Here is a 446,313-nt window from a genome sequence, read left to right as displayed (position 1 = left end):
CGATGGGCGTGACCGAGGAAGCCGTGCAGGGCATGGTCGACGCGCTCGATGAATTCCCGCGGCCGATGCTTGGCTATTGCCGCTCTGGCGCACGCTCGACGGCGATTTACCAGAAGACCCACCATATCCGTAATTGAGCCCGTCCCGGGGGACCGATTTTCCGGCGTTGAACCTCAGCGCCGCCACCTTCCATTCACTCAGGAGACTATAATGAGCATCAAGCGTATCGACGTCGGCTCGCGCATGAGCGGCGCCGTCATTCACGGCAACACGGTCTATCTCGCAGGCCAGGTCGGCGAGGGCGAAAGCGTCACCGATCAGTGCAAGTCATCGCTTGCCGAAGTCGACCGCCTGCTGGCTGCATCAGGCAGCAGCAAGTCGAAGATCCTGCAGACGATCATCTACCTCTCCGATATCGCCGATTTCGCCGAGATGAACGCCGTCTGGGAAGGCTGGATCGATCCAGCCAACCCGCCAGCCCGCGCCACCAGCGAAGCCAAGCTCGCTGCGCCGAAATACAAGGTCGAGTTCATCATTACGGCGGCACTCGACTAGAGCATGCTGTGATTTAGCGGAATCTGGGATTCGCAAATCAGTTTGAATGTGATTCAACATTGCTGCTGGGGAAGGCAGGCCAGCGGCGATGACACAGCCTTATTCTGAAGATCTTCGAGAGCGTGCAATGGCGCGGCTAACGGCCGGCGAGACGATACGCTCTATTGCGGCCGCACTATCGATCAGCCCTTCGTGTGTTTCAAAATGGAAGCGGCGCCTGGCCGAGACAGGCGCTCTTACGCCAGGCCGGATTGGCGGGCACAAGAAACGGACTTTGTCGGATGAGCGGGCCGAGTGGTTGCGCCAACGTTGTTGCTCTGGCCCGTTCACGACACGTGGGCTGGTCGCGGAGCTTGCCGAGCGTGGCATCAAGACCGACCGCCGTGCTGTCTGGGTGTTTGTCCGGGCTGAAGGCTTGAGTTTCAAAAAAAACGGTGCTGCCAGCCGAGCAGACGAGACCGGACATCGCCCGCAAACGGCAACGCTGGAAGAACCACCAGCACCGGATCGAGGCTCATCGACTGGTCTTCCTTGACGAGACCTGGATCAAAACCAACATGGCGCCGCTCAGGGGCTGGGCACCACGTGGCCAGCGGCTCGCCGCTTCAGTCCCGCACGGCCACTGGAAAACCCTGACCTTCATCGCGGCCCTGCGCAGCGACCGTATCGACGCGCCCTGGGTTATCGACGGGCCGATCAATGGCGAGCTCTTTAACGTCTATGTCAGGAAAATCCTTGTGCCAACACTTGCCAAAGGCGACGTCGTCATCCTCGACAATCTCGGCAGCCACAAGGGGCAGGCTATCCGACGTGCAATCAGGGCTGCCGGCGCGCATCTCATCTTCCTGCCGCCTTACAGTCCAGACCTCAATCCCATTGAGCAGGTCTTCGCCAAGCTCAAGCATCTCATCAGAAAGGCCGAGCCACGAAGCGTCGAAACAACGTGGCGCACCGCCGGTCACATGCTCGACGCATTCGCGCCTGACGAATGCGCAAACTATCTTAGAAACTCAGGATATGCTGCCGTCTAAAAACAGCACGCTCTAGAGCAACTCCAGGAAAAGTGCGAAGCGGTTTTCCGTCCGGGATTGCGCAAAAAACAAAAGATTAAAGCGGCTCTGCGCTTCTATGAAAAGCTGAACCGCTCTAAGTCGCACCATTCCGATTGCCTGAAGCCGGTGAGCACTGCGCGTGCTCACCGGCTTTTTGTTTGCGCGATTTCGGAGAGCGTGCGTGTCGGTGTGATCGCTTCGGGATCGAGCTTGACCTCGATGATTGCGGGCTTGCCGCTGGCGCGCGCCCGCTCGAAGGCCGGGGCGAAGTCCGCTGTGGTTTCCACCGTCTCGCCGTAGCCGCCATAGGCGCGGGCAAGGGCTGCGAAGTCGGGATTGGTCAGATCGGTGCTGCTGACGCGGCCGGGATACTCGCGCTCCTGATGCATGCGGATCGTGCCGTAGATGCCGTTGTTGACGACGACTGCGATGATCGGCAGGCCGTAGCGGATGGCGGTGGCGAATTCCTGGCCGTGCATCAGGAAGCAGCCGTCGCCGGCAAAGCAGATGACCTCGCGCTCGGGAAACAGCCGCTTGGCGGCCACCGCCGCCGGCAGGCCGTAACCCATCGAGCCGGAGGTGGGGGCGGCTTGGGTGTTGAAGCGGCGAAAACGATGGAAGCGGTGCACCCAGGTGGCGTAGTTGCCCGCGCCATTGGTGAAGATCGTCTCCGGCCCGGTATTGGCCTCCAGCCATTCCATGATCGGCCCCATCTGGACAGCGCCGGGACCACTCGAGGGTGGTTTCGACCAGGTGAGATAGGCCTGATGCAGGCGGGCGGTGCGCTCCGCCCAGAGCGGTTCGGCCGGCGCTTCCAGATCGGCGAGTGCGGCGACGAAATCGGCAGGTGCCGCGCAGATGGCAAGATCCGGACGGTAGACGCGGCCGAGCTCGGAAGGGTCGGGATAGATATGCACCAGCGATTGCTGGGGGTAGGGGATATCGATCAGCGTATAGGACGAGGACGGCATTTCCGACATGCGGCTGCCAAGCAGGATCAGCAGGTCGCTCTCCCTGATCTCCTTTGCCAGCGCCGGATTGATGCCGATGCCGACATCGCCGGCGTAGCAGGGATGGAGATGATCGAACAGCATCTGCCGGCGAAAGGAGCAGCCGACAGGCAGGTGAAAACGTTCGGCGAAGCTCTGAAAATCGGCGACGGCATCGGCATCCCAGCGTGTGCCTCCAAGGATTACCATCGGCCGCTCGGCCTTCAGCAGTCTCACATAGAGATCGTCGATCTGGCGGCGGCCGGGATGGGCCTCGACGGTGGCATAGTGCCTGGCGCGGGGTGCCTCGACCTCATCGCGCAGCATGTCCTCCGGCAGCGTCAGCACCACAGGGCCGGGACGGCCGGAGGTTGCGACCGCAAAGGCGCGGGTGACGAATTCGGGAATACGGGCGGCATCGTCGATCTCGCCCACCCATTTGGCGAATTCGGTGAAGGCGCGGCGGAACTCGACCTCCTGGAAGGCCTCGCGCTCGCGTGCTTCCCGCTGCACCTGGCCGATAAACAGGATCATCGGGATCGAGTCCTGCTTGGCGATATGCAGGCCGGCGGAGGCGTTGGTGGCGCCGGGGCCGCGGGTCACCATGCAGATGCCGGGTTCGCCGGTCAGCCTGCCCCAACAATCCGCCATCATCGCCGCTCCGCCCTCCTGGCGGCAGACGAGGACGTCGATATCGCTGTCGCGCAACGCGTCGAGCACGGCGAGGAAGCTCTCGCCGGGCACGCAGGAGAGACGTTTGACGCCGTTCGCCTTCAGCGCCTCGACGATCAGTTCTCCGCCCGTCTTCTTCATGACAATGCCTTCTTCATGACGATGCCTTCCTCTGGCGCTCGGCGAGTTCCGCCAGAATTTCTGCCTGGTGTTCGCCGAGACGCGGGCTCGGCCTGATATAACGCAGCGGCGTCTCCGACAGCACCACGGGCGTCCTGACACCGGGGATCACGGTGCCGGCGGCATCCTCAAGGTCGATGCGCAGGCCGCGGGCCTGCACCTGCGGATGGGCGAACATTTCCTCGATCGTGTTGATTGCGCCTGATGGAACCGCATTCTCCTCGCAGGCCTTCAGCAGATCCGCCTTCTGCCACTTCAGCGTCTCGGTGGAGATGAGGCGGCGCACTTCGCCGCGATTGCCGACGCGGGCCTTGTTGGTGGCGAAACGCTCGTCGCCGGCGATGGCCTCCAGGCCGAGGATGCTGCAGAGGCGACGGAACTGGCCGTCGTTTCCAACTGCGAGAATGAGGTACCCGTCCGCCGTCGGCACGACCTCATAGGGCGAGATATTGGGGTGGGCATTGCCGAGGCGGGTCGGTGCCTCGCCGGAAACCAGGTAATTCATGTTCTGATTGGCGAGCACCGCCGATTGCACGTCGAGCAGGGCCATGTCGACCAACTGGCCTTCACCTGACTTCAGGGCGTGGATCAGGGCGGCTTCAATCGCCGAGACGGCATAGATGCCGGTGAAGATATCGGCGATGGCGACGCCTGCCTTCATCGGCTGGCCGCCTGGTTCACCAGTGATCGACATGAAGCCGGACATGCCCTGGACGATATAATCGTAGCCGGCGAGGCTGGCATAAGGGCCGTCCTGGCCGAAGCCGGTGATCGAGCAATAGACGAGCTTCGGGTTCACCTTGCGCAGGCTGTCGTAATCGAGGCCGTATTTGACGAGGCCGCCGACTTTGAAATTCTCGATCACCACATCGGCGGTGGAGACGAGGCGGCGGACGAGATCCTGGCCTTCGGCGCTCTTCAGGTCGGCGGTGACGGAGCGTTTGCCGCGATTGGCGGCGTGATAATAGGCGGCCGAGAGATTTTCGCCATCGGCGCCCTCGACGAAGGGCGGCCCCCATTGGCGCGTATCGTCGCCGCCATCGGGATTTTCGACCTTGATCACGTCGGCGCCGAGATCGGCAAGCATCTGTCCCGCCCAGGGGCCGGCGAGCACGCGGGCAAGCTCGATCACCCGGATGCCGGCAAGCGGCGGCTTTTTGGTCACGGTCTCTGTCATGTTCCTCCAGGCAATATCTACGGCGCCAGCGTCACCTCAGATGTATCGGATACAGGCTTTGAAGCAAAGCGGCGCTCGCGCCAGAGGATGTAGAAGCCCGCTGCCACGATGATGGCAATGCCGAGCCATTTGACGGCATCCGGAAAGTCACCGAAGACCAGCCAGGCGAAGATCGTTGCCGAAACGATCTCCAAATATTGCAGCGGCGCCAGCGTCGAGGCCGGTGCTGCGCGATAGGCGTAGACGCCGAGGATGCCGGTGATTGCGGCCATGGCGCCGACGCCGGCGACATAGAACCAGGCGCGGCCTTCCGGCATGACGGGATCGAAGAGGTCGGAGCCGGTTCCCTGACCCAGGAAAAGCAGGACGGCACAGAAGAGCAAGCCCCAGATGCTCATCTGGAACTGCATCGACCAGGGGTCTTCCCTGTGCGAGAGGGCGCGAGTCATCAGCACGAAGATCGCGATGCAAAGAGCACTGACGACAGGTAGAAGCGCGATGTAGCCGACCTCTTCGAAACTCGGCTGGATGATCAGCATCGCCCCGAAGAAGCCGACGCAGCAGGCTGTATAGCGCCGCCAGCCGATCGTCTCCTTGAGGAAGATGCCGCCGAGGATCGTCACCATGATCGGCTCTACGAAGAAGATCGCGATCGCGTCGGCGACCGCCATATATTTCAGCGTGGTGACGAAGGAGATCATCGAGACGGTAATGATCCCGCCGCGGATGGCATGGAACAGGCTATGGCGCCAGGAGAATTCGGCGAAGCTGCGCCGCCATACGACGATCGGCAGCATGCAGAGCGCCTGTACGACGAAGCGACCGGCAGTGATCTCCCCGGATGGCACGGTCGTGATTGCAAGCTTGGCGAAAATATCGATGAGCGGCGACACCATCACCGAGAGGAACATCAGCACAAGCCCCGTCATCACGTCGGAGGTGGATGAAACGGGGCGGGTGGAGGTGCTGTTCACGATGAAATCCTTGTCACTCACGATATTGGTCGCTCAGGATCTTGCGACCGCCCGTCGCACCAGTCCGCGAAGGCTGCGATCGCCGCATCCGCGCCGATCTCATTCAGCGTTTCGTGTCGCACGTCCTGATATATCTGAGTGCTGATACGAGAGAAGCCCCGGCCTTTCAAATGGTTTGACAGCCAGAGCACCGCTTTTCCCCGCTCCGTCGCCGGGTCCTCTCCGCCGCCGACGAGATGGATCGGCAAGTCCCGCGGCAGCCGATCGAGATGGATCTTTTGCGGCGCGCGGAAGGTCAGTTCAAAGAGATCGAGCCAGAGAGAGACCGAGGCGTCGAAGCCGCAGAGTGGATCGGCGACATACTTGTCGACTTCGTCAGGACGACGCGACAGCCAGTCGAACTCGGTGCGGCGGCCGGCAATGGATTTTCCCCAGGTGCCGAAAGTAAGCTTCGGCAGCAGGCCGCTCGGCACGTCGGAGCCCTTCAGCATGCGCTCGGCAAGCAGGATCGCCTGGGCGGCGCGGCCGGCAAGGCCGACGGCGAAATTCGAATTCCAGACGGCGACAGCATCGAAGTCGGCCGGAGCCGTGACGGCTGCATTGAGGGCGATGAGGCCGCCCATCGAATGGCCGAAGAGGGTCACCGGCAGACCGGGATGGCGGGAGACCGCGTGGCCGCGCATGGCGATGACGTCGCCGATCACCCTTTTGACCCCGCCGCGTCGGGCAAAGCGGCCGATCGGCGCATCGGGTGCCGTCGTCTCGCCGTGGCCGCGATGATCGTGGGCATAGACGTGATATCCGTGCACCGCCATCGCCTCGGCAAAGGAGCGGTATCGTTTCGAATGTTCGGCCAAGCCATGCGATATCAACAGGATGCCGCGTGCCGGGGTGAGGGCCTCGGCATGGTGATAGGCCAGCGACGCCCCTGGCACGGCGAGCCTTTGCGTTTCAGAAAACATGTGGGTCCTCCCGGCGGCAACAGACCAGATCGCCGGGTAATTGCAACATGGGCATGTGATTATCTGATAACAATTTGCAGCCTTGTTGCGATTCAGGGTTGCGGCCTTTTGATTTTGATGCTTATTTGTTCCTGTATTGTTCTTTTTAGGGGGTTGAAATGAGCAGCATGCAGTTGCGTACCTTGTCGTTCGCCGTGTCGATGGTTGTTGCCGGCGCCGCCGTGGCGCAGGAAGCTGGCGGGCGCACCCGCTTCATTCTGGCGGCGAGCTGGCAGCCGGCCTTTTGCCAGACGAACCAGAAGAAGGCCGAATGCGCAAGCCAGACCGGCGAGCGCCCTGACGCGACGAACTTCTCGTTGCATGGACTCTGGCCGATGCGGGAGGATTATTGCGGCGTAAGCGCCGAGCAGAAGGCCGCCGACAAGGATGGCGACTGGAACAAGCTGCCGGAGGTCACGCTTGCGGCCGAGACGAAGACTGCGCTGACAAAGGCGATGCCCGGCACGCAATCCGGTCTGGAACGGCATGAATGGGTGAAGCATGGCACCTGCACGAAGATGAGTGCCGACGACTATTTCGGCGTCGGCGTGCATCTCGTAAGCGCGCTCAACGCGTCGGCCGTGCGCGATCTTTTCGCTGCCAATATCGGCAAGCCGGTCAAGGCCGACGCGATCAAAGCGGCTTTCGACAAGAGCTTCGGGCCGGGTGCCGGCGATCGTGTCAAGATGAGCTGCCGGCGGGCCGGCAATGTCAGGATGATCAGCGAACTGACGATCGGGCTTTCGGAAGCCGCCGGGGCGGCATCGGCGAAAACTACCGGCCTTGCCGATCTGATCCAGGGCGCTGGAAAAACGTCGTTCGGCTGTGACGAGGGCGTCGTCGACGCTGCGGGCTTTTGACCGGAAATCCTGAGTAAACCGGGTTTGGCGTTGCCCGCAGGCGCTGTTTCGCCTACATAGCGGCACAATCGAAGTTTCCCGCCCGGAGCAGCGCAGCATGGCACGTCAGTTCATCTATCATATGTCCGGCCTCAACAAGGCCTATGGCAACAAGAAGATCCTGGAGAATATCCACCTTTCGTTCTACCCGGATGCCAAGATCGGTATCCTTGGTCCGAACGGCGCGGGTAAATCCACCGTGCTGCGCATCATCGCAGGCCAGGACAAGGAGTACACCGGCGAAGCTTGGCTCGCCGAAGGTGCGACGGTCGGCTATCTGGAGCAGGAGCCGCATCTCGATCCCAACAAGACGGTGTTCGAGAATGTCATGGAAGGCGTTGCCTCGAAGACGGCTGTCCTCGATCGCTACAACGAATTGATGATGAACTATTCCGACGAGACGGCGGAAGAGGGCGCCAAGCTTCAGGACGTCATCGACAGCCAGAACCTCTGGGATCTGGAAAGCCAGGTCGAAATGGCGATGGAAGCCCTGCGCTGCCCGCCGCGCGACGCCGAAGTCACCAGCCTTTCCGGTGGTGAGCGCCGCCGTGTCGCGCTCTGCCGCCTGCTGCTTTCGCAGCCGGATCTGCTGCTGCTCGACGAACCGACTAACCACCTGGACGCCGAAACCATCGCCTGGCTCGAAAAACATCTGCGCGACTATCCGGGCGCCGTGATGATGATTACCCACGATCGCTACTTCCTGGACAACGTCACCGGATGGATCCTCGAACTCGACCGCGGCCGTGGCATCCCCTACGAAGGCAACTACTCCGCCTACCTGCAGGCGAAAGCCAAGCGCATGCTGCAGGAAAGCCGCGAAGACGCATCGCGCCAGAAGGCGATCAGCCGCGAACAGGAATGGATCGCGTCCAGCCCGAAGGCCCGTCAGGCCAAATCCAAGGCGCGTATCAAGTCCTACGAGCAGCTGGTGGATGCCGCCGAGAAGCAGCGTCCCGGCGACGCGCAGATCATCATCCCGGTCAGCGAGCGCCTCGGCCAGGTGGTCATCGAGATGGACGGCATCACCAAGGGCTTCGAGGGCCGCACGCTGATCAACGACCTGTCGATCAAGCTGCCGCCAGGCGGCATCGTCGGTATCATCGGCCCGAACGGCGCCGGCAAGACGACGCTATTCAGGATGATCACCGGCCAGGAAACGCCGGATGGCGGTTCGATCCGCATCGGCGAAACCGTGCATCTCGGTTATGTCGACCAGAGCCGTGACACCCTTGCGGCCGACAAGACGGTCTGGGAGGAAATTTCCGGCGGCGCCGAAATCATCAAGCTTGGCAAGTTCGACATGAACTCCCGTGCCTATTGCGGCGCCTTCAACTTCAAGGGCGGTGACCAGCAGCAGAAGGTCGGCAATCTCTCCGGTGGTCAGCGCAACCGCGTTCACCTTGCCAAGATGCTGAAGGCCGGCGGCAACGTTCTGCTGCTCGACGAACCGACCAACGACCTCGATACGGAAACGCTGGGCGCCCTGGAAAACGCGCTTGAGAATTTCGCCGGCTGCGCCATCATCATCAGCCATGATCGCATGTTCCTCGACCGGCTGGCGACGCATATCCTTGCTTTCGAAGGCGACGGCCATGTCGAATGGTTCGAAGGCAACTTCGAGGATTATGAACAGGACAAGGTTCGTCGTCTCGGCCCCGACGCCCTCAACCCGGGCAGCCAGGCTCACAAGCGCCTGACACGCTGATTTCACCCATTTTTCGTTTGTGAGAGCCCCGGTTCGCCGGGGCTTTTTCATGTCGGGCTCTGTCGCAATCTGAGCAGGCAATTTCGTGGAGAGAGCGAATTGCCGCTTGCCACTGCTTTTCAAATCACATAAAGATATCTTTATGTCTTGATTGGATCAAAGATGAGCGAACCGTTGAAGCTTGGACTGGATGCGCTGGTGGACGTCTTGAAGGCGGCCGGCGAGCCCACGCGCCTGCGTCTTCTGGCGCTTCTTGACGGCGGCGACCTGACGGTGACCGATCTTACCGAAATTCTCGGCCAGTCCCAGCCGCGCATCTCCCGCCATCTGAAGCTGCTCGGCGAAGCCGAACTGATCGAACGCTACCAGGAGGGCGCCTGGGCCTATTTCCGCCTGAAGCAGGACGGCAAGGCGGCCATGCTGGTGCGGGCGCTACTCAAGCATGTCTCCGAGAACGATCCGACCATCCTTCGCGATGGCGAGCGGCTTTCGCAAGTCAAGCGCCAGCGTGCCGAGCGGGCGCAGGCCTATTTCAGCCGCAACGCGGCCGAATGGGACGAGCTTCGCCGCCTGCATGCGGCTGATGAGGAGGTCGACGCCGCTGTCATCCGGCTGCTCGGCAACCAGCCGATCGATTCGCTGCTTGATCTCGGCACTGGCACCGGCCGCATCCTCGAGCTTCTGTCCGGCCTCTACCGCCGGGCGATCGGAGTCGATGCCAGCCGCGACATGCTGAGCGTGGCGCGTGCCAATCTCGACAAGTCCCGCATCACCAAGGCCACCGTGCGCCACGCCGATATCCTGAACCTGCCGTTCGAGGGACAGGATTTCGACCTGGTGACGATCCATCAAGTGCTGCATTTCTTCGATCAGCCGGAAATTGCGATCGCGGAAGCGGCGCGCATGCTCCGGCCGGGCGGTCGGCTCGTGGTCATCGACCTGGCGCCGCACACGCTCGAATATCTCCGCGACGAGCATGCGCATGTCCGTCTCGGCTTTTCGCACCAGGCGATGTCCGAGTGGCTGCGCAAGGCCGGGCTCGACGTCGAGCAGGCCGTCGATCTTCATCCGGGTCAGCAAAGCGGGCAAGGGTTGACGGTCACCGTCTGGCTCGCGCGCGATCCGAGGCGCCTCATGGCTTCGCAGACGAGCGAGGGCGCTGAACCTACATTTGCCGGGAGGGTATGACATGGCTTTGAAAAACGAAGCACGCGGCCGCAACATCAGGGTCTCCTTCGAATTCTTCCCGCCGAAATCGGAAGAGATGGAAGGGCAGCTCTGGCATACCGTCAGCCAGCTGCAGGACTGGGATCCGGATTTCGTGTCGGTGACCTATGGCGCCGGCGGCACCACGAAGGCGCCGACGCTGACCACTGTCACGCGTTTCCTCTCACAGACGCCGCTTGCCACCGCCTCGCATCTCACCTGTGTCGGTGCGACCAAGGAGGAGACGCATCAGGTGGTCGATACGTTCCGCAAAGCCGGCGTAACGCATTTCGTGGCGCTGCGCGGCGATGCGCCAGGCGGCGCCGGCGCGCCCTACCAGCCGCATCCCGGCGGTTATGCCAATGCGGCGGAGCTGGTGGCTGGCCTCAAGGAAATTGGCGATTTCGAGATTTCGGTCTCCGCCTATCCGGAAAAGCACCCGGAAAGCCGCGATACGGCTGCTGATATCGACATGCTGAAGCGCAAGGCCGACAATGGCGCCGACCGGGCGCTGACGCAGTTCTTCTTCGACAACGACAATTTCGAGCGCTATCTGGAGCGGGTGCGCGGCGCCGGCATCTCGATCCCCGTTGTGCCCGGCATCATGCCGATCCAGAACCTGACGCAGCTGAAACGCTTTGCCGGGGCCTGCGGCACAATCATCCCCGCCTTCCTCGACGAGCGCTTTGAAGGCTTCGACGACAAGCCCGAGGAGCGGGCGAAGGTCGCCGCGGAAGTCGCCGCCGAACAGATCGAGGATCTCGTCCGGCGTGGCATCCATGATTTTCATCTCTATACGATGAACCGTGCGCCGCTGGTTTCCGCTGTGCTCGACAATCTCGGCCTCTCCCGCTCGGCGGCAAAAAGTGCGGGCGCAGCCGCCTGATCTTTGCGCGTCTGAAAGACGCGCGGCGCTGTAAAAGTGAAAAGCGCATGTCGGGCGGGACATGCGCTTTTTCGTTGGCGGATTGATCAGCTATCCAGGAGTTTAGGCACTATCAGTCGTCATACTTTCGTCGGCCGGCTCAGATGAAGAGCATGGACAAGACGAAAGCAAACGCTGCACTGACCAACAGAACATTCAAGGATTGCGTGAGTCCCATGTCTGTCTCCTCGCGTTAACCCGCCGATAATATGTCTGAAATATGTCGGTTGGGAAGCAGATCTTATGCTGCGCTGCAGAACGGTTCAGTGGATAAGTCGAATAGTGCTCTTGCAAGCCTTTGAAATAGATCAATAATTTTCAACAAATTTTTGTTCACACAATTTAACATGCCGTTAAATCAAGCGATTGTGGATTTACCTATGCGTCTAAAACATGGCGGATCGGCAACCGGTTGAAAACATGCGAAATTCGCAACCGGTTCAAACAGCTTTCGCCAGCAGGCGATAGGCGCGGCCATCGAGAATGATGAGGCCGAAACCGATCAGCGCCATGCCGGCCAATTCGCCAAGTGCGAGCCTTTCGCCGAGGAAAAGCACGCCGAGAAGGATGGCGCTCGGCGGCACCAGCAGGGTGACGAGCGAGGCGTTGGTGGCGCCGGCGGTTGCCATGATCCGGAAATAGAGGATGTAGCCGAAGGCCGTCGACAGCAGCGCCAGCGCCAGGATGGCCAGGAGCGCATCCAGCGGCGGTGCGGCAAGCGCCCAGGGACGATCGGCCAGCAGCGACAGCGGCAGCGCAATCAGCGATGAGGCGGTCAACTGGCCGGCGGCAGTGACAGGAGCAGGAACATCCTTGAAGCGTTTGCCGTAAGTGGCGGCGAAGCCATAGGAGATGGCGGCAAGTACGGGAAGAAACAACGCCCAGAGCGGCGCTTCGCCACCAGCCGACATGCCGGGGCCGATCAGCACGATCGTTCCGGCCAAACCGACCAGGCAGCCGGCGATCTTTGCCGGTGACAGCTTCTCGTCTGATGTGAAGTAGTTGGCGATCAGCACGGTCCAGATCGGTGTCGTCGCATTCAGGATCGCCGCAAGACCGGCGCCGATGCGGGTCTGGCCGAAGAAGATCAGCGCATGCGGTAGGGCATTGTTGATGAGCCCGAGGATCAGGAATTCGCACCAGCGGGCCTTGAGGATCGCATAGAATTCAAAACGGCCGGCGATATAAGTATGCAGCGCCAGCGCCGCGAGCAGCAGCCTGAAGAAGACGAGGGTCAGCGGCGGCACATGCTGGACGGCGATGCGGGCAAAGAAGAAGGAGCCACCCCAGATCAGGCCGAGCAGGACCAGCAGGCCCCAGGTCCAGGCATTCATCCTGTTGTCCATGCCGATTCCTCCACCGTGAGCCGCTCGTTTTGCCGAAAGCCGGCACCGGATTTCGACCTGATGCTTTAGCGCAGGTGGCGGACCGCGCCACCCGTTTCTTGCGAAGCGGGCGGCGGTAAAATGTCAGCGGGGATCAGAGAGCATTGAGAAGGGCAGGCGTCGCCCAGCCGTCGGCCGGCATGCCGAGGCGCTGCTGTTCCTTCTGGATCGCGACACGCGTGCCGGAGCCGAGGATGCCGTCGATCTCGCCGACATCATGGCCGAGCGACTGCAGCTTGGTCTGCAGCGCCTTCATCTGGTCGCTGGCGAGCCCCTGTTCCGGCACGCCCTTGAGATAGGGTTCGGCGCCCGAAAGGCGCGTCCCGAAATAGGCAGCCGAGGTCGTGTAGATGAACGACTTGTTCCATTCGAGATAGATCTTGAAATTGGGATAGGCGATGAAGGCCGGTCCCATGCGGCCCTGCGGCAGAACGAGGTCGCCTTCGAGGTTGCCGAAGGCGGTATTGCCGTCGCGCGGCTTGACGCCAAGCGCGAACCATTCTCCCGCTTTCATCGTGCCGCCGAGGCCGGATTTTTCCCAGGGCAGATTGTCGGGCAGGGTCACTTCCTGCAGCCAGGGCTGGCCGCGCTCGAAGCCGAGATGCTGGATGAATTTCGCCGCCGTCAGGATGGCGTCCGGGCTGCTTTGCTTCAGGCGGATATGACCGTCACCGTCGCCATCCATGCCATAGGCAATGATGTCGCGCGGCAGCATCTGCACCTGGCCGATCTCGCCGGCCCAGGCGCCGGTATTGGTGGCGGGGTCGAGGTCGCCGTGCTGAACCATCTCGACAAGGGCGATCAGTTGCGGGCGGAAGAGTTCCGGGCGGCGGCAGTCATGCGACAGCGTCACCAGGGCGTTGCGGGTGTTGAAATCGCCCTGGACGGCGCCGAAATCGGTTTCCATCGCCCAGAAGGCGGTGATGACGCCCGGCGGGACGCCGAACTCCTGCTCGGCGCGGGCAAAGACGTCGGCATATTGCTTCATCTTCTGGCGGCCGATGTCGAGGCGGGCCTGGCTGACGGTGCGCTGTGAGAATTCGAGGAAGGTCTGCTTGAAGACGCCCTGAGCGCGATCCCGGCTCAGCACCTTGGGGTCGATCTCGGCGCCGGCGAAGGCCTCGTCGGCGGCTGCAGCACTGGCGCCGGCTGCGACCGCATCTTTCTTGACGCCGTCGAGGAAGGCGGACAGATCGCCGCCGCAGGGCGCTGCCGGGGCTGCGTCTGGCGCCTGCTGGGCGGCCGCGCCGCCTGCGAGGGCGAGGGCAAACAGAAGGGCGAGTGCAGAGCGGCTTGCGAGCGAGCGGTGCATGGATGCGGTCCTTATATCAAACAGATTGCCGTCGCTTTCACAGACGAATGTGACGGAAGCAAGAAACATCGCAAGACGTTACTAAGAATTTCTATCCTTGGAAACGGTCGCGACCCAATTGTTCCAGTTCTTTGCGCTGCCGGCGAAGACATTGATATCGGTCGGCCCACTGATGCCAGGAATAACGCCGGTCGAGGTATATTGCCAGAAGGCCCAGCGGCGGTCGGAGTAGGTCACCTCGGGGTGTTTTGCCACCGAACGGACCCAGAAATGATAATCCTGGAAGTAGCCGGCGAGATTGTCGCGATGGAAATCGACCGAGGTATAGATGATCGGGCGTTTGCCGTAATAGGCCTCCAGCCGGTCCATGAAACGCTGCATTGCGGCGCGCACGGTTTCAGCGTCGGGGCGGTAGCGGCAGGTCTTCGATTCGGCGTTCCATTCGACGTCAAGCACCGGCGGCAGGCGCATGGCCTCCTTCGGCACGTTGCGGATGAACCAGTCGGCCTGCTCGTCGGCGGAGGAGCAGAAATAATAGAAGTGATAGGGAGCGTGCGGGATGCCGGCGGCGCGGGCCTCGCGCCAGTATTCGTCGAAGCGCGGATCGACCCTGTCCTTGCCTTCCGTCGCCTTGATGAAGGCGAAGGCCACTCCGGAATTCTTCACCGTGCCCCAGTCGATATCGCCCTGCCATTTGGAGATGTCGATGCCGTGGATCGCATTCTGCTGCGGATGCTTCGCCCCGAAATCCTGCGGATCGGTATCCTTGAAGCGTGTCTTCGGTTTGATCGATGCCGTTTCGAGATAGTCATGACCGGAGGAGCTGCAGCCGGCCAGCAGGATGGCCAGGGGCAAAACGCAAAACAAAAACCGGCGCATGGGCGTCCTGTCGTAACTCGAATGATCTCTTTGCCCCACAGCCTGACCTTCGAAAAAGACGAGTCAGCAGAGGAATAACCCTCTTTTCACCATATCAACGTAAAAAATCGGTTAGTTTCAAGCGAATTATAAGCGCTTGCTGATAATAGCAGCCCGCCAAGCATAACCGCCGCCGACGGTATCGAACAACAATATCGCGTTGTTTTCATGGGCTTGCGCTTCCAGAATCTCACGCAGATCGGGGCGCGGGGTGACGTGGAATTTCGCAAGCCAGGACTGCAGCATGCGCCGGAACCAGCCCGGCAAGCCTTCCTGCTGGCCGAAATCGACGATGTGCAGCTGGCCGCCGGGATTGAGTGCGGCGAGCGATGCATCAACGGCGCGCTCCCAATCCGGGATCATCGATAGAGCATAGGAAATCAGGATGCGGTCGAAGCCGCTGACGCCGAATTCGCGCGGTGTGAACGCCGTGGCGTCGGCGACGCGGAATTCCGGGATCGTCGCCTTGGTGGCGAAGGTCCTGCGCGCCGAAATCAGCATTTCCTGGGATATGTCGAGGCCGAACAGTTTGGCGGTCGGGAAATGCCGGTGGGCGAAAGCCATGTTGCGCCCCGTGCCGCAGCCGACTTCAAGAAGGGTGCCGCCTTCGGGCACGTCGAGATTGCGGATCGTGCTGTCGCGGCCGAGAAGATAATATTTGCGGGTCAGGTCGTAGATATGGCGCTGGTAGCGATACATGCCATCCATCAGGCTGGCATGTTCATCGCTCTTTTCTGCCGTCTCAGTGCCGACCTTGCTCACGCCTTCTTCCCGTAGATGTGGAAGCCGCCATAGATTGCCGAGCGATCGAGCGCGGTCAGCTCACGTGACTTCTCCTCGAAGTAATCCCACTGGTCGCGGATCACAGAAGCCAGACGGCCTTCGATGATGCTCTTTTCGGCGGCGGTGCGGAAGATCACGCGGGCGCCTTCGCGCGCCGTGCGGGTGATTTCCGTCCAGACGTCGTTCAGTTGCTCGTCCGTCATCCAGTCCTGCGCGTCGAGCAGGATGTAGCGGTCGCGCGAGGCGGCCGGCTCGCGCGCCAGAAGCTCGGTGAAGCTTGCGTGGTGGACGTTGACGCGGTCGACATTGGCGCGGATCACCTCATAGTGCTCCGACTTCAGATAGGTCGGCAGCGGGCCTTCCGCTTCGGTGCCGTAGCGGCGGCCGAAGGCCTGCCAGGCGAAATAGTTGTCGCTCATCGGGAAATGACAGGCGAGCTTTTCCAGGCGGTGCTTCAACACCGGCGCGATCGAATGATCGGCGGCAAGGCTTGCAAGTTCGTCATATTGCTGCGGCGGAATGCCGAGGCCGAAGAGCGAGCTCTTGCGACCGGTGATCCAGCGCACGACCGGCTTTTCGAAGAGCGGCGCGATCTGCTCGTCGAAGAACTGGCGCTGCTCGCGGATCGAGCGGGTCTTGGTCATCTCGCGCAGCTTGACACCATGCAGGCGGGCAAGAAGATGGGCCGCGCCGATGAAGCGGCCGAGCAGACCGGTTTCGTAGATGTTGCGGTCGAAGACGGTGACACGGCGGCGGCCGAACTTGCGGCCGTTCCAGTAGCTGCGGGTCGCCTCATCGAGGCGTGCGGCGAGATGCTGGTCGTAGGCGCGGCTGTTCGACTTCTCGTTCGGCATCGCCAGGAAGCGGACGAGATCGGTATGGCCGGGAAGGTGTTTGAAGGCGGCAAGCTTCAGGCGGTTCAGGGCGATGTGATGCGGGTTGAGATCGACGACGTCGATTGAGGCCGGCGCCTTGGAGAGATAGGCGAGCATGTTGCAGCCGCCAGAACCGATGGTGACGATGCGATGGTTGGGCTTCAGCTCCATCGCCTGCATGTCGAGATCCGGATCCTCCCAGATCTGCGGATAGACGAGGCCGGAAAAGAGAAGGCCGAAGAGACGCTCGGAAAAGCCATCCTTCGAAAAAGCCTTGTGGCGGAGAAGGGCGTCCTTGAGTTTCCGGTTCTTGCGGAAGCCGGCATCCGGTGCAAATTCTGACATGAGTCTGTCACCTTTTTAGCGTTCAGGGCGTGTAACGCGCCTCTGCTACAGTTTGATGACGCGGGCTGTGGAGGCGCCGTTCCTGGGAGACTTCGACCTCCTCGGCAGAGCGACCGGGTGGCTCTCCTGGGAAAGTGATCGGGATGATGGCCGTTCTTCGCTTCGGCCCCTTTCCGGCGCGTGCGATTCCTGCTTCTCTCCCGGCAGGGAGGAATGCCATGCGAATTGTCCTGCGTATCCTGAAGGCGCTCGCTCTCCTTCTCGTTCTCGTCGTCATCGCTGCTGCCGGCTGGCTCTTCATCCGGCCGCCGGAATTGCTGCGCGTCGGCGACGGTTATGCCGCCAAGATCGTCTGCTCCAACGTCTTCATTGCCGGCCGAGGGGCTGAGGATGTGCTCCATGACGATGTCCAGGCGCCCGGAAATCCGTTACTGCGGCTGGTGCGCGTCAGCGTCGACCGTGACAACGACCGTGTGACGGCGCGCTTCATGGGGCTGTTTGCGCCGAGTTATGCGCTCTATCGCGGCGCTTTCGGCTGCACGAGCGTGCCGGACGGCAATTTTGAGGCGGCGGCGAATGCGGTGCCCTTCGATCCGCCGGCCAAGGTGCAGGCGAATGACGCCTTGTGGCCGGAGGGCGAGGGCATCGACAATCCGGCGGACGGGAAGATCGCCGCGCTGCTGGCCGATGCCGGAGTTGCCGGCCCAGCAATGCGGGCGATCGTCGTGGTGCGCAATGGCCGCATCGTCACTGAGGCCTATGGCCCCGGCTTCTCTGCAAAGACGCCGCTAATCGGCTGGTCGATGACGAAGACCGTGAATGCGGCGGTCCTCGGCCGGCTGATGCTCGGCGGCAAGATCTCTTTCGACGATGATAACCTGTTGGCGCAGTGGAAGAACGATACGCGCGCCAGAATCAAGGTTTCCGACCTGCTCGGCATGGAGAGCGGCCTCGCCTTCAACGAGGACTATGGCGACGTCGCCGATGTGACGCGCATGCTCTATCTCGATCCCGACATGGTATCGCTGCCGGCCAATGCACCGATGGAGGCGGCACCCGGCCAACGCTTCCGCTATTCGAGCGGCACGGCCGTGCTGCTGTCGCGCATCTGGATGGACAGGGTCGGCAATGCTCAGGCGGCCTTTTCTTATCCGCACGACGCCTTGTTTTCGCCGCTCGGCATGACGAGCGCGGTGTTCGAACTCGATGCGCGCGGCACCTTTGCCGGAAGCTCCTATCTCTATGCGACGGCGCATGACTGGGCGCGCTTCGGGCAGTTCCTGCTGCAGGATGGCGTGTGGAACGGCCAGCGGCTGTTAGCGGAGGGTTTCGTCGGCGCCATGCGCACCCCGACGGCAGCATCGGACGGGCGGTATACGCAGGGTCAGGCTTGGCTCGCTCCTGGCGGCTCAAGCGCCGCGTTCGGGCTGCCGGAGGATACGTTCTGGCTGACGGGGCATGACGGGCAGAGCATGGCGATCGTCCCCTCCGCCAATCTGATCGTCGTCAGGCTTGGCCTGACGCCGAGCCGGCTCGACTATCAGCCGCAGGTGCTGCTCAAGGCGATCCTGGCGGCATTGCCGCAACCACGTGGGCCGCAACAGCAGGCCGGATCGCAACGACAGACACAGCCGCAGCCATAGGCAGCGGCTTCAGCCATTATCTCCAGATTTCAATAATTACCTTGGGCGATGTCGGTCATGCCCTTGCGCTTGGCGTCGTAATAATAGCCGCGCGCATACAGGCGGACGGCATCGTCTTCCTTACTGTCGGAGACGAGCCAGGCGCCGCGCAGATATTTCGCGGCATATTTGATGTTGGTCTCGGCATCAAAGAGGCCGCCCGGGGCACCGTCATAACCCATGGACTTGGCGGTGTTGTACTTGATCTGCATGAGGCCGAAATAGCCGCGCTTATTGTAGGCCTTCGGATTATAGCGGCTCTCGCGATGGACGATGCGGTGAAGCAACGTCTCGGGAATTTCGTAGACCTTCGAATATTTGGCGATGAGCTTGGTGACAAAGCTCTTCTCGACCGTCGGCGCGTCGTCTTTGTCGTCGTCGCTGAACATCGGGGGCGCCGTCGGCGGATCGATCGGCCCGGATTCGTCGAAACCGTAGTCCATGCTGGCGCGCGGCGTGGTATCGACTGCGGCAAGTGCTGCAAGCGCGCTGTTTTGCGGTGTGGCGGCAAAGGCAAGCTGCGTTGTCGGCTGTGCCGGCGTTCCCGGACGCGGCGTCGGCACGACGGACTGGATCGCCGTCATCTCGGGCGTCAGCGGGATCTGCGCATAGGCTGCCGGCTGCATGCTAAGATCGCCAGGCTGAGAAGCTGTCACGGCCGGCATCGCCGTTGCGGTCAGGGAGGGGGATGATGCCTGGGGAATGGTGGCGCCTGCAACCGCCTGACCGGCTGCGCCTTCGGCTGTCGGGATCGCGGCGAGTGTTGCATCTTCGCCAGGTTTCGGCATCGGCACGACGGTCTGGACAGCTGCCAGTTCGGCCTGGGACGTGTATTCGACGCTCGCACATCCCGTCATCATGCCGCAGAGTATCGTGGAAACGACAAGACTGCGTTTCAGGCCGGATAATCCGATCGCTACCATTCCGCCACTTTCGTGAAATCGCGCCGCCCCGGCAGCGTATAAAAGTTACCAAAAACCTTAAGCCCTGGCGACCCCATTAACCTATTCGTGACATTCCGGCAACCACGGAATATTACTAGGCTGCAATACGGCGATACCCGGCTGTTACGGCACCTGCAGCGATCAACAGAGTGCCTCCGGTGCGGTTTACGGCGCGCTGGATGCTCGCCTTGCGAATCAATCCGCGCGCGGTATGGGCGAGAAAAGCGTAGGTGGAGGCGTTGAGGATCGCCAGCACAAGGAAGGTCGCTTCCATGATCGCCATCTGCCCGACGAAGGGCAGGGCCGGATTGAGGAACTGCGGCACGAAGGCGACGAAGAAGATGATGCTCTTCGGATTGAGGGCGGTGACGACATAGGCGTGGAGGAAGATCTTGAGCGACTTCTCCTCCGGCAGATTGTCGTTGTCGGCAACCGGTTCGCCGATGATGGGAGCCCGCCAGAGCTTGATTCCCAACCAGATCAGGTAGGCGCCGCCGATCCACTTCAAGACGGTGAAGAGGGTCGCGGAGGCGGCCAGAACGGCACCAAGACCGAAGAGGGAAGCCGTCATCGCCGTGAAGTCACCAAGCGCCACGCCGCTCACCGTCGCAAACGCCGTCCTGCGTCCATGACCGAGCGCATAGGAAACGACGAGAAGTATCGTCGGTCCCGGTATGGCCAGCATGATGGCGGATGCGGCCGCAAAAGCGAGCCAAGCTTCAAGTGACATGGTGTCTCCTCCTATTCCTCAGGAATAAGCAAAGACATCATATTAACCATCCGTCAATCACGCTTCTTTGTATTTCTGGCCTATATTGTCCATGACTTCGGCAAACCATCCCGTCGAAAGGTCAAAAGTCTTGCCGCCCTTGATGCGCGGGAATTCTATAGTGCGCAATTTACCGTTCTGGCCTTCATCGTGGCCGGTGACGCCGGAGACTCTATTGAGCGCGCTTTCGACGGCGAGATCGACCATGCTCTGGATCAGCCTGAGGTCATCGCCGTTGGCAGGCGCGGAGCGGGCGAAATAGCCCGATTTCTGCACCAGGGAACGCTCGGCGTCGAGCAGATTGGCGAATTGCTTCTGGAACCAGGCGCCGACATTGATCGTGTCGATTTTCACATGGCCGAAAGCATCGCGCTTGACGGTCTCGCCGGCGGCTTCGCGCTCGGCGACGATGGCGTCGAGGCAGGCGCCTTCTGAGACGAAGACGGTAGCGTGGCCGTTGCGGTCCATGCTCTCCTTCAGACGGGCGGCCTCAGCGTCGAGGTCGAAGGCCATCTCAGGAAGGTAGACGGCGTCGATGCTCTTCAGATGTGCGTTCATCATCAGGCCATCGACATATTGGTTGCGGCTGGTGCGCTGGAGATAGGCGCGAGCGGTGGCGGCCGTCAGCCAGCCAGAATGGCGGCCCATCACCTCGTGGATGACGAGAGTGCGCGGCGCGGCCGTCTGCTCGTTGCCGACATTGTCGAAGAAATGCGCGCCAACTTCGGCGGCCGTCCAGGCGCCGAGCGACTGGCGGATCGGTACGACGTCATTGTCGACAGTCTTCGGCAGGCCGACGACGGTCAGATCGTAGCCGTTGGCGGCGAGGTAGGCTGCAAGGTCGGCGGCCGTGGTGTTGGTGTCGTCGCCGCCGATCGTGTGGAGAATGGTAATGCCGTCATTGGCAAGGCGTTCGGCGGCGACCCGCAGCGGATTCTCGCCTTCCTTGACCAGGCCGCGCTTGACGCAGTCGGCGGCATTGGTGAGCTTGACGCGGCTATTGCCGATCGGCGAGCCGCCATAGCGGTGCAGCAGCGGCGCCTTTTCGCGCATCTCGCGGGTGATCTCGAGGCTGTCGCCGATGAGCACACCCTGGTAGCCCGACTTGTAGGCGACGATATCGAGATCGGGCGCGACGTCGCTGTAGCGTTCGATGAGGCCACCGACAGCGGAAGAGAGACAGGGCGCCAGGCCTCCGGCGGTCAGCATTGCGACTTTCTGCTTGGCCATGATCCCTCCTATGGCGTTTCGGTGCGGCGGCGTTACTTAGCGCATGGATGCGGCAGGGAAAGGGGCCTGTAAAGTAAAGAATTTACGAAAAACGCGCCTTTCTGCCGCGTTGGACTGCAAAGGCGACTGGAAGTGCGATATAATCGTTTCAAGCCCGATCTGCTTGCCGAGAACTGTTGTGGAAATTTCCGTCGCGCGCACCGGAACCCACGTGCCGGGCGATGCCGGCGACTGTCGGCCAGGCGCCTTATACGAGATGAAGCGGGCGCAATGAATCGTTTGCTGCGGTGCGACAATTACCAAATCGTGAAAACTGTGTTCGGCCCTACGACCAATAGTCGCCTTGCAAAGGCTGCGATTCTTTGGTCAAGCTGTTTGCCTGTAAGTTGACAAGTGTGTGAGATTTTCGATGTCCTTCTGGGAAAAACTGTTGAATGCCATTGGCAATACTGCAGGCAATGCGCTGTCTGCGGTGGTCGAGGCTATCCGCACGGTTTTCGAAGGCGATCCCGAGACCCGGCGTAAGGTGGCTTTCTCGGTGGCGATCATCGCGCTGTCGGCCAAGATGGCCAAGGCCGACGGCATCGTCAGCGAGAAGGAGGTTGAAGCCTTCCGCGAAATCTTCGAATTCCCGCAGGATCAGGCAAAGAACGTCGCCAGGCTTTACAACCTCGCGCGCCAAGACGTTGCCGGCTACGAAGCTTATGCCGAACGGCTCTCCACGCTGTGCGTCACCTGCGCGGCCAATTGCCCGGTGCTGGAAGACGTGCTCGATGGCCTCTTCCACATCGCCAAGGCCGACGGGCTGATCCACGAGAAGGAACTGAATTTTCTGCGCCATATCGGCGAGATCTTCCAGATGAGCGAAACTCGCTTCGAGCAGATTGCCGCCCGCCACGTCTCGTCCGGCGGCGATCCATACAAGGTGCTCGGCGTCTCGCCTTCGGACGATTTCCCGACGATCCGCCGCCGTTACCACGGCCTCGTCAGCGAACATCATCCCGATCGGCTGATCTCGCGCGGCGTGCCGAAGGAATTCCACGTGATCGCCAATGAGCGCATGGCGGCGCTGAACGCGGCCTATGAGGCGATCGAGAAGGAACGCCGCGCCGCATGACCTCTTTCGAGGCCGACTGCAGCAGCGCTCGCGTGCAGCCTTCGCCAAACCATGGCGAGCGGGCGGATGGGTGCCGTCCCGACATGATCCTGCTGCACTATACCGGCATGCCGACGGCAGATGGTGCGCTCGACTGGCTCTGTCGCGCCGAAAGCCAAGTTTCCAGCCACTATTTCGTGCATGAGAACGGCGAGGTGGTGCAGCTCGTGCCGGAAACACGGCGTGCCTGGCACGCGGGAAAAAGCAGCTGGCACGGCGAGACTGATATCAATTCGCTGTCGATCGGCATCGAGATCGCCAATGCCGGCCATCCGGGCGGGCTTCCTGATTATCCGAAAGAGCAGATCGCTGCGGTGATCGAATTGTGTCGCGACTGTGTCAAACGTTGGTCGATCACGCCGGAACGGGTGCTCGGGCATTCCGATGTCGCCCCGATCCGCAAGGTCGATCCGGGCGAGAAATTCCCCTGGGCCGAGCTCCACCGGGCAGGCATCGGGCACTGGGTCGAACCGGCAACGATCACCGGTGGGCGCTTCTTCCAGCGCGGCGATACCGGCCAACCTGTGGAAGCGCTGCATTCGATGCTGTCTCTTTATGGTTACAGCACTGAAATAACAGGGGAATTCTCCGAAAAAACGGCGGGCGACGTGGAAGCTTTCCAGCGCCATTTCCGGCCCGAACGGGTGGATGGCATCGCCGATTTCTCGACGATCGACACGCTGCACCGGCTGCTGTCAGCACTGCCGCGTTATTCCTGACCGGAAGAGCCGGATATCAGGGCTGATTTCTTGCGGCCGGCGTGAAATCCACCTCGCCACATCATTTCCCTATTATCTCCTCATTGCGATGGTCTAAGAACGCCCGCTGAACAGCGCTCACGGCTGTTTTCAAGTGTAACCATGAGCGCCAAATGAAACGATAAGAATTGCTGCGGAACGCGAACAGTCATTGATCGCGTGTGACCGGATGACAGCGAGGCGCGCAGTCCTGTAATTCTTTGGGTCGGAGTGAAGAGACTACATGAAGAATATGATTGTTGGTGCTGCGGCATGTGTTGGCATGCTGCTGGCGGGATATAGTTTTGCCTTGGCGAATGATGACTGGGGTGCCAGGGCCGAAACCATCTCGCTGAAAACCGTCGATCGCCAGAGCGGCTATGCCATGCCGGATTTCTCCACGAGCACTCCCTATGCCTCCCTGATCAACAAATATGCCGCTGAATACAACGTGCCCGTGGCACTCGCCCAGGCCGTCGTGCGCGTCGAGAGCAATTTCAATCCGAATGCCCGCGGCAGCGCCGGCGAAGTCGGCCTGATGCAGATCAAGCCGGCGACGGCGCGGATGATGGGCTATTCCGGCACAAAGAAGGGCCTGTTCGATCCGGAGACCAACATCAAATACGGCATGAAATATCTGGCGGCCGCCCATCAGCTTGGCGGCGGGCAGACCTGCAACACCATCCTGAAATACAATGCCGGTCATGCCGCCACGCGCATGAACCCGGTGTCGAAGACCTATTGCGGCAAGGTCCTGGCAATGCTCGACTGAGCATGGCCAGTCGCGTCGGGACGAAATTCCCTTGCGGCATTTTTGCGGATATGAATCAACACGCTTGCCGTGATATCCCGCCTTGAAACGAGGTGGGATATGGCAGTCGATTTCAGGTTCATCATCATCGGAAGCGGCATGATGGGTGCCGCCGCCGCACGGCATCTCTCGTCGATGGCCGACGGCATCGCGCTGATCGGCCCGCGCGAGCCGGATCAGCGCAAGTCCCATCACGGCGTCTTCGCCAGCCACTACGACGAAGCGCGCATCACCCGCACTTTCGACGGCAATCTTGCCTGGGGAACCTTCGCCGCCCGCGCGCTCGACCGCTACGGCGAGATCGAGGCAAGGAGCGGCATTTCCTTCTATTCGGAGGTGGGCTGCCTCTTTGCCGGTCCGACCCCGACGGACGAACAGGACTACATCAACCGGGCACTGACCGTCAGCCGGTCGCTCGGCAGCAATATAGAGACCATCGCTCCGTCGGTGCTTCCCCAACGTTTTCCCTATCTTGCCGTTGCCCCTGATTTCAGCGGATATTTCGAGCGTAAGCGCGCCGGCCACATCAATCCGCGTGCGCTGGTGCGGGCGCAGATCAAGCTTGCCGAACAGGGTGGTGTCTCGCTGATCGAGGCAACCGCGACATCCGTGCACGACGCCGGTTCCCATGTCGAGGTGACGGCCGGCGGCAGAAGCTACAGCGCCGAGCGCGTGCTGGTCGCCGCTGGCGGTTTCAGCAATTTCCATGCCCTGCTGCCGCGTCCCGTCGATACCAGGGTCATGGCGCGCACCGTCGCCTTCTACGAAATCGGCGAGCGCGAGATGGCGGTTTTCGGCGATATCCCGTCGACGATCGTGCTCGGTGACCGGGAAGAGGATCACATCTATATCCTGCCGCCGGTGCGTTATCCCGACGGCAAGACCTATCTGAAACTCGGTGGCGATACCGAGGCGCTTTCCTTCGAGAGGTTGGAGGATGCCGGCGCGTGGTTCCGTTCCGACGGCAATGCTGCCGAGCGCGATCATCTCTCGCGTGTCGCCTTGCAGCTGATGCCGGAGCTTGCCGGTTGCCGCGTGACCTCGGCGCCCTGCGTGGCGAATTTCACACTCACCGGTTATCCCTATGCCGGATTTACGCAGTCGCCACGCGTCGCGGTGCTGACAGGGGGCAATTTCGTCGCGGCCAAATCCTCCGACGAACTAGGGCGGCTGGGAGCGGTGCTTCTGGCGGAAGGACGGCTCGGCGATCAGGATTTCGGCGGCGAACTGACGCCGGTCTTCGCAGCAATTCAAGATGATACAGCGTCCTTTGCGGGTCTGAAAAGACACGCGGCGTCGTAGAGAGGAAAAGCATGGCAGTCGATTTCAAATATATCGTCGTCGGCCGCGGGCTGATGGGGGCAGCGGCGGCGCGGCATCTGGCGCGCCAAGTCGACGGTGTCGCGGTGATCGGTCCGGACGAGCCTGATGACCGCAAGGCGCATCAGGGCGTCTTCGCCAGCCATTACGACGAGGGGCGCATCACCCGTACCATCGATCCCGACCGCAATTGGGCGCTGCTCGCCAACCGTTCGATCGGCCGTTATGGCGAGATCGCCCGCGACAGCGACATCGACTTCTATCGCGAGGTCGGCTGCGTCGTCGTCGCGCCGACGGAGAGCGATTATCTCGAGAGAACCCGACAGGCCGCCATCTCGCTCGGTGTCGAGACCCGCCTTCTCGATGGGGCCGGCCTGAAGGCCGTCTTTCCCTTTTTCGCCTTTCCTGATGGTGGCGCCGGCGTCTTCGAGGCGAGGGGGGCCGGCCACATCAGTCCGCGCAGCCTGGTCAAGGCGCAGTCGCTGCTCGCCGAAAAGGCAGGCGCCACCGTCATTCGTGACTATGTCGTTTCGATCCGTAGCGAGGGCGGCGTGGCTGTCGTCGAGACTGCCGGCGGCCGGACCTGCCGCGGTGAAAAGGTGCTGCTGGCAGCGGGCGGATTTTCCATTGCGGAGAATCTGTTGCCGCGGCCCGTTGCCATGACCGTTTATGCCCGGACCGTGACGCTTTTCGAGGTGGGCGAGGCCGATGCTGTGCGCCTGGCCGCGATGCCGTCGCTCATTCTCCGGGCGCCCGGCATCGATATCTACCTGCTGCCGCCGATCCGGTATCCCGACGGCAAATTCTATCTGAAGATCGGCGGCGATCCCGACGATCTGGCACTCAGCGGCGACGCCGACATGCGCGCCTGGTTCAAGACCGAGGGCCGCGATATGGTGCGCGCGCATCTCAAACGCATCGTTGAAGGTCTAGTGCCCGATATCGTGCCGCTCTCGATTTCGACGGCGGCCTGCGTCGTGTCGCATACGGAAAGTGGCTACCCGATGATTGGCTACACCTCATCGCCAGAAATCGCGGTGCTGACGGGCTGTGCCGGAACGTCGGCCAAGAGCTCGGACGAAATCGGCCGGCTTGGAGCCGAGCTGCTTTTGTCAGGTAGAATCGGCGAACAGGGCTATTCCACGGATTTCACACCGCAATTTCGCTAGAGCATTTCCGTTTTTCTCCGAATCACGGAGGTGCTCTCTCTTTTTGTTGTTCCGCAATTCCGGACGCAAAACCGCTGCGCATTCTTGCTGGAATTGCTCCGAGCGATATCGTTTATTTCGATAGCAATTGCGATCTCTCTCGTTTATGGGAGCCCTGCCAGTTGGCTGGGCAGCCGCGCTTTACCAATGCCGAAAGGCGGTAGGGTGAGGAAAGTCCGGGCTCCACGGAAACACGGTGCCGGATAACGTCCGGCGAGGGCGACCTCAGGGAAAGTGCCACAGAAAGCAAACCGCCTGTCATGACAGGTAAGGGTGAAAGGGTGGGGTAAGAGCCCACCGCATCTCCGGCAACGGAAATGGCACGGTAAACCCCACCGGGAGCAAGACCGAATAGGGATGACGTGGCAGGTCGAAAGGCCTTCCGGCCGGTTTCCAGGCCAGTCATCCGGGTGGGTTGCGCGAGGCAGCGTGCGAACGCTGTCCCAGAGGAATGGCTGCCACGTTCCGGTTCACGCCGGAGCCATACAGAACCCGGCTTACAGGCCAACTGGCGATTACCATCTTGTGGCGCGGCAGCCGGATTTTCAGCGTAAGTCGCTGAAACCGGCTGTTTTCAAGCGGCTGTTTATGCATCCATCGGATGGATTTTTCCTGCAGGCATACCAATGCGTGTCATTTGTAAGATGACGCTGCTAACCCTTTGTTAAACTTAACGGCTTATAAATTTTTGATCATGCGTCCATTGCAAAATGGGCGTATCCCATTGACGCCCATATGGTCCCATGCTATCCCAAATGCGCACTGCACCAGGGCAATCATCTGCCCATTCATCGCAAAGCAAAGGCGTCTTCCTCTCCGGAAGCGTCGGAGGGGTTTTCGCTCATCCGGCTTGCGAAGCTGTGCCTGATATCGGGAGTTTCGGGCGTCTTTTGGTCCGGATCCCTGCGGGAACGGATGTTTCGTGTGATGAGCCGCTTCCTTTCGAACGCGACCAACAGGATCGACGCCAAGGGCAGGGTTTCCGTGCCTTCGGCTTTCCGTTCCGTGCTGGCGCAGCGCAACGTCCAGGAGCTCTACTGCTTTCAGGACTTTGTGTTTCCGGCGATCAGTGTCGGCGGTCCGGATCTTCTCGAAAGATTCGAACGGCAGATTGCTGCGGAGGATCCGTTTTCGCCGGATGCAAACGAGATGTCGCTTCTCATTCATGGAGGCGGGGTCTTCATGAAGCTCGACGCCGAGGGGCGGCTGATGGTCACGGATTTCATTCGGGGCTTCACTGGCATCTCGGACGAAGTGACCTTCGTCGGTCGGGCGGATCATTTTCAGCTCTGGCAGCCGCAGGCTTTTGTGGCCGCACAGGCGCAAGCACGAGGGGAGCGCAAGCTGGCGGGCAAGCGTTCCTGAAAGAACGAGGGAACGGAATGGTGGCGAATCCTGGCGGAGGTTCAACTGATGCCGGTGGCGGACCGGTTCGTCACATTCCTGTTCTTCTCGACGAAGTCCTTGCGGCACTGGCGCCCGCGCCCGGCAAGCTCATCCTCGATGGTACATTCGGTGCGGGCGGTTACAGCTCGGCCATCCTTGCCGCCGGCGCCGAGGTGATCGCGCTCGATCGCGACCCGACAGCGATTGCATCAGGGCAGACAATGGTCGCCGCCCATGGCGGTCGGCTCAGGCTCGTTCATTCGCAATTCTCGCATCTTGGCGATCATGCGCCGCAAGGCGGGCTCGACGGCGTCGTGCTCGATATCGGTGTCTCTTCCATGCAGATCGACGAGGCCGAGCGCGGCTTCTCCTTCCAGAAAAACGGTCCGCTCGATATGCGCATGTCGGCCGAAGGCGTTTCGGCCGCCGATGTCGTCAACCGCGCCAAGGTCGCTGATCTCATCCGCATCTTCCATTTTCTCGGTGAGGAAAGCCAGGCTCCGCGCATCGCCCATGCGATCGAGAAGCGCCGCGCCGAAAAGCCGTTCGAAACGACACGCGACCTCGCCGGTCTCATCGAGCTCGTCACGCCGCGCAAGATGAAGGACAAGATCCATCCGGCAACGCGCGTCTTCCAGGCATTGCGCATCTTCGTCAATGACGAGCTCGGCGAGCTGGCGCAGGCGCTGTTTGCGGCCGAAACGTCGCTGAAGCCAGGCGGGCGGCTTGTCGTCGTCACCTTCCATTCGCTCGAAGACCGCATCGTCAAGAAATTCTTCTCCGACCGCGCCGGCAAGGCGTCGGGTTCGCGGCACCTGCCGGTCGCGCATGAGCGGGCAGCAACCTTTGCGGTCATCGGCAAGTCGATGGTTTCGGCAAGCGAGGCGGAGGCGGAGATCAATCCGCGCGCCCGCTCCGCCAAGCTGCGCGCCGGCCTGAGGACGGACGCTGCCGCCGAGGCCGCGGATATGTCGCTCTTCGGGTTTCCCAATCTTGCCAGCCTCGGAAAGCTTGGTGGTTGATATGCTGAAAACGTTGGATCTCGTGCTCATCGGCGTCATGACGGCCACTGCCGCCGTGACCTACACGATCAAGCACCGCGCCGAATTGAAGCTCGAGGAGGTTCATCGCCTCGAAGCCGAGATCAAGCTCGAGAAGGACACGATCGACCTTCTCAAGGCCGACTGGGCGCTGCAATCGCAGCCGAACCGGCTGGAGCGACTGGTCAGAGCCTATAATGACGAATTGAAGCTGCAGCCGACGGAATCGACGGCGCTGGTGCATGCCAAGGAATTGCCGATGCTGAAATCCGAGGTTCCCGTGCCTGATGTGACGGAGGCCAAAGCCAGCGCCAAAGGCGCGACCGAGGCCAGCGCCAAGAGCGCGACCGTGGCCAGCGCCAAGGGCGCGCAAGCCACCGCCAAGGCGCAGCCCATTCCGATGCCTGCGCCACGCGGCGAGGCAGAGGATGCAGATCAGATCGAAACCGGATCGGTGGAGGAATAATGTCGTTTCTTTCCCGCATCATGGTTTTGAAGAGCCAGGCGCATTTCTCCGCCGGCGTCTATAACCGCTTCGGTGGTCCTTCCCCTGCCGGCCTGGCGATCGAGGGATCGCGCAAGAAGAAATCAGGGCAGGCGAAAAGCCGCGTCGGCCTGCTGATCCTTGGTTTCATGGGTGTCTACGCCGTCATCGGCGGCCGTCTTGTCGAATATGCGATGAAGGACCAGGAGGTCGTCTCCAGCATCCTGCCGCCCGACCGGCTGATGGCCTCGCGCCCCGACATTCTCGATCGCAACGGCGAGGTGCTGGCGACCGACATCCGTACCGTCTCGCTGTTTGCCGAACCGAACAAGATCGTCGACGCCGACGAGGCGGTCGAGAAGCTTGCGACGGTGCTGCCCGAGCTCGACGTCAAGGACACCTACAAGAAGCTCTCGGTCAAGACCTCGCATTTCGCCTGGCTGCGCCGACAGCTGACGCCGAAGCAGCAGAGCCAGATCCTGGCGCTCGGCATTCCCGGCATCGGCTTCCGGCCGGAGAAGCGCCGCTTCTATCCGGGCGGCTCGACCGCCGCGCATATCCTCGGTTACGTCAACATCGACAACCGCGGTGTCGCCGGCATGGAGAAATTCATCGACGACCAGGGGCTGGCCGATCTCGCCTCCGTCGGCATGACCAGCGACCAGCCGCTCGAGCCGGTGCGCCTTTCGATCGACCTGCGCGTGCAGAACATCGTGCGGGACGCGGTCGTCAACGCCGTCAACAACTTCCAGTCCAAGGGCGCGGGTGCTGCGGTCATCGACGTGCATACGGGAGAAGTGCTGGCGATGGCATCGGCGCCGGATTTCGATCCGAACGATCCGCAGGAAGGCGCCAAGGAGGGTTGGCTCAACCGGATGACTAACGGCACCTTCGAAATGGGCTCGACCTTCAAGACCTTTTCGCTGGCCATGGCGCTCGATAGCGGCAAGGTGAAGATGACCGACAGTTTCGATGCCAGCAAATCGATCTATATCGGCGGTTTCACTATCCACGATTTTCACGGGCAGCGCCGCTGGCTGACTGTTCCCGAGATTTTCCAATATTCTTCGAATATCGGCACGGCGCGCGTCATCGACATCGTCGGCATCGACGCGCAGAAGGACTATCTGACCAAGTTCGGCCTGTTGACCAAGATGCAGACCGAGCTGCCCGAAGTGAAGATGCCGAGCCAGCCGCGCGTCTGGAAGAAGATCAATTCGATCACGATTTCCTTCGGCCATGGCGTCTCGACGACGGCACTGCAGACAGGGGTGGCGGCCGCCGCTCTCGTCAACGGCGGCAAGCTCATCGAGCCGACATTCCTGCCGCGCACGCGCGAACAGGCTGATGAGATTGCCACGCAGGTGATCAAGAAGTCGACCAGCGACGAGATTCGCTATCTGCTTGACTTCAACGGGTACAAGGGATCCGGGCGCGTCGCCCGCGTGCCGGGCTTTTCCGTCGGCAGCAAGACCGGCACGGCTGACAAGGTGGTGAACGGCCGTTATTCGGCGACCCTGAATTTCAATTCCTTCATCGCCGCATTCCCGATCAACGATCCCAAATATGCGGTGATCACCTTCTGCGACGAGCCGAAGACCGGTGAGAAGGCCTATGGCGGAACGATCTCCGCCGGTACCGCCGGGCCGATTGCCCGCGAGATCATCAGCCGCGCGGCCCCCATTCTCGGCATCGAGCCGAAATTCGGGGAGGGCGGATCGGCCTTGCTGGTGTCTTATTGAGTGTGAATGAATATCGACGCCGATTCGCGAGGGGTGAACCGGCTTCAAGAGAGAAAAGTGCATTCGATGAAATTGCGAGACTTGGCCGGAGATCAGTTTCCGGAACTTGAAGCACAGCTCGAAGGCCCGGCAGGCTTGCTTGATATCTCAGGCCTGTCTTCGGACAGCCGCAAGGTGGCGCCGGGCAATGCTTTCGTGGCGGTCGCCGGTACCAAGGCGGACGGTACGGGCTTCATCGCGGATGCCGCCGGCCGCGGCGCTGCCGTCGCGATCGCCTCCCAAGCCGTCGCTGCTTCGATCCCGGTGCTTGCGGTCAAAGAGCCGCGCCGTTTCCTTTCCATCGCCGCCGCGCGTTTCCACGGCAGGCAGCCCGATACTATGGTCGCCGTCACCGGCACCGCGGGCAAAACCTCCGTCGCTTCTTTCACCCGGCAGATCTGGGCGCATGCCGGCCACGCGGCCGCGATGATCGGCACGACGGGCGTCGTCTCGCCGACGCGCAACGAATATGGCTCGCTGACGACGCCCGATCCTGTGTCGCTGCATGAGCTGCTGGCGGAACTTGCCGGAGAAGGCGTGACGCATGCCGCGATGGAGGCCTCCAGTCACGGCCTCGACCAGTGCCGGCTCGACGGCGTCAGGCTTGCCGCCGCCGCGTTCACCAATCTCGGCCGGGACCACATGGATTATCATCCCACGATAGAGGCCTATATGGCCGCCAAGATGCGGCTTTTCGATACGCTGTTGCCGAAGGGATCGCCGGCGGTGATCTTCGCGGACGATCCGTGGTCGGCTCAGGCGATCAAGGCCGCGACCGGTGCCGGTCACGACGTTCGTACCGTCGGGCGAAAGGGTAACTACCTCTCATTGAAGCGGGTCGAGCACTTCCGCCACAAGCAGATGGCCGAGGTCCATATCGGCGGCGAGATCTTCGAGGTGGACATTCCGCTGGCCGGCGACTTTCAGGTGGCCAACGCGCTGGTCGCGGCGGGGCTTGCCATGTCGACCGGCGTTGAGGCGAAGGTTGCGATGGCTGCGCTCGAGAAGCTCGTCGGCGCGTCCGGCCGTCTCGAACTCGTCGGCCACACGAAAGACGGCGCACTCGCTTATGTCGACTATGCCCACAAGCCGGATGCTCTGGAAAACGTGCTGGGCTCGGTCAGACCTTTCACCACCGGCCGCGTCATCGTCGTTTTCGGCTGCGGCGGCGACCGTGACCGCGGCAAGCGGCCGATCATGGGCGAAATCGCCTGCCGTCTTGCCGAGGTCGTCATCGTCACCGACGATAATCCCCGTTCTGAGGAGCCGGCCTCGATCCGGGCGGAGATCATGGCGGCAGCGAGTTGCGCCTCGGAAATCGCCGATCGCGCCACGGCGATCCGCGAGGCGGTCAGTATGCTGAGATCCGGCGATACGCTGATCGTCGCCGGCAAGGGGCATGAGGAAGGGCAGACGATCGGCGACGTCACCCTGCCGTTCTCCGATCATGCGGAGGTGCGCAAGGCCTTGGAGGACCTGAAATCTTGAGCTGGCTCTGGACGACCGAAGACATGATCGCAGCGATGGCGGGGCGCCCCTTCGGCACTCTGCCCGAAGGCATCACCGGCATCTCCATCGACAGCCGCTCGATTGCTCCAGGCGAAGCCTTCTTCGCGATCAAGGGCGACCGTGTCGATGGTCACGATTACGCATCGATGGCGATGGCGAACGGCGCCTCCCTTCTCGTCGTCAGCGAGGCGAGGCTTCCCGCCATGGGCCGTCTGACGGTGCCGATGATCGTCGTGGAAGACGTGCTCGCGGCACTTGGCCGGCTCGGCCTTGCCTCGCGCGAGCGCTCTAAGGCCCAGATCATCGCGGTGACGGGATCTGTGGGAAAGACGACCACCAAGGAAATGCTGCGGCATGTGCTGTCGCCCTCCGGCAAGGTGCACGCCTCCGTCGCCTCCTTCAACAATCATTGGGGCGTGCCGCTGACGCTGGCACGCATGGCTGAGGATACGGATTACGGCGTCTTCGAAGTCGGAATGAACCATCCCGGCGAGATCCGGCCGCTGGTGGCGATGATTCGTCCCGATGTCGCCATCATCACGACGATCGCGCCGGCGCATCTCGGCAATTTCAAGAACATCAAGGAAATCGCCGCCGCCAAGGCCGAGATCTTCGAGGGGCTGGAACCCGGTGGGCATGTCGTGCTCAACCGCGACAACGACCAGTTCAATTTCCTCGACCGCACGGCGCAATCGCTCGGCATCGAGCATATCCATTCCTTCGGCCAGCATGCCAAGGCTGAATTCCGGCTCGCAGAATTCAATGGTTCCGACGAGAATTCGACGCTGTGGCTGACGATCGGCGGCGAGACGCTGGAAGTTGCGCTCGGCGCGCCGGGCCGCCATATCGCCGAGAATGCGCTCGCAGCGCTCGGCGTCGTCAGGATCGTCGGCGCCGATATGCAGAAGGCGATCGAAGCGCTTGCGACGCTGAAGCCGGAAAAGGGCAGGGGCAAGCGCCACCGGCTTTCGATCGGCGGCGGCAGCTTCACGCTGATCGACGAGAGCTACAATGCCAATCCGGCCTCGATGCGCGCGGCGATCGCGCTGCTGGCGGCCTCCGAGCCGACCGGCCGCGGACGCCGTATCGCCGTGCTCGGCGACATGCTGGAAATGGGCGACTATGCGCAGAAGGTCCATACCGACCTTGCCGTGCCGCTGCTTGCTGCCGGTATCGAACATGTCTGGTTGGCCGGAGCGGAGATGGCTGCGCTCAAGGAATCGTTGCCGGAAAGCGTCCATGTCGAATATCGCGAGAACACGAGCGAATTGACGGACTATGTATTGAACTCGGTCGCGCCAGGCGACGTGTTGATGGTGAAATCGTCTCTGGGCATCGGTTTCGGCAAGATCGTCGCCGCGCTCCTTGACAAGTTCCCGCCATTTGCCGACACGCAACGCGAATTTTGATCGGGTAAACAAGGGGCCCTGAATGCTGATCTGGCTTGTCGAACTGTCGGAATATTTCAAATTTCTGAATCTGTTCAGATATATTACCTTCCGCACGGGGGCCGCTCTCTTTACCTCAGCGCTGATCGTCTTCCTGTTCGGGCCGACGATCATCAATTCGCTGCGCATCCGGCAAGGCAAGGGCCAGCCGATCCGCGCCGACGGGCCGCAGACGCATTTCAAGAAGGCCGGCACGCCCACCATGGGCGGGCTGATGATCCTCGCCGGCATCGTCGGCGCATCGCTGCTCTGGGCCGATCTTTCCAATGTCTATGTCGTCGCGACGCTGCTGGTGACGCTGGGCTTCGGCGCGATCGGCTTCTACGACGATTACCTTAAGGTCACGAAGCAGAGCCATATGGGCTTTTCCGGCAAGGCGCGTCTCGGCATCGAATTCGTCATCGCCGGCATCGCCGTCTATTTCATGATGCGCACCGCCCTTGCCTCGGGGATTGCCGGCTCGACCTTCGGCTCCTCGATCGCCTTTCCCTTCTTCAAGGACTTCATGATCAATATCGGCATCATGTTCGTCGTCTTCGGCGGCTTCGTCATTGTCGGCGCCGGCAATGCCGTCAACCTGACCGACGGTCTCGACGGGCTTGCCATCGTGCCTGTGATGATCGCCGCCGCCTCCTTCGGCGTCATCGCCTATCTCGCCGGCAACGTGGTGTTTGCGAATTACCTGCAGATCAATTTCGTGCCCGGCACCGGCGAACTCGCCGTCGTGCTTGGCGCCGTCATCGGCGCTGGTCTCGGTTTTCTCTGGTTCAACGCGCCGCCGGCCGCCATCTTCATGGGCGACACGGGGTCGCTGGCACTCGGCGGCACGATCGGCACCGTCGCCGTCGCCACCAAGCACGAGATCGTCATGGCAATCATCGGCGGCCTCTTCGTCATCGAGACGCTGTCCGTCATCATCCAGGTCGGCTTCTTCAAGATGACTGGCCGGCGCGTCTTCCTGATGGCGCCGATCCATCATCACTTCGAGAAGAAGGGCTGGACCGAGAGCCAGGTGGTGATCCGCTTCTGGATCGTTGCCGTCGGCCTTGCGATGCTCGGCCTTTCGACGCTGAAGCTCCGGTGAGGCGGCGATGATCCCGGTCACGACGCTCAAGGACAGGAAGGTCGCGCTCTTCGGGCTCGGCGGCTCCGGCTTTGCCACCGCCCGGGCGCTGATCGCAGGCGGTGCTGAGGTGACCGCCTGGGACGACAATCCAGACAGCGTTGCCAAGGCCGCGGCCGAAGGCATCAGGACGGAGGATCTGCACAGCATCGACTGGAGCCAGCAGGCGCTGTTCGTGCTGTCGCCCGGCGTACCGCTCACCCATCCGAAGCCGCACTGGACTGTCGATCTTGCCCGCGCGGCCGGCGTCGATATCGTCGGCGATGTCGAGCTCTTCGTACGCGAGCGCCGCGCCCATGCGCCGGATTGCCCTTTCATCGCCATAACAGGCACCAACGGCAAGTCGACCACGACGGCGCTGATCGCCCATATCTTGAAATCCGCCGGCTACGACACGCAGCTCGGCGGCAATATCGGTACGGCGGTGCTGACGCTCGATCCGCCGAAGGCCGAGCGCTATTACGTCGTCGAATGCTCCTCCTACCAGATCGATCTGGCGCCGACGCTGGACCCGTCGGCCGGCATCCTGCTCAACCTGACGCCCGATCATCTCGATCGTCACGGCACGATGCAGCATTATGCCGATGTCAAGGAACGGCTGGTCGCCGGTAGCGATGTTGCAATCGTCGGCATCGACGACAGCCATTCGGCGCTGATTGCCGACCGCGTCGAGCGGGCGGGCGTCAAGGTGGTCCGCATCTCGCGCCGCAACGTCGTGGCCGACGGGATTTATGCCGAGGGCACCAAGCTCATCAAAGCTGCCGGCGGAGCGATGCTGCCTTTCGTCGATCTCGACGGCATCCAGACGCTGCGCGGCAGCCACAATGCGCAGAACGCCGCCGCAGCCGTCGCTGCCTGCCTTGCCGTCGGCGTGTCGGCCGATGACATCCGCGCCGGCCTTGCCTCGTTCCCCGGCCTCAAGCACCGCATGCAGCCGGTCGGGCAGCGTGGCCGTGTCGTTTTCGTCAACGATTCCAAGGCGACCAATGCCGATGCCGCGGCGCCGGCCCTTTCGAGTTATGATCGCATCTACTGGATCGCCGGCGGCCTGCCGAAGGCTGGCGGCATCACGACGCTCGCTCCCTATTTTCCGCGCATCGCCAAGGCCTATCTGATCGGCGAGGCGGCGGCGGAATTCGCCGCGACGCTCGGCGAGGCTGTTCCTTACGAAATATCGGATACGCTGGAGCGCGCCGTCGCGCATGCGGCCGCCGATGCCGAACGCGACGAGAGCGCCGCTTCGGCCGTGATGTTATCCCCGGCTTGCGCAAGCTTCGACCAGTATAAGAATTTCGAAGTCAGGGGCGAAGCCTTCGTCGGCCACGTGGCAGCGCTTGACGGGATTGCGATGCTGATCGGTCCGGCAACAGGAGAGAAATGACATGGTAAGCCGCGCGGAACGTGGGCCTCTGGCCGATTGGTTCTGGACCATCGACCGCTTCTTCCTGGCGATGTTCATCTTTCTGATGGGCATCGGATTCATGCTGTCATTTGCGGCATCTCCTGCGGTCGCCGAACGCATCGGGCTCGAGCCTTTCCACTTCGTAAAGCGCCATGCCGCCTTCATGATCCCCTCGATCGGCGTCATGCTCGGGCTGTCGTTCCTGACGCCGCGCCAGGTGCGGCGGACCGCGATCCTGATCCTGATCATCTCGGTCGCCATGATGGTGCTGGTGCTGTTCGTTGGCCAGGAGGTCAAGGGTGGCAGGCGTTGGATCTGGATCGCCGGCCTTTCCATCCAGCCATCGGAATTCATGAAGCCCGCCTTCGTCGTGGTCTGCGCCTGGCTGTTTGCCGAACATGCGCGCCAGCCGGAGATCCCCGGCAATCTCTTTGCCATCATCCTGTTCGGCATCGTCGCAGCCCTTCTCATCGCGCAGCCGGACCTCGGCCAGACCATCCTGACCACGGCCGTGTGGGGCGGGATGTTCTTCATGGCCGGCATGCCGTGGATCTGGATCATGCTGCTCGGCATCGGCGGCGCCGGCGGCCTGCTCAGCGCCTATTACGTCTTCCCGCACGTTGCGTTGCGTATAGACAAATTCATGACCGGCGAAGGCGACACGTTCCAGATCGACACCGCGCGCGAGGCGATCATCCGCGGCAGCTGGTTCGGCCAAGGGCCGGGCGAAGGCATCGTCAAGCGCATCATCCCGGATGCGCATACCGACTTCATCTTCTCGGTCGCGGCCGAGGAATTCGGCATCGTCTTCTGCATGGCGCTCGTTGCGCTGTTTACCGTTCTGGTGCTGCGCGGCCTCTCGCATGCCTATCGCGAACGGAATGACTTCAACCGCTTCGCCGTCGCCGGCCTGGTGCTGCAGATGGGCATCCAGTCGATCATCAATATCGGCGTCAATCTCGAACTGTTGCCGGCGAAGGGCATGACGCTGCCGCTGATTTCCTATGGTGGCTCGTCCATGGTGGCGATCTGCGTCACCGCCGGCTTCATCCTGGCGCTGACCCGCCATCGACCGGAAAAACGCGCGCAGGACCGGAGCCTCTTCCGCGTCCCGCACGGCATGCCGGCGGAGTAGAAGACCATGAGCAAAGGCATCGTGCTGCTTGCCGCCGGGGGAACCGGCGGCCATGTGTTCCCGGCGGAGGCGCTGGCCTTCAAGCTGAAGGAGCGCGGCTATTCGGTGCATCTCGTCACGGACAGCAGGGCCGAGCGTTATGCCGGCAAATTTCCGGCCGAGGAGATCCATGTCGTGCCGTCGGCGACGATCGGCTCGAAGAACCCGGTTGCTGTCGCCCGCTCGCTGTGGACGCTCTGGAGCGGCATGCGGGCGGCAAAGAAGCTGATTCAGCGGCTGCGGCCTATCATCGTCGTTGGTTTCGGTGGTTATCCCACCGTGCCGCCGCTGCTTGCCGCCACCCGGCTCGGCGTGCCCTCGATGATTCACGAGCAGAATGCCGTGATGGGGCGCGCCAACAAGGCCTTGGCAACCCGCGTGCAGGCCATCGCCGGCGGGTTCCTGCCGGAGGGAGGCGCCGCCTTTCCAGACAAGACGGTGACGACGGGCAATCCGGTCCGCCCGGCGATCATCGCTGCGGCCGAGGTGCCTTACATGCCGTCGCATCCGGGCGAGGCCTTCAACCTCGTCGTCTTCGGCGGCAGCCAGGGCGCGCAATATTTCTCCAAGGCGCTGCCGACGGCGATCAGCCTGCTCGACGAGGCGCTTCGCGTGCGCCTGCGCATCACCCAGCAGGTGCGTCCCGAGGATATGGAAATGGTCAGCGGCTGCGTCGCCAAGCTGGAAATGGGGGCCGATATCGCCCCCTTCTTCACCGACATGGCCGAGAGGTTGGCGAGGGCGCATCTCGTCATCTGCCGTTCGGGCGCCTCCACCGTTTCGGAAATCTCCGTCATCGGCCGGCCGGCCGTGCTCGTCCCTTACCCGCATGCTCTCGATCACGACCAGGCGGCGAATGCGGCGGCACTCGCTGCGACCGGCGGAGCGAAGGTGATCGCCCAGTCGGAGCTTTCGCCGGAGAAGATCGCGGCGATCCTGACGGCTGTCATGAACGATCCGGAAAAGCTTTCGCACATGGCGGCGGCGGCGAAACGCGCCGGGAAACCCGATGCCGCGAACTTGCTTGCCGACATGGTTGAGGCTATTGCCGCCAGACGGACAATTGCGGAATTCAAGAGGACACGCGCATGAAACTGCCGAAGACGATCGGCCTCGTCCATTTCATCGGCATCGGTGGCATCGGCATGAGCGGCATTGCCGAGGTGCTGCACAATCTCGGCCACAAGGTGCAGGGATCGGACCAGGCTGACAGCGCCAATGTCCAGCGCCTGCGCGACAAGGGCATCGAGGTGTTTGTCGGTCACCGGGCCGAAAACCTGGGTGAGGCCGAAGTCGTCGTCGTCTCGACGGCGATCAAGAAGAGCAATCCGGAGCTCATCGCCGCGCGCGAAAAGCTGCTGCCGGTGGTGCGCCGTGCCGAAATGCTGGCCGAGCTGATGCGCTTCCGCAATGCGATCGCCATCGGCGGCACGCATGGCAAGACGACGACCACCTCGCTGGTCGCCACACTACTCGAAGCCGGCGGGCTCGACCCGACCGTCATCAATGGCGGCATCATCAATGCCTACGGCACCAATGCCCGCATGGGCGAGGGCGAGTGGATGGTGGTCGAGGCCGACGAATCGGACGGCACCTTCCTGAAACTTCCGGCCGATGTCGCCGTCATCACCAATATCGACCCGGAACATCTCGATCATTACGGCAATTTCGACGCCGTGCGTGCAGCCTTCCGGCAGTTTGTCGAGAACGTGCCGTTCTACGGCTTCGGCGTCATGTGTCTCGACCATCCCGAGGTGCAGTCGCTGGTCGGCCGCATCGAGGACCGCAAGATCATTACCTATGGCGAGAACCCGCAGGCCGACGTGCGCTTCAAGAATGTGCGCATCGACGGCACGCGCTCAATATTCGACGTCGAAATCCGCCGCCGCCGCACAGGCCAGGTGATCGAGCTCAAGGGGCTGGTCATGCCGATGCCGGGGCGCCATAATATTTCCAACGCAACGGCGGCGATCGCCGTTGCCAACCGGCTCGGCATATCGAGCGCCGATATCGCCAAGGGGCTTGCCTCCTTCGGTGGCGTCAAGCGTCGTTTCACGCTGACCGGCGAGTGGAACGGCGTGCAGATATTCGACGATTACGGCCATCATCCCGTCGAGATCAAGGCGGTGCTGCGCGCCGCCCGAGAGTCCTGCAAGGGGCGTGTCATCGCCGTCCACCAGCCGCATCGCTTTAGCCGTCTTGCGAGCCTGTTCGAGGAATTCGCCGCCTGCTTCAACGATGCCGACAGCATCTTCCTGGCACCGGTCTATGCGGCGGGCGAGGATCCGATCGAAGGCATCGATTCCGTGTCGCTGGTCTCACGCATCAAATCCGGCGGCCATCGCGACGCCCGCTTTATAAACTCGGCGGAGCTTTTGCCGCAGATGGTCGCGGAGGTTGCAAAGCCTGGCGATTTCGTGGTTCTGTTGGGGGCTGGGAGCATCACATCCTGGGCGGCGGCGCTGCCCAAGCAACTGGAAGGCCTATCGGGAAAGTCCGTATGAAACAGGTGAATGGGGAAAAGCTTCTCGCGTCTCTCGGAGACGGTGTAAAGGATATCCGCGGCCGTATCACGCCGGATGCCCCGATGGACCGTGTCACCTGGTTCAGGGCCGGTGGCCTGGCCGAGCTGATGTTCCAGCCGCATGACATCGACGATCTCATCGCCTTCCTGAAGATATTGCCGGAAGAGGTGCCGCTGACGGTGGTCGGCGTCGGCTCCAACATCCTGGTACGCGACGGCGGCATTCCCGGCGTCGTGCTGCGCCTGTCGGCCAAGGGGTTCGGCTTCGTCGAGCTCGCCGGCGAAAACCGTATTCTGGCCGGCGCCATCTGCCCGGATAAACACGTGGCGGCGATGGCGATGGACAACGGCATCGGGGGCTTTCATTTCTTCTACGGCATTCCGGGCGGCATCGGCGGCGCGGCGCGCATGAATGCCGGCGCAAACGGCGTGGAGACGCGCGAGCGGCTGATCGAGGTCCATGCGGTCGACCGCAAGGGCGACAAGCACGTGCTTTCCAATGCCGAGATGGGCTATTCCTACCGGCATTCGACCGCATCCAGCGAGTTGATCTTCACCTCTGTGCTGTTCGAGGGTTATCCGGAAGAGCGTGCCCAGATCCGCGCCGAGATGGACGCCGTGCGCAATCACCGCGAGACGGTGCAGCCGGTGCGCGAAAAGACCGGCGGCTCGACCTTCAAGAACCCGGCCGGCCATTCGGCCTGGAAACTGATCGACGAAGCGGGCTGCCGCGGTCTCGTCATCGGCGGCGCGCAGATGTCGGCGCTTCACTGCAATTTCATGATCAACATGGGGCAGGCGACCGGCTACGACCTCGAATATCTCGGAGAGCAGGTGCGCCGCGAGGTCTTCGAGAAAGACGGCATCAAGCTCGAATGGGAAATTAAACGTCTCGGCGTCTTCATGCCCGGCCGCGAAGTGCGTCCGTTCCACGGCGTGACGAGCGAGTAACGGTTACTTCACCGCAAGCTTCAGGCCTTCGCGCGGCGTGACGAGGGGCGACCAGCCGAGCACGTCGCGGGCATGGGATATGTCGACCCGGAGGGAGCCACAAAGGCGTTGGTAGACGGCGCCCTTTCCCGTGACTCTCGCTCCCATCTGCAACAAGGCGGGCGGGAATGGGAGCAGCATCGGTTTGACGCCCAGCCCTGCGGCAATCCCCTCGATAAGCCCGGGAGTCGAAAGATCTTCTCCATCGCCTGCTAGAAAGGTCTGGCCGGCTGCGCCGGGATGCTTCATCCCGGTGATGATCAGATCGACGAGATTTGGAAGCGCGACCAATGTCCGGCGGTTCTTCAGCGACGCGAAGGGGAGCGGTATCTTCTTCCTGACCAGTCCGACGAGCAGGGCGAAATTGCCCCTCGCGCCGCGTCCATAGACGAGCGGCGGGCGAATGACCACGACTTCCATGCCTGTTCGGGCGGCAATTCCATGCAGACCGATTTCAGTTTCCAACTTCGAAATGCCATAGGGATCGATCGGCATTGGCGTATCGTCGTGCCGGAAGGGGCGATCGTTTTCCTCGCCATTGACCTTGATGCTGCTGATGAAGACGAACCTTTTTACGCCCGCGCGGGCGGCCTGCTCGGCGAGGTTCAACGTGGCGGCGGTGTTGATCCGACGAAATTCCGCAAGCGGATCGGCTGCGCGGTCGTTCATGATGTGAACACGAGCGGCGAGATGGACGATGACATCGATACCCTCGAGAACCGCTGTCCAATCGGTTTCGCTTGTTATCTCGATGGGGAAATGCCGCACAGATGTCGGGAAGCTGGCGGCTGCAGATCGCGTCGTCACTGCAAGCTCGCATATCCGCTCTCCATGCAGTCTCTCGACGAGTGGTCCACCGACAAAGCCGGCCGCGCCGGTAATGAGGCATCGCATGATCTGTTCCCCGTTTTGCCGTGAGTGCTCCGGTTAACCGGAAGTGCTCATGGCATCAATACAAAAGCCGCGACGTTAGAGCGCCGCGGCTGGTTGTTCACTTGCTACTCGAGGTTCAGACTTCCTCGCGGCCCGACAGCTGGATGCAGACCAGCGAGATTACGGCCGCGGCGGCGAGGTAGTAGCCGACATAGTCCAGGCTGTAATGGGTGGCGAGCCAGGTGGCGATATAAGGAGCGAGCGAGGCGCCGAAGATGCCGCCGAGGTTGAAGGTCATCGAGGCGCCGGTATAGCGCACCATGGTCGGGAAGGGAGCGGCAAGGGCAGCGCCGATCGGACCATAGGTGAAGCCCATCAAGGCGAGGCCGATGATCGAGCACAGGAAAGCGCCTGTGAGACCGCTGGTCAACAGCGTCGCGTAGAAGAAGCCGAAGATCACGATGGCAATGGTCGTCAGCGTCAGGATGATGCGGCGCGAATATAGATCGGAGAGCCAGCCGGAGAGCGGGATTGTCAGGCCGAAGAAGACGACGCCGACAAGCTGGACGACCAGGAACTGCTCTCTCGTATAACCGAGCCCGCCCTTTTCCAGAGGTGTCGTGCCCCAGGAGAGCGTGAAGACCGTCATCAGGTAGAACAGTACGAAGGTCGCGACGGCAATGAAGGTGCCGAGGATCAGGCTGCGCAGATGGTTGCGGAAGACCACTTCGATCGGCACGGCGACGCGCTCCTGCTTTTCGACGGCTTTGCGGAATTCCGGCGTCTCGGCGATCTTGAGGCGGACATAGAGGCCGACGGCGACGAGCGCGAGGCTGGCGATGAAGGGAATGCGCCACCCGTAATCGAGGAAATCCTCGTTGCTCATCGTTTCCGCCAGGATGAGGAAGAAGCCGGAGGAGAGGATGAAGCCGATCGGCGCGCCGAGCTGCGGGAACATGGCGAACCAGCTGCGCTTGCCGGGAGGAGCGTTTTCGGTGGCAAGCAGAACGGCACCGCCCCATTCGCCGCCGAGGCCGAGGCCCTGGCCGAAGCGGCAAAGCGCCAGCAACAAGGGTGCTGCGATGCCGATCGCATCATAGCCCGGCAGCATGCCGATCAGGACCGTCGAAAGCCCCATCGTCATCAGCGCGGCGACGAGTGTCGCCTTGCGGCCGATGCGGTCGCCGAAATGACCGAAGATGACGGCGCCGATGGGGCGGGCGAAGAAGGCGATCGAGAAAGTGACGAGCGACTGCAGCGTTGCGGCGTTCGAATCGCTTGCCGGGAAGAAGAGATGCGGGAAGACGAGGACGGCTGCCGTCGCGTAGACGTAGAAGTCGAAGAATTCGATGGTAGTGCCGACAAGGCTGGCGATGAGGACGCGAGCCGGGGAATTGACTTGCGCGCTGTTCGAAGCGGGAGTCGGCGATGCGGAGATCGCGTCTGTCATTTTCATTCCAATCAGTATTTTTATGGAGCGCCTAGGGAGGCTGGCGGGTCTTAACGCAATTTCAGGTCTGAGAAAACGTCTCCTCGCGCCGCACTTGCCGCATCTCCACCCGTTTCTTGATCCTTGCGTGGAGCTTGCCGCGGCAATGTCCACGCGCTTGACCGGAATCAAATTGTAACGGATTCATTTAAACTCTTGGTTGAGGTTAAGGAGGCGAGCATGCAAAAGAGTCTAGTTGCTGAGTTTCTCGGCACGTTCTGGCTGGTCTTCGGCGGATGCGGCAGCGCAGTGCTGGCCGCGGCCTATCCCGAGCTTGGGATCGGTTTCGTCGGCGTAGCCTTTGCGTTCGGTCTGACAGTGCTCACCATGGCCTATGCCGTGGGCGGCATTTCGGGCGGTCATTTCAATCCCGCCGTCTCGCTTGGCCTAACTGTTGCCGGACGGTTTCCCGCGGCGCGTCTCGTTCCCTATGTCGTCGTGCAGGTTGTCGGCGCCATCGCCGCGGCGGCGCTGCTTTATCTCATCGCCAGCGGCAAGGCAGGTTTCGAACTCGGCGGCTTTGCCGCCAACGGATATGGCGATCATTCTCCAGGCGGTTATTCACTGCTTTCGGCGCTGCTGATCGAAGTGCTGCTGACCATGTTCTTCCTAATCATCATCTTGGGGTCGACCAGCAGCCGGGTGCCTGCCGGCTTCGCGCCGCTTGCGATCGGCCTCGGGCTGACGCTGATCCATCTCGTTTCTATCCCCGTGACGAATACCTCGGTCAATCCGGCGCGTTCCACCGGCCAGGCGCTTTTCGTTGGCGGCTGGGCGCTGCAGCAACTCTGGCTGTTCTGGATTGCGCCGCTTGCGGGTGGAGCGCTCGGCGGGCTCGTATGGAAATTCCTCGACGACGCCGACTGACCGCAAGATAACGAGCTATCCCATTGAACCCGCGCGGTTTTTTCGTGCGGGTTTTTCTGTTTTCGCGGATCAGCGGCGTCTTCGATCTGGCAATCCCGAAGAAGAGAAGGTTAAAAAATCAAGGGCGCGGCAATACGAAGTTAACGAAAGTAAACACTTCATTAACCATAATGATGCTCTAATGCACCCAGGTCGGACAAAGGCCTGAAACGACGCAGACAGCTTCGCGCAAGCGTCGATTTCGAAACTGGAAGTTATTTTTTGGGGGTGTTGATGAGTCGCAAGCATGTCGCTGTCCTGATGGGCGGATTTTCCTCGGAAAGGCCCGTCAGCCTTTCCTCGGGAAAGGCTTGCGCAGAAGCCCTCGAGGCAGAGGGCTTCGACGTGACGCGTATCGACGTGGCGCGCGACGTTTCCGAGAAGCTTGCTGCGCTGAAGCCCGATGTCGTCTTCAATGCGCTTCACGGCCCGTTCGGCGAGGACGGCACCATTCAGGGCATCCTCGAATATCTTGAAATCCCCTATACGCATTCGGGCGTGCTTGCCTCGGCGCTGGCGATGGACAAGGACAAGGCGAAGCTCGTTGCCGGCGCCGCCGGCATTCCGGTGGCCGAATCGCAGGTGGTCAACCGTTTCGCCTTTCCCGCGACGCATCCGATGAAGCCGCCCTATGTGGTGAAACCCGTCCGCGAAGGGTCGAGCTTCGGCGTCGTCATCGTCACCGAAGATCAGGCGCATCCGCCACAGATCGTCAGCTCGCCCGAATGGCGCTACGGCGAAGAGGTGATCGTCGAGCGCTATGTTTACGGTCGCGAACTCACCTGCGGTGTCATGGGTGAAACTCCGCTCGGTGTCACGGAAGTGGTGCCGCAGGGACACAATTTTTATGATTACGACTCCAAGTACGCGGCAGGCGGTTCAAAACACGTCATCCCCGCGAAAATTTCACCGAATATTTACCAAAAAATACAAACATTGTCCCTAAGGGCGCATCAGGCAATCGGTTGTCGCGGCGTCAGTCGGTCCGACTTTCGTTACGACGATCGTTTCTCCGAAGACGGCGAAATCATCTGGCTGGAAGTCAATACCCAGCCAGGTATGACTCCAACCTCGCTCGTGCCCGAAATGGCCGGTCATGCCGGTTATTCGTTTGGTCAGTTTCTCCGGTGGATGGTGGAGGACGCGTCTTGTTTGCGTTGACAGTCAAGAGGATTGGGCGCCCCAGCCATCATGCCGTGCTTCCGATCATGGAAGCCGAAGAGCGGTTCGTGTTGCCGCGTCCGCTGCGCCGGGTCACGCGCTTCCTGATCAGCCTCTGCAGCGGCCGCATCTACATTCCTGTTCATACGGGCACGGTCTCGGCGCTCGCCTTCCTGGCTGCGACGGGGCTTTACGGCATGTCGCTCGGCGGTCACACGGAAGCCGTAGCGCAGGCGACGACGACGGCCGCGGGTTTTGCGATCGAGGACGTGAAGGTCTCCGGCAATTCGGAGACCTCCGAAATCGAGATCCTGCAGCTGATCGGCCTTGACGGCACGACCTCGCTGGTTGCGCTCGACGTCGATGCCGCCCGCAGGAAGATCGCCCATCTTCCCTGGGTCGAAAGTGTCGAGGTGCGCAAGATTTATCCGAAAACGATCGAAGTGAAGCTCAAGGAGCGCCAGGCCTATGCGATCTGGCAGCACGGACAGGAGCTTTCCCTGATCGAGAAGAACGGCAGCGTCATTGCGCCGCTGCGCGACAACAAGTTTTCGGCGCTGCCGCTCGTCGTCGGCCGCGATGCCGAAACGGCGGCGGCTTCGCTCGACGACGCCTTCTCGAAGTGGCCCGACGTGAAGGCCCGCGTGAAGGCCTATGTCTGGATATCAGGCCGTCGCTGGGACCTGCACATGGACAACGGCGTCGTCGTCAAGCTGCCGGAAGACGGTATCGACCAGGCACTGGCGACGCTTTCGAAGTTCGACAAGGAGCACCAGCTCCTGGAGCGAGACATTGCCGCGGTCGATCTCAGGCTGGCCGACAGAACCGCGATCCAGCTGACGCCGGAGGCGGCGATCCGCAGGCAGACGGCAGTGACGGAGCGTACGAAAGAATTGAAGAAGGCGGGGCAGAATATATGAGCTTGTTCGGTTCATCCCATTTCGGATTGCCGCGCCTGAAGCCGCTTTCGTCGAAGCGGTCACATGTCGTTTCGGTGCTCGATATCGGCTCGACCAAGGTCGTCTGCATGATCGGCCGGCTGACGCCGCGAGAGGAAAGCCAGATCCTGCCGGGCCGCACGCACAATATCGAGATCATCGGCATCGGCCACCAGCGTTCCCGCGGCATCAAGACTGGCGTCATCGCTGATCTCGACGCGCTGGAAGGCGTCATTCGCCTTGCGGTCGACGCGGCGGAGCGCATGGCGGGGCTGACCGTCGAAAGCCTGATCGTCAACCTGACGGCTGGCCGCCTCGGCAGCGACATCTACACCGCGACGATCGATCTCGGCGGCCAGGAAGTCGAGCTCAACGATCTGAAGAAGGTGCTGTCGGCCGCCTGCCAGCAGTCGCTGCGCCAGGACCGTTCGGTGCTGCATTCGCTGGCGACCGGCTTCTCGCTCGACGGCGAGCGCGGCATCCGCGATCCGCTGGCGATGTACGGCGATGCACTCGGTGTCGACATGCATGTGGTGACGGCGGAGCGCTCGGCGCTGAAGAACCTCGAGCTTAGCGTCAACCGCGCGCATCTGTCGGTCGAGGGCATCGTTGCGACGCCCTATGCATCGGGCCTTGCGGCTCTCGTCGACGACGAGGTCGAGCTCGGCTGCGCGGCGATCGACATGGGCGGCGGCACGACAACGATCTCGGTCTTTGCCGAAGGCAAGCTCGTTCATACGGATGCCGTCGGCCTCGGCGGCCATCACGTCACCACCGACCTGGCGCGCGGCCTTTCGACCCGCATCGAGGATGCGGAGCGGCTGAAGGTCGTGCATGCCTCGGCCCTTTCGAATTCCTCCGACGAGCGCGAGCTGATCTCGATCCCGCCGATCGGCGAGGACGATCGCGACCAGCCGTCGCAGGTGCCGCGGGCGCTGGTTTCGCGCATCGTGTCGGCCCGTATCGAGGAGACGATGGAACTGATCCGCGACCGGATCCAGCGCTCCGGTTTCAGCCCGATCGTCGGCAAGCGCGTCGTGCTGACCGGCGGGGCGAGCCAGCTGACCGGCCTTGCCGACGTGGCGCGGCGCATCCTTGCCCGCAACGTTCGCATCGGCCGCCCGATGGGCGTCTCGGGGCTGCCGACGGCGGCCAAGGGCCCGGCCTTTTCGACGGCCGTCGGCCTGATGATCTATCCGCAGGTCGCGGACATGGAGACACATGCGTCACAGAGCGGTCTGCTCATGTCGCTTGGGGGAAATAACAGCCGCATAGCCCGCATGGGCCAGTGGCTGAAGGAAAGTTTCTGAAATTGAGTAATTGGCCGGCGTGGCGATGCGGCCAGAGAGAGAAGGAACAGGTACCATGACCATCAAGCTGCAAAAGCCTGACATCACAGAGCTGAAGCCGCGCATCACCGTGTTCGGCGTTGGCGGCGGTGGCGGCAATGCCGTCAACAACATGATTACCGCCGGCCTCCAGGGTGTCGACTTCGTCGTCGCCAACACGGATGCGCAGGCGCTGACGATGACGAAGGCCGAGCGCATCATCCAGCTCGGCGTCAACGTTACCGAAGGCCTCGGTGCCGGCTCGCAGCCGGAAGTCGGCCGCGCGGCCGCCGAGGAGTGCATCGACGAAATCGTCGATCACCTGAACGGCACGCATATGTGCTTCGTCACCGCCGGCATGGGCGGCGGCACCGGCACAGGTGCTGCTCCCGTTGTCGCGCAGGCCGCCCGCAACAAGGGCATCCTGACGGTCGGCGTCGTCACCAAGCCGTTCCATTTCGAAGGCGGGCGTCGCATGCGTCTGGCCGAGATGGGCATCCAGGAACTGCAGAAGTCTGTCGATACGCTGATCGTCATTCCGAACCAGAACCTCTTCCGCATTGCCAACGACAAGACGACCTTCGCCGATGCCTTCGCCATGGCTGACCAGGTTCTCTATTCGGGCGTTGCCTGCATCACCGACCTGATGGTCAAGGAAGGCCTCATCAACCTCGACTTCGCCGACGTCCGTTCGGTGATGCGCGAAATGGGCCGCGCGATGATGGGCACCGGCGAAGCCTCCGGCTCCGGCCGCGCGCTGCAGGCCGCAGAGGCTGCGATCGCCAACCCGCTGCTCGACGAAACCTCGATGAAGGGCGCCCAGGGCCTGCTGATCTCCATCACCGGCGGTCGCGACCTCACACTCTTCGAAGTCGACGAAGCCGCGACCCGCATCCGCGAGGAAGTCGATCCTGACGCCAACATCATCCTCGGCGCCACCTTCGACGAATCGCTCGAAGGCATCATCCGCGTCTCGGTCGTCGCAACCGGCATCGACCGGGCGATGAACGAAGCCGCCGAGCGGAACCTCCAGCCGGCAGCAAGGCCCGCTATCCGTCCCTCCGCGGCTGTTGCTCCGGCAGCGGCCGCAGTTCAGCCTGCCCCCGTGATGCAGGCACCGAAGGCCATGGATCCGATCGCGCAGACCATCCGCGAAGCCGAGATGGAACGCGAGCTCGAAATTCCGGCCCCGCGTGCTGCGGCACCGCTACAGCAGCCGGCTCCACAGCAGGAGACCTTCCGTCCGCAGAGCAAGATCTTCGCGCCTGCGCCGGAAGCTCCGGCAATGCGTCTGGCTCCGGTGCAGCAGCAGGCTCCGGCGCCCGTCATGAGCCAGCCGGTGATAAGCCAGCCGGTTCAGCAGCAACCGGTCCGGCAGGAGCCGATCATCCGCCAGGCGCCCGAACCGATGCGCATGCCGAAGGTCGAGGATTTCCCGCCGGTCGTCCAGGCTGAACTCGACCACCGCACGCAGCCGGCTTCCGCGCATGCGGCGGAAGAGCGCGGTCCGATGGGCCTGCTCAAGCGAATCACCAATTCGCTTGGCCGCCGTGACGACGACGCCGTTGCCGCCGATATGACCGCCGCACCGCCGGCCGCTTCGCAGCAGCGCCGTCCGCTGTCGCCGGAGGCAAGCCTCTACGCACCGCGTCGCGGCAACCTCGACGACCAGGGCCGGGCAGTTCCGCAGGCCCGGATGATGCAGGAAGACGACCAGCTGGAAATCCCGGCATTCCTGCGTCGCCAGTCGAACTGAGTGCGTGCTTCGGCACCGTTCATGCCCGGGATCAAGGTCCCGGGCATTGCTGTTTTTCAGCCTGCGATTCGCGAGCAATTTCAATCGCGTGACTTCGTAACAAAGCGAAAGAAACAGTGATTTGGATTGGAGCGCCGGCGCACGTAAGTATGGTGCAAGGAAACTGCCCTAGGAGACCTTTCGACAGACTCCTTCTGCAGAATGAACGATGACCGCGCCGATCGGACAGACCGCCGGTACGGAAGAATAAAAGGCAGATTTTATGGCAATTGGCTTGCTGGGTTTTCAAACGACGGTATCGCGTCCCGTGACGCTTTCGGGCATCGGGGTGCATTCGGGCGCTGACGTCTCGATCACCCTGAACCCGGCTGAATCGGACACCGGCGTCGTTTTCCAGCGCTTGCATGACAATGGCGACATTACCGAACTCAAGGCTGTTTCCTCGCAGGTCGGCAATACCGACCTCTGCACCGTGCTCGGCTTCTCACCTGCCCATTCGGTCGCGACGATCGAGCATGTCATGGCCGCCGTCTATGCGCTCGGCCTCGACAATGTGGTGATCGAGGTGCAGGGCTCCGAAATGCCGATCATGGACGGCAGCTCGCTGCCCTTCGTCGAGGCGATCGAGCAGGTCGGTCTCGTCTCGCTCGGTGTCAAGCGCCGTTATATCCGTATCACCAAGCCGGTGCGAATCGAGCATGGCGGCTCGTGGAGTGAATTCCGTCCCTATGATGGTACGCGCTTCGAAGTCGAGATCGATTTCGACTGCCCGCTGATCGGCCGGCAGAAGTGGGCCGGCGACATGACCGCCGCCGTCTTCAAGACGGAACTTTCCCGCGCCCGCACCTTCGGCTTCATGCGCGATGTAGAGCGTCTCTGGGCGTCGGGCCATGCGCTTGGCTCCTCGCTTGAAAATTCAGTCGTCATCTCGGACGACAACACCGTCATCAATGTCGAAGGTTTGCGTTACGCCAAGGACGAATTCGTCCGCCATAAGACGCTCGATGCCGTCGGCGATCTGTCGCTTGCCGGCGCCCAGTTCATCGGCTGCTACCGCTCGTATCGCGGTGGTCACAAGATGAATGCCAATGCGCTGAAGGCGCTGCTCGCCGATCCCTCCGCCTACGAGGTTGTGGAGACGTCGACGCCACGCCAGCGTGTCGCTGCCCGCGAACTGATCGCAGTCAGCGCTTCGGAATTCGCTCCCTGGTCGGCATGACCTCCAGCATATTCTCAAGACCAGGCCGCCTCTTTCCCGGAGGCGGTTTTTTTATGTCCGGCCGTGTCTGCGGCAATAGACCGATGCTTGGCCGCCCCAGGTCGGGAAGAAGTTGAAAAGCCGATCATTCTTCGGCTGCTGCCACAAAAATGCGTTAATGCCTTATCATTGCGTTGCTCTTGATGCACATTTGTGGCTAGAAACGCCAGCGAGGCGTGGCTGCCGTGGAGAGAGCGGCAGCAGTGGGGTTCTTTCGAATGGGTTATGCAGGATCTGAAGGTATGATGAAGACAGCGCGCGCCTTGTTCGCATCGCTTCTGGTGCTCAGCGCAGGCGCCTCGATCTCTGGTTGCCAGTCGGACCCCGATATCGACATCACCAAGCTCGGCCTCGAAACCGATCCGCCTGACGAGCTCTACACCCAGGGCCTTGCCAATATGAAGGCCGGCAACATGGCGGAAGCAGCGCGCAAGTTCGACGCGATCGACCGCGAAAACCCATTCTCCGAATGGGCGCGCAAGGCGCTTGTGATGAGCACCTTCGTCAAATACCGCCAGGGCCGCCTGGACGATGCGCTTGCTTCCGGCAACCGCTACATGTCGCAATATCCGAAGTCCCAGGATGCCGCCTATGTGCAGTATCTCATCGGTCTCACCTATTCCAAGCAGATCGTCGACGTGACGCAGGACCAGCGCGCCTCGGCCAAGACGATCGAGGCGATGCAGGCCGTCATCGACAATTATCCGAACTCCGAATATGTCGATGACGCACAGGCCAAGATCCGCTTCGCGCGTGACCAGATCGCCGGCAAGGAAATGCAGATCGGCCGCTACTACATGGAGCGGAAGGAATATCTCGCCGCGATCTCGCGCTTCCGCATCGTCGTCGAGAAATATCCGAATACGAACCAGATCGAAGAGGCCTTAGCGCGTCTCGTCGAAGCTTATTACGCCATGGGCATTGTCGACGAGGCGCAGACAGCCGCTGCCGTTCTCGGTCACAATTATCCCGACAGCCAGTGGTATGCTGATTCCTACAAGCTGCTGCAGAGCGGCGGTGCCGAGCCGCGTGAAAACAAGGGCTCGTGGATCGCAGCAGCGGGCAAGAAACTTCTTCTCGGTTCCTGAGGCCAATGCTGATCCAGCTTTCGATCCGCGATATCGTCCTGATCGAGCGGCTGGATCTTGCCTTCGAGACCGGCCTCTCCGTGCTGACGGGCGAGACCGGGGCGGGCAAATCCATCCTGCTCGACAGCCTGTCGCTGGCGCTCGGTGGGCGCGGCGACGGCGACCTGGTGCGCCATGGCGAGGATAAGGGCCAGGTGACGGCGGTGTTCGACGTCGGCATGCAACACGGCGCCCGCACACTCCTGCGTGAAAACGGCATCGATGACGAGGGCGACTTGATTTTCCGCCGCCAACAATCGGCGGACGGGCGCACCAAGGCCTATGTCAACGACCAGCCGGTCAGCGTGCAACTGATGCGCCAGGCCGGTCAGATGCTGGTCGAAATCCACGGACAGCACGACGATCGCGCCCTTGTCGACACCAATGCTCACCGCACTCTGCTCGATGCTTTCGCCGGTCTCACCGACGAGGTTTCGGAGGTCTCCCGGCTCTATCGCCTGTGGCGCGACAGCGAGCGGACGCTGAAGAAGCATAGGGAGAAGGTTGAAAGTGCTGCGCGCGAAGCCGACTACCTGCGCTCTTCGGTCGAGGAGCTCGAGAAGCTCTCGCCGCAGGATGGCGAGGAGGAAGAGCTCGCTGATCGCCGGCAGAAGATGATGAAGGCCGAGCGAATCGCCGGCGATATCGCCGAGGCGTCCGAATTCCTGAACGGCAATGCCTCGCCGGTGCCCCATATCGCCTCGCTGGTACGCAGGCTGGAGCGCAAGAGCCATGAGGCGCCCGGACTGCTCGAAGACACTGTGGCGCTGCTCGACGCAGCACTCGACCAGCTCTCCAACGCGCAGATGGAAGTCGAGGCGGCACTGCGCAAGACCGAATACGATCCGCGCGAACTGGAGCGGGTGGAGGAGCGGCTTTTCGCGCTCAGGGCCGCCTCGCGCAAATATTCCGTTCCCGTCACCGAGCTGCCGGCGCTTGCTGTGCGCATGATCGCCGATCTTGCCGATCTCGATGCGGGCGAGGAGCGGCTTGCTCGGCTCGAAGCCGAGGTCGGCCTGGCGCGGGAAAGTTACGATGCGGCGGCGCGCGCGCTGTCCAACAAGCGCCATCATGCCGGCACTGCGCTGGCCGGGGCTGTCATGGCCGAGCTGCCGGCGCTGAAGCTCGAACGCGCCCGTTTCATGGTTGAGATCAGCACGGATGCGGGGGAGGCGCTCGCCGAAGGCATCGACGTCGTCGAGTTCCATGTCCAGACCAATCCGGGCACGCGACCAGGCTCGATCATGAAGGTCGCCTCGGGCGGCGAACTCTCGCGTTTCCTGCTGGCGCTGAAAGTGGCGCTCGCCGATCGTGGATCGGCCCCAACGCTCGTCTTCGACGAAATCGATACCGGCGTCGGCGGTGCGGTGGCCGATGCGATCGGCCAGCGGCTGAAGCGGCTGTCTGAGCGGGTGCAGGTGCTGTCGGTCACGCATGCGCCCCAGGTCGCGGCGCGGGCCGCGACGCATCTTTTGATTTCCAAGGGACCGTCGGCCGATGGGTCCGAGAAGATCGCCACGCGCGTCGCGACGATGGCGCAGAAGGACCGTACCGAGGAGATCGCCCGTATGCTGGCCGGGGCTTCGGTCACCGAAGAGGCGCGGGCTGCGGCGAAGCGGCTGCTGGCCGGCAACGGCTGATTTTTCTTCTGATGCTCTTTCCGCTTGAGCTGGTGGGATGACAATCATCCTGCGGCGCGATATGCGCTGAAGCTTCCCGATCGGCGGCGAGCTCAAGCCATGCGACTTTTCCATTTCAGCGACGATCCCGGTATCGTAGCGTTCGAGCCACGCTCGGTTCGCGTCCCGTCTGCCCGCGCGCCCGGCCGGGAATGGCTGAACGGTCCACTCGTCTGGGCAATCGATGCCGATCATGATTTCATGTATCTCTTTCCGCGCGATTGTCCCCGCATCCTGCTCTGGGCGACAGCCGATACGCCGGAGGCCGAACAGCGGCGCTGGCTCGGCGACTGGCGCGCTGTCGCCTACGTCGAGCGCCATTGGCTGGAAAGGCTCGAAGCGGAGACGATCCACCGTTACGAGATGCCGGCCGAGGGCTTCGAGGATCTGGGTGATGCCGGCATGTGGGTGGCCCGCAGACGCGTCATTCCCATGGAGAGGACCGCCATCTCACGGCTCGACCAGGAGTTTGCGCCGCGCGGGGTGGAGCTTCGGGTGGTGGACACGCTGACGCCGCTGAAAGGGCTCTGGGGCACCAGCCTGCATGTCAGTGGCATCAGGCTGCGTAATGCGGGCGATTGGGAATAGCCGGATAGGGCGGTAACAAGGATTCCACGGCATGAAAGTTGGCGCGAAAGCTCACCTCAATCTCCCTCATCCCTGTACTCGTCACAGGGATCCAGCGCGCCCAAGTCGTTGGGCGCGGGAGATTCTTCTTCGTTGAAAGAGAGCTATTCACGGCGCGGACGCGCCGTGGCTGGATTCCTGTGACAGGCACAGGAATGAGGGAGGAGAGGTGAGCAGGCCGATCCTCCCCACGGCGGATACGCGGCCTCTCTTTTCATCCGGAAATTTTGCTCTAAAAAACAATGCAGATTCTCTGGAGTGATGTTCCATGTCCACCGAAGGTTCCACTGTCGACACGTTGACGATCGAAGAGGCTGCCGCAGAGCTCGAACGGCTGGCAAAGGAGATTGCGCATCACGATGCGCTCTACCACGGCAAGGACCAGCCGGAGATTTCGGATGCCGATTACGATGCGCTGAAGCGTCGCAATGATGCGCTCGAGGCTCGGTTTCCCGAGTTGATTCGCGAAGACAGCCCATCGCGGCATGTCGGTGCAGCGCCCTCCGTCACCTTCGCGCCCGTCATCCATGCGCGGCCGATGCTGTCGCTCGACAACACCTTCTCGCAGGAGGACGTGCAGGATTTCGTCGCCGGCGTCTATCGTTTCCTCGGCCGTCTGCCGGACCAGTCGATCGCCTTTACCGCCGAGCCGAAGATCGACGGCCTGTCGATGTCGATCCGTTACGAGAACGGCAGGCTGGTGACGGCCGCAACGCGTGGCGACGGCACGACGGGCGAGAATGTCACTGCCAACATCCGGACCATCGCCGAGATCCCCAACGAGCTGCCGAAAGGCGTGCCGGCCGTCGTGGAGATCCGCGGTGAAGTCTATATGGCCAAGAGCGACTTCCTGGCGCTCAACCGGCAGATGGAGGCTGAGGGCAAGCAGACCTATGTCAATCCGCGCAACACCGCGGCCGGGTCGCTGCGCCAGCTCGACGCCAAGGTGACGGCGAGCCGCAAGTTGAAATTCTTCGCGTATGCCTGGGGCGAGATGTCGGAGATGCCGGCTGATACACAGTTCGGTATGGTGCAGACCTTCAAGGACTGGGGTTTTCCGGTCAATCCGCTGATGAAGCGGTTGAACTCGGTCGCCGACATCCTGGCGCATTATGACGAGATCGGCCTCGAGCGTCCGGATCTCGACTACGACATCGACGGCGTCGTCTATAAGGTCGACAGTCTCGAGCTGCAGGCCCGTCTCGGTTTCCGCTCACGTTCGCCGCGCTGGGCGACGGCGCACAAGTTCCCTGCCGAACAGGCTTTCACGATCGTCGAGAATATCGACATCCAGGTTGGCCGCACCGGCGCGCTAACGCCCGTGGCGCGTTTGACGCCGATCACCGTCGGCGGCGTGGTCGTCACCAATGCGACGCTGCACAACGCGGATTACATCCAGGGCATCGGCAATAGCGGCGAACGCATCCGCGACGACCAGCACGATATCCGCATTGGTGATACCGTCATCGTGCAGCGCGCAGGCGACGTCATTCCGCAGGTACTCGACGTCGTCATGGAGAAACGCCCGGCCGAGGCCAGGCCCTATGAATTTCCGAAGACCTGCCCGGTCTGTGGTTCACATGCCGTGCGTGAAAGACATGAGAAGACCGGCAAGCTCGATTCGGTCACCCGCTGCACCGGCGGCTTCATCTGCCGGGCGCAGGCGACAGAGCATCTGAAGCACTTTGTCTCGCGCAACGCCTTCGATATCGAGGGCCTCGGCTCGAAGCAGATCGACTTCTTCTTCGAAAACGAAGATCCGTCGCTGCAGATCCGCACCGCGCCCGATATCTTCACGCTGGAGGAACGGCAGCTGCAATCATTGACCAAGCTCGAGAATATCGACGGCTTCGGCAAGGTCAGCGTCGGCAAGCTCTATGGCGCGATCAACGAGCGGCGCAGCATTGCGCTCCATCGCTTTATCTACGCGCTCGGCATCCGTCATGTCGGCGAGACTACCGCGAAGCTGCTGGCGCGCTCCTATGGCACCTACGAGGCATTCGAGACGGCGATGCGGGAGGCCGAGACACTTTCCGGCGACGCCTGGAACGATCTCAACGCCATCGACGGTATTGGCGAGGTCGTCGCCCGTGCCATGGTCGAATTCTACAAGGAGCCGCGCAACGTTGCGGTGATTTCGGAGTTGATCAGACAGGTAAAGCCGCAGAAGGCCGAACAGCCGGTGACGGCAGGCAGCCCGGTTGCCGGCAAGACCGTGGTTTTCACGGGTTCACTGGAAAAATTCACCCGCGACGAGGCGAAGGCGCGGGCGGAAAGCCTCGGCGCCAAGGTGGCGGGATCGGTCTCGAAGAAGACCGACATCGTCGTCGCCGGCCCCGGCGCCGGCTCCAAGCTCGACAAGGCGCGCGAACTCGGTGTGCAGACGATGGACGAGGACGAATGGCTGGCGCTGATCAGCGGGTGAGGGGCTGACGGCAAGCCGCCAGCCCCGTTTGCTCACAGCCTGAGCCGCGCCATCGTATAGGCATCGACGTATTGACCGGCGCGATATCCGAAGGCCTTCAGCAGGCCTTCCTGCTCGAAGCCGAATTTCCGGTAGAGGCCGATGGCGACATCGTTGTCGGTATAGACGGTCAGTTCCAGCCGTTTGATATCGAGCCAGTCGTCGGCGGCGTCGACCATCGCGCCGAGCAGGATCCGTCCGAAGCCACGGCCGGTGAAATCGTCATGCACGCCCATGCCGATACTGGCGACGTGCTGCCGGCGGCCGGAGAGGCGGTTGAGGCCGCCATTGCCGACGATCTTGCCGTCCTGGGTGACGACCAGGTTGAGCGCGCCCGGCGACGGGTTTTCCATGTGTTTGCGAACCTCCTCGACCGGCTGGTAGGGCGGCCGCAAGGTGCCGGCCCGGTAGCCCGGCAGATTTATGAGATCGGTGATCTCCTCGGCATCGGACAGGCGGACGGCGCGCACGAGGACGCCATCCGGCAGGCGCGCTCGGCCGCGAGGTTCATTCTCTTCGTTTTCGGACATTCATGCTCTCCATCTGTGTCGGGAGGAGAGCCGGTTTCCGAAAACCCTGCTCGCCTCGGCAGGGTTTCGGGATGATGATCGGATCGCTGCTAACGCGCCATCGCTCCCGCGTACCCTTCAAGGGTCGTGGTGTGATGGATAAGCGCTGCCATGGTTACGGAACCGATCATGGCGGCAAGTTTCGATATGCGGGTTAAAAAGTCAACCATGCGTCGTGTCGAATTTGCGCGGCCGGAAGCGGGGCGGTATTCCTGTTCCCGAAGAAACGATTCGGGTTGCTGATTTGAAGACCATCGCGATTGACTTCGAGACGGCGAACGAACAGCGCGGCAGCGCCTGCGCCGTCGGCCTTGCCTGGATCGAGGAGGGCAGGGTGACGCGCGTCGAGGAGCGGCTGATCCGGCCGCGGGAGATGCGCTTTTCCGGGATGAACATCGCAATCCATGGCATCCGGCCGGAGCATGTCGAAGATGCGCCCGAGTTTCCCGAGGTGATGGGCGAGTTCGAGGAAGATTTTCGCGGCGCGACGATGATCGCGCACAATGCTGCCTTCGATTTCAGCGTCTGGCGGGCGAGCCTCGATCTCTACCGGCAATCCTATCCGGAGCTTACCTATCTCTGCAGCCTGAAGATGGCGCAGCGGATCTGGCCGCATTTCCTGTCGCACCGGCTGAACCTGATCGCCGAGCATCTCGGCCTGCGTTTCGTGCACCACAACGCTGCCGAGGATGCTGTGGTCTGCGCGGCCGCGGCGATCGAGATGGCGAAAGCCGTCAAGGCCAGTGCCGTTCACGCGATACCGGCGCTGATCGGCATGAGGCCCGGCCGGCTGACGGCGCGGGCCTACGAGCCCTGCACCTGCCGGAAAGGCTGAGCCCTACAGCGAGCCCCATTTCTTGCAAAGCATGGGTGCATGCTTATCTAGAAAGCGGATTATTCAGGGAGCCGCCATGTCCAGACTGCGCAATCTTCTCCTCGCCGCCTTTTCCTTCTCCGTCCTTTCCGCAGGTGCTGCCTCAGCCGAAGTCGTCGGCAAGGTCGGGGTCGACTGGATCGGCAACGACATCATTGTCGAGGCGGTCTCCGACCCTGAGGTCAAGGGCATCACCTGTCACGTCACCTATTTCGATCGCAGCCTGATCGACCGGTTCAAGAACGGCAACTGGTTCGAGGACCCATCCAATAATTCCATCGCCTGCCGGCAGACCGGGCCGATCGAGATCGGTAATATCGACCTGTCCAAGGATGGCAGCGAGGTGTTCCGCCAGGGCATGTCGCTGATCTGGAAGACGCTGGTCGTCAACCGCATTTACGACAAGACGAACGACACGCTGATCTATCTCGCCCATTCGCGCGAACTGACCGACGGTTCGGCGAAGATGTCGATCTCGACCATTCCGCTCTATGGCCAGAACGTTGTCTGGAAGAATGGGAAGCCGCAATAAGGCGGGGAGGTTCCGGGGTCTCTCGCGCTTGCGATGAAAGACCCCGCCCCAACCCCTCCCCACAAGGGGGAGGGGCTTAACTTGCCGCACCCGCTTTCCAGATCTTCGACGTTTCGATATGAACGAGGCGGGCGCTCCGGGTAGTCCCTCCCCCTTGTGGGGAGGGGTTGGGGAGGGGTCTTCCTAAAAGCTGATCCGATGCCGCTTTGCTCCTGCATCAAACGAAAAAGGCCCGGACGAGCCGGGCCTTCGAATTCTAGATATGAGTATTCCTCAGGCGGCCTGCGTCAGCTCGTCGGCAATGACCGTGTCGAGGTTCAAGAAGCACACCATGGTCTTTTCGAGCGCGACGATGCCGCGGCAGAAGGCGCGCTGGGCTTCCGGGATGATTTCCGGCGGCGGCTGCAGGTCTTCGCTCTTGATGGTCATCATGTCGGAAACCTGCTCGACCAGCAGGCCGACCAGCTTGCCGGCGATGTCGGTGACGATGATCGCCGAGCGCTCGGAGGGCTCGGTCATTTTCATGCCGAGGCGGCAGGCCATGTCGATGACGGGGATCACCGCACCGCGCAGGTTGATGAGACCCAGCACATAGGGCGGGGTGTGCGGCATCGGCGTCACTGGTGCCCAGCCGCGGATTTCGCGGATGGCCATGATGTCGATGCAGAATTCCTGATCGCCCAGGTGGAACGAAACGATTTCGAGATAAGCGCCCGACTGCTTGATGGCGTTATTGTTGTTCATGGTCAGAATTCTTCCCAGTTGTCCCCGGCGGGAGAGGCGATGCAGAACTGCTGTTAAATATAGATGTGACGGCTTAAGTCTTTCCTAACGATATGTATTTTCAGATTACCCGTCGCTCTAAAGGCAAGCTATTCACAAACATGCCATTTTTGATCCGCGCAGATTCCTGAGGTCGGATTTCGTTGCCGTTGCAGTTTCTATCCGTGAGACAATTTATCACCAGTCAGAAAACATATTCTTGAATTGCGCGCGTCCGGTCGAGGCTATAATCACGCGGGGCAAAGGGCGGGCGGTACATATCCGCCTGGATCGAGGATCATGCCAATGAAGACATTCCGCATCGCCGTCTGGGTCGGTGTCCTGATACTTGCCGGGTTTCTCGGCGCGTACACGCTCAACCTGACGAAGTCGAGGGACGTGGTGGCCGAACCGCCCTTCGGCGTGCCCTTCACCCTGGTCTCCCAAAGCGGGCAGCCGATCACCGAGCAGGCGCTGCGCGGCAAGCCGACGGCGCTGTTTTTCGGCTTCACCCATTGCCCGGAAGTCTGCCCGACGACGCTTTTCGAACTGAATGGCTGGATGGAGAAGGTCGATCCGAAGGGCGACAAGCTGCAGGCCTATTTCGTGACCGTCGATCCGGAGCGCGATACGCCTGAGATCATGAACGAATACGTCTCCAATGTTTCCAAGCGCATCATCGGCATTTCAGGCCCGCCTGACAAGATCGCCGAGGTCGTCAAGGGGTTCCGCGTCTACGCCAAGAAAGTGCCGGTCGACGAGAAGGATCCGAACGGCGACTATACGATGGATCACACCGCCTCGGTCTTCCTGCTCGATTCGGCCGGGCGGTTTTCCGGAACGATCGCCTATGGCGAAAACCCTGACACGGCGGTAAAGAAGCTGGAGAATCTCGCCAGCAAGGGGTGACAGCTTCAGCGTGATGGGGCGTTGGATCGACCGGCGGCGGGCAACGGAAACGGGAAAGACCGCCTATCGTGAGTGAAATCCGCCTTTACGTGACGACGACCGAAAGCAAGGCCGAAGAGATCCTCGACCTTCTGAGCGCGGTCTTCGGTGAAGAAGACTTTGCCATCGGCACCACCGAGATCGATGAGAAGAAGGATATCTGGGAAGCCTCGATCTACATGATGGCCGAGGACGAGGCTGAGGTGCAATCCCGCGTCGAGGACGCATTGAAGGCCTCTTTCCCTGATGCCCGGCTAGAGCGGGAAGTCATCCCCGAGATCGACTGGGTGGTGAAATCGCTGGAGGGGCTGAAGCCCGTCCGGGCAGGGCGCTTCCTGGTGCATGGCTCGCATGACCGCGACAAGATCCGCCCCGGCGACATCGCCATCGAGATCGATGCCGGCCAGGCCTTCGGCACCGGCCATCATGGCACGACGGCGGGCTGTCTCGAGGTGATCGATGCCGTGGTGCGCTCGCGCCCGGTCCGCAACGCGCTCGATCTCGGCACCGGCAGCGGCGTGCTGGCGATAGCGGTGCGCAAGCTCAGGAACATACCGGTGCTGGCGACCGACATCGATCCGATCGCGACGAAGGTGGCGGCCGAGAACGTGCGCCGCAACGGCATCGCCTCGGGCATCGTCACCAGGACTGCGCCGGGCTTTCATTCGACGGCCTTTTCCGAGCACGGTCCCTTCGATCTCATCATCGCCAATATTCTTGCGCGGCCGCTGATCCGCATGGCACCGAAGCTTGCGACGCATCTTGCGCCTGGCGGATCGGTCATTCTCTCCGGCATCCTTGCCGGGCAGCGCTGGAAGGTGATTGCCGCCTATAGTGGCGCGAGGCTTCGCCATGTCAGAACCATCTGGCGCAACGGCTGGGTGACTATTCATCTCGATCGTCCTTGAGTTTTCAAGGCTGTGAGCAGGTGATTTCTCCTGCAACGCATGCCTTGCTTAAGGCAATGCGCCTCCTCCCCACCCTCATCCCTGTGCCTGTCACAGGGATCCAGCCACCGCGCGTCTGCGCGGTGAATGACTCTATACGAGCTTGAAGAGAGTTTCCCGCGCCCAAGGACTTGGGCGCACTGGATCCCTGTGACAAGCACAGGGATGAGGGCGGCGGCGGGTGCCGCATCGCCTTATCGAAAGGGAGCCGCTCCGTGAGCCTTGTTGAAGGCAAGAAAAAAGGCGGTGCCGATGGCACCGCCTTGGACCGGTCTATCCGGCCAATGCCCGCGAGCTCAAGGGGAGGAGCGCTCAAGCGGGCTCTACTGCATTCCAATAGGCCAGTCCGGGAGGGAGGAGACGGACTGGCTTTCAGGCTTAGAACGCGTAGCTGGGGGCGCCCTTGTGGCGCGTGGCCCGCTGGCCGGCGCCGAGCAGCTTGAGGCTGTCCTCGTTCTGCGGGCGGCGGGCGCCGATCACGTGACGCACGGTCTGGCGTTCGCCAGCCTGCACCGGGCTGCTATATGCGAAGCGCGAGAGAGAGGCGGTCATTTCAAGAATTCCTTTGTTATAGGTTCATCGCGAACCGTTCGATGACGCCTATATAGCTATTCTGAAATGCGGAGGCAGAGGGTTTCGCTCATGGGAGCCATGCGGCCATTGCATAAAGCGTGCCAAATTAACTTTTGGCGTCACAGTTCTGTCAAAATGTTGAGCGGCACCAGAGGTTTCGACTCGTTTGGTCGCTTTTTCTCCCCATCAGTTGAAATTTCGCTAACATGGCCGGCATCCCATTAACCGGATTCGTCTCAATCATTCGGGTTTCCAGCATGTTCCAGTCTTTCGAGGTCACTTCCACGCCGCAATTCGGCAGGGATCGCGTATCGGCGCTACGCGCCAGTTTCGATTCGCTCGGCATCGACGCCTTTCTCGTGCCGCGCGCCGACGAGTTCAACGGCGAATATGTTCCCGCATGTTCGGAGCGCTTGGCATGGCTGACGGGCTTTACCGGTTCCGCGGGTATTGCGCTCATCCTGCGCACGCAGGCGATCGTCTTTGTCGACGGGCGCTATGTGACGCAGCTTGCCGAACAGGTCGACGGTTCGGTTTTTTCGGGCGGCGATCTCGTCAACGAACCGCCGCATCTCTGGCTTGCCGCAAACGGCGGTAAGGGCCTGCGGCTCGGCATCGACCCCTGGCTGCATGCGGGTGCCGAGGTGCGCCGGCTGGAAAGAGCCCTTTCCCAGATCGGCGGCACGCTGGTCTTCCTGCCGCACAATCCGCTCGACAGGCTTTGGAGCGACCGGCCGGCCGAGCCGCTCGGCGCGGTTAGCATCCAGAACGTCGCGCAGGCCGGCGTGCTGGCGAGAGAGAAGATCGCGACGATCGCCGCCGATCTTTCGAAGAAGAATCTTGCGGCGGTGTTGATCGCCGATCCCTCTTCTGTCGCCTGGACCTTCAATATCCGCGGCGCCGACGTGCCGCACACGCCGCATCCGCTGGCGCGCGCCATCATCCATGCCGACGGCCGGGCCGAGCTCTTCCTCGACAAGCGCAAGACCGGCATCGAGCCGGAGGCCTATCTCGCGCAGATCTGCACGCAGCTGCCGCCCTCGGCGTTGGAGGAGAGGTTGGCTGCCGTTTCGAGAGATGGCGGCCGCGTGCTGATCGACCCTGATATCGCCGCCTATGCGCTGGCGGAGATCATCCGCAAGGCGGGCGGCGAAGTGGTGGAGGGCGCCGATCCCGCCAAGTTGCCGCGCGCAGTGAAGAACGACGTCGAGATCAACGGCTCGGCCGCCGCGCATCTGCAGGACGGGGCGGCGATGGTGGAATTCCTCTATTGGCTGTCGCAGACAAAGCCCGGCACGGTGAGCGAGATCGCCGCCGCCGATCATCTCGAAGCGGCGCGTGCCCGCGTCGGCCAGAGCATGCAGAACCCTCTGAAGGACATTTCCTTCGACACGATTTCGGGAGCCGGCGAACATGCAGCGATCATGCATTACCGCGTGACGACCGAGACCAACCGGATGATCGAGGCCGGCGAACTCTTTCTGATCGATTCCGGCGCGCAATATATCAACGGCACGACCGACATCACCCGCACTGTCGGCATCGGCGCGGTATCGGAGGAGCATCGGCGCTTCTTCACGCTGGTGCTGAAGGGGATGATAGAGATCAGCACGGCACGTTTTCCGAAGGGCACGCGCGGCTGCGACCTCGATCCGCTGGCGCGCATCGCGCTGTGGCGGGCCGGCGCCGATTTCGCTCACGGCACGGGCCACGGCGTCGGCTCCTATCTCTCGGTGCATGAGGGGCCGCAGCGCATCTCCAGGCTTTCGACGCAGGAACTGCTGCCCGGCATGATCCTTTCGAACGAGCCGGGTTATTATCGGCCCGGCAGTTTCGGCATCCGCATCGAGAACCTGATCTATGTGCGCGGGGCCGAGGAGATCGAGGGCGGCGATGCGCCGATGCTCGGATTCGAGACGCTGACTTTCTGCCCGATCGACCGCAGCCTCGTCATTCCCGAGCTTCTGACCCATGACGAGCTGCACTGGTTCAACGACTATCATCGCCGCACATGCGAGGCGCTGATGCCGCTCATCCACGATCACGATGTCAGGGCGTGGCTCGAAAACGCGACGCTGCCGCTGGAATATTGAGAAAACGGCATTACAGCGTCGGCGACGCTGTAGCACCTTGAATTTCTGCGCCGGCTTCGGGCCGGCGCTCAGGCGCCGATCGTGTGGCGCCAAGTCATCACGACGATCCAGGCGGCGACCAGCATCCATGTATGGGTGAAGCGCAGGCCGATGAAGAGGGCGACGATCAGCGCCAGCTTCGATTCCCAGCCGCCGATGAAGAAGGCGGGTGCGACGAGTGTCGTCAGCACGGCCGCCGGCACGGCATTCAGCGCCGCCTCCATGCGCGGGGGGATGCTTTTCATTCGGGTGATGAGGATATAGCCGCCGATGCGGGTGGCGAAGGTGGCGGCGGCTGCTGCGAGGATGACGAGCGCCATGTGAAGATCGAATTCCATGGCTCAGACCTCGTGCACTTCGGATTGGAGGGCGTCGGCTTCCAGATCCTGCGGTTGCTGCGGCAGCGGCAACAGGGCGGCGAGCACGATGCCAACGGCGGCACCGAGGCTGACATGCCAAGGCGAGCCGACGTAGCGGTAGGCGAACACGGATGCCACCGCACTGACGAGCGCCACAGGCAGGAAATTGTCTCGCTTGCGGAAGCCGAGGACGATGCCGAGGAAATAAGCCGGCAGCAGGATGTCGAGGCCGATGGCCTTGGGATCGCCGATGAAGCCGCCCAGCATGCCGCCGGCGATGCTGATCAGCACCCAGGGAATGTAGATGATGATGGCAAAGCCGAAATACCAGGCGAAGGTGAGTCGCCGGCCGGCCTCGGCGCGCTTGACCGCTTCGGCGAATTGTGGATCGACGAGCAGGAAAAAGGTAAAGAATTTCTGCACCGGCGTGAAATGGCCGATGTAGCGAGCCAGTGCCGCCGAATAGAGCACGTGGCGGAAATTGACGGCGAGGATCGACAGCACGATCAGCCAGGCGTGGACATTGTGACCGAAGAGTTCGATGCCGACCATCTGGCTGGCGCCGGCATAGACGGTGGCGCTCATGAAGGCGGCTTCGGAAAGCGACATGCCATTTTCGACCGCCAGCGCTCCGAAGAGAGCGCCAAAGGGCGCCGATGCCAGCGCAACGGCGGAGCCGCCCCGCAAACCTTCAACAAAGTCGGCGCGATTCATGTGATCTTGTCCAGTTGGAATTCAAGTTTTCCCTTATGGTCTACGGCTTGCGACGGCAATTGAATTTCCTTGATTGACCAATCGATTTTGCTGAACCATCAAAGTCCCGATCGCATTCGGCAAAGAGGCAACCATGAAAAAGATCGAATTTTCCAAGGAAGAAAAGGCTGAGATCGTTTCGCGCATCCGCGCTTATTTCGGCCGGGAACTCGATCCCATCGGCGCATTGCCGGCCGAATTCCTGCTTGACTTCTTCGCCGAGGAGATCGGGCCGTATTTCTACAATCGAGGGCTGAGAGATGCCCAGGCCGCCTTATCGACGAGAATGGAACACCTGGCCGAAGATATTCATCTTCTTGAGAGGGAGCAAAAATTCTAAAGCGCGTCGCGATCTTTCAGATTCGCTCCCTGCACTTTAAGTCTTTGTTTTTACGCATGCCGTTGTCGCAAAACCGCTGCACATTTTTGCGCGACATGCTTTAGCGCCTTAAAATCAAATCGGCCTTCACTTAACGGCAAATTATTTCTGCGCCGATATGGTCGTGACGCTTTTGTTCACCGGATTGCGTGTTATTTGGCCTTGATTGTCTCCGTTATCGATGAACCTCGATCCGCCAAGCTCGGCAAGGCGTTGATCTTTATGGTCTGGCTTGCGCTGGCGTCTGCGCTTTGCTGGTCCGAAACGGTCTGGCGTGACGAGGTTCGTGCATTGTCACTCGCCCTTCAAGGGGACAATTTCATCGATATGCTTCGCCAGATGCATGGTGAGGGCCATCCTGCTGTCTGGTATATTCTGCTGCGCGCCGCCTATGCCGTGGTCGGCTCGCCTGTCGTCCTGAAGATCGTCGCACTCACGATTGCAGCGACTGCGGCCTATCTTCTTGTTTTCAGGCTGAAACTGCCGCTTTCCATCATGCTGCTGGCGCTGTTCAGTAGCTTTTCGATTTTCGATTATGCCGCGATGTCGCGAAATTACGGCATCAGCATGCTGGTGATTTTCCTTATCGTCCTGAGTTGGGAGAAAGGAGCGCGCAACGGGATATTGCTCGGCCTGTTGTTTGCCTTGCTGGCAAATACGAACGTCCATTCGGTCGTCCTCGTCGGCGGCTTTCTCGCCTATTGGTTTTTCGATTTAATTCTGGCCCGGTCGAGGCCGCCTCTGACGGCATATCGGGCCTTTGTGACAGCCGCTGCCATTGCCGCGGTTGGAATTGTTCTATGTTTCGTAACAGTCTATCCGACCTTCAATGATACGGGGCAGAACGATCTCAGCGGCGAGAATTTCGCTTTGCTTGTCCTTCGTGCTCTTGCCCTGACCAGTTCGCATTTTATGGCGTTCTATCCCAACAGCATCCTTGAACTGGTCGTGGCGTATCCGTTGGCTGCCCAGATTTTCGCAGTGTTAATGTCCGTGCTGATCTACGGCAGCCTGTTGGCGCTGGCGAATCGGTGGCCGGCGCTGATCGCAGCGGGACTGGTTCTCTTGGGGCTTTCGCTGCTTTTTACGCTTGTCTATCCCGGCGGATACAGACATCAGGCGCTCTGGCTGGTTTTCATGATCGCGATCACCGCCTTGGCCACAGACTCTCAGCGCGACGGGGCGGGCGTTGCCGGCATCGAGGCTGCTGGCGGCATCGTAACGTTCGGGCGCCTGTGCTTCCTGATATTGCTGGCGCTACAGGTCGTGTCCGGCATCGACAAGGTCCATCAGGCCTTCATAGCCGAAATACCCCTGAGCCGAAGCAAGGATCTCGGTGCGTTCATTCAATCGCGCCCCGATCTCAAGGATGCGGTCATTATGGCGGATCCCGACTATCTGGTGGAAGCCTTGCCCTATTACGTCCCCAACCGCACCTATCTTCTGCGGGAGGAGCGGTTCGGCGCGATCGTGCGATATACCCGGAATGCGCGGCTTTCGCTCAGCCTTGCCGATATTCTGCAAACGGCACATCGATTGCAGCAGAGTGAGCATGTCCCTGTTGTCATCCTTCTTTCACAGCGGCTTGATCAGATTGCTGCGCCCGTTTCCCTGCGTGAAAGCTACGTTTGGCGGTTGTCTCTGACGCCGGAAGACATTTCTGCTTTCCAGAGCGCGACAAGCCTCGTCAAGCGCTTCGGCACGGTTGCCGGAAGCGATGAGACGTTCGACGTCTACGTCCTGAAATAAGATGCCAGCCAGCAGGTTATTTGCACACGTCCACGCATTTGATCATTGTGACATGCGTCCGCATTCCGTCGATTGCGGCGGTAACACCTTCAGGAGTGGTGCCACCGTTGCAGCGCGACCAGACGAACAAGGGCCCGAGCCTATAAACGGGACGCGACGGCGCCTGCGGCCCCGCAATCGCAAAGGCACGGTCAGCCTTCGCGCTTCATCCGCTCCCGGCGTTCGATCTCAGCCTCCGAGGGCTGCGCCAGCTCGAATGTGCCTGTCTTGATTGCGCCGGCACGCTCGTAGACGCTCATGATGACGCCCGTCGTCGAGATCGTGTTGGCGGTGAGCTTCAGCGCCTCTGGCTTGGCGCCTTGACCGAACAGGCGTTTGCCCGGGCCGAGGACGAGCGGAAAAGTCAGAAGCCGGAATTCGTCGATCAGGTCATGCGCCAATAGGGTCTGCAACAGGCCGCTGCTGCCCTGTGTCAGGAGGACGGGACCGTCCTGTTGCTTCAACCGGGCGATTTCGGCGGCGGCGTCGCCACGCAGGGCGACGGAATTTGCCCAGGTGAGCGGCTCCGTGGAAGTGGTCGCGACATATTTGGTCACGGCGTTGAAGACCTTGCCGATTGGATCGTCTTTCCCGACGAAGGGCCAGTGCGCGGCGAAGATTTCGTAGGTCTTGCGGCCAAGCAGCAGTTCGAAGGGATCGGTAAAGATCCCGCCCATGAACTGGCCCATCGGCTCGTCCCAATAATTGACGGTCCAGCCGCCCTGCGTGAAGCCGCCGGTCGGATCCTCCCGCGGCCCGCCCGGCGCCTGCATGACACCGTCCAAACTGACGAAGGCTGCAGCAACAAGCTTTCTCATCTCTCAACTCCCATTGTTGGTGTGTTCAGAGCCAAGGACGGATTAGCTTGCACCGATCCGACATCCGACGCGGTTTTTTCGGGCGGTATCCGAGTTGAACTAGCCGGCCAAGGCCTTGGTGCTGTCGATGATCGCGATGCCATGCGCCAGCATCTCCTCGATGGCGGCGGCGACGCCTTCGGGCGTGATGCCGCGGCTTGCGTCCTCGATGAAGCGCACGTGGATACCAGGCATCATCTCCAGCGCGTCGAGCGCGGAAAACTTGACGCAATAGTCGGTCGCCAGCCCGCAGACGTCGAGGTCGGTGACGCCCTGATCCTCGAGGAAATCGGAAAGTCCGGTCGAGGCATCGCGGTCATTGTCGCGGAAGGCCGAATAGCTGTCAATATAGGGATTCTCGCCCTTCTGCTGGATCAGGTCGATCTCTTCGGATTTGAGTTCGGGATGCAGTTCGGCATCGAGCGTACCCTGAATGCAGTGGTCGGGCCACATCATCTGCGGCTTGCCCGACAGTTCGCCCATCTCGAAGGCGGCGGCACCCGGATGGGCGGAGGCAAAGCTGCCGTGGCCCGACGGGTGCCAGTCCTGCGAAGCGACGATCAGGTCGTATTTGCCGCTGTCGATCAGTCTGTTTGCGACGGGAACCACCTTGTCGCCGTCAGGCACCGGCAGATTGCCGCCTGGACAGAAGCCGTTCTGAATATCGACGAGCAGCAGCGCTTTCATCAAGGCCAATCCCTTCGCTTTATTGCAGTGTAAGACGCCATGCACACTGAATGGATCAACTAGTGGATTTCCAGGCGCGGACGCGCAAGTGTTAATTCTGGCGCTAGCGGTAGTAAGTCGTCGAAACAGAATGCTCTAATGCAATCATTGCGATAGCTGGCGGCGGTTCTCGTGTTGAAAGGGAACGGAGGGGGAAGGCGCGTGCATGATTTCCGGATCGCAGACACGGCCCGCGACGGCGGCAATTGTCGGCAAATCGATCTGCCTGCGTAGGACGCTTTTGTGCGGCATCGATGGATCGAGGCTCCCCCGGCAGAGCCCGGATCTCGGCCGGCTAGACCGCCGCCACGTCTTCGGCTGCGGAGTCACCTGCTGCGGCGGAAGTGCCGTAGGTATTACGGTAGGCCTGGAGGGCCGTCTGCATGTCGCTCAGCACCTTGGTGAGGAGCGGATCGCTGTCGCCTGAAGTCTTGATGCTGTTCGGATCGGCGGCAAGAAACTCGGACTCGGTTAACTTGCCGTCGCCATTCGTATCCATCGCGGCGAAGACGCCCTTGGAAGCGTCGTCGCTCTGATCGCTGCCGTCGCCCTGATCGTCACTGCCGTCGGTCTTCTGCATGGACAGCATCAGCGACAGGATGTCGGCGGTGATCTTCTTGACGATGTCGGTGCTGCTGTCGTCGCTGTCGGTCGACGCCGTGGCCGATGTCGAGGACTGCGAGGCGGCGGCCAACTCGTCCGCCGAAATGACGCCGTCGCCATTCTTGTCCAGGCTGGAAAGCGGAGACTGATATTGAGTTAAGCTGCTGCCGAGAGATGAAACACTGGTCACTTGAACCTCCTTCGAAAAGTTCGTCGTGAAGCCCGCCTTTCATGGGCGGGCAGCCTCTGGGCTAAGCTGATTTGCGAAAGGCGTCAAAGCGACGTTTTGACAGGGCGGAAGTGCGATTGACGATGTGAGGCAACGCACGTTAACCTTTTCGGTTACCAAAGTTTTTTCATTGGATTTATTGGCTTTTTTTGGCGGTCGGTTTGTCTGGGCGCGATTAAATCCATGCCGGTGTTGGCCCGAAATTGCCGTAATGGAGCACGTGGAGGAGCTATGGGCGGAGTGCTCGGGTTTGCGCGGCTGCGGCATTTCGTCTGCTTTCCGCGAGGGGCGACTTCAGGTCGACCTTGCTCCGGGTGATGATTTCTGCCTTTCTTACCCTTAGAAGCAAGACGGAAGCGGAGCCATGCCAGAGCCGGATCCCGACGAAAAGATCGACGCGACGTTTCGCAACGGGTCGCTGACGGCGGCCGGGATCATCCTTGGTTTCTCGCTCAATTTCATCAGTGTCTGGGTTTCCAATCCTAATGACTGGACCAGCATCGATATTCTGCCGATGCTGTTCCTGACCGTGGGCATCGCCGTCCAGGTGAAAGTCTTTGCCGATCTGCTGGCGCGGGACTCCCTGTTTGCCGCCAAATATGACCGGTCTCGCCGGCTCTTTCTGATCGGATTGGGAATCGTCGCGGCGGGAATGGGCATTGCCCTGATCAACGATATTCTCGGGCTCGGAAGGATGCGGATGCTCGGGTAAACTTCGCGTCATACTGACGCGAGGTCAGACGCGCTCGACGAACCCGTCCAAGACCCGCTTCTGTCCGGCCCGGTCGAATTCGATCGTCAGCTTGTTGCCCTCGATGCCGGTGATGTTGCCGTTGCCGAATTTCAGGTGGAACACGCGATCGCCGGGGGTGAATCTCGACGGTTCCGACGATGTCGATTTCGCCACCAGCTCACCTTCGATGGTGCGCCCCTTCGGGCCGCTCTCGCCGTAGCCGATGCGTTCGACGGCGTGGCCGGAGCGGGTTCCCCAATTGTCGCGCGTGGCGTCGCTCTTGTTGGCCTGGGCGCGTTTCCAGCCGGGCGTAGAATAGGAATTGGCGAAGGGTTCGGCCTTGTCGAAGCGGGACTGGCCGTAGCCGCCGCGGCCGTACCCGCCGTAGCTCTGTTCCATTTCAGCGACCTCGACATGGGTTTCCGGCAGTTCGTCGAGAAAACGCGAGGGCAGGGTCGACTGCCAGAGGCCATGGATGCGGCGGTTGGAGACGAACCAGATGTGGCAGCGATGCTTGGCGCGGGTGATGCCGACATAGGCGAGGCGGCGTTCCTCCTCCAGGCCGGCGCGGCCGCTCTCATCCAGCGAGCGCTGGTGCGGGAAGAGGCCTTCCTCCCAGCCGGGCAGGAAGACGGTGTCGAATTCCAGGCCCTTGGCCGAGTGCAGCGTCATGATCGAGACAGCGTCGAGGTTCTCGTTGGTTTCGGCATCCATCACCAGGGAGACGTGTTCGAGGAAGCCGCGCATCGACTCGAAGCTTTCCATCGAGCGGATCAGTTCCTTGAGGTTCTCAAGGCGGCCCGGCGCTTCGGCGCTCTTGTCGTTCTTCCACATGTCGGTATAGCCCGACTCTTCGAGGATCTGCTCGGCAAGTTCGGTATGCGGCGTGTTTTCAAGCAGCTCCTGCCATCGGCGGAAAGATTGAATCACGTCGAAGAGCGCCTTTCGCGCCTTCGGCTTCAGCTCGTCGGTCTCGATGATGTCGGCGGCTGCCGCAAGCATCGGAATATCGCGGGCACGCGCATAGTCGTGCAGCGCGCGCACCGTCGTATCGCCGAGGCCGCGCTTCGGCGTGTTGACGATGCGCTCAAAAGCGAGGTCGTCGGAGGCTTGCGCGACAAGGCGGAAATAGGCCATGGCATCGCGGATTTCCAGGCGCTCGTAGAAGCGTGGGCCACCAATGACGCGGTAATTGAGGCCGAGAGTGACGAAGCGGTCTTCGAATTCGCGCATCTGGAAGGATGCACGTACGAGGATCGCCATGTCGTTCAGCAGATGCTTGCCGCGCTGAAGCTGCTCGATCTCCTCGCCGATGGCGCGGGCTTCCTCCTCCGAATCCCAGGAGGCGTGGACCTGCACCTTGACGTCGTCGGGATCGGAGCGGTCGGTGAACAGCGTCTTGCCGAGGCGGCCTTCATTATGGGCGATCAGATGGGCGGCGGCGCCGAGGATATGTTCGGTCGAACGGTAGTTGCGCTCAAGCTTGATGACCTTGGCGCCGGGAAAATCCTTTTCAAAGCGCAGGATATTGTCGACCTCCGCGCCGCGCCAGCCATAGATCGACTGGTCGTCGTCGCCGACGCAGCAGACGTTCTGCAGCTCGCCCTTGGGGCGCTGGGCGAGAAGCCTGAGCCACATGTATTGAGCGGTGTTGGTGTCCTGGTATTCGTCGACGAGGATATAACGGAAGCGGCCGTGATATTCCTTCAAGAGATCGGGGTTCTTGCGGAAGATCGCGATCGGATGCATCAGCAGGTCGCCGAAATCGCAGGCGTTCAGCGTCGTCAGGCGCGCCTGATAGGCAAAATAGAGATCGCGGCCGCGGCCATTGGCAAAGGCGCGGGCGTCGCCCTCGGGGATATCGGCGGGGCCGAGACCCTTGTTCTTCCAGGTATCGATCATGCCGGCGAACTGCTTGGCCGGCCAGCGCTTGTCGTCGAGGCCCTCGGCCTGGATGATCTGCTTGATCAGGCGGACGACGTCGTCGGTATCGAGAATGGTAAAATCGGAGCGCAGGCCGACGAGCTCGCCGTGGCGGCGCAGAAGTTTGACGCCGATCGAATGGAAGGTGCCGAGCCAGGGCATGCCTTCGACGGCGCCGCCGACGAGCAGCGCGATGCGCTCCTTCATCTCGCGGGCGGCCTTGTTGGTGAAGGTGACGGCGAGGATCTGCGAGGGGAAGGCGCGGCCGGTGTTGAGAATATGGGCAATGCGGGTGGTGAGCACCCGCGTCTTGCCGGTGCCAGCGCCGGCCAGCACGAGGACGGGGCCTTCCAGCGTTTCGACGGCTTCGGTCTGCTCGGGGTTCAGCCCGGCGAGGTAATCCGGCCGCTTGCCGCCGTCGCGAGCCGCCATGGCGCGGGCGGCGATGCCGCCACCGGCGGCGGGCGCGCTTTCGGCGGGGGCGGCAGGCGGCTGCGGCTTGCGCGCCATCTCGCCCGGCTCTTCGTCGAAGAAGGGCATATCGTCGAAACTATTGCTCATGGCGCGTAATGTAGTGATTCGGGAAGGAAAGACCAGAAAAGATGTTCTGCTTTCATTCCTGAGCCGGCGCTATTCCAGGCGGTATGTTGCGGGCGGCAAGGCCGCCGCCGAGCCCGGCTGCGGTCGCCATGCGGGCGAGCGGGCTAAAAATTTCCGATCGGAGTGTGTCGGAACCGGTGCCGGTGGGGCGTCTTTGGGTCATCGGACAGCAGTCCGGATCAACACCCGTCAACAAGGAGGCCGTTTCATGCCGAAGGTCGTTTCAAATCTCTGGTTCGCCGAGGAAGCGCGCGAAGCCGTCGAATTCTACGTGTCTGTTATCCCGGACTCCAGGATCGGCCGCACTACTATATTGCCGGCGGAAACGCCGAGCGGGCCTCCCGGCAGCGTCGAGCTGATCGAGTTCACGCTCGCCGACCAGGCCTTCCTGGCGATGAAGGCCGGCCCGCTCGATAGCTTCAACCATTCCTTCTCGATCGCGATTCTCGTGGAAAGCCAGGCCGAGATCAATCGGGTATGGGAGGCCTTCCTCGCCAATGGCGGCACGCCGGAGGCCTGCGGCTGGCTGAAGGACCGCTGGGGCCTTTCCTGGCAGATCGTGCCGCGCATGCTGTCCGAGATGATCGCCGACAGCAACCGCGAGCGGGCCAGGCGCGTGACCGAGGTGATGCTCGGCATGGTCAAGATCGATGTCGCTGCATTGGAGAAGGCGTTCAACGGTTGATTCGCGCCGGTGGCATATAATTACGATGCCGGGCGCATGGCCGCGTCGCGCTCGTCGCCATCATGTCGGTAACGGACCGACACGACGCGCTGCCCAGCATCGGCTTTTGCCCTTATTGGCCGCCGATTGTCGATTTTTCCAGGGCTCGAATCACGGGCGACATTGCACACCCTTTTCATCTTTCTGTCACGTCGCGAAATGTGCTGATACCGCAACGGCCCTTTTCTCAACTACAATAAGAGACAGTTTCGTAGAGTAAAAAATAACCGGTGCATGCACGTTTTTGTGCATTGCCAGAAACAGCCGGTGAGCGTGGAATATACCTGTGAAACTATTGATTCTTAGGAATGTCGTGGCCATCTCCTTTGGTATGACGACCTAGAGCCTGTGGCATTAACCTTGAATGGAGGGCCCATGCTGAGTGAATCCGTATTTGATGCGTTCACCCGCAGCTATGATGCGCGTCGCGAAACCGATATGTCGATCACGGAATATCTCGACCTTTGCAAAAAGGAACCGCTTGCCTATGCCAATGCGACCGAGCGCCTGCTCGCCGCGATAGGCGAGCCGCAGATGGTCGACACCGCCAGGGACACCCGCCTCGGCCGGATCTTCATGAACCGGACCATCCGGATCTATCCGGCCTTTGCTGGCTTCCACGGCATGGAAGAGACAATCGAACGCATCGTTTCCTTCTTCCGGCACGCGGCGCAGGGGCTCGAGGAGCGCAAGCAGATCCTCTATCTGCTTGGCCCGGTCGGCGGCGGCAAGTCATCGCTGGCGGAGCGGCTGAAGCTGCTGATGGAGGTTCATCCGATCTACGTGCTGAAGGCGGGTGACGAGATAAGCCCCGTTTTCGAAAGTCCGCTCAACCTGTTCGACCCGGACACGATGGGATCGCTCCTCCAGGAGCAATACGGTATTCCCTTGCGACGCCTGAACGGACTGATGAGCCCGTGGTGCCTGAAACGGCTCGACGATTTTGGAGGCGATATTTCCCGCTTCCGCGTCGTCAGAGTACAGCCTTCGCGGTTGCGCCAGATCGCCATCGCCAAGACCGAGCCTGGAGACGAGAACAATCAAGATATCTCGTCCTTGGTCGGCAAGGTCGATATCCGCAAGCTGGAGACCTATTCCCAGAACGATCCCGATGCCTACAGCTATTCGGGCGGGCTCAACCGCGCCAATCAGGGCGTGCTCGAATTCGTCGAGATGTTCAAGGCGCCGATCAAGATGCTGCATCCGCTGCTGACGGCGACGCAGGAGGGGAACTATATCGGCTCCGAGAATATCGGCGCCATACCCTTCTCCGGTATCGTCCTAGCGCATTCGAACGAAGCGGAATGGCAAACCTTCAAGGCCAACAAGAACAACGAGGCCTTCATCGACCGTATTTGCGTGATCAAGGTGCCCTATTGCCTGCGCGTCACGGAAGAGCAGAAGATCTACGAAAAGCTGATCGAGGGATCGGAATTGGCCGATGCGCCATGCGCTCCCGCGACGCTCGAAATGCTGGCCCGCTTCTCCGTGCTTTCGCGTCTCCGCAAACATGAGAATTCGACATACTTCTCGAAGATGCGCACCTATGACGGCGAGAGCCTGAAGGAGACGGATCCGCGCGCTCGCAGTGTCCAGGAATATCGGGATGCCGCTGGCATCGACGAGGGCATGGACGGCATATCGACCCGCTTCGCCTTCAAGGTGCTCGCCTCCACCTTCAATCACGACACCACGGATATCGGCGCCGATCCGGTTCATCTGATGTATGTGCTGGAGCAGTCGATCCGTCGCGAGCAGTTTTCCGACGATGTCGAGAAGCGCTACATGGAGTTCATCAAGGCCGATCTTGCGCCACGTTACGCAGAGTTCATTGGCAATGAGATTCAGAAGGCCTATCTTGAGTCCTATGCGGATTACGGACAGAATTTGTTCGACCGCTACGTGGATTATGCCGATGCCTGGATCGAAGACGTGGACTTCAAGGATCCCGATACCGGCCAGCTTCTCGATCGCGAGCTCCTCAACCAGGAACTGACGAAAATCGAAAAGCCGGCGGGAATTGCCAATCCGAAGGATTTCCGCAACGAAATCGTCAAGTTCTGCTTGAGATCGCGGGCAGCCAACGGCGGAAAGAATCCGTCATGGACGAGCTACGAGAAAATCCGGGAAGTCATCGAGAAGCGAATGTTCTCGCAGGTCGAGGATCTTTTGCCGGTCATTTCCTTCGGTTCGAAGAAGGATTCGGAAACAGAAAAGAAACACAGCGAGTTTGTCTCGCGCATGGCTGCGCGGGGCTACACGGAGAGGCAGGTTCGGCGCCTCGTCGAATGGTACATGCGCGTCAAACAGGCAAGTTAATGTGGAGCCAATATGCACATTGTCGACCGTCGGCTAAATCCGCGCGGTAAAAGTCTGGAAAATCGGCAACGGTTTCTTCGGCGCATGAAAGGCGCCGTGCAGCAGGCGGTAAAACGTTCTCTGCAAAACCGGAACATTCGCGATGTGCTCGACGGCGGGGAAATCAGCCTGCCGATCGATGGAATGGCCGAGCCGAACTTGAGAAGGGGCGACGGCGGCATTCGCGACCATATCCTGCCTGGAAACAGGGCCTTCGTCGAAGGCGACATTCTTCCGCGCCCGCCGGGGAGCAGGGGCGGTAAACCCAAGGATGCGGGCGAAGGCGACGGCGAGGACGGCTTCCGTTTTGTGCTGACGCGCGAGGAATTCCTCGATGTGTTCCTGGACGATCTGGAGCTGCCCGACCTTGCCAAGCGGCGTCTGGCCGAAACCGAGGAGGAAACTCCCTTCCGTGCCGGCTATTCCGTGTCGGGATCGCCGTCCAACATCGCCGTCGGTCGCACGACCAGGCTCGCGATGATGCGCCGTGTCGCGCTTCACCGTCCGCGCCGCGAAGAAATCGAAGCCCTGCAGCGGCAGATCGAGGAATGCGAAGACGACGAGAGCCGGCTGGCGCTTGAGGCAAAACTCAAATCCCTGACGGAAAAAAGCCGGCGCATTCCCTATATCGATCCGCTCGACGTGCGGTATCGCCGCTTCGAAAACGAGCCGAAGCCTGTGGCGAAGGCCGTGATGTTCTGCCTGATGGACGTCTCCGGCTCGATGTCGGAACACATGAAGGATCTGGCCAAGCGGTTTTACCTGCTGCTCTACCTTTTCCTGTCGAAGCGCTACAAGAAAGTGGAGATCGTCTTCATCCGCCATACCGACAAGGCCGAGGAAGTCGACGAGGAAACCTTCTTCTATGGTCCGGCAACCGGCGGCACGCTGGTCTCCAGTGCGCTAGCGGCAATGCGGGCGATCATCGCGGCGCGTTTCGATCCGGCGGAATGGAATATCTATGGCGCCCAGGCCTCGGATGGCGACAACGCCCATTCGGACGGGAACCTGAGCGGACAGCTGCTGCGCGAGATTTTGCCGCTGTGCCAGTATTTCGCCTATATCGAGGTCGGCGAAGAAGGCGGTGACTCCTCTGTATCCCGCTCACCGCTTTGGATGCTCTATGACGGGCTCCGTCCCGAGCTGCTGCCGCTTTCGATGCGCAAGGTCTGCCGGCGAAACGAAATATTCCCTGTTTTCCACGATCTCTTCCAGAAACGTGACGCACAGTCGAAGGTGACGCCATGACCATGACGATGAGGCCAAGAGAGCGGCTGTTGTTCGAGGGGGCCGACTGGGATTTCGCAACCCTCCAGCGCATCCACGATGCCTGCGAGGAGATCGCGCTCGGCGAACTCGGCCTCGACGTCTACCCGAACCAGATCGAAGTCATCACCTCGGAGCAGATGCTGGATGCCTATTCCTCGACCGGCATGCCGCTCTTCTACCGCCATTGGTCCTTCGGTAAACACTTCGCGCATCATGAAACCTTCTACCGCCGCGGGATGCGCGACCTTGCCTATGAGATCGTCATCAACAGCTCGCCCTGCATCTCCTACCTGATGGAGGAGAACACAGCGACGATGCAGACGCTCGTCACCGCGCATGCGGCCTTCGGCCACAACCATTTCTTCAAGAACAACTATCTCTTCAAGCTCTGGACCGATGCGGAGGGCATCCTCGATTACCTCGATTTCGCCAAGGGCTATATCACCCGCTGTGAGGAACGTTACGGCGAGACGGCTGTCGAGCGCACGCTGGATGCAGCCCATGCGCTGATGTCGCACGGGGTGCATCGATACGCGGGCAAGACCACGATCGATCTTCGCCAGGAGGAAAAGCGGCAGCAGGAGCGCCGCGCCCACGAGGAGCAGATGTTCAACGATCTGTGGCGCACGGTTCCCGTCGGTAAGGCCCGAAAGGCGGGTGACATCGGCCTGGAAAAGCGCCGCGCCGCCCTCGGTCTTCCGCAGGACAACATCCTTTATTTTCTTGAAAAGTCGGCGCCGCGGCTGCAGCCGTGGCAGCGCGAGATCCTTCGCATCGTCCGCCACGTCGCACAATATTTCCATCCCCAGCGGCAGACCAAGGTGATGAACGAGGGAACCGCCACCTTTGTCCACTACCAGATCATGACCCGCCTTCACGAGCGGGGGCAGATCAGCGACGGAAACTTCCTCGAATTCCTGAAGTCGCACGCCAACGTCGTGTTTCAGCCAAGCTATGACGACCGGCGGTTCTCGGGCTTCAACCCCTATGCGCTCGGTTTTGCGATGATGCAGGATATTGAGAGGATCGTCACGAAGCCGACGGAAGAGGACCGCGCATGGTTCCCCGATATCGCTGGACGAGGCGATGCGATGGCCGTCTTGCGTGACATCTGGGCCAATTACCGGGACGAGAGCTTCATCAGCCAGTTCCTGAGCCCCAACCTGATCCGGCAGTTGCGGCTGTTCCATCTCTACGACGATCCGGAGCAGACCGAGGGAGTGCTGGTTTCGGCGATCCACAATGAGCGCGGATACCTGCGCATCCGCCGCCAGCTCTCCCGCGAATATGATATCGGCTGGACCGATCCGGCAATCGATATCGTCGATGTCGATCTCGCCGGCGACCGCCGGCTGTTGCTGCAGCACATCGTTATGAATGGCTGCTATCTTCAGGAAAATGACACGAAGCTCGTCCTGCAGCATCTCGCCGATCTCTGGGGCTATGACGTATTGCTTCAGGAAATCGATAGTTCCAGCACGGTGGCGAGAGAACACGCGGCGAGCCCGCGCAAGATCGTTCAATAATCACCGGTTATGCTGACGGGCGATAATGAACAATTATCGGTGGCAACAAACACAAAGCCTTAGTAGTTTACCACCGTTGCAATCGCCCACTTGATCTCGACCAGTTTCAGCCTTTGCAGCGATCTTTCCGGGGGTCGATAGCGCGGAGACGAGAGACGATGAGTGAAACGCGGCGCAAGCTGACGACGATCTTCTGTGCTGACGTGCAGGACTATACGCGGCTGATGGGGACTGACGAGGAGGGGACGCTTGCGAGCCTGAAGCGCTGCCGGGAGGCGATGGGGCGGCTGATCGAAAGCCATGGCGGCCGCGTCATCAATACCTGGGGCGATGGGCTGATCGCCGATTTCCCGAGCGTGGTCGAAGCGGTGCGTGCGGCCGTCGACACCCAGAATGAACTCGCGGGCTTCAACGCCCGCCGCCCGGCCGACGGGCGCATGCTCTTCCGTATCGGCATCAATCTCGGCGATGTGATCGTCGAAGGCGACGACATCTACGGCGACGGCGTCAATATTGCGGCGCGGCTGCAGGCGTCGGCTGCAGCCGGCGGCATCGTCATATCAAGTTCCGTTTACGACCAGGTCCGCAACAAGGTGGCGGTCGGCTTCGAGTTTCTCGGACCGTTGATGGTGAAGAACGTCGATGAAGGCGTGCCGAGCTACGCGGTGAAGATCGGCGACGCCAAGGACGAGACGCCGCCTGCTCAACGATCCGGCTCCGCGCGTCCGCAGCCGCAGCCGGCGGCGGTTATTGCGGCTGATATGGCCGAGGCAAGCCCGGCACCGCGTGGACGCAGGCTGTACGGCGTGCTCGCCGTCATCGCCGCTGTCCTGATCGGCATCAATCTGCTGTCATGGCAGGGCGTTTTCTGGGCGCGCTTTCCCGTGCTTGCGCTGGCCGTCGTCGCGGCGCTCGCCTGGAACCGCGACCAGACACTGTTCAACCGCAAGATCACCTCGCTGGCGATCGTGGCGCTCGGCATTGCCGGCATCAACTTCTTCACCTGGACGGGGCAGTTCTGGGCGGTGTGGCCGATGCTGGGGATCGCGGCCGTCATGGGCGTGCGGTGGTCGATGCGCCGGTAGACATCCAACCCGCATCGTCGGAGATTTGTACGATATCTCGCCCGATAATCGGCGGTGTCAAAGACATGGGCGAGTGTCCGTTCAAGCAAAAGTGAGCGGCCGGGTTATTTCCATTCTTTGCTGATATTACAAATCGGTAATGCCGGCTGCTTATGCTTGCCGGTAAGCTGTAAACGCGCGATATTGTCGCATCAGACGGGAATCTTCATCCCGCAGCGCCTCTTTCGACCGACCCTGGTCCAACCTCGAGTCCCTCTGGAGACGTGAATGGCCTTTTGGAAGCAGTTTATACTGTCGCTCATCGTCATTGTTGCCGGCTTTGCCGCGTGGGTTTTCTTTGTGCCCGGCGCCGGCGATACGATGCGCGACGCAGGTATTCCAGACAGCATCGTTTCCAAGATCGCGCCGAAGGCTGAGGAGACGGCGGATGCCGACGCTCCCGCCCGGGCGCAAGGGCAGCAGCGTGGCGAGGGACAAGGTCAGGGGCAGGGCCAGAACCGCCGCAATGGCGGCGGGCGCAACAGTGCCATTCTCGTCGCGACGCAGGCTGTCGTCCAGGGCGTCGTCAACGACCGGCTGAACGCCATCGGCACGGGCGACGCGATCCGCTCGGTGGCGGTCACGCCGCAGGCATCGGGCACGATCCGCGAAATCCTCATCAAGTCGGGCGACAGGGTGAACGCCGGGCAGGTGCTCGCCAAGCTCGACAGCGAGGAGCAGGTGATCGCCCGCGGCCAGGCTGATGTGGCGGTCAAGGCCGCCGTCGAAAAATCCAATCTCTATCACAACATCAAGTCGAGCGTGTCGCGCATGGACGTCTTCGATTCCGAGATCGCCGAGCAGGGCGCACGGCTGCAACTGCAGGCCGCCGAGCTCAATCTCGCACGGCGTAATATCACAGCGCCGATCGACGGCATCGTCGGCATCGTACCGGTCAATATCGGCGACAACGTCACGACGAGTATCCCGATCGTCACGCTCGACGACCGTTCGGAAATCCTCGTCGATTACTGGGTGCCGGAGCGCTTCGCCAATACGGTGTCGGTCGGCCAGCCGGTCGAGGCTATGTCGGTGGCACGGCCGGGACAGGTCTTTTCGGGCGTGGTCGAAGCCGTCGACAACCGCATCGACGTGGCAAGCCGCACGCTTCGCCTGCGCGCCAAGATCGACAATAGTTCGGATGAACTGCGCGCCGGCATGTCCTTCAACGTCAGCATGAAATTTGCCGGCGACAAATATCCGGCGGTCGATCCGGTCTCCGTGCAGTGGGACTCGCAGGGCTCCTTCGTCTGGCAGGTCAACGACGACAAGTCACGCAAGGTGCGGGTTAGCATCGTGCAGCGCAACCCGGATTTCGTGCTCGTCAAAGCCGACCTCAAGGACGGCGACGTGATCGTCACACAGGGACTGCAGCGCGTGCGTGAGGGTGGGGCGGTGCGTGTGAGCGCCGATGTCGCCGCGAATGCGGAGGTCGTCACCCGATGAGCGTGACCGAGATTCATCAGGACAGGGCGTCGGGCAAGCAGAGCTTCACCGCACTTTTCGTTCGCCGGCCGATCCTGGCGATGGTGTTCAACACGCTGATGGTTGTCGCCGGCCTTGCCGCCTATGTCGGCGTCGAGGTGCGCGAACTGCCGGATGTCGACCGTCCCGTCGTCACCGTGCGCACCACCTTCGATGGCGCATCGCCGCAGACGATCGACCAGGAACTGACCAAGGTGATCGAGGGGGCGGTCGCGCGCGTCAGCGGCCTGAAATCGATTTCGTCTACTTCTTCCTTCGGTCAGAGCCGGGTGACGCTGGAATTCTCGGATGCGATCGATCTCTCGGTCGCCGCCAACGACGTGCGCGACGCGATCGGCCGTATTACCCAGAACCTGCCCGACGAAGCGGATGCGCCGCAGATCGTCAAGGCGGATTCGGATTCCTCGGCGATCATGCGCCTTGCCGTCACCTCCACCAATCTCAACATGGACGACCTGACCCAGCTCGTCGAGAATGAGGTGATCGATCGCCTTGCCTCCGTCGACGGCGTTGCCGACGTCGAGGAATATGGCGACCAGGAGAAGGTCTTCCGCGTCGACGTCGACCAGGGCGCGCTTGCCAGCCGCGGACTGACCATCGGCGACCTGACGAAGGCGCTCGACAACGCCGCACTCGACGTGCCGGCCGGCTCGCTGAAGAGCAATACGCAGGATATCGTAGTGCGCGCCACCGCCAACCTGCAGACGCCGGCGGATTTTTCCAATGTCATCCTGCAGGATCGCGTTCGGCTCGGCGACGTCGCGACGGTGATGCTTGGGCCACGCGATGGCGAAACGGCGCTACGCTCCAACGGCAAGCCGGGCATCGGCCTCGGCATCATCCGCCAGGCGCAGTCGAATACGCTGAACATCTCGACCGGCATCAAGGCGGCCGTCGACCAGCTGTCGAAGACACTGCCCGAGGGCACGACGATCGCCATCACCAGCGACGATGCCGTCTTCATCCAGGGCGCGATCCACGAGGTGGTGCTGGCGCTGATACTCGCCGCCGTCATCGTCACCGCCGTCATCTATCTCTTCCTGCGCGATTGGCGGGCGACGCTGATCCCGGCGGTCAGCATGCCGGTGGCGCTGATCGGCACGCTGGCGGCAATCTATATGGTCGGCTTCTCGATCAACATCCTGACGCTGCTCGCGATCGTGCTGGCGACCGGCCTCGTCGTCGACGATGCGATCGTGGTGCTCGAAAATATCGTGCGCCGGCGCGCCGAAGGCATGGGGCCGCGCGCGGCTGCGGTGCTCGGTACGCGTGAGGTGTTCTTCGCCGTGATCGCCACGACGGCGACGTTGGCGGCGGTGTTCATTCCGCTCTCCTTCCTGCCGGGACAGGTCGGTGGTCTCTTCCGCGAATTCGGCTTCGTGCTCGCCTTCTCGGTCGGTCTGTCGTCGATCGTGGCGCTGACGCTGTGTCCGATGCTCGCCTCGCGCATGCTGACGAAGCCGATGCTCGAAGATCACGGCGTGCTCGGCCGCTTCGGCGGGGCGCTGGCCGATCTCTACAAATGGGCTCTGCACGGCTGTCTCAACGCGCCCTTCGTCGTCATCCTCTTCTCGGTGATCTTTGCCGGTGCGGCACTCGTCGCCTTCTCGACGGTCAAGAGCGAGCTGACGCCCGAAGAGGACCGCTCGATGGTGATGATGCGGCTGACGACGCCGCAGGGATCGAGCCTCGAATATACCCGCGACAAGATGCAGCTCGTCGAGGAATATCTGCAGCCGCTGGTCGACGGCGGTGACATCCGCAACGTCTTCTCGATCTCCGGGCAGGGCGGTTCGCTGAACAGCGGCTTCATGGTGCTGACGCTCGCCCCCTGGGGAGAACGTGACAGGACGCAGACGGAGATCGTCGGCGATATCAACCAGGCAGCCTCCAGGGTGCCGGCTCTGCGCGGCAATGCCATCTCCTCCAACAGCCTGCGCATCCGCGGTGCCGGCAGTGGTCTGCAGATGGCGCTGATCGGCAATGATCACGAGGCGCTGACGGCGGCGGCCGCCAAGCTGGTTCAGGCCCTGGAGGCCACTGGCCAGTATGATACGCCGCGCCTGACCAACGAGCCCAGCCAGGCGCAGGTATCGGTGGCGATCGATCGCGAGCGTGCGTCCGATCTCGGCATCGACATAACCGGGCTCTCGACGGCGATCCAGTCACTGCTCGAAGGGCGCTCGGTAGTCGACGTCTTCGTCGACGGCGAATCCTATCCCGTGCTTCTGACCTCGACGACGCGGCCGATCGACGATCCGACCGACCTCGAGAACGTGTTCCTGAAGACTGGCGACGGCAAGATCGTGCCGATGTCGGTCATTGCCACGATGAAGGAAGGGTCGGTCGCGCCGCAGCTCAACCGCGAGCAACAGCTCGCCTCCGTCGCGATCACCGCCGGCCTCAGGAACGGCATGTCGCTCGGCGATGCCGTCAGACAAGTGACGACGCTTGCCGAGCCGCTGCTGCCGCCAGGCTCTCGCTTGCTGCCGCTGGCGGAAGCGGCGACTCTCGAAGAGAATTCGAGCGGCATGGCGCTGACCTTCGGCTTCGCCATCGTCATCATCTTCCTGGTGCTGGCCGCGCAGTTCGAAAGCGTGCTGTCCTCGCTGATCATCATGTCGACGGTGCCGCTTGGTCTTGCCTGCGCCGTCTTCGCGCTTGTTATCACCGGCTCCAGCCTCAACATCTACAGCCAGATCGGCCTGGTGCTCCTGGTCGGCGTCATGGCGAAGAACGGCATCCTGATCGTCGAATTCGCCAATCAGCTGCGCGACCGGGGCGAGGATGTGCGGTCCTCGATCGAGAAGGCCTGCGCGCTACGCCTTCGCCCTGTGATGATGACGATGATCGCCACCATCCTCGGCGGCGTGCCACTGGTCTTTGCCCATGGCGCGGGTGCCGAAGCGCGTATTGCGCTCGGCTGGGTGATCGTCGGCGGTCTCGGTTTCGCGACGCTGGTGACGTTGTTCATCACGCCGGTCGCCTATCTGCTGCTTGCCCGCTTCGCCAAGCCGCACGCCCATGAGGAGGCGCGCCTGCACGAAGAGATGTCGGTCGCCACGCGGCCGCGCGCTACGCCCGACGACGAGCAGCTACAGGCCGCCGAATAAGGCTTTCATCCTTTCGAACGCTGCCGGTCCTGCTGCATAGTTCCTTAAATCGTAATCGATTTTAGGACAAAATTATGCGGCAATTCGAAGTGCTACAGCGTCCTTTGCGGGTCTGAGAAGACGCGCGACGCCGCAATCCGGCGGCGTTTCTCTTGGTGTATGAAACCTTCTGAAATAAGCTAAATTACTTCTGAAGTTTAGTCGTTTATTAAGCATAACCGGCAATGATTGTTACCAGTAACCGACTGGTCTTCTTCGTTTCTTGGAGGCCGCAACGCGCTGGGATTCCAGCGACCCCGGACATGAGAGTCCGTGCGGACGGTTCATTTCTTGTGCAGTTTGCGTCCTGTTGTGTTTTTGGAGTTTAGTTTCGTGAGTATTTATCAGCGCGTCTCGGTGGATGCGGCGCTTCATGTGCTGCGCGATATCAACCGTAATATGGCGGTCACGCAAAACCACATCACCACCGGCATGCGTGTCGCGGAGGCCAGAGACAATTCCGTCTACTGGTCGATCGCTACCACTGCTCGAACCGACAACAAGGCGATTTCGGCGATCCAGGATGCACTCGGTATGGCTGCGGCGACGATGGGAACGGCCTATACCGGCGTTCAGAATGTCATCGACGTCGTCTCCGAAATCAAGGCCAAGCTCGTTGCCGCGACCGAAGACGGCATCGACAAGAACAAGATCAACGAAGAGATCAAACAGCTGCAGGAGCAACTGCGCAGCGTTTCGGAATCGGCGACCTTCAACAGCGACAACTGGGTGGTCCTCACCAACGATGCGACGCCGACGCAGCCGCGCCAGATCCCGGCCTCCTTCATCCGCAACGCCGACGGAACGATCTCGGTCGGCATGCTGAGCTACCATATCGACACGACGCCGAGCGGGAGCACGACCTCCAAGGACGCGCGCTACCTGATCGACGATCGCGCCACCGGTTCGGGTGAATACGGCGTGCTGACATCGGCCTATTTCGCCACCGAGCTCGGCGCCTCGCAGGACTATGTGCTGATGCAGAGCAAGAACGGCACCACCACCGGGCAGGTGGTGATTTCGCTCTCGGCCAGCACGACGAAAGGACAGGTCAGCGAAATGATCAGCGTCGTCGATGCAGCGCTGACGCAGCTGACGACGGTCGGTTCGGCTTTTGGCGCGCTGGAAAAACGCATCAATCTGCAGAACGACTTCGCCACGAAACTGCATGACAACATCACAGCCGGCATCGGCCGGCTCGTCGATGCCGACATGGAGGAGGAGTCGAGCAGGCTGCGGGCGCTGCAGACGCAGCAGCAACTCGGCCTGCAATCGCTGAACATCGCCAACGCAACTTACGATACCGTGCGGCAGTTGTTCCAGAATTTCTGAGCCCAGACGCTCTTCATCCGAAACGTGTGACATCGAACTCCGCAGGCAGGAAGTGCTTCCCGCCTGCGGAGTTTTCACAAATTCCCATGGAGGCGCAGGGACGGCGTCCACCAAAACTGGTGATAATCAGCGCATTCTGGCAACATGGCTGTGTTTCGACGCCCGAATTTGCCGTATCAGGAGAACATCTTCATTTTCTTGCCGCAATCCTTGCCATTTGCTCGGATCAGTCGAACGGAGACCGTCCTGTCCATGATCAAGAAATTCCTACTTCTAGCTATTGCCACAAGCTATCTCAGCGCCTGCACGACGACCGATCCCTATACCGGTGAACAGAAGGTTTCCAATACGGCCGGCGGCGCCGCGCTTGGCGCCCTCGGGGGCGCGCTCGTCGGCGTGGCTGTCGGCGGCGGCGGCCACGGCAAGCGCAATGCGGCGTTGATCGGCGCAGGCGTCGGCGCTCTCGCCGGCGGTGCGATCGGCAACTACATGGACCAGCAGGAATCCGAGCTTCGCGCCCAGCTCGAAGGCACCGGCATTTCGGTGACCCGTAACGGCGACAACATCATCCTCAACATGCCTTCGAACATCACCTTCGACGTCGATCAGGACGCGGTGAAGCCGGGCTTCTATCCGACGCTGAATTCGGTGGCGATCGTGCTGCGCAAGTTCAACCGCACGCTGATCGACGTCAACGGCCATACGGATTCGACCGGCAGCCTGCAGCATAATCAGGACCTGTCGCAGCGCCGCGCGCTGTCGGTTGCCGATTATCTCGGCGGCCAGGGCATCGACCAACGCCGCGTCTCCGCCGTCGGTTTCGGCCCGTCCCAGCCGGTCGCCTCCAATGCGAACGAGGCCGGCCGCGCGCAGAACCGCCGCGTCGAGATCCAGATCGCGCCGATCACACAGGGCTGATTCCGGCTCATATGCGTTTGCGGAAAGGCCGGGTCACTCCCGGCCTTTTTCGTCAGTGCTGCATCGTCGCACCCTTGGTGATTTTGTCGACGATCTTCTTTTCGGCGCGCAGCGCGATGCCGACCACCTTGGCATCTTCGGGCGCAAATTCTGCGAAGACGGCGCGGTTGGCTGCGTCGTGGCCGGTTGCAAACATTTCCTCGATAAAGAGCGAGCTGGTGATATCGCGCTCCAGCGCGCGGCGGTGAACGGCTGATATGGTCGCCTCGTCGGCGGAAAGCACGATGATCGGCTGGATCGATAGCGGATTGTAGAGATTGCCGGCGCGGTCCCTGTAGGCTTCACCGATGATCTCCGGATGCCGGCCGGCAATGCCTGTCATCAGGAAGGCGGTGACGTTCAGCTTCTGCCAGCCGGCAAGATTGTTTCGCAGGACGACGGCAATTTTGGTATCAAACATCGGACGGTCTTTCACCTATCTACGGGTTATGGAGTAGCGGCGCGTTGAACCAGGATCTACATCCGCAGGTCTTCGAAGGTCTTGAACGTTTGTGCGCGGGATCATCCGGCAACGGCATCCTTGCCGCACCGGCCTTTCCCGGTATCGAACGCATCGAGGCGCAGTTCTCCGGCAATGCCTTCGAGCCGCACCGGCACGACACCTATGCTCTGGGCGTGACGCTGAAAGGCGTACAGACCTTCCGTTATCGCGGCGAGCGGCGCTTCAGCCTGCCGGGGCAGGTGATCGTGCTGCATCCCGACGAGGAGCATGATGGCGGGGCGGGGACGGAGGACGGGCTGCAGTACCGCATGCTCTACCTGGAGCCATCGCTGCTGCTCGAGTGCTTGGAAGCCGATGGCGTCGGCCTGCCTTTTGTCGATGAACCTGTTATCGGCGATCCCGCGCTGGCGGGCGTGCTGCTGGCAGCACTCGGCGAACTCGACCGCGAACTGGACGCGCTTTTCGTCGACGATTTCGTATCGCGGGTCACCGGCGGGCTGTCCCGGCATGCGCGCATGCCGCGCCGGCCGCTGGGTCTCGTCGCCTGGCGGCAGGCGCGGGCGGCGCGCGATTATCTCGAGGCGCATGCGACGCGGGTAGTACGCTCCGGCGAGCTGGAGGCGGTAACGGGGCTCGACCGTTTCGCGCTATCGCGGCATTTCCGGGCGGCCTTTGCCACCAGTCCGCATCGCTACCTGCTGATGCGGCGGCTGCAGCGGGCGCGGGCGATGATCGGCGCGGGCGAGGGGATTTCCGATGTGGCAGCGGCAACGGGCTTTGCCGACCAGAGCCATCTCAACCGCCATTTCAAAAAGGCCTACGGCATGACGCCTGGCCAGTGGGTAGCGCTCGCGCATAACTCCGCGCCGCACTCTAAAGCGCGTCGCGTCAATCCGGATTCATGCGACGCGCTTTAAGTCTTTGATTTATGCATGTCGTTATCTCAAAACCGCTGCACACTTTTGGGCGATATGCATCAAGCGGGATTTTCCGCAAGGCCGGAACGGCGCGCGATGAAACGGGCGAGCATCGGGCCGATCATCAGGATCACCAGGAAACGGCCGGTCTGCATCGCCATGACGAAGGGCACGTCAACATCGCTGGAGGCGGCGATGATGGCGACGGAATCGGCGCCGCCGGGGCTGGTGGCGAGATAGGCCGTTAGCGGGTCTATGCCGGCGAAGACGTGAAGCGCCACGGCCATGCAGCCGCAGAGCGCCATCAGCAGCACGATGCATGCCGATACCCTCGGCAGGGCGCGCGCCACGTGCTCGATGATCGAGCGGGTGAAACGCAGGCCGATGCTCCAGCCGACCAGTGCATAGGCGATGGCGAGCAGCCACATCGGCAACTCAATTTTCAACAGGCCCATGCCCTGCAGCAGGGCGCCGAGAAAGAGCGGCACGATGATTGAGCCGCCCTGGAGGCGCAGGCGCCGGACGCCATAGGCGCAAAAGGCGGCAACAGCCATCGTCGCCGCGAAGGCCGGCCAGTCGATCTCGGGAAAGAGGACAAGCGGCGGCTCGGCGCCGTCGGCTGCCACCCACAGGCGCGAGATCACCGAGGCGCCGACGGCGACGAAGACGACGCGCAGATACTGCATGAAGGCGACGAGACGGGCATCGGCGCCATAAGCTTCCGACATGATGACCATGGCGGAGGCGCCGCCCGGCGAGGAGCCCCAGACCGCGGTTGTTCCCGGCAGCACCTGCCAGCGCGTCAGCAGCCAGCCGAGGCCGGTGGCAATGGCGATGACCGAGAAGATGAACAGCAGAAAGAGCGGCGCGTCTTTCGCCATGGTGCCGAGAATATTGGGAGTGATGGTGCGCGCCATCATCAGGCCGACGAGGACCTGGCCGAATTGCAGCGGCCAGAAGGGCACACGAAGCTTTCCCTTGCCGACGGTCAGCGCCAGCGCGATTGCCGCGACCATCGGCCCGATCAGCAGCGAGGCCGGCAGGGCGAAGAGTTCGAGGAAGACGACGAGAGCTGTGGAAAGCGCGAGCAACAGCGCCCATTTCGGCAGGCCGGCATCCCGCAGCAGGCGGCTTGCGTCGCTGAATGGCATGGATTCCCGTATCTTTCCTGGCCGGTGCCAAGCCCTGAGGCTGAAGGTAGGGGAAGCTCCGGCATGACGAAGAGAGGCCGGCTGCAGGAGCCGGCCGGCGCGGGTCCGGTATAGGTGGGTGGCACGGCGGCGGTCAATTGCGAAATCTGGCTTCCTGGCGTCTTGGAATGCGAAACTGATTCATGCGGCCGCTTCAAGTCGTTGTTTTCATGCAGATCGTCCTCCAAAGCCATTGAACGGTTCTGAACGAGATGCACTAGAAATGCACATGGCTGACGAGAAAATCGAGCAGCGCGCGTACGCGCGCCGGCAGCGGGCCACCCTGGCCCATATAGAGGGCGTAGAACTCTTCGAGATCGCCGGGATTGGCCTCTTCAAGCACCGGCACCAGGCGCCCGGCATCGATATCGGCGCGCACGGTGAAGTCGGCAAGGCGGGCAAGGCCGGCGCCTGACAAAGCGAGGTGGCGCATGGCTTCGCCGTCTCCCACCTGCACGCCCGGTGTGATCGGGATGGTCACCGTCTGGCCGTCCTCGCGCAGCGGCCAGCCCTCGATGGCGCGGGCATAGGAAAAGCCGATGCGGCAATGGCGGCGGAGATCGGCGGTCGTGCGTGGTTTGCCGTGACGCGAGAGATAATCCGGCGACGCGACGATGATCTTGCCGGTGGCGCCAAGCTTGCGGGCGATCAGGCTGGAATTCTTCAACGGGCCGGCGCGGATCGCGACATCGGCGCGCTCTTCCATCAGGTCAACTATCCTGTCGGTATGGGAAATATCCAGCGTCACGGCCGGATGAAGCGCCATGAAGGCAGGCACGAGCGGCGCCAGCAGATGGTTGCCGAAGGAGCCGCTGGTGTTGATGCGGATGCGGCCTGAGGCTTGTTCGCCCGTCGAGGCTTGATGTTCGGCCTCGGTGATATCGGCAAGGATGGCGATGCTGCGCTCGTAGAAGGCGCAGCCTTCCGGCGTTAGCTGCAGCCTTCGAGTGGAGCGGTTGACGAGGCGGGCGCCGAGGCGTGTCTCCAGCCGGGCGACGAGCTTGCTGACGGCCGACGGCGTCATGCGCCGGGCCGTGGCGGCCGCGGAAAAGCCACCGCGCTCGACGACACTGACGAAGACTTCCATTTCGCCGGAGCGATTGATGTCCTGACGGCTCATGATGAATTCAAGTCACAAATGTTTTGCCGGTGGGCAATCTATATCATCGAACCGCTAAGGTCTATCTCATAGGAAAGACAGGAGACAGGTCCATGGACTACAGAAATCTCGGCGCATCCGGCCTCAGAGTACCGGTCTTAAGCTTCGGCGCGGGCACATTCGGCGGCAGCGGCCCGCTGTTCGGCGCCTGGGGCAATACCGATGCCGAGGAAGCGCGGCGCCTCGTCGACATCTGCCTGGATGCCGGTGTCAATCTCTTCGACACGGCCGACGTCTATTCGGCCGGCGCTTCCGAAGAGGTGCTCGGCCAGGCGATCCGCGGCCGGCGAGACGCTGTGCTGATCTCGACGAAGACGGCACTACCGATGGGCGAGGGGCCGCAGGACTGGGGAACGTCGCGGGCGCGGCTGATCCGCGCCACCGAGGATGCGCTGCGCCGGCTCGGGACCGACTATATCGACCTGCTGCAGCTTCATGCTTTCGATGCCTCGACGCCGGTCGAGGAGGTGCTGTCGACGCTCGATGGGCTCGTTGCAGCAGGCAAGATCCGCTATGTCGGCGTTTCCAATTTTGCCGGCTGGGAACTGATGAAGTCGCTCGCCGCCGCCGAGCGCCACGGCTATCCGCGTTATGTCGCCCATCAGGTCTATTATTCGCTGGCAGGGCGCGATTACGAATGGGAGCTGATGCCGCTTGGCGCCGACCAGGGGGTCGGAGCCTTCGTCTGGAGCCCGCTTGCCTGGGGACGGCTGACCGGCAAGATCCGCCGCGGCCAGCCGCTGCCCAAGTCAAGCCGGCTGCACGAGACGGCGCAATACGGCCCGCCCGTCGACGACGAGAAGCTGTTCGACATCGTTGAGGTGCTGGCCACCGTCGCAGCCGAGACCGGCCGGACGGTGCCGCAGATCGCCATCAACTGGCTGCTTAACCGGCCAACGGTGTCGAGCGTTATCATCGGCGCCCGCAACGAGGAGCAGCTCAGGCAGAACCTCGGCGCAGTCGGCTGGAGCCTGTCGAAGGAGCAGATCGAAAGGCTCGACGCCGTCAGCACCCTGACGGCGCCCTACCCCTATTTCCCCTATCGGCGGCAGGAGGGTTTTGCGCGGCTCAATCCGCCGATCGTCTGAGGCGCCGGGGGCGGCGGGTTTGGCTATAACAAGCGGCCTACAACAAAAGGGGAATGAAATCTTCTGCCAATCTTAACTGGACAGCCGCTTTGACTTGCCGCATACCCAGCTAACCTGCGGAACACGATATGGTTTCCGCGGAATAGCAGGGAGATCAAAGGGATGGCGCTGAAGGACGCAAAGGCCGGCACACGCAACGAGGTGGGTATCGCCGCCGTGCTTGGCATTCTCAAGCAGAGCTTCGGCGAGCGCTTCCAGACAGGCCAGTCCTTCCGCGAACAGCATGCCCATACGACCACCTATATCCCAGCGCAGCTGCCGGACGGCGTGCTCTTTGCCGAGAGTGCCGAGGATGTGAAGGCGGCGGTCAGGGCGTGTGCGACCCACAAGGTGCCGGTCATCGGATTCGGCACCGGCACCTCGCTGGAGGGGCAGATCAATGCCGCCCATGGCGGTATTTCGATCGATTTCAGCCGCATGAACCGGGTGCTCGAGGTCAATCCCGAAGATCTCGACTGTACCGTCGAGCCGGGTGTGACACGCGAAGCGCTGAACATCCACCTGCGCGATACGGGCCTGTTCTTCCCGATCGATCCCGGCGCCAACGCCTCGATCGGCGGCATGGCCTCGACGCGGGCGTCCGGCACCAATGCCGTGCGCTACGGAACGATGAAGGACAATGTGCTTGCCGTCACCGCGGTCACCGCCAATGGTGAAGAGATCCGCACGGCCCGGCGCGCCCGCAAATCTTCGGCGGGCTACGACCTGACGCGGCTCTTCGTCGGCGCCGAGGGCACGCTCGGCATCCTGACCTCGGTGACGTTGCGCCTGCAGGCGATCCCGCAGAAGATCGCCGGAGGGGCCTGTGCCTTTCCGAGCATCAAGGCCGCTTGCGATGCCGTCATCCTGACGATCCAGATGGGCATTCCGGTGGCGCGCATCGAGCTCCTCGACACGGTGCAGATGCGGGCCTGCAATGCTTATTCCGGGCTTTCCTATGCCGAAAGCCCGACACTCTTCCTCGAATTCCACGGCACCGACGAGACGGTGCCGCTGCAATCGGCAGCCTTTGCCGAGATCGCGGCGGAATGTGGGGGCGGCGAATTCCTGTGGACCGCCAATGCCGAGGAACGGACAAAACTCTGGAAGGCGCGCCACGACGCCTATTGGGCCGCAAGGGCGCTGGCGCCCGGGCTTGCCGCACTTTCGACCGATGTTTGTGTTCCGATATCGAGGCTCGCCGATTGCGTTTCCGCTACACAGGCGGATATCGAGGAGCACGGGCTGCTGGGGCCGATTGTCGGCCATGCCGGAGACGGGAACTTCCATGTGCTGCTGTTGTTTGACGACAGAAGTGCCGAAGACATCGCCATGGCTGAGAGCTTCGTGCAGCGACTCAACCAGCGGGCGCTCGACCTGGACGGGACATGCACCGGCGAACACGGGATCGGGCAAGGCAAGATGGCGTTTCTGGAACAGGAGCTTGGCGGCGCTGTGGATCTGATGCGACAGGTGAAACAGGCGCTCGATCCGGACGACATCTTCAATCCCGGCAAGATTTTCCACCATGGCTGAAAACGGAATATTCTCATGAACTTGGGCCTTGCCCCCGGCATGAATAGCGCTAGAACAGGATGATGTTGGGCCGGCTCAACCTAAAATCTGAATCCTGTTCTCAAATAAAGAGTTAGAGCATGATGTCGTCCGAAAACCGCTCACACTTTTCGGCATCATGCTCTAGTGTCGGCAACAGAATCCCGAATGGAGACGCTTTGCATTGGTAGGCCGGTTCCTCGTCTTTCTGGGGGGAGTGATCGTCGTAGTGCTGTTTGTGGCGCTGCTTGCGCCGCTGTTCATCGACTGGACGGATTTCCGCAAGAATTTCGAGGATCAGGCAAGCCGCATTATCGGCAAGAAAGTCACGGTCTACGGCACGGTGGATGCGCGCCTGCTGCCGTTTCCATCGGTGACGCTGCATGACGTGCGGGTCGGCCAGGAAGCTGACGGCACGCCGATCGTCAAGGTCGAGCAGTTCTCCATGGATGCGGAGCTCGCACCTTTCCTGTCGGGTGAAGCGCTGATCTTCGACATGCGCATCGTCAATCCGAAGGTGCGCTTGAGATTGCTCAAGGACGGCACGCTCGACTGGATGCGCGGCAGCCGTGCGGAAATACCGGCAAGGACCGTCGTACTCGAAAACGTGCATGTCAGCGGCGGCGAGGTCGAATTCATCGACGACCAGTCGGGCCGCTCGCGTCGCATCACCGGCCTCAATGCGGAAATGTCGGCAAAGTCGCTGGCCGGTCCCTGGCGCATCGAGGGCGACGCTGCGCTCGACGGCGAGCATGGCGGCTTCTCGATCTCGAGCAGTCAGCCGGACGACAAGGGCGTGCTGCGCATGCGCACGAGGCTTTCGCCGGACAAGCATCCCGTCAGCGTCGATCTCGACGGCGAACTGAAGCTCGTCGACAGCAAGCCGAACTATCAGGGCCAGCTTTCGGCCGCGATCGAAATCCGCAACAGCGCCAAGCCCGCCAACAAAAAAGAGCAGCCGCCGCGCGTCAAGGGCCGCTTCGAGCTCACCAATGAACGCATCCGCATTCCTGAATACCGGATGGAGATCGGCCCGACGGACGATCCCTATGTCATAACCGGCGAGGCGACGCTCGATACCGGCAATGCACCGGAATTCCTGTTGACCGCTGATGGGCAGCAGATCGACGTCAACCGCATCGGCAATCAGGGCGCGTCGGGCAAGACGACACGGGATCCCGCTGTTTCGGCGCGCCAACGGCTGAATTCGCTGATCGATATCGTCCGGCAGGTGCCGATCCCGCAGGTGCCGGGCAAGGCGAGCGTCAAACTGCCGGCGATCGTCGCCGGCGATACGACGCTGCGCGACGTACAGCTGGAGCTCGAACCGGCCGGCACCGGCTGGATGATCGACAGCGCCACCGGCACGCTGCCGGGGCGCACGCAGGTGGAAGGCAAGGGCAAGCTCCTGCTTGAGGGCGAAGCTTCGTTCAATGGCCAGATCGTGGTGGCCTCCAGCCAGCCGACGGGGCTTGCCTCCTGGCTTGCCGGCTCGGTCGATCCGGCCATCCGGCAATTGCGGCAGGCTGGCTTTTCCGCCAATGTCAGCCTGACGCACGAATTGCAGCGTTTTGAAAATCTCGAGATTGCCATCGGACCGGCGACGCTGAAGGGTCGGCTGGAGCGCCAAGCGATCTCCGGCCAGACGCCGACGTTGTCGGTGGCGCTGAACGGCGATACGCTCGATCTGGACGCGCTGCAGGCGCTGAGCGGGCTCATGACCGGCCCGGATGCCGGCGATAACGTGCTCGACCACAAGATCGCCGCCCAGCTCAAGGCCGATAAGTTCACGGCCTTCGGCGTCGACGCCGAGAATGTCGAGACCACCTTTACGATCGCCGATGGGGCGCTTGCCGTCGACCGGCTGTCGATCAAGAACATCGCAGGCGCCGAGCTGACGGCGACGGGCAGGGCGGAGGGCTCGCTGCTCGACTACAAGGGCGCCGGCGAAATCACCTTCAAATCGGCCGATCCCGGCGGGTTCTTCACCATGCTGCGCGAGCACCTGCCGCATCACCCGGTGCTCGACCGGCTGGTGCGCAATGCCGGCTGGTACGGCAATACGGCGCTACGCGGCGCACTGACGCTCGGCGGCGACGAGGGCAACGCGCTGACCGTGACGCTTGCCGGCGTGGCGAACGGCAGCCGCGTCAATCTCGACTACCGCATGTCCGACCTCTTGGCGTTGACCGGCAACGGCACGACGAGCCTCGAGGCGACGCTCGAAAACGCCGTGCCGTCCATCCTGTTCGGTCAGGCCGGGCTCGACCCGCTGCCGGTCGATGTCGGGGCCAATGGCCGTCTGACGCTCAAGGTGAAGGCATCGGGCAACGATCCCGCCGATGCGGCGCTGAGCTTTGCGACCGACCGGACCTCGCTCACCGCCAACGGCAAGGTCGATGTCCGGCCGGAGAGCTTCATGAACGGCCACATCGCACTGTCGCTCGACAGCGCCGATATCGACCCCTATCTCATCATGAACGGCATCGCCCTGCCGCAGACCGGAACCGGGTTGCCGCTCGGCCTGCAAGTCAATGCAGCGGTCGATAGCGACAAGATCGTCCTTTCGGATCTTAAGGGGCATGCGGCCGACAACGAATTTTCAGGTGCGCTGACCGTCGACCGGAAGGCTGCGAAGACGACCGCGAGCGGCGGCCTGACGCTCTCTAAGGCCGATGCCGGCTGGCTCGGCGAGGCGTTATTCGGCCAGATCGTCGATCCCGCCAACGGTCAGCTGACGACGGCGCCGCTGGGGCTGCCCGTCTTCAAGGATCTCGACGTCAACGTGAAGCTGACGGCCAAGCAGTTCTGGCCGGGCCTGCCCGAAACGGCGGTGTCGGACTTCACCAGCAACGTCGCCTACAAGGGCGACGAGCTGCAGCTCAACGACATGGCCGGCAACTGGGACGGGGGAAAGCTTTCCGGCAACCTGCTCTTCACCAATGCCAACGGCACCGGCTTCCTGCAGACGAAGCTTGCGCTTGCCGATTCCGATCTTTCCGGCGTCGTCTGGCTGCGCGACGGCGCGCCGATCGCCAACGGCAAGTTCGGATTGTCGCTGTCGATGGAGGCCTCGGGCAAGACGATCGGCGAGATCGCCAGCTCGCTCAATGGTTCCGGCGAACTGAGGCTCGGCGATACCAGCATTCGCGGGCTGAACCTTGCCATCCTTCCGCCGCTGCTTGCCGCGACCGATACGATGCAGGAGCAGATCAACGCCGGCAAGGTGCATCCGATCATCGAAACGCTGCTCAGCAACGGCGAGGCGAAGCTGCCGCCGCTCGGCGTTCCCTTCAACATCGCCGACGGAACGCTGAGGGTGCAGAATGTCACCGTCGCCAACGATCTCGCCCGCATCACCGCCGATGCGCAGATCGCGCTGCCGGAAGAGCGGGTCAGCGCGACGCTGGGTGTCGGGTTCAATCCGGGCACGGAAGCGCTTTCCGGCGCCGAGCCGGCGCTCAAGCTGAATTTTTCGGGCATGCTGCCGTCACCCGGCAAGACGATGGATGTGACCGATATCACCAGCTATCTGTCGCTGCGCGCCTTTGAGCGCGAGCGTCGGCGGGTCGAGCGACTGCAGGCGATCGTGCTCGAAAAACAGCGGCTGCGCCGCGAGGTGGCGCTCTATCGGTTCAACGACGCCGAGCGCATCAAGGCGGTCGAGATCGAGCAACAACGGCAGGCGGAGGAAGAGCGGCTGCGTGCACTGGCGCAGCAAGCAGCCGCCGAGAAGGCCGCTGCCGAGGCAGAGGCTGCACGCGCGGCGGAAGCCAAAGCGAAGGCAGATGCGCAAGCGAGGGCTGCCGCTGAGGCGGAAGCGGCACGGCGCGGTGGGCAAGCGCAGCCCGGTCCGCTCAATTTCGACCAGTTACCGGGCGTTCAGGCGCAGTGAGATTGCATAGAGCGCCGCGCGTCTTTTCAGACGCGCTAAGGACGCTCTATCACTTTGAATCTGCGCATAATCCTTTCCGAAAATCGATTCCGATTTTCGGGGTTATGCGCTAGAATTTGATTCATGCAAGGCGCTCAGATCTTTGTTTTCATTGATTTCGCGCCCCAAATCGCCCCACGGTTTTGTGCAATATGCATGAGGCCCGTGTCACGGCTGGCGGTCGCCGCCGGCCTTCAGCCATGAAAGCACATGCAGCCGCAGCGCCGAGGACAGGTTGCTTTCAGCAGGACGGTGGTCGTCGATCTCGGAGATCAGGGCGGCGAACGGCATCGAACGGCTTGCGGCGATCGTCTTCAGCTCGGCCCAGAACTCATCCTCCAGCGAGAAACTGGTGCGATGGCCGTGCAATGTCGCCGAATGCTTGCGGATCATGAAGCGGTTTCACATCCCGGTTAGAGCGCCGTGCGTCCGAGAGGACGCGCTAGGGGCGTTCCATCAAATCATGCGTGGGTTGGCGGATCGATTCAAGGAAAGCACGCAAGTGGCTGATCGCAGAATCTATTCCGGTTTTCAAGCTTTGCGTGAAACCATCACGCGCCGTCGTCATCCGTTTCGATTCGACCGTCGCGATGGGCTTTGTCGGCCTTGTCGTTCAGGCTGCGGGTCAGTTGCTTTTCGGCCTTGGTGCGGCCGAAGGAGATGCGGTTCTGCTCGGCCTGCTGCTCCTTTTCGGAGCGGGCCTGCTTCTTGCGGAACTGGCGCAGATTGATGATTTCGGCGCTCATGCGGTTGCCTGATTTCCCCATGAAAAAGGGAGGCTTGGCCTCCCTTTAAATCACTGCTTCTTGCGGAAGGAGTCGAGTGAGACGACGGAGCCCGGTTTTTTCTCCTCGCCGTCGGCGGGTTTTGCGCCCGCGGCGTCGTCGGGCTTTCCAACAGCATCCACCGGATAAGCGGTGATTTCACCGGACGGCAATTCCTCGCCGTCGGCGAGAGGCACATCGAATTCGAGCTCGAAGTTGACGGAGGGATCGTAGAAACCACGGATCGCATTGAATGGGATGACCAGCTTTTCCGGAACGTCCGAGAAGGAAAGGCCGATCTCGAAATGCGTTTCAGTGATCTTCATATCCCAGAACTGGTGCTGGATGACGATGGTCATCTGCTCGGGGTATTTCGACTTCAGGTGCTGGGAGATCCGCACGCCGGTCGCGCCGGTGAGGAAGGTGATGAAGAAGTGATGATCACCGGGCAGGCGGCCCGTAGCTGCGACTTCCGCCAAAACCTTGCGGATGACGCCGCGAAGTGCATCCTGTGCCAGAATGTCGTAGCGGATATGATCCTGCCCCATGCTTTTCCTGTCTTTCGTCGGTTCGGAGTCTTTTCACAAGGTTGTATGCCACGTCCGGGCGCCTTGGGAAAGACCGGAGCCGAGTCACGTTTTTAAGCAGCATACATGATTTCGGCGGCAGGGAGAAGGTGAAGGCTTCTGTTGCCAGGTGCCTTCGGACCCCGCCTAGAGGTGCGAACCACTAGGACTTTGATTGAAGTGTCACACCGCGATTAAGCAGCGAGACGAGCTTCCGCATAGTTGTCGTTTGCAACTACAATTTTAGCCCGATAACGGCGGTACAATGCCGAGCAAAAAGACGATCTTTACACCCTTGTCGATCCTGTTTCGCCCCCATCAAAAGCCGGCCTTTAAGACCGCCGGTTTTTGGTGGAGGCGCCGGGTACCGCCCCCGGGTCCAATAGGTTTATTACACCGCTCATTTATCGCCATAGCCGGCCCGAAAGCCGACAGGGGTGATATAGTGGTTTCCTCAGCCCAAGGAAAGGGCAAACGTCATAAAAGCGTTATGCGTCCCATCAGAAACATTGGGAAAATGCCCGCCGGTGATTGGTTTCCCGGTTCCGAAGGCTTAAATTAGCCGAAACGGAATCAGCGCGACATGAAGCAATATCTCGATCTCTTGAATCATGTGATGGAAAAGGGCTCCGACCGGGGCGACCGTACCGGCACCGGCACGCGTTCGGTCTTCGGCCATCAGATGCGCTTCGACCTCGAAGAGGGCTTCCCCGTCCTCACCACGAAGAAGCTGCATCTGCGCTCGATCATCCACGAGCTTCTCTGGTTCCTGAAGGGCGAGACGAACATCCGCTATCTCAAGGAGAACGGCGTTTCGATCTGGGACGAATGGGCCGACGAAAACGGCGATCTCGGGCCGGTCTACGGCGCCCAGTGGCGCTCCTGGCCAGCGCCCGACGGCGGCCATATCGACCAGATCGCCAATCTGGTCAAAGGCATCGTCAACAACCCGAATTCGCGCCGCCACATCGTCTCGGCCTGGAATCCGGCCGAGGTGGACGAAATGGCGCTGCCGCCCTGCCATTGCCTGTTCCAGTTCTATGTGGCTGACGGCAAGCTTTCCTGCCAGCTCTACCAGCGCTCGGCCGATATCTTCCTCGGTGTGCCGTTCAACATCGCCTCCTATGCGCTGCTGACGATGATGGTGGCTCAGGTGACCGGACTGAAGCCTGGCGATTTCGTCCACACGCTCGGCGACGCCCATCTCTATCACAACCACTTCGACCAGGCGAAGCTGCAGCTGGCGCGCCGGCCGAAACCGCTGCCGTTCATGCGCATCAATCCTGATGTGAAGGATATTTTCGGCTTCACCTTCGACGATTTCGAGCTGATCGGCTACGAGGCCGATGCCAGCATCAAGGCGCCGATCGCCGTCTGATCCGGGACATTTCATGGCTGACATCCGCAGGACCATTATCGCCGCCGTTGCTCGCAACGGCATTATCGGCCGCGACGGCGACATGCCGTGGCGGCTTTCGAGCGATCTCAAGCGCTTCAAGGCGCTGACATTGGGCAAGCCTGTGGTGATGGGCCGCAAGACTTACGATTCGATCGGCAAGCCACTGCCGGGACGACCGAACGTCGTCATTTCGCGGCAGGCGGCGATAGACCATGCTGATGTGAGCATGACACATTCGCTGCCCGAGGCGATAAAGGCGGCCGAAAGGCTGGCGCTCGAAACCGGCGTCGACGAGATCTGCATTCTCGGCGGTGGGCAGGTTTATGCCCAGGCGATCGGTCTTGCCGACCGGATGTGCATCACGCATGTCGAGGCCGATCTTGACGGAGACGCGTCGTTTCCCGCGATCGATCCCGATATCTGGCAGGCAGGGGAGGCGATCGCGGTTCCAGCCGGCGAGAAGGACAGCTATCCCACGCGTTTCATCGTCTACGAACGCCGACACGCCTGAAAATGAACTATTTTCCAATTAAATTGACCAAGTTTCTCACGCTGCGTTGAAAGCCGATGCGGCGATACCTATAACGGTCACCAACGCGTCCGCCGGTCAGCCCCCACGGTTTCGGATGCGTGGAGACTTAACGAACAACGAGGTTTTGATGCCCTGGAGCAATCAGAATGGCGGCGGCGGCCCTTGGGGCGGCGGCGGCGGTAATAATCAGGGACCATGGGGACAGGGGCCGAACCGGCCGCGCGGTGGCGGCGGCAAGGGCGGACCGCCCGATCTGGAAGATATCATCCGGCGCGGCCAGGACCAGCTGCGCAACATCATTCCCGGCGGCTTCAACGGCGGCGTGGCGGTGATCGTCGCGGCGATCGTCGCCGTCTTCTGGCTGATCCAGTGCATCTACGTCGTGCAACCGGACGAACGCGGCGTCGAGCTGCGGTTCGGCAAGCCGAAGGACGAGATTTCGATGCCGGGCCTGCATTTCCACCTGTGGCCGATGGAAACCGTGGAAACGGTCAAGGTGACCGTGCAGCAGCTGAATATCGGGGCGACTTCGGCATCGTCTTCGAATGGCCTGATGCTGTCCAGCGACAAGAGCGTCATTAACGTGCAGTTCGCCGTCTTTTACACGGTGAGTGACCCGAAGGCCTATCTCTTCAATGTCGAAAATCCGGCAGAGACCCTGCAGCAGGTTTCCGACAGTGCCATGCGTGAAATCGTCGGCCGGCGTCCGGCGCAGGACGCCTTCCGCAGCAATCGCCAGCCGATCGAAGTGGATGTGCTCAATATCCTGCAGGACACGATGAACCGCTACGGTGCAGGCGTGACCGTGACCGGCGTGACGATCCAGAACGTGGCGCCGCCGCGCGAAGTCGCCGATGCCTTCGAAGAAGTGCAGCGTGCCGGCCGTGACCGCGACAGCACGATCGAAGAGGCCAATCGCTATACCAACCAGAAGCTCGGCCAGGCGCGAGGCGATGCGGCGCGAATCCGTGAAGATGCCGCCGCCTACAAGGACCGTGTCGTGAAGGAGGCCGAAGGTGAAGCGCAGCGTTTCACGGCGATCAACGACGAATATTCCAAGGCGCCTGACGTGACCCGCAAGCGGTTGTACCTCGAAACGATGGAGCAGGTGCTGAAGAATTCCCGGAAGGTCATCATCGATGAGAAACAGGGCGTCCTGCCCTATCTGCCGCTCAATGAGCTCGGCAAGCCGGCGCAGCAGGGAGGTTGAGTCATGACATCGAACAGACTTCCCATCATTCTCCTCATCCTCGCCTTCGTGCTGGTCGGGCTCTATTCGTCCATCTTCGTGGTGAATGCGCGCGAGCAGGCCATCGTCGTCCGTTTCGGACAGATTCAGACGGTCAAGACCGAGCCTGGCATTTACTTCAAGCTGCCTTTCGGCTTCATGGATGCCGACCGCGTTCAGCTGGTCGAAAAGCAGGCGCTGCGGCTCGATCTCGACAATATCCGGGTTCAGGTCCAGGACGGCCAAACCTTCGATGTCGATGCCTTCGTGATCTATAACATCTCGGATGTCCGCCGCTTCCGCGAAACGGTATCGGGCGATCGCGAAGCCGCGGAAGCGCGGTTGAGAGCGCAGCTCGATTCATCGCTTCGCCGCGTCTACGGTCTGCGTGACTACAATGCCGCGCTCTCGGAAGAGCGTGTCGCGATGATGCTGGAGATTCGCGACGATCTGCGCACAGATGCCGAAAATCTCGGTCTGCATATAGACGACGTTCGCATCCGCCGCACCGACCTTTCACCGGAAGTTGCTCCCAACACCTATAATGCCATGCGTTCGGAACGCCTCGCTGAGGCCGAGCGTATCCGTGCGGAGGGCAATGAGGAAGGCCAGCGGCGCCGGGCCATCGCCGACCGTCAGGTCGTCGAGCTCACCGCAGGCGCCCAGCGCGATGCGGAAATCCTTCGAGGCCAGGGCGATGCGGACCGCAACCGCGTCTTCGCCGAAGTCTTCAGCAAGGATCCAGCCTTCTTCGAGTTCTATCGCTCGATGGCGGCCTATTCCTCTGCTCTCTCGTCGCAGGACACGACGCTGGTGCTGTCGCCGAATTCGGAATTCTTCCGCTATTTCGACAATGCCGCCGGCACCCTGCAGTCGTCGCCAGCAAGCCCGGCAGTACCGGCTCCGGCAGCGCCTGGGGCACCTGCCCAGCGGACGAATTGAAGCAGGGGATTCCCCGACAATCATGAAAGGGCCGGCCCGAGTGCCGGCCCTTTTTTCGTGGAATGGGCGAGATAATTTGGCTTTTGCGAGGCCACGTCACATTGCACGGGGATTTCGCGAAAAGGTGATTTCGCCCTCCATCATTCCGCCTTATGCTGGTGCTCAATGTGCGCATGTACCCCTTATGAGGAAGCTTGATGGCCCCCACGATTCGCTCGCCCTTCAGACGAACGCTCGCGCTTATGGCCAGCGCTGCAATTCTTGCGCATGCCGGCATGAACGGGGTCGCCTATGCGCAAGCCGCGCCTCAGACGATCACACCCGGGGTTACGACACCCGCTCCGGCTACTCCGGAAACGACTGCTCCCGCACCCACACCGCCGGCCGCGGCTGCACCGGAAACGGCTGCTCCCGCACCGCAGCAGGCCGCCCCGATCCAGGCCGTCGTGCCCAACAGCGGTCCGGCTTCGGTCGCCGATCTCGCAGAGGGGCTGCTCGATGCCGTGGTCAACATCTCGACCTCGCAGAATGTGAAGGACGACGAGGGTGCAGGCCCGGCGCCGCGCGCGCCTGACGGCTCACCTTTCCAGGAATTCTTCAACGATTTCTTCAACAAGCAGCAGGGTAACAAGGGCGGCAATCACAATGTCAGTTCGCTCGGCTCCGGCTTTGTCATCGATCCCGCCGGCTATATCGTCACCAATAACCACGTGATCGAGGGCGCCGACGATATCGAGATCAATTTCGCCAATGGTTCGAAGCTCAAGGCGAAGCTGATCGGCACCGATACGAAAACCGATCTTTCGGTGCTGAAGGTCGAGCCGAAGACGCCGCTGAAATCCGTGAAATTCGGCGATTCCAGCACCATGCGCATCGGCGACTGGGTGATGGCGATCGGCAACCCGTTCGGCTTCGGCGGGTCGGTGACGGTCGGCATCATTTCCGGGCGCGGGCGCAACATCAATGCCGGCCCCTACGACAACTTCATCCAGACGGATGCGGCGATCAACAAAGGCAATTCCGGCGGTCCGCTTTTCAACATGAAGGGTGAAGTGATTGGTATCAATACGGCGATCATTTCGCCGAGCGGCGGCTCGATCGGTATCGGCTTCTCGGTGCCGTCGGAGCTTGCTTCCGGCGTCGTCGACCAGCTGCGCGAATATGGCGAGACGCGGCGCGGCTGGCTCGGCGTGCGCATCCAGCCGGTGACCGACGATATCGCCGACAGCCTCGGGCTCGACACAGCAAAGGGAGCGCTGGTCGCCGGCGTCATCAAGGGTGGACCGGTTGATGACGGCTCGATCAAGGCGGGCGACGTCATTTTGAAATTTGACGGCAAGACCGTCAGCGAAATGCGCGACCTGCCGCGCGTCGTGGCGGAAAGCACGGTCGGCAAGGAAGTCGACGTGGTGGTGCTGCGCGACGGCAAGGAGCAGACCGTCAAGGTGAAGCTCGGCCGGCTCGAGGACAGCGATCAGGCGGCAGCATCCGACGATTCAGGACCCGATGGTTCGCAGGATGACGGCGTGATCACCCCGGATCCTAGCGAGAACAACGACATGGACCAGCCTGACACCGGCGATCAGGTCCAACCAGCGCCGGGTACGCCCGACCAGCATAAGGGCCAGGTGTCGCCGGATGCGGCAACGCCGAAGAACGTGCTCGGGCTGTCGCTGTCGCTGTTGAGCGCCGAGACGCGCAAGGCCTTCGGCATCGCCGAGAGCGTCGACGGCGTCGTCGTGACAGAGGTGACGCCCGGCTCGGCCTCGGCCGAAAAGGGGTTGAAGCCCGGCGACGTGATCGTCGAGGTGGCGCAGGAGTTCATGAAGTCACCGGATGCGGTCGCCGCCAAGGTGCAGGCGCTGAAACAGGAAGGGCGCCGCAACGCCCAGCTGATGATCGCATCGGCGAATGGCGATCTGCGGTTCGTTGCGGTGCCGATGGAATAAGCGAAAAAGGAGCGGTCAGCCGCTCTTTTTTGATTTCCAGGCCGGTACAGATTGCCTTTGCGCGCAATTCGCTACGGTTCGTCGGTCACCTCAGAAATCCGCTGATGTCGATATTCTCGTCGTGACGCTTTTCCAGCGCCTGGAGTTCGTCCAACTGCTTATCAATCAAAGGTCGTCCGACCGGTTTACCTGGAAACGAAGTCCGTCTTCCGGTAGCCCTGGATGTAGAGCAGCGCGGTCAGATCGCCGTGGTTGATGCGCATCTGCGCCTCGGCGGCGACGGCCGGCTTGGCGTGGAGGGCGACGCCGGCGCCGGCGAGGTGCAGCATGCCGAGATCGTTGGCGCCGTCACCGACGGCGATCGCTTCTTCCGGCGAAATGCCGAGGCGGGCCGAAATCTCGTTCAGCGCATCGACCTTCGCCTGCTTGCCGAGGATCGGTTCGGCGACGAAGCCGGAGAGAATGCCGCCGTCTTCGAGCAGCGTGTTGGCGCGGTTCTCGTCGAAACCGAGGGTGGCGGCGATGCGGCTGGTGAAAACCGTGAAACCGCCGGAGACAAGCGCCGTGTAATGGCCTTTCGACTTCATGGTGGCGATCAGTTCCGGGCCGCCCGGGGTGAGCGTGATGCGCTTGGCGATCACCTCGTCGACGACGGATATCGGCAAGCCCTTCAGCAGGGCGACACGCTCACGCAGGGCAGGCTCGAAGGCGATCTCGCCGTTCATGGCGCGGGCGGTGATGGTGGCGACCTTCTCCTTCAGGCCGACTTCGGCGGCGAGCTCGTCGATGCATTCCTGGCCGATCATCGTCGAATCCATGTCGGCGATCAGCAGCTTCTTGCGGCGGGTCTCCTGCTCCTGGATGACGAGGTCGATCGGCGCGCTTGATATGACGGCAAGGATATTGGCCTCGGCCGTTTGCACGTCCGTGCCGTCACGCAGCGCGATATCGCAGGCGATGCCGTCGGCCAGCCAGTAGAGACCGGAAGCGTTCACGGCCTTGGCCGCCTGCTCGGCGATTTCGGGTGTCAGCACGGGATTTGACGGATTGGCAACAAGCGTGGCAACGAGGGCCATGATGGAAAACCTTCTGAGCACAGTGAATGCGATCCTGATAACCGGGCCGACCGCCAGCGGCAAGTCCGCGCTCGCCGTCGAATTGGCCAGGCGCCATGACGGCGCAGTCGTCAACGCCGACAGCATGCAGGTCTACGACACGCTGCGGGTGCTCACTGCGCGCCCGTCGGAGGAGGAGATGCAGGGCGTGCCGCATCATCTCTACGGCCACGTGCCCGCCGGTGCGGCCTATTCCACCGGCGCCTGGCTGCGGGATGTCTCGGCATTGCTGCCGGCGCTCAGGGCCGCCGGGCGGCTGCCGGTCTTCGTCGGCGGCACAGGGCTTTATTTCAAGGCGTTGACCGGTGGTCTCTCCGATATGCCCGCGATACCGGAGGCGCTGCGGGAGACCCTCAGGACGCGGCTGCTGGAGGAGGGCCTGGACGGGCTCTATGGCGAACTCGCCGCGGCCGATCCCGCCATGGCGGCAAGCCTCAACCGCCAGGACGGGCAGCGGATCGTCCGGGCGCTGGAGGTGGTGAAGGCGACGGGGCGGTCGATCGCCGATTTCCAGGGCCAGTCGGGACCGGTGATCATCGACGCCGATGAGGCCCGCAAGATCGTCGTGCTGCCGGATAGGGCGGTACTGCATCAGCGCATCAACGGGCGTTTCGAAAAGATGCTGCAGCAAGGTGCGGAAGATGAGGTAAGGGCGCTGCTTGCGCTCGATCTGCCGGCCGAGGCGCCTGTGATGAAGGCAATCGGCGTGTCGCAGATTACGGCGATGGTCCGGGGCGAGATGACGCGCGACGAGGTGCTGGAGAAGGGGGCTGCGGCGACGCGGCAATATGCCAAGCGGCAAATGACATGGTTTCGCAACCAGATGGACGATAGCTGGGAGCGGCTGACGGTTTAGGCTTCAGCTCGTTGCGGGCCTCCTGCTTGAAACATCTGCTGGCTCAGCAGTTTGACGAGTTCGCTAACCGCCGCCTGCAGCTGTTCCGGCAGAAATCCGCCGAAGCCCAGCATCAGGCCGGGGCGCGCCGGCCGCGTGGCATACATCGGGGAGATCGCCCGCACGGCGAGGCCGGCCGAGAGGGCGCGGGCTGCGAGTTGCACGTCGTCGACTTCGTCGGGCAGCCATAGAAGTATATGCATGCCCTGGTCGCTCTCCTGGACGCGGCAGCCCTCAGGCAAGGGCCGATCGAGCGCCGAGAGCAGAACAGCGCGGCGTTCGGCATAGAGGCCGCGGATGCGCCGGATATGCGCTTCGAAATAACCTTCCCGCATATAGGCCGCCAGAACGTGCTGTTCGGCGATCGGCGAATGCCGGTCGAGAATGGCACGGGCGCCGGCAAAGGCTTCTGCGAGCGGAGAAGGGGCGATGACGTAGCCGAGGCGCAGGGAAGGAAAGAGCACCTTGCTGAACGTGCCGAGATAGATGACGCGTGACGGACGCAATCCCTGCATCGAGGGAAATGGGTGTCCGGCATAACGCAGCTCACTGTCGTAGTCGTCCTCGACGATCCAGGCGCGATTTTGGTCAGCCCAGGCGATCAAGGCATTACGCCGCGCCATGCTGAGCGGCATCCCGATCGGATATTGGTGCGAAGGGGTGACGAATGCGGCGCGGGCCTGCGGACATAGCTCGAGGCCGCGTTCCACGTTCATTCCCTGTGCGTCGACCGGCAGGCGGTGCATTCGTACGCCGAGATCGTCGAGCACTGCCGTCAAGCCGGGATAGGCCGGGTCCTCAGCCCATACCGGATCGTCACGCGAGAGAAGGACCCGGCCCGCCATATAGAGGCCTTGCTGGGTGCCTGACGTGACGATGACCTGTTCCGGCTCGCAATGAACGGCCCGCGCGCGCCGGACGTGGTCGGCAATGGCAAGCCTGAGTTCGAGCAAGCCCATGGGGTCGTGATAACCCGAGGGTGCGGCCTGTCGCGACGCGCGGACGCGATTGCCGAGACGGCGCCAGTTGTCGTCGGGCGCAATACCGCAAGCCGGGACGGCGATGGCAAAGGGAACGGCCGGGTGCGGGGTGAGCGCACGGGCGATGGCGATCAGCCGGGCAGCCTGGGAAGGCAGATCGACAGTCTCCGCGCCTGGCGGCACTGGCGGTGCAGATGGGAGCGCTGGCGTGGCGTCGATCAGGTCAGCGGCAACATGGGTTCCGGCACCGACCCGCGCTTCGACATAACCTTCGGCGGTCAACTGATCGAACACCTCGACGACAGTGCCGCGTGCGATTTTCAGCGAAGTCGCAAGGCTACGCGTCGAAGGAAGGCGTTCTCCCGACCTCAGCTCACCGCGGGCGATTCCGTTCCGCAGGGCCTGCGCAAGCTGGCGACCGACATTAGCCGTTCGATCGATCGCGTTCAGCGATGGTATCTCGATGATGCTGCGCCGTTTGGACATCGCAAAATGGTCTATTGAAATTCTTCAAAATGGCGCTTCATGATGGACCAATTATTGAGGAAAAGGAAGCGAATTGGTGGCTTCGCGATGGCGCACTCTTCGTCTTCGGGTGTGCCGTGCGTGTGCGCAAACTTCTGGAAACAGGTAAATGCAGGATCTTCTCGTCGTCTACATCGCCTACGCAATCGCTGCAGGCAGTCCTGGACCAAGCAACATGGCCATCATGAACGTGGCGATGCGGCAGGGGCGTCGACCGGCGCTGGTTCTTGCCGCCGGGGTTATCACGATGTCGACATGCTGGGGGTTGGTCGCGGTCACCGGCATCTCGACACTCCTGGTCCGCTATGCTCATGCCCTGCTGCTTCTCAAAATCGGAGGTGGGCTGTACCTCCTCTGGCTCGCCTGGAGGGCGGCTCGCTCGGCAACCATGTCTGATATGCCGGCAAGCGAGGTCGTTCGACCCGCCGTGCAACTCGGCATGCTCTATCGTCGCGGCGTCCTGATGCATCTCGGCAATCCGAAGGCGGTTCTGGCCTGGGTCGCGATCATGTCGCTCGGCCTCAAGCCCGGCGCTTCGCTGGAGATGGCCGTCACAGCTTTCGGCGGCTGCGTGCTTCTCGGGATCTTGATATTTACCGGCTATGCCATGCTCTTCTCGACGGCACCGATGGTGCGCGGCTACACCCGTGCGCGGCGATGGATCGAGGGAAGTCTCGCCGTCTTTTTCGCGGGCGCCGGATCGCGCCTGCTGTTCTCACATTGACCAGATTTTCAGGATCGCATGATGTCTGTCGCCTCTCCGTTTCATGGTCTTTCGGCCTTTCCGCCAACTCCCGCCGATAGGGATGGCCGGGTCGACACCGAAGCTCTCTGCCGCCTGCTGGAACCCCTGTGCGATGCAGGCGTCGCTTCGATAGGCCTTCTTGGCAGCACTGGGATCTACGCCTTTCTCGCACGCGAGGAGCGACGGCGAGCCGTTGAGGCCGCGGTCGAGTGCGTTCGCGGTCGTGTTCCGATCGTCGTCGGTGTCGGTGCTCTGAGGACAGACCACGCCCGGACCCTGGCGAGGGATGCGGATGCGGCTGGTGCGGATGCGCTTCTGCTTGCGCCGGTGTCCTACACGCCGCTTACTCAGGAAGAGGCCTATCAGCATTTCCTTGCCGTCACGGATGCGGCGAAGCTGCCGCTTTGCATCTACAACAATCCCGGCACGACCCACTTCACCTTCAGCCGGGACCTTCTGCAGCGCCTGTCTGACATCGAGACGATCAGGGCAGTGAAGATGCCTCTGCCAGTTGACGGCGATTTCGCAGGCGAACTGGCGACATTGCGTGAGAAGACCAAGCTTGCGATCGGCTACAGCGGCGACTGGGGCGCTGCCGAAGCGCTGCTTTCAGGTGCCGACGCCTGGTACAGCGTCATCGGCGGCTTGCTTCCGCGCGTCGCAGTTGCCCTGACCAAGGCCGCGACTGCAGGCGAGGATGGGGAAGTGCGTCGGCTCGATGGTCTTCTCGAGCCGCTCTGGCAAACGTTCAAGGCGTTCGGAAGCCTTCGTGTGATCTATACGCTGATCGACCTTCTCTCACTCGCCAGGGCAGAGCTCCCACGCCCTCTCTTGCCGCTCGGACCGATGGACCGGCAAAGGGTGCTCGAGGCCGTCGAGCCTCTGATCGCACTGGAGAGCGAGTGGAAGGCTTATTCCTTGTTGTAAAGGCTGCTCAGCGGTTTTTTCAGAATGCTTTCGCGCAGCGACGTGCCGGGCTCCCGGCGGGAGATCGCTGGCTGATCCGCCGGTGGTGCCGGCCGGGGAAAGACTGGCTCATCGCGGCGCATCTCGCGGCGAAGCGCGTCCAGCCGGGGATCGATCGCGGGTGACGTGGCCGGGTCCAGCCGCGGCGTCTGCGGCAGCAGTTCGCGGCGGTAGGATTCGAGCGGCGCGGAGGCGGGCGGCGCGGCGGAAGAGGCGGGCGGCGTGTATGGCTTCGCGTCAAGATCCTCGTCGGCTGCGTCAGTCTCGTCGAAACCTGCCGCGGACGCGGCATAGCTCTGCTGGAAATTCGAAATGTCGGGTCCGACGGTCACCGCCCGCATGCGGGTGACGATCTTGCGCAGATCGACCGTATCCGGATCTTCCTCGCTGTTCTTGCTGTTGGCGCTGCTCGCCTTCGGCAGGAGCTTTTCGTCGACGCGAGAAAAGCGCATGCGCATCGGCACGCTGATCGCCTCGCCGAAGGCGATCGCCTCGCCGTTGCCGATCGAGGAGATGAAGCTGGTCGTCGAGATCGACGAGTTCGGAATGGCCGAGCGGATGATTTCCTGGTCTCGGTCGTTGGCGAGACGCATGGCAAAGAGCGTCGAACATTGCGACAGGATCGTCTGATCGAGCTCGCCCGGCCGCTGGGTGATGATGCCGAGCGAGACGCCGTATTTGCGGCCCTCCTTGGCGATGCGGGCGATCGCCTGGCGCGTCGGCACGAAGCCGAGGCTTGGATCGGAGGGGATATAGCGGTGAGCTTCCTCGCAGACGACGAGCATGTGGATGGCGCCGTCGCTCCACAGCGCCACCTCGAAGGCCATGCGGCAGAGTACGGAGGCGACAGAATTGACGACCTCGGAGGGGATGCCGGCAAGCTGGAAAGTGCAGATCGGCCGGTTCTCGCCGGGGATGCGGAAGATCTGCGCGATGGTTTCGGTGATCGTGTCGCTGATCGTGTTGTTGGAGAACATGAAGTGATAGCGCGGATCGTTGATCGCAGCGATGAGGCGCATCTTCAGCGACCGCAGGAAGGGCTTTTCCGAGCGGCCTTCCAGGCGGCCGATGCGCTCGTCGATCAGCGCCAGTAGATCGGCCATGCGGTAGGGAACCGGCGTGTCGGCGGTGATCGAACTCTTTTCCGTCGTGCGGCGCACCAGCGAGTTGTCGCTGCCGCGGAAGGCGCGCTTGGCCTCCGGCAGGATATCGCGCAACATGTCAAGCTCTTCGGGCACCGGCGGGCGGCCGCGAAACACGACCTCGGCAAATTCCTCCAGCCGCATCAGCCAGAAGGGCAGGTCGAGCGTATCGGTATCGATTGTGACGGCGTGCTCGGGAAAGGCGGCGGCGAATTCATTATGCGGATCGAGGATCAGGACGCGCAGCTTCGGATCCGCCGCGATTGCCTTGTGCAGGAGCAGCGACACGGCCGTCGACTTGCCGACGCCGGTGGAGCCGACGACGGCGAAATGCTTGGAGAGCATCGTGGGGATATGGATCGCCGCATCGATGCTTTCGTCCTGCGTCAGCTTGCCAATGACGGCGGTTGTACCTTCGCCGGCATCGTAGATGCGCATCAGGTCGGCGGATCGGATGCGGTGGGCGATGGCGCCGAGATAGGGATAACGCGAGATGCCGGTCGAGAATTCCTCGCGCCCGTCCTCGTCGACACGGACTTCGCCAAGCAGCTCGGTCTCGATCTTGAAAATATTGTCTTCGCCTTCGCCCCAGGCATGGCTGCCGGTGTTCATCTGATAGACGAGCGCGACGACGCGGTTGCGGCCGACGCTGATCGAAATCAACCGCCCCACGGACCAGAGTTCGGTCAGGTCGGTGCCGCCCTGTTCGGCAACGGCGGCAATCGTCGCCCGCGAACCGCTGCATGCGACGACGCGGCCGAGAAAGCGATTTCCCGGCGCATGGCCATCGCGGCGATCATGCTCGCCTGCCTTGCCAGGCGTGCGCAAGTCGTTGTTGAGCAAAGGGCTACTCCCTGCGGTAGCGTAGAAGAATAAAGTCGATCCTTTAACAAATCCTTCATCCTATCGATTTTCGGGGATGCAGGCGTGGGGCAGTTTTTTATTGCGGCATGCGTTGACGCTGCGAAATTTTCTGTCTATCACTTCCGACCATGAAAATCGCAACGGCTCTTATCGTGGTGGGAAAGCGCATGGGCAGGATGGTGTAACCATCCGGCGATAGCCACCCATGCGCTAGATGACAGGCTCCTCAGGGGCCTTTTTTTATGCCCGAAATTCGGGCTTCCGGCCACAAACGCAATCCCAGCATCAAACGGAACAGACAGATGAGCACGGACAATCAGGCGGCAGGCAATCGGATGACGGGAGCGGAGATCGTTCTCAAGGCGCTGAAGGACAACGGTGTCGAACATATTTTCGGCTATCCGGGCGGCGCGGTCCTGCCGATCTACGACGAGATCTTCCAGCAGGAGGATGTCAAGCACATCCTCGTCCGCCACGAGCAGGGGGCAGGCCATGCGGCCGAAGGTTACGCCCGCTCCACCGGCAAGGTCGGCGTCATGCTGGTGACCTCGGGTCCGGGCGCTACCAATGCGGTCACGCCGCTGCAGGACGCGCTGATGGATTCGATCCCGCTCGTCTGCCTGACCGGACAGGTTCCGACCCCACTGATCGGCTCCGACGCCTTCCAGGAATGCGATACGGTCGGCATCACCCGGCCCTGCACCAAGCACAACTGGCTGGTCAAGGATGTCAACCAGCTTGCCGCCGTCATTCACGAGGCCTTCCGCATCGCCCAGTCCGGCCGTCCGGGCCCCGTCGTCGTCGATATTCCGAAAGACGTGCAGTTTGCGACCGGCACCTACACACCGCCCGCCGATTACGCGATCCAGAAGAGCTACCAGCCGAAGATCCAGGGCGACCTCAACCAGATCCATGCCGCGATCGAACTGATGGCGAATGCGCGCCGTCCGATCATCTATTCCGGCGGAGGCGTCATCAATTCCGGCCCCGAGGCTTCCAAGCTGCTGCGCGAGCTGGTCGAGCTCACCGATTTCCCGATCACTTCGACGCTGATGGGCCTCGGCGCCTATCCTGCTTCAGGCAAGAACTGGCTGAAGATGCTCGGCATGCACGGCTCCTACGAGGCCAACATGGCGATGCACGACTGCGATGTCATGGTCTGCATCGGCGCCCGCTTCGACGACCGCATCACCGGCCGTCTCAATGCCTTTTCGCCGAATTCGAAGAAGATCCATATCGATATCGATCCGTCCTCGATCAACAAGAACGTCCGTGTTGATATCGGCATCCGCGGCGATGTCGGCCATGTCCTCGAAGACATGGTCCGCCTGTGGCGGGCGCTGCCGAAGAAGCCGGAGAAGGGTCGCCTGGAAGACTGGTGGACCGATATCGCCCGCTGGCGCGCGCGCAATTCCTTCGCCTATACGAAGAGCAGCGACGTCATCATGCCGCAATATGCGCTGGAGCGGCTCTTTGCGCATACCAAGGATCGCGACACCTACATCACCACCGAAGTCGGCCAGCACCAGATGTGGGCGGCGCAGTTCTTCGGTTTCGAGCAGCCGAACCGCTGGATGACCTCGGGCGGTCTCGGCACGATGGGTTACGGCCTGCCGGCAGCGCTCGGCGTGCAGATCGCCCACCCCGACAGCCTCGTCATCGACATTGCCGGCGACGCCTCGATCCAGATGTGCATCCAGGAAATGTCGGCGGCGATCCAGCACGATGCGCCGATCAAGATCTTCATCATGAACAACCAGTATATGGGCATGGTGCGCCAGTGGCAGCAGCTGCTTCACGGCAACCGCCTGTCGAATTCCTATACCGAGGCGATGCCCGACTTCGTCAAGCTGGCGGAAGCCTATGGCGCCGTCGGCCTGCGCTGCGAAAAGCCGGATGCGCTCGACGACACCATTCTGGAGATGATCGAGGTCAGAAAGCCTGTCATCTTCGATTGCCGCGTCGCCAATCTCGCCAATTGCTTCCCGATGATCCCCTCGGGCAAGGCCCATAACGAAATGCTGCTGCCGGACGAAGCCACCGACGAAGCGGTCGCCAATGCGATCGATGCCAAGGGTCGCGCGCTCGTCTGACATTTTTAATTTGCGCATAATCCTTTCCGAAAATCGTTTCCGATTTTCGGGGTTATGCGGCAGGGAAGAGGAAACTCAGGACCATGAACGCTCACCTACAGCCCACGGGCTCCGCTTACTTCATCTCGCCGGAAACGGCGGCCGTCGAAAGCCACACGCTTTCGGTTCTCGTCGACAACGAGCCGGGGGTTCTTGCCCGGGTCATCGGCCTATTTTCCGGCCGCGGCTACAATATCGAGAGCCTGACGGTCTCCGAGACCGAGCATCAGGCGCATCTTTCCCGCATCACCGTCGTCACACGCGGCACGCCGCAGGTGCTGGAACAGATCAAGGCGCAGCTCGAGCGCATCGTGCCGGTGCATCGCGTCGTCGACCTGACGGTGCGTGCCCGCGAGCTCGGCCAGGACCGGCCGATCGAGCGCGAGGTGGCGCTGGTCAAGGTGATCGGCGAGGGCGAGATGCGTGCCGAGACGCTGCGCCTTGCCGATGCCTTCCATGCCAAGGTAGTGGATGCGACGGTCGGTCACTTCATTCTGGAGATCACCGGCAAATCGTCGAAGATCGATCAATTCGTGGCGATCATGAAGCCGCTTGGCCTCATCGAGGTGTGCCGTACCGGGATTGCGGCGATGAACCGCGGCGTGCAGGGCATGTAAAGATACAGCCCGGGCATGTAAGATCACAGCCCGGGCATGTAAGATTACAGCCCGGGCATCTAAGCCCGATGCTGATAATTGGGAAAGCCGCTGAAGGTCAGAGCATCTCCAGCGGTTTTTTCTTTGTGGGCGGCGGAAAGGCGGCGTCGAGGGCATCCCAGTCGTCGTCGGTGATATCAAGCGAGACGCAGTCGCGGTTCTCCGCCGCGCGTTCGGCATTCGAGGTCTTCGGGATGACGATGACGCCGTCGCGTTCCAGCAGGAAGGCGAGCGCCAGTTGGGCAGGTGTTGCCTGATAGGCCTTGGCGATGTGGATCAGCTCGGGATGGTGCAGGATATTTCCCTGTTCGATCGGCGAATAGGCCATGACGGGAATGCCGCGGCTCTGGCACCAGGGCAGCAAATCGAATTCGATGCCGCGGCGGGAGAGATTGTAGAGCACCTGGTTGGCGGCGACATTGGCGCCATCGGGCACTCTAAGCAATTCCTCCATATCGTCGGTGTCGAAGTTGGAGACGCCCCAGGCGCCGATCTTGCCCGATGCCTTCAACGTTTCGAAGGCCGCGACAGTCTCAGTGAGCGGATAGTTGCCGCGCCAGTGCAGCAGATAGAGATCGATACGATCGGTGCCGAGCCGTTCGAGACTGCGCTCGCAGGCTTCGATCGTGCCTTTCAGGCTGGCATTCCAGGGATAGACTTTGCTGACGATGAAGACTTCGTCGCGCCGCCCCCTGATCGCCTGGCCGACGATCTCTTCAGCGCCACCGTCGCCGTACATTTCGGCGGTGTCGATCAGCGTCATGCCGAGATCGATGCCGGCCTTGAGGCTTTCGATTTCGGCCTTGGCATGGCCGGCATCCTCGCCCATGGCCCAGGTGCCCTGGCCGAGCGCCGGCACCTCAGTGCCGTTCGGAAATGTGATCGATGGAATCGGGTCGTTCTGCATGGGTTTCTTCCTACAGCGCCGCGCGTCCTTGAGACGGACGCTGTAGCACTTTGAATGGCTGCATGATTTTATCCTTAAATCGATGGCGATTTAGGGAATTATGCAGTCGGCAAGAGATTGGGCCGGGTCTCCATCTTTCAAGTAATCCTGTCACCATGACAATGATGCAATGGTATCGGCGGTTTAGGACAGTTATCCTGACCTAAATAAACGGGCCGCGGAAAAGCTGGCTTCGGGAGGTCGCATGCCGCTGGATACATTTCTCGCCCTCGTTCTGTTCGCCTTCACGACCTCGATCACGCCGGGGCCGAATAATATGATGCTCTTCGCATCGGGCGTGAATTTCGGCTTCCGCAGGACGATCCCGCATATGTTCGGCATCGGCGTCGGTTTCTTCTCACTGCTCATCGGCGTCGGCCTTGGGCTCGGCGCGCTGCTGCACACGGTGCCTATGGTCTATACGGCGCTGAAATTTGCGGGCGGTGCCTATCTCGTCTGGATCGCCTGGAAGATCGCCTCGTCGCGCTCACTCAGCGAAGGCAGGAGCGGCGTCGAGCCGATGTCCTTCTTCGCGGCGGCCGCCTTCCAGTGGGTCAACCCGAAAGCCTGGGTGATGGCGGTCACCGCGATGGCGACCTATACCAATCCGCAACTCTACCTCGTGAGCGTGCTGATCGTCGGTCTCGCCTTCGCGGCGGTCAATGTGCCCAGCGTTTCGACATGGGCAGGCTTCGGCTCGGCGCTGAGGGAGTGGCTTTCCGATCCGGTGCGGCTGAAATGGTTCAATATCAGCATGGCGACACTCTTGGTGCTAAGCCTCTGGCCGATGCTAAAATAGAGCGATCGACGGCTTCGTTAGCATCAGCCAGAGAATGCCGATGACGGCTGAGAAGGCCGGAAAGCCGCAGGCGAACCAGATGCGGTAGAGGCTGAAATAGGCCGGCGGCAGGGCTTTTCCCGCCGCCGCTGCGGCCCGGGCGAGATCGCGCAGCCGGATCTGGATCCAGACGACCGGCAGCCAGAACAGGCCGGTCACGACATAAAGCAGCAGCGACAGCGCAATCCATCCCTCCGACAGGTCCCAGCCGATCGACCGGGCCAACAGATAGCCGGTTGCCGGCTGGAGAAGGGCTGCGGTGGCGGTGAAGATCGTGTCAGCGATGACAACCGTGCTGGCGACATGGGCGATCAACCGGGGATCGCGCGTCCGGTGTGCCATCACCATGAAGAAGGCGATGCCGGCGCCGGTGCCGAAGAGCACCGTCGCGCCGATGACATGGGCAAGCAGCAGCCATTGCTCAAGCATCAGCGTTCATCCAGGTTGGCAAGTGCGGTGAGTGTCAGCAGGATCGACGGCAGCACCTTGACGAGGGGACCGAGCGGATCGAGCCAGAGTGCAGGTTCGAGCAGGCTGGCGCCGGCAAGATAGGTGAACGACACGGCCAGCATGCCGAGAAGGGCACGTTGCGCCAGCGGGCGAAGGAGGACGGCAGCACCGGGAGCGATGTCGATCAGGCAGGTTGCAAGCGTCAGCGCTGTTGCCGCGGCCTCAGGCATGAACGGCAGGAAGTGCGCGGACGTCTTCTCCAGCGCCAGCAGCGGGATCAAACCTGAGAGCAGCCAGAAAACGGACAGGCCAGATATGACGAGCGGCTTCAGAAGATACAGCCTGGCAAACCAGAGATCCTGTACGCCGGACGGATTGGCCGCGAGCGTTGCTCGGGCCGAGAGAGTCGGCAGGCCTGACGGTGTCGCGCGATCTATGCTGATACCTTCGGACATAACGGTTATGGCGGTGGAGCGCAGCGGCGAGCGCCAGCCGAGATGACCGGCCATATCCGCAAGCCATGTGACCGGCCTTGCAAGAATGGACGGAAGGGAAATGACTGGTGCATCCGGCAGGCCGAGCCAGGCGCGGTGGAGTTTGACGAGGCTCGCGAGCGAGTGCCGTTCCTCGGCCGCCAGTTCGATATCGCTGCCGGAGGGCAGCGTACCGGAGATTGCGGCTGAGACTCCGGCGGCGACATCTTCGACGGCGACGGTTTCGACCGGGCTGTCGGCGTGGACGAACGGCAGGACGAGGGGGAAGGCAGCGAGGGAACGCAGCAGCGCCGTACCGCCATGGGCGTTTCGGCCAAGCACTAGCGCCGGGCGCAGGATCACGTAGGGAATGCCGCTTGCGGCAAGCGCCAGATCGGCGGCGCGCTTGGTCGCCAGAAAGGGCCGGTCACGACCGGCGCCGTCGGTGCGCGCCGATATCTGTATGATCAACTTCAAGCCGGCCATGCGCGCTGCTCCCTGCAGCGCGATCATCGCCCGTTCCTGCGTGGCGGCAAGGTCGTCAGACAGGCCGTCTTGCAAGGCGCCAGCGCTGTTGACGACAATCTGTTGGCCTTCAAGCACCGTCGCCCAGTCGGCCGCGTCGGTCATCTTATCCAGATTTGCGCTGATCCAGCGGATGCCGGGCTGGCGGAAGCGCGCCCGGCCGGGATTGCGGCCAAGCCCGGTGATGACATGGCCGTCCTCTAGCAATCTTGCGGCGACCGCTGAACCGATAAAGCCTGTAGCACCGAGAATGAGGATATTCATAAGGAGGAGGTTATCGAAAAATCGGAGACGGTGTCTTTGAGGTCAGGAGTTGTCGTCATGCGCGGCAAGGACAATAACCCGTCTTGACCCTGATGCCTCAAGGAATTTTACGCGGATCGATTTTTGCCATGGGAACTGCGCATTCGGTCACGACCTGCGCTGCCAGTAGCGGGTCTATCCTTTGCTCGTCGATCGCGAAAGCAAGCTCGATTGCCATGCCGATCGCCAGCGGCCGCCGCCGGACCGGGACATGGTTCATGTCCAGAATCTGCCGGACGATCGGCCAGAGGCGCCTGACATAGCTGATGGGCAGGGCGCCGGGCTGATCGTCATCCGCCAGCCGTGGCCTGCCGAACTGCTGATCGCCGATGGTGGCCGCGACATGGCGAAACGTACTGAGGACCGTCTCTTGCGGCAGGACCGCGCCCTGGTTTCTAGCGGCGCCATAGGTCAGCGCCAGCAGAGAATCATGGCCTTCCAGCAGAGAATCATGGCCTTCCAGCAGAAAAGCATTCGGCAGATTGCCGGCGTAGTAGCGAGATCCATCCCTTGTTTCCACGATGACTAGATCGGCGCCGTCGCGGCACTGTCCTGCTTCAGCAACATCGAGGGCGGCAATAACACAGGAAAATCCACCGATCGCTCCGAGCGCCGCCAGCAGATCGATCATCCGAAAACGGCCGTCTTCGGCGATTTCCTGATGAATCCGGTGGAGGAGGGCGCGGGCCACGAGCCTCGGGCCTTGCAAGGGATTGCCGGCTTCGCTCCGGCGCGGATCGTCCCGCACAGCGCTTTGCGCACGGGTCTTCATTTCCTCTGCGTGAGGCGAGGAGGCGGAGGCGGGCGGAGTGGTTCTTCGGCCGAATGTCGGAGTTTTCATGGCATGCAATCTGAAGATGAAGCCATTAACGTTTGGTTATATCGGCGGCGCGAAGGACGGCTTGCTTAACCAATCCCTATTCGTCTGGCCGCATCTTTACGAGAAACGCACTTGGCGGCCATCCGGCCAGCACCTAAGATCGAGCCGCCTATTCGGGAGGGAGTTATGCGGTACAGCGACGATCATGCGGGTCATGACCACGACGACCATCACCACGACAATCACTACTCCGACATGCAAGCCCGCGTGAAGGCGCTGGAAACGCTGCTGACGGAGAAGGGGCTGATCGATCCGGCGGCGATCGATGCGATCGTCGAGACCTACGAGACGAAGGTGGGACCGAGAAACGGCGCCCATGTCGTCGCCAGAGCCTGGAGCGATGCCGATTTCGCCGACTGGCTGAAGCGCGATGCGACGGCGGCGATATCAAGCCTCGGTTACACCGGCCGGCAGGGCGAGCACATGCGCGCCGTCTTCAACACGGCCGAGACCCATAACCTCGTCGTCTGCACGCTCTGCTCCTGTTATCCGTGGTCGGTGCTCGGCCTGCCGCCGGTCTGGTACAAGGCGCCGGCCTATCGCTCACGCGCCGTCATCGATCCACGCGGCGTGCTGGCCGAATTCGGGCTGACGCTGCCAGAGGACAAGAAGGTCCGCGTCTGGGATTCGACGGCGGAGCTGCGTTATCTCGTCATTCCCGAGCGGCCCGAAGGGACAGAGGGAATGGACGAGCAGACGCTCGCCGACCTCGTCAGCCGCGATGCGATGATCGGCACGGCCGTTGCCCGCAAGCCGGAGAGCGCCACATGAACGGACCGCACGATCTCGGCGGGCAGATGGGCTTCGGTCCTGTCGCGCCGGAAAAGGACGAGCCCTATTTCCATGCCGAATGGGAAAAGCGGGCGCTCGGAATTACCCTTTCCTGCGGCGCTTTCGGCGCATGGACGATCGATGAAAGCCGGCATGCGCGCGAGAATATTCCGCCGGCCGATTACCTCGCCGCCAGCTACTACGAGATCTGGATCCGCGGCATCGACAAGCTGCTCGAACGGCACGGCTTTGCGACGCATGAGGAGCTGCTTTCTGGGCGGAAGCTGCAAGACGGCGCGGTGCCGAAGCGGGTGCTGAAGGCGGACATGGTGCCCGCCGTGCTGGCCAAGGGTGGGCCTTGCGATCGTCCCGTCGAGGCAGCGCCGCTCTTCGTGGTCGGTGAGACGGTGAGGACGAAGAATTTCAATCCGGCGACGCATACGCGCCTGCCGCGTTATGCCAGGGCCAGGACCGGTGTGGTCGAGGCGGTGCAGGGTTCGTTCGTCTTTCCCGACGACAACGCGCATGGCAAGGGCGAGAGCCCGCAATGGCTCTATACGGTCGTTTTCGACGGCGCGGAGATCTGGGGCGAGGATGCCGATCGGACGCTGACCGTGTCGATCGATGCCTGGGAGAGCTATCTTGAGCCTGCATGAAATGTCGCCGCTGACTCAATCGCCCAGCCTGCCGAGGTCATCGGAGGGCGAGCCGGTCTTTCCCGAGCCATGGGCCGCCGAAGCCTTTGCCATGACCGTGCACCTGCATGCAAAGGGCCTGTTCAGCTGGAGCGAATGGGCTGAAACGCTTTCCGCGCAATTGCACAAGCCTGGCCGGGCTGAAGATGGCAGCGACTATTTTGACTGCTGGGTGGCGGCACTCTCCGACCTCATCGTCGACAACGGCATCGCCGATGTGGAAACGATCCTGGCACTGCAACAGAGTTGGCAGCGGGCGGCGGAAGCGACACCGCACGGACGGCCGATCGAGCTCGGCAACGATCCCTCGCGCGGATCCTCATGACGGGAATTGCTTGTAGCACTCCTCGGCTACCTCCCGCAGTGTCTCGCGGGAGATTTCGCCGGTGACGGCGTAGCCGAGTTCGCCGTCGATCCAGTAGAAGGTCTCGAGATTGTCGGATGAGGCGAAGCGGAAACTCGTCGTGCGATTTTCCGTGTTGCGGCCGACCAGGACGGTCAGTCGCTCGCCGGCCTGGTTTTCATACATGAACATGGCGCCCGGCCTGCCATCGACCGGCAGCAAGCGGCCGCCGACCAGCTTGAAGCCGAGCGACTGCAGGTTCGGGATCTTGAGATTCTCTATCGCCAGGCGTTTGCCGAGCCAGGTGGTCAGATGGGCCTCCTCGTTGGCGAAGACTTCGACGGGGTGGCGAACCTCGGCGGCATAGACCATGAAGGCGGTCTCAGCCTGTTTGGGGAGGGTTTCGGAGCCGGCAAGCTGCAGCTCCGGTTTTTCCAGAAGGGCCGGACCATAATGGCCGCTGACGGCGCCGAGCGCGAAGACGAGGAGGGCGGCTGCGGCGATCGCCGCACGTTTCCGCCCGGAAGAGATGCCGCGCGGCGGCGAAACCAGGAGAGCGTCGGTTTCCTTTGTTTTTTCATAGCCTGCAAACAGCGATCGGATGCCTGTATTCTGCGCCTGCCATTCGGCGACCATCGCCGCCTCGTCGGGATTGTCTGCCAGGAAGGCATCGATGCGGGCGCGTGCCGTTTCCGGCAGTTGGCCGTCGGCATAGGCGTGAAGGTCGGCTTCGGTTACGCTCGGGTTGGTGTCGTTCATTTCGGTCTCCGAAGCGTAATGATATTGTCGGCTTTCAGCCGCTCGGCGACACGCTGGCGGGCGCGTGACAGGCGGGACATGACGGTGCCGATGGGGATATCGAGCGCGGCTGCGACCTCGCTGTAGGTGTATCCCTCAATAACGACAAGCATCAGCACGGCGCGGTATTCCTCCGAAAGGCTGTTCAGCGCATCGTCCAGCCGCGCGCGCTCCTGCGGATCGGCCGGCACTTCAGGCGCGGCCAGGTCAACTGCGGCGTCGAGTTCGACGAGGCTGTCGCGCGCCTTGCCGCGCCGGCCGTTGCGATAGAGATTGGTCATGATGGTCAGGACCCAGCCGCGCAGGTTGAGGCCACGCCACTGGCTGCGGCGCGTGAGAACCTTCTCGACGCAATCCTGGAGCAGATCCTCGCCATCGGCATCCGAGCGCGTCAGGCTGCGCGAATAGCGCCTGAGCGAGGGCAGGAGGGCCAGGATCTGGCCCTCGAAAGTTTCGGGTGCGGGTGTTTTCACGCCGGCAACTCGCTTGTGATCGGGATCTTGGCGATCAAGGCTTGGCGAGATCCCAGTTGCCGCCGACGCCATCGCCGGTGATGTCGCCCATCTTCTTGTCCTTGACCCAGAAATAGAGCGGCATGCCGTCCTTGGCCCATTGCTTCATGCCATCCTTGCGCTCGATGATCGAATATGCACCATCGGCCTTGGCATCGCCAGCAGCCATCAGCGGAGGCCAGTTCTTGGCGCAATCGCCGTTGCAATTGGAAACGCCCTTCACGTCCTTCTTGAAGGTGTAGAGCGTCATGCCGTTTTCGCCGGCAAGCACCTTGCCCTTTTCGGATTCGACTGTTTTGACAGGAGGGGCGGCGAAAGCAGCGGTCGCGGCAAAGGCGGCAGCCGCCACGACGGACAGGAATTTCACGGATTTCATGGTGTCTCTCCTCAGATTGGGCACGCAGTCTTGCGATACCTGACATGAGACACGAGGCGAGGCGGTTTTATTCCATGGGTGGGAAAAGTTTTTAAGACGAGTGAGGCGGATGGAAGCCCGCCGCACCTGATGCCATGCCGCAGATCAATGTGGCCGGTGTTGCCGCTATTCTCCCGTGGTGGACACTGCCGCCATGTCGACCCAGACCGCCTCGAACATATGGCCATCGGGATCCTCGAAGGCGCGGTTGTAGAGCCAGCCCATGTCGGTTGGGGCGCGCGGATCGGCCTTGCCGCCGGCGGTTGCTGCCGCTTCGACGATGGCGTCCACCGTTTCGCGGCTGTCCTGTGCCAGGGCTAACAGGACCTCGCTGGTCTTCTGCGCTTCGGCAACCGGCTTCGGCGTGAAGGTCGCGAAAAAATCGCGCGTCAGCAAGTGGAAGATGATGGCGTCGGACCACACCATGTTCGACGCCTGATGGTCGCTGAACTGTTCGTTCTTCGTGCATCCGATCGCTTCGTAGAAGCGGGTCGCAGCAGCAATGTCTTTCACCGGCAGGTTCACAAAGATCATCTTGGGCATTGCAGTTTCCTCCTCTTCGGTTGTTTTCCAGGGGACAGTCTCGCCTCACAAGAACTCTTGCACGATCGTGTCACTGGCATGAATGCAGACGATTTCGAGCCGTCCCATGCCGACATTCTCGAAACGATGCGGAACGTTGGCGGCCACGACGACGATATCGCCCGGAAAGGCGCGGGTCGTGGTCTCACCCACGGTGAATTCGGCCTCGCCTTTCCTGACCGCCCAGGTCTCTGAATAGGGGTGGACATGCAGGCCCGGCCCCTGACCCGGTTCATTGTCAACAATGAAGAGCGAGATCTCGCCGCCGTAGTCGCGGCCCTCGAAGCGGACCGTCCGGCTCTGATCGGGTTGTGGCTCCTGGTGGCGAACTATCCTGAACATCACGTGCCTCCCGCTCGTGCCGTTTGCGAATGCAAAGTATCTTCGTGAGAAGATATATTCTTAAAAGTATCTTCCTGTCAAGATATCTTCCTTGACTCGAATGGAAGGTGTATGTCTCGGCTGTGGTGGCATATGAGGCAGAGAATGATGAATGGGACTGAAGGGGACCGCGACCGTCCCAGGGACGGTGACCGCTCCGGGGATGACCATGTCGACCGGCTGCGCCGGCAATGGGCGGTGGAACTGCCCGACCTCGATACGGAGCCGATGGCGATCCTGGGGCGGGCCTTCCGGCTGTCGAACCTGGTGCGCCCCAGCATCGAGGCGACATTTGCCGATTTTGGCCTCGACCGCGGCGAATTCGACGTGATCGCAACGCTTCGCCGTTCCGGAGCGCCTTACCGGCTGACCCCGACGGAGATGTATTCGGCGCTGATGATCTCCTCGGGAGGCCTGACCCACAGGCTTGACCGGCTGGAGAAGGCGGGACTGATCCGCCGGGAGAAATCACCACGCGATGGGCGCAGCGTGCTGGTGGCATTGAGCGAGGCGGGTGCGGCACTCGCCGAAAAGGCCTTCCGCACCGACATGGCGAGCGAAGCTTCGTTTCTGCAGGCTCTTGACGGAAACGAGCGCGAGGCGCTCGCAGCGCTGCTGCGCAAGCTGATCGCCGGAATTGAAAGTGAGCAGGCGCGGGGGGAGGACGAGAACGCGGGCTGAGGGGAGATCGGAGTCCGCATCGCCGTTCAGCTCGTTTACATCGAGTCGGTTTTCGGATATGATATATCCTTAATTCCACCGGCAGAGCCAGCCATCACACGAGTTGCTGAATGATCCTGAAAAGCCAGGTCGAGTGGGCGCTTCACTGCTGCGCCATTCTCGCGGGCCTGCCAAAGGGCAGGTATCTTTCCACCAAGGCGCTAGCGGAGCTTCATGGTCTGCCGAAGGAATATCTCTCCAAAGCACTGCAGAGCCTTTCGCAGGCATCGCTTGTCGAGACCACGCTCGGCCCGAGTGGCGGTTACAGGCTTGCCAAGCCCCCCTCGGACATCAATTTTCTCGAGATCGTGGAGGCGGTCGAAGGGAAGGCCCGCAGCTTCACCTGTACGAACATCCGGGCGAACAATCCCTGCCGACCGGAAGGATATTGCGACAGCAAGCCATGCGCGGTCGCGCGCATCATGTGGGAGGCCGACGAGGCCTGGCGGGATACGCTAAGGCGCGTCCGGCTTTCCGATCTGGTCGGCACCTTGTCCGAGGAAGTGCCGGCCGACATTTGGCGGAGCACGTTCGAATGGGTGCTCAAGCGCGCCGGCTGAGCGGGGGGGTGCCGATCTCTACGCCTTGAAGATGGTCCTGATGGTCTTCAGGATGGCATGTGCACTGCGGGCATGTTCCGGGGGCAAAGAGGTGCCGTTGCGGAAACGCTCGGCGCGGCTGGCGAGGTGGTCGGCGATTTCTTCCGCCAGCGCGGGGCGTTCGCTTAGCAGCGGCGCGAAGGCCTCTTGATCGATCTCATACGCGGTCACGGGGGTCAGAGCCTCCAGGGTGCAGACTTCCCGCAGGCCGGCGAGTAGTCCGGTCTCTCCAAAAAAATCGCCCGGCGCGAGCCGTCCGCGTTCCTCATCTCCGTGCCGCGCCGCGACGATACCTGCCCGCACCATCATCAGCGACGGGAGCATCTCGCCCTCCCGCACGATGACATCGCCCTTGCGGAATTCCCGCACAGCCGTGGTCTCGGCGAGTTTCTGCTTTTCATTTGATGTCAGCGTCGCAAAGATTGGAATGGCCTCGATCAGTTCGAGCGGCGTCACACGGGGCGGCCGTGCGCTTTCTTCGGTCGGCAGATCGCCCGTCAGGATTGAGGCCGCCGCCGGAACAGCCAAAAGCAGGCCGGCTGATTTGCAGTGACGATAGACGAGATCGAGTACCTCGTTTCGTGCCGTCACCCGTTGGCTCGGGCTCGTCACCCGGAACTGCAACTCGAGCTCCAGCGCCGTGGCATCCAGCCCCTTCAGTGCCACGACCGGCGGCGGCTCGCGCACGATCGAATTGCAGCTCGCAAGCGCCGTTGCCATGACGTTCCGGACCGATGCCGGCATCCGCGTCGGGGCGATGCGGATGGTGAGGACCAGGAGATGGGTCTCGTCAGGCCGGCTTACATTCGTCAGGCCGAGCTTTGCCAGAAAACTGTTCGGCAGAACGACGACATTGTTTGCGCTGGTCAGAATGTGTGTCGCGCGCCAGTTGCTTTCGACGACGCGCCCCTCCGTGCCGTCGCTGAGAAGGATCCAGTCGCCGATGATGTATGGGCGGCCGAGTGTCAGCGCGATGCCGGAGAAGACGTCGGCCAGCGTATTCTGGAGCGCCAAACCGAGAATGATGGCGACCACGCCCGAGGTCGCGACGAGGGTGCCGATCGGCACACCGAAGACGAAGGCCATAACCGATAGGGCCATGCCGATATAGACGACCCCGATGACGAGATCCTGGAGCAGTCGGGCTTCTCGCGGACTACCCTCCAGTACCAGATACAGCCTGATGAAACCGATGACGGCCCATGCCAGATGGATCCACCAGAGCGATTTCGCGACGATGACGAGCAGGGCCTGCGGGTCCTCGGACTCATATCCTTGAAACCGGTGGGGTTCGATGCCGCTGATGACGAGGATCAACGTCATCACCGCAAAGAAGAGGATTTGCACCACCAGTCGCGTCGTCGGCCGTTGGCGGGAGAGAAGATGCCAAACGATGATCCCGGCGAATCCAACTGTAATGAGGGATATCAGAGGCTTGCCGAAGAGCACGTCGTCAATCATCACTCTGTCTCCGGGATAGGGCGGGCCGCACATGATTCAGCATCTCGGCCGCCCGCGCAAGCTCGGGGCTTGCGCGGGCGGTATAGGCGGATCATCACTTCTTGAGCGGATAGGTCAGCTCTTTCTGCTTGGTATCGACGACGAAGACGGCGAGCAGGCGGGCGGGCTTCGTCTCGCTACCGTTGGCGCTGACACCATGGCGGTCACCCGGCATTTCGGAGAAGCTCTCTCCGGCATGATAGACCTTGACGGGGCCGTCATTGACCTGGTTGCGGATCGCTCCTTCGAGCACGGTGGCGTAGATGAAGGCCGTATCGGGATGGGTGTGGCCGTCGGAGAAGCCGCCTGGGCCGTACTCGACCAGCACGCCCTTGATGCTCTTGCCCGGTACGTTCGGAAGTTCGTGTTCATAGACGAGCGTCACCTTGGCAGCTTTGCTGCTCTCATCGGCGCTGGCGCCCGTGGCAGCCAGAAGGGCGAGCGCAGCGGCGAGGAATGATGTTCGGATCATCGGAATCTCCATGGTTGCAGGGTTTGGGCAGGACGCGCCCGAGTGGCCGCGTCCTCAGGGCAAGTCGCATCACTTCGGCTGGGCGGACTTGGCGAACCACTGCTCGAAGGTGATCGAGCCGAGCCGCGGGTTATTGTCCGAAACAAGCGACTGGTCGTTGAGTCTCGCGCCGAAATATTTCGCCTCGGCATCGGCCTCGACGGTGCGCGGATCTTTCATGGCCTTCAAATACCGGGCGACGAGTTCGCTGAGGCGCGCCCGTTCCGGACCTGATATCTCGATCGTCGCATTAGCGGGCGGTGCGAGAGCCACATCCGCCATGACATCGGCGACGTCGTCGGAAACGATCGGCTGCACATAGGCCGGCGACAGGCGGACCGTCTGGCCGACCGTCCCCGATTGGGCGATGCCGCCGAGGAATTCCATGAATTGAGTCGAGTGAACGATGGTGTAGGGAACGCCGGATTGCTTGATCAGCTTTTCCTGGGCGAGCTTGCCGCGAAAATAGCCGCTTTCCTGCAGACGCTCGGTGCCGACCACCGAAAGGGCGATATGATGCTTCACGCCGGCCACTTTTTCGGCAGCGAGAAGATTGCGGCCCGAGGTCTCGAAGAATTCGAGCACGGCCTTGTCCTCGAAGGACGGAGAATTGGCGAGGTCGAGCACGACTTCGGCGCCCGAGAGCGCCTCCGCCAATCCTTCTCCGGTGATCGTGTTGACGCCGGAGTTCGGCGAGGCGGCGATCACTTCGTGGCCGTACTTGCGCAGGCGTTCGACAGTCTTCGAACCGATGAGGCCGGTTCCGCCGATGACAACGATTTTCATAACAGATCTCCGTTTACTGCCGCGGTGCGGCAGCGTCAAAGGTGAATCTTCTCAATGAATTGCGCGGTTTAGTTCAGGCCGGCCTTGTCGAGGCCATAAGCCTTGTCGGCCGCGCCGGGTACGGTCTTGAAGCCGACATTGACGCGGTTCCAGGCATTGATCGCCATGACGACGAAAGTCAGGTCCGAGATTTCCTTCTCGGAAAGCTGGCCGCGAACCCGTTCGTAAATCTCATCGGGAATGCCGCCTTCCGGCAACTTCGTCAGAGCTTCCGTCCAGGCAAGCGCTGCGCGCTCGCGGGGGATGAACAGGGTCGATTCCCGCCAGATGGCGACGTGATAAAGCCGGAGTTCGGTTTCGCCGAGGATCTTGGCCTGCTTCACATGCATGTCGAGGCAAAAGCCGCATCCATTGATCTGCGAAGCGCGGATCTCGACGAGGGCCTGCAGCTTCTCGTCGATCACGCTGCTCTTCAGCGCCATGCTGAATTCCATGAATTTCTTGAAAAGCTCGGGGGACTGCTGGGCGTAGTTCAGTCGCTGGGTCATGTAACTTCTCCTCTAATTAAGGATATCAAATATCCTTATGGATAAAAGATATCCTTAATTGCTAGACTGTAAAGCCATTCTCGCTTAGTCTGGCTGCATAAGGCCTATGCGCAAAAGTATGAGGGGGCGGGGATGGATATCGTATCGGCATTGCGGACGTTTCGGCGCGTCGTGGAGACGGGTTCGTTCTCGGCGGCGGCGCACGATCTCGACGTGACGCAGCCGGCGGTCTCGCGACAGGTCGCCGCCCTCGAAGGCCATTTCAACACCCGCCTCCTGCATCGCACGACGAGCGGCCTATCGCTGACGGCAGAGGGGGAGCGGATGCTGCCGATGGCGCTGCGGATTCTCGAAGCGGTTGAGGAGCTTGGCGATGCGGCCGGATCGGACGGAGCCATGGCCTCGGGAAAGGTCAGGCTCAGCGTTCCAGCACCACTCGGCCTCTGTCTCAGCGAGCGGCTCGGCGATCTTCTCGCCGCCCATCCAAAGCTCTCCGTCGAACTCATTTTCAGGGAGCAGGGCTCGGATATGATCGAGGAGCGCCTGGATCTCGAAGTGCGCTTGGGCCAGGTTGCCGACAGCAGCCTCGTCTGCCGGCGGATCGGCTGGACGACCGCCTTCCTCGTTGCATCTCCCGCTTATCTCGCGCGCAGGGCGGCTCCCCGCGCACCGAAGGAGATCAAGGACCATGAATGCCTGTGCTACAACAGGGCAGGTGAGGCCAATACCTGGTCCTTCTCGAACGGTTCGGAAGACATATCGGTCCGGATCTCACCGCGGCTGACCGCCTGCAATGCCGTCGCCATTCACCGGGCAGCCCTTGCTGGAGCGGGTCTTGCGGTGCTTTCGCACATCATCGCCATGCCCGATATCGCCGCCGGCCGGCTGGTCCCGGTGATGAAGGATTTCCAGCCGAGCCGGCTGCCGGTTACCGTCGTCTATCCCTCGCGGCGCAACATGCCGCTGCGCGTCAAGACGGTTCTGGATTTTCTCATCGACGCTATTGGGCAGGACCCGTCGATGTGCGCGAGCGGCGCGGACCCGCAGTGGAACTGATGATCGACTGGCCGGGCGATTTGCCGTTTTCCGCCTTGCCTAAATCCCGCGAATCCTGCCAAGTCCTGCGATCATGCAATTTGCGCCGCAACAAGACGAAGCCCTGAAGGCTGTTTCGAAATGGCTGAAGGAAGGGCGCTCGCCACTCTTTCGCCTGTTCGGCTATGCCGGGACAGGGAAGACGACGCTTGCCAAGCATTTCGCCGAAAATGTCGATGGCGACGTGTTGTTTGCCGCCTTCACCGGCAAGGCGGCGCAGGTGCTGCGCTCGCGCGGCGCCTCCAACGCCCGGACGATCCATTCGCTGATCTACCGGCCGCGCGGTGAGGAGGCGGTGGAAGACGAGGAAACAGGCAAGACGTCGATTGCGCCGATGTTTTCGATCAACCGGCAAAGCCCGGTCGCGAAAGCGGCGCTGATCATCGTCGACGAATGCTCGATGGTCGACGAAGCACTCGGCAAGGATCTGATGAGCTTCGGCACGCCGATCCTGGTGCTCGGTGATCCAGGCCAGCTGCCGCCGGTGACAGGTGGCGGCTACTTCACCAATCAGGAGCCGGACTACCTGCTCACCGATATCCACCGCCAGGCGCGCGACAATCCGATCATCAAGCTCGCCATGCAGGTGCGCGAAGGCAATGAGGTGATGTACGGCGACTACGGCACGGCCAAGGTGATCTCGAAGAACGAGGTGACGCAGCAACTGGTCCTCGACGCCGATCAGGTGCTCGTCGGCACCAATAGGACGCGTCGGCGCTACAATCAGCGCCTGCGCGAGCTGAAAGGCTTCAATGCCGATTATCCCCAGACCGGCGACAAGCTAGTCTGCCTGCGGAACGATCCGGCCAAGGGCCTGCTCAACGGTTCGCTCTGGCAGGTGATGACCTCATCCAAGGAAACGACGAAGCCCGGCATCAATCTGCTCGTCCGCCCCGAAGACGATGACATGGACCGGGGAGCTGCCAAGATCAAGCTGCTGAAACAGGCGTTCGAGGATGTCGAAGGTGAGATCCCCTGGAACACCCGCAAGCGCTATGACGAGTTCGACTACGGCTATGCGCTTACCGTTCACAAGGCGCAGGGTTCGCAATGGAATGATGTCGTGCTCTTCGACGAGAGCTGGGCGTTTCGCGATACCCGGGAACGCTGGCTTTACACTGCGATCACGCGCGCGGCGGAGACGCTGACGATCGTCCGCTGACCCGATCACATCCGGGATCTCGATCACACTCGTGATCCCGGTCGCACCCGCGACCAGATCGTATCTGCTGATCGGGCAGAAGAAAGAGGAGACGGTGGCGGCCGTCGGGGCGTGATTCAGGCCTGCACGATGCCGAGCAGAACTGCCTTGGCGATGGCCTGGAAGCGGTTGTTGGCGCGGAATTTCAGGATGATTCCGGCCTCCAGGTCACGGGTTTCGTCATGTTTCAGGTCGAGCGCCCGGGCGATGCGCTGGGTGGAATAACCCTCCGCCATCAGTTCCAGGCAACGCCGCTCCTGCGGGGTCAGGCTTGCGCTGTCCTGATTGTCGTTCAGCGGCGGCTCCTCGATGCTGCCGTCGTAATCCAGGAGGTCGCCGACCTGCTGGAGCTGGCGGTGCAGCGTCGACATCTCGGCCGTCAGTTCGCGCTTGCGCACCTGCAGGGCCTCGCGGAAGATCGTCTCGGCCGCTTCCTGCGAATCAGCGTTGCGGAGTTCGTCCATCAGTTCCTGGATGACGGCGATTGGCATGCCTGTATCGCGGCAGACCGTGATCACGGCCATGCGCATCACGTCGTCCTGTCCGTAGACCCGCATCAGACCGATGCGGTTGGCTGAAATCAACCCTTTCTCTTCATAGAAATGCAGTGTCCTGTGTGTGACGCCGAATGCGTTTGCCATCTCGGCAATGGGCACCGGACCGTCCGGTAGATCCGGCGGTAGCGCGGCCGAAGGCAGGAACCGATATTTCGATCGGGCCTCCGAAGCGATACCGGCGGTGGCAAACAGGCGTTTGGAACCGTCTGGCATGAACCCTCCTGGGGCATGTTGTTGCACCTCATGCGGTTTTGCCAGTTGCTTCCCATGCGCGGCGAGTGGGGTTTCCTCTAGGCGTTCTTCTCAGTGGGAAAGAAGCAGTACGCGGCGTACTCTACGCGATACGATGTCCACGTTATGCGTGAACGATCTTTTTTATAAGTGCTAAAAATAATCTCTTTTAAATGGGATAGCAACTTTACCTGCATATTTTGCCGGGTTCTTGGGTGTGTTGCACAAAAACATGTGCTGCACTGCGGGATCTCGCGGTCCTCTTCAAAGATGACGGGATTTACTATCTGCGGTACGCGTGCGGCAAATGCTCAGCGTAATTTCGGTGCCCATCAGCGATTGGCATCGCATCCATTTGTGAATCTCGTTGGCCATCGCGGAGCACTTGGCTTAAAAGCAGGCCTCCCATTTCCGTGACCGATGGATCTCGCCATGCCCGCCAAGCTCTCCGTGAACCTCAACGCCGTCGCCATGCTGCGCAACCGGCGCGACCTGCCCTGGCCGAGCGTCGAAGCGCTCGGGCGTATCGCGCTGAAATCCGGTGCGAGCGGGCTGACGGTGCATCCGCGCCCCGACCAGCGGCACATCCGCTTTTCCGACCTGCCCGTGATCCGCAACCTGATCGACGACGAATTCCCCAAGGCCGAGTTCAATATCGAGGGCTATCCCACAGAGGAATTCTTCGAACTCTGCGCCGGCGCGGCACCCGAGCAGGTGACGCTGGTGCCTGACGATCCCGCCCAGGCGACCTCCGATCACGGCTGGGATTTCGGCAAGCACCAGGCGTTCCTGACCGATGCCGTCGCGCGGCTGAAGACGATGGGATGCCGGGTGTCGCTGTTTGCCGATGGTGACGGGGACGCACAGGCGGTTGAGATCGCCAAGGCGGTCGGCGCCGATCGGATCGAACTCTATACCGGCCCCTATGGCGGTTGCTTCGATGCGCCGGAGCGGGCAGGCCCGATCCTTGAAGCGCTTGGACGGACGGCGGATGCAGCCGTCGCAATCGGCCTTGCCGTCAATGCCGGCCATGATCTGACAGTGGAAAACCTGCCAGCGCTGGTGAAGCGCATTCCCGCTCTTGCCGAGGTTTCGATCGGCCATGGGCTGACCGCCGATGCGCTGGAATACGGCATGGCGGAAACGGTGCGGCGCTTCTGCCGGGCCTGCGGTCAGACGATCTGATCATTGAAGAAAGCCCGCCCCTGATGTGCAAGGCGAGCTTTCCAGGCGGCCTTATCCCGCCTCAGGCGGTCAGAGCCGCCTTGTGTTCGACGAAGAAATCCTTCAGCGGCTGCGGCTGTTTGCCGGTCAGCTTGGTGAAGTCTTCGGTGACGATGTCGAACTTGCCGGCGCGGGTGTTGGCGTCGGCCGAAACCAGCATGTCGGCGACGAAACCGGGAAGGCCGGCGCCGCGCATGCCCTGGCCGAGCTGCTCATCATTGACGTCGATCACCTCGAGCGGCTTGTCGGCGACATCGGAAACGATGGCGGCGATCTGCCGGTTGTTCAGCGATTGCGCGCCGGTCAGCGTATAAGTGACGCTCTCCGAGGTGCCGGAGGCAAGGGCTGCGGCGATCGCCAGCGCGCAGTCGTCACGCGAGATCGTCGAGATCTTGCCGTCACCCGTGGCGCTATACCATTTGCCGCCCTGCAGGTTGTGCGGCATGCCGTGCAGGTAATTGTCGTGATACCAGGCGTCGCGAATGATCGTATGGGCGATGCCGCTTGCCTTGATGGCGTTTTCGCTGCCGAGATGATCGGGCGCGAAGGTGACAAGCGAATTGTCCGGCGCCGGCATTGAGGTGTAGGCGATGTGCTTGACGCCAGCCTTGACGGCCGCTGCAACGGCGCCCTTGTGCTGGGCGAGGCGCTTGCCGGGAGTGTCCAGCGCATCGGTGCTGATGATCAGCAGGCGAGCGACGCCTGCGAAAGCCTGCCCCAGGCCTGCCGCGTCATCGAAATCGGCCTTGCGGGTGACGACGCCCTTCTTTTCGAGTTCGGAGAGCTTTTCCGGGCTGCGTGTCGCCGCGACGATGTTGCCGGGGGCAACCTTGTAGGTCTCGATGAGGTGATGGATGACACGCTGGCCGAGCTGCCCCGCAGCGCCGGTGACCAGGATGATTTCGCTCATACGTCGTTTCCTTCCGTGTTGTGCAGGTAGTCTCGAAAAGAGAGTAACACTAGAATAGGAATTGACTAGGCTGTGTAAAGGAGGCAGTTTTTCAGCTCTACGTTACCAAAAGGGAACCAGCAGATGAGTGGTGCGGTCGTCAGTCTGAAGAACAGGGTGCCGGGGGCGCGGCGCGAGATCGATCTCGCCGGCCTCGATTTCGGCAATTGCCCGGTCAGGGACATGATGCAGCAGATCGGCGGCAAATGGTCGACGTTGCTGCTCGAGGTGCTGGCGGATCGGCCTTATCGCTTCGGCGAGCTGCGGCGGATGATCCCCGATATTTCGCAGCGCATGCTGACGCAGACGCTGCGCGACCTGCAGAGGGATGGTTATATCGACCGCGAGGTATTCCCGACCAAGCCGCCGAGCGTCGAATATTCGATGACCGAACTTGGACGTTCGCTCTACCAACCGCTGTCGCAGCTTCTGAATTGGGCGGAAGCGAACCATGATGCCGTTCGCGCCGCCCGTTCGCATTTCGATTCCGTCAGCGGCTAGTGCCGTTGATAAAAGCGAATTCCGCCTTTCTGGAAACGGAAACAGCAATTATTTGGTTGGCCGCATGAACAGAGCGCGGAACAATTCCTCCGATCTTCGCAAACCTTCGTCGCTCAGAACGACAGACTTGGTCTTGCCTGCGGGATTTGCAATCAGACCCTTCTGATGCAAACGGTCCATCACGCCCCAGTCAAAACCCTTCCAGGCGCGGTCTCCGTCATGTAGCGTCAGCCATAATAATGCGAGTACAGCATCGTCGATTTTTTCTTCGTCTATCTCCATGCCAGAATCCCATGTAAAAAGGCGAAAATTCTGCAGCTCTCAAACGGATGCATACGCTGCTTCCTGGATGTGGGCATCCATAAGTTGGCTCTGTCAAGGTTTTAGACGTTCGATCCTGGATTGATGGCGCCTTACTCACCGCGTCCTTCCGTCAGGAACAGCAGAAAGGCCAGCGCCGGGAAGCAGAAGCCGATCCAGGCCGTCATCGTCCAGCCGCCGGTCGCATAGGCCCAGCCGCCGAGTGCTGAGCCCAGCGCACCGCCGGCAAAGAAGGTCGCCATGAACAGGCCGTTGAGCCGGCTGCGGTGTTCCGGGTTTAGCGCATAGATGGCGCGCTGGCCGCAGACGAGATTGGTGGTCACGCCGAAATCGAGGAGGATCGCCGCTGCCGTCAAAAGCAGCAGCGCGGTGAGCGAGCCGTCTACGGCGAAATGGCTGATCAGGAAGGCGGCCATGCCGAGCAGCATGGCAAGCGTCGAGGCGATCTTTGTCATGCCGCGATCGGCAAGCCGGCCGGCGATCGGCGAAGCGACGGCGCCGGCAGCACCTGCGAGGGCGAAGAGGGCAATGCCGTTCTGCGTCAGGCCGAAGGCCGGGCTTGCGAGCAGCAGCGGCGTCGTCGTCCAGAACAGGCTGAAGGCACCGAACATGCCGGCCTGATAGAGCGCCCGGCGCTGCAGCACGCGGGAGGTGAGCGCCAGATGGCCCATAGAAGCGAGCAACTCGCCATAGCGCAGCTTCGTCTTCGGCACGCGAACCGGCAGGTTGATGCGCAAGACGACGGCGAGCACGAGCATGAGCGCTGCGGTGACGTAATAGACCACGTGCCAGGAGGAGGCCTCGGCGACGAAGCTTGCGAAGGGGCGGGCGAGCATGATGCCGCAGAGCAGGCCGCTCATGACGTTGCCGACGACCTGGCCGCGCGTGGCATCCGGCGCCATGTTGGCAGCGAAAGGAACCAGGACCTGAACTGCGACAGATGAAAGACCAATAGAGAGCGAAGCGACGAGGAAGGCCGTGGGCGTCGACGACAGCGCCGCGCCGATGAGCGCAACGGCGGAGACGGCGATCAGCATCAACACCAGACGGCGGTTTTCGGTGAGATCGCCGAGCGGCACGATCAGCAGCAGGCCGAGGCCGTAGCCGATCTGCGTCAACGTGACGATCAGGCCGGTGGCGGCAGGCGTGAAGCCGAGATCGGCACTGATCGGACCGGCCAGCGGCTGGCCATAGTAGAGATTGGCGGCCACCAGCCCGCAGGCGGCGGCGAAAAGGAAGGTTAGCCAGGGGGATAGCGCCCTGGGAATGGCCTTATCCGGCGTGGTGGCTGAAATGCTCATCAGAAACTCCGGTATTCAAAGATTGAAAGGATTGAATGCAAAAATGCTGGCTGCGGCCACCCGATCCTTGACCGAATGCCGGTATTTCTCTCGTCCACGGTGTGGACTGTTCAGGTCACGAGCTTCATCGCGGCCTCGGCCGCGGACTGCATCTCTTCCCTGCTGCGCCCTGTTTTGCCGATGACGCGCAGGCCTTTGGTAAAGCAGAGGAAGGCGAGGGCGGCGGCATCCGGGTCTGCCGTCTTCGGAATGCTGCCGTCTTCCTGGCCGATGCGGATGAGATCGGCCATCAGCTTTTCGTCCGCGGTAAAGGCAGTCACGACGTGGGCAGCGGCTTCCTCGTCAAGCAGGGCGAAGTCGTTGGCGCCGCCGACGACGAGACAGCCTTTGCGGCCGGCCTCGCCATAGGAGAGCTCGGTATAATACATCACCATCTGGAAGACCTTCTCGCGACCGGTCTTCGCAGACGCGATCATCGCTTCCAGACGCCGTCGGCCGAGTTTTCGATAATGGGCGAAAGCAGCAAGAAAGATGCCGCGCTTATCCTTGAATGCCTTGTAGATGCTCCCCGAAGCAAGGCCCATTGCTTCGGTCAACTCGCTGATGGAGGTGGCGTGATAGCCGCGTTCGGAAAAGACGCGGAGCGCCGCATCCAGTGCTGCGTCCATATCGAACTCGCGCGGACGGCCACGGCTGCGGGTCTTTGCTTCTGGTGTGAGATTGGCAACGGTCATTGCGCCTAATTAGGGAATGAACGTTTCCAAATCAAGTGAAATTTCTGCGACGCAGCAAATTCAGAGATCGAGCACCCAGTTCTGGCCGTTCGCTTCGGGGCCGAACATGCGATGTCTCTCCTCGGAGACAAGTCGGAGACCCGCCTTGACGTAGATGGCGCGGGCGGTCTCCAGCATATCGTTGGTCCAGAGCGAAAGCTCGCGGTAGCCCTTCTGTTTTGAGAAGCGGATGCATTCATCGACCAGCAGCTTGCCGAGACCGAGGCCGCGGGCTGATTTGTCGACATAGAGCAGGCGGAGCTTGGCGACGCCGTCGCCGCCATTGGTGACGAGGACCGAACCGACATTGACCCCGCCGCGCTCGGCGATCCAGCAATATTCTTTGACCGGATCGAAATTGGCGAGGAATTTGCCGGCGACCTCGGCGACCAGCGCCTCGAAGCGCAGATCCCAGCCATATTCCTCGGCATAGAAGCGGCCCTGGCTCTGGACAATCCAGCCTATATCGCCGGCCCGGTGAGCGCGGATGATTGCCGGCGCAGGTTTTGCCGCCGGGTCGAGCAGGGCGCGGATCGTGCACATGGCGGAGACGGCCGCCTCCGGCTCGCCGCTCGCCAGGCGGTCGAAACGGGCGGCGATCTGCGCATTGGAGCGCCGGCCGAGTTCCTCGAACGTCCCGCGTCCCTGGTCAGTGACAATGATGACCTGGCTGCGAAGATCGGCCGGATCGGGGCTGGTCTCGATCAACCCCTCGGCGCGGAAACGCTTGAGGATGCGGCTGAGATAGGCCGGGTCGAGCTGCAGGTCGCGGACAAGGGCGGCGGCGGTGACGCCATCATGCGAGCCGACCTCGAAGAGGATGCGGGCATCCGTCAGCGTGAAGGGGGTGTCGAGATAGGCCTTGTTCAAGAGGCCGAGGAAGTTCGTATAGAACCGGTTGAAATCGCGAGCGGTTTCGAGGAGGGCGATATCGGGCATGGCAAGAATCTCCAGATGGAGATTCTTGCGAGACGAAGTCGGCCAACTCCTCCTTCGTCATGCTCGGGCTGTCCCGAGCATCTGCGTCCCGTCGATGCGTGGCAGATCCTCGGCACAAGGCCGAGGATGACGCCGAGGAGAGAACGAGGTGTCAGCAAACTGGCAAAAATCTCCGAACAGAGACTTTGTCGTGCATTTGGTTGACTGGGTCAACTAAATTGTCCGTAGGCCTTCAGGCCGCTTCCTCTTCTGCCTCTTCGTCTGCACCGAGCGCGAAATCGACCGCCGCCCGCGCATGGATCGCGGTGGTGTCGAAGCCCGGCAACGGCAGGTGGTCGGGATCGAGGATCAGACAGATTTCGGTGCAGCCGAGGATGATGCTGTCGGCGCCGTTATTGATGGCGCGTGATATCACCGCCATCAGCTTGTCGCGCGAACTGTCGAGCACCTTGCCGGCGCAGAGCTCGTTGAAGATGATGTCGTGCACGGTGGTGCGGTCGCCGGCATCGGGCACCATGATGTCGAGGCCTAGGCCCTTCATGCGGTCGCCGTAGAAGCCGTGCTCCATCGTGTAGCGGGTGGCAAGCAGCAGCGGGCGCTTGCGGCCGCTCGCATGCAGCGATTTTGCCGTCTCGTCGATGATGTGGATCAGCGGCACGGAGATCTTGTCTGCGACCTTGTCGGCGATCAGGTGCATGGTGTTGGTGCAGATGAGGATGCAGCGGGCGCCGGCGATCTGCAGGCGCAGCGCCACGTCGCCGAGGCGCGAGGCGGCCATATCCCAGTCGCCGGCCTTCTGGAGCGCGACGATCTCTTCGAAATTGACCGAATGCAGGATGAGTTCAGCCGAGGCGAGGCCACCCTTGCGGTCGCGCACCATCTCGTTGACGAGGCGATAATAGACCGCCGAACTTTCGAAACTCATGCCGCCGATCAGTCCGATCATTTCCATTTCTTCAAGCTCCCATGCTTCTCAACTGTCGGGAATGATGCCGCGATTCCGGCGCGACGTGTTTGCGTTGTTTGTCATCTCTGTGAAATACGTGATATTATTTTGCGTGGTTTTACGAGTTTATGCAAAAATTCGGCGAGAGGTTCAGTTTAGACACATGCTTGACGATCGCGATAGGCGCATTCTCGACATGCTGCAGAAGGATGCAGGCATATCCGTGACCGATCTTGCCGAGCGTGTGGCGCTTTCGGTGTCGGCCTGTTCCCGGCGCATCCAGCGGCTGGAGGAGAGCGGCCATATCGCCCGGCGGATCATCGTGCTCGACCGGGAAAAAATGGGCGTACCGACGACGGTCTTCGCACTCATCAAGACGGCGCACCATTCCGACGACTGGACGGAGACCTTCCGCAGGATCATCAGCGACATTCCGGAGATCGTCGAGGCGCACCGGCTGACCGGCAATCACGATTACATCCTGAAGATCGTCCTGCCGCGCGTCGAGCACTACGATGTGATCTACAAGCAGATCGTTCGCCGGCTCGAACTCTTTGATGTCTCCGCGTCGATTTCGATGGAAGAATTGAAACATGGAATGGCGATACCCGTGGGCTATGCCGATTGAGTCGGTTCCACCGACCGGGATGCAGGGGAGGTATGCCGAAACGGCGGTTGCAACCATCGCGGCGAAGGCCACATTGGCTTTGAGCGAAATGGCGCAAAGGGGTAGGTCATGAGCGATCATCATGTCGTCGTTGTCGGCGGCGGTTTCGGTGGACTGCAGCTCGTCAACGGCTTGAAAGGCGCGGGTGTCAGGATCACGCTGGTCGACCGGCGCAATCACCATCTCTTCCAGCCGCTGCTCTATCAGGTGGCGACCACCATTCTGTCCACCTCCGAGATCGCCTGGCCGATCCGCCGTCTCTATGCCGACCGGCCTGACGTGACCGTGCTGCTCGGCGAGGTCACGGGCGTCGACAGCGGCGCCAAGACGGTTTCCCTACGCAACGGCATGACTCTCAGTTATGACACGCTGGTGCTGGCGACCGGGGCGACGCATGCCTATTTCGGCCATGACGAATGGGAGCCGGTGGCGCCGGGCCTGAAGACGCTGGAGGACGCGACGACGATTCGCCGGCGCGTGCTGCTCGCCTTCGAGCGAGCGGAGATGGAGAGCGATCCCGCCGTGCGCGACGCGCTGCTGACCTTCACCATCGTCGGGGCCGGGCCGACCGGCGTCGAGTTGGCCGGCATCATTGCCGAGCTCGCGCATTTCACGCTGCCCAAGGAGTTCCGCAACATCGACACGCGCAAGACCCGCGTCGTGCTGGTCGAGGCCGGCCCGCGGGTGCTGCCGACCTTCGCCGAAGAGCTTTCGGCCTATGCGCAGAAGGCGCTGGAGAAGCTCGGGGTCGAGATCCATCTCGGCAAGCCGGTGACCGAGTGCACCGCCGACGGCGTGAAGATCGGCGAGACCTTCGTTGCCAGCCGGACGATCGTCTGGGCAGCCGGCGTCACCGCCTCGCCGGCGGCGCAGTGGCTGGGTGTTACGGCCGACCGGGCAGGGCGCGTCGTGGTCGAGAAAGATCTCAGCGCGCCGGGGCTGCCCGAGGTCTTCGTCGTCGGCGATACCGCATCGGTCATGCGCGAGGACGGCAAGCCGGTGCCGGGCATTGCGCCCGCCGCCAAGCAGCAGGGCGGATACGTCGCCAAGGTGATCCGCGCCCGCATATCCGGCAAGCCGGCGCCGGCGCCCTTCCGCTACTGGCATCAGGGCAGCTTGGCGACGATCGGCAAGAGTGCTGCGATCATCGATTTCGGCCGGATCAAGCTGAAGGGCTGGCTCGCCTGGTGGATCTGGGGACTTGCCCATATCTACTTCCTGATCGGCACCCGCTCGCGCTTCTCCGTCGCCTGGAGCTGGCTGTGGATCTATCTGAGCGGCCAGCACAGCGCCCGGCTAATCACCCAGCGAGAGACGATGCGGGAGGAGGGGTAACTCTTCTCCCGTCCTTCAGAGGCCAAGCCTCGAAGCAGCGATGTAGCCAAACTTGACATATCTTCGGATCCGCCCTTAGGGTTTGCCCCGCGTCTTCCGAAAACCACCAGGGTTACGCATCCAGCCGTAGCTACAGCGAGTAGAGGTTCCAATGCGCCGATTCACTTCTCACGAAAATCACATTCGAAATTCTGAGAAGTTGGTGGTTCATGCGCACTTTGAATCTGGGCATCCTCGCCCATGTGGATGCAGGCAAGACTAGCCTTACCGAAAGACTGCTTTTTGACGCCGGCGTCATCGACAAGCTCGGCAGCGTCGATACCGGCAATACACAGACGGACACTCTCGAACTCGAACGGCAACGTGGCATCACGATCAGAGCCGCGGTGGTGTCGTTCACGATCGGCGACAGGATCGTCAATCTCATCGACACGCCCGGTCACCCGGATTTCATTGCCGAGGTCGAGCGGGTGCTCGGATTGCTGGATGCCGCTGTCGTCGTCGTTTCGGCGGTCGAAGGCGTACAGGCCCAGTCGCGGGTGCTGGTGCGGGCGCTGCGGCGGCTTGGCGTTCCCTTCATCTTCTTCGTCAACAAGGTCGATCGTCTCGGCGCGCGATATCAAGAGGTTGTCGAGGCCCTTGCCGCGCAGCTGGCGGTCCGCCCCATCGCCATGTCTTCGGTCATCGATGCGGGAGCCAAGCTTGTCCGGGTGGAGACGCTTGCTCTGGGAGACGAGCCACTCTTTTCGGCGCTCTGCGAGACCCTCGGGGAAAACGATGAGGCGCTGCTCGATGACTATGTACTCGCTCCCGATTGGCTGACGGAGGAAAGGCTCGGGCGCTGCCTAGCCGATCAGGTGGCGAGCGGCCTCGTGCATCCCGTCTTCGCAGGAGCCGCGATGACCGGCGTCGGCATCCCCGCCCTGGCATCGGCCATTGCGAAGATCCTGCCCGAGCGGCGCCCCAATCCGGATGGTCCGGTCGCGGGCAAGATCTTCAAGATCGAACGCGGCTGGGGCGGGGAAAAGCTCTCCTACATCTACCTGGCCTCAGGCACGGTGCGGCTCCGGCAATATCTGGACCTGCCCAGAGGCCCGGAACGGGTGACCGCCATCCATGTGTTCGAGGCCGGCCGGGTTCATGGCGCCGAGAGCCTCCGCGCCGGGCAGATTGCGCGCATCAGCGGCCTTGCCGGTGCCCGCATCGGGGATGCGGTGGGCGGAGATCCCGCGGGCGGGTGGGCTCATTTCGCGCCACCTACGCTCGAAACCCGGGTTCTTGCCCGGCGGCCTTCCGGCAAGGCGGCGCTCTGGCTGGCGCTGAACCAGATGGCCGAACAGGATCCCTTGATCAATCTGCGCCGGAACGAGGAGGCGGACGAAGTCTTCGTGTCGCTCTACGGCGAGGTGCAGAAGGAGGTTATCCAATCGACCCTGCTGATGGATTTCAACCTTGAGGCAAGGTTCGAGAAAAGCACTGTCATCCTGGTCGAGAGGCCCGTCGGGACCGGGGCCGGCCTGCAGATCCTTTTCAAGGAACCCAATCCCTTCCTGGCAACCGTCGGCCTGCGCGTCGAGCCGCGCCCTCCCGGGGCGGGCAACAGCTTTGCGCTCGAAGTGGATGTCGGCCAGATGCCCGCCAGCTTTTACAGGGCAGTCGAAGAAACCGTGTTCGAAACGTTGAAGCAGGGCGTTTTCGGCTGGCAGGTCATCGATTGCCACGTGGCGATGACGGCAGCCCGGCACAGCTCGCCTGCAAGCACTACCGCCGATTTCCGGCAGCTCACGCCTTGGGTGCTGGCAGATGCACTGTCGGCCGCGCAAACCGTCCTCTGCGAGCCGATCGACCGCTTTCATCTCGAAACGCCCATGGAGAGCTTGAGCGGTGTGCTCACTTTGCTTGCGAAATCGGCAGCGGCGACGATGGATTCGGTGATCGCCGATGGCGTCGCCCGGCTCGAGGGCACCATGGCGTCTCAGGTGATCCAAAGCGTTCAGCAGCAATTGCCGGGCCTGACGAGCGGGGCCGGAACCATGGAAACCTCTTTCGATCACTACGCCCCGGTTGCCGGCCAGCCGCGCTTGCGTGGGCGCTCCGGCCCCGATCCGTTTAACGGTGCCGAATATCTGCTGCGTCTGCGGGGTGTCCCCATTTGAGTACAGCCCTGATCTGGAGGTGGTCCGGCGGTGTATAGTGAACGTTGATGCAGAGTTATTTCCTCGCCAAAGGTCTCTGCATCGAATAATGGTAGCTCGCTGTCTTGGAATAGAGCGTGAGATGTTTGCATGACAATTGACGTAGACGCTGATGGAAAGCATCGTTTCTGGATGCTCGATTTGTTGCGTGGGGCGTCTGCAATACTCGTACTCGTCTATCATTCCAGTAATATATTTCCCGTCGCTTATGCTGCTGTCGATCTTTTCTTCATGTTAAGCGGCTTCGTTTTGGCGGAAAGATACGGCGAGAGCCTGTTACAGGAGGACGGCCGCCGAAATTTCATTAGTCACCGTATTGCGCGATTGTATCCTGTCTACCTGGTTTGCACATTGCTAGGCGCTGTTTCGGTTTTCCCGTTGATTGGTCATCTTGAGAACTGGAGCGTCAGCGCTTTTGCCGTTTCCTCGATTACCAGCCTGCTCGTCCTTCCCGCGCCGTCGGACACCGTTCTCGGCATTCTGCCCTTGAACGGCCCGGCATGGTCGTTGTTCTTTGAAGTCGTGGCCAACGCAGTCTTTCTATTCACCGCGGCTCGTCTTCGGCTGGCCGTTTCTATCGTTGTGCTATCGGCGCCAGCGTTCGTCGTTGCGTTGTGGTACTTTCGGTACCCGCCGGGCTCCGTTTGGGGCGATATTGTCGGGGGCTTTCCCCGGGTGCTGGCATCTTTCTATGGCGGAGTGCTTATCAGTTGTCTTTGGCGACGAGGCTTGCGCATCAGGCTTGCTGCCTGGCCCGGCTGGATTTTGGTGGCCGCTCTCACGGCGCTTTATTCGGAATTCGTTCTCACCGAGAGAAAATACTATCTGCTCCTGACATTTGCCGCTCACCCAATGATTATCTGGTTTGGCTTGGGTCTGGCAAGAAATGCACAGTTGGAACGCATCGCCACTTGGATGGGTGAGATATCCTATCCTCTCTACCTCGTGCACGTCCCGCTGCTTATTCTTCTCGCAACGTACGGAGTGGGCGATTGCTTTGCTTTGCGTAATTATCTAGGGCTCGGAAACACCTCTTGGGGCGGTGAATGCCACCGAGATGCAATTCCCTTGGTGGTATTCGTTCTGCCCCTGTCATTGTTGATGGCGCACCTTATTGCCATCTCGATACAGTCCCCTGGCCGAAAGTTGTGGCTTCGTTGGAGGCCTATCTAGTCGCCCAAGATTGACAACAGGGGACTACGCGCACTTCGACACGGCCGATGTCACGGGCACCTTGCGCCGGAGCAGGTGGGCGGCCCCCGAAAGAGCCGCCTGTCGTTTTCTTAAGCCGCCAGCGAGGCGATGTCGATGACGAAGCGGTAGCGGACGTCGCTTTTCAGGACGCGTTCATAGGCTTCGTTGACCTGCTGGATGTTGATCTTCTCGATCTCGGAGACGATGTTGTGCTCGCCGCAGAAGTCGAGCATTTCCTGGGTTTCCTTGATCGAGCCGATCATCGAGCCGGATATGCTCTTGCGGCCGGGGATGATCGAGAAGGCATGCACGGGGATCGGGTTTTCCGGCGCGCCGACCACCACGAAGGAACCATCCACCTTCAGGAGGCCGAGATAGGCATTCCAGTCGATCTCGGCGCTGACGGTGCAGATGATCAGGTCGAAAGTGCCGGCAAGCTTCGTGAAGGTTTCCGGGTCGTTGGTGGCGTAATATTCCTTGGCGCCGAGCTTCAGCCCGTCTTCCTTCTTGGAAAGGCTCTGGGAGAGAACGGTGATATCGGCGCCCATGGCGGCGCCGAGCTTGACGCCCATGTGGCCGAGGCCGCCCATGCCGACGATCGCAACCTTCTTGCCGGGGCCGGCATTCCAGTGGCGCAGCGGCGAGTAGAGCGTGATGCCGGCGCAGAGCAGCGGCGCGGAGGCATCGAGCGGCAGATTGTCCGGAATGGACATGACATAGCCTTCCCTGACGACGATCGAGTCGGAATAGCCGCCCTGGGTCCGTGTCTTGCGGTCGGCTTCGAAGTCATTGTAGGTGCCGGCGAGCCCCGGCATATACTGTTCCCGATCGAGGTCGCGCTCGGCGCAGCCGATGCAGGAATCGACGAAGCAGCCGACGCCGACGCGATCGCCGACCTTGAATTTGGTCACATCGGAACCGACAGCCGAGACGATGCCGGCGATCTCATGGCCGGGCACGATCGGATAAACGGCGTTCTTCCATTCGTTGCGGACAGTGTGGATGTCCGAATGGCAGATGCCGGCAAACTTGATGTCGATAACGACGTCGTCGGGGTTCGGGTTACGGCGTTCGAAGGTGAAAGGGGTCAGCGGCTTGGAAGCGTCGGTCGCGGCGTAGCCTCTTGCAATAGGCATGGGAACCATCCTTTTCGATTGTGGTGGGGGTTGAAAGAGATGGTGGACTATTGCCCGGAACTGCGTCAGAGGGTTAGAGCGATCCTCTCAGCTTTTTGCACGATCCTGCAAAAGTGAGGCGCCGGCCTGTTTGCGAAATGGCCAAGGCACTCTAGATAGAGCGGTATCGCTGGCGTCAGACAGTTGACAGAAAGAGTTGCCGCATGACTTTGCCTTTCAGCCCCTATCAGGAAATTGTCGATATCGCGATGCGCTTCGCGGCTGGTGACGGTGAGTTCGCGACTGATATCGGCAATCTTCACATCAGCCGTCGGTCCAAGCCCAGCGATCCGCTGCATAGCAGCTACCGGCCCTGTTTTGCCTTTGTACTGCAGGGCGCCAAGAGCTTGCGCCTCGGCACTGAACTTATCAGCTACGGGACTGGTGACTATCTGCTGACCTCGCTCGACCTGCCGGTCGCCTGGCGCGTCACGGAGGCGAGCCCTGAGGTTCCGCATCTCTGCCTGGGGCTGGCAATCGATTCCGAAAAGCTGCTGGAGTTGCTCAGTCGCATCGATATTCCGCGCCCGGCCGCGGATACCGACGGGCAGCGCGGGATGGCGGTGAACGTCGCTCCGCCGGAGCTCCTGGATGCTGCCGTCCGCCTGCTGCGCTTGCTCGATCGTCCAGGCGACATTCCTGCCATGGCGCCGCTGATCGAGCAGGAAATCCTCTACCGGGTGCTGACCGGGCCGGATGGCGCGCGGCTGATTAATATTGCCACTGCAGACAGCCACAGCAACAGGGTCGCGCGCGCCGTCGCATGGCTGAAGGAGAATTTCGCGCGGCCACTGCGCATCGAAGACCTTGCCGACCGCGTCAGCATGAGCGTGTCGTCCTTCCATCATCACTTTAAATCGGTCACGGCGATGACGCCGGTGCAGTATCAGAAGCAGCTTCGCCTGCACGAGGCACGCCGTCTGATGCTCGTGGAGCGCCTCGATGCGGGCACGGCCGGCCACCGCGTCGGTTATCTAAGCCCGTCGCAGTTCAGCCGTGAATACAGCCGCCTCTACGGCGCCTCGCCGGCCCGTGATGTCGACGGCGCCCGCGACGTCATGGCGGCGGAATAGAGCAGCGCACGTCTGGAAGCCATGTATTGTCGAGTTTTGTCGTCTGATCGGTCGAAGCAAGCTACAGTCCGATGGCTGCGGAGGGAGAGGTGGCCCTGCGACAGGCATCCAATCGTTAAAGGATGTTTGACCTTTCGTCGCTAGTCTGGCGCCAAACATCAAGCAGGCACCGACGTCAGCATGACGCAAGTACCCTTTCTTTCCATCGTCGCGCCTTGTCACAACGAGGAAGAAGGGCTGCGCGAGTTCTGCTGCCGCTCCGCCGCCGCGGCTCATAGCGTTGCCGGCGATGCCTTCGAGCTCATTCTCGTCGATGACGGCTCGTCCGACCGCACCTGGGAGATCATTTCGAACCTGGCGGCTGATGTGCCGCAGGTGCTCGGTATTCGTCTTCTGCGCAATCATGGCCACCAGCTGGCATCGACGGCGGGTCTTGCCGCATCGCGGGGCGAGCGCGTGCTTTTGATCGATGCCGATCTTCAGGATCCGCCCGAGCTGCTTTTGATGATGATGCCGATCATGGAGCGCGGCGCCGACGTTGTTTACGGCCAGCGCACGCGCCGCCAGGGCGAAACCTGGTTCAAACTCGCCTCCGCTTCGCTTTTCTATCGCGCCCTGTCCAAGCTCGCTTCCGTGACCATCCCGCGCGATAGCGGTGATTTCCGGCTGATGCGCCGGCGTGTCGTCGATATCCTGCTGGCGATGCCGGAGCGCGATCGCTTTATCCGTGGCATGGTCAGCTGGATCGGCGGCAGGCAGGTGGCTCTTCCCTACGAGCGTGACGCCCGTTTTGCCGGCACGACGAAATATCCTCTGCGCAAGATGATCAATTTTGCCCTGGATGCGATCACCAGCTTTTCAACGACACCGCTGCGTATAGCCACATGGCTTGGCATGATGAGCGCGGGCGTCGCGATCTCGTTGCTCGTCTACACCTTCGTTCGCTGGCTGCAGGGCGAGACGGTGACCGGCTGGTCGTCGATCATGGCCGCGGTCAGCGCCTTCAGCGCCATCCAGCTGATCTGCATCGGCATCATCGGCGAGTATCTTGGCCGTCTGGTGCAGGAGAGCAAGAGGCGGCCGATGTTCATGGTCGAGACGATCGTGCGCGGCAGTGAACACGCGGAACTGTCGATCGCTTTCTCGGAGATGAGCGCCAGCGACAAGCGCACGGCGCTGGATGCGGCCTTTGCATCCGAAGAGCCACCGCGCTCGCAAAAGAACAGCCGGATCGGATAATGGACCGGATCGCCGCTCCTGCCTTGGCCGCAGCCGGGCCTGAGAAATTGATTGCCAGACAGGACTCCACCGTTGCGATCGTCGCTTTCGTCGGACTTGCCGCGGCTTTGGTTCTCCTGTTTCCCTTTCCGCCAATTCTCGATTACCCCAATCATTACGCCCGTATCTGGCTCCTTTCAGGCGGGATCGGCGAGCAGCCGTTTCCTGAGATCTATGCGGTCGATTGGAACCGCACCTTCACCAATGTCGGGATCGATCTTCTAGCCACCTGGCTGGGGCCGCTTGTCGGTGCCGACAGGCTTGCGCGGGCTTTGCTTTTCCTGGCGATCGTGCTGCCGCCACTGGGCGCGATCGGCCTGCACCGCGCGCTTTTCGGTGGCCGGCACCACTGGCAGACCGCCATGCTGTCGCTTAGCTGGTGCGCCACCATGATCGGCGGCTTCATCAACTTCCAGATCGGCCTCGGCATGGCGCTCGGCTTTGCCTGCATCGATCTCCGGCTGCAGGGTAGAAATCCCGCCCTGGTCTTTGCCTGGCGGCTCGCCGCCGCGCTGCTGCTGACGGTGATGCATCTCTTCGCGCTTGGCTTCTATATGGCGATCGTCTGCGGCCTCGAATTTTCCTGGCGCATCGATATAGTGCGATCGAAGGCGGGTCTGATACGGCTCGCCGGCCGGTTGGCGCTGGCGCTTGGCGCCTGCGTCCTGCCGCCGCTCGCGCTCTATCTCCATACGGCGGCTTTGCCCAACGCCGGTGGCAACGGCCTTGGCCTTGCCTGGAACGACGGCATCGTCCTGATCGTCCTGAACCTGCTCTCCGCCATCACGACCTATGTTCCGGTGGTGGATGTGGTGCTGGTTCTGCCACTGATCCTCATCTGCACACGTGCCGTCCGCGCGGGCGATATCCGCATGCATGCCGGGCTTGCCGTCGCCGCCTGCGGCCTGCTGCTTCTGTCCTGTGTTTCGCCTCGCCACATGCTCGGCACCGGATGGATCAGTTGGCGCTTTCCGATCATGACGGCGCTCGTCGCCATGGCGATGGTGTGCCCCTTCGCCAATCTCACGCGCCGGCAGGCGATTCTGCTGGCGCTCATCATCAATCTCGCGGTCTTCGGCCGCACCGGCTGGGTCGGCTGGAACTGGTGGCTGGCACAGAAGGACGTTGCAGCCGTCGAGACTGTGCTTAAAAAGGTGCCTGCCGGCGCGGCCGTGCTGCCCTTGGGACACGAACCCGAGACAGTGAGCGGTCTTGCCCACTCCAACCGCCATTTTTCCTGGGGATTGGATACTTTCCGGCACCTGCCGACGCTTGCTGTGCCCTTCTCGCATGCCTTCGTGCCGACGCTCTTCACCGCAAAAGGCAAGCAGCCGCTATCCGTTCTGTCGCCATGGTCTGAGATCGCGGTTCCCGAGGGCAATCTGCTGTCGATCGGCGTGCTTTCATGCCCGGCAATGATGCAGGAATATAAAGGCTTCACGCCCTATCTGTCGGACTGGCGCAGACGTTTCGATTTCATCCTTGTCGCCAACGCCGATATCCCCGACCGCTATGTCGGCACCTTGATGCCGGCGGGCCTGACGCTGGTCGAGGATGCCGGTTTCGCGAAGCTTTACGCGATCGACAAGGCGATGCCGGCAGAGCCTCTCTTGATCCCCGCTGGTTGCGCTACGGCGTCATAGGCTGCGGCTCTTCGCGGATCAACTGCCTCCGGACGATTGGCTCATGATCGCGGCCGCCATCCGGTATTCGCGTGATGGGTTGGTCAGCCGGGGAATTTCAGCGCCTTGTCGGCACGGCATCTGGCGAGCTTTAGCTGGCGGAAGGAGAGGATGCGGGTGATGCGGTCCTTGCCATCAGTTTCCACACTCATGCATGCGCAGGCATAGCCGTAATTGCCGTTGGTCCTGACATAATCATGTTCGGAGATGTCGGAGATCAACTCCATGCCTTCCACCTCGCCGGCATCGTCGCCCTGGGTCATGATCGTCCAGGTGTTCTCCGCGTCCTCCAGCCACCAGTTGGCGGGCGTCGGATTCTCGATCCAGCCGCAGCGCATTTCGGCGGCCTGTGCGTTTGCGGCGATGGCGAGAGCTGCGGTGATGACTGCGGCGGCTATCCGGTGTTTCATCGGCTTTTCCTCGTCGCCAGATTTTAATTGTTGATCGCGATGATCGCCCAGTGGCTCGCCTCGCAGGCGTTGTCCTCGCAGATCGCGCCCATCCAGACGGCGCTGCCGGCGAGCATGACGCCGTCACTATTGACGAAGAGATCCTCGTATTGCTGGCGTCCGACGGCGCGGCGCGTTTCCGGCGTCACGAGATCGTCGAAATTGTCGATGAAATCTTCAGCGCTCTCGACGTCGTAGGTCTCGCCGTTGGCCTTGACCGTCAGTGGGTATTCGGCAAGGCCGGCGATGGTCTCGGCGTCGCCTGAGCGCATCGCCCGAACAAGTTGGCGCAGCGACCGGTCGAAGCTTGCGGCATCGCCGTGCAGTTCCTCGATGCGGTTATAGACGTCGCTGTCGGACTGCGCGAGAGCGCTTGAGCCGCCAAGGAGAATTGCTCCGAGCAGGAGAAGAGCTGCAGACAGGCGTGACATCGAAGCCTCCGGGCAAATGGCGTAGCGCGACATTATGCGATCGCCGAGGATTCGCGCCTATCCAATTCTGGTGTTTCATCGCGGTTTCCCGTATTAAAAAAATCTATCTGGACTTCTTGACGACCTGATCGGTTTATCGCATAAACCTCACGAACCGTACCGTACGGTACGTATATGGGAGCCATGATCGTGTCCGTCGATACCGCAGAGCCGAGCGAGTTTTCGCCGCGCCAGAACGCCGTTCTGGAGCAGGCGCTGCAGTTGCTCGTCGATGGCGGCGAGAAGGCGCTGACGACTTCGGGCGTTGCGCGCGCCGCCAATTGCTCGAAGGAAAGCCTCTATAAGTGGTTCGGTGATCGCGACGGGCTGCTGTCTGCGATGATCGCCTATCAGGCAAGCAAGGTGCGCACCTTCGAACGCAACGGCGAGCGGCTGACGGCGGCGAGCCTGCACGACCATGTCGTCATTTTTGCGCGTGACTTGCTGGAAGTGCTCGCCGGCGACGTCTCGCTGGCCCTGAACCGGCTGGCGATCGGCCAGTCGAACCGCGACGGCTCGAAACTCGGCAAGCTGTTGCTCGAGCGCGGCCGCCGCCAGATCGACCGGCGCGCCATGGCGCTGATCGATGCCGGGAAGAGGGCGGGGCTCCTGCGTTTTTCCGATGCCGACGAGGCTTATCACACGCTTTACGGCCTTGTTGTTTCCGACCTGCATGTGCGCATGCTGCTCGGCGAACCGGGCCTCAAGGATACCGCACGCCAGGCGGAGAGGGCGGTCACCGCCTTCCTCAGGCTCTATGGCACGGACAAGGTTCTGGCGGAGATGCCGGTTCTCGGCTGATTCCGCTTTAATGACAGTCGACAAGACAAGCAAAGGGAAGGAACTTCAAATGCGCGTCTATTACGATCGTGATGCCGATCTCAACCTCATCAAGTCCAAGAAGGTCGCCATCATCGGCTACGGTTCGCAGGGCCGTGCCCATGCGCTGAACCTCAAGGACAGCGGCGCCCAGAACGTCGTCATCGCGCTGAAGGCCGGTTCGCCGACCGTCAAGAAGGCCGAAGCCGATGGCTTCAAGGTCATGACGGTTGCCGAAGCTGCCGCCTGGGCAGACCTGATGATGATGGCCACCCCGGACGAACTGCAGGCCGACATCTACAAGGCTGACATCGCCGGCAACATCCGCGATGGCGCAGCAATCGCCTTCGCTCACGGCCTCAACGTTCACTTCGGCCTCATCGAGCCGAAGGCTTCGGTCGACGTCGTCATGATCGCACCGAAGGGCCCGGGCCACACGGTTCGCGGCGAATACCAGAAGGGCGGCGGCGTTCCCTGCCTCGTTGCCGTTCATCAGAACGCGTCCGGCAATGCGCTTGAACTCGCTCTCTCCTACGCCTGCGGCGTCGGCGGCGGCCGTTCGGGCATCATCGAAACCAACTTCCGCGAAGAGTGCGAAACCGACCTCTTCGGCGAACAGGTCGTTCTCTGCGGCGGTCTCGTCGAGCTCATCCGCGCCGGTTTCGAAACGCTCACCGAAGCCGGTTACGCGCCTGAGATGGCCTATTTCGAGTGCCTGCACGAAGTGAAGCTGATCGTCGACCTGATTTATGAAGGCGGCATCGCCAACATGAACTACTCGATCTCCAACACGGCCGAGTGGGGCGAATATGTCTCCGGTCCGCGCATCATCACCGCCGAGACCAAGGCCGAGATGAAGCGCGTCCTCAAGGACATCCAGACCGGCAAGTTCACGTCCGATTGGATGCAGGAATACCGCGCCGGCGGCTCGCGCTTCAAGGGCATCCGCCGCCTGAACGACAGCCACCCGATCGAAGAAGTCGGCGCCAAGCTGCGCGGCATGATGCCCTGGATCGGCAAGAACAAGCTGGTAGACAAGTCGGTCAACTAAGCAGTTTTTGAGCTGTTGCAGTTTAAGGCCGGGGCGAAAGCTCCTGCCTTTACCGTTCTGCGCTGACGGTCAGCCAGCGGGTTGGCTTGCCGTCGTAGCCGCCGCCGTCGCTTTCGCTGATGGCGACGTTCCGCCAGCCGCCTTTCGTCAAAAGCTCCGACAGCCATTCGGCGGAGGGGTAGTTGTAATAACGACCGAAGCCGTCATGGCCTTCCGCATCGCCTGCCTTGAAGGTCGCATGAATGATGCCGCCGGTCCTCAGGGCGCGCCGGATGCGGGCGAAGACATCGGGCAGCTCGGGCCTCGGGACGTGGAGTAGGCTTGCCTGCGCCCAGACGCCGTCGAAGGCGCTGTCGGCGTCGAGCTCTTGGAACAGCATGACCCTGACCGGCCTGCCGATCAGCGCTTCGGCCTGTCTTGCAAGCTCGGCCGAGCCATCCGTCGGTGTCACGTCGAAACCCTGCGACAGCATGTAGGCGCTGTCCTGCCCGCCGCCGCAGCCGAGTTCGAGGATTGCCGCACCCGCGGCAAGCCCGGCGAGGAAGGCATCGAGCCGCTGCTTCGGCAGGCTGCGCGCCCGGTTGGCATATATCTCGGCATTTTCCTGATAGAAGGCGGAGGTGCGCTCAAGAGGCATGCTGTTCGGCCGATCGGGGGCGTCGGTTGGATTGAAGATGTCTTTCGGGAAGCCGGTCCGCGTCGATGATGTCAATGACGACAATCCCTTCCGATGTCACCCGGTAGAAGGCGACGTGGCGCATGTGGAGGAGGCGGCGAAGGCCAGCGCCGAGTTCGTCGCACTCTTCTCCCATGGAGGGAGCGTGGGAAAGAAGCACGAAAATCCTGTCCCAGTCGAGAAGATAGGCGTCTGCCTGCGCCTCGCCGAAGTTGAGGCAAGCATATTCGTCGATGCCTGATAGCACGGCGTCCGCGGTTCGGGTCAGCCTATAGGTTGTTGTCACGCAGCTTCACCTTCGTTTCCGACAGGATGTCGGGAATGCGTCGATCGCTCGGGCCGCTTTCCTCAGCCTGTCTCAGGATGTTGCGCAGTTCTTCGTCGTCAAGTTTGTGATGGAGCTGATCCTTCAGAATGAGCTCTGCCAGGAATGCGTCAGCACTGCTGTATCTGCCGCTTGCGACACGGTTTTCGACATATTCCGCCAGATTATCCGGAAGCGAGATCGTCATTTTCGCCATTGGATTCGGTGCCGCCCGCCCACGCCGGTTTTCAGCCATTTCAGATGCCAGATTACCATTTCCCAGTTTGTGATAGAAGCGTTGTGCTGCGCCGTCGAGGGCTTGGGTCACATGCGGATCAGTCTTTTTATCGATGTGGACGGCGCATTCGAGATCCTTGAAATGGCGTCGCAAGTCAGGATATCGGCATCATGGCGCTCCGCGGTCGCAGAAATGATCGCGTCGGTGGTGGCGAGTTTATGAGTTGCCGCGGCGAGGGCGGAATAGATCGCCGGCCCGACGGCTTTGCGGGCGAGGCGGAGAGCCGCGCGCCCCCACCATGTCGGTGCTGACGCCGCCGTTCGTGTGGAACGTCCGGATTTCAGGCCGGGATGAGGCGCGTCCAGCCGTGCTCATCGTTCGTTACGCCCTTCTGCAGACTGACGAGCTGCTGGCGCAGTTCGCTGGTCAATTTGCCGGTCTGTCCGTCTCCGACTGGAAATTCGCCGCCGGCATGTCGAACCAGGCCGATGCCGGCGAGGACCGCGGCCGTGCCGCAAGCGAAGGCTTCGACGAGCCTGCCACTGGCAGCGTCGTCTTGCCATTCCGCGAACGAGTAGGGGCGCTGCTCGACGCGCAAGCCCCTTTCTTCGGCAAGCACGATCACTGAGGCCCGGGTGATGCCCGGCAGAATCGTGCCGCCAAGGGGCGGGGTCACCACTGATCCATCGTTCATCACGAAGAAGACGTTCATGCCGCCGAGTTCTTCGACCCAGCGATGCTCTGCGGCGTCCAGGAAGACGACCTGATCGCAACCCTTCTTCGACGCCTCGGCTTGCGCTACGAGGCTGGCTGCGTAGTTTCCGCCGCATTTTGCCGCGCCAGTACCGCCGCTGGCTGCACGGGTGTATTCGGTCTCGACCCAAAGGGAGACGGCCTTCGCGCCGCCCTTGAAGTAGGCGCCGACCGGAGAGGCGATGATGCAGAAGACATATTCCTGAGCCGGACGAACGCCGAGAAACGCCTCGTTGGCGAACATGAAGGGGCGAAGGTACAGGCTGGCGTCGCCGGACGGAATCCAGTCCTTGTCAACGCGGACCAGTTCTTCGACCGCCTTCAGGAAGAGTTCTTCGGGCACAGGAGGCATCGCCATGCGGGTCGCCGACTGCGCAAAGCGGCGTGCGTTCTCTTCAGGCCGAAAGAGCAGAATCCGGCCATCATCTGCCTTGTAGGCTTTCATGCCCTCGAAGATTTCCTGAGCGTAGTGCAGCACGGCGCTCGCTGGATCGAGCTCCAGGGGGCGCCTCGGCGTAACCTTCGCATCGTGCCAGCCCTTGTCGGCAGTCCATCGTGCCAGGACCATATGATCCGTGAAGACCTTGCCGAAGCCGGGCGTCTCCAGTGCCTGAATGCGGTCGGCGTCGGAGACGGGAGACTTGTGGAGTTCGATTTTGATTTCAGGAGAGGCCGACGTCACGGTCATTGCTGGCACCTTGATAGTAAATTGAATAGTGGCGGCGACACTACCGCCGTCGAGCTGGTCTTGGAAAGGTCTGAATCAGCCGGTTTCGGCTTTGATCAGCGGAATAATCGCTGGATGTGGCTGACGTCGAGCAGCAAAATCGGGATCGAGCGCCTTCGATATTGGATGGCCCCTACATCAAGTGAATCCCGAACATCGGCGGTACTGAAAAGCATTCGGTTGGTTCGGGAAATTTCATCCTTATCGGGAAAGGCGGTCGCCAATCCCGCACTAGGGCTTTGAGATATAAGATCTCCAACTTGTCACCATGACAAGAAAATAGGTCAGTATTATTGACATAATTTTCCCCGCATGGTTTGTCGGCGGTATAGAAAATATGAGGAAACCCCATGCTGAACTGGGACACCATGTTTGCGTCGCGCTCGTCGCGCATGCGCGCATCCGAAATCCGCGAGCTCCTGAAGCTCCTCGACCGCCCCGACATCATCTCCTTTGCCGGCGGCATTCCTGATCCGGCGCTGTTTCCGGATCAGGAATTCAAGCAGGCCTATGCCGATATCTTCGACGGCGCCGCCGTCAATTCGGCGCTGCAATATTCGGTCAGCGAAGGCTACAAGCCGCTGCGCGAATGGCTGGTCGGGCAGATGGCGGCTCTCGGCATCCCTTGCGAGCTCGACAATGTCTTCATCGTGTCCGGTTCGCAGCAGGGCCTCGACTATCTCGGCAAGCTCTTCCTGTCGCCTGATGACACCGCACTCGTGACATGGCCGACCTATCTCGGCGCGCTGCAGGCCTTCAATGCCTATGAACCAGCCTACGATCAGCTGACGCCGAACGGCAACCGGACGCCCGAATCCTACCGTGCGGCCGCTTCCGCTGCCGGCGGCAAGGTGAAGTTCGCCTATCTTTCCGCCGACTTCTCCAACCCGACCGGCGAGACCGTCGATCTCGACGGCCGCAAAAAGGTCCTGGCACTGGCAGAAGATCTCGACATCGCCGTCATCGAGGATGCGGCCTACCAGTCGCTGCGTTACGACGGCGATCCGCTCCCGCCGATCCTGGCGCTCGAGATCGCCGAGAAGGGCCATATCAACGATACGCGCACGATCTATTGCGGCAGCTTCTCGAAGACGCTGGCACCCGGTCTTCGCGTCGGCTTCATCGTCGCCAACGCGCCCGTCATCCGCAAGCTGGTGCTGATGAAGCAGGCGGCCGACCTGCATTCTTCGACGATCAACCAGATGGCGATATCAGATGTCGCCGAGCGCGGGTTCGATGCGCAGGTCGCCAGGATCAAGGCCGCCTACAGCCAACGCCGCGACTGCATGCTGGCCGCACTTGAGAAATACATGCCGGAAGGCACCAGTTGGACGAAGCCGGAAGGCGGCATGTTCATCTGGATCACGCTGCCGGAGGGCATGGACGGCGCCAAGCTGCTGGCGAAATCGCTCGAAACCGCCAAGGTCGCCTTCGTGCCCGGCAAGGCGTTCTTCGCCGATGGTTCGGGCGCCAACACCTTCCGCGTCAGCTTCTCCTGCGCCAACGAGCAGATGATCGAGGACGGCATTGGCCGCCTGAGCGCGCTGATCTCGGCCGAAATCGGCGGCTGATTCCAGCCGCCCGGCTGACGGATCAAGGGCAGGGCGCCGATCAGAAGATCGTCGTCCAGCCTTCGTTCGCCGTCTCGCTCTTGCCGTAGCCGACCCGGTCGGCCACGGCGCCGTCGGCGTTGCGAAGGATGATGTCGCCGCCCCTGTTGGCAAGCTGCGGGCCGCCGACTGCGGCATCGAGCGCTATGGTGCGCAGCTCGCCTGCGCTCAGCGATCCCGACAGCGTATGGGTCCTGCCGTTTTCGTCCTCCAGCTTCCAGCCGTCGAGCGATGCCTCCATGTCGGAGCGGTTGATGATCGTCACCGTTTCGGCCTCGGTGCCGCCTTCACCGTTCACCGGGTTGATCAGCGCGGCGACGATGCGCAGCGACGAGGCGACGATCGGCTGCGGCCGGCGTGTGCCTTCGCCGCGGCCCTGGCCGCCGCGACTGTCGGAAACCGGATGGCCGGTCGCCGCATCGGTGTTCCAGTTCTGCGACTGGAAGCAGAGAAAGATCGCCGCCCATTCGTCGGTATCGTTGAAATGGACGAGCAGGGCGCCGTCCTGGTTCGGCCCGTTGGTGGCCTTGAAGCTGCCGCCGTCGCCTTGGTTCATGTGGATGTCGTGAATGCCGTTGCCCGGCTCGAAACGAAAATATTGGTCGGGCTTGTTGTTCTCGGGCCCCCAGGCCTCGCCGAAGGCGTAGAAATGCACGTCGGAATCGGCAATGCCTTCCTGGACGATCGGCTCGATGAAGTCACGCAGGTCATTCTTCGGCCCGGAGAGCTGGAAGGGCGCGACATTCATGTCTTCGCGCTCGATCAACCCGCCGCGGACATAATCGATTGCGAGCTCCGGACGGTCCTTGCGGATGTCGGTCAGGCCCATCGGCAGAGCTTCGAGCGCCTCCGTCAGCGCCGGATGCTTGAAATCGACGATATCGGCGTAGAGCAGGTCGTGCGGCGATTCCTTGGAGCGGACGTTGAGCGCGATGCGGTAGCTGACGCCATTCGCCTCGATGCGGATTTCGATATGGGGATCATTGTCGTCGTCGAGGGCAAGGGCGCTCGCCGTACCCTTCAGGACCTTGTAATTCTTCAGCATGGAGAACCTCGCGGCGGGTGGCGGGGTTTGACGATAACACGGCGAAAGTGCATCTTTTGTGACGCCTGTCTTCACCGTGCAATGCCGGATCCGCTATCGCCTATTGCTGGAGATGCGGGCCGAAAAGCTCGAGGTCGGCTTCACCAAGCCTGTCGCTAACCGTGTTCAGCTGGTGCCAATAGGGATAGATCACCGGCGGCAGGCTGACCGCGTCGAGGCGCTTGCGTTCGTCGTCCGTGAGTTTCAGCTCGGCGGCGGCGATGTTGTCGCGGAACTGGGCTTCGGTGCGGCCGCCGATGATGACCGAGGTCACGGCCTTGCGGCCGATCAGCCAGGCGAGCGCCACCTGTGCCGCCGAAACGCCGCGCTCTTCGCCGATCGCGACCAACGTCTCGACGATGTTCCAAAGGCGGTTCTCATCGCGGATCGGCGGTTCGGTCCAGCCGGCGAACTGGCGCGTGCCTTCGGGGGCTGCCTGGTTGCGGCGATGCTTGCCGGAGAGCAGGCCGCCGGCGAGCGGGCTCCAGACCAGCACGCCGAGGCCCTGGTCGATCGAGATCGGCAGCAACTCATATTCGGCGTCGCGGGCCTCCAGCGTATAGTGGATCTGCTGGCTGACGAAGCGCTGGTATCTGTGCTCGTTGGCGATGCCGAGCGCCTTCATGATGTGCCAGCCGGAATAATTCGAGCAGCCGACGTAACGCACCTTGCCCTGCCTGATCAGGGTGTCGAGCGCTTCCATCGTCTCTTCCAGCGGCGTCTGGCCGTCCCATTCATGCACCTGGTAGAGGTCGATGACATCGGTCTTCAGCCGCTTGAGGCTCGCCTCGCATTCGCGGATCAGGTGGTAGCGCGACAGGCCCTGGTCGTTCGGGCCGTCGCCCATGCTGAAGCGGGCCTTGGTGGCGAGCAACACGCCCTGCGGCCGCTTGCCGCCGAGCACATCGCCGATGATGTTTTCGCATTCGCCTGATGAATAGGCGTTGGCGGTGTCGATCAGGTTGATGCCGGCATCGATGCACATGTCGATCATCTTGCGTGCCTCTGCAACGCCGAGGTCGCCGACGGTCTTTGCCCAGCCGACGCCACCGAAGGTCATCGTGCCCATGGTCAAAGTCGAAATCTTCAGGCCGGAACGGCCGAGCAGACGATATTCCATTGAAATTCCTCCCTCATCCAAATGTGAGTGACGTAGCGCAAAGCCCGGCAATGGCAAATCGCCGCGCGTTCACGCCTGCGTGAACTCGCTTGCGCGAGCTCCCACGCTCGCTTGCGTGTGAACTTTCACACGCGGGTTCACTGGCGGGCGAGGATGATCAGGCGATCGGCCTCGGCAAAGGCCAGAAGATCCGATTTCCCGGGATTGACGACGACGCCGGAAAGATTGCGGGCGTCGGCTTCTCCCTGCCGCTGCCGTTGATAGCCGATCGCGACCTCGCCGCGGCGCAGCGCCGCAAGGCAGATCGTATAGAAGGTCAGCGGCTTGTCCATCGAAACATAGTCGGTGACGGGGCGCATGTAGATTTCCGAGCCGTCCTCGTCGAGCAGTTCGTCGAAGATCGCCGCCATCTGGCCGTTCTCGGAGGCCTGCGCCAGCATCAGGCTGACGAGCTTGTTGCTGACGACGAAATCGTCGGCGCGGGTGACGGCGGCAAGCTCACGGTTGCGCACGTCGATCATCTCGCTGACGATGCCGATGTGGCGGCCGGTTTTCTCGGCGATCCGGCGTAGCTGCAAAAGGGTGACGAGCGTGCGGGTGTCGGCGGGCTGTGCGGCCATGTGGTCGGAGTAGCCGAGCACAAGCACGTGGTCGTAGGCGGGAATATCGAGGTCGTCGAGTTCGGCGCGGCTGCTGGTATCGGTGACGCGGCAGGTGACCGCCATGTTGTCGCTCGCAAGCGTCAGGCCACGAACCTCCTCTTCGATATCGGGCGTATCGGCGGCGATGGTGAGTTGCGAACCAGGGGCGACATAACGCGACAGCTCGCGGGCGATGATCGGGCCGCGGCGGTTCCAGCCGAGCATCAGCGTGCGCTCCGCCTTTGTCTCGCGTGTCACTGGAGCCCGGATCGCCTCCTTGTCGATACGCATCTCGGCGGCGGCGCTTTTGATCGCGGCATCGTCTTCGGCGATGATGATGGCGCGCTCGCCGGGCAGGAAGATGCGGTTTGCCGGCGGGTTGAGATGTACCGCGCCCTCGTTGTCGCAGAAGCCGATCAGCGTCGAGCTCTCGTACATCATCACGGCGGCGCCGAAGCTTTTACCGGAGAGTTCGGGCTGCTCGAGCGTATAGATCTCGCAGCCTTCGAAATCGAGCAGTTCGGAATAGACGCCAGACAGTCCCGACTGGCGGCTGGAATGGGCGACAATGCGCGAGATCAGGTCGTCGGCAAGCACCAGTTGCAATTCCTTGCCGCCGACGATGCGCGCCACCTCTGCATTCCTGGTGTCGCGGATTTCGGCGGCGATCTGGTAGGGCTCCTTGCGGCGACCGGGATCGTTGACGAGGGCGAGCACCGTCTTGATGACCTCGGAATCGGCATGGTCGCCTTCCGGCGACAGCACGATGATCGAGCGCGAGGTGTGCGGGTTGACGATGTTGATGTCGTAAAGATCAGTCGGATCGCCGCTGCGACAGATGATACGGGTGTTCCCGAGATTTTCGATCTTGTCGGCAAGCTCGTCCTCCATCTCCACCTTGTCCTTGGCGGCCATGATGACAATGCGCGGGCGGCGCCGGCTGGTGTTGGCAATGACGAGTTCGGAGATGACGTCGAAGATTGAGGGCGACCAGTTGAAGATGATCGTATGGTCGTTTTCGAGCACCTGCGAGCGGCCCTTGCGCAGGTCGTCCAGCTTTTCCTCGAGGCCGGAACTCAGCACGCGGGCCGAGAAGACGAAGATGCCCGATATGGTGACGACAAGGGAGACGCCGCGGAAGGGCCAGCCGATATCGCCGCCCATCGTGCCGGCATCCATGGTGCGCATCAGCGATTCCCAGGCGCCCTCGACGAAGCTCAGATGCTCGCCGCCATCAGGCGCAATGCCAGTCAGCGCCAGCACCAGGCCGGCAGCGATGATGGCGACCAGCGATATCACCGCCAGCCAGCCGATCAGGGCGATCGGGCCGGCGGCCATGCTCTTGTCGAACTGGTAGCGCAGGCGCGCGCGCCAAGATGCCCGTCTCATTCTTGCCATCCCCTCGAATCGGCCAGGATCAGGCCGCGTCCACAGGCGATTCCAGAAATCGGAAGGGCGATCAACTGTATTGTCGGCAGGGCGGGCGAACCACCAAGGAAGGTTGTGGGAATGGCGCCGCGGCGGCTGCGGCGCGCTGTCACATCTCTGTAAAGGACCCCTAATAAGGGAGGGGTATCGAAATCGAGGATCCCTCCCATGAAAACGATCGTTTCCGCCGCAACACTTGTCGCTGCGAGCCTCTTTGCCATTCCGGCTTCGGCCGCAAACCTCGTTCTCTACACCAGTCAGCCGAACGAAGACGCACAGGCGACGGTCGACGGCTTCATGGCCGCGAATCCCGATATCAAGGTCGACTGGGTGCGCGACGGAACGCCGAAGATCATGGCGAAGCTCCAGGCCGAGATCCAGGCCGGCAACCCGGTCGCCGACGTTCTCCTCATTGCCGACGTGGTGACGCTGGAGCGCCTCAAGGAAGACGGCAAACTCCTGGCCTACAAGTCGCCGGAAGCCGCAGGGTACGACGCCGCCCTCTATGACGCCGACGGCTATTACTACTCGACCAAGCTGATCACCACCGGCATCATGTATAACGCTTCGGCCGCGATGAAGCCTGCGAGCTGGAAGGACCTGACGAAGCCGGAAGCCAAGGGCCTCGTCACCATGCCGAGCCCGCTTGCCTCGGGTGCGGCCCTTATCCACGCCCAGACGCTTGCCGCCGTTCCCGGCCTCGGCTGGGACTTCTACAAGTCGCTTGCCGAAAACGGTGCGATCGCCGCCGGCGGCAACGGCGCCGTGCTGAAGTCGGTTGCCTCGGGCGAAAAGGCCTATGGCATGGTCGTCGATTACCTGCCGATCCGCGAGAAGGCCAAGGGCGCTCCGGTCGAGTTCGTCTTCCCGAGCGAAGGCGTTTCGGCCGTCACCGAGCCGGTCGGCATCCTCGCCAGCACCAAGAACGCCGATGTCGCCAGGAAGTTCGTCGATTACGTGCTCTCCGAAAAGGGTCAGGAAGGCTTCCTGAAGCTCGGCTACATCCCGGCCCGCAACGGCATGAAGCTGCCGGACGGCTTTCCCGCGCGCGACACTATCAACGTCCTGCCGATCAAGGCCGCAGATGCTCTGAAGAATACCGACCAGGATCTCAAGACCTTCTCGGACATCTACGGCTCGAACTGATCCTTTCATGCACGGATACATCAAAACCGGAAACAGCCAGCCCGCCTGGCTGTTTCCTTTTGTCGTCATCATCGTCCTGATCCTCAGCGTGCTGCCGCTCGCCCGCCTTGCTATGGTCGGGATCGCGGCCTTTGCCGACGGCGGGGTGATGACGGTTCTCGGCGACGCCTCGCTGTGGTCGTCAACCTATTACACGGTCGTCACCGCCATTCTGGGCACAATCATCTCGCTCATCATCGGCTGCCTCTTTGCCTTCCTGCTGACGCTGACCGATATCCGCGCCAAGGGGGCGCTGAGCTTCTTCTTCGTGCTGCCGATGATGATCCCGCCGCAGGTGACGGCGCTGGCCTGGGTGCAGATGTCGGGCCCCTCCAGTCCGCTGTTGAAGGCGCTGCATATCGCCCCGCCGATGGGTTCGCCGCAGCCGCTCTATTCTGTGGGTGGCATCGCGCTGCTTTACGGCGTGCAGCATGCGCCGCTGGTCTACCTGGCGCTGCGGGCCGGGCTGATGACGCTGCCCCGCGACGGCGTCGAGGCAGCACGGCTTTCCGGCGCTACCAGCCTGCGGGTGTTCCGCGACATCATCCTGCCGCTGTCGCTGCCCGGCATCATCGCGGGTGCGGCGATCTCCTTCGTCTCCTGCACCGGCAATTTCGGCATTCCCGCCATTCTCGGCATTCCGGCCTCGATCTTCACGTTGCCGACGTTGATCTTCACCAAGTTTTCCGCCTTCACCAACCGCACTTTCGGCGACGTCGCCGTGCTCTCGGCAATCATCGCCATCATCTCGATTGTCGGGCTGATGATCCAGGACCGGGCGCTGCGCGGCCGCGACTACCGTGTCATCGGGTTATCCGGGGCGAGTGCCGCCTTCGAGCTCGGCGCCTGGCGTTTCGTGTTCACGCCACTCGTCTGGACTATCCTGTTCTTCATGCTGGCCGCGCCCTTCTTCGCGCTGATCGCCGGCGCGCTGGTGCCGGCCTATGGCGTGCCGCTCACCTTCAAGACCATGTCACTGCATGCTTTTCAGGAGATCCTGTTCCGGCAGGCGGTGACGCGCACCGCCTTCATCAACTCGCTGTCACTTGCCGCCGCTACCGCGCTTTGTCTCCTCGTGGTGACAGTGCTTGCGGCCTATGCGCTGACACGACGCAGGGATCTGGCTTCCCGCATCGTCTCCAGCCTGATCGAAATACCCTATTCGCTGCCAGGCATCGTCATGGCTGTTTCCTTCATCCTGGTGTTCGCTGCACCGATCCCGATCCTGCACGTCTCGCTTTACGGCACGATCTGGATCATCCTGATCGCCTATTTCTCCTCGTTCTTCGCCGTCAGCCTGAAGCCGGTGGTCAGCGCTTTCCATCAGCTCGATCCGGCGCTGGAAGAGGCCGCACGGCTTTCCGGGGCCGGCTTCTTCCGCCGGCTTGCCGATATCATCGTGCCGCTGATTGCGCCGGCCGCTGGCGCCTCCGTTATCCTTGTCTTCCTGATTGCCTGCAACGAGCTGACGATCTCGGCGCTGCTCTGGTCTGCCGGCACGCAGACGCTCGGTGTTGCCATCTACAATCTCGACGACAGCGGCAGCTCCGACCTTGCCTCGGCGCTCTCGGTGCTCGTCGTCCTCTTGGTCGTCGCGCTGATGCTGCTGCTCGAACTTCTGGCGAAACGACTGCCGAAAGGAGTGGTCCCATGGCGAGGCTGACCCTCAACCAGCTCTGCAAGGATTTTGGTACAGGCCGAGCCGCCGTCAGCGGTTTTTCGCTTGATGTGCGCGAGGGCGGCTTCCTGGCGTTGCTTGGGCCTTCCGGCTGCGGCAAGACGACGGTGCTGCGCATGATCGCCGGTTTCGAGGCGCCGAGCGACGGCTCGATCCATCTCGGCGAGAGATTGCTTGCCGATGCCGCGCAGTCGCTGCCGCCGGAAAAGCGCAACATGGCGATGGTCTTTCAGTCCTACGCGCTGTGGCCGCATATGAGCGTTGCCGACAATGTCGGCTATCCCCTCAAGGTGCGCGGTATTTCGGGCGAGGCTTACCGGGCGAAGGTGCGCGACGCGCTTTCCACCGTGCGGCTTGCCGATTATGCCGAGCGGCGCCCGGCTGATCTCTCCGGCGGCCAGCGCCAGCGCGTGGCGCTCGCCCGCTGCCTGGTGACATCGCCTGACGTGGTATTGCTCGACGAGCCGCTCGCCAATCTTGACCGGCACCTGAAACAGGAGATGGAAGAGACTTTTCGCGAGTTCCACCAGCGCTCGGGCGCAACGATGATTTATGTCACCCACGACCAGAGCGAAGCGATGGCGCTCGCGACTGACGTTGCCGTGATGTCGGAGGGCCGGCTGCTGCAGGTGGCGGCTCCCGCCGAGATCTACGCGCGGCCGGAAGGGCGCATCGTCGGCGGGCTGATCGGGCGAGGCGCGATCGTGACGCTGCCGCGTCCCGCCGGCGATGGCAGGGCGCTCGACTGGCCTGCGCTGGAGCCGCTGTTTGCCGGTGCTGCCGCCGGGGCAGCCAGCGGCGACAGGGTGGACGTCCTCGTCCGGCCGGAGGATGTCATCGTCTCCGGCGAGAATATCGCCGCCGGCGAGGGGATTGCGGCGACGGTCGAATCCATTCTCTTCGAGGGCGAGCGATATGCGCTGAAGCTCATCCTCGCCGATAGTCAGGTACTGCGGGCCTATACCCGTTTTCCCGTCCGGACGGGTGACGGCCTCAGGCTATCGGTGCGCTCGGCATGGCGGCTTTGAGACGCCGCACTCAGCCAGAATCATTCACTGCCGGAACATTGCCAGCGGATGACGCGGCAGCTGCCGGTTTGTTTTCTACAGCTGCGGATTGCCTGGCGCTGGGCCTCACGATTGTCGTAACCCCAGCCGGAGCCCCAGCCGCCGCGATGGCCGACGGCCACCGCACCGCAGCCATTGCGGAACCAGATGGCGATCCGGCAGTCATTGGCGCTGCTGTCGCAATTGCGCCGGGCAACGGTTTCGGCGTCGCCGCGATTGTCATAAGCATAGGACCAGCCGATAGCGCTGGTCGACGGCGAATAGGCGATGGCGCCGTAGGTGTCGGCAAGGGCCGAGCCGGCGAGGGACGTCAGAACCGCAAGCGATGCAAGAACCCGCTTCATGAAATGCCCCCGCGCCGGAACGGCGATTGTCCTCTGCGAAGAACTATTCGAGGCTTGCGGCGGAATGTCTGCGGCCGAAGTCACAGGTAATCGCGTCCGGGGCTGTAAGAGGGGTGGTTGTCCGCATATTTCTTGGCTCCGCCATCTTTTCCTGCGGCTTCTGCTGGTTAAGGTACTCCCCGCAACCGGATCCTTCCCATGTCGCTTCGCCTCGCCACCTTCAATGTCGAAAATCTCCTGACCCGTTTCGATTTCACCGGCTTCCGCAATCAGCTGCGCCAGGACCGGGTCATCAAGCTTTTCCAGGTGTCGAGCGAGGGCGTCTACCAGCAGCTCGAGCAGGCGCGGGTGATCGCTGCGACCGACGACACGCGGCAGATGACCGCGCTTGCGATCGCCGACGCGGATGCCGATATCCTCTGCCTGCAGGAAATCGACAACATGGCTGCCCTTCAGGCCTTCGAATACGGCTATCTCTTCCGCATGGTCGGAAACGGTTACCGGCAGAAATACCTGGTCGAGGGCAATGACAGCCGCGGCATCGATGTTGCTGTGCTGATGCGCGAGGAAACGCGCGACGGCCAGAAGATCGAGCTCAGGGACATCAAGAGCCATGCGATGACGACCTATCGCGATCTCGATCTCTTCGACGAAGAGCTGGCGCTCACCAACCGCATCGACGACAAGATCTTCAAGCGCGATTGTCTGGAGCTCGATCTTCTGATCGGCGGTCGGCCTTTTTCGCTCTACGTCGTACATTTCAAGTCCATGGGCAATCCGCGCGACGGGCTGGACGGGCGGCAATCGACCATGCCGATCCGCCGCGCCGAGGCGCGCGCCGTTCGCCGCATCATCGAGGATCGCTTCGGGGCGGATCAAGCCGGCACGAAGAGCTTCGCTATCTGTGGCGACATGAACGATTATCAGGAGCGCGTCGATGTCATCGGCCGCCGGGGCGCCGGCTATCGTTTCGAGCATCAGGATGAGGCCGAAAGCGCACTCGACGTTTTCAGCCGCGATGGCTTTGCCGAAAATGTCGTGCGCCGCCGCGAGCCGCTCGACCGCTGGACGCTCTATCATGCGCGCGGGCCGCAGGAGCAGTGGCTCTGCCAGCTCGATTATCTCTGGCTTTCGCCAGCACTCGCCGCCCACAATGTCGGCCGCCTGCCGGAAATCATCCGCAGCGGCCAGCCTTACCGCACCATCTTCCCGCCGGGGCAGGAGGTGGAGCGTTATCCGCGCACCGGCTGGGACAGGCCGAAGGCGTCCGATCACTGCCCCGTCGTCATGACACTGGATCTCCCATGAATGCGAATTTGAACGCGAATTTCACAAACAGCAATTTTTCTGGCGATTTCGCCGGCTGGCCGCCGGAGGCCACGGTCTTCCCGATTGCCGGCGTGGATCTGCGCATCCTGCCCGGTCCCCATCCTTTGGTCGTCGCCGAAGAAACGGCGATCCGGGAGAACTGGGCCAGAGAGACTGCCGCCAATCCGGCGCTGTTCGACGGGCGCATGGTGTTCCAGCGGCTGGTATCACTCAGTGAAGACGGGATTGCAGGCGAGGGCCACGTCATTCCCTTTTCCGCCTTCATGTGGTGGCGCCGCCAGCCGCAGCGCCAGGGCGGCCTCCATCTCTTCGCCTATCCCGTGCTCGAAACCTCCGACGGTGCGCTGGTGGCGATCCGCATGGGCGCGCATACGGCCAATCCCGGCCAGGTCTATTTCGCGGCCGGCTCGCTGGAGCCCGAGGATGTCGTCGACGGACGCTGTGACATTGAGGCAAACATGCGCCGCGAAGTCCAGGAGGAGACCGGGCTCGATCTTGCCGAATCCGTGGCGGGGCGGGGGCTGTTCGCCACCCGTAACAAGCGCACGGTAACGCTGCTGCGGCTCTACCGCTTCGAGATGACGGCTGACGAGATGATCGCGCGGATCGAGAGCCACATGCTCGTCGCCGAGGACCAGGAGATCGCGGGCGCCGTGGCGATCCGCTCGGCCGATCCTTCGGCCCATCCCTATAACATCGCCATGCTGCCCGTGATCGACTGGTATTTTGGCAAGGCCGAGCGGAGTTGATGTATGCCGCCTAAAACCGTGTAGCGTTTCGGGATAACGGCATCCATCACCCAAAGATCGAAAGCGCGTCATGTGAATCCGGTTGGCATGACGCGTTTTAGCGCCTTGCACTCGCTCGCCCGGTCGGGCAGGTTGGCGGCGCGATGACGATTCAAGGAGGCTGATGTGGCGCGAAGCTACAGCGTCTATGACGTGTTCACCGATCGAAAGCTTGCGGGCAACCCGCTGGCGGTGATCTTCGACGGAGACAATCTCAGCGACGAGGCGATGCAGGCGATCACCCGGGAGATCAATCTCTCGGAGACGGTCTTCGTGAAGCCTTCGGCCAACCCCGCCTATGCGGCGCGTCTGAGGATATTCACGCCGGGGCGCGAGCTGCCGTTTGCCGGCCATCCGACGGTCGGCACGGCGGTGGCGCTGGCCGAACGGGCGCATGGTGCTGCGACGCGCGATCTCGTCACGGTGCTCGAGGAAAATGTCGGGCCGGTGCGTTGCGCGGTGCGGCTGAGAGAGGGTGAGGCGAGCTTTGCCGAATTCGACCTGCCGCGCAAATCGCAGCCGGCCATCATGCCGCTCGACAAGCTCGGCATCGCCGATGCGCTGTCGCTGAAGGTGACCGAGATCGGCTTCGAAAATCACGTCCCGTCGGTCTGGAGCGCCGGCGTTCCCTTCCTGCTCATTCCGGTGCACGATGTTGGAGCCACGCAGCGGGTGGAATTCGATCCGCAGCTCTGGGAAAAGATCGTGCCCTTCGTCGATGGCGCGCTTGCCTCGGCCTATGTCTATTGCCGTGGCGGCGTCAACCACGTGGCAAAGTTTCACGCGCGCATGTTCGCAAGCGGCATGGGCATCGTCGAAGATCCGGCCACCGGCTCGGCGGCGGCCGCACTCTCCGGCGCCATCCATTATTTCGACCGGCTGACGGACGGGCATCACCCGATCATGATCGAGCAGGGCGTCGAGATGGGCCGGCCGTCCTTCATTCACCTGCATATCGATGTCGACGGCGGGGCGATCTCCAACGCGCGGATCGGCGGCCAGGCGGTGCGGCTGGCCAGCGGCACGCTCGACCTTTGATTTCACTGGAGCGCCGCGCGTCCGATAGAACGCGCTAAGGACGCTCTATCACTTTGAATCGGCGCATAATCCTCTCCAAAAATCGATTCCGATTTTCGGGGTTCTGCGTTGCATTTCAGCCATGCCGAAAAATCTTCGCGATTAACCAAAGAAATTTCGCCTACGCGCTGGACAAGCCTGCCGATCCTGTTTATACGCCCCGTCACACCGCGCAGCCAAGCGCGAACGGGTGATTAGCTCAGTTGGTAGAGCAGCTGACTCTTAATCAGCGGGTCGTAGGTTCGAGCCCTACATCACCCACCAAATCTCTTGAAAAGATTGATGTATTTGAACTCAGGCCGGATTTTCCGGCCTGCTGGAAGCAGGCGGCATTGCTAGCCTTGCCCAAAGGACTGGTCGCAGTGATCTGCGCGCGCTAGTTTCCCTCACACACACTGGGAGGGTCCCATGAGAAGCATCATTCTAGTCGTTGCCTTGTCTCTGCCGCTACCGGCCTTTGGCGCAGGCGTCATGAACGTCAAAGCGAGCGAGCATAGCTGCAGCGAGCTTACGCAGATCATTCGCCAGAACAAAAAGGTCTTTGTTCGCGTCGGTTTCGGCGGCCGCAGTTTCCGTTATCCACCTGCCCAGTGCAGCATGGGTGATAAGCGCACCACGACTAGTTTGCGCGATGCGGGGGGAAAGCAGTGCATCCTTGATTATTCCTGCGTCTTCGACCCCGCGTCGCCCTATAACTTTCCCTAGAACAGGATGTCGTCCGAAAACCGCTCAACACTTTTCGGCATCATGCTCTGGACGCTTCCGTTGAGAGAGGGAGCGAGCGGGAAGTGCGGGCGGCGGTCAACTTCAGACGGCGCCAACCGAGGTTACCTCAATCGCTGCCGCTCAGTTTCATGCCGGCGAGCCAGAGAGCTGCGACGATGAAAAACGACAGTGCCGCCATCATTGCTATCGGCGGTGTGTATTCCTGGAAGGAATGCGAGGCGTTCAGTCTGAGGACGTAAATAATCACAACCGCAAGTTTGATCGAGATCAGGAGGGCCAGGGTCGCGTTTTTGGTGTAACGCCTGATTTTCGGCCAATCGAAGCTTCTGGCGGGTGACGCATCGACCTTCTGTGTCGGAACGGTTCTTGTCCGCTCCGGCTCCGGCAATGCAAGGTGTCTGCGCCCAAACGTCGGTTTCATCGCCGGCAGCGTAGACCAAATATCTTAATGGATCGGGACGTTGCGATGCCCTCGCCGAAGCAGTAGCGAAGGAGTGCCTCGCCCATCTGGACTTCGCTGCCTTCGAAGAGCCCGTGCGAAGCTGATTTCTGAAGGGTGCCCGGAGAGTGCGGCTGTGCTCAGGCGTACAGTTCGGAGGGTTTCTGGACTGGCAGCATGGAGTGCGATGCCCTAACTTCGCTCTCTCACATTCAGGAGTTTCCATGAAAAGCGTTGTTCTGGCCGTCGCACTATTGTTTCCGTCCGTCGCTCTGGCCGTCGAGGCGGTGGAGGTCAATGCCAGGGATCACAGTTGCGAAGAGCTTGCGCAGATCATCCGCAAGGACAAGGCGGTTTTTGTGCGGATGGGCTTTGGCGGCCGCAGCTTCCGTTATCCGCCGGCCAGGTGTAATCTCGGCGACAAGTACGACACCGCAAGGGTGAGGGATGGCAATGGCAAGCTTTGCCTGCTCGACTACGAGTGCGTGTACGATCCGCAGTCCTTCTATAACAGGATTCCCAAATAATATCGGATCCAGGCGTTGCCAGGACGAAGCGATGACCTTGAATTTCTTCGATCATGCCGCCAGCTTGAATGCCTGTTCGGGATAGATGACGAGGTCAAGCACCGACCTTCCTCGATCAGTCTCGATAACGGCTGCCAGTACCTCCGTGGTCAGCCGTCAGAGACGGATTTAGTATCCCTTAAGTAGGGTTTTCTTAAAAAACTTCAAGAGCTCGCGGCTGGAAGGAAGCCGGCACTGGGCCGGCTTCTTCTGGCCGAGCAGCGATTACTGCTGTGCCGGGGCAGCCGGCGGAGTGGCCGGTGCTGGTGCCGGTGCGGGCGTAGCGCTGTTGTCGGTCGGAGCGATCGGCTTGGCCGGCGCCGGCTCGGATTGGGTCGTGGAAGCTGTCGTGTCCGGGGATGTGCCGGGGGTGCTCCACTGCGAATAGGCGAATGCAGCGACAGCGATCACGGCCAATGCAGCGGCCCAGACAACCCACGTATTATTGCTGCGCGCGCTCGGCGTGGTGCGCAGATCCAGATTTGGGTTCAGCGGGCGGTTCGGGTCGTTGGCATTATTGGGGTCGTACGTCATGGTACTTTCTCCTCTTTCGGTGAGAGAAGAATGCCGAAGTGGGCATTTTGTTCCGTTCTGGGCCGAAGCGCTTGTGCTGATTGGGTTTTCCTACTCTTCATTCCAGCTCGTTACTGGCGCTCCGTGCATTCGTGGCTTTGCCGCTCACCTCTTATCTGCCTGCCGGCTCGCCTGGAGGCGACCGGCAGAGACCCGGTGGAAGAGCTGCCGGCTGATCGGGTGGCGTGGTGGATGGCAGGCCGCTGCCGCGGACGGCAAGCCGCCATGGCGTAATGCGCTTGACACGACGGGGTCTGTTTGCGCATGGTTTGGCCATGGGGTCGCGATCACCCCACGAGGCGTCATGCTGAAGAATCGCGTCCAGTAAAACCGATCAACGGAGGGACGCGTCATGCCGTCATTTCTAGAAATCTCACCTGAAAAGCTCAGCCGCCTCATCGGGACACCTGGGGCTCCCGTCATTATCGACGTGCGCACGGAGGAGGACTTCGCGCTCGATCCACGCCTGGTGCCGGGCTCGATCCGGCGCGCCCATGCCGATGTCGCGTCCTGGGTTGGCGGCGTCGATGCCGAAGCCGTCGTCGTGGTATGCCAGAGAGGCGGCAAGCTCAGTCATGGTGTTGCCGCCTATCTCCGCCATGCCGGGATCGACGCGGAAAGCCTCGAAGGTGGCTTCGAGGCGTGGATCGCGGGCGGACCGGCTGTGCCCGATGCAAAGCTGCCGCAACGCGACGCTGAAGAGCGCACCGTCTGGGTGACGCGCGCGCGGCCGAAGATCGATCGTATCGCCTGTCCCTGGCTGATCCGGCGCTTCGTCGATCCGAACGCCGTGTTCCTGTTCGTGCCAACGCCCGAGGTTTTGGCCGTCGGCGAGCGTTTCGGGGCGACGCCCTTCGATATCGAGGATGTGTTCTGGAGCCATCGCGACGAGCTCTGTACCTTCGACGTGATGATCGAGGAGTTCGGGCTGGCTTCGGAACCGCTTCTGCGCCTGGCGCGGATCGTCAGGGCGGCGGATACCGCAAGGCTCGACCTCGCGCCTGAGGCGGCGGGCCTGCTTGCGGCATCGCTCGGCCTCTCCAGGATGTATTCCGACGATCTGGAGCAACTCGAGGCCGGGATGCTTCTCTACGACGCCTTCTTCCGCTGGTGCCGCGATGCGACCGAGGAAACCCACAATTGGCCGGCGCCGAAGAAGAGGGCATGAGATGGTCGAGATGACGGATAATGCGCCCGGCGGCAAAACGGCGGAGGAGGACGCGGGAGAGGAGCATCATCACGGCGTCTCGTTTGGCGAGGCCTTCAAGGTGTGGCTGCGCGTCGCCGCCCTGAGTTTCGGCGGCCCCGCCGGCCAGATTGCCGTGATGCACCGGATCATCGTCGACGAGAAGCGATGGATCGGTGAGCACCGTTTTCTGCATGCGCTGAACTATTGCATGCTGCTCCCCGGACCCGAGGCGCAGCAACTCGCCATCTATATCGGCTGGCTGATGCACCGTACAGTGGGCGGTCTCGTCGCCGGCCTGCTGTTCGTGTTGCCGGGCTTCCTATCGATCCTCTGTCTCAGCTATATCTACGCCGCCTATGGCAACGTCGGCATCGTCGCGGGTCTGTTCTTCGGGCTGAAGGCAGCGGTGCTCGCCGTCGTCGTGCAGGCCGTCATCCGCATTGGCGGCCGCGCGCTCAAGAATCGCCTCATGGTCGGTATCGCGGCCGCGGCCTTCGTCGCCATCTTCTTTCTCCATGTCCCGTTCCCGCTGATCGTGCTTACCGCCGGCATTGCGGGCTTCCTCGGCGGCAGGTTCGGGCTTGCCGCCTTCCGGACGGGCGGCGGCCACAAGGCCGGAAACGGCGCGACACTGTCGGACGCCGAGTCGGCGCTCGGCGAGGGCATACCGACGCATGCGCGCCCGAATCTTGCGTGGTCGCTGCGAATCTCGGCCGTGCTGCTTGCTCTCTGGCTCGCTCCGCTCGCGGCACTTTACACAACCTTCGGTGCTGACAACGTCTTTACCGAGATCGGCCTGTTCTTCAGCAAGATGGCGGTCGTCACCTTCGGCGGGGCCTATGCCGTGCTTGCCTATGTCGCGCAGGAGGCCGTGCAGCATTTCGGCTGGCTGAAACCCGGCGAGATGCTGGATGGTCTCGGCATGGCCGAGACGACGCCGGGGCCATTGATCATGGTCGTCCAGTTCGTCGGCTTCATGGGCGCCTACCGCGATCCGGGAGCGCTGAACCCGATGCTTGCTGCAACCCTTGCGGCGATCCTGACGAGTTGGGTCACCTTCGTGCCCTGTTTCCTCTGGATCTTCCTCGGTGCGCCGTTCATCGAAAAACTGCGCGGCAACATCGCGCTTGCCGGCGCGATGTCGGCCATAACAGCGGCGGTGGTCGGGGTCATCCTCAACCTCGCTATCTGGTTTGCCTTGCACACGCTGTTTGCCGAGGTTGCGACCGTCCACCTTGGCGGCTTGCGGCTCGATATCCCCGTGCTGCAATCGGCCGTGCCGGCGGCAATGGCGCTGTCTGCCGCCGCGGCGATAGCGATCTTCCGCTTCAAGGCTTCCGTGATCGCGACGCTGCTAGCCTGCGCGGCCGCAGGGATGCTCTGGACGCTGGTGGTCGGCTAGGCTTCCGCCCCGTCCGCTGAAATGCGCGTCGCGAGCATCTTGTCGATACGCATGCCATCCATGTCGAGCACTTCGAAGCGCCAGTTGTCGAAGACGAAGGTTTCACCGGCTTCGGGGATGTGCTGGAGTTGATGCAGCGCAAACCCCGCCAGCGTATGGAAATCAGCATCCGGACGATCGCGCAGGCCCAGCCGTTCGAAGGCGTCGAAGGCCGGCATCATCGCATCGATCAAGAGCGACCCGTCTTCCCTGACGACGATGTCGGGCTCTTCGTTGGATCCTGGCAGGTCGCCGGCGATGGCTTCGAGCAGGTCGGTCTGGGTGACGATGCCTTCGAGGCTGCCATATTCGTCGATGACGATGGCAAGGCGAACGGGTGAGGCCTTGAAGCTGTCGAGCACGCGGACGACCGAGGTGCCCTCATGCAGCACCAGCGGCTGCTTGATCACCTCCATCGGCCGGACCTTGCCGCCGTCGAGAACCTGATCGAGAAGGTCCTTCTTCAAGACCATGCCGATCGGCTCGTCGATCGAGCCGCGGGCGACCAGCAATTGTTCGTGGCTGCATTCGCGGATGGTCTTCAGGATCTCGGCCTCGCTGTCGTCGGCGTCGAACCACTCGATATCGAGACGCGGGGTCATGATGTCGGAGATCGGTCTGTCGCCGATGTTGAACACCCGTTCGACGAGCTGCTGCTGCACCTGGTTGAGAAGGCCGGCCTCCTGGCTCTCGGCAACTAGCAGCTTGAGCTCCTGCGGCGAATGGAACGACGATTCGCCGGTTCCGGCGCGAAGACCCACACCCCGCAGCACGAGGTTGCCCATGCCGTTCAGAACAAAGATCGCCGGCTTAAACAGCACCAGGAACAGACCGAGCGGACGCACAACGGCAAGTGAAGTGGCTTCGCTGCGTTGAAGCGCTAGGCTCTTGGGTGCGAGCTCGCCGAGCACGATATGAAGTGCTGTGATGATGACGAAGGCGATGACGACGGCAACAGTATGCGCGCCCGCCGTCGCCCATTGCCCAGGCAGCCATGATAACAGCGGCTCGATCAGGTGGGCAAGCGCCGGTTCGCCAACCCAGCCGAGGGCGAGCGACGAGATGGTGATGCCGAGCTGGGTGGCTGCAAGGTTGGAGTCGAGATTGTCAACGGCGCGCTGAAGTGCTGAGGCGTTCATGCGGCCTGCCGCAGCGAGTTCGGCGACGCGGCTACGCCTGACCGACACCAGGGCGAATTCGGCGGCAACGAAGAAGCCATTGGCGGCGACGAGAAGAAACACGGCTAGTATCCCGATATAGTCGGAGAGCCCGCCGGCGGAATCGGACATGTTTTCCCTGCCTTCGAATTGATAGGAATCCGAAACTACACGCTCGCACACTGGTGGCAAGGCGTTCCGGCCAGTCTCGCGGCGAGAGATGCCGACGCCAGCTGCCGTGATCGAAATACTGCGTTGGTTTGCGGATGACCGCAAATGCATGGCAACCGCATGACCGGCGTCGCGCCATTCACCGCTTGGGTGCTTCGAAGAGCTCGATCGGGTTTCCGGCCGGATCGTCGAGCAGGATTTGCTTGCCGCCTATGCCCTGCACGATCTCGTTGCGGAAACGCGCACCGGCCTGACGCAGCGCGGCGACGTCTGCTTCCAAGTCCTTGACCTCGATCTGGATGCGATTCCAACCGCCGGGCTCCGGCTTTCTCCCATCTGGCATTGCTTGAGATGCTCCGCCGGGTCCCGTCATGCCGCTGACGAACAGACGAAATCCGTCCTTGGTCAGGATGGCGAAACTCGACGCGGGACGAAGTGCGACGGAGAAGCCGAGATGTCTCGTGTAGAATTCCACTGCGGCGTCGACGTCGTCGACGATGTAGCGCATGCTGATACCAGGCATGTTTTCCTCCATTGTGGTCTTCGTTGTCTTGATCTGGATGCGTCGCTTCGAAACTCGATTATGCGCCCGTTTCAAGTTTTTTATGCATCTCGTTATGCCAAATCGCTGAGCACCTTTGGGCGAGACTTGATCGAATCGAGAGCATGCCGCCTACCGCCAGCAGCAGGACAACCCTCCACGGCCGCGCCTTCTAGGCGATGAGCAGCCAAGGCCGAAGGGCTTCAGAGGACGAAGCCAGCCGGCCGCGCCAAAACCTCGATCACCGTGTATAAGCTTAAGCTAAAATATAAGCTTCGACCCGTAGCTATTGGATTTCATTACAAAAGTTTAATTTTTATTTCAGTTTCAGTTCATCTTTTCGACCCTAGTTTGCTCTCGTGCCCAACACGAGGAACCCCACATGAAAAAGATTTTTGCAGCTCTTCTTTCCGCCTCCTTCCTTCTGTCCCCGATGGTTGTTTCCCAAGCCAGCGCCGACGATCATCGCCGTCCCCACGTTGTCGTGCAGAAGAAGGTGGTCGTCCGGTCGCACTGGAAAAAGGGATACCGCGTCAATGCCAGCGAACGTCGCCGGTTCTCCGATGTCAACGACTACCGCCGCTACCGGCTGGCGCCTCCGCCCCGCGGTTATCGCTGGGTGCGGGCCGATAACGACTACCTGCTGATCGGCGTTACCAGCGGCATCGTCTCCAGCGTTATTGCCGGTCGCTGACCGGCAGATGAACGAGAAGAGGGCGGCTTCGACCGCCCTTTTCGTTTGCCGCAGGTGAATCTCTCGTCAGGAGGGCTTCCTGAAGGGAACGATGCGCTCGGCGAGGCTTCGGAATAGGCCGCCGGATCGTCGCTGCCGATCGGGCCGTTCGCCTGTTGCCTCGACGGTTTCGGGACGAAGCCCTTCGATCGGCGGTAGCGGCTCGCATTCGGTGCAGACGCAGAGATAACGTTTGATTGTCTTCGCCTTCATGCCGCTTGCCTGTTCCAGTTGGCGAAAGGATCGGGCAGGTCGCGCCAGCGCTCGGGCACGAAGGCATCTGTCCTGATAAGACAGGCGTCGAGTTCCTTCCTGATCCAGGCTTCGTCCATCGGATCGGCACCGATGAAGACGATTTCCTGGCGGCGGTCGCCCCAGACGGGGTCGAGATAGGGGCCGATGGCGCGCATGAAGGCCGGTTCCTCCGGCCATTGTTCGCGCGGCACGGCCGCCCACCAGAGGCCCATCTTGCCGGTGCGCACGATCGCGCCCGCCTGGCTGATCTCGCCGACATGGTGCGGGCGCGTCGCCAGCCAGAAGAAGCCCTTGGCGCGCACGACGCCCGGCCATGCGCTGTCGAGGAAGGCCTGCAGCTTTGCCGGATGGAAGGGCCGCTTCTCGCGATAGACGAAGGAGCGGATGCCGTATTCCTCGGTCTCCGGCACGTGGTCGCGGAAGCCGTGCAGTTCCTTGTACCAGAGCGGATGGGTCTCGGCCCTGTCTATATCGAAGCGGCCGGTGCCGAGCACGTCTTTCAGGGCGACCTTGCCGAAATCCACCTCGATCAGCCGTGCATCCGGGTTGAGGCCGGTAATGATCTTGCGCGCGGCGTCGCGCTCCTCCTTGGCTGCCGTGCCGATCTTGTTCAGCACCACGACATCGGCGAATTCGATCTGCTCGACCAGCAGGTGGACGATGGTTCTGTTGTCGCCGTCGCCTGCCGTTTCACCGCGGTCGGCGAGGAAATCGGCCGAGGCATAATCGGCAAGCAGATTGGCGGCGTCGACGACGGTCACCATCGTATCCAGCCTTGCCACATCCGAGAGGCTTTGCCCGTTCTCATCGCGGAATTCGAAGGTGGTGGCGACGGGCAGGGGCTCGGCGATGCCTGTGGATTCGATCAGGAGGTAATCGAAGCGGCCCTGATCGGCGAGCTAGCGCACCTCCTTCAGCAGATCGTCGCGCAGCGTGCAGCAGATGCAGCCATTGGTCATCTCGACAAGCTGCTCCTCGGTGCGGGAGAGGTTGGCGCCGCCGTCGCGCACCAGGGCGGCATCGATATTCACCTCGCTCATGTCGTTGACGATGACCGCGACGCGTAAGCCTTCGCGATTGGTCAGCACATGGTTGAGCAGCGTCGTCTTGCCGGCACCGAGGAAGCCTGAAAGGACCGTGACGGGAAGTCTGTTGTCCATAGGAACCTCATAAGATCTTATTTAATGTTATATCAGTACGTGCAGTGTGTCGAAAAAAGGCGGAATGGGGTTGTCCGCCTCTTTCCGCCTCAGCTCTCTCCGGAGCGTCGCGTGTCCGGCAGGACACGCAGAGCCGCGGATGAGTGTCATGCGCTGGAGAGGCAGTCCTTCATGCTGTTGGCGATGCCGCGCATAAGGGTGAAGTAGAGATCGGGGCCGGCCTTCAGTGTTGCCGCTTCGGGATCGAGTACGCCTGACTTGGCGCTTGTGCCTTCGATGACGACGTTGACGAGGCGCGGCTCGAACTGCGGTTCGGCAAAGACGCAGGTGGCGCCGAGTTCGCCGACCTTGCGGTGGATATCCGAAACACGCTCGGCGCCGGGAATAGTTTCCGGGCTGACGGTGATCGAGCCGGCGACGCGGATGCCGTAGCGGTGCTCGAAATACTGATAGGCGTCGTGGAAGACGATGAAGGGCTTGCCCTTGACGGGAGCGACGATACCCTTGAGCTCGGTGTCGAGCGCATCCAGCCGGTCATCCAGCGCCCTGGCGTTGCCCTGATAGGTCAGTGCATTGGCAGGATCGGCGGCGACCAGTGTCGTGGTGATCATGGCCGCCATGGCCTTGGCGTTCATCGGGTCGAGCCAGAGATGCGTGTCGAATGTGCCGTGGTCGTGGTCAGCTTCGGCGCCATGCGTGGCTTCGGCGTGATCGTGTTCGTGCTCTGGGGTGGCGGAAGCACTGTCGTGCTCGTCGCCGTCATCATGCGGTTCGAAGGCGCCGCCTTCGCGGAAGGGCAGCTTGACGAGGCCGGGAGCATTGTCGAGTTCGGCGATGCTGGCATCCCGACCGAGCGCCTGCAGCGGCTTTTCGAGAAAGGCCTCGAGGCCCGGGCCGACCCAGAAAATCACCTTGGCGTTCTGCAAAGCGCGGGCATTCGATGGCTTCAGATTGTAGGTATGCGGGGAGGCCGCGCCATCGACGATCAACTCGGGTTCGCCGACACCCTGCATGATCGCCGACACCAGCGAATGGATCGGTTTGATCGAGGTGACGACGACAGGCGCGTCGGCTGCTCGCATAGTGCCGGCGAAGAGAAGGGCGGGGATCGCCAAGACCGGGATTGCGAGGGCCGGCATTCTGAGGGCCAGGATTTTAAGGGCAGGCCCCTTCGCACGTTTCATCAATATGCTCCGCTTGAATTGCAATTGTTATGTTATTACATCAATTGCGTTATGCTATAACGTGTGCAATAGCAGGACGCAACAGCACTTTCGGAAAATTTGATGCTCTCTCCCGCAAAGACTCCCGCTGGTATCAGGGCCGAGCCGCTGGTTTCGCTTGAAGATGTCGGCATCCTGCGCAATGGCCGCTGGCTGGTGCGCGGCATCGATTTTTCCGTTTCGCGCGGCGAGATCGTCACGCTGATCGGGCCGAACGGCTCGGGCAAGTCGACCAGTGCCAAGGCGGCGATCGGCGTGCTGAAGCCGGACGAGGGCAGGGTGGAGCGCAAGCCCGGCCTCAAGGTCGGCTATGTCCCGCAGAAGCTTTCGATCGATTGGACGCTGCCGCTTTCGGTGCGCCGGCTGATGACGCTGACCGGGCCACTGCCGGAGCGCGACATGCTTGCGGCACTCGATGCGGCCGGCATGGCGCATATGCTCGATGCGGAGGTGCAGCACCTTTCCGGCGGCGAATTCCAGCGGGCGCTGATGGCGCGCGCCATTGCCCGCAAGCCGGATCTGCTGGTGCTGGACGAGCCGGTGCAGGGGGTGGATTTCGCTGGCGAGATCGCGCTCTACGACCTCATCAAGTCGATCCGCAACGCCACCGGCTGCGGCATCCTGCTGATCTCGCACGATCTCCACGTCGTCATGGCCGAGACCGACACGGTCATCTGCCTGAACGGCCATGTCTGCTGCCGCGGCACGCCTGAGTCCGTCAGCCGCAGCCCGGAATATGTGCGCCTGTTCGGCAGCCGGGCGGCGCAGACGCTCGCGGTGTACAGCCATCACCACGACCATACGCATCTGCCGGACGGTCGCGTGCAGCATCCTGACGGCACGGTGACCGATCATTGCCATCCGGACGACGGCCATCATGCGCATGACCATAGTCATGATCACGATCATGCCGAGCATGACCATCCGCATGTGCATGCGGAGGGAGAGCGCCATGCTTGACGATTTCTTCGTGCGCGCCATCCTTGCCGGCGTCGGACTGGCGCTGACGACGGGGCCGCTCGGCTGCTTCATCATCTGGCGGCGCATGGCCTATTTCGGCGATACGATCGCCCATTCGGCGCTGCTCGGTGTGGCGCTGTCGCTGCTCTTCGAACTCAACCTGACACTGGCTGTCTTTGCCGTCGCCGCGCTCGTGTCGGTGCTGCTGCTCTTCCTGCAGAAACGCCAGGCGCTGTCGGCCGATGCGCTGCTCGGCATCCTCTCGCATGCGACACTGGCGATCGGCCTCGTCATGGTCGCCTTCATGAGCTGGGTGCGGATCGATCTCATCGCCTTCCTGTTCGGCGATATCCTCGCCGTCTCCACCACTGACATCGCGATGATCTGGGGCGGTGGGCTGTTCGTGCTCGTGGCAATGGCCTGGCTCTGGCGGCCACTCTTGGCTGCGACCGTCAATGCCGAGCTCGCCGAGGCCGAGGGGCTGAAGCCGGAGCGGGCGCGGCTGTTCTTCATGCTGCTGATGGCCGTCGTCATCGCCATTGCCATGAAGATCGTCGGCATCATGCTGATCACCTCGCTGCTGATCATTCCGGCGGCTGCGGCGCGGCGCTTCTCGCCGACGCCGGAGATCATGGCGGTGCTCGCCTCATTGATCGGAGCGGCGGCCGTCGTCGGCGGGCTGTTCGGCTCGCTCACCTACGACACGCCCTCCGGCCCCTCGATCGTGGTTGCGGCGCTGATCCTCTTCATTCTCAGCCTGCTTCGCGTCAGGCGCCACCGCGCGGTCATGCAAGGATAAGGCTCATGACGACACCGCAATTGACCAAGAACCAGTCGCTGGTCTTCGACGTGCTCGAAAAGGCCGAAGGGCCGCTCAGCGCCTACACCATCCTCGACAAGCTGCGCGACCACGGTTTTCGTGCGCCTCTACAGGTCTACCGGGCGCTGGAGAAGCTGCTCGAATACGGCGTCGTGCACCGGCTTGAAAGCATCAACTCCTTCGTCGCCTGCGCCCATCCGGGCGACGACTGCCACAGCCACGGCATCGTCGCCTTCGCCATCTGCGAAAGCTGCGGCCAGGTGATGGAGTTCCACGACCACGAGGTCGACCACCGGCTGATGGAATGGGTGCGGGGCCAGAAGTTCAAGCCCGAGAAGACGACGATCGAGATCCGTGGGTTGTGTGAGGCCTGCGCGGCGTAAGCTTCGCTCGCATTCGCTAGACGATCGCCTCGCGCTCACCGAAAGGCGTGTCGTCATCGGATTTGCGGGTGTCGATCCAATCGTGGGCATGATCTGCCGCGGAAGGCTCGATGGCCAAGGACATTATTGCCTGACGGGCTATTGTGATGGCCGAGCCCGCCGGGTCATCCCGCCAGGCTCGCTCCTGCGTCTGGCCTTCCCGACGGCACTTCCAAAAAAAGGTGAGGCCGGAGACCGGCCTCACCCTTCACGTTTTTTCGCTGATCGGCTTAGCCTTCGTGCGAACCGTCGTTGCCACCCTTGCCTGGGCCGTCATTGCCGCCCTTGCCCGGGCCGTCATTGCCGCCCTTGCTTGGGCCGTCATTGCCGCCCTTGCCTGGGCCGTCATTGCCGCCCTTGCCCGGACCGTCATTGCCTCCCTTGCCGGGACCGTCATAGCCACCCTTGCCTGGGCCGTCATTGCCGCCCTTGCCGGAACCGTCATTGCCGCCCTTGCCAGGACCGTCATTGCCGCCCTTGCCGGGACCGTCGTTGCCGCCCTTGCCGGGACCGTCGTTGCCGCCCTTGCCGGGGCCGTCGTTGCCGCCCTTGCCGGGGCCGTCGTTGCCGCCCTTGCCGGGGCCGTCGTTGCCGCCCTTGCCAGGGCCGTCATTGCCGCCCTTGCCAGGACCGTCGTTGCCGCCCTTGCCAGGACCGTCGTTGCCGCCCTTGCCAGGACCGTCGTTGCCGCCCTTGCCAGGACCGTCGTTGCCGCCCTTGCCGGGGCCGTCGTTGCCGCCCTTGCCAGGACCGTCATTGCCACCCTCGCCAGGACCGTCATTGCCGCCCTTGCCGGGACCGTCGTTGCCGCCCTTGCCGGGGCCGTCATTGCCGCCCTTGCCAGGACCGTCATTGCCACCCTTGCCAGGACCGTCATTGCCGCCCTTGCCGGGACCGTCTTTGCCACCCTTGCCGTGATCGTGATCTTTTCCGCCCTTGTCGTGGCCGTGATGATCGCGGTCCTTGCCGCCGTGATTGTCTTTTCCACCGTGGCCCGGACCGTCCTTGCCGTGCCCGTGATCTTTCCCGCCCTTGCCGCCGCCGTGATGGTCATGGCCCTTGCCGCCGTGATGGTCATGGCCCTTGCCGCCGTGATCGTCCTCTCCGCCATTGTCGCCGCTGCCATTGTCGCCGCTGCCGTCGCCGTTGCCGCTGCCGTCGCCATTGCCGTCGCCATTGCCGCTGCCGTCGCCATTACCATTACCGCCACCATTCCCATTGCTGGCGACGGAGCCGGTGCTGGATGTCTTCTTGCCGCCGCCAATGTTTTGGCTGCCGCGATCGTTATCGTTCGGACTGAACTTGCTATCGAACTGAATTGCTCTGGTCGGCATGCACAGTCTGTATTCGAGTGTGCCGCGAACTGCGGCCTTGCAATTAACGACTGCCGGGGCTGCCGTTGCCAAGCTGCTGCTTGCCAGAAGGGAAGCAACGGCGATGCTGAATTTCGCTGCTCTGCTGATCATTTCAATCCATCTCCCAAGGTTAACCGAATGTTAATGGGGAGAACTCTTACACTAACAATAAATTAACACGAAGAATAGATGATGGTTAATCTGTCTAGTTCGCCTAATACAGTTAAATTCGCAAGTATAAAATTTTACTAAATTTTATTGTGCCTATGTTATTGTCTCGCAACAACTAAAGGGAATCGGCTATGAAGCGTCTCTTTTCGCTTGCTGCCTTTTTATTCATTATGCTGCATTTTCAAGCTGTTGCGGGATCATCGCTGCCTGTGACGCGAAGCATCGGCGCACCCGTGGGATTCGCTGCGGCCTGCGCCAAGTACAAGTGGCTGTGCGGCAGGATGGCGGCGCAACAGCTGAATGATCAGGCAGGAACAGCGCTTCTTCAAAAGGTCAATCGTGCCGTAAATGGACGTATCATTCCCGCGGAGGATCGTTCGTCTTCCCGAAATAAGGATGTTTGGTCTCTGCCGGTTGCCGGCCGTGGGGACTGTGAGGACTACGCTCTCCAGAAGATGAAGGACCTGATCGAAGCTGGTTTTCCATCGAACAGGTTGGCGCTTTCCGTGGTGATTGGACCGCACGATCAAAACCATGTCGTTCTCATTGCCCGGACGGACGGCGGCGATTATGTGCTCGACAATCTGACCAGCGCCGTGCGACTCTGGCGCACGACGGGCTATACGTTTCTGGCCACCCAGGATTTCCAATCGCGAACGGGCTGGCGCGTGACGCTCGCGGGTCCCCGCGCAGGCGAGTTCTCCTGAACTGAAAGTCTCGAAGCGGCGCGCTCGTTGGCAGGTGCAGATGCCGGCGCTATCTTTGTCGCAGAACCCAAGCCAGGGACGATCGCGTGACGAGAACCGAACTCGCGGAGATATATCGCGGCTACATCGCCTGCCTGAACAGGCAGGACTGGCCCAATCTCGGGCAGTTCGTCGGCGACGATGCGATTCATAACGGCCGGCGGCTCGGGGTGTCGGGCTACGTCGCCATGCTCGAGCGGGACTTCGACGAGATTCCCGATCTCTATTTCAAGGTGCTGATGCTCCTTTGTGATCCGCCATACATCGCCTGCCGGCTCGGCTTCGATTGCAGGCCGAAGGCAAAATTCCTCGGTCTCGATGTGAACGGCCGGCGCGTTGCCTTCAGCGAGAACGTCATCTACGAATTTCGCGGCGGCAAGATCGTCGAGGTCTGGTCGGTCATCGACAAAGTGGCAATCGAAGACCAGCTTTCGGGGTGGGGAGAGGCCCAACAAGATGGAGTGATTGGCGTGTTCGATGCAAGGAGCCTCGTCCCTCGTGACAAGCACGACGTTGCCGCTCTTTCTGGTATCGAGAGCGCTGGTTATCCTGCGATCGCTCCGATCCTGGATGACTTGCTGGCGTGGACCGCGGACGGCAACTGGCCTATTGCTCCACCTCTGGCTCGTTTTCTCGTCACACTCGGAATGCCAATTGTTGATCCGGTGTCGCGCGTTCTCCGAGGAGATGACTCCCCTCAAAAATATTTCTGCTTTCAACTGATCGTCGAAAAGCTGTCGATGGAGGTTGTTGAAGCGCTTGAGGGCGACCTCCGGAAGCTGGCGGATCAACCGAGCAAGGCGGACCAGTTGGAAGGGGTCGACGAGTTGGCACGTGAAGCGCTTCAGCGCTTGCATTCATAGCTTCCGGCAGCGCTGTTGCTGATCGTCTGCTCGGGGCCAAGTTGAAGATGAATGCCATCAATGTGATGTGGAGGCGCGATTTTGGTGCGCTTTTGATCAGATGATGGCGACGCGCTCGCCGAAGGGCGTGTCGTCGTCGAAATTGCGGGTGCCGATCCGATCGCTTTCGCCTGACAAGACCGGCTGTTCCGCCTGTTCGCCGGCCGCTTCCCCTTCTTCCGATGCCGCATGCCGGTGCCGCTTTTGCGGATGCTCCTCGTCGTCGACGATCAGATCCGCGTGCGGAATGAGATCGGCTGCGGCTTCCTTCTCCACGGCCCTCTTCGCTGCCAGCTGATCGGCCGTGATCTGCGACTGGCGGGCGGCGACCCAGGCATTGTCCGGTTCGGAGCCGATCGAGGTGCTGTTGCCGACCTTGGTGGGCTCGGACGGGGCGGTGGCGGAGATGGGGTTGATCGCGTCGACCATAAAATTCTCCTACGGTGACCACCTGGCGAAACAGCCGGCCGTTTCGGGGGATGAAAAACGGGCGTTCTTCGGACCAATCAGGGAGACATATCGAGCCCGCGCCGAAAAACACAAGGGGACATTAACGTGACTGCCACCTCGGACAATGACGCAATCGGTAGCAGGTTGCGGGAAATTCGACGAAGAATTGTGTGCACAAGGGGGTGATCGGCGCGTGGTTAATGTAAGAATCGGAAACACTTTGTGACTAAGTGTCTCCAAAAGCAGCGTTTTTTGACTTGCTGCGCGCGAAGACATGACGGATATTGTTTAAACGTTGAGGAAGCCGTCATGATTAGAATGATTGAAAACCCTGCCGAACTGGCTGGCGAAGATATCACCGGCAAATATATTCTCCGGAGGCTGAACTACCACTGGTTCGCCTACGGCAAGGCGGCTATCGTGACCGCCTGCAAGGGAACGATCCTGCAGCTTGAGCGGGAAGAGACGGTCTATTCCGAGCGTTGGGGGCGTCGCGCCTATACGGGCACCGGCAAGCGTTATCCTGGCGGCATCTGTCCCATTTCGGCGGTCGCCTGCGTTTGCGATACGCCGGATGACGTCAATGCCGTCATTCAGCTGGATGTCGAAGCACAGGACGAATTCTATCAGCTGATCGCCAAGGCCGAAGCCAGGGTTCAGGCTCTTGCCTCGTCCTCGCGAAACAGCCAGTTTCTCGAAGCTGCCGAATAGGGCGGCTCTTTACCGGAATCCGCCCTCAGCCATCATTGCGGCGACGGTAGAATTTCTCCGACATCTCGAATGCTGGATGCAAAAGCGTCGCGACGATCAAGCGCAGCTTTCGTTCGCTACGCTGCCATCGGGTGCGTCCGTCTCCTCAATCCGGTGCGGTGGTGTTAGACTTAGGTGGCAGCCGTTGGGATCAGGCAGCTCGTTCCCGGTTGAACGGAGAGCGGTCATGACAGAGCAGGACACTCGGCCCAATCACTCGTTCGCAGCGACGGCGCCATCGCTCGGCGCGCTCGCCATCACCATTGCCGTGATCTTTGGCGCGCTATTCTGGCCGGCCGGCACGCTCGAATGGCCGCGTGGCTGGATCTTTCTCGGCCTCTTCCTTGCACTGACATGTGTCGCGATCATCTGGATCTGGCGGACAAATCCGGAGCTGTTTGCGGCGCGCAGCCGATATCAGAAAGGCACCAGGCCCTGGGACGCCGTGGTGGCGACGCTGACGATCATTCTCTTCGCCGCCATTCTTCCGGTCGGCGCGTTCGACGACGGGCGTTTCCATTGGGTGCCGCAGCCTGATTGGATCGTCCTCATCGGCTATCTGCTGATGACATCAGGTTATCTCGGCCTAACTTGGGCGCAATCGGTCAACCGGCATTTCGAGCCGACGGTGCGCATCCAGACCGACCGCGACCACAAGGTAATCGACACGGGACCCTACGCCGCCATACGCCATCCCGGATACGCAACCGCTATCGTGCTCAGCGTCGGCATGGCGCTGTCGCTTGGATCGCTCTACGCGCTGATCCCCGCCGGCCTGCTCATCATCGTCCTCTTCGGCCGCACGCTCGGCGAGGAAGCCGAACTGCGCAGGGGGCTCGAAGGCTATGCCGACTATATGGCGCGTGTACGCTGGCGCTGGATTCCGGGCGTGTGGTGAACGCTTTGCGGGCGGCGGGACGCCTGACCACTGGCCTCGCGTTACCCGATTAACCGATCTGCCTGAGATCGCGCGCGAAGCGTTGCCAGTTGGCGATGTAGCTCTCGGCCGAGCGGCGGATGGCCTCGGCCGCCGCCTCGTCGAGCACGCGTACGACGCGGGCGGGCGCTCCGACGATCAGGGAGTTGTCGGGGAATTCCTTGCCTTCGGTGACCAGCGCATTGGCGCCGACGAGGCAGTTGTTGCCGATCTTCGCACCATTCAGGATGGTCGCGCCCATGCCGATCAGCGTGTTGTTGCCGATGGTGCAGCCGTGAAGGATGGCGTGGTGGCCGATGGTGCAGCCTTTGCCTGTTGTCAGCGGGAAGCCCATGTCGGTATGGGCCATCACACCTTCCTGGATGTTGGTACCTTCGCCGACGGTGATCTTCTCGTTATCGCCACGCAGCACGGCGCCGAACCAGATGCCGACATTCTCGCCGAGCTCGATCTGGCCGATGATGTTGGCATCCGGTGCGATCCAATAGAGGCCGGTGGCGGGCAGTTTCGGCGTTAATCCGCCGAGCGCGTAGACGGGCATGGCTCTCTCCTCAGACGACCTCGACCGATAGGGTGGCGACGCCGTCGATGCCGCAATTGATGCGATCGCCCCTGGCCACCGCGCCGACGCCGGCGGGCGTGCCGGTCATAATGATATCGCCAGGCGCGAGAGTGAAGAGCTTCGACAGTTCGGCGATGATCTCCGGCACCTTCCAGATCATCTGGTTGAGATCGCCGTCCTGCACGCGCTTGCCGTTCTGTTCCAGCCAGATCTTACCTTCAGCGGGGTGGCCGAGACGGCTTGCCGGAATGATCGACGAGACAGGGGCGGAATGTTCGAAGGCCTTGCCGACCTCCCAGGGACGACCGAGCTTCTTTGCTTCGCCCTGTAGATCGCGGCGGGTGAAATCGATGCCGACGGCATAGCCGTAGATGCAGTCGAGCGCGTCCGCGGCCTTGATGTTCGCGCCACCCGATTTCAGCGCCAGCACGCACTCGACCTCGTAATGCACGTCTGATGACAGCGGCGGGTAGGGAAAAGCCTTGCCCGCCGGCAGCAAGTTGTCGGCATTCTTCTGGAAGAAGAAGGGGGGCTCGCGGCTGGGATCATGGCCCATCTCGATCGCATGGTCTGCATAGTTCCGCCCGACGCAATAGACGCGGCGCACCGGAAAATGCTCGGCGCTGCCCTCGACCGGCAGCAGCGCCGGTTGCGGAAGCGGGATGACGGTGACGGGATCGGACATTGGCGGGCTCTTCCTGTTTGCGAGTCTTGCGCCATCTTAGACGGAAATCGGCGTGCCGGGGAAGCGTCCTTGGCGTCCGGCTTCGGTGCATTGACGCTGTCACAGTCGCGGGTTAACCTTGGTCATGAGCAGGATTTTTGCAATTTCGATGACGTCTACGACCACCGCGCCGCGGTGGGTGGTAGACGCTTGAACTGAATTCCGTTCATAGCTGCTAAGACCAACCCGCCGGTGACGAGCGGGTTTTTTGTTCCCGCCCGCGCCCGCATTCGAGGACGAGATCGTGGACGATATCCAGAAAAATATTCTTGCGGAGCGGGCTCTGGCCGCTGCCCGCCGCTGTGTCGCCAGCCGCTATGTTGGGGCTGCTTTTGCCTATGCGGCGGGTTCCATCATGCGCGGCGAAGGCACCACCTTTTCGGATATCGATCTGGTCGTCGTGTTCCCGTCTCTCGAAAGAGCCTGGCGGGAATCGTTCACTGAGGACGGTTTCCCGGTCGAGGTCTTCGTCCACGATCCGCAGACACTGGCGCATTATCTCCATCAGGATGCCGACAGCGGCTATCCCATCATGGCCAACATGGTCGCGACGGGCTGTATAATGGGATCGGATATCGACAGCGCGCGCGTCATCCAGGCAAAGGCGGCAAGTATGCTGGCGGCAGGACCCAAGCCTCTTGCCGGGGCAGACTACGACTTGTTGCGCTATCAGGTCACCGATCTGGCCGACGATCTGCGAGGAACGCGCCCACCCGAAGAGATCGCCGCCATCGCCGCGCTGCTCTATCAGAAGCTCGCCGACCTGATGCTTCTCGGACGTGGCGTGTGGGCTGGCCGGGGAAAGTGGGCGCCCCGTCTGATGAGGGAGTTCGACGCGCAATTGGCGGCCGAATTCGACGCGGCGTTCAGTCTGGCGGCTGCGGGTGACGGCACCCGGTTCCTGGCTTTGGCCGATCGGGAGCTTGCCCTGCATGGCGGCCGCTATTTCGAGGGATTCAGGCAGGACGCGCCGCTGGAAGCGCGCCGCCTGGAATAATTTGGTATCGGTGACGTTGCCGCATTTTGAAAATTGGATGGAAGATGCTTGAGCACGAATTCAAGGGCGCCTTGCAGTCGGCAGTAAGGCGTACCGCCAGATTGCGCCTCAGAATTCCCTTGGAGGGGGATATCGATTTCCTGACCCGACTTTTTTCGCGGCCGGAATTGGTCGCACACCGACCGGTGCCCCGGCCTGATACGCCGGCGGAAAGCGCAGCGCGGCTTGCGCGCGACATCGGGCATTGGAAAGATCACGGGTTTGGGCGTTGGGCCGTTGAGGCGAACGGTACGTTGATCGGGTTCGGCAGTGTGACCGTTTCAAAGGAATTCGACGACCTCAATCTTTCCTATCATCTGCAACCTGAAAGCTGGGGGCAGGGATATGCCACGGAATTGGTCAGGGAAGCCCTGGTGTTTGCCATTGATGATCTGCATGCGGGGCGGATGATCGGATTGGTTCGCACCGCCAATGTCGCTTCAAGACGCATTCTCGAGAAATGTGGCTTCAAATACGAGCGGGAGGTAATGCTGCACGGTGCGCCGACCAACATGTACGCCTTCGGCAAAACGAGCGGCTCATGAACGAACATCCGTGCGCAATTGTCAGGTGTGACGAGACGTCTTCGCCGGTCATTCCTCGCCCGCCTCGGCCAGCGCATCCCGCACGATCGCGTAATAGCCTGCAAGCTCCGGGATATCAGCGGCCAGCCTGTCGAAGGCGGGGTCGGATGGCGCAAGTGTGCCGGCGTATTTCGCTTGCGTGAAGGCCCGATGGGCGGCAAGGGCTTCGGCGTCGGCCTTGTGCACGACGGTATAGACAGGCGAGGGCACGGTGCGGCCCTTGACGATGATGCGGTCGAGCTCGATGACAGTGTAGGTGCCGGCGACCAGTCTTGCAGTCTCCTCGCCGAGCAGCAGCGCCACGCCATAATTCTTCGAGGCGCCTTCGAGGCGGGAGGCGAGATTGACGCTGTCGCCGAGGCAGGAATAGTCGAATCGGCGGGTCGAGCCCATGTTGCCGACGATGCATTCGCCGGTGTTGATGCCGACACCCATCTTCAACACGTGCGGCCTGCCACCGCGCGCTGCCGCCTCCCGCTCCAGCTCACGGTTCAGGCTCGATATCGCCGCCTGCATGGCGAGCGAGGCTTTGACTGCGTGGAGTGCATGATCGGGATCGTCGAGCGGCGCGTTCCAGAAGGCCATGATGCAGTCGCCCATATATTTGTCGATCGTACCGCCATGATCCATCACCACGTCGGAAAGCGGCGTCAGCAGCCGGTTGATCAGCCCGGTCAGCTGCTCCGGCTCGTCCTTCAGCGTCTCGGCGATGGTTGTGAACCCACGCACATCCGAAAACAGCACCGAGAGCGTGCGCCGCTCGCCGCCAAGCTTCAACTGCGATGGATCGTTCGACAGGCGCTTGACCAGATCGGGAGAGATATATTGGGCGAAGGCGCGGATGATCTGCCGCTTGTTGCGGCGCTCCTCGGCATAATCGAAGGCGGCCTGGCCGAAGGCGACCGAGACATAGGCGACGACAGGACCGAGCGGCGAGACGAAGACATGGGCAAAGCGGATGCCGGCAAAACTCGCGGCCGCGAATGCAAGCACTGCCACCGCGCTGGCTACGATCGTCAACCATCCCGTCGAACGCCAGACAGTGGCGGCGGCGAGCAGCACGGAGATCAGGATGCAGGCGGCGACCAGCGGCAGGCGCGCTTCCGCGATCGACAGGCCACGACGGATATTGTCGTAGATCGTTGCCTGGATCTCGACGCCGGAGGTCAGCGTGCCGGTGTGGACGGTATAAGGTGTCGCGAAGGCATCGACGCCGCCCTTGTCGATGGCAGGGGCATTCTGCAGGCTGAGACCGACGAGCACGACGCGGCCCTTGAAATAATCCGGCGGCAGCAGGTTCTCAGGGTCGAGCGCCTGGTAGTAGGAGACTGTGGGATAGCTGCGGGCCGCGCCGAAGGATTGGATGAGCCGGCCAGCCGGCAAGGCTTTGGGTGCTGCTCCCGACGCCTTCATCAGCATGGCGGCAAAGCCGTCCTCATAACCTGGAATGCGCCGGAACGCACCGTCACCGCTGAGATCGACGGAGGCGATGCCGGTCACAGCACCCGCTTCAGTCAGTTGCGGCAGCGGCGTGGCGCGGATCAATTGCGAGGACTGGGGCGTCTCGATCAGCGTTTCGTCGCCGGCGAGCACGACATCCGGGCCGACGGCCTTCGTGATCGCGTCGTCGTTCTCGGGGTTCGAAGGTTCGGCCATGATGATATCGAGGCCGATGACACGGGCACCGGCCGTGCGTAGCTGCCTGACAAGCTGGGCATGCAGGCTGCGCGGCCAGGGCCACTGCGCATTGATATCGGCAAGCGAAGGCTCGTCGATCGCGACGATGACAGGTCCGCCGGGTGGCGGACGGGGATCGTCGACGGTCGAGAGATAGTCGAAGCTTCTCAGCTCAAGCAGCGACCAGGCGGGCAGGCGCGACAGCAGCGAGATGGCGATCAGGACGGTAAGCGACAGCACCAGCAGCCTGAGGCGGCGGCTTTCGGCCTGCCCGCCGGCCGGTCTGAGCTGCCGAGGCTTTTTCTGCTCCCGCATCAGAAGCGGACTTTGAGCGTGCCCTTGAAGGCGCGGCCCCAGCCGGGCACGCCGGGCGTGATCTCGAAGTCCTCGTCGAGGAGATTGTAGGCGGCCGCTTCCAGCTCGATGCGCTTGTCCAGCGGTTCCCAGATCAGGTGGGCATCGAGGCTCCAATAGTCGTCGAGCTTGGTGCCGAGGTCGTCGCCGTCGCGCTCGCCGACATAATTGGCCGCCACCGTCGCCTTGACCTTGGCCTCGTTGACCCAGGTCAGCGCGATCTGGCCGGAATTCTTGGGTATATAGGGCAGGTTACCGCCGTAGTTGAAGGTTCCCGGATCCTTGTTTTCGGAATCCATGTGGGCGTAGGTGGCCGAGAGACCGAAACCATTGCCGAGCGCAACGTTGGCGGTAACGGCGGCGCGGTCGATGCTGCCGCGCGAGAGCGGCAGGCTGTCGAGGGCCGGAAGCGAAATCAGCGGCAGACCGATCGAGAAATCATGGAGTTCCTGATGCTGGTACTCCACCGTGGTGAAGAGACGGTCGGTCCATTCAGCATCCCATTCGAGCGCCGTCGTATCGACGTAACCTTCAGTGCCGACGGAGAACTGGTTCGCCTGAAGACCCAGGATGCCGATCGGCGCAAGGGTAGGAACGCCTGTGTCGGTGCTCTGGCGCATGAAGGCCGCGCGAAGCCAATGGTTCTGCGTCGGCGCCCAGGCAAGGCCGAAGCGTGGTTCGAGCCGGCTGACATCAACGCCATCGCCTTCCAGGCGCGTGCCGAAGAGCGCATATTCGCCCTTCAGGTTCGGGGTGATTTCATGGAGGAGGTCGACATAGGCGCGACCGATATTGATGCGGGTCTCAACCTCCGTGGGTCCGTCGGTCACACCGTCGATGAGGCCCGGAATGACATCCTCGAGATGGAAATAGGTCTCGCGCGACGCGTCGATCCAGCCGCCCTCGATACCGTAACGCCAGGTCAGCGACTCATCGCCGATGCTGTGGCTGAGCGCCGCGATGTAGGCCTTCGAGTCATTTTCGTCGCTGGTTTGAAGGAAAGGCCTGATGTCCCTGCCGGGGCCGCCGAGAAGCGGCACGTCCGCCCAGTCGAACCGTATGTCGTTGGTGGTTTTCGCTTCGGTCTGCTGATAGAGGAATGCAGCGTTCAGGACATTCTCATAGGCGAAGGTATGGCTCCAGCCAAGGCCGGCGTTGGTGAGTTGCGTTGTATCTCGCCGAGTGGTGTAGAGCGGCAGTTCGTCCGGTGCCAGCGGTAAGCCAAAGAAACGCAATACGGGATTCAGCGCATCCGAGAGCGAGGGATCCGTCGACAGCGCATTCAGCGTTCCATCAATCTTGGCGTGATTGAAATAGGCCACGACGCGGTCATCCGGCGTCACAGTCGCCGTCAGATAGCCGTTGCCGCCGAGCAGTTCATTGTCGGTCGCATATCCGCCGAAGTCGCGGTAGTCCCCATCGAGCGCCAGCTCTTCCCAGGTCAGATTGCCATAGAAGCTGATTGGAATCGTCTCGTTGGAATAGCCCTGGATATCGGCTTCGCCGATGCCTCTGGTATGGCCGTCGACGCTGTTGATGCCGCCGCCAAGCGAGCCTTCGATGAAGGGCACATCGAACAGCGTTGCCGAGCGCGAACGGCCCGACAGCATGTGCGGCGAGAGCAGCAGGCCCTGGATGAAGGATGAGTAGCTTGACGCGTTGCCGCGGTTTTGGATGATATTGTCATCGCTAAAGCTCGCCGCGTTGACGTAGGGAAAGATGCTGCCCTTGATCGACTGGTCGATGTAACCGGTGCCTTTGAACGGGTCGAAGGCGGCATCGCCGTAATAGCGGCCCCAGGCGTCCAGGCCCTGCAGGCGGAAGGCGTTGTTGAGCGTCGAACCGGCGCTCGCATTGGCGCCGAGCGAGCTGTAATCGCCGCCGCGGGCGCGAGAGCGTCGCAGGTAATCCTGCGCATTGCGGATCGCGCCGTCGGCGTCGTAATCGTCGATATCGACGGCGGTGCGGAAGGCGGAGATAACCGGGTCGTTCTTGTCGAGTCGGTCGGCATTGTCGAGCGCCTGCTGAGAAGGGATGCGGTCGCCTTTTTCGTAATGGGCGGCGGCGAGCATCAGCTGCGACTGCGAATGCGCCGGATTGGCGGTGCTGGCGGCCAGCAGGTCCTCCATTGCCTTGTCGCGCTCGCCGGTCTGCAGGTAATAGCGGCCGCGGGCAAGGAGTGCGATGTCGAAGGACGAATCGAGCGCGATGGCCGTGTCGATTTCGCGCTTGGCTTCCTTCATGCGCCCCTGGTCAAGATAGAGGATGGCGAGGTTGGCGTGGAGCAACGGGTCCTGCGGATCGAGCTCGATCGCCTTCTTGAAGGCCTTTTCCGCTTCGCCATTGGCATCGCGCGAACTCTGCAGCAGGCCGAGCGAATTCAGCGTGCCTGACCCGCCGGGGGCAAGCTCGATGGCGCGGTTCAGATCGGCGAGCGCGCCGTTGATGTCGCTCTGATAGGCCGCCTTGTAACTCGCGCGGGCGGAGAGCGCCATCGGATGATCAGGGTCGAGCGACAGCGAGCGTTCTATCGCTTCCTTCATCTGCTCGCGATCGTCGGTGAGCTGCGCCAGCTGGGCGCGGACCGCCGGCAGGGTCGGGTCATCAGGATAGCGCTGCTCCGCTTTCTTTATGATCTCGAGCGCTGCGCGCGGGTTTTTCAGGAAGCCTGCCGTATAGGCCTCCATGATCGCGCCATAGGGACCGGTGGTGTTAGCCGGCGGCTGTTCGGCATGGGCGGGGTCGGCCAGCGCACGGGCGAAATAGCCGCCATATTGGGCCATGTTGCGGCGTGTCGGGTCGAGATGCGGCAGGGCCTTCCGGAAGAGCTTAGCGGCATCGCCATAACGCTTTTCGGAGCCGGCGATGGTGGCGTCGATCAGATTGACGCGCGCCTGCTGGGCTGTCGTCAGTTTGCGGTCGCGGATATTCTGCAGCGTTGCGGCGGCAGCCTGGCGTCCGTCGAAGGCGCTCTGCACTTCGGCAAGTTCCAGCCAGTCTTCGGTGGTGCGGCGCTCCGGCGGCAGCGCCAGCAGGCGGCGGCGTTCTGTCGCCATGCGGTCGGCCCGCAGCGGCGAAGTCGGCATCAAGTCGAAGCCGTCGCGCAGGTCCAGATAGAAGAGCATCTGTTCGCGGTCGTCGGGATTGACGCTGATGACCTTATGTGGCGGCTGGCCGATCGTGGCGACCGCTCCTTCGCCCTCGTTCACCTCGACGCTGCCCTGCGGGTTGGTGAGCGCCACGCGGCCTTCGAGCACGATCATCGAGGTCTTGGCGCCCTCAACCGTCATGGTCCAGTCGGTGCCGCGGATGGCGGCTGCGGCCGCCGGCGTTTCCACAGTCAGGCCCTGGCCACCGCGCTCGGCGCGCGCCCAGATCGTTCCCGATTGCAGCTCCAGCGTCGTGTCGCCGCTCGCGGCCATCTTCTTGACCTGCAGCGAGGAATTGCGGCCAAGGCGAACCTGGGTGTGATCGGAAAAGACAATGGCGAGCTGGCCGTTGGCATTGGTGCGCAACACGTCGCCGGTCAGGAGATCTTGATTGATGTCGACGACGCGCCAGTTCGACACGTCGATGAAGCGGACCTCCTCGCCGGTCTTGCGGGCGATGACGGAACCGGCGACCGGTGTTGCACGCTGCACGGGGTCAGCCGCCGCCGGCGAAAAGCCCGGTACGACAAGCGCAAGCGCCACCCCGGCGCGACAGATGTTTTTCCAGCGACCCAGCATGACCCCAACCCCCGCTTCCCCTTTGTCCAAGTAAAAAAGAAAAGTCAAGCATATTGCACACGTGTTCTTGAATTCAGCGTGAAGTGTAATATCAGGGAAACACTTATGGGATGGAGTATTCGGGTGAGCGATTTCGAGAGTACAACTGAACTTATGCCAAGCGAGCCGTCGACGGGTGACATCGGCGCCGGGTATTTCGATCATATCAAGAAAATCAATGACATATTTTATGATCAGATCAAGATCTCGGACCAGAAGGCCGCTTATATTTTTACTTTCATGCTGGCCTTCCTGGTGAGTTCCAGCGATGTCAGGGCAGTGTTCAGCCTGGCGCGCTACGTGAGCGGGACGCCGGGCAGTATGCTGTTCTCCGGCTTGCTTGCCGCAGCTTCGGTCTTCTCGATCCTGTCGGCGATCCTCGTCGTACTGCCGCGCCATTTGAACAGCTCGACGTCACTGTTCTGGGGCGCCTGGCATGGCCATCGCGACCGGTTCTTCCATGCGGCGCTGCGGCGCGACGAGCGCTACCTTTTCGAGCAGTATCTCGAAAACGCCGACATCCTCTCCACCATCGCCCGCAACAAATACCGTTGCGTCACTTTTGCGTTCCGCGGGCTGATGGTGAGTGTAATCGCCTATGTGCTGCTGTTGGCGGTGGTGTGAGCGCGGCAAGCCCCAGGAAAATCTCCCCTGAGGTGTCTTTCAGGGGGTGTCGAAGGGCGAGATGCGCTCCGCCGGGCGCGCCGAAACGCGCCCGGCCGTTTTCATCCCTCGACTTCGAGGACGAGTTCGAGTTCGATCGGCACGCCTAAAGGCAGGCTGGCGACGCCGAGCACGACGCGGCCTGAGAGCTTTTCCTCGCCGAAGACCGCAAGCAGCATTTCGGATGCTCCGTCAGCAACCTTCGGATGGTCGCGGAAATCGCCTTCGGTCGCGATATAGACGCCCAGCTTGACGACCCTGACGACCCTGTCCAGTGAACCGAGATAGTCCCTGGCGGCTGCGAGCGCGCTCAGCGTTGCCGTTTCGGCCGCCTTCCTGCCATCTTCGGCCGCCAGCGCACCGCCGACGCGGCCGATATAGCGGGGCTCATGGCCGACAACCGGCAGCATCCCGCTGAAGAAGACCAAGTTGCCGGTCCTTATCGCTTCGACATAGGCCCCAAAGGGTGTCGGCGGCGGAGGAAGCGTGATGCCGAGTTCCTGCAGCCGTCGTTCGGCGCCGGCTGCCTGCGCTTTCGCATGGTCTACCATCTGCCCAGATGTGCGCCGCCGTCGACGTGCAGCACCTCCCCGGTTACGCGCGGCGCTTCGGTAAGGAAGACGACTGCGTCGGCGATCTCCTCGACGTTTGATATGCCTGCCATCGGCGAAAGCGTCTTCAAGAAATCTTTCGGATTGTCCTTGTGCAGCGGCGTATCCACCACACCGGGAGCGACGATATTGAAGCGAATTCCTTTGTTCGCATATTCCATCGCCAGGTTCTTGGAGATGGCGTTGATGCCGCCCTTTGTCATCATCGACACCGAAGCGGAGAAACCGGCGATCGGATGATCGGTCAATGGTGTGGTGATGCTGACGACGCTGCCGCCGGTTTTCTGTGTGAGCATCTGTCCGACGACTAGTTGTGTCAGGTGGATGAAGCCTTCGAGATTGGTCGAGGACAATTTTTTGAAGTCGTCCATGGTGAAATCGACGAACGGCTTGGCCAAGAAAATGCCGGCATTGTTGACGAGGGCGTCGATCGAGCCGAACCGCTCGATTGCGGTCTTTGCCACCCGCGCTGCGGTTTCGGCATCGCCAATGTCACCGTCGACGAGCGCCAGCCTGTCGGAGGCTTGGAAAGCGTTCGAAGTGCTGACCTGGCGCGAGGTGGCGACGACATTATAGCCGCGCTCGATGAAGGCGTTGACGAGGCCGGCTCCGATACCCTGCGAGGCGCCCGTGACGATGACTGTTTTTTTCGTAGTCATGCTGATCTCCATAAGCCGGTTCGGGCAACGCGGGCCGTATGTTTTGCGGAGGCCGGTCGCTCGAGATGGGGCTGCTGCGAATGCGCCTCCATCGGTTGTTTTGTTTTCGCAGGGTGAATATGGCGAAAACTCCATTACCCGATTAGATGGAAATATCTGGATTCTCTTTTGCATCTATGCAAAAACCAGAGCATGGCTGATCTGAACGATATCGCCGTTTTCGTGAAGGTGGCGCAGTACGGCAGCTTCAGCCGCGCTGCCCATTCCCTCGGCATGCCGGTATCGACCGTCAGCCGGAAAGTAACGTCGCTGGAGGAGCAGCTCGGCGTGACGCTGCTGCAGCGGACAACTCGCAAACTGAGCCTGACCGCGCAGGGCCGGGCCTATTACAACAGGTGCAGCGAACCGCTCGCCCATCTCCTCGACGCTGAGCAGGTGCTCACCGAGACACAGAGAAAACCGGAAGGTCTGCTGAAGATCTCCGTGCCCGTCATCTTCGGACAGGAGGTCTTCTACGAATTCGTCTCGGCTTTCCTGAAGACCTATCCGAAGATCCAGGTCGACCTCTTCGTCACCAACCTGTTCCTCGATCTGATCGCGGAGAACATCGATCTCGGCATCCGCTTCGGCGAACTCAAGGATTCGACAATCGTCGCGCAGCGGCTCGGCAAGAGCGTGCGCTATCTCGTCGCCGCACCGGACTATCTGAAGGGCAGGGCGTTTCCCACCAAACCTGAAGAGCTGAAGGACCATCAGTGCGTTCTCTTGAACGGCCGCAACGGCGAGGCGGAATGGCATCTGGTGAGCGGTCGCAAATCTGTTCGCCTGCATGTGTCGGGGCCGGTATCAAGCCGGGATTTCGATGCGGTAAGCGCCTTCACCTATCGCGGACACGGCATCGGCTTGCTGCCTTCGACCTATTGCGACGAACAGATCAGAAGAGGCGAACTTGTTCGCCTGCTGCCGGGCTGGTCGTCCGAGGAAATTTTCGTGCACGCCGTCTATCCCACGCGCCGCTTCCTGCCTTCCCGATTACAGGTCTTTCTCGAGGCGCTGAAGGCATGGAAGACCCCCTTGTGGCTTCCCTTGCATTGAGGGCTTTCGATTCCATCACCGAAAATTGAAGCCTCGCGCGGGGCCGAGCGATCTGCGTCGGTCAAGCTGTGTTAGAGTTCGCTGGCTTGGATGGCGCAGGGATTGGATTGCCAATGCTGACGACACTTGCGGTGCTTATGAGTCTTTCCGGCCTCGTCCCCATCGCGCAAGCGGGGGGAAGCGAGGTCGATGTGACCCTCGTGCTTGCTGTCGACACCTCGCGGTCGATGGACTTCGAGGAGATCGGCATCCAGCGCGAAGGTTATGTCGAAGCGCTCAAGCACAAGGAGTTTATCGACGCGGTGAAGGGCGGGCTGACCGGCCGCATCGCCATCAGCTATTTCGAATGGGCTGGCTATGTCGTCCAGGATTCCGTGATCGACTGGCAGGTGATCGAGACGGAAGAGGACGCGATCGCTTTTGCCGGCAAACTCGAAGCCCGGCCGATTGCCACGCAACGGCGCACATCGATCTCTACCGCGATCGCCCAGGGCGCCAGCATGATCGTTTCCGGTCCCTTTCAGTCCAGGCGACAGGTGATCGATGTCTCCGGCGACGGTCCGAACAATTCCGGCGATCCCGTCACCCCCGCCCGCGACAAGGCGGTGGAAGCCGGCGTGATCATCAACGGCCTTGCCATCATGCTGCGGCCCTCCGATGCGCCCAATGGGCTCGACAAATATTATGCGGATTGCGTGATCGGCGGCCCCGGCGCCTTCGTGCTGCCGGTCCGCAAGATCGAGGATTTCGCCGTTGCCGTGCGCCGCAAGCTGGTGCTGGAGATCAGCGGCCTTTCCCCGCCGGTGATGGTGCAGAAGATCGCCGGCGCTGAGGCGGGCACAGACTGCATGATCGGTGAGAAGCAGTGGCGGGACATCTTCGACCGCTGATGCCAGAACAGGATGATTTTAGGCCGGGTCGGCCTAAAATCTCAATCCTGTTCTGAATTATATAGTTAGAGCATGATGTCGTCCGAAAACCGCGCACACTTTTCGGCATCATGCTCTACCGGATCAGCGCGCGGAAGTTATATCAGTCAGTATTTGGTAGGCGGCAGAGACACGGTCCTCGTTGGGATAGTTTTTGTTGGCCAGAATGACGATACCAACTCGCTCTTTCGGGATGAACGCGACATATGCGCCGAAACCATTCGTGGAGCCGGTTTTATTGATCCACACGTCGTCGCGCGGGTGCATCGCCGGCGTCAGCTGCTTGACGGGAATGGTTTTGAGCATCGCGCTGGAATTGTTGTCCATCAACGTCGTCAACGTCGCGGGATAGGAATACTGCTCCCAAATAAGGTCTTGCGTCATCGCGCCGACATCGAAGTATCCCATGTGCGTGTTCGTGATCGCCTGATGGAGCTTTCCGTCCAACTTGACCAGTCCCATGTTCGCGTCGATGAACCGGATCATGTCGCTTGCTGTGGATTTCACTCCATAGGCCTCGGACGAAAGAGTGGCGGGTGTCATCCGAGCCGGCTCACCGCTTCGCTTGTAGCCTTGGGCATAGTCGGCCATTCTCGATTTCGGCACATTGATATACGTGCTCGTCAACCCGAGAGAAGGAAACAATTGGTCTTCCATAAGAGCTGTGAAATCTTTGCCCATGCTTTTCGCCGTTATGTATCCGAGCACGCCGATGCTCGGATTGGCGTATGTTCGGTGCGTTCCGGCGGCATATGAAGGTTTCCAACTTGCGAAATACTCCATCAGCTGTTTTTCGGTTTTGACTTCATCGGGAACTTGCAGCGGAAATCCGCCAGCCGTGTGCGTGCCCAAATTCATCAGCTCGACATCGCCGAAGGGTCTTCCCTTCATCGACGGAAGATATTTGCGTGCCTTGTCCGACAGCGAAAGTCGGCCGGTCACGTCCGCGTAGGAGGTGAGGGTGACTGTAAACGTTTTGCTGATCGATCCCAGTTCGAACATGGTCGCCGGGCTGACGGGCCTGCCTGTGTCCTTCGACTCGACACCGTAGTTGAAGATGTGGTCCTCTCCGTCAACGGCGATGGCAACGGCCATGCCCGGAATGCCGTTTTTATCCATAATCGGCTTTACCGCTGCGTCCGAGATGGCTTTCAGTTTCATCTCGTCGGCCGCAAAGCCACTTGTGGCAATGCATGTCGAGACCAAGGTGGCCGATAGAATTTTTATCCAATTACGATTCATTTTCATCCTCCGCAGGCAGCTTTTCATCAACGCAAAGGCGCATGAGGACGGCATTTAACGGCACTGTTTTACGGCAGCAAACGATGATATCTCGGAGGAGATCCAAGAAAATCTAGGGCTAAGATGGTTCGGCAATTCCTCCCTTTAAACGGCTTGAGGGCCTTCGAGGCATCGGCAAGACATCTCAGCTTCACCCGTGCCGCGATCGAGCTTTGTGTTACCCAGGCCGCTGTAAGCCAGCAGGTCAAAAGCCTGGAGAAGCGATTGGGGGCTGCCCTTTTTCAGCGTCTCCCCAGAGGCTTGAAAATCACCGCAGAAGGCGAAGCCCTTTTGCCGACCCTGACCAATTCCTTCGATCAGATGGCGATCACGCTGGACCGGATTGAAGCCGGGCAGGTTCGGGAATTGCTGTTCTTGGGCGTGGTCGGGACGTTTGCCGTTGGCTGGTTGTTGCCGAGGCTTTCGGATTTTCAACGGCAGCATCCGTTCATCGATGTGCGCGTTTCGACAAACAATAATCGCGTCGATATGGCGGCCGAGGGACTGGACTTAGCCATTCGCTTCGGCAGCGGCTCCTGGCACGGCACAGAAGCGCTGCGTCTGTTCGACGCTCCGCTCTCTCCTCTGTGCACGCCCAAATTGGCCGAGCGTTTAAGGTCGCCTGCAGACCTGGTCGAAGCGACGCTTTTGCGGAGCTACAGGGCGGACGAATGGAGCGCCTGGTTCGCGGCAGCGAACGTTCCTCCGGCGGCGCAGATAAACGCCGGTATCGTCTTCGACTCTTCCCTGGCGATGATGGAGGCGGCCCTGCAAGGACTGGGGATCGCTCTGGCACCGCCGTCGATGTTTTCCAGACATCTATCCTCGGGGGCTATCAGACAACCTTTTCATACCACCATATCGTTGGGGAGCTATTGGCTGACCCGACTTCAATCAAGGCCGCCAACAGCAGCCATGCTCGCATTTTCCGATTGGATAACGTCGCGGATGTCTTCCGCATCTCAATGACGGCTTATGGCGGATTCCGATCCTCGACCTCACGTCGGCAAGGAGATCGGTGAAATTGGTGAGGCGAAGACACGATAGAGCATTTCGGTATGGCGCGCGCCATACCGAAATGCCGTTGCTTCTCAGAGGATGTCGCCGCTGTTGCCTATAAGGGCAGCTGCTTGCCGGCCTGTTCGCTGACCATGTATTCGGCGTACCAGTCCGGCCAGTTCTCGTCGTGTTTGCCGCCGTTTCGCTTCTCGTGTTCGCCGTGCGCGGTCGCCGCACGGCGCATGGCTGACGCGAGATCGGTTGAGTTGGTGAATGTCGTCCCGTCGGCGTCGATGCGTCCCGGCAACCGCGTGGTGACTTCCTGGAACAGCCAGCCGTTGCCATCGGGATCCGTGAAGGAGGCAAAGGAGCGATAGCTGCGGTGATCGGGATCGCGGCCGGCAATGCGGAGCCGCCCGAACAGGTATGGTTCGTCCTTGCCGGCATAGACGCCGGCTGCATCATGGAAGACTTCGCTGACTTCGATGCCACGGGCGATCAGATCGCGGCGGGCGGCCTCGATGTCGGAGACGACGAGGTAGAGGCCCTGGGCGGAGCCGGGGGCGGCGGCCGTAACGTTCTTGCCGAAGATGATCGCGCAGCCGGAGCCGGGCGGGGTAAACTGGATCACACGGAAATCGGCATCGTTGGCGAAGTCGGCATCGAGCCGCCAGCCCAGGCCGTCGTAGAAACGTTTGGCGCGGTCGACGTCGGAAACGGGGATGACGACCACCTCGAGCTTGGTGTCGACAGGCTGTGTTCTCGGGGTCTCAATGGGGGGGGCACTGCGCATGGCATTGCTCATCTTCAGCTCCTTGAGGTTTTGGATGCGTTAAGAATGGCGATACATGTCACCGTCCAGTGGACCACAGCGCGGTGAGGCCGTCGAATCAATTATTCTGTCTGATTTGGCCGGTATTGGCGGATTCCATGCCTATTCCGGTTGAAGGCAGATTCCGGCCCGGCCACGCAGAGATCCGGCTGACGGCGCATCACTCGTGATCCGCCTTCAGCCTATGCCGGTGGGCTGCCTGTTTTGCGCGATTGCCGCACATCGCCATGCTGCACCAGCGCCGCCGGTGGCCACGGGTGTGGTCGGCAAAAAGCAACGTGCAGACCGGTCCCTCGCAGGCCTTCACGGTAGAGAAATCCTCGGTGCAGACGAATTGCGCCAGTGCTTCGCCGACCGGCAGCAGCAGTGCATCGGGCGAGCGCCATTTGCGCATCGGCTGAAGCGCCAGCGTCTCGTGCCCATCGGCGTGACTTGCCACGATGCGGCTGAAGCCCTCGTTGCGTTCGAGCAGGCGGTTCAACGGCTCCAGCTCGTTCAGGGCATTTGCCGGGAGTGGGCGGCCCTTGCGGGTGCGGACGAAATCCCTGAACCACTCGCGCAGATGCCTTGCCTGATCGGCAACATTGTCGAGTTCGCCGGGCAGGGCCTGCGCCCGCATCGCCTCCAGCGTTTCGTGAGGAACGAGTGCTGCTTGCTCCAGCCAGCGCAGCAGGCCTTCGCCGTCGTCGATCCAATCGACCGGCGTATCGACCGGTGTCGCGATCGAATTCAGAAAATCCAGCCCCAGCGCATCGCCAATGAAAAGGGCGGGTGAGCGGTTGTCCATCATAACTCCTGTTCCGGCCGCTGTGACACCAAGCGTGGGCGGCCTCTTGAAGACATAATTGACATGTAACCTGTTCGAATGGTCTTGACAAGTTATGCGATCCAATAGTAACCGTTATATCAACATTTGATAGGTTACTTAATGTCATCAGGACGCAGAGGAGAAGGCCGATGTCCCGAGAGAATGTGAATGTTGTGCTGGTCCATGGCGCTTGGGCTGATGGTTCGAGCTGGTCGAAGATCATCCAGCCTCTGGCTGCCGAAGGCTTGACGGTGGTGGCAGCGCCGCTGCCGCTGACCTCCTTCAGTGACGATGTCGCGGCACTCGATCGCGCACTGGAGCGGTTGACGGGGCCAGTGGTTCTCGTCGGTCATGCCTATGCCGGCGCGGTGATCGCCGCGACCAGGGAAGAGAAGGTCAAGGGGCTTGTCTACATAGCGGCGCTGGCGCCCGACGAGGGCGAGACGGTGGCCGATATTTTCTATCGCGGCACGCCGCATCCGCAGGCGCCGAAGCTTTCGCCGGACAATCACGGCCTGATCTACCTGCCGGAGGAGGCCTTCGCCTCGGCATTCGCCCAGAATGCGACTGATGAGGAGCAGGCGGTACTGGCCGCCGTGCAGCGGCCGATTTCGCCGGCCTGCATCACTGTCCCCGTGTCGCGCCCGCTCTGGAAGGACCGCTCGGCCTGGTTCCTGGTCGCCGAACAGGACCGGATGATCGTTGCCGACAACCAGCGCTTCATGGCCGAGCGGATGCAGGCGCGAGTGCGCTCTCACGCCGCCGACCACACGCCGATCGTTACGGCGCCTGCCGCCGTGCTCGACATCGTCAGGGAGGCGGTCGCCACAGTAGCGGCGGCCTGAATTCAGCCGTCAAAACATGGGATGAGGAGGAATTGAGATGCACGGACAGAAGATGACGACGGAGCGCGTGAGCGCGTTTTCGGACGCTCTGATCGCGGTGATCATGACCATCATGGTGCTGGAGCTGAAGGCGCCCGAGTCCCCTGAAATCACAGCCATGCTTGCGCTCTGGCCGACCGTGGTCAGCTACGCCTTGAGCTACCTGTTCATCGCGATCATCTGGATCAACCACCATCATTTGTTACGGCTGGTGCATTTTGCATCGACCCGGCTGATCTGGGTCAACTTCTTGCACCTGTTCCTGGTGTCGCTATTGCCGTTCACCACGGCCTGGATGGCGAGGACCGACCTCGCGCCAATGCCGGTCGCCATCTACGCAGGCGTCTTCGTGCTGGTGAATGCCGCCTATCTTTTGTTCGAGCGCGAGATATTTGCGCAGGCCGAGGCGGGCGCGATGCCTGAACCGGCCCGGCGGCTGGCGCGCCGGCGGACACTCATCGGGCTGGCGATCTTTGCCCTGGCGGGGCTCGTTGCCCCCTTCGCACCGCTCCTCGGCTTCTTCCTGATCTGCTGCGCCCTCGTTCTCTATCTCCAGCCGGAGATCTTCAGCAGCCGCCTGCAAGGGCAGGCGGAATAACCACACGGAAAATAGCAAACAAGTTATCAACGCAAAGGAGACTGTCATGTCCACCATCAGATACCGCACCGCCGACGTCGACGGCTTCAAGATCTTCTATCGCGAGGCCGGTTCGCCGGATGCTCCGAAGCTGCTCCTGCTGCACGGCTTTCCGAGTGCCGGCCATATGTTCCGCGACCTGATCCCGCTGCTCTCCGATCGCTTCCACATCGTCGCGCCCGATCTTCCGGGCTTCGGACAATCCGACCTGCCGGCGCGGCCTGCCACCTTCGACGGGATCGCGGCGACGATCGACCGCTTCACCGAAATCGTCGGCTTCGATCATTACGCCGTTTACGTGTTCGACTATGGCGCGCCGACGGGCTTCCGGCTGGCGGTGAAACATCCCGAGCGCATCACGGCGATCATTTCGCAAAACGGCAATGCCTATGTCGAGGGCCTCAGCGACGGCTGGAACCCGATCCGGGCCTATTGGGAGGACGCCTCCGAGGAGAACCGCAATGCGCTGAAGGCGATGCTGCAGCCGGAGGCGACGATCTGGCAATATACCCATGGTGTCGCCGATCCGACGGCGGTTTCGCCGGACGGTTATTCGCTCGACAATTTCTATCTGGCCCGGCCTGAAGTCGAGGATGTGCAACTTGATCTCTTCGGCGACTACAAGAGCAATGTTGCGCTCTATCCTGCCTTCCAGGCGTATTTCCGTACCCACAAGCCGCCGTTCCTTGCCGTGTGGGGTGAGAATGACCCGTTCTTCCTGCCGCCCGGTGCAGAGGCCTTTGAGCGCGATAATCCGGGCGCGGTCGTGCGCTTCCTCGACACGGGCCATTTCGCGCTGGAAACGCATGCCGCCGAGATCGCGGCCGAGATTCGGGATTTTCTGGCCCGCTGACGGCAACCTGGCGCCGCCCCGCCGGAAGGGGCGGGTGGTGGCCGAAGCAGAGAGGAGAGACGGCATGTCGAACTCAGTCGCGATCATCACCGGCGCCAGCCAGGGTATCGGCCAGGCGACGGCGCAGCGCCTCGCGCGCGATTTTTCCGCGCTGGTGCTGGTCGCCCGCAACCGCGCTAATCTTGAGGAGACCGCGCAGGCGGTAAGGGCGGCCGGCGCGCAAGCCCTCGTCATCGGCGCCGACCTCGCCGAGCCGCAAGCGGCGCAGGCCGTGGTCGATCAGGCGCTCGGTGCCTTCGGCCGCATCGATGCGCTGCTCAACATCGCCGGTGCGGTACCGCAGATTGATCTTTTCGAGATGACCGATGCGCAGTGGGAGGACGGGCTGGCGCTAAAGCTGCACGGCGCGAGGCGCCTGACGATAGCGGCATGGCCGGCGCTGAGAGAGGCGAAGGGCTCCGTCGTCTTGATGTCGGGCAATTCGGCGGTGTTTCCGAAGGCGCCGTACGCGGCGGTCGGTACCATCAATGCTGCCATCGTCGCACTCGCCAAGGCCTTTTCCGATCGCGGCATCACCGATGGCGTGCAGGTCAACAGCGTGCTGCCCGGTCCCGTCATGACCGGCCGGCGTCTTTCCTATCTCAAGCACTGGGCGCCGCTGCATGGCGTAAGCGTGGAGGAGGCGACCGCCCGTTTCCTCAAGCAGGCCGGCATCGCCCGCTATGGCGAGCCGGAAGAAATCGCCGAACTGATGGCTTTCCTGGTATCGCCGGGCGCACGCTGGATGACCGGCTCGACGCTGCGCATGGATGGCGGCGAGGTGAAGTCGATCTGATGCGGTCGACGGCGGGAGTGCCCCGCCGTCTTCATCTCCTGTGTTCCTCTGCTCGTCGAGCTGCTTTCACGCAGCCAGAGCGGCGCGGGTTTTGCCGATCGTCAGAGCCGCCTTTGCGGCCTCGCGCCCTTTCTCGACGAAATGTGCGCGGTAGATCTGCTTGTGATGCTCGGTTTCCTGATACTGATGCGGCGTCAGCGAAACCGACAGCACCGGCACGCCGGTATCCATGCCGGCGCGCATCAGCCCATCGACGACGGCCTGGGCGACGAATTCGTGGCGGTAGATTCCGCCGTCGACGACGAAGGCGGCGGCAACGACAGCAGCATAGCGCCCGCTTGCCGCAAGATCGCGTGACAGCAGCGGCATCTCGAATGCGCCGGGAACATCGAACACATCGACCTGCTCGGGCGGAATAAGCTGATGGAAGCCATCTAGGGCACGGTCGACGATATCGGCATGCCAGCTGGCTTTGATGAAGGCATAGCGGGTGGGTGTCATGGTAATCTCCTTTGGCGAACAGACACATCACCCAAGGCGATCACGAACGTCCCCGACAGCCGCAAGGGCGGCAGGAACGCGCGTTCTCTTTCATCCGGACTATGACCGTCGGCTCAGGCATCTCACCTGATCTGCTGACCCTTCCTGAGAAGGCGCTCGCGGGCTCGCAATCCAAATTGCATACCGCCGGTAGGGACTTGCACCCCGCCCTGAGAACGGCGCGAACAATAGGTGGAAGGTGACGGGCTGGCAATAGTCCGGAAAGAGCTTTCATGACCGATGAAAGCGCCGATGCAGGATCAGGGCTCCCGACGCGGCGATTTTGCTTGTTCGTCGATCGCGACGGGCAAGCCCTCTTGTGGAGGATGGGCTTGCGCCTACATGCTTCCAGTGAGGACATTCACGTCAGAATAGCACGGCAAGACAGGATGCGCCGTCTCCACCGGAGACGGGCAGGGCCGTGGCAACCACGGGAGAGAGAGATGCAAGACCCCTTCGTCGTCCACCGCGAGGCGCATATCGCGGCGCCGCCGGCCGCGGTGTTCGCGCTGATGACCGACCCGGAAAAGATCCTGCGCTGGATGGGAACGGAGGCGCAGGTCGAGCCGCAGCCCGGTGGGCTCTATCTCGTCAACGTCACCGGCGCCCGCTTTGCGCGCGGCTCGTTTCGAGAAGTGGTTCCGGTTCATCGCCTTGCCTACAGCTTCGGCTGGGACGGCAGTGAGGTGGTGCCGCCGGGGTCGAGCCTGGTCGAGATCGACCTGATCGAGCAAGGAGATGGAACGCTGTTGCGGCTCACCCATAGCGGCCTGCCGAGCGCCGAGCAATGCGCCGGCCATGCGGAAGGCTGGGCGCATTACCTCGGGCGGTTGACCGAGGTCGCCGCCGGGCATGATCCGGGTCCCGACCCTTTTTACGGCAGGACATGAACAAATTTTGCCGGCAGCGGGGCGTCTGTGAAGCGCTTGCCGTTGCGACAACAACGGTCGGCGAGCGCCCAAGCCGGTCGTGCGGAAGCGCTTCTTTTGCTACCGCAAACATGAACGCGCAGTTCATCTCCAGTTCAATTTAGCGGTCCTAATCTGCGGACGGCTGGATTGAAAATGGAGTTCACGATGAAGGCACTTTCTATCGCGGCTGCCTTGCTTGCCGGCAGCCTCTCGATCGGTACCGCGGAGGCAATGCCGATGGGGACAATCAATGTCCAGAGCAATGTCACAAAGGTCGACTACGCCTGCGGTCGCGGCTGGCATCTGACGCGCTGGGGCGAATGCCGGCGAAACTGGAGACGCCCGCCGCCGGTAGCTTTCTACGGTGGTCCGCCCCGCTGGGGCTGGGAGCGGCGTCACCGGGATTGGGATGGTCCGCGCTGGCGCGATGAGAGGCGCTGGGATCGCGACCGGCGTTGGCGGGATGATGACTAAAGGTCTGGCTTAGATGTAGATGGACGAAGGCCGGAGCGATTTTCGCCCGGCCTTTTCTAATGCTTCGCCGACGCTGACAGCCAGCGTTCTCCCGATTCGCCCGAGAGGATCAGATCCTGCTGACGAGCCAGTGCTTGTCGTCGATCAATTCCTCGAGCTCGACGGGATCCTTGACGCCGAATTCGAACCATTCGACGAGTTCTTTCGCCTTGCGGCTACTCTCCTCCGCCGTCAGCTCGACCTGATATCTTTCGCACCATCGCCGAAGGATCGACGTCAGCAGCGTCATGTCATTCCCATCCAGCGGATCTTTCGGCCAGAAAATCGTGCCCATCGTACCCCTCAATCACACGATGACGAACGGCCCCATAATGGAATCAAAGCCGCGCAAGTTTAAAGTGTTTATTTTTTGTTTTCCACCGCGGCGAATGGTTTTCGACAGGGGAGTGGAACGTCCTTTTGGGGATGAAAGGTTGAGCCGGTGGAAACGTCCTCATGGACATTCGGAATGGCTGCTTGCGCTCACCCGGGGACATCCTTGCGGCCGCCCCGGTCAGCGTGCGATGTTAAGCCATGGATCTGCCATCTCCCCTTGCCTGGCTGGTTGATGAGGCCGGTGCCTCGCCCAGTCCCGAATGGTTTCTGGCCGAACTCGGGCGCCGGCTGCTGGCCGATGGCCTGCCGCTTTTGGGCGGCGCGCTGACGCTTTCGGTGCCGCATCCGATCATCGCGCGGCGCACCTGGCTGTGGCGGGCGGAGACTGGCGCTGTTATTGAGGCTTTGGCCTTTGCCGCCGCTCCGCGGAGCGAGGCCGGGCGCGAGTGGCTGGCCGGGCTCGGGCCGGTATGGGAAGACAGGATCGGGCCTTCACAGGACAATCGGTCGGACAGCCCGCTGCTCGGCTGGGCGAGGGTTGCCAGCGGGGAAGGGGCAGGTGCATTCGGCGCAGCCGAGGCCGGCCTGCTGCGCGAGGTCGCGCGTTTTGCTGCAGCGCCGCTCGCCGCTTTGGCGGCGCGCGAGGCGCGGGCAGCGCTGCTTGAAGCCTATCTCGGCCGCCGTAGCGCCGCGCGGGTGCAGGCCGGCGCGCTTGCCCGCGGCACCGGCGAGACCATCCGCGCGGCCCTTCTCTGTGCCGATCTGCGCGACTTCACCGCCCTCTCCGAGGTGACCGAACCTCACGTGATGATATCAGCACTGGACGCCTGGTTTGACCGCGTCGCTGGCGCCGTGCATGCCTTCGGCGGTGAGGTGTTGAAATTCATCGGCGACGGCGTGCTGGCGATCTTTCCGGTCACGGCTACGTCAGGCGAGGGCGACGCAGCCCGAGGGGATCGCGAGGCTTGCGAGGCCGCACTTCGGGCGGTCGCCGCCAGCCGTGCCGGCATGGCCCATCTCGATCAACTGCGCCAGGCGCAGGGACTGGCACCGCTGCCCTTCGGCGCAGCACTTCATTTCGGCGAAATCCTGTGGGGCAATATCGGCGCGGCCGACCGGTTGGATTTTACCGCCATCGGCCCCGCCGTCAATCTGGTCAGCCGGCTGGAAGGGCTCTGCAAGCCGCTCGGCCGAAGCGTGCTGATCTCGGGCGCGGTGGCAGCGAATACGGCGACGGCGCTGACGCCGCTCGGAGAGCACACATTGCGCGGCATCGCCGACCCTTGCGCTGTCTTTGCCCTGCCGACGGATTGAGCTGCGGGCAGGGATGAAGTTTTGCAAAGAAAAATTTGCAAAGATATGTTTGCAATAGTAGGCTTGCGGCATGAAAACACCGCGCCCGCAGCCTGCTCAATCCGTCACCGCACCCCGCACCATCAGCCGCGTGGTGCCCGATCCGACCGCGCTGAAGGCGCTGGCGCATCCAGTCCGGTTGCGCATGCTCGGCATGCTCAGGGTCGATGGACCCGCTACGGCGACGCAGCTGGCGGTGCGGCTCGGGTTGAACAGCGGCGCTACCAGCTATCACCTGCGCCAGCTTGCCCAATACGGCTTTATCGAGGAAGCACCGCATCCCTCGCGGCGCGATCGCTGGTGGCGCGCAAGCCACGAACTTACCTCGGTGCCGGCGAGCGAGGCTGAGGGCGAAGCGTTGGATCTCGATCTTGCCTTCAACCAGGCGGCACTCTCGCTGCAGGTCGGTCAGATGCAGCAGGCGCTGGAGGAATATACCGAGCTGCCGGCGGAATGGCGCAAGGCGAGCACGGCCAGCGACATCATCATCCCGATGACGGCGGAACAGGCCGAAGCCCTGACCAAGCGGCTGACCGATATCATTCTCGAAGCGATGCGGGTAGCTCCGCCTTTGGGGGAGCTGGCACCCCCGGATATGGTTCCCTTCTCGATCATGCTGCACGCCTTTCCCTACCCGGGCCGGCTCCCGCACTGCGATGGGGATGGTGGGCCATGAGAAGAGGTGGACCTTTCCTGGCGCTTGCCGCAGCCGAGACGCTTTCGCTTTCCGGCACGCGGCTGTCGACCATCGCCATTCCCTGGCTGGTGCTGAGCACGACGGGCAGCCCGGTTCTGACCGGGCTGACGGCTATGATGGAAATGCTGCCCTATGTCGCCGCCAAGGCGCTCAGTGGGCCGCTGATCGACCGCGTCGGCCCGAAGCGCATCGCCGTCGTCTGCGATACCGCCTCGGTGGCTGTGGTGGGGCTGGTGCCGCTGCTCGATCTCTTTGGCCTGCTTAATATGCCGCTGCTACTGCCTGTTGTCTTTGCCATGGGCGTGCTGCGCGGCCCTTCCGATGCCGCCAAACAGGCGATGGTGCCTGATATCGCCACGCTGGCGGCCATGCCGCTCGAACGGGTCACCGGCGTCGTCGGTGCTATCGAGCGGCTGGCCTCGACGGCGGGGGCAGCCGGCGCCGGCGCGCTGATCGGCCTGATCGGCCCGGGCCAGGCGCTCGTCGTTAATGCCGTCACCTTCGCCGCCGCTGCGCTGATTGTGGGAGTAGGCATTCCTGGGCTGCGGCGCGTCCCCGAGCCACGCGGCATGCCCGAACCGCGCGGCGCGCCTGAGGCTCGGCCGGGCGGGATGTCCTCCTATTTCAGCGATCTCCGGGAAGGCTGGCGCTTTCTGCGCGGCGACGCGGTGCTCGTCAGCATCGTCACCATGGTGGCGACCACCAACCTGCTGGACCAGGCTTATCACGCCGTACTGCTGCCCGTCTGGACGCAGAGCTCAGGCCATGGCCCGGAATTGTTGGGGGCGATGTTTTCGGCCTTCACCGGCGCCTCGATCGCGGGTGCCGCGATTGCCGCTGCGATCGGCGAGCGGATGCCGCGCCTGATGGTCTATACCGTGGCGTTCCTGCTGACCGGGTTTCCGCGTTTTCTCGTTGTTGCGCTGGATGCGCCGCTCGCCCTCATCTTCATCACCCTGGCAATCGCAGGATTTGCCTCGGGCTTCCTCAATCCGATCCTGTCTGCGGTGATCTTCGAGCGCATCCCCAAGCCGTTGACCGGCCGCGTCACCGCGATGAACGCCGCCCTCTGCTTTGTCCTCATCCCCTTCGGCGGCCTCGTCGGCGGCGCGTTGATCAGTACGATCGGCCTTGCCGCGGCGCTCTCGCTCACCGGGCTCGCCTATCTCGCCGCAACGCTCTTTCCCCTGGCGCTGAAAAGCTTCCGCGGCTTCGACAAGGCGGTCGCCGATGCCGGCGCATGAAAGCGTGCGTCTACTGTTTTAGCGTCGCGGCCCCGTGCTTTGCCCCCGGCGCCCAAGCTCTTCAACTATCAGATCGACGAAGCGTCGGACACGTGGTTCCAGCAGGCGCTTGTCGAGATAGAGCGTGACGATCTTTGCGTCGTCGGTTTCGAGGTCGGTCAGGATCTGCCGGAGGCGGCCGGTGACGAGATCGTCGGCGACGAGAAAATCGGGAAGCAACGCGATGCCCAGCCCCGCCAGGGCGGCGTCGCGGATTGCCTCTGCGCTGTCGAGCCTCAGGCGGCTGCGCCCTTGCGCTTTGACCCAGGGACCGCCTTCACCGCGAAAGCGCCAGCCCTGCCTTTGATTGCGGCCGGCGAAGATCAGGCAGTCGTGGGCTGCGAGATCGTCGATGTCGCCCGGCTCACCGCGCTCGGCGAGATAGGACGGCGAGGCGCAGAGCCGCGCCTTATAGGTGGCGATCACGTGCGAGACGAGGCGGATGTCCGACGCCGTCGCCGTCGCGCCGATCCGGATCGCCAGATCGAAGCCTTCCTCGACGATGTCGGCCAAACGATCGGTGAAGCTCACTTCGACCTGGACGTCGGGCCAGGCCCGTAGATATTTTTCAAGCAGGGGCAGCACGACGAGCCGCCCGAAGGCATCGGGAACGGTGAACCTGAGAACACCTCGCGGAGTGCTGCTCTGCCCTGCCACGCTCGCTTCCGCTTCGTCGACCGATGCGAGGATCTGCAGCCCGCGCTCGTAAAACATCCGGCCTTCATCGGTCAGGCTCAGTGTCCTTGTGGTGCGGTTGAGCAGACGCGCACCGAGCCGGTCTTCCAGGCGGATGACGGCCTTTCCTGCCGCGGAACGGGACAGGCCCATGGCCTGGCCGCCGGCGATAAAGCTTCCGGCATCGACGACGGCCATGAAGATCATGATATCGTTCAGGTTCGTACGCGGCATGAGGCAACTCGAGCGGTTCGGCTACATCAATAAGTCGGTCAGTCATGGGATCGATTCAAGGTTCGCACCATCAACGGCTACCGCGGCAGTAAGGTCCCGACGCTCCGCTTCTGTGTCGACGTCTCTTCGCCAATCAACCTTTTATGGCAGCCATAGCACCGGATCGCCGGTCAAAGATGGGCACTGGAAGCCGGGCTACAGCATATCGCCGAGGCTCCAGTGGTTGTTCCACCGGACGTCGATCTCGTCGTCGACATTCTGATATCTTATGTCGGTGGAGAGGCGCAGCCGCCGGCTGCGGTCCTGGTTGATGGTCGAAGCGTGGATCATGTAGGGCGAGTGGAGCACCACGTCGCCGGCCTCATAATCGGCGGCGAGCCAGCGGGTGTCGAAACGCTCTGCCATGTCGGGGAGATCCTTCGAGACCCAGCCGCCTTCGCTCATGTGGCTGTTATAGGCACTGATCTGCTCTTCCGGAGAAAGATCGCCGCTTGCCGCCCTGAATTCGGCCTCCATCTTGGTGCCCAGAGCATGCGAGCCTTCGAGATAGACCAAGCCGCCCATCTCGGCGGGGGTGTCGCCGATCGGTATCCAGGCCGTCACCAGGCGGCTGGTGCCGCCTCGGAGATAGACGAGATCGTAGTGGGCGGGCGTGGCTGTCAGCGATCCCGGCTGGACGAAGCGCATGATCTTGCGCTTGTGCAGATAGGAGATGCCCTGCAGGAAATCGTCCATGAAGCGGGCGAGCAGTGGTTGCGCACAGAAGCCTTCATAGGCGGCGGAGCGGACGAGCGACATCAGGCGCCGATCCGCCAGGCTTCTGTCGAAGCCACCGGCAGACGCGATCCCGAGAGAAAAATCGCTGCCCGGCTCGACCAGTCCGGTTTCGGCAAGGCGTTCGAAGACCCAGTGGCGGAAATCGATGACATCGGCCCGCGGCAGAAGGCCTTTCAGCCAGACATAGCCATCGTGCTGGTAGCGGCGGCGGATGGCGTCGACGCCGATGGCGGGATCGGTCGACATGAGCCAGCCCGTCCGCTCCGCAGGCAAGGTTTTGCCATGGGCGGCAAGGGGAAATTCCGGCCTGCAGATCTGCTCGGCCTCCGCGGCAATTGACATTTCACTCCTCCTTCGCTTGAGTTGGCTTGCCATCAATTACCTGATCCGGCGCGCCAACCGACATAGAGGAAATTCATAGCTGGACTTTTCGCTCACCATGAGAGACCCAGAGGCCATCTATAGGACGCCGCTAGCCGCTGCCGGCGGACTTGCTGTTACCGGCAGCGGCAGGCAGCCGGCCCGCCGTGCGGTGACGGACCGGAAACTGCCGAGTTTCGCCGTCGTGCTGGTAGAGCGCGGGCAGGGCTGGCTGGACACCGCGGCCAGCGGCCGCCTGAGCCTCACCGGGCCGATCCTCTTCTGGCTGTTTCCGAACCGCGTGCATTCCTATGGCCCCGATGAAGGCGGCTGGGACGAGCGCTGGGCGCTTTTCGAAGGATCGTTCACGCGAGACTTCGTCCGGTTGAGGCTCATGACCGAGCGACAGCCCGTCGTGGCCTTGCATCACGTAGATGAGATGGCGCGGCTATTCGGCACCCTGCATGCCGACCTGCTCGACGATACCAACCTCGGGCAGGCATCGGCGGCCTTGATGCTGCATCGCATCGTCATATCAGCCGCAAGACAGGCAAGCGGCGCGGCCGATCACCGCCGAGACAGGCCCGACATGGCCGAAATCGTCGAGACGCTGCGGCAACGCGCAATGCAACCGCTGGACCTTACAGCCTTCGCCGCTGAGCACGGGATGTCGCCGGCGACGCTGCGCAGGCGGTTCACGCTCAAAACCGGGCTGCCGCCCAAGGCATTCCAGCTTCGTGCGCGCATGGATCACGCCAAACAGCTCTTGGCAACCACCGAGGAGAAGATCGAAACCATCGCCGCCATGGTCGGCCTGGATGACCCGTTTTATTTTTCGCGTGTCTTTCACGAACGCGAGGGCTGCAGCCCCCGCGAATTCCGCGCCAGGTACACCAGGGTTTGAGAGCTCGGCAGCAGTGGCCGTATCCCGTTTTCACGAAGTCGTGTATGATGACGGGGCGTTGGAGACGATCTTTCACGGCGTCGGCAAAATCTTCGCCGCGCAGGTCCGATACCGGGTGGAAGGTTTCGCTGTCCGATGCGTGAGCGTCCGGCTTCGCTCGTTGGCGGAGGCCGGGCCGGGAGGGGAAAATGACGTCCAGCGCATCGAATGTCGATCTCGCGCCGTCGAGACCGTCCATCATCCATGCAGCGGTTCAATTGGGAGTCGTCGCGCTTCTGGTCTATGTCTGCGCCAGGATCATGTCGCCGTTCCTCGGCATTCTGCTTTGGTCAGTGATCCTGGCGGTCATGCTTCATCCGTTACATCTGCGCCTGTCCGATCGGATCGGCAATCGCTGGTCGGCATCGCTCATAGGGATCGTCGGCGTTGCCGTCGTGCTGGTGCCGATGTTCGTCGTGATCACGTCGCTTGGGTCATCCATTTACTGGCTTGTGTCCGGTTTGCAGAACCAAAGCCTGACAATTCCGCCGCCTCCAACGTGGCTTGCCGACCTGCCGGTGGTCGGAGCGAAGATCTCGGACGGCTGGTCGCTCGCTGCAGCCAACCTGCCCTCGGCATTGCGTCAATACGGCGAGATGCTGAGCAAGCCTGCTGCGTGGCTCGCATCCTTCGCCGGCGGCCTGGCCTCTGGCGGCCTGTCCTTCGTTCTTTCCATCGCGATCGCCGCCGTGCTTGTCGCTTACGCCAAGGGTGCTGCGGCTTTTGCCCTCAGTCTGCTGGAACTCGTCACCAACAGCAGGGCGCGGGGTGCCCGGCTTGTCCACCTGACCGCCACAACGATCCGGGGAGTTGCGGTCGGCGTGGTCGGTGTGGCGGCAATCCAGTCGATGCTCGTTGGCATTGGCTTCTTCGCCATCGGGGTTCCGGCGGCCGGTGCCCTGACGCTCGTCACGTTTCTATTGGCAGTCGTGCAGATACCGCCGCTGCTGCTGACGCTGCCTGTCATGGCCTATGTCTTTGTCACGGAAGCGACAACACCAGCAATCATCTTCGCCATATGGTCTTTCATCGCCGGGCTGAGCGACAATTTTCTCAAACCATTGATGCTCGGCCGCGGATCTGATGTGCCGATGCCGGTCATCCTGGTCGGTGTCATCGGAGGGATGATAGCTGACGGCCTTCTCGGTATATTTGTCGGCCCCGTGCTGCTGGCCGTCGGCTTCGTTTTGCTGATGGAATGGCTGCATCAGCGCCCGGTCGAGGACGGCCCCCAGATCGAAGGTCCGGCCCCATGATCAAAGTCATTGGTCTCGGCCTGCTTGCGATGGCGATCTGCCTCGCACTCCAGGCGCTGGCTTCGGTGCTGGCTGCGCGTTATTTTGCTCACGCGCGCACGCAACCCGTAGGCCGAAAGCCCTGGCGGACGATCTTCGTGCAATTCTCGGTCCTGATGATCGTGCTCATGCTGGGCAATATCTTCCAGGTCGCTTTTTGGGCAGTGTTATATCGCGTGCTCGGTGCCTTCGAAGACTTCGAAACGGCAATGTATTTTTCGGGCGTCACTTTCACGTCGCTCGGTTATGGCGATGTCGTGCTGGATGGCCGTATCCGGCTGCTAGCGCCGCTGCAGGCAGCCAATGGGCTGATGATGTTCGGGATCACGACGGCGCTTTTCTTCTCGGCCATCCAGCAGGCCATGGGGAAATTGGCTGCGGCAAATCAAACCGCGCATGAGCCATAGTGTGCCGCAGCCTGGTCGACGAAGATCGCCTGCCGGGAAGGGGCCTCAGCGCCAACCCATCGCAGGCGCGACGTGGGTGAGGATCGCTTCAATGACATGGGCGTTGTAGTCGACGCCAAGCTGGTTGGGGACGGTCAGCAGCAGGGTGTCGGCTTCGGCGATGGCTTGGTCTTCGGCGAGCTGCTTGATCAGGGAGTCGGGCTCGGCGGCGTAGCTGCGACCGAAGATCGCCCGGGTCTTCTCGTCGATGAAGCCGATCTTGTCCTCACCGTCATTGCCATAGCCGAAATAGGCGCGGTCGCGGTCGTCGACCAGCGCAAAGATGCTGCGGCTGACCGAGACGCGCGGCTGGCGCGTGTGGCCGGCTTCTTTCCAGGCCTCGCGGTATGCGCGGATCTGGTCGGCCTGCTGGACGTGGAAGGGCTCGCCCGTCTCATCGTCCTTCAGCGTCGAGCTCTGCAGGTTCATGCCGAGCTTGGCCGCCCAGACGGCGGTGGCATTCGAGCTTGCGCCCCACCAGATCCGCTCACGCAGGCCCTCGGAATGCGGCTCGAGGCGCAGGAGACCGGGCGGGTTCGGAAACATCGGCCGCGGGTTCGGTTTGGCAAAACCCTCGCCGCGCAGCACTTCGAGGAAGACTTCGGCGTGGTGGCGGGCCATGTCGGCCTCGCTCTGGCCTTCGGGCGGGGCATAACCGAAATGGCGCCAGCCATCGATCACCTGTTCGGGCGAACCACGGCTGATGCCGAGCTGCAGGCGGCCGCCGGCGATGAGGTCAGCCGCGCCGGCATCTTCAGCCATATAGAGCGGGTTCTCGTAGCGCATGTCGATGACCGCGGTGCCGATCTCGATCCTGTTGGTTCTAGCGCCGACGGCTGATAGCAGCGGGAAGGGTGCGGCCAACTGGCGGGCAAAATGATGAACGCGAAAATACGCTCCGTCGGCGCCGAGCTCCTCGGCCGCGACGGCAAGGTCGATCGACTGCAGCAGCGCGTCGCCGGCCGAGCGCGTCTGCGATTGGGACGAGGGCGTCCAGTGCCCGAATGAGAGGAAACCGATCTTCTTCATGCCGATGCCGCACCTTGATCTGTTGTATCTGGGGTCGATCGGTCATGGCACAGTTTCGGCCCGGAAGACAATCGGAACCGGATGGCCGAACCGATGAAAACCCATTGACATAAACTTGTGTTACAGCGTCTGCTTAGGCCGCGAGAGCATGGAGTTTTGATGGATCAGCGCAGGGGCTCCTCCTTTTCGGAAACCGACGTTGTCGCAAATTACCGGTATCGCCCGCCTTACCCCGCTGCCGTATTTCGAAAGCTTCTGGCAATTGCGCCACGGTCGGAGCATCTCCTGGATATCGGTTGCGGACCTGGAAAAATCTCGTGCGCTCTGGCGGGTGCGTTTACAAGTGTTACGGCAGTTGACCCCTCTGAGCATATGATCGCTCTCGGCAGATCGCTGCCGGGCGGTAACGCGGGGAATATCCGGTGGATAGAAAGTTTCGCCGAGGATTTCCCGGCCAACGGTGGACCTTTCGATCTGACGGTCGCTGCGGCAAGCATCCACTGGATGGATCATAGCAGGCTGTTTCCGCATCTTCTGGCAAACGCCGCGCCAGGCCATGTCATGGCCGTCATTTCCGGAGACGACCCGTTCGAACCTCCATGGCAATCGGATTGGCATTCTTTCCTGGGGAAGTGGGTTCCGGAGGTGACAGGCCAGCCTTTCGATCACGATAAAAGGTCCGAGGGCATGCGAAGCTATCAGAGCTATCTCAACCTCCATGGCAGCGAACACTTCGTATCAGAGCGTCCCTTCGAGCAGAACGTCGAAGACTTCGTATCCTGCCAGCATTCGCGGGATACATTTGCGCCTTCAAAACTGGGCGACCGCATCGCAAGGTTTGATGCGGAACTCTCGGAGCTGTTGCGCTCCTATTCGAATGATGATCGGTTGAGCTTTGTCGTGTGCACCAGGATTGTCTGGGGCGAAATCAAGCCGATCTGAGAAGAGTGGACATTTGGGGTGGGTGGCAGACAGAGGCGTTGCGGCATACTCGCCTTACCTCTCTCGCCATAGTCGAGGAGAGGGAAACCAAGGCGCCGCCGCGTATCTCTTCTCCCCTCGGGGAGAAGGTGCCGGCAGGCGGATGAGCATCTGTGTTTGGTGTCAAGGTGGATTTGGTGTCCAGATGCGGTTTTTAGTGATGAGGGTATTTGCGAGCACGATGAGCTTTCGCATGACGGCGACGAGGACGACCTTGTTGGGTTTCCCGGCCTTCTTCAGTCTTTCGGCGAAGTGCGCGAGGTCGGGGTTGTGACGGGAGGCGGACAGGGCAGCCATGTAGATGGCGTTCCTGGGTGCGGGGCGTCCGCCCCTGATGGCGCGATGTCCGGCCCGCTCGCCACTTTCGCAGGCGAGCGGCGCAAGGCCAGCCAGCATGGCCGCCTGCTTGCCGGAGCAGGCGCCAAGTTCGCAAAGGCCAGCGATCAGGCTTGCGGCGGTGACGGCTCCGATGCCGGGAATGGAGATGAGGATGTCGAGGCGGCGGCGCATCTCGGGCTCGGCGCCGATGCTGCGCTCGATCTCGGCATCCAGTCTTGCGATATGGGTATCGAGCGCGGCAAGCCGGCGCGTCAGTTCCTTGCGCAGGAAGGCGGTCACGGCCGTCTTCATCCGGTTGGACAGGGCGGTGCGTTCGCCGTTGGCCGCAGATCGCGCATTGACCAGTTCCTGCAGGGCTTCCAGCGCTTGGTCCTGCGGTGGGGTCTGTGCGGGCTTGAGGGCTTCTCCCATGATGGCCAAAAGCCGCGCATCGAGCCGATCGGTCTTGGCGAGAAAGCCGCAAGCTTTGGCAAACAGCCGGGCGCGCAACGGATCGACGACCGACACGTAAAAGCCATCGGCATGCAGAGAACGCTGAACGGCGCGATGCCACTTGCCGGTCGCTTCCATGACGATGTGCAGCGCCGAGCGCGGCATCTGGTCAAGCGCATCGAGCTCCCGCTTGAGGCGGCGCAGACCGGCCGTGTCATTGGTCACCCGAAAACTGCGGCCGAGAGGATGCAAATGAATGTCCAGCCACTCTTTACAGACATCGATACCGACATAAACTGTCGCCATCGCGGTGCGTTCGGACGATACCTTGCCTTGCATACGGGACCTGCTCCCCACTATCTGTTCAGGACAAACGCGAAGGACGGGCGGACCAGGCTCATCCCCGGTTCAAGCCAAGGGGGTTACGGTCCCGCCCGTCCGACCCCTGGGGGATGGCCATCCCCCAGGGGTCGCACCCATCATCAAACAATGAATGCAGTTTGAACATGCAAGGGGGTGAGCGACGACAGGAGCGAATGCGCTGAGCATGAGCGAAGGGGCAATGAATGGTGTGCCGTGTAACCCCCTCATCCGACCTTCGGGCCACCTTCTCCCCGGCGGGGAGAAGAGGGAACAAGCGGCGATCTCAGCCATTCCATAAATCACGCGCTGCCCACATCCTCCATCTGCTGGCGCACGCCGTTGAAGACCTGCGCCGGCACGCGCAGCCCGGCATCGTCCTCATAGAGCGCCCGCAACTCCCCGAAGCGTTCGTCCGCTGCCATCGTCAGGGCAGCGAGGCGATCGAAGCGGGCGAGACCATCCGCAGACATCTCTTCTTCGGGTTCCGGCATCGATCCCCAATTGTCCCAGGGAAGCATCTCCATGTTATTGAGGGCGGCGAAGTCGCGGACGAGGTTCATGGCGATGAACCAGAAGCCGGACTCGTCGAAGATGCCGAATTTTCCGGGGTCGGCGGTGCCGGCGCGGCAGCGCTGCCAGGCTTCGCCAGCGCTCAGGAATTTGCCCGAAGGCTGGTCGAGAGGATCGAAATCGAGTTTCAAGGCAGCACGCTGGAGATCGTCGATCTGGAAGTCCGCAGACACCCAGCGCTCTCCGTCCCAATATTCCACGATCCAGTGATCGATGCCCTTGCCGGCCTCGAAATACATTCCGAAGCCGCAGCGGGCGCGTGCCGGCAGGCTCTGGGCCTTGAGTGCTGCGCAGGCAAGCACGGTGAAATTGCGGCATGTGCCGATGCTGCGCTTGTCAGGCGGGCGCGTGATGTCGAGGGGCGCAGGATCGATCGCCATGATCGTATCGAGTATCTCGCCCGCCGGCCGCGTGTGCGATTGCGCCCTTCGTTCCGGGGTCAGCACCTGATCGTAGTGTTGCGCCCAGGCATCATGCAGCAGCGTGCCGCGTACGGCGGCGGCAACGGCGCCGACGCCCTGGAGCGCGGCAAGGGTAGGCGCATGCAGCCCGGCCGAGGTCATCCGGCCGGGTCGCGTGTAGAACTCGATAGGGCTCTCATGTCCGCTCATCCCGGGCAGTATGATAAAACCGGCGTCGCAGGGCAAGATCCCGCGGGCCATGCGTGAGGCCCGCGAGCGGCGTGGCTGGATTCCTGTGACGAGCACAGGACGGAGGAGAGGCGAGCGGCCGTCAGGAATTTGCCAAGCGATTCGCGATCAGCTCCGACTGCATCCAATGCGTTTCACTCTGAACGTGGTTGTCCCGCACATACTTGCCCATCCGAACTGGCATTTCGGCTTCCAGGAACGCATCAGCGATCCGAACGACAAACCCCTCCTGCTTGGTCCTATCCAACGAGGCCGCAGTATCCTCGAACAGGCCGGTTTTGTATGGCCCCCGATACAGAGTCGACACCGGAACGGTGCTCAGTTCTTCGAACCGAGCCAGAGTCAGATCCCAGGATTGAACTTCGCCTTCGATAATCCATGCAAAGCCGAGGAAGTATGACGGCAGATCATCATAACCGATCGAGTGCCGGGCATAGAGGTTCTCGCCCACGATGCGTTCGCCGTCTGCCAGTTGCGGGCTGATCCCGGCGGCAAAGGCTTTAAGCCAATCGCGCGACGAATGGTAACGGCTGTCGGGACTGCGGGCATGAGACCTACCCCGATGAATGGTCGTGTTCTCACCATCCATTTTCTCGGTGATGACAAGATCGGCGATCATCAGCCCGTCAAGCGTCGTCATGACCTTGTCGTCGCTTGTCGCTCCGGGCGAAATCGGCAGGTGATAGGTTCGTCCGTATTTTTTCATGGGATGAAGGCATAGCCGTTGACGATCGCACAATGCAAGGTCGCCTTCGGGCGACAAGCTGCCCTTGATGGTACGTAACGCCTGGCTTTTATTGATGCGACAATCGTCCGTGGATCGGCATCTTGACTGTCACGGTGATTGCCGACGGGTGCCCTGTCTAGTTGTCATCCTACGATCCATTGCGGTTTCTTCGAGCGGTCTCTGCAGCCCCCGAATCGCGCCTGAGGAAATCGACGAAGGCGCGTAGGCTCGGCGGTGTGTAGCGTTGTGAGGGATAACAGAGGAACCAGCCAGGGAAGGTGCCGCACCACTCCTCAAGCAGCGGCACGAGCTTGCCGTCCTCGATCAGCGGACGCACGAGGTCTTCGGCCCAGAAGGCAATGCCGACGCCCTGGACGGCGGCGGCAAGGGCCATCTCGCGGTGCGAGACGATCAGCGGGCCGTTGACCGCGACGGAGAACCACGTGTTGTCTTTGAGGAATTCCCACTTGTAGAGACCTGTACCGCCCGGCCGGCGCCAGTTGATGCAATGGTGCCGGAGCAGGTCGCCCGGCACATTCGGGCGGCCGTGTCGGGCGATGTACTCCGGCGAAGCGACGGCCAGCTGGCGCTGCTCGCCGCCGAGCTGGACGGCGATCATATCGGCCTCGAGAAACTCACCCAGCCGCGCGCCGACATCATAACCGGCTTCGACGATGTCGGTGACTGCATCGTCGATCGTCACGTCAAGGACGATATCGGGATAGGCGGCGTGGAAGCGGCCGAGGGTCGGCTCGAGGAAGGTTGCGGCGGCGACACTCGGCAGATGCACCCGGAGCGTTCCCGCCGGCGTGTCGCGTGCGTCGACGACATTGCGGACCGCCGCCTCCATCTCGATCATGGCCGGCCTGAAGCGTGCATGCAGCCGCTCGCCGGCGTCGGTGAGCGATACGCTGCGCGTCGTGCGGTTCAATAGGCGAAGCCCCAGGCGGGCTTCCAGCGCGCGGATCGTCTGGCTGAGCGTCGATGCCGACATTCCGAGCTCGGCTGCGGCACGCGCGAAATTGCCGTGCGCGACGATGGTCACGAACGCTTTGAGCTCCGCATAGTCGCTGCCGCGCATTATGCCTCCAAATCAACGTAGTCTGTTCGATTTATATAGCATTGTCGCCATGATCATCGCAGCCCAAATTGCCGATAATTTCGCCAACCCTGAACCAAAAGACGGGAGATCCGGTATGCAGACAGACAAAAAGCTCAGTGGCAGGGTCGCCCTCATTGCCGGCGCTTCGTCTGGCATAGGTGCGGCGGCCGCTCTGGCGCTGGTGGAGGAAGGGGCAAGCGTGGCGATCGCCGCCCGCCGCATGCTGCGCCTCGAGGCGTTGGCGGAGCGCATCCGCGAGCGCGGCGCTGAGGTCCTACCGATCGAGGCCGACGTGTCCGACGAGGCACAGGCTGCGGCGATGGTGCAGCGGGCGATCGGCGATTTCGGCAGGCTCGACATGCTGCTCTGCGTCGCCGGCGTCGGCGTTGCCGCGCCGTTCCGGAACACGACCACCGCCGAGTATCGGGAGATGGTCGAGGTCAACTTCCTCGGGCTGCTCTACCCGATCCATGCGGCGTTGCCGGCGATGCAGCGGCAGGGGACCGGCCATATCGTCATCGTCTCCTCCGGCACCGGCCGGTACATTCATCCCTCGACGGTCTATTCCGGCACCAAGCATGCGGCGAGCGCTATGGCGGAATCGCTGCGGCGCGAGATTGGCCGGGATGGCATTCGCGTCACCTGCATCGAGCCTGGCGCCGTCAGGACCGAGTTTACCTCCCACATGCGCGCCAGTGTCCGCGAAGCGGTGGAACGACGGCTTGGCGACATGGAGCAACTAGAGGCCGCGGACATCGCCACGGCCATTCTCTATGCGGTGACGCAGCCGCGCAGGGTCAATGTCAATATCCTGACGCTCTACCCCACTGAGCAGGCGTGAGTGTTGTGGCGATTGCCTCAAGCGGAAGGAGAGCCAACCGCCATAAATACCGGAGATTGAGTCGGTTTTCCCGATGGCGGCGGGCTTTCGTTTGTTATGATGCGGTGGACGGCGTGGGGCGTGAGCCTCGGCATAATGCCCTGGCGCGTCTTCTCGTCTTGGCCGCGCGCCGTCGCACTGCAGCCGAGAGGGTCGAAGCATGCGCTACACGTTCGCCATAGGTGATATCCATGGCTGTATCGATCCGCTGAACAGGATGATCGATCGGATCGCGGCCTATGCGCCTCGAGGGACCGTCGTCTTCGTTGGCGACTATGTCGATCGCGGGCCTGACAGCAAAAGCGTCCTCGACCGGATCATCGCCGGTCCATCGGACCCGTGGCGATGGATCTGCCTGAAAGGCAATCATGAGGACCTGATGGTCGCTGCCTATGCCGATAGCTATAGCAGAGACGTGTGGATCGGCAGCGGCATCGGCGGACTTGAAACCGAAATGTCCTATGGCGGCAGAGTTCTGCCCCAGCATCTGCAATGGGCGGCCGATCGTCCCCTCATGCATGTCGATCGATATCGCATCTTCGTCCATGCGGGCGTCGATCCAGCATTTCCGCTGGAGCAGCAGAGCGAGCACGATCTTCTCTGGTTACGGTTCCCTCCCGGTGAGTCCAGCGACTATTGGGGCAAGCACCTGGTCCACGGCCATACACCGTCGCTGTCCAACCCGGTGACGACAGGAAACCGCACCAACATCGACAGCGGCTGCGTCTTCGGCGGCAAGCTTTCCTGCGCGGTCTTCGATGACGAGATTGCCGGCGGGCCGATCGACTTTATCGAGGTGAGGGCATGAACTTGATCGCTTTGGTAAGGGGTAAAGCCGGACGCGGCTGAGCGGGAGTGCGGCTTGCTCCCTCTTCTCCCGGCCGGGGAGAAGAGATACCGGCGGCGTCGCGGAGCGTTATCGGGGGCTCAAGCCCCGCCAGCCGGCGGCGAGCCGCAGCCAGGGCGCCATGTGGAAGCCGCTCATCAGCAGGTACATGGGCACCATTCCGCCGATCGGGAAGGCATCCGGCGCCGTCATGCAGATCATGTCGGCGCTGCCGGTCGTGGCCGTCAGCAGTGCCATGATCGCGAATGTCGGAGCGGCGGCGAGCGACAGCCAATCGGCAACGGCGAGGGTAGCGGGTTTGCAATTCGGCTTGGCGGCTGATCCGTCTGCGGCGGCGGAGAGCGAGAGCCATTCGGCGGTGTTGAGGGCGGCGTTGCCGCCGCCCCTTTTCGAAGTGTGGATGGGAAGCAGCATCGCAGTCACTCCTTGCCATATCGGTCGTGGTGGCGCCACCAGACGCCTTGCTCGTTGCGGCCCTTGGGGGCGCGGTCGAGCCATTGGTACATGCCCCAGAGGCCGTCCAGGCCGCGGGCATAGCTGGAATAGCTATGGTAGACGGCGCCGTCGGCAAGCTCGAAGGCGCTGACTCCGGGCCGGTCGCGGGTGTAGGTCGCGACATCGGTTTCGGTCATGGCGGCGATCTGGGCGACCGGTCCCTCGGTGCCGCGCAGTTGCCATTCCTGCACGGTCCTGCCGGCCAATGGTTCGGAGGCGGACTGTTCGGGAGCGGGCGGCTCGCGGCGATAGTTATATTCTATCCCGCCCTGGCGCTGCTGCTCGGGGGTGAACCAGACGCTGAAATCGCTGTTGAAGTCGCTGCCGGAGGAGGAGGCCCAGGGAAAGCTCCAGTCCATGCGCTGCCGGAATGCCAGAAGCTTTGCCAGCGGCGCGCGCGAGATCGCGGTGAAGGCGACGTCGTGGTTTTCGAGATGGACGAAGAAGCCGTTGAAGCCGTCGGCGATCGAGGAGCAGGAGGGGCATCCGGCGGTATAATCCGGCCCGAACATGAAGTGATAGACGAGGAGCTGCGAACAGCCGCCGAAGAGATCCTTCAGCGAAACGTTGCCGGCCTCGGTGTCGAAGCGGTATTCCTTGTCAATCCTCACGCAGGGCAATTGCTGGCGCTTCATCGCCAGCGCGTCGCTCTGCCGCGTCAGCGCCTTCTCCTCTTCGAGCAGGTCGAGCCGCGCTTCCAGCCACTGCTGCCGCGTTCCGAGTTGTATCGTCATGGGTCTTCTCCTTTGCCTGTTTCTCGTCGTACCATCCGGCGCGGGGTTGCTTGCCGGTCGACGACAAAGCTACGGCCGGGCAGGGCAAGGGTGGGAGTGACAAGTGTGACGGGATTTGAATGGACTCGCTGATCACGGCGGCGGCGCGGGCGCTGGCAGTGGGAGATGCGCTCGGCGCGCTGAAGCGGGTGGCGCTGCGCGACGATGCGCCGGCGCTGGCGCTGCGCGGCATTGCGATGGCGCAGCTCGGCGATCTCGTCCGCGCCAAGGCGCTGCTGAAGAGTGCGGCCCGCGCCTTCGGCCCGCGAGAGGCGGTGGCGCGAGCCCGCTGCGTGGTCGCCGAGGCCGAGATCGCGCTGGTCTCGCGCGATCTCACCTGGCCGCCCAAAGCGCTGGAGGCGGCGCGCAAGGTGCTCGCAGCGCATGGCGACAGGATCAACGCAGCCCATGCCAGGAATGTCGAGCTTCGCCGGCTGGTGCTGATTGGTCGGCTTGACGAGGCCGAGAGGGCGCTCGAAACGCTCGACCCGACGCCGCTACCGCCGGCGGCAAGGGCTGCCCACGAACTGGTGGTCGCGGGTATCGCGATCCGGCGCCTGCAGACGAAAGCGGCGCGTGCGGCTCTTGACCGGGCAAGGCAAGCGGCGCGCGAGGCCGGTATGCCCGTATTGACGGCGGAGGTGGAAAATGCCGCCGACGTACTCAACGCACCCGTGGCACGGCTGATCTCGCGCTGGCGGGAAAGCCCGCTGCGGCTTGAGGAGGTGGAAGAGTTGCTCGGTTCGGGCGCGCTCGTCGTCGATGCCTGCCGCCATGTCGTGCGCGACGACCAGCTTTCCGTGTCGCTGGCAACGCGGCCGGTGCTCTTCGCGCTCGCCCGCGCGCTCGCCGAAGCCTGGCCGGGGGATATTGCCAGGGGCACGCTGGTCGCACGCGCCTTCCGCGGTAAACATGCCGATGAATCACATCGCGCCCGGCTGCGCGTCGAGATCGGCCGGTTGCGCGCCGAGCTGCGGGCGCTCGCCGAGGTCTCGGCGACGAAACGCGGCTTTGCGCTTTCGCCGCGGCGCGCCGGCGAGACCGCCGTGCTGGCGCCGCTCGTTGAAGGCCAGCATGGGGCGGTGCTCGCCTTTCTCGCCGATGGCGAGGCGTGGTCGAGCTCGGCGCTGGCGATCGCGCTCGGCGCCAGCCCGCGCACCGTGCAGCGGGCGCTGGATTCGCTTGCCGGGGAGAGCAAGGTGCAATCCTTCGGGCGCGGGCGGGCACGGCGTTGGATGAGCCCGCCGCTGCCCGGTTTCCCGACGATCTTGTTACTCCCGGGACCTTTGCCAAGCGACTAGTATGGCCTGACAGATGAGGATGGCCCTGGTCAGACGGGGCAAACAGGACGGAAGAGATGAAAAAATCGGCTGCGACGATCATCCGTGAATATGGACCCTTTCCCGGCGCCGAGCGCGTCAACGGTGTCACCTTCGATGGTGAGCACGTCTGGTTCGCCTCGGGCGATAGGCTGAACGCGCTCGATCCCGCAAGCGGCGACGTGGTGCGCTCGATCGAGGTTGCGTCCCATGCCGGAACGGCTTTCGACGGCGAGTTCCTCTATCAGATCGCCGAGGATGTCATTCACAAGATCGATCCGAAGACCGGCCGTATCCTTTCCACCATCCCGGCGCCCGGCAATGGCGGCGATTCCGGCCTTGCCTGGGCCGAAGGCTCGCTTTGGGTCGGCCAGCACAGGGGCCGCAGGATCCATCAGATCGACCCGGAAACCGGCAAGATCCTCCGCACCATCGAATCCAACCGCGTCGTGACAGGCGTCACCTGGGTCGACGGCCAGCTCTGGCACGGCACCTGGGAGGGCGATGACAGCGACGTCAGGCGCATCGACCCCGAAACGGGGGAGGTGCTAGAGCGGCTTGATATGCCCGAGGGTACCGGCGTCTCCGGCCTCGAATCCGATGGCGCCGACTGCTTTTTTTGCGGTGGCGGCGCCAGCGGCAAGGTCCGCGCGATCACCCGGCCGGCGCAGGGCAAGGAGGGGAAGGGGAAGTAGCCGATGCGACGCCGAAGAGGCCGAGGCGGCATATCTCTCCCCAGTGACAGTCAGCTCGCCAGCAATCGGGGCGCCAGGTTGGAAGTCGACACCAAGGGGCAAGTTGTGGGAAATTCAACCGAGTGAGCGATTGATTTCGGTACGTGACGATCTACTTTCGCGGCAGTGTCGGTCGAGGCCTTTACGCAAAGCCGGTATGATCTTGGGGGAGAGACTTTGAAATATCTGCGCACGACGCTCGGGCCTAAGGGCAAATCCGAACTTGGGATGATCCTCCCGCATGAGCACGTTTTCGTCGACCTCAGGACGCCGGACCAGCCCGGTTATGCCGAGGCAGACATCGACGACGTCGTCCGTCTGATGGCCCCCGAGATCGAGCGGATCAAGAAGCTTGGGGTGACGGCACTGGTCGAATGCTCGACGGGCGGCGTTGGACGCCGTGCGGATATCGATCTTGCCGTGTCGCTCGCGACGGATTTTCCGATCGTCGTTCCCACCGGCAATTACCGTGAACCCTGGATTCCCGAATGGGTCCGCCAGGCTTCCGAGAAAGAGCTGGAGGCGTGGATGCTTCGTGAACTGACGGAGCAGATCGACGAGACCGGGTTCCAGGCAGGCTGGATCAAGCTCAGCGCCGGCGATGACGGCATGACGGCGCTCGAGACGAAAATCCTGCGGGCAGCCGCGCGCGCCGCGGCGCAGACAGACGCCGTCATCGGCAGTCATACGATCAGGGGACGGGTCGTCATGGACCAGCTCGATGTCATCGAGGCGGAGGGCTACAGGGCCGACAGGTTCATCTCGATCCATACGCAGGAAGAAAAGGACTTTGCCCTTAATGTCGCCGTCGCCGAGCGAGGCGCCTGGATCGAGTATGACCATGTCGGCCGGGGCGGAGACAACGAGGTAGCGGAACTGGTGATCAAGGCGCTGGAGGCGGGCTGCGGCGATCGCCTGTTGTTGAGCCATGACCGCGGCTGGTTCGATCCGGCGCTGCCGATGGGCGGGATACCCAAGCCGTATACGCATCTTTCCACGGTCTTGCTGCCCGAGTTGAAACGGCGGGGCATAGGCGACGGGACCCTGATGCGCCTGACCCACGACAATCCGTTCGAGGCTTTTGCCCGATAGGGGGAGTGGCCGGGCGAAAGAAGCCCGCATAATCATGTCGCGATACCTGGAATTGCTCAAAACCCGGTTCAGCCGATTGCCGACACCTCGGCTCCGCGGGAGCGGAGGTCGACGAGAATGCTGTGGGGACCGTTCAAAAGCCCGATCGGCAGGATGATGAAAGCGTTCGTGCCTGCCGGCAGGTTCACGATCCGCTCGATGAGGAGCGCGCGCAGTTTTTCCGCATCGATGAGATCGGTTGGCGTGATGATGCCCCTAGTAGTGATTTCCTCTCCGAGGCTTGCGATCTCTGCACTCTTTCGAGCCTTGTACAGTTCGTCGAAACGGGCGCCGATCGGTCCGATCCGGCGGCGCAGCTCGAGAAGATAGGTAATCGAGTCCGGGCCGACGGAATTGACCGTTTAGAGCGTCAATGGCTTCTGCATGGCCTGCATTTCGCCGTCGGCTACAAGCGTCTTCACATCGCGCCCGATCGATACACCGTACTTCGCAAGCGCCAGGCTGATGCTCGGCGCGTCGGGGCCGATGACATGCTGTCCTTCGCCGATCAGGAGGAGGCTCGCCTCGAAACCGGAAAGTTTTTCGATTGCTCCCTTTGCCGGGGATGTCGAGAGGATGGTCTTTAACTCGCCCTGATCGGATGGCGTCAAACCTGAGAAGACGGGCTTGATATCACTGTTCTTGAACCTGGCGGTCGACAGGGTGAGGCCGGGTTGACGTCGATCAGCACCGTCTTCGATTGATCGACCAGGCGTTTTCCCTCGGCCACGATGTCGGGAAAACTGTCGGCGCGGATGCGCACGTAGCCGAAAAGCACATGGTCGTTCGCGGCGGATTTGGCGCGCCAGAAGACGGCGTTCTCCTCGTCTGCCGCTTGCGGCATCCCCGGCAGGAAAAGCACGGCTGCAAGCGCTGCAAATTGCCGGCGGGTGATGTGCATGGCTGCCTCCTCGCTGAGCCCGATGCATGGCGGCGCATTCGCATCGGACTAATCTGGTGAAAGAGCATTTGTTCCAACTCCCGGTGGAAATGATGAACGTCCGGGGCACGGGAGTCAGCTGGACTCGTTCTAAAATTCTCGGCGATATCAGGACTATGCCGCGCCGCGCTCGTCGAACAAAAGCGCCATGCTGATCGCATCGATGAACCGACCATCGATGTGTGCAGCACGTCGGACGATGCCTTCGCGGGCAAATCCCATCTTTTCGTAGAGAGCGATAGCACGGGCGTTGTCTTCATAAACATCGAGTTCAACCCTGGCAAAACCGCTTTTCTGCGCCGCTCTCAATGTGGTCTCGATCAGCATCCGTCCGAGACCTTTGCCCCGATAGGCGGGAAGGATTCCCATTCCGAGCTTACCGCGATGGGCGTGCGACGGGAAAAAATGCCGGCTGATGTCGCACCAGCCGACGACCTTGTCTTGAGCGGTGGCAACGAATTGCGGATTGCCTTTCGCAATCATGCCCATCACGAACTCACGCGTTTGCGGCAGCGGAGTTGCTTCCAGCATGGACAGGTATTTTTTCTCCCGCGCGACCACGTCGAGCGCATGATGAAAGCTGTCGATGTGGGCGGCAGCGATCGGCTCGATCCTGATGCCTGGCATATCCGACGATGCTGCTGCATCCATGTGCTTCTCCTTCAACGATTGCGATGCCTATGGGAGACCTGCCACAGACCCTCACGGGAGCGCATAATTCATGGTCCGTCAACCTTTGCGTGTCAATTTCTCGGCATAAGGCGCCATCAAAAGGTTGCAGGTATTGAAGGTCGGGCTCACATCCCACATCACATTCGTCTTGGTGACGCTCACCTGCGCGGCGGCTGTGTTGTTGTGCGGGTTTGCGTGGCTTGCCGCGGTGAAGGTCGACGATCTCTCGTTGCGCCGGCAGGCCGACTTCGTCGGCCAAGGATTGGAAGAGCAGATCGCGGCACTTCCCCGGGAGCAGGAAAGCGTCACCAAATGGGACGATGCCTTCCTCTATGCAAAGCAGCGAAACCATGAATGGCTGCTCGATAATGTCGGTCGGTGGACGAGCCAGTATTTCGGGCACGACAGAACCTATATCTTTGACGATACCAATCGCCTGATGTTTGCGTTCCGCGACGGCGCGGATGCCGTGCCGCCGCGGCTCGGTGACGACGACGGCCAAGAAATGGCCACTCTTGCCGGAGAGATGCGCGCCGCTCTCGTCGAGCGGGCTGCAAATCCCGGCGCCGAACCGATTGGTCAACTGGCCACGGTTCGGACGATCATGATCGGCAACCGGCCGGCGATATCAAGCGCGCGTCCCATTCTGCCGAGCTCGGCCAGGATGCAGATCGAGGCGGGCCAGGAGTTCATCGCCATCTCGGTCAAGTTCATCGATGGAAAAGCTGCCGAAAGTATCGGCCATCATGCGCGGCTCGAAGGATTGTATTTCGCGCCTTCGAAAGGTGGGGATGAGCGGGCGCAAGTGCCTGTGTCGTCCCATGACGGCGGCACGATCGGCTATTTCGTATGGCCGCCTATCCGGCCCGGATACATGCTGCTGCAGCAGATCGCGCCGGCGGGGCTCGGCTGCCTGGCGCTGCTGATCACCGTCGTGTTCTGGCTTGGACGTGGTCTGCATCGCACCTCGCTGACCTTGCTGGACAGCCAGGCGCAGCTCACCCATCACCGCAACCATCTGGAAGAGATGGTGGCCGATCGAACGGCCGAGATCGAAAGGCAGAGAGAGGAACTGGACCGCTTGCTGGTGCACGAACGGCAGGTGAATGCGCTCCAGCGCCAGTTCGTCGCCATGGCCTCGCACGAGTTTCGCACGCCGCTCGCCATCATCGACGCCGCTGCCCAGCGGCTCTGCCGCTCGACGACCAACGTCAGCGGCGACTACGTTCACGAAAAAGCCGGCGTGATCCGCAGCGCGGTCGTGCGCATGGTCGATCTGATGGAGAGTATCCTCGCCAGCGGCCGGCTCGAAACCGGACAGATCACACTGAAGCGCAGCGAAGGCGATCTGAAGGCCCTGCTCGTCAGCTGCTGCGACAGGCAGCGTCACCTCAGCCGCTCGCATGTGTTCCATCTCGATCTCGCGCCCATACCGGATGTATTGACGTTCGACCGCAGCGCGATGGAGCAGGTCTTCACCAACCTGATTTCGAACGCCGTCAAATATTCGCCGAACGCGCCTGACATTCATGTTCGCGCCCGGGCCGACGAGAAGACGGTGGAGATCGCCATCTCCGACAGTGGCATCGGCATGGATGCGGAGGATCTGCCGAAGCTATTCCAGCCCTATTATCGCGCCCGCAGCGCGACGGGCATTGCCGGAACGGGCATCGGCCTCAACGTCGTCAAGCAGGTCGTCGAACTGCATGGCGGCACCGTCGAGGTGACGAGCGAGCTCGGCAAAGGCACAACATTCACCATTCTTCTGCCAATAGAGTTTCTATTGTCGGATCAACAAGTCGCAGCTTAAGGAAGAGCTCATGGTTACAGTCCTGTGCATAGAAGACGAAGTCGAGATCCGGAACCTCCTCGTCGAAGAATTGAGCGAAGCCGGCTACAAGACGCTCGAGGCATCGAACGGCGCCGAGGGACTGGAAATGATCCTGTCGAAGTGGCCCGATATCGTCATCAGCGACATTTCGATGCCTGTGATGGATGGGCACCAGCTTCTGGCGGAAATTCAGATCAACCACCCCGAGCTTTCCAACATCCCCTTCATCCTGCTGACGGCACTGACCGACCGGGAAAACACGCTAGCCGGCCTGCGCGGCGGAGCGGCGGACTATCTGACGAAGCCGCTCGACTTCGATCTGCTGCTCGCCAAGCTCGAAGGCTGCGTGACGCGCCTCGCCAACGACAAGGCGGTCCACCGGTCGTTTTGATGGTTGCGGGCGGGGCGAGAGAAGAAAGCACATGTCCTTCGTTTCCGCAAAGACTCGCTCAGGAAGGGTGAGGCGCTGCCGCATATCTCTTCTCCCCGCTGGCGAGAAGAGGGAGCAAGGCGCTTGCTATTGCCTCGCCACAGACGTTTCGTGGGGCAAGGCGCTCGATCCGCGACGGCTCGCCTTCCATTATCCTCTTCCTGCCAGCGCATCACCCAGCACCTCGAACACTCGCGGATCGAGCGTCTGAGACACGTTGAAGCGCATGAAATTGGTTGCCGATTGCGACAGGCTGAATGCGTTTCCAGGCGCCAGAACGATCCTTTTTTCGAGTGCGGCCCGCGCGGCATCAGCCGCATCGATGCCATCGGGCAGCCGGCACCAGAGGAACATTCCGGCCTGTGGCTCCAGCCACGGCGTTATGCCCAGATTCTTCAGCTTGGCCGAGACCTCGCTCGTCGCCCGGGAGAGCCGGTGTCTCAGCGTTTCCATGTGTTTGCGATAGCTGCCGTCGCTCAAGACGTTCAGCACCAGTTCCGCCGTCAGCCGGCCGCCGCCGAAGGTGGTGGCGATCTTGAGGTCTGTCAGGCCGTCGATCCATTCCGGTTTCGCCACGACGAAACCGCAGCGGGCCGAGGCCGACAGGGTTTTCGAGAAGCTGCCGATGTGAATGACCCGCTCGAGCCCGTCGAAGGCGGCAAGGCGGGGTGCCGGCGTGTGCTCGAAATCGGCGAAGATATCGTCCTCGATGATGGTCAAGTCGAACTGGTCGGCGAGTTTTAGAACCCGGTGAGCCGTAACAGGAGACAAGGTTGCGCCGGTCGGATTGTGGATGGCGGAGTTGGTGATGTAGAGCCGCGGACGCTCATCGGCGACGACTTGCGCAAACAGCTCGATATCGGGACCGGACGGCGTGTAGGGCACGCCGACGATCTTTGCCCGATGGGCGCGTAGCAATGCATGGAAATTGAAATAGCAGGGATCGTCGACCAGCACCGTGTCGCCGGGTTCCAGCAGGAAACGGCAGAGCAGGTCGATTGCCTGCGTGCCGGAATCGGCCAGCATGATTTGACCCGGGGAGGCTTCTATCCCCCGTTCACCCATGCGCCGCGAAATCAGTTGGCGCAGTTGCGGCAAGCCGAGTGGCGAGCCGTAATCGGCGAGCGCCGGCCCGTCGGCGCGGGCAAGTGTTCTGAGCCCGCGGCGCATGCCGTCCCCCGGTAGCCAGGAGGGCGGCAGCCAGCCGCAGCCGGGCTTCAGGTCTGCTTCGCCGGCCTCTAGCGATTGCCGCGATATCCAGAACGGATCGACCGCGCGGTCGAGCTTCGGCCCAGTCTCGGCAAGCGCAAAGGGCGCTGCCTGGTTGGCGACGTAGAATCCCGAGCCTGGCCTTGCCAGGATCGCGCCTTCGGCGACCAACCGCTCATAAGCGTCGACGACGGTCGAAGTCGACAGCTTCAACGTCGCAGCCAGCCCCCGGACGGAGGGCAGCCTTGCGCCCGGCGTCAGGCTGCGCCCGGCGATGCGCTGCCTGATCGTCGCCACGACCATCTCCACGCGTGTGCGTCCTTCGCTCATCTGTATTGCTTTCTGTATCACTACAGTTTCGCAAAATCGTATCAGACTGTCACTGTTATGGCCATCGCTGTTGGCCGATAAGGATTAGGAAATGAAGGAGTGCAGCGCATCATGGACCGTATGGCATCGGGATGGATCAATGGTTTTATCGGGGTGGTGATCTTCAGCGGATCGCTGCCGGCGACGCGCGTGGCGGTGATGCAGTTCGATCCCGTCTTCCTCACCGTGGCGCGCGCGGCGATCGCCGGCTTCCTCGCCCTCGGCCTGCTGATCGCTTTCAGAGAGAAGCGGCCGAGCCGAGGTGATATTCTCTCCCTGGCCGTCGTGGCGCTCGGCGTCGTTGTCGGCTTTCCGTTGCTGACGGCGCTGGCGCTGCAGCATGTCACCTCAGCCCATTCGATCGTCTTCATCGGCCTGCTGCCGCTCGCGACGGCGATCTTCGGCGTGATCCGTGGCGGAGAACGGCCGAAGCCGGCATTCTGGCTGTTTTCGGTTCTCGGCAGCGCGCTGGTGGCGGGATTCGCATTGACGCAAGGCCTGACAGCCTCGCCGGTCGGCGATCTGCTGATGCTGGCGGCTGTCATCGTCTGCGGCCTCGGCTATGCCGAAGGCGGCAGGCTTTCGCGCACGCTCGGCGGGTGGCAGGTGATTTCCTGGGCGCTCGTGCTGTCGCTGCCGGTGACGGTCGCAGTCGCGCTTTTCCATCGGCCGGAGAGCTTCTCCGGCATCGAAGCGCCGGCGCTGCTCGGCCTTGCCTATGTCTCGCTGTTTTCGATGCTGATCGGCTTCATCTTCTGGTATCGTGGCCTGTCGCAGGGCGGCATCGCCGCCGTCGGCCAACTGCAACTGCTCCAGCCGTTCTTCGGGCTGGCGCTCGCCGCAACCCTGCTGCACGAGCCCGTGACCTCAGCCATGCTCGCCGTGACCGTTGCCGTCATCCTGTGCGTCGCCGGCGCCCGCAGGTTCGCGCGGTAGGGGGCGGATCGACCGGGGACCCGTCAACTGAATACGGACGACTTGCCGTCAATCGCGGCTGTTGGGGGCTTGTGCCTTGTCCAAGGCATCCGACAACCAGAGATCCCGTTTTTCATGATAGCAAGGTAAGCCGCCGATGCAGCGCCTTTCATGTACATATCGCCTTTCCATTCCCCGGAGCGAAACCCCGGACAGCAGATATCCGAAGGCAAGGCAGGTGAATATGCAGGCCCAAACTATTGCGAAGGTGAGTTGTCGCGTCGTCATTGGTACACCCATCAGCCAGACGACGCGACTTAATCAGGCTTCGATTGCAGAAGGCTTTTCGAAATTCGTAAACTTTCAATGATCTTCATGCGGAGGCGACGTTAGATCCCGGCTGCATTTCGAAAGGAAATGTGCTTCCGTTTCACGCGCTTAGCCTTGGCTGTCCAAACAAGCCAACTCATGTCGCTTCGATGTTGAACCCGTAGGCTCGCGTGACGAGCGCAACACGGATTTCGTACCGGGTGTACCAGTCTGACCGACCGCGATTTTGTGCCTGAACGTGATCGACGACTGATTTCCAGGCTCGAATGCTGTCCTCATCCTTCCAATAGGAGATGAGTATGCCGAAACCGTCTGCTCCGCGAGCGCTTTCGAAGCCGAGATAACCCGGCTGCTGTTTTGCAAGTTCCGTCATCGCATAGCCCATCTCGCCATAGCCGTTGTCGACCTTGGTTCGTTGAGATGAAAAACTGACCATGTAGTATGGCGGTTCAGGCAAAGCGGCGGTCGACATTTGAGCTCCGATCGGTTGCTATGTGTGTGGCTTATCGCTGCGATCGCAATGACTGCTGTCGGCCTACTGCGAAAGCGAGTAATCTTAGGCGCGGCGGATTGCCCTCATCGTGAGTCATCCACCCGCCATGACAGCTCGATGCTGTTCCGCCATGGCTGCGCCGGAGACTGAATACCATCCATCATGCTTCGACAAGTTCTCGTTGATAGGTATCAGCGATCCGTTGTGACGGCAGCCTTGGCCCTCGCGCACTCTCAATATCGGGAAGGCGCAAGAGTTGCTCCTATGGCTGTGGCCCCCGGCCAGGTCTGCCGGCGGCAGGTGCCGGCCTCGACAATTTCGCTCACCGGTTTTCGTCGGCCGTGGCAAACTGCGATGGCGGTGATCGCGGCATTTCTCGCGAGATCACCATGGAATCTTGCTGAAATCAGAAGTTGAGGCACCGCAATGACCGAAACGGGTCGACTCCTTGGTTCGGGCAAAGAGGCCGAGGTCTTCGAATATGGCGCCTTGGCGCTCAAGCTATACCGGTCAGCCGCCTCCAAGGCATCGTCATTCAGGGAGGCGGTGAACCTGTCGATCCTTGAGAGGCTCGCGCTGCCGACGCCAAAGGTCCATGCGGTCGGTGAATTCGATGGGCGCTGGGGCGTGTTGATGGATCGCGCGCCCAGCTGCTGTTTTGCCGACCCATTCGTCTCGACGGCAGGAAGAGCGTCGCTTGAAGACATGGCGCAACTGTATGGAAGAATTCACGAAAAGCCGGGCGACGGGTTGCCGTCTCTCATGGCGAGGCTTTCCGCCAGAATCCGCCGGGCCGAGCACTTGGATTCTTCATCCAGAAATCGGCTTCTGGCGCAACTCGAATCCCTGCCAGATGGCGACAGAGTGTGTCACGGCGATTTTCACCCGTGGAATATTCACGGCTCGGGGCAGGGGTTTATGATCGTCGACTGGCTCGATGCCTGCTGTGGCAATCCTCTGGCCGATGTCTGCCGAACATACGTGCTGTTGCACCATGCGATGCCGGAGCGGGCAATGGGCTATGTCGAAGCTTACGCCTCGGTCACCGGATCGGAGGTCAGCGGCATTCTCGCCTGGCTTCCCCCGATTGCCGCCGCCCGGCTGACGGAAGGCGTTGCAAACGAAAATGACGAGCTGTTGCGGTTGGCTGGCCTGAGCCCATAACTGTCGAAGCTCCAGCCAAGCGTTGGTCTCGGCTTTGCGCGAAGCCGCCATTGCGGCCGGCTATCGGCCTGGCTGATCTATTCGCTGTTTCCTCGGCCCTTTGCTTCCCGCGCCAGGTCCGGCATTCCATCGTGCGGACCGAGGGCATGGGTGGGATGGTCATCCCACCAATCATGATGCAGCGGTCTGCGGTGAGGGTGGAGCGGGTAGAAAATGCGGTTCTCAGCCTTGTGGCGCTCGCCGACGACGAGGAGGTGCACTTCGGCTTGCGTGTTGTTGAGGAAACTATGGGCGATCCCGGTGCCGGCAGGAAATCCGACCGCGTCGCCGGGCTTCAGCCGATAGAGGTGGCCATCGAGCCAGACGTCGGGTGCGCCTTCGATGACATAGACGAATTCTTCCTCGGCGCTCTCGGCATGCGGAAAGGATGTGCGCCGGCCAGGCGGCAAGCGCTCGTGATGAATGCCCAATTTCGCCAGGCCGAAATAGCGTCCGAAAGGCGCACCGATGCTCATCAGCTCGTCGTCATCGTCATAATGCGAGTTGTCAGGCCGTTCGATCTCGCTCCAATGGACGACAAAGGCCGGCCGCTCCAACGTTGCCATGGCAATCCTCCTAATGTGAGAGGTTCAGATGACTGGGGACACGTGCATGCTGCCGTGAATGGAAGGCGACCGCAAGGGAGAAACGGCCGGCAAGCGTAGCTGGCGGTGGTTAGCATGAGGTCGCCCGCCAACCCGTCCTTCGAACCCTGTGAACGGGGTCGAGTGAAGGGAGCTGGTGTCTGCCAGATCATCGGCTCTGGGAACGGCTCACTTGGCAGGTACGACGAGCGGTGCGCCTTTGCGGACGATGTAGGTCGCCAATTCCGAAGCCTTGCCGCTGCCGACGTTCTTCGCCGAGTGTACGACGCCTGATGGAATGAACAAGGATTGGCCGGCTCTGAGGGTAACAGGCTGTCTGCCGTCGAGCTGGTATTCCAGCGTTCCTTCGATGACGAAGGCGATCTCCTCGCCGGGATGCGTGTGACTGGGGGCGAGAACGCCGGGCGCGAAATCGACGCGCACCTGAACGACCTCGTGGCCGGGCACATCGATATCGTTCTTGATGAGATCGGTGCGCTGCAGCGGCTGTTCTGCGTGTGCTGCGGCTGCGCCGCCGAGAACAAGGGCGAGCGCGATAGCCTGGATCATTTTCATCTTGTCATCCTTCCTGAATTAATCATTCCCGACCGGTTGGCCGCATCGGGATTTAAGTCGCTGATTGAACCAGGGATGTGTCGGCGAACCCCCATTTTTGTAAGCCAGTGTATCACTACGCCGCCGATGATGAGCCCGCGGTTCTGACGCCGACGAGACTGGCGATGTCCGTGATGCCGCCGGAGGATTCGAAGTCGAATATTTTCTGGGTGACGAGGGCAGCGGCACCCCGGGCCCAGGAATTGTCCTCCCAGTCGGGCAAGAGGGGCGGGGCGGTTCGGAAGGTCCGGGCCGAAAGCGCTTCGCGCAGCGGTGTCAGGAAGGGATCGCCGAGGGAGACGGCTTCGCCACCGGCGACGATGACTTCGGGGTCAGTGATATTGACGAGATTGGCAAGGGCGGTGCCGATGCCGCGGCCGGAATCGGCGACGAGGGCGAGGGCGGTGGTATCGCCTGATGCGAGCGCCACCGACAGTTCCGGTAGACTGAGTTCCTCGCGGCCGGTCGCTTCCCGCCAGCGCCGGAGCATCGAGGCTTGGGAGTGATAGGCCATCAGGCAGCCGCGTTTGCCGCATTCGCAGAGCCGGCCGTTCTCCTCGTAAAGCGTGTGGCCGAATTTGCCGGCAGCACCATTGGCGCCACGATAGAGCTTGCCGTCGATGACAAGCGCGCAACTGATGCCGACGCCGACGGCGAGAACGGCCATGTTGCGATGCTGGCGGCCGAGTCCGAAGAGCTGCTGGGCAATGGCATAGGCGTTGGTGTCGTCTTCCAGCCAGACCGGGACATGGACGCGGCTGGCGACCAGCGAGGCGAGGGGGACATTGTCCCATTTGAATCGGTAGCTGCGCACGCAGGCCGTCTGTTCGTGGTTGATGACGCCGGGCATGGAGATGCCGATGCCGGCGAGCTTGGCGTCGGGCCGGCCGGCGAGCTTCACCAGTTCGGGAACGGTGCCCGCCAGCAGGTCTGCGACCTTATCGGGCTCGTGGCCGTCGAGGCTTACCCGCATGGCGGCGACCGGGTTGGTGGCAAGGTCGGTCGCCACGCACTCTACCGAATCCACCATCAGCTTGAAGCCGATGGCGAGCGCGTGCTCGTAGTTGATATCCACAGGGATCGGGCGGCGGCCGGTGAGGCCGGGCACGGTCTTCCCTTCGATGACGATGCCTTCCTCCAGAAGGTCGGAGACGACGAAGGTAACGGCGGCAGGACTTAAACCAATCACCGTCGCGATGTCGGCGCGGCTCCTCGGCCCCTCGCGCCGCAGGAGATTGAGGATGAGGCGTCGGTTCATGGCTCTCGCCGTTGTCTGGTCGCCTTTTAACTTCACGATGCATTCCTTAATTTTGTAAATTAATTATTGCGAGCTGCAAAGATCTATGCATAAGTTCGGCCGCGGATCAACTCAGCCAAGCGGATTATCGCAGGAATCGCAGAGCGGATCGCAGCATTGAATGCCTGGTCGGTCGTTTCATGGAGGAGGCGACGGTCGGGAGAATGTCGATCGATCAACTGGGAGGAATTCAATGACATTTTTGAAGCAATTTCCGTCGACCACCCGCAGACGCTTCCTGAAAGGCGCGGGGCTGGTTTCCGCCGCAGCGGTTACCGGCAGCTTTCCGATCCCGGCGATCGCGCAGGCCCAGGAGGTCACGATGATCTCTGCCGAAAACAATGGCGCCGCACTCGACGCACTGAAGGCGATCGCCGCGAGCTTCAGCAAGGAAGCCGGCGTCAACGTCGTCATCAACAATATGGACCACGAGGCCCACAAGACGGCCATTCGCAACTATCTCGTCGCCGGCGCGCCTGACGTCTGCTCCTGGTTTTCGGGCAACCGCATGCGCGCCTTCGTCAAGCGCGGCCTGTTCGACGACATCTCCGACCTTTTCGAGAAGGAGAAGTACAAGGACGTGCTGGGTGCTACGGCCGGCGCTGTCACTGACGAGGGCAAGCAATACGGCCTTCCCACAGGCGGCACGCTCTGGGGCATGTTCTACCGCAAGGATGTGTTCGAGCAGCATGGTCTGACCGTGCCGACGACCGCCGAAGAGTTCATGGCCTACGGCGACAAGTGCAAGGCCGCGGGCATCACGCCGGTCGCGATCGGCACCAAGGAATTATGGCCGGCGGCCGGTTGGTTCGACCAGATGAACCTGCGCATCAACGGCCTCGACAAGCATATGGCGCTGATGAACGGCGAGATGAGCTATCTCGATCCCGCGCTGACGGCGGTTTTCGATCAGTGGGAGGCGATGATTTCGAAGGGGTTCTTCACGGAGAACCACACGTCCTTCGGCTGGCAGGAGGCCGCGGCGCTCCTGGCGCAAAAGAAGGCCGGCATGATGAACCTCGGCGCTTTCCTGCGCTCGGCTTTCACCGCCGAAGATCTACCGCAGCTCTCCTATGCGACCTTCCCGGTGCTCGATGCCAAGGTCGGCCACTTCGAGGAGTTCTCGGTCAATTCGATCCACATTCCCGCCAAGGCTAAGAACAAGCAGGGCGCGCGCGAATTCCTCGCCTACTTCTACAAGCCCGAGAATCTGGCGGCCTATCTGGAGCCAGGCGGCAACGTTCCGCCGCGCCACGACCTGCCGCCAAGCAAAGACCCGCTGGTCAACGTCGCTGTCGAGACGATGAAGACGGTGCAGGGCACGTCGCAATATTACGACCGCGACAGCGATCCCGATATGGCGCAGGCCGGCCTCGTCGGTTTCCAGGAGTTCATGGCCAAACCCGACCGGCGCAAGGCCATCCTGACGCGCCTCGAGGGCACGCGCAAGCGCATCTACAAGATTTAAGGGGCGGGTGCGGCCCACGCCTGGTCCTTCGCCTTGAGGCTGCCCCTCACCCTAACCCTCTCCCCGTAAACGGGGCGAGGGGACGTGCCATACGAGAGGCTGGTGGGGAACCGAGAGGTTGCTGCATATCCCCTTCGCCCCGTTTACGGGGAGAAGTTGGCGGCAGTCGGATGAGGGGCAGGTCGCCGCTTGCTTTTGTCGTAAATGAGGCTCTAGACATGTTGATGTTATGGCGCCGCCAGCGCTGGTGGCTCACCCCGACTTTACTCATCGCGCCGGCGATATTGCTGTTCTTCACCGTCATCCTGCTGTCGGCCGTCAGGAGCCTCTGGATCAGCCTGCACGACTGGGACGGCTTCGGCCCGATGGTGTGGATCGGCTTCGGCAATTACGTCGAACTCTACGACGACCCGCAATTCTACGTGTCGTTGAAGAACAACCTGATCTGGCTGGTGATGTTCATGGCGGCACCGCCGATCGGGCTCGCCATTGCGCTGCTGGTCAACCAGAAAATCCGCGGCATGCGCTTCCTGAAGTCGCTGTTCTTCATTCCGCTGGTGCTCGCCTCGGTGACGGTCGGCGTCGTCTTCACCTGGGTCTATACGCCGGAGTTCGGGTTGCTCGCGCTGATCTTCAGGGCATTCGGGGCGACGGCGCCGGCGGTTCTCTCCGACGAGCATTTCGTCACCTTCGCCATCGTGATTGCAGCACTCTGGCCACAGATCACCTTCTGCATGGTGCTTTATCTCGCCGGCCTCAACAATTTGAGCGAAGAGCTGATCGGGGCAGGGCGCGTCGATGGGGCGAGGGGCTGGAACATGTTGTGGCACATCGTGCTGCCGCAGCTGACCCAGGTCACCTTCATCGCCATTGCCGTCACCGTCGTCGGGGCACTCAGGTCCTTCGACATGGTGTCGGTGATGACGAACGGCGGCCCTTTCGGTTCGTCCTCGGTTCTCGCTTACCAGATGTTCGAACAGTCGATCTTCTCCTACCGCTTCGGTTACGGCGCGGCTATCGCCTCGGTGCTGTTCGTGATCATGGCCGCCTTCATCGTCTGGTACCTCAGCCGCATCATCCATACCGAAGAAAGGGGAGGCTGATGTATCCTCGTCCCATTCCCGATGCCGCCCTCTGGCAGCGCCGCCTCTATGTGCTCGCCGTCGTCATCGTCCTGCTGCTCTGGCTCTGCCCGCTGTTTGCGATCATCCTGACCTCGTTCCGCTCGACCGAGGATGTTATGGGCGGCAATCTGTGGGGATGGCCGACCGGGATCGGCGTCATCGACAACTATACTGATGTCTTCACGCAGACGCCGATGGCTCGCTACTTCCTCAACAGCCTGACGATCACCATTCCCTCGGTGATCGGCGTGCTGGTGCTCTCCACGCTCGCCGGCTACGTGCTGTCGCGCTACCGCTTTCCCGGCAACATGCTGATCTTCGCGCTGTTCGTCGGCGGCAATTTCCTGCCGCACCAGATCATGATGATCCCGGTGCGGGACCTGATGGTCCGGCTCGACCTGATCGATACCACGGCAGCGCTGATCATCTTCCACGTCGCCTTCCAGACCGGCTTTGCGACGCTGTTCATGCGCAATTTCATCGCGGCATTGCCCGACGAGCTGTTCCAGGCGGCCCGGGCGGAAGGGGCGTCTCCCTTCCAGACGCTATGGCATGTGGCGATCCCGCTGGTGCGGCCGGCGCTTGCCGCACTCGCCATCCTCATCTTCAACTTCATCTGGAACGATTACTTCTGGGCCGTGGTGCTGACCGTCAGCGACTCCGTCAAGCCTGTTACTGCCGGCCTTGCCAATCTCCGCGGTGAATGGGTCTCGGCCTGGAACCTGATTTCCGCCGGGACCATCGTCGTCGCCGTGCCGCCGGTCGTCATGTTCTTCCTGATGCAACGCCACTTCATCGCCGGCCTGACGATGGGAGCGGTGAAGGGATGAGCGATCTCCTAAAGTTCCAAGTTTCAACAGCAGAGAGCCAGGACGCATGACCAGTCTCGAACTCCGACAGATCAACAAGAATTACGGCGCCTATCATGCGCTGCGAGGCATCGATCTTTCCGTAGCGCAGGGCGAGTTCATCGTCATGGTCGGTCCCTCCGGCTGCGGCAAGTCCACGCTTTTGAAGTCGATCGCCGGCCTGGAAGAGATCTCCTCCGGCCAGATCCTGATCAACGGCCGCGACGTCAGCAACCAGGAGCCTGGGGACCGCGGCATCGCCATGGTCTTCCAATCCTACGCGCTCTATCCGCATATGACGGTGGCGGAGAACATGGGCTTCGGTTTGCGCATGGCCAAGCGCCCGAAGGCAGAGATCGAGGCGGCCGTGGCGCGCGCGGCCAAGATCCTGAGGATCACCGATCAGCTGGAAAAGCGGCCGAAGCAGCTCTCCGGCGGGCAGCGGCAGCGCGTGGCTATCGGCCGGGCGATCACCCGTTCGCCCGACGTTTTCCTGTTCGACGAGCCGCTGTCGAACCTCGATGCGGCACTTCGGACCCAGATGCGTGTCGAACTTAGCAGCCTGCACGCCGAGCTCGGCGCCACCATGGTCTATGTCACCCACGACCAGGTGGAGGCCATGACCATGGCAAGCCGGATCGTTGTCTTGAACCAGGGGGTGATCGAGCAGGTCGGCTCGCCGCTCGAACTCTACCGCAACCCAGACAATCTCTTCGTCGCAGGTTTTCTCGGCGCGCCGCGGATGAACTTCCTCGGCGTTACCGTCGATGAGGTGTCCGGCCGCAATATCACAGTTTCGGCGCCGGGCCTCGTGCCGGTGACGGTGGAACTGGCGGAGGCGACGGTGCTGCCGAAGGGCGCCAGCCTGACGCTCGGTGTAAGGCCGGAAAACATATCGATGGTCGCCGACGGGGCGCAGGGCGGAGCGATCAACGGTCAGGTCCGGCTGGTCGAGCATCTCGGGCGCGAAACCATTCTCTATATCGACGCCGGCAACCTGAGGACCATCGCCTCGGAAAGCGGCACCGGTAACATCACGGTGCAGCTCAGCTACGTCGCGCCTTTTGCCGCCGACCAGAACGTGGCGCTGAAGCTCGACGCCAGCGAACTCTATCTCTTCTCGCCCGATGGCGGACGCACGATCAGCGCCCGCAAGACGATCCTCGACCGATAATCACAGGAAACATCACCGTGTCCGACAAGACCGCAAGCCTTTCCGTATGGAACCCCGTCAAGACCGACCGCTTCCTCGTCGGCGCCCCGCATTATCCCGAACATGTGGATGAGAGTTACTGGGAGCGCGACGCCGAGCGCATGGCAAAGGCCGGCTTCAACGTGGTCAGAATGGCCGAATTCGCCTGGCATATTCTCGAACCGAAGCTCGGCACCTTCGATTTCGATCTGTTCGACCGCGCCATCGCCATGCTCGGGCGCTACGGCATCGACACGATCATGTGCACGCCGACGGCAACACCGCCGCGCTGGCTGACCGTGGCGCATCCAGAGATTCTAAGAGTCGACGGTAAGGGCCGGCCGATGAGCCATGGCTCGCGGCAGCACTGCGACACGGCAAGCCCGGTCTTTCGCGAACACAGCCGGCGCATCACCAAAGCGATGGCCGAGCACTATCGCGACAATCCTTTTGTCGTCGGCTGGCAGACCGACAACGAGCTGAACACCAGCATGCCGGAAAGCTTTTCCAAGGCGACGCTCACCGAATTCCAGGCCTTTCTCGCTGGCAAATACGGCGAGATCAGCAAGCTCAACACAGCGTGGGGCGGCGATTTCTGGGCGACGGCCTATGACAGCTTCGACCAGGTCGTGCTGCCGATCGAGTTCGGCCCGACCTTCCCGAGCCCCGGCCATCTGCAGGATTATCATCGTTTCCTCGCCTTCTCGACGGCGCGCTTTCAGCACGACCAGGTGGAGATCCTACGCGCCGTCAAATCCTCCTGGTTCGTCTTCCACAATCTCGGCGGTCTCCGGGATATCGACTTTCGCGGCCAGTTCACCACCGATCTCGATTTCGTCGGCTACGACATCTACCCGATGCTCTACGACGAGTTCCAGCGGCTCGGAAACCACGCCAAGGTCCAGGCGCTGCATCTCGATATCTGCCGCGGTTTTTCCGGCAACTATATCGTTCCCGAGCAGCAATCGGGCTTCGGCAGCCAGCCGGGTTTCTGCACGCTGACGCCGGAGCCGGGCGAACTGCGCCGCATGGCACTTTCCTCGGTCGCCCATGGCGCTGACGGGTTGATGTTCTTCCGCTGGCGCCCGGCCCATTTCGGCGCCGAGATTTACTGGATGGGCATCATCGACCACGACGACGTCGCCCGCCATCGCTATGACGAGGCGAAGCGCTTCGCAACCGAGATGACCGCGCTGGCGCCCAAGATCCTCGGCACCTATGTGCGCATGGATGTCGGTATTGCCGGGTCCGATTTCGACAATCAGGAAGCCCACAAGACCTATCCGATCGGCCTGCCGAGCCCGCAGGACGATGCGATCCTGCTGCACCAATATTGCTACGACCGCGGCATTGCCTGCGGCTTCATTCATCCCGAGGACGATCTTTCGAAGCTGAAGCTGCTCTATGTCCCCCACTGGGTGATGTGGAAGGACGAATGGACCGAAAGGCTGCTGAAATCCTTCGCCGAGCAGGGCGGCACCGTCGTCATCGGCGCGCGCACCGGTACCCGCAACGAAGACAACCACGTCATCCGCGAGACCGCTCCCGGCACCTCGCTGTCGCAGCTCACGGGCGTGCGCGTCGAGGATTTCGGCCGTCTCGCCGCCCCCGGCGCCAACGGGCTCTTCGACGTGATGGAACGTTCCGGCGGGCTTGTCATTCCACCGAACAAGCCGGCGGAATCGCACCGGCGTGAGCGCCGCTTCAAGATCGGCAACCGCGAACTGGTCGGCGGCTATTTCTATGAAAACCTGGCGATCGCAAGCGATGTCGACGTGGTCGCGGCCTGGTCCAACCGCTATGCCGAGGGCCAGCCGATGGCGACGTCGCGCAAACTCGGCAAGGGGCAGGTGGTCTATGTCGGCACCTATCTCACCCCGGATCTGACGGCAGCGCTTGCCGAGCGGCTGTTTGCACCCGTCGGCATCGAGCCGCTGATCGGAGAGCTTCCCGAGGGCGTCGAGGTGACCATGCGGATGAACGAAGAGCGCCGGCTGCTGTTCATCCAGAACTACACCGACCAGCCGGCCGCCATCGGCGGCGTTCCCGCTGGCCGCGACCTTCTCGATGACGAAAAGGCGGTTGCCGGCAGGCTCGATCTCGAAGGCTACGACTGCGCGATCATCGAGCTTGCGGAGTGACGCGGCTTTCACGTGCAAGGCAGGGGCCGCAGACCGGCCTCTGTCCGATCAAGGCGGGTTCGCGAACGATCGATGGTTTTCAATGCGGCGACACCGTTGTCCGCAAACGGGATCGGTCGATGGCTACGATCTGGTCGGGACGTCGAAACATGACTGCCGACGTGAAACGAATTCGGCACGCTCGAAGGCTCATCACGACACAGGGACTTTGAGGTGGTGGGTGATCGACCGACATATTGGAGCAATTCGAGCAAAGGGTTCTGCGTCTGAAATTGATAAAAAAAGAGCATCTCCGTACTCAAACAAAACGGAAATGCTCTTCGTAGTTTAGTGCGGAGCCATACTTGTCGGCTCCACACCGCTCGCAACTGATTTATCGGTTATTCGTCTGATGTCGCCGGCGCAGCGTCCTCCAGAGAGGTACGGATTTGATCGATCTTCCCGTTTGCGTCGCCAACCCCCAAGATGGTTTTGGCTTCATCCAAAACCGCCGGGCTGACTTCACCGGTTTTCGTCGCTGAAGCCAATGCGTCCTCCAGCGCCTGATCCCCCAACAGAGGGTCATCGGCCGCGGGCTCGATTCCATTGTCGAGTTCATACTGGGCATAAGCCACGGCATAGGCCGCGATGGCCGTCATGCGTGGGTCGGACGTATGCATCAACGCCTTGTAGTTTCGCTTCAAGGAGTTCAGGCCCGCAAGTTGCGCCGACAGGTTCTTTTCTTTGGTCTCGTCTGCCTTGACGGACTTGGACTTGCTTGCCGCCTCGGTGGACTTGCCTTTCACGCCTTGAGATTTGGAGTTGCCATGGGTTGAACCGCTACCCTGGCTGCTGCCATGGTTGCCGCTGTTTCCACTGCCGCCGCCGTGACCGCCGCCATTGCCCCCACCGTTGCCGCCACCGTTTCCACCGCTCTTTGCCTGTGCGGTCATGTCGATGCCGGCAATCGTTGCCGGGCTTGCTGCAAGAGCCAGCGAAAGCGCGGCCAGGGACGCTAAGGTTGCTATCCGCATTGTTTTCCTCCGAGTCGGATCAAGCGCCATGCAGATACACGGCTTGAACAGATACGAGAGGTTAGACGGTGATCGCGCGTTGCACATCGGACCGAGGTCCGATGCCGGCCCCGGCAATGGTCTTAGATGGCCTGAAATGCTTAACGATTCCTTCTTAGCCCAGAGAGGCCATCGGTTTGAGCTCATTGCTGCTCAGGGTTTTCCATCTATCTCGCCTGCGGACGTGTCGCGGGGCAGCGGGTGCGGCATAGCGGCGGCGAGTTCCTCTCGGGCGTAGGCGGCTTCGTGATACCGGCCGACGAGTGCGCTGAAGTCAGCAGCCTTCATTCCCTTGATCCCCAGGGCACCCAGCGTGACAATGCGCTGCCGGCGATCGATTTTACTATAGATCGCACGCCAATCTTTTTTGGGCAGTGATGCGTCCTGATTGAGCCAGAGGCGCAGGGCAAAACGGCTCGATGCATAGACCGCGTAGCCGGCAACACCCGTCCAGGCAATCGGCCTGTCCAATCTGGAGGCAAGCAATCCATCCGGGGTCAGAACCATGAGCGGTCGTGCTGCGCCTCGATAGAGAAAGGCCGCATAGAGAAGGGAGGTAACAGCACCCACGGCGGTGATCGCGGCGATCAGCGACTGCGCGAATTCATCGTAGCCGAGGCCCAATTGGCCACTGAGGAAGACGACCGTCAGGCCAAATCCGGCGAAAATCATGGCGACGATCACCATCGTCCAGATCATCGGCTTGACGTTGTCGTAGACAACGGTCTCCTGTGAGGCCCCGGCAACCACCTTTTCAAGCACTTCGCGACGACGGTCACGCATCATGCGCGCGTCGTCGATGAAATCCTTGCTCAACAGACGGCATAGTCCGGCCCAATCCGAAAACAGATCGTCCGCAAAAGAGCGAGCTCCCGGCTGCGGCTGACGCATCGCTCGTCTCAGGAGGTCATCGCCAATTTCCACACCGAGGGCCGATATCCGCTGGATCGTCGGCGGATGGCTGTCGGTCGGATGCGGTTGCCGATCTCCCAAAAGGGGCATCGGATCGCTCCATCCATTGGTGGTGACCAGTTCCGTCGTCTGCGCGACGAGGTCAGGCCAGGCATCATCGGAAGCGGTATCATCAGATCCGGCATATGCGCGCTGAAGAACATAGGCGACGGCGGGAGCGATAATCCCCGTACGGATGAGAGCCGAGGCGGCGTCTGCCGGCGTCGCCAGCAGGCTGCCGCTACGGTCAGCATCGAATTCTCGCAGCCGGCTCCAGTGTGCGACGGCATGATCGAACCGCTGCATGGCGTGAAAGCCGAGCTTCACCGCCGGATACAGGACGAAGCGACCACCGTCGGCGCGTCCAAGAGCTGCAAGAGCACGCCAGAGGCCCGCATAAATCGGCGTGAATTGCTGGCTATAGGTGGTGTCTTCGCCAGAAAAATGGGCGAGCTCATGGCCGATGATTGCCGCGATTTCGGCCTGGTCGAGAAGATCAAGATAGGCCGCAGGCAGATAGAGCGACCGTCCGGTCACCAGTCTGTCCTCAGGCCAGAGACGCAGCTGGCTCTCCGTTACGAAAAAGCCCTGGCCGAGGCCGACGATGATCGTGTCGGGCAACAAAGCGTGTTGCCGCCCGGCCAGGCTGCGCACGAAACGCCAAAGTTCAGGAGCCTGCGTTTCTTCGATGACTCGTCCCGCCGCGACAAGCGGTTCGGGTGTGAACAGGGCAAAGACATCCTTTAAGCCACGCAGCGCCATGAAGGCGCTGTAGGCTGCGATGACGGCGAGGACGACGGCGACCGCGAAAAGCTTGGCACTGCCCGTGGTAAAATCTGCCCATAGGCCCATGCTGACTGCTTCGAAGAGAGTCGCCGAAATGACGCCGATAGAAAACCCGATCACAACGGTCGCAAGAATGAACGGAAGGAGCGACCGCAGACGTTGAAAGCTCGTGATCAGTTGGCGTTGGGAGGCGCGCGCGCGGATCCCGGAAATGCCGGCCGCCATCAATCCCACCGCACCGCCGAAAAACGCAAGCACGGCTCCGCCGATCGTTCCCCAAACCAATGGGCGGCGGATCTGCGAGATTTCCAGCTCCTCGTTGGCTTGAGAAAGGGCTTCCTCGATTTGCGAAACGGCGACCAGGGCAGCAAGGGAGGTGGGCTCGCCCGCTCCCTGGAAGGTCAGAATGGCTGTTGGATTGGATGCCGCGATGTTTTTCACCTGAGCCAGGGTCGTCGAGAGTTCGACCGAAGAACGGCGCGCATGTTCAAGCGTTTCGGCTGCACGCTGTGTCTGCCAAATCCCGAAAGAGACCAGTGCGATCGGCAGGAGCAGCACCCACGCCGCCAAGCCGAGGCTTGCAATTTTGCGGGTTCCTTGTCGGCGGCTGGTTTGCTCCATGCTTGTTCCCCCCAATTTTTCCTCCCCCATTTGCGAGGTCAAAAAACTTGGCCGCGCGCCCGTTATCGAAAGGATGTCGACTTCATACAAGATGCCTCGCTGAGTTTCATGAGAGTGTCAAACGGCAGTCGCAAAATTCCACCGCCATCACGCAATCATCGCGGCGTCAGATGGATGCCTGCGAGCGTGCAGCGGACCGATCCACCGGCGCGCTCGATCGTCGGGATATCAAGCGCGACCAGTTCGGCGCTTTCTTCGATCGTGTTGCGTTGATCCCGGCTCAGGGATGCAAACGCCGTGGTCGAGAGCGCAAGGATACGCCCCGCATTTCCCTGGAGTTCGAGAGCGTTGCCGACGAAAGAGGCGATCTGATCGTTGGTGAGTGCGATGACGCCGCGGCCGGAGCGCTCCAGTCTTAGAACGACCTCCCGCCGTCTTGCTGCATCGGTCATCATCTCCAGTCCGATCATGGCGAAGTCGGTGGCGATGCACATCAGGACATTGGTGTGATAAACGGCGACGCCGTTTCCATCCCGCGCGTCGAATACCATCGGCTCGAAGTTGACGTGAGTCGAGAAGCGTTCCAGCGCGATTGGATCGGTGCGGTCGGAGCGGACGGCATAGGCCACCCGATCGATGTGATCGAGAACCATGGCGCCGGTGCCCTCGAGAAACAGTCGGTCCGGCTCGAGGCCGGAATAGTCGATCACCTCCTGCACCCGATACTGGCTCTTCAGCATTTCGATGACGTCGCTGCGCCGCTCGCGCCGGCGACTGACGGCCTTCATCGGATAGATCGCCACATGACCGCCGGCATGGGTGGAAAACCAGTTGTTGGGAAAGACCGAATCCGGTGTCTCGGTACCGGTGTCGTCGAAAAGATGCACGTTCACGCCATGGCTTCTGAGCACATCGGCCGCCCGGGTGATTTCGTCGTAGGCCGCCAGTGAAAGGTCTTCCGTCGTATCCGGGCTGGACTGGAAAAGGTTGTCGATGGCTGTCTCGGTATTCACGGTGAAGTGGTGCGGCCGGACCATGACGACTGCAGAGGGCGCCTGGACGGAATATGTGACGTGTCTTGGCATCATCGTGCTCCTATGCCTGCTTTGCTCGCTGCAGCATGCCAAACAGGTCGCGCGGATCGTCCGGATCGGCGATGATATCGAGGTCCTGGTAAAGCCCGGTCCCCCTAAGCTTGTCACGGACATAACGAAGAGCGGAAAAATCCTCGATCGCGAAACCGACGCTGTCGAACAGGGTGATCTGATCGGCATCGCGGCGGCCGGTCGCCTGTCCCGTCAAAACCTGCCAGAACTCGGTGACGGGATAGTCGGCATCCATCTGCTGGATTTCGCCCTCGATGCGGGTCTGTGGCGGATATTCGACAAAGGTGTCGGCGCGCAACAGGATGTCGCGGTGCAGCTCGGTCTTGCCCGGGCAGTCGCCGCCGATGGCATTGATGTGGACGCCGGAGCCAACCATGTTATCCGTCAGGATCGTCGCGTACTGCTTGTCGGCGGTGCAGGTCGTAATGATATCGGCATTTTCGATCGCCGATTGGGACGAGCTGCAGGCGGTCACCGTCAGCCCAGTGCCTGCAAGGTTGCGGACCATCTTTTCCGTCGCCAGCGGATCGATGTCGTAGAGCCTGATGTGGTCGATGCCGCAGACGGCTTTCATGGCAAGCGCCTGGAATTCCGCCTGGGCGCCATTGCCGATCATGGCCATGGTGCGGGCACCCCTGGGTGCGAGGTGCCGCGCGGCCATGGCCGAAGTCGCTGCGGTTCGAAGCGCTGTCAGCAGGGTCATTTCGGTGAGCAGCACCGGATAGCCGGTCGAAACTTCCGCGAGAAGGCCGAAAGCCGTCACGGTCTGCAGGCCTTGCGCCATGTTCTTCGGGTGGCCGTTCACATATTTGAAGCTGTAGATTTCGCCGTCCGAGGTCGGCATCAGCTCGATCACACCCTCGCCGGAGTGAGAGGCAACGCGCGGGGTTTTGTCGAACGATCCCCAGCGGCGGAAATCCGCCTCGATGACGTCGGTAAGTTCGGTCAAGACGGTTTCGATGCCGATGTGGTGGACAAGACGCATCATGTTCTCGACGCTGACGAAGGGTACGAGAGCCTTTTCCGATGGAAGGGGCGACGACATGCTGAGTTCCTCCTGCATATGCTCGAGAAAGACTAACCGTCTCGCATGTTGGCCGAAAGCTCAAATCTGTGCTAATTCTGGCAGCAAATTGTGCAATTCGTTCAGCGCATTTGCGCGAATTTACCAGTGAGGCAATATGAACATCGCGAAATACGCACCAGACGATCTGGATCGCCGGATTATCGCTCACCTGCGCGCCGATGGGCGCGCTTCCTTGAGCAAGCTTTCCGATGCACTCGGTGTCGCGCGCGGCACAGTTCAGAACCGGCTGGATCGTCTGATCGAGACGGGTACGCTGCTCGGCTTCACCGTCCGGGTGCGGGAGGACTACGACGTCAACGCAGTGCGTGCCGTGATGATGGTCGAGGTCGTCGGCAAGTCGACGACCCAGGTCATACGAAAGCTCCGCGGCCTGACGGAGATTTCAGCGCTGCACACGACCAACGGCAACTGGGACCTCGTCGCCGATATCCGGGCCGCAAGCCTTGCCGACTTCGACCGGGTTCTACGCGAGGTGCGCATGATCGACGGTGTCGCAAACAGCGAGACCAGTCTCCTCCTCAGCAGCGTCTGAGTGCTGCCAAGTGTGGTCGACGCGGAGCGCCATCACGATGGGCCGGCGCTGCGGGGGATGGCGAAGAAGCCGATGGATGCTGCTCAAATCAGCGGCTGTTGGCTTTGACTTCGATTTCTGACGGCGCGTCGAGGTGTGAATTGGCTCTTCCCCCGAAAGAGAATCACGCCAAGCGCAAATCGAGAAGCGGGTGTAACTTCTTGAGATTCGGGAGGGACTTCGCTTGCCATGGATATTGGTTGGTGCCTTTGACAACGAGCAGGAGGTCGCCCATTTTTCTGGCTTCAATCGTCAGCTTAGCCAAGAGATTTATGCCAGAGGAATTGAGGAATTCGAGACCCGTCAGGTTGAACGTCACCTGTTTGTGCCCCTCATGGAGCAGGCCGAATACCAATGAGTAAATCGGCGCATAGGCGTCCGGTCCCGCCAGCCGGAATACGCCATCGAAAAACACCTCGTTTTTCTCAGCCCATACGCGGAAGTTTTCGTCGCTGATTTCCATTCTTCGCTCACAGATTGGAGGAGGGTGGCATCGCCACAGCTGCAGTCGTCGTCAGTATGATATGCTGGTCACTATTGCCTTCGAATGCCCATGCCATTTTTGCGTCGTAGTCGCTCAAAAGGGTGAGCAAGCCCAAGCCCGACCCGCTTGCTGCGGATATGGCATTGGTTTCGATTTGCTCAAGAAGAAGTTCTCCTGGGTCCTTCGATTGAAGGCGATGCAGCAGTTGCTGAAAGCGAGATGATGTCACGCCATCGATCGTGTTCTTGACCCTTATTAAGAACGTTCCGTCGAATATGCCGGCCTCAATGAGGATCTCTCCAGGCTGTCGAAATTTAACGGCATTTTCGATCAGCTCATTGCTGAGGTATCCGATGTCATGATGGGCCTGCATGTAGTCTTTTCTTGACCGTGAATAGGGCAGAGCCATGACTTCCGCTATGAAGTCCGCAGTCATTCCTGAGTGCTTCCATCCAAGCTGAAGCGGTCCATCGCTTAACGTGAGGCGAGTGCCCGAACCCAGGCTTATGCCCACCAGAGATTCCATACCATATACCGTTGGCGTCATGTCTCACCTATGTCGCACTGCGAGCAGCGTAATATCGTCGTAAATCTTCTGCGATCCGATGAAGAGCATTAATGTCGCTACAATTCCGGAAACGACTTTTTCGGCGCTCTGATCCTTCAAGCGAAGTGCTTCGCGGCAAAGACGTTCGATGCCAAACAGTTCTCCCGCGTCGTTTTCGGCTTCTGTTATGCCGTCCGTATGCAGGAGTATGAGGTCCCCCTTCTCGAACGCTATTTCACGGGTTTTAATGAAGGCAGAAATGTCCGCTTCCAACCCGATTGGTATGCCGAGATCCATGGTATCTATGCGCTCGACTTCGCCGTTCGCCCGCACGACAACAACTTCCTCGTGTTGTCCCGACAGGATCATCTCTTTTCCGTCGTAGTCAAGAAACGCCAGAGTGAGATGCTTGTCGATTTTAGTCCTCACGATATTTTTAAACAGGGCGCTGTTCAGGTCCGTGAGAAATTTGACTGCATCGGTGTTTCCGGCTTCCTGCAGGGCGCGGGCGACGGACTGCACCATCAACATCAACACGCCGCTTTCGAGCCCGTGTCCGGTGACGTCGCCGATGCCAATCTTCAACCGATTTCCGCTCTTCAACACGTCATAATAATCGCCGCCGACTTCTTCCGCCGGTCTCATATAGGCTGCGATCTCGAGGGCCTGAAATTCTTCAAGCTCCTGATGCAGCGGAAGAACCATGAGCTGGATTCTCTCGGCGACGGCCAGCTCTGTTCCGAGACGTCGATTTTCTCGCTGGAGCTGTGCGTTCAGGGTCGAAATCTCTTCCTTTGCATCTTCGATTTGAGCGGTTCGCTCTTCGACGAGCTGCTCGAGATTTTCGGTGTGATAGCTGATCTCTTCGGCCATGCGATTGAAGGCTTCACCGGCCTCACCGACTTCGTCCCTGCTTGTGATGGCCACTCTGACGGAATAATCCTTCGCCTGAATCCGTTTGGCGGCCCCTGCCAGGGCGCTGATTCCGCTGGTTATTCGTTTCGAGGCCGCAAAGACCGCGATCGTCACGATCAGTAGGGACATCAGGATCGCCAGAATTTGGTAGAGCACGATCCGGTTCGTCGCTTCGGAAATCTTGGCCTGGGCCGCATAGAGCGAGGCCTGGATTTCTCGCTCGGGCACAACCACCCCCAGCAACATCGCCTCTTGCCGAACCGGGCCACTGACCCAGAGATTGGTCGCCGGCAGTTTCTTGACGATAGCGATATAGGGGACCTCGTTGCCGTCCTGCTGCAACAGCAGGTGCTGAATGCCCTGTTCTCGGTCAAGAGCCAGTTTGGCGATGGCAGGCTGGGAGCTTCCCTTTAGGGAGCGCTCCAGGCCGGTCAAGGCGCCGGCTCCGCTCGCATCGCTCGCAGAACGCAGACCGAGGGTTTTTTCTCCTGTGCTGTTGATCGCCACAACGTTTCCGTCGGACATTGCGAGAAATCCAAAGCCGGACTGGGCCACTTTCACATTCTCAACAATCTGCGCGAGCTGGTCGAGTGTGATGTCCGCGCCAGCCGTCCCGGCGACATCCTGCCGGTCGGCTGTCCACAATGGATGAAAGAAACTGACAATCAGCTTTCCGGTAATGGCATCGGTATATGGAGCGGTCTGCGTGATATCGTCGGCGACCGGCCGCGTTTTCGCGTCCTTGGCCCAGCTCTGCCAGGACTCGTAAAGCCCGGGGAAAAAGAAGTCCCAGAAATCGGCTTCGTTGTGCCCCGAATAAAGGCGATCGAAGGTCTGAGCCTGGTCGGTGTAAGGCGCCGTCCTGAAGATTGGCCGTTCTTTCGGTCCGATGTAGTACATCTGCAGCTTGGAAGCGCCGTGCTGCAGCAGGCTCGGCGCAACGATGTCGAGAACCGCGCTCGTCTCTAGATCGCGCTGGATGTCGGGTTTCGGCCGATGGTCAGGTCCGAGCAAGTAACCCCAGACGCTCACAACCGAAGCGGAGCCGGGCAGGTTCTGAGACCATTTTCCCTTTTCGTCGTAAACAAGGCTGACGCTGCCAGGCGATGTGCGCGCGATCGCCGCGCCGACATCGGAATTACGCTCGGGATCGTCGATTTGCGCCTGGAGCACACCTGCCAAGGTGCCGACGTCGCTATGAACCTGCCGCAGGAGCAAACTCACCTGGGCTGCGGTGGAATCGGCATATGTGCGGATGTATTCCTGGCTTGCTGCTTCAAGACCTTGCCCGACTTCGAGCGTCGCGTCGCGCGACAGCCTCTGAACGTTCCAAAGTGCCAGCCCGCCGCTGACCAGCAAGTCAAAGAGCACAGCTCCACCGACGACCAAAATGAACTTTGCCCGAAATGAGCCTAGTCTTGCTGGTCTCTTCGATGATCTCCCGTCCATCATAGCGGCTTCCGGCCGGAGGCTGCCCAGATCGGCCAGCCTGCATAACCCTTGGGGTGAAGAGCAGCAAAGACATGATCTTTGAATCCCTGCCGGAACCTGCGAATGAAATCCAAAGAGTCGCCCCGTCGAACGGCCATCTCACCCGCATAGACATTTTCCCAAGCTTCGATGATGTCTGCGAAGTCTTGGGGATCCCCGTCGAGGTTCGTGACCATAAAGGAATCGACCCTGATACTATCGAACCCCGCGTCGGCGAGAAGATGGCGGCTTTTCGGCCCCATCTCGACATCCATGTCGAAGTACCTGAACAGTTTGGCGACCTCCTCGTAAGTCCATCTTATTGTTTCAGCATGTGGTTCGCCCAGACAATGCGAATTTTTTTCGTTGGTGATGTAGACGCGGCCGCCAGGCTTGCAGATGCGATAGAGCTCCCGCAGCAGCATCTCGGGACGGTTGAAGATCTGCAGCGAATGTCGGCAGGTCACAAAGTCAAATTGATTGTCTCGCAGCAGCATTTGGGAGGCGTCACCATAGGTGTACTCGATTCCCTGTAGATCGAAGTCGGCAGCGACCCTGCGAGCATATTCGAGGCTGCGCACGGAATGATCCAGCGCGACAAGGCGTGCCGGTTTAAATTCCCTTTGAACCAAGGCCGCGAAATCACCAATTCCGCAACAGATATCCGCGATGACAAGACCGCTGCGCAGGCCGTGGCGAGGCAACAGTTCACGTTCGTGCCTCCATGTCATTTTCGTCTGGGTGCGCAGAATGGGGATGAAACTCTCATCCTCAACAAAGCTCTGGCCTGGATAAAATGCCGAATCGTAGACTTCAACCGATAAGTTTGGTTGGGATGCCACCAGCGTCTCGAAAAACGAGGTCGACCAGGCCACCACGCTCGACGTAATGATGACGATCTTCCGTTCAGGCCTCGCCCGGCAGCTTGCCGTGAGTATATCGGACAGGGCTGCGAAGGCAGTCATGTTAATATGCGTCAGACGTTTGACATTCAGGTAAACGACCCCGCCGTATTGTGCCAAACTTTGCTTCACCAGCTCGATGGCATCGGCAATCTCAGCGGCGCTTTCGGGTCGCATCTTGCCGGACAGCAACAGCTCCTGATTTGTCGGATCAAAATGAACAGTAAAGGGCAAGGGGAGCAGGCTCATCGGAAGTCCTCGGCCGAAGGGAAATCCGCAGTGATCTGTATCCCTTGTCCGCTGTCTTTCTCAATTCGGATCGTGGCGCGGAATATTGCTGCCAAATCGCTGAGCAAAACCGTCCCGTCGGACTTCATCACCAAGTATCCAGAGCCGGCGCCGGGGACAGGTTGGTGTTCGCTTGATCTTGCATTGGCGTGCTTGCGGCCAAATGCTTCCTCGCCGGGAAACGCAATTCTCAGCCGATTGACTGTCGCGCTCCGATAGAGACTGAAACTTATCCTTCCTGGCTCGCTCGTTGAACGGAAAGCAAGTTCAATGAGCTCATTCGTCGCGACGGAAAGAAAATTGGAATATCGAGCGGGATCGCTGTGACCTTGGCCGAGAATGTCTGAGAGATATTCTGTAATCCTGTCGCAAAACTGCCATCGAGATTTGAACATCGCAACGTTCAGTTCCAGCGATACCATCGGCGCAAAAGCATGGTCATCGAAGCTAGCTGCTTCCTGTTCCAATACACCCTCCCTTCTTTTGCCTGGGGCGTCAGGTTGATGCATGCGATCGCTAAAGGCACGGCGAAAATCGGTTGTTCACTTTGATAGCGCGGGGCTTACGGATGTTTCCGCCCGGGTGATGAACTCGCCAATCGCCTCGACCGGAAGCGGCCTGCTAATCAAATAGCCTTGAAGTCTGTCGCAGCCCACACTGCGCAACCATTCCGCCTGACCTGGCGTCTCCACCCCTTCGGCTGTCACCTGCATGTCGAGGTCATGTGCGAGGTTAACGATGCAGCGGACGATTGCCTGGCCTTTCAGATCGCTTTCGAGGTCGGTGATAAAATATTTGTCGATTTTGATCGTGTCGAACGGGAATGTCTTCAGATAGCTCAGGGAAGAATATTCGGTCCCGAAATCATCAAGCGAGATTCGTATCCCTAGCACGTTCAGAGTATTCAGGGTGTCGATATTGTTGACGGTCCGCTCAAGGAGCACGCTTTCGGTTATCTCAAGCTCCAGACGGTCGGGCGGCAACCCGATCAAGTCTAGCGTTTGGGATACCCGATCAGTGAGTCCGCTTGTCAAGAATTCAGCCGCCGACAAATTGACCGCGACGATGTAATTCTGCGGCCACTTCATTGCCTCGCGACATGCCTGCTCCAAAACCCATGCACCTATTTCCGGCATCATTCCATCGGCCTCGGCCATCGGAATAAATGCCGTTGGTGGGATTTTTCCAAGTAGAGGGTGGTTCCATCTAAGCAATGCTTCGAAGCCGACAATGCTGCCGCCCTCGGCGATGGGTTGGTACTCGATAGAGAATTGTTCTTGGACCAAGGCCATGCGAAGGCTGCGGCGCAGCAGTTCGCGTTGTTCCAGCAACTCAAGCATTGACGGATCAAACGGTCTTGCGCGACCGCGCCCGTCCTTCTTCGCGGCGTAGAGTGCGACGTCGGACGCCTTCATCAGCTGCTCCGGAGTTGTACCGTCCGGTGGAGCAGCAGATATGCCGATGCTGGTGCCGACAAATAGTGCGATGCCATCTATCGTGAAGGGCTTTTTGAATGCATCAACCAAAGCTTCTGCTAGCCGATGCCCTTTGGCGGGATGTCCCGGGCCCCTTGATATGACGGTGAATTCGTCACCCGCCAGTCGATAGGCTCTGTCGTCCCTGGTGAGGCACTCTTGAATGCGGTTTGCAGCCAGCTGAAGAAGCTTGTCGCCGGCCGGATGCCCAAGCGTGTCGTTAACGGGTTTGAAATCGTCAAGATCGAGTTGCATCAGGGACAGGGTCTCGTTCGAGCCTGCGGTCTCCCGTAACAACACAGCGAGGTCCTCGCTGAACTGGCGTCGGTTCGGCAGTCCAGTGAGCGGATCGTGGGTGGCCAGATGCAAAAGGGTTGCGCGCTCATCGTCGGCAGATTCCTCTGACCGAACCACGGCAAACAGATCTCCGATCCGATAGATCGTCAGTCCGTGCGACGCTGGCGTGCCAAGATCCCCCGATATTTGCAAGGGTTGGGCACTGTCACCCAATGAACGGAGGGCGAGTGTAATCGCCGATTTGTCCAATTCTGGAAAATGCTCCCAAAACGACGCAACTGGTTTGACAGAAGCAGGCAGCTCATTGCCCAGCAAATTCTCGACGGGATTGAAATCGCGGTCAAAGAACAAAAGCCGGTCGATCGAGCTCGAAGCTTTTGCCTCTGTTTGTCCGAGCGCCGAGGGGGCCGCATGAATTTTCTGCATGTCCGAGGCCCTCCCTAGTCGCATGTCATAACCAGATATTGTAGCAAATCAGCTCCCGCACAACTTGTGCACGCCAAGATTTACATTAGGCATTTCTGATTAACAATACCCAACCTCTGCCCAACTCGCGCTCGGATGGGCTTATGCAACGTCTTTATTACCGCGACCTATTTGCATCCATCGTATCGGCGGCGACCCTTCGATGAGCTGCTGGCAGGGGATATCACGCGCCCGATCCGCATTCGGTCATGAACCAGTCGATGAAGCGCCGGACCGGTTTTTTCGCCCAGCTGTTCGATATGACGTAATAGCCTTGGTTCTCTGCCGTTGCGATGTCGGAAAGCACCAGCAGATCGCCGCGTTCGATCTCCCGGCGGAACACCTCTATGGGGCAGAGCGCCACGCCGTGGCCGGCGATTACGGCCGTCGCCAGCATGTTGAAATCCTGGAATATCGGGCCGCGGAGCGGCTCCGGCGCTTTCTGGCCGGCCTTGCGGAACCATTCCTTCCAGCCATCGACGGATTCGTCGTGCAGCAGATCGGCGCCGGCGAGCGAGACGTCGTCGATCTTCCAGTTGCGTTTGGCAAGGTAGTGGCGGCTAGCGACGGGCTGGTTGCGGCGGGAGAAGAGCAGGCGGCTTTCCCTGCCGCCGCTCAGGTCCTCGCCCATGGTGATCAGCACGTCCAGGCTCTCGTCATCGAAGCGTTCTTCGGCGCGCGCATAGACGATCCTGACGTCGAGATCGGGGTCGCTCTCCTGGAAGGAGGGCAGGGCCGGGACGAGCCAGCGGGATGCGATCGAGGGAATGCAGCCGACGGTGATCGCCCGCATATCGTGATCGCGCCGCATATTGCCAGTGGCATGCGCGATCGCCGCCAGCGATCCGGAGACGGCCCGGTAATATTCGCTGCCGGCTGCGGTCAGCGCAACGCCGCGGCCCGACTTCTGCAACAGCTTGCGGCCGAACCAGGTCTCCAGATGTTTGATCTGATGGCTGATCGCCGCATGGGTGACGTGCAGTTCATCGCCTGCTTTCGAGAGGCTCATCAGGCGGGCCGTGGCTTCGAAGGCGCGCAGGGCGTTCAACGGCGGCAATTGCATTTGTAAAATTTCCTCACAGATTGCGCAGGAATCATCATTTGAAAATACCAGCCATTTCAATAGCTAGATGTTGCGAGCGATGAAAATGAATCATCGCTACATCTTCAATAAACTGCCAGGAGAATCGGCGATGTTCGTCAGAAATCTGAAGGAAGTGGAGCAGACCGAGCGTTTCGTGGACTGGGGCAACGGCACGAGCCACCGCCTGCTGACCAGGGACGACGGCATGGGCTTTACGGTGTGCCATACCGTCGTTCGCGCCAATAGCGAGGCCCTGCTTCAATACCGCAATCACCTGGAGGCCTGCTATTGCATCAAGGGCGAGGGTGAAGTGGAGGATATGGACGGCAACGTCTTTCCGATCCGCGCCGGCGATATCTACGTGCTCGACAAGCACGACCGGCACTATCTGCGCGGCGGCAAGGATCAGGACCTTATTCTCGTCAGCATCTTCAATCCGCCGCTGGCGGGAACCGAACGGCACGATCTGAACAACAACAGCGGCTCAGAATATTGAGTGATCCCGTCGTCGATGTAGCGAGGTGAAAAGCAGAGCCCGGCAAATGGCGGGCTCTGCTTCCGGCGCGAACGGCAAGGCGTCCGCTGCCTATTCGTGGCGACTTACGGCGCCGCGCGCAGCCTATTGCTGCGGCTGCTGCTGGCCCGGCGGCGGAGTGCCGATTTTTTCCAGAACTTTCTTGGCCAGAGCCGGGTCGCTCTGCGCGGCCGTCAGGATCGACGAGTATTCTTCGACGGAGATGTCGGGAGAAGCTTTCACGGTGTCGACCATCTGTTTCTTGGCCTCCTCCTGCAGCTGTTGCTTGGCAGTCTCGTCCTTCGTCGCGCCGATCTTGGCCGAATATTCCTGCCTCACCTTGTCGACCTGCAGATAGGCAACGGCGAAGGCCTCGATTTTCTGATCGCTGACGGCTGCTGTCGCACCGTTGCCGCCGGGCTGTCCCTGCATCGGCGTCTGGCCTTGCGCCGGCGGCTGCGCCTGTGCCGGCTGCTGTTGCGCCTGGGCCATGTCGACAGCGGATGCCGGGCTGAAAGCAAGCAGACTGAAGACCGCAGCGCTCAGTGTTGCGACAGATGTGTAACGAGTGATCATATTCGTTCCTCTTCAAGTGCATGATTTGGTTGGCAGCAGGACCGCCTCGGTCAATCGCTCAGCCCTCAAAGGCCGGGCGAGGTCGCGACGATGGAACCTTTAAGAGGGCACGGTGCGGCGGTAAGGGGGCGATTTGCTGACGATTGAGCGGCAGCTTTGTGACCGTCGGCATGTCGAGTGGTGCAGGAAATTCTAGTCATTGCCGGATTCTGTTATGCTTGGACCTGGGCGACATTCATCGCTGATCTGGATGCAGAAATGCCGCCAGGAACGTGGCGACGGCGGCCTCGGCGTGCCGGTGAATCTCCTGCTTCGTCGGAATGGTCGCATCGCCCAGCATCATCACCCGGTTGACGGGATCGGCCATCACCAGCCAGTTGAACTGTGACGCGGCGACGGTTGAATCGGAGAGCTGCAGCAGTTTCTTGCCGGCAAATTGTTCGAAAGCGCTGCCCATGACCTTGAGCGCCCGTGCGGGGCCGCGTGCGTAAAGCACCTTGGCCGAAAAGTGTGATCGGTTTTCGGACGACATCATGCTCCAACTATTTAATTTAGAACAGGATTCAGATTTTAGGCCGACCCGGCCTAAATCATCCTGTTCTAAGGCCGGATGGTGGTTGAAGGCTGTCCAATTGGATCTGGAAGCCAAGCGCATCATCCAGCGTGGGCCGGGAAAGCCGGTCAAGCTTTTCAAGTGCCTTTGATAGATCTGTCGGCTCAGCCCAGGGAACGGATGTCGCGGGCGACCGCCGTTTGTCTGGTTCGGCTTCGGCTAAAGCAATTCTAGCAAACACTGCGCGGGAGAGCTTGTTTCGCAGCGCAGCCGCCCTATGTCCTCTTCCGTTTCAGCATGAGATTGCAGGCAGTATTTCACCGTAAATCCGGGTGCCGACGGCTTTGTCCGCCGGCCGGCTTGAAGGAGCTGAGCAATGAAAATTCTCATGGTTCTCACATCGCATGATCAGTTGGGAAACACCGGCAAGAAGACGGGATTCTGGCTCGAGGAGCTTGCTGCTCCTTATTTCGTTTTCCACGACGCCGGGGTCGACATCACACTCGCTTCGCCGAAGGGCGGCCAGCCTCCGCTCGATCCGAAGAGCAATGAGCCAGCCTTCCAGACGGAAGACACGAGACGGTTCGAACGAGACGCCGCCGCAATGGGTGCGCTCGGCAACACGTTGAGGCTGTCCGACATCAACCAGGCGGAATATGACAGCGTGTTCTTCCCCGGCGGGCACGGCCCGCTTTGGGACTTAACGAACGACCGCAATGCGCTGTCGCTCATCGAGGACATGCTTTCGGCGGGAAAACCTGTGGCGCTCGTTTGCCATGCACCCGGTATCCTGACGAATGTGAAAGCGCCGGATGGAAAGCCCGTCGCCAAGGGCCGGGCCGTCACGGGATTCACCGATTCAGAAGAAGAGGCCATGCATCTGGTCGAGGTTGTTCCCTACCTGCTCGAAGACGTCCTGAAAGAGCAGGGCGCAAAGTTTTCGAAGACGGCGGATTGGGGCGTGCATGTCGTCCAGGATGGCCAGCTGATCACCGGCCAAAACCCGGCCTCGTCAAAACAGGGCGCCCGGACCCTGCTTGATGCCTTGGGAAAACAGGCCGCGGCTTAAGCGCTTCAGCCCCTGGGCACGATTGCTGTCCGGGACGTCGAGATCTCCCTGTTTGGCTTGTGCTGACGCCGGCCGCAGGCGCGTTTCAACGACGCCGTGGAACAGCGGCGGTGGAGAGCCAAACGTTCAAACACAGGAAGAAAAGGCACCTGATATGACGAGGAAATATACGGGGCAATGCGCCTGCGGCGCGGTGAGATTTGCCTTCGATACGGACCCGAACTTTGTCGCCAATTGCCATTGCCTGGACTGCAAGAGGGCAACGGGCGGCGAGGCCGCCACGTTCTTCGCCGTGCCGCAGGAGGATTTCACCGTGATCACCGGCAGCCCGAAGGCGTTTCATTACATCGCCGATTCAGGCAAGGGGCTCGACCGCAACTTTTGCCCCGATTGCGGCGCCAGATTGTTCAGCAGCAACCTGGAGAGCTTTCCCGGCCTCGTCTTCGTGACGCTCGGCAGCCTGGACCGGCCCGAACTGATCAAGCCGGGCGTCGAAATGTTCACCCGGCGCCGGCTGGCCTGGGCAAGGCCGCTCGATCTTCCGCAGTTCGATGGCATGCCTAGCTGAGCCGCGATAGCCCTAAAGCGCGTCGCAATCTTTCAGATTCGCTCCTTGCGCTTTAGGTCTTTGTTTCCACGCATAACGTTATCGCAAAACCCCTGCACAGTTTTGCGCGACACGCTTTAAGCATTTTTCTTGAAGAAAAATTCGATCCGGTGTCGGATCGGCCAAGCCACGCCCGTCCTAGGTTCGTCCATTCCGTAAATCCAAAAAGGATCACGACCATGCCGAGTACCATACGCTTGCACCGCGTTCTGGCGACCAGCCCGGAGAAAGTCTATCGCGCATTCCTGGAGGCGGACGCGCTTGCCAAGTGGCTTCCGCCGAACGGCTTCCTCTGCACGGTGCACCATTCGGAGCCGGTTGTCGGCGGCACGTTCAGAATGTCCTTCCGCAACTTCACGACGGGCAATAGCCACGCGTTCGGCGGCGAATATCTCGAGCTCGTCCCGGGCGAACGCCTGCGCTACACCGACAGGTTCGACGACCCCAACCTGCCGGGCGAAATGGAAGTCACCGTGACGCTGAAGAAGGTTTCGGTCGGCACCGAGGTGGATATCGTGCAGGCAGGTGTGCCTGATGTCATTCCGCCCGAGGCTTGTTATCTCGGCTGGCAGGAGTCGCTGCGAAACCTCGCCAGGGTCGTCGAACCCGATATCCAGGAATAGCGCAAGATCGCACCGGCCGGACGATAGTCGCCCGGCATTGGCGCCCGGCATCGGCGACATCAACCAATCCCCATGCCGCGTTTGGCCAGGGCGTTGCGGGCGGCCGCAGCGCCCCAGTCGTCGGAAAGATCCTGCCCTTCGATTTCGGCCTCCGCGATCGGTGTGGCTCGGATCAGCGGCACGGAGCCGAAAGGCAGGCCATCGATCCGGTCTGCGTCACGGCTGAGCATGATGCGGGTCATCGGGCGGTAATCCTCCGTCAGCCGGCAGAACAGGATGGCGCCGTGCTTCTCGACATCGCGGGCGACGCGATAACCGTCTGCCACGAGGTCGCCGATGTTGATCAACAGGTTCGCCCAGTTTTCGATCCCGGCCGCATCCAGTCTCGCGGCGTCGAATTCCATGAAAAGCTCGCATTCGACGCCGTTCTCCGGCTCGGATATGCCGGCCCAGGGCGTCGACAGCCCGTCGGTGGCAAGTATCAGACTCTCCCGCGCATGGATGGCGAGGATGCGGCGGTGCGGGCCGAACCATTTTGTCTGGGCGTGAATGTTGGCCGTTCCGCGCTCAGCGGCAAAGTCGTCCTGGACTGTACCGCGGCTCTGCCAGAAGACGCGCCGCGCAGCGGCAGCGGTTGCGTAGATCGGGTCGTCGGGGCCGCGCGGCACGATCGTCCGATCATAACTGGTTTCGAGCGTGATCTCTTCCCGCATGAAGGGAAACTTCGGCTTCTTCCAGCGGATTACCACCTTGTTAAAGCGGGGCACCCCTGATGCATCGAGCTTTTCGACGATATCGGAGATGATATCGAGAGGATGCCTGGAGGCCTCCGGGACATAGTTTCCCTCGGCATCGCGGTAGCCGCCCGTCCGGGAGGAATGCCCCGCCTGCATCGTGGAGGCTGTCCATTCGCCGCTGACTGCGCCCGCCGGCGCCTTTCCGAGAGCCGGCGCAAGTTCCCGGATCGCATCGTCAATCGAATAGGATGCCACGTCGCCCCCTCCGCCTTCGCCCATAGATCGTATCCCCCGCGGCCGCTCGGCCCGCGAGCAGAAGCTAGCGCGGAGGCGTCACCGATCAATAGCGAGGTGGATGGCGCGAGCAGGGGAGGCGCCCGGATCCCTGGGCGCAGGAGAATTCTTCACTTAGGTGAGGTGAGGCCTGCGGCACTCATTTGCTTCCGTCGTTCGGCCGCGCCTTGGCGCTATCATTGTTGGTCGACGAGGCGGTTTTTCCGTCCGGTTGCTGCCCGAAGTATGTGCCGCCGAGATGGCCGCCGGCGCTGGTGTTTCTCACCTGCCGTTCGGCGCGTTTCTGAAGTTCACGAGCGTTGGTCTTGCTCATTTTCGGCTCCATGTTTGAGGTGGACCTCTGATCAACCGATGGCGGACGACACGGTTCCATATTTCCTGCCGGCGCGGTGCCCCTTGCGCAGGCGGCGGGTTTGAGGGAAACGCTCACTCACCCGCCGTCGGCGCCCCGCTTCGCTGCCGCGCACCCGATCACGAGTCAAGCCGGCAGGCATTTCCGTTTTCCCCAGTTACGGAAATGCTCCATTTTTATATGCGGACACGGTTCCTACCCGCCGAAATAGGCGGGATGGTCGATATCGGCGAGGAGGCCGGGCTGTTGCGGCTGCCAGCCGAGCAGCGTGCGGGTATGCTCGCTCGAGGTGGCGCGCCGGTCGGCGGCGCAGTTTTCGGCGAATTTCGAGAAATCGTGGTTGAAAGCCGTGTGGCTTCGTCGGACATTTGGAGCTCCTTCTTTTGGCTTCGTTGTAGAAAGCCGATCCGGGACAACATCCCGATGAAATGATCGGCGTGGAGCAGCCGGTGCCGACCTAAGCGAGGAAAAGCGGAAAGGCTCTAAAGTTTGGGCCTGCGCTTCGCAAGCGCCTTGCGCGCCGCCATCCCATCCCACTGCTCGTCAGGATCGAGGTCTGCGACTTCGGCGTCTCTCGCAGCGAATTCCTGGATAAATTTACCATCGCAAGAAAATCGTCTTTCATTTCACAGTATATGTGTTAACACTTTATTAGGGATGGGGAGTATTCCGGTTCTGATTTAAGAAATATGGGCATTGTTGCCGACAATACCGGCGCGTCCGCGTGTTCACGCGTGTCATGCTGGTTTGATAGTCTTAAATAGTCGCCGGGTTACTTGTTTTGTATTGTGGGGGTATTTTGATGAGTACGCAAAGCACCGGCGGCGGCAGCACGACTTCTTTCTCCAATACGCCGCAGGCGAAGGATGACTCTTACATCTGGACAGAAGACCAACTGCTCAGTCTCCAGCTCTACAATGCGGCCACCAAAACCATAACCCTCGACGTCATGTCGAATGATCTCGGCGGGAATGCCAAATCCCTCTTTTCGGTCGACGACGGTGATGGCAATCCAATTACCGCCGACTACGAGCTTCTTGCGAAAGACGTCGGAGCGAATGGGGCATCTGCCTGGGAGAAGACCCTGCTCGGCAATTGGGTCAGGATCAATAATGGAAAGATCGAATACCGTCTTAGTGATGGAAGCGGCATCGCGGGCTCGGGCGCGGATATCAACACGCTGTCTGCCGGTGAAATCCTCAAAGATAGTTTCGTCTACGCGATACGGCTCGGCAATGGCACGCTGAGCGAGGCAAATGTCTCGATCTCGCTCACCGGCGCCAACGATGCGGCTTCGATCGTCGTCGATGCGACGGTCACCGACGATCGGGCGACGGTCGAGGCGGGTGCGGCCGGCAGCGGCGATCCGAATGCCTCCGGCAAGCTGACGGTCAGCGATGTCGACGACGGCGAGGCGGCGTTTGCCGCCCCGGCCTCCCTCAACGGCATCTATGGCAGCTTCACCTTCAATGCCGCCAGCGGCAGCTGGACCTATACGCTCGACAATAACCGGGCCGCGACGCAGGCGCTCAACCAGGGCGACGCCGTCAGCGACACGCTGAGCGTCAGCTCGCTCGACGGCACGGCCAGCCACAACATCGTCGTCGCCATCACCGGCGCAGATGATGGTCCAGCTAGGCAGGCGCCGACCGACATTAAGCTGACGCCTGTCGTTCCGGCGGATAGCGTTAACTTCAATAGTTTTGAGTTCAGTGGGCTGCTGACGGCGACTGATCCCGACGCAGGTGGATTCAGCTTCAGCATTGCCTCGCAGTCGAATCCGGGCTTGTTTTCGATTACCGGCAATACGCTTCATTCGGATGCGCTATCGACGAACGGTACATTTTCAGTGACGGTAACGGCAACGCAGACCGGTGATCCTATAGGCCCGGCCTTCGAAAAGACCGAGACGTTCACGATTATCACCGGTGGCAATGGCAACTCAGTGGACAATCCGACCGGTGGAACGGGCGACGATATGCTCTACGGCGGTGGCGGTAACGATATGATGTTCGGGCTCGGAGGTGACGACGCTCTTTTCGGCCAAGACGGCAACGACACCCTAAACGGTGGTGCTGGCAACAACACCCTGACCGGGGGCGTGGGAAATGATACCTTCTTTTTCCAAAAGTTTGCCACCACCACGAACCATATGACTGACTTCAACGCTGGGACGAATAGCACAACCGTGGACAGGTTCCAGTTGGACGTCGGAGGCGGCACTTTCGAGTTCGCCGTCGGCAACAACAATACAAGCGTGGACAATGTGAAGGTGGGAAACAACGGCACGATCAATGTTGCCGGAACGGAGGTTGCCGTCAAAACGGACGTGAGCGTCACGAACGCAACCGTCCAGAGCACCATCAATAGTTACAGCAACATAACCACAGGGGCATTGTTCGTGTTCCACAACACGGATCTCGGCCATGCGGCGGTCTACTACGATCAGAACCCAAGTTCAGCCGGCGGCGCGGTGCTGGTTGCTGAATTCGACAACATCACCACCCTCAGCGGGCTTACAAATTTCAACTCGGGCGACTTCTTGTTTAGCTGAGGCGGTCTGTGATCTCGACCAGCATTCACCGCAGACGCAGCCCAATGGAGACCTCGCCTGCGGCGTACGTACTCGGGCCTGACGGGGAGGTCCCGGACGTTTGTGCGCCCAGCGCGCTGGGCGCGACGGATTCATCGGGTGGTGGATAGCATCAGGTCACACGCGTTGCGGCAGCCTGCCGACCTCAATTGCCATCGTTGGGCCGTGCCTTGGCGCTGTCATTGCTGCTGTCCGAGGCGGTTTTTCCGTCCGGCTGTTGGCCGAAATAGGTGCCGCCGAGGTGGCCGCCGGCGCTGGTGTTCTTGACCTGCTGTTCGGCGCGTTTCTGAAGTTCACGGGCGTTGGTCTTGCTCATTTTCGGCTCCATATTTGAGGTCGACCTGTGGTCAACCGATGGAGGCCGACACTGTTCCATATTTTTCTGAGCCAACCGCCGGGGCTGGCTGTTCGGTGAGAGCAAAAGATCGGCCGCTGGCATTTGTGAGACTGGGCGGGAACAGTTCGGGGTTTTGCCTGTTGTTCGAATTCAACATGGAGAAACGAACATGGGCATGACGACACCAAAAGCCGGCGCCCCCGGCACGACCGACCAGTCTCCCCGCTGGGAAGGGCCGAAGGGGAATAAGCCTCGCGGCTACATGAAGGCCAAGGACGATCCGGATCGCGACCGCGACGCGCATGGCGAAAACAATCGCGACCCCGAGACGAAGAATATCAGTGACGCCCTGAAGCAGAAGGGCGATTGACATGGCCGATCCCAAAAAAGACGCAGCCGGCCAGTTCGCCAAATCCCAGGCGGACAGCAAAAGCAGCGGCGTAATCAGCGCCAAGCCGACCGTTATCACGGGCTCGGAGGATGCGACGGTCAACAAGAACCCGCCCGGCAAGAAGAAGCCCGAGAAGGATTGGGACATCAATTACGACCCCGCCGATAGGAACGAGAGCCGGTCGCACTAGCTCAGGCTGTCGCTGGTTCTCCTCACCAGCCAAGCCGGGAGGCATTTCCGTTTTTTCCAGTCACGGAAATGCTCCATTTTTGTATGCGGACACGGTTACGCTACCCACCGAAATAGGCCGGATGGTCGATATCGGCGAGGAGGCCGGGCTGTTGCGGCTGCCAGCCGAGCAGCGCGCGGGTATGCTCGCTCGAGGTCGGGATGTCGAAGCCGGCGAACATGGCGAACCAGCCGAAATGCTCGGCCGCTTCTTCCCGTGCGAGCGAGACGGCGGGCACATCAAGCCGCCGGCCGATGACCTCGGCGATCTGCCTGAAGGAAACTCCCTCTTCTGCGACTGCCAGGAACGGGCCGCCGACGGCGCCGCGCTCCAGCGCCAGGCGATAGACGCGGGCGGCATCGAGCCGGTGCACGGCCGGCCAGTGGTTCTGCCCTTCGCCGATATAGGCCGAGACGCCCTTGCGCCGGGCCAGATCGATCAGGATCGGCACGAAGCCGTGGTCCCCATGGCCATGCACCGAGGGAGGGAGCCGGACGGTGGAGGCGCGCACGCCACGCGCGACAAGCGATACCGCGGTGATTTCGGAGGCGCGAGGGTAGGTCTCCGATGTCGGCATGGGCGGATCCTTTTCGGTGCCGACGCGGCCGGGGGCAAAGCCGAGGCCGGCTGTGACCAGCAGCGGACGATCGGAGCCTTGGAGGGCTTCGCCGAGCGCCTCGATGGCGCGCCGGTCGGCGGCGCAGTTCTCGGCGAATTTCGAGAAATCATGGTTGAAGGCCGTGTGGATCACGGCGTCCGCCTCCGCCGCACCGCTCTTCAGGCTTTCGAGATCATCGAGCATGCCGTGATGGACTTCGGCGCCGGCAGCCGCCAGTTGACCCGCTCCTTTGTCGGAGCGGGTGAGGCCCAACACCTTGTGCCCGGCGGCGATCAAATCATCGACGACGGCCGAGCCGACCCAGCCGGTGGCTCCAGTAACGAATACGCGCATTTGATATCTCCAGTTTTGCTGGAGACACATATCGGCCCTGCCTCTATCATGGTAAAGTAGTGACATTATCATGGTATAAAGGCTAACAGGATGAGTGAATTCGTCACCTCGGACAACCGGCTCGGCGCCTATCTGAAGGGTCGCCGCGTCAGACTCGATCCCGCCGCCCTTGGCTTTGCGGGGGAGAGGCGGCGCACGCCGGGTCTGCGCCGCGAGGAGGTGGCGAGCCGCGCCAATATCAGCCCAACCTGGTACACCTGGCTGGAGCAGGGGCGCGGCGGGGCGCCGTCTGCCGACGTGCTCGACCGGATCTCGCGCGCGCTGATGCTGACGGATGTCGAGCGCGAGCATCTCTTCCTCATCGGCCTCGGCCGGCCACCTGAGGTGCGCTACCACAGGCAAGAGGGCGTGACGCCGAGGTTGCAGGGCGTGCTCGATGCGCTGGACCCGAGCCCGGCGCTGATCCGCAACGCCATCTGGGACGTGATTGCCTGGAACAGGGCGGCGACTGTGCTTCTAACCGATTACGGCGCGCTGCCGCCGGAAGAGCGCAACGTGCTACGCTTCATCTTCCTCGATCCGCGCGTACGCGCCGCCCAGTACGACTGGGAAAGTGTCGCCCGCTTCGTCGTCGCCGCTTTCCGCGTGGATGCGGCCCGCGCGGGTGCCGCGGCCGAAGTCGAGCCCCTCGTCGACGAACTCTGCCGCAAGAGCCCCGAATTCCTGGCGATGTGGCGCGACAACGATGTGCGCAGCCACGGCGAGGGCGCCAAGCACATCAAACACCCCATCCTCGGCCCACTCGCTTTCGAATATTCCGCCTTCCAGGTGGATGGCCGGCCGGATCTCAGCATGGTGGTGTACAACCCGGCGACGGCGGAGGATGCGGCGAAGATCAGGGAGTTGGTGGGCTGAGGCGAGGGCAATTGGTTGATCGATGATATAGCGGCCTTCATCGCCTCGCCGCGGTCTTGGTCGCCGCGTCGGTCTTGATGGTGCTGTCTGCGTCGGCGGCATCCGCCTGGGGCGAAGCCTCCAAGCATGACAAAGCTGTGAAAAGCTAAAATACTACTCCTGCTAGAAAATTCGTTGACCGTGCCGGTGTCAGCTGCTTTCCTCCCGATAGACCAAGGCGAATGGATCTTGAAGGAGATATCCATGACAGTGCTTGCAAAACCTGTGGCGGTTGATGATGTCAGCAGCGCTTCCGAGAATGACGTGATCTCGGGCAATCTGCTGGATAATGATCTGGCCGGGGGCTCCGGCAACATGTTCCTCAACTTCTTCGATGGCGAGCGGGTTCTCGCCAAGACGGCCGGGCAGATCACCGATATCGAGGGTGAATACGGCACGTTTCACGTCAAGGCCGACGGCTCTTATACCTATACGCTGAACGAGGCCGCCAAGGCGGGCTTCGTTGACGGAATGACGTTGACGGAGACGATCGGCTACAAGATCTCCGACGGCGCCGGCAATACCGATGTCGGCCATTTCACGCTCGACATTCACGGGGTCACGAGCCCGCCGGTCGCGGTCGACGACGCCTTCTCCTTCCGCGAAGGAAGCGAGATGGCCCGCAACGTGCTCGCCAATGATCACCCGGGAGAGGCGGGCACGCTCTTCCTGCGCTCGGTCGAGGGCACGAGCATTCCTGCCAGTCAGGGGCAAGGGCAGACGACCGACGTGGCGGGTGAATTCGGCACCTTCCATTTCGCAAGCGATGGAAGCTTCACCTACGATCTCAATCCAGCCGTCAAGGCGGGCCTCGATGACGGCGAGCATGTCACCGAGAAACTCCAATATTACAAGGTCTCTGACGGCGCCGGTCACGCGGATGCCGGCGTGATCACCCTGACCGTCGACGGCGTGACGGACGGGAAGTCGTTGAACACCGATCATGTCGAGGCCCAGGCGGATGTGGTGCGCCCCTTCCTGGACCATTACGAACTCCAGGGGGTCGCGGTCGATCCGCTAACGGGCAAGTATTACGTCAGCTCCGGCCATGGTTTCCCAGATGATTCCATGGTGAGCGTTTACGACAACGCCGCGGCATTTGAAGCCGACAACGCCAGCGGCGCCATCTCTCTCGGCGACTATGACAAGGGCGAATATGACATCGGCGGAACCTATTTTTCGGTCCGCGGCGGCGAGATCATCGGCCGAACCAACGAGGCGAGAGGCGAGGAGGACCCTTTCCCCGATCAGACCTATCTCGCAAAGTGGGATGCCGCCGACGGATCGTCCGATCAGCGGGGCGACCCGATCCCGGACCTTATCGGCGAGAATGGGGCGGGTACGTTCGACTGGGGTGGATTCACAGCCGTCAATACGATGCAGGATTCGACCGGCATTTACGTCGTCGGCCGCATCGATGATGCCATCTGGCAGGTCTCCAAAATCGATCCCGACACGCTAAACCCGATCGAGTCCAAGACCTTCGCTGCCGGCGGGCTCGGCTACGGCTTTGCCGTCGACGGCACGTTCTTCTTCGGCGATTCCTCCAACAGCGAGCATATCGGCACGGCCTTCGACTTCGAAACCGGGGTCAAGACAACGGTCGACGTCAACATCGCCATACCGGGAGACGACTTGATCACCAACGTGGTCTATGACTCAGCGGCGGATAATCTCTACCTCACCAACACCGGGACCGACGAAATCTCCGTGGTGCACAATATCTCGGACGTTCTGTTCGCCTAGCGGATCGGAAAGCACGATGCGAAGATTGAAAGTGTTAGAGCGTCCTTTGTGCGCCCGAAAGGACGCACGGCGCTCTAATGGGCCTTACCGCTCGAATGCCGACGCCGCCCCGCCCGTTCTCTTGACGGCGGGGCGTTTAACGGCGGCGTGAGGCGCGGATGCGGGCAGCGGGCTGCCTTCCAGGCCGGTCGCTACCACTGAGACGCGGAACTTGCCGTCGAGGCTGCGGTCGAGATCGCCCCGACGTATGCAGTCTTGCCGTTCCGGACAAGGCCGCTCTCCAGCCAGTACGAGGCGTCTCCGGCTGTTCCGGCAGCGAGAGCGGCGGGCCGTGCGGAACATGGATGGCGGCCGACGCCTTCAGCCGGCCGCGTGGACCGGTTTCGGCCGATGAATTGGAACCATGAACCCGCCATGCTGTTTACCTGGAAGGCGCAGAAGCGCCGATAACGGGGATGCCGATTGCCGGCCAACCCGGTAATGACGATCGGCCTTTCGGTTCGCCTATGGAGGAGCACGACATGCAAACGACCCGATCGAAAGAACTGGCGGACGAATACCTGCGGCTTGGCGGCAAACGGCTGGCCAAGATCGATGACAATATCGTCAAGATCCGCCACTGGGATGATGACACGCCGGAGGCCGAGGCCTTCTGGCAGAAGCACATTGAGCCGCTGGATGACAAGCGCCGCGTAGAGGTCGAAACGCACCTTCCCACGATCAACGACAGGTGATCGCGAATCAACGACCGGTGATCGCGGCGATTTCCCCGGAGCGCAGGTCATTGAAGCACGACAGCGCCGCGCGTCTGAAAAGACGCGGCAGGCTGTTGTGCTCGGATATGTCGCGCCGCTGCGCTTACTGCAGCGTGCGCGTCTGAACCTGCTCGGCGGCGTGAGGCGCGGATGCGGGCAGGGGGCTGCCTTCGAGGCCGGTCGCCACCACCGAGACACGGAACTTGCCGTCGAGGCTGCGGTCGAAGATCGCGCCGACGACGATATCGGCGTCTTCCTGGACTTCGTCGCGAATGCGGCTTGCCGCCTCGTCCACTTCGAACAGCGTCATATCCGAACCGCCGGAGATCGAGATCAGCACGCCCCTGGCGCCCCGCATCGAGATATCGTCGAGAAGCGGGTTGGCAATTGCTGCTTCCGCCGCCTTCATCGCGCGGCTTTCACCGGAGGCTTCGCCGGTACCCATCATCGCACGGCCCATGCCTGACATGACCGACTTCACGTCGGCAAAATCGAGGTTGATAAGGCCTTCCTTGACGATCAGATCGGTTATGCAGCCGACGCCGGCATAGAGCACGCGGTCGGCCGTCATGAAGGCATCGGCGAACGTCGTTTTTGCATCAGCAATGCGAAAGAGGTTTTGATTGGGAATAACGATGACCGTATCGGCCGCCTGGCGAAGCGCCTCGATGCCGATTTCCGCCATCCGCATGCGGCGGTTGCCTTCGAAGGTAAAGGGCTTGGTGACGACGCCGACCGTCAGGATGCCGGCGGCACGCGCAGCGCGGGCGATGACAGGTGCAGCACCCGTGCCCGTTCCACCGCCCATGCCGGCGGTGACGAAACACATGTGCGAGCCGGCCAGGTGATCCATGATCTCATCGAGCGACTCTTCGGCAGCCGCATGGCCGACCTCAGGCAGCGAACCGGCGCCGAGACCCTCCGTCACATTCGCGCCAAGCTGGATGCGGCGCGTCGCCTTGGAGGTGGCCAGCACCTGAGCATCCGTGTTTGCGGCGACGAATTCGACGCCTGCCAGCTTTTCCGCGATCATATTGTTGATCGCATTGCCACCACCACCACCAACGCCGATGACTGTAATATGCGGCCGTAGTCCAGAAATGCCGCTCTTGGCGTCCGTCATCGCGCTCTCCTTTGATGTTTCGTTCATGCCCACCCTCGTTTGCGGACGGCGAATCGGGCGTCAGGATACTCGAGCAACAAGGCAGAGGCGAGGCGAAAGACGTGTCAGCGGGAGCGGCGGTGACCGGGAAGGGGCTGGGTTGCTGCTTTGAGGGAGGTGCATCAGAGAAGGTCGAGCGTTGTGGAGATGACGAGTATCGGCCGCCAGCCCTCGGAATTCGCCGTTCAAGGGACTGGCATGGAGATGGGCGATATCCATCTTCACCGCCCGATCAAACCACCCAAAATCCTACTCCACCGATCGCACCGTCACCGGCAAACACAGCACACTCCGTAACCCCATCACCCCATTTACCTCCAACACCAACGACCCGCCGTAAAGCCCCGCGAGTTCGTTGACGATACTCAGCCCAAACCCGTTGCCCGGCACGTGTTCGTCCTCACGCACACCCGGCAGCAGCACGGCGGCGAGGCGGTCCTGTGGTATCCCCGGCCCGTCGTCCTCGATGGTGATGCGGGCGGTCGGGCCGTCGCGGCGGGCGCGGACGGTGACGCGGGAGGCGGCCCATTTGAAGGCGTTGTCGATCAGGTTTCCGAGCATTTCCTCGACATCGCTTTCGTCGCAGGCGACGCGCAGGCCCTCTGATATATCGGTATCGAAAGCGATCTTGCGCTCGGCGTGGATCTGGCTGATCGCCCGGTGGAGATCGGCGACCGAGGCCGCCGCGTCGGTGCTGGCGACATTGTCTGATGAGGCCATCACCCGGCGGGCGGCGGCGAGGTGATGCTTGATCCTGTTGTCGATCCGGGCTGCGAGGCCGCGCAAAGCGCCCTGCTGATCGTTTTTCTCGTCGAGCGCCAGCAGCAGGCTCGCCACCGGCGTCTTCAGGCCATGGGCGAGGTTGGCGAACTGCATGCGTGTCGCTGCTAGCCGCTCTTCATTGGCGGCCAGCAGCGCATTGGTTTTCAGCGACAGCGGTGCAAGCTCGACGGTTGCCTCATCGGGCAGGCGAGCGCGTTCTCCCCGGTTGATGGCATCGATATTGGCGGCCATGGATTTCAGCGGGCTGAGGCCGAAGCGGATCTGCCAGAGCGTGCCGGCCATCAGCACGAGCCCCAGTAGCAGCATGCAGGGAACCAGCCAGAAGAGGGCGCCGAGCGCCGGGCCGACAAGGGCGATCATCGGCGCCGTCGCGGTGATCGTCAGCGTCATGCCGTCGATGCTGCGGATGGCCTGGCGAAGATAGAGCGGTCCTCTTCCGCGATCACCGCCCATGCCTGATGTCGGCATGCCCATCAGCACATGGCGCAGATCCTGCCGGGGCGGCGGTGCGTCTATCGTGCCGTTCATCAGGGAGCGCGAGGGCAGGCGCTGCCCTGCACCATCGATCTGCCAGTACCAGCCGGAGGAGGGGCGATCGAAGGGCGGCGCATCGAGCGGCGCGGACAAGGTGATCCTGCCTTGTGCGTCGCGCGTCACCGCGCCGGCAAGGGCGCCGATCTGGATGTCCAAACGCTGGTCGATCTGCTCGCGCACCACCGTTTTCAGCGCCAGCCAGAGCACGATGGCGGCGATGAGGAGCGCCAGCGTCACGAAGATGCCGGAGAACATCAGCAGCCGCCCGGCGATCGATCTCGGTTTGAGGGACGGGTCGTTCATGGCGCCACTGCTGCCGTCAGCATATAGCCGCGGCCGCGCACCGTTTCGATGCTGCTGGCCCCAAGCTTCTTGCGCAGGCGGGCGATGATGACCTCGATGGAATTGGAGTCGACTTCGGCATCGCCGTCATAGACGCGCTCGGTCAGTTCGCGCCGGTCGACGATCATCTCCTTGCGCAGCATCAGGCAGGAGAGCACCCGCCATTCCAGCGCTGTCAGCTTCAGCGGCAGGCCGTCGAGCTCGAAGGTGCCGAGCTGGGCATCGAAGACCAGCGCGCCGCAGACGAGCCGCGAGGCGGCGTGACCGGACGCCCGGCGCACCAAAGCGCGCAGGCGAAGCACCAGTTCCTCCACCTTGAAAGGTTTGGCGAGGAAATCGTCGGCGCCGGCCTTGAAGCTCGAGACCTTGTCCGGCCAGCCATCGCGCGCCGTCAGCACCAGAACCGGCAGGTTGCTGTCGCCCTCGCGCCAGCCCTTCAGCACGCTGACGCCATCGATCTTCGGCAGGCCGAGGTCGAGGATCGCGACATCGAAGAGTTCGGTGAGGCCCGCATGGAGAGCGTCCTCGCCGTTGCGCGCGATGTCGACGACGAAATTCTCCGATCGCAGCACGGCGGCGATCCGGCCGCTCAGGTCTTCGTCATCTTCGACGAGCAATACGCGCATGGGGCAGGGCTTTCACTTCAGGGAACGGGCCGAAACTATCGGGCCGAGCTTAACTCAATCTGAACGGAGAGGTTCAGGCAGGCGAGGGGGCGGGGCGGCTAGAGTGCCGCCACTACTGAAGCAAGGAGCAGATATATGCCTGATGAAGACCAGGACAACGGACATCCCGAGGGCGCAGCGACGCCCGTGCCGCCAGGACAGCGCCGGCGCCGGCTGGCGATCCCCGCGATCGCGGCCGCCGTGGCGCTTGTCGTCGGTGCTGCCGGGGGCGCGAGCGCCGTGAAGATGATGCGTCCCGCGCCCGAGATGGCGCCGCTGACGCCGGTGGCGATTTCGGCCATGCCGGCCACCAGCCTCGTCACCATCAAGGGCAAGGTCGCCGAGATCTACGGCAACAAGTTCGTGCTGCAGGACGACAGCGGCAAGGCGCTTGTTGAAACCGGCCGGGCCGGCGAGGATGGCGCTCTCGTCACAAAGGACGAAGCCGTCACTGTGCAAGGACGCTTCGATGACGGCTTCGTGCATGCGAGCTACCTTGTTCGTCAGGATGGACGAACCGAAGCGCTGCGTCCGCCGAAAGGCCCGCCGCACAGACGATTTGCAGATTTCGATCACAGGCCCTGACAGGCGTGAACCAAAGCCGCGCTGCGGTGTTTACCCACGCAGTTGATATCTCCGACACAGGAACGTTCCCATGCAAAGACTTCTTCTCTCAGGCATTGCCCTTGCCGCGCTCGCCGGCGTCGCTTTCGCGCAACAAACGCCCATCCCGCCATCGGCCGGCACTCCGCCCGCCGCGGCCGAGCCCAGCACACCGCCTTCGCCGCCGCCGCCAGCGCCTCCGTCTGCCTCCGGTGACGATGGGTCGATGATGGATGGGCCGATGATGGACCGGCCGGACGCGAGAGAACGTCCCGATCGCCCCGATCGCCAATGGCATGGCCCGAGAGGCGAGATGGGCTTCGGCGGTGAGGGCGGCTTCCGTGGCGACAGGGGCTTCCGCGGTCATCGTCCGATGCTCCCGCCGCCCTCCAAGGCCGCCCATTTCCGCATCGAGGACGGCAACACCAAGATCGACCTGAAATGCGCCGAGGACGAACCGATGAAGGCCTGCGCCGATCTGCTGCTCCAGGTGATGGACCGCTTGCAGGGGCAGGACTGATCATCTGCGCTTGAGGCGGATTCCGGATGATGATGCGGTTGCCTGCGTCTTCTAGCGGGCGATTGCAGTTTGACGCGAACACCATCCCTTTTCCGTCAGTCAGGCCTTGTGCCGAGGATCTGCGGCACCGGCTGTAGATGCTCGGGACAAAGCCCGAGCATGACGGAGGAGGGGTTGGCGCGTTTTCTCGCGGGCGGCTTTGCCGACTTCTCGGGAACCGTGGCTTGGTGCGGCTGACCGCTATCCGACCTTAATGGCCTGCTATTTGATGACGTTCACGTTCAACACCATCTCCTTGATCTCCCCGTCTCCAACAGGGAACCTGACAACGAACCTGTCATCGCCGATGTAGCCTGGCTTTGATGTATAATAACCAGCAACGCCTCCCACCTTGACCGTCCGGCATTTTGCCAGTTTTCCCTTTGCTTCGTGGGGAAATATCGGTTCATGGACAATCTGGAGACGCCCATGCTTGGGCTGCTCGATGATATGCGTAGGCGGGTAATCGGCGAGGCTGCAATCGCTGTGGATACGCCAGACTTGGCCCGCTCTCGTCCTTTCACTACTGCGTACCGTTAATGATGCGGACTCGCGTCTGAAGCTGTCGGAGGTTGTCGTGCAGCTCGAAAGCGAAATCACCGCCGCTACCGAAATCAAGTACATAAAGATATTTTGCACTATAAATCCTCAACTTTTGCTAGAATGAATATTGGGTTCTTCTCAGGATTCAATCAGGGTGCAAAGCCTTGATCCGGCAATTTTCCTGCTTGCAAACATCGGCGAGGTGCAATCTTGAAAAGACGTCTCGTGGCGTGGGTCTTTCTTATCGTGGCAGGTGCGGGGGTACTCCCGGCCGGCACCAGTGATGCCGGTGGCGTCCCTTTTTCCGCCAGCCTGAATGTTCCTGACTACAAGGCTTCGATGACCGTCCGAGATCCCTATCCTTTCCATGATAAGCCGAAAGAATATTCGCGCTCGGTCTTTCATCACGATGGCTGGACCCGGGTCGAAGAGATCCAAGGCAATGAGACAAATATCGCCTATGGAAGCGCCCTTGATAACGTCGTGTTATGGACGAGAAGGTTCGGCGACGAAGATTTTACGAGGGTCGACATCGACAAGACCAAGCCGCGGGAAGCGAGGGAAACCGGGGATGCAGACAATCAGGCCGGTGAAAGTTGCAAATGGTCGGAGATCACCAGCAAAGGCTCGCAGGATGGACCGATCTGGCTCAGCTGCCTGTCAGGTGACGGCATTGAAATTGGCGAAAAGGTCTTGTTCAGTAGCAAGGAGCTCATGACCGAAACGCGATTGGTCAGGCTCGAGCGAAAACCTGTTGCGGATTACGAAGTCAGGCCCCCGAAGAGGCTATTCGATCCCGGGTTCTGGCTGAAGCCGTTCAGGGACTATCCAGATAGGCCGCAGATCGCGTCGACTTTGAAGCCAGAATGACCGGCATGCACTCAGACCTCAGAATCCTCAGGCATTATCCCTGGCAATCCGAAGAGCGTCGCGGCAAGGACGGATCGGTGCGGTTCACGGTTTGGAACGACCTCGAAAACCAGGGAATCAACCTCATTTACTCCAAGCGCGAATATAGTCTTCAAGCTTTCCGCTCGCCGCTTGATCCCGCACAACCGTTCAATCAACTCGACGCTGAAAGAGGTCAGGCCGACTTGAAACGTAGAGATAATCACCTTGATGAATCCTGCGCCTGGTTCAACATGACGCCCGACTCTGCAGACGCGGGCAGAATGGAATGTTTGACGCCGGACGGCGTGCCCCTGAAAGTCGACGCTTGGGCTTGGGGTGGGGACGGTGAAATCTACACCGCCGCCGAGCTCAAACGCCGCCCTGTCGACCTCAAGGAAATGCTGCCGCCGCGCGAATTGATCGAGCCCTCGGCGTGGGGATTTACGGTCGGGGACTGAGGGCGCCGCTCCCTGCATCCATCGGATGCCGGAACGCCCGCCTCGTCCTTCGAGGCCCCTGCGGGGCACCTCAGGATGAGGCTCTCTTTGGCGTTGGCGGACGGCCCACTGGCGCGAGACGGTGGCGCAACGGGAGCCGGGAGACATTCTCTCACGCTCATTGTTGGGTGCGGCATCCTCCAATGGCCCTCATGCTGAGGCGCGCAGCCCATAGGGCGGAGCCTCGAAGGACGTGCTGCAATGCTGCTTCCAGCATCCACCGGCCCCGGCGCACCCGAGAGACGAGGATGTTCGTGCTGACGCATCGAACGATCGGTGTCGTCGGCTCACCGCGTGACGCGGGCTGCAGAGGTTGCGGAGTAGCGGTCGCCGTGGATTTCGATGCCAGAAAAGACCGCGTCGATCTCGGCCAGTTCTTCCGATCTGAAGGCGATGTCGGCGGCGGCGATATTCTCTTCCAGCCGGTGCAGCTTGGTGGTGCCGGGAATGGGGACGATCCAGGGTTTGCGGGCCATCAGCCAGGCGATGGCGATCTGGGCTGCGGTGGCGTTTCTGCGGGCGGCGATCGCCTCGATCGCATCGACCACCGGCTGGTTTGCCTTGCGGTTTTCGGCCGAAAGGCGCGGATTGGTCTTGCGGTGGTCGTTGCCGCCTTCGAAACTGGTGTTTTCGTCCATCTTGCCGGCCAGAAACCCGCGGCCGAGCGGGCTATAGGGCACGAAGCCGATGCCGAGTTCTTCGACGACGGGCAGGATTTCCCGTTCCGGGTTGCGCCACCAGAGCGAATATTCGCTTTGCAAGACGGTGACCGGCTGGACCGCATGGGCGCGGCGGATAGAGCCGGCATCAGCTTCGGATAGGCCGAAATGCAGCACTTTGCCGGCGCCAATCAGATCCTTCACCGTGCCCGCCACCTCTTCGATCGGCACGTCAGGGTCGACCCGATGCTGGTAGAAGATATCGATGCGATCGGTGCGAAGCCGCTTGAGGGCTTCTTCGACGACCACACGGATGCGTTCCGGCCGGCTATCCAGGCCGACTTCCGGCCGGCCATCCCTAAAGCCGAATTTCGTCGCGATCACCACCTCATCACGGATCGGCGCCAGCGCCTCGCCGACGAGATCCTCATTGGTGAACGGCCCGTAGGCCTCTGCCGTGTCGAAGAAGGTCACGCCCCGCTCATGCGCCGCCCGCAAGAGTGCAATGGCATCGCCGCGCTCCATCGCCGGCCCGCGATGATAGTTCAGCCCCATGCAGCCGAAACCGATTGCCGATACGTCAGGGCCTCTTTGGCCCAGCTTGCGTTTGATCATGCGGATGTCCTCCTCAGGTTTGATCGTAACCTAAGGGCAAAGGTTGGTATCGATTAGCCGGTGATATCGGCATGGGCTTATGAGTTGGGTTCATGAATGTCACCCGGCGAACTGTGAAGCGGCGAACTGCAAAGGGCGGCGAGGGCGCGTCTGCGCTGAAGGTCGATGGCTTGGCGTCATGACGCCAGCCGGAAGGCTCCGCTTTGCACGGCTTGGATAACGGCGCCCAGCGTCTCCTTCCTGTCGTGCCCATCCGTCGACAGAACATGTCGCTCAAACGCACCCAGCGATGAGAACTGTCGATGGAGCTCTGCAATAGGGCCGGGATCGGTCAGCGTGTTGCCGCCACGCTCCCGGCAGCGCCGGATGGCGACATCGAGCGGCGGACGCAGAATCACGTAGTGGAGGGGTGCCGCGATTTTCCGGAACGGTTCCAGGAACCACGGCCCGACGATGCCGTCCACGACGACGAAGTAGCCGCCGCCGGCATAGCCTGCCGCCGCCTTCGTCAACACGTCGACGACAACGATATTCTGTTCATGTGCTTCCGGCAGATAGGGCGGGATCACGCCGTTCTTGATGAAATGCCAGAAGTCGTCGGAATGAAGATGGACCTTCGGCGGGCCGGGCTCGCTGGCGAGCGCCTCGGCCGTCGTGGTTTTTCCCGAGCCCGGCGGCCCGGTGAGAATGAGAACTTCGCCCGTGTGGTTCATAGCATGGCAATTTCGCACGAAGCAGCATCGTTTCGCAATTAGCCGATAGGGGGTCGGCAATAGCCCGGCATGACCCCCTTCGTTCCGAAGAAGAAGCCGCTGAAGCGGCAGCTACTCCGGTAGCCCCGCCATCCTGAGAGCCTCGATATATCGATTGCGATCGTCCGGTCGCCGGAATGGTGGCAGTACGTCGGCGAGATTGGAAAGTCGGAGGGCCGGTCCTTCAGGCACAGGCGTGATTGTTTCCCGGGCTTGTGTTCCTCCCAGGATGGAATGCCGACCGATTTTCAGTATGTGCAGCCTCGTCAATGATTGGCGGGGCTTTTGCCGTCTGCCGGGCAGGTGGCTGCGGGTGTGGGCGAGTCCGCTCTGTTTGGGCAGGGACTGCTGATCTGGCATTCACCCTTCGCCATCACAGTCGTCTGTTTTTCCGCCGCGGCGATTTCGACTATGATGGGACGCTGGAACGATAGGGAGGGCACGGCATGATCGATCATATCACCATCGCAGTGAGTGACCTTGAGAGGAGCAAATTGTTCTATGAGCGCGCTTTCGAACCTCTGGGTTATCGCCTCTCCTTCGGGAAGGAGGGCGTGTTCTGGGCCTTCGATGTCGGCGGCAGCCTGTTCGAGATCCAGCACACCGACGATAAGCCGCCTCTGACGCGTGTGCACGTTGCCTTTCGGGTTCGGAGCAGGGCGGAGGTCGAGGCGGTTTATCAGACCGCGCTCGAAGCCGGCGCCCGGGACAATGGCGCGCCCGGCCCGAGGCCGGAATATGAAGAGAACTACTATGCCTGCTTCGTTCTCGATCCCGACGAATACAATATCGAAGCGATGCTCAATGAGCGGGCGCCGCAAGGGTGAGGTGCAGGGCTCCGCTCACAGAATGCAATCGAGGGGGAAGTGGATATGTCCAGTTTCAGGAACGCCGTCGTCTCTTTGCCCGGCAAGGAGCGCGTGGCGAGCACGCCCTTCGGCGCGAGGATCGTCATCCATGCCACGGCCGCCGAGACCGGCGGCGCGTTCGGGATGTGGGAAACCTTCACGCCGCCAGGTCATGGTCCCGCCCCGCACACGCACACCCGGGAGACGGAATTCTTTCGGGTCATCCGCGGGCTCTATCGATTCCAATGCGGCGACGAGGCGTTCGACGCGCCTGTGGGAACCGTCGTCGTTCTGCCGCCACATGTACCCCACAGCTGGCGAAACATAGGCGAGGAACCCGGCCAGATGTTCGGCACGGTCAGGCCAGGCGGCTGCGAGCAAATGTTCCTCGATATCGAGGCTTTTGGTGCCGATACGCCTGAGAAAATCGCGGTGATCGAAGCGCGACTGGGGATCATCAACGACATCACGCTGGCGCTCGGATTGACAGGCCCGCAACCGCGCTGATCGATCATCAGGGTGTCGATCGGATCCTCAGCCGGTGGCCGTCTTCAGACTTTGCGGCCAGAGGTCGAGAGGACCGAGCGGCGTTTTGCTCCAGTCGCGAGTCTGGATCAGCCGGCCAATTTCCCCGCCACCGACAGGAAAGCGAGCTGTGAGTGGCTGAGGGGATTCGGAATCCAAGGCTCGCTCCAAATTTTGATGGTCTTGCTAATTAGCTCATACTTTGATTTTTTCCACCCATGGGTGTCACGGCTTCTTGTATCAATGTTGCGGCCACGCGGAGCGCGCCGGCGGCGCAATCTTGCGGCTGACGCTTCTACACCCGCAGCGGATCTCGCTCGCATTCCCGATACCACTTGAGGCTGAAATTTCCCAGTTGTTTACGAGCCGCTGGTACTCGTCGGCATCAAAGCGTTGGAGCCGCCGCTGATGATCCGATTGACGACACCATCGAGAGTGTTTTTTGCCATCACTGCAGTCGCCTATTTCCTCCAGATGGTGCCTGTCGTCAGCGAGATTCTGTTTTTTCTCGCGGTTATGGCCTGGCCGATCTTGCTGCTCAATCTCGGCTTTCTGGCGATGATTTTTGAATCGGCCTTCGGCGAGTCTCCGAGAATTCTGCTGATCTTTCCGGCGCTCTGGTTCGGTGGAAACGCGGCTGCCGCAACCTTGAGCCAGATCCGCCTGTCGGACCTGCGATCCGAAGTCGAACGTATGAACGAGGGCAAGACGGTGAGCTTCGATCCCGCGTCTCAGACGGTGGTGTTTGACGGAGAGGAAGCCATGTCCGGCGTCGCGTCCCGTCTGGTGGGGAGTTACGACGCCCCCGTCGCCTTTGCGCGGCAGACAGGCGGGAGCAAATTGCTGGCCTTCACAATGGGTGGTCGCGACATTTGCCAGAAAGCATGGGACCGGCGAAGCGGCTTATGGAAAAAGGATATATCGCCCTCCGGATATCAGGAGAACAATAAACTCGTTCATGGCCTCTGCGTCATCCGATACCCGGCCGCACCCCCGCCAAGCCGGATCGCGGTCAAATCCAGGGCCTATCAAAAATCGGAGGGTTTCCTGCTTCCCTTCGAATTGAAGGAATTCACGTTGACCGATGCCAGCGGTAAATCAGTGAGCGTCTATGCCGGAACCGCGCAGACCTTGAGCTGGTATCCGTTGCCCATATTGGGCTGCTCCTACATCGAGAAACCGCACCTGAAATGCTATGAGTATGTCTTCAGGCTTTCGGCAGACCCGGTTGGCGGTCGAGCTTCCCGTGAGAGCGACTTACCGGTTGACGTCATTGCCCGCGCATTGGGCCTTGAAAAGGCTCCCGCCAGCACTCGTGCTGCAAAAATCAACGCGGACAGGACCGATCTTCCTTAAGGGTTCGGTTACCGGTCGAGGACGTTCGTGCCGTGGCATCGAACGATCGACGTCACTGTCCTTCCATTCCCCGGCGTCCAAATGCAGGTCTTGCGCCATTGACCTGAGGTCTGGGAACGTCGGTCGTCGTCACGCGATGCCTAGGTGCCACGGGCGGTTCGCGTCGCTGGGGCTCATCGGTATCAGGGGATGTCCAAGTGAAACGATAATCGCTCGGGCAAAACAGGAGTGACGCATTCAATGTAAAATTGGCGATCTTGGCGATTGTGGAGAATGCCGATACAGCGGCAGAGCCGGAAAAAAGCAGCGCGACGAAAAAAACAAAGATGTTGAGTGAGATCACTCCCAACAGAATGGGCTTCGGCTTGAAACCCATGTCGCGTATTCTTGCAGCTTGCAAGCTGTAGCTAACCCACAGAAGGGGCGGTCCGCACAGGATCCCCAGCGCAATCAAGACCGTGAAGAAGTCCTTGGTGCCCTGCTGCCTCATCACCAGCAGAACAGCAGCTAGCACTGCGCCGAAGACAAGGCCGATGCATGTGCTCGTGCAGAAATACTGCAGCCTTGCCACCCGCCCACGGAAAGAGAAAAGCACATCCAGCATTCGATCCCCCTTTTTTACGCGATATATCGAAGGGTGTTTTCGAACCTCTGAAAGACATCGGTAAAATCTGATCGAAAGGGTGTGTGTTGGGCGAGGGGGGGGGGAACGATACACGTCAGGATGGACGGGAGTTGGGCTGCGTCTCCCGCCGGCGTCGTCAGGCTCTTCAGGCCGGCGACGGGCACGGAGGAATACCAAGCGCCTATTCTTGCGTTCGGCAATATACTTGTGAGATTGTATCGATATACGTGCGATAATGCCTGGTGCGGGCAGCGCGGGGGCTTCGATGACATCCGTGAGGGTCAATGAGTTGATATCGGTGGCGGGGCAGCCCGACGCCGCAGGTTTTGCCGCTTTCGCGGCGGATGGCTTTGCCGCCGTCATCAATGCCCGGCCGGATGGCGAGGAGCCGGAGCAGCCGGGCAATACGGCGGAAAAGGCTTCCGCCGCCGCCGCCGGACTCACCTACAGCTTCGTGCCGGTGAAGGGGACCGAGATCACCGAAGCCGATATCCGTGCCTTCCAGGCGGCGATGGCCGAGGCCAAGGGACCGGTCGTCGCCCATTGCAAGAGCGGCACGCGGGCGCTGACCCTCTATGCGCTGGGCGAGGTGCTCGACGGGCGGATGAAGCCCGGGGAAGTCGAAGCTTTTGGTCAAAACCTCGGCTTCGATCTCGCCGGCGCGCGCCGCTGGCTGGAAAAGCGGTCAGGGCAGGCGGCTGATGTGAAGGCCTTCTTCGAGCCCCGCACCTGCAGTGTGCAATATGTCGTTTCCGACCCGGCGACGAAACGCTGCGCCATCATCGACCCGGTGCTCGATTTCGACGAGATGTCGGGGGCGACGGGGACGGCCAATGCCGACGCCATCCTTGCTCATATCAAAAGTGAAGGGCTGACGGTCGAGTGGATCCTCGACACGCATCCGCATGCCGATCATTTCTCCGCCGCGCATTATCTGCATGAGAAGACCGGCGCGCCGACGGCGATCGGCGCCCATGTCACCGACGTGCAGACGCTCTGGAAGGAGATCTACAACTGGCCGGCGCTTAAAACCGACGGCTCGCAATGGGACCGGCTGTTTGCCGATGGCGATACGTTCGAGATCGGTGCGCTTAAAGCCCGCGTGATGTTTTCGCCCGGCCATACGCTTGCCTCGATCACCTATGTAATCGGCGACGCCGCCTTCGTGCACGACACAGTGTTCACGCCGGATTCCGGCACGGCGCGCACAGATTTCCCAGGCGGAAGTGCTGCCGCCCTCTGGCACTCGATCCAGGCCATCCTGTTGCTGCCCGAGGAGACCCGGCTCTTTTCCGGCCACGATTACCAGCCGGGCGGCCGCCACCCGCGCTGGGAAAGCACAGTGGCGGCGCAGAAGCGCGCCAATCCGCATATTGCGGGCATCGACGAGGCCGGTTTCGTGGCGCTGCGCCAGGCGCGCGATCGTACGCTGCCCAAGCCGAAGCTGATGCTGCACGCGTTGCAGGTGAATATCCGCGGCGGGCGGCTGCCCGAGCCGGAAGGGAATGGCAGGCGGTATTTGAAGATTCCGCTGGATGCGTTGTAGGGGCGGCGGGCGCTGGCAATCGCCGTATCGTTCAAAGCGCGCTTTCCACATCGGTCATGACGAGGTCGTCGCCGACAAACAGCAGCCGGCACCCATGTTCCCGAGCCACCTCGTAGGCGAAGCAATCGCCGAAATTCAGGCTGGCGGGATGGGCGCCTTTGCCCCAGGTGCTGTTCGCCAAGCCGCGACCGGCAGTTCGCGCACCGAACGGCGGCGTGAAGCCATACGCGCGATATATTTATCTGCTGGCGGCATGGCGCCTTCGGAATAATCATTGACGGCGCGCGGGCAGGCGACGTAACTGGGTGCGACGGTTCCCTAAAGATGACTCCAAGGGGATTAATAGGGAACACGGTGAGGACGACCCAGCAGGGACCGAGACCGTGGCTGCCCCCGCAACTGTAAGCGGATTGTCGATCATCTCAGGAGTGGCCAGCGACTGGCCACCTCTGAAGGGCTCATGGCCCTGCCACTGCAAGATATTGCGGGAAGGCGGATGAAACGACGGATATCCGCAAGCCAGGAGACCTGCCGTCAATCACGATCCAATCAACCGGGCGGGGATGCCCGGACAAGGAACAGATATGATTGACCTGCTGAACCTTCGCCGAATTCCGGCATGCATCCGTCTCGATTGGGCCTCCTGCGGCTAGTGCGCCTAAGCGTGCTTTCGGTCCGCGCATATGCGCGGAACGGCCGTGATTTTTCCCTTCATCGAGGTTTTCCATGCGCCAGATTCTCGCCACCATGACATTTGCCTTCGGGCTCGCCGGCCTTGCTGCACCAAGCCTTGCCGCGACCCAGTATCCCTTGACCGTGACCAATTGTGGTCAGCAGGTGACCTTCGAAAAGGCGCCGTCCAAAATCGTTTCGATCGGCCAGGGCATGACGGAAGTGCTCTTCTCGCTCGGCCTTGCCGACAAGATCGCCGGAACGGCCGTCTGGGTCGGTCCCGTCCTGCCGCAATATGCCGAGGCCAACAGCAAGATAAAGCGACTTGCCGACAACGACCCGAGCTTCGAATCCGTCGTCGGGCAGGAGCCCGATCTGGTGGCGGCCGAGTTCGAATGGCATGTCGGCGCACAGGGCTCGGTCGGCAAGCGGGAGCAGTTCAAGGATCTCGGGATCAATACCTATCTGGCGCCGGCCGATTGTGTCGCCAAGGTCAACACCGATGGCGGCGACGGCGTGCGTGGGGAATTGTTCACGATGGAGCTGATCTACCGGGAAATCGCCGAGCTCTCGGAGATCTTCGACGTGAAGGAACGCGGTGATGCGCTGATTTCGGAATTGAAAAAGCGCGAGGCGGATGCCGTCGCTTCGATATCAGGCGCCTCGGGCAAGAACCTGCCCATCGTCTTCTGGTTCTCCAGCAAGGAGGTCAATGGCGACGCCTTCATCGCCGGTAAAAACAGCGCGCCCGCCTATATTCTGAAGACGATCGGCGCGAAGAACGTCATCACCACGGAAGAGGAATGGCCGCTGGTCGGTTGGGAAACCATCGCCCAGGCGAACCCGGCGGTGATCGTGCTCGCAACCATGGACCGCCGCCGCTACGCGGCTGACGATCCCAAGGTCAAGGTCGATTTCCTCGAGAACGATCCTGTGACCAAGGAGCTGGATGCGGTCAAAAACAAGCACTTCGTGATGATGGACGCACAATCAATGAACCCGACGATCCGTACGATCGACGGCATCGAGACATTGGCGAACGGCATCAAGTCCTTCGGCCTGGCGCAGTGAGGGCAATGTCGGTCAGGCAACAGGGATGGTGGGCGCTTGCCGCGCTCACCATGGCCGCACTTCTCCTGCTCGGGCTGATGATCAGCCTTGCCGTTTCCATCGGCGAGATCGCAATTCCCGTTGCGACGACGGCGGAAGCGGTTTCGAACCGGCTGTTCGGAACGCATTTCGAGCTCAGCCGCATCCACCAGGGCATCGTCTGGGATTATCGTCTGAGCCGCGCGCTCGTCGCCGCCAGCGCCGGCGCATCGCTCTCGCTTTGCGGTGCGATCCTGCAGGCACTGCTGCGTAATCCGCTGGCCGAACCTTACGTGCTCGGCATTTCCGCCGGCGCTTCGACGGGAGCCGTCTGCGTGATGATCCTCGGCTTCGGCTACGGTGTTCTCGGCCTGTCGAGCGGCGCCTTCATCGGTGCGGCCATCGCCTTTCTGCTTGTCGGCTTCCTGGCGACGGGTGCGGGGGGAACCGGCGAGCGCATCATCCTGTGTGGCGTCGCCGGTTCGCAGCTCTTCAGTGCACTCACCTCCTACATTGTGACGACATCGGCGAATGCCGAACAGGCGCGCGGCATCCTGTTCTGGCTGCTGGGTTCGCTCAGCGGCGTGCGCTGGCCGGATGTCTATCTGTCGGTGCCGATCGCGCTTGCCGGCTTCATCATCTGCATGGCCCATGTGCGGGCGCTCGACGCCTTCGCTTTCGGCACGGATGCCGCCGCCTCGCTCGGCATTGCCGTACGCCGCGTCCAAATCGTGCTGTTCGCCATGACGGCGGCGATGACGGCAAGCGTCGTCAGCATGGTGGGTTCGATCGGCTTCGTTGGCCTCGTCATCCCCCACGCCGCCCGCTTCCTCGTCGGGCCGGCGCATAGGCGGCTGCTGCCGGCAACGGCGCTTGGCGGCGCGATCTACATGGTCGGCGCCGATATCGTCTCGCGCATCATCATCCCGCAGCAGATCCTGCCGATCGGGGTCGTCACCGCACTCTTCGGCGCACCGGCTTTCGCCGTCATCCTCTATCGTGTGCGGGGGAAGGCATGAGCATCAGCGTCGATGAGGTGAGCTTTGCCGCCGGCGATACCGTCATCGTCAACGGCGTCAGCCTGACGGTGGAAAGGGGCAAGGTGCTCGGGCTGCTCGGGCCGAACGGTTCCGGCAAATCGAGCCTTCTCAGATTGATCTGCCGGCTGCGCAAGGTTCGCAGCGGCATCATCAGGCTGGGCGACGACGACATTTCCTCGCTGTCGCGCGCAGCCCTTGCGCGTCGCGTCGCCTTCGTCGAGCAGCAATCGACGACCGATACGCAATTGACCGTACGCGACGTGGTGCGGCTTGGCCGCACGCCGCATCGCGGGCTGTTGTCGTCCTGGGGCGCCGGAGACGACGCCGCCGTCGACGAGGCCCTGTCGCGGACGGGCATGCGGGAGAGGGCGGGCCAGCTCTGGCAAACGCTGTCGGGCGGCGAGCGCCAGCGCGTCCATATTGCCCGATCGCTGGCACAGGCGCCGAGCGAACTGCTGCTCGACGAGCCGACCAACCATCTCGATATCCAGCATCAGCTCGACATTCTCTCGCTGATCTCAAAGCTCGGCATCACCTGCATCGTCGCGCTGCACGATCTCAACCTGGCGGCTATGTTCTGCGACAGGCTGGCGGTGCTTCAGAAAGGCGAGGTCATTGCCTCCGGCGCGCCGGAGGAGGTGCTGACGGAGGATATGATCGGCCGGGTCTTCGGCGTTCGCGCCCATGTCCAGAAATCGGCCGTGCATGGCCGGCATCACATCCAATACGTCATGGATTGACGGATGGCCGGGAATTTCGGTCTCAAGGAGGAGGTATGGCTCGCTAGCCTTTTTCCCGGACTGGCGTATTATTTCTTGCGGTCGAATGGAGTTCCGAGATGCTCGAACGAAATCAGCTTCCCCTGCGCCCTGTCGCACCCGGCTTTGCTGTCGCCTGGGTGGCCATCATTTCAGGTGCGAGCGTTGCCCTCAGCCTGCTTTTTGCCTGTGTCACGCCCTTCGTGGCGTTGGCGGCGGTATCGGCGGTCATTCTTCCCCGGCGGATGGCGGCGACGGCTGTTCTGCTGGCCTGGCTCGCCAACCAGATGGTCGGATATCTCGTGCTCGGTTATCCCCAGACCTGGGACAGCTATGCCTGGGGTCTGGCGATCGGTATCGCGGCATTTGCATGCCTGGCTACGGCGCTCCTGGTACTTCGTCTCTCGGCCGATCTTACCGTCACGATGGTCGGCGCCTTCATGGCCGGGTTCGTTGCCTATGAAGGCGTGCTGTTTGCCGCAACAGTGGTGCTTCCGTCCGGCGAGGGCGCGTTTTCGGCAGCGGTGGTCGCTGATATTCTGTTGATCAATTCTCTCGCGGCGATCGGGCTCATCTGCCTGCATGCCGGCGCGGCAGCCGGCCGTGCGCTCGTCGCAGGACAGTCGGGACCGATGTTGTCTTAGGCTTGAGGCGCCGGAAACCGCATTGTCTCCCGCAGCAGCTCGATGGCCTCTGAGACCGATGGCCCTTTGACCGGTGGCGGCTCTGCGCGTTCGCAGAACTCGCGCCAGACAAACAGCGTCAGTTCCGCGCCATCCGTGGCGGTTTCTCCCGGTCCCTCTGCGAAATTCTCGAGCAAGCGATATCGACTGTCCTTCCAGAACAACTCCTCCACCCAGTCATATATCGGGATCACATGAAAATGGATCGGGTAACCAGGCGTGTGCCCGTATCGGCCGATATAGACGCGCTGAGCATTCAATTGCTGTTTCAAGGTACTCTGAGCCCTTGCAAGTAATGGGCCGAATTCGGCCAAAGCATCTTCGGACAAATCCGACAGATCGTTGGTGTCGGTCTTGGAGCTGATCATGAGGTAACCGGGAAGGGCAGAATTGATGCGGTGGTTCACAAGCCATCCGGCCGTCTCGACAATGTGAAAGTGCTGAGGGATCTCCACGGACTTACTCCTGATGCACCCTTCAGGGGCTTCGATGAATCCTTCTAGAGGCCGGTATCTCGGTGACATGAGAAAGGACGCTGTAACACATTGGATTGCTGCATCATTTTATTCTTAAATCGACTCCGATTTAAGGTATGGGTTGAGATAGCAGCCGGCAACGGTTATTTGGTGCCGACCTGCAAGCGGACTCTCCGCGAACGACAAGGCGCATAGCTCCTATGATCCCCGATTTCCTCGTCACCCATTCCGGTGGCTTTCATGCCGACGAATTGCTGTCGAGCGTCATCCTGACCCGGCTTTTCCCGCAGGCGCGAATTGTCCGCAGCCGTGCGCCGGAGTGGATCACGCCGGGCGAAGACCGGATCATTTATGATGTCGGCGGAGCCTATGATCCTGCTGCCGGGATATTCGATCACCACCAGCGCGCCGCGCCGCTACGCGACGATGGCCAGCCCTACAGCTCGTTCGGCCTGATCTGGAAGCATTACGGCCGTGATTATCTGGCAGCCTCCAGCCTTCCCGAAGCACATGTGGAAGCGATGCATGGCTCTTTCGACGCCAGCTTCGTGCTGCCGATCGATCTGACCGACAATGGCGCGTTTAGCCCGTCGGGGCCGCTGGCCGGGCTGACACTGCCGGCGCTGCTGGAGACCCTGAAACCGGTTTTCGACGAGACGGCCCCTGACGCCGACGATCGCGCCTTCCACGCGGCCCTTGCCATTGCCCGCAGTTTCGTCGAGGCCAGGATTGCCCAGAGTGCTGCAAAATTGCGGGCCGAGGCGATCGTGCAGCGGGCAATCGAGGCTGCGGGGCAGGGGCGTGTTCTGGAATTGCCGAGGGGAATGCCCTTCCGTCCCGCCATCGTCAAGGCGGGCGCCGATCACCTGCTGTTCGTCGTCCACCCGCGCGAAAAGGACTGGTGCGTGACCGGCATCCGCCGCGCCGAGGACGGGTTCGAGCTCCGAGCCGACCTGCCGGCAGCCTGGGCCGGTCTCGCCAATGGTGAGCTGGAGGCGGCTTGTGGAGTAGAGGGCGCGAGCTTCTGCCACAACGGCCGCTTTATCGCCGCCGCCAGGACCCGCGAGGCCGCTCTCGCCATGGCCGAGTTGGCGGTAGAAGAGGCGCTTTCGATCGGGACGTAGTCAAATGGCGGCTGCTGGGGTGGCGCGAGACCAGCATCATATCCAGCCCCGGCGGCAGGTCGCTGATCCTGTTACCGCCCTCCGGACGTTCGCCCAGCCTTTCCGTGACGAAGGCGGTTTGCCCGTCTTCGCTATCCGGCCTGCAATGTTGCCATCTTGGCGCCGAAGCCGATGAAGACCACGCCTGTCGCGGCTTTCAACCAGCGCTGGAAGCGCTGGTTGCGCGCAGCTCTGGCGAGCCTCGCAAAGAGCATGACCATCGAGCCGAACCAGATGACGTTGAGGCTGGCATGGACGGTGACCAGAAGGAAAGCCTCGCCGATCGCGGCCCGGCCATTGGCATCGTGGTGGATGAACTGCGGGAAGACCGCGAGGTAGAACATCGACACCTTCGGGTTCAGGGCGTTGGTGAGGAAACCCTCGAGGAAGGCGCGGGGGAGGTGCCTTACCTTACGGGAAGGGGTCCACTGACGTTACGGCAGCATAACCGCGCCAGGCGCCGACCAGCGCCTTGATGCCGATCCAGCAGAGATAGGCGGCGCCAACCATCTTGACGACGAGGAAGGCCTGCGCCGACTGCGCCAGCAGCAGGGAGATGCCGCAGATCGACAGGGTGCCGTGCACATAGAAGGCGGCGACGAAGCCGGCAATATTGGCGAAACCGGCGCCACGCCCCGAGGCCGGCACCGTCTTGGCGATGAGGACGCCGTTGGGGCCGGGGGAAATGATCAGCAGCGCGGTGACGAAAGCAAAAGACAGAATTTCAGCAATCGACATTGCGCGCCTTTCCTGGGGCTGGTTTCGACTGTGGGGGCTTCAAGCAAGTATGTCGTCGCCGATACCGGCGTCAATATCCAATTCTCTGGGGTGACGGACCCTCCCGAGACTGGAACAGGCCCGGCCTGCGTCCAAATTGTGGAACCGATTGACTTGCACCCACGAACGACTAATCTTCATGATATCGCGACACCATTCGCGGGAGAGAGACGGCGGATGGTGCGAGTGGGTGGGAACCCTTCAGGAGGAAGAGGTTTGCCGTGGATTACCGTATTGTACTGCTGATCGGTGCTGCCGTGATTGCCCTTTGTCCTGGTAACGCCGGGGCTCAGGAGGGCGATCCGACGGCGGGTGCTGTCGTTTTCAAGAAATGCGCCACCTGTCATATCGTCGATTCCGATACGAACAAGGTCGGCCCGTCGCTGAACGGGTTGTTCGGCCGCAAGGCCGGAACGCATCCTAATTTTGCCTATTCGGCCGGTATGAAGGCGGCTGGCGAGGGTGGTCTTGTCTGGGACGAGACGGTGCTGCGCGATTATTTGCACAATCCGAAGGCGAAGGTGAAGGGCACGAAGATGGCCTTCGTCGGCGTGAAGGACGACCAGGAGATCACCGATCTCATCGCCTATCTGAAACAATATTCCAAATGATGGGCAATATTCCAACTGCGGGCATTACTTCAAATGACGGGTCGCGGCCGGTGGCGCGTGCCTAAATTGCGGTAATTGCCGATATTTTCTATCTGTGCGATAATAAAGACGGACTTTTTACGGAATGCGGTTTCACGGGTCACTGCTCGAGGAGGAGCGGACATGGCTGTCGTGCTGATCCTCGTCCTGATTGTCGTCGGCTCGGTGCTGTTCCATGTGCTGAGCCCGTGGTGGTGGACGCCGATCGCGTCCAACTGGACCTATATCGACAGCACCCTCGTCATCACCTTCTGGATCACCGGCATTGTCTTCGTGGCGGTGGTTTCGTTCATGGCCTATTGCGTCTTCCGCTTCCGGCACAAGCCAGGCAACCGGGCGCATTATGAGCCCGAGAACCGCAGGCTGGAATTGCTGCTGGGAGGGGGAACGGCGGTCGGCGTCGCGGCGATGCTGGCGCCTGGCCTGATCGTGTGGAACCAGTTCATCACGGTGCCTGCCGATGCCGCATCGGTCGAGGTCGTCAGCCAACAATGGCTGTGGAGCTTCCGGCTGCCCGGAGCCGACGGAAAGCTCGGCCGGGCCGAGACGCGCGACGTCACCCCCGAAAATCCGCTCGGCCTCGACAAGAATGATGCAAGCGGCCTTGACGACGTCATCATCGAAGGCGGCGAGCTGCATCTGCCGATCGGCAAGCCGGTCCACATATTGCTGCGCTCCGTCGATGTGCTCCACGATTTCTACGTGCCTGAGTTTCGCGCCAAGATGGACATGATCCCCGGCATGATCACCTATTTCTGGTTCACGCCGACGCGCACGGGGACCTTCGAGATCCTCTGCGCCGAACTCTGCGGCGTCGGCCATCCGCAAATGCGCGGCACCGTCGTCGTCGATAACGACGCGGACTACCAGACCTGGCTCGGGCAGCAGCAGACATTCACCCAGTTGACGGCATCATCGGGAGAGCTGCCGCCGGCAAACTGAACCGGCCGGAGGCCGCGTACCGGTTCAAGGAACCGGAGAAGCAGTTGCAGACCGCTTGGGAAAGGGAAGAGAGATCATGGTCGAGATTCCATCCGGCAGCATCCCATCCGCCGAAGTCGAGGATGTCGAGCTTTATCACCCGCACAGCTGGTGGACCAAATATGTGTTCAGCCAGGACGCCAAGATCATCGCCGTGCAATATTCGATCACGGCCATCTCGATCGGCCTGGTGGCGCTGGTGCTCTCCTGGCTGATGCGGATTCAGCTCGCCTTTCCCGGCGCTCTCTCCTTCATCGATGCCGATCACTATTACCAGTTCATCACCATGCACGGCATGATCATGGTGATCTATCTGCTGACCGCGCTCTTCCTCGGCGGCTTCGGCAATTACCTCATTCCGCTGATGGTCGGCGCCCGCGACATGGTGTTTCCCTATGCGAATATGCTGAGCTACTGGATCTATCTGCTTGCGGTGCTGATCCTGGTCGCCGGCTTCTTCGCCCCCGGCGGCCCGACAGGGGCCGGCTGGACGCTCTATCCGCCGCAATCGGTTCTATCAGGTACACCCGGCGGCAAGGACTGGGGCATCCTCTTGATGCTCTCCTCGCTGATCGTCTTCATCATCGGCTTTACCATGGGCGGGCTGAACTATGTGGTGACGGTGTTGCAGGGGCGGGCGCGCGGCATGACACTGATGCGGATGCCGCTCACCGTCTGGGGCATCTTCACTGCGACCGTGATGGCGCTGCTCGCCTTTCCCGCGCTCTTCGTCGCCTGCGTCATGATGCTCTTCGACCGCGTGCTCGGCACCAGCTTCTTCATGCCCGCCATCGTCGAGATGGGCACGCAGCTCCAGCATGGCGGCGGCAGCCCGATCCTCTTCCAGCACCTGTTCTGGTTCTTCGGGCATCCGGAGGTCTATATCGTGGCGCTGCCGGCCTTCGGCATCGTTTCGGACCTGATCAGCACCCATGCGCGCAAGAACATCTTCGGCTACCGCATGATGGTCTGGGCGATCGTCATCATCGGCGCGCTCAGCTTCGTCGTCTGGGCGCACCACATGTATGTCAGCGGCATGAACCCGGCCTTCGGCTTCTTCTTCGCCACCACGACGCTGATCATCGCTGTGCCCACGGCGATCAAGGTCTATAACTGGGTGCTGACGCTGTGGCGCGGCGACATCCACCTGACGCTGCCGATGCTCTTTGCGCTCGCCTTCATCGTCACTTTCGTCAATGGCGGGCTGACCGGCCTCTTCCTCGGCAATGTCGTCGTCGATGTGCCGCTATCGGATACGATGTTCGTCGTCGCGCATTTCCATATGGTCATGGGGGTGGCGCCGATCCTCGTCATCTTCGGGGCGATCTATCACTGGTATCCGAAGGTGACGGGACGCATGCTCGACGAGGTGCTCGGCCAGATCCATTTCTGGGTCACCTTCCTCGGCACCTATGCGATCTTCTTTCCGATGCATTATCTCGGCCTGCTCGGCGTGCCGCGCCGTTACTTCGAGATGGGAGAGACGGCTTTCGTTCCGCCTTCGGCCCACACGCTGAACATCTTCATCACCGTGATGGCGCTTGTTGTCGGAGCCGGGCAGATGGTCTTCCTGTTCAATCTGGTCTGGAGCCTTTTCCGGGGCAGGGAGTCCGGCGGCAATCCATGGAGGGCAACGACGCTCGAATGGCAGACGCCGCAGACGCCGCCGGCCCACGGCAACTGGGGCAAGGACCTGCCCGTCGTCTACCGCTGGGCCTATGACTACAGCGTGCCGGGGGCGGCTGAGGATTTCATCCCGCAGAATGTGCCGTCAAGCGACGGCGTCACCCGGGAGGTCCACGCATGAACGTCATCCTGGTCTTCCTTGCTGCAATCGGCGCCATCATCATCTGGTGGCTTTCCGGGCAGCGGCTGACCTCGAAGCCCTGGCTGGAAACCGGATCGGTGCAACTGCCGGATCATCACAGCGCTGACCGGCCGCCGGTGCCGGCGGTGAAGATCGGCCTCTTCGTGTTTCTCGGCGTCGTTGGCGCGCTCTTCAGCCTTGCCGTCAGCGCCTATTTCATGCGTGCGGCGTCCGCCGACTGGTGGGCGATGCCGGTTCCCCGGCTGCTCTGGGTGAACACCGCGGCACTTGCCTTGAGCAGTGCCTCGCTGCAATGGGCGAAACGAGAAGCGGGGCAGGGCCGCATGGAAAACCTGCGGCCGGCGCTTGCCGCCGCGTTTGTCCTTGCCGTCGCTTTTCTCGTCGGACAGGTCCAGGCATGGCGGGAGCTGGTGGCGGCCGGCTACGTGCTTGTCGACAATCCCGCCAACAGCTTCTTCTACATGCTGACCGGCCTGCACGGGCTGCATATCCTCGGCGGGCTTGCCGTGCTCGCGCACACGACGGTCAGGGCATTTTCAACTGATGTCGCGCCGGAGAGACTGCGCCTCAGCGTCGATCTTTCCGCCATCTATTCGCATTTCATGCTCGCTGTCTGGCTGTTGCTCTTCGCGCTTTTCGCCGGCTGGGCGAATGATTTCGTCGATCTCTGCCGCACACTACTGAACTAAGGGGTTTGCAGATGGCACAGACTATCGAGACACACGGCGAGCCAGGCCTCAGGCCGGCCGGTCTGCGCGGTGTCGCGTCCGATTTCAGCTCTGATCAGCGCGCCTTCAAGACCGCCTCCTGGGGCAAGGCGATGATGTGGATCTTTCTCTTGAGCGACACCTTCGTGTTCGGCTGTTTCCTGATCGCCTATATGACGGCCCGCATGTCGACGCCCGTTCCGTGGCCCAATCCGAGCGAGGTCTTCGCGCTGCATATCGGCGGTGAGGACGTTCCGCTGATCCTGATTGCGATCATGACTTTCGTGCTGATCTCGAGCAGCGGCACCATGGCGATGGCGGTGAATTTCGGCTATCGCCGCGACCGCCGCACGACCGCGATCCTGATGCTGCTGACGGCGCTTCTCGGCGCTTGCTTCGTCGGCATGCAGGCTTTCGAATGGACGAAGCTGATCACCGAAGGCGTGCGCCCCTGGGAGAACCCATGGGGGGCGGCACAATTCGGATCGACCTTCTTCATGATAACAGGCTTTCACGGCACCCACGTGACGATCGGCGTCATCTTCCTCATCATCGTCGCCCGCAAGGTCTGGCGGGGCGATTTCGACGTGGAACGGCGCGGCTTTTTCACCAGCCGGAAAGGCCGCTATGAGGCCGTCGAGATCATGGGCCTCTACTGGCACTTCGTCGACCTGGTCTGGGTCTTCATCTTCGCGTTTTTTTATCTGTGGTGAGGTCGTCATGAGCGAGACAACGGCGCATGCACAAGTGCAAACGGCGCATGTACAGGCACACACCGGACAGCAGCATCCGCTCCGGCTCTATTTTCTCGTCTGGGGCCTGCTCTTCGTGCTCAGCGCGGCGTCCTACATGGTCGATTATCTCGGCGTCCAGAGCTACTTGAGGTGGACGCTGATCCTCGTGTTCATGATGCTGAAGGCCGGGCTGATCGTCGCCGTCTTCATGCATATGGCCTGGGAACGGCTCGCGCTCGTCTACGCCATCCTGCTGCCGCCGCTGCTGGTGCTGGTTTTCGTGGCGCTGATGGTATCGGAAGCGGACTACACGATCTTCACCCGGCTGGCGTTTTTTGGGGCTGGGCCGTAGGGCAGCAATCGGGCGGTCTCCGTTAGCGTTCCGATCGTCCATTTACTCGACTGCTACATCTTCAACCTGTCGAAGATGGGTAGTTCCCCTTCTTCTCCCAGGATCGCAGCGCACGCCAGAGCACGGTGTTGTCTGCATAACCCAGGACACGCGCAACTTCGGACATCGGTGCGGCATGTCGGTCGCCGAGATAGTGGGCGGCGAGTGTCTGACGATGCTGGCGAACGAGATCGCGAAGCGACACGCCTTCCTCCGACAGCCGGCGCTGCAGGCTCCGCGGCGACATCTTCAGTTCGGCGGCAAGGGTTGCGACTGTGATCGGCTTGCGGCCGAGATAGATGCTGATCAGAGCCTGGACCTTTTCAGTGACGATATCGCCGGCCGCTGGCTCGTTGACCAGATCGCCGATATGCCGCTCCAGGATTTCGATCAGGCTTTTGTCTTCCGCACGGTGCACACGATCAGCCTCCGCCCTGTTCATGACCATCCGGTTGCCGGATTGGCCAAACAGGATGGGCGCGCCACAGATGCGTTCCAGCGCACTGGCGTCGCGCGGGGCGTGATGCTCGAGCTGGATTTCGATCGGCCGCCAGCCATGGCGGAAGCACGAACGGACGAGCTGACAGGAGGCGGCGATCGTGAATTCGCTGTCCTGCCGGCGCGGCCACATCGCTGGATCGACGATACGGTAGCTCCAGACAAAATCGCCATTCTCCTCGAACACGCCGGAACTGGTCGCGCCCTGGACCGCGTTCACATATTTCGACAGCCGTTCGAAAGCGCTGCGAATGGTCGGCGAGAGCGCAAAGAGCATTCCGATGGGGCCGATGTCGGCGGGCTTGAACCCGGTGCCCATGCGAGCTCCTAGTGCCGGTTCGCCGGTTATCGTCGCGGCCTCCTCGAACAGCGCGACATAACGCGCCATAGGCAGGACAGCGTAGGGATCTTCCAATTGCGAGCGCAGAATGCCGTGCGAAGCGAGAAGAAGGTCGGCTTTCCCGGATCTTTTATCGATTTGTTGCACCAGCGGGATCAAGACGGAGGCTCGAATAGAAGCAACTGCGGGCATGCGGCTGATCAAATGCGATGCAACTGCCATTTTCAGCGTCTCCGGTGACCGTCGTGGCGCGAATTATCGATTCATTGGCATAAACTGCAATTTCGGGGCCAGATCGCCGGGCTTACCTTCTTGGCAACAAACAAGCAAAGAGGGGTTCTCCATGACACTGGAAGCAAGCATGCCCGCACCATTATCGCCGGAGCGTCGTCTGGCCAGGAACTCGGTCGGCCTCGCCCACATCGTGTTCTTCGTCGTTGCCGCGGCCGCGCCGCTCACGGCCGTCGTCGGCGCCTCGCCGGCCGCCTTTGCCTTCGGCAATGGCGCAGGCGTCCCCGGCGCTTTCGTGCTTGCCGGCCTGCTCTACCTGCTCTTCTCGGTCGGCTTCACCGCCATGAGCCGGCATGTGGGCGGGGCAGGCGCTTTCTACACTTATATCACCCACGGCATCGGCAAGCCGGCGGGTGTGGGTGGCGCCTTCATGGCGCTGGTCACCTATAGCGCGGTTCAGATCGCCATCTACGGCCTGTTCGGTTTCTTCATGGCCAATGCCATAGCGCCGCTTGGGCTGGTCCTGCCCTGGTGGGGCTGGGCCTTCGCAGCACTCGTCGTCGTGCTGGTCTGCGGTCAGCGCAACATCGCCTTCTCAGGCGCGATCCTCGGCGTCTGCATGATTGCTGAAATCGCCATATTGCTGGTTCTGGATCTTGCCATCGTCTTTTCAGGCGGCGGACCGGAAGGCACCAGCTTCTCCTCCTTCATGCCATCGTCGGTCTTCGCGCCCGGCCTTGGTGCGGCGCTGGTCTTCGTTATCGGTTCGTTCATCGGCTTCGAAGCTACGGCCATTTTCGGCGAGGAAGCTGAAGATCCGGAAAAGACCATTCCCCGTGCCACCTATGTCGCTGTGCTGCTCATCACACTCTTCTATGCCTTCTCCACCTGGGCAATCGTGCAATTCTACGGTCCGGGCAAGGTGCAGGCCACTGCTGCTGCCGGCCTCGACAGCTTCTACTTCGCCGCCGCCAATTCCGTGCTCGGCGCGTGGTCGAGCCAGGTGATGAACGTGCTGCTGATCACCAGCCTGTTTGCCTGCATCCTGTCCTTCCACAATACGCTCAACCGCTATTTCTTCGCCCTGGGCCGTGAAGGCCTGGCCGCACAGGTGCTCGGCAAGGTGCACGCCAAGCATGGCTCACCCTATGCTGCAGGTCTGCTGCAAAGTCTGATCGCGGCCGTCATCCTTGGCCTGTTCGTGATTTTTGGTGCCGATCCTTACACCGTTGTGTTCTCGTGGATGGCAGCGCTCGCAGGTATCGGTATCCTGCTGGTGCAGGTGCTGGTCTCCGTCGCGATCGTCATGTTCTTCCGCAAGACGCCGAACAGATATAGCGCCTGGACCACGATGATCGCGCCGGCGCTGGCGCTCCTCGGCCTCGTTGGTTCGCTGGTGCTGGTCAGCTCCAATCTTTCACTCCTTTCCGGCAGCGAAAGCCCGATCGTCAAGGCTTTCCCCTATGCCATGGTGCTGGTGGGCATTCTTGGCGCGCTGTTTGCGATCCAGGTCAAGAGATCCAAGCCCGCTCTCTACGCCTCCCTTGGAAAGGTCTTCGAATGAGTGCCGTTGTCGAACTTGCACCCGTCGATTGCCTTCTCGTTCTCGCGGTCGCGATCCTTGCCGGCGCAACACTGCTGGTTGCCGTTGAAGCGCACGCCTTCTGCTCAGTGTTCTGCATTCATCGAGGCACGATGATGATCGAGACGCAGATCTGCTCCGGTCGATCCTGATCACCGCAGCTAGCGACGCGCCATGGTGCGTCGTCTCTTCCGAAACCAAGAGGCCCAAAACCAAAGAGGTATATCCATGGACGCCGTTGTCGCAGTCACCCATCCGCTCGATCCTCTGAGCCTCGACGAGATCGCTTCTGCCGTTGCCATACTCAAGGATACGCAGACACTCGCACCCACCTTCCGCTTTCCGATAACCCGGCTGGAGGAGCCGACCAAGGCGGATCTTGCCGCTCATCGCTTGGGCGACAGGCTGCCGCGCCTCGCCTTCATCCTGGCGATGGATATCAGCAATGGCGAAACCGTCGAGGGCATCGTAGACCTGACTGCCGGCACGGTGTCCTCCTATATCCGGCTGCCTCTTGATGAACTGCCTTATGGCCAGCCGCCGGTCATGCTGTGCGAGTTCGAAACCGTTGAAGGCACCGTCAAATCCGATCCGCGCTGGATCGCTGCCGTCAAGAAGCGCGGCATTACCGACGAGGATATTCCGCTTATCCAGATCGATCCTTTTTCCTCGGGCTATTTTGGCCGCGAATTCGAGAAGGGAAAGCGCATCGTCCGCGCCGTATCCTATTGGCGCGAGGATATCCGTGACAACGGCTACGCACATCCGATCGAGGGCGTGGTGGCGGTGGTTGATCTGATCACCAACCGAGTGGTCGATCTTGTCGACGATGAGAAGATCATTCCGATTCCGAGGAAGAAGCGCAATTATGGCCGCGAAACCTTCCCGGAACCGCGGTCCGATCTCACGCCGCTGCATATCGTTCAGCCGCAAGGGCCGAGCTTTACTGTCGACGGCTGGAAAGTCGAATGGCAGAACTGGAGTTTCCGTGTCGGTTTTACCCCGCGCGAGGGCCTCGTTCTGCATGAACTCGGCATCAGGGATCAGGGGAGGCTGAGGCCCGTCGTCTTTCGCGCCAGTGTCACCGAAATGGTCGTGCCCTATGCCGATCCGACCGCGAACCACTATTGGAAGAGCGCCTTCGATGCCGGCGAATATGGTCTCGGACGCCTGGCCAACTGCCTCGAACTCGGCTGCGACTGCCTCGGCCATATTCACTATTTCGACGTGCCGGCGGCGGACGATTTCGGCCAGCCTTTCATGATGAAGAATGCCATCTGCATGCATGAGGAGGATTACGGCATCCTCTGGAAGCATTACGAATTCCGCAACGGTGTTTTCGAAGTGCGCCGTTCGCGCCGCCTCGTCATCTCCTTCTTCGCAACCGTCGGCAATTATGATTACGGCTTCTACTGGTATCTCTACCAGGACGGCACGATCCAGCTCGAAGCCAAGCTCACCGGCATCATCCAGACGGCAGCGGTCGCGACCGGCGAAACCTATCCATGGGGCGGCATGGTCGATGACAATCTCGGCGGTCCGACCCACCAGCATTTCTTCAATGCGCGCCTGCACATGGATGTCGACGGCGGCGACAATACGGTAACCGAGCATGAGTTCGTGCCGCGTCCCTGGGGTGAAGACAATCCCTATGGCAATGTCTTCGATACCAGGACGCGTGTACTGAAACGCGAACTTGATTCCCCGGCACTCGCCAATGGCGAGACCGGCCGTTACTGGAAAGTCTCCAACACCAACATGAAGAACAGCGTCGGCAAGGCGCCGGGCTACAAGATTGTCGTCATGCCGTCTCCGGTCATGCTTGCCCAGCCGGATTCGACCGTTGCCCAGCGCGGCGGCTTCGCCAAGAAACACATCTGGGTCACGGCCTTCGATGCCAGGGAAAAATATGCGAGCGGCGATTATCCGAACGTGCATGCCGGCGGCGACGGCCTGCCGGGTTATGTCAAGCAGAACCGCGAAATCGAGAATGCCGATGTCGTGCTCTGGCATTCCTTCGGCCATACCCATGTCTGCAAGCCCGAGGATTTTCCGATCATGCCCGTGGAATATGCCGGCTTCACGCTGAAACCGAACGGCTTCTTCGCATCCAACATCGCCATGGACCTGCCGCCGGAAGGAAACAGCCAGAGCGTCGACAATCGCCTGCAGCGTTCGCTCGATGACACCGGAAACGGTTCCTGCTGCCACATGTAGCTGCAATGCTACGGCTGTTCCCTTTTAAATAGCTTTTTGGTAGTCCGACGGATTGTAAGAAAGGCAGGGAACAGAATGCAGTGGCTTCTCCAGCAGTTCGAAGATACCAACAAGCTGGCCGAGGCGCTCGACCAGCTCGGAATCTCCTACACATGGCACAAGGTCGTACCGTTCGTCGGCGAGCTCATCCCTGAGCCGGTCGTCGCTGATCCGGGTTCGGTGGTCATGTTTGGCTCCTACACGCTGTGGAAGAACGCCGAGGCGAACGGTTACCGGCCGGGTGTCTTCAAGCTGCGTCCTTTCGTTCACGAACAGGTGTGGCATCCTTACCTTCTCAACGGCGCTGATGCGCTGTTCCTGACACTCCGGGATGTCCCTCAGTGTCTGGCGGATGACGGAAGGGACTGGTTCCTGCGCCCGGTCGACGACAGCAAGGAGGAGCCCGGAAATGTCAAATCGACCGGCGAGATCATCCGTATGGCGGAAATGGTACTGGCGCTCGACGAAGATGAAATCCCGAACGGATCGCTTCGCCACGACACGCTGCTGATGCTGACCGAGCCTGTCCGCATCAGCAGCGAATGGCGTCTCTGGGTGGTCGACGGCCAGATCGTCACCTATTCGCTCTACAAAGACGGATCGCGTGTCGTCCACCGCCACGAGATCGATGGTGATGCGCTGGATTTCGGGCAGCGCATGGTTGATATCAACCCCGGCTACTCCCAAGCCTATGTCATTGATATCTGTCGGACCGAGGAGGGGCTGAAGCTGCTCGAGACGAACTGTCTCAACGCTGCCGGGTTCTACGCCGCAGATCTCGTGAAGTTGGCGAGGGCGATCGACGGCCTGGCCCGCGATTGACGTCTTCCGGTGAGGCGAGGGCGCCGGAGGCTCCGTATGGCTGGGGTCTTGTTGTTTCATCACACACAGGGGCTGACCCAAGGGTGCGCGCGCGTTCGCCGCGAAGCCTCACACGGCAGGTCGAGAGAGCGTCAGCTCTGCCGGGCTGCTGCGATGAAATCGGCCGACTGGCAGATCAGCGCATCTCCCATGAAGGCCATGTTGGCGAATGAGCGCTCGGCGGCCTCGGCATGCCCGGCGCCGCAGGCGTCGCTGATGACGAGCGGCACGAGCCCGAGGTCGGCACCGTGGCGAACCGTCGGCTCGATGCCGATTTCGGTGGCGACGCCGCAAATGGCGAAGCTGGTCAGACCCAGATCGCGCAGAATGATCGACAAAGGCGTGCCTTCGAAAGCCGAAAAGGTAATCTTGTCGATCACCGCCTCGTCGTAGCGCGGCTGAAGTTCAGGCACGATCTCGAAGCCTTCGCTTCCTCTGAGAAACCAGGGCTTGATGGCGGCCGGATCGTCGATCCTTTGCCAGGCCATGGCCTGACGGCGCTGGAAGGCGCCCATCAGAGCGAGCGGCATCGACATGTGCCGCATGAAGATGACGGGAAAGTTCGATGCCCGCGCGGCGGTCAGAATCGACAGGACGCGGGCGGTGATGCCGGCGCCGTCAGGCATTTGCCGCATGATGCCGATCTGCATGTCATAGACGACGAGAGCCATTTGATCCGGCCGGCAGAAATCGCCGATCGTCTTGCCGGGGTGTTTGATGGAATGCATGCGCGGCCTCCTCTTTTCCTGCTTATGTAGAGGCGATGAATTGCGTCCGGCAAGCAGAAGGTGACAGTTTCCGGGGCGAGGTGGATATTGTCGGCGACGAACTGCCTGCCGGGCTAGTCTGCCGGGTTCTCGTTCGCTCTGAGCGGCTGCGAATACGCGACCGTCCAGGCTGAAGGGGAAGCCGATGTGACATCTTGACTCGCTCCGGCGCTGTGTCAGGCTTCAGATATGAGTATGCCTCGAGTTCGCATGCTCTCGATACCCCTCTACGTCACCTCGGGGATTTCAGCCATGGATAACGCTCAAGGCAAGAAAGTGATCTTGGAATTCTTGCGCCGGCACACCCTGGCGGTGATCGCGACATCGCATGCGGACGGCAAGCCTGAAGCTGCGGTCATTGACTTTTCGGTGCGTGACAACCTCGAAATCGTGTTCGATACCTTCGAACAGACGCGCAAGTTCGAAAACCTGTCGGATAGAGGCAGCGTCGCACTTGTCGTCGGCTGGGACAAGAACATCACGGTGCAATATGAGGGCGATGCCATGAAGGTTTCCGCCTCCGACGTGCAGGAATACCAGAAAGCGCACCTTGAAAGCGTTCCAGTCGAGAGAGAGTTTGTCGAGAAGGGCGCCGTGTTGTTTAAGGTCGTTCCTCGGTGGATACGATATTCCGATTTCACCAAAGACCCTGTCGAACGTTTAGAGCTCCGCTTTTAGGTGCCACGCGAGCGTGCACTGAATCTCTACCCCAACCTTCCTCAGAAAAGCATATCTTCTGTTGCCGATCGATCGCCCGGCGGCTATGTTGCCGATGTCGGAAAAGGCATGACTTGGTGTGGTTGGCCCAAGTCCTTTCGGAAACGAAAGCTCTGTTCCTTGCCTCGTGCATGAGTTCTCCACGACGAACACGGACGCTGCTCAAGCGTCCCACTGTTCGTCCGTGTGGTTCTCGAAACGACGAACTGCTCCGGTCGAACGACCATAAAGGAGTAGTTCATGCCCGATTTTCCCATGATTCATGATGTTGTGATTGCTGGTGCCGGCCCTGTCGGTCTGTTTCTCGCCTGCGAACTGCAGCTGGCCGGCCTCTCGGTGCTGGTGCTGGAGCAGGCCGAGGACCCGCATTCGCCCTTGAAACGGCTGCCGTTCGGCATGCGCGGCCTTTCCGCACCGACCATCGAAGCCTTCTACCGTCGCGGGTTGCTGGATGACATCACAGCGCCGCAACGCGAAAAAGATCAATCGACTTCAGCGCATTGGATGCAACAGCTGCGCCGCCCGGGCGGCCATTTCGCCGGCATTCAGTTCTTCCACGACACCATCGACACAGCGAAGTGGCCGTATCGCCTGCCAGGTCCGGCGGGCACCAGCATGGCGATCGAGATGGAGCACCTTGAATCCATCCTGGCCGCGCGCGCAAGCGCGATGGGTGTGGAGATCCGGCGCGGGCTCGGCGTCGACGGTTTCGACCAGTCGGATGAAGGGGTGACCGTTCGCGCCGGTGGCGAGAGCTTTCGCGGACGATGGCTCGTCGGTTGTGACGGCGGGCGCAGCATGGTGCGCAGGGCAGGCGGCTTTGAATTCGTTGGCACCGATCCCGAATTCACCGGTTATTCCGTTCAAGTCGAGATGGCCGATTCGGAGAAGCTCGCCCCGGGCCGCCATTATACGCCAACAGGCATGTATACCTATCAAAAGCCCGGCACGATCGCGATGGTCGATTTCGACGGCGGCGCGTTTCACCGGACGCAGCCGATCACGGCGGAGCATGTGCAGCAGGTGTTGCGGCATATCTCCGGCACCGATGTCACGGTGACGGGCCTCGAGCTTGCCACCACCTGGACGGATCGCGCCTATCAGGCGACGGCTTACCGCAAGGGCAGGGTGCTGCTTGCGGGTGATGCTGCGCACATCCATTCGCCCCTCGGGGGCCAGGGGCTTAACCTCGGACTTGGCGATGCGATGAATCTTGGATGGAAGCTTGCGGCGACGATCCGCGGCGATGCGCCGGATGGTCTGCTCGACAGCTATATCTGCGAACGGCATCCAGTGGGAACTGAGATTCTCGACTGGTCGCGCGCCCAGGTCGCGCTGATGCGGCCAAGCCGGAGCTCGCGCGCGCTCGAAGCCATCATCCGCGATCTGATTGACACGCGCGACGGCGCGACATACTTCGCCGAGCGCGTCTGGGGGGTGTCCCTCCGCTACGATCTTGGCGGCAGTCACCCGCTGGTCGGCCGCAGCGCTCCCGATTTCGAGCTGGCCGACGGCACGAAGCTCGCCGATCACCTCAGGGAGGGCAAAGGCCTGCTTTTGGACTTTGACGCCGGTGCGCCGCTGCAAGCACTGGCAGGCCGCTGCAATGGGATCACCTATGTCGCAGGCGATGCGAGGGATCGGCTGGGGCTGAGCGCGCTGCTCGTGCGCCCCGACGGCTTCGTGGCGTGGGTTGGTGGGGCTGTGCCTGACAATGAGGAAGCCGCGCAGGCCGCATCGCGGTGGTTCGGCAAAGCCCAAAACTATGCCGCCGGCGGCGGCGACCATTTTCCCCGCCATTGAGGTTTGGAAGGACGTTTCTAAGAAGCTCCAACTTTTCCAGAAAATTCGAAAAACCAGAAGCGAAACACGTCTCCAAAATTCCAGGGAATTTGTTGCTTTCTTAGAAACGTCTTTGCCACTCTTAAGAGCTTGAATCACAATGCCTTTTGGAGACAAGACGTTTTTAAGGATGGCATTTGGCCGTTTTTCCCGCTCTAAAAATGCCGGCTGAGCGCAAGAAGGCCTATCAGTCCGGTAGAGCGTCACGGAGGTTTCCCGCTATCGGTTTTCGGCGAGTTTGCAGACGTTGCTTCGCAACGTATCCGCACTCTTCCCGACAAGGCGGCGACGCTGTAGAGTGGCGATGCGCCCAACCGTCCCGCCCGGAGGCTCCTTATGGCTGAGATCCTGTTGTTCCATCACGCACAGGGGCTGACCCCGGGTGTGCGCTCGTTTGCCGACGATATCAGGGCAGCCGGTCACATCGTGCACGCGCCTGATCTCTTTGACGGGCGCACATTCCCAAGCATCGAAGCGGGGATCGCCTATATCGGCGAGATCGGATTCGACGCCATGCGGGAGCGCGGCGTGCGCCTCGCCGACGAATTACCGCCCACGCTCATCTATGCCGGGTTCTCGTTCGGGGTGCTGCCGGCGCAGAAGCTGGCGCAGACGCGGCCCGGCGCCCGCGGGGCTCTGCTCTTCTACTCCTGCCTGCCGATCAGCGGCGAGTGGGCCTTCGGACCCTGGCCAGACGGCGTCGCGGTGCAGATCCACGGCATGGACAACGATCCGATTTTCGTCGGCGAGGGCGACATCGACGCCGCCCGCGAGATCGTGGAGAAGGTCGAGGACGCGGAGCTTTTCCTGTACCCAGGCGATCAGCATTACTTCGCCGACAGCTCGCTGCCCTCCTATGATGCGGATGCAACCGCGCTGCTCACCCTCCGCGTGATCGAGTTCCTGAATCGTGTCTGATCCAGACATTCCGCGGGAGATCCGGTTTGGCGCTGGTATAGCCGACCTGAGATGGGAGCCTTTCATGCTGCAGCGCGTGCTTTCGGCCCGGAGCGGACTATTCGGACGCCACGCAGAAGTTGTTGCCTTCGGGATCATTCAAGACCGTGTAGCCATCTGCTTCCCGGACGAAGCTCGCTCCGAGGGATAAAAGCCGCTCTACCTCCCTGGCCCGATCAGGGGTGGCAATATCGAGATGAAGTCGGTTGCGGGCGGGACGTTCCCCCTGGCGAAGGTGGAAGCAAAGGCGGGTTCCGGGACCTTCGACCATCACGGTCGGGTCAGTCTCGGGTGTCAATCCGAGAGCGGCAAGGCGGGCCAGTTCTTCGTCGTCATATGGCATCATGTCGTAGCCATCGAGCGCCTCCGCCCAGAACCGGGCGACGCGCGAGGGAATGTCGCAATCAATGACGATTTCTTTCAGCCTTGCCATGGACCCTTCAAGAATTGTTGGGCCGGCGACGGCAAACGCGTTCAACGAGAGCGCCACCGATGGCCGGCAACAATGCGAAAAGCACGAGCTGCGGTGTCTCCGTCAGCGCCAACAGGCTAGACATGAGGAAGGCGACCAATAATCCTGCCAGCACCCCGGCTGCATAGGGCAGATAATCCTTCAAGAAAGCCTCCGTCTTGTGCTGATCCCAAACAGAAGGGGCATTGTTGGCTTGAGATAGAGATCTTGGCGGTATCGGCAATGGCTGGTTGCGGCCGAACCTCACGTCGTCCAATCGGTTTATGCGGAATGCCACCACGTTGGTTTACGGGACAGGTCGACCCAAATGACGTGAGCCGGTGCGCCTGATTTTGCAGGAGACGACCAATTTCTTTCGCGCTATGAAGACTGACCGCATATCCCCGCCACATCCGACACCGAGGTCCTTCACATGGCTTTGAAAATCCTTTTCGTTGGCGGTACCGGCCAGATTTCATATCCATGCGTCGAGCGCGCCGTTGCTGAGGGCCACCATGTCAGCGTCTATAATCGCAGCTTGAGAGGCGACCCATTGCCTGCGGGGGTTACCGCGATCGTCGGCGATCTCGCGGCGCCCGCCTACGCGGACTTGGCCAGGGCCAATTACGACGTCGTGTGTCAGTTCATTGCCTTTACACCCGATCAGATCGCGCGTGACATCGATGTGTTTTCCGGGCACTGCGGCCAGTACATCTTTATCTCTTCGGCCTCGGTTTATGAAAAGCCGCCGCGCCACTACGTGATTACCGAGCAGACCCCGGCGATCAACCCCTACTGGCGCTATAGCCAGGACAAGATTGCCTGCGAGACGCTGCTCAAGAACTCCCAGAATCTCGCCTGGACCATCGTTCGTCCCAGTCACACCGTTCGCACGGGCCTGCCGATCATGATGGGCGACAGCGATGTCATGGCGAGACGCATGCTGGATGGCGAGCCCACCATCGTGGCGGGCGATGGCCATACGCCCTGGACGCTGACGCGCTCGGTTGATTTCGCGGTGCCCTTTGTCGGGCTTTTCGGCAAGCCGGCGGCGTTGAACGAGATCTTCCACATCACCTCCGACCGCGCCCACATCTGGAACGATATTCAAACGGCGATCGCCAGATTGCTTGATGTCGAGGCCAGGATCGTACACGTGCCGACGGACACCCTTGTCCGCTACAATCCGGAGTGGGTTGGCCCGCTGTGGGGCGACAAGGCATGGTCGGCGATCTTTGACAATTCAAAGGTCAAAAGCGTGGCGGGCGACTTCACCTGCGCCGAGAGCCTTGAGGAAATTCTGGCGGAGCCGATCATGCATCTCAAGCAGCGCCTGGCCAAGAACCGCCCGCCAAAGGGCGATCTCGATACTTTGGTCGATCGGATTTGCGCTGCGCAAAGCGCTCTCGGCTAGGCCGGTCCTCGCAGAGCAACTTTCCGAAAGACACGGCGCAGACAGTCGTGCCCGCGCTGATCACCCGGACTTGCGATGTCGCCGATCTCGACAGCCTGTCGGGTCGGCTGGAAAACAACCATACCCACCTGAACGGCGGATTGAGACTTGTGGCCGGCGACCCGAAGGGCCGGGCGAGGGTATCACGGTATGCAGTTCACAAAAAATCCCAGCCTAAAACACGTCCTAAAACATGATGAAGGTCGCGCCGGCGGAGGATCTCGGCAATGATGGCCATCTGTTTGCCACTCCGATCCTGCAGGCCATGCTGTTCATTCCGCTTCCCTTCGTCGTTGCTCTTCTGCTGCTCATCCTCTTCGTCACCGTTCTCAGGCGCGACGAGGAGGCGCAGCCCAACCGGTCGTTTCTGGCACTGATCCTGCTTGCCGTGCTGCAATCCGTCCTCTCCGGCCTGCGTTGGGGCTACGGGGTGCAGGCGGTGAGCGTGATCGCGCCGGTCACCGCGGCGATGGTGCCGCCGCTTGCCTATGCCGGGGTTTCCAGTCTGGTGAGGACGAGCCGGCGGTCGCTGCCGGCGCGGATTACGCTGCATGCCGTGCCCGCCGCCGTCATCCTCTTGTTGATGGTGGTCTGGCGGGATGTGATCGATCTCGCGCTGGTGCTTGTTTTCGTCGGTTATGCCCTGGCGATCCTGCTTCTGATGCGGCCGGGCGCGGATGCGCTTCGGCTTGCGCCCTTCGAGGGAGCGGTGCCGGCCTATCGGGCAATCATCTTCGCGGCGGCGGCGCTATGCCTGTCGGCCTCGGTCGATATCTTCGTGTTTCTCGACTTCACTTGGGCGCATGGCGAGCATGCGCTGACGCTGATCAGCCTGAGCAACCTCGCCGTCCTCGTCATCCTCGGCATCGCGGCAGCCGCCGCCAGCCGAAGCCGGGCGCCCGCCGAGACGGCGGAGGCGGCGCTGAAGCCCGAAACGACGGAGGATAAGGAGACGATCGCCATGGTCGATGCATTGATGGACGCGAGGAAACTCTATCGCGACGCCAATCTCAATCTCGACCGGCTGGCCCGCAAGGCCGGCATTCCCGCCCGCCAGATCTCGACGGCGATCAACCGGGCGATGGACAAGAACGTCTCGCAATATGTCAATGACTACAGGATCGGCGAGGCCTGCCGGCTGCTTGCCGTGACCCAGAAATCGGTGACCGAGGTGATGTTCGAGGTCGGCTTCCAGACCAAATCCAACTTTAACCGCGAGTTTCGCCGCGTGACGGATATGACGCCGGTTGCCTGGCGGGAGAAGAAGGCAGAGCGGTGAGGAGCAGGCCCGACGGGGCTTTGGTCCTCGTCAGGTTCGCTTGCCTATAACGCCCAGATGGGTGTGGCTGAAGGCGGATGCGTATTTCAATCCATAACCCAGGCTTCGGTCAAAGCCGGCATGAGCCGCCAGAATGAGGGCGATCTGCCAGAGCAGGTCGATGCCCAGCAGCCAGCTCGCGCCGGCGAGCAGTATGGCCGAGATGTAGCTGTGAACCATATTGTAGACGATCGCTCCCAGCCGGGCATTGAGAGCATAGGCCGCGAAGCTGAGATCCGGCGTGAAGAACAGAATGGCATAGAGCCAGGGGTTGCCGCCGGAGACGAAATAGGCCGTTGTCGCGGCCGCCATGATCGCGAAAGCCTCGAGCCGCAGCACCTCACGGACGCCGCCGGTCACTGATCCTGCGGAAGGAGAAATGATGTTCGCTGCCTGGTTCATCGGTCCTGTTCCTTCATGACAATTGTCGCCGCGCTGCCGGCGCCCTGATATGTGGATTTCCTAGCATGAACATTGCGGGTGCAAAATTCGCGATCGATGAATAAGCGTCATACATATTTGTATCTTTGGCTCGTAGGCACTAACGTTTTCGAATGCCGAAACCCCATTCGTCTGGATGGTCATCGCCGTACAATTCCGCAATTATGAACGACGTGCCGCGCCAGCCCTGCGCCGGGGGATGAGATAGGAGGTCGCTGCCACACACATATCTTCTCCCAGCGGGAAGAGGCGCTGGCAGGCGAATGAAGAGGTGAGCAGTGGAACTGCGAATGCTCGGAGCGTAAGCGAGGGCAATAAAGGGCGTGCCGTGTGGCCCGCTCATCCGACCCTCCACCGACAGAGAGGCTCGACCCGTCCCACGGACTCCCGGAGAAGAAGGGAGCAAGCCTCAGCCTCCGACAATTGCCGTTACCACGTACACAATCGCGATCGAGGACTGTCTGGAACGTGTTCGAGGTCGCAGTTCCGGCCGGATCGGCGATGCTTGCGGCATGAACACGACAACCGAACATGACCGTAACCTTGTCGCCAAGCTGAAATCGCTTTCGATCGAGCCCGCGGCCTTCAAGACAGAACCGCCGAACCGTCAGGCCCGGCGGCGCGTGATCCCTGTAGCAATGCTTGCCCTTGCGGCAATGGCATCGCTAGCGGCAGTGTTTCTTTATCGACCCGATAGGCTTCAGCGCATTGAGACGGTGCTGGCAGGTTTCGCGGGCAAGGATGGGACGGTGCTATCCGTTGGTGGAGCGGAGGTGCCGGCCGAGAGCGGCGCCGCCATCGAGCCGACACGGGTTTTGCCTGCTAATACGCCATCGGCACGGGCCTTGTCGCCCCGTGAGGTGACTGGCTCCGGTTATGTCGTCGTCGCCGACATCGCCACCGTCTTCTCCAAATATGAGGGGCGGATCGTCACTGTTGACGTTGAGGCCGGCGACCGGGTGTCGGTGGGGCAGGTTCTGGTGCGGCTCGATGATGCCGGTGCGCGCTTTGCGCTTGAGGGCGCCGAGATTGCCAGGCGGTCGGCGGAGCTGGCGCTGGCGGCAAAGAGTATTGATCTCTCGCAGGCGCGGTCTTCGCTCACGCGGATCGAGCGGCTGGCCGGGCGCGATGCGATGTCGGCGCAGGTGCTGGAGGAGGCGAAGACCGCGTTCGACACTGCCGAAAATGCTGCCCTGCAGGCACGGCAGGATGTAGCCAAGGCGGATCTCGATATCGACAGGGCGCGCGAGCAGGTGGAGGCGCTGACCGTCCGGGCGCCGATATCAGGTAACGTCACGCGGCTTACCGCGCATGTCGGCGACACCGTGCTGTCGCGCGAGGACAGCGTCCGGGAGAATGAAAGCCTGCTTGCGATTGCCGACATGGCGAACATGGTCATCGATGCCGATGTGGCCGAGGCGAATATCGCGTTGATGCGGCCAGGGTTGCGTGGCGAGGCGGTGCTCGACGGCTTTCCCGACCGGCCCTTTGCGGTGGAAGTATCGAAGATCGCTCCGATGATTTCGCGCGAGAAGGGGACGGTGACGCTTCGCCTGTCACTCTCCTCGCCGCCGCCAGACATGCGCCCCGCCATGGCCGCGCGCATCCGCCTTGTGGTGGGTGAGGCCGCAACCTCTGTTCCCACAGCCTCTCATCCCCCGGGCACCGGCGCACAGACGGGCGGACCTACGACCTTTCGGCCGCAGGCCGGGGATACCAGAGACCATCAGCAACGAGCAGAGCGATGACCGACACTCAAGAACCCTATATCGCGCTTCGCGGCGTCAGGAAGGCATTCAAGATTGGCGCGGAGACGATCCCGATCTTTTCCGGACTCGACCTTTCTATAGCCCGCGGCGATTTCGTCGCCGTCATGGGCCCGTCGGGCTCGGGGAAATCTACACTGCTCAACATGCTCGGCGGCATCGATAGCCCCGACGGAGGGGAGATCAGGATCGGCCGCAGCCATCTCGAGCAGATGGGCGAAGGCGCCAGAGCCGCCTGGCGGGCACACAGCATGGGCATTATCTTCCAGTTCTACAATCTGCTGCCGATGCTGAATGCGGGCGAGAATATCGAGCTGCCGCTGCTATTGAAGCCGCTCAAGCGGAAGGAGCGGCGGGCGCGCGTCGAGACGGTGATGGACCTGGTCGGGCTCTCGGGGCGGCAGCGGCAGTTTCCATCCAGCATGTCCGGCGGGCAGCAGCAGCGTGTCGGCATTGCGCGCGCCATCGTCAGCGATCCGGATCTCTTGCTCTGCGACGAACCGACCGGCGATCTCGACCGGAAGTCTGCAAACGATATCATGGAGATGCTCGGCTTTCTTAATCAAGAACTGCGGAAGACCATCATTATGGTGACGCATGATCCCGAGGCGGCTTCCTTTGCCCGGCGCACGCTGCATCTCAACAAGGGCGAATTCGTCGAGCAGGAAAGGTTGGCCCAATGACCTTCTTCCAGCTGATGCGCCGCAATGCCTGGCGCAAGCCGCTCAGGGCCACGCTTCTGATGTTCTCGGTCGGCGTCGCCTTCCTGATCTATGGGCTGACGGCGAGCTTCCTCAGCGGCTCGCAAGGGGCGGCCGGGGCGAGCGATACGCTGCTCGGCGTCTTCAACAGATCGGGGCGGGCGCAGCCGCTGCCGCTTGCCTATCTCAACCGGATTGCCGCCGATAGCGATGTTGCCGCCGTCGCCTATATGACGCGCATGCGGGGCTTCGTCGATGTCGAGAAGAATGTCGTGATGACGAGCGCGGTCGATCCACGATTGATCGCCGCGGCCAATGGCGACGAGCTCGGGCTGACGCCGCAGCTGATATCAGCGCTGGAAGAGGGCCGTGACCGGGTGCTGGTCGGCCGGGCGCTGGCGGAGGCGCAGGGCTGGTCGGTCGGCCAGCGCATCGGCGTCACCAGCCACCTGACAAGGGAAGACGGCAGCCGCAACTGGAGTTTTGAGATCGCCGGCATCTTCGAAGGGGCCGATGCCAGCACCGACACCTATTTCCTGATCGCCCGCTATGATGCCATCAATGAGGCGCGCGCCCGCGGAAAGGATACGGTCGATGGCTTCGTGGTGCGCCCGCGACCGGGCGTTTCATCCGGCGTGCTCGCCGCCCGGATCGACGCACTGTTTGCCAATTCGGCCGCACCGACAAGGACGCAATCGGAAAAGCAGTTCCTCGAGGCTTTTCTGCGGCAGTTCGCTGATATCGGCCTGATCGTCAGCCTCGTCGTCGGCGCGGCCTTCGTGACCATCCTGATGATCGCGGTCTACACCATGCTCTTTGCGGTGAGGGAACGCAGCTTCGAAATCGGCGTCATGAAGGTGCTCGGCTTTTCCAGCGGGCGCATCATGGCGCTGATCCTCGGCGAGACGCTGTTCATCTTCGCCGCCGGTGGCGCGGGCGGGCTTGTGCTAGCCAAGCTTGCGACGGTCTTGACTGGGCCGGAATTCGGCCTCGCCTTCACTATGCCCGTGCTGCTGAAATCCGTCGCCATCATCGCCGGCCTCGGGCTCGCGACCGGGCTGCTGCCTGCCGCCAATGCCATGCGCCTGCCCATCGTCAACGCCTTCAGATCGAGATAGTCCAATGTCATCAGCTCTCAAGCAGATCTTTCTCATGGTCAGAGTCAATCTCGGCAGCCTGCCGCGGCGGCTGTGGATCTCGCTGTCGATGGTGTTGTCGGTGGCCCTGGTGGTGGCGGTGCTTGCGGGTTTTCTCGCCATGGCCAGGGGCTTTGAGGCAGCCCTTCAAGGCGCGGGTTCGACCGGCATCGCCGTCATTCTCGGCGGCGGCACCAATCAGGAGACCGGCTCGGATGTGCCGGCCGAAGCGATCCGCAGCCTTGCCGCCATGACCGGCGAGATCGGCGTGGTGCGCAATGCCGCGGGCGGCCTGGCGCTGTCGCGCGAGATCGTCGTTCCCGTCGATGTCGTCAGGGCCAGCGACGGCGCTGAGCAGACGCTGTCGCTGCGGGGCATGGATCTGGCCGGCCCCGGCTTGCGCGACCGCGCCACGCTCTCCCAAGGGCGGCTTTTTTCGCCAGGTGCGCGCGAAATCGTCGTCGGCGGCCGCATCGCCGATGAATTCTCCGGCTTCGCCGTCGGCGACAAAGTACGGCTCGGCACGATGGACTGGACGGTGACAGGGCATTTCACCTCCGGCGGCAGCGCCTTCGAATCCGAGATCTGGGCGGATCTGGAGGCGGTGCAATCGGCCTTCGACCGGCAGGGACAGGTGCAGAGCCTGCGCGTGCGGCTTGCGGGGGCAGGCGGATTGCCGGTGCTGCAGGAGCATCTTTCCGCATTTCCCGGTGCGCCGCTCACCGCCGTCTCCGAGGCCGATCTTTATGCCGCGGAATCTGAGCGCACCGCGAGCCTCATCCGCCTGTTCGGCTGGCCGCTGGCGCTTTTGATGGCCGTCGGCGCCACCGCTGGCGCGCTGAATACGATGATGAGCTCGGTCTCCGACCGCACCGTCGAAATCTCAACGCTGCGCCTGCTCGGTTTCGGCCGCCTGCCGGCCTTTGCTGCGACCTGGGTCGAGGCCGTGGCTCTCTCGATATCAGGCGCCGCCCTCGGCATCCTCGCCTCCCGGCTCGCCTTCAACGGCTGGCAGGCCAGCACGATGGGCGCCAACAACACCAAGATGGCCTTCCAGCTCGACGTCACCACCGACGTCGCGCTCACCGCCGGCCTGCTGGGGCTTGCCATCGGCATCATCGGCGGAGCGTTGCCGGCGCTGGCGGCGACACGGTTGCCGCTGACCTCGGCATTGCGGGCGAGGGAATAAAGGCTGGCTGTCTAAACCTTCCGGGCGGGTCACATCATCGCGGCGACCGTCCTGATCGGCCCGAAGGAGACATCCGCTACAGGCGGAGCGCCGCCGCCTCATCTGTGCAGCCCACGGAAACTGTGGCATAACTGAGCCATGGCAATGAATGTCTTGGCGGTCCATCGCGACACGGTCGGGACGGAACAGGCGACAGGCAATTCGCTTGCCGCCGCCTATTCCGTGGGTGTTCTCTGCTGGCTGCTGTCGGCAGGCGTCTATATAGCAGCGAAATGGGTTTCTTCGGAGATGCCGCCCTGGGCGCTCTGCTTCTGGCGCGTGCTGATCGCCTTCGCGATCCTGATGCCGATCGTGCGCCGGCATTTCGGCGACATGGTCGCGCTGGTGCGGGCTCGCGCCCTCGAACTGCTTGCGATTGGCGGTGTGGGACTGGCGATCTGCCAGGGCATGATTTTCGTCGGTCTCGAACATGCCGATGCCACCACTGCCGGCATCATCATCGCCCTGATCCCGATCATCACCATGATCCTTGCCCGTTTGATGCTAGCCGAGCCGATGGGACGCTGGCAGGTGATCGGATCGATCTTGGCCTTTCTCGGGATCGTGGTCATCATCATCAAGGGCAGTCCGGCCGCGCTGATGCGGCTCGACTTCAACCCGGGTGAACTGTGGATCGTCGCTGGCGCGTTCTGTTTCAGCCTCTATAGCGTCCTGCTCCGCCGCGCGAAATTCGATATGAATCGCCTTGCGCTCCTGGTGCTGCTGCTCGGCGCGGCGGTGCTGACGGCGCTGCCCTTCTACCTGTTCGAGCTATTCTCAGACGAGCGCTCGACGCTCAACGGCAGCGGGCTCATCGCGCTCGCCTATGTCGCGATCCCCGGCGGGGCGGTCATGTACTACCTCTTCAATCGAAGTATCGAGGCCCTGGGAGCGGCTCGGGCCGGTGTCCTCCTCTACATTCAGACCATCTTCATCGCCGTGCTCGCCTATCTGATCCTAGGCGAGCAGTTGCAACGCTATCACCTCGAAGGCGCGGCACTCATCATCGCCGGCTTGCTTCTCATCATCCTGCTGAAGCCGAAGATCAAGGCCGAAGCGGCTACTGCATAATTCCTTAAATCGGAATCGATTTAAGGATAAAATTATACAGCAATTCAAAGTGCTACAGCGTCCTTTGCGCGTCTGAAAAGACGCGCGGCGCTGTAGGGCCTGAGGTCTCCCCATCGCTGCGACATGGTTGCCGCTGACCTCGGCTTTGAGGGCGAGGGGGTAGGGTTTCACCTTGGAGTGCGCCTTGAGCGCAAGCGAAGGCAAGAATCACATGGCGTACAGACCGAAGGCGACGTGCGCCTCGCGCAAACGCGCTGCGATTTATTCACCTCGAAGTCGCCGATTTCTCGGCCAAAGTTGTAACTTTCGTCACACCAGGCAATTGCCTGTGGAATGAGGCGCGCGAACCCGCCCGCTGCCCCATTGACAACATCTTATCGCCTTCTTGCCGTGGCCGGTTGCCCTCCGCCGCATCCGATCGGCCGATTCTGGGCGATCCCGGCGGCGACATTAGCGATCCGACGAACAGGGCAACATGGCGATATGACAGTCTACTATGTGAACTCAGCGACTGGCTCCGACCGCAACGGTGGAACGGGCCAGAACTCGGCTTTTGCGACTTTGTCCAAAGTGGAATCCTTGAAACTGAAACCCGGCGACAGCGTGCTTCTTGCCAAGGGGAGCGTGTTCAACGAGCAGTTCGATATCAAATATTCCGGCAGCGAGAGTGCGCCGATCAAGATCGGCAGTTACGGGACGGGGGCTGCGCCCGTCATCCACAGCAGCGGCGACGGCATCCACAGTCTCTATGCCTCGAACATCGTCATCGAGAACCTGAAGATATCGAATACAGCAGGTGCGGGCATCTATGGCGGCAGTGTCACGAACTGGACGGTCCGCGACGTCGAGATCGCCAAGACGGGATTGTCGGAAAACGCTGGCGCCGTCACCTTCCGGAGCAGCAAGAACGTCACGATCGAAGACAGCAAGATATCGGACGTCAGAGGCGACGGCTTCTGGATCGAAAAGGTCACCGGCATCAAGCTTCTCAACAATACCGTCACCAACGCCCATGGCGCGACGGCCGATGCGGTGCAGGTGAACGACAGCAGCAACATTCTGATCCGCGGCAATCATCTCGACCAGACGCATGCCGATAGTCCGAAGGGCGTCATCGCGCTCGTCAGGCCGGTGAATGCCGTGGTCGAGGATAATACGCTCACCGGCGGCGGCTTCGGCATCAGCGCGCAGGCCGGCAAGAATGTTGCCATCCGCGACAACGACATATCGGGTTTTCACGGCTACAGCTGGTCCTTTGCCGTCGGTCTCGGCGACACGGGCGATACGAGAGACTACGATATCGCGGGCAACCACATCCATGACGGCGCCTCGGGCGTGGTCATCTCCGCTGCCGGCAGCCCGAGCTACGACCGCACGAATATCAAGGTCCACGACAATGTCTTCGACGACCTCTCACAGGCGGCGTTGAAGGTCGACAGGCCGGCATCCGGCTCCTTTTCCAACAATACCATCGAGAGCGGCGTCACGGCCACCAGCATATCGCCTGATATCGTCGACGCCCACACCTTCTCCGTCAGCAACAACCATACGGTTGCCAATGTCGAGACGGCGCTGGCGAGCCCGGTTGCCAAGACTGCCGCAGCAACGGAGGCGGCGGCGGATCCGGCAGTTGTCGCTGTCCATGACAATTTGAAGATCCTCAGCGATACGGGTGCTGCCCATCATGGCAATCTTCTCGAAAACGACAGCTCGGACAATGACACCCTGGTGCTTCGCCGCTTCGGGGATGAAACTGTCGGCAAGCACGGCCTTACGCTGACCGGGGAATACGGTGACATCCACGTGGACAGAGAAGGCAACTATGCCTACACGCTCGATGAAACGAAGCTCCCCACCGACCATAGCGGACACGTGAGCGAGTCCTTCAGTTACGGGGTCAACGATGGAACCTCGCATCATAGCGACGGGGATACGCTGACCGTCTTGATCCACCTGGATGGCTTGCTGAGCTGAGGTGAGGGTGCCGGGAGCGGCGCTACGCCGGGGGAGGCGTGACTCCCCCGGGGAGGCGTCGCTTCCACTCCCCGGGGAAGCGTTGCTCTTGCCACCAAATGGCTCCGCGGCGCCCCTCATCCGGCTGCCCGCCGGGTGAGGGTAAGGGGCTGCAATACGGCCCCAACCTTTCCGGCTTGCGACTGACCTGAAACAGGACATCTACACCTCCTGCGACCATACGTCGCCGAGGGGACGATTACCGTTCATTCACCTTTCGGTCGCTTTTTAGTAGATTGTTTTCGTATAAGTTGTCATCTCCAGGATATCGCCTCCGCCAGGCGTTCTCGAGACCAAGGCAGGCCCACAGGGTCTGCCGACCGTCGTGAAGGCAATATCGAAGGCCACGGCCTTTAGCCCCGACCGCATCCGATCCACGCGTCGCAGCCGATTCAGACGGCTGCGCGGCAATTCGAGAACAAGGCGATATGACAATCTATTATGTGAATCCAGCGACAGGCTCCAATGGCAACAGCGGAACGAGCGAGGCCACGCCATTTTCGTCGTTCTGGGCGGTGGAAAACTTGAAGCTGCAGCCGGGCGACAGCGTGCTGCTCGCCGCCGGAAGCGTGTTCAACGACCAGCTCGACCTGAAATATTCCGGCACAGTGAGTGCCCCGATCACCATCGGCAGCTACGGTGTCGGCGATGCGCCAGTCATCCATAGCCCCGGCGACGGTATTCACAGCCTTTATGCATCGAACATCGTCATCGAGAATATCAAGATATCGGATACCGGCGGCGCGGCCATCTATGGCGGCTATGTTTCGAACTGGACCGTGCGCAATGTCGAGGTCGATCATACCGGCTTGGCAGGCAAAGCCGGTTCGATCACCTTCCGGACCGGCTCGAACATCACCATCGAAAACAGCACGATCAACGACGTGAACGGCGACGGCGTCTGGATCGAGAAGATCAACGGCGTCAATTTTCTCAACAACACCGTCACCAACGCCCACGGCACTGCGGCAGATGCCGTCCAGATGAACGACAGCAGCAATATCCTGATCAGCGGCAACTACCTCGACCAGACGGGCGCAGCTACGCCGAAGGGCGTCATCGCGCTCGTTCGGCCCGTAAATGCCCTGGTCGAGGACAACGCGATTGTCGGGGGCGGCTTCGGGATCGGCGCACAAGCCGGCACCAACGTCGCCATCCACGACAACGATATTTCAGGTTATGGCGGCTACAGCTGGTCCTATGCCATCGGTCTCGGAGACACGGGCGACACGCGGGACTACGATATATCGGGCAATTACATCCATGACGGCGTATGGGGCGTGGCGATCAGTGCCGCCGGCACGACCAGTTACGTTCGCGAAGATATCAATATCTACGGCAATGTTTTCGATGACCTGTCCTCAGCGGCGCTGAAGGTCGACAGGCCGGCATCCGGCTCCTTCCACGACAATGTCATCGCCAGCGATGTCACGCCCTACAGCATCTCCCCCGCCATCATCGCCGCGAACACCTTTCCCGTCAGCAACAACACGACGCTCGACGAGGCCCAGGCGACGATGCTTGCGAGCAGCGATAGTCTCGCGGTCGGCGATGTGACGCACACGGACACGGCGCCTGCGCTTGTCGCAACCCATGACAGCCTGAAAATCGCCTCCGATCTGGACGCCGCCCATTATGGCAATCTCCTCGAAAACGACAGCTCGGCCAACGGAACCGTGCTGCTTCGCCGCTTCGAGGGCGAATTCGTCGACAAGGACGGCGTGACGCTGACCGGCAAATACGGCACCATCCATGTCGACAGTGACGGCGATTACACCTATACGGCCGATGCGGCGAAGCTCGCCGGGCTCAGCGGAGACGTGAGCGACACCTTCCACTACAAGATCTCCGATGGGACTTCGCTGCATTTCGACACGGATACTTTGAGCGTCTCCATCCATGTGAATGACTTGCTGAGCTGATAGGGATGCCGGCAGCAATTGGCGTTGCATCATCGCGGCGGCAGTCCGCCCAGCACTTGCGAAGTCTCATTGATCGCCGAGCAGGATCCTGATGACGTCGACTTCGATTTCCGCGCAGATGATCTCGTATTCGGTGATGATTGCGGAATCGGCCGATCTATCCCGGCGCATGCGATCGAGGACGGCGCAGGCTTCGCCGTAGGCGCCGCATAATTCGTAAAAATGGGGCTGGCTCGCCGCGGCTGTTCTGATCGTCGCCCGCGTCGCAGGCAGCCTCATCATCAGCCTGGCCAGCCCCTGTTCCGCGGCTTGCCGGGTGATATGGGCTACGCCTTCTTTCCTGACCATGCCGTCATTCCTCGCTGCCTGTGTTTTCCCATTCAGGGGGTACGCAAGACCCATCCCCTGAGTAGTACGCAGGAATGCTGCATCTGGTTTCATGTCGGATGAAGGATTAGCGTCGCATTGCTGCGCGTCTTCGACCGAGCTCGGCATTGCGGGACAATCGGCACTGCAATCCGACAGCCGGTGCTACCAGCGCAGGAGGCGGGGCCCGAGGAGGGCGCCGATTGCACCGGTCAAGAGGATGCCGAGCGAATACCAGAGGGTGACGAAGGGCAGGCCGTTTTCCGTGCAAAACCAGGAATAGACCCAGGCGCCGGATGCGCCGGCGGCAATGCCGGCGATGAAGCCTGTGATGCCGAGGTTGCTCGGGGCGCCGCCACGGAGAACCCAGGTATTTGCGATCAGGATCGGCATGGCAAAGGCAAAGATCAGCAGCGGGCAATGCAGGGCGGAGGAGCCGAGCACCAGCACGGGATAGCTTGCGGCCGGCGACAAAGCGAGCTGGATGACCGCCATGACGGCGAGGGCGAGTATGATGGCCGCGGCAATTCCGAAAAAGCGGCCTTCCGAGCCATCCGGCCGGGACAGCCGGTAAACGGCTGCGAAGGCGGCGATTGCGAGCAGGGCATTGTAGGCGGACTTGATCCAGAAGACCGGCAGCATCAGCGCCTGCGCCATATCGGTGCGAAGGCCGACGACGATAAGCATCAGCAGCAGCGAGACTGCCAGAGCAGGCAGGATGGCGAGCGCGAAGCGGCGTTCGAGCGCATGTCTCGGCACCGGCTTCAGATCCCGGACAAGGCTGTCGATCACGTCCTCAGTCTCTCTCACATTCCACCTCGCAATCTTGCCGCCAGCGCCTTGATGCCCCTGTGAACGCCGACCTTGACCGCCGATTCCGACTGTCCGGTGCGGCTTGCCGTATCGGCCACCGACTGCCCCTCGAGCTTGACCTGCCGGATCAACTCCTGCTGGTGCTGCGGCAGGCCGTTCAACAGCCGTTCGACATCCATGCGCGCTGCAATCGCATCCTCCCTGAAGTCGTCTTCGATCTCCTCGTCCAGCTCCATTTCCGCCCTGTACCGGCCGCCATGCTTTCGGTGGTGGTCGATCAGCTTGTAGCGGGCAATCGAGAAGAACCACGCGGTGAACGGCCGCTCCCTATCATAGGTCGCCCGGCGCGAATGCAGCGCCAGCAACGTCTCCTGCACGAGATCTTCCGTGTCGGATTTCGCCGTCGCGCCGATCCGCCCGCCGTAATAACCGACGAGCAGGGTTCGCAACGTCACGAGCAGACGCCGATAGGCAGCCTCGTCCCCGTCGAGGGAAAGAAGCATCAGCATCTTCAGTGCTTGTTCCGAATGGGTGCTCGTCATGTCGTCTGCAATATCATTCGGGTGGATGAAGCTTTGGTTACAGGCGGGTTCAAAAATCTTCCGGTGGCAATTCAAAGTGTACAGCGTCCTTTGCGCGTCTCGAAAAGACGCGCAAAGGACGCTGTAGCGCTATCACATAAGCGTGAGGCTGTAACCGTCTTCGCAAGGGGTTCGAATTCAGGACTGTGAGCCGTCGGCGGGTGCCGGCGGACATGTCAATCGATCCGAGGAGACCCTCATGACCAAGATCCTTTCCAGCCTTGCCGCCTGCACCTTCGTCATCGGCCTGTCGCTTGCCGGCGCCGCCAGCGCCCAGAGCAGCGATGCCATGAAGAAAGACAGCATGAAGACCGACGCGATGTCGAAGGACGCGATGTCCAAGGATGCAATGTCGAAGGACGCAATGGCGACCGGCAGCACCAAGGCCGATTGCATGCACAATGCCGGCATGGAGAAGGACACGATGAAGAAAGACACGATGATGAAGGCCTGCGACGCGATGAAGTAAGTTTAGCCGCGGCCGCTGAAACTTTATCATCGGCGGCCGCGTCCTTTCTCGCGAAGACCTTTCATGTCGATCCGGAGGAACTACAATGGCCACGACCGATGCCGGCATGGCGAGCGGACGCACGCTCTTCTACCGCCATGACCTGCTGGTGCGCCTGTCGCACTGGGTGAATGTGCTGTGCATGACGGTGCTGCTGTATAGCGGCCTGCAGATATTCAACGCCCATCCGGCGCTCTATTGGGGCCAGTACGGCGCCGACGACGATCCGTCCTTCATCTCGATGGAGGCGGAGCAGGAAGGCGATGCGCTGAAGGGTGTCACGCACTTGGGCGGATTGAGCTTCGACACGACGGGCGTTCTCGGGGTTTCGAATGTCGACGGCGAGGCTGCGGTGCGCGGTTTTCCGAACTGGCTGACCTTGCCGAGCTACCAGGATCTGGCATCGGGCCGGCGCTGGCATTTCTTCTTTGCCTGGCTGTTCGTCATCAACGGCTTCATCTATCTCGCTTATGGTTTTGTCAGCCGGCATTTCCGCCGCGATCTGCTGCCGGCGGCCGAAGAGCTGAAGCCTTCGCATCTCGGCCATGAGATCGTCAATCATGCCCGGCTGCGCTTTCCCAAGGGGGCCGAGGCACGCCATTATAATACGCTGCAGAAACTCGCCTATGTCGCCGTGATCTTCGTGCTGCTGCCGCTGATGATCGGGACAGGGCTTACCATGTCGCCGGGCTTCGACGCGGTCGCCCCCTGGCTGCTCGATCTGTTCGGCGGCCGGCAATCGGCCCGCACACTGCATTTCCTGACCGCCTTCTCGCTCGTCGCCTTCGTTGCCGTGCATGTGGCGATGGTGCTGGTTTCGGGCGTGTTCAACAATCTGCGCTCGATGGTCACCGGTTATTACGACATCGGGCAGGGAGGAAAGTCATGAGCCGCATCATCACCAGACGTCGCTTCCTGATCGGCACGACGATGACGGCATCGGCGCTGGGGCTCGCCGGCTGCGATGCCCTCGTCGAAAACGATCGAACGAAATCGGTGCTGAAGATCGCCGAAGGCTTCAGCATGAAGACGCAACGCTTCCTGCTCGGCGACGGCGCGCTCGCCCGCGAATTCACGGAAGCCGATATCTCGCCGACCTTCCGGGCCAACGGCACGAGCATGCCGGATAATGCCCGCTATATCGACTGGATGAACCAGCGGTTTTCAAGCTGGAAGCTCGAGGTCGGCGGGTTGGTCGACAGGCCGATGCAGCTGTCGCTGGCGGATCTGAAAGCCCTGCCGGCCCGCACGCAGATCACGAGGCATGACTGCGTCGAAGGCTGGAGCGCGATCGGCAAATGGACCGGCGTGCCGCTTGGCGCGCTGCTGCAGGCGGCCGGTTTGAAACCCGAAGCCCGGTTCATCGTCTTCCACTGTGCCGACGAATATGAAAAGACGCTCGACGGCAGCGGCTGGTATTACGAAAGCATCGATCTCGTCGATGCGTTCCACCCTCAAACGATCCTTGCCCACACCATGAACGGCCGCGATCTCGAAGTCGCCCACGGCGCGCCGCTCAGGCTCCGGGTCGAGCGCCAGCTTGGCTACAAGCAGGCAAAATATCTGACCGGCATCGAAGCCGTCGCCGATCTCGGCCAGCTTTACGGCGGCAATGGCGGCTTCTGGGAGGATCGCGGTTATGAGTGGTATGCGGGCATATAGGCAGTGTTCTCCGACCGACATGCCGACCTTGACCTTTTCCTCGTGCCGGATTCCACGGCCGGAGGTCGTCGTGGTCGAGGGTGCGAAAATCCCGCTGCTCCCTCTCAGGCGGAGAGACCGATCGTGATGGTGGCGGACAGCACGCCGCCATCGAGCTTTTCGAAATCGAACATGTGGTCGGCGGCATCCTCTGGAATGATACCGTCTTCGTCGTTGCGCGTATCGCGGGCAGGGCGCCCGAGATAATCAGGATGCTCGCCATAGATGATGTCGCTCAGCGCATCGTCGAAATAGATCTGGCTGACGAGAAGCTCCTTGCCGTCGACAAGGATGCGGCAATGAACATGCGGCGTGCGGCCCTTGTACCATCCGGGATAGGCCGTCAGGAAGCTTGCCTGCCCCTTAGCATCCGTCAGCTGGCGGCCGCGGAAGGCAAGACCGCTGATCGCCTCGACATCGCCGAAGGTACACATCTCCGCAGCCTCGCGGCCGGAATAGATGCCGCGGTGATCGGTATGCCAGATTTCGATATCGGCATTTTCGATCGGCCGGCAATCGGCGGCATGGACGATGCGGACGGCGAGCCGCAAAGGCAGCCCGGTCTTTCCTTCCGAGACGTCCTGACGGGTGGGAATATTGTTGACATGGCAAGGGCCAAGGGTCTGGGCGACGGTGACGACGCAGTTCGGACGGCTGCGGAAGAGCGGCTCGGGCAGCTTTTCCAAGGCGATCGACTTTGTGCCGCCGCTTACGAAATCGGTTCCCCTCCAGTCGAATGTCCGGGCGGCAACAGTGATATGCCGCCGTGGCCAGATTGCCGCCGCAGCCACGAATGATGCGACAATGGCCGTACCTCCAAGCACAAGGGTCCGTCTTTTCATCTATTTCCTTTCCTGAAGACGCAGGATTTAAGGAGGATGCGCAGGAAACTCCAATTAAATCCTGGCAATGATCGATGGCAACGCGATCATCGGCGTCAGATGTCTGCCGAGACAGTAGGCTGCGGTCCCGAAGCGGCGATTCCGTCCGACGCATTGACGAGAAAGCGTATTCTGCCGATGCTAGCACACGGACGGGTTGCTCTAAGCCGTCCACTGGGGTTCGTCGCGAAAATGCAGGGTAACACTTTGAATTGTTGTGCAATTCTTTGAAACGACTCCAGATTTGAATTATGCAGAAGGTATCCGAAATTCGTTGCTGAGCCGGGGCAGAGGCACATGGAACCAACCCACTTATTCGAGCTCGTCATCGCGATGTTTCTGGCGATCATCGCGCTGCACTATGCCGCCCACCGGCTCGGATTGCCGCCGTCCGTCGCGCTGCTGACTGGGGGCGCCTTGCTGGCCTTTGTACCTGGGTTGCCGGCGATATCAGTCGATCCGGAGCTGGTGCTCGTCATCTTCCTGCCGCCGTTGTTGATGGACGGCGCCTGGTCCATTGCTGTGGCGCGGTTGCGGCGGCATGTGATCGGCATCGCCTCGCTTGCCGTCGGCGCGGTGTTTTTCACCTGCGCGGTCGTCGCCGTCGTCGCCCATCTGATCTTTCCATCGATTCCCTGGGCAGCTTGCGCAGCCCTTGGCGCGATCGTTGCGCCGCCGGATGCGGTTGCGGCGCGTGCCGTGCTGCAGCGCGTCAGGCTGCCGCGGCGGCTTCAGATTCTGCTGGAAGGCGAGAGCCTCCTCAACGATGCGAGCGGCCTGGTGCTCTTCCGTTTCGCCGTTGCCGCTGCCGCAACGGGCGCCTTCAGCGCGGCGGAGGCGGGCGGCAGTTTCCTCGTGCTGGCGCTCGGCGGCGCCGTCGTCGGCATCGTCGTGGGAACGGCGTGGTTCAAGCTCGTCCGGCTCCTCGGCGACGAATATCTCATCATCGCAGCCTCGGTGCTGCTCGGCTGGATTGCCTATCTCGCCGGAGAGCAACTGCATGTTTCCGGCGTCATCGCCACCGTGACCGCGGGTCTGATCATGAGTTGGCACCAGCACACCGTGCTATCCGCCGCGATGCGCATGCGCGGCACCTCGTTCTGGACGGTGATGATCTTCCTGATGGAGGCGGCGGTCTTCATCCTGATCGGACTGTCGCTTCGCGATGTCGTCGAACGCGGCGGGGGCTTTACCACCGTGATCGCGACGATGGGGCTGCCGATGCTGGCGATCCTCATCGCGCTCGTTCTGGCGCGTTTTGCCTGGGTCTTCGCCTGCGATTTCGTCGTCAGGTTCTGTGCCGCCATGGGGTTTGCGCGCGCCCGGCCGCTCGGCGTCGGCGGCGCTGCTGTTCTCAGCTGGGCGGGCGTGCGCGGCGTGGTGACGCTCGCTTTGGCACTGAGCTTGCCCGAGGGATTCCCGGGCCGCGACTTCATTCTCGTCACGTCCTTCGCCGTGATCCTCGGCACCGTGCTCATCCAGGGCACGACATTGGGGCGGGTGATCGCCTGGGCGCGGCTGGTGGAGCCGGAGTCGGAACGGGCGCGGCTGACGATGAGCCAGGCCGAAGCCGCCATGGCGCAGGCACAGGTTGGGGTCGTCCAGAACCTGGCCTACGACGCGGAGGGAAAACTCATCCACCCGCAATTGCTGGAGCGTTACCAGCGCCGTGCCACGTCGATCATCGACTACGCCGAGAAAACCGAGCAATACATGCCGGTGCTCCATGCGCATTTCGACGTCATTCTCGAAGCGGTTGCCATCGGGCGTCGGGAACTCATACGCCTCCATCGCGCCGGCGAGATCGACGACGAGACGCTGCTGGAGCTGGAACGGGATCTCGATCTCGAGGAACTGAGCGCGATCTCGGCGAAGGCGTGAGGTTCAGCGCCTCGCGTCTTCGGCTTCAACGCATTGCGATATGAGGCTGAAACAAGCGCGGTCCGGACGCCGTCGCCGGGTGGCGTCCTGCTCTAAATGGCGATCTGTTCGCCGAGTTCGACGACGCGGTTGGATGGCAGGTTGAAGTAATCGGAAGGATCAATCGCCAAGCCTTCCAGCGCCATGAATATGCGCTCCTGCCAGGCGGGCAGCCCGGTGTTCGGCGTCCTGACGAGGTTCCGGCGGCCGAGATAGAAGGAAGTCCTCATGATCTCGAACTTGAAGCCGCCCTCCCGGCAGAGAGCCAATGCCCTGGTGACGTCGGGGTCATCCATGAAGCCGAAGGTGATATCGAGGCGCACGAAACGCGGCGAGAGCTGGCTGATCTTGATGCGTCTGATATCGGGGACATAAGGTTCGTCCTCCGTCCAGACGGTCAGGATGACGTTCTGTTCGTGGAGCACGTGGTTGTGCTTGAGATTGTGAAGTAGCACGTTCGGCGTCCGGTCCGGAACGCTGGTCAGGAAGACTGCCGTTCCAGGAACGGTGACGGGGGAATGGTCCGACTTTCGCTCGATCGACCTGATGAAGGAATCGAGCGGGATCTCGTTGTTGGCCCGCAGTCTCTTCAGATAGGCCTGGCCTCGGGTCCATGTCCACATCAGGATCATGATCGCCAGCGCAAGGGCGACCGGAACCCAGCCGCCATCGTAGATCTTCAGCAGATTGGCCGCCAGGAACATGACTTCGATGGTAAAGAGCGGCAGCAGCCAGGCGGCGGCGTGCACGAGGGAGTAACCCCAGACGACCCGAAGGAACTGGAAGACCAGCATCGTCGAGATGACCATGGTTCCCGTCACTGAGATGCCGTAGGCCGTTGCCAGCGACTCGGAGTCGCCGAAGGAAAAGATCAGCATCAGCACGCCGACCAGCAGGAGAAGATTGACGGCCGGCACATAGATCTGGCCGGTGTTGGTCTCCGACGTGAACTTGATCCTGAGCCTCGGCAGGAAGCCGAGGTGAACCGCCGAGCGGGACAGCGAAAATGCGCCTGTTATCACCGCCTGGCTGGCGATGATCGTTGCCATCGTCGCCAGGAGAACCATCGGCGGCAAGGCCCAGTCGGGATACATCAGAAAGAACGGGTTTCCGGCCGTTTCGGGATGGGCGAGAACCAGCGAGCCTTGCCCGAGGTAGTTCAGCAACAATGCGGGAAAGACGAGCACGAACCACGCCATCTGGATCGGGCGGCGTCCGAAATGCCCGAGATCGGCATAGAGCGCCTCAGCACCTGTCACCGTCAGAAAAACGGCGCCGAGCACGATGAGGCCGACGCTGCCGGCATGGGTGAGGAATAGGAATGCGTTGGCGGGATTGAGTGCGGCCAGGATCCTCCAGTCGTCGCCGATATGGATCAGGCCGCCCGCCGCCATGGCCAGAAACCACAACACCGTGATCGGCCCGAAAAGCTTGGAAACGGCGGCCGTTCCCCTCGACTGGACGGCAAAGAGAACGATCATGATCGCCGCCGACGCAAGCGGGACATATTCGGCAAAGGCGGGCGTGATCAATTTCAGGCCTTCGAGCGCCGACATGACCGACAAGGCAGGCGTGATCATCGCATCGCCGATGAAGAGGGCGGCGCCGATCAGGCCGGCGAAGAAGAGCACCGGCACGTTTCGCCCCATCTTCTTCACCAGGAGGGCGAGGAGCGACAGCGCGCCGCCTTCGCCGTCATTGTCCGCCCTGAGAAGGAAGAGCACATATTTGAAGGTCACGATAATGGTCAGCGTCCAGACCATCAGCGAAATGAGACCGATGACCTCGGGTTCGTGTATGCCATCGGCGGCAAAGGGCCTCAGCGCCTCGCGGAAGGCATAGAGCGGGCTGGTGCCGATATCGCCATAGACGACGCCGATCGCGCCGATGACCAATCCGACAAAGCCCTTCCGGCCGACGCCATCCCCCGTCTTATCCCTATGCGTCGACGTCATGCTTCCCCGCTCATGCCATTTGCCTATGAGCACAAACATATGCCGCATTGCAGAACGGCAAGCAAATTGATGCGGGTGCGAATTTTTTATGTGGGGCGGATGCGGGATGGGGAGGGTGGCCTTGTGATCGTCAATTCACATCCCCTTGTGATTGCGCTGTCGCATGATAATAAGGATGCATGACCTGCACCCTGAACCTTTCGAACTTCTATTACACGCTGCTCCCATAGAGCGGCGCAAGGTCATATTCCTGACACTCGAGACGCCGCACGGTCGGCGGCACGTGTGTCAACAGATGGTCTCCGGCCTCATCGGCCCAAATGGAGACCCTTGTGACACTATCCTCTCAGCCCACCGGACCCAGATCCGACTTTCTTCGCACTCTGAGCGAGCGCGGCTTCCTGCATCAATGCACCGACTTGGAAGCGCTCGACAGCTGGCTTTGTTCAGGAGCCGGCACGGCCTATAACGGCTTCGATCTCACCGCCGACAGCTTGCATGTCGGCCATCTCATTCCGATCATGATGCTGCGGTGGTTCCAGAAGACCGGTAACAAACCCATCGCTTTGCTCGGCGGTGCGACAAGCCGCCTGGGCGATCCGAGTTTCCGCGACACGTCGCGTCCTTTTCTCAGCCAAGAGCAGATCATGAAAAACTTGATCGGCATCCGGAGGGTCTTCGAGCGCTTCCTCGCTTTCGGGGACGGCCCGACCGATGCTGTCATGGTCAATAATGCCGACTGGTTGGGCGGGCTCAACTATCTCGATTTCCTGCGCGATATCGGACCATATTTCTCAGTCAACCGGATGCTCACATCGGAGAGCGTGCGCCAACGGTTGGAACGAGAGCAATCGCTGTCATTGCTGGAATTCAACTACATGGTCATGCAGGCTTACGACTTCCATGTCCTCGCAGAAAGCCGCGGCTGCCTGCTTCAACTGGGTGGCTCCGACCAGTGGGGCAATATCGTCAGCGGCGTCGAATTTGGACGGCGGATAGGCGGGCGAGCGCTGTTTGGATTGACTGCCCCGCTGCTGACGACGTCGTCGGGTGCGAAGATGGGCAAGAGCGTTTCGGGCGCGGTTTGGCTGAACGCCGATCGGTTGTCGCCTTATGAGTTCTGGCAATTCTGGAGAAATACGGGGGATGCCGACGTGGGTCGTTTTCTCAGATTGTTCACCGAGCTACCGTTAGGCGAAATTGCACGCCTCGAAGTGCTTCGGGATTCCGAGATCAACGAAGCGAAAAAGATCCTTGCCGACCAGATCACGAGCCTATGCCACGGGGCAGATGCGGCAGCGCAAGCTTCCGAAACCTCCCGGCGCACTTTCGAAGCAGGCGAGGTGCCGGCGGGTCTCCCGACAGTCAGACTGCCGGATAGCCTTCGCGGTGCATTTCCGCTGGTTGACGCCATGGTCGTTGCCGGGCTCGCCAAGTCGAAAAGCGAAGCACGGCGACTGATCGTCGGCGGCGGAGTTCGGGTGAACGGCGGCAGCATAAACGACGAGGCAATGCGGCTTGGCGACTGCGACATCCAGGACGGCGTGATCCGGCTGTCGATCGGCAAGAAGCGACACGTCCTGCTTCGGCCGGTCTAGCGTGGGGTGCTCAATTCGGGGAGCGGGCAAACTCGACCACCTGTCGCGCTCCCCATTGATACAAGCTTGATGTGGCAGTGTGCGGCGGCGCCCCCTTTCACCCGGACGACCACGAACCGCCTGTTCAAGTCGCTCCAGGCTGTTTCACCACTTCGTAGCGAGCCCGGCTCAGGCTGACCAGGCTCGCTATTGCCGCGCAGCCACCCGCAGTGACGACCGCAAATTCGAGCGCGCTCGACAACGGCAATGTTGCGAAGATGATCGACATGCAGATCCCGCCCAGGGTTTGGCCGAGAAGCCGCGCGGTGCCTTGCATGGCGCCCGCGGCGCCGCTTCTGGCTTTCGGTGCCGACAGAAGGAGAATTCGGTTGTTCGGCGTCTGGAACAGTCCGAAACCGAGGCCGGCGATCACAGTGCCGACGAGAAACGCGATACCTCTCGGGTCGGGCGGGATGAATCCGACCACCAGGAGACCCAGGGCGAGCAGCGCGCCGCCGATGGCGCAAAGCCATGCCGTCTTGACGCGGTTTGCCAAACGTCCCGAAATGGGCGCGATGATCGCGGTCGCGGCAGGCCAGGGCACCATGTATAGACCGGCCAGAACCGGCGTCATGTGCAACGTGTGTTGAAGGTAAAAGGGTAGCGCGATGTAGCTCAGCATCTGGCCGCAGAAGCAGAATATCGAGGCGATGACCGCCACGCGGAATGCCGGTGCCGCCAGCAGGTCCGTAGGAACGATTGGTGCGTCACTGTTCCGTTCAAGGCGCAGCAGGACGAAAAGGCAGGCCAGCGATGCGGCGATGAGGACGGCACCGCTTATCGGCGCGATCGCTATCCGGTCGGCGCCGCAGAAGAAAAGGATGAACATCAGCGTGTTGGCCAGCATCGCCTTGGCGTTCAGCTTTCGCTTCGCGCTCTGAATTTGCCCGAGCAGACCGCCGCCGAGCAGAACGATGGCGCCGAGTGGTATATTGACTGCAAACAGCCAGGGCCAGGTGGTGACGGAAAGAATGGCGCCGGCAATGCCGGGGCCGGCAGCGGAAGAAATGGCGATGACCATGGCATTGATGCCGATGATCGGACCCAGCATATGCTGCGGCACGGCCGAGCGCAGGTTCATCATGGCAAGCGCCATGATCGCGCCACCTCCCAAGCCCTGTGCGAAACGAGCAAGGATCAGTAAGGGAAGATCGCCCGCAAAGGCGCAGGCCGCGGAAGCCGCGGTGAACAGCGCGACGCCGATCAGGAAGACCCGCCGCGCGCCGTAGATTTCACCCAGCGCACCACATGGGAGAATGGCGACGAGCACGGCCAGCTGATAGGCCGAGACGACCCATACGGTGCTACCCGCCTCCGCGCGCAGCGAGACCGCGATCGAGGGTAAGGCGACATTGGCAATGGCTCCGTCCAAAACGACAAGAACAAGCGTAAGAAGCAACATGGCAATAGCCAGGTACCGTCGAGGTGACGTCAGGCCGTCTTGAGAAACTGGTGCGGTGTAGGTGAGGGACATGAGAACTCCTCGATGTTTGTTGGACGGTCGATTACTTAGGCTTTGCTGATTACCCGCGCCAGACGCAACAAAATCAATTGACCATTGCGTATCGCGCCATGCCTGAATAGAATTGAGCCATGTCTGATCTCGATCTCAACCTCCTGGTGGCACTGGATGCGTTGCTGCGCGAGCAGAGCGTATCTGCCGCCGCTCGGCGGCTTGGCCTCAGCACGTCCGCCATGAGCCGGACGCTGTCACGGTTGAGGGCCGCGCTAGGTGATCCGATCCTTGTGCCGGCCGGGCGCGGCATGGTTGCGACGCCGCATGCCCTGGCGATTGGCGCCGAGGTACATTTGTTGAAAGAAGCCGTGCAATCCGTGCTTAGTCCGCCGTCGACCGTGGAGATCCGGGAGGTGCGCCGCCATTTCACGATCCGTGCCAATGAGGCATTCGTGCTTCTCTACGCCGCGGGTCTGAGCGCCGCTGTGACGAGCGCTGCGCCGGGGATAAGGCTTCGCTTTGCGCCGAGATCAGACAAGGATGTTCAGGCTTTGAGGGACGCAGCCATAGATCTGGACATCGGTGTCCTCCCGCGAGACAGCGGGGAACTGCGTTGCCAAACCCTTTTCGAGGATCGGTATGTCGGTCTCGCGAGGCTAGGGCACCCGATCTTCGATGCAGATCGGATAACGGCGGAGCGTTTTGCTGCCTGGGGCCACGTGCTCTTCTCGATGCAAGCGGATTTTGCCGGTCCGATCGACAGGGCGCTCGCCGAATTGGGCCATGTCCGTGATGTCAGACTGATCGTGCCAAGCTTTCCGGCGGTGATAGCAGTTGCGGCGGCATCCGATTTGATCGGCTCGATTCCGAAGTCATATTGCAAGTCCGCCGCGATAAGCCATATCGAAACCTTTGACCTGCCCGTGGACGTGTCGGGTTTCAACATCGTGCAGGCGTGGCACCCCCGCATGGACGCAGATCCCGTGCATCGCTGGCTGAGGGCGCTGATTTTTGAGACGTTCCACTCAATGAACTGAGCGCGTGGCCCGCCAAAGCAAGCGCTTCGTTCCCGTTCCGCAGGCGTGATTAGCGATGTTGTTCGGTGCAGCCTCCCGCTGATGCAGGGAGCGAGAATTGCCGCTCGGCAGCGCCGAATGAACGGCTGCCAACCACTGTGAAATTACCGGCGGCTGCGTCATGCTGACAGGGGCTGTCAGCAAAGGTGGTCGATAATCCAGAGACCATGGGTGTCCGAGCCAGTCGCCATTTTGTCGGAATGTCCAGCTATGCGTCGGATCCCTGGGCTTCAATCCCGCCGCAATCAGAGCAGAGGCCCCGAGATGAAGCCGCACCATCGTATTTTCTTCATTCAGTTTGCCGTGGCCCTTTCCCTGGGCGCGTTTGTTTCGCGGCTGCCTGACCTTCAGCTCAAGTTCAGCCTCACAGAGGGAGAGCTGGGCCTTCTGCTCGCCGTCATGTCCTCCGGGGTTCTCTGCGGGTTGACGTTCTCGGTGAGGTTCATCGAGAGGCTCGGTGCGCGCACCACCGCTTTCGTCACCGTCTTCGGTGCGTCGCTGTTTTTCGCGCTGATCCCCTGGATGCCATCAGCTCTTCTGGCGGTGCCATTGTTCTTCATTGCCGGCGTTTTCACCGGAGCATTCGAGATCAACGCCAATATCGAAACCGATCGCCACGAGGCGCTGCTTGGGTACCGCATCATGAGCCGGGCTCACGGCATGTGGAGCCTCGGCTTCTGCATCACCGCCCTTGCCGCCGCCGGCATGCGGCAGGCTGCCGTCTCCATCGAACTGCATACATTCATCGTCCTCGTGTCGGTCTTGATTGCCGGGTCGATCGTTTTCTCCGGGATCGAGAACGCGCCCCGGCGGCAGGAGGCCCACCCGGGAGATACTCCGATCATCGCTTTTCCGACGATCGGACTGCTCCCCCTTTGCCTTGTCGCCGCAGCTCCGCTTCTTGCCGAAGGCGCAAGCGTCGATTGGTCGGCGATCTATATGCGCGACGTATTCGCGGTCGAACCCTTCGTCGGCGGGCTCAGCGTGACCATTTTCTCCTCGTTCATCGCCATCGGGCGGCTCGGCATGGACCCTGTCATCGACCGCTTCAATCCGCGGCCGGTCGCAATCACTCTTCTTGGGATCGCCGCCATCGGTCTCGTCATGGTTGCGACGGCGACACACCCGGTTGTCGCGCTCGCAGGCTTTGGCCTGACAGGTATCGGCTGCTCTTCGGTCTATCCGCTTGCCATCTCGGCTGCGGCCCGACGCACCGATCGGCCCGCACCGATCAATGTTGCGGCTCTGGCGCAGACGACGTTTCTCGTGTTTTTCGCAGGGCCGCCGCTGCTCGGTTTCGTTGCCGAAAATTTCGGCATCCGCTTTTCGTACTGGGTGGTCGTCCCGGTTATCGGTGCCGCACTCCTGGTTACCAAGGCGCTTGCCGCTGCTTCCGCGCCGGTCACAGGGCAGCCCGAACCGGTGCAACCGTAGGGTTGAGACGCTGCGCCGCCCGTCGGCGATCCCAAGGTCGTACATGTTGGAAACCGGCAGGGCGCGACCACCGGCCTTTGCTGGTGAATGGAGCGAGGCGCAATGTATTGCCCGTCGCGTCGAAGTATTACAAATGATCTCCGGAAATATAGCTCGTATAGGTGACGAGCCAAGGTCGTGCGCAGCCGTCAACTCTGGACGAATGGTCTTGTCGTTCAAGCACTTGCGGGCGCGGTCGATCTCCTCAGAATGAAACTGGTTTGGATGGTGAAATTCCAGCCTTTCGTACTTGCAAAACATATGTTTGCGGGTTTTTCGATCGTCGCCTTCCGCCGCAAAGGGCGGCTCGCCTACGGAGTTCCGCGCCTCGCTTCGGACAAATTTCTGCCGCCAAAATGCCAGTATTAGTTGTTTCTAAATCACGCCATAATTCGCATCTACGTTGCCGCGCCTGTTTTATTCTTCGCCACATTTCGGAATTTCAACATTATACAAACAATGGTGGGTAACTATGAAGGTTATTCTCGTCATCGTCCTCACGGCGCTTGCCGTGCCCTGTGAGGCGGACATGCTCGGCACGGCGTCCCGATACAAAAGCATGCATGAACGCTCCATCTCCTTCCTCAGCATCAATCCGCGCAGGGTATCGTGGTGCGGGGCGTTCCTGGCCTTTGTCGCCAAGCGATCTTCGCGACAGCCGCCGCCCAACCCCAACATGGCGGCGTCCTGGAGGAAGTTCGGCCAACCGGTCGGCGTCCGCTCCGCCAGGCGAGGGGATGTCGTGGTGATCCGCACCGGCAGGCGCTTTCATGTGAGCCTGTTCGATCACATCGACCCGCGCCGACAGTACGTCTACCTGTTCGGCGGCAACCAATCCAACCGGGTCCAGCTGTCCAGATATCGCGCCAGTTCGGTCGTCGCGGTGCGACGATGATGCCAGGAACGTGAGCAGGCATCGCTTCTGAAAAAGGCGAAGTATCGCTCCTTGAAAACCTCTTGTCTGCAAAAGATAATTGAATTCAATATCTTGTCGTTGACAGAGAGGTTTTTAAGGGGCAACTTTTATAAAAGAGGCAGGCAGTTTTTGCCGCTGATGTTTCGGGTTTTCCCGGAAAAAGTTTGGCTTCTTGAAAATCGTTCCAACCTCGACGGCTGCTGCCGGCAAGTGGGCTTCAGGTCCTGCGGGCCCTGACGTGGAGGAAGATCGGCGCGATACGGGTATCGGCAACCATTGGCTCGGCAAGCGCGACCTCGACTGACGCCACGGGCTCGCCGAAAGCTTCGATCGTCAGTCCCGCTTCGACGATCATCGACACCCAGGTCGACAGCGTCCGGTGAAAACGCGGAATGGCGAACGGCGTCAGCGTCGCCCGTTCCGCTTGCGGTATGGAGGAGAAGATCCAGCGATCAATCCGGCCGTCGCGTTCGTCGAAATAATCGGCGATCTCAACCGCGATAGGCTCGCCGGCCTCATTGCGGATATTGCGGCGCGTCGGCGGCACGAAACAGGGATGCAGGATCGAAAACTGCAGGAAGCCGCCCGGCTTCAGGACGCGGTGGATGCCCTTCAGCACGCCGCGCTGGTCGGCCATGTCCATCATCGACATGAAGGCGGTGACGAAATCGAAGCTCGCCTCCGGGAAATCGATGCTCTGGCCGTCGCCGAGCACATAGTCGATGCCGAGCGGCGCTTCTGCCTCGGTCTCGCGGGCATAGCGAATGAAGGTCGGGGCGATGTCGAGACCGGTCATGCGGGCGCCGAGGCGGGCGACGGCACGGGTATTGGAGCCTTCACCGCAACCGAGGTCGAGCCCGGCAAGGCCTGCGACCGGCAGCAGCATGTCAAGAAAGGCCGGCGTGTTCAGCGCGTCGCGATATTTGTCATAGCCGGCGCGGCTATAGATCGTCCAGGTCTCGGCATTGCTCTCCCAATGGGCGGCGACATCATTGGCGTTCATAGCTCTCCTCCTTGCGCGATCGGAACGGGCGGGGAGCTATAAGCGGAGCGTGTGGCAATGGGAAGACAGGCTGCCCCCTCGACCGAGAAGAGAAAACCGTAGCCTTGCTTGGCGACGTGTGAATAGTCGATGCGCAGCATGCGTCACTGCGTCAGGGAATGGATCCTGTCGTAGCGGACCGTGTACTAGTCGGCCGTGCCTTCGCCATAGACCGTCGTCGCGTTCGGCGGAGGTGGTGATGCTGTCTGCCGCGGGTCGTGCCTGATGGCCGGTCATCTGGAAATTGCCGATCGTCGCGTTGCTCGGCAGGCTGGTTGATGCCGGATGATCGCTTAGAGATGCCGGGGTACCTTCGCCTTCAGCAGCTGAACGAGCGCGGGGTCCATGAAATCGTAGTCATCGGGAATATGAAGGCATATCAATCGCTTGTCCTTGAGAGCTGACCGGTACTTGCCCTGGACCTTCGTGCGGTGAGCTTTCTCCATGACGAAGACGATATCAGCCCATTCGATCAGTTCTGTCGATAGCGGATTTTCGGCATCGTTGTTGGTGCCTGCCGAGGAGACTTCGATATCAGGCCAGCTTGCGAAGACCTGTTCGGCCGTCGGGCTGCGAAGCTTGTTCTGACTGCAGACGAACAGGACGTTTTTCACGTTTCGATCTCTCTTGGAGTGAGCGAGGCCGGCGATAGCACAATTCCGTGTCCGGGCGAACCAAGGGAGTTGATGCGTCATCCCAGGCGCACACTCTTGAACGCAGCGATGATGCTTTGTGCGGCGCGTTGCGCCTCATCTGATGTTGTCTGGAAATTGGTGACGGAAAGGCGGAGCACGTCGCGGCTGCGCCATTTGGCGCCGCCGGCGAAGATCATGCCGTCCGCCTGGATCTTTTCAATCGTCTTTCGCGTCAGCGTGTCGCCTTCTTCGGAGGGCAGGTCGGCTCCGAGGCGGATGACGAGCTGGTTCAGCGCCACCTCGTTCAGAATGGCAATGCCGGGCTCGCGTGCAAGCAGGTCGGCCACCAACCGCGCTGAGGCGCAGCACTGGTCGATGAGGGTGGCGATGCCGTCGCGGCCGAGGTGTTTCAGCATCGCCCAAGTGGCAAAGCCGCGCGCTCTTCTCGAAAGCTCGGGCACGTAATGGGAGGGATCGCGTTCGCCTTGACCGGCGAGCGGCAGATAGCTCGCGGCGATCGTCATGGCGCGGCGATGGGCGAGCTCGTTGCGGACGATCGCATAGCCGCAATCATAGGGCGTCTGCAGCCACTTGTGGCCGTCGGTCGCCCAGCTGTCGGCCGCTTCGATGCCGCGGCTGAGGTGGCTGGTTTTCGCTGAAGCCTGCGCCCAGAGGCCAAAGGCACCATCAACATGCACCCAGGCGCCTTTCGCCTTCAGCGGCGGGATGATCTTGCCAAAGTCGTCGAAAGCGCCGGTATTGATTTGCCCAGCTTGAAGAACGGCGATCAAGGGACCGGCGACGGAATCGAGCGCCCCCAAGAATGCCGTCGGGTCGATCCGGCCGGTCGCGTCGGTGGGCACCCGCAGCACGCGATCATGCCCGAGGCCGAGGAACTGAAGCGCGGAGAAGACGGTGGTGTGGGCGTCGTCGCCGATTAGCACGGTAATCTCAGGCGCACCGAACAGGCCCTTTGCATCGGCATCCCAGCCCACCTGGCGCAGCACCTCGCCGCGTGCGGCGGCAAGGCAGGTGAAGTTCGCCACCGTCGCTCCCGTGACGAAGCCGACCGAGCTTTCGGCCGGCAGCTTCAGGAGATCGAGAAGCCATCTCGCCGCGACGGTCTCGACGGCGGCCGCGGCCGGGGCGACGACATGGTTTCCGGCATTCTGGCCCCAGGCGCTGGTGAGAAAATCGGCGGCGACGCCGACCGGATGGGAGCCGCCGATGACCCAGCCGAAAAAGCGCGGCCCTGTGGTCGCATGCAACCCGGGTTCGGCGCCGTCCGAGAGACGCCTGATGACATCAAGCATATCGGAACCGGCCGCCGGCAGCGGCTCGTCGAAACAGGCAAGCGAGGCTGCGTAATCGTGGGTGGGCATATGGCGGGCGGGCGCCGCCTGCCGGAACACCGCGGCAAGGCGGGCGGCTTCCTGAAACAGAGATGCGATTGCCGACATGCGGACCCCCCTGCCGCCGCCGATCCTGAAGGGGCCGCCCTCAAAAGCAGGCTGCTGGCGCCATACAATCTAGCCCATATCGCCGACGTTGTCTTCGCCCGGGAGATCAGGGCCGGGGTCTGGTGGCTCTTCCTCGTTCTTGCCCAGACTTCAAGACAAATTGAGCATCGGGGAGAGACTTCCTAAATATATACAATAATTACCTTATCCCGTTCTGTGCATTTTTGAAATTTCGTGGCTCTTGTTAAAAATGATTGCCTTCTCTTCAAGTATCGTTCAATGATGCGGAAATATCATTTGCACCATTGTCAAGTTGGTGCTGCCAATCAGCGAGGGATATGCACTGAAATATTTCCTTCTCTACGCGCTGACGTGCACGTTGGTCGGGATAGTTCTTCTCTTCATCATCCGTGAAGTTGTACCGTTCACGATCGACAAGCCAACCGATCAATCGGTGGTCGGATCAACTGATGAGCCAGTTGCCGTACCAACCGAGCAATCAGCCGGACCAATCGGTGAGCCGTTGAACGCGGCAACCGGGGAGCCGGTGCCCGCGGCAACCGGGGAGCCGGTGCCCGGGCCAACAACCGATCAATCCGCCGTCCAGCCAGCCGATCCCTTGGTCGTCCGGTCTACCCGCCAGCCGGTCGACGGGCCAACTGGCAAACCAGTGAGTGGACCGACCGACGAACCGACCGCAAGGCCGACCGATCAATCGGTGGTCGGTCCGAGCGGTGAACCGGTCGTCCGGAAGGGCGGCCGGCTGGGGAGTCCGGCGCAGTGATCGGCGCTTGAGATGATGGATTTCTATTCGATCTCATAACTCCGAGCATATGCTGAAGGACGAAGCTTGCTGACACCGGTTGACGGCTGGGCCATCTGTATTGACAGTACCTCTCATCTTGCAGGAGGTCCCGATGGATGGAAGCGGCACGACGATCAGACATATCCAGGCAGACGAAGTGGAGGCTTTCCGGCGCATCCGTCTGGAAGCGCTTCGCACCGAACCGTCCCTCTTTGCAAGCCGTTATGAAGACTGGGAGGTTCTTTCTCTCGAGGAGTGGCGCAATCGCCTGAACGAGCCGGTTTTCATCGCCTTTCAGGATGGCGAACCCGTTGGCATAACGGGCCTGCTTCGGCAGCGGTCGAGCAAGATGGCCCATCGCGCGACGATCATCATGGTTTATGTCAGAAGGAACCTGCGCGGAACGGGCCTTGCCGGCAAGCTGCTCCGCGCGGTGGCTGATCACGCGCGCGATATCGGCATCCTGCAGCTCGAACTCTTCGTCAGCGCGGAGAACCCGGCGGCAATACGCTTCTATCAGCGGGAAGGCTTCTCCGAGATCGGCAGGATTCCCGGCGGGGTTCTGGAAGAAGGCAGGGAGATCGACGACGTCATGATGGCTCGCCGTCTGGTCGGTTAACTCTCATCGAATATCAGCCCATATCCGTTCGTCTGACTATTGACCTCAAGCGGGGTTGGGGTTGCAGCATGCCGGCATGGGCTGGAGGTTGGGCCGTGACGAAAATTCTGAAAGACGAGGATCTGGTCGGCAGCGTGCTGATAGTGGTCGCGATCGATGCGCTCGAGACCGCTTTTCTCGCGAGAGCCGGCAATCGACTGATCTCTCCACCCCGGCACCATGTCTCGGTTCCCGATCGAGGCAATCTGGTCTTCACCGTCGGCGGCATCCTCGGCGAGAAACCGCTCGCGGGCTTCCGGGTCTATGAAACATTCGACGGGGCGGAGCATTCGCAGATCGTCGCGGTGTGGTCGGCCGACGACGCCAGCCTCAAGGGCATTATTCTCGGAGAGCGCCTCGGCAACCTCAGAACCGGCGCGATCGGCGGTCTCGCCATCCGGCATCTCAGCGCGCCTGATGCCAGGATCGTCGGGATCCTCGGAAGCGGGGCGCAAGCGCGAACCCAGCTTGCCGCAGCGGCCGCCGTTCGAAAACTGGACCGCGCCCGCGTCTATAGCCGCGACGAGAGGAATCGCGCCGCCTTTGCAACTGAGATGCAGCACGCCTTGGATATTGAGGTGGAGCCTGCCGGCAGCGCCTCTGAAGCCGTTGATGGTGCCGACATCGTCATCTGCGCGACGACGAGCCGAATGCCCGTCATCCATGCGCGGGATTTGAAACCCGGGATGCACGTCAACACCGTCGGCCCGAAAACGCGTGCGGGATACGAACTCGGCCTGGATATCGCCGATGTCGCAGCCGTGATCGCAACGGACTCTCCCGAACAGACGCGCGCCTATGCTTCGCCCTTTTTCCTGGCCGGCTCCGGCAATGAGCACCGCATGGCCGACCTTGCCGATATCATTGCCGGGAAAGCGGCGGGGCGAGGATCGCCTGGCGATACGACCTTGTTTTGCTCCGTCGGCCTGGCTGGAACCGAAGTCGTCGTCGCCTCGGCAATCCTCGATATGCTGTGAGCCTGTTTCCCCTATTCACGCCAGACCCAGCACATCCCGCATGCCGTATTCGCCGGGTGCGCGTCCTGCGATCCAGCGGCCGGCGGCAAGCGCGCCGCGGGCGAACATGCCGCGGTCGAGAGCCGAATGCGAGAGCGTCACGACTTCTTCGGCGGCGGCAAACAGGACGCTGTGTTCTCCGACGAGCCCGCCGGCCCGCAACACGGCGAAGCCGATTTCGCCGGGCGGGCGCTCGCCGGTGATGCCGTCGCGCCCGCGCCGCTCGACGGATGCGAGTGAAACGCCACGGCCCTCGGCGGCGGCTTCGCCAAGCATCAGCGCCGTACCCGACGGCGCGTCGATCTTCCTGTTGTGATGGGCTTCGAGGATTTCGATATCCCAGCTATTCGCGGGAAGGGCGCGGGCGGCCTGGGCGACCAGGCCGACCAGCATGTTGACGCCGATGGAGAAATTGCCGGAGCGCAGGATCGGAATCGTGCGGGCGGCCTCTGCAATCCGTTCGAGCTCATCCGGCTCGAAACCCGTCGCCCCGATCACCAGGGCAGGTCCGCCGGCCGACGCGCACAGGCCGGCAAGTTCGGCGGCCGCACGTCCCGTCGTGAAATCCAGGATCACGTCGGCCGCTCCGATCGCAGCCGAACGATCGATCAGCCCCGCGCCTGAGGAGCACTGACGGCCGATGCCGCCGACGAACGCAAAATCCGGATCGCCCGCCAGCAGCGGCAGGATGGCGCGCCCCATGCGGCCGTTCACGCCGGCGACGGCTATTTTGATTGGTGAGGTCACGGATTTTCCTTGGCTTACGATATTTTCGACGGAGCGGCTATTTGCATCCAGCATTCGCGCCGGAGAAGGCGAGCTGCAACTACCTCATTCCGCTCCGGCGCAAAACCGTATTTCCAGTCGCCCCTCTGGTCGTCTGCCGCTTACCAATTGCCGGGATCGGCGGTGTGATCGATGCTGGCGAATTCGTCGGCCTTTTCCCGATCCAGCTTCACCTCGGTGGCCACCTTCGTCTCGTCGGTGACGGAGTAGCGGTCAGGGATCGGTCCCGTTGATAGTTCCTGGTACATGAGCAAGGCGGCCTCCTCGGCGGTATCGGCCTCGATCTCTCGGGTGATTGATACGGTGAATTTGTGCATGGCTTCGGCCTTCTCGATCGGCGCGCCGGCGTGTGCGCAGCTTGCACAGTCTGACACGAGTTTTGTGTCGATGACACTAAAACTGCTCGCTTAGAATTTGATTCATGCGATGGCTTCAGGTCTTTGTTTTTATGAATGTCGTGGCGCCAAGCCGCCACACAGTTTTGGGCGAACTCAGCCGAGGAGGTAGATCATACGTCTGAACCAGGTGACCGTTACGATGCCTGACCTTGATGCGGGCTGGAACTTCTATTGCGTCGACCCTTGGCGAGTCGACGCGGTCACCCAGAGATGAACCCTTTATTACGCAACCACGCCGGATATCGTATCGGCTGAAGCACCTACCAGATTGAACTCGCCGTCGCAAAGACGAAAAAACCGGTCTTGGGGAACGGGCAATTCCAACATCTCGCGTTTCGAAAGGCCGGCATATACACCACGCACCAATCTGCCAAACAGCCCGTGAGAAATCGCAACTGTCGGTCCATGTATGCCTGCGATCCAGTCCTCTGCTCGCGCACAGGCAACATCGAAGCTCTCCCCGTCTGGAGATTTGAAATACCAATCAAAAGCGTCTGAGCCGTCCAGCATTCCTGGGAACTCGTTGTCGATCTCGAACTTGGTCATGCCGTCCCAGGAACCGACGGTCACCTCCATTAGCCGCGATTCCGGACGAGCCGCCAGCGGCGACACCCGTTCGATGCGAGCCGCAGTCTCCTGCGTTCTGCCGAGAGGGCTGACATGGAGTTGGAAAGATTGTTCGCTCCCTGCCATTTCCTTCTTCAGAAGCTTCGCCATCTGTTCGGCCTGTTCGATGCCGCGCTCTGTAAGCGGTGAATCTTTTTGGCCCTGGAACCGACCTAAGGTGTTCCAAATGGTCTCGCCGTGGCGAAGCAGGTAAATCATTGGTGTTGTCCTTAAACGAATTGATGAAACAATTAGCTGAGCTGCCCGCCCGAGGGGCGGTTGTAGCCGCGAGGCCATGTGACGGTTCAATGATGACCGCAATTGGGGTGATCACGGCGAGCCCGGTCTTTTTCTATCGGCTCAAAACTATCAAGGAACTCACCCAAGCTCGTCGACTGAAGTCTCTGGCTCGACACGCAGCCACGGCCAGCGCTGCTGATATTGCCTGCATTTGCTGGCGAACAATTTGGGCTGAGCATTGAGGGGGTTCATCCTGAGGATGCCGTGGCACATATCGTCGAGATGATCGGGCGCGTAGAGGCTGCCGTCATGAACTCTCACCCCCAGCCGAGTACAGGAGATAAGATAACGATCAACGCCGTCTTCAGTGCATTTGAAGGCGGGGAAGTCTTTGCCAAACTTCTCGCCATACCAGAGGTGGACGCGAGCCTGGTTCTTTATGTCAACTTTGTCTGCGAGGTCTCCCAGCAAAGCCTTGCCACGACGGATCACTTTGTCCTCGGCCTCCCATGAGAGATCGTGGTCGTCAAAATAAAAAATGTCATAATCCTTGATGCCGTGCTCTGGATCATTTCCGGTCTTCAAGTTCCATACCGTCTGAAAGAGGCAGCCAGCCGTTAGCATACACTGCGGCAGGCCAAGAGCCGGCAATTTCTCCAGGAGCAGATGGCTGACCGGATTAAGCCGAATGCGGGCTAGAAATTGTTCAGTGGTGATGGTCACGCTTATCCCTTCCTCTCTGCGATCATAATCGATTCTCGTCTCGCAATCGTCCGCGTGAAATCGCTCGGACTGGGCTGGAGAAAGACAGTTTCCCTCTTATTTCACCGGGGAATGCGAAACGAAGTGCGAAAGGACCGCGCAATGGCAAAGAACACGATCTGCGTATGGTACGACAAAGACGCTGAGGCAGCCGCCCGCTTCTATGCCGCGACTTTTCCCGACAGCGCCGTCGGCGCCGTCGTTCGTGCACCGGGAGATTATCCTGACGGCAAGCAGGGCGACGTCCTGGTTGTTGAATTCACCGTTGCGGGTATTCCCTGCATCGGCCTGAACGGCGGTCCTGCGATCAAACACAACGAAGCCTTCTCCTTTCAGATCGCAACGGACACTCAGGAAGAAACCGATCGCTATTGGAACGCGATCGTCGGCAATGGCGGCCAGGAAAGTGAGTGCGGCTGGTGCAAGGACAAGTGGGGCGTGTCGTGGCAGATTACGCCGCGGATCCTCTCCGAAGCCCTTTCGGCAGGCGGTGGCCAGGCAAAGCGTGCTTTTGACGCGATGATGACCATGAGGAAGATCGACATTGCGGCGATCGAGGCGGCCCGGCGCGGCTGAGGTGGCCTTGCGCAGAACGATCTTTTGCCAGGGCTCGCATCTGGGCCGGTCCGGTCGCGTGTCGATCCTCGCAGTCGGCTCAGAACCAGAGATCGCGCACGCAGCGCTCCTTGGATGGAAGGTCTTCAAACGTGTCCAGGCCGTCGAAATGATCGATAGGCAGATCCTGAACGAGATCCGGCGGCGCAAGCCGGATGTTGACGGCCATGCGCCGGCGGCCATCCTTTCCAAGCCGCAGGCCGCGCCAGCTCAAGACACAGGCGCAGGATGGGCAGAACAAGATTTCGAGAGACGGCTCGTCCCTGTCGGCGCGGGTGTAGGAGGCGGTCTCACCGGTGAGAGCGATGCGCTCTCCTTCGTAATCATAAGCCCACAGCGTGCCGTAGCGTCGGCAGAGCGTACAGTTGCAGGCGGTGATCGAGCCCGGATCACCTTCAAGTGTCCAGCTCGCCTTGCCGCAATGACATGAGCCCGTCAGCATGAGCGTCGATTCAATCCTGTTCCCCGTTCAAGTCCGGCATCCTGCCCCAGTCGCGCGATGACCGCAATTGGCGCTTTCCGGCGCCGCTTGCTTCTCTGGCTTCCTAACCAGCGTTCGCGATACGTCAGGCTTCGTAAGGCTTTCTGAAATTTCTAATTGAGATTACAGCATGAAGATGATTTTCTGCGACCCAGCGTAGCTGAGTCCACGCCTCCTCCCGATTTTTGATCCGAGTGGCCCATGTCGATTTCAGATGCGATTTACCGTCCCTTCGAAACCTTGATCCGGCCGCTCGACATCCCCTACCGGCCGATGCCCACCAAGGGACCTGTGGCAGTTCTCGTGCATTTCATCGCGATGTTTCGGGGCGTCATCGTTACCATGGCGCTGACCTCGATGGCCATCGAAGCCATCAACCTTACGATCATCTGGGGTCTTTCGGTCATTGTCGACGGAGTGACGACACACGGCGTGGAACTCTTCGTCGACAGCAATTTCCGGCTGCTGGCGGTCCTCGCCTTTCTGCTTTTTCCCGTAATGCCCGTTCTTTTCTACGTCACCAATATTCTCAACTCGCATACGATCGGCATCAGCCTGCCCGTTGCGATTCAATGGCAGGGGCACAAGGCCGTCGAGCGGCAGGACCTCGCCTTCTTCCATGATCTTTTCGCCGGCCAGGTCGCATCCCGGCTCGGTCAGGTCGCCAATGCCGTTCAGCAACAGATCCTGATCGCGTTCCAGACGGCACCGCGCTTTCTGCTTCAGATCATCGGCTCCGTTGTTCTTCTGCTCACGCTCTCCTGGCAGCTTGCGCTGCCAGTCATCGTCTGGGTTGCCTTCAACGTGCTCTTTGCGATCAAGGTCGTTCCGGATTTTACGGAGCGCGCCCGCCGCTCGGCAAAGCAGAACAGCCTCATCTCCGGTGCCCTGACCGACATCTACGGCAACATCCAGATGGTCAAGCAGTTCGCAGCAGAAGACAGCGAGGCGGGTGCGCTAAGAACGATCATGTCCAACGGGGTCGATACGCTTCACCACGAACAGCGCATCTACCGGACAACCGAACTCGTCGTCATCAGCCTCAACATGGTGCTCTGGCTCGTCATGCTCGGCATTGGTTTCTGGGGGCTGTTTGACCGATTCCTGACCGTGGGCGATTTCGCCGCAACGGTTTACATCCTCCAACGCCTCTCGGCAGGGTCCTTCACCTTCCTGCAGATGGGACAGCAGATCTTCCGCGCACTCGGGACGATCAAGGATGCCATGCCGGTCATGACAACGCCGCCCACCATCACCGACCGGCCGGATGCGACCGAACTGACGGTCAGCCGTGGGGGGATCCGTTTCGAGAACGTCCGCTTCGCCTACAAGTCGGGCAAGCCTGTCATCGATGACCTGTCGCTGACGGTTCGGCCCGGCGAAAAGGTAGGGCTCGTCGGCCTCTCCGGTGCTGGCAAGACGACCCTGGTCAGCCTGCTGCTGCGTTTTTACGATATAGAGGATGGTGCGATCCTGATCGACGGGCAGGAGATCCGCGAGATCACGCCGGCAAGCCTTCGCCGCGCCATTGGGGTCATCGCGCAGGACGTCGCGCTACTGCACCGTTCGGTCGGCGATAATATCCGTTACGGCCGGCCGGAGGCGACGAAGGACGAGATCGAAGCAGTGGCGAAGATGGCGAGCGCCGATGTCTTCATCGCCGATCTTTTCGACGGCGAAGGCCGCAGCGGCTATGACGCCTTCGTCGGCGACCGCGGCATCAAACTGTCAGGCGGCCAGCGCCAGCGCGTGGCCATTGCCCGCGTTCTCCTGAAGGACGCACCGATCCTGGTGCTCGACGAGGCGACCTCCGCCCTCGACAGCGAATCCGAAGCCGCCATCCAGGAAAGGTTGAACCTCGTCATGGAGGGAAAGACGGTGATCGCCATCGCACACCGCCTGTCGACCATCGCCAGGATGGACCGGATCGTCGTGCTCGATCGCGGGCGCATCGTGGAAGAGGGCAGGCCGGATGAGCTGGTCGAACGCGACGGCTTGTTCGCGCGCCTGTGGAAACGGCAGACCGGTGGTTTCATTCCCGAAGACATCGATGAGCCCTTGCCGGCCCCGCTGGCGACCTGACCACCTGACTGAAAGAATTTGTCGGTGATGTCGGAACGCGGGCCGTTCGTCCGTCCTTTGTCCGTGAAACAAAAAATGGAGATGCCGGATGGGTGACCTTACCCTCACCACCTTCGACTGGGTTCCCGAGCCTCCCAGGGGTTATGTGCGTGACCTGCGTGTGCGCTGGGCGCTGGAAGAGAGCGGCCTGCCTTACCGCGTCGAGAGCGTGCCTTTCCGCGACCGCAAGCCCGAGCATTTCGCGCACCAGCCCTTCGGCCAGGTGCCGTGGTTGACCGATGGCGACATCTCGATCTTCGAGAGCGGCGCCATCCTGCTGCATCTCGGCAATCGCAGCGACGCGCTGATGCCTGCCGATCCGCGCGGCCGCGCCGAAGTTTTGGAATGGCTGTTTGCGGCGCTGAATTCCGTCGAGGCGGCAAGCCTGCCCTGGTCGATATTGATCTTCTCCGGCATCACGGGTGATGCGCCGGCATATGGGCTTATGGACTCGTTTCTCAAGCACCACCGGCTGAAGCACATGGAGCCGGTCCTGGCAGGGCGCGAATGGCTGGCGGGCACCTTCTCCGTTGCCGATATCCTCATGGCCGATGTGCTGCGCCTCATCAACCGGTTCGACGGGCTGGCGGAATATCCCGCCTGCCGCGATTATGTCGCGCGCGCCACGGCCCGCCCATCCTTCGCAAAGGCGCATGCCGACCAGATCGCCCATTTTGCCGCGGCAGACTGAGCAGGCCGGCGCCCAAAGCGTAGGGGATCGAGACCTTCTCCGTCGCCGCACCCCTTGACGGCCACGGCGGCCGTCCTGCCTATTGCCCGCAAGGGAACCGGGGGCAGGGTGGTCATGATCAATCCGTCGAGCAGGTCGGGCAGCCGCGACCCCGATGTCACCATCCGTCGCATTTTGAAGGTCAACCATGCGGGCGAGTTTGGCGCTATCAGGATCTATGGCGCCCAGATCCTGGTGGCCCGGCGGCTGTTTCCCGACATCGTGCCGGCGCTTGAAGAGATGCGTCGGGACGAGATCGACCATTGCCGCCTGTTTCGCGAGGCGATGCCTGCAAGGAGCGCCAAGCCCTGTCGTGTCATGGCGTTCTGGAGTCTCGGCGGTTCTGTGCTCGGCTTCCTGACGGCGCTTGCCGGGCGCAACATGATCTGGATTTGCACCGAGGCAGTCGAAAGCACGGTTCATCGCCATCTCGAAGACCAGCTGGCTTTCCTTGCAAAGCGCGATCCCGAGCTTCACGCCCTCATCGCGTCGATCCAGGAACAGGAACTGGCGCATCTCAGGACGGCCGAAAGCAGCCAGAAAGGGCGGGGCCTCAGCCACGCCCTGCTCCTGCCCGTCGTCGGCGCCCTGACCGACCTGATGATCTGGCTCTCCACATGGCGAGATTCGAGCTGGATGCGCGCCGAAATGGCGCGTGCGGGGAAGAGCTAGCTTTGTGAAGGACGGCGGCTTCCGCTGCCGGGTCTTGCAGTGATCGGATGGCGGCGGGCTTACATGAACTAGGAGCTTACCCTCAAGTTCGAGAAATAGGCTTGGCTTCCGATGTCGACGAACACGCCGATGCGGCCGGTCGAAGGCGGTGACTTGGCCTTCGTTATCGCCAGAACCGTCTCGCCGTTTACGGACGCGGCGACGTGATCATCCTGAATCCGAAGAGTCAACGCTATCCATTCGCCGGGTCTGATATCGGCTCCGGCCTCATAACGTCCGTCTGGATATTCCTCGCGCAGACGCTCGAACCGCCAATCAGGATAGGAGAAATACTGGACGGCCCGACGCGAGCGCGGAGGATGAGGCTCAAGCCGGATACCATTCAGGGGCCTTAGGTAAACGGCTTCGAATCCGGTTTCGGTTATGCGATAGGCGACCCCTGCGAATGCTCTTGCGTAGTCGGGCGCATCTGCTCGGAGCTCGCCCAGGATGTCGACCGAAATCTCGCCGTTCTCAAACTCGATCGGCAGTTCGAGAAACGTCGGCATGTCGATGTAGTCGATATTCGGGGTGCCTCGGGCCGTGCGCTCATCGAACGTCACGCTCAGAGCCGTCCGGCCGACCTTGTCTGCCGTCGCGAGCTCGACAGATCTTGCTTTGGAACCCTGCGGAACCGTGGCGAGATCAAGGAACATCGAAGCTGGATCAGTCACACTCATCTCCTCCTGAGGACTTCCCATCGATCAGCCTATTCGACAAGCCCAAAGATAGGGCCGTAGCCGCCGTGCCAGGATCGGTCGTTGCGGCCCATTGCCGGATTGTAAAGTCCGACACCGCGTCCGCCATCGAGAAACAAGGCATCGGGGCATTTCAGATGGTCGCGGAAGAGCCGTGCGAAATCGTGGAAATTCACCCCGTCTTCGCTGATCGCGAAACGAACTGTGCCACGCTCGCAGACGCCGACACCGTTGCGGCGGGTCCGGTCTGTCGAGCCGACGATGAAGATCGGGTTCAATTTGTTGGCGATGACAAGCATCGGGCCGGACTGGGTGGCGAACAGCACCTTGGGCCGGCGCTTCAGAAATTCATCGGTCGGGAGTATCCCGGCGCCTGCTTCACCCAGAAAGAACACGCCGTTCGGCTTCTTATAAAAATTCGGCACCTGACCCGAGGAGCTTTCGGCCTCCGTCGTATTGGCGGGCTGCAATTCCCTGGCGTTCTCGACGTAAAGTCCCATCGGCGAAAAATCAGCCCGGTACATCCCGGCGTTGACGGCGAAAGCCAGCGTTCGCCCTTCGGCGCGAACGGCTTCGGCCAGGCTTGAAAAAGCGCGGTATGGCGCGCCATTAGCGTTCTTCCAGAACAATCGCAGGTCGGCTTTGCCCGGTTCCAGTGTGCAGACGACGTATTTCGCCTCTTCGAAGCTCTCCTGCTCGCATGGTTGCGCATGCGCCGGATGCAGGGATGTCATCGTTGCTGCCAGCACGATGGCCGCGGCGAGCACACTGTGTTTGGGATAGCTCATCGGTGCCGCGTCCAATCTTTCAAATCCATCAAGCCGCTTACCATGTTCCAGCGAATGCCGTGCAGGCGAGCAGCACCCCCGTCAGGATATTCGCCGGGAACAGGCGATAATTTATGTCCGGGCGGGCAAGATCGATCCGCCGGGTCTGCCAGGCAAGATGGACGGCGATCACCAGTATTCCGATCGCATAAGGCGGCGACATTTCCAATAGCCAGCCCCCGAGTGACCACGCGCCGACCGCCAGAGCATAGAACAGGCCGATCAAGGTCTTGCCCTGCCGGCCGAACAGAATTGCCGTCGATTTCAGGCCAAGACGGGTGTCGTCCTTCAGATCGACATAGGCATAGATCGTATCATAGCCGATCTGCCAGGTGATGGCCCCGGCCCACATCAGCACGGCGCCAACCGGGATATGTCCTGCAGCCTCGGCCCATGCCATCAGCATCCCCCAGTTGAACGCCGCGCCCAGGACGGCCTGGGGCCAGTGGGTGAAACGCTTGCAGAGCGGATAAACGAAGACAAGCGGCAGGACACATATCGCGATAAGGCGTGTGTAGGGCGTCAGGAAAAACAGAAGCGAAGCCGCCAGTGCGAGTTCAACGGTCAGGAAGATAAAGGCCTGTAGCGCGACGATCTCTCCACTTGCCAGAGGTCGAAAGCGAGTCCGCTCGACATGGCCGTCAAACTTCCGATCGGCGATGTCGTTGACCGTGGAGCCGGCACTTCTCATAAGAAGAGCGCCGAGAGAGAAGATCGCCAATTGCCTGAGATCCGGGAGACCGTGCGATGCCTGGATAAGGGCGGCCCAGCACGGGAACAGCGTCAGCCATATTCCGACCGGGCGATCCAGCCGCGCCAACCGCGTGTATGGCCGCCATGCGGCCGGCAACCGGCGATCCACCCAGTCGCCACGGTGGATGTCGCTGAGATCAGGGCGGCTCAGAGTCGTCATGATGTGATCCAAATTTCCTGTCGCAAATGGCCATGAAGCCTCAGGTTTTTGTCGCCATCGGCGCTGCCCAGAATAGGAATTTTTGCAGACACGGCAATAACCGTCCGTTGCGATTGGTCGCTGACCTTCTGCGGAAAATGCGGCCAACTGTTCTTGTTGTGTTCGCATGTTTGCGATATGAATTCTTCCGATCTTGGAGATCGAAAGGGAGGATCATGAGCGTCTACGCAACCGTCGGTGCAGTCGATTCCGTCAAATCGAATGGTTTTTATGATGCGACCCTGGCAACGATCGGATGGAGCAAACATCGGGAATTTCCCGGATGGAGCGCTTATTCCGAAGGTGGGAAGGGTGAAGGTTTCGTTCTATGGGTTTGCGAACCGTTCAACGGCGAACTGGCGAGCGCCGGAAATGGCTCGATGGTCGCTTTCATGGCCAAGTCCCGCGCCGAGGTGGATGCTTTTTACGATGCTGCCATGACCAACGGCGGAACGGACGAAGGCGCACCTGGTTTACGTCCGCACTACGGGCCGAACTGGTATTCCGCTTACGTGCGTGACCCCGCCGGAAACAAGATTGCTGTCGTCTACGATAGCTGAGGCCAGCTCGATTGCCGCAACTCGACGTCTCGGGGATTTCCCTGTTTCCCGGCGAGTATCACGTGGGGACCGGCGCCGCGGTCCGCCGCATCCCGGGGAAGGCCGAAGAAGCGTCTTGCCATTTCGGTCGGGCCGATATCCTCCAGAGATGTGAAGCCCAGGCTCAGCAATCGCTCCGCAATTTCCTTCGGATCGAAGTGCGTCAGCCATGGCTCGCCGGCCGCGGCCGTGCGCGCGCCCATTTCCGCGGCGCGGGCACGGCGTTCGGGCGAATAGTTTTCGAGGGGTTCACTGTAGTCGAAGACGATGGATGCGCTCGGCAGGCCGGCGACGAAGCGCAACAGCGTAAAGACCGACGCCTCCGTGAGATATGGCACGACGCCAAGCCAGATGAAGAAGGACGGTGCCTCGGGCTCGAAGCCGGAATCGACGAGACGCGTTTTCAAATCCTCATGTTCGAAATCGACAGGAACGAATGTCGGCAGGCTTTGTGTCAGTCCGGTCTCGCTGAGCCGCATCTGCTTCCAGCTCTGCGTCGCAGGATGATCGACTTCGAAGACCTTCAGGCCGGCATGGGGATTGCGCAGTGCAAAGGTGTCGAGCCCGGCGCCGAGGATGACGGCTTGCCTGACGCCCCTTGCGACGGAGAGGTCAAGGCATTCTTCGGCATATCGGCTTCGCGCCGCCATGAACAGGCGAAAGGATCGCGTGGCGGGGTCCTGGGCTTTCAGATCGGCCTCGGCGCAGGCCGCCTCGCCGAGGATGCGGCGGGCATAGGGGTCTAAGAAGATGGCGCCGCCATCCGCGCTCTGATGTGCTGCTCGATAGGCTGCCGCGCCCATCGCGGTGCGGCTTGGTTCGGATGCACGCATGAAGGCCTCTTTCTCTGTAAACGTTGGTCTGTAAACCTTGTCAGTGCCGGGAACGCGGCGCTCAAGAGAGCCTCACCTTGAGGTGACCGCAGTGCCTCGAAGAGCGAGGCGGCGTCGGATGCATTCAAGGAGCCGTGTTGAGCGTGTCCTTCGAGGCTTCGCCTTGCGGGCTGCACACCTCAGGATGGGGTGGGTTGGAGGATGCCGCGCCCTCAAAAAAACAGGCGTTGGGGATACAGCCCCCAATCGCGATCTCTTCTCATCATGCCCTTGTCATTGGAGGCAGACTAGAGCATGATTTTAACACTGTAAAGATTAGATCGAGACATGGCCACGCACGACGGATCGCCCCGCTATCATCACGGCAATTTGCGCCCCACACTGCTGTCTATGGCGCGGGCGCTGCTTGAGGAGGGGGGGCCGGCGGCGCTGAGCATGCGGGAGATCGGCCGCCGCGCCGGCGTCTCGGCTCCGGCGGCATACCATTATTTCAACAGCCTGGACGCCATCGCGGCGGCACTTGCCGAACAAGGGTTTGCCGAGTTGAGCGAAGGCATCGATGCGGCGCTAGCCGGTCCTCGGCGTCATCTGCTCGCCGGCGGCATCGCCTATGTCGCCTTTGCCCGTGCGAATCCCGGTCTCTATCGGCTGATGTTCGGGGAGGGATTTCAGGCCTATTCCAAGGGAAACGAGGCGATACGCGGCTTGCGGATAGGGGTCTACCGGCAGATGAAGGACGACCTGGAAAAGCGGCTGACGCCCGGAGACGTGCCGAACGCCGCGCTCTTTCTCTGGTCGCTGACGCATGGCCTTGCCTTGCTGATGATCGACGGCCAGGTCGAACCCGGCGCCGATCCGGACGCAAAGCTCGAGGATATCCTGAAGCTCGCCGGCATGGGGCTGCCTGCCGCGAGATAAGCTGTCAACGCGCTCGGCTTAACGGATCTCCGCGTGGGCGATCCAGCCGAGATTGCTCGATCCTATTGTCGACGGCGATGCGGCGACATTAATCCCTACCAGGCGGTACGGGCGGTGCCGAGCGCGGTCGTATGAGAGGATGAGACCTGGGCGATGTGCGCCTTCAGCGACACGACGCAGTTTCCCGGAACGCTGAGATTGTGCGACGTCAGGTGTTTCAGCAATGTCTCGGCGTCGCGCTTTTCGGTTAGCGGAAATGTCACAGTCATGCGAGTTCTCCAACGAATAAACTGAGCATCCGCACAAATTAATGTCTAAATTCTTTTGCGCTGCAACAAGAAAATTTTAACGATAAAATTAAAATCGATTAGCTTTGGGAGTGGCTATTTTAAAATCGTTTGAAATTGGCTTCGGGGCGTCTCCGTGGAAGCCTTGACTGCTTCGGCCAGCCGCCAGGGAAGATGCCGTCAATGTGGGCCTTGACCTAGCCGCCCATCTGACCCTCTCAGCTTATTGAGATCCGAATCGGCTCGTTTCGTACGGTTCCCGTCGGTCGAAGTGCCGGGGGAGGCGTTTGGAGCGTCGTGAGCGTTAAGTGCGCTGGCTGACGTAAGATGGGGCGGTCATCTGCCGTTGCGGGCCGCCCAGCTCCTGAGCCGTAATCCGTTGAGCCTGATGAAACCTTCCGCGTCGTGATGATCGAAGGCGATGGCGCTTTCTTCGAAGGTGACGAGGTCGGCGGAGTAGAGTGAGCAGGGAGAGGCGCGGGAGATGACTGAGGCACTTCCCTTATAGAGCCTGAGCGTCACTTCGCCGCTGACGAAAGCTTGGCTGTGGTCGATCAGGGCTTGCAGCATTTCCCGCTCGGGAGCGAACCAGAAACCGTTGTAGATCAGCTCGGCGTAGCGGGGCATGATTTCATCCTTCAGATGGGCGGCGGCGCGATCGAGCGTGATCGATTCAATGCCGCGATGCGCCGCGAGCAGGATCGTGCCTCCCGGCGTTTCGTATATTCCCCTCGACTTCATGCCGATGAAGCGGTTTTCAACCAGATCGAGCCGCCCGACGCTATGCCGGCCGCCCAGTTCATTGAACTCGGTCAGCAATGCGGCCGGCGTCATGGCCTTGCCGTTCACCGAAACTGGATCGCCCCTCTCGAAGCCGATGGTGATGATCTCGGGGGCATCGGGCGCGTCGAGCGGATCGACCGTGCGCTGATAGACATGATCGGGCGCGACCTCCGCCGGATTTTCGAGACTCTTGCCTTCGGTCGAGGTGTGCAGCAGGTTGGCGTCGATCGAGAACGGTGCCTCGCCGCGCTTGTCGCTCGGCACTGGGATATTATGCTTCTCGGCATATTCCAGAAGCTGCATGCGGGAGCGGATGTTCCATTGGCGCCAGGGCGCGATGACCTTAATCGACGGGTCGAGCGCATTGACGGCCAGCTCGAACCGGATCTGATCATTGCCCTTGCCGGTCGCGCCGTGGGCAACGGCATCCGCGCCGACCTCCCGGGCTATGCCGACCAGATGCTTGGCAATCAGCGGCCGTGCGATGGAACTGCCCAGCAGATATTGCCCCTCATAGAGCGCGTTCGCCCGCAACATCGGAAAGACGAAGTCGCTGACGAACTCCTCGCGCAGATCGACGATGCGGATGTCCTTGACCCCCGCCATCTCCGCCTTGGCTCGCGCCGGCTCGAGCTCCTCGCCCTGGCCGAGATCGGCGGTGAACGTCACCACCTCGCATCCGTAGGTTTCCTGCAACCATTTGAGGATGATCGAGGTATCCAGCCCACCCGAATAAGAAAGCACAATTTTCTCTATCTTCGTCATTTACCCATCTCCATCTCGATGCTGGAACGATAGGCTAAGCTCTGCGCAATGAGCTTGCGAAGCATCCGTAAAATTGCGAAAGTTTGGCATATCATGCCATTCCAGCATGAGTTGGAGCTATGAAATGCCAGTCATCCTGGATCCGATCGACCGCCATATCCTGCGCGTACTTCAGCGTGACGGGCGTATTTCGAATGTCGATCTGGCAAGGGAGGTAGGGCTGTCGCCTTCGCCGTGCCTGCGTCGCGTCCGGTTGCTGGAAGAGGCCGGGATCATCGATCGCTACGTCGCCGTGCTGGACCCTGCAAAGGTCGGGGCGGGGCTGACGGTTTTTGCCCGTGTCTGGTTCAAGACCCAGGATGCCGAGGTCACGCTCCGCTTCGCCGAAGCCGTCAGGCGGTTTCCCGAAGTGATGGAATGCTACCTGACGACAGGGGAATGCGACGCCGTGCTTCGGATCGTCACCGCCGATCTGCATAGCTATTGGCGATTTCAGGCCGATCACCTGACGCGCATTCCGAGCGTCCTCAGCGTCAAAACCGACGTGCCGATGGAAACGCTGAAGCGAAGCTTCGAACTGCCGTTGAGATAGGCGTCGTAGCTCGATCCCTATCTGAGAGAAGAGGCGCCGCTCCGGCTCCTTGCCAACCAGACCAGGCCTGTGACCAGGAGCAGGATCATCACGGCATGGGTGATGTAATCGAGAGTGGTTTGCGGGCCGACGCCGACGGCGATGGTGAAGGCGCCGACGAGGGTGCCGAGGAGGGCGAAGGACTGGGCCAGGATCGCAGTCATTCGGCTCCACGATCGGTCAAGGCCGAGCGAGATCAGGCCGAGAAGGAGTACGGCTGATATCACCGCTTCGGCAATCATCGCCTGCCGGTGTTCGTGGTCTTCGAGGATGAGCCCGGCATGGGTGAGTGAGGCAATGGCATAAAGACAGGTTTCGATCAGGAAGAGGATCGCGACGGCTGAACGCATGGCGTGGCTCCTTGGCAAGGTGGACGCCCACTGGACTTTCCGGGGGAAATCGCCAATAAGGTTTGATTGATACGATAATTTGAGTAATAAAATTATTTTTCAAGCATGTTGCGAGGATATTTGATGTCTTCCGCCTCCGACCGTCACGCCAGAGCCGCCGCCTCGGCGTGGCGGATGATGTTCGATCTCTTGATGAAATCGGCGCCGCAGCGGCTGGAAAACCTTCAGGTGAGGGGGCTGACGCCAAACGATTCCAGGGCTCTGTTCACCTTGCACGACGAGGGGGAACCGATCAGCGCGCTTGCCCGCCAGTGGGGGTGCGACGCCTCGACCGCGACATGGCTGGTCGACCGGCTGGAGCGTGCGGGTCTTGCCGAACGCGTGACGCCGGAACACGACCGCCGCGTCAAGCTGGTGCGACTGACTAGGAAGGGTGCGGCCACCAAGGACGAGCTGTTGACGGAGCATTATCGCCCGCCGGCGGAACTCCGACACCTTTCGGCCGAAGAGCTCGAAGAACTGGCAAGGCTGCTTGCCAAGACCGAAGGAGAGGGGTGACGGGGTTCGGGACCGATTGCCGTTTACCGCGCCCCCTGGACGATCGGGCCGGGCGATGCGGCCTGGCCATTCCTCAGAGGCGGGCCATTAGTCGACCTGGATATGAATATGGTCGTCGTGGCGGGCAGCGCGGCAGCCTTGAAAGCGGATATGGCTGTCGGTGATGCCGAGCGCGTTTTTCAGATGCGGCTCGATGAAAATCTTCTGCAGGCCGAACTTCGCAACGCCTTCGCTCGTCAGCCAGCCGATCGCCGCCGATGTGCGCTGCTCCTCGATCCGATAGGTCGGAAACAGAGACTGCAGCGCATCGAAGTTCCAGCGGGTGGTGAGCCAGTCGTTGCGCCCTTCGCATGGCAGTTCGTCGCCGGGGGCGGGTTGCTCGAAGGCGAAATAGCCGATCGGGGAGCGGGTGGCGCCATTCAGGAAGGCGCCGTCCACATCCTTGTAATAATAGGCGAAGTCTAGCTTTTTCCCATCGGCATGCGACAGATGCGGCAGCAGCGGAAAGGCGTTCATGAAGGGGAAATTCGCATCCAGCGCGACGGTGACGGTTCCGGGGAATTCTCTGTCCATGTGGGCGGCAAGCGCCTTTGCCAGATCGCGCAGTTCAGGTGTGACGTAGTTGCGGTTCAGCAGGCAATAGATCGGGGAGCGGACCACGAGCCGGTCCGTCGCGCCGGCGACGCAGGAGAGGGGAACTCGCCCGAAGATCGGCGCGGCGAAGCTCGCCGCAAAAGTGGCGCCGGCATAACAAAGCAGGAAGATCGCAAGCTTTGTCAGAAACCGCCGCAAGCCCCAGGCGTGGGAGGCGGCCAGCGCCACGAGATAGGCGATGCCGCCGATCTGCGTCAGCAGCGTCAGGATGAGAATGATCAGGGCGTGAAGGGCAAAACGGAACACGGGAAGGCCTTGCGGACGTTGCCATCCCTTAGGCGAGGCGATGTGATGGCGGGGAAGTGCGCGGCTCATTTATGCCCTTCCTTTGAGTGCTTTGAATTGACAGGATCAATTATCTGACTAAAGTCAGACAATATGACCTACGATCCTGTCTCTCGTGTCCGTCGCTTCAACCGTGCCGTCACCTCCGAAGTCGGCGCTCTCGATACGTCTTTCCTCGGACGCGGCCGTCCGCTGGGTGCTGCCCGCGTCCTCAATTCGATCGGCCGGGGGCAATCGGATGTTGCGGTGATCCGCGATTATCTCGGTCTCGACTCCGGCTTGATGAGCCGCCTGCTGCGCAGTCTGGAAGAGGAGGGTCTCATCGAGACGGTGCCGAACCCTCAGGACGCGCGTCGCCGCGTTGCCAGGCTGACCGAAACCGGCCGTTCCGAGTTTCAGGCTTATGAAGCGCTTTCCAATGCGCAGGCGAAATCCTTTCTGACGCGCCATCGTCGCCCGGACGAACTGCTGCGCGCCATGGATATCGTCGCTTCCTCGCTAAGACGTGAGCAGATCGTGCTCGAGGAGAAAGACCCTCGGCACGAGGACGCCAGCTATTGTCTGAACGAATACTACGGCGAACTTGCACGCCGCTTCGAGAAGGGTTTCGATGTATCGCTTTCTCGCGATCCCGACGCCAAGGATATGATCCGTCCGCACGGTGCGTTCCTGGTGGCCATGTCGGATGGCCTGCCGATCGGCTGTGTCGGGCTGAAGGGCAATGGCGGCGAGGTTGCAGAGATCAAAAGGCTCTGGGTCGCCCCGTCCGCGCGTGGCCTTGGGCTCGCAACGCGCCTTATGACGGCCGCCGAGAACATCGCCCCCGAGCTATCCATCAAGCTCCTGCGTCTGGATACGAATAGCGCGCTGCCCGAGGCAACACAGCTTTATCGCGGAACCGGCTGGAGTGAGATCGACCGTTTCAATGACGACCCATACCCGGACACGTTCTTTGAAAAACGCCTTTAAGCGAAGGTCGCTTTGTGTTGCCCGTGGTTTGGGGCCCTCGGCAATTTGAAACGGAACACCAGTCAAGGTGATAGCGGATGTTCCCCATTCTCCTCTCCTTCCTGTAGCAAGCACAGGAAGGAGGGAGGAAGGCGCCGCTGCCCGGCTCTTTGCAAGGCTCAGGGCGTTCGGCCCTGCGATCGATTCACTGGATCGATCGCTCCCGCTTCGCAGGGCCGGGCCTCACCCCCTGAGGATCAGGCGACGAAGCGCTCGGCGGGTGGGCGGCGGCGCAGGTTCGGCTGTATCACCGCAGGCGGGTTATAGGCCGCCTCCAGCGGGCCGGTGTCGGTGCCGGGCGGGACGATCGCGTCGATCCGGTCGAGGATTTCGTCCGTCAAGCTCACCCCGGCGCCGGCAAGCAGATCGTCGAAGTGCTCCATCGTGCGCGGGCCGATGATCGCCGAGGTGACGGCTGGATGGGCGATGGCGAAGGCCATCGCCATGTGGGCCAGCGAAAGCCCTGCCTGCTGGGCGAGCGGGATGAGCCGTTCGACCGCGTCCAGCCGGCGCTCGTCGTTCATCTGCCTGGGGAAGCGTTTGGCGCGGGCGCTGTCGGGCTGCGGCGCGCCCCTGCGGTATTTGCCGGTGAGCATACCCATCGCCAGCGGGCTCCACACCATCGCGCCCATTCCGTAACGCTCGCAGGCGGGTAGAACCTCGCGTTCGATACTGCGGTTGAGGATCGAATAGGGCGGCTGCTCGGCGCGGAAACGTGCCAGCCCACGGCGCTCGGAAACCCACTGCGCCTCGATAATTTCCGAGACGGGGAAGGTCGACGATCCCACGGCGCGCACCTTGCCCGCCCGTATCAGGTCGGTGAGGGCCGATAGCGTCTCCTCGATGTCGGTATCGGGTGCCGGCCGGTGGATCAGGTAGAGATCGATATGGTCGGTCTGCAGGCGGCGGAGCGAATCCTCGACCGCCCGCGTCAACCAGCGGCGCGAATTGCCCTGCCGGTTTGGGTCGTCGCCCATCGGCAGATGTGCCTTGGTGGCAAGCACGACGTCGTCGCGCCGGCCCTTGAGCGCCTTGCCGACGATCTCCTCGGATTCGCCGCGGCTGTAGATATCGGCGGTGTCGATGAAGTTGATGCCGGCATCGAGAGCCTTGTGGATGATCCGGATCGAATCCTCGTGGTCGGGATTGCCGGCAGCGCCAAGCATCATCGCGCCGAGGCAATAGGGGCTGACCTTGATTCCGGTTCTTCCAAACGTGCGGTATTGCATGGTCTGTTCCTTTTATTGGGGAGGCGGACTTCGTGCGCATTGATGTGGCCAACACCATCGCGCTGTGTTAACTTGCATAAACGGAACCGTATTCCGTTTGTATACGGAACAATGTTCCGTTTTGCAAGTGATGAGCGATGAGCGACGAGAGAAAAGAGCAGGAGGACGGCCTGAAGCCCGGGGAAAGGGCGGACAGGCGCGTGCGCGCCGACGCCAAGCGCAATCTCGACGGGCTGCTTCAGGCAGCATTGACGGTGTTTGCGACCTCCGGTGTCGATGCCCCGGTGCGTGAGATTGCGGAGAAGGCCGGAGTCGGCATCGGCACCGTCTACCGGCATTTTCCCGAGCGTTCCGACCTCGTCGTCGCCGTCTTCCGCCGCGAAATCGACGCCTGCGCCGACGCTGCGCCGATCCTTGCCGCCGAACATGCGCCGGGCGAAGCGCTGACCAGATGGATGCAGCGTTTCGTGGATTTCATCGCGGCCAAGCGCGGGCTTGCGGCGGCCCTGCACTCCGGCAACCCAGCCTTCGATGCCTTGCCCGCCTACTTCCAGCAGCGGCTTCAGCCGGCCCTTCGCTCGCTTCTCGACGCCGCCGCTGCCGCCGGCGAGGTCCGGACCGATATCGCCGCCGAGGATCTTTTGAATGCGGCCGCAAGCCTCAGCATGCACGCCTACGCCCAAGGGTCCGAACATGCCCGGCGCATGGTGTCCCTGCTGGTCGACGGGCTGCGCTACGGCGCTGTACGGCGGTGACGCTCCGACAATGAAACGCGCCGTTGCCCGGCCGGCACGCGCGCCCGGCCAGGCAACGGCCTGGCGTCATCAGGTCCGCATCGACAGCTCGATATCCTCTTCGAATGGTGTCGAGAGGTAGCCGGCGGCGGGCGAGCGTACGCGAGCGAGGTATTCCGGGCAGAGGTCGGCATTGTCGGCGATGATGAGGGCGCCAGGCCTCAGGCGGTCTTCGACCAGTTCCAGGATATCGCGATAGAGCGCCTTGGCGCCATCGAGGAACAGCAGGTCGATCGTTTCCGGGAGATCCGTGCTCAGGGTCTCAAGGGCATCGCCTTCGCGGATCTCGACGAGGTCGATGAGGCCACCGGCCGTCAGGTTGGCGCGGGCGCGGACCAGCTTCGACGGCTCGAACTCGCTGGTGATCAGCCGGCCGCCGCCATTGTCGCGCAGCGCCGCTGCGAGATGGAGGGTCGAGATGCCGAAGGACGTACCGAATTCGACGATCGTTCGTGCGCGGCTGCTTCGCGCCAGCATGTAGAGCAGGGCGCCGGCCTCCTTGGAGACGGGAAGCCAAAGATCCCTAAGGCGCCCGTAAAGGTCGAGATATTCGGTCTTGCTGCCGATCAGGCGCATTCGCTCATCACCTGATAGGCCTGACATTGCCGGGCTCGTCGCCGCGGCCGCCTGTTGGAATAGGCCGTCGAGCAGGGGTGCCAGCGGGGCGGTGGTCAGTGTCGTCATGTCATATCTCCTTGGTGACAGCTTCTTGTGTGGGACGAAAAATACGAGTAATTCGTCGCATCTGCTATTCGCATTGCGGAGCGCTGCCATGACCGATCGTCCAAGGGCCCGGATTTCCTCACGAAAACAGCCCAAGCAGGCCCGATCGAGCGAGCTCGTGGCGGCGATCCTGGATGCCGCTGCTCAGGTTTTGGCGCGGGAAGGCGCCCAGCGCTTCACGACGGCACGGGTGGCCGAAAGGGCGGGCGTCAGCATCGGATCGCTCTACCAATATTTCCCCAACAAGGCAGCGATCCTCTTCCGGCTGCAGAGTGACGAATGGCGGCAGACGACGGACATGCTCGGCGGGATCCTCGCCGATGCGCAAAGGCCGCCGCTCGAACGGCTGCGCCGCCTCGTCCATGCCTTTCTCCGCTCGGAGTGCGAGGAGGCGGCGATGCGCGTGGCGCTCCATGACGCCGCGCCCCTTTATCGCGATGCACCGGAGGCGCAGGCGGCGAGGGCAGCGGGAGACCACATCGTCGAACTGTTCATGCAGGAAGTGCTGCCTTGCGCGCCGGAGGTGACCCGGGCGCTCGCCGGCGAGCTGATCACCACGACGCTCGGCACGGTGGGCAAGCAGTTCTCGGAGGCTCCTCGGAACCTTGCCGAGATCGACGTCTATGCCGACACCACGGCCGATATGTTTTGCGCCTACCTCGAACGGCTTGGGGCTGGCCGGGACGGGGCATGACGTTTCCCGCCGGAAAGACCGCCTCGTCCTTCGAGCCTTCAGGATGAGGCTCTCTCAGGCGCGGATGCTCCTCGGCGGTGACGCAACGGGGCGGCAAGGGAAAGCGCGACATCCTCAACATCGGTCATTGGAGGACGCCTCGGCTTCGATCGGATTCTAGCGGTCGTCCAACTGCTTCGACAGCTCGGAAAACAGTCTGTCGCGGCCGGTGTTCAACTGAACGAGATCGACGGCGACGGTGATGGCGTGGCGTCCTTCGATGCTGTCGATGTCGAGCTTCCTCTCGCAGCACCATTGCCGAACGGCATCGGTGACGATGGTTATGTCATCATCATTGAGCGAGATGAGCGACAGGAGCACCTTTGTACCCTCCATGAAACGGCAAGAGCACCTATAGTCTCGCAAGCGGTCGTGTCGATGATCCGATGAGCGATGGCGTTTACTCTACGCTCATTCAGCAGCAATACCACGGCCATTTTGACACGGCTTGGTGACAGCCGAACGATCCCGACAGGCGCTCGTCAGAGCGGTATCTGCCAGGATTGCTTGATATTCTCCATCGGGATTTCCGTCTTGATGTTGCGGACGCCTTCGATGCGGCCGAGGTGTTCCATCTGGAAGCGCCTAGAATACCGACCGGGCTCGTTTATTTCGCCAGCACGATATGCGTGGCGAGTTCGGTTGCGACATGCTCGGCGACGCGGAAGCCGAGGGCGGGGAGGTCGATGCCCGTGAACATCGCTTCGCCCTTGCCGAGTACGACCGGCGAGATGGCGAAATGCAATTCGTCGATCAGGCCAGCCTTCAGATATTGGCGGACGGTGCTGACGCCGCCACCGATTTTCACGTCCTTGTCGCCGGCCGCAGCCACCGCCTTGTCAAGCGCTTCCTCGATGCCGCCGGTGACGAAGTGAAACGTCGTGCCGCCCTCCATGACGATCGGTTCGCGGGGATAATGCGTCAGGATATAGGTCGGCGATAGGGCGGGTTTGGCCCCCACCAGCCTTTCCATACGTCATCCGGCCACTCGCCGCGGATGGGGCCGAACATGTTGCGCCCGAGAATGAAGGCGCCGAAATTGGCCATGCCGCGAGCCGCATAATCCTCATCAACGCCTTCAGAACCGCCATCCTTTCCGATCATCGCGCGGAAGGTGCGGGTGCGGAAAAACCATTCGAACATCTCCGTTCCCCGCTTGCCCAGCGGATCGGTCATGCTTTGCTCCGGCCCGGCGCCGAAACCATCTACGGAAAGGGAAAATGCTGCGACACGCACCTTGGGCATGCTCTCCTCCATCTGATTGCGTATTGAAACTAGTTGCGTTGTCGCATAAGTGATCCTATATTGCAACCAGTTTTAAGGAGAGAATATCGTGGATATTGAACTGCGGTCGGGCTGCCCGATCAACCTGACGATGGAAGTGCTGGGCGATCGGTGGAGCCTCATCATCATCAGGGACATCATGTTCGGCAACCGCCGCCATTTCCGCGATCTTCTGACCCATTCGGAGGAGGGGATTGCCTCCAACATCCTGGCCGCCAGGCTGAAGCGCCTGCTCTCGCTCGGATTCATCAGCAAGCGGGACGACCCGAGCCACAGCCAGAAAGCGATCTACAGCCTGGCGGAGCCGGCGATCCAGCTCGTGCCCGTCTTTGCCATGATCGGCGCCTGGGGGCGGCGCCATTTGCCTGCGAGCGAGGAGCTGAGCATCCGCGCGCAGCTTCTCGAAGAAGGCGGGCAGCCGCTTTGGGACGAATTCATGGAGGATCTCCGGCAGATCCACATCGCCGATCCGATCGGCGGCGCCAACGGCACATGCACCTCGCCTGTACTGGCGAAGCTGACGGCGGCGTTCCTAGAGGTTCGCGCGAGATCGTTGTCGCAGGCATCCTGATTACGAGGGAGGTCGGTCGGCTCGATCAGCCTCCGGCACCCTGGTATTTGCCGGTGGCATACCGCCAGTGAGCGATTGATATCAACACCCAGATCGGGCCGGCCACGAGAGCCACAGGCCCGGCCCAGTCCCCGAGGATCGGGATGGGTTTGCCGAGCAGGGCGCCGACGGGGACCGAACTGGTGAGGGCCAACGGGACCGCGGTGATGAGGATGGTCTGGATGCCGCCCGGAAAAATATTGAGCGGGTAGCGCGTCAATTCCCAAAAGCCGAAGAAGATCGAGAACAGATGGTTGGACCGCACCCAAATCAATGCCGTGGCGCCGATCATGGTGATGAGCGCACCCGTCAGCAGCGTCGCGCTGATAAGCGCAGCAATGAAGAATGACGCGGACCAGATCGACCAGGTGAAGTCGATGGACAGAACGGCCCAAGCCATCAGCGCCACTGCGAGGATGACGTGGCCGGCATAGCCGATATTAAGGCCGGAAAAGACCAGATAGGCCCAAGGGCTGAAAGGTTTGACCAACAGCGTGTCGTAAGTTCCGAGCCGCACCAGTTCTTCGAGCTCGCGCAACTGCACGAAGCTCATCGCGGCGCCGAGCGAATAAGCCAGCAGTTGGAAGCTGAACAGCAGCGCAAGCTCCGGCCAGGTCCAGCCGCCGAGCGTGTCGAAGCGGGCAAGCAGGATTCCGATGGTGGCGAAGACGCTGCCATAGGAAAGGATCTGCGCAAGACGGTCGAGCCAGAAAGCGCCGCGATATTCCATCTTGGAGCGGACATGCATCCGGACCAGCAGCGGAAGGACGCGCAGGTGATGCATGAGCATGATCAACCTCCCTGCACGGTGATGCGGCCGGAGGCGCAGCGCCACAGCCAAAGGACGCCGGCAAGGAACAACGCGGCCCAGCCGAGACCAAGGCCGAGATGGAGCCAGACATCGGCAGTGGAAAGCCTGCCGAGATAGACGGCATTGGGATAATAGACCACCCAGGCGAAGGGCAGGTGGCGGGCAATCGTGGCGAGAGGTTCGGGGAAGAACCAGAAGGGCACCAGCAGGCCCGAGAACAATTGCAGCAGAGCGCCCAGGATCCAGTCAAGCGAGAAGCTCGTCATCAGCCAGAAGGCGATGAGGCCGAAGAGCGCCGACATCAGGAAGAGCAGCGTAAAGGACAGCGCCCAGAAGGCGACGAACATCAAGCCATCGAACAGGCTCGCCGGCGGCAGCATGCCGTAAAACAATGCGGTGAAGGTCACCGTCGGAATGACCTGGGTCATCAGGCGATAACCGAAGCTGCCGCATTCGTTGGCGAAGAGATAGAGCGGATAGGACAAGGGCTTGAGCAGCCAAACCGCGATATCGCCTGTCTTGAGCGACCGGCCTATCTCGCCGATGATCCTTTCAGGGCGGGTCGCTCCCATCACCGCGCCGCCGAGCAGCGCATAGGTCACCATCTGCTGCAGGGAGACGCCGTCGACGACGATGCCACCGATGCCGGCATAGGCCGCCTGCCAGATGGCGACACGCGCGAAAACCTGCACGAGTTTGCCGAAGATATTGGCCCATACTTCGTTGCGGTAGGCGAGCTGCGAATGGAAGGAACTGCGCGCGAAGGCGAAATAGGCGCTCATGATGCCCGGGCCTTGGCATTGCTACGCTGGTCGGCGTTGCGGCGCTGGTAGAAGGTGCGGATGACCTCTTCGATGTCGGGCTCGTGCAGTGCCACGTCCTTGAGGTCGCGCCCGCTGCCGACCTCCGACAGGATCGCGACCAGCGAGATGTCTTCACGCTCGATGAGATAATTCTTACGCAAGCCCTCGTCGCTGACGAGAGCCGCGGTGCGCAATGGCAGCGGTCCGGGGTCACTGGCAAATTCGAGTGTCAGCCGCCGGGCCGAGCCCAATGCCGCGCGCAGGCTCTTCAACTCGCCGTCGAAGATGAGCCTGCTATGATCGACCATGATCAGTCGCGGGCAGATGGTCTCGATGTCCTGCAGGTCATGGGTGGTGAGAATGATGGTGACGCCGCGCTCGCGGTTGATCTCGGCGAGAAAGCGCCGAACCGCATCCTTGGCGACCACATCAAGACCTATGGTCGGTTCGTCCAGAAAGAGGATCTTGGGGTCGTGCAGCAGTGACATCACGATCTCGGCGCGCATGCGCTGACCGAGGCTGAGTTGGCGCACTGCGCGGTCGAGAAAGGGCGTCAAGTCGAGCAGTTCGCTGAAGCGCCGGAGATTATCCGCATAACGGGCGACGGGGATGTCGTAGATGCGCTGGTGAAGGGTGAAACTGTCAACCAGCGGCAGGTCCCACCACAACTGGCTGCGCTGGCCGAAAACGACGCCGATCTCGCGGGCATTGTCCATCCGCTTCAGATGCGGCGTCCGGCCGAGCACTGAGAGTGTGCCGGCACTCGGCACCAGAATGCCGGTCATCATCTTGATCATCGTGGATTTGCCGGCGCCGTTGGGGCCGAGATAGCCCACGGCTTCGCCCGCCGCGATATCGAAACCGATGTCGGAAACGGCCAGAACTTCCGTGTATTCGTTGGTCACCAGCGTCTTCAAAGCGCCCAGCAGGCCTGGAAATCGCTTGTGCTGCCGGAAGCGTTTGCTGACACCCCGTGCCTCGATCAAAGCCGTCATGTGTATTTCCTCGAGGGTAATTCCAGCCGATTCGGCAGCAGCATCCAGGCTAACGCGGGGCTTGGCCAGTTCAAGCAAAAGTCGCTTTTTTGGCGTTACTCAATCGAACCTAACCTTTTGCGTTGACAGCCATGATCAATCGATTCCTGGTAGGATCATGAGGATTCTCGCAATATCCGGCAGCGCCCGGCTCAATTCCACCAACACGGCTATGCTGCGGGCGATCCGTGCCATAGCGCCCAGCGATATCGAACTTTCGATCTTCGACGGCGTCGGACGGTTGCCGGTATTCTCGCCTGACCTCGAGGGAGAATGGCTACCGGAGGTCGTGCGGGATTTCATCGATGTGATCGCTCAGAGCGACGGGGTGATCTTTACCAGCCCGGAATATGTGCGATCCATTCCCGGAGGCCTCAAGAATGCGATCGACTGGCTCGTATCGGGAGATGAGATCGTCCATAAGCCGATCGCCCTGCTGCATGCATCGCATCGAGGCGATGACATGCTGGCGGGCCTTCGCACTGTTCTTGCGACCATCACCGACCGCTTCGCGGGCGATATTTTCCTCAGGCTTCCTCTCATGAAACTGGAGCCGGCCGAGGTGTTCAAGGCCGTGGAGGCAGCGGAGAACCATTCCAGGGTGCAGGCCTATCTTCAGGCATTCTCGGCCTATTGCATGGCAGACAGCAAGACCGCCTGAGGTCCGCTCGCTGCATCATCGAACCTCCATCAGTAGGCCGTTCTCGAATGCCGTCTTTTCGTGAAGCGTGTGCAGAATGACGAGCGGGGCTGCGAGCAGCGCGGCAAGGATGAAGGCGGAGAGGAAGTGTCTCGTCAGGAGACGAAGGATATGTCGGATCATCTTGATCTCCAGCTGCCGCGAATATTCTTTGTGCTGGACCCCAACAATTGCGGCAGCATGACCGGCTGCCTTGCAAGCTCCGCAATGCTGCCGCAACCCTTGTGGCAGACAGAAGGGGTGAGCGAGACAATGGACGGGCGATGCGGATACTGCTGATAGAGGATGAGAGGGAGCTGGCCGAGGCGCTGTCGGCCGCACTCGGCAAACATGGGATCGTCACCGACCACACGATGCACTTGGCCGATGCCGTCGAACTGACGCGGCAGAACCTCTACGATGCGATCCTGCTCGACCGGCGCCTGCCGGACGGAGAGGGGCTGAGCTTCATTCCGGAGCTCAGGCGGACGGGCAAGGATACGCCGATCATCGTGCTGACGGCGCTGAATGAGCCGAGGCAGCGGGTGGAAGGGCTCGATCTCGGCGCCGACGACTATCTCGGTAAGCCGTTCTTGGTCGAGGAGCTGATGGCGCGGCTCAGGGCCGTGCTGCGGCGATCGCCTGAAGTGGCCGAACTCAAGATCACGGCCGGGCGGATGGTGATCGACCCGCTGCATCTCAGCGTCACCGTCGATGGCGTGCCGCTCGATCTGCCGCGGCGCGAACTGCTGGTGCTTGCAGCCCTTGCCAGACGCAAGGAGAAGACCGTGCTGCGCTCGACGCTGGAGGCGGCGGTTTATAATTACGAAGAGGAAATCCAGTCGAATGCGCTCGACGCGCATATCTCGCGGCTGCGCAAGCGGCTGATCGATGCCGGCGCGGGTGTTGCAATCCACAATATCCGCGGCGTCGGCTATCTCATGAAGGAAGAATGATGGCCAAGGCGGAATACGCCAATCCGTCGCTTTGGTGGCGGCTCAGCTGGCAGCTCAGCATTGTCTTCGTCGCCGTGGTGGCGGCGGTGATCTTCGGCCTCTGCGTTTATGGCGCCACGATCCTCTCTCCTAATGTCGCGCTGGAGGATCATATTACCGCGGTACTGGCCCGGTCCGTCGCGCTCGATGCGCAGGGGCAGCTTGAAATACGCGATACGCCAGAGCTGGTGTCGCTCAAGGAGCAGTATGACGGGCTTTGGTATGTCGCCGCCATGACGAACGGTTCTTCGGTGTCTTATGGCGCCATCCCTGCAGCATATGGCGAACTTGCGCATCTCACGCATCTGTTCGAGGGCGCGGACATCAGGGGATCGGCCGGCACGGACGAGATCGCTTCCGTTGAAAACGTGGAAACTGCCATAGGCGAGCTCCGAGTTCTGTTTGGCGGCGTCGCTGACAAGGGTTGGCCCGTCCTTGTCCTGATGGGCGCCGTCTATCCGATCTATGTCTCGCTGCTCACCGTTGCCTTGCCGGCGGTTTTCCTTGCCGTCCCGCGAATTGTCAGGCGCGCACTGGCCCGTGTCAGCGACGTCGCCCGCAAGGCATCGGAGATCGAACCGCGCCGCTACGATGCACGTCTGCCTCTGGACGGCATCCCCAAGGAGGTCGCCCCGCTGGTGATTGCCTTCAACGGCGCTCTCGACCGGCTCGAAAACGAATTCCGCAAACGACAGCACTTTCTGATCGATGCCGCGCATGAACTCAGGACGCCGATCGCGATCATGCAGACGCGGATAGACGGAACACCCGAGGGCCAGGACCGAAGGCGGTTGCTCGATGACGTCGCACGCCTCGCCGAAACTGCCGAACAACTGCTCGATTTCGAGCGCAACAACCAGGCGATCGATCTGCACGAAACGATCGATCTCGTCGAAGTCGCCCGAACGGTCGTTGCCGATCTCGCACCGCTGGCGATTGCCGACGGCTATCAGATTTCGTTTCAGAGCGAGCTCAAGAGCCTGAAACGCAAGGGCAGCCCATCGGCGCTGCCGCGGGCGGTGAGCAACCTCGTGCGCAACGCCATCGACCACGGCGGCAACGCCGGCATGATCACGGTTTCGGTGTCGGCTTTCGGCGGCGCCCGGATCAGTGTCGTCGACGAAGGGCCAGGCATTCCGGACGAACACCGGGAGCTGGTTTTCGAGCCCTTTTATCGCGTCACCCCGAAGAGCAAGGGCGCCGGTCTCGGCCTCAGCCTCGTCAAGCAGATCGTCGCAAATCATGGCGGCGAGGTCAGCATCGAAAGCGGTGCGACCGGGACGCGGGTGACAATCGAACTCGCATAGGTCAGGCCTGCTTGAGCAGCATCCGCCCCTCCGAAGCGAACTGTAATGTTGCGGCAATTGTCGAGCGCCACTTTCGCCCGACACTAGAGCGCCGCGCGTCCGACAAGACGCGCCAAGGACGTTCTAGCGCTTTAAACCTGCGCATAATCCATTCCGAAAATCGATTACGATTTTCGGGGTTATGCGCTATCGGCGACGGAGGCCAGACAGCGTGCGCAGCAATCCATTCCTATTTTCCTTCCCACGGGCCTCGAGAGGCTTGTCGCTCGCTCTGCCGCTGGCGCTCGCCATGGCCGCGGCCGGTTGCAGCTCGGTGCCGCTGAAGGAGGCCGGCACGCTTTCTTCCTACGATAATCTCGGTGCGCCGAAGGGCAAGCTGTCGAAATCGCGCGTCTATGTCGATGGGACGCGCCTTGGCCCGGCAAAGACGGTCAGCATCGTGCCGACGACCTTCGCCTTCAGCGCCGCGACCCGCGTCAAATCGGACGCCGACCGCGTGATGGTGGCGAACGCTCTGGACCGGGCGCTCTGCATTTCGCTCAGCGACAAATACCAACTGGTCTCTGCCGGCCAGCCGGCGGATCTGACGATCCGCTCCGTCGTCACCGACATTGTGCCGACCAATAAGGCGATGGCTGGTGTTTCGACCGTCGTGACCGTCGGCACCGGTTTCATGCTGCCGGTCGGCGTGCCCCGGCTGCCGGCCGGCCTCGGCGGATTGGCGGTCGAGGCGGAGGCCGTCGACAGCGGTGGCGTGCAGCGGGCGGCGATCGTCTGGTCGCGCGGGGCAAACTCGCTGCAAAACAACCCCCGCGTTTCCGAAGTCGGCGACGCCTATAGCCTGGCTTCGAAATTCAGCAGCGAGTTTTCCAGCATGCTGATCAAAGGCAAGGAGCCGAAAGGACTGGATATCTCGCTGCCGTCAGGGCAGCGGATGAAATCCTGGCTCGGCGGAAAACCGAAATACGCAGCCTGCGACGCTTTCGGCCGGCCGCCCGGACTGATGGGAGCGGTAGCCGCCAAATACGGCGCGCCGCCGCAATGGACCGAGAAGAAGCCGAAACCGGCCGCGACCTATTGAGAGACGATGCGCGGCGGCGGCGGCAGCCGCTACGCGACCAGCACTCAGCCAGCCCCAGGCTGACGGGACGGACGGAGCAAAGGCGGGCAAGGCTTGTGCTCCGTCCGTCTGGAAATCCGTCGCGATTCACGTCAGCCGGCGGTTCCGGGCCGCACCCAGAAATACAGTTTGATCTGATCGGGCCTGTCGGAGGGATGCGGGCCGCGCATGAACAATTCGCCGCCATTGCGTTCGATCACCCGCCGCGAGGCATCATTATCCTCGTTGCAGAGGATGACGAGGCGGTCGAGACCTTCCTTCGCCGCCAGTGCCAACAGCAGTCTCAACGCAGCGGTCGCGTGGCCGTTGCGCTGTTTCCACGGCACGACGGAATACCCGACATGGCCCGAGACTTCCTGCGGCAGCTCTTCGGTGCCAGCTTGAAAACGCAGGCTGATGCTGCCGCAGAATTCGCCGTCCCAGATCCAGAACAGACGGGTGGTCAGAGGTGGCCATCCGGATCCGGCGTGCCGTCTGCCATCAGGAATGAGATCGTCGAGGAACTTCGCCCGGTCCTGGCGCAGCCGCTGAAGCTCACCGCGAACATAGTTTTCGTCGCCCGCGCGGCGCGGATCGGGAGACCAGCCGGCGGCGAGCGCCGCTTCGAAGCCCGACAGGTTTTCCAGATCCGGCGGAAGCAGGACGACGCGGCCGGCAGGCTTTGCTGGATCTCCAGATGTCATGTCGCACCCAGTTTCGTGTCGCTTACCGCCAATCTTGGCCGCGCAGACAAGCACGACCAACCGGCGATTGGCAGCCGTGCAACGGGCTTTCGGCCATCAAAAAAGCCCCGCATCTTCATGCGAGGCTTGCTCCGATGGACGGGCCGGATTACTGGCACTGACGGCGCGGGCCGTAATTCGGCTGGTAGGTATTGTCATAGGCGCGGTATGACCGGTAGCGGCTATAGCAATAGTCGGCGTGCGAGCTATAGGCACTCGTGCGCGGCTGGGAAGCGATGATGCCGCCGAGGAGCGCGCCGGCCGCCAAACCGCCGATGATAGCGCCGGTGTTGTCGTGGTCGTGATACCGGTGGTTATAGCGCCGATCCCAGCCATAGCGGTCGTCGCGGTAGTAGTCCCGGTCGCGATAGTGGTGGCGGTTGCGATACCACCTGCGATTATTGCCGAACTGACCCGGGCAGTTGGTGAAATTATTGCAGCCAACGGTCATGATGCGGGCATCGGCGCTTTGAGGCGCCGGCTGCGCCGATTGCACCGGGCTCGGCACGAAAGCCGGACCCGCCGAGGCCGGCATTCCGGAGAAGGCCGTCGCTATCGACAGGGCAATAATGGCGAATCTTTTCATTTCACTCACCTTAGGTAAACGGATGTATCGAGGGGATAACGCGGGGGAAGGGAATAGGTTTCATTTTGGGATAGAAAGAGGCGGTGTATGTGCGCTTTCGCTAACATAGCAGGGCTGTACACCGCTGCCGGACGGTAGGAACTGATCGGTCCTAAAGCGCTTCAAGAGCGCGATCCTAGCGATCGTATGACGCCGTTTCCATCCGCGCTGACAAGATGTGGCCGATCGAGCACTGTCGTGAAGCCTCAGAATAATACGCCGGATATTTTCGTGGGTTGATCCGGATCTGGCTCGCGCTCTATCAGGCTCACCTTCCGCCGGCCAGCAATCGGAGTTGGCTTTCGTCATGCACACCCTGGCGGTAAAGCTCGATGATGAGGGCGCCCAGACGGTCGGCCTCGTTGCTTGATCTGTCGATCTTTAGCTCACTACAGAGAGCTTCGTGGACACGCCTGCACACATCGAGGTCCTCGGAGGCGAGCGGTTCGTCACGCGTGCTGAACAGCTTGTCTGACATCGCAATCTGCCCTTTTTGGATGCCGTGAATCGCTTTCGTAAAAAAAAGATAATTTCGCGATCTTTGCTCTGCAAGACGGGCGAAGGTCCGAAATTCAAAAACAATTCGGGGCACGCACGGGAAGATGCGGGCGAGGGCGTCCGGGCATGGATATGAGACCGATCCGTGTATCGGCCTGATGGATAGCGTGCACGTGCTACTTGATTGCTGGGTCCTTGGCGCCTTGCTGCGACAGACGCAGTTCTTTCAGCCGCTTGGTTTTTTCCCGGCGGGCCCGCTGCTCCGCCTCGATGGTTTCCTTGGCGGCTCGCTCGGTGTTTTCGAAACGATCCTGCCGGTAAGCCTTTGATGAGGGTTCACGTTCTCTTTTCATGGCCGCTAAACGCAAATCTGCGAAAACGGTTTCATGGGAAAATGCATAACTGGCTGTCAATCGATCGACGTGCTTCGGCGAGCCGGCGTATGGAATGGCAGCCATACCAGCAACCGGGCGCCTCGTCGGCGCCCGGCAACATTGCGGCTCAGCCCTTGATGAAGGCGAGGATGTCGGGGTTGATGATGTCGGCATGGGTGGTGCACATGCCGTGCGGGAATTTCTCGTAGACCTTCAGCGTGGCATTCTGCAGCAGCTTGGCCGAGAGCAGGGCGGAGTCGGCGATCGGCACGATCTGGTCGTCGTCGCCGTGCATGACGAAGGTCGGCACGGTGATGATTTTCAGGTCTTCGGTGAAGTCGGTTTCCGAAAAGGCCTTGATGCCGTCGTAATGCGCCTTGGCGCCGCCGATCATGCCCTGGCGCCACCAATTGTTGATGACCGGTTCCAGGACCTTCGCGCCCGGCCGGTTGAAGCTGTAGAACGGACCGGCCGGCAGGTCGTGATAGAACTGTGCGCGATTGTCGGCGAGCTGCTTGCGCAGGCCATCGAAGACTTCGATCGGCAGGCCACCGGGATTGGCTTCCGTCTTCACCATGATCGGCGGCACGGCGCCGATGATGACGAGTTTGGCGACACGGCCCTGCGGCTGGCCATGGCGGGCGACATAATGGGTCGCTTCGCCGCCGCCGGTGGAGTGGCCGACATGGACGGTGTTCCTGAGATCGAGATGCTCGACGACGGCTGCGGCATCGGCGGCGTAATGGTCCATATCATGACCGTCACCCACCTGGGTGGAGCGGCCGTGGCCGCGCCGATCATGAGCGACGACGCGGTAGCCCTTCTCGAGGAAGAACAGCATCTGGGCGTCCCAGTCGTCGGAGCATAGCGGCCAGCCGTGATGGAACATGATCGGCTGGGCAGTCTTCGGCCCCCAATCCTTGTAGAAGATCTCGACGCCGTCCTTGGTTGTGACTGTGCTCATCTTTTGGCTCCGTTGTTTGGATTGGATTCATGCGGTCAGAAGTTTGCGCCGTTGCCGGCAGAATTGGCAAGGCCACGAGCGCCGTTGCGCCGGAGGCTTGGGGCAAGAGGTCGCGCCTGAGGGATAAGTCGGCTCTGAATATGCTGATGTGCTTATTGAATAGCTCTTTCTATTCTATTGATATGACAGAAGTTTGCATGTCTCCGCGAGATGGGCACACAGCACCCGTCCATCTCGCATGACGGGAAGGGAGATTTGGCGATCCTCGCCTGGCTGCTTCGTGCTGCGAACATTCTTTTGATCCCCGGTATATCGGCCTGTTGGTCACCTCAGGCAGGTTCGTCATGGCGTAGCGAAGGCAGCTGGTTTGAGGGACGAATGTCTGCAATGAGCCAATTTTTTGCCGTTCGTTCAAGATATCTGTCCGGATAGTTCAATATATCTGTCCGGGTAGGTGTGTTGGCGTCCTCTGCGTTGCGCGCATTGCAGACCGCCGCCGGGGTTCACTTGAACGCGGGTTTATGCCCAACCATCTAATCCTCACACAACAGCACAATGGCGAACGGTCGCAATCGCGACCGCTTTGCCGGCGGCGGGACGGCCGTTATTGCCGTCTGAGGATCAAATCATGGGTTATATGGATAAGGACATCGCGCCTCAGAATGACGGGGCGCTGATCGATGCCTATTCGCAATCGATCGCAGCAGCAGTCGACATCGTCGGGCCGGCAGTCAGCCGGATCGAGAGGGTGGGCGGCCGGCAAGGGCACGGGTCGGGCTTCGCCGTCTCGCCTGACGGTCTGATCATCACCAACAATCACGTCGTCGACGACGCCAAGGTCGTTCGCATCACCACACCTGACGGCTTCGTTACCGAGGGCCGGGTGCTCGGCCGCGATGTGGATACCGATATCGCTGTCATTCGCGCCAATACAAGCACCGGCGCCTGGGCGAAGCTCGGAGATTCCCAGCGCCTGCGCAGGGGCCATATCGCAATCGCGATCGGAAACCCGCTCGGCTTCGAATGGACGGTTACCGCCGGTATCGTCTCGGCGCTCGGCCGATCGATGCGGGCGGCAAGCGGCCGGCTGATGGAAGATGTCATCCAGACCGATGCGGCGCTCAATCCCGGCAACTCGGGCGGGCCGTTGGTGTCGTCAGGCGGAGAGGTCATCGGCGTCAACACGGCCGTCATCCAGGGCGCGCAGAGCATCGCCTTTGCCGTGGCGTCGAATACGGCCAATTTCGTGGTTTCGGAAATTCTCCGCTATGGCCAGGTCAGACGTGCCTTCATCGGCATAGCAGGCGATACGATCGTGCTGCCGCGCCGGGTGGCACTCGCCGCTGGCACGGTACAAACGACCTCCGTTCGCATCCGGCGCGTCGAAGCCGATGGGCCGGCGGCGAAGGGAGGGCTGCAGGAAGGCGATTATATCCTCGCCATTGACGGCAGCCCGGTCGGCGGCGTCGACGATATTGTCCGACTGATGGATGGCAGCAGGATCGGCAGGGATACGGAAATCCTGGTGTTTTCGGTGGCGGGCCGGATCGAGAAGAAGATCTTGCTGCCGATGGCCCGCTCGTGACGCCGCGCTTCGGCGCCATGACAAGACATCACCTGAGGTCAGGCGCTGACTGCCTCCTGCTCCGTCCCTGAGAAATCCACCGCCGCAAAGGCTGCTGCCAGCACCTCCGGCCCGGCGCCGGTTTTTGCCGCATCGGTCGAGAGGATCTGGCGATAGCGCCGTGCGCCGGGCAGGCCGGTAAAGAGGCCGACCATGTGGCGCGCCACGTGCTGCAGCCGGCCGCCGCTGGCGATGTGGCGTTCGGCATAGACCATCATCCGGTCACGCAGGGCCTCCCAATCCGGTTCGGCCGCAGGCGCACCAAAGAAGCGCTGGTCGATGTTGGCAAGGATTGCGGCATTCTGATAGGCGGCGCGGCCAAGCATGACGCCATCGACATGGTCGAGATGAACGGCGGCCTCGTCGAGCGTGCGGATGCCGCCATTGATGCCGATGAAAACGTCAGGCCAGCGTTGTTTCATCCGATAGACGATCTCATAGTCGAGCGGCGGTATCTCGCGATTTTCCTTGGGGCTCAGGCCCTTCAGCCAGGCCTTGCGGGCATGGATCCAGATCGCGTCGGCGCCGGCATCGAGAACGCGGGTGATCAGCTCGGGCAGCGCCTGTTCCGGCTCCTGCTCGTCGACGCCGATCCGGCATTTCACCGTCACCGGCACGGTTGCAACCCTCTTCATCGCCGCGATGCATTCGGCCACCGTTTCCGGCGTCAGCATCAGGCAGGCGCCGAAGGTGCCAGACTGCACGCGGTCGGAGGGGCAGCCGACATTGAGGTTGATCTCGTCATAGAGGTAGGGTTCGGCGATTTTCACCGCCTCGGCAAGCTTTGCCGGGTCCGATCCGCCGAGCTGCAGCGCCAGCGGATGCTCGGCGGCGTCATGACCGAGCAGCCGGTCGCGTGGGCCGTGGATGATCGCATCGGCCACCACCATCTCGGTATAGAGCAGCGCCTCGTGGCTGATCTGCCGGTGGAAATAGCGGCAATGCCGATCCGTCCAGTCGATCATCGGGGCCACGGCGAAAATCGGCCTCTTCTCAGTCATCGACGTTCCATTGTTCCTTGTTCCCGCGGTACCGTCTCACGGCGCCGTCGCAGCCGCATGGGGCGGGATCATCCATAAAACGCGCATATAACACTTGCCGATGCGATCGACAAACCAGTGGCGCGCACAAACAGAAACAGCGCCCCTTGCGGAGCGCCGTTCATGCCGCGTGAGCGGAAGTCTGACTTACGAAGCCGAGATGTTGACAGCCTTCGGGCCCTTGCCCATGCGGTCCGGCTCGGTGTCGAAGGTAACCTGCTGGCCCTCGCGCAGCGACTGAATGCCAGAAGCCTGCAGCGCAGAGATATGGACGAAAACGTCCTTTGCGCCGCCATCCGGCGTGATGAAACCAAAACCCTTGTCCTGGTTGAAGAATTTTACGGTGCCCTTGGTGGCCATTGGGATCGTCCTTTTCCCTTAGTCTGTGTAGTATCCGCGCCCCCGAGAGGAAGCGGACGGCTTTAGCTTTCGCCCCGATCGATTGGGACGAAGGGTCAGTCGGAGAAGTCACGTACGGGGAAAGAACGTCTACGTAGGCGGGTATTCCCGCGCCGCCTTCCAAACGGAAGGGATTACCACATCAGTCCAGTCACCGGCATGCAAATGCCCGAGTAAGTCAATTCGTGCCAGCATTTCGGGCAAAAAGCAAGCGGGATTATTGTGGCATGCCCGCATCGATGTCGGGAAATGCCGAAGATTCAGATACTTGACTAAGGGTTACCAGATCCTTGCACGGCTGTGCCATAGCGGGATTCCGTGCCGAAACGGGATGGCGGGCGGATTCGATAGCCGGGCAGGGATTTCGTGGGCGGTCGGGGCGGCGGTCACACCGATCAGTCTTCATGGTGAAGAGGATCGCAGAGTCTGCTCTCCAGTGTTCCTCGCGCCGTCTTTGCTCCGCCCTCATCCTGAGGTGCGTAGCCCGCAGGGGCGAAGCCTCGAAGGACGGGGGCGGCCACCGGCGCCATTGCCTTCATAGGGGGCTTTGTGGAATGCAGTGGGAGGAGCTTCCACGCCCGCCCTCGTGGTTCGAGACGGCCCCTTGGGCCTCCTCACCATGAGGGCTCTCTTTGGCGCCTGCGGCTTTTATTCTACCGCTAGTGCAATTGTCCGCTCCATCCTCGTCGTAGGCTAGACCCCAACGGCTTCCCACCTACTGTGCATCCCCCAGCAACCCGCTCAGGCTCCAGGGTTTATCACCCTTCTGGTTGGCGATGTCGTCGACCTTCCAGCCGCCGTGTTCGCGGACCAGGGTGTAGAAGAGCGTCACTTCTTCGCCGTTTTCGAACTCCACCTCCACCTCGGCCTTGTCATCCAGCAGGATCGGTTGGCCGATCCTGACGTCGCTGGCCGCGCCATCCTGACCCGCGATGACGGGATCGAAGTCGATTGCGCCGACATCGCCCTCCGGCGTGTTGTCGAGATCGGTCTGAAGGAGCTCGTTCAGGTGGTCGGAGAAAAACGTCGAATAGGGCGAGGGTGCCTCGGCGTCGCTGTTGTCGGTGTCGTAGCTGTAGAGCGCCTTGAGCAGCGCCTTCGGCGTCTTGTAAGTCTGCGCCGATGCAGGCAGGGCTGCGAGCGCCGAGACGGCGAGGGCGAGGATGAATGTGGGCAGGCGCATGCGAACTCTCCTCGGATGAGCGGTGAATCATAGCGGAATCGGGCGCGGAGGTGGAGCGGCATTTTTGGAGGGGGGGCTTGGCCCGAACTCCCTCTTCTCCCCAGTGGGGAGAAGGTGGCCCGAAGGGGCGGATGAGGGGGCCGCACGGCACACCCTGATTGTTGATCTATTGCTCTTCGCCTATGCTCAGGGCATTCGCGGCTTTGCCACTCACCCCCTTGCATGTTCAAACTGCATTCATTGTTTGATGATGGGTGCGACCCCTGGGGGATGGCCATCCCCCAGGGGTCGGACGGGCGGGACCGTAACCCCCTTGGCTTGAACCGGGGATGAGCCTGGTCCGCCCGTCCTTCGCGTTTGTCCTGAACAGATAGTGGGGAGCAGGTCCCGTATGCAAGGCAAGGTATCGTCCGAACGCACCGCGATGGCGACAGTTTATGTCGGTATTGATGTCTGTAAAGAGTGGCTGGACATTCATTTGCATCCTCTCGGCCGCAGTTTTCGGGTGACCAATGACACGGCCGGTATGCGCCGCCTCAAGCGGGAGCTCGATGCGCTTGACCAGATGCCGCGCTCGACGCTGCACATCGTCATGGAAGCGACCGGCAAGTGGCATCGCGCCGTTCAGCGTTCTCTGCATGCCGATGGCTTTTACGTGTCGGTCGTCGATCCGTTGCGCGCCCGGCTGTTTGCCAAAGCTTGCGGCTTTCTCGCCAAGACCGATCGGCTCGATGCGCGGCTTTTGGCCATCATGGGAGAAGCCCTCAAGCCCGCACAGACCCCCCGCAGGACCAAGCGCTGGAAGCCCTGCAGGAACTGGTCAATGCCCGATCTGCGGCCAACGGTGAACGCACCGCCCTGTCAAACCGGATGAAGACGGCCGTGACCGCCTTCCTGCGCAAGGAACTGACGCGCCGGCTTGCCGCGCTCGACACCCATATCGCAAGACTGGACGTCGAGATCGAGCGCAGCATCGGCGCCGAGCCCGAGATGCGCCGCCGCCTCGACATCCTCATCTCCATTCCCGGCATCGGAGCCGTCACCGCCGCAAGCCTGATCGCTGGCCTTTGCGAACTTGGCGCTTGCTCCGGCAAGCAGGCCGCCATGCTGGCTGGCCTTGCGCCGCTCGCCTGCGAAAGTGGCGAGCGAGCCGGACATCGCTCCATCAGGGGCGGACGCCCCGCACCCAGGAACGCCATTTACATGGCCGCCCTGTCCGCCTCCCGTCACAACCCGGACCTCGCGCACTTCGCCGAAAGACTAAAGAAGGCCGGGAAACCCAATAAGGTCGTCCTCGTCGCCGTCATGCGAAAGCTCATCGTGCTCGCAAATACCCTCATCACTAAAAACCGTATCTGGACACCAAATCCACCTTGACACCAAACACAGATGCTCATCCGGCTGCCGCCACCTTTGTAACTTCCCTTTATCCGCTCCTGGCGCTGTAATGCCTGTTGCGGTGGCGGATGGAAGACCGATGCACCTTTGGGACACCAAGCCCGTGGGAGAGCCTGGGTCTCCGTCCGCCGTTCCATTGAACCCGAACAGTCGCCAGGGCCGCTTGCGAAAGCAAAGCCCGATTAGGCAAGTATGGGATCAGATGGAGATTGTTGTTGGGATCGACGTTTCGAAAGAGCGCCTGGATGTTGCGATCCTGCCGCAAGAAGAGGTCTTTGCCGTCGGCAACGACCATGCCGGCATCGATGAACTGGTCGAGCGGCTCAAAGGCATTGGTGTTGATGCGATTGCGCTGGAAGCGACCGGCGGCTTCGAGATGCTGGCGGTTGCCGGATTGTCCGCAGCCGGATTGACGGTGCTCGTCGTCAATCCGGCGCAAGTGCGCGCCTATGCCCATGCGATCGGCCGCAGGGCCAAGACCGATCCGATCGATGCCGCCGTCATCGCCGCCTTCGTTTTGGCGACGAAGCCCGAGATCCGGCCGTTGCGCGATGCCGAGACACAGGCGCTTTCCGAGCTTGTGGCTCGCCGGCTCCAGATCGTGCAGATGGTCGTGGCCGAGGAGAACCGGTTGCGCATGGCGCTGGCAAAGCAGGCGCAGGAAAGCATCAAGCGCCTGCTGAAAGCCTTGCGGCGCGAGCTCGAAAGCCTCGATGCCGATCTCGACAGCCATATCCGCAAGTCGCCGGTCTGGCGGGTGCGCGAGGCGCTGTTGACCTCGGTGCCGGGTGTCGGAGCGACAACAGCGCGCACGCTGCTGGCCGAACTGCCCGAGCTCGGCAGCCTCGACCGACGCCAGATCGCCTCGCTGGCTGGTCTTGCCCCATGGACGCGGCAGTCGGGAAAATGGAAAGGCAAGAGCTTCATCGGCGGCGGCCGCGGCAAGGTACGCGCCGTCCTATTCATGGCCGCCCTCGTCGCCAGCCGATACAACCCTGACCTCAAGGCCTTCCGCGACAGGCTGGTCGCGGCCGGCAAGCCCAAGATCGTCGCCACCGTCGCAACCATGCGCAAGCTGCTCACCATCCTCAACGCCATCATAAGGGACGGACGACCATGGCAAAACGCTTGACAAACAAGACAGTCGCTCTCCCCGCTGGGGAGAAGAGATTCGTGGCGGCGCCTTGTTCCGAGCAACTCTGCGTCGCAGGCAATCCAGCCGTGGCCTAGATCAATGCCTCATGCGACAGCGCAAACGACGGCTCGAAGACGTCCTTCACGGCCAGCGTGAAATCGTGGCTGGTGACGTTTCCGGCCGCGTCATAGGCTTCCGCGGTGAAGGTCAGGCTGTGGGTGCTTTCGTAGTCGATCGCCGCCTTCGTCTGGATCTTGTTGCCGACGAGCTTGAAGATGCCGTCAGCATCGTCCGTCAGCCGCCATTTCACCGTGTCGCCTTCAGGATCGACGGCCGTGAGAAGGCCGACCGAGGTGCCGTTCGCGATATTCTCGGAGACCGAGCTGCGCGAGAAGGTGAGGTTGGTCGGGGCCTTGTTGACCGGCGTCTCGTTGACGTCGAGGACGTTGATCGTGATGTCCTTTTCGACCGTGACCTTGCCGTCGGAAACAGCGATCTTGATCGTGTGCGACTTGTCCGTCTCGTAGTCCAGCGCCTTCGAGGTGACGATGCGATTGCCATTGAGCCGGAAGTGATCGTCCGCGCCGTTGATCAGCGTGTAGGTGAGGGCATCGCCGTCGGCGTCCTTGGCGCTGAGCAGGCCGACCGTGGTCCAGATCGGGGTGCTCTCCAACAGGGAGGTTTTCGAAAGCTGGATATTGGTGGGAGCGCTGTTGCTACCGTCGGGCGTGAACTTTCCCTTGGCGAAATCGTAGACGCCGTCGGCAAAGCGGGCGAATTCAACGTCGGTCAGCGTATCCTTGCCCTCCAGGGCGCTCGTCAGGATGTGGCTGCCATTGTTCAACGCGAAGGAGTATTTGGCGAAATTGCCTGAGAAGACCGCCGTATCGATGCCCGCACCGCCCAAAAGCACGTCGTTGCCGGCGCCGCCTTCGAATTTGTCATTGCCGCCGGTTCCGTAGAAATAGTCGTCGCCGCCGCCGGTCTTGACGTCGATGCCGAAGGCGGTGCCGAAGATGTCGACGTGGCGGTTTGCCAGTTCGTCGGAGAGGTCGGCATGGGCGCTGTCGGTTAAAGTCAGTGCGAGGACGTCGTTCTCATAGCCCGGCATTTCGTATTTGACGATCTTGTCGAAGCTTTCGAACTGCGCGGCCGAAGCAAGAACCTCGGCTCCCGCCGTTTCAAGTATTTCGACGTTCTTAATCGTCAGGCCGGCAAGCCCGATATATTCCATGCCGGTGCCTAACGTCGGCTCGATGACACGCAGCGTGTCAATGCCGGCGCCACCGTCGATCACTCCGGAAATCGAGGAAGAGTGTGTCCGCAAGGTGATGGCATCATTGCCGTCGCCGGCGTCGATATTGAAGGTCTCGGGGGTGGTGGAAACATTGTCGCCGTCGAAGATCGCGTCGTTGCCCGCGCCGCCGGTCAGCTTGTCATTGCCGCCATTACCATAGATCGTGTCGTTGCCAATGCCGCCGTCTAGAATGTCATTGCCAGCGGCACCGTATAGATGGTCGTTGCCGCCGCCGGTCTTGACGTCGATACCGGAGCCGGTGCTGCCGATGGTGACCGAATTGTTTGCCAGTTCGTCGGAAAGATCGAGATGGCCACCGTCCGTCAATCTCAAGGAGATGGGAAACTGCTCGGTCGCACCGGTCGAGCTGATGATCTTGTCGAAGCTTTCGAACTGAGCGGACGATCCTCTAGTCTCGCCCACCGACACGTCGAGGATTTCAAAGTTCTTGATCGTCAGGCCCGTCATATCAGTTGCTCTTAGCGTGTCGATGCCGTCGCCGCCGTCGACTGTTCCTGACATCTGGCTGAAGAGGCCCGAACCCAAACCCACGGTATCGTTGCCACTTCCGGCATCGATATTGAAGATTTCCCCACTATCGCCAATACTGTCGTCACCTGCGCCACCCTTGATGATGTCATTGCCGAGACCGCCGGATAGCGAGTCATTGCCGTCTCCGCCGTCTAAAGTGTCGTTGCCAGCGGTACCGCCCAGACGGTCGTCGCCGCCACCCGTCGTCACGTCCATGCTGGAGCCAATGCCGATGATTTGGACCTTACGGCTTCCCAGCTCGTCGGAAAGATCGAGATGGGCGCTGTCCGTCAATTGCATGAGGATGATATTGGCCGGATTGTCCGTGTTTGTGATCTTGTCGAAGCTTTCGAACTGCGCCGCCGAGCCGATAGCCCATGTTCCCGTATCAAGGATTTCGAAGTTCTTGATCGTCAGGCCAGTCAGAAGACCGGCTTGCAGCTTGTCGGTGCCGGCACCGCCATCGACGGTTCCGGAATCGGCGATGCTGTCATAGCTCTGCAAGATCACGGTGTCATTGCCATCGCCGGCATCGATGTCGAAGGCTTCGGAGCTAATGCCATTGGAAATTTGGCCATCCATGATCTTGTCGTTGCCGACGCCGCCCCTGATCACGTCGTTTCCGTTGCCGCCGTCGATGGTGTCGTTGCCAGCTCCGCCGGTCAACCGGTCATTTCCTGCATTGCCGTCGATGACGTCGTCGCCGGCGCCTCCGTCCAGGATGTCATTTCCGCTGAGCCCGGTGAGGTGGTCCCTGGTACCGCCGGTGGTGACGTCGATACTGGTGGTGTCCTTGTCAGGAGAGATGTAGACCACGCTGGGTCCGATCTCCTGCGAGAGATCGACATGAGCGCTGTCCGTCAATCGCAAGGTGATCGTAGGAGTGAAGCCGGGACCGAGGTTGGGGGTGATAATCTTCTCGAAGCTTTCGAACTGCGCGGACGATCCGGTAACTTCCAATCCTTGCGTGTCGAGGATTTCGAAGCTTTTGATCGTCAGGCCGGTCAAATTGGTGGCTTGCAGCGTGTCGACACCGATACCGCCATCGACTTTACCGGAGGGCGTGCTGCCAGGCATCTGTGACAATAACACGGTGTCCTTGCCCTCACCGGCATCGATATTGAAGACGCCGGTCGTAGAACCTTCATCGACAATCAAATCGTCGCCGGCACCACCCTTGATGACGTCATTGCCGGCGCCGCCGAAGAGCTTGTCGTTGCCGTCGCCGCCATTCAGCACGTCGTCGCCAGCTTCGCCTTTGATCAGATCGTCGCCAACGCCACCGCTTAGCGTGTCTGCACCGTCACCACCCGAGATGGTGTCATTGCCTGCGCCCGTCGTGATCGTGTTGTCACCGCTCGAGCCCGTCACGTTTGCGGAAACCGAGCCCAGTTCGTCGGCCAGATCTGCCACGCCGGAATCGGAGACGACCAGAGTGACGGCGGCGAGGGGAGTGGCTTCAGAGTGGCGGATAACGTCGTACGCTTCGAACTCAGCGCCGGTCCTGGTAAGCGTGGCGCCGTTCGTGTCCAGAATATTCAAGGCCATATATATCTTTCCCCAAAAGATGCGTTGTACTCGGCAATATGAGACATCCCCGAAAGAACTGTTTTATTGCTCGGCGGACGACAACCCCTCGGTGATCTATGCCAATCTCCGATTAAGTTTTCAATGCAAAATTGTGTCTTTTGATTGCTTTTTTAATGAAAAACTAAGGATGAAATGCTGGGGAAACGAGTTTTAATTTGAGAACTCAATGCGATATTTTGGTCTCCTAAATAGTATTACCTTTCATTTTTGAGTGAGATGCTCTCGCGAAAATTGTGTTTTCAGTGGGTTCTTCGGTGGTGCCGCGCCGCGCGACCATCCCCGTTGCTATCGTAGGTTGGTGCTAGCTTCGACTTGTCCGGCTTTCCGCGCGGGAGGTGTCACACGAGCTTGATGAGGCCTGCTTCCGTGGGTCTGAAGCCGCAGGCGCGGTAGAGGCCGGTCAGATGCGGCTCGAAATCGACATGCAGCCACTCTGCACCCCGCTCCCGCGCAACCCGCGTCGCTTCCCTGACCAGCCGCGTCGCGATCCCCTGCCGGCGCATGTCAGGGTGAACTGACGTGTCGAGGATGAAGGCATGAATGCCGCCATCCCAGGCGACGTTGACGAAGCCGGTAAGCTGGTTGTCGTGGTAGGCGCCGATATGGGTGAGGCTGCGGGAGAGGATGGCGGCGAAGTCACGCGGGGCGGGGGCGCCCCAGGCGGCGGACCAGAGGGCGTTGAATTCGGCGGCGGAGGGGAAGGGGTCGATGCGGAGTTCTGGCATTGGTGACGGCTCGTTCCCTCACGCTCGCGGTGTTTTGGATGACGTGACGGGCCCTGGCGCGTGTCCTGATATAACCTAAACCTGCCCCCATATTTTTTGCAGTGGCGTTCCAAGGTATTCAGCCATTGCAAGTGCCGTTCATCGAACTGCATATCCCCATGGGTGGAATTGAGTTCAGAAGGTCAAGGAGACTTCGCGGCTTCCACTATAGCGGGAAATATGCCAGTCATTGAATCATTTCAATTAGTCGGGGAGCAATCTGTGGCTGCACGAAAGAGCGTAGTAATTCATCCAACTATAAAGGAGGCGCTTGGTTACGACGTCAACGATAGTGATGGCAATGTCATCAAGGACTGGAAATCTAGGACGCGCAGGGTATGTAAGCCATGCTGGGAGCTTAAATATTGTCCGTATGGTCCCTTCGTTGAGCAATCCCCATTGTTGCCAGTTGTGCGATCTGATTCAGAGGAGCAGATCCGCTATTTCAAGGAATGTATTGAGACTGGCCTTGTCGGTTCCATAAGCGAGCTAGATGACGATGACGTGGCTGAATACAAGGCATGGTTAAACGACGAAGACCTCTTGGTTGCTCAAGCGATAAACAGGTTGCAGCGGGATGCTGCATTGGAGACGGCTTCCCAACTTGATAGTGACGAGGCCAAAATAGCAAATTGGCTAGGCGGACCGTTGCCATCCATTCAAGAATACAGAGTTTCATTTGAGCAAGAGCATCCCTCTACGAATGAACGTGACCACACCCCAGAATTTTGGGCCAAGATTAAAAAGGAGGTATCCAGAATTCGGAGCGAATACCGAAATGCAATCAAGGATAGAAAATACGATTATAGACAGCCACTGGAGCCGGCGCGTTTGGCTTGGTTTAAGAAGGTAATTGCAGAATACGATTCTGCTTCTCACCCAGAGACGATTCCAGAAATTTTTGAAGATTCAAGATGTAATATATTTGGCCATATCTGTCCTGTTTTCTTTGTTGCCGAAGCAATAACCGAGACCAACGAACAAAGAAAGTTTGGAAGGCACAGCATCCCTTTCGCCACGCGTATAAGAATAGTTAGGCGAGACTACTATACGTGCCAGCATTGCGGCAAGCACCTTAGGGATGACGAAGTCGAGTTCGATCACATCATCCCGGTCTCGAAAGGAGGTAGCTCTGAGGAGCACAATATTCGTCTCACTTGCTTCGATTGCAATCGAGATAAGAGCGATAAATATGTCCCGTAATCTGTCAACCTAGCCAACTGACCTGAGTTCTTTTTTTGGTTCAGATAGCTGCATGTGTGATTGACACGGGGGAGTTTCTTGAATGCCAATCGCAGATTGATTGCCTTTAAGCCAACGCAACAGTGTCGTTCATTCCGGAGCATCGGAGCGAGTTGTTTCCAAATGAGCCATTTTAGGAGATGGCGTCTTGCGCCAGATTTTGGATCAGTTCCGCTACGAGGGGCAACCTCACCGCCCCGGCCGCCCAGTCTTCCCCTTCGTCCGGCCCTTGCGCTTCTGCTCGCCCTGGTCCTCATAACTCCCCACACCCGTCTTCCCGCGCACGACCGGCCGCACGTCGTCGCGCTCCGGCTGCCCTTCAAGCAGCGGTGAAAACCGCTTCGTGCTCTTGGCGGCTTCCGGCTTTTCCGGCAGTGCGCCGATGACCGGTTTTTCCGTTCGGCCGACGGTCATTTCGTCGAGGTCGTTCTTGCGGAAGAGGGTTTTCTTGGCGGGTTCGGCGATGTCGCGGCCCATGTCGTCGAGATGGGGTTTGCGGAAGAGGGGGGTGGTGGCATCGGTGCCTGGGCCCATGTCGTCGAGGCTGGGTCTTGAGAAGTAGGAGGGTGTGGCCCCCTCATCCGCCCTGCCGGGCACCGACCGGGGTCGAGCCGCTTGTCTCGACCCGTCCTCCGGACCCCCGGCGGGGAGAAGGGACTCGCGGGTCGCTTTGGCGCTCCGTATGACGCCTTCCATCGCCTTTGCTTCCTCGCGCGCCATCGGGTCGTCCATGGCGGCGAGTTCCACGGCTTTGAGGCGTTTGATTTCGTCGCGGAGGCGGGCGGCTTTTTCGAAGTCGAGGTCGGCGGCGGCGTCGCGCATGCTTTTTTCGAGGGCGTTGAGATGGGTCTGCAGGTTGTTACCGACAAGGTTGCCGCCATCGGCGAAGCCCTTGCCCGAGGCGCCCGAGATATCGGCGCGGACGTGGTCGCGTTCGTAGACGGAGTCGAGGATGTCGTTGATCCTGGCCTTGACCGATTCCGGGGTGATGCCGTGTTCCTGGTTATAGATCATCTGCTTTTCGCGGCGGCGGCTGGTTTCCTCCATCGCCCGCTTCATCGAGCCGGTGACCTGGTCGGCATAGAGGATGACCTTGCCGTCGACGTTACGCGCGGCGCGGCCGATCGTCTGGATCAGCGAGGTTTCCGAACGCAGGAAGCCTTCCTTGTCGGCGTCGAGGATGGCGACGAGGCCGCATTCGGGAATGTCGAGGCCCTCGCGCAAAAGGTTGATGCCGACGAGCACATCGAAGGCGCCGAGGCGGAGATCGCGCAGGATCTCGATACGCTCCAGCGTGTCGATGTCGGAGTGCATGTAGCGGACGCGGACGCCCTGCTCATGCAGATATTCGGTCAGGTCCTCGGCCATGCGCTTGGTCAGCACGGTGCAGAGGGTGCGGTAGCCCTTGGCCGCGGTCTCGCGGATCTCGCCGAGCACGTCGTCGACCTGGCTGCGGGCCGAGCGGACCTCGACCGGCGGGTCGATCAGGCCGGTCGGGCGGATCACCTGTTCGGCGAAGACGCCGCCCGATTGCTCCATCTCCCAGCCGCCGGGGGTGGCCGAAACAGCGATGGTGTCGGGGCGCATGGCGTCCCATTCCTCGAAGCGCAGCGGCCGGTTGTCCATGCAGGAGGGCAGGCGGAAGCCGTATTCGGCCAGCGTCGCCTTGCGCCTGAAGTCGCCCCGGTACATGCCGCCGATCTGCGGCACGGTGACATGGCTTTCGTCGATGAAGACGAGGGCGTTGTCGGGGATGTATTCGAACAGCGTCGGCGGCGGGTCGCCGGGGTCGCGGCCGGTGAGGTAACGCGAATAGTTCTCGATGCCCTGGCAGGAGCCTGTGGCCTCGAGCATTTCGATATCATAGCGGGTGCGCTGCTCCAGGCGCTGGGCCTCCAGCAGGCGGCCGGCCTTCTCCAACTCGGCGAGGCGAAGCCTGAGCTCCTCCTTGATCGACTTGATGGCGCCGTTCAGCGTCGGGCGCGGGGTGACATAGTGCGAATTGGCGTAGATCTTCACCGATTTCAGGTCGCCGACCTTCTGGCCGGTGAGCGGGTCGAACTCGGTGATCGCGTCGATCTCGTCGCCGAACATCGAGATGCGCCAGGCGGCATCTTCCAAGTGGGCGGGGAAGAGTTCGATCGTGTCGCCGCGCACGCGGAAGGAACCGCGGGTGAAATCCATGTCGCGGCGCTTGTATTGCTGGGCGACGAGGTCGGCGAGCAGCTGACGCTGATCGAGCCGGTCGCCGACCGACATCTGGAAGGTCATCGCCGTATAGGTTTCGACCGAGCCGATACCATAGATGCAGGAAACCGAGGCGACGATGATGCAGTCGTCGCGTTCGAGCAGCGAGCGCGTTGCCGAGTGGCGCATGCGGTCGATCTGCTCGTTGATCGAGGATTCTTTCTCGATATAGGTGTCGGAACGCGGCACATAGGCTTCCGGCTGGTAATAATCATAGTAGGAAACGAAATATTCCACCGCATTGTCGGGGAAGAAATTCTTGAATTCGGAATAGAGCTGGGCGGCCAGCGTCTTGTTCGGCGCCAGGATGACGGCCGGGCGCTGCGTCGCCTCGATCACCTTGGCCATGGTGAAGGTCTTGCCGGAGCCGGTGACGCCGAGCAGCACCTGGCTGCGGTCGCCATTCTCCAGCCCCTCGACGAGATCGCGGATCGCGGTCGGCTGGTCGCCGGCCGGCTCGTAATCCGACTGCATGCGAATGGCGATGCCGCCTTCGGATTTGTCGGGCCGGGCAGGGCGGTGCGGCGTCCAGATCTTGCCGTTCTTGTGCAGCGGATTGCCGCTCTCGATCAGCGCCGACAGCGCCTCGACCGTGGCGGTGACGGCCGTGCCGGCCTGCAGCGACGAGGCCTCCTCCAGCGTCGTATCCATGCCGGAGACGGGATTGAGGCCGGCGGCCGCGCGCGTCTTCGGATCGGTCGAGCCGCCCATGGAGGTGCCGCGCGCCGATTTCGAGGCGGCGATCTCCACCTTCTTGCGGTGTTTGCCGGCCTTGGAGGCGATCTGGCGCTGGGTCTCGACGCCCGAGGCCTCGGCATCGGCCTCCAGCTGCTTCACCCAATCGGCGACGGAGCCGGAGAGCGGTGCGCCCTCGAAGGACGATTGAGGGGCTTCCTCGAAGCCATTCGGGGCGGGGGATTTCTTCGGAGATCTGGCCATGGCGGGAATATGGAGAGAGTCAGCGCGAAAGGGAAGAGGGAAAGAGTACAAAAGGGAAACGAATGAATCGTTCGGATTTTTGAATAGTCTCTCGGTCGCGTGATACTAAAAGACCCCGCCCCAAACCCATCCTGTAGGATGCCGGGGTCGAGCCACGGGTCTCGACCCGTCCTTCGGACCCCCACAAGTGGGAGGGGCTTAACCTGCCGCGCCGGCTTTCCAAATCCTCAACGTTTCGGAAGAGGCAAGGCGGTGCCGCCGGATTAGCCCCTCCCACCTGTGGGGAGGGGTTGGGGAGGGGGCTTTCTTCAGCGGTTCTACACTCATCAAGCCGAACGCTGGTCCGCCGGCCCCTCCAGCCGCGCGAGGTTCAACGCACTGTTGATCAACCCGACATGGCTGAAGGCCTGCGGGAAGTTGCCGAGCATGCGGCGGGCGGCGGGATCATATTCTTCCGCCAGAAGCCCGACATCGTTGCAGATAGAAAGCAGCCGCTCGAACAGGCGCAGCGCATCGTCGCGGCGGCCGATCATGCCGAGGGCGTCGACGAGCCAGAAGCTGCAGGCGAGGAACGCGCCTTCGCCTGGCGGCAGGCCGTCGTCCACCTCCTGCGTCTCGTAGCGCAGCAGCAGGCCATCGCGCAGCAGCCTGCGCTCGATCGCCTCGACTGTCGCGACATAGCGCGGATCATCAGGCGGGATGAAGCCGACCATGCCGAGATGCAGCAGGCTGGCATCAAGCGCCTTGGAGCCGTAGGCCTGCACGAAACAGCCGAGTTCGGGATCGAAAGCCTTCTCGCAAACCTCGGCATGGATGTGATCTGCGAGCGTGCGCCAACGTGCGGCGGCCTCGGGCTCGCCGTCCGCCTCGGCAATCTGGACGGCGCGGTCGAAGGCCACCCAGGCCATGACCTTCGAATAGGTGAAATGCTGGCGCTGGCCGCGCACCTCCCAGATGCCTTCATCGGGCTCCACCCAGATTTTTTCGAGAAAGGGCAGAATGGCCGCCGCCAGTTCGCGTTCGCGGTGATGCGGCGGAAGCCCGCCCTTGCGGGCCTGCAGCATGGCGTCGGCCACCTCGCCATAGACGTCGAGCTGCACCTGTTCGGCAGCGGCATTGCCGATGCGTACGGGTGTCGAGCCCTCGTAGCCACTCAGCCAGGGAACCTGCCATTCCAGCAGATTGCGCTCGCCCGCGACGCCATACATGATCTGCATCTGCGCCGGGGCGCCGGCGACCGCGCGCAACAGCCAGCGGCGCCAGGCACTGGCTTCCTCGTAATAGCCGAGTTTCATCAGGGCGAGCAGGGTCAGCGTCGCGTCGCGCAGCCAGCAATAGCGGTAGTCCCAGTTGCGCGGCCCGCCGATCTTTTCCGGCAGGGAGGTTGTCGCCGCGGCGACGATGCCGCCCGTCGGCATGTAGGTCAGTGCCTTGAGCGTGATGAGCGAGCGTTTGACCTGTTCCGTCCACCGGCCCACTTTCGGGCAGGTCGCGGCAAAGGATTGCCAGAATTCCTCCGTGTCCGGCAGCGCATATTCCACCTGCCGCTGAGCCGGCTGCGGCATATGCGAGGGGGACCAGGTCAGGGTGAAGATCTGGCTCTCGCCAGCGGCAACCTGGAAGGAGCCGACCGTGCTCAGGCCGCGGCCTTCGAGTGGGACGGCGCAATTCAGGGTTAGCCTGTCCGGGCCGGCAATGGCGGTGATGCCGCCATCCTCGCCATGCGTGACCCAGGGAACGGTTCGGCCGTAGTCGAAGCGAAGGTTGAGCTCCATATCGAAGGCGACAGTGCCGCTCTTGCCCTCGACGATGCGCATCAGATCGCTCGTGCCATCGCGAAGCGGCATGAAGTCGATGAGAACGGCGGTGCCGGTCTCGGTCTGAAACTCGGTTTCGAGAATGAGCGTGTCGTTGCGGTAGCGGCGCGTGACGCGGACATTTTCACCTGACGGTGACAGCGACCAGAAGCCGTTATCCCCGGCGCCGAGCAGGGCGGCAAAACAGGCGGGAGAATCGAAGCGCGGAAAACAGAGCCAGTCGATCGAGCCGTTCTTCGAGACGAGTGCGGCGGTTTCGCAATCGCCGATGAGCGCGTAGTCCTCAATGGGTACCGACACCGGAGCCTCCTTTGCATAGCAGTCGGGCTTTTAGGTAGAGGCCGTGCGCGGAGGTCAAGCGCGGAAACTAACGGGGCGGTAGGCGTGCCGGCTATCATGCAAACTCCGGATATCAATGGGGGCATCGCCAGCAATGCCAAGCCGAAATGGAAAGTGTCGATAAATAAAAGTCTGTGGTTGAAGGCTCTGCCGCCTCCCGCATTGCGCGCGCCGATGTTACAGCTGCTGCGGGAATTGGGGACCATTCATGAACAAAATAATCATTGCATTCGCGGCCGCCGCGGCAGTGGCCAGCTGCGCCAAACGTCCTGACGCCATCGTCCAGGTCGATATTCCGATGGCCGCCTATACGAACCTCAGTTGCGAGGCGCTCGCAGTGGAACATAAGAAAGAGAAGGCCAAACTCGACGACCTGTCCAAGCAGCAGATCAGCGCAGCGAACGGCGATGCTTTCGGTGTTTTCCTCGTCGGCGTCCCCATCGGAAGCGTCGCCGGGGGAGACAAGGAAGGGGAAATTGCCGCGTCCAAAGGCAAGGTTTCTGCCATGCAATCCGCTGGACTGAGCAAGGGCTGCAAGCTGCCCAGCTGACAGCCGGGGGCGGTAACCATCGAGATCGGCCCGGCCAAAAGTGAGGCGTTGGCCGGCGATCCCGCTTTCAATATCCATTCGCCACCCGTCGTTTCTTCGCCCAAAGACCGACGACATTCGTGAAATGCCGCGCAGCGATCGTCCGCACCCTCGTATCGGAACCGAAATCGGCCTTCCGCAGTTAGTTTCCTGTGACTTAAGCTTCAGGTACAACTGCCATTAGCGATCATTCTGCCTTTTGGGAAAACCCCATCTCGATCGACCTTGATTCCGGCGAACGGCTGGTTCTTCGCTCACCGCAGGATGCGCTTTATGCACTCGTCTCCGACTGGCCGGTCAATGGCGGCGTCCACCAGCAAAGGGCGATCGATTTCTGCCGCGCCTGGCTTGCCGGGCGGATGCCGGCCGAGACGGTGCGGCAGGCTTTCATCCTGGCCGCGCTGGAAGCCGGCGTGTCGATCAATGATGATGAAGACGTGGCAGAAGCCGCGGTTGTGAATCCTCCAGCATAGAAGGAGCGACGCCGGCTACATCCAGGCTTCACGCGGCCCGGTATTCCGCAGCACCAACAGTATTCCTTTCATGTATTGCAAATATTATTCCCGCTGTGTTTGTAGGAAATGCGCAGCGTCGCCGCGTTCCGATTCTTTGGGGATTCAACTGAATGAGAATAACAGTCCTTGCTTGTGCCGCTCTGCTGATGCTGGCCGGCTGCAACGCCCCCGTGTCGCAATCCGTTGCAGATTCCCAGCATCCTCCCTCGAATGACGTCCGGCAGAACTTCATCAATATCGTGTTCAAGAGAAGTTATCGGCACGAAGCAGGAGAAGTCGTATGGGCCCGCATTTCCAGCCTGGTGGTGCTTGAACCTGAGAAAAAGATCTATGCTTACTGCGTCCGTTTGGTGCCCAAGCGCGGCTGGGGAGACTGGGCCTACCTCGGCGTCTCCTTTACGGATGGCAAAATATTAGGCGCGACGGTGAATGACGATCGCTGCCGCGACAAGCGGCTGCGCTACTACCCGTTTCCTGAGCTGACCGGCATGAAGACCTGACGCAGGGGCGAGGGCTCCGGCCGCGTCGTCGTTCAAGGCTTTGTTGAACGGCGGCGCGACGGCGTCGTTGAGGCGCGGCATCCTCCAACCTTCCTCATGCTGAGGTGCGCAGCCCGCAGGGCGGAGCCTCGAAGCACAGGCCGCGACATTGCTGCTTTCAGCCATCGCCTTCAGGAAACCCGTTTCATCAACTTTGATAGAGGGAGATCCAACTGAATGAAAATTAAACTCCTTGTTTGCGCTGTCCCGCTGGCACTGTCTGGCTGCCAGACTCCGGCGCCGCAGTCCGTTGTAGATTCCCAGCGGCCGCCTTCCAGCGCGGTTCGACGCGAATACGTCGACGCTTTGCGGGGAACCATTAAACCGGGGAACTTCGTGAAGGCCGAGATTTCCAGCGTGGTTCTGCTTAATCCGGAAAAGCAGATATATGCATATTGCACGCGCACGACGGAACGTGCCTACCCAAACTGGTCCTATATCGGCCTGGGCTTGCAACACAACATGATACTGTACCTGAAAAAGAACGACTATCGCTGCCACGACGAACGGCTGCGTTACTATGATTTTCCCGAAATGCGTAACATGAAATACTGAGAGAGAGGCGAGGCGCTTGGCAGCCTCGCGATCACCTTCCGGCCGCCGTCCTGCTCAAACCGTGAGAAACATCCCCACGCTCGCCGGCGCACCATCCTCAGAAAACGGACGCCCTGGAGTCATCCACGGACGGCGCTCTGCAATACCATACAAGGACGGCAATCGTTCCAATGGGAAACAGAATCCCAAGAAGCTGGTGCCATCCGCTTTTGTTGATGTCGTGAAAACGCCGCGCGGCCATTGCGATTGAGGGAAGAAACGTCGCCAGCGACCAGATCCCGTTCAATGTTGCGGTTCGATCAAGAAGGTACAAAACGATGCTGACGAGAGCGACAAAGAGCGCCGAAAACCAGAATTCCGATCGGCTCGCTCTACCGCTGAAATCCACATATTTCTTGAAGTAGCTGCTGATCGCCTGGCCGAAACCCATTCCCGGCGGCAGGCCGCCGAAGCGGTTCGGCCCGGCGGCCGGTTTTCTGAAAATGAAGAACAACGGCACTGCTAGCGGGATCAAGACGACCAACCAGTGAAAGAGAGAAAAACCACCCATGAGATACCCCAACGATTTGAATGGCATAGAGATAAGCTATGTTCGTTTCCGGAAGATTAATTGGCGTGCAATGTGACGCGTTCGGCAATCACAACGCGAGAAACGGCGGCTGCGACGTTGAGGACAGTATAGACGCTTGGAGGAGTTGGCGGCGCGGTTGGCAGCTCAGGGCTTGACCAGAACTCGTGCCTGCACCGGCTGCTCGATGCCCTTGAGCACAAGCATGCGGGTTTCGGCGCCTGCGGCGAGATCAGCGGCCTTCGCCGCCGTTTCGGCCGAGATCAGGATCTCGCCGGCGGCAGCCTGGGATTCGAGCCTTGCGGCCTGATTGACGACGCCGCCGATCGCGGTGAAATCGCTGCGAAAGCTTGAAAATTCGCCGATCTGGACCTCACCGGAATGGATGCCGACGCCGACGCCGAGGGTGCGGCCGGGCAATGCCTCAAGCGTCAGACCGTTCAGTGCGGTTGCGCAGTTTCGCTGGATCTCCTGCGCGGCCAGGATTGCCGCGCCGGCGTGGTCCTTTCTGACGATCGGGAAATTGAAGATCGCCATCAGGCCGTCGCCCATCTGCTTGTTGACGATGCCATCATGTGCCCAGATCGCCTGCGCGCATCGATCCTGAAACAGGCTGACGATCTCGCTCAGCTGCACCGCCTCGATGCGCTCCGACAGATCCGTGAAGCCCCTGATATCAGCAAACAGGATGGTGGCGTCGACAGTGATCTGGCGCTGCTTCTTGACATATTGGAAGGAGCGTTCGCAGATCGTGCAGATGTCGGGGTTCATCTTGCTGCGGGTGATGCCGAAGGCGCGGAAGGGCAAGGCGAGGGGGCCGCCGATCGGGATCGGCATATGCATCTGGTCCCAGCAGCCGCGGCAGATCTGGGCGCTGCCGTGCCTGGCTGGCTCCGTGGAAGAGGCTGTCGTCATATCTCGCAATCCATCACCTGATAGCCAAAAACGAGCTTCCGACACTCGCCTGCTTTTGGCAACTCTGCTGATGGTTGGGGTGACGATGGATTGAAGTATTTCGTCCGGCCCCATCCTTATCGGACATGTCGCAACTAAGTTGAATATCGCCCGGCCCGACGATAGCATCGCGCTGGGACATACTGTAGGATATTGTTAGTAATACATTCGCTCTCCAGGAAAGACCGGGGATGGAGCGCCGTCTTGCAGCAATCCTGATCGCTGATGTCGTCGGTTACAGTCGATTGAGCCAGATCGACGAAGAGGGCACCCGCGCGCGTTTTCAGGCAGACCAGAATGACGTCTTCGAGCCGGCGCTCGAGCGTCATCACGGCCGGCTGGTCAAAACCATGGGCGATGGTCTGCTGGTCGAATTTCAGAGTGTCGTCGATGCCTTGCGCTGCGCGGTGGAGATTCAGCAATTGAAAGCCACGCAGAGTGCCGCGGCGCTGCCGGAGCATCGGCTCGAGTTCCGGATCGGCATCAATCTCGGCGATATCATCGTCGAGGGCGAAGACATCCAGGGCGACGGCGTCAATATCGCCGATCGAATGCAGGCGCTGGCGGAACCGGGCGGCATCGCCATATCGGGCACGACATACGACCAGGTGAAATCGAAAGTCCCGGTCGGTTTTGCTTCGCTCGGCGAACAGCGGTTGAAGAGCATCGCCGAACCGACCCGGGTCTACCGCGTCCTGCTTGAGCCGACCGCCGCCGGCAAAACCCTCAAGACCCGCAGGCGCCTGCCGAGACGCCGCCTCGTTGCCGGCATAGCAGCGGCCGTCGTCCTTGCTTTTGCGGGCGCAGCACTCTGGTGGCAGCCGTGGATGGCGGCAAAACCGCCGGGTCCTGGCGAACGTTTCGCCTATCCGCTGCCGGACAGGCCTTCGGTCGCGGTTCTGCCCTTCATCAATGTCAGTGGCGACACCGAGCACGACCATCTCGCAGAGGGTCTGACCGACGACCTGATCACCGAATTGTCCAAAGTATCGGGCCTTTTCGTCATCGCCCGCCATTCGGTCTTCGCCATCCAGGACTCCGTCGGCAAAATCCAGGATGTGGCCGCCGAACTCGGCGTTCAGTATGTGCTCGAAGGGACCTTGCAGCGCGCCGGGCCGCGGCTGCGGATCAATGTCAAACTGATCGACGCGGGCACCGGCCTGTCGCTCTGGGCCGAGCGCTACGACCGCCAATATGCCGACCTCTTCGCCGTTCAGGACGATGTGATCGGCAAGATCATCTCGGCCCTGTCGGTCAAGCTCAGCGCGCGCGAGCGCGACCAACTGGCCCGGATCCCGACCGAAAATCTCGAAGCCTACGATTATTACATGAGGGCAGAGCAGGAGGGTTTCATCTTCAGGGATGTCGATACCTATCGCCGGACCCTGTCCTTTTACCAGAAGGCGATCGATCTCGATCCGGGCTTTGCTAATGCCCATGCGGGAATCGCCCGCGTGGCCGTCGATGTCTGGCGCAACGACTATAATTACCTCTGGTCGGCCGCCGTCGCCCGCAAGATCGCCTATGACGCAGCCGGGCAGGCGCTCAAGCTCGATCCAAACAACGCCAGGGCGCACACCGTGCTTGCCCTGCTGCAATGGGTGGACGGGCGCGAGACGGAGGCAGGGAATTCCGCAAAAATGGCTGTCGCGATGCAGCCGAACGATGCGGAGGCCGCCGCCAACCTCGCTCTCATCCTGGTCCACACCGGCAGCAGCGGGCAGGCGGTCACTGAGATGGAAAAGGCTTTGCGGCTCGACCCATCACCGGCGTCGAGCTTTCAGCTGCTGGCGGGGATCGTCTTTTATACTGCGGGTGATGATCAGCGGGCGATTTCCCTGATAGAGCCGACGCTCGACAGCCTGCCGAAGGTCGAGCCGGCGCGCGAATATCTGGCGGCGGCCTATGCGGATCAGGGCAATGAAACCAAGGCCGCGGCGGAGACGGCAAAGCTGCTGGAGCTGTTCCCGGAAAGCAATCTCACCTATTACAGCTATCTCTATGATTACTGGCGGGACAGCGACCTTCAGCGTCATCTGGCCGGATTGCGAAAGGCCGGCATTCCCGAATGGCCCTTCGGTTTTGCAGGCAAGCAAACCGACCGGCTCGGCGAGGCAGAGCTGCGCAATCTCGTCGACGGCAAGACGTGGACCGGCAAGCACAAGAACGGCACGGATTTCATCCAGTATTTCGACAAGACTGGAAACACCGCCTATCGCAGCGCGAATACCAACATCACCGGCGTCGTCGAGGTGCGGGGCGACAGAATCTGCGAAAAATTCGACGGCTATTTCCTCGACCGGATGGTGTGCGGATATGTTTACCGCAACACCTCCGACGAGCAGCGTGACCGGCCATACATACACGTCACGCCGCGCGCCTTGACGTTCTTTGCACCCGCACCCTGAGGAGCCAGGCGTTGCGGCCTCATTTCGTAGCCGGTTGCTGCCAGACGGTGTGCATCTTTTCCGAAATCAGTGTCTGCTGAACTTCGGACCAATGTTTCTTCGAGTCGGTCACCTTGGTCGGATTCTTCTCCATGCCTTCCGCCGCGCCGGGGTCATAGCTCAAATACAGTTTGCCATCGATGATCCGCCAGGCTTTCGGATCGATATTGGTGGTCACTGTCCCGAAAGACACGCCGTCGGCGCAATAGCCGCCATATTGCGGCGCATATTTGGACGGATCGCCCTTGAAGAGATCGCGATTTCTAGCGCTGGAGAAATACCAGGTCGCGCCAAGCCAGTGGTGGGAATATGTCTCGGATCCTTCGACGGCCTGGTTTTCAGTGAAGTAGGCGACTGGGTCATAACCCTTGATCGCGATATCGCCGAAATAGCCGGTATTGACGAATTCCTCGGCCCCCGCAGGCTGAAGGAAGGAAAGCAGCATCACCGTAGCGCCAACAGCCACGCCCAGCCGGCTTCCGCATTTTTGCACATGATAAAACATAACAAGCTCCGTTCCCGGACGCGGTCTGTTACTTCAAGCGAAATGCTATTGCCGTTTGGTGCATTCCTTGTAGAGCGGTTCGCCCACAAGCTCGGCTTTCTGGCAAACAGCACCGGCTTCCATGAGTAATTTGGCCGTATCCCAATGCGCCCGCCACCCGGCTTGAGTGAGAGGCGTGTACCCGTTTCTTTCCGTCGCTTCGACATCCGCATTTGCAGTCAGCAGAAAAGCCACCACCTCGGTATGGCCCTCTTCGGCGGCGCCGTGCAGCGGCGACATCTGATAGAAATTCTTCCTGTCGTTGACATCAGCTCCCTCGGCGACAAGCCGTTTCACCACCTCCAGATTTCCTGCATAGGCTGCCGCATGCAGTGCCGTCAGCCCGCCCTTGTTGCGGATTTCGATGTCGGCGCCGCGATCCAGAAAAAGAGCGACGACATCGGCATGGCCGGCCAATGACGCGATAATCAGCGCCGGCTCGCCCGCCTCATCGAGCTCCGACAGATCGGAGCCCTGGTCCAGCAACTGTGTGACGCGGGCGATATCGCCGTCCTTGGCCGCCTGATGCAAAGGACCTGCCCATGCCGGCAGGACGCCAATGACAAGCGTAGCAACAGTCGCGATAAAAATATTCACGGGCACGATCTCGGTTTGATCAGGGTTCGTATGCGCCGTTTTGTGGCGTTGTAGCACGTGTGCAATTCGTAAACAAGATTACGCTAATGGACGCGCTCCCGGCCAACACCACTCGCGCGCCAAGGCTGCGACCGACGGTTTCAGGGAATACGGTCACACTTGTTACTCCCCCTGTTCGATTTCCGATGCGAAACTATCTCAGACCAATGCGCGATGAACCGAGCTTCCAAGCCTGGGAAATCGCCCCAATGAGGAGATTGAAAGCCATGACTGCTTCAGCCGAGAATGGAAAAAGCGGACAAGCCATGCACAAGCCACCGGTCGTGTCGCCGCAGGCCTGGGAGGCGGCCCGCGCGCAACTGCTCGTCAAGGAAAAGGCTGAGACCCGCGCCCGCGACGCACTCGCCGCCGAGCGCCGACGCATGCCGTGGATGGCGGTCGAGAAGGCCTATGCGTTCGAAGGTCCTCAGGGCAAAGTCAGCCTGCTCGACCTGTTCGACAACAGACACCAGCTCATCCTCTATCGCGCCTTCTACGAGCCCGGCGTGTTCGGCTGGCCCGAACATGCCTGCCGCGGCTGCTCGATGGTCGCCGATCAGGTCGCCCATGTCGCCCATCTCAACGCCCGCGACACGACGTTGGTCTTCGCCTCGCGCGCGCCACAGGCCGACATTGCACGGCTGAAGGCGCGGATGGGCTGGACGATGCCGTGGGTCACGATCACCGATAGTTTCGACACGGACTTCGGCGTCGACGAGTGGCACGGCACCAACGTGTTCTACCGCGACGGCGAGCGCATCTTCCGCACCTATTTCATCAACAACCGCGGCGACGAGCAGATGGGCGGCACCTGGAACTACCTCGACATCACGCCGCTCGGCCGCCAGGAAGTCTGGGAGGAATCGCCCGATGGCTATCCCCAGACCCCGACCTACAAGTGGTGGAATTGGCACGACAGCTACGTGCCGGACGCCGAGCCCGACAAGAAATGGGTCGAGGTGTCCGACGCCGGCGAGGCGGCGTTTCGGGCCGAGAGTGCAAACGAGAAACCGTAGGGCCGGTCCGGCCGTATCCTCCGTCCCGTCCCGGCAGGAGGGTACGGCGGTCCGTCTGAAAGTCTGGCGAACCGCAACTCTCTTTCATGACGACGCATCAGCAGGGCAGGTCGTGGCGGCGTGCTGGACGTCCGCAAAGCCCGGCACAGCGTCGGCGGTCATCGACAATCGGGTCAACGATTGACGACTGGGCGACGGAGGCGGTGTCCCAGAACGCGCTTGCGCCGTACCGTCGCCTCCCTGCACCTTCTGCGCGCAGAATTTCGCCGACATATCTCCTTACTGTCACGGAACCATGCTAGATTTTGCCCGATTTCCAGGGGAGGCGGGCATGGATGCGGATTTTCGTGTGACCGGCAGGAATGCCGCTTCGCTTTTTGCGCTGACCATCCATCGCGGCGACGGCATGGTGCTGCTCGGCATGGACTGGAAGAATGGCCTGCCGCCGATCGATTTCGTCGGTTTCGCCATCCAGTATCGTGAGCCGGATACTGACTTCTTCAAGACGGTGCATAACCGCATCGGCTTTCCCGGCCAGCCGGTTCCCGAGGACGGCATCCGTACCACCGAGGCGCCGATCCAGAAGTTCCGCTGGGTGCACTTTCCCTTCAATGCCGATCTGCCCGGCAAGTTCACCTATCGCATCACGCCAAAGTTCATGGATGCCGCGGGCGCGCTGACATCAGGCGAGGCACAGGAGGCGGAACTGGCGCTGATGCGCGAAACCATCCCCGGCAAGCTCAACGTCGCCTTCACCCGCGGCTTCGTCTCGTCGCAGGCCTTCGTGCGCAATTTTGCCGCCGGCGGACCCATCATCACGCTGGTGCCACCAGTTGGCGACCAGGGACTGGACTTCGTGCCGACCCATGCCGATGCCGAGCGGGCACTCGCCTGGATGGGCTTCGAGGCGCGAGCCGAAACGCTTGATCTGCTCGACAGGGCGCACGCTGCTGGCGCCGAGGTGCGCGCCATCGCCTATGACCTCAACCTGCCCGAGGTGGTCACCCGGCTGGAAGCGCTGGGGCCGAAGCTCAAGATCATCATCGACGACAGCGCCAGCACCAAGGGCCATGGCCGCCCGAATTCGCCGGAGACGGGGGCGGCGGAGCGGCTGATCGCCTCGGCGGGTGCTGCCAACGTCAAGCGCCAGCATATGGCCAACCTGCAGCATCAGAAATCGATCGCGGTCAGCGGCAGCGGTATCTCGACCGTGCTCTACGGCTCGACCAATCTCAGCTGGCGCGGGCTCTATGTACAGTCGAACAACAGCCTCGCCGTCCACAGCGACAAGGCGATCGAGGATTATTTCACCGCCTTCGAGAGCTATTTCACCGCCAAGCGCGCCGACCATTTCCGCGCCTCGCCAAGTTCTGCCGGCTGGATCGATCTTGGCCTTGACGGCGTCGACGCCAAGGTCGCTTTCTCTCCGCACAGCGACGCCAATGGCCGGCTGGACGAGATCGGCGCCGATATCGATACTGCGCAGTCCAGCGTGTTCTTCTCGCTCGCCTTTCTCGGCCAGATGACCAAGGGGGCGATCGGCCCGGCATTGGGGCGCGCCCTGGAGCGCCCCGATATGCATGTGATGGGCATTGCTGATGCCGAGGTGCGGGCCGGCAATCTGGGCCTGACCGTGCTCACTCCCGACAACCGTCGGCGGGTGGTACGGTCGGCGGCGTTGACGGGCAACGTGCCGCCGCCCTTCGTGACCGAGCCCTCGGGCCTGTCAGGCGTCGACGGCAAACAGCGCGGCACGAGGATGCACCACAAGTTCGTCGTGCTCGACTTCGACAAGCCGACGGCGCGGGTCTATCTCGGCTCCTACAATTTCTCCGAACCCGCCGATGACGAGAACGGCGAGAACCTCGTCCTCGTCCGTGACCGCACGGTGGCGACCAGCTACATGATCGAGGCGCTCCGGATGTACGACCACTACATCTTCCGCGTCGCCTCCGAAGCAAACGACGGCGCCGCCCGCCCGCTTGAGCTCAAGCGCCCGCCCCAGCCCGGCGGCACACCGTGGTTCGAGCGCGACTGGACCGACCCCATCCGCGCCCGGGACCGGGAGTTGTTTGCCCGGGCGAAGTAATGTTGCCGGTCACGACGGCTCTTGAACCTCAACCATCCCACGCGGGTGATTTCGAAAGGCGCAACAGGCGTTCGACGGACGGTTGAGATGAGGCGGTCTTTCGCTTTGGGGATGATTGCCTTGTCCATCGTTGATACGGATGACGAAGGGGCGATCACCCGGATTTATTCCGTGCGGCAATTGCCGCTTTCCCGATGCCGGAGCGACCGCGCCATCGGCTGGTTCCTCCACAAGAACCAGTAGCGGGACCGGTAATGCGGCGCTGCCCGCCGATCGCCAATATATTCTTCTCAAAGTGGAAACATTCCGGTGACAGTTGCGTTGTAGCCGCTACCGGTAGTGCGCCTGACAGCACGCTAAAGAGGAGGCTTATTCATGAAGGTCATGATTGTTGAAGACGAGAATTTTATTGCTCTGGAGCTCGAACGCATCGCGCAGGAGGCTGGACACCAGACTATTGGGCCGGTTTCGACGGTGGAGCAGGCTCTCGCCCACGCTCAAAGAAGCGATGTCGCGCTCGTCGATCTCAGTCTCTCCGATGGGCTGAGCGGCGCTCAGCTCGCGCGCCGGCTGATCGACCGCCATCGGGTTGACGTCATCTTCGTGACCGGCAGTCCCGAAAATGTCGGGCACGGTATCGAAGGCGCGCTTGATGTGATCTCCAAGCCCTTCACCGACGAGAGGATCGCCAGCGCGCTCTCGCGGGCGGAGGAGCGACGTAAAAACTTCGACAGCAGCAAGGCTGCTTTGTGAACATCAGCAAAGCTGCGTTGTGATAAGAAGGAGATCGACGTCATTCAGGCTGCTGGTGCCCAGCCCGAGGAGATAGTCCGGATGAAACACGCACTCATTGCCGTTCTCTTCGCTCTTTCGGGCTGCGCCAGCGCAGGGGATCCGCAGCCTCTTCCCGGCAGCCTGACCTATGGCGGAAAGGTCCTCCATTCCCCCTATCGTCCGGGAACGGTGGTCAAGAATACCTTCCTTGGCGATTTCGGTTACCGTGTGTTCGAGACCTATGTCGTCCAGCCGGATGGGACGCTCAAGCTCACATCCCAGAGCACGGGACCGGACTTCCTCTGGCAGTGAGGAGGTACCGGTTCCTCAGCGCCCAAGAGAAGGAACGAGTTTCAAGATGCCGTCCAATGAGAGGCTGACGGCTCGTGCGCTTATCCCAATGGGTGCTCGTCTGCTTTCGCCTTCGTCCTTGGCAATTGAATGTTGCACTGCGGTAGAGATCTCGTCTATACCGCAGGCATTCACCACGGACCCGGTGAGATCCCGGGTGGCTCTTCTGGCCGCCGATCCGCCAGACAACGCAAAACCTGCATGCCATCACGCGACCGCTCGAAAGAGTGGGTCCGGCCATGCTTTGCGAGAATCCTTCCTATGCTGCTTTCCTCCATCCGTCGTGATTGGTCCGCCAATCCCATGCGCGAAATGCTTGCCGGAGCGGTGGCGACCTTCGCCCTCATCCCCGAGGTGATCGCCTTTTCCTTCGTGGCGGGGGTCGATCCCGAGGTTGGTCTGTTCGCCTCTTTCGTGATCAGCATTGTCATTGCCTTTACCGGCGGACGCTCGGCGATGATTTCGGCGGCAGCCGGGTCGGTGGCACTCGTCGCGGCACCGCTGGTGCATGCCCACGGCTTGCCCTATCTCTTCGCGGCCGGGCTGCTGGCGGGGCTGATGCAGATCGTGTTCGGCCTGCTGCGGCTTGGCGTGCTGATGCGCTTTGTGTCGAAGTCCGTGCGCACCGGCTTCGTCAATGCACTTGCCATCCTGATCTTTGCCGCGCAGATGCCACACATCATCGGCGCCGGCTGGATGGAATATGCCGTGCTGATTGCAGGGCTCGTCATCATTTACCTCACGCCCCGCATTACCACCGCGATCCCGTCACCGCTGATCTGCATCCTGATTCTGACCGTCACCTCGATGGCGCTCGAGCTTCCTATTCTCACCGTTGCCGACCTCGGCAAGCTCCCGGATTCGCTACCGGTCTTCGGCTGGCCGGCGGTGCCGCTGACGCTGGAAACGCTTCGGATCATTGCAGCACCCGCGCTTGCCATTGCCATGGTCGGACTGCTGGAATCGATGATGACGGCGAGCGTCGTCGACGATCTCACGGATACGCCGAGTTCGAAGAACCGCGAATGTACCGGTCTCGGCCTCGCCAACGCCGCCGCCAGCCTTTTCGGCGGCATCGCCGGCTGCGGCATGATCGGCCAGACGGTGAGCAACGTGAAATATGGCGGGCGCGGCCGGCTCTCCACCCTGTTTGCCGGCGCGTTCCTGCTGATCCTGATGGTGCTCCTGAAGCCTTGGGTCTCCGAGGTTCCAGTCGCCGCACTGGTGGCGATCATGGTCATGGTGTCGATCGATACGTTCGACTGGTCGTCGCTGAGAGCGGTTATCGTCCATCCCCGGATGTCGAGCGCCGTCATGGTGGCAACCGTCCTCGTCACCGTCTTCACCGCCAATCTGGCGCTTGGGGTAACGGTCGGCGTTCTGCTCAGCGGCGTGTTCTTCACCTTCAAGGTCGCCAGCCTGCTGCGCGTCGACGTGGCGCCCGACCAAGCCGCCGGGCGGCTGATCTATCGCGTGTCCGGCCAGGTGTTCTTTGCCTCCGCCGACGTCTTCGTCGAAGCCTTCGACGTTCAGGACGCAGTCGGCAAGACCGTGCTGATCGACGTGTCCGAGGCGCATTTCTGGGACATCACCGCCGTTGCCGCACTCGACAAGGTCGTGCAGCGGTTCGGAGCGCACGGCATCGCCGTGGAGGTCGCGGGTCTCAACCAGGCGAGCGCAACCTTGATCGGAAGCCTCGACGGCAAGGTGGTGCTGAAGGAGGTGTGACCAAGGTCGGGCGGATTTCCTAGAGCATGATGCCGAAAAGTGTGAGCGGTTTTCGGACGACATCATGCTCCAACTCTTAATTTAGAACGGGATTCAGATTTTAGGCCGACCCCGCCTAAAATCATCCTGTTCTACCGCGAGACGATCACGTAATCGTCGCTGTTGCCGGTTATCGCGTTCAGCCGTCTGACGGCCAGTTCGATGAACGCCTTGACCAAAGGCGGCAAGTGCCGGCTGCTGGGATAGACGACATGCAGGCCGCCGGTCGGGGTGGTGTAGCCGTCGAGAACCCGGCGCAACCGCCCGTCCTTGATGCAGGCATCGGCGACGCCGTGCGGCAATTGCGCAATGCCGTAGCCGGCGATCGCGGCGGCCATCACCGCCTGCATCTCGTTGGCGGCGAAGCGCCCCGAAACCGCGATCGTTTCCTGACAGTGCGGACCTTCCAGCAGCCATTGCGCCTGGGCGGATTGGCCGGCGATGACGCAGTCATGGCGGGCGAGATCTTCAGGCACTTCAGGTGTGCTGCAGCGGGCGAGATAATCCGGGCTTGCGCAGAGAAGGCGGTGCGTCGAGCCGAGCTTGCGGGCGATCAAGGTGGAATCCTCGAGGACGCCGGTGCGGAAGGCGAGATCTATGCCGCTTTCGACGAGGTTCAGCCTGTCGTCGGTCAGGCGCAGCTCGACGCTCGTCTTCGGGTAAGTCGAAAGAAATTCGAAGATCGCATCCTGGAGGAAGTGGCCGCCGAAGCCGACCGGCGCAGATATGCGGATGGTGCCGGCAGGCTCAGCACGCGCTTCCGCAAGCCGCAGGTTGGCACCTTCGATGGTGCGCAGCGCCTGGCTGCTTTCTTCGTAGTAGAGACGCCCTGAAGCCGTCAGGTTGAGGCTGCGGGTCGTGCGCTGCAGCAGCCGCACGCCGAGTTCGCGCTCGAGCGCGGCGATACGGCGGCTGACCGTCGTCTTCGGCATTCCGAGCAAGCGCGCTGCGGCGGTGAAGCTGCCCGCTTCGGTGACGCGGGCGAAGATCATGATATCGTTGAGATCGATCATTGTAGCCTATGATGGTACGATGTTTCCCAACTATAGGCCATTATGGTTCAATACGACAGGCCTTACCTTTGTTGCATCAGTCACAACAAGGAGCAGACAGATGAGCAATACACGAAGCGTTCTGGTCACCGGCGCCACAGGCCAGCAAGGCGGCGCGGTCGTGCGCGCCCTGATCGCGCGGGGACATCGCGTCAAGGCGATATCACGCAAGCCGGATAGCGACGGCGCAAAGCGGCTGGCCGCGGCAGGAGTCGAGGTCGTCGCCGGCGATCTCGATGACGGCGCATCCGTGGCGAAGGCCGCAAGCGGCGTCGACACGATTTTCCTGATGGGCAGCAGTTATGAGGCCGGGACGGAAGCGGAAACCCGCCAGGGCATCACGGTCGCGAATGCGGCGAAGGCCGCCGGCATCGGCCACCTCATCTATTCCTCCGTCGCCGATGCCGATAAGAAGACCGGCATTCCGCATTTCGACAGCAAGTATCTCGTCGAGAAGCACGTGGCAGGCCTCGGCATCCCCTACACGATCAGCGCGCCCGTCGCCTTCATGGAGAACACCGTGGCGCCCTGGGCGATCGACGGGCTGCGCCAGGGAGTTTATGCCGCAGCGCTGCCGCCCGCCCGCGTGCTGCAGCAGATCACGATCGACGACATCGGCGCTTTCGTCGCGGCACTGGCCGAGCGGCGCGAACAGGTGTTCGGCAAGCGCTTCGATATAGCCGGTGATGAATTGTCCGGCGAGCAGCAGGTGAAGATCCTGTCCGAGGCGCTCGGCCGCCCGATCCGCTACCAGGAATTGCCGATCGCGGCGATACGGCAGCAGAGCGAGGATACGGCGCTGATGTTCGAATGGTTCGACCTTACCGGCTACGACGCCGATATCGCCGCCCTGCGCCGCGACTTCGCCGATGTCGGCTGGCACAGCTACGCCGACTGGGCACGCGGTTTTGACTGGAGTGTTCTCGACCAGGCGGCTGGGTGAGTTCGCTGTGACACCGGTGATCTGACCGGTGTCACCGACAGGTGATGGCTTGATGGCCTTAGCCACATTCTCCGGCCGCTGCCAACGATACCTCACGCCTGAGCGGTTGGCCTAACAACGATGTCGCTGATATCGACATCGGCGGGTTGCTCGATGGCGAAGGCGATGGCGCGGGCGATGGCATCGGGTGAAATTGCCATCTCGTCCATGCGCTTTGCCATCTCGGCCTTGATCTCTGGGTTGGTCACCGAGTCGGCGAAATCGGTCCTGATCATTCCCGGGGAGATGTTGGTGACGCGCAGATGTTCGCCGGCCTCCAGCCGCAGGCCTTCGGCGATGGTGCGCATGGCGTTTTTCGTGCCGGCATAGACGGCCATGGTCGGCTTGATGATGAGGCCGGCGGTCGAGAGCGTGTTGACGAAGTGGCCGGAACCCTGGCGGCGGAACACCGGCAGTGCGGCGGCGATGCCATAGAGCGGACCCTTGATGTTGACGTCGATCATCTCCTCCCAATCCTCGATCCGCAATTCATCGAGAGGCGAGATTGGCCCGATGCCGGCATTGTTGATCATCACATCGATCCTGCCATAGGTGTCGCAGGCAAGGGCGACGAGGGCTGTGAGATCCTCGCGCTTTTTGACGTCCACGGTGAGGCAGACGGCCTCGCCGCCTTTTTCGGCGATGCGTCGCGCCAGGGCCTGCAGCCGGTCGGCGCGGCGGGCTCCAAGCACGAGCTTTGCGCCGCGCTCGGCCAGCAACAGCGCCGTGGCTTCGCCGATGCCGCTGCTTGCTCCGGTGATGGCGACAACCTTATCCTTGATATCAGACATGTTCGTTCTCCTTTGTGCCTTTGAGGATTGCAGGTGCTGCCTGGAGAATCTATGCTATTGGCTCCATGATTTCGTCGAGATCGTCCAGAACCCATGATCGATCCCTTGTCCGATGTCTTTTCGCTGCTCGACATAGAGAGTGCGCGCTGGACGCGTTTCGAGGTCGGCGGGCAATGGGCGTTTCGCTTTCCGGCCAAGCCCGCGCTCAAGTTCGTTGCTGTCCTCCGCGGCGCGTGCTCGATCGTTCTGCCTGAGGAGCCGCCGTTTGCGCTTGTCGCGGGCGACACCTTCCTGCTTGCCAATGCGCCCGCCTATGTGATCGCCAACGATCTCGATAGGGAGCCGGAGGACGGGATCGCCTTCTTCGACTGGCAGCATTCCAACATCGCCCTGCACGGCGGTGACGAGACTGCGCTGATCGGCGGCAGCTTTGTCATCGGCGGCGGCAACGCCCGGCTGCTGCTCGACGCGCTGCCGCCGTTCATTCATATCCCGGCCAGCGACCGTGCGGCCGCGATCCTCAGCGCCACGCTCGCAACTCTCGACGACGAACTCGGGGCGGGCCAGATGGGCTCGACGCTGATGACGCGGCGCATGGGCGACATCCTGCTCGTGCAGGCGCTGCGGGCCTATGTCGGCCGAAAGGGTGCTGCCGAAACGGGATGGATCGGCGCGCTGACAAATCCGCAGATCGGCGCGGCGATCAGCCTGATCCACAACAGCCCCGGCCACCGCTGGACGGTCGAGGCGCTGGCGACCCGGATCGGCATGTCGCGCTCCGCCTTTGCGCAACGCTTCAAGGAACTGGTCGGCGTTGCACCCCTCGACTATGTCACGCGCTGGCGCATGCATCGCGCCCGCGAAGCCCTACGCCGGGAGGACGTCTCGGTCGCCGGCCTTGCCGCCGTACTCGGATATTCCTCCGAAAGCGCCTTCGGAAACGCGTTCAAGCGTGTCTTCGGGCGTGCTCCGAAGCGCTACTGGTCGGACGCGAAGGTCGGGTGAGAACGGCTGTTCCGCTTGCGAGGGTTGCTGGGGAATCCTATTGTCCGGCGGCGGACCATCGTCCTTGAAGGGGGAGACTTCAATGCCGTCGAGTTTCAATGTCGAAAGTGCAGATGGTTACGAACGGCTGATGGGGCGCTGGAGCAGGAAGCTGGCGCCGATGCTGGTCGATTTCGCCGGCCTCGCGGATGGTGATCGCGTGCTTGATGTCGGCTGCGGCACCGGCAGCCTCGCATTCACGCTGGCGGAAACGCCGGGTCTGCAGGAGATCGTCGCCGTCGACTATTCGCCGGTTTTCGTCGAGGCCGCAACGCGACGCAACACCGATCCGCGCGTATCGATCCGGCAGGCCGATGCCTGCGCGCTTCCCTTCGAGGATAACCGCTTCGACCGGGCGATGTCGCTGCTCGTGCTGCATTTCGTGCCTGAGGCGGGAAAGGCGGTCTCCGAGATGCGCCGTGTGGTGCGCCCGGGCGGCGTGGTCGCGGCCGCCGTCTGGGACCATTATGGCGGCATGTCCGGCATGCGGATGATGTGGGATACGGTGGCGATGCTCGACGAGAACGCGCTGGCGATGCGCCGCAGATATTGTTTCCAGCCGATGATGCGGCCGGGGGAAATGAAGGAGAGCTTCATCGCGCAGGGCCTAGCCGATGTCGAGGAGACCTCGCTGTTGATCCGGATGGAATATCTTTCCTTCGAGGATTACTGGGATCCGATCGCCGCCGGCGAGGGACCGCTCGGCAAATATGTTGCCGGTCTGGATCCGGCGAAGCGAAAGGCCGTCGATGCCGCCGTCAGGGCCGCTTACGAGGCTGGCGAGCCGAATGGGCCGCGATCGTTCGCATCGGTGGCGTGGGCATGCCGGGGCAGGGTGGCGGACTGATTAGCGGGAGGGCCACCTCCTCTAAAGGGAGAATCGTGCTGCTCCCTCTTCTCCCCAACGGGGAGAGCGACTGTCTTGTTTGTCAAGCGTTTTGCCATGGTCGTCCGTCCCTTATGATGGCGTTGAGGATGGTGAGCAGCTTGCGCATGGTTGCGACGGTGGCGACGATCTTGGGCTTGCCGGCCGCGACCAGCCTGTCGCGGAAGGCCTTGAGGTCAGGGTTGTATCGGCTGGCGACGAGGGCGGCCATGAATAGGACGGCGCGTACCTTGCCGCGGCCGCCGCCGATGAAGCTCTTGCCTTTCCATTTTCCCGACTGCCGCGTCCATGGGGCAAGACCAGCCAGCGAGGCGATCTGGCGTCGGTCGAGGCTGCCGAGCTCGGGCAGTTCGGCCAGCAGCGTGCGCGCTGTTGTCGCTCCGACACCCGGCACCGAGGTCAACAGCGCCTCGCGCACCCGCCAGACCGGCGACTTGCGGATATGGCTGTCGAGATCGGCATCGAGGCTTTCGAGCTCGCGCCGCAAGGCTTTCAGCAGGCGCTTGATGCTTTCCTGCGCCTGCTTTGCCAGCGCCATGCGCAACCGGTTCTCCTCGGCCACGACCATCTGCACGATCTGGCGCCGGCGAGCCACAAGCTCGGAAAGCGCCTGTGTCTCGGCATCGCGCAACGGCCGGATCTCGGGCTTCGTCGCCAAAACGAAGGCGGCGATGACGGCGGCATCGATCGGATCGGTCTTGGCCCTGCGGCCGATCGCATGGGCATAGGCGCGCACTTGCGCCGGATTGACGACGAGCACCGTCAATCCGGCTGCGGACAATCCGGCAACCGCCAGCATCTCGAAGCCGCCGGTCGCTTCCAGCGCAATCGCATCAACACCAATGCCTTTGAGCCGCTCGGCCAGTTCATCGATGCCGGCATGGTCGTTGCCGACGGCAAAGACCTCTTCTTGCGGCAGGATCGCAACATCCAGGCGCTCTTTCGAAACGTCGATCCCAACAACAATCTCCATCTGATCCCATCCTTGCCTAATCGGGCTTTGCTTTCGCAAGCGGCCCTGGCGACTGTTCGGGTTCAATGGAACGGCGGACGGAGACCCAGGCTCTCCCACGGGCTTGGTGTCCCAAAGGTGCATCGGTCTTCCATCCGCCACCGCAACAGGCATTACAGCGCCAGGAGCGGATAAAGGGAAGTTACAAAGGTGGCCCGAAGGGTCGGATGAGGGGGCCTACGGCACACCACTCAATATTGCCCTTCGCTTACGCTCCGTGCATTCGCGGCTTTGCCGCTCACCCCCTCATCGCCTCGCTATCGCTCCGGCACTTCTCCCCGCCGGGGAGAAGAGGCAGGCAGCGGCCCGCATGCGCCAACGTGAAAGCCAGGGTGCGGGAAGGTCTACGCCTTCAATGGTGGCGCTGGACGCGCCCGGCCGATCACGGCAATCGTGATGGAACACGGGCAGCATTGCTGACGTTATTGCCCGCTGTCTCCGACTGCAAACGCTGCCGCAACAGCATCACCCGCCCGGTTCGGGCACCCCTTCCGACGGCATCCGGAATTGCCCGCCTCGCCGCCGCTTTCGGACGGAGGAATATCAGATGTCCGCTTTGGAAAGCCTGCGCCGGCTGACGCCGCAGCAGCGCAACACCGTCATCGCCAGCTATCTCGGCTGGACACTCGACGCTTTCGATTTCTTCATTCTCGTCTTCGTTCTCAAATATATCGCCGAGGAATTCCACACCGACGTTCCCGCCGTCTCGGTGGCGATCTTCCTGACGCTTGCCATGCGGGCGCTCGGCGCGCTGGTCTTCGGGCTGGCGGCCGACCGTTACGGACGGCGCATCACGCTGATGGCCGACGTGCTGCTCTATTCGCTGTTCGAATTCCTGACCGGCTTTTCCACCGGGCTCACCATGTTCCTTGTGCTCAGGGCGCTCTACGGCATCGCCATGGGCGGTGAATGGGGCGTCGGCGCCTCGCTGGTCATGGAGACGGTGCCGGAGGAAAGCCGCGGCATCGTTTCCGGCATCCTGCAGGCCGGGTATCCCTCGGGCTATTTGATCGCCTCGATCGTGTTCTTCCTGCTCTTCCCGGTCATCGGCTGGCGTGGCATGTTTTTTGTCGGCGCGGTGCCGGCGCTGCTGGTGCTCTACATCAGGCGCAATGTCGAGGAGAGCCCGGCCTTCCTGAAGCGGCAGGCCGAGGGGCGCCGGCCTTTCCTGACGGTGCTGCGCGAGAATATTCCGCTGTTCATCTGGGCGGTGCTTTTGATGACGGCGTTCAACTTCTTCAGCCACGGCACGCAGGATATCTACCCGACCTTCCTTGAGACGCAGCGCAACTATTCGAGCTACACGGTCGGCGCCATCGCTATCGTCTACAATATCGGGGCGATCTGCGGCGGGCTGTTCTTCGGGGCGCTGTCGCAGCGGATCGGCCGCAGACGGGCGATCGTCATCGCCGCGCTGATCGCCGTGCCCGTGGCGCCGCTCTGGGCGTATGCGCCCGGGTCGGTGCTGCTCGCCATCGGCGCTTTCCTGATGCAGTTCTTCGTCCAGGGCGCCTGGGGCATCGTGCCGGTGCACCTGAACGAGCTGTCGCCGGATGAGGTGCGCGGCACCTTCCCCGGCTTTGCCTACCAGCTCGGCAACCTGCTGGCGTCAGGCAATGCGACGCTGCAGGCGGGGCTCGCTGCCCGCTGGGACGGAGACTATGCCTATGCGCTCTTGATCGTCGCGGCGGTGGTGGCACTCATCGTCGCGGCCCTTGCCGGCTTCGGCTACGAGAAGAAGGATGTCCGCTTCGGCACGGAGGAGGCCGAGGAACCGCATGGCGCGATGCGAATCTAGCGCTGCCTGCGGTTATGAAGGCCGGCGGCGGTGTCGCCGGCCTTTCAGCTCTTGCGCACTTCGCAACCGCAGATGCGATCGTAAAACGCCGACCGCAACAGGGTGATTATGGAAGGCAAGCCGCTGGGCGAGCTGCCGGTGATCCCCATCGGTCGCGTGAGACGATTGGTCCGAGTCTTGAGGGCTTGCCGTCGAATGGCGGCGTGCTAGGTAAGGCCCGCCGGCACCTTGCCGGATCGATCCTTCTCTCCACCGCGCCGAGTTATCCCATGCCGTTTTCTCCCGCCGCCGTCTGGCCCATCGTCATGCTGTTTGCCTCCAACATCTTCATGACCTTTGCCTGGTACGGGCATCTCAAGCACAAGAGCAGCGCCATCTTCCTCGCCATCATCGTCAGCTGGGGCATCGCCTTCTTCGAATATTGCTTGGCGGTGCCGGCGAACCGCATCGGGTCGGCGGTCTATACGACGGCGCAGCTGAAGACGATGCAGGAGGTGATCACGCTGATCGTCTTTTCCGGCTTCTCGATTTTTTGGCTCGGCGAGAACCTGACCTGGAACCATGCGATCGGCTTCGCCCTGATCGCAATTGGTGCATCTTTCATCTTCCGTGCATAAACTTTAGCCTTTTCAATAGATTACAAATCGTCCATGTCTAGATATCGCCACATTTCCTACAGATTGGCGTCGCAATCGGCTGGCAGCCTGTCACCTCAAGCATTTCCGTTTTTTCCGAGTCACTGAAATGCTCTGACTTTTTGTTTGCGCAATTCCGGACGCAAAACCGCAACGCACTTTTGCTGGAATTGCTTAGCAGTGATCAGGAGGTGATCTGCCATGAGCCTGTCTTTCCCGACGATGGCGGCGATCCGGTTCGGCTATGGCTTCCGGCCGGGCGAGGCGCCGCCGGACAGCAAGGACGAGCTCATCGGCCAGCTGCGCAAGGGGGCGGCGGCGACGCCGGACTTTCCGCTCGGTGGCCCCGACATGCGCCACCAGGCGATTCTCAGCCTGCAGGCGCAGTTGCAGCAGATCCGGCAAGACGCCAAGACGGTGACCGACGATACGACACAGCGCGAGATGCGCAAAGGGGTCCAGCGCCAGGCGCAGCAGCAGTTTCAACATGATGCGAACCTGCGGCTGATGCAGGCGGTGCTGTCGCCGTACGGCTTCTACGAGCGGCTGGCGACCTTCTGGACAGACCATTTCTCCACCAGCGCCGACAAGAGCCTGCCGATGCGCCTGATCGTGCCGCTCTACGAGGCGGAGGCGATCCGGCCGTTCATATCAGGCAAGTTCGGGGATCTCTTGCGCAGTGCCACCGCCCATCCGGCCATGCTGATCTATCTCGACCAGGCGGATTCGCTCGGTCCGGATTCGGCCGGCGGCATCAAACGCAACAAGGGGCTGAACGAAAATCTCGGCCATGAACTGCTGGAATTGCACACGCTCGGCGCCGGCAGCGGCTATACCCAGGCGGATGTGACCGCGGCAGCCATGGTGCTGACAGGCCTCACCATCGACCGCAAGGAGATGGACATCGCTTTCCGACCGAATATTTCGGAGCCCGGCGCGCATGAGGTGCTCGGCGTCAGCTATGGCGGGCGCAGGCGCTCGCGCGACGATTATCTCGACATGCTCGACGATCTCGCGCTCCATCCGAAGACGGCGGCGCACATCAGCCGGAAGCTCGCGGTGCATTTCATCTCCGACCAGCCCGACGAGGGGATGGTGTCCGATATGGCCGAAGCCTGGAAGAAGACGGATGGCGACCTGACCGCCGTCTACACTGCGATGCTCGACCATCCCGCCGCCTGGCGCGACGAGGGCGCCAAGGCGCGCCAGCCTTTCGACTATGTCGTCACCGGCCTGAGGGCATTGAATGCGGGACCGGTCAACGGCGTCGTAGGCAGTTTCCTGGCGGCCAACCAGCAAGGTACGGACGAGGGCGACATGGCGGCGAACACGCCTGGCATGGCAGGATCGCCGGTGCCGACGGATCCCGCCGGCGAGGCGAGGGAGAAACGCCTCAAAGCCTTCCAGACGGCGCGGGCGCTGGGGCAGGGCGCACTCAGGCGCATGGGCCAGCCGATCTGGCTGCCGCCGAGCCCGGCCGGTTACGAGGAAGGCTTCTCCGCCTGGATCACCGGCAGCCAGCTCGCCGAGCGGCTGGCCTGGGCGAGGCGGGCCGCGGCGCAGTTCGGTCGGGACGAAGATCCGCGCGAATTCCTGAAGTCGACGCTTGCTGATGCCGCCCGCGACGAGACGATCCGCGTGGTGTCGCAGGCGCCGAACAAGATCAGCGGGCTGACGCTGGTGTTGGCATCGCCCGAATTCAATCGCCGCTAAGCAGACTTTCGTTGGCAAGCCAACGCTTCGTCTGCTTAGCTTCTTTGTTTTATCGCAGGTTCTGGCCGGAAAACCGTTGGACACTTTTCCGGAACCTGCTTAGGAGGCCCCGCCCATGACGCTGCCCACGAACCGGATTTCGCTGTCCCGCCGCGGCTTTCTGGCCTCTGCCTGCTGTCTTGCCGCCGCCCCCGTCTTCACACCGGTCACTTTCGCGGCAATGCCGGGGGATAACCGCTTCGTCACCATCGTGCTGCGCGGCGCGATGGACGGGCTGGATCTGGTGCAGCCCTATGGCGATGCCGGTTTTGCAGCGCTCAGGCCGACCCTGGCGCTGACGCCCGAGACCGGGCTTCTCGACCTCGATGGGCATTTCGGCCTCAATCCAGCGGCGGCCGAGCTGATGCCGCTCTGGAAGAGCCGGGAGCTCGCCTTCGTGCATGCGGTGTCGACGCCCTACCGCGACCAGCGCAGCCATTTCGACGGGCAGGACATGCTGGAATCCGGCGGCGAGGATGTCGCCGAGGAAAAGACCGGCTGGCTGAACCGGGCGCTCGCCGTGATCCCGCGCTCGGACGCGCGCAAGGCGATCGACATCAACACCTCGACGGAACTGATCCTCTCTGGGCCGAACAATGTCGACGTCTGGGCGTCGGATTCCAATCTGGCGCCGGCGCGCGACGAGATGCAGTTCCTGGCACGGCTCTATGCCGGCGATCCGCCGTTCGCCGAAGCACTTGCCGAGGCGACGCGGGCCGACACCGCCTCGATGATGGTCGAGCCAGAGGGCCAGCACGGCGCAAAGATCGCCGACGTGGCGGCGCTCGCCGGCAACATGCTGAAGGGCGATTATCGCATTGCCAGCTTCTCGATCACCGGCTGGGATACGCATATCGGCCAGGCCGGCCAGTTCAAGCGGCCAGTGCAGGACCTCGCCCAGGCGATCAATACGCTGAAGGCGACACTCGGGCCCGAGATCTGGTCGAAGACCGTGGTGCTTGCCATGACCGAATTCGGCCGCACCGTGCGCCAGAACGGCTCAGCCGGCACCGACCACGGCACCGGCGGCTGCGCGCTGCTTGCCGGCGGCGGCGTCAACGGCGGCCGCATCCTCGGCCGTTGGCCGGGCATCGGCGACGGCCAGTTGCTCGACGACCGCGACCTGATGCCGACCGCCGACCTACGCGAACTCGCGGCGGCAATGCTCTACCGGCAGTTCGATGTCAGCGCCGATGATTTGACGGGGAAGATCTTCCCGGGGCTGGGGTTCGACAAAGGGTCGCAGTTTCTGCGTGGGTGAGGCCCGGTCTCGCAAAGCGGGAGCGATCGATCCAGTGAATCGATCGCAGGGCCGAACGCCCTGAGCCCAAGTGAAGGGCCGGGCGGCATCGACGACAGGCCTTAGCGGCCGGTCATCTTGAGCGCTGCCTCGGGTAGCCGTTCGCCTTGGACCTCGATGCCGGAGAGGGCTGCGTCGATTTCGGCGAGGTCGTCGGCGAGCAGGTCGACGTCTACTGCCCCGAGGTTCTCTTCCAGCCGATGTTGCTTCGTCGTTCCCGGGATCGGTACGATCCACGGCTTTTGGGCCAGCAGCCAGGAAAGGGCTATCTGCGCGGGTGTGGCGCCCTTGCGGTCGCCGATCCGCCTGATCAGGTCGACGAGCGCAAAATTGGCCTTGCGCGCCTCAGGTGAAAAACGCGGCACGCTGTTGCGGAAATCGCTTGGATCGAACTTGGTGTTCTCATCGATCTTGCCGGTCAAAAAGCCTGCGCCGAGTGGGCTGAAGGGTACGAAGCCGATGCCGAGTTCCTCAAGGGCGGGCAGCAGTTCCGCCTCGGGGCCGCGCCAGAAGAGCGAATATTCGCTCTGGACGGCTGTCACCTTTTGAACGGCATGAGCGCGGCGGATTGTCTGGACGCCGGCTTCGGATAGGCCGAAATGCTTGACCTTACCGGCTGCGATCAGCTCCTTGACAGCGCCGGCCACGTCTTCGATCGGAACGTCGGGATCGACGCGGTGCTGGTAGAACAGGTCGATGCTGTCCGTCTTCAGGCGGCGCAGGCAAGCATCGGCAACCGCCTTGACATGTTCGGGGCGGCTGTTGGTGCCGCCGCGGCGTTCACCAGTTTGCTGGTCGATATCGAAGCCGAATTTTGTGGCGATGACCACCTGGTCGCGGATCGGTGCGAGCGCCTTGCCAACAAGCTCTTCATTCGCGAATGGGCCATAGGCTTCGGCCGTGTCGAACAAGGTGACGCCCTGCTGATGGGCGGTGCGCATCAATCTGATCATGTCGCCTTCGTCGGCGGGCGGGCCGTAAGCGGCGCTCATGCTCATGCAGCCGAGACCGAGCGCTGAGACTTCGAGATCGCCGATAATGCGTGTTTTCATGGTCGTGTCCGTTCGTGGCTTTGTAGGGGCTTGAGGGTGAAGGCGCCGGCCCGGTGTCGCCGGTCTCGCAGTTGAGTTGACGGGAACTTAGTCCTCGTGTCAGCTTTCGATTAGATGCTGTAATGCGCATGGACCTATAAGGCGGACTAATGAATGCCCCAGGACAACAATTTCAACGAACTCGTGGCCTTTCTGACGGTCGCCCGGGAACGGAGTTTTACCAGGGCGGCCGCGAAGCTCGGCGTGTCGCAATCGGCGTTGAGCCAGACGGTGCGCGGTCTCGAAGAAAAGCTCGGGCTTCGTCTTTTGACCCGCACTACCAGAAGCGTGTCGCCGACACAGGCAGGAGAACGCCTGGTGGAACGGGTGGGACCCAGATTTGAAGAGATCCAGTTCGAGATCGCCGCCCTGAGCGAAATGCGCGAGCGACCGGCCGGCACCATTCGCATCACGGCAGGCGAGCACTCCGCGATTTCCATTCTCGCGCCGGCACTGACGCGCTTTCTTCCAGATCATCCCGATATCAACGTCGAGGTGATCGTCGACTATGGCCTGACCGACATCGTCACCGAGCGTTACGACGCCGGCATCCGGCTCGGCGAGCAATTGGCGAAGGACATGATCGCGGTCCGGATCGGTCCGGAGATGTGCATGGCGGTCGTCGGAGCGCCCTCCTACTTCGAGCGCCATCCGCGCCCGGATATCCCGCAGGATCTCACGGCTCACAACTGCATCAACATGCGGCTGCCGACACACGGGACGATATATCCATGGGAGTTCGAGAAGGACGGCCGCGAACTGCGCGTCCGTGTCGAGGGCCAGATGGTGTTCAACAACATCGCCACGAGGATCGGCGCCGTGCTGGACGGGCTGGGACTGGCCTACATGCCCGAGGATCAGGTTCATTCCTACATCGAAGACGGGCGGCTGATCCGGGTTCTGGACCACTGGTGCCAGCCTTTTCCAGGATACCATCTCTACTATCCGAACAGGCGGCATGCATCTCCCGCCTTCACCCTGTTCGCCGATGCGCTCCGCTATAGAGGAAAGTAATTCCGATTTTATTCCATCACGGCTTATCAACAGCTTGTGATTAATTAGTCTTGCTAATAGACCCTAGCTGTCCGAGCCGTCTAATCCTTTCCCTCCCATGCCGCTAGCTTCTCGCCACCTGAAACGAAGCGAGAAGCCGACATGCGATATGGATTGTCCAACACCTTGGCCGCATTGGTGCTTGCCTCAGCGCAGCTTGCCGCGCCATTGGCGACGGCTGCCGATGCGGTAAAGCCCGAGCCATTGGTCATCCAGGAGCAGGGTAGTTTTGCCGTGGGGGGAACCACTACGGCAGCGCCTGGCACTTTCGATCCGCTGAAACCTCTCGATCCCGCAGGCCAGACCTATCACGGCGATCATGCCTTTGCCTTCTATCAAGTGCCGGTGAACCCGCGTCAGTACCCGATCGTGATGTGGCACGGTGCCGGACAATTCTCCAAGACCTGGGAGACGACACCCGACGGCCGCGAAGGCTTCCAGAACATCTTCCTGCGTCGAGGCTTCTCCACCTATCTCGTCGACCAGCCGCGCCGGGGCGGGGCCGGGCGGAGCATGGCCGAGACAACAGTGAAGCCGACGGCAGACGAGCAGCTCTGGTTCAACCAGTTTCGCGTCGGCATCTGGCCGAACTATTTCGACAGCGTGCAATTCTCCCGTGATCCGGAAGCGCTGAACCAGTACTTCCGCGCGATGACGCCGAACACCGGGCCGTTCGACATGGACGTCGTGTCGAACGCGGTGGCAAAGCTGTTCGAGAAAATCGGTCCCGGCATTCTTTTCACTCACTCGCAGGGCGGCGGACCCGGCTGGCTGACGGCCATCAAGAGCGACAAGGTCAAGGCCATCGTCGCCTTCGAACCCGGCAGCAGCTTCGTATTCCCGGCAGGCGAAGTTCCTGCCGATATGCCGAGCGCCTTCGACACGCTGAAGGGTGTGCCGGTGCCGATGGACGACTTTCTCAAACTGACGAAGATCCCGATCGTCATCTATTATGGCGACAACATCCCCGACCAGCCGACGACGATGCCGGCGCAGGACAGCTGGCGGGTGCGCCTGGCAATGGCCCGCCTGTGGCGCGATACGGTGAACAAGCATGGCGGCGATGTCACCGTCGTGCACCTTCCAGAGATCGGCATCCGCGGCAACACCCACTTCCCGTTCTCCGACCTGAACAACGTAGAGATCGCCGACCTGGTCTCGACCTTCCTCCACGAGAAGAAGCTGGACTGATCCGCCTCGGACGCTGTGCGGCGCTGCTCTGGCCCAAAGGCCGGTGTGCAGGCAGCGATCCCGTTTGTATCCTGCTCAGAGCCCATACGAACTGCAGACTAAGGGAAACATATCCATGCGTGATCTCTTCAAACGTGTTCCCATCCTTCTTGCCTTGGCCAGCGCTGTCGTTCTCGTTGGTTGGCAAGTCGACGCGGAGCCGAACCGGACGACGCTGCCCGAATTGGCGGGCCTCGTTCATTACACGACCGTCAGGCGCGGCAACGTGACCGAGCACATCATGACGACGAACGAAGCCATCCAGGCCGTGAAGAACGGGCAGCCTGTTCCCGCGGGCACGCACTTCGTGCTGGTCGATTACCGCGACGGGGAAATCTATCGCACCTTCGTCATGGAAAAGGGTTCGGGCTGGGGCGGCGACTATGATGAAGACCGTCGCACCGGCGACTGGCAGTTCCAATGGTTCAAGCCGGACGGCAGCGTCAACATGGCCGAGAACACGGCGCGATGCCAGTCCTGTCATTCGTCCAGGGCCGACGAAGACTTCCTCTACACGCTCGATGCTCTCAAGGAATTTAACGGAGCCGTCATTGACTAGGCCGGATAAAATCCCCGGCGAGGGCGTCGCATCGTGAGTCCTTTTTTCATGATACGCCTCGTGCTCGATTTCACCGCGGCCGGGCTGCTTCTGGCCGCGCTCGCCTACTGGTGGCTCGACAACACCTCGCATGAGCTGATCGGCACCGGCATGTTCATCCTTCTCCTATCGCACAACGTCTTCAACAGGCGGTGGTGGGCGAGGCTTCCGAAGGCGGCGCGCGGTCGGCCAAACCTTCTGACAAACGCGTCGAATATCTCGATCGCCCTGGCGATATCAGCTTTGCTGGTGACCAGCGTGCTGATTTCCCGCTCGGTGTTTGCTTTCCTTCCCTTGAACGGCGGGCCGACGGCGCGCGAAATTCACATCCTTGCGGCCTACTGGGCGTTCGTCCTCGCAGCCGTCCATCTCGGCCTTCACTGGTCGATGATCATGGCCGTCATTGTCGGGCTTTTACGGGTCGGTGCTCCAAACGCGATCAGGACTGCATCCCTTCGCGCTGCCACGGGCGCAATAGCGGCGTGGGGCATCCACAGCCTGTTCGTCATGGGAATCGGAGACCGGCTGATTGCCCGGCCATCGATCGATTTCTGGGACTTCCAGGAGTCCACGATCGGGTTCTTCCTGCATCACATCGCGATCCTGGGGACGTGTGCGTGCGCTGCGCACTATGCGGCCGTTTCGTTGCGTTGGGCGGGTGGGGTAAAGCAGAGGACGGATGCGGGCGTGTGATGTGTGCTACGGCTTTTGGGGTGCAGTCTGTGGTTGCGGCGCTCCCGGCCCTTCGCTTGGGCTCAGGGCGTTCGAAGCTGCAATCGATTCACTGGATCGATTGCTCCCGCTTTGCGGGACCGCTTCTCACCCCAACACATCATAAAGACGGAAGATGAAGCTGATTTGGTAGATCAGGTTGGCGATGACGAAGGTGGCGTGGAAGCGGCGGTTGGGGGTCCAGGCGGCGATGGCGCAGAGGAGGATGTAGACGATGTTGCGAGCTGGGTATTCCCAGCCGAGGGAGAGGATGCGCTCATGGCCCTTGATTGCCGTGTCGAGAATATCGACGGCGTAGGTGAGGCCGAGGATACCGAAGAACCATTTGCGCCGGGAAATGAAATATTCCTCGTAGCCGCCATATTCGTCGAGCGAGGCAGGAAAGAGCAGGGCGCAAAGCAGGAAAAACAGACTGCAGAAGCAGATCAGGAAGAGATAGATGCCGAAGCCGATCGCAGGCACGGCCTGCAGACGATATTCCCACCACCAGATATGGATGATGAAGAGGAACATCGATAGCGCCCAGCCGAGATGGATGGGATAGACCTTGGCCTTGGCGGGATGCTGGACGATGCCGGCAAGGCCGGTGAGCACTCTCGCGAGCGAAAGGCTGATGACCATGCCCATCACCACCTTGATGTGAAGGAAGACCTCCGGCGAGCTGACCGTTTCCATGCGTTCGATCCTTGGCTTGTCACTCCTCGGGGACTTGCTTCGGTTTGCCCTCTTCGTCGAGCGCCACCATGATGAAGGTGCCGGCGGTGACCTTTTCCTGCTGGTTGTAGCGCGAACGATGCGCCCAGGCTTCGACGATCAGCGTGATCGAGGTGCGGCCGACACGGTCGATATCAGTATAGACGGAAAGCGTGTCGCCGATCTTGACCGGCAGCTCGAAGGCCATCTCTTTGACGGCGGCGGTTACGACGCGGCCCTTGGCGCGCTCGGCCGCACGGATGCCTGAGGCAAGGTCCATCTGCGCCATGACCCAGCCACCGAAGATATCGCCGGCCGGATTGGCGTCGCCCGGCATGGCAAGCGTCCTCAGCGTCAGTTCGCCTCTCGGCTTGGCGGCATCGGTCATCAAGTCTTCTCCATCTGGTGCGGGCCACGGGCCGGCGATTCACTGGGAAGCACCCTAGTGCAAAGGCTGTGGGGTGTAAAAGACGGCAAGGCCAAGCGCTACGGACGGCCGACGGGAAAAATGTTGCTGCCGTTTCCGATTGAAATTTCATTCGATTTCAAATGGTTGAATTTTGCAGCTTTCACCTGACCTTACGTTATTTAATATTTTTCTAATTAAGCTTTACGCTCCAGTAATTCCGGCAATTCAGAATGCGATCGATCTCAAATACAAGAATCGCCGGGAACCTCATGCGCAACGTCAAGATTTCCACCCGCCTTTACTGCCTCGTCGCATTCGCGCTTGCCGTGCTCGCTGCGACGATGGTCTTCTTTCTGAACTATTCCTATTCTGAGCTGGAAGCGGAGCGGAAGGCGGGGCTGGCGCAAATGGATGCAACGGCGCTCGGCATATTCGACAAATATTACAAGATGGAACAGGCGGGCACGATGACCCGCGAACAGGCGCAGGCGGCCGCCAAGGACGTGATCGGCGCGATGCGCTACGGCGCCGACGGTTATTTCTGGATCAACGACATGCACCCCACCATGGTGATGCACCCGATCAAGCCGCAGCTGAACGGCACCGATATCTCCCAGATGAAGGATCCGACCGGCAAGTTCCTGTTCGTCGAGTTCGTCAACAAGGTGAAGAAGGACGGCAAGGGCTTCGTCGATTATCTTTGGCCGAAGCCGGGCGCCGACCAGCCAGTGCTGAAATATTCCTATGTCGCCGGTTTCGAGCCCTGGGGCTGGATCGTCGGCACCGGTGTCTATGCGGATGACCTTGCCGCGCTCTATCGCCAGAACGCGATGTGGGCCGCGCTGCTCTGCCTGCTTGGCGCCGCCGCAACGATTGCCATCGCCTATGCCATCGTGCGTAGCGTGACTGCACCGATCGCCCGGCTGAAGGCGGCGATGAACGCGATTGCGGCCGAAGAAGCATCGGTGGAGATATCAGGCAGCGACCGTCGCGACGAGATCGGCCAGATGGCCAAGGCGCTGCTGGTGCTGCGCGATTCCGTCGACGAGCGTAGTGCGCTGCGCGGGCGGGAAGACGAAAGGCAGCGCCAGATCGAAGAAGAGCGCCGCGGCAACGAGGCAAGCCTGCGTTCGGTGTCCGAGCGGCAAACCCAAGCGATGCAGGCGCTCGGCGTCGGCCTTGAGAAGCTCGCGGGCGGCGACCTGACGGTTGCGATCGGCGATATCGGCGAGGATTACGCCAAGCTGAGGGGCGATTTCAACGCCGCCGTCGACGCGCTGAACGGCGTGATCCATGCGATCGCCGAATCGAGCCATGTCGTCAACGAAAGTGCTTCCGACATCAGCGAGGCGACCGGCAACCTGTCGAAGCGTACGGAACAGCAGGCGGCCGCACTCGAAGAGACCGCGGCAGCGCTCGACGAGATCACCGCGACCGTCAAGACCGCATCCGAGCGCGCAAACGAGGCCCGCGAGATGGTCACTGAGACCAAGGCGAGCGCCGGAAAATCCGGCGAGATCGTTCGCAATGCGGTCACCGCGATGGGCCGGATCGAAGAATCCTCCAACCGCATCAGCCAGATCATCTCCGTCATCGACGAGATCGCTTTCCAGACCAACCTGCTGGCGCTGAATGCCGGTGTCGAGGCCGCACGTGCCGGCGAGGCGGGCCGCGGCTTTGCCGTCGTCGCCCAGGAGGTGCGCGAACTCGCCCAGCGTTCCGCCAATGCGGCCAAGGAGATCAAGGCGCTGATCAGCCGCTCGGCGGCCGAAGTCGAGGGCGGCGTGGCGCTGGTGCGCTCGACCGGTGACGCGCTGTTGGAGATCGAGGCGCTGGTCAACCGCGTCAACGATCACGTCGTGTCGATCGCCACGGCGGCGCGCGAGCAGTCGACCGGGCTGAACGAGATCAATAGCTCCGTCAACCATATGGACCAGATGACACAGCAGAACGCCGCCATGGTCGAGGAAACGACGGCGGCAAGCCGCACGCTTGCCGACGAAAGCACCCAGCTGAAAACGCTACTCGCGAATTTCCGCCTGCGCGGCGCCGGGCAACAGGCCGAGGCGAGGTACACCCGGGCCGCGTGAGGAACCGAAAGAAGAGCCGTCCGATGTAACGGCCTCTCACCAAAGTCGGACGGCCCGCGCTTCAGACACTTAGGAAAAAGAGCCGTCGTCACGGCTCTTTTTTATTGACAAGTCTCGTTCTTTAATCGGCCTCGTGCCGAGGACCTGCTGCACTGGCTGTAGATGCTCGAGACAATCCCGAGGATGATGAAAGAGGAGTTGGCCTATTTTGTCAGCAGTCAGAGCTGTTGCAGATCGTCCCCATGCTCCCCTCGACTATTGACGATCTTGGATTGGCGCAATTCTAAGCTTTTCAGGGAACTATACGTTACGGCAGTTCTTGGTAAAAAGCAGCGGATTCAATCAGTAAGCGAATGTAATTGCAATTATTCTGCTAATATGCTTCATTCAGGTTGTACTTGAGGGACGGGGCATTTCGAAGCTAGCGATAGCTACCGTAACGGAAGCCAACACAATTCTCCAATTTCTCCAAATATCCGAGACCACAGTCCCGGCGGCTTTGGCATGGCCGCTGCCTGTTCCCCTGCATTGGGGATCGATGAAACCGACCTTTTGCCGCCTGCAGTCGTCCGCATCGAATGCCGCTGCCCTCAATCACTCCGCTGCCGGAAACCTCAAGGGGTTTCCGTCACCGCATTCCAGCTTTGCAACCGAGGGAGGCCCGAAATGGCTCAGAGCAAGCATGGTTCGCCTGTGAGAGGTATGGATAACGTCGCGCAATCGAGTGTTCGCGATCAGAGATTCGGGAGGATGTTCCGCAACCTGCCGTCCGCCGCATTTACCGAAGCGGCGCTCGTCGATCTCGCGAAAACGATGTTCCAGGGGGAGTTCGCGGAGAAGATCAAGGATCACGAGCCCGTCGATGTTGCGCTCAACGAGAGAGAGCCTGAAGACGAAAACCCGGCGATTCCTGCCGGCTTCACCTATTTCGGGCAGTTTCTCGATCATGACATCACCTTCGATCCAGCCTCGTCGCTTGATCGATTCAACGATCCCAATGCCCTGCAGGATTTCCGCACGCCACGTCTCGACCTGGATTCGGTCTATGGCTCAGGCCCGGCCGACCAGCCTTTCCTTTATGACGACGACGAGCTTCACATGCTTCTCGGGACGGACAAGGATTTCGACAAGGCGCGAAACAAGCGCCCCGATCTGCCGAGGAACAACGCCTCGATCCGGCGCGCGCTGCTTGGCGATAAGCGCAATGATGAAAACCTGATCGTCTCGCAACTTCACACCACCTTCCTCAGATTTCACAACAAGGTGGTGGATACACTGGGTACCCGCGATTTCGAGCTCTGTCAGCAGACGGTGCGCTGGCACTACCAGTGGATCGTCCTGCATGATTTCCTGCCCAGGATAATCGGTCAGGAGACTTATGAGCGCGTCATCGTCGGACGAGGCGAAAAGCCTGTCATTCGTTTCTACAATCCGCAGGGCCGGTATGCCTTTATCCCGGTCGAATTCTCGGTCGCAGCTTACCGATATGGCCATACGATGGTGAGGCCGAGCTATTCCCTCAACAGGATCGTGACGAAGGCCAGGCCCGACGAGCAGCCATTCAATGGAAAAATGGCAAAGTTCAACCGCATCCCGATATTCTCCTTGACCGACGTGGCGCAGGAGCCGCTGGCGAATTTGAACGGGTTCCGCGAGCTTCCCGACTTCTGGTCGATCGATTGGGCCTTCTTCTTCGACGGGGTCGCTCCGGATGGAGCGCCGCCCCCGGGCGCCATTCTGCCGCAACCCTCCTACAAGCTCGATACGCTGCTGGTCGATCCGTTGACCAGCCTGCCTGATCATCAGAGGGAGCCGATCAAGATCCGCAGGGCGCTCGCCGCCTTGAACCTTTTGCGCGGCTGGCGCCTCGGACTGCCTTCTGGCCAGGCGGTCGCCCGGCACATGGAAATGGAGGCGCTGTCGGACGAACAGCTGTTCGACAGCGAGGATGCCGACAGGAAGGAGGCGCGTGGCAAATTGCTGACCGATCATCCCGGCAGCTTCAACGGCAACGCGCCGCTCTGGTTCTACATCCTGCGTGAGGCGGAGATAGTAGGGAACAGCCAGCATCTCGGACCGGTCGGCGGCACGATCATTGCCGAGGTCATCGCCGGCCTCATCCGCGAGGATCGCCACTCGTTCCTGGCGCAATGGCCGAAGTGGCGGCCGACATTGCCGAGCGCTGTGGCGGGTCATTTCACCATCGCCGATCTGATCAACTTCACGAACGGGTAGCCGATCTCGCGCAGCGCGAGACTGCGCTGGGCCTCGTGACTCAACCTTGAAAAGGCCGCGAGAGCGGCCTTTTTCGCGTTCATCGCCTTCAGATTGCGCGGGTAAGCTTTCGTTCACCGTTTTTTATTAAATTTGGAGTGAGTTTTTTCGGTCACTGCCCAGCCAGCCTGCGGAAGCGATAAGAGTATGGCGTTTGTTTCCTTTCCTCGGCGAACCCTTTTGCCCGTTATCCTCTCGGCGGCCCTGACGACCTGTTCGATCAGCGACGGACTGGTGCCGCCGGCCAATGTCGACAACGGCACCAGGGTCAGCTCGATCTCGCCGTCGCGGGGGGCAGCGCGCATGGCGCCTGCCGTGCGCATGGCGCCAGTGGAGAGCCAGGCCTCCTATCCGGTTTCCAGCGCGCCCGTCGGCAATAGCCAGGGCTCGGTCGATTATCTCGACACGCCAAACCTTGCCGGCACCGGCCATGCCGCCCAAGCCGCGCCACAGGCGCGGCGGGGCAAGCTGCCGATGATCGACAGCGACGAGGCGTTAGCGCAGCAGAACCAGAACTGGGGCGGCACGCAGGCGCTTGCGATCCCGTCCGGCGGCGTCAACATGGATGACGATCTCGGGGCCGAGCCGGTTGTCGGGCTGGCGCAGGAACAACAGCAACAGATCGCCGAGGGCAATGCCACCGAGCCGGTTGTCGACGGCATCGGTACCGACAATCCGACGCAGCTCAACCAGCCCATGCGCCAGCCCCCACAGCAGCCAATGCCGCAGCCGACGGCCGAGGCACAGATGAGCCGGGCGCCCGCCTGGAACGACGGCAGCCCTGTGGTGGCGCCGACCCGTGTTCCCGAAGAGGACGAGAGCGAAGAGGTCGCGATGCTGCGGCCGAACAATCCGATGATGAGCGAACCGGCGGCACCCGTCGATCCCAGCGTCATGCCGTCCTCCGAGCTTGCCTGCCGGCGCGAGTTGAAGCGCATGGGCGTCCTCTTCGATGACAAGCCGCCGATTTCGAACGGGCCGACCTGCCAGGTGCCTTATCCGGTGTCGCTGAAGGGGCTTTCCGGCAATATCGGCGTGCGCCCGGCTGTGACGCTGAACTGCCAGGTGACGCTCGCCTTCGCCAAATGGGTGAAGAACGAACTGGCACCGTCCGCCCGCTATCGCTACTGGAGCGGCATCAAGACGATCCAGCCGCTCGGCGGCTATTCCTGCCGGCGCATGAACAACAGCCGGCAGAAATACAATCCTATGTCGGAACACGCCCGCGGCAACGCCATCGACGTCGGCAAGTTCGTGCTGAAGAACGGCCACGAGATCGACGTGCGCAAGAAGGGCCTGTTCTCGCTGCGCGAGGGGCGGCTGCTGAAGGCGGTGCGCAGCGACAGCTGCCGTTATTTCAACACCGTACTCGGGCCGGGCAGCAACCCGGAGCACTGGAACCACTTCCACTTCGATCTTCGCTCCCGCAAGAGCGGCAAGGCCTATTGCGACTGATGCATGCCACCTAAACCATGCGGCGGATGCTGATGTTGCGGCCGCAATTGGGCCTGGCTGGCAGAAAACGGTTCATCCTCGCCGCAGGGCACGCTATAGATCGGCCAGGCGGATTGCCATTTCGAGAGTTTGATCCCATGAGCTATGATTTCCATGTCGGCCAGAAGGTCGTCTGCATCAACGATACCTTCAAACATGTCAGCATCGACCAGCTCATCCGTAAAGGCGAGATCTATACGATCCGCTGGGTGGGCGAATACACCCATTATATCGACGGCACGTTCATCGGGGTGAAGCTCGCGGAGATCAACCGCGGCAATGATGACGGGCCGGAAGGTTATGGGGCGGCCGACATGCCCTATCGCGCCACGCGTTTCCGGCCGCTGGTGAAGGATAAGATCTCGTCACTGCGCAAGCTGTTGGCGCCGACGCCTGATGCACCTGTCGAGCCGAAAGAAAAAATCAGGAAGAAAGAAAAGGTCTGAGCGCTGGCGCGCCGTATTCTCCTGGTGATCCGCCATTGCTGACCGATACATCCGAAGCAGCGGCTGCACGGCGGCTTCGGGACCACCTATCTTGACATCCAATAGCGAACATGTTCGTTAGAAACATGTTCGTTATTGGGGTTTGGATATATGGCAAGACAATCCAGGAGCCGGCGGGAGCGGCCGAGCAAACCGGCTTTGAGCCGTGAAGGGGTCATCGCGGCGGCGCTCTCACTCTTCCATGAGGAGGGGCTCGCCAAGGTTACCATGCGGCGCGTGGCTGCCGTGCTCGATACCGGACCGGCCTCGCTTTACGTCTATATCAGCGACACCGAGGACCTTCATGCCGAGATCCTCGATGCGTTGCTCGCGGATGTTGCCAAACCGTCTTCGCCGGCGGACTGGCGCGGTCGGCTGAAGGGCACGCTTCGCGGCTATATCGCGGTGCTTTTCGAGCATCCGGAACTGGCGCGCATGGCGATGTCGACCATGCCCAGCGGGGCGAACTACCTCGCGCTTGTCGAGAAGATCCTGGCGCTGCTGAAAGAGGGTGGGGTACCGGACGGCCAGGCGGCCTGGGCGGTCGATCTGCTTTTGCTTTCTGCGACGGCGCAGGCGGCTGAGAAAGCCGCCTGGAAGGCATCGGCCCGTTCTCCGTCCAACTTTTCCGCGCTGGCGGCGATCATCGAGACTGCTGATGTCGAGACCCTACCGAATATCGTCCGGCACGGTACGGACCTGCTGTCGGGCAGGGGCGACCGGCTGGACTGGGGATTCGATGTCCTGATCAACGGCGTCCTTAAAACGCGGCGCATGGAGACAAAATCATGATCACCATTCTCGGGGCCGGCCTCGGTGGGCTCATTCTCTCGCGCATCCTGCATATTCATGGAGTGGATGTGCGCATCTTCGAAAGCGACACTTCCGCATCGGCGCGGCATCAGGGCGGCATGCTCGACATGCATGTCGAGTCCGGCCAGGCGGCGCTCAGGGCCGCCGGACTTTATGACGCGTTCCGCGCGATCGTGCTTGAGGAGGGGGATGCGTCCCGCGTTCTCGACAAGACGGGCAGGGTGCATTTTTCGGAGGCGGGCAACGGTCTGCGCCCCGAGGTCGATCGCGGCGCATTGCGCGCCATGCTTATCGCATCGCTGCCGGAGGGAATCATCCATTGGGGGCATCGCGCCACCGGCGTCAGCGCCAGTGCCAGTGCAGACGACAGTTACGTCATCGCCTTCGCCAATGATCGCTTGGTCAAGGCGGATGTGCTGATCGGCGCTGACGGCGCATGGTCTAAGGTGAGGCCGCTGCTTGCCGATGTCGAGCCTGTTTATGCCGGACTGTCATTTGTGGAAGCCCGCCTGACCGAGGCGTCTTTCCGGTTTCCTGCCCAGGCGGAAGCTGTCGGGAAGGGGATGATGGCCGCGCTCTCGGATCGCAAGGGCATTCTGGCCCATCGCGAGCCGGGTGACGTGCTCTGCAGCTATGCCGCCTTCGAGGCGCCGATCGAGTGGTCGACAGGCGACTGGTCGAATGGCGGGCGTCTGCGCGAGGACGTGCTGGCGCGTTTCAACGACTGGCATCCCTCGCTCGTCGACCTCATCGCCAGAAGCGAGGCGCCGTTGATTGCAAGGCCGCTTTATGCCTTGCCAGTCGGCCACCGCTGGGAGCGCCGGCCAGGCCTCACGCTGATCGGCGATGCCGCGCATCTGATGTCGCCCTTTGCCGGTGAAGGAGCCAATCTGGCGATGCTCGACGGCGCGGAACTGGCGCAGGCGATCATCGCTCACGGGGAAGATGTCGAGGCAGCACTGGCCTCCTACGAGGCGGCGATGCTTCCCCGCAGCGAAGATGCAGCCGCACAATCGGCTGCGGGCCTCGACATGTGCTTCAACGACCAGGCGCCGCGGCCGCTCGTTGATTTCTTCCAGAGCATGCGTTCGGGCATGGAGGCATGAATGGATGGTGGCGTCTAGGTTGTCTGCCGGCCGACTGGCACGCCGGGCTCGCCGAGATCCCAATAGAGGCCTGCCATCAACGCGAGGCCCTCGCGGGCGATGGAGAGGGGAAGATGCTCGTTCGGCGCATGCTGGGAGCATCCCGGATAAGAATGCGGGACCCAGATCGTCGGCAGGTCCAGGGTCTCGGAGAAGGTGTCGTTCGGCAGCGATGCGCCGAGGTTCGGCAGGATGGCCGGCGTCTTGCCGCTGGTGCGCCTGATCGAGTCGACCGCCCAACCGACCCAGGGATGCTTGGGATCGAGACGCGTCGCGTAGAAAATCTCGTCGCTTGCCTGGGCAATCTGCGCCTGCGGAAAACCATGGCTGTCGAAGTGCCGTCGCAGCGCCGGCAGTATATCCTTCACATCGACTCCGACGACGAAGCGTAGCTGGCAACGCGCCCAGGCGCGCGGCGGGATCGCGCCGACGGGTGTCTTGGGGTTGCCGGCTTCGAAAGCCAGGATCGCGAAGGAGCTCCATGCAAACAGCTTTTCGGCTGGCGTCAGCCCGGGTTCGCCCCAGTTCGGATCGATTTTCGCATCGCCGTCGCCATCCTCTGGGACGCAGTCGGCAAGCACATGCCGGACATTGTCGGGGATCTCTTTCGGACACCATTCCGGGATGCGAATTTCGCCTGACGGGCCGGTGATGCTGGCAAGCGCATGGGCGAGTTGGATTGCAGGATCGGAGAGTAGGCCGCCCCAGTTCCCGGAGTGGTGCCCGCCCTTGCGCGCGTCGATCAATATATCGAAGCTGACGGCGCCGCGGGAACCCAAGAAGATAGTCGGCCGTTCGGCGGTGAGCCGCGGGCCGTCTGAGGCGATCAGAACGTCGGCGCGGAACAATTCCCTGTGCGTGACGGCGAGTTCACGCAGGCCGGGCGATATCCGCTCCTCACCCATCTCGATCAGATATTTGGCGTTGAACCCGAGCTTACCGCGCGTTTCCAGCACGGCCTGGATGGCGCCGATGTTGACGGTGTGCTGCCCCTTGTTGTCGGCGACGCCGCGCCCGTACCATCTGCCGTCACGTTCGATCATCCGCCAGGGCGACAGGCCGTCGTCCCAGGCATCGTCAAGTCCGCGGATCACGTCGCCATGGCCATAACCAAGCACGGTCGGCAGCTTCGGATCCTCGATACGCTCGGCGAAGAGAAAGGGCCAGCCGCCCTCCGTCAACGTGTGGCAGGTAAAGCCGAGCGCCTCGAAAGTCGGCCTGATCTCGGTCTCGATATAATCGAGCAACACCTGCCGGCGATCTGGGTTCTGGCTTTCCGTCGGCATGGCGACTCGGCGCGCCAGATCCGTCCGGAACGATCCGGAATCGAAATAGGTCTCTGCTCTCGCAATGGCGGCGTCGCGGGTCATGCGGAAACATACCATCAAGCCGGATGCATCGAAACGGCCATCTGACCATCGCCCCGGCGACACTGGCCTCTGCCTGAGTTCATCACCGCGACATCAACACCTCCACGACACAATTGTGCGGCTGGACCGCCTGTGCAACAGTTGGTGCGTGAGTTGTCAAGGAGTGGCTGTGAGACCGATTTCGAAAATCCTGGCGCTCTGCGCCATCGTCATCACCATCATGGCAACAGGCGCGGCAGCGGCCGATCCGCTGGTTTTCAGCTATCACGGATGGCAGGTCGATCTCACCAACGCCAAGGGCGCGGAGCCCGACAACGAGATGGTCGCGGCGGTCAAGCGGCAGCTCGATATCGTCGAGCATGTCGACCTGAAACCCGATGTGCTCACCTTCATGCGGATGATCCCGATCTGGGCCAATCCCGCCGCCGCAAAGGCCGGGCCTGGCCATTACAGCAGCAAGACCGGCATCGACCTGCGCGTGAAGGCCCTCGCGTCTGACAAGCCGATCATCCTGCATGAACTTCTGCATGCCTATCACGACCGAATGCTTCCGGGCGGATTCGGCAATACCGATGTTGCGCAATTCTTCGATATCGGCAAGCGGGTCTGGCCGGGCGATTCCTACATGATGAGCAATGGTCACGAATTCTTCGCGGTCACGGCCAGCGTCTACCTGTTCGGTGACATCGATCGGCCGCCTTATTCGCGCAGCCAGTTGCGGGAGAAGCAGCCACGATACTACCAGTGGCTTGCCACGCTGTTCGACGACGGCCGGCCGCGGTCGTAAGGCCGCAGCCGACACCGCGATACGGATCAGTCCGTCTTCCTGCTCAGAAACAGCGCGGTCTCCCTGCGGACTTCAAGCACGCCGTTGCGTTGGGTGAAGGCATCGGCAACGGCTTGACGGAACTTGGTGAGCTGGAGCTGGCTGGCGCCATCGCCGGGCGGGTAGGAGGTGAGCGCCAGGAATACATCCTCGGGCTCAGTGATCCTCAGGCTTGCCGGATGCTGCGACATGTTCACGTTTCCAAACTGTGACCGCATCAATCGTTCGGCAGCGTCATATCCGAAGGCTTCGGCAGCCGGATCGGATGGGGCATTGCCGAATACGGTCGTCAGCGCGTAGATCTCGCGCATATTGCCGGCGCCGTTGGTTGTGACCGCGAGTAAGCCACCCGGCCTCAGCACTCTTGACATGTCAGCGATGCCCGCGGCCGGGTCGGGCAGGTGATAGAGCATATGCATCGCGACCACGGCATCGAAGGCGCCATCTTCGAAGGGGAGCGCGGCTGCGTCGGCTTGGCAACCCCGGACGGAGCCGAATGGCAGGGTGCTGCAACGCGCCACCGCCTCGTCGACCATGCCTTGCGAAAGGTCGGCGAGCGTCAGGTCAAGATTCTCCGGCAGCAGACCTGCCGTTGCTGCCCAGAACCAGGCCGGTCCGCAGCCGACGTCGAGGACACGATCGCCTGGCTTCAGGGACAACTGCGTTGCAACCCATGGAAACCAGGCCGTCTCGGCGATGGTGTATTGGCTATGCAGTCGAGCCCGCGCGGCGAGCTTCCGGCTGTCGCCATACTGTCCCGCATTGTCTGCTGTTATGGAGGACATGGCATCTCTCCGGGCTTTTTCACGGGCGCCACCTCGCGCTTCCCGGCAGAGCCTATAGAGGGCTCTGTTCCCGGGCAAGACGTGACTTTGCGCAGCGGGTCGGCCTGCTCGCACAGCTGCCGTTGAGGATTATCTTGATGTGATGAGTTTGGCCGGAGAAATAAATCGCATCCGATTAAATCGGAATAGTGTTGACATCGGTTATGGTGCGGCATATTAGAGCGCATCCGATTTAGTCGGACGCGTAGCAAATCAAACCGAAAGGATATCACCATGACCGAGAAGCTTCTCTTTACGGGCAAAACCCACATCTCCGGCGGCCGCAACGGCTCCGCACGCAGCAGCGACGGCACGATCGACATCAAACTGCCGCAACCGCATCCGGCTGCCGAAAACCTGTTCGGCATCGCCTGGTCGGCCTGCTATATCGGCGCCATCGAGTTTGCCGCTTCGCAGCGGAAGATCACGCTGCCGGCCGGTCCCGAGGTCGATGCGGAGATCGATCTCAACGTCGATAACGGCTCCTTCTTCATCAGGGCGCGCCTCAATGTCAGCCTGCCCGGCATTGATCGCGACGTTGCGCAGGAATTGATCGAGGCAGCCCATGGCATCTGCCCTTATTCCAAGGCGACACACGGCAATATCGACGTCGAGACCACACTTGTCTGAGCGGGGAAGGGCGGACCTCACCGCCAGAGGATTTGATGCGGAGGGCCTGCCGATCGGCCGGCAGACCCTTCCTGAGGTAGCAGGCACCGGAACCTTGCCGATCTGGAGAACATGCCATGAACAATAGCCACGCCCAGCCACACCAGGCCTATGACGAGTTTTCGCTCGTGCTCGACCCAGCCGTCTATGAGCCGCTGCCCGAGGATTGGCTGATCGGCATCACCGACGTCGTCAGCTCGACGCTGGCGATCAAGTCGGGACGCTATGAAGATGTCAACTTCGCAGGCGCATCGATCATCGCCGCTCTCGGTAATGCCTGGGGTTCGTTCGATTTCCCCTTCGTGTTTCGTGGAGACGGGGCGGCATTCGCCTTGCCGCCGCACGGCATCATGGCCGCGACCTCGGCGTTGCGGCAGGTCGCGAGCTTTGCAAGAAGCGATCTCGATCTCACCCTTCGTATCGGGCTGCTCACCGTGCGCGAAATCCGCAATAGTGGGCGCGACGTAAGGGTTGCGCGCTATGCGGCTTCGGAAAACGCGACCTATGCGATGTTTGCAGGAGGAGGGCTCAAATGGGCGGAGCAGCAGATCAAGAGCGGCCGGTATCTGGTCAAGCCGGGCCGCTACGCGACGAAGCCGGATCTGACCGGACTGAGCTGCGACTGGACGCCGTTCCCGAGCCAGCGGGGCGAGATCCTGTCGCTGCTGGTCGAGCCGGATGACCATACGAGCCCGGAGGTCTTTGCGGCGCTGGCGAAGCGCGTGCTTGCCGTCTTCGATGCGCCGTCGCACCGGTCTCATCCGGTTCCCGTGGAAATGGCTATCCCCAGGGATATTGCCATGCCCAAAGGCAGCGGGAAGCGTGTCGATGCGAAACGCTGGTCGGAGGTCGCCTCCCATTCGGATTTCCGCAAATTCGATGACGGTTTGCGCCTGACGCTGGACTGCACGCGCGAACAGATTGATAGGGTCGAAACCATGCTTCTTCTGGCAAGGGCGCGCGGTGAGGTGAACTTCGGACTGCACCGCCAATCGCATGCGCTGATGACCTGCCTCGTGCCATCAGGCAGCCCGGATTCGCACCTGCATTTCCTCGACGGAATTGGCGGCGGTTATGCAAGGGCCGCCGAGATGATGGAGGCCGGTGCGCTTGGCGACGTCCAGCATCATGTTCTCTGAGGACCCGTTCAGCTGGCGAGACCGCCTTGACCGCCAAGGGACCTAAGTGGGCGTGCCTGTTTCCCGCATGGCGAGGTTTGCGAGAATTTCAGTGAGCTGAGGCGGCGCCAATTCGGCTTCTTTTTCTATCGCGGTGGCGGTGAACCATCTGAGCTCGGTGTGTTCGTCACCGATCAGTCGCGGACAGCCGTGCCATTTAAGGACGTGATAGACATGGAATGTCGCGGATGCTTCGGGCGGGTCTTCCGAGGTGAACCGTCCTGCAAACTGCCAGAGCTCCGGCGTCACGCCTATTTCTTCGATCAATTCCCGGCACATCGCCGTCTCGGCGTCTTCGCCCTCTTCGATATGGCCGCCCGGGAGGCTCCAGCGATCCGGGTGCACCTTGCGCTCGGAACTGCGCCTGGCCAGGAGAACGGTTCCGTTCTGGCTCAAGACGCCCATCGCGATGTCGGGCATGCATTCTCCTCTGCCTCCTCGATCTCGCGCCGATGCTGCCCGCAGCCACGGCTTTTTGCAATGGCCAGTCGTCCATCGAGACAGTCGAGGCATAGCCTGACCGGGTAGGTTGACCCCCGACGTTGCCCGGGAGCATAGTCCCCGGACAGACGCGAATGACCTGCTGATGCGAACGAGGTCGGTCAGTCGATCTTCGTCCGTTTCCGAACAGATCAAACGGAGAGGAGAGCGTCATGCCACCCACATCCCTATCAACGCCCACGCGGCGCGAGCTGCTTGCCGCCACGGCCGCCGCCGGAGCCATGAGCATGCTTGCCGGGACGCGCAGCGCTGAGGCAAACGGCGACGGGGTGAGCCCCTTCAGCGTCAATTTCCCCGAGGATCAGCTTGACGATCTGCGCCGGCGCGTCGCGGCCACCCGTTGGCCTGACAGGGAGACTGTTGCGGACGATACGCAGGGCGTGCAGCTCGCAACGATCCAGAAACTCGCGAAGCATTGGGCGACGGATTACGACTGGCGCAAGATGGAGGCGCGGCTCAATGCGCTGCCGCAGTTCATCACAGAGATCGACGGGCTGGATATCCACTTCATTCACGTGCGCTCCCAGCATAAAAATGCGCTGCCGTTGATCGTCACACATGGATGGCCTGGTTCGATCATCGAGCAGTTGAAGATCATCGAACCGCTCACCGATCCGACAGCGCATGGCGGGAGCGAAGAGGACGCATTTGACGTGGTGATCCCGTCTTTGCCGGGCTACGGCTTTTCCGGGAAACCGACGGGGTCGGGGAACTGGAACCCGCCGCGTATCGCGCACGCCTGGGTGACGCTGATGCAACGTCTCGGCTACACGAAGTTCGTGGCGCAGGGTGGCGACTGGGGCAACGCGGTGACCGAATTGATGGCGGTGCAGGAGCCGCCGGGATTGCTCGGCATCCATACGAACATGGCGGCCACGGTTCCGGCTGACATCGCCAAGGCTCTTGCCGCCGGCGGCATGCCGCCAGCCGACCTGTCACCGGACGAAAGGCGCGCCTTCGATCAGCTCGACGATTTCTACAAGAATGGGCTGGGCTATGCGATCGAGATGAACAACCGGCCGCAGACGCTCTACGGGATTGTCGACTCGCCGGTCGGGCTTGCGTCGTGGATGCTCGATCACGACATCCGCAGTTACCGGATGATTGCCCGCGTTTTCGACGGAGAGCCCGAGGGGCTGACGAAGGACGATATCCTCGACAACGTCACGCTCTACTGGCTGACGAACACCGCAATCTCCTCGGCACGCCTCTATTGGGACAACGCGCACCATCCGTCGGGCGGGTTCTTCGACCCCAGGGGCATCAAGATCCCAGTGGCGGTCAGTGCTTTTCCCGATGAGATCTACCAGGCGCCGCAGAGCTGGGCGGAGAAGGCCTATCCGAAGCTCATCCACTACAACCGGCTGCCGAAGGGCGGCCACTTCGCCGCCTGGGAACAGCCGATGGCTTTCACTGCCGAGCTCCGGACTGCGTTCCGGCCGCTACGGCAGTAGACCCAGGCGGGATCAGGCGACTGAGGCCGCGATCACGATTTCTCCGGTTCGCCCTGAGTTGACCGCAGCAGGTTGTCGCGCAGCGTCGTCACCGATTTCTGCACGACGGGAAAGTCGTCGCCGAGGCCGATGGCGCCAAGCAGCGCGTTGCCGGGATCGGTTTCAACGAGTTGGCGTCCTGCCGGCGTCAGGCTGACCCGCACCTGCCGTTCGTCGGCAGGATCGCGGTGACGGGTGATAAAACCATTCGACTCCAGCTTCTTGAGGATGGGCGTCAGCGTGTTGGATTCGAGGAACATCTTTTCCCCCAACACCCCGACGGTCTGGTCGTCCTCTTCGGAGAGAGCCACCATGGCGATGTACTGGGTATAGGTCAGGCCAAGCTCGTCCAGGATCGGCTTATAGGCGCGGCCGAAGGCGAGATTTGCCGAATAGACCGCGAAGCACAGGAAATTCGAAAGTTTCCTGCCTTCCTTGCCCGCTGGCGGGGAGGCGGGCACAGGCATATCCGGCCCCTTAGCTGCTTTAGATGTCGGCATCGGTCCATCCTGTCCAAGCTTTCTGACGATGACATCTATATATATATATCGCATCCGATTAAATCGCAATAGTGTCGAAGTCGGTTTTCGATCCTGCCGTTTGTGGTGACTCGACAAAGATCAGCGGAAACTCCTGGGAGGCCTCCCATACTTCTTGCGAAAAGCGGTCGCGAAATGGGCGGAGTCGGAGAATCCGATTTCAAAGGCGATCGCCGTCATGGGCAGTGTGCTGTTTTCGACTAGAAACCGGCCATAGCGCAATCTCGTCTCGACGATAAAACGCTTCGGGGTCATGCCGATATTGTCCTGGAACAGACGCGCGAACTGGCGTGGTGACAGGCCGACCAGAGAGGCCACCTGTTCCGGTGAGACATCGCGGCCTTTCCGACTCTCGACGAGAACGACGGCTCGCTGAATACGCGAATCTTCTGCGCGGCGAAATGTTGTGGCGCGGCCGTGATCGAAGGCGCTCATGTGCTTCTGCTCCGAGAGCGAAAGCTGGTGCACGGCCTTGGCCGCCCGATCCGGTCCGCAATGCGTGCGGATGAGCTCCGTCATCAGCGACAGGATCGATACGCCGCCAGGCACGGTAATGCGGCCGTTTTCGATCAGGAAGTCATCGCGCGTGGAGAAGGCAAGACGCGGGAAGGCAATCCGGAAATCCTCCGCGTGAAAGGGATGAACGCACGCCTTGCGCCCCGCGAGCAGTCCCTCCTGCGCCATTACGAAGGCGCCCGTACACACACCAATGACCGGAACACCCGCCGATGCCGCCACCCTGAGATAGTCGCGATGCTTGCTAGGTGCGGCGCGCAGATGTGGCAGGAGGCCACCGATAACCACGACGTAGTCGAAGTCGGTCGGGTTAATGTAGGGCGCATCGGCGTGGACCCGGATGCCGCAGCTGGCGACCGCTGCATGGCCCGGAGCCCCCATGATCGACCAGCGACAATGTAGTGGACGGGAATTGTCGGCAAAGTCCGCCGCATGCCTGAGAGGCTCGACGATACCCGTCAGCGACATCATCGGGAATGTCGGCCAGAGGAGAATGCCGACCGAGAGATCGGCCTTTCGGTCGCGTGCGACCAGAAGCCGCTCGGCCCAAAGATCGTCGAGCCAGCGCACATAGTCCGGCTCGTTGGCAGATATTTCGGAAGGTTCCTCGGATGTGATCATGGCGCACGGCAATGATAGAACAACCATGTCCTTTTTTCAAAGAAAATGTCCGATTTATAAAATTCAGCGGCAGTCTTCAGTGTCAAGTTTCCTCTCGTCGAACGCGACATCCGGGGACAGAAACCACCGGACCGGGGAACCAACAAATCAAGGATCAGAACAATGGCACTTTCTCTTTCGAGAAGGATGGTGACGTGCGCTCTGCTGGCAGGCAGCTTCATGTCCCTTTCATCTATCGCCAATGCTTTCGAACTTGCCGAGCAGGGCAAGCTGACGGTTGCCTTCACCGGCGACATGCCCGGCTCCGGCTGGCAGGACGGGAAGCTGGTAGGCTATGACGGTGAAATCATGCAGCGCATTGCCGACAAGCTCGGCCTCAAGATTCAGCCTGCGCTCATGGAATGGTCGGGTACGATCGCCTCCGTTCAGTCAGGCCGCGTCGACGTCATGCTCGGCACCATGGGCTGGACCGAAAAGCGTACCAAGATCATGACGCTCTCCGAGCCGATCCACTACTTCAAGAACGGCATCATGCAATCGACGAAGACGAACTGGGACAAGCTCTCTGATCTGGAAGGCAAGAAGATCGGCACGATCACCGGCTTTTCGTTCGTCTCGGAATTGAAGAGCATCAAAGATCTCCAACTCTCGCTCTACGACACTTCCGATGCGGCCGTGCGCGATCTTATCGCCGGGCGCATCGACGCTGTCATCGGCGATCCGCCGGTGATCTCCTACGCCATCAAGCAGAACCCCGATTGGAATATGCACTTCCTCGCCTTCACCGATAACAGTCCGGATTTTCCGCTGCTGACCGGTCTCGGCCAGGTCGTCTATGGCCTCAACCAGAAGAACGACGATTTGCGCCAGAAGATGGACGCCATCATCGCCGACATGTGGAAGACTTGCGAGATGAAGGAAATCGGCGCCCGCTACGGATTGTCGTCGGATGTCTGGTTCAAGCCTGTGGGTCAAAACTTCCGCGCCGGCGTCGATCGCCCCGCAGATTACAAGCTGCCGTCCTGCGCAGCTGGCGGCTGAACGAGCGTGCGGACGGAAGCTGCAATCGGCGGCTTTCGTCCACCCTCTTCGCCAAGATATAATCGCATAAGGAAACGGCGATGAATGCGCTTCTGAGCGTTGCGGGCCTGCGCAAGAGCTATGGTCCTATCGAAGTTCTCAAGGGCATCGATTTCGATGTCGCACCAGGTGAGAAGATTGCCCTGATCGGCCCATCCGGGTCTGGGAAATCCACCTGTCTGCGCTGCATGAATTTTCTGGAAAAGCCCAGTGCCGGCGAGATCCGCCTCGACGGCGAGCGGATCGGCGTGCGCAACGGCCAGGTCATGAGCGACCGGCAACTTGCACCGCAGCGCGCCGAGATGGGCATGGTCTTCCAGCTCTTCAATCTCTGGCCGCATCTGTCGGTGACGGAAAACGTGGCGATTGCGGCGCGCAAGGTCCGCGGCCTGGCTGCTGCCGAGGCACGCGAACTGGCTTTGGAGATGCTGGCCAAAGTCCATATGACGCACCGCGCTGAAGCCTCACCACTCGAGCTGTCCGGCGGCCAGCAACAGCGCGTCGCGATTGCGCGGGCGCTTGCCCAGAAGCCAAAGCTCATGCTGTTCGACGAGCCGACATCGGCACTCGATCCCGAACTGGTTCAGGAGGTTCTGAAAGTGATGGAGGAGCTGGCAGACGAAGGACGCACGATGCTGATCGTCACGCACGAGATCGCGTTTGCGCGCGACATTGCCGACCGCGTTCTGTTTCTTGACGGCGGCACCATCGTCGAAGCCGGCCCGGCCCGCCAGGTCATAACCGCTCCCCGCGAGGCGCGCACGCAAGCGTTTCTCAACAAGATTCGGCACTAGGCGCGTCATGATTGGATTTTCCGTATTCTTCTCGGTCGTCCAAGGGCTCGTCGCCGGGCTCGGCGTAACCGTTTTCGTCACGATCGCCTCGCTGGCGCTCGCAGCCACTTTGGGGTTCTTTCTCGCTCTGCTCAGGCAATTTGCAGGGATCAAGTTCATCAATCTCGCGATCGATGCCTGCTGCGAAATCCTCTGCAATGTGCCGGCCTTGACGCATCTCTTTATCCTCTACTTCGGGCTTGCCAGCCTCGGCGTGAAATTGACGTCGATCACGGCGGCCGTCCTGGGCCTCGGGCTCATCGGTGCAGCGATCACCTGCGCAATCTTTCGCGCCGGTTTCGCCGCGCTGCCTGGCGGGCAGGCGGAGGCGGCGCTTGCCGCAGGGCTGACCCCGCTCCAGACGATCTTTGAGATCCTGACGCCACAGGCCATGCGGATAGCGCTTCCGGGGCTCGGGAACTACGCGGTGCAGCTTCTCAAGGATACATCCGTCGTCTCGGCCATTGCGGCGCCGGAAATCATGTTCTTTGCCCGTTCAATGGTGACGTCGTCCTTCCAGACAATAATGATCTACGCGACGGCGGCGGCACTCTATCTGTTGCTGAGCTTGCCATTGATGCAGGCAACGCAGTTCCTCGAAAGACGTTACGGGAGATTGAAAGGATGAGTGCTTTCCTGGCGCCCTATGGCGATTATGGTGCCGAATGGCTGCCTCTGCTGCTGCGGGCGATGATGAATACGGCGCTGCTTTCCGTTTGTGCCTTTGCCCTGGCCTTCGTTTTCGGCCTGCTGCTTTCGCTCTGCCAGAAATCCAGTTTCGCAGCGCTGCGGTATTTTGCGGCTCTTTATGTGACGATCGTGCGGGGCGTGCCGTTATTGGCGGTTCTGTTTCTGCTTTATTTCGGCTTGCCGGGCATCGGGGTCGTCTTCGATGCTTTCGGTGCGGCGATCGCCGGCCTGGCGTTGTGTTTCGCGGCCCAGGTCGCAGAGCTTTTCCGCGCCGGTCTGAAGGCTATACCGGCCGGGCAGAGCGAGGCAGCGCTGGCCGCGGGCTTCGCCCCGGCCCAGAGCTTCGTCTGGATCATCCTGCCGCAGGTCGCGCGTGTCATCCTGGCGCCGATGATCATCACCTTCGTCTCGCTGCTCAAGGATTCTTCGCTCGCTTCGCTGATTACCGTCGACGAACTTGTGCTCACGGGGCGGTCAATGGCGACGGAGTATTTCCTTCCCTTGCAAATCTACGTTGCCGTCGGGCTCTGCTATTTCGCGATAGCCTGGCCGTTCTCGGTCCTCTCGCGCCGGCTAGCCCTTCCGGCCGCCCGCTAACTCGTCATCACAAGGCCAAGATCATGACCACTGAAACGACCGTTGCCACGGGCAACGCACGTCGGCATGCAACGCAATCGCATGAACCTCGCTGGCCGGTGATCCTCATGACGCCCGATGTCAGCGAGGCGCCCGATGTTCCGACCGAGACGGAGTATGTGGTGCGCGCCAACTATGCGGATGCCATAGCCGAGGCAGGGGGATTTCCTTTGATCTTGCCTTACAACACCCGGAACCTGGCATCGGCGTTGGCACTCGCCGATGGAATTGTCCTTACCGGTGCGCGGCCAGGGACCGAGGTGACAGGCGCGCGCAGGCAGTTCGAAATTCAGCTGGTCGAGCAGGCCTTGAAAACGGGCAAGCCGCTTCTCGGCATATGCCACGGCATGCAACTGATCGGTGAATGCCTTGGGGGCGAATTTCAAACCGAGCTGCCGGCCGCCGCCGTATCCCACATCCCGCAAGATATCCCCGACGTTTTGGCGCACGAGATCATCGTCGAGCAAGGCAGCGTGCTGACCGATTGGGTAGGGAAGGGGCCGGCGCGCGTCAACAGCCTGCACCGGCATGCTTTGGCCGGCCAAGGACGCTTCCGTGTCGCCGCGCGGGCGCCGGACGGAACCATCGAAGCATTCGAAGGGGACACGGACGGCTTTTGCCTCGGCATCCAGTGGCACCCCGAATACCGGCTGACGGAACTCGACAAGAATATCATGAGGGCCTTCGTCGACCGCAGCGCAGAAGCAGCAGTCCGCAAGGCACGCGATGCTTCATCGGCTGGAAGCAATCGTGTGCGCGAACGGCTGGCACAGCTTGAGCTTGCTCTGCCGGAAGCATCCTTGCCGCCAGGCGCATTTTCCGGGGCTGTGCGGACCGGCAATATCATCACCGTTTCAGGTCAGGTGCCGCTGAAGGATGGTGTGGTGCTGCGGACGGGACATCTCGGAGCATGCGTCTCCATCGAAGAGGGGCGAGAATGCGCCCGCTGGGCGCTTCTCAATGCGCTTGCGCAGCTGGAGGGGGCTGCGGGCGGCTTTGACAACATCCTGGGCTTCGTCCGGCTTGCGGGCTATGTCGCGGCGGATGCCGCTTTCGAGCGCCACGGCGCCGTCATAGATGGCGCTTCGGAACTACTCCGAGAGCTTTTCCCGGATCGATGGGCGCATGCCCGCATCGCGATTGGCGTAACATCTCTGCCGCGCGGGGTTCCCGTTGAGGTCGAGTTGACGGCCGTCGTCGGCGACGAGGCTTGAGATGGCGCGTGTTGCGGTGATCGGCGCCGGCGTCATCGGCGTATCGTCGGCCTATCTTCTGGCCCGGGCGGGGCATGATGTGACACTTATCGATGCGGCAAGCGAGCCGGGCATGGGGGCGAGTGCCGGCAATGCCGCGCAGTTGTCCTGGGCCTATGGTGACGCTATGGCATCGCCAGCCCTGCTGAAGCATCTGCCAGCCATTGCGATGGGCCGCGATCCGGCTTTCCGGATCCACTGGCAACTCGACCAGGACTTTCTCTGCTGGGGGCTGAAATTCCTTGCCAATACACCGTTCAGGCGTTGGTGGAACAATACAGAGGAGATCCTGCGCCTTGCCGAACAATCCCGTCACGAGCTCGCAATCCTGCTTAAGGAAACCGATATCGAATTTGATTACCGTGTCGCCGGAAAGCTGCATCTCTGCGCCGATCGGCAAAGTTTTGCTGCCGCCGATTCCGGTGTCGCGCGCAAGAATGCTCTTGGCTTCGAACAGCGCCTGCTGACGCGGGTGGAGGCGGAAAACATCGAGCCTGCGCTCGCCGCATATCAGGGAGAGATTGCCGGCGCCGTTTACACCCCCGGTGATGCCCTCGGCGATGCGGCCGGATTTTGCCGCCAACTGACCGCCTGGATGATCGAGCGCGGGCAGGTCTCGGTGCTCTTCGGCAGGAGGGTCTCGAGCTTCGTCCAAACGGGAGACGTGCTGACAGGGCTGAGGTT

At 61.5% G+C, this 446,313-nt stretch carries 437 protein-coding genes, 1 tRNA gene, 2 other RNA genes, 10 pseudogenes, 2 riboswitches and 1 other annotated feature (2 of these 453 only partly in view); of the genes and pseudogenes, 258 read left to right on the top strand and 192 right to left on the bottom strand.

The genetic code is table 11. The features are described 5' to 3' along the window. The 3 genes from J3P73_RS17070 to J3P73_RS17060 form a co-directional block, all read left to right on the top strand. Positions 1–137, top strand: partial view of a protein tyrosine phosphatase family protein gene (locus J3P73_RS17070; RefSeq protein WP_018074112.1) — the 3' portion only. Its footprint begins 202 nt before the window's first position; only the last 137 of its 339 coding nucleotides appear in the window; the start codon falls outside the window, past its left edge; the stop codon is at positions 135–137. Positions 138–210: 73 nt separating this feature from the next. Next, complete coding sequence (locus tag J3P73_RS17065; protein ID WP_018446572.1) at positions 211–555, top strand: RidA family protein; 345 nt, start codon at positions 211–213, stop codon at positions 553–555. 88 nt (positions 556–643) lie between these two features. After that, positions 644–1,586 (top strand): IS630 family transposase gene (locus tag J3P73_RS17060; protein ID WP_027689416.1). Its coding sequence is split into 2 segments (ribosomal slippage): positions 644–979 and positions 981–1,586, totalling 942 coding nucleotides; the frame shifts between segments, so codons are not numbered across the junction. A 164-nt stretch (positions 1,587–1,750) separates the two neighbouring features. On the opposite strand, the gene J3P73_RS17055 is transcribed toward J3P73_RS17060, so the two are convergent. Genes J3P73_RS17055 through J3P73_RS17040 form a run of 4 tightly spaced genes read right to left on the bottom strand, consistent with a single transcriptional unit; the run spans position 1,751 to position 6,561 of the window. Continuing rightward, positions 1,751–3,409, bottom strand: a complete 1,659-nt coding sequence (locus tag J3P73_RS17055; RefSeq protein ID WP_018074115.1) for a thiamine pyrophosphate-binding protein — start codon at positions 3,407–3,409, stop codon at positions 1,751–1,753. A gap of 13 nt (positions 3,410–3,422) precedes the next feature. Continuing rightward, complete coding sequence (caiB, locus tag J3P73_RS17050; protein WP_130692245.1) at positions 3,423–4,625, bottom strand: succinate--glutarate CoA-transferase; 1,203 nt, start codon at positions 4,623–4,625, stop codon at positions 3,423–3,425. A gap of 17 nt (positions 4,626–4,642) precedes the next feature. Beyond that, the gene (locus tag J3P73_RS17045) at positions 4,643–5,599 is read right to left on the bottom strand and encodes a DMT family transporter (RefSeq protein WP_130692243.1); all 957 of its coding nucleotides are present in this window, start codon (positions 5,597–5,599) and stop codon (positions 4,643–4,645) included. Positions 5,600–5,616: 17 nt separating this feature from the next. Then, complete coding sequence (locus J3P73_RS17040; RefSeq protein ID WP_018074118.1) at positions 5,617–6,561, bottom strand: alpha/beta fold hydrolase; 945 nt, start codon at positions 6,559–6,561, stop codon at positions 5,617–5,619. 158 nt (positions 6,562–6,719) lie between these two features. On the opposite strand from J3P73_RS17040, the gene J3P73_RS17035 reads away from it, so the two are divergent. The 4 genes from J3P73_RS17035 to metF all read left to right on the top strand — a co-directional run bounded on the left by J3P73_RS17035 (position 6,720) and on the right by metF (position 11,299). Continuing rightward, complete coding sequence (locus J3P73_RS17035; protein WP_018074119.1) at positions 6,720–7,460, top strand: ribonuclease T2 family protein; 741 nt, start codon at positions 6,720–6,722, stop codon at positions 7,458–7,460. A 97-nt stretch (positions 7,461–7,557) separates the two neighbouring features. Then, complete coding sequence (ettA, locus tag J3P73_RS17030) at positions 7,558–9,207, top strand: energy-dependent translational throttle protein EttA (protein ID WP_011652822.1); 1,650 nt, start codon at positions 7,558–7,560, stop codon at positions 9,205–9,207. A 162-nt stretch (positions 9,208–9,369) separates the two neighbouring features. Continuing rightward, positions 9,370–10,395 carry an ArsR/SmtB family transcription factor gene (locus J3P73_RS17025; protein ID WP_018074122.1) on the top strand — a complete coding sequence of 342 codons (1,026 nt, stop codon included), beginning with the start codon at positions 9,370–9,372 and terminating at the stop codon, positions 10,393–10,395. Between the two features lies 1 nt (position 10,396). Further along, the gene (metF, locus tag J3P73_RS17020; RefSeq protein WP_018074123.1) at positions 10,397–11,299 is read left to right on the top strand and encodes a methylenetetrahydrofolate reductase [NAD(P)H]; all 903 of its coding nucleotides are present in this window, start codon (positions 10,397–10,399) and stop codon (positions 11,297–11,299) included. A 479-nt stretch (positions 11,300–11,778) separates the two neighbouring features. Here the strand turns inward: metF and J3P73_RS17015 are convergent, their stop codons facing one another. The 5 genes from J3P73_RS17015 to J3P73_RS16995 all read right to left on the bottom strand — a co-directional run bounded on the left by J3P73_RS17015 (position 11,779) and on the right by J3P73_RS16995 (position 16,956). After that, positions 11,779–12,684: a DMT family transporter gene (locus tag J3P73_RS17015; RefSeq protein ID WP_130692241.1), complete on the bottom strand. Its 906-nt coding sequence runs from the start codon at positions 12,682–12,684 to the stop codon at positions 11,779–11,781. Between the two features lie 133 nt (positions 12,685–12,817). Next, complete coding sequence (locus J3P73_RS17010) at positions 12,818–14,035, bottom strand: lytic murein transglycosylase (protein ID WP_026171052.1); 1,218 nt, start codon at positions 14,033–14,035, stop codon at positions 12,818–12,820. A gap of 81 nt (positions 14,036–14,116) precedes the next feature. Then, the gene (locus tag J3P73_RS17005; protein WP_018074126.1) at positions 14,117–14,914 is read right to left on the bottom strand and encodes a glycoside hydrolase family 25 protein; all 798 of its coding nucleotides are present in this window, start codon (positions 14,912–14,914) and stop codon (positions 14,117–14,119) included. A gap of 126 nt (positions 14,915–15,040) precedes the next feature. Beyond that, positions 15,041–15,715, bottom strand: coding sequence for a class I SAM-dependent methyltransferase (locus J3P73_RS17000; protein WP_018074127.1), 675 nt, complete (start codon positions 15,713–15,715; stop codon positions 15,041–15,043). After that, complete coding sequence (locus J3P73_RS16995) at positions 15,712–16,956, bottom strand: BtaA family protein (RefSeq protein ID WP_024320768.1); 1,245 nt, start codon at positions 16,954–16,956, stop codon at positions 15,712–15,714. The genes J3P73_RS17000 and J3P73_RS16995 overlap by 4 nt, the downstream gene beginning before the upstream one ends. 218 nt (positions 16,957–17,174) lie before the next feature. Here J3P73_RS16995 and J3P73_RS16990 point away from each other — a divergent pair, with 218 nt between their 5' ends. Beyond that, positions 17,175–18,599, top strand: coding sequence for a serine hydrolase domain-containing protein (locus tag J3P73_RS16990; RefSeq protein ID WP_130692239.1), 1,425 nt, complete (start codon positions 17,175–17,177; stop codon positions 18,597–18,599). 29 nt (positions 18,600–18,628) lie between these two features. On the opposite strand, the gene J3P73_RS16985 is transcribed toward J3P73_RS16990, so the two are convergent. From J3P73_RS16985 to J3P73_RS16975, 3 genes are all read right to left on the bottom strand, one after another. Further along, the gene (locus J3P73_RS16985; protein WP_130692237.1) at positions 18,629–19,561 is read right to left on the bottom strand and encodes a lytic transglycosylase domain-containing protein; all 933 of its coding nucleotides are present in this window, start codon (positions 19,559–19,561) and stop codon (positions 18,629–18,631) included. A 115-nt stretch (positions 19,562–19,676) separates the two neighbouring features. Next, positions 19,677–20,312 carry a LysE family translocator gene (locus J3P73_RS16980; protein ID WP_017965118.1) on the bottom strand — a complete coding sequence of 212 codons (636 nt, stop codon included), beginning with the start codon at positions 20,310–20,312 and terminating at the stop codon, positions 19,677–19,679. Positions 20,313–20,369: 57 nt separating this feature from the next. Continuing rightward, positions 20,370–21,581: a pyrophosphate--fructose-6-phosphate 1-phosphotransferase gene (locus J3P73_RS16975; protein WP_018074131.1), complete on the bottom strand. Its 1,212-nt coding sequence runs from the start codon at positions 21,579–21,581 to the stop codon at positions 20,370–20,372. A gap of 409 nt (positions 21,582–21,990) precedes the next feature. On the opposite strand from J3P73_RS16975, the gene J3P73_RS16970 reads away from it, so the two are divergent. The 18 genes from J3P73_RS16970 to murB all read left to right on the top strand — a co-directional run bounded on the left by J3P73_RS16970 (position 21,991) and on the right by murB (position 41,635). Continuing rightward, the gene (locus J3P73_RS16970) at positions 21,991–22,698 is read left to right on the top strand and encodes a J domain-containing protein (RefSeq protein WP_003561040.1); all 708 of its coding nucleotides are present in this window, start codon (positions 21,991–21,993) and stop codon (positions 22,696–22,698) included. Then, complete coding sequence (locus J3P73_RS16965) at positions 22,695–23,456, top strand: peptidoglycan recognition protein family protein (protein ID WP_130692235.1); 762 nt, start codon at positions 22,695–22,697, stop codon at positions 23,454–23,456. The genes J3P73_RS16970 and J3P73_RS16965 overlap by 4 nt, the downstream gene beginning before the upstream one ends. Positions 23,457–23,718: 262 nt before the next feature. After that, positions 23,719–24,246, top strand: a complete 528-nt coding sequence (locus J3P73_RS16960) for a lytic transglycosylase domain-containing protein (RefSeq protein ID WP_018074133.1) — start codon at positions 23,719–23,721, stop codon at positions 24,244–24,246. 99 nt (positions 24,247–24,345) lie between these two features. Then, positions 24,346–25,587, top strand: a complete 1,242-nt coding sequence (locus J3P73_RS16955; protein WP_130692233.1) for an NAD(P)/FAD-dependent oxidoreductase — start codon at positions 24,346–24,348, stop codon at positions 25,585–25,587. Between the two features lie 11 nt (positions 25,588–25,598). Next, a complete protein-coding gene (locus J3P73_RS16950) occupies positions 25,599–26,774 on the top strand; it encodes an NAD(P)/FAD-dependent oxidoreductase (protein WP_130655907.1) in 1,176 nt (391 codons plus the stop codon). A gap of 157 nt (positions 26,775–26,931) precedes the next feature. Beyond that, an RNA gene (gene rnpB / locus J3P73_RS16945) (RNase P RNA component class A) lies at positions 26,932–27,329 on the top strand. A gap of 411 nt (positions 27,330–27,740) precedes the next feature. Beyond that, positions 27,741–28,178 carry a division/cell wall cluster transcriptional repressor MraZ gene (gene mraZ, locus J3P73_RS16940; RefSeq protein ID WP_024320776.1) on the top strand — a complete coding sequence of 146 codons (438 nt, stop codon included), beginning with the start codon at positions 27,741–27,743 and terminating at the stop codon, positions 28,176–28,178. Positions 28,179–28,195: 17 nt separating this feature from the next. After that, complete coding sequence (rsmH, locus tag J3P73_RS16935; protein ID WP_130692231.1) at positions 28,196–29,221, top strand: 16S rRNA (cytosine(1402)-N(4))-methyltransferase RsmH; 1,026 nt, start codon at positions 28,196–28,198, stop codon at positions 29,219–29,221. Position 29,222: 1 nt separating this feature from the next. After that, positions 29,223–29,705, top strand: a complete 483-nt coding sequence (ftsL, locus tag J3P73_RS16930) for a cell division protein FtsL (RefSeq protein WP_130692229.1) — start codon at positions 29,223–29,225, stop codon at positions 29,703–29,705. Beyond that, positions 29,705–31,465 carry a peptidoglycan D,D-transpeptidase FtsI family protein gene (locus J3P73_RS16925; RefSeq protein WP_017965108.1) on the top strand — a complete coding sequence of 587 codons (1,761 nt, stop codon included), beginning with the start codon at positions 29,705–29,707 and terminating at the stop codon, positions 31,463–31,465. The genes ftsL and J3P73_RS16925 overlap by 1 nt, the downstream gene beginning before the upstream one ends. 6 nt (positions 31,466–31,471) lie before the next feature. Next, the gene (locus tag J3P73_RS16920; RefSeq protein ID WP_130692227.1) at positions 31,472–32,992 is read left to right on the top strand and encodes a UDP-N-acetylmuramoyl-L-alanyl-D-glutamate--2,6-diaminopimelate ligase; all 1,521 of its coding nucleotides are present in this window, start codon (positions 31,472–31,474) and stop codon (positions 32,990–32,992) included. Continuing rightward, positions 32,989–34,422, top strand: coding sequence for a UDP-N-acetylmuramoylalanyl-D-glutamyl-2,6-diaminopimelate--D-alanyl-D-alanine ligase (locus tag J3P73_RS16915; protein WP_128407048.1), 1,434 nt, complete (start codon positions 32,989–32,991; stop codon positions 34,420–34,422). Before J3P73_RS16920 ends, J3P73_RS16915 begins: the two co-directional genes overlap by 4 nt. 22 nt (positions 34,423–34,444) lie before the next feature. Beyond that, positions 34,445–35,545, top strand: coding sequence for a phospho-N-acetylmuramoyl-pentapeptide-transferase (mraY, locus tag J3P73_RS16910; protein WP_003541415.1), 1,101 nt, complete (start codon positions 34,445–34,447; stop codon positions 35,543–35,545). A 7-nt stretch (positions 35,546–35,552) separates the two neighbouring features. Continuing rightward, on the top strand, positions 35,553–36,965 hold the full coding sequence (gene murD, locus J3P73_RS16905) for a UDP-N-acetylmuramoyl-L-alanine--D-glutamate ligase (protein ID WP_018074141.1): 1,413 nt from the start codon (positions 35,553–35,555) through the stop codon (positions 36,963–36,965). Between the two features lies 1 nt (position 36,966). Continuing rightward, complete coding sequence (gene ftsW, locus J3P73_RS16900; RefSeq protein ID WP_012758288.1) at positions 36,967–38,121, top strand: putative lipid II flippase FtsW; 1,155 nt, start codon at positions 36,967–36,969, stop codon at positions 38,119–38,121. A gap of 6 nt (positions 38,122–38,127) precedes the next feature. Beyond that, positions 38,128–39,252 (top strand): undecaprenyldiphospho-muramoylpentapeptide beta-N-acetylglucosaminyltransferase, encoded by a 1,125-nt coding sequence (gene murG, locus J3P73_RS16895; protein WP_130661952.1) that lies wholly within the window; start codon positions 38,128–38,130, stop codon positions 39,250–39,252. Then, positions 39,249–40,664: a UDP-N-acetylmuramate--L-alanine ligase gene (murC, locus tag J3P73_RS16890; protein WP_024320782.1), complete on the top strand. Its 1,416-nt coding sequence runs from the start codon at positions 39,249–39,251 to the stop codon at positions 40,662–40,664. Before murG ends, murC begins: the two co-directional genes overlap by 4 nt. After that, positions 40,661–41,635: a UDP-N-acetylmuramate dehydrogenase gene (gene murB, locus J3P73_RS16885; protein WP_130686678.1), complete on the top strand. Its 975-nt coding sequence runs from the start codon at positions 40,661–40,663 to the stop codon at positions 41,633–41,635. Before murC ends, murB begins: the two co-directional genes overlap by 4 nt. A gap of 3 nt (positions 41,636–41,638) precedes the next feature. Here murB and J3P73_RS16880 read toward each other — a convergent pair whose 3' ends face one another. Then, entirely contained in the window at positions 41,639–42,568 is a 930-nt protein-coding gene (locus tag J3P73_RS16880; protein WP_075224109.1) for a UDP-glucose 4-epimerase family protein, read from the bottom strand. A 115-nt stretch (positions 42,569–42,683) separates the two neighbouring features. Next, a complete protein-coding gene (locus J3P73_RS16875) occupies positions 42,684–43,997 on the bottom strand; it encodes an MFS transporter (RefSeq protein ID WP_130692225.1) in 1,314 nt (437 codons plus the stop codon). A gap of 219 nt (positions 43,998–44,216) precedes the next feature. Between J3P73_RS16875 and aqpZ the strand changes: the two genes are divergently transcribed. The 10 genes from aqpZ (at position 44,217) to ligA (ending at position 57,241) form a co-directional block, all read left to right on the top strand. Continuing rightward, positions 44,217–44,903, top strand: coding sequence for an aquaporin Z (gene aqpZ / locus J3P73_RS16870; RefSeq protein ID WP_018074147.1), 687 nt, complete (start codon positions 44,217–44,219; stop codon positions 44,901–44,903). Between the two features lie 273 nt (positions 44,904–45,176). Next, the gene (locus tag J3P73_RS16865; protein ID WP_012758281.1) at positions 45,177–46,103 is read left to right on the top strand and encodes a D-alanine--D-alanine ligase; all 927 of its coding nucleotides are present in this window, start codon (positions 45,177–45,179) and stop codon (positions 46,101–46,103) included. Next, entirely contained in the window at positions 46,091–47,023 is a 933-nt protein-coding gene (locus J3P73_RS16860) for a cell division protein FtsQ/DivIB (RefSeq protein WP_075224107.1), read from the top strand. The genes J3P73_RS16865 and J3P73_RS16860 overlap by 13 nt, the downstream gene beginning before the upstream one ends. Continuing rightward, entirely contained in the window at positions 47,020–48,351 is a 1,332-nt protein-coding gene (gene ftsA / locus J3P73_RS16855) for a cell division protein FtsA (RefSeq protein WP_003561012.1), read from the top strand. The genes J3P73_RS16860 and ftsA overlap by 4 nt, the downstream gene beginning before the upstream one ends. Positions 48,352–48,406: 55 nt before the next feature. After that, on the top strand, positions 48,407–50,125 hold the full coding sequence (ftsZ, locus tag J3P73_RS16850; RefSeq protein WP_130686677.1) for a cell division protein FtsZ: 1,719 nt from the start codon (positions 48,407–48,409) through the stop codon (positions 50,123–50,125). A 262-nt stretch (positions 50,126–50,387) separates the two neighbouring features. Further along, the gene (lpxC, locus tag J3P73_RS16845; RefSeq protein ID WP_018483854.1) at positions 50,388–51,344 is read left to right on the top strand and encodes a UDP-3-O-acyl-N-acetylglucosamine deacetylase; all 957 of its coding nucleotides are present in this window, start codon (positions 50,388–50,390) and stop codon (positions 51,342–51,344) included. Positions 51,345–51,601: 257 nt separating this feature from the next. After that, positions 51,602–52,471, top strand: a complete 870-nt coding sequence (locus tag J3P73_RS16840; RefSeq protein ID WP_018074152.1) for an outer membrane protein assembly factor BamD — start codon at positions 51,602–51,604, stop codon at positions 52,469–52,471. Between the two features lie 5 nt (positions 52,472–52,476). Next, positions 52,477–54,150 carry a DNA repair protein RecN gene (recN, locus tag J3P73_RS16835; protein WP_075224105.1) on the top strand — a complete coding sequence of 558 codons (1,674 nt, stop codon included), beginning with the start codon at positions 52,477–52,479 and terminating at the stop codon, positions 54,148–54,150. Between the two features lie 99 nt (positions 54,151–54,249). After that, the gene (locus tag J3P73_RS16830) at positions 54,250–54,777 is read left to right on the top strand and encodes a DUF6886 family protein (RefSeq protein WP_024320791.1); all 528 of its coding nucleotides are present in this window, start codon (positions 54,250–54,252) and stop codon (positions 54,775–54,777) included. A gap of 307 nt (positions 54,778–55,084) precedes the next feature. Continuing rightward, positions 55,085–57,241, top strand: a complete 2,157-nt coding sequence (ligA, locus tag J3P73_RS16825) for an NAD-dependent DNA ligase LigA (RefSeq protein WP_130675440.1) — start codon at positions 55,085–55,087, stop codon at positions 57,239–57,241. A gap of 32 nt (positions 57,242–57,273) precedes the next feature. On the opposite strand, the gene J3P73_RS16820 is transcribed toward ligA, so the two are convergent. After that, the gene (locus J3P73_RS16820; RefSeq protein WP_130661948.1) at positions 57,274–57,810 is read right to left on the bottom strand and encodes a GNAT family N-acetyltransferase; all 537 of its coding nucleotides are present in this window, start codon (positions 57,808–57,810) and stop codon (positions 57,274–57,276) included. A gap of 283 nt (positions 57,811–58,093) precedes the next feature. On the opposite strand from J3P73_RS16820, the gene J3P73_RS16815 reads away from it, so the two are divergent. Both J3P73_RS16815 and J3P73_RS16810 read left to right on the top strand, forming a co-directional pair. After that, positions 58,094–58,684, top strand: coding sequence for a 3'-5' exonuclease (locus tag J3P73_RS16815; protein ID WP_130655898.1), 591 nt, complete (start codon positions 58,094–58,096; stop codon positions 58,682–58,684). A gap of 76 nt (positions 58,685–58,760) precedes the next feature. Next, entirely contained in the window at positions 58,761–59,255 is a 495-nt protein-coding gene (locus J3P73_RS16810) for a CreA family protein (RefSeq protein ID WP_027683758.1), read from the top strand. A 273-nt stretch (positions 59,256–59,528) separates the two neighbouring features. Here the strand turns inward: J3P73_RS16810 and J3P73_RS16805 are convergent, their stop codons facing one another. After that, positions 59,529–59,999, bottom strand: coding sequence for a chemotaxis protein CheW (locus J3P73_RS16805; RefSeq protein ID WP_003541378.1), 471 nt, complete (start codon positions 59,997–59,999; stop codon positions 59,529–59,531). Positions 60,000–60,323: 324 nt separating this feature from the next. Between J3P73_RS16805 and J3P73_RS16800 the strand changes: the two genes are divergently transcribed. Continuing rightward, positions 60,324–60,926, top strand: coding sequence for an SCO family protein (locus J3P73_RS16800; RefSeq protein ID WP_130675438.1), 603 nt, complete (start codon positions 60,324–60,326; stop codon positions 60,924–60,926). 68 nt (positions 60,927–60,994) lie between these two features. Then, positions 60,995–61,873 (top strand): 50S ribosomal protein L11 methyltransferase, encoded by an 879-nt coding sequence (locus J3P73_RS16795; RefSeq protein WP_018074160.1) that lies wholly within the window; start codon positions 60,995–60,997, stop codon positions 61,871–61,873. Between the two features lie 417 nt (positions 61,874–62,290). Here J3P73_RS16795 and J3P73_RS16790 read toward each other — a convergent pair whose 3' ends face one another. Then, positions 62,291–62,464 carry a hypothetical protein gene (locus J3P73_RS16790; RefSeq protein WP_003541368.1) on the bottom strand — a complete coding sequence of 58 codons (174 nt, stop codon included), beginning with the start codon at positions 62,462–62,464 and terminating at the stop codon, positions 62,291–62,293. A gap of 278 nt (positions 62,465–62,742) precedes the next feature. Between J3P73_RS16790 and J3P73_RS16785 the strand changes: the two genes are divergently transcribed. Next, a complete protein-coding gene (locus tag J3P73_RS16785; RefSeq protein ID WP_130672889.1) occupies positions 62,743–64,578 on the top strand; it encodes an aminopeptidase P family protein in 1,836 nt (611 codons plus the stop codon). Between the two features lie 68 nt (positions 64,579–64,646). On the opposite strand, the gene J3P73_RS16780 is transcribed toward J3P73_RS16785, so the two are convergent. Together J3P73_RS16780 and J3P73_RS16775 are read right to left on the bottom strand one after the other, a co-directional pair. Then, complete coding sequence (locus J3P73_RS16780; RefSeq protein WP_018074162.1) at positions 64,647–64,955, bottom strand: AzlD family protein; 309 nt, start codon at positions 64,953–64,955, stop codon at positions 64,647–64,649. Between the two features lie 3 nt (positions 64,956–64,958). Then, positions 64,959–65,690: an AzlC family ABC transporter permease gene (locus J3P73_RS16775; RefSeq protein ID WP_130661944.1), complete on the bottom strand. Its 732-nt coding sequence runs from the start codon at positions 65,688–65,690 to the stop codon at positions 64,959–64,961. A gap of 133 nt (positions 65,691–65,823) precedes the next feature. Between J3P73_RS16775 and J3P73_RS16770 the strand changes: the two genes are divergently transcribed. Next, on the top strand, positions 65,824–66,069 hold the full coding sequence (locus J3P73_RS16770; RefSeq protein ID WP_018074164.1) for a DUF2164 domain-containing protein: 246 nt from the start codon (positions 65,824–65,826) through the stop codon (positions 66,067–66,069). Positions 66,070–66,264: 195 nt separating this feature from the next. Then, positions 66,265–67,857 (top strand): hypothetical protein, encoded by a 1,593-nt coding sequence (locus J3P73_RS16765; RefSeq protein ID WP_130692221.1) that lies wholly within the window; start codon positions 66,265–66,267, stop codon positions 67,855–67,857. A 191-nt stretch (positions 67,858–68,048) separates the two neighbouring features. On the opposite strand, the gene J3P73_RS16760 is transcribed toward J3P73_RS16765, so the two are convergent. From J3P73_RS16760 to J3P73_RS16750, 3 genes are all read right to left on the bottom strand, one after another. Next, a complete protein-coding gene (locus tag J3P73_RS16760) occupies positions 68,049–68,714 on the bottom strand; it encodes a dihydrofolate reductase family protein (protein ID WP_130655894.1) in 666 nt (221 codons plus the stop codon). 99 nt (positions 68,715–68,813) lie between these two features. After that, entirely contained in the window at positions 68,814–69,440 is a 627-nt protein-coding gene (pncA, locus tag J3P73_RS16755; protein ID WP_130655893.1) for a bifunctional nicotinamidase/pyrazinamidase, read from the bottom strand. A 334-nt stretch (positions 69,441–69,774) separates the two neighbouring features. Beyond that, a complete protein-coding gene (locus J3P73_RS16750) occupies positions 69,775–70,272 on the bottom strand; it encodes an EF-hand domain-containing protein (RefSeq protein ID WP_024320802.1) in 498 nt (165 codons plus the stop codon). A 403-nt stretch (positions 70,273–70,675) separates the two neighbouring features. On the opposite strand from J3P73_RS16750, the gene J3P73_RS16745 reads away from it, so the two are divergent. Further along, positions 70,676–71,023: a hypothetical protein gene (locus J3P73_RS16745; protein ID WP_130692219.1), complete on the top strand. Its 348-nt coding sequence runs from the start codon at positions 70,676–70,678 to the stop codon at positions 71,021–71,023. Between the two features lie 24 nt (positions 71,024–71,047). Here J3P73_RS16745 and J3P73_RS16740 read toward each other — a convergent pair whose 3' ends face one another. Both J3P73_RS16740 and J3P73_RS16735 read right to left on the bottom strand, forming a co-directional pair. After that, entirely contained in the window at positions 71,048–73,528 is a 2,481-nt protein-coding gene (locus J3P73_RS16740; protein WP_130692217.1) for an ATP-dependent helicase, read from the bottom strand. A 52-nt stretch (positions 73,529–73,580) separates the two neighbouring features. Further along, positions 73,581–73,730 carry a hypothetical protein gene (locus J3P73_RS16735; RefSeq protein ID WP_155249521.1) on the bottom strand — a complete coding sequence of 50 codons (150 nt, stop codon included), beginning with the start codon at positions 73,728–73,730 and terminating at the stop codon, positions 73,581–73,583. A 45-nt stretch (positions 73,731–73,775) separates the two neighbouring features. Here J3P73_RS16735 and J3P73_RS16730 point away from each other — a divergent pair, with 45 nt between their 5' ends. The 9 genes from J3P73_RS16730 (at position 73,776) to J3P73_RS16690 (ending at position 87,455) form a co-directional block, all read left to right on the top strand. Continuing rightward, positions 73,776–74,252 (top strand): VOC family protein, encoded by a 477-nt coding sequence (locus J3P73_RS16730; RefSeq protein WP_018074171.1) that lies wholly within the window; start codon positions 73,776–73,778, stop codon positions 74,250–74,252. 414 nt (positions 74,253–74,666) lie between these two features. Then, positions 74,667–76,610, top strand: coding sequence for a PrkA family serine protein kinase (locus J3P73_RS16725; protein ID WP_018074172.1), 1,944 nt, complete (start codon positions 74,667–74,669; stop codon positions 76,608–76,610). Between the two features lie 12 nt (positions 76,611–76,622). Beyond that, positions 76,623–77,897: a YeaH/YhbH family protein gene (locus J3P73_RS16720; RefSeq protein ID WP_018074173.1), complete on the top strand. Its 1,275-nt coding sequence runs from the start codon at positions 76,623–76,625 to the stop codon at positions 77,895–77,897. Beyond that, positions 77,894–79,444: a SpoVR family protein gene (locus J3P73_RS16715; RefSeq protein WP_018074174.1), complete on the top strand. Its 1,551-nt coding sequence runs from the start codon at positions 77,894–77,896 to the stop codon at positions 79,442–79,444. Before J3P73_RS16720 ends, J3P73_RS16715 begins: the two co-directional genes overlap by 4 nt. Before the next feature lie 158 nt (positions 79,445–79,602). Further along, complete coding sequence (locus tag J3P73_RS16710; RefSeq protein WP_130692215.1) at positions 79,603–80,529, top strand: adenylate/guanylate cyclase domain-containing protein; 927 nt, start codon at positions 79,603–79,605, stop codon at positions 80,527–80,529. A 267-nt stretch (positions 80,530–80,796) separates the two neighbouring features. Continuing rightward, a complete protein-coding gene (locus J3P73_RS16705; RefSeq protein ID WP_130692213.1) occupies positions 80,797–82,014 on the top strand; it encodes an efflux RND transporter periplasmic adaptor subunit in 1,218 nt (405 codons plus the stop codon). Next, positions 82,011–85,166 carry an efflux RND transporter permease subunit gene (locus tag J3P73_RS16700; RefSeq protein ID WP_130692211.1) on the top strand — a complete coding sequence of 1,052 codons (3,156 nt, stop codon included), beginning with the start codon at positions 82,011–82,013 and terminating at the stop codon, positions 85,164–85,166. The genes J3P73_RS16705 and J3P73_RS16700 overlap by 4 nt, the downstream gene beginning before the upstream one ends. A gap of 372 nt (positions 85,167–85,538) precedes the next feature. Then, positions 85,539–86,537 carry a flagellin N-terminal helical domain-containing protein gene (locus J3P73_RS16695; RefSeq protein WP_026238600.1) on the top strand — a complete coding sequence of 333 codons (999 nt, stop codon included), beginning with the start codon at positions 85,539–85,541 and terminating at the stop codon, positions 86,535–86,537. 252 nt (positions 86,538–86,789) lie between these two features. Next, complete coding sequence (locus tag J3P73_RS16690) at positions 86,790–87,455, top strand: YiaD family glycine zipper/OmpA-like lipoprotein (protein ID WP_026154229.1); 666 nt, start codon at positions 86,790–86,792, stop codon at positions 87,453–87,455. Positions 87,456–87,507: 52 nt separating this feature from the next. On the opposite strand, the gene J3P73_RS16685 is transcribed toward J3P73_RS16690, so the two are convergent. Then, positions 87,508–87,915: a DUF2000 family protein gene (locus J3P73_RS16685; protein WP_003560946.1), complete on the bottom strand. Its 408-nt coding sequence runs from the start codon at positions 87,913–87,915 to the stop codon at positions 87,508–87,510. Between the two features lie 44 nt (positions 87,916–87,959). On the opposite strand from J3P73_RS16685, the gene J3P73_RS16680 reads away from it, so the two are divergent. Continuing rightward, positions 87,960–88,874, top strand: coding sequence for an AraC family transcriptional regulator (locus J3P73_RS16680; protein ID WP_130664841.1), 915 nt, complete (start codon positions 87,960–87,962; stop codon positions 88,872–88,874). A 59-nt stretch (positions 88,875–88,933) separates the two neighbouring features. Here the strand turns inward: J3P73_RS16680 and J3P73_RS16675 are convergent, their stop codons facing one another. Continuing rightward, a complete protein-coding gene (locus J3P73_RS16675) occupies positions 88,934–90,025 on the bottom strand; it encodes an AbrB family transcriptional regulator (RefSeq protein ID WP_130692209.1) in 1,092 nt (363 codons plus the stop codon). Between the two features lie 256 nt (positions 90,026–90,281). Then, positions 90,282–91,184 carry a LysR family transcriptional regulator gene (locus J3P73_RS16670; RefSeq protein WP_018074182.1) on the bottom strand — a complete coding sequence of 301 codons (903 nt, stop codon included), beginning with the start codon at positions 91,182–91,184 and terminating at the stop codon, positions 90,282–90,284. Between the two features lie 92 nt (positions 91,185–91,276). Here J3P73_RS16670 and J3P73_RS16665 point away from each other — a divergent pair, with 92 nt between their 5' ends. The 3 genes from J3P73_RS16665 (at position 91,277) to J3P73_RS16655 (ending at position 97,799) form a co-directional block, all read left to right on the top strand. After that, positions 91,277–92,311 (top strand): aldo/keto reductase, encoded by a 1,035-nt coding sequence (locus tag J3P73_RS16665; RefSeq protein ID WP_130692207.1) that lies wholly within the window; start codon positions 91,277–91,279, stop codon positions 92,309–92,311. Between the two features lie 162 nt (positions 92,312–92,473). Next, entirely contained in the window at positions 92,474–93,886 is a 1,413-nt protein-coding gene (locus J3P73_RS16660) for an FAD-binding oxidoreductase (protein ID WP_024320812.1), read from the top strand. Positions 93,887–94,088: 202 nt separating this feature from the next. Next, complete coding sequence (locus tag J3P73_RS16655; protein ID WP_130692205.1) at positions 94,089–97,799, top strand: AsmA family protein; 3,711 nt, start codon at positions 94,089–94,091, stop codon at positions 97,797–97,799. 207 nt (positions 97,800–98,006) lie between these two features. Here the strand turns inward: J3P73_RS16655 and J3P73_RS16650 are convergent, their stop codons facing one another. From J3P73_RS16650 to ssrA, 4 genes are all read right to left on the bottom strand, one after another. Then, positions 98,007–98,231 carry a ribbon-helix-helix domain-containing protein gene (locus J3P73_RS16650; protein ID WP_018074186.1) on the bottom strand — a complete coding sequence of 75 codons (225 nt, stop codon included), beginning with the start codon at positions 98,229–98,231 and terminating at the stop codon, positions 98,007–98,009. Between the two features lie 158 nt (positions 98,232–98,389). Continuing rightward, positions 98,390–98,584: a DUF4169 family protein gene (locus J3P73_RS16645; protein ID WP_018074187.1), complete on the bottom strand. Its 195-nt coding sequence runs from the start codon at positions 98,582–98,584 to the stop codon at positions 98,390–98,392. A 50-nt stretch (positions 98,585–98,634) separates the two neighbouring features. After that, on the bottom strand, positions 98,635–99,150 hold the full coding sequence (locus J3P73_RS16640; protein WP_018483820.1) for an SspB family protein: 516 nt from the start codon (positions 99,148–99,150) through the stop codon (positions 98,635–98,637). Positions 99,151–99,277: 127 nt separating this feature from the next. After that, positions 99,278–99,640: a transfer-messenger RNA gene (ssrA, locus tag J3P73_RS16635) on the bottom strand. Positions 99,641–99,751: 111 nt separating this feature from the next. Here ssrA and J3P73_RS16630 point away from each other — a divergent pair. The 5 genes from J3P73_RS16630 to J3P73_RS16610 all read left to right on the top strand — a co-directional run bounded on the left by J3P73_RS16630 (position 99,752) and on the right by J3P73_RS16610 (position 105,218). Continuing rightward, positions 99,752–100,546: a thymidylate synthase gene (locus J3P73_RS16630; protein WP_018074189.1), complete on the top strand. Its 795-nt coding sequence runs from the start codon at positions 99,752–99,754 to the stop codon at positions 100,544–100,546. A 13-nt stretch (positions 100,547–100,559) separates the two neighbouring features. Next, entirely contained in the window at positions 100,560–101,078 is a 519-nt protein-coding gene (locus tag J3P73_RS16625) for a dihydrofolate reductase (protein WP_018074190.1), read from the top strand. A 148-nt stretch (positions 101,079–101,226) separates the two neighbouring features. Further along, positions 101,227–102,309 (top strand): FtsH protease activity modulator HflK, encoded by a 1,083-nt coding sequence (gene hflK, locus J3P73_RS16620; protein ID WP_003560923.1) that lies wholly within the window; start codon positions 101,227–101,229, stop codon positions 102,307–102,309. Between the two features lie 3 nt (positions 102,310–102,312). Continuing rightward, positions 102,313–103,269 carry a protease modulator HflC gene (gene hflC, locus J3P73_RS16615; protein ID WP_018074191.1) on the top strand — a complete coding sequence of 319 codons (957 nt, stop codon included), beginning with the start codon at positions 102,313–102,315 and terminating at the stop codon, positions 103,267–103,269. A 197-nt stretch (positions 103,270–103,466) separates the two neighbouring features. Next, the gene (locus tag J3P73_RS16610) at positions 103,467–105,218 is read left to right on the top strand and encodes a Do family serine endopeptidase (protein WP_018074192.1); all 1,752 of its coding nucleotides are present in this window, start codon (positions 103,467–103,469) and stop codon (positions 105,216–105,218) included. Between the two features lie 185 nt (positions 105,219–105,403). Here the strand turns inward: J3P73_RS16610 and serB are convergent, their stop codons facing one another. Further along, entirely contained in the window at positions 105,404–106,294 is an 891-nt protein-coding gene (gene serB, locus J3P73_RS16605; RefSeq protein ID WP_018482826.1) for a phosphoserine phosphatase SerB, read from the bottom strand. Between serB and miaA the strand changes: the two genes are divergently transcribed. Continuing rightward, a complete protein-coding gene (miaA, locus tag J3P73_RS16600) occupies positions 106,293–107,189 on the top strand; it encodes a tRNA (adenosine(37)-N6)-dimethylallyltransferase MiaA (RefSeq protein WP_130661931.1) in 897 nt (298 codons plus the stop codon). The genes serB and miaA overlap by 2 nt on opposite strands. On the opposite strand, the gene pdxR is transcribed toward miaA, so the two are convergent. Then, positions 107,186–108,694 (bottom strand): MocR-like pyridoxine biosynthesis transcription factor PdxR, encoded by a 1,509-nt coding sequence (gene pdxR / locus J3P73_RS16595; RefSeq protein WP_130697148.1) that lies wholly within the window; start codon positions 108,692–108,694, stop codon positions 107,186–107,188. The two genes, miaA and pdxR, sit on opposite strands and share 4 nt — an antisense overlap. A 148-nt stretch (positions 108,695–108,842) precedes the next feature. Here pdxR and J3P73_RS16590 point away from each other — a divergent pair, with 148 nt between their 5' ends. After that, positions 108,843–109,457: a LysE family translocator gene (locus J3P73_RS16590; protein WP_018074196.1), complete on the top strand. Its 615-nt coding sequence runs from the start codon at positions 108,843–108,845 to the stop codon at positions 109,455–109,457. Between the two features lie 21 nt (positions 109,458–109,478). Then, the gene (locus J3P73_RS16585) at positions 109,479–110,405 is read left to right on the top strand and encodes a dihydrodipicolinate synthase family protein (protein WP_130687143.1); all 927 of its coding nucleotides are present in this window, start codon (positions 109,479–109,481) and stop codon (positions 110,403–110,405) included. Here the strand turns inward: J3P73_RS16585 and J3P73_RS16580 are convergent. Then, on the bottom strand, positions 110,390–112,429 hold the full coding sequence (locus J3P73_RS16580) for an ATP-binding protein (RefSeq protein ID WP_130692201.1): 2,040 nt from the start codon (positions 112,427–112,429) through the stop codon (positions 110,390–110,392). The genes J3P73_RS16585 and J3P73_RS16580 overlap by 16 nt on opposite strands. Positions 112,430–112,752: 323 nt before the next feature. Here J3P73_RS16580 and J3P73_RS16575 point away from each other — a divergent pair, with 323 nt between their 5' ends. Further along, positions 112,753–114,543 carry an acetolactate synthase 3 large subunit gene (locus J3P73_RS16575; protein WP_018074198.1) on the top strand — a complete coding sequence of 597 codons (1,791 nt, stop codon included), beginning with the start codon at positions 112,753–112,755 and terminating at the stop codon, positions 114,541–114,543. Positions 114,544–114,626: 83 nt separating this feature from the next. After that, positions 114,627–115,199: an acetolactate synthase small subunit gene (ilvN, locus tag J3P73_RS16570; RefSeq protein ID WP_003560902.1), complete on the top strand. Its 573-nt coding sequence runs from the start codon at positions 114,627–114,629 to the stop codon at positions 115,197–115,199. Between the two features lie 97 nt (positions 115,200–115,296). Here ilvN and J3P73_RS16565 read toward each other — a convergent pair whose 3' ends face one another. Next, positions 115,297–116,145 carry an aldo/keto reductase gene (locus tag J3P73_RS16565; protein WP_018074199.1) on the bottom strand — a complete coding sequence of 283 codons (849 nt, stop codon included), beginning with the start codon at positions 116,143–116,145 and terminating at the stop codon, positions 115,297–115,299. A gap of 244 nt (positions 116,146–116,389) precedes the next feature. On the opposite strand from J3P73_RS16565, the gene J3P73_RS16560 reads away from it, so the two are divergent. Beyond that, positions 116,390–116,983 carry a LysE family translocator gene (locus tag J3P73_RS16560; RefSeq protein ID WP_018074200.1) on the top strand — a complete coding sequence of 198 codons (594 nt, stop codon included), beginning with the start codon at positions 116,390–116,392 and terminating at the stop codon, positions 116,981–116,983. Here J3P73_RS16560 and J3P73_RS16555 read toward each other — a convergent pair. From J3P73_RS16555 to J3P73_RS16545, 3 genes are all read right to left on the bottom strand, one after another. Continuing rightward, the gene (locus J3P73_RS16555) at positions 116,975–117,451 is read right to left on the bottom strand and encodes a DUF2269 family protein (protein WP_024320821.1); all 477 of its coding nucleotides are present in this window, start codon (positions 117,449–117,451) and stop codon (positions 116,975–116,977) included. The two genes, J3P73_RS16560 and J3P73_RS16555, sit on opposite strands and share 9 nt — an antisense overlap. Further along, positions 117,451–118,734 (bottom strand): SDR family oxidoreductase, encoded by a 1,284-nt coding sequence (locus J3P73_RS16550; RefSeq protein WP_207579663.1) that lies wholly within the window; start codon positions 118,732–118,734, stop codon positions 117,451–117,453. The genes J3P73_RS16555 and J3P73_RS16550 overlap by 1 nt, the downstream gene beginning before the upstream one ends. A 97-nt stretch (positions 118,735–118,831) precedes the next feature. After that, a complete protein-coding gene (locus J3P73_RS16545; RefSeq protein ID WP_130692197.1) occupies positions 118,832–119,545 on the bottom strand; it encodes a hypothetical protein in 714 nt (237 codons plus the stop codon). Between the two features lie 234 nt (positions 119,546–119,779). On the opposite strand from J3P73_RS16545, the gene nthA reads away from it, so the two are divergent. The 3 genes from nthA to J3P73_RS16530 are packed head-to-tail and all read left to right on the top strand — an operon-like array spanning position 119,780 to position 121,444. Further along, positions 119,780–120,424 (top strand): nitrile hydratase subunit alpha, encoded by a 645-nt coding sequence (nthA, locus tag J3P73_RS16540; protein WP_018074204.1) that lies wholly within the window; start codon positions 119,780–119,782, stop codon positions 120,422–120,424. After that, a complete protein-coding gene (gene nthB, locus J3P73_RS16535; protein WP_003541276.1) occupies positions 120,421–121,080 on the top strand; it encodes a nitrile hydratase subunit beta in 660 nt (219 codons plus the stop codon). Before nthA ends, nthB begins: the two co-directional genes overlap by 4 nt. Next, positions 121,067–121,444, top strand: coding sequence for a nitrile hydratase accessory protein (locus J3P73_RS16530; RefSeq protein WP_018074205.1), 378 nt, complete (start codon positions 121,067–121,069; stop codon positions 121,442–121,444). The genes nthB and J3P73_RS16530 overlap by 14 nt, the downstream gene beginning before the upstream one ends. Here the strand turns inward: J3P73_RS16530 and J3P73_RS16525 are convergent. From J3P73_RS16525 to J3P73_RS16505, 5 genes are all read right to left on the bottom strand, one after another. Then, on the bottom strand, positions 121,439–122,221 hold the full coding sequence (locus tag J3P73_RS16525) for an anti-sigma factor family protein (RefSeq protein WP_024320825.1): 783 nt from the start codon (positions 122,219–122,221) through the stop codon (positions 121,439–121,441). The genes J3P73_RS16530 and J3P73_RS16525 overlap by 6 nt on opposite strands. Next, positions 122,218–122,733 carry an RNA polymerase sigma factor gene (locus J3P73_RS16520; RefSeq protein WP_020397660.1) on the bottom strand — a complete coding sequence of 172 codons (516 nt, stop codon included), beginning with the start codon at positions 122,731–122,733 and terminating at the stop codon, positions 122,218–122,220. The genes J3P73_RS16525 and J3P73_RS16520 overlap by 4 nt, the downstream gene beginning before the upstream one ends. Positions 122,734–122,767: 34 nt before the next feature. Continuing rightward, complete coding sequence (locus J3P73_RS16515) at positions 122,768–123,148, bottom strand: COG4315 family predicted lipoprotein (RefSeq protein ID WP_018482841.1); 381 nt, start codon at positions 123,146–123,148, stop codon at positions 122,768–122,770. A gap of 165 nt (positions 123,149–123,313) precedes the next feature. Beyond that, the gene (locus J3P73_RS16510) at positions 123,314–123,730 is read right to left on the bottom strand and encodes a VOC family protein (RefSeq protein ID WP_003560880.1); all 417 of its coding nucleotides are present in this window, start codon (positions 123,728–123,730) and stop codon (positions 123,314–123,316) included. Positions 123,731–123,775: 45 nt separating this feature from the next. After that, positions 123,776–124,111, bottom strand: a complete 336-nt coding sequence (locus tag J3P73_RS16505) for a cupin domain-containing protein (protein ID WP_029767744.1) — start codon at positions 124,109–124,111, stop codon at positions 123,776–123,778. Positions 124,112–124,255: 144 nt separating this feature from the next. Between J3P73_RS16505 and J3P73_RS16500 the strand changes: the two genes are divergently transcribed. Continuing rightward, positions 124,256–124,831 (top strand): MarR family winged helix-turn-helix transcriptional regulator, encoded by a 576-nt coding sequence (locus tag J3P73_RS16500; RefSeq protein ID WP_032989016.1) that lies wholly within the window; start codon positions 124,256–124,258, stop codon positions 124,829–124,831. 110 nt (positions 124,832–124,941) lie between these two features. After that, positions 124,942–125,430, top strand: coding sequence for an RrF2 family transcriptional regulator (locus J3P73_RS16495; protein WP_018074210.1), 489 nt, complete (start codon positions 124,942–124,944; stop codon positions 125,428–125,430). 18 nt (positions 125,431–125,448) lie between these two features. Here the strand turns inward: J3P73_RS16495 and J3P73_RS16490 are convergent, their stop codons facing one another. The 4 genes from J3P73_RS16490 to J3P73_RS16475 all read right to left on the bottom strand — a co-directional run bounded on the left by J3P73_RS16490 (position 125,449) and on the right by J3P73_RS16475 (position 128,814). Beyond that, complete coding sequence (locus J3P73_RS16490) at positions 125,449–126,930, bottom strand: mechanosensitive ion channel family protein (protein WP_024320826.1); 1,482 nt, start codon at positions 126,928–126,930, stop codon at positions 125,449–125,451. Positions 126,931–127,024: 94 nt separating this feature from the next. Then, positions 127,025–127,441, bottom strand: coding sequence for a cupin domain-containing protein (locus J3P73_RS16485; protein WP_130692195.1), 417 nt, complete (start codon positions 127,439–127,441; stop codon positions 127,025–127,027). 69 nt (positions 127,442–127,510) lie between these two features. Beyond that, the gene (locus J3P73_RS16480; protein ID WP_018074213.1) at positions 127,511–128,266 is read right to left on the bottom strand and encodes an SDR family oxidoreductase; all 756 of its coding nucleotides are present in this window, start codon (positions 128,264–128,266) and stop codon (positions 127,511–127,513) included. A gap of 68 nt (positions 128,267–128,334) precedes the next feature. Further along, complete coding sequence (locus J3P73_RS16475) at positions 128,335–128,814, bottom strand: carboxymuconolactone decarboxylase family protein (RefSeq protein WP_018074214.1); 480 nt, start codon at positions 128,812–128,814, stop codon at positions 128,335–128,337. Between the two features lie 132 nt (positions 128,815–128,946). Between J3P73_RS16475 and J3P73_RS16470 the strand changes: the two genes are divergently transcribed. Together J3P73_RS16470 and J3P73_RS16465 are read left to right on the top strand one after the other, a co-directional pair. Further along, positions 128,947–129,870 carry a LysR family transcriptional regulator gene (locus J3P73_RS16470; RefSeq protein ID WP_024320827.1) on the top strand — a complete coding sequence of 308 codons (924 nt, stop codon included), beginning with the start codon at positions 128,947–128,949 and terminating at the stop codon, positions 129,868–129,870. A gap of 73 nt (positions 129,871–129,943) precedes the next feature. Next, positions 129,944–131,071, top strand: a complete 1,128-nt coding sequence (locus tag J3P73_RS16465; protein ID WP_018074216.1) for an ATP-dependent DNA helicase — start codon at positions 129,944–129,946, stop codon at positions 131,069–131,071. A gap of 116 nt (positions 131,072–131,187) precedes the next feature. Here the strand turns inward: J3P73_RS16465 and J3P73_RS16460 are convergent, their stop codons facing one another. Continuing rightward, positions 131,188–131,880: a MerR family transcriptional regulator gene (locus J3P73_RS16460; RefSeq protein WP_024320828.1), complete on the bottom strand. Its 693-nt coding sequence runs from the start codon at positions 131,878–131,880 to the stop codon at positions 131,188–131,190. Between the two features lie 450 nt (positions 131,881–132,330). Here J3P73_RS16460 and J3P73_RS16455 point away from each other — a divergent pair, with 450 nt between their 5' ends. After that, the gene (locus J3P73_RS16455) at positions 132,331–133,083 is read left to right on the top strand and encodes a pyridoxine 5'-phosphate synthase (protein ID WP_207579662.1); all 753 of its coding nucleotides are present in this window, start codon (positions 132,331–132,333) and stop codon (positions 133,081–133,083) included. Positions 133,084–133,144: 61 nt separating this feature from the next. Here the strand turns inward: J3P73_RS16455 and J3P73_RS16450 are convergent, their stop codons facing one another. Next, the gene (locus J3P73_RS16450; protein ID WP_018074219.1) at positions 133,145–134,032 is read right to left on the bottom strand and encodes an SDR family oxidoreductase; all 888 of its coding nucleotides are present in this window, start codon (positions 134,030–134,032) and stop codon (positions 133,145–133,147) included. A 123-nt stretch (positions 134,033–134,155) separates the two neighbouring features. Between J3P73_RS16450 and J3P73_RS16445 the strand changes: the two genes are divergently transcribed. Next, positions 134,156–134,572, top strand: coding sequence for a winged helix-turn-helix transcriptional regulator (locus J3P73_RS16445; protein ID WP_018074220.1), 417 nt, complete (start codon positions 134,156–134,158; stop codon positions 134,570–134,572). 48 nt (positions 134,573–134,620) lie between these two features. On the opposite strand, the gene J3P73_RS16440 is transcribed toward J3P73_RS16445, so the two are convergent. The 5 genes from J3P73_RS16440 to J3P73_RS16420 form a co-directional block, all read right to left on the bottom strand. Beyond that, complete coding sequence (locus J3P73_RS16440; protein WP_018074221.1) at positions 134,621–134,854, bottom strand: DUF6429 family protein; 234 nt, start codon at positions 134,852–134,854, stop codon at positions 134,621–134,623. Positions 134,855–134,985: 131 nt separating this feature from the next. Next, a complete protein-coding gene (locus J3P73_RS16435) occupies positions 134,986–136,194 on the bottom strand; it encodes an MFS transporter (RefSeq protein ID WP_018074222.1) in 1,209 nt (402 codons plus the stop codon). Positions 136,195–136,304: 110 nt separating this feature from the next. Beyond that, the gene (locus J3P73_RS16430; RefSeq protein WP_018074223.1) at positions 136,305–136,928 is read right to left on the bottom strand and encodes a TetR/AcrR family transcriptional regulator; all 624 of its coding nucleotides are present in this window, start codon (positions 136,926–136,928) and stop codon (positions 136,305–136,307) included. Between the two features lie 60 nt (positions 136,929–136,988). Further along, a complete protein-coding gene (locus J3P73_RS16425) occupies positions 136,989–137,906 on the bottom strand; it encodes a bifunctional helix-turn-helix transcriptional regulator/GNAT family N-acetyltransferase (protein WP_024320829.1) in 918 nt (305 codons plus the stop codon). Positions 137,907–138,138: 232 nt separating this feature from the next. After that, entirely contained in the window at positions 138,139–138,858 is a 720-nt protein-coding gene (locus J3P73_RS16420; protein ID WP_024320830.1) for an aspartate/glutamate racemase family protein, read from the bottom strand. A gap of 157 nt (positions 138,859–139,015) precedes the next feature. Here J3P73_RS16420 and J3P73_RS16415 point away from each other — a divergent pair, with 157 nt between their 5' ends. From J3P73_RS16415 to J3P73_RS16400, 4 genes are all read left to right on the top strand, one after another. Continuing rightward, a complete protein-coding gene (locus tag J3P73_RS16415; protein WP_018074226.1) occupies positions 139,016–139,480 on the top strand; it encodes an Lrp/AsnC family transcriptional regulator in 465 nt (154 codons plus the stop codon). 108 nt (positions 139,481–139,588) lie between these two features. Next, on the top strand, positions 139,589–140,854 hold the full coding sequence (locus J3P73_RS16410; RefSeq protein WP_018074228.1) for an NAD(P)/FAD-dependent oxidoreductase: 1,266 nt from the start codon (positions 139,589–139,591) through the stop codon (positions 140,852–140,854). A gap of 209 nt (positions 140,855–141,063) precedes the next feature. After that, positions 141,064–143,010 carry an elongation factor G gene (locus J3P73_RS16405; RefSeq protein ID WP_024320831.1) on the top strand — a complete coding sequence of 649 codons (1,947 nt, stop codon included), beginning with the start codon at positions 141,064–141,066 and terminating at the stop codon, positions 143,008–143,010. A 129-nt stretch (positions 143,011–143,139) separates the two neighbouring features. Beyond that, positions 143,140–144,222 carry an acyltransferase family protein gene (locus J3P73_RS16400; protein ID WP_018074230.1) on the top strand — a complete coding sequence of 361 codons (1,083 nt, stop codon included), beginning with the start codon at positions 143,140–143,142 and terminating at the stop codon, positions 144,220–144,222. Positions 144,223–144,332: 110 nt separating this feature from the next. On the opposite strand, the gene J3P73_RS16395 is transcribed toward J3P73_RS16400, so the two are convergent. After that, entirely contained in the window at positions 144,333–145,379 is a 1,047-nt protein-coding gene (locus J3P73_RS16395; protein ID WP_011652713.1) for an NAD(P)-dependent alcohol dehydrogenase, read from the bottom strand. 203 nt (positions 145,380–145,582) lie between these two features. On the opposite strand from J3P73_RS16395, the gene J3P73_RS16390 reads away from it, so the two are divergent. The 3 genes from J3P73_RS16390 to J3P73_RS16380 all read left to right on the top strand — a co-directional run bounded on the left by J3P73_RS16390 (position 145,583) and on the right by J3P73_RS16380 (position 149,412). Beyond that, positions 145,583–146,491 (top strand): AraC family transcriptional regulator, encoded by a 909-nt coding sequence (locus tag J3P73_RS16390; RefSeq protein WP_018074232.1) that lies wholly within the window; start codon positions 145,583–145,585, stop codon positions 146,489–146,491. A 180-nt stretch (positions 146,492–146,671) separates the two neighbouring features. Continuing rightward, on the top strand, positions 146,672–147,730 hold the full coding sequence (locus J3P73_RS16385; protein WP_130692193.1) for a glycosyltransferase family 2 protein: 1,059 nt from the start codon (positions 146,672–146,674) through the stop codon (positions 147,728–147,730). Beyond that, entirely contained in the window at positions 147,730–149,412 is a 1,683-nt protein-coding gene (locus J3P73_RS16380) for a hypothetical protein (protein ID WP_024320833.1), read from the top strand. Before J3P73_RS16385 ends, J3P73_RS16380 begins: the two co-directional genes overlap by 1 nt. Positions 149,413–149,495: 83 nt before the next feature. Here the strand turns inward: J3P73_RS16380 and J3P73_RS16375 are convergent, their stop codons facing one another. Next, positions 149,496–149,861, bottom strand: a complete 366-nt coding sequence (locus J3P73_RS16375) for a DUF4087 domain-containing protein (protein WP_024320834.1) — start codon at positions 149,859–149,861, stop codon at positions 149,496–149,498. 23 nt (positions 149,862–149,884) lie between these two features. Further along, positions 149,885–150,364 carry a hypothetical protein gene (locus tag J3P73_RS16370; protein WP_185827914.1) on the bottom strand — a complete coding sequence of 160 codons (480 nt, stop codon included), beginning with the start codon at positions 150,362–150,364 and terminating at the stop codon, positions 149,885–149,887. A 141-nt stretch (positions 150,365–150,505) separates the two neighbouring features. On the opposite strand from J3P73_RS16370, the gene J3P73_RS16365 reads away from it, so the two are divergent. After that, positions 150,506–151,171: a TetR/AcrR family transcriptional regulator gene (locus J3P73_RS16365; protein WP_018074237.1), complete on the top strand. Its 666-nt coding sequence runs from the start codon at positions 150,506–150,508 to the stop codon at positions 151,169–151,171. A gap of 49 nt (positions 151,172–151,220) precedes the next feature. Next, positions 151,221–152,240 carry a ketol-acid reductoisomerase gene (gene ilvC, locus J3P73_RS16360; RefSeq protein ID WP_024320836.1) on the top strand — a complete coding sequence of 340 codons (1,020 nt, stop codon included), beginning with the start codon at positions 151,221–151,223 and terminating at the stop codon, positions 152,238–152,240. A 49-nt stretch (positions 152,241–152,289) separates the two neighbouring features. On the opposite strand, the gene J3P73_RS16355 is transcribed toward ilvC, so the two are convergent. The 5 genes and pseudogenes from J3P73_RS16355 to J3P73_RS16335 form a co-directional block, all read right to left on the bottom strand. Continuing rightward, positions 152,290–152,877 (bottom strand): class I SAM-dependent methyltransferase, encoded by a 588-nt coding sequence (locus J3P73_RS16355; protein ID WP_024320837.1) that lies wholly within the window; start codon positions 152,875–152,877, stop codon positions 152,290–152,292. Then, a complete protein-coding gene (locus tag J3P73_RS16350) occupies positions 152,867–153,202 on the bottom strand; it encodes a type II toxin-antitoxin system RelE/ParE family toxin (RefSeq protein ID WP_024320838.1) in 336 nt (111 codons plus the stop codon). Before J3P73_RS16350 ends, J3P73_RS16355 begins: the two co-directional genes overlap by 11 nt. After that, on the bottom strand, positions 153,186–153,437 hold the full coding sequence (locus tag J3P73_RS16345) for a ribbon-helix-helix domain-containing protein (protein ID WP_024320839.1): 252 nt from the start codon (positions 153,435–153,437) through the stop codon (positions 153,186–153,188). Before J3P73_RS16345 ends, J3P73_RS16350 begins: the two co-directional genes overlap by 17 nt. A 123-nt stretch (positions 153,438–153,560) precedes the next feature. Next, positions 153,561–153,691 (bottom strand): annotated as a pseudogene (locus J3P73_RS38155) (PIN domain-containing protein); the annotation flags it as partial. Positions 153,692–153,798: 107 nt separating this feature from the next. Beyond that, on the bottom strand, positions 153,799–154,899 hold the full coding sequence (locus tag J3P73_RS16335; protein WP_075224063.1) for a branched-chain amino acid aminotransferase: 1,101 nt from the start codon (positions 154,897–154,899) through the stop codon (positions 153,799–153,801). Between the two features lie 389 nt (positions 154,900–155,288). Between J3P73_RS16335 and J3P73_RS16330 the strand changes: the two genes are divergently transcribed. Beyond that, positions 155,289–156,509 (top strand): aminotransferase-like domain-containing protein, encoded by a 1,221-nt coding sequence (locus tag J3P73_RS16330; protein WP_024320841.1) that lies wholly within the window; start codon positions 155,289–155,291, stop codon positions 156,507–156,509. A gap of 40 nt (positions 156,510–156,549) precedes the next feature. Here the strand turns inward: J3P73_RS16330 and J3P73_RS16325 are convergent, their stop codons facing one another. The 3 genes from J3P73_RS16325 to J3P73_RS16315 form a co-directional block, all read right to left on the bottom strand. Then, positions 156,550–157,593 carry a DUF2278 family protein gene (locus J3P73_RS16325; RefSeq protein WP_018074244.1) on the bottom strand — a complete coding sequence of 348 codons (1,044 nt, stop codon included), beginning with the start codon at positions 157,591–157,593 and terminating at the stop codon, positions 156,550–156,552. A 100-nt stretch (positions 157,594–157,693) separates the two neighbouring features. Continuing rightward, positions 157,694–158,752 carry an aldo/keto reductase gene (locus J3P73_RS16320; RefSeq protein WP_018074245.1) on the bottom strand — a complete coding sequence of 353 codons (1,059 nt, stop codon included), beginning with the start codon at positions 158,750–158,752 and terminating at the stop codon, positions 157,694–157,696. A gap of 137 nt (positions 158,753–158,889) precedes the next feature. Beyond that, entirely contained in the window at positions 158,890–160,782 is a 1,893-nt protein-coding gene (locus tag J3P73_RS16315) for a CASTOR/POLLUX-related putative ion channel (protein WP_207579661.1), read from the bottom strand. Positions 160,783–160,989: 207 nt separating this feature from the next. Here J3P73_RS16315 and J3P73_RS16310 point away from each other — a divergent pair, with 207 nt between their 5' ends. Genes J3P73_RS16310 through J3P73_RS16300 form a run of 3 tightly spaced genes read left to right on the top strand, consistent with a single transcriptional unit; the run spans position 160,990 to position 164,712 of the window. Further along, a complete protein-coding gene (locus tag J3P73_RS16310) occupies positions 160,990–161,967 on the top strand; it encodes an ABC transporter substrate-binding protein (RefSeq protein ID WP_024320843.1) in 978 nt (325 codons plus the stop codon). A gap of 7 nt (positions 161,968–161,974) precedes the next feature. Continuing rightward, on the top strand, positions 161,975–163,669 hold the full coding sequence (locus J3P73_RS16305) for an ABC transporter permease (protein WP_024320844.1): 1,695 nt from the start codon (positions 161,975–161,977) through the stop codon (positions 163,667–163,669). Next, positions 163,657–164,712, top strand: a complete 1,056-nt coding sequence (locus J3P73_RS16300; RefSeq protein WP_130686652.1) for an ABC transporter ATP-binding protein — start codon at positions 163,657–163,659, stop codon at positions 164,710–164,712. The genes J3P73_RS16305 and J3P73_RS16300 overlap by 13 nt, the downstream gene beginning before the upstream one ends. A 20-nt stretch (positions 164,713–164,732) precedes the next feature. Here the strand turns inward: J3P73_RS16300 and J3P73_RS16295 are convergent, their stop codons facing one another. Continuing rightward, positions 164,733–165,095: a DUF4189 domain-containing protein gene (locus J3P73_RS16295; protein WP_024320846.1), complete on the bottom strand. Its 363-nt coding sequence runs from the start codon at positions 165,093–165,095 to the stop codon at positions 164,733–164,735. 198 nt (positions 165,096–165,293) lie between these two features. On the opposite strand from J3P73_RS16295, the gene J3P73_RS16290 reads away from it, so the two are divergent. The 5 genes from J3P73_RS16290 to J3P73_RS16270 all read left to right on the top strand — a co-directional run bounded on the left by J3P73_RS16290 (position 165,294) and on the right by J3P73_RS16270 (position 168,994). Next, on the top strand, positions 165,294–166,403 hold the full coding sequence (locus tag J3P73_RS16290; protein ID WP_130682073.1) for an endonuclease/exonuclease/phosphatase family protein: 1,110 nt from the start codon (positions 165,294–165,296) through the stop codon (positions 166,401–166,403). Beyond that, a complete protein-coding gene (locus J3P73_RS16285) occupies positions 166,400–167,173 on the top strand; it encodes an NUDIX hydrolase (RefSeq protein ID WP_130682071.1) in 774 nt (257 codons plus the stop codon). The genes J3P73_RS16290 and J3P73_RS16285 overlap by 4 nt, the downstream gene beginning before the upstream one ends. A gap of 165 nt (positions 167,174–167,338) precedes the next feature. Next, the gene (locus tag J3P73_RS16280) at positions 167,339–168,250 is read left to right on the top strand and encodes a PhzF family phenazine biosynthesis protein (RefSeq protein WP_130682069.1); all 912 of its coding nucleotides are present in this window, start codon (positions 167,339–167,341) and stop codon (positions 168,248–168,250) included. Between the two features lie 227 nt (positions 168,251–168,477). Then, positions 168,478–168,553: transfer RNA gene (locus tag J3P73_RS16275), tRNA-Lys, on the top strand. 144 nt (positions 168,554–168,697) lie between these two features. Beyond that, complete coding sequence (locus J3P73_RS16270) at positions 168,698–168,994, top strand: hypothetical protein (RefSeq protein WP_130664825.1); 297 nt, start codon at positions 168,698–168,700, stop codon at positions 168,992–168,994. Positions 168,995–169,121: 127 nt separating this feature from the next. Here J3P73_RS16270 and J3P73_RS16265 read toward each other — a convergent pair whose 3' ends face one another. After that, complete coding sequence (locus J3P73_RS16265) at positions 169,122–169,403, bottom strand: hypothetical protein (RefSeq protein WP_130682067.1); 282 nt, start codon at positions 169,401–169,403, stop codon at positions 169,122–169,124. A 275-nt stretch (positions 169,404–169,678) separates the two neighbouring features. Here J3P73_RS16265 and J3P73_RS16260 point away from each other — a divergent pair, with 275 nt between their 5' ends. Continuing rightward, on the top strand, positions 169,679–169,981 hold the full coding sequence (locus tag J3P73_RS16260; RefSeq protein ID WP_018482882.1) for a hypothetical protein: 303 nt from the start codon (positions 169,679–169,681) through the stop codon (positions 169,979–169,981). A gap of 264 nt (positions 169,982–170,245) precedes the next feature. Here J3P73_RS16260 and J3P73_RS16255 read toward each other — a convergent pair whose 3' ends face one another. Beyond that, positions 170,246–170,554, bottom strand: a complete 309-nt coding sequence (locus J3P73_RS16255) for a hypothetical protein (protein WP_018482883.1) — start codon at positions 170,552–170,554, stop codon at positions 170,246–170,248. A gap of 391 nt (positions 170,555–170,945) precedes the next feature. Between J3P73_RS16255 and J3P73_RS16250 the strand changes: the two genes are divergently transcribed. Together J3P73_RS16250 and chrA are read left to right on the top strand one after the other, a co-directional pair. Beyond that, entirely contained in the window at positions 170,946–171,761 is an 816-nt protein-coding gene (locus tag J3P73_RS16250; RefSeq protein ID WP_130655868.1) for a chromate resistance protein ChrB domain-containing protein, read from the top strand. A gap of 1 nt (position 171,762) precedes the next feature. Further along, the gene (gene chrA / locus J3P73_RS16245; RefSeq protein ID WP_024320851.1) at positions 171,763–173,184 is read left to right on the top strand and encodes a chromate efflux transporter; all 1,422 of its coding nucleotides are present in this window, start codon (positions 171,763–171,765) and stop codon (positions 173,182–173,184) included. On the opposite strand, the gene J3P73_RS16240 is transcribed toward chrA, so the two are convergent. Then, on the bottom strand, positions 173,181–174,512 hold the full coding sequence (locus tag J3P73_RS16240; RefSeq protein ID WP_018482886.1) for a hemolysin family protein: 1,332 nt from the start codon (positions 174,510–174,512) through the stop codon (positions 173,181–173,183). The two genes, chrA and J3P73_RS16240, sit on opposite strands and share 4 nt — an antisense overlap. Before the next feature lie 178 nt (positions 174,513–174,690). Further along, positions 174,691–175,074: a VOC family protein gene (locus J3P73_RS16235; RefSeq protein WP_130664821.1), complete on the bottom strand. Its 384-nt coding sequence runs from the start codon at positions 175,072–175,074 to the stop codon at positions 174,691–174,693. Between the two features lie 400 nt (positions 175,075–175,474). Here J3P73_RS16235 and J3P73_RS16230 point away from each other — a divergent pair, with 400 nt between their 5' ends. Then, positions 175,475–175,786, top strand: a complete 312-nt coding sequence (locus J3P73_RS16230) for an RcnB family protein (protein ID WP_018074259.1) — start codon at positions 175,475–175,477, stop codon at positions 175,784–175,786. 66 nt (positions 175,787–175,852) lie between these two features. Here J3P73_RS16230 and J3P73_RS16225 read toward each other — a convergent pair whose 3' ends face one another. The 3 genes and pseudogenes from J3P73_RS16225 to J3P73_RS16215 all read right to left on the bottom strand — a co-directional run bounded on the left by J3P73_RS16225 (position 175,853) and on the right by J3P73_RS16215 (position 178,424). Next, on the bottom strand, positions 175,853–176,038 hold the full coding sequence (locus tag J3P73_RS16225; RefSeq protein ID WP_024320853.1) for a hypothetical protein: 186 nt from the start codon (positions 176,036–176,038) through the stop codon (positions 175,853–175,855). Continuing rightward, positions 176,035–177,240: pseudogene (gene zigA, locus J3P73_RS16220) on the bottom strand (zinc metallochaperone GTPase ZigA). The gene J3P73_RS16225 and the pseudogene zigA overlap by 4 nt, the downstream one beginning before the upstream one ends. A gap of 146 nt (positions 177,241–177,386) precedes the next feature. Next, positions 177,387–178,424 (bottom strand): zinc ABC transporter substrate-binding protein, encoded by a 1,038-nt coding sequence (locus J3P73_RS16215; RefSeq protein WP_130692189.1) that lies wholly within the window; start codon positions 178,422–178,424, stop codon positions 177,387–177,389. 102 nt (positions 178,425–178,526) lie between these two features. Here J3P73_RS16215 and J3P73_RS16210 point away from each other — a divergent pair, with 102 nt between their 5' ends. From J3P73_RS16210 to J3P73_RS16200, 3 genes are read left to right on the top strand one after another with little or no spacing between them, the layout of a single operon-like run. Further along, positions 178,527–179,423 carry an ATP-binding cassette domain-containing protein gene (locus tag J3P73_RS16210; RefSeq protein WP_130697739.1) on the top strand — a complete coding sequence of 299 codons (897 nt, stop codon included), beginning with the start codon at positions 178,527–178,529 and terminating at the stop codon, positions 179,421–179,423. Further along, complete coding sequence (znuB, locus tag J3P73_RS16205) at positions 179,416–180,222, top strand: zinc ABC transporter permease subunit ZnuB (protein WP_130692185.1); 807 nt, start codon at positions 179,416–179,418, stop codon at positions 180,220–180,222. The genes J3P73_RS16210 and znuB overlap by 8 nt, the downstream gene beginning before the upstream one ends. A gap of 5 nt (positions 180,223–180,227) precedes the next feature. Further along, positions 180,228–180,626 (top strand): Fur family transcriptional regulator, encoded by a 399-nt coding sequence (locus tag J3P73_RS16200; protein WP_018074265.1) that lies wholly within the window; start codon positions 180,228–180,230, stop codon positions 180,624–180,626. A 269-nt stretch (positions 180,627–180,895) separates the two neighbouring features. On the opposite strand, the gene J3P73_RS16195 is transcribed toward J3P73_RS16200, so the two are convergent. Continuing rightward, positions 180,896–182,131, bottom strand: a complete 1,236-nt coding sequence (locus J3P73_RS16195) for a hypothetical protein (RefSeq protein ID WP_207579660.1) — start codon at positions 182,129–182,131, stop codon at positions 180,896–180,898. A 191-nt stretch (positions 182,132–182,322) separates the two neighbouring features. On the opposite strand from J3P73_RS16195, the gene J3P73_RS16190 reads away from it, so the two are divergent. The 3 genes and pseudogenes from J3P73_RS16190 (at position 182,323) to J3P73_RS16180 (ending at position 183,800) form a co-directional block, all read left to right on the top strand. Then, positions 182,323–182,898 carry a transglutaminase-like cysteine peptidase gene (locus J3P73_RS16190; protein ID WP_130655862.1) on the top strand — a complete coding sequence of 192 codons (576 nt, stop codon included), beginning with the start codon at positions 182,323–182,325 and terminating at the stop codon, positions 182,896–182,898. Between the two features lie 86 nt (positions 182,899–182,984). Then, positions 182,985–183,374 (top strand): annotated as a pseudogene (locus tag J3P73_RS16185) (ester cyclase); the annotation flags it as partial. Beyond that, on the top strand, positions 183,348–183,800 hold the full coding sequence (locus J3P73_RS16180) for a DUF5071 domain-containing protein (protein ID WP_226306664.1): 453 nt from the start codon (positions 183,348–183,350) through the stop codon (positions 183,798–183,800). The pseudogene J3P73_RS16185 and the gene J3P73_RS16180, both read left to right, overlap by 27 nt. Positions 183,801–183,896: 96 nt before the next feature. Here J3P73_RS16180 and J3P73_RS16175 read toward each other — a convergent pair whose 3' ends face one another. Continuing rightward, positions 183,897–184,268 carry a hypothetical protein gene (locus tag J3P73_RS16175; RefSeq protein WP_130655861.1) on the bottom strand — a complete coding sequence of 124 codons (372 nt, stop codon included), beginning with the start codon at positions 184,266–184,268 and terminating at the stop codon, positions 183,897–183,899. 330 nt (positions 184,269–184,598) lie between these two features. Between J3P73_RS16175 and J3P73_RS16170 the strand changes: the two genes are divergently transcribed. Both J3P73_RS16170 and J3P73_RS16165 read left to right on the top strand, forming a co-directional pair. Then, a complete protein-coding gene (locus J3P73_RS16170; protein ID WP_032980478.1) occupies positions 184,599–185,000 on the top strand; it encodes a hypothetical protein in 402 nt (133 codons plus the stop codon). A gap of 226 nt (positions 185,001–185,226) precedes the next feature. Continuing rightward, complete coding sequence (locus J3P73_RS16165) at positions 185,227–185,937, top strand: methyltransferase family protein (RefSeq protein ID WP_130655860.1); 711 nt, start codon at positions 185,227–185,229, stop codon at positions 185,935–185,937. 49 nt (positions 185,938–185,986) lie between these two features. Here the strand turns inward: J3P73_RS16165 and J3P73_RS16160 are convergent, their stop codons facing one another. Further along, positions 185,987–186,517: a gamma carbonic anhydrase family protein gene (locus J3P73_RS16160; protein ID WP_018074270.1), complete on the bottom strand. Its 531-nt coding sequence runs from the start codon at positions 186,515–186,517 to the stop codon at positions 185,987–185,989. 10 nt (positions 186,518–186,527) lie between these two features. After that, positions 186,528–187,223 (bottom strand): fumarylacetoacetate hydrolase family protein, encoded by a 696-nt coding sequence (locus J3P73_RS16155; RefSeq protein ID WP_018074271.1) that lies wholly within the window; start codon positions 187,221–187,223, stop codon positions 186,528–186,530. A gap of 283 nt (positions 187,224–187,506) precedes the next feature. On the opposite strand from J3P73_RS16155, the gene J3P73_RS16150 reads away from it, so the two are divergent. Both J3P73_RS16150 and J3P73_RS16145 read left to right on the top strand, forming a co-directional pair. Further along, the gene (locus J3P73_RS16150; RefSeq protein ID WP_026171062.1) at positions 187,507–188,259 is read left to right on the top strand and encodes a nucleotidyltransferase domain-containing protein; all 753 of its coding nucleotides are present in this window, start codon (positions 187,507–187,509) and stop codon (positions 188,257–188,259) included. Between the two features lie 44 nt (positions 188,260–188,303). Continuing rightward, positions 188,304–188,843, top strand: a complete 540-nt coding sequence (locus tag J3P73_RS16145) for a GNAT family N-acetyltransferase (RefSeq protein ID WP_130655859.1) — start codon at positions 188,304–188,306, stop codon at positions 188,841–188,843. 48 nt (positions 188,844–188,891) lie between these two features. On the opposite strand, the gene J3P73_RS16140 is transcribed toward J3P73_RS16145, so the two are convergent. Both J3P73_RS16140 and J3P73_RS16135 read right to left on the bottom strand, forming a co-directional pair. Continuing rightward, entirely contained in the window at positions 188,892–190,874 is a 1,983-nt protein-coding gene (locus tag J3P73_RS16140) for an adenylate/guanylate cyclase domain-containing protein (protein ID WP_024320865.1), read from the bottom strand. Continuing rightward, positions 190,874–194,641, bottom strand: a complete 3,768-nt coding sequence (locus J3P73_RS16135) for a FecR domain-containing protein (protein ID WP_130692181.1) — start codon at positions 194,639–194,641, stop codon at positions 190,874–190,876. Before J3P73_RS16135 ends, J3P73_RS16140 begins: the two co-directional genes overlap by 1 nt. A gap of 123 nt (positions 194,642–194,764) precedes the next feature. On the opposite strand from J3P73_RS16135, the gene J3P73_RS16130 reads away from it, so the two are divergent. Beyond that, positions 194,765–195,304 carry a Pycsar system effector family protein gene (locus J3P73_RS16130; RefSeq protein ID WP_130655857.1) on the top strand — a complete coding sequence of 180 codons (540 nt, stop codon included), beginning with the start codon at positions 194,765–194,767 and terminating at the stop codon, positions 195,302–195,304. Positions 195,305–195,405: 101 nt separating this feature from the next. On the opposite strand, the gene J3P73_RS16125 is transcribed toward J3P73_RS16130, so the two are convergent. After that, positions 195,406–195,894: a RidA family protein gene (locus J3P73_RS16125; RefSeq protein WP_024320868.1), complete on the bottom strand. Its 489-nt coding sequence runs from the start codon at positions 195,892–195,894 to the stop codon at positions 195,406–195,408. Next, positions 195,888–196,613 (bottom strand): SDR family NAD(P)-dependent oxidoreductase, encoded by a 726-nt coding sequence (locus J3P73_RS16120; RefSeq protein WP_024320869.1) that lies wholly within the window; start codon positions 196,611–196,613, stop codon positions 195,888–195,890. The genes J3P73_RS16125 and J3P73_RS16120 overlap by 7 nt, the downstream gene beginning before the upstream one ends. Before the next feature lie 192 nt (positions 196,614–196,805). On the opposite strand from J3P73_RS16120, the gene J3P73_RS16115 reads away from it, so the two are divergent. Together J3P73_RS16115 and J3P73_RS16110 are read left to right on the top strand one after the other, a co-directional pair. Next, positions 196,806–197,708 carry a LysR family transcriptional regulator gene (locus tag J3P73_RS16115; protein WP_024320870.1) on the top strand — a complete coding sequence of 301 codons (903 nt, stop codon included), beginning with the start codon at positions 196,806–196,808 and terminating at the stop codon, positions 197,706–197,708. A 113-nt stretch (positions 197,709–197,821) separates the two neighbouring features. Continuing rightward, complete coding sequence (locus tag J3P73_RS16110) at positions 197,822–198,598, top strand: DUF1194 domain-containing protein (protein WP_024320871.1); 777 nt, start codon at positions 197,822–197,824, stop codon at positions 198,596–198,598. Between the two features lie 123 nt (positions 198,599–198,721). Here the strand turns inward: J3P73_RS16110 and ampC are convergent, their stop codons facing one another. Next, positions 198,722–199,879: a class C beta-lactamase gene (gene ampC / locus J3P73_RS16105; protein WP_024320872.1), complete on the bottom strand. Its 1,158-nt coding sequence runs from the start codon at positions 199,877–199,879 to the stop codon at positions 198,722–198,724. A 123-nt stretch (positions 199,880–200,002) separates the two neighbouring features. Between ampC and J3P73_RS16100 the strand changes: the two genes are divergently transcribed. Then, on the top strand, positions 200,003–200,887 hold the full coding sequence (locus J3P73_RS16100) for a LysR family transcriptional regulator (protein WP_130655856.1): 885 nt from the start codon (positions 200,003–200,005) through the stop codon (positions 200,885–200,887). 145 nt (positions 200,888–201,032) lie between these two features. On the opposite strand, the gene J3P73_RS16095 is transcribed toward J3P73_RS16100, so the two are convergent. Then, the gene (locus tag J3P73_RS16095; protein WP_130664815.1) at positions 201,033–201,722 is read right to left on the bottom strand and encodes a VOC family protein; all 690 of its coding nucleotides are present in this window, start codon (positions 201,720–201,722) and stop codon (positions 201,033–201,035) included. A gap of 187 nt (positions 201,723–201,909) precedes the next feature. Continuing rightward, positions 201,910–202,536, bottom strand: coding sequence for a CGNR zinc finger domain-containing protein (locus J3P73_RS16090; RefSeq protein WP_024320875.1), 627 nt, complete (start codon positions 202,534–202,536; stop codon positions 201,910–201,912). 170 nt (positions 202,537–202,706) lie between these two features. Between J3P73_RS16090 and J3P73_RS16085 the strand changes: the two genes are divergently transcribed. The 4 genes from J3P73_RS16085 (at position 202,707) to J3P73_RS16070 (ending at position 205,766) form a co-directional block, all read left to right on the top strand. Continuing rightward, on the top strand, positions 202,707–203,402 hold the full coding sequence (locus tag J3P73_RS16085; RefSeq protein ID WP_018074285.1) for an alpha/beta fold hydrolase: 696 nt from the start codon (positions 202,707–202,709) through the stop codon (positions 203,400–203,402). Positions 203,403–203,439: 37 nt separating this feature from the next. After that, on the top strand, positions 203,440–204,039 hold the full coding sequence (locus J3P73_RS16080) for a TMEM175 family protein (RefSeq protein ID WP_018074286.1): 600 nt from the start codon (positions 203,440–203,442) through the stop codon (positions 204,037–204,039). 46 nt (positions 204,040–204,085) lie between these two features. Further along, positions 204,086–204,931, top strand: a complete 846-nt coding sequence (locus tag J3P73_RS16075) for an alpha/beta fold hydrolase (protein ID WP_130675382.1) — start codon at positions 204,086–204,088, stop codon at positions 204,929–204,931. 64 nt (positions 204,932–204,995) lie between these two features. After that, a complete protein-coding gene (locus J3P73_RS16070; protein ID WP_018074288.1) occupies positions 204,996–205,766 on the top strand; it encodes an SDR family oxidoreductase in 771 nt (256 codons plus the stop codon). Positions 205,767–205,832: 66 nt separating this feature from the next. On the opposite strand, the gene J3P73_RS16065 is transcribed toward J3P73_RS16070, so the two are convergent. Beyond that, the gene (locus J3P73_RS16065; RefSeq protein ID WP_018074289.1) at positions 205,833–206,267 is read right to left on the bottom strand and encodes a 6,7-dimethyl-8-ribityllumazine synthase; all 435 of its coding nucleotides are present in this window, start codon (positions 206,265–206,267) and stop codon (positions 205,833–205,835) included. 78 nt (positions 206,268–206,345) lie between these two features. Then, a riboswitch (FMN riboswitch) is annotated at positions 206,346–206,488 on the bottom strand. Positions 206,489–206,749: 261 nt separating this feature from the next. On the opposite strand from J3P73_RS16065, the gene J3P73_RS16060 reads away from it, so the two are divergent. Further along, complete coding sequence (locus J3P73_RS16060; RefSeq protein ID WP_018074290.1) at positions 206,750–207,196, top strand: SRPBCC family protein; 447 nt, start codon at positions 206,750–206,752, stop codon at positions 207,194–207,196. Positions 207,197–207,382: 186 nt separating this feature from the next. Beyond that, entirely contained in the window at positions 207,383–207,691 is a 309-nt protein-coding gene (locus J3P73_RS16055) for a GCG_CRPN prefix-to-repeats domain-containing protein (RefSeq protein ID WP_018074291.1), read from the top strand. Positions 207,692–207,800: 109 nt separating this feature from the next. Here the strand turns inward: J3P73_RS16055 and J3P73_RS16050 are convergent, their stop codons facing one another. After that, positions 207,801–208,025, bottom strand: a complete 225-nt coding sequence (locus J3P73_RS16050) for a hypothetical protein (RefSeq protein WP_011652655.1) — start codon at positions 208,023–208,025, stop codon at positions 207,801–207,803. A 239-nt stretch (positions 208,026–208,264) separates the two neighbouring features. Between J3P73_RS16050 and J3P73_RS16045 the strand changes: the two genes are divergently transcribed. The 3 genes from J3P73_RS16045 to J3P73_RS16035 all read left to right on the top strand — a co-directional run bounded on the left by J3P73_RS16045 (position 208,265) and on the right by J3P73_RS16035 (position 211,360). After that, positions 208,265–209,380 carry an adenylate/guanylate cyclase domain-containing protein gene (locus J3P73_RS16045; RefSeq protein ID WP_018074292.1) on the top strand — a complete coding sequence of 372 codons (1,116 nt, stop codon included), beginning with the start codon at positions 208,265–208,267 and terminating at the stop codon, positions 209,378–209,380. 70 nt (positions 209,381–209,450) lie between these two features. Next, positions 209,451–210,095 (top strand): ArsR/SmtB family transcription factor, encoded by a 645-nt coding sequence (locus J3P73_RS16040; protein WP_130655851.1) that lies wholly within the window; start codon positions 209,451–209,453, stop codon positions 210,093–210,095. Beyond that, complete coding sequence (locus J3P73_RS16035; protein ID WP_130664812.1) at positions 210,092–211,360, top strand: MFS transporter; 1,269 nt, start codon at positions 210,092–210,094, stop codon at positions 211,358–211,360. Before J3P73_RS16040 ends, J3P73_RS16035 begins: the two co-directional genes overlap by 4 nt. Before the next feature lie 18 nt (positions 211,361–211,378). Here J3P73_RS16035 and J3P73_RS16030 read toward each other — a convergent pair whose 3' ends face one another. Together J3P73_RS16030 and J3P73_RS16025 are read right to left on the bottom strand one after the other, a co-directional pair. Next, positions 211,379–212,308 (bottom strand): LysR family transcriptional regulator, encoded by a 930-nt coding sequence (locus J3P73_RS16030; protein WP_130692177.1) that lies wholly within the window; start codon positions 212,306–212,308, stop codon positions 211,379–211,381. Positions 212,309–212,503: 195 nt separating this feature from the next. Then, complete coding sequence (locus tag J3P73_RS16025) at positions 212,504–213,427, bottom strand: phytanoyl-CoA dioxygenase family protein (RefSeq protein ID WP_075224044.1); 924 nt, start codon at positions 213,425–213,427, stop codon at positions 212,504–212,506. A gap of 97 nt (positions 213,428–213,524) precedes the next feature. Between J3P73_RS16025 and J3P73_RS16020 the strand changes: the two genes are divergently transcribed. The 3 genes from J3P73_RS16020 (at position 213,525) to J3P73_RS16010 (ending at position 216,090) form a co-directional block, all read left to right on the top strand. Beyond that, entirely contained in the window at positions 213,525–214,349 is an 825-nt protein-coding gene (locus J3P73_RS16020) for a helix-turn-helix transcriptional regulator (RefSeq protein ID WP_130692176.1), read from the top strand. A gap of 188 nt (positions 214,350–214,537) precedes the next feature. After that, entirely contained in the window at positions 214,538–215,644 is a 1,107-nt protein-coding gene (locus J3P73_RS16015) for an AI-2E family transporter (protein WP_024320880.1), read from the top strand. Further along, complete coding sequence (locus J3P73_RS16010) at positions 215,641–216,090, top strand: potassium channel family protein (RefSeq protein WP_018074299.1); 450 nt, start codon at positions 215,641–215,643, stop codon at positions 216,088–216,090. Before J3P73_RS16015 ends, J3P73_RS16010 begins: the two co-directional genes overlap by 4 nt. Before the next feature lie 45 nt (positions 216,091–216,135). Here J3P73_RS16010 and J3P73_RS16005 read toward each other — a convergent pair whose 3' ends face one another. Continuing rightward, positions 216,136–217,158 (bottom strand): LLM class flavin-dependent oxidoreductase, encoded by a 1,023-nt coding sequence (locus J3P73_RS16005; protein ID WP_018074300.1) that lies wholly within the window; start codon positions 217,156–217,158, stop codon positions 216,136–216,138. 159 nt (positions 217,159–217,317) lie between these two features. On the opposite strand from J3P73_RS16005, the gene J3P73_RS16000 reads away from it, so the two are divergent. Next, the gene (locus J3P73_RS16000; protein WP_075224042.1) at positions 217,318–218,100 is read left to right on the top strand and encodes a class I SAM-dependent methyltransferase; all 783 of its coding nucleotides are present in this window, start codon (positions 217,318–217,320) and stop codon (positions 218,098–218,100) included. A gap of 162 nt (positions 218,101–218,262) precedes the next feature. Here J3P73_RS16000 and J3P73_RS15995 read toward each other — a convergent pair whose 3' ends face one another. From J3P73_RS15995 to J3P73_RS15980, 4 genes are all read right to left on the bottom strand, one after another. Next, positions 218,263–219,249 (bottom strand): IS110 family RNA-guided transposase, encoded by a 987-nt coding sequence (locus tag J3P73_RS15995; RefSeq protein ID WP_027689168.1) that lies wholly within the window; start codon positions 219,247–219,249, stop codon positions 218,263–218,265. Positions 219,250–219,572: 323 nt separating this feature from the next. Continuing rightward, positions 219,573–220,454: a transglutaminase-like domain-containing protein gene (locus tag J3P73_RS15990; protein WP_130697738.1), complete on the bottom strand. Its 882-nt coding sequence runs from the start codon at positions 220,452–220,454 to the stop codon at positions 219,573–219,575. Between the two features lie 121 nt (positions 220,455–220,575). After that, complete coding sequence (locus J3P73_RS15985; protein WP_245002682.1) at positions 220,576–221,133, bottom strand: RNA ligase family protein; 558 nt, start codon at positions 221,131–221,133, stop codon at positions 220,576–220,578. 235 nt (positions 221,134–221,368) lie between these two features. Beyond that, a complete protein-coding gene (locus tag J3P73_RS15980; protein WP_018074303.1) occupies positions 221,369–222,301 on the bottom strand; it encodes a LysR family transcriptional regulator in 933 nt (310 codons plus the stop codon). A 115-nt stretch (positions 222,302–222,416) separates the two neighbouring features. Here J3P73_RS15980 and J3P73_RS15975 point away from each other — a divergent pair, with 115 nt between their 5' ends. Then, positions 222,417–223,163, top strand: coding sequence for an SDR family oxidoreductase (locus tag J3P73_RS15975; protein WP_130692168.1), 747 nt, complete (start codon positions 222,417–222,419; stop codon positions 223,161–223,163). A gap of 199 nt (positions 223,164–223,362) precedes the next feature. Continuing rightward, positions 223,363–224,010, top strand: a complete 648-nt coding sequence (locus J3P73_RS15970; protein WP_018074305.1) for a metallophosphoesterase family protein — start codon at positions 223,363–223,365, stop codon at positions 224,008–224,010. Between the two features lie 108 nt (positions 224,011–224,118). Here the strand turns inward: J3P73_RS15970 and J3P73_RS15965 are convergent, their stop codons facing one another. Both J3P73_RS15965 and J3P73_RS15960 read right to left on the bottom strand, forming a co-directional pair. Next, complete coding sequence (locus tag J3P73_RS15965; protein ID WP_130692166.1) at positions 224,119–224,463, bottom strand: hypothetical protein; 345 nt, start codon at positions 224,461–224,463, stop codon at positions 224,119–224,121. Positions 224,464–224,468: 5 nt separating this feature from the next. Continuing rightward, positions 224,469–225,278, bottom strand: coding sequence for a DUF899 domain-containing protein (locus J3P73_RS15960; protein ID WP_024320887.1), 810 nt, complete (start codon positions 225,276–225,278; stop codon positions 224,469–224,471). A gap of 119 nt (positions 225,279–225,397) precedes the next feature. Between J3P73_RS15960 and J3P73_RS15955 the strand changes: the two genes are divergently transcribed. From J3P73_RS15955 to J3P73_RS37590, 4 genes are all read left to right on the top strand, one after another. Next, positions 225,398–226,618 carry a hypothetical protein gene (locus tag J3P73_RS15955; RefSeq protein ID WP_024320888.1) on the top strand — a complete coding sequence of 407 codons (1,221 nt, stop codon included), beginning with the start codon at positions 225,398–225,400 and terminating at the stop codon, positions 226,616–226,618. A gap of 56 nt (positions 226,619–226,674) precedes the next feature. After that, a complete protein-coding gene (locus J3P73_RS15950) occupies positions 226,675–227,331 on the top strand; it encodes a Vgb family protein (protein ID WP_024320889.1) in 657 nt (218 codons plus the stop codon). Positions 227,332–227,547: 216 nt separating this feature from the next. Then, positions 227,548–228,462 carry a phosphotriesterase family protein gene (locus tag J3P73_RS15945; protein WP_130692164.1) on the top strand — a complete coding sequence of 305 codons (915 nt, stop codon included), beginning with the start codon at positions 227,548–227,550 and terminating at the stop codon, positions 228,460–228,462. Between the two features lie 122 nt (positions 228,463–228,584). Further along, on the top strand, positions 228,585–229,088 hold the full coding sequence (locus tag J3P73_RS37590) for a hypothetical protein (protein ID WP_245002681.1): 504 nt from the start codon (positions 228,585–228,587) through the stop codon (positions 229,086–229,088). Positions 229,089–229,108: 20 nt separating this feature from the next. On the opposite strand, the gene J3P73_RS37585 is transcribed toward J3P73_RS37590, so the two are convergent. After that, a complete protein-coding gene (locus J3P73_RS37585; protein WP_245002680.1) occupies positions 229,109–229,402 on the bottom strand; it encodes a hypothetical protein in 294 nt (97 codons plus the stop codon). 153 nt (positions 229,403–229,555) lie between these two features. Continuing rightward, complete coding sequence (locus tag J3P73_RS15935) at positions 229,556–230,092, bottom strand: GNAT family N-acetyltransferase (protein ID WP_018074312.1); 537 nt, start codon at positions 230,090–230,092, stop codon at positions 229,556–229,558. Between the two features lie 133 nt (positions 230,093–230,225). Between J3P73_RS15935 and J3P73_RS15930 the strand changes: the two genes are divergently transcribed. Together J3P73_RS15930 and J3P73_RS15925 are read left to right on the top strand one after the other, a co-directional pair. Then, entirely contained in the window at positions 230,226–231,923 is a 1,698-nt protein-coding gene (locus tag J3P73_RS15930; protein WP_024320891.1) for a sensor histidine kinase, read from the top strand. A 10-nt stretch (positions 231,924–231,933) separates the two neighbouring features. Then, a complete protein-coding gene (locus tag J3P73_RS15925; RefSeq protein ID WP_003560657.1) occupies positions 231,934–232,335 on the top strand; it encodes a response regulator in 402 nt (133 codons plus the stop codon). Between the two features lie 189 nt (positions 232,336–232,524). On the opposite strand, the gene J3P73_RS15920 is transcribed toward J3P73_RS15925, so the two are convergent. Beyond that, a complete protein-coding gene (locus J3P73_RS15920; RefSeq protein ID WP_130692162.1) occupies positions 232,525–233,934 on the bottom strand; it encodes an aminotransferase-like domain-containing protein in 1,410 nt (469 codons plus the stop codon). Positions 233,935–234,024: 90 nt separating this feature from the next. Here J3P73_RS15920 and J3P73_RS15915 point away from each other — a divergent pair, with 90 nt between their 5' ends. Continuing rightward, positions 234,025–234,888, top strand: a complete 864-nt coding sequence (locus J3P73_RS15915; RefSeq protein WP_130693092.1) for a DMT family transporter — start codon at positions 234,025–234,027, stop codon at positions 234,886–234,888. A 445-nt stretch (positions 234,889–235,333) separates the two neighbouring features. Here the strand turns inward: J3P73_RS15915 and J3P73_RS15910 are convergent, their stop codons facing one another. Continuing rightward, complete coding sequence (locus J3P73_RS15910; protein WP_018074317.1) at positions 235,334–235,669, bottom strand: antibiotic biosynthesis monooxygenase family protein; 336 nt, start codon at positions 235,667–235,669, stop codon at positions 235,334–235,336. A 447-nt stretch (positions 235,670–236,116) separates the two neighbouring features. Between J3P73_RS15910 and J3P73_RS15905 the strand changes: the two genes are divergently transcribed. Continuing rightward, complete coding sequence (locus tag J3P73_RS15905; RefSeq protein WP_130692160.1) at positions 236,117–236,854, top strand: phosphotransferase family protein; 738 nt, start codon at positions 236,117–236,119, stop codon at positions 236,852–236,854. Between the two features lie 77 nt (positions 236,855–236,931). On the opposite strand, the gene J3P73_RS15900 is transcribed toward J3P73_RS15905, so the two are convergent. From J3P73_RS15900 to J3P73_RS15890, 3 genes are all read right to left on the bottom strand, one after another. Continuing rightward, positions 236,932–237,459, bottom strand: coding sequence for a cupin domain-containing protein (locus tag J3P73_RS15900; RefSeq protein ID WP_130692158.1), 528 nt, complete (start codon positions 237,457–237,459; stop codon positions 236,932–236,934). Between the two features lie 207 nt (positions 237,460–237,666). Beyond that, positions 237,667–238,053, bottom strand: a complete 387-nt coding sequence (locus J3P73_RS15895) for a cupin domain-containing protein (RefSeq protein WP_130692156.1) — start codon at positions 238,051–238,053, stop codon at positions 237,667–237,669. Between the two features lie 115 nt (positions 238,054–238,168). Then, positions 238,169–239,386, bottom strand: coding sequence for an ROK family protein (locus J3P73_RS15890; RefSeq protein WP_130692154.1), 1,218 nt, complete (start codon positions 239,384–239,386; stop codon positions 238,169–238,171). A 196-nt stretch (positions 239,387–239,582) separates the two neighbouring features. Here J3P73_RS15890 and J3P73_RS15885 point away from each other — a divergent pair, with 196 nt between their 5' ends. The 5 genes from J3P73_RS15885 (at position 239,583) to J3P73_RS15865 (ending at position 246,162) form a co-directional block, all read left to right on the top strand. Beyond that, a complete protein-coding gene (locus tag J3P73_RS15885) occupies positions 239,583–240,857 on the top strand; it encodes an ABC transporter substrate-binding protein (RefSeq protein WP_130692152.1) in 1,275 nt (424 codons plus the stop codon). Between the two features lie 218 nt (positions 240,858–241,075). Next, complete coding sequence (locus J3P73_RS15880; protein ID WP_130692150.1) at positions 241,076–241,960, top strand: carbohydrate ABC transporter permease; 885 nt, start codon at positions 241,076–241,078, stop codon at positions 241,958–241,960. Then, positions 241,960–242,811, top strand: a complete 852-nt coding sequence (locus J3P73_RS15875) for a carbohydrate ABC transporter permease (RefSeq protein ID WP_130692148.1) — start codon at positions 241,960–241,962, stop codon at positions 242,809–242,811. The genes J3P73_RS15880 and J3P73_RS15875 overlap by 1 nt, the downstream gene beginning before the upstream one ends. Before the next feature lie 46 nt (positions 242,812–242,857). Continuing rightward, positions 242,858–244,003 (top strand): ABC transporter ATP-binding protein, encoded by a 1,146-nt coding sequence (locus tag J3P73_RS15870; protein ID WP_018074324.1) that lies wholly within the window; start codon positions 242,858–242,860, stop codon positions 244,001–244,003. A gap of 17 nt (positions 244,004–244,020) precedes the next feature. Next, the gene (locus J3P73_RS15865) at positions 244,021–246,162 is read left to right on the top strand and encodes a beta-galactosidase (RefSeq protein ID WP_130692144.1); all 2,142 of its coding nucleotides are present in this window, start codon (positions 244,021–244,023) and stop codon (positions 246,160–246,162) included. 380 nt (positions 246,163–246,542) lie between these two features. Here J3P73_RS15865 and J3P73_RS15860 read toward each other — a convergent pair whose 3' ends face one another. The 4 genes from J3P73_RS15860 to J3P73_RS15845 all read right to left on the bottom strand — a co-directional run bounded on the left by J3P73_RS15860 (position 246,543) and on the right by J3P73_RS15845 (position 251,723). Then, positions 246,543–247,175: a hypothetical protein gene (locus J3P73_RS15860; protein WP_018074326.1), complete on the bottom strand. Its 633-nt coding sequence runs from the start codon at positions 247,173–247,175 to the stop codon at positions 246,543–246,545. 192 nt (positions 247,176–247,367) lie between these two features. Beyond that, positions 247,368–249,572: a M48 family metallopeptidase gene (locus J3P73_RS15855; RefSeq protein WP_075224029.1), complete on the bottom strand. Its 2,205-nt coding sequence runs from the start codon at positions 249,570–249,572 to the stop codon at positions 247,368–247,370. A gap of 155 nt (positions 249,573–249,727) precedes the next feature. Beyond that, positions 249,728–250,660: a citrulline utilization hydrolase CtlX gene (gene ctlX / locus J3P73_RS15850; RefSeq protein WP_130692142.1), complete on the bottom strand. Its 933-nt coding sequence runs from the start codon at positions 250,658–250,660 to the stop codon at positions 249,728–249,730. Between the two features lie 7 nt (positions 250,661–250,667). After that, the gene (locus J3P73_RS15845) at positions 250,668–251,723 is read right to left on the bottom strand and encodes an ornithine cyclodeaminase (RefSeq protein ID WP_018074329.1); all 1,056 of its coding nucleotides are present in this window, start codon (positions 251,721–251,723) and stop codon (positions 250,668–250,670) included. A gap of 136 nt (positions 251,724–251,859) precedes the next feature. Between J3P73_RS15845 and J3P73_RS15840 the strand changes: the two genes are divergently transcribed. Then, positions 251,860–252,297, top strand: a complete 438-nt coding sequence (locus tag J3P73_RS15840) for an Lrp/AsnC family transcriptional regulator (RefSeq protein WP_018074330.1) — start codon at positions 251,860–251,862, stop codon at positions 252,295–252,297. Between the two features lie 163 nt (positions 252,298–252,460). On the opposite strand, the gene J3P73_RS15835 is transcribed toward J3P73_RS15840, so the two are convergent. The 7 genes from J3P73_RS15835 to J3P73_RS15805 all read right to left on the bottom strand — a co-directional run bounded on the left by J3P73_RS15835 (position 252,461) and on the right by J3P73_RS15805 (position 260,242). Further along, the gene (locus tag J3P73_RS15835; RefSeq protein ID WP_024320904.1) at positions 252,461–252,799 is read right to left on the bottom strand and encodes a slr1659 superfamily regulator; all 339 of its coding nucleotides are present in this window, start codon (positions 252,797–252,799) and stop codon (positions 252,461–252,463) included. Between the two features lie 7 nt (positions 252,800–252,806). Then, on the bottom strand, positions 252,807–253,367 hold the full coding sequence (locus J3P73_RS15830) for a slr1658 superfamily regulator (protein WP_024320905.1): 561 nt from the start codon (positions 253,365–253,367) through the stop codon (positions 252,807–252,809). 3 nt (positions 253,368–253,370) lie between these two features. Then, positions 253,371–255,734 (bottom strand): SpoIIE family protein phosphatase, encoded by a 2,364-nt coding sequence (locus J3P73_RS15825; RefSeq protein WP_018074333.1) that lies wholly within the window; start codon positions 255,732–255,734, stop codon positions 253,371–253,373. Then, the gene (locus J3P73_RS15820; protein WP_018074334.1) at positions 255,731–256,903 is read right to left on the bottom strand and encodes a class I SAM-dependent methyltransferase; all 1,173 of its coding nucleotides are present in this window, start codon (positions 256,901–256,903) and stop codon (positions 255,731–255,733) included. The genes J3P73_RS15825 and J3P73_RS15820 overlap by 4 nt, the downstream gene beginning before the upstream one ends. Further along, the gene (locus J3P73_RS15815) at positions 256,900–257,409 is read right to left on the bottom strand and encodes a hypothetical protein (protein WP_024320906.1); all 510 of its coding nucleotides are present in this window, start codon (positions 257,407–257,409) and stop codon (positions 256,900–256,902) included. Before J3P73_RS15815 ends, J3P73_RS15820 begins: the two co-directional genes overlap by 4 nt. Before the next feature lie 75 nt (positions 257,410–257,484). Beyond that, on the bottom strand, positions 257,485–259,140 hold the full coding sequence (locus tag J3P73_RS15810) for a putative bifunctional diguanylate cyclase/phosphodiesterase (protein ID WP_024320907.1): 1,656 nt from the start codon (positions 259,138–259,140) through the stop codon (positions 257,485–257,487). Between the two features lie 223 nt (positions 259,141–259,363). After that, positions 259,364–260,242, bottom strand: a complete 879-nt coding sequence (locus J3P73_RS15805; RefSeq protein WP_130692140.1) for a LysR substrate-binding domain-containing protein — start codon at positions 260,240–260,242, stop codon at positions 259,364–259,366. A gap of 130 nt (positions 260,243–260,372) precedes the next feature. On the opposite strand from J3P73_RS15805, the gene J3P73_RS15800 reads away from it, so the two are divergent. Beyond that, the gene (locus J3P73_RS15800) at positions 260,373–260,759 is read left to right on the top strand and encodes an ectoine synthase (protein WP_024320909.1); all 387 of its coding nucleotides are present in this window, start codon (positions 260,373–260,375) and stop codon (positions 260,757–260,759) included. 123 nt (positions 260,760–260,882) lie between these two features. On the opposite strand, the gene J3P73_RS15795 is transcribed toward J3P73_RS15800, so the two are convergent. Both J3P73_RS15795 and J3P73_RS38275 read right to left on the bottom strand, forming a co-directional pair. Then, a complete protein-coding gene (locus tag J3P73_RS15795; RefSeq protein WP_075224026.1) occupies positions 260,883–261,353 on the bottom strand; it encodes a DUF4168 domain-containing protein in 471 nt (156 codons plus the stop codon). A gap of 235 nt (positions 261,354–261,588) precedes the next feature. Next, positions 261,589–261,885, bottom strand: a complete 297-nt coding sequence (locus J3P73_RS38275; RefSeq protein ID WP_018074340.1) for a TetR/AcrR family transcriptional regulator C-terminal domain-containing protein — start codon at positions 261,883–261,885, stop codon at positions 261,589–261,591. Position 261,886: 1 nt separating this feature from the next. Between J3P73_RS38275 and J3P73_RS38270 the strand changes: the two genes are divergently transcribed. From J3P73_RS38270 to J3P73_RS15775, 4 genes are all read left to right on the top strand, one after another. Then, complete coding sequence (locus J3P73_RS38270; protein WP_392397310.1) at positions 261,887–262,057, top strand: DUF6958 family protein; 171 nt, start codon at positions 261,887–261,889, stop codon at positions 262,055–262,057. Between the two features lie 225 nt (positions 262,058–262,282). Continuing rightward, positions 262,283–262,975: a type 1 glutamine amidotransferase domain-containing protein gene (locus J3P73_RS15785; protein ID WP_075224025.1), complete on the top strand. Its 693-nt coding sequence runs from the start codon at positions 262,283–262,285 to the stop codon at positions 262,973–262,975. Positions 262,976–263,129: 154 nt separating this feature from the next. Continuing rightward, positions 263,130–263,543: a GFA family protein gene (locus tag J3P73_RS15780; RefSeq protein WP_018074342.1), complete on the top strand. Its 414-nt coding sequence runs from the start codon at positions 263,130–263,132 to the stop codon at positions 263,541–263,543. Positions 263,544–263,761: 218 nt separating this feature from the next. Continuing rightward, entirely contained in the window at positions 263,762–264,205 is a 444-nt protein-coding gene (locus J3P73_RS15775) for an SRPBCC family protein (protein ID WP_003560606.1), read from the top strand. 59 nt (positions 264,206–264,264) lie between these two features. Here the strand turns inward: J3P73_RS15775 and J3P73_RS15770 are convergent, their stop codons facing one another. The 3 genes and pseudogenes from J3P73_RS15770 to J3P73_RS15760 form a co-directional block, all read right to left on the bottom strand. Beyond that, positions 264,265–265,197, bottom strand: a complete 933-nt coding sequence (locus J3P73_RS15770; protein ID WP_130692138.1) for a hypothetical protein — start codon at positions 265,195–265,197, stop codon at positions 264,265–264,267. 178 nt (positions 265,198–265,375) lie between these two features. Beyond that, positions 265,376–265,549 carry a hypothetical protein gene (locus J3P73_RS15765; protein WP_018074344.1) on the bottom strand — a complete coding sequence of 58 codons (174 nt, stop codon included), beginning with the start codon at positions 265,547–265,549 and terminating at the stop codon, positions 265,376–265,378. 234 nt (positions 265,550–265,783) lie between these two features. Further along, a pseudogene (locus J3P73_RS15760) lies at positions 265,784–265,879 on the bottom strand (3-beta hydroxysteroid dehydrogenase); the annotation flags it as partial. Positions 265,880–266,390: 511 nt separating this feature from the next. Here J3P73_RS15760 and J3P73_RS15755 point away from each other — a divergent pair. Next, positions 266,391–268,142, top strand: a complete 1,752-nt coding sequence (locus tag J3P73_RS15755; protein WP_130672818.1) for a VCBS domain-containing protein — start codon at positions 266,391–266,393, stop codon at positions 268,140–268,142. A 184-nt stretch (positions 268,143–268,326) separates the two neighbouring features. Here J3P73_RS15755 and J3P73_RS15750 read toward each other — a convergent pair whose 3' ends face one another. Continuing rightward, complete coding sequence (locus tag J3P73_RS15750; protein ID WP_018242662.1) at positions 268,327–268,497, bottom strand: hypothetical protein; 171 nt, start codon at positions 268,495–268,497, stop codon at positions 268,327–268,329. Positions 268,498–268,687: 190 nt separating this feature from the next. On the opposite strand from J3P73_RS15750, the gene J3P73_RS15745 reads away from it, so the two are divergent. Together J3P73_RS15745 and J3P73_RS15740 are read left to right on the top strand one after the other, a co-directional pair. Continuing rightward, positions 268,688–268,888 carry a hypothetical protein gene (locus J3P73_RS15745; protein ID WP_024322484.1) on the top strand — a complete coding sequence of 67 codons (201 nt, stop codon included), beginning with the start codon at positions 268,688–268,690 and terminating at the stop codon, positions 268,886–268,888. 1 nt (position 268,889) lies between these two features. Further along, complete coding sequence (locus tag J3P73_RS15740) at positions 268,890–269,099, top strand: hypothetical protein (RefSeq protein ID WP_024322483.1); 210 nt, start codon at positions 268,890–268,892, stop codon at positions 269,097–269,099. A gap of 100 nt (positions 269,100–269,199) precedes the next feature. Here the strand turns inward: J3P73_RS15740 and J3P73_RS15735 are convergent, their stop codons facing one another. Then, positions 269,200–270,090: an SDR family oxidoreductase gene (locus J3P73_RS15735; protein WP_024322482.1), complete on the bottom strand. Its 891-nt coding sequence runs from the start codon at positions 270,088–270,090 to the stop codon at positions 269,200–269,202. Between the two features lie 90 nt (positions 270,091–270,180). Here J3P73_RS15735 and J3P73_RS15730 point away from each other — a divergent pair, with 90 nt between their 5' ends. The 3 genes from J3P73_RS15730 (at position 270,181) to J3P73_RS15720 (ending at position 273,524) form a co-directional block, all read left to right on the top strand. Then, positions 270,181–271,005: a helix-turn-helix transcriptional regulator gene (locus J3P73_RS15730; RefSeq protein WP_018074346.1), complete on the top strand. Its 825-nt coding sequence runs from the start codon at positions 270,181–270,183 to the stop codon at positions 271,003–271,005. Between the two features lie 243 nt (positions 271,006–271,248). Continuing rightward, positions 271,249–272,790, top strand: coding sequence for an Ig-like domain-containing protein (locus tag J3P73_RS15725; RefSeq protein ID WP_024322481.1), 1,542 nt, complete (start codon positions 271,249–271,251; stop codon positions 272,788–272,790). A 521-nt stretch (positions 272,791–273,311) separates the two neighbouring features. Beyond that, entirely contained in the window at positions 273,312–273,524 is a 213-nt protein-coding gene (locus J3P73_RS15720) for a hypothetical protein (protein ID WP_003560596.1), read from the top strand. A gap of 124 nt (positions 273,525–273,648) precedes the next feature. Here the strand turns inward: J3P73_RS15720 and ftsZ (J3P73_RS15715) are convergent, their stop codons facing one another. From ftsZ (J3P73_RS15715) to J3P73_RS15705, 3 genes are all read right to left on the bottom strand, one after another. After that, on the bottom strand, positions 273,649–274,668 hold the full coding sequence (ftsZ, locus tag J3P73_RS15715; RefSeq protein ID WP_003560594.1) for a cell division protein FtsZ: 1,020 nt from the start codon (positions 274,666–274,668) through the stop codon (positions 273,649–273,651). A 288-nt stretch (positions 274,669–274,956) separates the two neighbouring features. Further along, positions 274,957–276,327, bottom strand: coding sequence for a sensor histidine kinase (locus J3P73_RS15710; RefSeq protein ID WP_024322480.1), 1,371 nt, complete (start codon positions 276,325–276,327; stop codon positions 274,957–274,959). Then, positions 276,324–276,992 (bottom strand): response regulator transcription factor, encoded by a 669-nt coding sequence (locus J3P73_RS15705; protein WP_024322479.1) that lies wholly within the window; start codon positions 276,990–276,992, stop codon positions 276,324–276,326. Before J3P73_RS15705 ends, J3P73_RS15710 begins: the two co-directional genes overlap by 4 nt. A gap of 135 nt (positions 276,993–277,127) precedes the next feature. Between J3P73_RS15705 and J3P73_RS15700 the strand changes: the two genes are divergently transcribed. Further along, a complete protein-coding gene (locus J3P73_RS15700) occupies positions 277,128–277,616 on the top strand; it encodes a hypothetical protein (protein WP_024322478.1) in 489 nt (162 codons plus the stop codon). Positions 277,617–277,686: 70 nt separating this feature from the next. Further along, positions 277,687–278,154, top strand: coding sequence for a hypothetical protein (locus tag J3P73_RS15695; protein WP_024322477.1), 468 nt, complete (start codon positions 277,687–277,689; stop codon positions 278,152–278,154). A 261-nt stretch (positions 278,155–278,415) separates the two neighbouring features. Here the strand turns inward: J3P73_RS15695 and J3P73_RS15690 are convergent, their stop codons facing one another. Next, positions 278,416–278,832, bottom strand: coding sequence for a hypothetical protein (locus J3P73_RS15690; protein WP_130692136.1), 417 nt, complete (start codon positions 278,830–278,832; stop codon positions 278,416–278,418). A gap of 114 nt (positions 278,833–278,946) precedes the next feature. On the opposite strand from J3P73_RS15690, the gene J3P73_RS37575 reads away from it, so the two are divergent. Together J3P73_RS37575 and J3P73_RS37570 are read left to right on the top strand one after the other, a co-directional pair. Then, entirely contained in the window at positions 278,947–279,606 is a 660-nt protein-coding gene (locus tag J3P73_RS37575) for a hypothetical protein (protein WP_245002679.1), read from the top strand. Further along, complete coding sequence (locus J3P73_RS37570) at positions 279,603–280,085, top strand: hypothetical protein (RefSeq protein WP_245002678.1); 483 nt, start codon at positions 279,603–279,605, stop codon at positions 280,083–280,085. The genes J3P73_RS37575 and J3P73_RS37570 overlap by 4 nt, the downstream gene beginning before the upstream one ends. Positions 280,086–280,411: 326 nt before the next feature. Here the strand turns inward: J3P73_RS37570 and J3P73_RS15680 are convergent, their stop codons facing one another. Both J3P73_RS15680 and J3P73_RS15675 read right to left on the bottom strand, forming a co-directional pair. Next, positions 280,412–281,398 carry an aldo/keto reductase gene (locus J3P73_RS15680; RefSeq protein WP_024322474.1) on the bottom strand — a complete coding sequence of 329 codons (987 nt, stop codon included), beginning with the start codon at positions 281,396–281,398 and terminating at the stop codon, positions 280,412–280,414. Between the two features lie 176 nt (positions 281,399–281,574). Next, positions 281,575–282,111 (bottom strand): ATP-binding protein, encoded by a 537-nt coding sequence (locus J3P73_RS15675; protein ID WP_024322473.1) that lies wholly within the window; start codon positions 282,109–282,111, stop codon positions 281,575–281,577. A 485-nt stretch (positions 282,112–282,596) separates the two neighbouring features. Here J3P73_RS15675 and J3P73_RS15670 point away from each other — a divergent pair, with 485 nt between their 5' ends. The 3 genes from J3P73_RS15670 (at position 282,597) to J3P73_RS15660 (ending at position 284,879) form a co-directional block, all read left to right on the top strand. Continuing rightward, on the top strand, positions 282,597–282,977 hold the full coding sequence (locus J3P73_RS15670) for a VOC family protein (protein WP_207579659.1): 381 nt from the start codon (positions 282,597–282,599) through the stop codon (positions 282,975–282,977). A gap of 45 nt (positions 282,978–283,022) precedes the next feature. After that, a complete protein-coding gene (locus tag J3P73_RS15665) occupies positions 283,023–283,505 on the top strand; it encodes a cupin domain-containing protein (RefSeq protein ID WP_024322471.1) in 483 nt (160 codons plus the stop codon). Positions 283,506–283,931: 426 nt separating this feature from the next. Beyond that, on the top strand, positions 283,932–284,879 hold the full coding sequence (locus J3P73_RS15660) for a hypothetical protein (protein ID WP_130692132.1): 948 nt from the start codon (positions 283,932–283,934) through the stop codon (positions 284,877–284,879). Between the two features lie 52 nt (positions 284,880–284,931). Here J3P73_RS15660 and J3P73_RS15655 read toward each other — a convergent pair whose 3' ends face one another. Then, a complete protein-coding gene (locus J3P73_RS15655) occupies positions 284,932–285,483 on the bottom strand; it encodes a DUF805 domain-containing protein (RefSeq protein ID WP_130664790.1) in 552 nt (183 codons plus the stop codon). 286 nt (positions 285,484–285,769) lie between these two features. Here J3P73_RS15655 and blh point away from each other — a divergent pair, with 286 nt between their 5' ends. Continuing rightward, positions 285,770–287,050 carry a bifunctional sulfur transferase/dioxygenase Blh gene (gene blh, locus J3P73_RS15650; RefSeq protein ID WP_130692130.1) on the top strand — a complete coding sequence of 427 codons (1,281 nt, stop codon included), beginning with the start codon at positions 285,770–285,772 and terminating at the stop codon, positions 287,048–287,050. A 31-nt stretch (positions 287,051–287,081) separates the two neighbouring features. On the opposite strand, the pseudogene J3P73_RS15645 reads toward blh, so the two are convergent. Then, positions 287,082–287,228 (bottom strand): annotated as a pseudogene (locus tag J3P73_RS15645) (type II toxin-antitoxin system VapC family toxin); the annotation flags it as partial. 116 nt (positions 287,229–287,344) lie between these two features. Next, positions 287,345–287,600: riboswitch (cobalamin riboswitch) on the top strand. Positions 287,601–287,776: 176 nt separating this feature from the next. Here J3P73_RS15645 and J3P73_RS15640 point away from each other — a divergent pair. From J3P73_RS15640 to J3P73_RS15625, 4 genes are all read left to right on the top strand, one after another. Beyond that, a complete protein-coding gene (locus J3P73_RS15640; RefSeq protein ID WP_130664788.1) occupies positions 287,777–288,793 on the top strand; it encodes an ABC transporter substrate-binding protein in 1,017 nt (338 codons plus the stop codon). A gap of 5 nt (positions 288,794–288,798) precedes the next feature. Continuing rightward, on the top strand, positions 288,799–289,830 hold the full coding sequence (locus J3P73_RS15635; RefSeq protein WP_029768217.1) for a FecCD family ABC transporter permease: 1,032 nt from the start codon (positions 288,799–288,801) through the stop codon (positions 289,828–289,830). Continuing rightward, entirely contained in the window at positions 289,827–290,591 is a 765-nt protein-coding gene (locus J3P73_RS15630) for an ABC transporter ATP-binding protein (protein ID WP_024322461.1), read from the top strand. The genes J3P73_RS15635 and J3P73_RS15630 overlap by 4 nt, the downstream gene beginning before the upstream one ends. Before the next feature lie 98 nt (positions 290,592–290,689). After that, the gene (locus J3P73_RS15625) at positions 290,690–291,253 is read left to right on the top strand and encodes a hypothetical protein (protein WP_075224011.1); all 564 of its coding nucleotides are present in this window, start codon (positions 290,690–290,692) and stop codon (positions 291,251–291,253) included. On the opposite strand, the gene J3P73_RS15620 is transcribed toward J3P73_RS15625, so the two are convergent. Next, on the bottom strand, positions 291,250–291,747 hold the full coding sequence (locus tag J3P73_RS15620) for an HIT family protein (protein WP_130655826.1): 498 nt from the start codon (positions 291,745–291,747) through the stop codon (positions 291,250–291,252). The genes J3P73_RS15625 and J3P73_RS15620 overlap by 4 nt on opposite strands. A 221-nt stretch (positions 291,748–291,968) precedes the next feature. Between J3P73_RS15620 and J3P73_RS15615 the strand changes: the two genes are divergently transcribed. Next, complete coding sequence (locus J3P73_RS15615; protein WP_024322459.1) at positions 291,969–292,892, top strand: MYG1 family protein; 924 nt, start codon at positions 291,969–291,971, stop codon at positions 292,890–292,892. A 131-nt stretch (positions 292,893–293,023) separates the two neighbouring features. On the opposite strand, the pseudogene J3P73_RS15610 reads toward J3P73_RS15615, so the two are convergent. Next, positions 293,024–293,669: pseudogene (locus J3P73_RS15610) on the bottom strand (LysE family translocator). 260 nt (positions 293,670–293,929) lie between these two features. Here J3P73_RS15610 and J3P73_RS15605 point away from each other — a divergent pair. From J3P73_RS15605 to J3P73_RS15580, 6 genes are all read left to right on the top strand, one after another. Further along, positions 293,930–294,319: a c-type cytochrome gene (locus J3P73_RS15605; protein ID WP_018074371.1), complete on the top strand. Its 390-nt coding sequence runs from the start codon at positions 293,930–293,932 to the stop codon at positions 294,317–294,319. A 162-nt stretch (positions 294,320–294,481) separates the two neighbouring features. Then, positions 294,482–295,300 (top strand): cytochrome c oxidase subunit II, encoded by an 819-nt coding sequence (locus J3P73_RS15600; protein ID WP_018074372.1) that lies wholly within the window; start codon positions 294,482–294,484, stop codon positions 295,298–295,300. Positions 295,301–295,376: 76 nt separating this feature from the next. Further along, positions 295,377–297,146: a cytochrome c oxidase subunit I gene (gene ctaD, locus J3P73_RS15595; RefSeq protein WP_018074373.1), complete on the top strand. Its 1,770-nt coding sequence runs from the start codon at positions 295,377–295,379 to the stop codon at positions 297,144–297,146. Continuing rightward, positions 297,143–297,856, top strand: a complete 714-nt coding sequence (locus tag J3P73_RS15590) for a cytochrome c oxidase subunit 3 (protein ID WP_018074374.1) — start codon at positions 297,143–297,145, stop codon at positions 297,854–297,856. The genes ctaD and J3P73_RS15590 overlap by 4 nt, the downstream gene beginning before the upstream one ends. Before the next feature lie 11 nt (positions 297,857–297,867). After that, the gene (locus tag J3P73_RS15585; protein ID WP_018074375.1) at positions 297,868–298,587 is read left to right on the top strand and encodes a heme-copper oxidase subunit III family protein; all 720 of its coding nucleotides are present in this window, start codon (positions 297,868–297,870) and stop codon (positions 298,585–298,587) included. Between the two features lie 7 nt (positions 298,588–298,594). Continuing rightward, complete coding sequence (locus J3P73_RS15580; RefSeq protein ID WP_018074376.1) at positions 298,595–298,960, top strand: cytochrome C oxidase subunit IV family protein; 366 nt, start codon at positions 298,595–298,597, stop codon at positions 298,958–298,960. 61 nt (positions 298,961–299,021) lie between these two features. On the opposite strand, the gene J3P73_RS15575 is transcribed toward J3P73_RS15580, so the two are convergent. Then, complete coding sequence (locus J3P73_RS15575; RefSeq protein ID WP_207579658.1) at positions 299,022–300,059, bottom strand: AraC family transcriptional regulator; 1,038 nt, start codon at positions 300,057–300,059, stop codon at positions 299,022–299,024. 121 nt (positions 300,060–300,180) lie between these two features. Between J3P73_RS15575 and J3P73_RS15570 the strand changes: the two genes are divergently transcribed. From J3P73_RS15570 to J3P73_RS15555, 4 genes are all read left to right on the top strand, one after another. Continuing rightward, positions 300,181–301,632: an APC family permease gene (locus J3P73_RS15570; RefSeq protein WP_130655822.1), complete on the top strand. Its 1,452-nt coding sequence runs from the start codon at positions 300,181–300,183 to the stop codon at positions 301,630–301,632. Next, positions 301,629–301,802 carry a hypothetical protein gene (locus J3P73_RS15565; RefSeq protein WP_165410329.1) on the top strand — a complete coding sequence of 58 codons (174 nt, stop codon included), beginning with the start codon at positions 301,629–301,631 and terminating at the stop codon, positions 301,800–301,802. The genes J3P73_RS15570 and J3P73_RS15565 overlap by 4 nt, the downstream gene beginning before the upstream one ends. Positions 301,803–301,878: 76 nt before the next feature. Continuing rightward, the gene (locus J3P73_RS15560; protein WP_130692128.1) at positions 301,879–303,867 is read left to right on the top strand and encodes a primary-amine oxidase; all 1,989 of its coding nucleotides are present in this window, start codon (positions 301,879–301,881) and stop codon (positions 303,865–303,867) included. 75 nt (positions 303,868–303,942) lie between these two features. Further along, positions 303,943–304,728 (top strand): ATP-grasp domain-containing protein, encoded by a 786-nt coding sequence (locus J3P73_RS15555; protein WP_075224006.1) that lies wholly within the window; start codon positions 303,943–303,945, stop codon positions 304,726–304,728. A 131-nt stretch (positions 304,729–304,859) separates the two neighbouring features. On the opposite strand, the gene J3P73_RS15550 is transcribed toward J3P73_RS15555, so the two are convergent. Beyond that, positions 304,860–305,495 carry a cysteine hydrolase family protein gene (locus J3P73_RS15550; protein ID WP_018074382.1) on the bottom strand — a complete coding sequence of 212 codons (636 nt, stop codon included), beginning with the start codon at positions 305,493–305,495 and terminating at the stop codon, positions 304,860–304,862. 291 nt (positions 305,496–305,786) lie between these two features. Between J3P73_RS15550 and J3P73_RS15545 the strand changes: the two genes are divergently transcribed. The 3 genes from J3P73_RS15545 to J3P73_RS15535 all read left to right on the top strand — a co-directional run bounded on the left by J3P73_RS15545 (position 305,787) and on the right by J3P73_RS15535 (position 309,011). Beyond that, on the top strand, positions 305,787–306,212 hold the full coding sequence (locus J3P73_RS15545; RefSeq protein ID WP_018485746.1) for a pyridoxamine 5'-phosphate oxidase family protein: 426 nt from the start codon (positions 305,787–305,789) through the stop codon (positions 306,210–306,212). Between the two features lie 279 nt (positions 306,213–306,491). After that, positions 306,492–308,054, top strand: coding sequence for an FAD-dependent monooxygenase (locus J3P73_RS15540; protein ID WP_130692126.1), 1,563 nt, complete (start codon positions 306,492–306,494; stop codon positions 308,052–308,054). 375 nt (positions 308,055–308,429) lie between these two features. Beyond that, complete coding sequence (locus tag J3P73_RS15535) at positions 308,430–309,011, top strand: dienelactone hydrolase family protein (RefSeq protein ID WP_018074385.1); 582 nt, start codon at positions 308,430–308,432, stop codon at positions 309,009–309,011. Between the two features lie 97 nt (positions 309,012–309,108). Here the strand turns inward: J3P73_RS15535 and J3P73_RS15530 are convergent, their stop codons facing one another. Together J3P73_RS15530 and J3P73_RS15525 are read right to left on the bottom strand one after the other, a co-directional pair. Continuing rightward, on the bottom strand, positions 309,109–309,483 hold the full coding sequence (locus tag J3P73_RS15530; RefSeq protein WP_018074386.1) for a VOC family protein: 375 nt from the start codon (positions 309,481–309,483) through the stop codon (positions 309,109–309,111). A gap of 7 nt (positions 309,484–309,490) precedes the next feature. Next, the gene (locus J3P73_RS15525) at positions 309,491–309,667 is read right to left on the bottom strand and encodes a hypothetical protein (RefSeq protein WP_018074387.1); all 177 of its coding nucleotides are present in this window, start codon (positions 309,665–309,667) and stop codon (positions 309,491–309,493) included. 267 nt (positions 309,668–309,934) lie between these two features. On the opposite strand from J3P73_RS15525, the gene J3P73_RS15520 reads away from it, so the two are divergent. Together J3P73_RS15520 and J3P73_RS15515 are read left to right on the top strand one after the other, a co-directional pair. Next, complete coding sequence (locus J3P73_RS15520; protein WP_024322450.1) at positions 309,935–310,915, top strand: SDR family oxidoreductase; 981 nt, start codon at positions 309,935–309,937, stop codon at positions 310,913–310,915. Between the two features lie 266 nt (positions 310,916–311,181). Further along, a pseudogene (locus tag J3P73_RS15515) lies at positions 311,182–312,233 on the top strand (helix-turn-helix domain-containing protein). A gap of 30 nt (positions 312,234–312,263) precedes the next feature. On the opposite strand, the gene J3P73_RS15510 reads toward J3P73_RS15515, so the two are convergent. Then, on the bottom strand, positions 312,264–312,674 hold the full coding sequence (locus tag J3P73_RS15510; protein ID WP_024322449.1) for a DUF4260 domain-containing protein: 411 nt from the start codon (positions 312,672–312,674) through the stop codon (positions 312,264–312,266). A 551-nt stretch (positions 312,675–313,225) separates the two neighbouring features. Between J3P73_RS15510 and J3P73_RS15505 the strand changes: the two genes are divergently transcribed. The 7 genes from J3P73_RS15505 (at position 313,226) to J3P73_RS15475 (ending at position 322,550) form a co-directional block, all read left to right on the top strand. Next, positions 313,226–314,461 (top strand): efflux RND transporter periplasmic adaptor subunit, encoded by a 1,236-nt coding sequence (locus tag J3P73_RS15505; protein ID WP_245002677.1) that lies wholly within the window; start codon positions 313,226–313,228, stop codon positions 314,459–314,461. After that, positions 314,458–315,162, top strand: coding sequence for an ABC transporter ATP-binding protein (locus tag J3P73_RS15500; RefSeq protein WP_024322447.1), 705 nt, complete (start codon positions 314,458–314,460; stop codon positions 315,160–315,162). The genes J3P73_RS15505 and J3P73_RS15500 overlap by 4 nt, the downstream gene beginning before the upstream one ends. Beyond that, positions 315,159–316,298 (top strand): ABC transporter permease, encoded by a 1,140-nt coding sequence (locus tag J3P73_RS15495; RefSeq protein ID WP_130688327.1) that lies wholly within the window; start codon positions 315,159–315,161, stop codon positions 316,296–316,298. The genes J3P73_RS15500 and J3P73_RS15495 overlap by 4 nt, the downstream gene beginning before the upstream one ends. 4 nt (positions 316,299–316,302) lie before the next feature. Next, positions 316,303–317,505 carry an ABC transporter permease gene (locus J3P73_RS15490; RefSeq protein ID WP_075224003.1) on the top strand — a complete coding sequence of 401 codons (1,203 nt, stop codon included), beginning with the start codon at positions 316,303–316,305 and terminating at the stop codon, positions 317,503–317,505. A 138-nt stretch (positions 317,506–317,643) separates the two neighbouring features. Next, entirely contained in the window at positions 317,644–318,615 is a 972-nt protein-coding gene (locus tag J3P73_RS15485) for a DMT family transporter (RefSeq protein WP_024322444.1), read from the top strand. A 483-nt stretch (positions 318,616–319,098) separates the two neighbouring features. Further along, positions 319,099–320,589, top strand: a complete 1,491-nt coding sequence (locus J3P73_RS15480; protein WP_207579657.1) for a right-handed parallel beta-helix repeat-containing protein — start codon at positions 319,099–319,101, stop codon at positions 320,587–320,589. 467 nt (positions 320,590–321,056) lie between these two features. Next, a complete protein-coding gene (locus J3P73_RS15475; protein WP_024322442.1) occupies positions 321,057–322,550 on the top strand; it encodes a right-handed parallel beta-helix repeat-containing protein in 1,494 nt (497 codons plus the stop codon). A gap of 66 nt (positions 322,551–322,616) precedes the next feature. On the opposite strand, the gene J3P73_RS15470 is transcribed toward J3P73_RS15475, so the two are convergent. The 3 genes from J3P73_RS15470 to J3P73_RS15460 all read right to left on the bottom strand — a co-directional run bounded on the left by J3P73_RS15470 (position 322,617) and on the right by J3P73_RS15460 (position 324,271). Further along, positions 322,617–322,898, bottom strand: coding sequence for a hypothetical protein (locus tag J3P73_RS15470; RefSeq protein WP_024322441.1), 282 nt, complete (start codon positions 322,896–322,898; stop codon positions 322,617–322,619). A 183-nt stretch (positions 322,899–323,081) separates the two neighbouring features. Continuing rightward, on the bottom strand, positions 323,082–323,726 hold the full coding sequence (locus J3P73_RS15465; RefSeq protein ID WP_024322440.1) for an NrsF family protein: 645 nt from the start codon (positions 323,724–323,726) through the stop codon (positions 323,082–323,084). Continuing rightward, positions 323,723–324,271, bottom strand: coding sequence for a sigma-70 family RNA polymerase sigma factor (locus J3P73_RS15460; protein ID WP_075224000.1), 549 nt, complete (start codon positions 324,269–324,271; stop codon positions 323,723–323,725). Before J3P73_RS15460 ends, J3P73_RS15465 begins: the two co-directional genes overlap by 4 nt. Before the next feature lie 238 nt (positions 324,272–324,509). Here J3P73_RS15460 and J3P73_RS15455 point away from each other — a divergent pair, with 238 nt between their 5' ends. From J3P73_RS15455 to J3P73_RS15445, 3 genes are all read left to right on the top strand, one after another. Continuing rightward, complete coding sequence (locus J3P73_RS15455; RefSeq protein ID WP_024322438.1) at positions 324,510–324,779, top strand: pentapeptide MXKDX repeat protein; 270 nt, start codon at positions 324,510–324,512, stop codon at positions 324,777–324,779. 85 nt (positions 324,780–324,864) lie between these two features. Beyond that, on the top strand, positions 324,865–325,707 hold the full coding sequence (locus tag J3P73_RS15450; protein WP_130692120.1) for a cytochrome b/b6 domain-containing protein: 843 nt from the start codon (positions 324,865–324,867) through the stop codon (positions 325,705–325,707). Further along, positions 325,704–326,480 carry a molybdopterin-binding protein gene (locus J3P73_RS15445; protein WP_130692118.1) on the top strand — a complete coding sequence of 259 codons (777 nt, stop codon included), beginning with the start codon at positions 325,704–325,706 and terminating at the stop codon, positions 326,478–326,480. The genes J3P73_RS15450 and J3P73_RS15445 overlap by 4 nt, the downstream gene beginning before the upstream one ends. A 104-nt stretch (positions 326,481–326,584) precedes the next feature. Here the strand turns inward: J3P73_RS15445 and J3P73_RS15440 are convergent, their stop codons facing one another. Then, positions 326,585–327,361, bottom strand: a complete 777-nt coding sequence (locus J3P73_RS15440; RefSeq protein WP_024322435.1) for a dioxygenase family protein — start codon at positions 327,359–327,361, stop codon at positions 326,585–326,587. A gap of 336 nt (positions 327,362–327,697) precedes the next feature. Between J3P73_RS15440 and J3P73_RS15435 the strand changes: the two genes are divergently transcribed. Continuing rightward, on the top strand, positions 327,698–329,281 hold the full coding sequence (locus tag J3P73_RS15435) for a Na+/H+ antiporter (RefSeq protein WP_018074404.1): 1,584 nt from the start codon (positions 327,698–327,700) through the stop codon (positions 329,279–329,281). A gap of 92 nt (positions 329,282–329,373) precedes the next feature. Here the strand turns inward: J3P73_RS15435 and J3P73_RS15430 are convergent, their stop codons facing one another. Continuing rightward, positions 329,374–331,275 carry a potassium transporter Kup gene (locus J3P73_RS15430; RefSeq protein ID WP_020397671.1) on the bottom strand — a complete coding sequence of 634 codons (1,902 nt, stop codon included), beginning with the start codon at positions 331,273–331,275 and terminating at the stop codon, positions 329,374–329,376. Between the two features lie 332 nt (positions 331,276–331,607). Between J3P73_RS15430 and tyrS the strand changes: the two genes are divergently transcribed. Then, entirely contained in the window at positions 331,608–332,873 is a 1,266-nt protein-coding gene (tyrS, locus tag J3P73_RS15425) for a tyrosine--tRNA ligase (RefSeq protein WP_018074406.1), read from the top strand. A gap of 124 nt (positions 332,874–332,997) precedes the next feature. Here tyrS and J3P73_RS15420 read toward each other — a convergent pair whose 3' ends face one another. Further along, positions 332,998–334,314, bottom strand: coding sequence for an MFS transporter (locus J3P73_RS15420; protein ID WP_018074407.1), 1,317 nt, complete (start codon positions 334,312–334,314; stop codon positions 332,998–333,000). A gap of 191 nt (positions 334,315–334,505) precedes the next feature. On the opposite strand from J3P73_RS15420, the gene J3P73_RS15415 reads away from it, so the two are divergent. The 3 genes from J3P73_RS15415 (at position 334,506) to J3P73_RS15405 (ending at position 337,812) form a co-directional block, all read left to right on the top strand. Then, on the top strand, positions 334,506–335,405 hold the full coding sequence (locus tag J3P73_RS15415) for a LysR family transcriptional regulator (RefSeq protein WP_018074408.1): 900 nt from the start codon (positions 334,506–334,508) through the stop codon (positions 335,403–335,405). A 303-nt stretch (positions 335,406–335,708) separates the two neighbouring features. After that, positions 335,709–336,878: an MFS transporter gene (locus J3P73_RS15410; RefSeq protein ID WP_024322430.1), complete on the top strand. Its 1,170-nt coding sequence runs from the start codon at positions 335,709–335,711 to the stop codon at positions 336,876–336,878. A 511-nt stretch (positions 336,879–337,389) separates the two neighbouring features. Next, entirely contained in the window at positions 337,390–337,812 is a 423-nt protein-coding gene (locus J3P73_RS15405) for a TIGR02594 family protein (protein WP_018074411.1), read from the top strand. A gap of 238 nt (positions 337,813–338,050) precedes the next feature. Here the strand turns inward: J3P73_RS15405 and J3P73_RS15400 are convergent, their stop codons facing one another. From J3P73_RS15400 to J3P73_RS15390, 3 genes are all read right to left on the bottom strand, one after another. Beyond that, complete coding sequence (locus J3P73_RS15400; protein WP_018074412.1) at positions 338,051–338,836, bottom strand: class I SAM-dependent methyltransferase; 786 nt, start codon at positions 338,834–338,836, stop codon at positions 338,051–338,053. A gap of 332 nt (positions 338,837–339,168) precedes the next feature. After that, a complete protein-coding gene (locus tag J3P73_RS15395; RefSeq protein ID WP_024322426.1) occupies positions 339,169–339,489 on the bottom strand; it encodes a low molecular weight protein tyrosine phosphatase family protein in 321 nt (106 codons plus the stop codon). Positions 339,490–339,566: 77 nt separating this feature from the next. Continuing rightward, complete coding sequence (locus J3P73_RS15390) at positions 339,567–340,970, bottom strand: pyridoxal phosphate-dependent decarboxylase family protein (RefSeq protein ID WP_018074413.1); 1,404 nt, start codon at positions 340,968–340,970, stop codon at positions 339,567–339,569. Positions 340,971–341,283: 313 nt separating this feature from the next. Here J3P73_RS15390 and J3P73_RS15385 point away from each other — a divergent pair, with 313 nt between their 5' ends. From J3P73_RS15385 to J3P73_RS15375, 3 genes are all read left to right on the top strand, one after another. Then, positions 341,284–341,754, top strand: a complete 471-nt coding sequence (locus tag J3P73_RS15385; RefSeq protein ID WP_024322425.1) for a PT domain-containing protein — start codon at positions 341,284–341,286, stop codon at positions 341,752–341,754. Positions 341,755–341,887: 133 nt separating this feature from the next. After that, positions 341,888–342,394: a GNAT family N-acetyltransferase gene (locus J3P73_RS15380; RefSeq protein ID WP_018074415.1), complete on the top strand. Its 507-nt coding sequence runs from the start codon at positions 341,888–341,890 to the stop codon at positions 342,392–342,394. Between the two features lie 95 nt (positions 342,395–342,489). Further along, a complete protein-coding gene (locus tag J3P73_RS15375; RefSeq protein ID WP_130692116.1) occupies positions 342,490–343,410 on the top strand; it encodes an ornithine cyclodeaminase family protein in 921 nt (306 codons plus the stop codon). 15 nt (positions 343,411–343,425) lie between these two features. On the opposite strand, the gene dapB is transcribed toward J3P73_RS15375, so the two are convergent. Beyond that, positions 343,426–344,250 carry a 4-hydroxy-tetrahydrodipicolinate reductase gene (gene dapB, locus J3P73_RS15370; protein ID WP_130692114.1) on the bottom strand — a complete coding sequence of 275 codons (825 nt, stop codon included), beginning with the start codon at positions 344,248–344,250 and terminating at the stop codon, positions 343,426–343,428. A gap of 86 nt (positions 344,251–344,336) precedes the next feature. Then, on the bottom strand, positions 344,337–344,552 hold the full coding sequence (locus J3P73_RS15365; protein ID WP_018074418.1) for a hypothetical protein: 216 nt from the start codon (positions 344,550–344,552) through the stop codon (positions 344,337–344,339). 193 nt (positions 344,553–344,745) lie between these two features. Between J3P73_RS15365 and J3P73_RS37565 the strand changes: the two are divergent. Next, a pseudogene (locus tag J3P73_RS37565) lies at positions 344,746–344,808 on the top strand (VOC family protein); the annotation flags it as partial. Between the two features lie 47 nt (positions 344,809–344,855). Here the strand turns inward: J3P73_RS37565 and J3P73_RS15360 are convergent. Together J3P73_RS15360 and J3P73_RS15355 are read right to left on the bottom strand one after the other, a co-directional pair. Continuing rightward, positions 344,856–345,458 carry a histidine phosphatase family protein gene (locus tag J3P73_RS15360; RefSeq protein WP_026171070.1) on the bottom strand — a complete coding sequence of 201 codons (603 nt, stop codon included), beginning with the start codon at positions 345,456–345,458 and terminating at the stop codon, positions 344,856–344,858. Positions 345,459–345,617: 159 nt separating this feature from the next. Beyond that, positions 345,618–346,202, bottom strand: a complete 585-nt coding sequence (locus tag J3P73_RS15355) for a nucleotidyltransferase family protein (RefSeq protein WP_130661825.1) — start codon at positions 346,200–346,202, stop codon at positions 345,618–345,620. Positions 346,203–346,343: 141 nt separating this feature from the next. Between J3P73_RS15355 and J3P73_RS15350 the strand changes: the two genes are divergently transcribed. Next, entirely contained in the window at positions 346,344–346,817 is a 474-nt protein-coding gene (locus J3P73_RS15350) for a VOC family protein (protein ID WP_130661824.1), read from the top strand. 79 nt (positions 346,818–346,896) lie between these two features. On the opposite strand, the gene J3P73_RS15345 is transcribed toward J3P73_RS15350, so the two are convergent. After that, positions 346,897–347,298: a GFA family protein gene (locus J3P73_RS15345; RefSeq protein ID WP_024322420.1), complete on the bottom strand. Its 402-nt coding sequence runs from the start codon at positions 347,296–347,298 to the stop codon at positions 346,897–346,899. Between the two features lie 240 nt (positions 347,299–347,538). Here J3P73_RS15345 and J3P73_RS15340 point away from each other — a divergent pair, with 240 nt between their 5' ends. The 3 genes from J3P73_RS15340 (at position 347,539) to J3P73_RS15330 (ending at position 350,860) form a co-directional block, all read left to right on the top strand. Continuing rightward, positions 347,539–349,419 (top strand): ABC transporter ATP-binding protein, encoded by a 1,881-nt coding sequence (locus tag J3P73_RS15340; protein ID WP_130692112.1) that lies wholly within the window; start codon positions 347,539–347,541, stop codon positions 349,417–349,419. A gap of 88 nt (positions 349,420–349,507) precedes the next feature. Continuing rightward, positions 349,508–350,149: a glutathione S-transferase family protein gene (locus tag J3P73_RS15335; RefSeq protein WP_011652509.1), complete on the top strand. Its 642-nt coding sequence runs from the start codon at positions 349,508–349,510 to the stop codon at positions 350,147–350,149. 114 nt (positions 350,150–350,263) lie between these two features. Continuing rightward, positions 350,264–350,860: a demethoxyubiquinone hydroxylase family protein gene (locus J3P73_RS15330; RefSeq protein WP_130692108.1), complete on the top strand. Its 597-nt coding sequence runs from the start codon at positions 350,264–350,266 to the stop codon at positions 350,858–350,860. Between the two features lie 68 nt (positions 350,861–350,928). Here the strand turns inward: J3P73_RS15330 and J3P73_RS15325 are convergent, their stop codons facing one another. From J3P73_RS15325 to ubiA, 3 genes are read right to left on the bottom strand one after another with little or no spacing between them, the layout of a single operon-like run. Further along, positions 350,929–351,555, bottom strand: a complete 627-nt coding sequence (locus tag J3P73_RS15325; RefSeq protein ID WP_018074425.1) for a 3-keto-alpha-glucoside-1,2-lyase-like domain-containing protein — start codon at positions 351,553–351,555, stop codon at positions 350,929–350,931. A gap of 53 nt (positions 351,556–351,608) precedes the next feature. After that, the gene (locus tag J3P73_RS15320; protein ID WP_027689172.1) at positions 351,609–352,385 is read right to left on the bottom strand and encodes a phosphodiester glycosidase family protein; all 777 of its coding nucleotides are present in this window, start codon (positions 352,383–352,385) and stop codon (positions 351,609–351,611) included. Between the two features lie 37 nt (positions 352,386–352,422). Beyond that, positions 352,423–353,337, bottom strand: coding sequence for a 4-hydroxybenzoate octaprenyltransferase (gene ubiA / locus J3P73_RS15315; RefSeq protein WP_018074427.1), 915 nt, complete (start codon positions 353,335–353,337; stop codon positions 352,423–352,425). A 215-nt stretch (positions 353,338–353,552) separates the two neighbouring features. On the opposite strand from ubiA, the gene J3P73_RS15310 reads away from it, so the two are divergent. Continuing rightward, complete coding sequence (locus tag J3P73_RS15310; RefSeq protein ID WP_130661822.1) at positions 353,553–353,936, top strand: VOC family protein; 384 nt, start codon at positions 353,553–353,555, stop codon at positions 353,934–353,936. Here J3P73_RS15310 and J3P73_RS15305 read toward each other — a convergent pair. Then, on the bottom strand, positions 353,924–354,808 hold the full coding sequence (locus J3P73_RS15305) for a class I SAM-dependent methyltransferase (protein ID WP_018074429.1): 885 nt from the start codon (positions 354,806–354,808) through the stop codon (positions 353,924–353,926). The two genes, J3P73_RS15310 and J3P73_RS15305, sit on opposite strands and share 13 nt — an antisense overlap. A gap of 327 nt (positions 354,809–355,135) precedes the next feature. Here J3P73_RS15305 and J3P73_RS15300 point away from each other — a divergent pair, with 327 nt between their 5' ends. Next, entirely contained in the window at positions 355,136–355,726 is a 591-nt protein-coding gene (locus J3P73_RS15300; protein ID WP_018074430.1) for a TetR/AcrR family transcriptional regulator, read from the top strand. 95 nt (positions 355,727–355,821) lie between these two features. Here J3P73_RS15300 and J3P73_RS15295 read toward each other — a convergent pair whose 3' ends face one another. Together J3P73_RS15295 and J3P73_RS15290 are read right to left on the bottom strand one after the other, a co-directional pair. Further along, positions 355,822–355,995, bottom strand: a complete 174-nt coding sequence (locus J3P73_RS15295; protein WP_018074431.1) for a hypothetical protein — start codon at positions 355,993–355,995, stop codon at positions 355,822–355,824. Between the two features lie 354 nt (positions 355,996–356,349). Next, entirely contained in the window at positions 356,350–357,561 is a 1,212-nt protein-coding gene (locus J3P73_RS15290; RefSeq protein ID WP_130692106.1) for an argininosuccinate synthase, read from the bottom strand. Between the two features lie 124 nt (positions 357,562–357,685). Between J3P73_RS15290 and J3P73_RS15285 the strand changes: the two genes are divergently transcribed. After that, the gene (locus J3P73_RS15285; RefSeq protein ID WP_003540841.1) at positions 357,686–358,153 is read left to right on the top strand and encodes an Lrp/AsnC family transcriptional regulator; all 468 of its coding nucleotides are present in this window, start codon (positions 357,686–357,688) and stop codon (positions 358,151–358,153) included. 17 nt (positions 358,154–358,170) lie between these two features. On the opposite strand, the gene J3P73_RS15280 is transcribed toward J3P73_RS15285, so the two are convergent. Then, the gene (locus tag J3P73_RS15280) at positions 358,171–358,542 is read right to left on the bottom strand and encodes a hypothetical protein (RefSeq protein ID WP_018074433.1); all 372 of its coding nucleotides are present in this window, start codon (positions 358,540–358,542) and stop codon (positions 358,171–358,173) included. Positions 358,543–358,665: 123 nt separating this feature from the next. Here J3P73_RS15280 and J3P73_RS15275 point away from each other — a divergent pair, with 123 nt between their 5' ends. Beyond that, positions 358,666–359,100 carry a MarR family winged helix-turn-helix transcriptional regulator gene (locus J3P73_RS15275; RefSeq protein WP_018074434.1) on the top strand — a complete coding sequence of 145 codons (435 nt, stop codon included), beginning with the start codon at positions 358,666–358,668 and terminating at the stop codon, positions 359,098–359,100. Positions 359,101–359,187: 87 nt separating this feature from the next. Here the strand turns inward: J3P73_RS15275 and J3P73_RS15270 are convergent, their stop codons facing one another. Next, positions 359,188–360,069 (bottom strand): hypothetical protein, encoded by an 882-nt coding sequence (locus tag J3P73_RS15270; RefSeq protein WP_207579656.1) that lies wholly within the window; start codon positions 360,067–360,069, stop codon positions 359,188–359,190. 63 nt (positions 360,070–360,132) lie between these two features. On the opposite strand from J3P73_RS15270, the gene J3P73_RS15265 reads away from it, so the two are divergent. Then, complete coding sequence (locus tag J3P73_RS15265) at positions 360,133–361,008, top strand: bifunctional helix-turn-helix transcriptional regulator/GNAT family N-acetyltransferase (protein ID WP_075226069.1); 876 nt, start codon at positions 360,133–360,135, stop codon at positions 361,006–361,008. A gap of 236 nt (positions 361,009–361,244) precedes the next feature. On the opposite strand, the gene J3P73_RS15260 is transcribed toward J3P73_RS15265, so the two are convergent. Beyond that, the gene (locus J3P73_RS15260; protein WP_130692102.1) at positions 361,245–362,276 is read right to left on the bottom strand and encodes an aldo/keto reductase; all 1,032 of its coding nucleotides are present in this window, start codon (positions 362,274–362,276) and stop codon (positions 361,245–361,247) included. A 137-nt stretch (positions 362,277–362,413) separates the two neighbouring features. Here J3P73_RS15260 and J3P73_RS15255 point away from each other — a divergent pair, with 137 nt between their 5' ends. Continuing rightward, positions 362,414–363,031, top strand: a complete 618-nt coding sequence (locus tag J3P73_RS15255) for a TetR/AcrR family transcriptional regulator (RefSeq protein WP_130692100.1) — start codon at positions 362,414–362,416, stop codon at positions 363,029–363,031. A 69-nt stretch (positions 363,032–363,100) separates the two neighbouring features. Here J3P73_RS15255 and J3P73_RS15250 read toward each other — a convergent pair whose 3' ends face one another. Further along, positions 363,101–363,754 carry an O-methyltransferase gene (locus tag J3P73_RS15250; RefSeq protein WP_130692098.1) on the bottom strand — a complete coding sequence of 218 codons (654 nt, stop codon included), beginning with the start codon at positions 363,752–363,754 and terminating at the stop codon, positions 363,101–363,103. 88 nt (positions 363,755–363,842) lie between these two features. Here J3P73_RS15250 and J3P73_RS15245 point away from each other — a divergent pair, with 88 nt between their 5' ends. After that, the gene (locus J3P73_RS15245) at positions 363,843–364,487 is read left to right on the top strand and encodes a TetR/AcrR family transcriptional regulator (protein WP_130692096.1); all 645 of its coding nucleotides are present in this window, start codon (positions 363,843–363,845) and stop codon (positions 364,485–364,487) included. A 156-nt stretch (positions 364,488–364,643) separates the two neighbouring features. Here J3P73_RS15245 and J3P73_RS15240 read toward each other — a convergent pair whose 3' ends face one another. Beyond that, positions 364,644–364,847, bottom strand: coding sequence for a hypothetical protein (locus J3P73_RS15240; protein ID WP_128400519.1), 204 nt, complete (start codon positions 364,845–364,847; stop codon positions 364,644–364,646). Positions 364,848–365,133: 286 nt separating this feature from the next. Beyond that, positions 365,134–365,771: pseudogene (locus J3P73_RS15235) on the bottom strand (dihydrofolate reductase family protein). A gap of 88 nt (positions 365,772–365,859) precedes the next feature. Between J3P73_RS15235 and J3P73_RS15230 the strand changes: the two are divergent. Next, positions 365,860–366,381, top strand: coding sequence for a winged helix-turn-helix transcriptional regulator (locus tag J3P73_RS15230; protein ID WP_130692092.1), 522 nt, complete (start codon positions 365,860–365,862; stop codon positions 366,379–366,381). A gap of 25 nt (positions 366,382–366,406) precedes the next feature. On the opposite strand, the gene J3P73_RS15225 is transcribed toward J3P73_RS15230, so the two are convergent. From J3P73_RS15225 to J3P73_RS15215, 3 genes are read right to left on the bottom strand one after another with little or no spacing between them, the layout of a single operon-like run. Beyond that, a complete protein-coding gene (locus J3P73_RS15225) occupies positions 366,407–367,210 on the bottom strand; it encodes an ABC transporter permease (RefSeq protein ID WP_130675313.1) in 804 nt (267 codons plus the stop codon). A 2-nt stretch (positions 367,211–367,212) separates the two neighbouring features. Continuing rightward, positions 367,213–368,013 carry an ABC transporter permease gene (locus J3P73_RS15220; RefSeq protein WP_130661808.1) on the bottom strand — a complete coding sequence of 267 codons (801 nt, stop codon included), beginning with the start codon at positions 368,011–368,013 and terminating at the stop codon, positions 367,213–367,215. Continuing rightward, positions 368,010–369,029, bottom strand: coding sequence for an ABC transporter ATP-binding protein (locus tag J3P73_RS15215; RefSeq protein ID WP_130675312.1), 1,020 nt, complete (start codon positions 369,027–369,029; stop codon positions 368,010–368,012). The genes J3P73_RS15220 and J3P73_RS15215 overlap by 4 nt, the downstream gene beginning before the upstream one ends. Before the next feature lie 157 nt (positions 369,030–369,186). Between J3P73_RS15215 and J3P73_RS15210 the strand changes: the two genes are divergently transcribed. Further along, positions 369,187–369,729, top strand: a complete 543-nt coding sequence (locus J3P73_RS15210; protein WP_130692090.1) for an NADPH-dependent FMN reductase — start codon at positions 369,187–369,189, stop codon at positions 369,727–369,729. A 15-nt stretch (positions 369,730–369,744) separates the two neighbouring features. Here the strand turns inward: J3P73_RS15210 and J3P73_RS15205 are convergent, their stop codons facing one another. Then, entirely contained in the window at positions 369,745–369,891 is a 147-nt protein-coding gene (locus J3P73_RS15205) for a hypothetical protein (RefSeq protein WP_165418121.1), read from the bottom strand. 140 nt (positions 369,892–370,031) lie between these two features. Here J3P73_RS15205 and J3P73_RS15200 point away from each other — a divergent pair, with 140 nt between their 5' ends. The 3 genes from J3P73_RS15200 (at position 370,032) to J3P73_RS15190 (ending at position 373,130) form a co-directional block, all read left to right on the top strand. Further along, a complete protein-coding gene (locus J3P73_RS15200; RefSeq protein ID WP_075226063.1) occupies positions 370,032–370,703 on the top strand; it encodes a response regulator transcription factor in 672 nt (223 codons plus the stop codon). Then, positions 370,700–372,049 (top strand): sensor histidine kinase, encoded by a 1,350-nt coding sequence (locus J3P73_RS15195; protein ID WP_130692088.1) that lies wholly within the window; start codon positions 370,700–370,702, stop codon positions 372,047–372,049. Before J3P73_RS15200 ends, J3P73_RS15195 begins: the two co-directional genes overlap by 4 nt. Positions 372,050–372,230: 181 nt before the next feature. Beyond that, positions 372,231–373,130: a DUF3313 domain-containing protein gene (locus J3P73_RS15190; RefSeq protein ID WP_130692086.1), complete on the top strand. Its 900-nt coding sequence runs from the start codon at positions 372,231–372,233 to the stop codon at positions 373,128–373,130. Between the two features lie 131 nt (positions 373,131–373,261). Here J3P73_RS15190 and J3P73_RS15185 read toward each other — a convergent pair whose 3' ends face one another. The 5 genes from J3P73_RS15185 to J3P73_RS15165 form a co-directional block, all read right to left on the bottom strand. Beyond that, positions 373,262–373,852: a GNAT family N-acetyltransferase gene (locus J3P73_RS15185; RefSeq protein ID WP_130692084.1), complete on the bottom strand. Its 591-nt coding sequence runs from the start codon at positions 373,850–373,852 to the stop codon at positions 373,262–373,264. 148 nt (positions 373,853–374,000) lie between these two features. Continuing rightward, positions 374,001–374,477, bottom strand: coding sequence for a BA14K family protein (locus J3P73_RS15180; protein WP_130692082.1), 477 nt, complete (start codon positions 374,475–374,477; stop codon positions 374,001–374,003). A gap of 307 nt (positions 374,478–374,784) precedes the next feature. Further along, the gene (locus tag J3P73_RS15175; protein ID WP_130692080.1) at positions 374,785–374,994 is read right to left on the bottom strand and encodes a hypothetical protein; all 210 of its coding nucleotides are present in this window, start codon (positions 374,992–374,994) and stop codon (positions 374,785–374,787) included. Positions 374,995–375,190: 196 nt separating this feature from the next. Beyond that, positions 375,191–375,472 (bottom strand): hypothetical protein, encoded by a 282-nt coding sequence (locus J3P73_RS15170; protein ID WP_130672754.1) that lies wholly within the window; start codon positions 375,470–375,472, stop codon positions 375,191–375,193. Between the two features lie 43 nt (positions 375,473–375,515). Beyond that, entirely contained in the window at positions 375,516–376,352 is an 837-nt protein-coding gene (locus J3P73_RS15165) for an alpha/beta fold hydrolase (protein ID WP_018074457.1), read from the bottom strand. Between the two features lie 628 nt (positions 376,353–376,980). On the opposite strand from J3P73_RS15165, the gene J3P73_RS15160 reads away from it, so the two are divergent. Then, a complete protein-coding gene (locus J3P73_RS15160) occupies positions 376,981–377,937 on the top strand; it encodes a S1C family serine protease (protein ID WP_130692078.1) in 957 nt (318 codons plus the stop codon). A gap of 38 nt (positions 377,938–377,975) precedes the next feature. Here J3P73_RS15160 and dusA read toward each other — a convergent pair whose 3' ends face one another. The 3 genes from dusA to J3P73_RS15145 all read right to left on the bottom strand — a co-directional run bounded on the left by dusA (position 377,976) and on the right by J3P73_RS15145 (position 380,598). Beyond that, complete coding sequence (gene dusA, locus J3P73_RS15155) at positions 377,976–378,977, bottom strand: tRNA dihydrouridine(20/20a) synthase DusA (RefSeq protein WP_130692076.1); 1,002 nt, start codon at positions 378,975–378,977, stop codon at positions 377,976–377,978. Between the two features lie 186 nt (positions 378,978–379,163). After that, a complete protein-coding gene (locus tag J3P73_RS15150) occupies positions 379,164–379,376 on the bottom strand; it encodes a cold-shock protein (RefSeq protein WP_003540801.1) in 213 nt (70 codons plus the stop codon). A 754-nt stretch (positions 379,377–380,130) separates the two neighbouring features. After that, entirely contained in the window at positions 380,131–380,598 is a 468-nt protein-coding gene (locus J3P73_RS15145) for a DUF3828 domain-containing protein (RefSeq protein ID WP_130697735.1), read from the bottom strand. Positions 380,599–380,989: 391 nt separating this feature from the next. On the opposite strand from J3P73_RS15145, the pseudogene J3P73_RS15140 reads away from it, so the two are divergent. Then, positions 380,990–381,975: pseudogene (locus J3P73_RS15140) on the top strand (IS110 family transposase). A gap of 223 nt (positions 381,976–382,198) precedes the next feature. After that, entirely contained in the window at positions 382,199–383,128 is a 930-nt protein-coding gene (locus J3P73_RS15135; protein WP_207579655.1) for an IS110 family RNA-guided transposase, read from the top strand. A gap of 94 nt (positions 383,129–383,222) precedes the next feature. On the opposite strand, the gene J3P73_RS15130 is transcribed toward J3P73_RS15135, so the two are convergent. Together J3P73_RS15130 and J3P73_RS15125 are read right to left on the bottom strand one after the other, a co-directional pair. Beyond that, the gene (locus J3P73_RS15130) at positions 383,223–386,507 is read right to left on the bottom strand and encodes a metal-binding protein (RefSeq protein WP_130692072.1); all 3,285 of its coding nucleotides are present in this window, start codon (positions 386,505–386,507) and stop codon (positions 383,223–383,225) included. Positions 386,508–386,887: 380 nt separating this feature from the next. Next, complete coding sequence (locus tag J3P73_RS15125) at positions 386,888–387,274, bottom strand: GNAT family N-acetyltransferase (RefSeq protein ID WP_130692070.1); 387 nt, start codon at positions 387,272–387,274, stop codon at positions 386,888–386,890. A 261-nt stretch (positions 387,275–387,535) separates the two neighbouring features. Here J3P73_RS15125 and J3P73_RS15120 point away from each other — a divergent pair, with 261 nt between their 5' ends. Beyond that, a complete protein-coding gene (locus tag J3P73_RS15120; RefSeq protein WP_165418120.1) occupies positions 387,536–388,516 on the top strand; it encodes an HNH endonuclease in 981 nt (326 codons plus the stop codon). A 228-nt stretch (positions 388,517–388,744) separates the two neighbouring features. On the opposite strand, the gene uvrB is transcribed toward J3P73_RS15120, so the two are convergent. Both uvrB and J3P73_RS15110 read right to left on the bottom strand, forming a co-directional pair. Next, positions 388,745–391,741: an excinuclease ABC subunit UvrB gene (gene uvrB / locus J3P73_RS15115; protein WP_130692066.1), complete on the bottom strand. Its 2,997-nt coding sequence runs from the start codon at positions 391,739–391,741 to the stop codon at positions 388,745–388,747. A 326-nt stretch (positions 391,742–392,067) separates the two neighbouring features. Next, positions 392,068–393,858: a glycoside hydrolase family 15 protein gene (locus tag J3P73_RS15110; protein ID WP_130692064.1), complete on the bottom strand. Its 1,791-nt coding sequence runs from the start codon at positions 393,856–393,858 to the stop codon at positions 392,068–392,070. 247 nt (positions 393,859–394,105) lie between these two features. On the opposite strand from J3P73_RS15110, the gene J3P73_RS15105 reads away from it, so the two are divergent. The 4 genes from J3P73_RS15105 to J3P73_RS15090 all read left to right on the top strand — a co-directional run bounded on the left by J3P73_RS15105 (position 394,106) and on the right by J3P73_RS15090 (position 396,095). Further along, positions 394,106–394,447, top strand: coding sequence for a hypothetical protein (locus J3P73_RS15105; protein WP_018074466.1), 342 nt, complete (start codon positions 394,106–394,108; stop codon positions 394,445–394,447). A 218-nt stretch (positions 394,448–394,665) separates the two neighbouring features. Beyond that, positions 394,666–394,959, top strand: coding sequence for a DUF982 domain-containing protein (locus tag J3P73_RS15100; RefSeq protein WP_318026074.1), 294 nt, complete (start codon positions 394,666–394,668; stop codon positions 394,957–394,959). A 152-nt stretch (positions 394,960–395,111) separates the two neighbouring features. Beyond that, positions 395,112–395,501 (top strand): hypothetical protein, encoded by a 390-nt coding sequence (locus tag J3P73_RS15095; protein ID WP_130692060.1) that lies wholly within the window; start codon positions 395,112–395,114, stop codon positions 395,499–395,501. 216 nt (positions 395,502–395,717) lie between these two features. Further along, a complete protein-coding gene (locus J3P73_RS15090) occupies positions 395,718–396,095 on the top strand; it encodes a hypothetical protein (protein WP_024322392.1) in 378 nt (125 codons plus the stop codon). 97 nt (positions 396,096–396,192) lie between these two features. Here the strand turns inward: J3P73_RS15090 and J3P73_RS15085 are convergent, their stop codons facing one another. Both J3P73_RS15085 and J3P73_RS15080 read right to left on the bottom strand, forming a co-directional pair. Then, positions 396,193–396,645, bottom strand: a complete 453-nt coding sequence (locus tag J3P73_RS15085; protein WP_130692058.1) for a DUF805 domain-containing protein — start codon at positions 396,643–396,645, stop codon at positions 396,193–396,195. Between the two features lie 165 nt (positions 396,646–396,810). Next, a complete protein-coding gene (locus J3P73_RS15080) occupies positions 396,811–397,578 on the bottom strand; it encodes an adenylate/guanylate cyclase domain-containing protein (RefSeq protein WP_130692056.1) in 768 nt (255 codons plus the stop codon). Positions 397,579–397,808: 230 nt separating this feature from the next. Between J3P73_RS15080 and J3P73_RS15075 the strand changes: the two genes are divergently transcribed. Beyond that, positions 397,809–400,025, top strand: coding sequence for an adenylate/guanylate cyclase domain-containing protein (locus J3P73_RS15075; RefSeq protein ID WP_024322390.1), 2,217 nt, complete (start codon positions 397,809–397,811; stop codon positions 400,023–400,025). A gap of 19 nt (positions 400,026–400,044) precedes the next feature. Here the strand turns inward: J3P73_RS15075 and J3P73_RS15070 are convergent, their stop codons facing one another. Together J3P73_RS15070 and J3P73_RS15065 are read right to left on the bottom strand one after the other, a co-directional pair. Then, positions 400,045–400,569, bottom strand: coding sequence for a YHS domain-containing (seleno)protein (locus J3P73_RS15070; protein ID WP_018074473.1), 525 nt, complete (start codon positions 400,567–400,569; stop codon positions 400,045–400,047). Between the two features lie 45 nt (positions 400,570–400,614). Continuing rightward, positions 400,615–401,262, bottom strand: a complete 648-nt coding sequence (locus J3P73_RS15065) for an ankyrin repeat domain-containing protein (protein ID WP_018074474.1) — start codon at positions 401,260–401,262, stop codon at positions 400,615–400,617. 209 nt (positions 401,263–401,471) lie between these two features. On the opposite strand from J3P73_RS15065, the gene J3P73_RS15060 reads away from it, so the two are divergent. From J3P73_RS15060 to J3P73_RS15035, 6 genes are all read left to right on the top strand, one after another. After that, on the top strand, positions 401,472–402,260 hold the full coding sequence (locus J3P73_RS15060) for a DUF899 domain-containing protein (protein WP_024322388.1): 789 nt from the start codon (positions 401,472–401,474) through the stop codon (positions 402,258–402,260). Between the two features lie 331 nt (positions 402,261–402,591). Then, a complete protein-coding gene (locus J3P73_RS15055) occupies positions 402,592–404,349 on the top strand; it encodes a phospholipase D-like domain-containing protein (protein WP_130692054.1) in 1,758 nt (585 codons plus the stop codon). A gap of 120 nt (positions 404,350–404,469) precedes the next feature. Further along, entirely contained in the window at positions 404,470–404,592 is a 123-nt protein-coding gene (locus J3P73_RS37560; protein WP_245002676.1) for a DUF4087 domain-containing protein, read from the top strand. Between the two features lie 132 nt (positions 404,593–404,724). Then, entirely contained in the window at positions 404,725–405,102 is a 378-nt protein-coding gene (locus J3P73_RS15045) for a response regulator (RefSeq protein ID WP_018074478.1), read from the top strand. Between the two features lie 81 nt (positions 405,103–405,183). Beyond that, complete coding sequence (locus J3P73_RS15040) at positions 405,184–405,435, top strand: hypothetical protein (RefSeq protein ID WP_018074479.1); 252 nt, start codon at positions 405,184–405,186, stop codon at positions 405,433–405,435. A gap of 174 nt (positions 405,436–405,609) precedes the next feature. Next, positions 405,610–405,665, top strand: a sequence feature (sul1 is cis-regulatory element that is thought to sense ions involved in sulfur or methionine metabolism; They are found in Alphaproteobacteria). Between the two features lie 70 nt (positions 405,666–405,735). Continuing rightward, on the top strand, positions 405,736–407,202 hold the full coding sequence (locus J3P73_RS15035; RefSeq protein WP_130692052.1) for a SulP family inorganic anion transporter: 1,467 nt from the start codon (positions 405,736–405,738) through the stop codon (positions 407,200–407,202). Positions 407,203–407,333: 131 nt separating this feature from the next. Here the strand turns inward: J3P73_RS15035 and J3P73_RS15030 are convergent, their stop codons facing one another. Beyond that, positions 407,334–408,254, bottom strand: coding sequence for a LysR family transcriptional regulator (locus J3P73_RS15030; protein ID WP_130692050.1), 921 nt, complete (start codon positions 408,252–408,254; stop codon positions 407,334–407,336). Between the two features lie 100 nt (positions 408,255–408,354). On the opposite strand from J3P73_RS15030, the gene J3P73_RS15025 reads away from it, so the two are divergent. After that, a complete protein-coding gene (locus J3P73_RS15025; RefSeq protein ID WP_024322384.1) occupies positions 408,355–409,236 on the top strand; it encodes an NmrA/HSCARG family protein in 882 nt (293 codons plus the stop codon). Between the two features lie 92 nt (positions 409,237–409,328). On the opposite strand, the gene J3P73_RS15020 is transcribed toward J3P73_RS15025, so the two are convergent. Then, positions 409,329–410,066 (bottom strand): SDR family oxidoreductase, encoded by a 738-nt coding sequence (locus J3P73_RS15020; protein WP_207579654.1) that lies wholly within the window; start codon positions 410,064–410,066, stop codon positions 409,329–409,331. Between the two features lie 93 nt (positions 410,067–410,159). Between J3P73_RS15020 and J3P73_RS15015 the strand changes: the two genes are divergently transcribed. Both J3P73_RS15015 and J3P73_RS15010 read left to right on the top strand, forming a co-directional pair. Further along, complete coding sequence (locus J3P73_RS15015) at positions 410,160–411,071, top strand: AraC family transcriptional regulator (protein ID WP_130692046.1); 912 nt, start codon at positions 410,160–410,162, stop codon at positions 411,069–411,071. An 82-nt stretch (positions 411,072–411,153) separates the two neighbouring features. Next, a complete protein-coding gene (locus J3P73_RS15010; RefSeq protein WP_024322382.1) occupies positions 411,154–411,957 on the top strand; it encodes a class I SAM-dependent methyltransferase in 804 nt (267 codons plus the stop codon). A gap of 82 nt (positions 411,958–412,039) precedes the next feature. Here the strand turns inward: J3P73_RS15010 and J3P73_RS15005 are convergent, their stop codons facing one another. After that, on the bottom strand, positions 412,040–412,969 hold the full coding sequence (locus J3P73_RS15005) for an IS110 family RNA-guided transposase (protein ID WP_130691506.1): 930 nt from the start codon (positions 412,967–412,969) through the stop codon (positions 412,040–412,042). Positions 412,970–413,555: 586 nt separating this feature from the next. Between J3P73_RS15005 and J3P73_RS15000 the strand changes: the two genes are divergently transcribed. From J3P73_RS15000 to J3P73_RS14985, 4 genes are all read left to right on the top strand, one after another. Next, entirely contained in the window at positions 413,556–414,806 is a 1,251-nt protein-coding gene (locus J3P73_RS15000; RefSeq protein ID WP_024322172.1) for an MFS transporter, read from the top strand. A 269-nt stretch (positions 414,807–415,075) separates the two neighbouring features. Further along, positions 415,076–415,423: a DMT family protein gene (locus tag J3P73_RS14995; RefSeq protein WP_018074486.1), complete on the top strand. Its 348-nt coding sequence runs from the start codon at positions 415,076–415,078 to the stop codon at positions 415,421–415,423. A gap of 219 nt (positions 415,424–415,642) precedes the next feature. Beyond that, entirely contained in the window at positions 415,643–417,154 is a 1,512-nt protein-coding gene (locus J3P73_RS14990; RefSeq protein WP_130692044.1) for a DUF1800 domain-containing protein, read from the top strand. Between the two features lie 115 nt (positions 417,155–417,269). Next, complete coding sequence (locus tag J3P73_RS14985; RefSeq protein WP_130692042.1) at positions 417,270–418,454, top strand: DUF1501 domain-containing protein; 1,185 nt, start codon at positions 417,270–417,272, stop codon at positions 418,452–418,454. 101 nt (positions 418,455–418,555) lie between these two features. Here J3P73_RS14985 and J3P73_RS14980 read toward each other — a convergent pair whose 3' ends face one another. Continuing rightward, positions 418,556–419,545 (bottom strand): aldo/keto reductase, encoded by a 990-nt coding sequence (locus J3P73_RS14980; RefSeq protein ID WP_018074490.1) that lies wholly within the window; start codon positions 419,543–419,545, stop codon positions 418,556–418,558. 153 nt (positions 419,546–419,698) lie between these two features. On the opposite strand from J3P73_RS14980, the gene J3P73_RS14975 reads away from it, so the two are divergent. The 4 genes from J3P73_RS14975 to J3P73_RS14960 all read left to right on the top strand — a co-directional run bounded on the left by J3P73_RS14975 (position 419,699) and on the right by J3P73_RS14960 (position 423,158). Continuing rightward, positions 419,699–420,598 carry a LysR family transcriptional regulator gene (locus J3P73_RS14975; RefSeq protein ID WP_130692040.1) on the top strand — a complete coding sequence of 300 codons (900 nt, stop codon included), beginning with the start codon at positions 419,699–419,701 and terminating at the stop codon, positions 420,596–420,598. A 141-nt stretch (positions 420,599–420,739) separates the two neighbouring features. Continuing rightward, on the top strand, positions 420,740–421,828 hold the full coding sequence (locus tag J3P73_RS14970; protein WP_130692038.1) for an alpha/beta hydrolase: 1,089 nt from the start codon (positions 420,740–420,742) through the stop codon (positions 421,826–421,828). A 115-nt stretch (positions 421,829–421,943) separates the two neighbouring features. Further along, positions 421,944–422,426 carry a cytochrome P460 family protein gene (locus J3P73_RS14965; RefSeq protein WP_018493096.1) on the top strand — a complete coding sequence of 161 codons (483 nt, stop codon included), beginning with the start codon at positions 421,944–421,946 and terminating at the stop codon, positions 422,424–422,426. Between the two features lie 33 nt (positions 422,427–422,459). Next, complete coding sequence (locus tag J3P73_RS14960) at positions 422,460–423,158, top strand: DUF4405 domain-containing protein (protein WP_130655771.1); 699 nt, start codon at positions 422,460–422,462, stop codon at positions 423,156–423,158. 126 nt (positions 423,159–423,284) lie between these two features. On the opposite strand, the gene J3P73_RS14955 is transcribed toward J3P73_RS14960, so the two are convergent. Then, positions 423,285–423,872 (bottom strand): hypothetical protein, encoded by a 588-nt coding sequence (locus J3P73_RS14955; RefSeq protein ID WP_018074495.1) that lies wholly within the window; start codon positions 423,870–423,872, stop codon positions 423,285–423,287. Positions 423,873–423,891: 19 nt separating this feature from the next. Then, complete coding sequence (locus J3P73_RS14950) at positions 423,892–424,278, bottom strand: acyl-CoA thioesterase (protein WP_012757923.1); 387 nt, start codon at positions 424,276–424,278, stop codon at positions 423,892–423,894. 290 nt (positions 424,279–424,568) lie between these two features. Between J3P73_RS14950 and J3P73_RS14945 the strand changes: the two genes are divergently transcribed. From J3P73_RS14945 to J3P73_RS14920, 6 genes are all read left to right on the top strand, one after another. Then, positions 424,569–426,389: a methyl-accepting chemotaxis protein gene (locus J3P73_RS14945; protein ID WP_020397677.1), complete on the top strand. Its 1,821-nt coding sequence runs from the start codon at positions 424,569–424,571 to the stop codon at positions 426,387–426,389. A 666-nt stretch (positions 426,390–427,055) separates the two neighbouring features. Next, positions 427,056–428,624, top strand: coding sequence for a peroxidase family protein (locus J3P73_RS14940; RefSeq protein WP_226532034.1), 1,569 nt, complete (start codon positions 427,056–427,058; stop codon positions 428,622–428,624). Positions 428,625–428,810: 186 nt separating this feature from the next. After that, the gene (locus tag J3P73_RS14935; RefSeq protein ID WP_130692036.1) at positions 428,811–430,118 is read left to right on the top strand and encodes an extensin-like domain-containing protein; all 1,308 of its coding nucleotides are present in this window, start codon (positions 428,811–428,813) and stop codon (positions 430,116–430,118) included. A gap of 137 nt (positions 430,119–430,255) precedes the next feature. Next, on the top strand, positions 430,256–430,603 hold the full coding sequence (locus J3P73_RS14930; RefSeq protein ID WP_012757920.1) for a CAP-Gly domain-containing protein: 348 nt from the start codon (positions 430,256–430,258) through the stop codon (positions 430,601–430,603). A gap of 198 nt (positions 430,604–430,801) precedes the next feature. Continuing rightward, a complete protein-coding gene (locus J3P73_RS14925; protein WP_130693091.1) occupies positions 430,802–431,434 on the top strand; it encodes a TetR/AcrR family transcriptional regulator in 633 nt (210 codons plus the stop codon). Continuing rightward, on the top strand, positions 431,431–432,561 hold the full coding sequence (locus J3P73_RS14920; protein ID WP_130692034.1) for an FAD-dependent oxidoreductase: 1,131 nt from the start codon (positions 431,431–431,433) through the stop codon (positions 432,559–432,561). Before J3P73_RS14925 ends, J3P73_RS14920 begins: the two co-directional genes overlap by 4 nt. A gap of 14 nt (positions 432,562–432,575) precedes the next feature. Here the strand turns inward: J3P73_RS14920 and J3P73_RS14915 are convergent, their stop codons facing one another. Beyond that, entirely contained in the window at positions 432,576–433,970 is a 1,395-nt protein-coding gene (locus J3P73_RS14915) for a M20 family metallopeptidase (protein ID WP_024322160.1), read from the bottom strand. Positions 433,971–434,139: 169 nt separating this feature from the next. Between J3P73_RS14915 and J3P73_RS14910 the strand changes: the two genes are divergently transcribed. Next, a complete protein-coding gene (locus J3P73_RS14910; protein WP_018493086.1) occupies positions 434,140–434,757 on the top strand; it encodes a hypothetical protein in 618 nt (205 codons plus the stop codon). 26 nt (positions 434,758–434,783) lie between these two features. On the opposite strand, the gene J3P73_RS14905 is transcribed toward J3P73_RS14910, so the two are convergent. Then, positions 434,784–435,581 (bottom strand): class I SAM-dependent methyltransferase, encoded by a 798-nt coding sequence (locus tag J3P73_RS14905; RefSeq protein ID WP_130692032.1) that lies wholly within the window; start codon positions 435,579–435,581, stop codon positions 434,784–434,786. 273 nt (positions 435,582–435,854) lie between these two features. Here J3P73_RS14905 and J3P73_RS14900 point away from each other — a divergent pair, with 273 nt between their 5' ends. Continuing rightward, positions 435,855–436,250, top strand: coding sequence for an Ohr family peroxiredoxin (locus J3P73_RS14900; RefSeq protein WP_130692030.1), 396 nt, complete (start codon positions 435,855–435,857; stop codon positions 436,248–436,250). 116 nt (positions 436,251–436,366) lie between these two features. Continuing rightward, the gene (locus J3P73_RS14895; protein WP_130692028.1) at positions 436,367–437,428 is read left to right on the top strand and encodes a DUF3095 family protein; all 1,062 of its coding nucleotides are present in this window, start codon (positions 436,367–436,369) and stop codon (positions 437,426–437,428) included. A 42-nt stretch (positions 437,429–437,470) separates the two neighbouring features. Here J3P73_RS14895 and J3P73_RS14890 read toward each other — a convergent pair whose 3' ends face one another. Next, entirely contained in the window at positions 437,471–437,887 is a 417-nt protein-coding gene (locus tag J3P73_RS14890) for an NUDIX hydrolase (protein WP_018074508.1), read from the bottom strand. Between the two features lie 233 nt (positions 437,888–438,120). On the opposite strand from J3P73_RS14890, the gene J3P73_RS14885 reads away from it, so the two are divergent. Continuing rightward, positions 438,121–439,422 (top strand): epoxide hydrolase family protein, encoded by a 1,302-nt coding sequence (locus J3P73_RS14885; RefSeq protein WP_018074509.1) that lies wholly within the window; start codon positions 438,121–438,123, stop codon positions 439,420–439,422. A gap of 32 nt (positions 439,423–439,454) precedes the next feature. On the opposite strand, the gene J3P73_RS14880 is transcribed toward J3P73_RS14885, so the two are convergent. Then, on the bottom strand, positions 439,455–439,928 hold the full coding sequence (locus tag J3P73_RS14880) for a MarR family winged helix-turn-helix transcriptional regulator (protein ID WP_130693090.1): 474 nt from the start codon (positions 439,926–439,928) through the stop codon (positions 439,455–439,457). A gap of 153 nt (positions 439,929–440,081) precedes the next feature. After that, entirely contained in the window at positions 440,082–441,137 is a 1,056-nt protein-coding gene (locus tag J3P73_RS14875) for a GlxA family transcriptional regulator (protein ID WP_130692026.1), read from the bottom strand. 162 nt (positions 441,138–441,299) lie between these two features. Here J3P73_RS14875 and J3P73_RS14870 point away from each other — a divergent pair, with 162 nt between their 5' ends. The 6 genes from J3P73_RS14870 to J3P73_RS14845 all read left to right on the top strand — a co-directional run. Continuing rightward, the gene (locus J3P73_RS14870) at positions 441,300–442,178 is read left to right on the top strand and encodes an ABC transporter substrate-binding protein (RefSeq protein WP_018074512.1); all 879 of its coding nucleotides are present in this window, start codon (positions 441,300–441,302) and stop codon (positions 442,176–442,178) included. A gap of 80 nt (positions 442,179–442,258) precedes the next feature. After that, positions 442,259–443,011, top strand: coding sequence for an amino acid ABC transporter ATP-binding protein (locus tag J3P73_RS14865; RefSeq protein WP_018074513.1), 753 nt, complete (start codon positions 442,259–442,261; stop codon positions 443,009–443,011). 7 nt (positions 443,012–443,018) lie between these two features. Further along, positions 443,019–443,678, top strand: a complete 660-nt coding sequence (locus tag J3P73_RS14860) for an amino acid ABC transporter permease (RefSeq protein WP_130692024.1) — start codon at positions 443,019–443,021, stop codon at positions 443,676–443,678. Then, entirely contained in the window at positions 443,675–444,337 is a 663-nt protein-coding gene (locus J3P73_RS14855) for an amino acid ABC transporter permease (RefSeq protein ID WP_130692022.1), read from the top strand. The genes J3P73_RS14860 and J3P73_RS14855 overlap by 4 nt, the downstream gene beginning before the upstream one ends. A 23-nt stretch (positions 444,338–444,360) precedes the next feature. Next, complete coding sequence (locus J3P73_RS14850) at positions 444,361–445,590, top strand: Atu1372/SO_1960 family protein (RefSeq protein WP_027689152.1); 1,230 nt, start codon at positions 444,361–444,363, stop codon at positions 445,588–445,590. A gap of 1 nt (position 445,591) precedes the next feature. Next, positions 445,592–446,313, top strand: partial view of an FAD-dependent oxidoreductase gene (locus J3P73_RS14845; protein ID WP_027689151.1) — the 5' portion only. The gene runs 490 nt beyond the window's last position; 722 of the gene's 1,212 nt are visible here — the first part of the coding sequence; its start codon is at positions 445,592–445,594; its stop codon lies off the right edge, out of view.

The organism is Rhizobium ruizarguesonis (assembly GCF_017357285.1).
Lineage (GTDB): Bacteria > Pseudomonadota > Alphaproteobacteria > Rhizobiales > Rhizobiaceae > Rhizobium > Rhizobium ruizarguesonis.
Note: the sequence above shows the minus strand (reverse complement) of the source record. Positions and strands in the feature narration are given on the sequence as shown.

What these genes read in the sequence shown, in the direction of transcription:
- J3P73_RS17065 (WP_018446572.1), top strand. Translation starts at nt 211, where the DNA reads ATGAGCATCAAGCGTATCGACGTCGGCTCGCGCATGAGCGGCGCCGTC.
- J3P73_RS17055 (WP_018074115.1), bottom strand. Translation starts at nt 3,409, where the DNA reads ATGAAGAAGACGGGCGGAGAACTGATCGTCGAGGCGCTGAAGGCGAAC.
- caiB (WP_130692245.1), bottom strand. Translation starts at nt 4,625, where the DNA reads ATGACAGAGACCGTGACCAAAAAGCCGCCGCTTGCCGGCATCCGGGTG.
- J3P73_RS17040 (WP_018074118.1), bottom strand. Translation starts at nt 6,561, where the DNA reads ATGTTTTCTGAAACGCAAAGGCTCGCCGTGCCAGGGGCGTCGCTGGCC.
- J3P73_RS17035 (WP_018074119.1), top strand. Translation starts at nt 6,720, where the DNA reads ATGAGCAGCATGCAGTTGCGTACCTTGTCGTTCGCCGTGTCGATGGTT.
- ettA (WP_011652822.1), top strand. Translation starts at nt 7,558, where the DNA reads ATGGCACGTCAGTTCATCTATCATATGTCCGGCCTCAACAAGGCCTAT.
- J3P73_RS17025 (WP_018074122.1), top strand. Translation starts at nt 9,370, where the DNA reads ATGAGCGAACCGTTGAAGCTTGGACTGGATGCGCTGGTGGACGTCTTG.
- metF (WP_018074123.1), top strand. Translation starts at nt 10,397, where the DNA reads ATGGCTTTGAAAAACGAAGCACGCGGCCGCAACATCAGGGTCTCCTTC.
- J3P73_RS17015 (WP_130692241.1), bottom strand. Translation starts at nt 12,684, where the DNA reads ATGGACAACAGGATGAATGCCTGGACCTGGGGCCTGCTGGTCCTGCTC.
- J3P73_RS17010 (WP_026171052.1), bottom strand. Translation starts at nt 14,035, where the DNA reads ATGCACCGCTCGCTCGCAAGCCGCTCTGCACTCGCCCTTCTGTTTGCC.
- J3P73_RS17005 (WP_018074126.1), bottom strand. Translation starts at nt 14,914, where the DNA reads ATGCGCCGGTTTTTGTTTTGCGTTTTGCCCCTGGCCATCCTGCTGGCC.
- J3P73_RS16995 (WP_024320768.1), bottom strand. Translation starts at nt 16,956, where the DNA reads ATGTCAGAATTTGCACCGGATGCCGGCTTCCGCAAGAACCGGAAACTC.
- J3P73_RS16990 (WP_130692239.1), top strand. Translation starts at nt 17,175, where the DNA reads ATGCGAATTGTCCTGCGTATCCTGAAGGCGCTCGCTCTCCTTCTCGTT.
- J3P73_RS16985 (WP_130692237.1), bottom strand. Translation starts at nt 19,561, where the DNA reads ATGGTAGCGATCGGATTATCCGGCCTGAAACGCAGTCTTGTCGTTTCC.
- J3P73_RS16980 (WP_017965118.1), bottom strand. Translation starts at nt 20,312, where the DNA reads ATGTCACTTGAAGCTTGGCTCGCTTTTGCGGCCGCATCCGCCATCATG.
- J3P73_RS16975 (WP_018074131.1), bottom strand. Translation starts at nt 21,581, where the DNA reads ATGGCCAAGCAGAAAGTCGCAATGCTGACCGCCGGAGGCCTGGCGCCC.
- J3P73_RS16970 (WP_003561040.1), top strand. Translation starts at nt 21,991, where the DNA reads ATGTCCTTCTGGGAAAAACTGTTGAATGCCATTGGCAATACTGCAGGC.
- J3P73_RS16965 (WP_130692235.1), top strand. Translation starts at nt 22,695, where the DNA reads ATGACCTCTTTCGAGGCCGACTGCAGCAGCGCTCGCGTGCAGCCTTCG.
- J3P73_RS16960 (WP_018074133.1), top strand. Translation starts at nt 23,719, where the DNA reads ATGAAGAATATGATTGTTGGTGCTGCGGCATGTGTTGGCATGCTGCTG.
- J3P73_RS16955 (WP_130692233.1), top strand. Translation starts at nt 24,346, where the DNA reads ATGGCAGTCGATTTCAGGTTCATCATCATCGGAAGCGGCATGATGGGT.
- J3P73_RS16950 (WP_130655907.1), top strand. Translation starts at nt 25,599, where the DNA reads ATGGCAGTCGATTTCAAATATATCGTCGTCGGCCGCGGGCTGATGGGG.
- mraZ (WP_024320776.1), top strand. Translation starts at nt 27,741, where the DNA reads ATGAGCCGCTTCCTTTCGAACGCGACCAACAGGATCGACGCCAAGGGC.
- rsmH (WP_130692231.1), top strand. Translation starts at nt 28,196, where the DNA reads ATGGTGGCGAATCCTGGCGGAGGTTCAACTGATGCCGGTGGCGGACCG.
- ftsL (WP_130692229.1), top strand. Translation starts at nt 29,223, where the DNA reads ATGCTGAAAACGTTGGATCTCGTGCTCATCGGCGTCATGACGGCCACT.
- J3P73_RS16925 (WP_017965108.1), top strand. Translation starts at nt 29,705, where the DNA reads ATGTCGTTTCTTTCCCGCATCATGGTTTTGAAGAGCCAGGCGCATTTC.
- J3P73_RS16920 (WP_130692227.1), top strand. Translation starts at nt 31,472, where the DNA reads ATGAATATCGACGCCGATTCGCGAGGGGTGAACCGGCTTCAAGAGAGA.
- mraY (WP_003541415.1), top strand. Translation starts at nt 34,445, where the DNA reads ATGCTGATCTGGCTTGTCGAACTGTCGGAATATTTCAAATTTCTGAAT.
- murD (WP_018074141.1), top strand. Translation starts at nt 35,553, where the DNA reads ATGATCCCGGTCACGACGCTCAAGGACAGGAAGGTCGCGCTCTTCGGG.
- ftsW (WP_012758288.1), top strand. Translation starts at nt 36,967, where the DNA reads ATGGTAAGCCGCGCGGAACGTGGGCCTCTGGCCGATTGGTTCTGGACC.
- murG (WP_130661952.1), top strand. Translation starts at nt 38,128, where the DNA reads ATGAGCAAAGGCATCGTGCTGCTTGCCGCCGGGGGAACCGGCGGCCAT.
- murC (WP_024320782.1), top strand. Translation starts at nt 39,249, where the DNA reads ATGAAACTGCCGAAGACGATCGGCCTCGTCCATTTCATCGGCATCGGT.
- murB (WP_130686678.1), top strand. Translation starts at nt 40,661, where the DNA reads ATGAAACAGGTGAATGGGGAAAAGCTTCTCGCGTCTCTCGGAGACGGT.
- J3P73_RS16880 (WP_075224109.1), bottom strand. Translation starts at nt 42,568, where the DNA reads ATGCGATGCCTCATTACCGGCGCGGCCGGCTTTGTCGGTGGACCACTC.
- J3P73_RS16875 (WP_130692225.1), bottom strand. Translation starts at nt 43,997, where the DNA reads ATGACAGACGCGATCTCCGCATCGCCGACTCCCGCTTCGAACAGCGCG.
- aqpZ (WP_018074147.1), top strand. Translation starts at nt 44,217, where the DNA reads ATGCAAAAGAGTCTAGTTGCTGAGTTTCTCGGCACGTTCTGGCTGGTC.
- J3P73_RS16865 (WP_012758281.1), top strand. Translation starts at nt 45,177, where the DNA reads ATGAGTCGCAAGCATGTCGCTGTCCTGATGGGCGGATTTTCCTCGGAA.
- ftsA (WP_003561012.1), top strand. Translation starts at nt 47,020, where the DNA reads ATGAGCTTGTTCGGTTCATCCCATTTCGGATTGCCGCGCCTGAAGCCG.
- ftsZ (WP_130686677.1), top strand. Translation starts at nt 48,407, where the DNA reads ATGACCATCAAGCTGCAAAAGCCTGACATCACAGAGCTGAAGCCGCGC.
- lpxC (WP_018483854.1), top strand. Translation starts at nt 50,388, where the DNA reads ATGGCAATTGGCTTGCTGGGTTTTCAAACGACGGTATCGCGTCCCGTG.
- J3P73_RS16840 (WP_018074152.1), top strand. Translation starts at nt 51,602, where the DNA reads ATGGGTTATGCAGGATCTGAAGGTATGATGAAGACAGCGCGCGCCTTG.
- recN (WP_075224105.1), top strand. Translation starts at nt 52,477, where the DNA reads ATGCTGATCCAGCTTTCGATCCGCGATATCGTCCTGATCGAGCGGCTG.
- J3P73_RS16830 (WP_024320791.1), top strand. Translation starts at nt 54,250, where the DNA reads ATGCGACTTTTCCATTTCAGCGACGATCCCGGTATCGTAGCGTTCGAG.
- ligA (WP_130675440.1), top strand. Translation starts at nt 55,085, where the DNA reads ATGTCCACCGAAGGTTCCACTGTCGACACGTTGACGATCGAAGAGGCT.
- J3P73_RS16820 (WP_130661948.1), bottom strand. Translation starts at nt 57,810, where the DNA reads ATGTCCGAAAACGAAGAGAATGAACCTCGCGGCCGAGCGCGCCTGCCG.
- J3P73_RS16810 (WP_027683758.1), top strand. Translation starts at nt 58,761, where the DNA reads ATGTCCAGACTGCGCAATCTTCTCCTCGCCGCCTTTTCCTTCTCCGTC.
- J3P73_RS16805 (WP_003541378.1), bottom strand. Translation starts at nt 59,999, where the DNA reads ATGAACAACAATAACGCCATCAAGCAGTCGGGCGCTTATCTCGAAATC.
- J3P73_RS16800 (WP_130675438.1), top strand. Translation starts at nt 60,324, where the DNA reads ATGAAGACATTCCGCATCGCCGTCTGGGTCGGTGTCCTGATACTTGCC.
- J3P73_RS16790 (WP_003541368.1), bottom strand. Translation starts at nt 62,464, where the DNA reads ATGACCGCCTCTCTCTCGCGCTTCGCATATAGCAGCCCGGTGCAGGCT.
- J3P73_RS16785 (WP_130672889.1), top strand. Translation starts at nt 62,743, where the DNA reads ATGTTCCAGTCTTTCGAGGTCACTTCCACGCCGCAATTCGGCAGGGAT.
- J3P73_RS16780 (WP_018074162.1), bottom strand. Translation starts at nt 64,955, where the DNA reads ATGGAATTCGATCTTCACATGGCGCTCGTCATCCTCGCAGCAGCCGCC.
- J3P73_RS16775 (WP_130661944.1), bottom strand. Translation starts at nt 65,690, where the DNA reads ATGAATCGCGCCGACTTTGTTGAAGGTTTGCGGGGCGGCTCCGCCGTT.
- J3P73_RS16770 (WP_018074164.1), top strand. Translation starts at nt 65,824, where the DNA reads ATGAAAAAGATCGAATTTTCCAAGGAAGAAAAGGCTGAGATCGTTTCG.
- J3P73_RS16760 (WP_130655894.1), bottom strand. Translation starts at nt 68,714, where the DNA reads ATGAGAAAGCTTGTTGCTGCAGCCTTCGTCAGTTTGGACGGTGTCATG.
- pncA (WP_130655893.1), bottom strand. Translation starts at nt 69,440, where the DNA reads ATGAAAGCGCTGCTGCTCGTCGATATTCAGAACGGCTTCTGTCCAGGC.
- J3P73_RS16745 (WP_130692219.1), top strand. Translation starts at nt 70,676, where the DNA reads ATGCCAGAGCCGGATCCCGACGAAAAGATCGACGCGACGTTTCGCAAC.
- J3P73_RS16740 (WP_130692217.1), bottom strand. Translation starts at nt 73,528, where the DNA reads ATGAGCAATAGTTTCGACGATATGCCCTTCTTCGACGAAGAGCCGGGC.
- J3P73_RS16735 (WP_155249521.1), bottom strand. Translation starts at nt 73,730, where the DNA reads ATGACCCAAAGACGCCCCACCGGCACCGGTTCCGACACACTCCGATCG.
- J3P73_RS16730 (WP_018074171.1), top strand. Translation starts at nt 73,776, where the DNA reads ATGCCGAAGGTCGTTTCAAATCTCTGGTTCGCCGAGGAAGCGCGCGAA.
- J3P73_RS16725 (WP_018074172.1), top strand. Translation starts at nt 74,667, where the DNA reads ATGCTGAGTGAATCCGTATTTGATGCGTTCACCCGCAGCTATGATGCG.
- J3P73_RS16720 (WP_018074173.1), top strand. Translation starts at nt 76,623, where the DNA reads ATGCACATTGTCGACCGTCGGCTAAATCCGCGCGGTAAAAGTCTGGAA.
- J3P73_RS16715 (WP_018074174.1), top strand. Translation starts at nt 77,894, where the DNA reads ATGACCATGACGATGAGGCCAAGAGAGCGGCTGTTGTTCGAGGGGGCC.
- J3P73_RS16710 (WP_130692215.1), top strand. Translation starts at nt 79,603, where the DNA reads ATGAGTGAAACGCGGCGCAAGCTGACGACGATCTTCTGTGCTGACGTG.
- J3P73_RS16705 (WP_130692213.1), top strand. Translation starts at nt 80,797, where the DNA reads ATGGCCTTTTGGAAGCAGTTTATACTGTCGCTCATCGTCATTGTTGCC.
- J3P73_RS16700 (WP_130692211.1), top strand. Translation starts at nt 82,011, where the DNA reads ATGAGCGTGACCGAGATTCATCAGGACAGGGCGTCGGGCAAGCAGAGC.
- J3P73_RS16690 (WP_026154229.1), top strand. Translation starts at nt 86,790, where the DNA reads ATGATCAAGAAATTCCTACTTCTAGCTATTGCCACAAGCTATCTCAGC.
- J3P73_RS16685 (WP_003560946.1), bottom strand. Translation starts at nt 87,915, where the DNA reads ATGTTTGATACCAAAATTGCCGTCGTCCTGCGAAACAATCTTGCCGGC.
- J3P73_RS16675 (WP_130692209.1), bottom strand. Translation starts at nt 90,025, where the DNA reads ATGCCATTCAGCGACGCAAGCCGCCTGCTGCGGGATGCCGGCCTGCCG.
- J3P73_RS16670 (WP_018074182.1), bottom strand. Translation starts at nt 91,184, where the DNA reads ATGAGCCGTCAGGACATCAATCGCTCCGGCGAAATGGAAGTCTTCGTC.
- J3P73_RS16665 (WP_130692207.1), top strand. Translation starts at nt 91,277, where the DNA reads ATGGACTACAGAAATCTCGGCGCATCCGGCCTCAGAGTACCGGTCTTA.
- J3P73_RS16660 (WP_024320812.1), top strand. Translation starts at nt 92,474, where the DNA reads ATGGCGCTGAAGGACGCAAAGGCCGGCACACGCAACGAGGTGGGTATC.
- J3P73_RS16650 (WP_018074186.1), bottom strand. Translation starts at nt 98,231, where the DNA reads ATGATCCGCAAGCATTCGGCGACATTGCACGGCCATCGCACCAGTTTC.
- J3P73_RS16645 (WP_018074187.1), bottom strand. Translation starts at nt 98,584, where the DNA reads ATGAGCGCCGAAATCATCAATCTGCGCCAGTTCCGCAAGAAGCAGGCC.
- J3P73_RS16640 (WP_018483820.1), bottom strand. Translation starts at nt 99,150, where the DNA reads ATGGGGCAGGATCATATCCGCTACGACATTCTGGCACAGGATGCACTT.
- J3P73_RS16630 (WP_018074189.1), top strand. Translation starts at nt 99,752, where the DNA reads ATGAAGCAATATCTCGATCTCTTGAATCATGTGATGGAAAAGGGCTCC.
- J3P73_RS16625 (WP_018074190.1), top strand. Translation starts at nt 100,560, where the DNA reads ATGGCTGACATCCGCAGGACCATTATCGCCGCCGTTGCTCGCAACGGC.
- hflK (WP_003560923.1), top strand. Translation starts at nt 101,227, where the DNA reads ATGCCCTGGAGCAATCAGAATGGCGGCGGCGGCCCTTGGGGCGGCGGC.
- hflC (WP_018074191.1), top strand. Translation starts at nt 102,313, where the DNA reads ATGACATCGAACAGACTTCCCATCATTCTCCTCATCCTCGCCTTCGTG.
- J3P73_RS16610 (WP_018074192.1), top strand. Translation starts at nt 103,467, where the DNA reads ATGGCCCCCACGATTCGCTCGCCCTTCAGACGAACGCTCGCGCTTATG.
- miaA (WP_130661931.1), top strand. Translation starts at nt 106,293, where the DNA reads ATGATGGAAAACCTTCTGAGCACAGTGAATGCGATCCTGATAACCGGG.
- serB (WP_018482826.1), bottom strand. Translation starts at nt 106,294, where the DNA reads ATGGCCCTCGTTGCCACGCTTGTTGCCAATCCGTCAAATCCCGTGCTG.
- pdxR (WP_130697148.1), bottom strand. Translation starts at nt 108,694, where the DNA reads ATGTCCAAACGGCGCAGCATCATCGAGATACCATCGCTGAACGCGATC.
- J3P73_RS16590 (WP_018074196.1), top strand. Translation starts at nt 108,843, where the DNA reads ATGCAGGATCTTCTCGTCGTCTACATCGCCTACGCAATCGCTGCAGGC.
- J3P73_RS16585 (WP_130687143.1), top strand. Translation starts at nt 109,479, where the DNA reads ATGTCTGTCGCCTCTCCGTTTCATGGTCTTTCGGCCTTTCCGCCAACT.
- J3P73_RS16575 (WP_018074198.1), top strand. Translation starts at nt 112,753, where the DNA reads ATGAGCACGGACAATCAGGCGGCAGGCAATCGGATGACGGGAGCGGAG.
- ilvN (WP_003560902.1), top strand. Translation starts at nt 114,627, where the DNA reads ATGAACGCTCACCTACAGCCCACGGGCTCCGCTTACTTCATCTCGCCG.
- J3P73_RS16565 (WP_018074199.1), bottom strand. Translation starts at nt 116,145, where the DNA reads ATGCAGAACGACCCGATTCCATCGATCACATTTCCGAACGGCACTGAG.
- J3P73_RS16560 (WP_018074200.1), top strand. Translation starts at nt 116,390, where the DNA reads ATGCCGCTGGATACATTTCTCGCCCTCGTTCTGTTCGCCTTCACGACC.
- J3P73_RS16555 (WP_024320821.1), bottom strand. Translation starts at nt 117,451, where the DNA reads ATGCTTGAGCAATGGCTGCTGCTTGCCCATGTCATCGGCGCGACGGTG.
- J3P73_RS16550 (WP_207579663.1), bottom strand. Translation starts at nt 118,734, where the DNA reads ATGAATATCCTCATTCTCGGTGCTACAGGCTTTATCGGTTCAGCGGTC.
- J3P73_RS16545 (WP_130692197.1), bottom strand. Translation starts at nt 119,545, where the DNA reads ATGAAGACCCGTGCGCAAAGCGCTGTGCGGGACGATCCGCGCCGGAGC.
- nthA (WP_018074204.1), top strand. Translation starts at nt 119,780, where the DNA reads ATGCGGTACAGCGACGATCATGCGGGTCATGACCACGACGACCATCAC.
- nthB (WP_003541276.1), top strand. Translation starts at nt 120,421, where the DNA reads ATGAACGGACCGCACGATCTCGGCGGGCAGATGGGCTTCGGTCCTGTC.
- J3P73_RS16525 (WP_024320825.1), bottom strand. Translation starts at nt 122,221, where the DNA reads ATGAACGACACCAACCCGAGCGTAACCGAAGCCGACCTTCACGCCTAT.
- J3P73_RS16515 (WP_018482841.1), bottom strand. Translation starts at nt 123,148, where the DNA reads ATGAAATCCGTGAAATTCCTGTCCGTCGTGGCGGCTGCCGCCTTTGCC.
- J3P73_RS16510 (WP_003560880.1), bottom strand. Translation starts at nt 123,730, where the DNA reads ATGCCCAAGATGATCTTTGTGAACCTGCCGGTGAAAGACATTGCTGCT.
- J3P73_RS16505 (WP_029767744.1), bottom strand. Translation starts at nt 124,111, where the DNA reads ATGTTCAGGATAGTTCGCCACCAGGAGCCACAACCCGATCAGAGCCGG.
- J3P73_RS16500 (WP_032989016.1), top strand. Translation starts at nt 124,256, where the DNA reads ATGATGAATGGGACTGAAGGGGACCGCGACCGTCCCAGGGACGGTGAC.
- J3P73_RS16495 (WP_018074210.1), top strand. Translation starts at nt 124,942, where the DNA reads ATGATCCTGAAAAGCCAGGTCGAGTGGGCGCTTCACTGCTGCGCCATT.
- J3P73_RS16490 (WP_024320826.1), bottom strand. Translation starts at nt 126,930, where the DNA reads ATGATTGACGACGTGCTCTTCGGCAAGCCTCTGATATCCCTCATTACA.
- J3P73_RS16485 (WP_130692195.1), bottom strand. Translation starts at nt 127,441, where the DNA reads ATGATCCGAACATCATTCCTCGCCGCTGCGCTCGCCCTTCTGGCTGCC.
- J3P73_RS16480 (WP_018074213.1), bottom strand. Translation starts at nt 128,266, where the DNA reads ATGAAAATCGTTGTCATCGGCGGAACCGGCCTCATCGGTTCGAAGACT.
- J3P73_RS16475 (WP_018074214.1), bottom strand. Translation starts at nt 128,814, where the DNA reads ATGACCCAGCGACTGAACTACGCCCAGCAGTCCCCCGAGCTTTTCAAG.
- J3P73_RS16470 (WP_024320827.1), top strand. Translation starts at nt 128,947, where the DNA reads ATGGATATCGTATCGGCATTGCGGACGTTTCGGCGCGTCGTGGAGACG.
- J3P73_RS16465 (WP_018074216.1), top strand. Translation starts at nt 129,944, where the DNA reads ATGCAATTTGCGCCGCAACAAGACGAAGCCCTGAAGGCTGTTTCGAAA.
- J3P73_RS16460 (WP_024320828.1), bottom strand. Translation starts at nt 131,880, where the DNA reads ATGCCAGACGGTTCCAAACGCCTGTTTGCCACCGCCGGTATCGCTTCG.
- J3P73_RS16455 (WP_207579662.1), top strand. Translation starts at nt 132,331, where the DNA reads ATGCCCGCCAAGCTCTCCGTGAACCTCAACGCCGTCGCCATGCTGCGC.
- J3P73_RS16450 (WP_018074219.1), bottom strand. Translation starts at nt 134,032, where the DNA reads ATGAGCGAAATCATCCTGGTCACCGGCGCTGCGGGGCAGCTCGGCCAG.
- J3P73_RS16445 (WP_018074220.1), top strand. Translation starts at nt 134,156, where the DNA reads ATGAGTGGTGCGGTCGTCAGTCTGAAGAACAGGGTGCCGGGGGCGCGG.
- J3P73_RS16440 (WP_018074221.1), bottom strand. Translation starts at nt 134,854, where the DNA reads ATGGAGATAGACGAAGAAAAAATCGACGATGCTGTACTCGCATTATTA.
- J3P73_RS16435 (WP_018074222.1), bottom strand. Translation starts at nt 136,194, where the DNA reads ATGAGCATTTCAGCCACCACGCCGGATAAGGCCATTCCCAGGGCGCTA.
- J3P73_RS16430 (WP_018074223.1), bottom strand. Translation starts at nt 136,928, where the DNA reads ATGACCGTTGCCAATCTCACACCAGAAGCAAAGACCCGCAGCCGTGGC.
- J3P73_RS16425 (WP_024320829.1), bottom strand. Translation starts at nt 137,906, where the DNA reads ATGCCCGATATCGCCCTCCTCGAAACCGCTCGCGATTTCAACCGGTTC.
- J3P73_RS16420 (WP_024320830.1), bottom strand. Translation starts at nt 138,858, where the DNA reads ATGGAAATGATCGGACTGATCGGCGGCATGAGTTTCGAAAGTTCGGCG.
- J3P73_RS16415 (WP_018074226.1), top strand. Translation starts at nt 139,016, where the DNA reads ATGCTTGACGATCGCGATAGGCGCATTCTCGACATGCTGCAGAAGGAT.
- J3P73_RS16410 (WP_018074228.1), top strand. Translation starts at nt 139,589, where the DNA reads ATGAGCGATCATCATGTCGTCGTTGTCGGCGGCGGTTTCGGTGGACTG.
- J3P73_RS16405 (WP_024320831.1), top strand. Translation starts at nt 141,064, where the DNA reads ATGCGCACTTTGAATCTGGGCATCCTCGCCCATGTGGATGCAGGCAAG.
- J3P73_RS16400 (WP_018074230.1), top strand. Translation starts at nt 143,140, where the DNA reads ATGACAATTGACGTAGACGCTGATGGAAAGCATCGTTTCTGGATGCTC.
- J3P73_RS16395 (WP_011652713.1), bottom strand. Translation starts at nt 145,379, where the DNA reads ATGCCTATTGCAAGAGGCTACGCCGCGACCGACGCTTCCAAGCCGCTG.
- J3P73_RS16390 (WP_018074232.1), top strand. Translation starts at nt 145,583, where the DNA reads ATGACTTTGCCTTTCAGCCCCTATCAGGAAATTGTCGATATCGCGATG.
- J3P73_RS16385 (WP_130692193.1), top strand. Translation starts at nt 146,672, where the DNA reads ATGACGCAAGTACCCTTTCTTTCCATCGTCGCGCCTTGTCACAACGAG.
- J3P73_RS16380 (WP_024320833.1), top strand. Translation starts at nt 147,730, where the DNA reads ATGGACCGGATCGCCGCTCCTGCCTTGGCCGCAGCCGGGCCTGAGAAA.
- J3P73_RS16375 (WP_024320834.1), bottom strand. Translation starts at nt 149,861, where the DNA reads ATGAAACACCGGATAGCCGCCGCAGTCATCACCGCAGCTCTCGCCATC.
- J3P73_RS16370 (WP_185827914.1), bottom strand. Translation starts at nt 150,364, where the DNA reads ATGTCGCGCTACGCCATTTGCCCGGAGGCTTCGATGTCACGCCTGTCT.
- J3P73_RS16365 (WP_018074237.1), top strand. Translation starts at nt 150,506, where the DNA reads ATGGGAGCCATGATCGTGTCCGTCGATACCGCAGAGCCGAGCGAGTTT.
- ilvC (WP_024320836.1), top strand. Translation starts at nt 151,221, where the DNA reads ATGCGCGTCTATTACGATCGTGATGCCGATCTCAACCTCATCAAGTCC.
- J3P73_RS16355 (WP_024320837.1), bottom strand. Translation starts at nt 152,877, where the DNA reads ATGCCTCTTGAGCGCACCTCCGCCTTCTATCAGGAAAATGCCGAGATA.
- J3P73_RS16345 (WP_024320839.1), bottom strand. Translation starts at nt 153,437, where the DNA reads ATGGCGAAAATGACGATCTCGCTTCCGGATAATCTGGCGGAATATGTC.
- J3P73_RS16335 (WP_075224063.1), bottom strand. Translation starts at nt 154,899, where the DNA reads ATGACCGTGACGTCGGCCTCTCCTGAAATCAAAATCGAACTCCACAAG.
- J3P73_RS16330 (WP_024320841.1), top strand. Translation starts at nt 155,289, where the DNA reads ATGCTGAACTGGGACACCATGTTTGCGTCGCGCTCGTCGCGCATGCGC.
- J3P73_RS16325 (WP_018074244.1), bottom strand. Translation starts at nt 157,593, where the DNA reads ATGCTGAAGAATTACAAGGTCCTGAAGGGTACGGCGAGCGCCCTTGCC.
- J3P73_RS16320 (WP_018074245.1), bottom strand. Translation starts at nt 158,752, where the DNA reads ATGGAATATCGTCTGCTCGGCCGTTCCGGCCTGAAGATTTCGACTTTG.
- J3P73_RS16315 (WP_207579661.1), bottom strand. Translation starts at nt 160,782, where the DNA reads ATGAGACGGGCATCTTGGCGCGCGCGCCTGCGCTACCAGTTCGACAAG.
- J3P73_RS16310 (WP_024320843.1), top strand. Translation starts at nt 160,990, where the DNA reads ATGAAAACGATCGTTTCCGCCGCAACACTTGTCGCTGCGAGCCTCTTT.
- J3P73_RS16305 (WP_024320844.1), top strand. Translation starts at nt 161,975, where the DNA reads ATGCACGGATACATCAAAACCGGAAACAGCCAGCCCGCCTGGCTGTTT.
- J3P73_RS16300 (WP_130686652.1), top strand. Translation starts at nt 163,657, where the DNA reads ATGGCGAGGCTGACCCTCAACCAGCTCTGCAAGGATTTTGGTACAGGC.
- J3P73_RS16295 (WP_024320846.1), bottom strand. Translation starts at nt 165,095, where the DNA reads ATGAAGCGGGTTCTTGCATCGCTTGCGGTTCTGACGTCCCTCGCCGGC.
- J3P73_RS16290 (WP_130682073.1), top strand. Translation starts at nt 165,294, where the DNA reads ATGTCGCTTCGCCTCGCCACCTTCAATGTCGAAAATCTCCTGACCCGT.
- J3P73_RS16285 (WP_130682071.1), top strand. Translation starts at nt 166,400, where the DNA reads ATGAATGCGAATTTGAACGCGAATTTCACAAACAGCAATTTTTCTGGC.
- J3P73_RS16270 (WP_130664825.1), top strand. Translation starts at nt 168,698, where the DNA reads ATGAGAAGCATCATTCTAGTCGTTGCCTTGTCTCTGCCGCTACCGGCC.
- J3P73_RS16260 (WP_018482882.1), top strand. Translation starts at nt 169,679, where the DNA reads ATGAAAAGCGTTGTTCTGGCCGTCGCACTATTGTTTCCGTCCGTCGCT.
- J3P73_RS16255 (WP_018482883.1), bottom strand. Translation starts at nt 170,554, where the DNA reads ATGACGTACGACCCCAATAATGCCAACGACCCGAACCGCCCGCTGAAC.
- J3P73_RS16250 (WP_130655868.1), top strand. Translation starts at nt 170,946, where the DNA reads ATGCCGTCATTTCTAGAAATCTCACCTGAAAAGCTCAGCCGCCTCATC.
- chrA (WP_024320851.1), top strand. Translation starts at nt 171,763, where the DNA reads ATGGTCGAGATGACGGATAATGCGCCCGGCGGCAAAACGGCGGAGGAG.
- J3P73_RS16240 (WP_018482886.1), bottom strand. Translation starts at nt 174,512, where the DNA reads ATGTCCGATTCCGCCGGCGGGCTCTCCGACTATATCGGGATACTAGCC.
- J3P73_RS16235 (WP_130664821.1), bottom strand. Translation starts at nt 175,074, where the DNA reads ATGCCTGGTATCAGCATGCGCTACATCGTCGACGACGTCGACGCCGCA.
- J3P73_RS16230 (WP_018074259.1), top strand. Translation starts at nt 175,475, where the DNA reads ATGAAAAAGATTTTTGCAGCTCTTCTTTCCGCCTCCTTCCTTCTGTCC.
- J3P73_RS16225 (WP_024320853.1), bottom strand. Translation starts at nt 176,038, where the DNA reads ATGAAGGCGAAGACAATCAAACGTTATCTCTGCGTCTGCACCGAATGC.
- J3P73_RS16215 (WP_130692189.1), bottom strand. Translation starts at nt 178,424, where the DNA reads ATGAAACGTGCGAAGGGGCCTGCCCTTAAAATCCTGGCCCTCAGAATG.
- J3P73_RS16210 (WP_130697739.1), top strand. Translation starts at nt 178,527, where the DNA reads ATGCTCTCTCCCGCAAAGACTCCCGCTGGTATCAGGGCCGAGCCGCTG.
- znuB (WP_130692185.1), top strand. Translation starts at nt 179,416, where the DNA reads ATGCTTGACGATTTCTTCGTGCGCGCCATCCTTGCCGGCGTCGGACTG.
- J3P73_RS16200 (WP_018074265.1), top strand. Translation starts at nt 180,228, where the DNA reads ATGACGACACCGCAATTGACCAAGAACCAGTCGCTGGTCTTCGACGTG.
- J3P73_RS16195 (WP_207579660.1), bottom strand. Translation starts at nt 182,131, where the DNA reads ATGATCAGCAGAGCAGCGAAATTCAGCATCGCCGTTGCTTCCCTTCTG.
- J3P73_RS16190 (WP_130655862.1), top strand. Translation starts at nt 182,323, where the DNA reads ATGAAGCGTCTCTTTTCGCTTGCTGCCTTTTTATTCATTATGCTGCAT.
- J3P73_RS16175 (WP_130655861.1), bottom strand. Translation starts at nt 184,268, where the DNA reads ATGGTCGACGCGATCAACCCCATCTCCGCCACCGCCCCGTCCGAGCCC.
- J3P73_RS16170 (WP_032980478.1), top strand. Translation starts at nt 184,599, where the DNA reads ATGATTAGAATGATTGAAAACCCTGCCGAACTGGCTGGCGAAGATATC.
- J3P73_RS16165 (WP_130655860.1), top strand. Translation starts at nt 185,227, where the DNA reads ATGACAGAGCAGGACACTCGGCCCAATCACTCGTTCGCAGCGACGGCG.
- J3P73_RS16160 (WP_018074270.1), bottom strand. Translation starts at nt 186,517, where the DNA reads ATGCCCGTCTACGCGCTCGGCGGATTAACGCCGAAACTGCCCGCCACC.
- J3P73_RS16155 (WP_018074271.1), bottom strand. Translation starts at nt 187,223, where the DNA reads ATGTCCGATCCCGTCACCGTCATCCCGCTTCCGCAACCGGCGCTGCTG.
- J3P73_RS16145 (WP_130655859.1), top strand. Translation starts at nt 188,304, where the DNA reads ATGCTTGAGCACGAATTCAAGGGCGCCTTGCAGTCGGCAGTAAGGCGT.
- J3P73_RS16140 (WP_024320865.1), bottom strand. Translation starts at nt 190,874, where the DNA reads ATGCGGGAGCAGAAAAAGCCTCGGCAGCTCAGACCGGCCGGCGGGCAG.
- J3P73_RS16135 (WP_130692181.1), bottom strand. Translation starts at nt 194,641, where the DNA reads ATGCTGGGTCGCTGGAAAAACATCTGTCGCGCCGGGGTGGCGCTTGCG.
- J3P73_RS16125 (WP_024320868.1), bottom strand. Translation starts at nt 195,894, where the DNA reads ATGGTAGACCATGCGAAAGCGCAGGCAGCCGGCGCCGAACGACGGCTG.
- J3P73_RS16120 (WP_024320869.1), bottom strand. Translation starts at nt 196,613, where the DNA reads ATGACTACGAAAAAAACAGTCATCGTCACGGGCGCCTCGCAGGGTATC.
- J3P73_RS16115 (WP_024320870.1), top strand. Translation starts at nt 196,806, where the DNA reads ATGGCTGATCTGAACGATATCGCCGTTTTCGTGAAGGTGGCGCAGTAC.
- J3P73_RS16110 (WP_024320871.1), top strand. Translation starts at nt 197,822, where the DNA reads ATGCTGACGACACTTGCGGTGCTTATGAGTCTTTCCGGCCTCGTCCCC.
- ampC (WP_024320872.1), bottom strand. Translation starts at nt 199,879, where the DNA reads ATGAATCGTAATTGGATAAAAATTCTATCGGCCACCTTGGTCTCGACA.
- J3P73_RS16100 (WP_130655856.1), top strand. Translation starts at nt 200,003, where the DNA reads ATGGTTCGGCAATTCCTCCCTTTAAACGGCTTGAGGGCCTTCGAGGCA.
- J3P73_RS16095 (WP_130664815.1), bottom strand. Translation starts at nt 201,722, where the DNA reads ATGAGCAATGCCATGCGCAGTGCCCCCCCCATTGAGACCCCGAGAACA.
- J3P73_RS16090 (WP_024320875.1), bottom strand. Translation starts at nt 202,536, where the DNA reads ATGGACAACCGCTCACCCGCCCTTTTCATTGGCGATGCGCTGGGGCTG.
- J3P73_RS16085 (WP_018074285.1), top strand. Translation starts at nt 202,707, where the DNA reads ATGTCCCGAGAGAATGTGAATGTTGTGCTGGTCCATGGCGCTTGGGCT.
- J3P73_RS16080 (WP_018074286.1), top strand. Translation starts at nt 203,440, where the DNA reads ATGCACGGACAGAAGATGACGACGGAGCGCGTGAGCGCGTTTTCGGAC.
- J3P73_RS16075 (WP_130675382.1), top strand. Translation starts at nt 204,086, where the DNA reads ATGTCCACCATCAGATACCGCACCGCCGACGTCGACGGCTTCAAGATC.
- J3P73_RS16070 (WP_018074288.1), top strand. Translation starts at nt 204,996, where the DNA reads ATGTCGAACTCAGTCGCGATCATCACCGGCGCCAGCCAGGGTATCGGC.
- J3P73_RS16065 (WP_018074289.1), bottom strand. Translation starts at nt 206,267, where the DNA reads ATGACACCCACCCGCTATGCCTTCATCAAAGCCAGCTGGCATGCCGAT.
- J3P73_RS16060 (WP_018074290.1), top strand. Translation starts at nt 206,750, where the DNA reads ATGCAAGACCCCTTCGTCGTCCACCGCGAGGCGCATATCGCGGCGCCG.
- J3P73_RS16055 (WP_018074291.1), top strand. Translation starts at nt 207,383, where the DNA reads ATGAAGGCACTTTCTATCGCGGCTGCCTTGCTTGCCGGCAGCCTCTCG.
- J3P73_RS16050 (WP_011652655.1), bottom strand. Translation starts at nt 208,025, where the DNA reads ATGGGCACGATTTTCTGGCCGAAAGATCCGCTGGATGGGAATGACATG.
- J3P73_RS16045 (WP_018074292.1), top strand. Translation starts at nt 208,265, where the DNA reads ATGGATCTGCCATCTCCCCTTGCCTGGCTGGTTGATGAGGCCGGTGCC.
- J3P73_RS16040 (WP_130655851.1), top strand. Translation starts at nt 209,451, where the DNA reads ATGAAAACACCGCGCCCGCAGCCTGCTCAATCCGTCACCGCACCCCGC.
- J3P73_RS16035 (WP_130664812.1), top strand. Translation starts at nt 210,092, where the DNA reads ATGAGAAGAGGTGGACCTTTCCTGGCGCTTGCCGCAGCCGAGACGCTT.
- J3P73_RS16030 (WP_130692177.1), bottom strand. Translation starts at nt 212,308, where the DNA reads ATGCCGCGTACGAACCTGAACGATATCATGATCTTCATGGCCGTCGTC.
- J3P73_RS16025 (WP_075224044.1), bottom strand. Translation starts at nt 213,427, where the DNA reads ATGTCAATTGCCGCGGAGGCCGAGCAGATCTGCAGGCCGGAATTTCCC.
- J3P73_RS16020 (WP_130692176.1), top strand. Translation starts at nt 213,525, where the DNA reads ATGAGAGACCCAGAGGCCATCTATAGGACGCCGCTAGCCGCTGCCGGC.
- J3P73_RS16015 (WP_024320880.1), top strand. Translation starts at nt 214,538, where the DNA reads ATGACGTCCAGCGCATCGAATGTCGATCTCGCGCCGTCGAGACCGTCC.
- J3P73_RS16010 (WP_018074299.1), top strand. Translation starts at nt 215,641, where the DNA reads ATGATCAAAGTCATTGGTCTCGGCCTGCTTGCGATGGCGATCTGCCTC.
- J3P73_RS16005 (WP_018074300.1), bottom strand. Translation starts at nt 217,158, where the DNA reads ATGAAGAAGATCGGTTTCCTCTCATTCGGGCACTGGACGCCCTCGTCC.
- J3P73_RS16000 (WP_075224042.1), top strand. Translation starts at nt 217,318, where the DNA reads ATGGATCAGCGCAGGGGCTCCTCCTTTTCGGAAACCGACGTTGTCGCA.
- J3P73_RS15995 (WP_027689168.1), bottom strand. Translation starts at nt 219,249, where the DNA reads ATGCAAGGCAAGGTATCGTCCGAACGCACCGCGATGGCGACAGTTTAT.
- J3P73_RS15990 (WP_130697738.1), bottom strand. Translation starts at nt 220,454, where the DNA reads ATGAGCGGACATGAGAGCCCTATCGAGTTCTACACGCGACCCGGCCGG.
- J3P73_RS15985 (WP_245002682.1), bottom strand. Translation starts at nt 221,133, where the DNA reads ATGACGACGCTTGACGGGCTGATGATCGCCGATCTTGTCATCACCGAG.
- J3P73_RS15980 (WP_018074303.1), bottom strand. Translation starts at nt 222,301, where the DNA reads ATGCGCGGCAGCGACTATGCGGAGCTCAAAGCGTTCGTGACCATCGTC.
- J3P73_RS15975 (WP_130692168.1), top strand. Translation starts at nt 222,417, where the DNA reads ATGCAGACAGACAAAAAGCTCAGTGGCAGGGTCGCCCTCATTGCCGGC.
- J3P73_RS15970 (WP_018074305.1), top strand. Translation starts at nt 223,363, where the DNA reads ATGCGCTACACGTTCGCCATAGGTGATATCCATGGCTGTATCGATCCG.
- J3P73_RS15965 (WP_130692166.1), bottom strand. Translation starts at nt 224,463, where the DNA reads ATGCTGCTTCCCATCCACACTTCGAAAAGGGGCGGCGGCAACGCCGCC.
- J3P73_RS15960 (WP_024320887.1), bottom strand. Translation starts at nt 225,278, where the DNA reads ATGACGATACAACTCGGAACGCGGCAGCAGTGGCTGGAAGCGCGGCTC.
- J3P73_RS15955 (WP_024320888.1), top strand. Translation starts at nt 225,398, where the DNA reads ATGGACTCGCTGATCACGGCGGCGGCGCGGGCGCTGGCAGTGGGAGAT.
- J3P73_RS15950 (WP_024320889.1), top strand. Translation starts at nt 226,675, where the DNA reads ATGAAAAAATCGGCTGCGACGATCATCCGTGAATATGGACCCTTTCCC.
- J3P73_RS37585 (WP_245002680.1), bottom strand. Translation starts at nt 229,402, where the DNA reads ATGCACATCACCCGCCGGCAATTTGCAGCGCTTGCAGCCGTGCTTTTC.
- J3P73_RS15935 (WP_018074312.1), bottom strand. Translation starts at nt 230,092, where the DNA reads ATGGATGCAGCAGCATCGTCGGATATGCCAGGCATCAGGATCGAGCCG.
- J3P73_RS15925 (WP_003560657.1), top strand. Translation starts at nt 231,934, where the DNA reads ATGGTTACAGTCCTGTGCATAGAAGACGAAGTCGAGATCCGGAACCTC.
- J3P73_RS15915 (WP_130693092.1), top strand. Translation starts at nt 234,025, where the DNA reads ATGGACCGTATGGCATCGGGATGGATCAATGGTTTTATCGGGGTGGTG.
- J3P73_RS15910 (WP_018074317.1), bottom strand. Translation starts at nt 235,669, where the DNA reads ATGTCGACCGCCGCTTTGCCTGAACCGCCATACTACATGGTCAGTTTT.
- J3P73_RS15905 (WP_130692160.1), top strand. Translation starts at nt 236,117, where the DNA reads ATGACCGAAACGGGTCGACTCCTTGGTTCGGGCAAAGAGGCCGAGGTC.
- J3P73_RS15900 (WP_130692158.1), bottom strand. Translation starts at nt 237,459, where the DNA reads ATGGCAACGTTGGAGCGGCCGGCCTTTGTCGTCCATTGGAGCGAGATC.
- J3P73_RS15895 (WP_130692156.1), bottom strand. Translation starts at nt 238,053, where the DNA reads ATGAAAATGATCCAGGCTATCGCGCTCGCCCTTGTTCTCGGCGGCGCA.
- J3P73_RS15885 (WP_130692152.1), top strand. Translation starts at nt 239,583, where the DNA reads ATGACATTTTTGAAGCAATTTCCGTCGACCACCCGCAGACGCTTCCTG.
- J3P73_RS15880 (WP_130692150.1), top strand. Translation starts at nt 241,076, where the DNA reads ATGTTGATGTTATGGCGCCGCCAGCGCTGGTGGCTCACCCCGACTTTA.
- J3P73_RS15875 (WP_130692148.1), top strand. Translation starts at nt 241,960, where the DNA reads ATGTATCCTCGTCCCATTCCCGATGCCGCCCTCTGGCAGCGCCGCCTC.
- J3P73_RS15870 (WP_018074324.1), top strand. Translation starts at nt 242,858, where the DNA reads ATGACCAGTCTCGAACTCCGACAGATCAACAAGAATTACGGCGCCTAT.
- J3P73_RS15860 (WP_018074326.1), bottom strand. Translation starts at nt 247,175, where the DNA reads ATGCGGATAGCAACCTTAGCGTCCCTGGCCGCGCTTTCGCTGGCTCTT.
- J3P73_RS15855 (WP_075224029.1), bottom strand. Translation starts at nt 249,572, where the DNA reads ATGGAGCAAACCAGCCGCCGACAAGGAACCCGCAAAATTGCAAGCCTC.
- ctlX (WP_130692142.1), bottom strand. Translation starts at nt 250,660, where the DNA reads ATGATGCCAAGACACGTCACATATTCCGTCCAGGCGCCCTCTGCAGTC.
- J3P73_RS15845 (WP_018074329.1), bottom strand. Translation starts at nt 251,723, where the DNA reads ATGTCGTCGCCCCTTCCATCGGAAAAGGCTCTCGTACCCTTCGTCAGC.
- J3P73_RS15840 (WP_018074330.1), top strand. Translation starts at nt 251,860, where the DNA reads ATGAACATCGCGAAATACGCACCAGACGATCTGGATCGCCGGATTATC.
- J3P73_RS15835 (WP_024320904.1), bottom strand. Translation starts at nt 252,799, where the DNA reads ATGGAAATCAGCGACGAAAACTTCCGCGTATGGGCTGAGAAAAACGAG.
- J3P73_RS15830 (WP_024320905.1), bottom strand. Translation starts at nt 253,367, where the DNA reads ATGACGCCAACGGTATATGGTATGGAATCTCTGGTGGGCATAAGCCTG.
- J3P73_RS15825 (WP_018074333.1), bottom strand. Translation starts at nt 255,734, where the DNA reads ATGATGGACGGGAGATCATCGAAGAGACCAGCAAGACTAGGCTCATTT.
- J3P73_RS15820 (WP_018074334.1), bottom strand. Translation starts at nt 256,903, where the DNA reads ATGAGCCTGCTCCCCTTGCCCTTTACTGTTCATTTTGATCCGACAAAT.
- J3P73_RS15810 (WP_024320907.1), bottom strand. Translation starts at nt 259,140, where the DNA reads ATGCAGAAAATTCATGCGGCCCCCTCGGCGCTCGGACAAACAGAGGCA.
- J3P73_RS15805 (WP_130692140.1), bottom strand. Translation starts at nt 260,242, where the DNA reads ATGCAATTGCCGCCGTTGAACGCCCTGCGCGCCTTCGAAGCCACGGCC.
- J3P73_RS15800 (WP_024320909.1), top strand. Translation starts at nt 260,373, where the DNA reads ATGTTCGTCAGAAATCTGAAGGAAGTGGAGCAGACCGAGCGTTTCGTG.
- J3P73_RS15795 (WP_075224026.1), bottom strand. Translation starts at nt 261,353, where the DNA reads ATGATCACTCGTTACACATCTGTCGCAACACTGAGCGCTGCGGTCTTC.
- J3P73_RS38275 (WP_018074340.1), bottom strand. Translation starts at nt 261,885, where the DNA reads ATGTCGTCCGAAAACCGATCACACTTTTCGGCCAAGGTGCTTTACGCA.
- J3P73_RS38270 (WP_392397310.1), top strand. Translation starts at nt 261,887, where the DNA reads ATGCTCCAACTATTTAATTTAGAACAGGATTCAGATTTTAGGCCGACC.
- J3P73_RS15785 (WP_075224025.1), top strand. Translation starts at nt 262,283, where the DNA reads ATGAAAATTCTCATGGTTCTCACATCGCATGATCAGTTGGGAAACACC.
- J3P73_RS15780 (WP_018074342.1), top strand. Translation starts at nt 263,130, where the DNA reads ATGACGAGGAAATATACGGGGCAATGCGCCTGCGGCGCGGTGAGATTT.
- J3P73_RS15775 (WP_003560606.1), top strand. Translation starts at nt 263,762, where the DNA reads ATGCCGAGTACCATACGCTTGCACCGCGTTCTGGCGACCAGCCCGGAG.
- J3P73_RS15765 (WP_018074344.1), bottom strand. Translation starts at nt 265,549, where the DNA reads ATGAGCAAGACCAACGCTCGTGAACTTCAGAAACGCGCCGAACGGCAG.
- J3P73_RS15755 (WP_130672818.1), top strand. Translation starts at nt 266,391, where the DNA reads ATGAGTACGCAAAGCACCGGCGGCGGCAGCACGACTTCTTTCTCCAAT.
- J3P73_RS15750 (WP_018242662.1), bottom strand. Translation starts at nt 268,497, where the DNA reads ATGAGCAAGACCAACGCCCGTGAACTTCAGAAACGCGCCGAACAGCAG.
- J3P73_RS15745 (WP_024322484.1), top strand. Translation starts at nt 268,688, where the DNA reads ATGGGCATGACGACACCAAAAGCCGGCGCCCCCGGCACGACCGACCAG.
- J3P73_RS15740 (WP_024322483.1), top strand. Translation starts at nt 268,890, where the DNA reads ATGGCCGATCCCAAAAAAGACGCAGCCGGCCAGTTCGCCAAATCCCAG.
- J3P73_RS15735 (WP_024322482.1), bottom strand. Translation starts at nt 270,090, where the DNA reads ATGCGCGTATTCGTTACTGGAGCCACCGGCTGGGTCGGCTCGGCCGTC.
- J3P73_RS15730 (WP_018074346.1), top strand. Translation starts at nt 270,181, where the DNA reads ATGAGTGAATTCGTCACCTCGGACAACCGGCTCGGCGCCTATCTGAAG.
- J3P73_RS15725 (WP_024322481.1), top strand. Translation starts at nt 271,249, where the DNA reads ATGACAGTGCTTGCAAAACCTGTGGCGGTTGATGATGTCAGCAGCGCT.
- J3P73_RS15720 (WP_003560596.1), top strand. Translation starts at nt 273,312, where the DNA reads ATGCAAACGACCCGATCGAAAGAACTGGCGGACGAATACCTGCGGCTT.
- ftsZ (WP_003560594.1), bottom strand. Translation starts at nt 274,668, where the DNA reads ATGACGGACGCCAAGAGCGGCATTTCTGGACTACGGCCGCATATTACA.
- J3P73_RS15710 (WP_024322480.1), bottom strand. Translation starts at nt 276,327, where the DNA reads ATGAACGACCCGTCCCTCAAACCGAGATCGATCGCCGGGCGGCTGCTG.
- J3P73_RS15705 (WP_024322479.1), bottom strand. Translation starts at nt 276,992, where the DNA reads ATGCGCGTATTGCTCGTCGAAGATGACGAAGACCTGAGCGGCCGGATC.
- J3P73_RS15700 (WP_024322478.1), top strand. Translation starts at nt 277,128, where the DNA reads ATGCCTGATGAAGACCAGGACAACGGACATCCCGAGGGCGCAGCGACG.
- J3P73_RS15695 (WP_024322477.1), top strand. Translation starts at nt 277,687, where the DNA reads ATGCAAAGACTTCTTCTCTCAGGCATTGCCCTTGCCGCGCTCGCCGGC.
- J3P73_RS37570 (WP_245002678.1), top strand. Translation starts at nt 279,603, where the DNA reads ATGACCGGCATGCACTCAGACCTCAGAATCCTCAGGCATTATCCCTGG.
- J3P73_RS15680 (WP_024322474.1), bottom strand. Translation starts at nt 281,398, where the DNA reads ATGATCAAACGCAAGCTGGGCCAAAGAGGCCCTGACGTATCGGCAATC.
- J3P73_RS15675 (WP_024322473.1), bottom strand. Translation starts at nt 282,111, where the DNA reads ATGAACCACACGGGCGAAGTTCTCATTCTCACCGGGCCGCCGGGCTCG.
- J3P73_RS15670 (WP_207579659.1), top strand. Translation starts at nt 282,597, where the DNA reads ATGATCGATCATATCACCATCGCAGTGAGTGACCTTGAGAGGAGCAAA.
- J3P73_RS15665 (WP_024322471.1), top strand. Translation starts at nt 283,023, where the DNA reads ATGTCCAGTTTCAGGAACGCCGTCGTCTCTTTGCCCGGCAAGGAGCGC.
- J3P73_RS15660 (WP_130692132.1), top strand. Translation starts at nt 283,932, where the DNA reads ATGATCCGATTGACGACACCATCGAGAGTGTTTTTTGCCATCACTGCA.
- J3P73_RS15655 (WP_130664790.1), bottom strand. Translation starts at nt 285,483, where the DNA reads ATGCTGGATGTGCTTTTCTCTTTCCGTGGGCGGGTGGCAAGGCTGCAG.
- blh (WP_130692130.1), top strand. Translation starts at nt 285,770, where the DNA reads ATGACATCCGTGAGGGTCAATGAGTTGATATCGGTGGCGGGGCAGCCC.
- J3P73_RS15640 (WP_130664788.1), top strand. Translation starts at nt 287,777, where the DNA reads ATGCGCCAGATTCTCGCCACCATGACATTTGCCTTCGGGCTCGCCGGC.
- J3P73_RS15635 (WP_029768217.1), top strand. Translation starts at nt 288,799, where the DNA reads ATGTCGGTCAGGCAACAGGGATGGTGGGCGCTTGCCGCGCTCACCATG.
- J3P73_RS15630 (WP_024322461.1), top strand. Translation starts at nt 289,827, where the DNA reads ATGAGCATCAGCGTCGATGAGGTGAGCTTTGCCGCCGGCGATACCGTC.
- J3P73_RS15625 (WP_075224011.1), top strand. Translation starts at nt 290,690, where the DNA reads ATGCTCGAACGAAATCAGCTTCCCCTGCGCCCTGTCGCACCCGGCTTT.
- J3P73_RS15615 (WP_024322459.1), top strand. Translation starts at nt 291,969, where the DNA reads ATGATCCCCGATTTCCTCGTCACCCATTCCGGTGGCTTTCATGCCGAC.
- J3P73_RS15600 (WP_018074372.1), top strand. Translation starts at nt 294,482, where the DNA reads ATGGCTGTCGTGCTGATCCTCGTCCTGATTGTCGTCGGCTCGGTGCTG.
- ctaD (WP_018074373.1), top strand. Translation starts at nt 295,377, where the DNA reads ATGGTCGAGATTCCATCCGGCAGCATCCCATCCGCCGAAGTCGAGGAT.
- J3P73_RS15590 (WP_018074374.1), top strand. Translation starts at nt 297,143, where the DNA reads ATGAACGTCATCCTGGTCTTCCTTGCTGCAATCGGCGCCATCATCATC.
- J3P73_RS15585 (WP_018074375.1), top strand. Translation starts at nt 297,868, where the DNA reads ATGGCACAGACTATCGAGACACACGGCGAGCCAGGCCTCAGGCCGGCC.
- J3P73_RS15580 (WP_018074376.1), top strand. Translation starts at nt 298,595, where the DNA reads ATGAGCGAGACAACGGCGCATGCACAAGTGCAAACGGCGCATGTACAG.
- J3P73_RS15575 (WP_207579658.1), bottom strand. Translation starts at nt 300,059, where the DNA reads ATGGCAGTTGCATCGCATTTGATCAGCCGCATGCCCGCAGTTGCTTCT.
- J3P73_RS15570 (WP_130655822.1), top strand. Translation starts at nt 300,181, where the DNA reads ATGACACTGGAAGCAAGCATGCCCGCACCATTATCGCCGGAGCGTCGT.
- J3P73_RS15565 (WP_165410329.1), top strand. Translation starts at nt 301,629, where the DNA reads ATGAGTGCCGTTGTCGAACTTGCACCCGTCGATTGCCTTCTCGTTCTC.
- J3P73_RS15560 (WP_130692128.1), top strand. Translation starts at nt 301,879, where the DNA reads ATGGACGCCGTTGTCGCAGTCACCCATCCGCTCGATCCTCTGAGCCTC.
- J3P73_RS15555 (WP_075224006.1), top strand. Translation starts at nt 303,943, where the DNA reads ATGCAGTGGCTTCTCCAGCAGTTCGAAGATACCAACAAGCTGGCCGAG.
- J3P73_RS15550 (WP_018074382.1), bottom strand. Translation starts at nt 305,495, where the DNA reads ATGCATTCCATCAAACACCCCGGCAAGACGATCGGCGATTTCTGCCGG.
- J3P73_RS15545 (WP_018485746.1), top strand. Translation starts at nt 305,787, where the DNA reads ATGGATAACGCTCAAGGCAAGAAAGTGATCTTGGAATTCTTGCGCCGG.
- J3P73_RS15540 (WP_130692126.1), top strand. Translation starts at nt 306,492, where the DNA reads ATGCCCGATTTTCCCATGATTCATGATGTTGTGATTGCTGGTGCCGGC.
- J3P73_RS15535 (WP_018074385.1), top strand. Translation starts at nt 308,430, where the DNA reads ATGGCTGAGATCCTGTTGTTCCATCACGCACAGGGGCTGACCCCGGGT.
- J3P73_RS15530 (WP_018074386.1), bottom strand. Translation starts at nt 309,483, where the DNA reads ATGGCAAGGCTGAAAGAAATCGTCATTGATTGCGACATTCCCTCGCGC.
- J3P73_RS15520 (WP_024322450.1), top strand. Translation starts at nt 309,935, where the DNA reads ATGGCTTTGAAAATCCTTTTCGTTGGCGGTACCGGCCAGATTTCATAT.
- J3P73_RS15510 (WP_024322449.1), bottom strand. Translation starts at nt 312,674, where the DNA reads ATGAACCAGGCAGCGAACATCATTTCTCCTTCCGCAGGATCAGTGACC.
- J3P73_RS15505 (WP_245002677.1), top strand. Translation starts at nt 313,226, where the DNA reads ATGAACACGACAACCGAACATGACCGTAACCTTGTCGCCAAGCTGAAA.
- J3P73_RS15500 (WP_024322447.1), top strand. Translation starts at nt 314,458, where the DNA reads ATGACCGACACTCAAGAACCCTATATCGCGCTTCGCGGCGTCAGGAAG.
- J3P73_RS15495 (WP_130688327.1), top strand. Translation starts at nt 315,159, where the DNA reads ATGACCTTCTTCCAGCTGATGCGCCGCAATGCCTGGCGCAAGCCGCTC.
- J3P73_RS15490 (WP_075224003.1), top strand. Translation starts at nt 316,303, where the DNA reads ATGTCATCAGCTCTCAAGCAGATCTTTCTCATGGTCAGAGTCAATCTC.
- J3P73_RS15485 (WP_024322444.1), top strand. Translation starts at nt 317,644, where the DNA reads ATGGCAATGAATGTCTTGGCGGTCCATCGCGACACGGTCGGGACGGAA.
- J3P73_RS15480 (WP_207579657.1), top strand. Translation starts at nt 319,099, where the DNA reads ATGACAGTCTACTATGTGAACTCAGCGACTGGCTCCGACCGCAACGGT.
- J3P73_RS15475 (WP_024322442.1), top strand. Translation starts at nt 321,057, where the DNA reads ATGACAATCTATTATGTGAATCCAGCGACAGGCTCCAATGGCAACAGC.
- J3P73_RS15470 (WP_024322441.1), bottom strand. Translation starts at nt 322,898, where the DNA reads ATGGTCAGGAAAGAAGGCGTAGCCCATATCACCCGGCAAGCCGCGGAA.
- J3P73_RS15460 (WP_075224000.1), bottom strand. Translation starts at nt 324,271, where the DNA reads ATGACGAGCACCCATTCGGAACAAGCACTGAAGATGCTGATGCTTCTT.
- J3P73_RS15455 (WP_024322438.1), top strand. Translation starts at nt 324,510, where the DNA reads ATGACCAAGATCCTTTCCAGCCTTGCCGCCTGCACCTTCGTCATCGGC.
- J3P73_RS15450 (WP_130692120.1), top strand. Translation starts at nt 324,865, where the DNA reads ATGGCCACGACCGATGCCGGCATGGCGAGCGGACGCACGCTCTTCTAC.
- J3P73_RS15445 (WP_130692118.1), top strand. Translation starts at nt 325,704, where the DNA reads ATGAGCCGCATCATCACCAGACGTCGCTTCCTGATCGGCACGACGATG.
- J3P73_RS15440 (WP_024322435.1), bottom strand. Translation starts at nt 327,361, where the DNA reads ATGAAAAGACGGACCCTTGTGCTTGGAGGTACGGCCATTGTCGCATCA.
- J3P73_RS15435 (WP_018074404.1), top strand. Translation starts at nt 327,698, where the DNA reads ATGGAACCAACCCACTTATTCGAGCTCGTCATCGCGATGTTTCTGGCG.
- J3P73_RS15430 (WP_020397671.1), bottom strand. Translation starts at nt 331,275, where the DNA reads ATGACGTCGACGCATAGGGATAAGACGGGGGATGGCGTCGGCCGGAAG.
- J3P73_RS15420 (WP_018074407.1), bottom strand. Translation starts at nt 334,314, where the DNA reads ATGTTGCTTCTTACGCTTGTTCTTGTCGTTTTGGACGGAGCCATTGCC.
- J3P73_RS15415 (WP_018074408.1), top strand. Translation starts at nt 334,506, where the DNA reads ATGTCTGATCTCGATCTCAACCTCCTGGTGGCACTGGATGCGTTGCTG.
- J3P73_RS15410 (WP_024322430.1), top strand. Translation starts at nt 335,709, where the DNA reads ATGAAGCCGCACCATCGTATTTTCTTCATTCAGTTTGCCGTGGCCCTT.
- J3P73_RS15405 (WP_018074411.1), top strand. Translation starts at nt 337,390, where the DNA reads ATGAAGGTTATTCTCGTCATCGTCCTCACGGCGCTTGCCGTGCCCTGT.
- J3P73_RS15400 (WP_018074412.1), bottom strand. Translation starts at nt 338,836, where the DNA reads ATGAACGCCAATGATGTCGCCGCCCATTGGGAGAGCAATGCCGAGACC.
- J3P73_RS15390 (WP_018074413.1), bottom strand. Translation starts at nt 340,970, where the DNA reads ATGTCGGCAATCGCATCTCTGTTTCAGGAAGCCGCCCGCCTTGCCGCG.
- J3P73_RS15380 (WP_018074415.1), top strand. Translation starts at nt 341,888, where the DNA reads ATGGATGGAAGCGGCACGACGATCAGACATATCCAGGCAGACGAAGTG.
- dapB (WP_130692114.1), bottom strand. Translation starts at nt 344,250, where the DNA reads ATGCTGGATGCAAATAGCCGCTCCGTCGAAAATATCGTAAGCCAAGGA.
- J3P73_RS15365 (WP_018074418.1), bottom strand. Translation starts at nt 344,552, where the DNA reads ATGCACAAATTCACCGTATCAATCACCCGAGAGATCGAGGCCGATACC.
- J3P73_RS15360 (WP_026171070.1), bottom strand. Translation starts at nt 345,458, where the DNA reads ATGATTTACCTGCTTCGCCACGGCGAGACCATTTGGAACACCTTAGGT.
- J3P73_RS15350 (WP_130661824.1), top strand. Translation starts at nt 346,344, where the DNA reads ATGGCAAAGAACACGATCTGCGTATGGTACGACAAAGACGCTGAGGCA.
- J3P73_RS15345 (WP_024322420.1), bottom strand. Translation starts at nt 347,298, where the DNA reads ATGCTGACGGGCTCATGTCATTGCGGCAAGGCGAGCTGGACACTTGAA.
- J3P73_RS15340 (WP_130692112.1), top strand. Translation starts at nt 347,539, where the DNA reads ATGTCGATTTCAGATGCGATTTACCGTCCCTTCGAAACCTTGATCCGG.
- J3P73_RS15335 (WP_011652509.1), top strand. Translation starts at nt 349,508, where the DNA reads ATGGGTGACCTTACCCTCACCACCTTCGACTGGGTTCCCGAGCCTCCC.
- J3P73_RS15330 (WP_130692108.1), top strand. Translation starts at nt 350,264, where the DNA reads ATGATCAATCCGTCGAGCAGGTCGGGCAGCCGCGACCCCGATGTCACC.
- J3P73_RS15325 (WP_018074425.1), bottom strand. Translation starts at nt 351,555, where the DNA reads ATGTTCCTTGATCTCGCCACGGTTCCGCAGGGTTCCAAAGCAAGATCT.
- J3P73_RS15320 (WP_027689172.1), bottom strand. Translation starts at nt 352,385, where the DNA reads ATGAGCTATCCCAAACACAGTGTGCTCGCCGCGGCCATCGTGCTGGCA.
- ubiA (WP_018074427.1), bottom strand. Translation starts at nt 353,337, where the DNA reads ATGACGACTCTGAGCCGCCCTGATCTCAGCGACATCCACCGTGGCGAC.
- J3P73_RS15310 (WP_130661822.1), top strand. Translation starts at nt 353,553, where the DNA reads ATGAGCGTCTACGCAACCGTCGGTGCAGTCGATTCCGTCAAATCGAAT.
- J3P73_RS15305 (WP_018074429.1), bottom strand. Translation starts at nt 354,808, where the DNA reads ATGCGTGCATCCGAACCAAGCCGCACCGCGATGGGCGCGGCAGCCTAT.
- J3P73_RS15300 (WP_018074430.1), top strand. Translation starts at nt 355,136, where the DNA reads ATGGCCACGCACGACGGATCGCCCCGCTATCATCACGGCAATTTGCGC.
- J3P73_RS15295 (WP_018074431.1), bottom strand. Translation starts at nt 355,995, where the DNA reads ATGACTGTGACATTTCCGCTAACCGAAAAGCGCGACGCCGAGACATTG.
- J3P73_RS15290 (WP_130692106.1), bottom strand. Translation starts at nt 357,561, where the DNA reads ATGACGAAGATAGAGAAAATTGTGCTTTCTTATTCGGGTGGGCTGGAT.
- J3P73_RS15285 (WP_003540841.1), top strand. Translation starts at nt 357,686, where the DNA reads ATGCCAGTCATCCTGGATCCGATCGACCGCCATATCCTGCGCGTACTT.
- J3P73_RS15280 (WP_018074433.1), bottom strand. Translation starts at nt 358,542, where the DNA reads ATGCGTTCAGCCGTCGCGATCCTCTTCCTGATCGAAACCTGTCTTTAT.
- J3P73_RS15275 (WP_018074434.1), top strand. Translation starts at nt 358,666, where the DNA reads ATGTCTTCCGCCTCCGACCGTCACGCCAGAGCCGCCGCCTCGGCGTGG.
- J3P73_RS15270 (WP_207579656.1), bottom strand. Translation starts at nt 360,069, where the DNA reads ATGAGCCGCGCACTTCCCCGCCATCACATCGCCTCGCCTAAGGGATGG.
- J3P73_RS15265 (WP_075226069.1), top strand. Translation starts at nt 360,133, where the DNA reads ATGACCTACGATCCTGTCTCTCGTGTCCGTCGCTTCAACCGTGCCGTC.
- J3P73_RS15260 (WP_130692102.1), bottom strand. Translation starts at nt 362,276, where the DNA reads ATGCAATACCGCACGTTTGGAAGAACCGGAATCAAGGTCAGCCCCTAT.
- J3P73_RS15255 (WP_130692100.1), top strand. Translation starts at nt 362,414, where the DNA reads ATGAGCGACGAGAGAAAAGAGCAGGAGGACGGCCTGAAGCCCGGGGAA.
- J3P73_RS15250 (WP_130692098.1), bottom strand. Translation starts at nt 363,754, where the DNA reads ATGACGACACTGACCACCGCCCCGCTGGCACCCCTGCTCGACGGCCTA.
- J3P73_RS15245 (WP_130692096.1), top strand. Translation starts at nt 363,843, where the DNA reads ATGACCGATCGTCCAAGGGCCCGGATTTCCTCACGAAAACAGCCCAAG.
- J3P73_RS15225 (WP_130675313.1), bottom strand. Translation starts at nt 367,210, where the DNA reads ATGCTCATGCATCACCTGCGCGTCCTTCCGCTGCTGGTCCGGATGCAT.
- J3P73_RS15220 (WP_130661808.1), bottom strand. Translation starts at nt 368,013, where the DNA reads ATGAGCGCCTATTTCGCCTTCGCGCGCAGTTCCTTCCATTCGCAGCTC.
- J3P73_RS15215 (WP_130675312.1), bottom strand. Translation starts at nt 369,029, where the DNA reads ATGACGGCTTTGATCGAGGCACGGGGTGTCAGCAAACGCTTCCGGCAG.
- J3P73_RS15210 (WP_130692090.1), top strand. Translation starts at nt 369,187, where the DNA reads ATGAGGATTCTCGCAATATCCGGCAGCGCCCGGCTCAATTCCACCAAC.
- J3P73_RS15205 (WP_165418121.1), bottom strand. Translation starts at nt 369,891, where the DNA reads ATGATCCGACATATCCTTCGTCTCCTGACGAGACACTTCCTCTCCGCC.
- J3P73_RS15200 (WP_075226063.1), top strand. Translation starts at nt 370,032, where the DNA reads ATGCGGATACTGCTGATAGAGGATGAGAGGGAGCTGGCCGAGGCGCTG.
- J3P73_RS15195 (WP_130692088.1), top strand. Translation starts at nt 370,700, where the DNA reads ATGATGGCCAAGGCGGAATACGCCAATCCGTCGCTTTGGTGGCGGCTC.
- J3P73_RS15190 (WP_130692086.1), top strand. Translation starts at nt 372,231, where the DNA reads ATGCGCTATCGGCGACGGAGGCCAGACAGCGTGCGCAGCAATCCATTC.
- J3P73_RS15185 (WP_130692084.1), bottom strand. Translation starts at nt 373,852, where the DNA reads ATGACATCTGGAGATCCAGCAAAGCCTGCCGGCCGCGTCGTCCTGCTT.
- J3P73_RS15180 (WP_130692082.1), bottom strand. Translation starts at nt 374,477, where the DNA reads ATGAAAAGATTCGCCATTATTGCCCTGTCGATAGCGACGGCCTTCTCC.
- J3P73_RS15175 (WP_130692080.1), bottom strand. Translation starts at nt 374,994, where the DNA reads ATGTCAGACAAGCTGTTCAGCACGCGTGACGAACCGCTCGCCTCCGAG.
- J3P73_RS15170 (WP_130672754.1), bottom strand. Translation starts at nt 375,472, where the DNA reads ATGGCTGCCATTCCATACGCCGGCTCGCCGAAGCACGTCGATCGATTG.
- J3P73_RS15165 (WP_018074457.1), bottom strand. Translation starts at nt 376,352, where the DNA reads ATGAGCACAGTCACAACCAAGGACGGCGTCGAGATCTTCTACAAGGAT.
- J3P73_RS15160 (WP_130692078.1), top strand. Translation starts at nt 376,981, where the DNA reads ATGGGTTATATGGATAAGGACATCGCGCCTCAGAATGACGGGGCGCTG.
- dusA (WP_130692076.1), bottom strand. Translation starts at nt 378,977, where the DNA reads ATGACTGAGAAGAGGCCGATTTTCGCCGTGGCCCCGATGATCGACTGG.
- J3P73_RS15150 (WP_003540801.1), bottom strand. Translation starts at nt 379,376, where the DNA reads ATGGCCACCAAGGGCACCGTAAAATTCTTCAACCAGGACAAGGGTTTT.
- J3P73_RS15145 (WP_130697735.1), bottom strand. Translation starts at nt 380,598, where the DNA reads ATGCGCCTGCCCACATTCATCCTCGCCCTCGCCGTCTCGGCGCTCGCA.
- J3P73_RS15135 (WP_207579655.1), top strand. Translation starts at nt 382,199, where the DNA reads ATGGAGATTGTTGTTGGGATCGACGTTTCGAAAGAGCGCCTGGATGTT.
- J3P73_RS15130 (WP_130692072.1), bottom strand. Translation starts at nt 386,507, where the DNA reads ATGGCCTTGAATATTCTGGACACGAACGGCGCCACGCTTACCAGGACC.
- J3P73_RS15125 (WP_130692070.1), bottom strand. Translation starts at nt 387,274, where the DNA reads ATGCCAGAACTCCGCATCGACCCCTTCCCCTCCGCCGCCGAATTCAAC.
- uvrB (WP_130692066.1), bottom strand. Translation starts at nt 391,741, where the DNA reads ATGGCCAGATCTCCGAAGAAATCCCCCGCCCCGAATGGCTTCGAGGAA.
- J3P73_RS15105 (WP_018074466.1), top strand. Translation starts at nt 394,106, where the DNA reads ATGAACAAAATAATCATTGCATTCGCGGCCGCCGCGGCAGTGGCCAGC.
- J3P73_RS15095 (WP_130692060.1), top strand. Translation starts at nt 395,112, where the DNA reads ATGAGAATAACAGTCCTTGCTTGTGCCGCTCTGCTGATGCTGGCCGGC.
- J3P73_RS15090 (WP_024322392.1), top strand. Translation starts at nt 395,718, where the DNA reads ATGAAAATTAAACTCCTTGTTTGCGCTGTCCCGCTGGCACTGTCTGGC.
- J3P73_RS15085 (WP_130692058.1), bottom strand. Translation starts at nt 396,645, where the DNA reads ATGGGTGGTTTTTCTCTCTTTCACTGGTTGGTCGTCTTGATCCCGCTA.
- J3P73_RS15080 (WP_130692056.1), bottom strand. Translation starts at nt 397,578, where the DNA reads ATGACGACAGCCTCTTCCACGGAGCCAGCCAGGCACGGCAGCGCCCAG.
- J3P73_RS15075 (WP_024322390.1), top strand. Translation starts at nt 397,809, where the DNA reads ATGGAGCGCCGTCTTGCAGCAATCCTGATCGCTGATGTCGTCGGTTAC.
- J3P73_RS15070 (WP_018074473.1), bottom strand. Translation starts at nt 400,569, where the DNA reads ATGTTTTATCATGTGCAAAAATGCGGAAGCCGGCTGGGCGTGGCTGTT.
- J3P73_RS15060 (WP_024322388.1), top strand. Translation starts at nt 401,472, where the DNA reads ATGACTGCTTCAGCCGAGAATGGAAAAAGCGGACAAGCCATGCACAAG.
- J3P73_RS15055 (WP_130692054.1), top strand. Translation starts at nt 402,592, where the DNA reads ATGGATGCGGATTTTCGTGTGACCGGCAGGAATGCCGCTTCGCTTTTT.
- J3P73_RS15045 (WP_018074478.1), top strand. Translation starts at nt 404,725, where the DNA reads ATGAAGGTCATGATTGTTGAAGACGAGAATTTTATTGCTCTGGAGCTC.
- J3P73_RS15040 (WP_018074479.1), top strand. Translation starts at nt 405,184, where the DNA reads ATGAAACACGCACTCATTGCCGTTCTCTTCGCTCTTTCGGGCTGCGCC.
- J3P73_RS15035 (WP_130692052.1), top strand. Translation starts at nt 405,736, where the DNA reads ATGCTGCTTTCCTCCATCCGTCGTGATTGGTCCGCCAATCCCATGCGC.
- J3P73_RS15030 (WP_130692050.1), bottom strand. Translation starts at nt 408,254, where the DNA reads ATGATCGATCTCAACGATATCATGATCTTCGCCCGCGTCACCGAAGCG.
- J3P73_RS15025 (WP_024322384.1), top strand. Translation starts at nt 408,355, where the DNA reads ATGAGCAATACACGAAGCGTTCTGGTCACCGGCGCCACAGGCCAGCAA.
- J3P73_RS15020 (WP_207579654.1), bottom strand. Translation starts at nt 410,066, where the DNA reads ATGTCTGATATCAAGGATAAGGTTGTCGCCATCACCGGAGCAAGCAGC.
- J3P73_RS15015 (WP_130692046.1), top strand. Translation starts at nt 410,160, where the DNA reads ATGATCGATCCCTTGTCCGATGTCTTTTCGCTGCTCGACATAGAGAGT.
- J3P73_RS15010 (WP_024322382.1), top strand. Translation starts at nt 411,154, where the DNA reads ATGCCGTCGAGTTTCAATGTCGAAAGTGCAGATGGTTACGAACGGCTG.
- J3P73_RS15005 (WP_130691506.1), bottom strand. Translation starts at nt 412,969, where the DNA reads ATGGAGATTGTTGTTGGGATCGACGTTTCGAAAGAGCGCCTGGATGTT.
- J3P73_RS15000 (WP_024322172.1), top strand. Translation starts at nt 413,556, where the DNA reads ATGTCCGCTTTGGAAAGCCTGCGCCGGCTGACGCCGCAGCAGCGCAAC.
- J3P73_RS14995 (WP_018074486.1), top strand. Translation starts at nt 415,076, where the DNA reads ATGCCGTTTTCTCCCGCCGCCGTCTGGCCCATCGTCATGCTGTTTGCC.
- J3P73_RS14990 (WP_130692044.1), top strand. Translation starts at nt 415,643, where the DNA reads ATGAGCCTGTCTTTCCCGACGATGGCGGCGATCCGGTTCGGCTATGGC.
- J3P73_RS14985 (WP_130692042.1), top strand. Translation starts at nt 417,270, where the DNA reads ATGACGCTGCCCACGAACCGGATTTCGCTGTCCCGCCGCGGCTTTCTG.
- J3P73_RS14980 (WP_018074490.1), bottom strand. Translation starts at nt 419,545, where the DNA reads ATGAAAACACGCATTATCGGCGATCTCGAAGTCTCAGCGCTCGGTCTC.
- J3P73_RS14975 (WP_130692040.1), top strand. Translation starts at nt 419,699, where the DNA reads ATGCCCCAGGACAACAATTTCAACGAACTCGTGGCCTTTCTGACGGTC.
- J3P73_RS14970 (WP_130692038.1), top strand. Translation starts at nt 420,740, where the DNA reads ATGCGATATGGATTGTCCAACACCTTGGCCGCATTGGTGCTTGCCTCA.
- J3P73_RS14965 (WP_018493096.1), top strand. Translation starts at nt 421,944, where the DNA reads ATGCGTGATCTCTTCAAACGTGTTCCCATCCTTCTTGCCTTGGCCAGC.
- J3P73_RS14955 (WP_018074495.1), bottom strand. Translation starts at nt 423,872, where the DNA reads ATGGAAACGGTCAGCTCGCCGGAGGTCTTCCTTCACATCAAGGTGGTG.
- J3P73_RS14950 (WP_012757923.1), bottom strand. Translation starts at nt 424,278, where the DNA reads ATGACCGATGCCGCCAAGCCGAGAGGCGAACTGACGCTGAGGACGCTT.
- J3P73_RS14945 (WP_020397677.1), top strand. Translation starts at nt 424,569, where the DNA reads ATGCGCAACGTCAAGATTTCCACCCGCCTTTACTGCCTCGTCGCATTC.
- J3P73_RS14940 (WP_226532034.1), top strand. Translation starts at nt 427,056, where the DNA reads ATGGCTCAGAGCAAGCATGGTTCGCCTGTGAGAGGTATGGATAACGTC.
- J3P73_RS14935 (WP_130692036.1), top strand. Translation starts at nt 428,811, where the DNA reads ATGGCGTTTGTTTCCTTTCCTCGGCGAACCCTTTTGCCCGTTATCCTC.
- J3P73_RS14930 (WP_012757920.1), top strand. Translation starts at nt 430,256, where the DNA reads ATGAGCTATGATTTCCATGTCGGCCAGAAGGTCGTCTGCATCAACGAT.
- J3P73_RS14920 (WP_130692034.1), top strand. Translation starts at nt 431,431, where the DNA reads ATGATCACCATTCTCGGGGCCGGCCTCGGTGGGCTCATTCTCTCGCGC.
- J3P73_RS14915 (WP_024322160.1), bottom strand. Translation starts at nt 433,970, where the DNA reads ATGACCCGCGACGCCGCCATTGCGAGAGCAGAGACCTATTTCGATTCC.
- J3P73_RS14905 (WP_130692032.1), bottom strand. Translation starts at nt 435,581, where the DNA reads ATGTCCTCCATAACAGCAGACAATGCGGGACAGTATGGCGACAGCCGG.
- J3P73_RS14900 (WP_130692030.1), top strand. Translation starts at nt 435,855, where the DNA reads ATGACCGAGAAGCTTCTCTTTACGGGCAAAACCCACATCTCCGGCGGC.
- J3P73_RS14895 (WP_130692028.1), top strand. Translation starts at nt 436,367, where the DNA reads ATGAACAATAGCCACGCCCAGCCACACCAGGCCTATGACGAGTTTTCG.
- J3P73_RS14890 (WP_018074508.1), bottom strand. Translation starts at nt 437,887, where the DNA reads ATGCCCGACATCGCGATGGGCGTCTTGAGCCAGAACGGAACCGTTCTC.
- J3P73_RS14885 (WP_018074509.1), top strand. Translation starts at nt 438,121, where the DNA reads ATGCCACCCACATCCCTATCAACGCCCACGCGGCGCGAGCTGCTTGCC.
- J3P73_RS14880 (WP_130693090.1), bottom strand. Translation starts at nt 439,928, where the DNA reads ATGCCTGTGCCCGCCTCCCCGCCAGCGGGCAAGGAAGGCAGGAAACTT.
- J3P73_RS14875 (WP_130692026.1), bottom strand. Translation starts at nt 441,137, where the DNA reads ATGATCACATCCGAGGAACCTTCCGAAATATCTGCCAACGAGCCGGAC.
- J3P73_RS14870 (WP_018074512.1), top strand. Translation starts at nt 441,300, where the DNA reads ATGGCACTTTCTCTTTCGAGAAGGATGGTGACGTGCGCTCTGCTGGCA.
- J3P73_RS14865 (WP_018074513.1), top strand. Translation starts at nt 442,259, where the DNA reads ATGAATGCGCTTCTGAGCGTTGCGGGCCTGCGCAAGAGCTATGGTCCT.
- J3P73_RS14860 (WP_130692024.1), top strand. Translation starts at nt 443,019, where the DNA reads ATGATTGGATTTTCCGTATTCTTCTCGGTCGTCCAAGGGCTCGTCGCC.
- J3P73_RS14855 (WP_130692022.1), top strand. Translation starts at nt 443,675, where the DNA reads ATGAGTGCTTTCCTGGCGCCCTATGGCGATTATGGTGCCGAATGGCTG.
- J3P73_RS14850 (WP_027689152.1), top strand. Translation starts at nt 444,361, where the DNA reads ATGACCACTGAAACGACCGTTGCCACGGGCAACGCACGTCGGCATGCA.